424 protein-coding genes, 9 tRNA genes, 4 pseudogenes and 1 CRISPR repeat array (1 of these 438 cut by a window edge) are annotated in these 461373 nt (G+C 41.0%); of the genes and pseudogenes, 221 read left to right on the top strand and 216 right to left on the bottom strand.

Features of this window, described 5'->3' with window-relative positions; genetic code table 11:
* Positions 1 to 306 carry the 3' portion of a hypothetical protein gene (locus AOB57_RS02260; RefSeq protein ID WP_054297782.1) on the top strand. 48 nt of this gene lie to the left of the window's left edge, so 306 of the gene's 354 nt are visible here — the last part of the coding sequence; the start codon falls outside the window, past its left edge; the stop codon is at positions 304 to 306.
* A gap of 385 nt (positions 307 to 691) precedes the next feature.
* Here AOB57_RS02260 and AOB57_RS02265 read toward each other — a convergent pair whose 3' ends face one another.
* From AOB57_RS02265 to AOB57_RS02290, 6 genes are all read right to left on the bottom strand, one after another.
* On the bottom strand, positions 692 to 838 hold the full coding sequence (locus AOB57_RS02265; protein ID WP_082384051.1) for a DUF2795 domain-containing protein: 147 nt from the start codon (positions 836 to 838) through the stop codon (positions 692 to 694).
* Between the two features lie 111 nt (positions 839 to 949).
* Positions 950 to 1156 carry a DUF2795 domain-containing protein gene (locus AOB57_RS02270; protein ID WP_054297783.1) on the bottom strand — a complete coding sequence of 69 codons (207 nt, stop codon included), beginning with the start codon at positions 1154 to 1156 and terminating at the stop codon, positions 950 to 952.
* Positions 1157 to 1232: 76 nt separating this feature from the next.
* Positions 1233 to 1439 carry a DUF2795 domain-containing protein gene (locus AOB57_RS02275; protein ID WP_054297784.1) on the bottom strand — a complete coding sequence of 69 codons (207 nt, stop codon included), beginning with the start codon at positions 1437 to 1439 and terminating at the stop codon, positions 1233 to 1235.
* Between the two features lie 113 nt (positions 1440 to 1552).
* Complete coding sequence (locus tag AOB57_RS02280; RefSeq protein WP_054297785.1) at positions 1553 to 1741, bottom strand: DUF2795 domain-containing protein; 189 nt, start codon at positions 1739 to 1741, stop codon at positions 1553 to 1555.
* Positions 1742 to 1772: 31 nt separating this feature from the next.
* Entirely contained in the window at positions 1773 to 1946 is a 174-nt protein-coding gene (locus AOB57_RS15005) for a DUF2795 domain-containing protein (RefSeq protein WP_082384047.1), read from the bottom strand.
* Between the two features lie 214 nt (positions 1947 to 2160).
* Positions 2161 to 2361 (bottom strand): DUF2795 domain-containing protein, encoded by a 201-nt coding sequence (locus tag AOB57_RS02290; RefSeq protein WP_054297786.1) that lies wholly within the window; start codon positions 2359 to 2361, stop codon positions 2161 to 2163.
* A 696-nt stretch (positions 2362 to 3057) separates the two neighbouring features.
* On the opposite strand from AOB57_RS02290, the gene AOB57_RS02295 reads away from it, so the two are divergent.
* Complete coding sequence (locus tag AOB57_RS02295) at positions 3058 to 4089, top strand: calcium/sodium antiporter (RefSeq protein ID WP_054297787.1); 1032 nt, start codon at positions 3058 to 3060, stop codon at positions 4087 to 4089.
* 442 nt (positions 4090 to 4531) lie between these two features.
* On the opposite strand, the gene AOB57_RS02300 is transcribed toward AOB57_RS02295, so the two are convergent.
* A complete protein-coding gene (locus AOB57_RS02300) occupies positions 4532 to 5203 on the bottom strand; it encodes a diacylglycerol/polyprenol kinase family protein (protein WP_054297819.1) in 672 nt (223 codons plus the stop codon).
* Positions 5204 to 5531: 328 nt separating this feature from the next.
* Between AOB57_RS02300 and AOB57_RS02305 the strand changes: the two genes are divergently transcribed.
* From AOB57_RS02305 to AOB57_RS02330, 6 genes are all read left to right on the top strand, one after another.
* Positions 5532 to 5903 carry a VOC family protein gene (locus AOB57_RS02305; protein ID WP_054297788.1) on the top strand — a complete coding sequence of 124 codons (372 nt, stop codon included), beginning with the start codon at positions 5532 to 5534 and terminating at the stop codon, positions 5901 to 5903.
* A 1011-nt stretch (positions 5904 to 6914) separates the two neighbouring features.
* Complete coding sequence (locus tag AOB57_RS02310) at positions 6915 to 9287, top strand: hypothetical protein (RefSeq protein ID WP_054297789.1); 2373 nt, start codon at positions 6915 to 6917, stop codon at positions 9285 to 9287.
* The gene (locus tag AOB57_RS02315) at positions 9280 to 10542 is read left to right on the top strand and encodes a hypothetical protein (RefSeq protein ID WP_054297790.1); all 1263 of its coding nucleotides are present in this window, start codon (positions 9280 to 9282) and stop codon (positions 10540 to 10542) included. The genes AOB57_RS02310 and AOB57_RS02315 overlap by 8 nt, the downstream gene beginning before the upstream one ends.
* Before the next feature lie 30 nt (positions 10543 to 10572).
* Complete coding sequence (locus tag AOB57_RS02320) at positions 10573 to 11085, top strand: CARDB domain-containing protein (RefSeq protein WP_054297791.1); 513 nt, start codon at positions 10573 to 10575, stop codon at positions 11083 to 11085.
* A 32-nt stretch (positions 11086 to 11117) separates the two neighbouring features.
* Positions 11118 to 12284, top strand: a complete 1167-nt coding sequence (locus tag AOB57_RS02325) for a hypothetical protein (protein ID WP_054297792.1) — start codon at positions 11118 to 11120, stop codon at positions 12282 to 12284.
* 36 nt (positions 12285 to 12320) lie between these two features.
* Entirely contained in the window at positions 12321 to 15023 is a 2703-nt protein-coding gene (locus AOB57_RS02330) for a transglycosylase SLT domain-containing protein (RefSeq protein WP_054297793.1), read from the top strand.
* 114 nt (positions 15024 to 15137) lie between these two features.
* Here AOB57_RS02330 and AOB57_RS02335 read toward each other — a convergent pair whose 3' ends face one another.
* The 3 genes from AOB57_RS02335 to AOB57_RS02345 all read right to left on the bottom strand — a co-directional run bounded on the left by AOB57_RS02335 (position 15138) and on the right by AOB57_RS02345 (position 18641).
* Positions 15138 to 16136 carry a TIGR03557 family F420-dependent LLM class oxidoreductase gene (locus AOB57_RS02335; RefSeq protein ID WP_054297794.1) on the bottom strand — a complete coding sequence of 333 codons (999 nt, stop codon included), beginning with the start codon at positions 16134 to 16136 and terminating at the stop codon, positions 15138 to 15140.
* A gap of 327 nt (positions 16137 to 16463) precedes the next feature.
* Positions 16464 to 17195, bottom strand: a complete 732-nt coding sequence (alaXM, locus tag AOB57_RS02340; RefSeq protein ID WP_054297795.1) for an alanyl-tRNA editing protein AlaXM — start codon at positions 17193 to 17195, stop codon at positions 16464 to 16466.
* A 174-nt stretch (positions 17196 to 17369) separates the two neighbouring features.
* Entirely contained in the window at positions 17370 to 18641 is a 1272-nt protein-coding gene (locus tag AOB57_RS02345) for a coiled-coil domain-containing protein (protein WP_054297796.1), read from the bottom strand.
* A gap of 375 nt (positions 18642 to 19016) precedes the next feature.
* Here AOB57_RS02345 and AOB57_RS14925 point away from each other — a divergent pair, with 375 nt between their 5' ends.
* Together AOB57_RS14925 and AOB57_RS14930 are read left to right on the top strand one after the other, a co-directional pair.
* On the top strand, positions 19017 to 19133 hold the full coding sequence (locus tag AOB57_RS14925) for a hypothetical protein (RefSeq protein ID WP_394339706.1): 117 nt from the start codon (positions 19017 to 19019) through the stop codon (positions 19131 to 19133).
* Positions 19134 to 19146: 13 nt separating this feature from the next.
* A complete protein-coding gene (locus AOB57_RS14930) occupies positions 19147 to 19413 on the top strand; it encodes a mechanosensitive ion channel domain-containing protein (protein WP_319592647.1) in 267 nt (88 codons plus the stop codon).
* A 101-nt stretch (positions 19414 to 19514) separates the two neighbouring features.
* Here AOB57_RS14930 and AOB57_RS02355 read toward each other — a convergent pair whose 3' ends face one another.
* From AOB57_RS02355 to AOB57_RS02375, 5 genes are all read right to left on the bottom strand, one after another.
* A complete protein-coding gene (locus AOB57_RS02355) occupies positions 19515 to 19877 on the bottom strand; it encodes an Mth938-like domain-containing protein (RefSeq protein ID WP_054297798.1) in 363 nt (120 codons plus the stop codon).
* A gap of 312 nt (positions 19878 to 20189) precedes the next feature.
* Entirely contained in the window at positions 20190 to 21164 is a 975-nt protein-coding gene (locus AOB57_RS02360; RefSeq protein ID WP_054297799.1) for an alpha/beta hydrolase, read from the bottom strand.
* A 472-nt stretch (positions 21165 to 21636) separates the two neighbouring features.
* Positions 21637 to 22443: a DUF166 domain-containing protein gene (locus tag AOB57_RS02365; RefSeq protein ID WP_054297800.1), complete on the bottom strand. Its 807-nt coding sequence runs from the start codon at positions 22441 to 22443 to the stop codon at positions 21637 to 21639.
* 460 nt (positions 22444 to 22903) lie between these two features.
* Positions 22904 to 23290, bottom strand: a complete 387-nt coding sequence (locus tag AOB57_RS02370; protein WP_054297801.1) for a 4Fe-4S binding protein — start codon at positions 23288 to 23290, stop codon at positions 22904 to 22906.
* 2 nt (positions 23291 to 23292) lie between these two features.
* A complete protein-coding gene (locus tag AOB57_RS02375) occupies positions 23293 to 24795 on the bottom strand; it encodes an L-aspartate semialdehyde sulfurtransferase (protein ID WP_054297802.1) in 1503 nt (500 codons plus the stop codon).
* Between the two features lie 320 nt (positions 24796 to 25115).
* Here AOB57_RS02375 and AOB57_RS02380 point away from each other — a divergent pair, with 320 nt between their 5' ends.
* On the top strand, positions 25116 to 25577 hold the full coding sequence (locus AOB57_RS02380) for an adenylyltransferase/cytidyltransferase family protein (RefSeq protein ID WP_054297803.1): 462 nt from the start codon (positions 25116 to 25118) through the stop codon (positions 25575 to 25577).
* 87 nt (positions 25578 to 25664) lie between these two features.
* Here AOB57_RS02380 and AOB57_RS02385 read toward each other — a convergent pair whose 3' ends face one another.
* From AOB57_RS02385 to AOB57_RS02430, 10 genes are all read right to left on the bottom strand, one after another.
* On the bottom strand, positions 25665 to 26807 hold the full coding sequence (locus tag AOB57_RS02385; protein ID WP_054297804.1) for a pyridoxal phosphate-dependent aminotransferase: 1143 nt from the start codon (positions 26805 to 26807) through the stop codon (positions 25665 to 25667).
* Between the two features lie 55 nt (positions 26808 to 26862).
* Complete coding sequence (gene ribH / locus AOB57_RS02390; RefSeq protein WP_054297805.1) at positions 26863 to 27267, bottom strand: 6,7-dimethyl-8-ribityllumazine synthase; 405 nt, start codon at positions 27265 to 27267, stop codon at positions 26863 to 26865.
* Between the two features lie 39 nt (positions 27268 to 27306).
* Positions 27307 to 27771 carry a riboflavin synthase gene (ribC, locus tag AOB57_RS02395; protein WP_054297806.1) on the bottom strand — a complete coding sequence of 155 codons (465 nt, stop codon included), beginning with the start codon at positions 27769 to 27771 and terminating at the stop codon, positions 27307 to 27309.
* 105 nt (positions 27772 to 27876) lie between these two features.
* Positions 27877 to 29028, bottom strand: coding sequence for a pyridoxal-phosphate-dependent aminotransferase family protein (locus AOB57_RS02400; protein ID WP_054297807.1), 1152 nt, complete (start codon positions 29026 to 29028; stop codon positions 27877 to 27879).
* 317 nt (positions 29029 to 29345) lie between these two features.
* Entirely contained in the window at positions 29346 to 29909 is a 564-nt protein-coding gene (locus AOB57_RS02405; protein WP_054297808.1) for a helix-turn-helix domain-containing protein, read from the bottom strand.
* A 350-nt stretch (positions 29910 to 30259) separates the two neighbouring features.
* Positions 30260 to 32554, bottom strand: a complete 2295-nt coding sequence (locus AOB57_RS02410) for a CDC48 family AAA ATPase (protein ID WP_054297809.1) — start codon at positions 32552 to 32554, stop codon at positions 30260 to 30262.
* An 80-nt stretch (positions 32555 to 32634) separates the two neighbouring features.
* Complete coding sequence (locus tag AOB57_RS02415; RefSeq protein WP_167829512.1) at positions 32635 to 33129, bottom strand: hypothetical protein; 495 nt, start codon at positions 33127 to 33129, stop codon at positions 32635 to 32637.
* A 237-nt stretch (positions 33130 to 33366) separates the two neighbouring features.
* The gene (locus tag AOB57_RS02420; protein WP_264371721.1) at positions 33367 to 33543 is read right to left on the bottom strand and encodes a winged helix-turn-helix domain-containing protein; all 177 of its coding nucleotides are present in this window, start codon (positions 33541 to 33543) and stop codon (positions 33367 to 33369) included.
* A 461-nt stretch (positions 33544 to 34004) separates the two neighbouring features.
* Positions 34005 to 34078, bottom strand: a tRNA-Val gene (locus tag AOB57_RS02425).
* Between the two features lie 1536 nt (positions 34079 to 35614).
* Positions 35615 to 37519, bottom strand: coding sequence for a replication factor C large subunit (locus AOB57_RS02430; protein ID WP_054297812.1), 1905 nt, complete (start codon positions 37517 to 37519; stop codon positions 35615 to 35617).
* A gap of 472 nt (positions 37520 to 37991) precedes the next feature.
* On the opposite strand from AOB57_RS02430, the gene mtxX reads away from it, so the two are divergent.
* The 3 genes from mtxX (at position 37992) to mtrH (ending at position 40455) form a co-directional block, all read left to right on the top strand.
* Positions 37992 to 38849: a methanogenesis marker protein Mmp4/MtxX gene (gene mtxX, locus AOB57_RS02435; protein ID WP_054297820.1), complete on the top strand. Its 858-nt coding sequence runs from the start codon at positions 37992 to 37994 to the stop codon at positions 38847 to 38849.
* 23 nt (positions 38850 to 38872) lie between these two features.
* Complete coding sequence (locus tag AOB57_RS02440; protein ID WP_394339707.1) at positions 38873 to 39439, top strand: tetrahydromethanopterin S-methyltransferase subunit A; 567 nt, start codon at positions 38873 to 38875, stop codon at positions 39437 to 39439.
* 83 nt (positions 39440 to 39522) lie between these two features.
* The gene (gene mtrH / locus AOB57_RS02445) at positions 39523 to 40455 is read left to right on the top strand and encodes a tetrahydromethanopterin S-methyltransferase subunit H (RefSeq protein WP_054297813.1); all 933 of its coding nucleotides are present in this window, start codon (positions 39523 to 39525) and stop codon (positions 40453 to 40455) included.
* Positions 40456 to 40707: 252 nt separating this feature from the next.
* Here the strand turns inward: mtrH and AOB57_RS02450 are convergent, their stop codons facing one another.
* Together AOB57_RS02450 and AOB57_RS02455 are read right to left on the bottom strand one after the other, a co-directional pair.
* Positions 40708 to 41175 (bottom strand): flavodoxin domain-containing protein, encoded by a 468-nt coding sequence (locus AOB57_RS02450; protein ID WP_054297822.1) that lies wholly within the window; start codon positions 41173 to 41175, stop codon positions 40708 to 40710.
* A gap of 205 nt (positions 41176 to 41380) precedes the next feature.
* The gene (locus AOB57_RS02455; protein ID WP_054297814.1) at positions 41381 to 43144 is read right to left on the bottom strand and encodes a PAS domain-containing protein; all 1764 of its coding nucleotides are present in this window, start codon (positions 43142 to 43144) and stop codon (positions 41381 to 41383) included.
* Positions 43145 to 43450: 306 nt separating this feature from the next.
* Here AOB57_RS02455 and AOB57_RS02460 point away from each other — a divergent pair, with 306 nt between their 5' ends.
* On the top strand, positions 43451 to 44383 hold the full coding sequence (locus tag AOB57_RS02460; RefSeq protein ID WP_167829513.1) for an IS5 family transposase: 933 nt from the start codon (positions 43451 to 43453) through the stop codon (positions 44381 to 44383).
* A gap of 425 nt (positions 44384 to 44808) precedes the next feature.
* On the opposite strand, the gene AOB57_RS02465 is transcribed toward AOB57_RS02460, so the two are convergent.
* On the bottom strand, positions 44809 to 44946 hold the full coding sequence (locus tag AOB57_RS02465) for a hypothetical protein (protein ID WP_167829514.1): 138 nt from the start codon (positions 44944 to 44946) through the stop codon (positions 44809 to 44811).
* Positions 44947 to 45024: 78 nt separating this feature from the next.
* Here AOB57_RS02465 and ilvD point away from each other — a divergent pair, with 78 nt between their 5' ends.
* Entirely contained in the window at positions 45025 to 46686 is a 1662-nt protein-coding gene (ilvD, locus tag AOB57_RS02470) for a dihydroxy-acid dehydratase (RefSeq protein ID WP_054298487.1), read from the top strand.
* A gap of 322 nt (positions 46687 to 47008) precedes the next feature.
* Here the strand turns inward: ilvD and AOB57_RS02475 are convergent, their stop codons facing one another.
* The 10 genes from AOB57_RS02475 to AOB57_RS02520 form a co-directional block, all read right to left on the bottom strand.
* Entirely contained in the window at positions 47009 to 47722 is a 714-nt protein-coding gene (locus AOB57_RS02475; RefSeq protein ID WP_226999606.1) for a helix-turn-helix transcriptional regulator, read from the bottom strand.
* Between the two features lie 611 nt (positions 47723 to 48333).
* A complete protein-coding gene (locus AOB57_RS02480; RefSeq protein ID WP_011307044.1) occupies positions 48334 to 48741 on the bottom strand; it encodes a DUF1699 family protein in 408 nt (135 codons plus the stop codon).
* A gap of 342 nt (positions 48742 to 49083) precedes the next feature.
* Positions 49084 to 49278: a hypothetical protein gene (locus AOB57_RS02485; RefSeq protein WP_167829515.1), complete on the bottom strand. Its 195-nt coding sequence runs from the start codon at positions 49276 to 49278 to the stop codon at positions 49084 to 49086.
* 53 nt (positions 49279 to 49331) lie between these two features.
* Positions 49332 to 49814, bottom strand: a complete 483-nt coding sequence (gene fae / locus AOB57_RS02490) for a formaldehyde-activating enzyme (protein ID WP_054298489.1) — start codon at positions 49812 to 49814, stop codon at positions 49332 to 49334.
* Between the two features lie 381 nt (positions 49815 to 50195).
* Positions 50196 to 50486: a hypothetical protein gene (locus AOB57_RS02495; protein WP_054298490.1), complete on the bottom strand. Its 291-nt coding sequence runs from the start codon at positions 50484 to 50486 to the stop codon at positions 50196 to 50198.
* Positions 50487 to 50910: 424 nt separating this feature from the next.
* Entirely contained in the window at positions 50911 to 51741 is an 831-nt protein-coding gene (locus AOB57_RS02500) for a helix-turn-helix transcriptional regulator (RefSeq protein ID WP_054298491.1), read from the bottom strand.
* A gap of 336 nt (positions 51742 to 52077) precedes the next feature.
* The gene (locus tag AOB57_RS02505; protein ID WP_054298492.1) at positions 52078 to 52368 is read right to left on the bottom strand and encodes a hypothetical protein; all 291 of its coding nucleotides are present in this window, start codon (positions 52366 to 52368) and stop codon (positions 52078 to 52080) included.
* 381 nt (positions 52369 to 52749) lie between these two features.
* On the bottom strand, positions 52750 to 52992 hold the full coding sequence (locus tag AOB57_RS02510; protein WP_054298493.1) for a hypothetical protein: 243 nt from the start codon (positions 52990 to 52992) through the stop codon (positions 52750 to 52752).
* A gap of 727 nt (positions 52993 to 53719) precedes the next feature.
* Positions 53720 to 54742 carry a CUB domain-containing protein gene (locus AOB57_RS02515; RefSeq protein WP_054298494.1) on the bottom strand — a complete coding sequence of 341 codons (1023 nt, stop codon included), beginning with the start codon at positions 54740 to 54742 and terminating at the stop codon, positions 53720 to 53722.
* 812 nt (positions 54743 to 55554) lie between these two features.
* Positions 55555 to 56571, bottom strand: a complete 1017-nt coding sequence (locus AOB57_RS02520; protein ID WP_054298495.1) for a hypothetical protein — start codon at positions 56569 to 56571, stop codon at positions 55555 to 55557.
* Positions 56572 to 57430: 859 nt separating this feature from the next.
* On the opposite strand from AOB57_RS02520, the gene AOB57_RS02525 reads away from it, so the two are divergent.
* The 6 genes from AOB57_RS02525 to leuS all read left to right on the top strand — a co-directional run bounded on the left by AOB57_RS02525 (position 57431) and on the right by leuS (position 68626).
* Positions 57431 to 60274 (top strand): M1 family metallopeptidase, encoded by a 2844-nt coding sequence (locus AOB57_RS02525; RefSeq protein WP_054298496.1) that lies wholly within the window; start codon positions 57431 to 57433, stop codon positions 60272 to 60274.
* A gap of 411 nt (positions 60275 to 60685) precedes the next feature.
* Complete coding sequence (locus AOB57_RS02530; protein WP_054298497.1) at positions 60686 to 63220, top strand: cation-translocating P-type ATPase; 2535 nt, start codon at positions 60686 to 60688, stop codon at positions 63218 to 63220.
* Between the two features lie 223 nt (positions 63221 to 63443).
* Positions 63444 to 63800 (top strand): DUF1622 domain-containing protein, encoded by a 357-nt coding sequence (locus AOB57_RS02535; protein WP_054298498.1) that lies wholly within the window; start codon positions 63444 to 63446, stop codon positions 63798 to 63800.
* Positions 63801 to 63810: 10 nt separating this feature from the next.
* Positions 63811 to 64146 (top strand): DUF1622 domain-containing protein, encoded by a 336-nt coding sequence (locus AOB57_RS02540; RefSeq protein WP_054298499.1) that lies wholly within the window; start codon positions 63811 to 63813, stop codon positions 64144 to 64146.
* A gap of 325 nt (positions 64147 to 64471) precedes the next feature.
* Positions 64472 to 65689 (top strand): threonine synthase, encoded by a 1218-nt coding sequence (gene thrC / locus AOB57_RS02545; RefSeq protein ID WP_054298500.1) that lies wholly within the window; start codon positions 64472 to 64474, stop codon positions 65687 to 65689.
* A 33-nt stretch (positions 65690 to 65722) separates the two neighbouring features.
* Positions 65723 to 68626: a leucine--tRNA ligase gene (leuS, locus tag AOB57_RS02550; RefSeq protein ID WP_054298654.1), complete on the top strand. Its 2904-nt coding sequence runs from the start codon at positions 65723 to 65725 to the stop codon at positions 68624 to 68626.
* A 312-nt stretch (positions 68627 to 68938) separates the two neighbouring features.
* Here the strand turns inward: leuS and AOB57_RS02555 are convergent, their stop codons facing one another.
* Together AOB57_RS02555 and AOB57_RS02560 are read right to left on the bottom strand one after the other, a co-directional pair.
* Positions 68939 to 69784, bottom strand: coding sequence for a nitrilase-related carbon-nitrogen hydrolase (locus AOB57_RS02555; RefSeq protein ID WP_054298501.1), 846 nt, complete (start codon positions 69782 to 69784; stop codon positions 68939 to 68941).
* Positions 69785 to 69863: 79 nt separating this feature from the next.
* Positions 69864 to 70526, bottom strand: coding sequence for a hypothetical protein (locus tag AOB57_RS02560; RefSeq protein WP_226999607.1), 663 nt, complete (start codon positions 70524 to 70526; stop codon positions 69864 to 69866).
* 546 nt (positions 70527 to 71072) lie between these two features.
* Here AOB57_RS02560 and AOB57_RS02565 point away from each other — a divergent pair.
* The 5 genes from AOB57_RS02565 (at position 71073) to AOB57_RS02585 (ending at position 74801) form a co-directional block, all read left to right on the top strand.
* Positions 71073 to 71276 carry a pyruvoyl-dependent arginine decarboxylase gene (locus AOB57_RS02565; RefSeq protein WP_054298502.1) on the top strand — a complete coding sequence of 68 codons (204 nt, stop codon included), beginning with the start codon at positions 71073 to 71075 and terminating at the stop codon, positions 71274 to 71276.
* A 362-nt stretch (positions 71277 to 71638) separates the two neighbouring features.
* Positions 71639 to 72676, top strand: coding sequence for a deoxyhypusine synthase (locus AOB57_RS02570; protein ID WP_054298503.1), 1038 nt, complete (start codon positions 71639 to 71641; stop codon positions 72674 to 72676).
* A 63-nt stretch (positions 72677 to 72739) separates the two neighbouring features.
* A complete protein-coding gene (locus AOB57_RS02575; RefSeq protein ID WP_054298504.1) occupies positions 72740 to 73261 on the top strand; it encodes an ArsR family transcriptional regulator in 522 nt (173 codons plus the stop codon).
* Positions 73261 to 74049 carry a DUF7839 domain-containing protein gene (locus AOB57_RS02580; protein WP_193726287.1) on the top strand — a complete coding sequence of 263 codons (789 nt, stop codon included), beginning with the start codon at positions 73261 to 73263 and terminating at the stop codon, positions 74047 to 74049. The genes AOB57_RS02575 and AOB57_RS02580 overlap by 1 nt, the downstream gene beginning before the upstream one ends.
* A gap of 176 nt (positions 74050 to 74225) precedes the next feature.
* Positions 74226 to 74801 carry a metallophosphoesterase gene (locus AOB57_RS02585; protein WP_054298506.1) on the top strand — a complete coding sequence of 192 codons (576 nt, stop codon included), beginning with the start codon at positions 74226 to 74228 and terminating at the stop codon, positions 74799 to 74801.
* Positions 74802 to 74931: 130 nt separating this feature from the next.
* On the opposite strand, the gene AOB57_RS02590 is transcribed toward AOB57_RS02585, so the two are convergent.
* From AOB57_RS02590 to AOB57_RS02605, 4 genes are all read right to left on the bottom strand, one after another.
* Positions 74932 to 75153 carry a hypothetical protein gene (locus AOB57_RS02590; RefSeq protein ID WP_048168232.1) on the bottom strand — a complete coding sequence of 74 codons (222 nt, stop codon included), beginning with the start codon at positions 75151 to 75153 and terminating at the stop codon, positions 74932 to 74934.
* 356 nt (positions 75154 to 75509) lie between these two features.
* Positions 75510 to 76076 (bottom strand): RPA family protein, encoded by a 567-nt coding sequence (locus AOB57_RS02595; protein WP_054298507.1) that lies wholly within the window; start codon positions 76074 to 76076, stop codon positions 75510 to 75512.
* Positions 76077 to 77348, bottom strand: a complete 1272-nt coding sequence (locus tag AOB57_RS02600; protein ID WP_054298508.1) for a replication protein A — start codon at positions 77346 to 77348, stop codon at positions 76077 to 76079.
* A 334-nt stretch (positions 77349 to 77682) separates the two neighbouring features.
* The gene (locus AOB57_RS02605) at positions 77683 to 79521 is read right to left on the bottom strand and encodes a cation:proton antiporter domain-containing protein (RefSeq protein ID WP_054298510.1); all 1839 of its coding nucleotides are present in this window, start codon (positions 79519 to 79521) and stop codon (positions 77683 to 77685) included.
* Between the two features lie 991 nt (positions 79522 to 80512).
* Between AOB57_RS02605 and glmU (AOB57_RS02610) the strand changes: the two genes are divergently transcribed.
* The 4 genes from glmU (AOB57_RS02610) (at position 80513) to glmU (AOB57_RS02625) (ending at position 86184) form a co-directional block, all read left to right on the top strand.
* The gene (glmU, locus tag AOB57_RS02610) at positions 80513 to 81730 is read left to right on the top strand and encodes a bifunctional sugar-1-phosphate nucleotidylyltransferase/acetyltransferase (protein ID WP_054298511.1); all 1218 of its coding nucleotides are present in this window, start codon (positions 80513 to 80515) and stop codon (positions 81728 to 81730) included.
* 18 nt (positions 81731 to 81748) lie between these two features.
* Positions 81749 to 83602: a glutamine--fructose-6-phosphate transaminase (isomerizing) gene (gene glmS / locus AOB57_RS02615; RefSeq protein ID WP_054298512.1), complete on the top strand. Its 1854-nt coding sequence runs from the start codon at positions 81749 to 81751 to the stop codon at positions 83600 to 83602.
* An 87-nt stretch (positions 83603 to 83689) separates the two neighbouring features.
* Positions 83690 to 84994 (top strand): phosphoglucosamine mutase, encoded by a 1305-nt coding sequence (gene glmM / locus AOB57_RS02620; protein ID WP_054298513.1) that lies wholly within the window; start codon positions 83690 to 83692, stop codon positions 84992 to 84994.
* Positions 84991 to 86184, top strand: a complete 1194-nt coding sequence (glmU, locus tag AOB57_RS02625) for a bifunctional sugar-1-phosphate nucleotidylyltransferase/acetyltransferase (protein ID WP_054298514.1) — start codon at positions 84991 to 84993, stop codon at positions 86182 to 86184. The genes glmM and glmU (AOB57_RS02625) overlap by 4 nt, the downstream gene beginning before the upstream one ends.
* A 206-nt stretch (positions 86185 to 86390) precedes the next feature.
* Here the strand turns inward: glmU (AOB57_RS02625) and AOB57_RS02630 are convergent, their stop codons facing one another.
* Together AOB57_RS02630 and AOB57_RS02635 are read right to left on the bottom strand one after the other, a co-directional pair.
* Positions 86391 to 86876 (bottom strand): hypothetical protein, encoded by a 486-nt coding sequence (locus tag AOB57_RS02630; RefSeq protein ID WP_054298515.1) that lies wholly within the window; start codon positions 86874 to 86876, stop codon positions 86391 to 86393.
* Between the two features lie 429 nt (positions 86877 to 87305).
* Positions 87306 to 87494, bottom strand: coding sequence for a hypothetical protein (locus tag AOB57_RS02635; RefSeq protein WP_167829516.1), 189 nt, complete (start codon positions 87492 to 87494; stop codon positions 87306 to 87308).
* Positions 87495 to 88129: 635 nt separating this feature from the next.
* Here AOB57_RS02635 and AOB57_RS02640 point away from each other — a divergent pair.
* Together AOB57_RS02640 and AOB57_RS02645 are read left to right on the top strand one after the other, a co-directional pair.
* Positions 88130 to 89248 carry an AAA family ATPase gene (locus AOB57_RS02640; RefSeq protein ID WP_054298517.1) on the top strand — a complete coding sequence of 373 codons (1119 nt, stop codon included), beginning with the start codon at positions 88130 to 88132 and terminating at the stop codon, positions 89246 to 89248.
* A gap of 209 nt (positions 89249 to 89457) precedes the next feature.
* On the top strand, positions 89458 to 89718 hold the full coding sequence (locus tag AOB57_RS02645) for a hypothetical protein (RefSeq protein ID WP_054298518.1): 261 nt from the start codon (positions 89458 to 89460) through the stop codon (positions 89716 to 89718).
* A 130-nt stretch (positions 89719 to 89848) separates the two neighbouring features.
* Here AOB57_RS02645 and rnz read toward each other — a convergent pair whose 3' ends face one another.
* The 3 genes from rnz to AOB57_RS14420 form a co-directional block, all read right to left on the bottom strand.
* Positions 89849 to 90766 carry a ribonuclease Z gene (gene rnz / locus AOB57_RS02650; RefSeq protein WP_054298519.1) on the bottom strand — a complete coding sequence of 306 codons (918 nt, stop codon included), beginning with the start codon at positions 90764 to 90766 and terminating at the stop codon, positions 89849 to 89851.
* A 166-nt stretch (positions 90767 to 90932) separates the two neighbouring features.
* A complete protein-coding gene (locus AOB57_RS14415) occupies positions 90933 to 91931 on the bottom strand; it encodes an alpha-amylase family glycosyl hydrolase (protein ID WP_226999608.1) in 999 nt (332 codons plus the stop codon).
* Positions 91928 to 92809 carry an alpha-amylase family glycosyl hydrolase gene (locus AOB57_RS14420; protein WP_226999609.1) on the bottom strand — a complete coding sequence of 294 codons (882 nt, stop codon included), beginning with the start codon at positions 92807 to 92809 and terminating at the stop codon, positions 91928 to 91930. Before AOB57_RS14420 ends, AOB57_RS14415 begins: the two co-directional genes overlap by 4 nt.
* Positions 92810 to 93348: 539 nt before the next feature.
* Here AOB57_RS14420 and cobA point away from each other — a divergent pair.
* From cobA to AOB57_RS14330, 13 genes are all read left to right on the top strand, one after another.
* Positions 93349 to 94116, top strand: a complete 768-nt coding sequence (gene cobA / locus AOB57_RS02660) for a uroporphyrinogen-III C-methyltransferase (protein ID WP_054298520.1) — start codon at positions 93349 to 93351, stop codon at positions 94114 to 94116.
* A gap of 20 nt (positions 94117 to 94136) precedes the next feature.
* Positions 94137 to 94961 (top strand): uroporphyrinogen-III synthase, encoded by an 825-nt coding sequence (locus tag AOB57_RS02665; protein WP_054298521.1) that lies wholly within the window; start codon positions 94137 to 94139, stop codon positions 94959 to 94961.
* The gene (ahbC, locus tag AOB57_RS02670; RefSeq protein WP_054298522.1) at positions 94958 to 96157 is read left to right on the top strand and encodes a 12,18-didecarboxysiroheme deacetylase; all 1200 of its coding nucleotides are present in this window, start codon (positions 94958 to 94960) and stop codon (positions 96155 to 96157) included. Before AOB57_RS02665 ends, ahbC begins: the two co-directional genes overlap by 4 nt.
* A 353-nt stretch (positions 96158 to 96510) precedes the next feature.
* Entirely contained in the window at positions 96511 to 97170 is a 660-nt protein-coding gene (locus tag AOB57_RS02675) for a molybdopterin-dependent oxidoreductase (RefSeq protein WP_054298523.1), read from the top strand.
* A gap of 188 nt (positions 97171 to 97358) precedes the next feature.
* Positions 97359 to 98306, top strand: coding sequence for a phosphotransferase (locus tag AOB57_RS02680; protein ID WP_054298524.1), 948 nt, complete (start codon positions 97359 to 97361; stop codon positions 98304 to 98306).
* 95 nt (positions 98307 to 98401) lie between these two features.
* Positions 98402 to 99103, top strand: a complete 702-nt coding sequence (locus AOB57_RS02685; protein ID WP_054298525.1) for an HAD family hydrolase — start codon at positions 98402 to 98404, stop codon at positions 99101 to 99103.
* Positions 99104 to 99716: 613 nt separating this feature from the next.
* Complete coding sequence (locus tag AOB57_RS02690; protein ID WP_054298526.1) at positions 99717 to 102326, top strand: valine--tRNA ligase; 2610 nt, start codon at positions 99717 to 99719, stop codon at positions 102324 to 102326.
* Between the two features lie 804 nt (positions 102327 to 103130).
* On the top strand, positions 103131 to 103499 hold the full coding sequence (locus AOB57_RS02695; RefSeq protein WP_054298527.1) for a DsrE family protein: 369 nt from the start codon (positions 103131 to 103133) through the stop codon (positions 103497 to 103499).
* An 855-nt stretch (positions 103500 to 104354) separates the two neighbouring features.
* Positions 104355 to 105611 carry a hydroxymethylglutaryl-CoA reductase (NADPH) gene (gene hmgA, locus AOB57_RS02700; RefSeq protein ID WP_054298528.1) on the top strand — a complete coding sequence of 419 codons (1257 nt, stop codon included), beginning with the start codon at positions 104355 to 104357 and terminating at the stop codon, positions 105609 to 105611.
* Positions 105612 to 106623: 1012 nt separating this feature from the next.
* Positions 106624 to 108363: a 2-oxoacid:acceptor oxidoreductase subunit alpha gene (locus AOB57_RS02705; protein WP_054298529.1), complete on the top strand. Its 1740-nt coding sequence runs from the start codon at positions 106624 to 106626 to the stop codon at positions 108361 to 108363.
* A complete protein-coding gene (locus AOB57_RS02710; RefSeq protein ID WP_054298530.1) occupies positions 108350 to 109201 on the top strand; it encodes a 2-oxoacid:ferredoxin oxidoreductase subunit beta in 852 nt (283 codons plus the stop codon). Before AOB57_RS02705 ends, AOB57_RS02710 begins: the two co-directional genes overlap by 14 nt.
* Positions 109202 to 109721: 520 nt before the next feature.
* Positions 109722 to 110321 carry a flagellin gene (locus tag AOB57_RS02715; RefSeq protein WP_054298531.1) on the top strand — a complete coding sequence of 200 codons (600 nt, stop codon included), beginning with the start codon at positions 109722 to 109724 and terminating at the stop codon, positions 110319 to 110321.
* Positions 110322 to 110515: 194 nt separating this feature from the next.
* On the top strand, positions 110516 to 110695 hold the full coding sequence (locus AOB57_RS14330) for a hypothetical protein (RefSeq protein ID WP_193726274.1): 180 nt from the start codon (positions 110516 to 110518) through the stop codon (positions 110693 to 110695).
* Between the two features lie 230 nt (positions 110696 to 110925).
* Here the strand turns inward: AOB57_RS14330 and hacA are convergent, their stop codons facing one another.
* Complete coding sequence (gene hacA / locus AOB57_RS02725) at positions 110926 to 112158, bottom strand: homoaconitase large subunit (protein ID WP_394339708.1); 1233 nt, start codon at positions 112156 to 112158, stop codon at positions 110926 to 110928.
* Positions 112159 to 112800: 642 nt separating this feature from the next.
* Positions 112801 to 114600, bottom strand: coding sequence for a right-handed parallel beta-helix repeat-containing protein (locus AOB57_RS02730; RefSeq protein ID WP_054298533.1), 1800 nt, complete (start codon positions 114598 to 114600; stop codon positions 112801 to 112803).
* A gap of 706 nt (positions 114601 to 115306) precedes the next feature.
* On the opposite strand from AOB57_RS02730, the gene AOB57_RS02735 reads away from it, so the two are divergent.
* Positions 115307 to 116611 (top strand): hypothetical protein, encoded by a 1305-nt coding sequence (locus AOB57_RS02735; protein ID WP_054298534.1) that lies wholly within the window; start codon positions 115307 to 115309, stop codon positions 116609 to 116611.
* 1077 nt (positions 116612 to 117688) lie between these two features.
* Here the strand turns inward: AOB57_RS02735 and AOB57_RS02745 are convergent.
* From AOB57_RS02745 to hdrA, 5 genes are all read right to left on the bottom strand, one after another.
* The gene (locus tag AOB57_RS02745) at positions 117689 to 117922 is read right to left on the bottom strand and encodes a hypothetical protein (RefSeq protein ID WP_054298535.1); all 234 of its coding nucleotides are present in this window, start codon (positions 117920 to 117922) and stop codon (positions 117689 to 117691) included.
* Positions 117923 to 118093: 171 nt separating this feature from the next.
* Positions 118094 to 118528, bottom strand: coding sequence for a metal-dependent hydrolase (locus tag AOB57_RS02750; protein ID WP_082384187.1), 435 nt, complete (start codon positions 118526 to 118528; stop codon positions 118094 to 118096).
* A 328-nt stretch (positions 118529 to 118856) separates the two neighbouring features.
* The gene (gene hdrB / locus AOB57_RS02755) at positions 118857 to 119801 is read right to left on the bottom strand and encodes a ferredoxin:CoB-CoM heterodisulfide reductase subunit HdrB (RefSeq protein ID WP_054298537.1); all 945 of its coding nucleotides are present in this window, start codon (positions 119799 to 119801) and stop codon (positions 118857 to 118859) included.
* Positions 119755 to 120465: a ferredoxin:CoB-CoM heterodisulfide reductase subunit HdrC gene (gene hdrC, locus AOB57_RS02760; RefSeq protein ID WP_054298538.1), complete on the bottom strand. Its 711-nt coding sequence runs from the start codon at positions 120463 to 120465 to the stop codon at positions 119755 to 119757. Before hdrC ends, hdrB begins: the two co-directional genes overlap by 47 nt.
* Complete coding sequence (gene hdrA / locus AOB57_RS02765) at positions 120462 to 122873, bottom strand: ferredoxin:CoB-CoM heterodisulfide reductase subunit HdrA (RefSeq protein WP_054298539.1); 2412 nt, start codon at positions 122871 to 122873, stop codon at positions 120462 to 120464. The genes hdrC and hdrA overlap by 4 nt, the downstream gene beginning before the upstream one ends.
* Positions 122874 to 123441: 568 nt before the next feature.
* On the opposite strand from hdrA, the gene AOB57_RS02770 reads away from it, so the two are divergent.
* Both AOB57_RS02770 and AOB57_RS02775 read left to right on the top strand, forming a co-directional pair.
* Positions 123442 to 123843, top strand: coding sequence for a hypothetical protein (locus AOB57_RS02770; protein ID WP_054298540.1), 402 nt, complete (start codon positions 123442 to 123444; stop codon positions 123841 to 123843).
* Positions 123844 to 124574: 731 nt separating this feature from the next.
* Positions 124575 to 124988: a transcriptional regulator gene (locus AOB57_RS02775; RefSeq protein WP_167829517.1), complete on the top strand. Its 414-nt coding sequence runs from the start codon at positions 124575 to 124577 to the stop codon at positions 124986 to 124988.
* Between the two features lie 207 nt (positions 124989 to 125195).
* Here AOB57_RS02775 and AOB57_RS02780 read toward each other — a convergent pair.
* Positions 125196 to 125272: transfer RNA gene (locus tag AOB57_RS02780), tRNA-Ile, on the bottom strand.
* Between the two features lie 60 nt (positions 125273 to 125332).
* Positions 125333 to 125409: transfer RNA gene (locus AOB57_RS02785), tRNA-Ile, on the bottom strand.
* A gap of 222 nt (positions 125410 to 125631) precedes the next feature.
* Here AOB57_RS02785 and AOB57_RS02790 point away from each other — a divergent pair.
* Positions 125632 to 125703, top strand: a tRNA-Ala gene (locus AOB57_RS02790).
* A gap of 187 nt (positions 125704 to 125890) precedes the next feature.
* On the opposite strand, the gene AOB57_RS02795 is transcribed toward AOB57_RS02790, so the two are convergent.
* The 6 genes and pseudogenes from AOB57_RS02795 to AOB57_RS02815 all read right to left on the bottom strand — a co-directional run bounded on the left by AOB57_RS02795 (position 125891) and on the right by AOB57_RS02815 (position 130591).
* On the bottom strand, positions 125891 to 126523 hold the full coding sequence (locus AOB57_RS02795) for a class I SAM-dependent methyltransferase (RefSeq protein ID WP_054298543.1): 633 nt from the start codon (positions 126521 to 126523) through the stop codon (positions 125891 to 125893).
* Positions 126524 to 126639: 116 nt separating this feature from the next.
* Positions 126640 to 127978 (bottom strand): annotated as a pseudogene (locus AOB57_RS02805) (nitrogenase component 1).
* A 78-nt stretch (positions 127979 to 128056) separates the two neighbouring features.
* Positions 128057 to 128299 carry a hypothetical protein gene (locus AOB57_RS14425; protein ID WP_226999610.1) on the bottom strand — a complete coding sequence of 81 codons (243 nt, stop codon included), beginning with the start codon at positions 128297 to 128299 and terminating at the stop codon, positions 128057 to 128059.
* The gene (locus AOB57_RS02810; protein ID WP_319592651.1) at positions 128245 to 129075 is read right to left on the bottom strand and encodes a nitrogenase component 1; all 831 of its coding nucleotides are present in this window, start codon (positions 129073 to 129075) and stop codon (positions 128245 to 128247) included. Before AOB57_RS02810 ends, AOB57_RS14425 begins: the two co-directional genes overlap by 55 nt.
* A complete protein-coding gene (locus tag AOB57_RS14800) occupies positions 129072 to 129383 on the bottom strand; it encodes a nitrogenase component 1 (RefSeq protein WP_264371725.1) in 312 nt (103 codons plus the stop codon). Before AOB57_RS14800 ends, AOB57_RS02810 begins: the two co-directional genes overlap by 4 nt.
* A gap of 683 nt (positions 129384 to 130066) precedes the next feature.
* Positions 130067 to 130591, bottom strand: a complete 525-nt coding sequence (locus AOB57_RS02815) for a hypothetical protein (protein WP_054298544.1) — start codon at positions 130589 to 130591, stop codon at positions 130067 to 130069.
* A gap of 483 nt (positions 130592 to 131074) precedes the next feature.
* Between AOB57_RS02815 and AOB57_RS02820 the strand changes: the two genes are divergently transcribed.
* From AOB57_RS02820 to AOB57_RS02850, 7 genes are all read left to right on the top strand, one after another.
* Entirely contained in the window at positions 131075 to 131728 is a 654-nt protein-coding gene (locus AOB57_RS02820) for an SdpI family protein (RefSeq protein ID WP_054298545.1), read from the top strand.
* A gap of 127 nt (positions 131729 to 131855) precedes the next feature.
* Positions 131856 to 132347, top strand: a complete 492-nt coding sequence (locus tag AOB57_RS02825; protein WP_054298656.1) for an FKBP-type peptidyl-prolyl cis-trans isomerase — start codon at positions 131856 to 131858, stop codon at positions 132345 to 132347.
* On the top strand, positions 132344 to 132913 hold the full coding sequence (locus tag AOB57_RS02830; RefSeq protein ID WP_054298546.1) for an FKBP-type peptidyl-prolyl cis-trans isomerase: 570 nt from the start codon (positions 132344 to 132346) through the stop codon (positions 132911 to 132913). Before AOB57_RS02825 ends, AOB57_RS02830 begins: the two co-directional genes overlap by 4 nt.
* Before the next feature lie 124 nt (positions 132914 to 133037).
* On the top strand, positions 133038 to 133508 hold the full coding sequence (locus AOB57_RS02835; RefSeq protein WP_054298657.1) for an FKBP-type peptidyl-prolyl cis-trans isomerase: 471 nt from the start codon (positions 133038 to 133040) through the stop codon (positions 133506 to 133508).
* Between the two features lie 31 nt (positions 133509 to 133539).
* Complete coding sequence (locus AOB57_RS02840) at positions 133540 to 133956, top strand: OB-fold nucleic acid binding domain-containing protein (RefSeq protein ID WP_054298547.1); 417 nt, start codon at positions 133540 to 133542, stop codon at positions 133954 to 133956.
* A gap of 135 nt (positions 133957 to 134091) precedes the next feature.
* Positions 134092 to 135270, top strand: coding sequence for a nucleotidyltransferase family protein (locus AOB57_RS02845; protein WP_054298548.1), 1179 nt, complete (start codon positions 134092 to 134094; stop codon positions 135268 to 135270).
* Positions 135271 to 135440: 170 nt separating this feature from the next.
* The gene (locus tag AOB57_RS02850) at positions 135441 to 136037 is read left to right on the top strand and encodes a diacylglycerol/polyprenol kinase family protein (protein ID WP_054298549.1); all 597 of its coding nucleotides are present in this window, start codon (positions 135441 to 135443) and stop codon (positions 136035 to 136037) included.
* 203 nt (positions 136038 to 136240) lie between these two features.
* On the opposite strand, the gene AOB57_RS02855 is transcribed toward AOB57_RS02850, so the two are convergent.
* From AOB57_RS02855 to AOB57_RS02885, 7 genes are all read right to left on the bottom strand, one after another.
* The gene (locus tag AOB57_RS02855) at positions 136241 to 138697 is read right to left on the bottom strand and encodes a vWA domain-containing protein (RefSeq protein ID WP_054298550.1); all 2457 of its coding nucleotides are present in this window, start codon (positions 138695 to 138697) and stop codon (positions 136241 to 136243) included.
* Entirely contained in the window at positions 138694 to 140574 is a 1881-nt protein-coding gene (locus AOB57_RS02860; protein WP_054298551.1) for a vWA domain-containing protein, read from the bottom strand. Before AOB57_RS02860 ends, AOB57_RS02855 begins: the two co-directional genes overlap by 4 nt.
* 2 nt (positions 140575 to 140576) lie before the next feature.
* Positions 140577 to 141458, bottom strand: a complete 882-nt coding sequence (locus AOB57_RS02865) for a DUF58 domain-containing protein (protein WP_054298552.1) — start codon at positions 141456 to 141458, stop codon at positions 140577 to 140579.
* Between the two features lie 121 nt (positions 141459 to 141579).
* Positions 141580 to 142554, bottom strand: a complete 975-nt coding sequence (locus AOB57_RS02870) for an AAA family ATPase (protein ID WP_054298553.1) — start codon at positions 142552 to 142554, stop codon at positions 141580 to 141582.
* A gap of 176 nt (positions 142555 to 142730) precedes the next feature.
* Positions 142731 to 143690, bottom strand: coding sequence for a DUF7502 family protein (locus AOB57_RS02875; protein WP_226999611.1), 960 nt, complete (start codon positions 143688 to 143690; stop codon positions 142731 to 142733).
* A gap of 220 nt (positions 143691 to 143910) precedes the next feature.
* Positions 143911 to 144861 (bottom strand): prephenate dehydratase, encoded by a 951-nt coding sequence (pheA, locus tag AOB57_RS02880; RefSeq protein WP_054298554.1) that lies wholly within the window; start codon positions 144859 to 144861, stop codon positions 143911 to 143913.
* Between the two features lie 357 nt (positions 144862 to 145218).
* Complete coding sequence (locus AOB57_RS02885) at positions 145219 to 146739, bottom strand: DUF4139 domain-containing protein (RefSeq protein WP_054298659.1); 1521 nt, start codon at positions 146737 to 146739, stop codon at positions 145219 to 145221.
* A gap of 439 nt (positions 146740 to 147178) precedes the next feature.
* On the opposite strand from AOB57_RS02885, the gene AOB57_RS02890 reads away from it, so the two are divergent.
* Positions 147179 to 148489 carry a PGF-pre-PGF domain-containing protein gene (locus tag AOB57_RS02890; protein ID WP_226999612.1) on the top strand — a complete coding sequence of 437 codons (1311 nt, stop codon included), beginning with the start codon at positions 147179 to 147181 and terminating at the stop codon, positions 148487 to 148489.
* A 153-nt stretch (positions 148490 to 148642) separates the two neighbouring features.
* Here the strand turns inward: AOB57_RS02890 and AOB57_RS02895 are convergent, their stop codons facing one another.
* The gene (locus AOB57_RS02895; RefSeq protein ID WP_054298557.1) at positions 148643 to 149584 is read right to left on the bottom strand and encodes a nucleotidyltransferase domain-containing protein; all 942 of its coding nucleotides are present in this window, start codon (positions 149582 to 149584) and stop codon (positions 148643 to 148645) included.
* 375 nt (positions 149585 to 149959) lie between these two features.
* On the opposite strand from AOB57_RS02895, the gene AOB57_RS02900 reads away from it, so the two are divergent.
* The gene (locus AOB57_RS02900) at positions 149960 to 151261 is read left to right on the top strand and encodes a M20 metallopeptidase family protein (protein WP_082384191.1); all 1302 of its coding nucleotides are present in this window, start codon (positions 149960 to 149962) and stop codon (positions 151259 to 151261) included.
* Between the two features lie 62 nt (positions 151262 to 151323).
* Positions 151324 to 151782, top strand: coding sequence for a GNAT family N-acetyltransferase (locus tag AOB57_RS02905; protein ID WP_048168186.1), 459 nt, complete (start codon positions 151324 to 151326; stop codon positions 151780 to 151782).
* A gap of 86 nt (positions 151783 to 151868) precedes the next feature.
* Here the strand turns inward: AOB57_RS02905 and AOB57_RS14430 are convergent, their stop codons facing one another.
* From AOB57_RS14430 to AOB57_RS02920, 3 genes are all read right to left on the bottom strand, one after another.
* Positions 151869 to 152189, bottom strand: coding sequence for a hypothetical protein (locus tag AOB57_RS14430; RefSeq protein WP_226999613.1), 321 nt, complete (start codon positions 152187 to 152189; stop codon positions 151869 to 151871).
* 125 nt (positions 152190 to 152314) lie between these two features.
* Positions 152315 to 152581 carry a hypothetical protein gene (locus AOB57_RS02915; RefSeq protein ID WP_048168185.1) on the bottom strand — a complete coding sequence of 89 codons (267 nt, stop codon included), beginning with the start codon at positions 152579 to 152581 and terminating at the stop codon, positions 152315 to 152317.
* A gap of 226 nt (positions 152582 to 152807) precedes the next feature.
* Complete coding sequence (locus AOB57_RS02920; RefSeq protein ID WP_156149763.1) at positions 152808 to 153260, bottom strand: hypothetical protein; 453 nt, start codon at positions 153258 to 153260, stop codon at positions 152808 to 152810.
* Positions 153261 to 153648: 388 nt separating this feature from the next.
* Here AOB57_RS02920 and AOB57_RS02925 point away from each other — a divergent pair, with 388 nt between their 5' ends.
* Positions 153649 to 153873 (top strand): hypothetical protein, encoded by a 225-nt coding sequence (locus tag AOB57_RS02925; protein ID WP_048168183.1) that lies wholly within the window; start codon positions 153649 to 153651, stop codon positions 153871 to 153873.
* A gap of 105 nt (positions 153874 to 153978) precedes the next feature.
* Complete coding sequence (locus tag AOB57_RS02930; protein ID WP_167829518.1) at positions 153979 to 154116, top strand: hypothetical protein; 138 nt, start codon at positions 153979 to 153981, stop codon at positions 154114 to 154116.
* Positions 154117 to 154600: 484 nt separating this feature from the next.
* Here the strand turns inward: AOB57_RS02930 and AOB57_RS02935 are convergent, their stop codons facing one another.
* The 9 genes from AOB57_RS02935 to AOB57_RS02975 all read right to left on the bottom strand — a co-directional run bounded on the left by AOB57_RS02935 (position 154601) and on the right by AOB57_RS02975 (position 167984).
* Positions 154601 to 155143 (bottom strand): hypothetical protein, encoded by a 543-nt coding sequence (locus AOB57_RS02935; protein ID WP_048168182.1) that lies wholly within the window; start codon positions 155141 to 155143, stop codon positions 154601 to 154603.
* Between the two features lie 1681 nt (positions 155144 to 156824).
* Positions 156825 to 159483: a CRISPR direct-repeat array (repeat unit 37 nt; unit sequence GTTTCAATCCTTGTTTTAATGGATCTTGCTCTCGAAT).
* Between the two features lie 113 nt (positions 159484 to 159596).
* Positions 159597 to 160286 (bottom strand): CRISPR-associated protein Cas4, encoded by a 690-nt coding sequence (gene cas4, locus AOB57_RS02940; RefSeq protein ID WP_226999614.1) that lies wholly within the window; start codon positions 160284 to 160286, stop codon positions 159597 to 159599.
* A gap of 38 nt (positions 160287 to 160324) precedes the next feature.
* Positions 160325 to 160615 (bottom strand): CRISPR-associated endonuclease Cas2, encoded by a 291-nt coding sequence (cas2, locus tag AOB57_RS02945; protein ID WP_054298559.1) that lies wholly within the window; start codon positions 160613 to 160615, stop codon positions 160325 to 160327.
* 81 nt (positions 160616 to 160696) lie between these two features.
* Entirely contained in the window at positions 160697 to 161668 is a 972-nt protein-coding gene (gene cas1, locus AOB57_RS02950; protein ID WP_054298560.1) for a CRISPR-associated endonuclease Cas1, read from the bottom strand.
* A gap of 14 nt (positions 161669 to 161682) precedes the next feature.
* The gene (locus AOB57_RS02955; protein WP_226999672.1) at positions 161683 to 162348 is read right to left on the bottom strand and encodes a CRISPR-associated endonuclease Cas6; all 666 of its coding nucleotides are present in this window, start codon (positions 162346 to 162348) and stop codon (positions 161683 to 161685) included.
* 1 nt (position 162349) lies between these two features.
* A complete protein-coding gene (locus AOB57_RS02960) occupies positions 162350 to 164782 on the bottom strand; it encodes a CRISPR-associated helicase/endonuclease Cas3 (RefSeq protein ID WP_082384192.1) in 2433 nt (810 codons plus the stop codon).
* Positions 164739 to 165437, bottom strand: a complete 699-nt coding sequence (cas5b, locus tag AOB57_RS02965) for a type I-B CRISPR-associated protein Cas5b (protein ID WP_054298562.1) — start codon at positions 165435 to 165437, stop codon at positions 164739 to 164741. Before cas5b ends, AOB57_RS02960 begins: the two co-directional genes overlap by 44 nt.
* Before the next feature lie 18 nt (positions 165438 to 165455).
* Positions 165456 to 166331: a type I-B CRISPR-associated protein Cas7/Csh2 gene (cas7b, locus tag AOB57_RS02970; protein WP_054298563.1), complete on the bottom strand. Its 876-nt coding sequence runs from the start codon at positions 166329 to 166331 to the stop codon at positions 165456 to 165458.
* Positions 166332 to 167984 carry a TIGR02556 family CRISPR-associated protein gene (locus tag AOB57_RS02975; protein WP_054298564.1) on the bottom strand — a complete coding sequence of 551 codons (1653 nt, stop codon included), beginning with the start codon at positions 167982 to 167984 and terminating at the stop codon, positions 166332 to 166334.
* A gap of 313 nt (positions 167985 to 168297) precedes the next feature.
* Here AOB57_RS02975 and csa3 point away from each other — a divergent pair, with 313 nt between their 5' ends.
* Positions 168298 to 168900, top strand: a complete 603-nt coding sequence (gene csa3 / locus AOB57_RS02980; RefSeq protein WP_054298565.1) for a CRISPR-associated CARF protein Csa3 — start codon at positions 168298 to 168300, stop codon at positions 168898 to 168900.
* Between the two features lie 68 nt (positions 168901 to 168968).
* Here csa3 and AOB57_RS02985 read toward each other — a convergent pair whose 3' ends face one another.
* Positions 168969 to 170897 carry a glycoside hydrolase family 15 protein gene (locus tag AOB57_RS02985; RefSeq protein ID WP_226999615.1) on the bottom strand — a complete coding sequence of 643 codons (1929 nt, stop codon included), beginning with the start codon at positions 170895 to 170897 and terminating at the stop codon, positions 168969 to 168971.
* Between the two features lie 564 nt (positions 170898 to 171461).
* Between AOB57_RS02985 and AOB57_RS02990 the strand changes: the two genes are divergently transcribed.
* Positions 171462 to 171614, top strand: a complete 153-nt coding sequence (locus AOB57_RS02990) for a hypothetical protein (RefSeq protein ID WP_167829483.1) — start codon at positions 171462 to 171464, stop codon at positions 171612 to 171614.
* Positions 171615 to 171686: 72 nt separating this feature from the next.
* On the opposite strand, the gene wrbA is transcribed toward AOB57_RS02990, so the two are convergent.
* A complete protein-coding gene (gene wrbA / locus AOB57_RS02995; protein WP_054298567.1) occupies positions 171687 to 172316 on the bottom strand; it encodes an NAD(P)H:quinone oxidoreductase type IV in 630 nt (209 codons plus the stop codon).
* A gap of 325 nt (positions 172317 to 172641) precedes the next feature.
* On the opposite strand from wrbA, the gene AOB57_RS03000 reads away from it, so the two are divergent.
* The 6 genes from AOB57_RS03000 (at position 172642) to AOB57_RS03025 (ending at position 180456) form a co-directional block, all read left to right on the top strand.
* Positions 172642 to 173790 carry a glycosyltransferase family 2 protein gene (locus tag AOB57_RS03000; RefSeq protein WP_054298568.1) on the top strand — a complete coding sequence of 383 codons (1149 nt, stop codon included), beginning with the start codon at positions 172642 to 172644 and terminating at the stop codon, positions 173788 to 173790.
* A gap of 8 nt (positions 173791 to 173798) precedes the next feature.
* Positions 173799 to 174974 (top strand): glycosyltransferase family 4 protein, encoded by a 1176-nt coding sequence (locus AOB57_RS03005; protein WP_054298569.1) that lies wholly within the window; start codon positions 173799 to 173801, stop codon positions 174972 to 174974.
* A 322-nt stretch (positions 174975 to 175296) separates the two neighbouring features.
* Entirely contained in the window at positions 175297 to 176391 is a 1095-nt protein-coding gene (locus AOB57_RS03010; RefSeq protein ID WP_226999616.1) for a glycosyltransferase family 2 protein, read from the top strand.
* Positions 176369 to 177262, top strand: a complete 894-nt coding sequence (locus AOB57_RS03015) for a lysylphosphatidylglycerol synthase transmembrane domain-containing protein (RefSeq protein WP_054298570.1) — start codon at positions 176369 to 176371, stop codon at positions 177260 to 177262. The genes AOB57_RS03010 and AOB57_RS03015 overlap by 23 nt, the downstream gene beginning before the upstream one ends.
* A 222-nt stretch (positions 177263 to 177484) precedes the next feature.
* The gene (locus AOB57_RS03020; protein ID WP_226999617.1) at positions 177485 to 178093 is read left to right on the top strand and encodes a class I SAM-dependent methyltransferase; all 609 of its coding nucleotides are present in this window, start codon (positions 177485 to 177487) and stop codon (positions 178091 to 178093) included.
* A gap of 482 nt (positions 178094 to 178575) precedes the next feature.
* Positions 178576 to 180456, top strand: a complete 1881-nt coding sequence (locus tag AOB57_RS03025) for a hypothetical protein (protein ID WP_226999618.1) — start codon at positions 178576 to 178578, stop codon at positions 180454 to 180456.
* Positions 180457 to 180539: 83 nt separating this feature from the next.
* Here AOB57_RS03025 and AOB57_RS03030 read toward each other — a convergent pair whose 3' ends face one another.
* Genes AOB57_RS03030 through AOB57_RS03055 form a run of 6 tightly spaced genes read right to left on the bottom strand, consistent with a single transcriptional unit; the run spans position 180540 to position 188330 of the window.
* Entirely contained in the window at positions 180540 to 181553 is a 1014-nt protein-coding gene (locus tag AOB57_RS03030; protein ID WP_054298572.1) for a glycosyltransferase family 4 protein, read from the bottom strand.
* The gene (locus AOB57_RS03035) at positions 181550 to 183874 is read right to left on the bottom strand and encodes a glycosyltransferase family 4 protein (RefSeq protein WP_054298573.1); all 2325 of its coding nucleotides are present in this window, start codon (positions 183872 to 183874) and stop codon (positions 181550 to 181552) included. The genes AOB57_RS03030 and AOB57_RS03035 overlap by 4 nt, the downstream gene beginning before the upstream one ends.
* A gap of 8 nt (positions 183875 to 183882) precedes the next feature.
* Entirely contained in the window at positions 183883 to 185226 is a 1344-nt protein-coding gene (locus AOB57_RS03040) for a class I SAM-dependent methyltransferase (RefSeq protein WP_054298574.1), read from the bottom strand.
* 5 nt (positions 185227 to 185231) lie between these two features.
* Positions 185232 to 186482 (bottom strand): ABC transporter ATP-binding protein, encoded by a 1251-nt coding sequence (locus AOB57_RS03045; protein ID WP_054298575.1) that lies wholly within the window; start codon positions 186480 to 186482, stop codon positions 185232 to 185234.
* Positions 186482 to 187261, bottom strand: a complete 780-nt coding sequence (locus tag AOB57_RS03050) for an ABC transporter permease (protein ID WP_054298576.1) — start codon at positions 187259 to 187261, stop codon at positions 186482 to 186484. Before AOB57_RS03050 ends, AOB57_RS03045 begins: the two co-directional genes overlap by 1 nt.
* Positions 187230 to 188330, bottom strand: a complete 1101-nt coding sequence (locus AOB57_RS03055; RefSeq protein ID WP_054298577.1) for a glycosyltransferase — start codon at positions 188328 to 188330, stop codon at positions 187230 to 187232. The genes AOB57_RS03050 and AOB57_RS03055 overlap by 32 nt, the downstream gene beginning before the upstream one ends.
* Before the next feature lie 703 nt (positions 188331 to 189033).
* On the opposite strand from AOB57_RS03055, the gene AOB57_RS03060 reads away from it, so the two are divergent.
* On the top strand, positions 189034 to 191529 hold the full coding sequence (locus tag AOB57_RS03060; RefSeq protein ID WP_054298578.1) for an oligosaccharyl transferase, archaeosortase A system-associated: 2496 nt from the start codon (positions 189034 to 189036) through the stop codon (positions 191527 to 191529).
* 476 nt (positions 191530 to 192005) lie between these two features.
* Here AOB57_RS03060 and AOB57_RS03065 read toward each other — a convergent pair whose 3' ends face one another.
* A complete protein-coding gene (locus tag AOB57_RS03065; RefSeq protein ID WP_054298579.1) occupies positions 192006 to 193472 on the bottom strand; it encodes a DHH family phosphoesterase in 1467 nt (488 codons plus the stop codon).
* Between the two features lie 500 nt (positions 193473 to 193972).
* Here AOB57_RS03065 and AOB57_RS03070 point away from each other — a divergent pair, with 500 nt between their 5' ends.
* The 7 genes from AOB57_RS03070 to AOB57_RS03100 all read left to right on the top strand — a co-directional run bounded on the left by AOB57_RS03070 (position 193973) and on the right by AOB57_RS03100 (position 199763).
* Positions 193973 to 195481 carry a bifunctional ADP-dependent NAD(P)H-hydrate dehydratase/NAD(P)H-hydrate epimerase gene (locus AOB57_RS03070; RefSeq protein WP_054298580.1) on the top strand — a complete coding sequence of 503 codons (1509 nt, stop codon included), beginning with the start codon at positions 193973 to 193975 and terminating at the stop codon, positions 195479 to 195481.
* A 178-nt stretch (positions 195482 to 195659) separates the two neighbouring features.
* Positions 195660 to 195845, top strand: a complete 186-nt coding sequence (locus tag AOB57_RS03075) for a hypothetical protein (protein WP_054298581.1) — start codon at positions 195660 to 195662, stop codon at positions 195843 to 195845.
* Positions 195846 to 195874: 29 nt separating this feature from the next.
* Positions 195875 to 196342 (top strand): cyclic pyranopterin monophosphate synthase MoaC, encoded by a 468-nt coding sequence (gene moaC / locus AOB57_RS03080; RefSeq protein WP_054298582.1) that lies wholly within the window; start codon positions 195875 to 195877, stop codon positions 196340 to 196342.
* Between the two features lie 212 nt (positions 196343 to 196554).
* A complete protein-coding gene (locus tag AOB57_RS03085; RefSeq protein ID WP_054298583.1) occupies positions 196555 to 197406 on the top strand; it encodes a ribose-phosphate diphosphokinase in 852 nt (283 codons plus the stop codon).
* 61 nt (positions 197407 to 197467) lie between these two features.
* Entirely contained in the window at positions 197468 to 198178 is a 711-nt protein-coding gene (locus tag AOB57_RS03090) for a hypothetical protein (RefSeq protein ID WP_054298584.1), read from the top strand.
* Between the two features lie 635 nt (positions 198179 to 198813).
* On the top strand, positions 198814 to 199602 hold the full coding sequence (locus AOB57_RS03095) for a C15orf41 family protein (protein ID WP_054298585.1): 789 nt from the start codon (positions 198814 to 198816) through the stop codon (positions 199600 to 199602).
* A complete protein-coding gene (locus AOB57_RS03100) occupies positions 199599 to 199763 on the top strand; it encodes a hypothetical protein (RefSeq protein WP_167829520.1) in 165 nt (54 codons plus the stop codon). The genes AOB57_RS03095 and AOB57_RS03100 overlap by 4 nt, the downstream gene beginning before the upstream one ends.
* A gap of 51 nt (positions 199764 to 199814) precedes the next feature.
* Here AOB57_RS03100 and AOB57_RS03105 read toward each other — a convergent pair whose 3' ends face one another.
* Entirely contained in the window at positions 199815 to 203039 is a 3225-nt protein-coding gene (locus AOB57_RS03105; protein ID WP_054298586.1) for a DNA double-strand break repair ATPase Rad50, read from the bottom strand.
* A 34-nt stretch (positions 203040 to 203073) separates the two neighbouring features.
* Positions 203074 to 204768, bottom strand: coding sequence for a metallophosphoesterase family protein (locus AOB57_RS03110; RefSeq protein WP_054298587.1), 1695 nt, complete (start codon positions 204766 to 204768; stop codon positions 203074 to 203076).
* A 356-nt stretch (positions 204769 to 205124) separates the two neighbouring features.
* Here AOB57_RS03110 and AOB57_RS03115 point away from each other — a divergent pair, with 356 nt between their 5' ends.
* Complete coding sequence (locus AOB57_RS03115) at positions 205125 to 206765, top strand: DUF2075 domain-containing protein (protein WP_226999619.1); 1641 nt, start codon at positions 205125 to 205127, stop codon at positions 206763 to 206765.
* Between the two features lie 23 nt (positions 206766 to 206788).
* Here AOB57_RS03115 and AOB57_RS03120 read toward each other — a convergent pair whose 3' ends face one another.
* The 15 genes from AOB57_RS03120 to AOB57_RS03190 all read right to left on the bottom strand — a co-directional run bounded on the left by AOB57_RS03120 (position 206789) and on the right by AOB57_RS03190 (position 221789).
* On the bottom strand, positions 206789 to 207187 hold the full coding sequence (locus AOB57_RS03120; RefSeq protein WP_054298589.1) for an HNH endonuclease signature motif containing protein: 399 nt from the start codon (positions 207185 to 207187) through the stop codon (positions 206789 to 206791).
* Positions 207188 to 207321: 134 nt separating this feature from the next.
* Positions 207322 to 207684 (bottom strand): hypothetical protein, encoded by a 363-nt coding sequence (locus tag AOB57_RS03125; protein WP_054298590.1) that lies wholly within the window; start codon positions 207682 to 207684, stop codon positions 207322 to 207324.
* A 161-nt stretch (positions 207685 to 207845) separates the two neighbouring features.
* Positions 207846 to 208520 carry a PHP domain-containing protein gene (locus tag AOB57_RS03130; protein ID WP_054298591.1) on the bottom strand — a complete coding sequence of 225 codons (675 nt, stop codon included), beginning with the start codon at positions 208518 to 208520 and terminating at the stop codon, positions 207846 to 207848.
* Positions 208521 to 209189: 669 nt separating this feature from the next.
* Positions 209190 to 210476, bottom strand: a complete 1287-nt coding sequence (gene hflX, locus AOB57_RS03135) for a GTPase HflX (protein ID WP_054298592.1) — start codon at positions 210474 to 210476, stop codon at positions 209190 to 209192.
* Positions 210473 to 210868 carry a DUF2209 domain-containing protein gene (locus tag AOB57_RS03140; protein ID WP_054298593.1) on the bottom strand — a complete coding sequence of 132 codons (396 nt, stop codon included), beginning with the start codon at positions 210866 to 210868 and terminating at the stop codon, positions 210473 to 210475. Before AOB57_RS03140 ends, hflX begins: the two co-directional genes overlap by 4 nt.
* 118 nt (positions 210869 to 210986) lie before the next feature.
* Positions 210987 to 212039 (bottom strand): tRNA-intron lyase, encoded by a 1053-nt coding sequence (gene endA / locus AOB57_RS03145; RefSeq protein ID WP_054298594.1) that lies wholly within the window; start codon positions 212037 to 212039, stop codon positions 210987 to 210989.
* 373 nt (positions 212040 to 212412) lie between these two features.
* Positions 212413 to 213900: a Ni-sirohydrochlorin a,c-diamide synthase gene (cfbB, locus tag AOB57_RS03150; RefSeq protein ID WP_054298595.1), complete on the bottom strand. Its 1488-nt coding sequence runs from the start codon at positions 213898 to 213900 to the stop codon at positions 212413 to 212415.
* Between the two features lie 100 nt (positions 213901 to 214000).
* Positions 214001 to 214798, bottom strand: coding sequence for a Ni-sirohydrochlorin a,c-diamide reductive cyclase ATP-dependent reductase subunit (cfbC, locus tag AOB57_RS03155; RefSeq protein WP_054298596.1), 798 nt, complete (start codon positions 214796 to 214798; stop codon positions 214001 to 214003).
* A 37-nt stretch (positions 214799 to 214835) separates the two neighbouring features.
* A complete protein-coding gene (gene cfbD / locus AOB57_RS03160; protein ID WP_054298597.1) occupies positions 214836 to 215948 on the bottom strand; it encodes a Ni-sirohydrochlorin a,c-diamide reductive cyclase catalytic subunit in 1113 nt (370 codons plus the stop codon).
* Positions 215949 to 216170: 222 nt separating this feature from the next.
* Entirely contained in the window at positions 216171 to 217628 is a 1458-nt protein-coding gene (cfbE, locus tag AOB57_RS03165) for a coenzyme F430 synthase (protein ID WP_054298599.1), read from the bottom strand.
* 26 nt (positions 217629 to 217654) lie between these two features.
* Positions 217655 to 218047 carry a sirohydrochlorin nickelochelatase gene (gene cfbA / locus AOB57_RS03170; RefSeq protein ID WP_054298600.1) on the bottom strand — a complete coding sequence of 131 codons (393 nt, stop codon included), beginning with the start codon at positions 218045 to 218047 and terminating at the stop codon, positions 217655 to 217657.
* Between the two features lie 237 nt (positions 218048 to 218284).
* Entirely contained in the window at positions 218285 to 218713 is a 429-nt protein-coding gene (locus AOB57_RS03175; protein ID WP_082384197.1) for a DUF2267 domain-containing protein, read from the bottom strand.
* A 469-nt stretch (positions 218714 to 219182) separates the two neighbouring features.
* Positions 219183 to 219662 carry a DUF2892 domain-containing protein gene (locus AOB57_RS03180; protein WP_054298602.1) on the bottom strand — a complete coding sequence of 160 codons (480 nt, stop codon included), beginning with the start codon at positions 219660 to 219662 and terminating at the stop codon, positions 219183 to 219185.
* Between the two features lie 235 nt (positions 219663 to 219897).
* Positions 219898 to 220779, bottom strand: coding sequence for a transglutaminase-like domain-containing protein (locus AOB57_RS03185; RefSeq protein WP_054298603.1), 882 nt, complete (start codon positions 220777 to 220779; stop codon positions 219898 to 219900).
* A 779-nt stretch (positions 220780 to 221558) separates the two neighbouring features.
* Entirely contained in the window at positions 221559 to 221789 is a 231-nt protein-coding gene (locus AOB57_RS03190) for a ChaB family protein (RefSeq protein WP_054298604.1), read from the bottom strand.
* A gap of 391 nt (positions 221790 to 222180) precedes the next feature.
* Here AOB57_RS03190 and AOB57_RS03195 point away from each other — a divergent pair, with 391 nt between their 5' ends.
* Entirely contained in the window at positions 222181 to 222579 is a 399-nt protein-coding gene (locus AOB57_RS03195) for a hypothetical protein (RefSeq protein WP_054298605.1), read from the top strand.
* Between the two features lie 371 nt (positions 222580 to 222950).
* On the opposite strand, the gene AOB57_RS03200 is transcribed toward AOB57_RS03195, so the two are convergent.
* Positions 222951 to 223238, bottom strand: coding sequence for a hypothetical protein (locus tag AOB57_RS03200; protein WP_054298606.1), 288 nt, complete (start codon positions 223236 to 223238; stop codon positions 222951 to 222953).
* 628 nt (positions 223239 to 223866) lie between these two features.
* Here AOB57_RS03200 and AOB57_RS03205 point away from each other — a divergent pair.
* Positions 223867 to 224040 (top strand): hypothetical protein, encoded by a 174-nt coding sequence (locus AOB57_RS03205; protein ID WP_167829521.1) that lies wholly within the window; start codon positions 223867 to 223869, stop codon positions 224038 to 224040.
* Positions 224041 to 224316: 276 nt separating this feature from the next.
* Here the strand turns inward: AOB57_RS03205 and AOB57_RS03210 are convergent, their stop codons facing one another.
* The 3 genes from AOB57_RS03210 to AOB57_RS03220 all read right to left on the bottom strand — a co-directional run bounded on the left by AOB57_RS03210 (position 224317) and on the right by AOB57_RS03220 (position 226635).
* A complete protein-coding gene (locus AOB57_RS03210) occupies positions 224317 to 224655 on the bottom strand; it encodes a hypothetical protein (protein ID WP_054298607.1) in 339 nt (112 codons plus the stop codon).
* 462 nt (positions 224656 to 225117) lie between these two features.
* Positions 225118 to 225420: a hypothetical protein gene (locus tag AOB57_RS03215; protein ID WP_054298608.1), complete on the bottom strand. Its 303-nt coding sequence runs from the start codon at positions 225418 to 225420 to the stop codon at positions 225118 to 225120.
* A 912-nt stretch (positions 225421 to 226332) separates the two neighbouring features.
* Entirely contained in the window at positions 226333 to 226635 is a 303-nt protein-coding gene (locus AOB57_RS03220; protein ID WP_226999620.1) for a hypothetical protein, read from the bottom strand.
* An 869-nt stretch (positions 226636 to 227504) separates the two neighbouring features.
* On the opposite strand from AOB57_RS03220, the gene AOB57_RS03225 reads away from it, so the two are divergent.
* Positions 227505 to 227903, top strand: coding sequence for a cupin domain-containing protein (locus AOB57_RS03225; protein WP_054298610.1), 399 nt, complete (start codon positions 227505 to 227507; stop codon positions 227901 to 227903).
* Between the two features lie 494 nt (positions 227904 to 228397).
* Entirely contained in the window at positions 228398 to 229030 is a 633-nt protein-coding gene (locus AOB57_RS03230) for a hypothetical protein (RefSeq protein ID WP_167829523.1), read from the top strand.
* Positions 229031 to 229782: 752 nt separating this feature from the next.
* Here the strand turns inward: AOB57_RS03230 and AOB57_RS14805 are convergent.
* From AOB57_RS14805 to AOB57_RS14815, 3 genes and pseudogenes are all read right to left on the bottom strand, one after another.
* Positions 229783 to 229881 carry a DNA alkylation repair protein gene (locus tag AOB57_RS14805; protein WP_264371758.1) on the bottom strand — a complete coding sequence of 33 codons (99 nt, stop codon included), beginning with the start codon at positions 229879 to 229881 and terminating at the stop codon, positions 229783 to 229785.
* 3 nt (positions 229882 to 229884) lie between these two features.
* Positions 229885 to 230067: pseudogene (locus AOB57_RS14810) on the bottom strand (DNA alkylation repair protein); the annotation flags it as partial.
* 17 nt (positions 230068 to 230084) lie between these two features.
* Entirely contained in the window at positions 230085 to 230309 is a 225-nt protein-coding gene (locus AOB57_RS14815) for a DNA alkylation repair protein (RefSeq protein ID WP_264371726.1), read from the bottom strand.
* 176 nt (positions 230310 to 230485) lie between these two features.
* On the opposite strand from AOB57_RS14815, the gene AOB57_RS03240 reads away from it, so the two are divergent.
* A complete protein-coding gene (locus tag AOB57_RS03240) occupies positions 230486 to 230980 on the top strand; it encodes a GNAT family N-acetyltransferase (RefSeq protein ID WP_054298613.1) in 495 nt (164 codons plus the stop codon).
* A gap of 74 nt (positions 230981 to 231054) precedes the next feature.
* Here the strand turns inward: AOB57_RS03240 and AOB57_RS03245 are convergent, their stop codons facing one another.
* On the bottom strand, positions 231055 to 231411 hold the full coding sequence (locus tag AOB57_RS03245; RefSeq protein WP_054298614.1) for a hypothetical protein: 357 nt from the start codon (positions 231409 to 231411) through the stop codon (positions 231055 to 231057).
* Positions 231412 to 231741: 330 nt separating this feature from the next.
* Positions 231742 to 232560, bottom strand: a complete 819-nt coding sequence (locus AOB57_RS03250; protein WP_054298615.1) for an ABC transporter ATP-binding protein — start codon at positions 232558 to 232560, stop codon at positions 231742 to 231744.
* A gap of 423 nt (positions 232561 to 232983) precedes the next feature.
* Between AOB57_RS03250 and AOB57_RS03255 the strand changes: the two genes are divergently transcribed.
* The 3 genes from AOB57_RS03255 to AOB57_RS03265 all read left to right on the top strand — a co-directional run bounded on the left by AOB57_RS03255 (position 232984) and on the right by AOB57_RS03265 (position 237760).
* Positions 232984 to 234795, top strand: a complete 1812-nt coding sequence (locus AOB57_RS03255) for a glycosyltransferase (RefSeq protein ID WP_167829524.1) — start codon at positions 232984 to 232986, stop codon at positions 234793 to 234795.
* A gap of 88 nt (positions 234796 to 234883) precedes the next feature.
* Entirely contained in the window at positions 234884 to 235906 is a 1023-nt protein-coding gene (locus AOB57_RS03260) for a galactose-1-phosphate uridylyltransferase (protein WP_054298616.1), read from the top strand.
* Between the two features lie 666 nt (positions 235907 to 236572).
* Positions 236573 to 237760 (top strand): glycosyltransferase family 4 protein, encoded by a 1188-nt coding sequence (locus AOB57_RS03265; protein WP_054298617.1) that lies wholly within the window; start codon positions 236573 to 236575, stop codon positions 237758 to 237760.
* A 363-nt stretch (positions 237761 to 238123) separates the two neighbouring features.
* Here AOB57_RS03265 and AOB57_RS03270 read toward each other — a convergent pair whose 3' ends face one another.
* The 3 genes from AOB57_RS03270 to AOB57_RS03280 form a co-directional block, all read right to left on the bottom strand.
* Positions 238124 to 238759 carry a DUF2150 family protein gene (locus AOB57_RS03270; RefSeq protein ID WP_054298618.1) on the bottom strand — a complete coding sequence of 212 codons (636 nt, stop codon included), beginning with the start codon at positions 238757 to 238759 and terminating at the stop codon, positions 238124 to 238126.
* Positions 238760 to 238833: 74 nt separating this feature from the next.
* The gene (locus AOB57_RS03275) at positions 238834 to 239283 is read right to left on the bottom strand and encodes a UPF0179 family protein (protein ID WP_054298666.1); all 450 of its coding nucleotides are present in this window, start codon (positions 239281 to 239283) and stop codon (positions 238834 to 238836) included.
* 338 nt (positions 239284 to 239621) lie between these two features.
* Positions 239622 to 240686 carry an NAD(P)-dependent glycerol-1-phosphate dehydrogenase gene (locus AOB57_RS03280; protein WP_193726275.1) on the bottom strand — a complete coding sequence of 355 codons (1065 nt, stop codon included), beginning with the start codon at positions 240684 to 240686 and terminating at the stop codon, positions 239622 to 239624.
* Between the two features lie 625 nt (positions 240687 to 241311).
* Here AOB57_RS03280 and AOB57_RS03285 point away from each other — a divergent pair.
* The 13 genes from AOB57_RS03285 to AOB57_RS03345 all read left to right on the top strand — a co-directional run bounded on the left by AOB57_RS03285 (position 241312) and on the right by AOB57_RS03345 (position 254091).
* A complete protein-coding gene (locus AOB57_RS03285; RefSeq protein WP_054298619.1) occupies positions 241312 to 242169 on the top strand; it encodes a DUF63 family protein in 858 nt (285 codons plus the stop codon).
* A 92-nt stretch (positions 242170 to 242261) separates the two neighbouring features.
* Complete coding sequence (locus AOB57_RS03290; protein WP_054298620.1) at positions 242262 to 242996, top strand: stage II sporulation protein M; 735 nt, start codon at positions 242262 to 242264, stop codon at positions 242994 to 242996.
* A 344-nt stretch (positions 242997 to 243340) separates the two neighbouring features.
* Positions 243341 to 244504, top strand: a complete 1164-nt coding sequence (locus tag AOB57_RS03295) for a formate--phosphoribosylaminoimidazolecarboxamide ligase family protein (RefSeq protein WP_054298621.1) — start codon at positions 243341 to 243343, stop codon at positions 244502 to 244504.
* A 363-nt stretch (positions 244505 to 244867) separates the two neighbouring features.
* A complete protein-coding gene (locus AOB57_RS03300; RefSeq protein ID WP_054298622.1) occupies positions 244868 to 246094 on the top strand; it encodes a translation initiation factor IF-2 subunit gamma in 1227 nt (408 codons plus the stop codon).
* Positions 246091 to 246459 (top strand): PIN domain-containing protein, encoded by a 369-nt coding sequence (locus AOB57_RS03305; protein ID WP_054298623.1) that lies wholly within the window; start codon positions 246091 to 246093, stop codon positions 246457 to 246459. The genes AOB57_RS03300 and AOB57_RS03305 overlap by 4 nt, the downstream gene beginning before the upstream one ends.
* A 58-nt stretch (positions 246460 to 246517) precedes the next feature.
* A complete protein-coding gene (locus tag AOB57_RS03310; RefSeq protein ID WP_054298624.1) occupies positions 246518 to 247102 on the top strand; it encodes a DNA-directed RNA polymerase in 585 nt (194 codons plus the stop codon).
* Positions 247103 to 247120: 18 nt separating this feature from the next.
* The gene (gene spt4 / locus AOB57_RS03315; protein ID WP_054298625.1) at positions 247121 to 247306 is read left to right on the top strand and encodes a transcription elongation factor subunit Spt4; all 186 of its coding nucleotides are present in this window, start codon (positions 247121 to 247123) and stop codon (positions 247304 to 247306) included.
* 1 nt (position 247307) lies between these two features.
* Entirely contained in the window at positions 247308 to 247895 is a 588-nt protein-coding gene (locus AOB57_RS03320) for a GTP-dependent dephospho-CoA kinase family protein (RefSeq protein ID WP_054298626.1), read from the top strand.
* On the top strand, positions 247876 to 248181 hold the full coding sequence (locus AOB57_RS03325; RefSeq protein WP_054298627.1) for a 30S ribosomal protein S24e: 306 nt from the start codon (positions 247876 to 247878) through the stop codon (positions 248179 to 248181). The genes AOB57_RS03320 and AOB57_RS03325 overlap by 20 nt, the downstream gene beginning before the upstream one ends.
* A gap of 15 nt (positions 248182 to 248196) precedes the next feature.
* Positions 248197 to 248346 carry a 30S ribosomal protein S27ae gene (locus AOB57_RS03330; RefSeq protein ID WP_054298628.1) on the top strand — a complete coding sequence of 50 codons (150 nt, stop codon included), beginning with the start codon at positions 248197 to 248199 and terminating at the stop codon, positions 248344 to 248346.
* Between the two features lie 392 nt (positions 248347 to 248738).
* Entirely contained in the window at positions 248739 to 251774 is a 3036-nt protein-coding gene (locus AOB57_RS03335; protein ID WP_054298629.1) for a tetratricopeptide repeat protein, read from the top strand.
* Between the two features lie 123 nt (positions 251775 to 251897).
* Positions 251898 to 253535 (top strand): bifunctional N(6)-L-threonylcarbamoyladenine synthase/serine/threonine protein kinase, encoded by a 1638-nt coding sequence (locus tag AOB57_RS03340; protein ID WP_054298630.1) that lies wholly within the window; start codon positions 251898 to 251900, stop codon positions 253533 to 253535.
* Entirely contained in the window at positions 253528 to 254091 is a 564-nt protein-coding gene (locus AOB57_RS03345) for an XTP/dITP diphosphatase (RefSeq protein WP_054298631.1), read from the top strand. Before AOB57_RS03340 ends, AOB57_RS03345 begins: the two co-directional genes overlap by 8 nt.
* Positions 254092 to 254265: 174 nt before the next feature.
* Here AOB57_RS03345 and AOB57_RS03350 read toward each other — a convergent pair whose 3' ends face one another.
* Entirely contained in the window at positions 254266 to 254763 is a 498-nt protein-coding gene (locus AOB57_RS03350; RefSeq protein ID WP_226999621.1) for a hypothetical protein, read from the bottom strand.
* A 286-nt stretch (positions 254764 to 255049) separates the two neighbouring features.
* Here AOB57_RS03350 and AOB57_RS03355 point away from each other — a divergent pair, with 286 nt between their 5' ends.
* Positions 255050 to 255649, top strand: a complete 600-nt coding sequence (locus tag AOB57_RS03355) for a hypothetical protein (RefSeq protein WP_054298632.1) — start codon at positions 255050 to 255052, stop codon at positions 255647 to 255649.
* A 55-nt stretch (positions 255650 to 255704) separates the two neighbouring features.
* On the opposite strand, the gene AOB57_RS03360 is transcribed toward AOB57_RS03355, so the two are convergent.
* A complete protein-coding gene (locus AOB57_RS03360) occupies positions 255705 to 256487 on the bottom strand; it encodes a cyclase family protein (protein WP_082384199.1) in 783 nt (260 codons plus the stop codon).
* A 9-nt stretch (positions 256488 to 256496) separates the two neighbouring features.
* On the bottom strand, positions 256497 to 256682 hold the full coding sequence (locus tag AOB57_RS03365; protein ID WP_054298633.1) for a 4Fe-4S binding protein: 186 nt from the start codon (positions 256680 to 256682) through the stop codon (positions 256497 to 256499).
* A 134-nt stretch (positions 256683 to 256816) separates the two neighbouring features.
* Between AOB57_RS03365 and AOB57_RS03370 the strand changes: the two genes are divergently transcribed.
* The gene (locus AOB57_RS03370; protein WP_054298634.1) at positions 256817 to 257878 is read left to right on the top strand and encodes a radical SAM protein; all 1062 of its coding nucleotides are present in this window, start codon (positions 256817 to 256819) and stop codon (positions 257876 to 257878) included.
* A gap of 186 nt (positions 257879 to 258064) precedes the next feature.
* Positions 258065 to 258649: a metal-dependent hydrolase gene (locus AOB57_RS03375; RefSeq protein WP_054298635.1), complete on the top strand. Its 585-nt coding sequence runs from the start codon at positions 258065 to 258067 to the stop codon at positions 258647 to 258649.
* A gap of 81 nt (positions 258650 to 258730) precedes the next feature.
* Here the strand turns inward: AOB57_RS03375 and AOB57_RS03380 are convergent, their stop codons facing one another.
* The 7 genes from AOB57_RS03380 to AOB57_RS03410 form a co-directional block, all read right to left on the bottom strand.
* The gene (locus AOB57_RS03380) at positions 258731 to 259264 is read right to left on the bottom strand and encodes an acyltransferase (protein WP_054298636.1); all 534 of its coding nucleotides are present in this window, start codon (positions 259262 to 259264) and stop codon (positions 258731 to 258733) included.
* 164 nt (positions 259265 to 259428) lie between these two features.
* Entirely contained in the window at positions 259429 to 260562 is a 1134-nt protein-coding gene (locus tag AOB57_RS03385) for a DUF362 domain-containing protein (RefSeq protein ID WP_054298637.1), read from the bottom strand.
* A 104-nt stretch (positions 260563 to 260666) separates the two neighbouring features.
* Positions 260667 to 261659, bottom strand: coding sequence for an NAD(+) synthase (gene nadE, locus AOB57_RS03390; protein ID WP_054298638.1), 993 nt, complete (start codon positions 261657 to 261659; stop codon positions 260667 to 260669).
* A 79-nt stretch (positions 261660 to 261738) separates the two neighbouring features.
* Complete coding sequence (locus AOB57_RS03395) at positions 261739 to 262755, bottom strand: adenine nucleotide alpha hydrolase family protein (protein ID WP_054298639.1); 1017 nt, start codon at positions 262753 to 262755, stop codon at positions 261739 to 261741.
* On the bottom strand, positions 262736 to 264214 hold the full coding sequence (locus tag AOB57_RS03400; protein WP_054298640.1) for a class I adenylate-forming enzyme family protein: 1479 nt from the start codon (positions 264212 to 264214) through the stop codon (positions 262736 to 262738). Before AOB57_RS03400 ends, AOB57_RS03395 begins: the two co-directional genes overlap by 20 nt.
* A gap of 6 nt (positions 264215 to 264220) precedes the next feature.
* The gene (locus AOB57_RS03405; RefSeq protein ID WP_054298641.1) at positions 264221 to 264466 is read right to left on the bottom strand and encodes an acyl carrier protein; all 246 of its coding nucleotides are present in this window, start codon (positions 264464 to 264466) and stop codon (positions 264221 to 264223) included.
* 349 nt (positions 264467 to 264815) lie between these two features.
* A complete protein-coding gene (locus tag AOB57_RS03410; RefSeq protein WP_226999622.1) occupies positions 264816 to 265478 on the bottom strand; it encodes a 4'-phosphopantetheinyl transferase family protein in 663 nt (220 codons plus the stop codon).
* A 496-nt stretch (positions 265479 to 265974) separates the two neighbouring features.
* Between AOB57_RS03410 and AOB57_RS03415 the strand changes: the two genes are divergently transcribed.
* The gene (locus tag AOB57_RS03415; protein WP_054298643.1) at positions 265975 to 266244 is read left to right on the top strand and encodes a DUF2551 domain-containing protein; all 270 of its coding nucleotides are present in this window, start codon (positions 265975 to 265977) and stop codon (positions 266242 to 266244) included.
* Positions 266245 to 266410: 166 nt separating this feature from the next.
* Here AOB57_RS03415 and AOB57_RS03420 read toward each other — a convergent pair whose 3' ends face one another.
* Positions 266411 to 266641 (bottom strand): hypothetical protein, encoded by a 231-nt coding sequence (locus tag AOB57_RS03420; protein ID WP_054298644.1) that lies wholly within the window; start codon positions 266639 to 266641, stop codon positions 266411 to 266413.
* Between the two features lie 484 nt (positions 266642 to 267125).
* On the opposite strand from AOB57_RS03420, the gene uppS reads away from it, so the two are divergent.
* The 5 genes from uppS to AOB57_RS03445 all read left to right on the top strand — a co-directional run bounded on the left by uppS (position 267126) and on the right by AOB57_RS03445 (position 271910).
* Positions 267126 to 268022: a polyprenyl diphosphate synthase gene (gene uppS, locus AOB57_RS03425; protein ID WP_193726288.1), complete on the top strand. Its 897-nt coding sequence runs from the start codon at positions 267126 to 267128 to the stop codon at positions 268020 to 268022.
* 387 nt (positions 268023 to 268409) lie between these two features.
* Positions 268410 to 268733 (top strand): rhodanese-like domain-containing protein, encoded by a 324-nt coding sequence (locus AOB57_RS03430; protein WP_167829525.1) that lies wholly within the window; start codon positions 268410 to 268412, stop codon positions 268731 to 268733.
* Positions 268708 to 270801 carry a thioredoxin domain-containing protein gene (locus tag AOB57_RS03435; protein ID WP_054298670.1) on the top strand — a complete coding sequence of 698 codons (2094 nt, stop codon included), beginning with the start codon at positions 268708 to 268710 and terminating at the stop codon, positions 270799 to 270801. Before AOB57_RS03430 ends, AOB57_RS03435 begins: the two co-directional genes overlap by 26 nt.
* A gap of 61 nt (positions 270802 to 270862) precedes the next feature.
* Entirely contained in the window at positions 270863 to 271093 is a 231-nt protein-coding gene (locus AOB57_RS03440) for a cytochrome b5 domain-containing protein (RefSeq protein WP_054298646.1), read from the top strand.
* Positions 271094 to 271361: 268 nt separating this feature from the next.
* Positions 271362 to 271910: an adenylate kinase family protein gene (locus AOB57_RS03445; RefSeq protein ID WP_054298647.1), complete on the top strand. Its 549-nt coding sequence runs from the start codon at positions 271362 to 271364 to the stop codon at positions 271908 to 271910.
* A gap of 230 nt (positions 271911 to 272140) precedes the next feature.
* On the opposite strand, the gene AOB57_RS03450 is transcribed toward AOB57_RS03445, so the two are convergent.
* From AOB57_RS03450 to AOB57_RS03470, 5 genes and pseudogenes are all read right to left on the bottom strand, one after another.
* Complete coding sequence (locus tag AOB57_RS03450; protein WP_054298649.1) at positions 272141 to 272599, bottom strand: Ig-like domain-containing protein; 459 nt, start codon at positions 272597 to 272599, stop codon at positions 272141 to 272143.
* 814 nt (positions 272600 to 273413) lie between these two features.
* Positions 273414 to 273935 (bottom strand): nicotinamide-nucleotide adenylyltransferase, encoded by a 522-nt coding sequence (locus AOB57_RS03455; RefSeq protein ID WP_054298650.1) that lies wholly within the window; start codon positions 273933 to 273935, stop codon positions 273414 to 273416.
* A gap of 75 nt (positions 273936 to 274010) precedes the next feature.
* Positions 274011 to 275051, bottom strand: coding sequence for a F420H2 dehydrogenase subunit FpoF (fpoF, locus tag AOB57_RS03460; RefSeq protein WP_054298651.1), 1041 nt, complete (start codon positions 275049 to 275051; stop codon positions 274011 to 274013).
* A gap of 94 nt (positions 275052 to 275145) precedes the next feature.
* Positions 275146 to 276132, bottom strand: a complete 987-nt coding sequence (gene mer, locus AOB57_RS03465; RefSeq protein ID WP_054298652.1) for a 5,10-methylenetetrahydromethanopterin reductase — start codon at positions 276130 to 276132, stop codon at positions 275146 to 275148.
* 473 nt (positions 276133 to 276605) lie between these two features.
* Positions 276606 to 277644: pseudogene (locus AOB57_RS03470) on the bottom strand (IS630 family transposase).
* Positions 277645 to 278960: 1316 nt separating this feature from the next.
* Between AOB57_RS03470 and AOB57_RS03475 the strand changes: the two are divergent.
* The 9 genes from AOB57_RS03475 to AOB57_RS03515 all read left to right on the top strand — a co-directional run bounded on the left by AOB57_RS03475 (position 278961) and on the right by AOB57_RS03515 (position 284216).
* Positions 278961 to 279866 carry a right-handed parallel beta-helix repeat-containing protein gene (locus tag AOB57_RS03475; protein WP_054297915.1) on the top strand — a complete coding sequence of 302 codons (906 nt, stop codon included), beginning with the start codon at positions 278961 to 278963 and terminating at the stop codon, positions 279864 to 279866.
* Between the two features lie 509 nt (positions 279867 to 280375).
* Positions 280376 to 280606: a DUF2180 family protein gene (locus AOB57_RS03480; RefSeq protein WP_054297916.1), complete on the top strand. Its 231-nt coding sequence runs from the start codon at positions 280376 to 280378 to the stop codon at positions 280604 to 280606.
* 9 nt (positions 280607 to 280615) lie between these two features.
* A complete protein-coding gene (locus AOB57_RS03485; protein ID WP_054297917.1) occupies positions 280616 to 280837 on the top strand; it encodes a DUF2180 family protein in 222 nt (73 codons plus the stop codon).
* Positions 280838 to 281120: 283 nt separating this feature from the next.
* The gene (locus AOB57_RS03490; protein ID WP_054297918.1) at positions 281121 to 281768 is read left to right on the top strand and encodes a flavodoxin family protein; all 648 of its coding nucleotides are present in this window, start codon (positions 281121 to 281123) and stop codon (positions 281766 to 281768) included.
* A 129-nt stretch (positions 281769 to 281897) separates the two neighbouring features.
* A complete protein-coding gene (gene afpA, locus AOB57_RS03495) occupies positions 281898 to 282533 on the top strand; it encodes an archaeoflavoprotein AfpA (protein WP_054297919.1) in 636 nt (211 codons plus the stop codon).
* A gap of 53 nt (positions 282534 to 282586) precedes the next feature.
* Positions 282587 to 283093: a hypothetical protein gene (locus AOB57_RS03500; protein ID WP_054297920.1), complete on the top strand. Its 507-nt coding sequence runs from the start codon at positions 282587 to 282589 to the stop codon at positions 283091 to 283093.
* Positions 283062 to 283433 carry a hypothetical protein gene (locus AOB57_RS03505; RefSeq protein ID WP_167829527.1) on the top strand — a complete coding sequence of 124 codons (372 nt, stop codon included), beginning with the start codon at positions 283062 to 283064 and terminating at the stop codon, positions 283431 to 283433. Before AOB57_RS03500 ends, AOB57_RS03505 begins: the two co-directional genes overlap by 32 nt.
* Positions 283434 to 283573: 140 nt before the next feature.
* Positions 283574 to 283714, top strand: a complete 141-nt coding sequence (locus AOB57_RS03510; protein ID WP_167829528.1) for a hypothetical protein — start codon at positions 283574 to 283576, stop codon at positions 283712 to 283714.
* Between the two features lie 175 nt (positions 283715 to 283889).
* Complete coding sequence (locus AOB57_RS03515; protein ID WP_167829529.1) at positions 283890 to 284216, top strand: hypothetical protein; 327 nt, start codon at positions 283890 to 283892, stop codon at positions 284214 to 284216.
* Positions 284217 to 284441: 225 nt separating this feature from the next.
* Here AOB57_RS03515 and AOB57_RS03520 read toward each other — a convergent pair whose 3' ends face one another.
* The 9 genes from AOB57_RS03520 to AOB57_RS03560 all read right to left on the bottom strand — a co-directional run bounded on the left by AOB57_RS03520 (position 284442) and on the right by AOB57_RS03560 (position 296538).
* Positions 284442 to 285074, bottom strand: coding sequence for a cyclase family protein (locus AOB57_RS03520; protein WP_226999623.1), 633 nt, complete (start codon positions 285072 to 285074; stop codon positions 284442 to 284444).
* 150 nt (positions 285075 to 285224) lie between these two features.
* The gene (locus tag AOB57_RS03525; RefSeq protein WP_054297923.1) at positions 285225 to 286223 is read right to left on the bottom strand and encodes an isocitrate/isopropylmalate family dehydrogenase; all 999 of its coding nucleotides are present in this window, start codon (positions 286221 to 286223) and stop codon (positions 285225 to 285227) included.
* Between the two features lie 64 nt (positions 286224 to 286287).
* Positions 286288 to 286848, bottom strand: a complete 561-nt coding sequence (locus AOB57_RS03530) for a manganese efflux pump MntP (protein ID WP_054297924.1) — start codon at positions 286846 to 286848, stop codon at positions 286288 to 286290.
* A 393-nt stretch (positions 286849 to 287241) separates the two neighbouring features.
* Positions 287242 to 287643, bottom strand: a complete 402-nt coding sequence (locus tag AOB57_RS03535) for a hypothetical protein (protein WP_054297925.1) — start codon at positions 287641 to 287643, stop codon at positions 287242 to 287244.
* A gap of 463 nt (positions 287644 to 288106) precedes the next feature.
* Positions 288107 to 288985 carry a DUF7714 family protein gene (locus AOB57_RS03540; protein ID WP_054297931.1) on the bottom strand — a complete coding sequence of 293 codons (879 nt, stop codon included), beginning with the start codon at positions 288983 to 288985 and terminating at the stop codon, positions 288107 to 288109.
* 96 nt (positions 288986 to 289081) lie between these two features.
* Positions 289082 to 289582, bottom strand: a complete 501-nt coding sequence (gene hacB / locus AOB57_RS03545; RefSeq protein WP_082384069.1) for a homoaconitase small subunit — start codon at positions 289580 to 289582, stop codon at positions 289082 to 289084.
* A gap of 173 nt (positions 289583 to 289755) precedes the next feature.
* A complete protein-coding gene (locus AOB57_RS03550) occupies positions 289756 to 292278 on the bottom strand; it encodes an oligosaccharyl transferase, archaeosortase A system-associated (RefSeq protein WP_054297927.1) in 2523 nt (840 codons plus the stop codon).
* 564 nt (positions 292279 to 292842) lie between these two features.
* Complete coding sequence (locus AOB57_RS03555; protein WP_054297928.1) at positions 292843 to 295374, bottom strand: oligosaccharyl transferase, archaeosortase A system-associated; 2532 nt, start codon at positions 295372 to 295374, stop codon at positions 292843 to 292845.
* Positions 295375 to 295431: 57 nt separating this feature from the next.
* On the bottom strand, positions 295432 to 296538 hold the full coding sequence (locus AOB57_RS03560) for a glycosyltransferase family 4 protein (RefSeq protein WP_226999624.1): 1107 nt from the start codon (positions 296536 to 296538) through the stop codon (positions 295432 to 295434).
* A 128-nt stretch (positions 296539 to 296666) separates the two neighbouring features.
* Between AOB57_RS03560 and AOB57_RS03565 the strand changes: the two genes are divergently transcribed.
* From AOB57_RS03565 to AOB57_RS03580, 4 genes are all read left to right on the top strand, one after another.
* Positions 296667 to 297752, top strand: a complete 1086-nt coding sequence (locus AOB57_RS03565) for a glycosyltransferase family 4 protein (protein ID WP_054297930.1) — start codon at positions 296667 to 296669, stop codon at positions 297750 to 297752.
* A 150-nt stretch (positions 297753 to 297902) separates the two neighbouring features.
* Positions 297903 to 298838 carry an IS5 family transposase gene (locus AOB57_RS03570; protein WP_167829530.1) on the top strand — a complete coding sequence of 312 codons (936 nt, stop codon included), beginning with the start codon at positions 297903 to 297905 and terminating at the stop codon, positions 298836 to 298838.
* Between the two features lie 45 nt (positions 298839 to 298883).
* Positions 298884 to 299939, top strand: coding sequence for a glycosyltransferase family 4 protein (locus AOB57_RS03575; RefSeq protein ID WP_054300065.1), 1056 nt, complete (start codon positions 298884 to 298886; stop codon positions 299937 to 299939).
* A 107-nt stretch (positions 299940 to 300046) separates the two neighbouring features.
* A complete protein-coding gene (locus tag AOB57_RS03580; protein WP_054300066.1) occupies positions 300047 to 300895 on the top strand; it encodes a glycosyltransferase family 2 protein in 849 nt (282 codons plus the stop codon).
* 166 nt (positions 300896 to 301061) lie between these two features.
* Here the strand turns inward: AOB57_RS03580 and AOB57_RS03585 are convergent, their stop codons facing one another.
* The 4 genes from AOB57_RS03585 to AOB57_RS03600 form a co-directional block, all read right to left on the bottom strand.
* Positions 301062 to 302264 carry a glycosyltransferase family 4 protein gene (locus AOB57_RS03585; protein ID WP_054300067.1) on the bottom strand — a complete coding sequence of 401 codons (1203 nt, stop codon included), beginning with the start codon at positions 302262 to 302264 and terminating at the stop codon, positions 301062 to 301064.
* Between the two features lie 363 nt (positions 302265 to 302627).
* A complete protein-coding gene (locus AOB57_RS03590; RefSeq protein ID WP_054300068.1) occupies positions 302628 to 303779 on the bottom strand; it encodes a glycosyltransferase family 4 protein in 1152 nt (383 codons plus the stop codon).
* A 183-nt stretch (positions 303780 to 303962) separates the two neighbouring features.
* Positions 303963 to 304763, bottom strand: a complete 801-nt coding sequence (locus AOB57_RS03595) for a glycosyltransferase family 2 protein (RefSeq protein ID WP_054300069.1) — start codon at positions 304761 to 304763, stop codon at positions 303963 to 303965.
* Between the two features lie 434 nt (positions 304764 to 305197).
* Positions 305198 to 306619, bottom strand: a complete 1422-nt coding sequence (locus AOB57_RS03600; protein ID WP_226999674.1) for a flippase — start codon at positions 306617 to 306619, stop codon at positions 305198 to 305200.
* On the opposite strand from AOB57_RS03600, the gene AOB57_RS14435 reads away from it, so the two are divergent.
* Complete coding sequence (locus tag AOB57_RS14435; RefSeq protein WP_226999730.1) at positions 306549 to 306713, top strand: hypothetical protein; 165 nt, start codon at positions 306549 to 306551, stop codon at positions 306711 to 306713. The two genes, AOB57_RS03600 and AOB57_RS14435, sit on opposite strands and share 71 nt — an antisense overlap.
* Positions 306714 to 306971: 258 nt before the next feature.
* On the opposite strand, the gene AOB57_RS03605 is transcribed toward AOB57_RS14435, so the two are convergent.
* Together AOB57_RS03605 and AOB57_RS03610 are read right to left on the bottom strand one after the other, a co-directional pair.
* Entirely contained in the window at positions 306972 to 308348 is a 1377-nt protein-coding gene (locus AOB57_RS03605; protein ID WP_054300071.1) for a mannose-1-phosphate guanylyltransferase/mannose-6-phosphate isomerase, read from the bottom strand.
* Between the two features lie 649 nt (positions 308349 to 308997).
* A complete protein-coding gene (locus tag AOB57_RS03610; protein WP_167829531.1) occupies positions 308998 to 309138 on the bottom strand; it encodes a hypothetical protein in 141 nt (46 codons plus the stop codon).
* A 555-nt stretch (positions 309139 to 309693) separates the two neighbouring features.
* Here AOB57_RS03610 and AOB57_RS03615 point away from each other — a divergent pair.
* The gene (locus AOB57_RS03615) at positions 309694 to 310539 is read left to right on the top strand and encodes a sulfide/dihydroorotate dehydrogenase-like FAD/NAD-binding protein (RefSeq protein ID WP_054300073.1); all 846 of its coding nucleotides are present in this window, start codon (positions 309694 to 309696) and stop codon (positions 310537 to 310539) included.
* A gap of 16 nt (positions 310540 to 310555) precedes the next feature.
* On the top strand, positions 310556 to 311965 hold the full coding sequence (gene gltA, locus AOB57_RS03620; RefSeq protein ID WP_054300106.1) for an NADPH-dependent glutamate synthase: 1410 nt from the start codon (positions 310556 to 310558) through the stop codon (positions 311963 to 311965).
* Positions 311966 to 312077: 112 nt separating this feature from the next.
* Here gltA and AOB57_RS03625 read toward each other — a convergent pair whose 3' ends face one another.
* The 10 genes from AOB57_RS03625 to AOB57_RS03670 form a co-directional block, all read right to left on the bottom strand.
* Entirely contained in the window at positions 312078 to 312485 is a 408-nt protein-coding gene (locus AOB57_RS03625; RefSeq protein ID WP_054300074.1) for an NUDIX domain-containing protein, read from the bottom strand.
* Between the two features lie 416 nt (positions 312486 to 312901).
* The gene (locus AOB57_RS03630; protein ID WP_226999625.1) at positions 312902 to 313375 is read right to left on the bottom strand and encodes a hypothetical protein; all 474 of its coding nucleotides are present in this window, start codon (positions 313373 to 313375) and stop codon (positions 312902 to 312904) included.
* Positions 313376 to 313826: 451 nt separating this feature from the next.
* The gene (locus AOB57_RS03635) at positions 313827 to 314294 is read right to left on the bottom strand and encodes a hypothetical protein (protein WP_167829532.1); all 468 of its coding nucleotides are present in this window, start codon (positions 314292 to 314294) and stop codon (positions 313827 to 313829) included.
* Between the two features lie 693 nt (positions 314295 to 314987).
* Positions 314988 to 315059, bottom strand: a tRNA-Arg gene (locus tag AOB57_RS03640).
* Positions 315060 to 315328: 269 nt separating this feature from the next.
* Entirely contained in the window at positions 315329 to 315871 is a 543-nt protein-coding gene (locus AOB57_RS03645) for a nitroreductase family protein (RefSeq protein WP_054300108.1), read from the bottom strand.
* A 70-nt stretch (positions 315872 to 315941) separates the two neighbouring features.
* Positions 315942 to 316949, bottom strand: coding sequence for a ketol-acid reductoisomerase (gene ilvC, locus AOB57_RS03650; RefSeq protein WP_054300077.1), 1008 nt, complete (start codon positions 316947 to 316949; stop codon positions 315942 to 315944).
* 284 nt (positions 316950 to 317233) lie between these two features.
* Positions 317234 to 317719 carry an acetolactate synthase small subunit gene (gene ilvN, locus AOB57_RS03655; RefSeq protein WP_054300078.1) on the bottom strand — a complete coding sequence of 162 codons (486 nt, stop codon included), beginning with the start codon at positions 317717 to 317719 and terminating at the stop codon, positions 317234 to 317236.
* Entirely contained in the window at positions 317719 to 319482 is a 1764-nt protein-coding gene (locus tag AOB57_RS03660) for an acetolactate synthase large subunit (protein WP_054300079.1), read from the bottom strand. Before AOB57_RS03660 ends, ilvN begins: the two co-directional genes overlap by 1 nt.
* A gap of 282 nt (positions 319483 to 319764) precedes the next feature.
* Positions 319765 to 321255, bottom strand: a complete 1491-nt coding sequence (locus AOB57_RS03665; RefSeq protein ID WP_449405493.1) for a (R)-citramalate synthase — start codon at positions 321253 to 321255, stop codon at positions 319765 to 319767.
* 371 nt (positions 321256 to 321626) lie between these two features.
* Complete coding sequence (locus AOB57_RS03670; RefSeq protein ID WP_054300081.1) at positions 321627 to 322700, bottom strand: M42 family metallopeptidase; 1074 nt, start codon at positions 322698 to 322700, stop codon at positions 321627 to 321629.
* A gap of 520 nt (positions 322701 to 323220) precedes the next feature.
* On the opposite strand from AOB57_RS03670, the gene AOB57_RS03675 reads away from it, so the two are divergent.
* The 6 genes from AOB57_RS03675 to AOB57_RS03700 all read left to right on the top strand — a co-directional run bounded on the left by AOB57_RS03675 (position 323221) and on the right by AOB57_RS03700 (position 328927).
* Positions 323221 to 323574: a prefoldin subunit beta gene (locus AOB57_RS03675; protein ID WP_054300082.1), complete on the top strand. Its 354-nt coding sequence runs from the start codon at positions 323221 to 323223 to the stop codon at positions 323572 to 323574.
* Positions 323575 to 323710: 136 nt separating this feature from the next.
* Positions 323711 to 324718: a DHH family phosphoesterase gene (locus AOB57_RS03680; RefSeq protein ID WP_054300083.1), complete on the top strand. Its 1008-nt coding sequence runs from the start codon at positions 323711 to 323713 to the stop codon at positions 324716 to 324718.
* A gap of 538 nt (positions 324719 to 325256) precedes the next feature.
* Positions 325257 to 326561: a phenylacetate--CoA ligase family protein gene (locus tag AOB57_RS03685; protein WP_054300109.1), complete on the top strand. Its 1305-nt coding sequence runs from the start codon at positions 325257 to 325259 to the stop codon at positions 326559 to 326561.
* Positions 326562 to 326856: 295 nt separating this feature from the next.
* Positions 326857 to 327294 carry an ACT domain-containing protein gene (locus AOB57_RS03690; RefSeq protein WP_054300110.1) on the top strand — a complete coding sequence of 146 codons (438 nt, stop codon included), beginning with the start codon at positions 326857 to 326859 and terminating at the stop codon, positions 327292 to 327294.
* A gap of 278 nt (positions 327295 to 327572) precedes the next feature.
* Complete coding sequence (locus tag AOB57_RS03695) at positions 327573 to 327926, top strand: DUF2103 domain-containing protein (RefSeq protein WP_054300085.1); 354 nt, start codon at positions 327573 to 327575, stop codon at positions 327924 to 327926.
* 23 nt (positions 327927 to 327949) lie between these two features.
* A complete protein-coding gene (locus AOB57_RS03700) occupies positions 327950 to 328927 on the top strand; it encodes a methanogenesis marker 12 protein (protein WP_054300086.1) in 978 nt (325 codons plus the stop codon).
* Positions 328928 to 328964: 37 nt separating this feature from the next.
* Here AOB57_RS03700 and AOB57_RS03705 read toward each other — a convergent pair whose 3' ends face one another.
* The 3 genes from AOB57_RS03705 to AOB57_RS03715 all read right to left on the bottom strand — a co-directional run bounded on the left by AOB57_RS03705 (position 328965) and on the right by AOB57_RS03715 (position 331040).
* Positions 328965 to 329564 carry a TIGR00288 family NYN domain-containing protein gene (locus AOB57_RS03705; RefSeq protein WP_054300087.1) on the bottom strand — a complete coding sequence of 200 codons (600 nt, stop codon included), beginning with the start codon at positions 329562 to 329564 and terminating at the stop codon, positions 328965 to 328967.
* Positions 329565 to 330003: 439 nt separating this feature from the next.
* Complete coding sequence (locus tag AOB57_RS03710) at positions 330004 to 330423, bottom strand: hypothetical protein (protein WP_054300088.1); 420 nt, start codon at positions 330421 to 330423, stop codon at positions 330004 to 330006.
* Positions 330417 to 331040 (bottom strand): rhomboid family intramembrane serine protease, encoded by a 624-nt coding sequence (locus AOB57_RS03715; protein ID WP_167829533.1) that lies wholly within the window; start codon positions 331038 to 331040, stop codon positions 330417 to 330419. The genes AOB57_RS03710 and AOB57_RS03715 overlap by 7 nt, the downstream gene beginning before the upstream one ends.
* A 1530-nt stretch (positions 331041 to 332570) precedes the next feature.
* Here AOB57_RS03715 and cdhA point away from each other — a divergent pair.
* The 6 genes from cdhA (at position 332571) to acsC (ending at position 340767) form a co-directional block, all read left to right on the top strand.
* On the top strand, positions 332571 to 334985 hold the full coding sequence (gene cdhA / locus AOB57_RS03720; protein ID WP_054300089.1) for a CO dehydrogenase/acetyl-CoA synthase complex subunit alpha: 2415 nt from the start codon (positions 332571 to 332573) through the stop codon (positions 334983 to 334985).
* Between the two features lie 2 nt (positions 334986 to 334987).
* Positions 334988 to 335500, top strand: coding sequence for a CO dehydrogenase/acetyl-CoA synthase complex subunit epsilon (cdhB, locus tag AOB57_RS03725; protein WP_054300090.1), 513 nt, complete (start codon positions 334988 to 334990; stop codon positions 335498 to 335500).
* 23 nt (positions 335501 to 335523) lie between these two features.
* Positions 335524 to 336942 (top strand): CO dehydrogenase/CO-methylating acetyl-CoA synthase complex subunit beta, encoded by a 1419-nt coding sequence (cdhC, locus tag AOB57_RS03730; protein ID WP_054300091.1) that lies wholly within the window; start codon positions 335524 to 335526, stop codon positions 336940 to 336942.
* 56 nt (positions 336943 to 336998) lie between these two features.
* Entirely contained in the window at positions 336999 to 337760 is a 762-nt protein-coding gene (locus AOB57_RS03735; RefSeq protein ID WP_054300092.1) for an ATP-binding protein, read from the top strand.
* 280 nt (positions 337761 to 338040) lie between these two features.
* Positions 338041 to 339354 (top strand): CO dehydrogenase/acetyl-CoA synthase subunit delta, encoded by a 1314-nt coding sequence (gene cdhD, locus AOB57_RS03740; RefSeq protein WP_054300093.1) that lies wholly within the window; start codon positions 338041 to 338043, stop codon positions 339352 to 339354.
* Between the two features lie 3 nt (positions 339355 to 339357).
* Positions 339358 to 340767 (top strand): acetyl-CoA decarbonylase/synthase complex subunit gamma, encoded by a 1410-nt coding sequence (acsC, locus tag AOB57_RS03745; RefSeq protein WP_054300094.1) that lies wholly within the window; start codon positions 339358 to 339360, stop codon positions 340765 to 340767.
* A 340-nt stretch (positions 340768 to 341107) separates the two neighbouring features.
* Here acsC and AOB57_RS03750 read toward each other — a convergent pair whose 3' ends face one another.
* Positions 341108 to 341797, bottom strand: coding sequence for a hypothetical protein (locus AOB57_RS03750; RefSeq protein ID WP_226999626.1), 690 nt, complete (start codon positions 341795 to 341797; stop codon positions 341108 to 341110).
* A 514-nt stretch (positions 341798 to 342311) separates the two neighbouring features.
* Here AOB57_RS03750 and AOB57_RS03755 point away from each other — a divergent pair.
* The 6 genes from AOB57_RS03755 (at position 342312) to AOB57_RS03780 (ending at position 348649) form a co-directional block, all read left to right on the top strand.
* A complete protein-coding gene (locus AOB57_RS03755) occupies positions 342312 to 343376 on the top strand; it encodes a 60S ribosomal export protein NMD3 (protein ID WP_054300095.1) in 1065 nt (354 codons plus the stop codon).
* 20 nt (positions 343377 to 343396) lie between these two features.
* A complete protein-coding gene (locus AOB57_RS03760; protein WP_054300096.1) occupies positions 343397 to 344572 on the top strand; it encodes an ATP-grasp domain-containing protein in 1176 nt (391 codons plus the stop codon).
* Positions 344573 to 344713: 141 nt separating this feature from the next.
* Positions 344714 to 345208, top strand: coding sequence for a transcription factor (locus AOB57_RS03765; RefSeq protein ID WP_054300097.1), 495 nt, complete (start codon positions 344714 to 344716; stop codon positions 345206 to 345208).
* Between the two features lie 10 nt (positions 345209 to 345218).
* Positions 345219 to 345731: an HD domain-containing protein gene (locus AOB57_RS03770; RefSeq protein ID WP_054300112.1), complete on the top strand. Its 513-nt coding sequence runs from the start codon at positions 345219 to 345221 to the stop codon at positions 345729 to 345731.
* Positions 345732 to 345990: 259 nt separating this feature from the next.
* Positions 345991 to 346626 (top strand): archaeal proteasome endopeptidase complex subunit beta, encoded by a 636-nt coding sequence (gene psmB / locus AOB57_RS03775; protein WP_054300098.1) that lies wholly within the window; start codon positions 345991 to 345993, stop codon positions 346624 to 346626.
* 109 nt (positions 346627 to 346735) lie between these two features.
* Positions 346736 to 348649 (top strand): beta-CASP ribonuclease aCPSF1, encoded by a 1914-nt coding sequence (locus AOB57_RS03780; protein WP_054300099.1) that lies wholly within the window; start codon positions 346736 to 346738, stop codon positions 348647 to 348649.
* A 73-nt stretch (positions 348650 to 348722) separates the two neighbouring features.
* On the opposite strand, the gene AOB57_RS03785 is transcribed toward AOB57_RS03780, so the two are convergent.
* Complete coding sequence (locus AOB57_RS03785; protein WP_054300100.1) at positions 348723 to 349385, bottom strand: HAD family hydrolase; 663 nt, start codon at positions 349383 to 349385, stop codon at positions 348723 to 348725.
* A 1036-nt stretch (positions 349386 to 350421) separates the two neighbouring features.
* Here AOB57_RS03785 and ftsZ point away from each other — a divergent pair.
* From ftsZ to AOB57_RS03800, 3 genes are all read left to right on the top strand, one after another.
* Positions 350422 to 351603: a cell division protein FtsZ gene (ftsZ, locus tag AOB57_RS03790; RefSeq protein WP_054300101.1), complete on the top strand. Its 1182-nt coding sequence runs from the start codon at positions 350422 to 350424 to the stop codon at positions 351601 to 351603.
* Positions 351604 to 351727: 124 nt separating this feature from the next.
* Positions 351728 to 353209: a dihydropteroate synthase-like protein gene (locus tag AOB57_RS03795; protein ID WP_054300102.1), complete on the top strand. Its 1482-nt coding sequence runs from the start codon at positions 351728 to 351730 to the stop codon at positions 353207 to 353209.
* A gap of 36 nt (positions 353210 to 353245) precedes the next feature.
* Positions 353246 to 353704, top strand: coding sequence for a hypothetical protein (locus AOB57_RS03800; RefSeq protein WP_054300103.1), 459 nt, complete (start codon positions 353246 to 353248; stop codon positions 353702 to 353704).
* A 297-nt stretch (positions 353705 to 354001) separates the two neighbouring features.
* Here AOB57_RS03800 and AOB57_RS03805 read toward each other — a convergent pair whose 3' ends face one another.
* Positions 354002 to 356035 (bottom strand): sodium-translocating pyrophosphatase, encoded by a 2034-nt coding sequence (locus AOB57_RS03805; RefSeq protein ID WP_054300104.1) that lies wholly within the window; start codon positions 356033 to 356035, stop codon positions 354002 to 354004.
* A 959-nt stretch (positions 356036 to 356994) separates the two neighbouring features.
* Here AOB57_RS03805 and AOB57_RS03810 point away from each other — a divergent pair.
* The 15 genes from AOB57_RS03810 (at position 356995) to AOB57_RS03880 (ending at position 372718) form a co-directional block, all read left to right on the top strand.
* Positions 356995 to 357243, top strand: a complete 249-nt coding sequence (locus AOB57_RS03810; protein ID WP_226999627.1) for a hypothetical protein — start codon at positions 356995 to 356997, stop codon at positions 357241 to 357243.
* A gap of 701 nt (positions 357244 to 357944) precedes the next feature.
* Positions 357945 to 359072, top strand: a complete 1128-nt coding sequence (locus AOB57_RS03815) for an MFS transporter (RefSeq protein WP_054299109.1) — start codon at positions 357945 to 357947, stop codon at positions 359070 to 359072.
* 142 nt (positions 359073 to 359214) lie between these two features.
* The gene (locus AOB57_RS03820) at positions 359215 to 360375 is read left to right on the top strand and encodes an MFS transporter (protein ID WP_226999628.1); all 1161 of its coding nucleotides are present in this window, start codon (positions 359215 to 359217) and stop codon (positions 360373 to 360375) included.
* Positions 360376 to 360523: 148 nt separating this feature from the next.
* A complete protein-coding gene (locus AOB57_RS03825; protein ID WP_054299111.1) occupies positions 360524 to 361009 on the top strand; it encodes an RNA-binding protein in 486 nt (161 codons plus the stop codon).
* A gap of 176 nt (positions 361010 to 361185) precedes the next feature.
* Positions 361186 to 361569: a cell division protein SepF gene (locus AOB57_RS03830; protein ID WP_054299112.1), complete on the top strand. Its 384-nt coding sequence runs from the start codon at positions 361186 to 361188 to the stop codon at positions 361567 to 361569.
* On the top strand, positions 361566 to 362210 hold the full coding sequence (locus tag AOB57_RS03835) for a ZPR1 zinc finger domain-containing protein (RefSeq protein WP_054299113.1): 645 nt from the start codon (positions 361566 to 361568) through the stop codon (positions 362208 to 362210). Before AOB57_RS03830 ends, AOB57_RS03835 begins: the two co-directional genes overlap by 4 nt.
* 643 nt (positions 362211 to 362853) lie before the next feature.
* A complete protein-coding gene (gene proS, locus AOB57_RS03840) occupies positions 362854 to 364296 on the top strand; it encodes a proline--tRNA ligase (RefSeq protein WP_054299114.1) in 1443 nt (480 codons plus the stop codon).
* Positions 364297 to 365088: 792 nt separating this feature from the next.
* Positions 365089 to 366138, top strand: a complete 1050-nt coding sequence (gene cobT, locus AOB57_RS03845; RefSeq protein WP_054299115.1) for a nicotinate mononucleotide-dependent phosphoribosyltransferase CobT — start codon at positions 365089 to 365091, stop codon at positions 366136 to 366138.
* A 1523-nt stretch (positions 366139 to 367661) separates the two neighbouring features.
* Positions 367662 to 367734, top strand: a tRNA-Asn gene (locus tag AOB57_RS03850).
* A 104-nt stretch (positions 367735 to 367838) separates the two neighbouring features.
* A tRNA-Ile gene (locus AOB57_RS03855) sits at positions 367839 to 367913 on the top strand.
* Between the two features lie 74 nt (positions 367914 to 367987).
* Positions 367988 to 368060 (top strand) — tRNA-Asn (locus tag AOB57_RS03860).
* A gap of 550 nt (positions 368061 to 368610) precedes the next feature.
* The gene (locus AOB57_RS03865) at positions 368611 to 369534 is read left to right on the top strand and encodes a beta/alpha barrel domain-containing protein (protein WP_054299116.1); all 924 of its coding nucleotides are present in this window, start codon (positions 368611 to 368613) and stop codon (positions 369532 to 369534) included.
* Between the two features lie 73 nt (positions 369535 to 369607).
* Complete coding sequence (pyk, locus tag AOB57_RS03870) at positions 369608 to 371041, top strand: pyruvate kinase (RefSeq protein ID WP_054299117.1); 1434 nt, start codon at positions 369608 to 369610, stop codon at positions 371039 to 371041.
* Between the two features lie 226 nt (positions 371042 to 371267).
* Complete coding sequence (locus AOB57_RS03875) at positions 371268 to 372176, top strand: hypothetical protein (RefSeq protein ID WP_054299118.1); 909 nt, start codon at positions 371268 to 371270, stop codon at positions 372174 to 372176.
* Positions 372177 to 372352: 176 nt separating this feature from the next.
* On the top strand, positions 372353 to 372718 hold the full coding sequence (locus AOB57_RS03880; RefSeq protein ID WP_394339701.1) for a tetratricopeptide repeat protein: 366 nt from the start codon (positions 372353 to 372355) through the stop codon (positions 372716 to 372718).
* Between the two features lie 77 nt (positions 372719 to 372795).
* Here the strand turns inward: AOB57_RS03880 and AOB57_RS03885 are convergent, their stop codons facing one another.
* The 4 genes and pseudogenes from AOB57_RS03885 to AOB57_RS15010 form a co-directional block, all read right to left on the bottom strand.
* Positions 372796 to 373989 (bottom strand): geranylgeranyl reductase family protein, encoded by a 1194-nt coding sequence (locus AOB57_RS03885; RefSeq protein ID WP_054299120.1) that lies wholly within the window; start codon positions 373987 to 373989, stop codon positions 372796 to 372798.
* A 95-nt stretch (positions 373990 to 374084) separates the two neighbouring features.
* Positions 374085 to 374966, bottom strand: a complete 882-nt coding sequence (locus AOB57_RS03890; RefSeq protein WP_054299240.1) for a class I SAM-dependent methyltransferase — start codon at positions 374964 to 374966, stop codon at positions 374085 to 374087.
* Between the two features lie 525 nt (positions 374967 to 375491).
* Positions 375492 to 375821 (bottom strand): YnfA family protein, encoded by a 330-nt coding sequence (locus AOB57_RS03895; protein WP_226999629.1) that lies wholly within the window; start codon positions 375819 to 375821, stop codon positions 375492 to 375494.
* Positions 375818 to 376194: pseudogene (locus tag AOB57_RS15010) on the bottom strand (YnfA family protein). Before AOB57_RS15010 ends, AOB57_RS03895 begins: the two are co-directional and overlap by 4 nt.
* Positions 376195 to 376472: 278 nt before the next feature.
* On the opposite strand from AOB57_RS15010, the gene AOB57_RS03905 reads away from it, so the two are divergent.
* The 8 genes from AOB57_RS03905 to AOB57_RS03940 all read left to right on the top strand — a co-directional run bounded on the left by AOB57_RS03905 (position 376473) and on the right by AOB57_RS03940 (position 384300).
* Positions 376473 to 377525: a permease gene (locus AOB57_RS03905; RefSeq protein ID WP_054299121.1), complete on the top strand. Its 1053-nt coding sequence runs from the start codon at positions 376473 to 376475 to the stop codon at positions 377523 to 377525.
* Positions 377526 to 377641: 116 nt separating this feature from the next.
* Entirely contained in the window at positions 377642 to 377875 is a 234-nt protein-coding gene (locus tag AOB57_RS03910) for a thioredoxin family protein (RefSeq protein ID WP_054299122.1), read from the top strand.
* Between the two features lie 1329 nt (positions 377876 to 379204).
* On the top strand, positions 379205 to 381127 hold the full coding sequence (locus AOB57_RS03915) for an NADH-quinone oxidoreductase subunit 5 family protein (protein WP_054299124.1): 1923 nt from the start codon (positions 379205 to 379207) through the stop codon (positions 381125 to 381127).
* Positions 381124 to 381993, top strand: coding sequence for a respiratory chain complex I subunit 1 family protein (locus AOB57_RS03920; protein ID WP_054299125.1), 870 nt, complete (start codon positions 381124 to 381126; stop codon positions 381991 to 381993). Before AOB57_RS03915 ends, AOB57_RS03920 begins: the two co-directional genes overlap by 4 nt.
* Positions 381994 to 382006: 13 nt before the next feature.
* Positions 382007 to 382477 (top strand): NADH-quinone oxidoreductase subunit B family protein, encoded by a 471-nt coding sequence (locus tag AOB57_RS03925; RefSeq protein WP_054299126.1) that lies wholly within the window; start codon positions 382007 to 382009, stop codon positions 382475 to 382477.
* A complete protein-coding gene (locus AOB57_RS03930) occupies positions 382470 to 382820 on the top strand; it encodes an NADH-quinone oxidoreductase subunit C (protein WP_054299127.1) in 351 nt (116 codons plus the stop codon). The genes AOB57_RS03925 and AOB57_RS03930 overlap by 8 nt, the downstream gene beginning before the upstream one ends.
* Positions 382821 to 382842: 22 nt before the next feature.
* Positions 382843 to 383919 (top strand): hydrogenase large subunit, encoded by a 1077-nt coding sequence (locus AOB57_RS03935; protein ID WP_054299128.1) that lies wholly within the window; start codon positions 382843 to 382845, stop codon positions 383917 to 383919.
* Between the two features lie 12 nt (positions 383920 to 383931).
* On the top strand, positions 383932 to 384300 hold the full coding sequence (locus AOB57_RS03940) for a 4Fe-4S dicluster domain-containing protein (protein ID WP_226999630.1): 369 nt from the start codon (positions 383932 to 383934) through the stop codon (positions 384298 to 384300).
* Positions 384301 to 384563: 263 nt separating this feature from the next.
* Here the strand turns inward: AOB57_RS03940 and AOB57_RS03945 are convergent, their stop codons facing one another.
* Positions 384564 to 384806 (bottom strand): hypothetical protein, encoded by a 243-nt coding sequence (locus AOB57_RS03945; RefSeq protein WP_054299129.1) that lies wholly within the window; start codon positions 384804 to 384806, stop codon positions 384564 to 384566.
* A gap of 223 nt (positions 384807 to 385029) precedes the next feature.
* Here AOB57_RS03945 and AOB57_RS03950 point away from each other — a divergent pair, with 223 nt between their 5' ends.
* Positions 385030 to 385473, top strand: coding sequence for a hypothetical protein (locus AOB57_RS03950; protein ID WP_054299130.1), 444 nt, complete (start codon positions 385030 to 385032; stop codon positions 385471 to 385473).
* 607 nt (positions 385474 to 386080) lie between these two features.
* Positions 386081 to 387766: a DEAD/DEAH box helicase gene (locus AOB57_RS03955; protein WP_054299131.1), complete on the top strand. Its 1686-nt coding sequence runs from the start codon at positions 386081 to 386083 to the stop codon at positions 387764 to 387766.
* A gap of 172 nt (positions 387767 to 387938) precedes the next feature.
* Here AOB57_RS03955 and AOB57_RS03960 read toward each other — a convergent pair whose 3' ends face one another.
* Both AOB57_RS03960 and AOB57_RS03965 read right to left on the bottom strand, forming a co-directional pair.
* Positions 387939 to 388199: a TSUP family transporter gene (locus AOB57_RS03960; protein WP_226999631.1), complete on the bottom strand. Its 261-nt coding sequence runs from the start codon at positions 388197 to 388199 to the stop codon at positions 387939 to 387941.
* Between the two features lie 237 nt (positions 388200 to 388436).
* Positions 388437 to 389138, bottom strand: coding sequence for a class I SAM-dependent methyltransferase (locus AOB57_RS03965; protein ID WP_054299132.1), 702 nt, complete (start codon positions 389136 to 389138; stop codon positions 388437 to 388439).
* A 333-nt stretch (positions 389139 to 389471) separates the two neighbouring features.
* Here AOB57_RS03965 and AOB57_RS03970 point away from each other — a divergent pair, with 333 nt between their 5' ends.
* From AOB57_RS03970 to AOB57_RS14940, 3 genes are all read left to right on the top strand, one after another.
* Positions 389472 to 391400, top strand: a complete 1929-nt coding sequence (locus AOB57_RS03970; protein ID WP_054299133.1) for a hydantoinase/oxoprolinase family protein — start codon at positions 389472 to 389474, stop codon at positions 391398 to 391400.
* A 168-nt stretch (positions 391401 to 391568) separates the two neighbouring features.
* Positions 391569 to 391874 (top strand): class I SAM-dependent methyltransferase, encoded by a 306-nt coding sequence (locus AOB57_RS14935; protein WP_226999632.1) that lies wholly within the window; start codon positions 391569 to 391571, stop codon positions 391872 to 391874.
* A gap of 9 nt (positions 391875 to 391883) precedes the next feature.
* Entirely contained in the window at positions 391884 to 392330 is a 447-nt protein-coding gene (locus AOB57_RS14940) for a methyltransferase domain-containing protein (RefSeq protein WP_226999675.1), read from the top strand.
* Between the two features lie 190 nt (positions 392331 to 392520).
* Here the strand turns inward: AOB57_RS14940 and AOB57_RS03980 are convergent, their stop codons facing one another.
* Positions 392521 to 392823, bottom strand: a complete 303-nt coding sequence (locus AOB57_RS03980) for an ArsR/SmtB family transcription factor (protein WP_193726276.1) — start codon at positions 392821 to 392823, stop codon at positions 392521 to 392523.
* A 382-nt stretch (positions 392824 to 393205) separates the two neighbouring features.
* Here AOB57_RS03980 and AOB57_RS03985 point away from each other — a divergent pair, with 382 nt between their 5' ends.
* The 4 genes from AOB57_RS03985 (at position 393206) to AOB57_RS04000 (ending at position 395100) form a co-directional block, all read left to right on the top strand.
* Positions 393206 to 393382 (top strand): hypothetical protein, encoded by a 177-nt coding sequence (locus AOB57_RS03985; protein ID WP_167829534.1) that lies wholly within the window; start codon positions 393206 to 393208, stop codon positions 393380 to 393382.
* Positions 393383 to 393469: 87 nt separating this feature from the next.
* The gene (locus AOB57_RS03990; protein WP_167829535.1) at positions 393470 to 393631 is read left to right on the top strand and encodes a hypothetical protein; all 162 of its coding nucleotides are present in this window, start codon (positions 393470 to 393472) and stop codon (positions 393629 to 393631) included.
* Positions 393632 to 393657: 26 nt separating this feature from the next.
* Positions 393658 to 394047: an ArsR/SmtB family transcription factor gene (locus AOB57_RS03995; RefSeq protein WP_054299135.1), complete on the top strand. Its 390-nt coding sequence runs from the start codon at positions 393658 to 393660 to the stop codon at positions 394045 to 394047.
* A gap of 153 nt (positions 394048 to 394200) precedes the next feature.
* Positions 394201 to 395100, top strand: coding sequence for a permease (locus tag AOB57_RS04000; protein ID WP_054299136.1), 900 nt, complete (start codon positions 394201 to 394203; stop codon positions 395098 to 395100).
* Between the two features lie 56 nt (positions 395101 to 395156).
* Here AOB57_RS04000 and AOB57_RS04005 read toward each other — a convergent pair whose 3' ends face one another.
* The 7 genes from AOB57_RS04005 to AOB57_RS04035 form a co-directional block, all read right to left on the bottom strand.
* On the bottom strand, positions 395157 to 395621 hold the full coding sequence (locus tag AOB57_RS04005; protein WP_054299137.1) for an arsenate reductase ArsC: 465 nt from the start codon (positions 395619 to 395621) through the stop codon (positions 395157 to 395159).
* A gap of 104 nt (positions 395622 to 395725) precedes the next feature.
* A complete protein-coding gene (locus AOB57_RS04010) occupies positions 395726 to 396019 on the bottom strand; it encodes a hypothetical protein (RefSeq protein WP_054299138.1) in 294 nt (97 codons plus the stop codon).
* A 128-nt stretch (positions 396020 to 396147) separates the two neighbouring features.
* Positions 396148 to 396447 (bottom strand): sulfurtransferase complex subunit TusB, encoded by a 300-nt coding sequence (tusB, locus tag AOB57_RS04015; RefSeq protein WP_054299243.1) that lies wholly within the window; start codon positions 396445 to 396447, stop codon positions 396148 to 396150.
* 36 nt (positions 396448 to 396483) lie between these two features.
* Positions 396484 to 396828, bottom strand: a complete 345-nt coding sequence (locus AOB57_RS04020; RefSeq protein ID WP_054299139.1) for a DsrE family protein — start codon at positions 396826 to 396828, stop codon at positions 396484 to 396486.
* Between the two features lie 42 nt (positions 396829 to 396870).
* On the bottom strand, positions 396871 to 397251 hold the full coding sequence (locus AOB57_RS04025) for a DsrE/DsrF/TusD sulfur relay family protein (protein ID WP_054299140.1): 381 nt from the start codon (positions 397249 to 397251) through the stop codon (positions 396871 to 396873).
* 38 nt (positions 397252 to 397289) lie between these two features.
* Complete coding sequence (locus AOB57_RS04030) at positions 397290 to 398087, bottom strand: (Fe-S)-binding protein (RefSeq protein WP_054299141.1); 798 nt, start codon at positions 398085 to 398087, stop codon at positions 397290 to 397292.
* A gap of 356 nt (positions 398088 to 398443) precedes the next feature.
* Positions 398444 to 399241: a (Fe-S)-binding protein gene (locus AOB57_RS04035; protein WP_054299142.1), complete on the bottom strand. Its 798-nt coding sequence runs from the start codon at positions 399239 to 399241 to the stop codon at positions 398444 to 398446.
* A 402-nt stretch (positions 399242 to 399643) separates the two neighbouring features.
* Here AOB57_RS04035 and AOB57_RS04040 point away from each other — a divergent pair, with 402 nt between their 5' ends.
* Entirely contained in the window at positions 399644 to 399982 is a 339-nt protein-coding gene (locus tag AOB57_RS04040; RefSeq protein WP_054299143.1) for a carboxymuconolactone decarboxylase family protein, read from the top strand.
* 53 nt (positions 399983 to 400035) lie between these two features.
* On the opposite strand, the gene AOB57_RS04045 is transcribed toward AOB57_RS04040, so the two are convergent.
* The gene (locus AOB57_RS04045; protein WP_054299144.1) at positions 400036 to 400395 is read right to left on the bottom strand and encodes an ArsR/SmtB family transcription factor; all 360 of its coding nucleotides are present in this window, start codon (positions 400393 to 400395) and stop codon (positions 400036 to 400038) included.
* Positions 400396 to 401549: 1154 nt separating this feature from the next.
* Here AOB57_RS04045 and AOB57_RS04055 point away from each other — a divergent pair.
* Both AOB57_RS04055 and arsB read left to right on the top strand, forming a co-directional pair.
* Positions 401550 to 401894 (top strand): ArsR/SmtB family transcription factor, encoded by a 345-nt coding sequence (locus AOB57_RS04055; protein WP_226999634.1) that lies wholly within the window; start codon positions 401550 to 401552, stop codon positions 401892 to 401894.
* Between the two features lie 44 nt (positions 401895 to 401938).
* Positions 401939 to 402997, top strand: a complete 1059-nt coding sequence (gene arsB, locus AOB57_RS04060) for an ACR3 family arsenite efflux transporter (RefSeq protein ID WP_082384252.1) — start codon at positions 401939 to 401941, stop codon at positions 402995 to 402997.
* Positions 402998 to 403110: 113 nt separating this feature from the next.
* On the opposite strand, the gene AOB57_RS04065 is transcribed toward arsB, so the two are convergent.
* Positions 403111 to 403524 carry a putative zinc-binding protein gene (locus AOB57_RS04065; protein WP_054299149.1) on the bottom strand — a complete coding sequence of 138 codons (414 nt, stop codon included), beginning with the start codon at positions 403522 to 403524 and terminating at the stop codon, positions 403111 to 403113.
* A gap of 254 nt (positions 403525 to 403778) precedes the next feature.
* Positions 403779 to 404279 (bottom strand): metallophosphoesterase, encoded by a 501-nt coding sequence (locus AOB57_RS04070; protein ID WP_054299150.1) that lies wholly within the window; start codon positions 404277 to 404279, stop codon positions 403779 to 403781.
* 461 nt (positions 404280 to 404740) lie between these two features.
* Between AOB57_RS04070 and queC the strand changes: the two genes are divergently transcribed.
* The 5 genes from queC (at position 404741) to nifB (ending at position 408608) form a co-directional block, all read left to right on the top strand.
* Positions 404741 to 405436 carry a 7-cyano-7-deazaguanine synthase QueC gene (gene queC / locus AOB57_RS04075; RefSeq protein WP_054299151.1) on the top strand — a complete coding sequence of 232 codons (696 nt, stop codon included), beginning with the start codon at positions 404741 to 404743 and terminating at the stop codon, positions 405434 to 405436.
* Positions 405437 to 405495: 59 nt separating this feature from the next.
* Complete coding sequence (locus AOB57_RS04080; protein ID WP_054299152.1) at positions 405496 to 406056, top strand: DUF366 family protein; 561 nt, start codon at positions 405496 to 405498, stop codon at positions 406054 to 406056.
* The gene (locus AOB57_RS04085) at positions 406056 to 406823 is read left to right on the top strand and encodes a 7-carboxy-7-deazaguanine synthase QueE (RefSeq protein WP_054299153.1); all 768 of its coding nucleotides are present in this window, start codon (positions 406056 to 406058) and stop codon (positions 406821 to 406823) included. Before AOB57_RS04080 ends, AOB57_RS04085 begins: the two co-directional genes overlap by 1 nt.
* Positions 406824 to 406903: 80 nt before the next feature.
* A complete protein-coding gene (gene queD / locus AOB57_RS04090; protein WP_054299154.1) occupies positions 406904 to 407254 on the top strand; it encodes a 6-carboxytetrahydropterin synthase QueD in 351 nt (116 codons plus the stop codon).
* 385 nt (positions 407255 to 407639) lie between these two features.
* Complete coding sequence (nifB, locus tag AOB57_RS04095; protein ID WP_054299155.1) at positions 407640 to 408608, top strand: nitrogenase cofactor biosynthesis protein NifB; 969 nt, start codon at positions 407640 to 407642, stop codon at positions 408606 to 408608.
* 175 nt (positions 408609 to 408783) lie between these two features.
* Here nifB and AOB57_RS04100 read toward each other — a convergent pair whose 3' ends face one another.
* Positions 408784 to 408960, bottom strand: a complete 177-nt coding sequence (locus AOB57_RS04100) for a 4Fe-4S binding protein (RefSeq protein WP_054299156.1) — start codon at positions 408958 to 408960, stop codon at positions 408784 to 408786.
* A gap of 438 nt (positions 408961 to 409398) precedes the next feature.
* Between AOB57_RS04100 and AOB57_RS04105 the strand changes: the two genes are divergently transcribed.
* Positions 409399 to 410379, top strand: coding sequence for a methanogenesis marker 2 protein (locus tag AOB57_RS04105; RefSeq protein ID WP_054299157.1), 981 nt, complete (start codon positions 409399 to 409401; stop codon positions 410377 to 410379).
* Positions 410380 to 410526: 147 nt separating this feature from the next.
* Here the strand turns inward: AOB57_RS04105 and AOB57_RS04110 are convergent, their stop codons facing one another.
* Entirely contained in the window at positions 410527 to 410835 is a 309-nt protein-coding gene (locus AOB57_RS04110) for a hypothetical protein (RefSeq protein WP_054299158.1), read from the bottom strand.
* Between the two features lie 507 nt (positions 410836 to 411342).
* Between AOB57_RS04110 and AOB57_RS04115 the strand changes: the two genes are divergently transcribed.
* From AOB57_RS04115 to AOB57_RS04125, 3 genes are all read left to right on the top strand, one after another.
* The gene (locus AOB57_RS04115; RefSeq protein ID WP_054299159.1) at positions 411343 to 411657 is read left to right on the top strand and encodes a DUF5611 family protein; all 315 of its coding nucleotides are present in this window, start codon (positions 411343 to 411345) and stop codon (positions 411655 to 411657) included.
* A 76-nt stretch (positions 411658 to 411733) separates the two neighbouring features.
* Positions 411734 to 412246: a chorismate--pyruvate lyase family protein gene (locus AOB57_RS04120; RefSeq protein WP_082384253.1), complete on the top strand. Its 513-nt coding sequence runs from the start codon at positions 411734 to 411736 to the stop codon at positions 412244 to 412246.
* A 204-nt stretch (positions 412247 to 412450) separates the two neighbouring features.
* Positions 412451 to 412522, top strand: a tRNA-Thr gene (locus tag AOB57_RS04125).
* 123 nt (positions 412523 to 412645) lie between these two features.
* Here the strand turns inward: AOB57_RS04125 and AOB57_RS04130 are convergent.
* Positions 412646 to 413023, bottom strand: a complete 378-nt coding sequence (locus AOB57_RS04130) for a hypothetical protein (RefSeq protein ID WP_054299160.1) — start codon at positions 413021 to 413023, stop codon at positions 412646 to 412648.
* Positions 413024 to 413540: 517 nt separating this feature from the next.
* On the opposite strand from AOB57_RS04130, the gene AOB57_RS15015 reads away from it, so the two are divergent.
* Positions 413541 to 413648, top strand: a complete 108-nt coding sequence (locus tag AOB57_RS15015) for a BsuBI/PstI family type II restriction endonuclease (protein ID WP_167829665.1) — start codon at positions 413541 to 413543, stop codon at positions 413646 to 413648.
* A gap of 274 nt (positions 413649 to 413922) precedes the next feature.
* On the opposite strand, the gene AOB57_RS04140 is transcribed toward AOB57_RS15015, so the two are convergent.
* The 3 genes from AOB57_RS04140 to AOB57_RS04150 form a co-directional block, all read right to left on the bottom strand.
* Positions 413923 to 414561 carry a hypothetical protein gene (locus AOB57_RS04140; RefSeq protein ID WP_054299161.1) on the bottom strand — a complete coding sequence of 213 codons (639 nt, stop codon included), beginning with the start codon at positions 414559 to 414561 and terminating at the stop codon, positions 413923 to 413925.
* On the bottom strand, positions 414554 to 415459 hold the full coding sequence (locus AOB57_RS04145; RefSeq protein ID WP_167829537.1) for a hypothetical protein: 906 nt from the start codon (positions 415457 to 415459) through the stop codon (positions 414554 to 414556). Before AOB57_RS04145 ends, AOB57_RS04140 begins: the two co-directional genes overlap by 8 nt.
* A 613-nt stretch (positions 415460 to 416072) precedes the next feature.
* On the bottom strand, positions 416073 to 416438 hold the full coding sequence (locus AOB57_RS04150) for a ribbon-helix-helix domain-containing protein (RefSeq protein ID WP_054299163.1): 366 nt from the start codon (positions 416436 to 416438) through the stop codon (positions 416073 to 416075).
* Positions 416439 to 416554: 116 nt separating this feature from the next.
* Between AOB57_RS04150 and AOB57_RS04155 the strand changes: the two genes are divergently transcribed.
* The 13 genes from AOB57_RS04155 to AOB57_RS04215 all read left to right on the top strand — a co-directional run bounded on the left by AOB57_RS04155 (position 416555) and on the right by AOB57_RS04215 (position 422795).
* On the top strand, positions 416555 to 416713 hold the full coding sequence (locus tag AOB57_RS04155) for a hypothetical protein (protein ID WP_167829538.1): 159 nt from the start codon (positions 416555 to 416557) through the stop codon (positions 416711 to 416713).
* Positions 416710 to 417036: a hypothetical protein gene (locus AOB57_RS04160; RefSeq protein ID WP_054299164.1), complete on the top strand. Its 327-nt coding sequence runs from the start codon at positions 416710 to 416712 to the stop codon at positions 417034 to 417036. Before AOB57_RS04155 ends, AOB57_RS04160 begins: the two co-directional genes overlap by 4 nt.
* Complete coding sequence (locus AOB57_RS04165; protein ID WP_054299165.1) at positions 417033 to 417227, top strand: hypothetical protein; 195 nt, start codon at positions 417033 to 417035, stop codon at positions 417225 to 417227. The genes AOB57_RS04160 and AOB57_RS04165 overlap by 4 nt, the downstream gene beginning before the upstream one ends.
* 129 nt (positions 417228 to 417356) lie before the next feature.
* Positions 417357 to 417752 (top strand): hypothetical protein, encoded by a 396-nt coding sequence (locus AOB57_RS04170; RefSeq protein ID WP_156151226.1) that lies wholly within the window; start codon positions 417357 to 417359, stop codon positions 417750 to 417752.
* 159 nt (positions 417753 to 417911) lie between these two features.
* Positions 417912 to 418097, top strand: a complete 186-nt coding sequence (locus AOB57_RS04175) for a hypothetical protein (RefSeq protein WP_048159104.1) — start codon at positions 417912 to 417914, stop codon at positions 418095 to 418097.
* Between the two features lie 97 nt (positions 418098 to 418194).
* Positions 418195 to 418608, top strand: a complete 414-nt coding sequence (locus AOB57_RS04180; RefSeq protein WP_156151227.1) for a hypothetical protein — start codon at positions 418195 to 418197, stop codon at positions 418606 to 418608.
* Positions 418609 to 418992, top strand: coding sequence for a hypothetical protein (locus AOB57_RS04185; protein WP_048159106.1), 384 nt, complete (start codon positions 418609 to 418611; stop codon positions 418990 to 418992).
* The gene (locus AOB57_RS04190) at positions 418989 to 419180 is read left to right on the top strand and encodes a hypothetical protein (protein ID WP_054299166.1); all 192 of its coding nucleotides are present in this window, start codon (positions 418989 to 418991) and stop codon (positions 419178 to 419180) included. Before AOB57_RS04185 ends, AOB57_RS04190 begins: the two co-directional genes overlap by 4 nt.
* On the top strand, positions 419177 to 419350 hold the full coding sequence (locus AOB57_RS04195; protein WP_167829539.1) for a hypothetical protein: 174 nt from the start codon (positions 419177 to 419179) through the stop codon (positions 419348 to 419350). The genes AOB57_RS04190 and AOB57_RS04195 overlap by 4 nt, the downstream gene beginning before the upstream one ends.
* Positions 419350 to 419835, top strand: coding sequence for an ASCH domain-containing protein (locus AOB57_RS04200; protein WP_048159108.1), 486 nt, complete (start codon positions 419350 to 419352; stop codon positions 419833 to 419835). Before AOB57_RS04195 ends, AOB57_RS04200 begins: the two co-directional genes overlap by 1 nt.
* Complete coding sequence (locus AOB57_RS04205) at positions 419832 to 420263, top strand: DUF6011 domain-containing protein (RefSeq protein ID WP_048159109.1); 432 nt, start codon at positions 419832 to 419834, stop codon at positions 420261 to 420263. The genes AOB57_RS04200 and AOB57_RS04205 overlap by 4 nt, the downstream gene beginning before the upstream one ends.
* A 244-nt stretch (positions 420264 to 420507) precedes the next feature.
* Positions 420508 to 421665 carry a replication endonuclease gene (locus AOB57_RS04210; RefSeq protein WP_167829540.1) on the top strand — a complete coding sequence of 386 codons (1158 nt, stop codon included), beginning with the start codon at positions 420508 to 420510 and terminating at the stop codon, positions 421663 to 421665.
* A 383-nt stretch (positions 421666 to 422048) separates the two neighbouring features.
* Positions 422049 to 422795, top strand: coding sequence for an Abi-alpha family protein (locus tag AOB57_RS04215; RefSeq protein ID WP_054299169.1), 747 nt, complete (start codon positions 422049 to 422051; stop codon positions 422793 to 422795).
* Positions 422796 to 422992: 197 nt separating this feature from the next.
* Here the strand turns inward: AOB57_RS04215 and AOB57_RS04220 are convergent, their stop codons facing one another.
* Together AOB57_RS04220 and AOB57_RS04225 are read right to left on the bottom strand one after the other, a co-directional pair.
* Positions 422993 to 423211, bottom strand: a complete 219-nt coding sequence (locus AOB57_RS04220) for a hypothetical protein (protein ID WP_054299170.1) — start codon at positions 423209 to 423211, stop codon at positions 422993 to 422995.
* A gap of 270 nt (positions 423212 to 423481) precedes the next feature.
* Positions 423482 to 424462: a hypothetical protein gene (locus AOB57_RS04225; RefSeq protein ID WP_054299172.1), complete on the bottom strand. Its 981-nt coding sequence runs from the start codon at positions 424460 to 424462 to the stop codon at positions 423482 to 423484.
* Positions 424463 to 424740: 278 nt separating this feature from the next.
* Between AOB57_RS04225 and AOB57_RS04230 the strand changes: the two genes are divergently transcribed.
* The gene (locus AOB57_RS04230) at positions 424741 to 425346 is read left to right on the top strand and encodes a site-specific integrase (RefSeq protein WP_226999635.1); all 606 of its coding nucleotides are present in this window, start codon (positions 424741 to 424743) and stop codon (positions 425344 to 425346) included.
* Positions 425347 to 425482: 136 nt separating this feature from the next.
* Here the strand turns inward: AOB57_RS04230 and AOB57_RS04235 are convergent, their stop codons facing one another.
* The 3 genes from AOB57_RS04235 to AOB57_RS04245 are packed head-to-tail and all read right to left on the bottom strand — an operon-like array spanning position 425483 to position 426182.
* Entirely contained in the window at positions 425483 to 425725 is a 243-nt protein-coding gene (locus tag AOB57_RS04235; protein ID WP_048159116.1) for a hypothetical protein, read from the bottom strand.
* Positions 425722 to 426033 (bottom strand): hypothetical protein, encoded by a 312-nt coding sequence (locus tag AOB57_RS04240; RefSeq protein WP_048159117.1) that lies wholly within the window; start codon positions 426031 to 426033, stop codon positions 425722 to 425724. Before AOB57_RS04240 ends, AOB57_RS04235 begins: the two co-directional genes overlap by 4 nt.
* Positions 426030 to 426182 carry a hypothetical protein gene (locus AOB57_RS04245; protein ID WP_156151228.1) on the bottom strand — a complete coding sequence of 51 codons (153 nt, stop codon included), beginning with the start codon at positions 426180 to 426182 and terminating at the stop codon, positions 426030 to 426032. Before AOB57_RS04245 ends, AOB57_RS04240 begins: the two co-directional genes overlap by 4 nt.
* Before the next feature lie 131 nt (positions 426183 to 426313).
* Here AOB57_RS04245 and AOB57_RS04250 point away from each other — a divergent pair, with 131 nt between their 5' ends.
* From AOB57_RS04250 to AOB57_RS04315, 14 genes are all read left to right on the top strand, one after another.
* Complete coding sequence (locus AOB57_RS04250) at positions 426314 to 426715, top strand: hypothetical protein (protein ID WP_048159118.1); 402 nt, start codon at positions 426314 to 426316, stop codon at positions 426713 to 426715.
* Between the two features lie 11 nt (positions 426716 to 426726).
* Positions 426727 to 427041, top strand: coding sequence for a hypothetical protein (locus AOB57_RS04255; RefSeq protein ID WP_048159119.1), 315 nt, complete (start codon positions 426727 to 426729; stop codon positions 427039 to 427041).
* Positions 427038 to 427526 carry a hypothetical protein gene (locus AOB57_RS04260; RefSeq protein ID WP_048159120.1) on the top strand — a complete coding sequence of 163 codons (489 nt, stop codon included), beginning with the start codon at positions 427038 to 427040 and terminating at the stop codon, positions 427524 to 427526. Before AOB57_RS04255 ends, AOB57_RS04260 begins: the two co-directional genes overlap by 4 nt.
* On the top strand, positions 427526 to 428185 hold the full coding sequence (locus tag AOB57_RS04265) for a hypothetical protein (RefSeq protein ID WP_048159121.1): 660 nt from the start codon (positions 427526 to 427528) through the stop codon (positions 428183 to 428185). The genes AOB57_RS04260 and AOB57_RS04265 overlap by 1 nt, the downstream gene beginning before the upstream one ends.
* A gap of 30 nt (positions 428186 to 428215) precedes the next feature.
* Positions 428216 to 428665 carry a hypothetical protein gene (locus AOB57_RS04270; protein WP_048159122.1) on the top strand — a complete coding sequence of 150 codons (450 nt, stop codon included), beginning with the start codon at positions 428216 to 428218 and terminating at the stop codon, positions 428663 to 428665.
* The gene (locus tag AOB57_RS04275) at positions 428662 to 429525 is read left to right on the top strand and encodes a hypothetical protein (protein ID WP_054299173.1); all 864 of its coding nucleotides are present in this window, start codon (positions 428662 to 428664) and stop codon (positions 429523 to 429525) included. The genes AOB57_RS04270 and AOB57_RS04275 overlap by 4 nt, the downstream gene beginning before the upstream one ends.
* Positions 429513 to 431510, top strand: a complete 1998-nt coding sequence (locus tag AOB57_RS04280; RefSeq protein ID WP_048159124.1) for a LamG domain-containing protein — start codon at positions 429513 to 429515, stop codon at positions 431508 to 431510. The genes AOB57_RS04275 and AOB57_RS04280 overlap by 13 nt, the downstream gene beginning before the upstream one ends.
* Positions 431511 to 431574: 64 nt before the next feature.
* Positions 431575 to 431958, top strand: coding sequence for a hypothetical protein (locus tag AOB57_RS04285; protein ID WP_048159125.1), 384 nt, complete (start codon positions 431575 to 431577; stop codon positions 431956 to 431958).
* Between the two features lie 4 nt (positions 431959 to 431962).
* A complete protein-coding gene (locus AOB57_RS04290; RefSeq protein ID WP_048159126.1) occupies positions 431963 to 434152 on the top strand; it encodes a hypothetical protein in 2190 nt (729 codons plus the stop codon).
* The gene (locus AOB57_RS04295; RefSeq protein WP_054299174.1) at positions 434152 to 434397 is read left to right on the top strand and encodes a hypothetical protein; all 246 of its coding nucleotides are present in this window, start codon (positions 434152 to 434154) and stop codon (positions 434395 to 434397) included. The genes AOB57_RS04290 and AOB57_RS04295 overlap by 1 nt, the downstream gene beginning before the upstream one ends.
* A gap of 29 nt (positions 434398 to 434426) precedes the next feature.
* Entirely contained in the window at positions 434427 to 436619 is a 2193-nt protein-coding gene (locus tag AOB57_RS04300) for a hypothetical protein (RefSeq protein ID WP_167829541.1), read from the top strand.
* Positions 436616 to 436987: a hypothetical protein gene (locus AOB57_RS04305; protein ID WP_048159129.1), complete on the top strand. Its 372-nt coding sequence runs from the start codon at positions 436616 to 436618 to the stop codon at positions 436985 to 436987. The genes AOB57_RS04300 and AOB57_RS04305 overlap by 4 nt, the downstream gene beginning before the upstream one ends.
* Positions 436987 to 437289 (top strand): hypothetical protein, encoded by a 303-nt coding sequence (locus AOB57_RS04310; RefSeq protein ID WP_048159130.1) that lies wholly within the window; start codon positions 436987 to 436989, stop codon positions 437287 to 437289. The genes AOB57_RS04305 and AOB57_RS04310 overlap by 1 nt, the downstream gene beginning before the upstream one ends.
* Positions 437290 to 437563: 274 nt before the next feature.
* On the top strand, positions 437564 to 437746 hold the full coding sequence (locus tag AOB57_RS04315; RefSeq protein WP_156151231.1) for a hypothetical protein: 183 nt from the start codon (positions 437564 to 437566) through the stop codon (positions 437744 to 437746).
* A 118-nt stretch (positions 437747 to 437864) separates the two neighbouring features.
* On the opposite strand, the gene AOB57_RS04320 is transcribed toward AOB57_RS04315, so the two are convergent.
* Positions 437865 to 439022 (bottom strand): site-specific integrase, encoded by a 1158-nt coding sequence (locus AOB57_RS04320; protein ID WP_048159132.1) that lies wholly within the window; start codon positions 439020 to 439022, stop codon positions 437865 to 437867.
* A gap of 561 nt (positions 439023 to 439583) precedes the next feature.
* On the bottom strand, positions 439584 to 439943 hold the full coding sequence (locus tag AOB57_RS04325; protein ID WP_054299176.1) for a hypothetical protein: 360 nt from the start codon (positions 439941 to 439943) through the stop codon (positions 439584 to 439586).
* 1413 nt (positions 439944 to 441356) lie between these two features.
* On the opposite strand from AOB57_RS04325, the gene AOB57_RS04330 reads away from it, so the two are divergent.
* Entirely contained in the window at positions 441357 to 442244 is an 888-nt protein-coding gene (locus tag AOB57_RS04330; protein ID WP_054299177.1) for a DHH family phosphoesterase, read from the top strand.
* Positions 442245 to 442483: 239 nt separating this feature from the next.
* Here the strand turns inward: AOB57_RS04330 and AOB57_RS04335 are convergent, their stop codons facing one another.
* Positions 442484 to 442756: a hypothetical protein gene (locus tag AOB57_RS04335; protein ID WP_054299178.1), complete on the bottom strand. Its 273-nt coding sequence runs from the start codon at positions 442754 to 442756 to the stop codon at positions 442484 to 442486.
* Between the two features lie 673 nt (positions 442757 to 443429).
* A complete protein-coding gene (locus tag AOB57_RS04340; RefSeq protein ID WP_054299179.1) occupies positions 443430 to 443837 on the bottom strand; it encodes a DUF1699 family protein in 408 nt (135 codons plus the stop codon).
* Positions 443838 to 444531: 694 nt separating this feature from the next.
* Here AOB57_RS04340 and AOB57_RS04345 point away from each other — a divergent pair.
* Positions 444532 to 445785, top strand: coding sequence for a coiled-coil domain-containing protein (locus AOB57_RS04345; protein WP_054299180.1), 1254 nt, complete (start codon positions 444532 to 444534; stop codon positions 445783 to 445785).
* 30 nt (positions 445786 to 445815) lie between these two features.
* Here AOB57_RS04345 and AOB57_RS04350 read toward each other — a convergent pair whose 3' ends face one another.
* The 14 genes from AOB57_RS04350 to AOB57_RS04415 form a co-directional block, all read right to left on the bottom strand.
* Positions 445816 to 446271, bottom strand: a complete 456-nt coding sequence (locus AOB57_RS04350) for a DUF1699 family protein (protein WP_054299181.1) — start codon at positions 446269 to 446271, stop codon at positions 445816 to 445818.
* Positions 446272 to 446491: 220 nt separating this feature from the next.
* A complete protein-coding gene (gene hypF / locus AOB57_RS04355; RefSeq protein ID WP_054299182.1) occupies positions 446492 to 448795 on the bottom strand; it encodes a carbamoyltransferase HypF in 2304 nt (767 codons plus the stop codon).
* Positions 448796 to 449045: 250 nt separating this feature from the next.
* On the bottom strand, positions 449046 to 449213 hold the full coding sequence (locus AOB57_RS04360; protein WP_054299183.1) for a hypothetical protein: 168 nt from the start codon (positions 449211 to 449213) through the stop codon (positions 449046 to 449048).
* Between the two features lie 13 nt (positions 449214 to 449226).
* Complete coding sequence (locus AOB57_RS04365) at positions 449227 to 449856, bottom strand: V-type ATP synthase subunit D (protein ID WP_193726290.1); 630 nt, start codon at positions 449854 to 449856, stop codon at positions 449227 to 449229.
* 5 nt (positions 449857 to 449861) lie between these two features.
* Positions 449862 to 451244: an ATP synthase subunit B gene (locus tag AOB57_RS04370; protein WP_054299185.1), complete on the bottom strand. Its 1383-nt coding sequence runs from the start codon at positions 451242 to 451244 to the stop codon at positions 449862 to 449864.
* A 2-nt stretch (positions 451245 to 451246) separates the two neighbouring features.
* On the bottom strand, positions 451247 to 452983 hold the full coding sequence (locus AOB57_RS04375) for an ATP synthase subunit A (protein ID WP_054299186.1): 1737 nt from the start codon (positions 452981 to 452983) through the stop codon (positions 451247 to 451249).
* The gene (locus AOB57_RS04380) at positions 452974 to 453276 is read right to left on the bottom strand and encodes a V-type ATP synthase subunit F (RefSeq protein WP_054299187.1); all 303 of its coding nucleotides are present in this window, start codon (positions 453274 to 453276) and stop codon (positions 452974 to 452976) included. Before AOB57_RS04380 ends, AOB57_RS04375 begins: the two co-directional genes overlap by 10 nt.
* A complete protein-coding gene (locus tag AOB57_RS04385; protein WP_054299188.1) occupies positions 453276 to 454358 on the bottom strand; it encodes a V-type ATP synthase subunit C in 1083 nt (360 codons plus the stop codon). The genes AOB57_RS04380 and AOB57_RS04385 overlap by 1 nt, the downstream gene beginning before the upstream one ends.
* Before the next feature lie 6 nt (positions 454359 to 454364).
* Positions 454365 to 454916, bottom strand: coding sequence for a V-type ATP synthase subunit E (locus AOB57_RS04390; protein WP_054299189.1), 552 nt, complete (start codon positions 454914 to 454916; stop codon positions 454365 to 454367).
* 204 nt (positions 454917 to 455120) lie between these two features.
* A complete protein-coding gene (locus AOB57_RS04395; RefSeq protein WP_054299190.1) occupies positions 455121 to 455363 on the bottom strand; it encodes an ATP synthase in 243 nt (80 codons plus the stop codon).
* Positions 455364 to 455367: 4 nt separating this feature from the next.
* Positions 455368 to 457317 (bottom strand): V-type ATP synthase subunit I, encoded by a 1950-nt coding sequence (locus AOB57_RS04400; protein ID WP_193726277.1) that lies wholly within the window; start codon positions 457315 to 457317, stop codon positions 455368 to 455370.
* Positions 457310 to 457639: an ATP synthase archaeal subunit H gene (gene ahaH / locus AOB57_RS04405; protein WP_054299192.1), complete on the bottom strand. Its 330-nt coding sequence runs from the start codon at positions 457637 to 457639 to the stop codon at positions 457310 to 457312. Before ahaH ends, AOB57_RS04400 begins: the two co-directional genes overlap by 8 nt.
* A 756-nt stretch (positions 457640 to 458395) precedes the next feature.
* Complete coding sequence (locus tag AOB57_RS04410; protein WP_054299193.1) at positions 458396 to 459574, bottom strand: radical SAM protein; 1179 nt, start codon at positions 459572 to 459574, stop codon at positions 458396 to 458398.
* Between the two features lie 135 nt (positions 459575 to 459709).
* Positions 459710 to 460567, bottom strand: coding sequence for a geranylfarnesyl diphosphate synthase (locus tag AOB57_RS04415; RefSeq protein ID WP_054299194.1), 858 nt, complete (start codon positions 460565 to 460567; stop codon positions 459710 to 459712).
* Positions 460568 to 461373 lie beyond the last annotated feature (806 nt).

A 461373-nucleotide genomic window follows, 5' to 3' on the forward strand; every position in this document is an offset into this window, starting at 1 on the left:
ATAGAAGTCCGGTCCAAAATGGGTGAAGCGACTGTAAGTGAGCTGGAAGTCAAAGGGATAGAGAGTCTCACGCCTATGGAAAAGAAACACCTGCTTCTGCAACTTGCCCGGGATAGGGTAAAAGATAGCTCTGCAGGCCCATGGGAAATAGTTGACATCTTCAGGGAGGAATGGAGAGCTGTAAAGGATACATTGGCCCAGCCCGTTGAAGTCGATTTAAGGGACACAGGAAGGAATTCACTCTTCAGGGTACTGCTGGATATAACACAATTAGAAAGACAACTCGAAACACAGGAACAGGAATAAGAAAAAATGGAATAGGAATAAGAAAAAATGAAATAGGAATAATAAAGCCTCATTTATGGAGATTTATTGCCTGGGGATCTCGATGAACTAATTGAATTATTAATATCTGGCATGATGATTTATTTTTACTGCACCAAATCTTATTAAGTTTTAAAAATCTCTCGTCTTGAGTAGGGTGTTTCCTAAAAACCTATATTTTTATTTTGCAGCATATCTTTGTTAAAGTTATAACACTGGAATTTTGATAAAAATAGGGAAATTCCTTTCAGATACTGCGTTATTTAGAAAGAAAGGAGGTTTAATTGTGGCCTCCCATTTTATCTGTATAGTGGGGGAGCTTTTTCACCTGCTCCCCTTCTAATGCCTTACTGGCTCTAAAGTAGAGTTATTTTTCTTCAAATTCCTCGCTGACATCTGCAGCATTGGTGCACTCCTTGTCCGGAAGATCTTCCAGACATTCAATTACCTCACTGCTGGCGTCATGCTTTTTAACATTCTCAATAAACTGTTTCTTAATTACGGGATAATCTATATCTTTTAGAGCTTACTGAACTCCAACTGGATTGGTTTGTACTAGACTATCCCCTTTAAAGCTTAATCACCTTTAAGCTCTGTAAAATCTGCACCGCTGGAATTTGTGTTCTTACCTTTCTCCACCAACACGTTTTCCGCTGAATTCCTGAGCTACATCCGCAGCGTTGGTGTATGATCTGTCTGGAAGCTGCTGCAAGTCAGTAATTATCTGTTCGCTTGCACCGTGACTCTGAGCATAACTAACAATCTCGCTCTTGCTTTTAGGAAAATCGATGCCTTTCAGTGCGTGTTCTATGTCAGCCATACTTGTTCTCATAAATTTTCCCCCGTTACTCAAATATAGTTTGTTTAAATTTCTATCAATGTCTGCAGTATTCTTATTATCTTATCCCTTACCTTTCTCCACCAACACGTTTTCCGCTGAATTCCTGAGCTACATCTGCAGCGTTGGTGTATGACCTGTCTGGAAGCTGCTGCAAGTCAGTAATTACCTGTTCGCTTGCACCGTGACTCTGAGCATAACTAACGATCTCGCTCTTGCTTTTAGGAAAATCGATGCCTTTCAGTGCGTGTTCTATGTCAGCCATACTTGTTCTCATAAATTTTCCCCCATATTTCTTGTTTATTTGTTTTCTGATTCTTTATTAATGTCTAAGGCGCTGACGCAGGTCTTATCAGAGAATTTTTGATATTCCCCCCTTATACAATGGTTTTACTTTCCAGAAAATTCTTTACTAACATCAGCAGCGTTGGTATATTCCTTGTCTGGAAGACTTTCAAGAACCTGCATAACCTCATTGCTGGCATTATGCTTTTTAGCATGCTCAATAAGGCCCTGCTTTCTTACAGGATAATTTATATCCTTCAGAGCTTTTTGAACTTCAATTGGACTGGTTTGCATAATTTTCCTCCACGTTTCCTCCACGTTTTGTTTACTTATTTTCTAACTCCTTGTTAACATCTGAGGCGCTGGTGTATACTTTGTCCGGAAGACTCCTGATGTCTTCTAATACACCCTCGCCTGCATTATGCATCTTTGCGTGCTTAACAAGGTCCCTCTTCTCTGCAGGATATTCTGTATCTTTTAAAAACCCTCTGAACAGAATCCAGACTCGTTTGCATAACTTTCCTCATTGTTGCGCAGTTTCGTTTGCCTGCTAACAGGCATTACATGTTTGTTTCCTGTCAGAAGGGCTTTCTGGTGTTTTCATTTGTTCTGGCACATATTTTCTGGTATTCAATAATATCATCGGCAGACTATCCTTTACATGGATAACGCCTGGATATTTATGAACTACCTTAAATTGCTGGTCAGAAAATTCACTGTGCTTTTGGTTTCGGAGGTCTGACACGTTCACTTTCCAGACGTTCGATTTCCTTGGTAACATCATCAGGGGTGTTATACTCAATTTCAGGTATTCCCCTTAGAAGGTCCAGAACATCACTGCTTGCCTGCTTACCTTCGGCAAACTTTACAAGGTCATCTCTGCTTGCAGGATAACCCATTCCTCTGCCGGTCATAAACTCATAAACCTGGCGCGGATTTCTTTTTACAAGTTCACCTCCATGAATTCAGGTAGCTATTACCTTTCCCTATAAGTTGCCCACCCTCCATTGGAGTATTATGTAAGATATAATATAAAAAAGAATTCAACTCAAACGTTTGGTAGAAGATGATTATTTTAGTCTGGAAGCTTTTCGTTTTTTTTTATAATTAAAGAATAAACATACCTGTAAACAAAGGTTTTTGGTTAGCGTCTATTGAAGGGTGTGCCCTTAAAGATAGTTTGGTTTAAAACATGAGAACTAAGGAGAAAAGCTCCATCACAACGGCTAATGTTGCCGGAAAACTACTCCATCAGGAAATAAGTTTATCACATATACAGAAAAACTTTCTTGAAAGCTACTGAGATTCAGAGTTAATAAATTAAAATAAATTTATCTGTATTCTGGCTTCAGTTCTATAATATAAAACTAATGATAAGCCTATCTGAGGGCAGGCGTGTAAAATTTTATTACTAACCAGATATCAGGATTTATTTACATATTATAAAAGATCAGGCAGAGCATTCGCCTGTTAATGAAAAATCTTAAGATGCCTGGCATATAGAAAGTATGTTTTCTCCTTTTAACTGAAAACCTTTAATACATATTCTCTAGATAAAAATCCAGATCACCAACACTAAACTCAGGAAAGAATAGATCAGACGTATTTTTATGATTGCAGAAAATCTTCTAATCCTTATGCTTAGCCTCGTTCTTCTGGTCAAAGGTTCAGACTACTTTGTAAAATCAGCTTCGACCATTGCGGAAAAACTGGGTGTCTCCGAATTTGTTATAGGGCTGACCCTTGTAGCAGTCGGGACATCGATTCCGGAACTTGCTTCGTCGATAGCTGCTGCTCTTCAGCAAGCAAGCGGTATTGTAATAGGAAATGTCGTTGGGTCAAATATCGTAAATATAGGGTTCATTGTCGGGCTGGCAGCAGTTATCTCTCCAATGAAGACCGAAATTGAGATGCTCAGGAGAGATGGTTATATCATGCTTTTTGCAGCTTTACTCTTCTTTGCTTTTGCCCTGAACGGGGAACTCTCGATACTGGAATCAGCCTTTTTCATACTTATCTTTATAGCCTATGTATTTTTCCTGTTTGAGGAAGCCGAGAAATACGAGGGAAAGCTGCATTTCAAGGAGTTCGTAGTATACTTTTTTAAGTTCGAATATATAGTCAGAGCAAGGCAAAAGCTCGGTAGTATCAGAAATGAAAGCACCGGAGCTGAGGATTTCGCGCCCAGAGAAGGTTTCGCAAAAGATATTCTGATTCTGGTAGTCAGTTGTGCAGCAATTATAATCGGGGCAAGGTATTTTGTAGAGAAGTCAATCTTTTTTGCAGAGTTCCTTGGGATTCCCGAAACCATAATAGGTACCACTCTTGTAGCAGTGGGCACTTCCCTCCCTGAGCTTGTGGTGACAGTAACTGCAGCAAGGCAGGATTTCGGAAGTATAGCCCTTGGTAATATTATAGGCTCAAACATCGCAAACGTATTTTTAATTCTTGGACTTTCAGGGTTGATCTATCCTATAGCTGTCGATCAAATAAGTCTATTCTTCACAACTCCGGTTATGATTTTGATAAGCGTGTTACTCCTCGTGTTTATCAGCACTGGCTGGGAAATAAAAAGGTGGGAAGGAGTGGCTTTAATGGCTTTTTATGCAGCTTTTCTTCTGGTGCTGCTCAGCATGGGTTGAGGAAAATAGAGGACTGAAAAATTTCTGGAAAACAGCCAGAGGTAAAAATTTGTGCCTGCTTTACGGAAAATTTCAAGCTTTTCACTATATTCTCTAATCAGGCGTTTTAACCGTTCCAGTTTTCCAGAGTACTCCAAACTAATAAATTCGGTTAGAACCAGCCTGTGAAAAAATTAAAAACCGGTTCAGCCATTGTTACTCTCCTGCCAATCAAAGTAAACTCATCAGTAGCCATATCAAAAACAGCAGGATGATCAATCCAAGAATTATTCTTAAAATCCCTACCACTACCAATTTATATACCCCCTATTTTTATAAATAAATAAAAAATAGATTTCATATAATATAATTCTAGAGCATGCTCTAGGGAATTCCTCAGATGTTTGTTAAATCCACAATAAGCATGGGTAGACCTGAAAACAAAGGAATTAAAAGATTATCATTAAAGAAAACCCACAATAAACATAAGTAGACCTGAAAACAAAGGAATCAAAAGATTATCATTAAAGAAAAACCTGAATATCATTTGCGAGTCAAATTGCCGGATTGTTTGCAAACCTATAACGCTTTCTAGCAGCATCCCACCTGCAGCCCCGACAAAAGCCTGAATAGGGGTCACAAAAAACAAAGACGCCAGAAAGGCTGATATTATACCTGAGACTGTTCCTTCTACGGTTTTTTCCCTCGAATATGGCAGTTTATGCTTGCCTGCCAGTACACCTGCAGCAGTTGCTACCGAATCCCCGAAAGCAACTATCGCAATGGAAGCATACACTATTTCCTCAGGGAATAATATAAAGGAGAGGATTATGCCGCAAAGAAGCAGAATAGTCCCTTTAAGCGGTATAGTCTGCTTCGAAGCCCTTCCCCACTTGCACAGGGAAGTAGATAATGAAAGAGGGAGCTTATCGAGGAGAATGGCTACTGAGATAGCTATATGAGAAGCAAGCAGAAACAGCAGGAGAGCCAGAGCCATATCTCCGGCTGCCCGAATTAAAAGAATTAAAATTACACCCGTCGACAAGTGTATTAACTGGCGCTCAACCTCGCCTTTAAGAACGGCTCTTTTATCGAGGTAATCGCACTTTAAATTCTGGGTGTATTCATTTGCCATGGAATCACTTTTCATTGACCTGATACTGGTATGGTACCGATCGGCCAACCCCAGTTAAAAATCGAAAGATAAAGAACTGAAACACAGCTTTATACTCTGGAATTTTGCTCAACAAACAAACATATTCTGAAATATATAAATATATACGGAATAAATTTATATTTTTGTATCATGCAAAATCCGGTTACTCGCCTCAACTATCAGGGAAGAAATACTGAGGCTCTATGCTAAAACATATTTTCTCCAGGGTTTAAACTGGAAAACCTTTAAGGTATCTGTGTACCCAAGATCTATATTCTTCAACGTCCAGTAATGTTGGGGAATACAAATGCCAACAATAGTCCACTTTGACATTCCGGCAGACGATCTTGAGCGAGCAAAGAGTTTTTATTCAAAACTGTTTGGCTGGAAATTTGAAAAGCCCATAGAAACAATGGAATATCACCTGATTGACACAGAAGACCTTGAAGGAAAAAAAGGGCCAGGTGGAGGCCTTGGAAAAAGGGGAACTGCAGAACAGAAAATTACGAATTTTATAGGTGTCCCCTCAGTGGATGAGTACCTTGCGAAAATTGAAAAACTCGGAGGTAAGGTGCTCATGGCAAAAACCGCCGTGCCAGGCATGGGATATCTTGCAATCTGCATGGATACTGAAAATAACCCCTTCGGGATCTGGGAAGAGAATGAGGAAGCTAGGTAATTTTAACCTGACCTCCTCCTTTTTAAGAAGAGATTCGTCTTTTATAACTATTCAACCATAACTATTCAACCGGGCAAACAATATCAATGTCTATATTAAGTCTGGATATATAAGTCCGGATGAGCAGATTTTAATTAACTGATTTCCCTTAACTGCTTTTCTTAACTTAATTTTGCTTCCTCCGCCAGTCAATAATCAGACTGGTAAGCCGATAAAATCGGCATTATTCAACCAATTTTAGATAACGACATCGGAGAACCATGTGCCTGAAAAACTGGAAACCGAGCTTCAAAATATATATTTTATAACAGTTATATACAATTATAGTTTTATACTATTGCATTAAATTAATATTTATCTTATACAAGTGAACAATCGGGGACATGGGTAAATTCACTGAATCGCTGTAGGGGGTCAATATTAAAAATATTGTTAGTCAGGGACGTGGCATTAAATAATCTCACAAATTGCTTCAGGTAATTTTGTAATTGCTGATAGTAACTTGAGTGTGGTTATTTGAGTGTGGTTATTGGCTGAGATGTCAGACTCTGGCAACCCAGTACTAAAGACCTCTGTGCTCTGTTAGCTGCTGCTTTTTACAGGAGAAAAACGCGATCAGTGAAATTCGCGCAAAAGCATGAAGAGTTAGAGGCTGATCTTCTTGCATTGCTGAAGCGTATTGGTTAACAGTGTTACTCAAATAAGATGAACATCAAGCTCGCCAGCTAGGAAACAATAGAATCCAACAGTCAATAGCTTAGAGACATTTTACTCGAGAGTTTAACGCCAAAAATACGAGAAGTTTGTGGGTTGATCTGATTTGACAGCGTGAGCCTGAGAAAAGTTAAGTTATCAAAAAGGCGCTGCATCAGACTGACCCAGCTTTTCTTCCTACGATGTGAACCAGTAACGGACAGATCGCGCAGATTCCAGCCTGCTCATGCTCTCTATTACTTGAAAGACGGAAAAAACCTTCGCAATGTCACGAGAAAAACCTAAAGAGGTAATGATATGAAGAATCAAGCACCGTTCCTGAACATCAGTAGTTTCGCTGTGGAGGAGGTAACTCAAGAAATTTTTGAGACTTCAACCCCTCCCAGCACCCCATTTTTATCTCTTTACGAATCTGAAGAAACCGGTGGCGTGATTGATCCGGAGACTGAAGAATACGTTCAATTTCTCAATGAACTTTACGACGAGGAATTCGATGAAGCTCTATACGGCCTGGTAAGCGAAGCTGCTTCCCTTTATGAAGTCCGCTTTACACATGAAAACGGAGATTCTAGAATTATCGGCTACGAAGCTGAAAGATTCCTCAACCAGCACTTTGCCCCGCTCATTACAGAATCCGAAGCTATGCTTGGGAGCCTGGAAACAGAACTTTCCCAGCGAGATATTAAAAGCCTTTCAGAATATGAAATTGGAGAAATCGTTGATAGGTATAAGCCTTCGATTGAACTCACTCCCAACTTTGAAAATTTTCTGGGAAGACTTAAAAAGGCAGTCAAGAAAGTAGCCGGCAAGGCTGTAGACCTTGCAAAAAAGGGGATCAGCGCTGCAGCCAAGCTTGGCATTGGGCCAATACTCAACAAGCTCAAGGCGCTTATCAAACCACTACTTAAGCGAGTTGTTCAGACCGCAATTGGAAAATTACCCGTTCAACTCCAACCCATGGCTAAGAAATTGGCTGAGCGCCTTCCTTTTTTGAAGGAATTTGAAGAAGGTAATTATCCTGTACCAGAGGACACCGAGCTTTCAGAGATCTCACTGATTCAATATGAATTCGACCAGCATGTTGCAAATGTACTTTTCGCCCACACTGAAGTTGAGCAGGATCTGGAAGTTTCCCAGGTACTGACTGAGCAGCAGATTCCTGATGTTTATCCCCTGGCTGAGCTGGACAATGCCAGGAACGATTTTGTTGAGAAACTGCAACACCTGAAGGAAGGAGAAGATCCCACTCCATACGTTGAAAATTTTATCCCTGCCATTCTTCCGGCTCTAAAGGTTGGAATCAGACTCATTGGGCGTAAAAAAGTCGTGGATTTTCTGGCTAAATTTCTGGGCAAGCTCATACAGAAATTCGTCGGCCCGCAGCATACCCCTGCACTCTCACAGGCTATTGTAGATGCCGGTTTGCGCCTCATCCATCTGGAAGCAACATATGAAGACGAGTCGCGTGCTGCTTCTTCGGCTGTGGCTGCTACCATTGAGGAAACTGTGCGCCGTGTGGCTGAACTCCCGGACTATATTCTTAATGACCAGGAACTTCTCGAAGGCTTTGTGCTGGAAGCCTTTGAACAGGCTGCAGCTACAAATCTCCCACAGGTTCTTCCTGAGGAAATTTATCAAAAGCGCCCTGACCTTGGAGAAGCAAGGAAACTCCGCAGCACCTGGATCACAATGCCTTCTGGGAGAAGGAAACGGTATAAAAAGTTCAGCCGCAAAATTCCGACCAGGCTTTCACCACATAAAGTTTCGGCTATCAAGACCTTTGAGGGTATCTCTCTGGAGGAGTTCCTGGAAGAAAAACTTGGAGTTGCGCCCGGTGAAGAAGTCGAGGCAATTGTTCATCTTTATGAGAGCATTCCAGGCACACGCCTGACAGATATCTCCCGACTGGAAGAAAACAGTACTGGATTGAATACTCAGGATGCTTATGAGCAACTCCATCCACTAACAGCGGATGCAGCAGGACTTCTGCTAGGGGAACCAGAGTTGGGTAGGGATGTAGACCCCAGGTATCTCATTGACCCTTACTCTACCACAGTTGGGCAGCGGTTTTACTATCTTGAAATTCCCGGGAAGCGTCCTCTCATGACACCAGTGGCGCCAGGGCAGGCTAAAATGCGCCGTGCAACAAGCGTAAGGGTTATTCTCGACTTTCCCAGAAACGAAATAGAGGTTCGCCTCTTCCTGAGTGAGATCCGCGCTCAAGAAATTGCCGTGAAACTTCGACAGCATACACACATTGGCACAGTTACAGCCCGCTTGCAGAAACCTATTAAACGTGGGCTACGCCGCGCACTCTCAGGCTCGCCTGGGCGGCTGAAAATAATTCACGAAGCCGTAACACCGGATCAATGGTCAAGTGCCTTCCAGCGGTTGCCTTCTTTGGTTCCAATGATTCTCCTGGGCAAGCTGAATGAGTGGGTTCTTAAAGGGATTTCAGACCATCTGAAGCAACATTCAGAGGCGTTCATCCAGGCTGCCTCAGACACTGCTGATGGCGTGACGCTTGTAGTTACCGTTGAAAATCCGCCAGGGTTTCCACAGCTTCGTCAGGCTCTAAAAGGAGAAAGCCTCTCACTCCCCAGCCTGAAAATGTCAGATGGCACACCAACTGTGAAAATAAGAGTTACTCCGGGGTACTCGCATGAGTGATCCAAATACTGCGGTCAGGACTCAGCTCACCCGTCAGGTAGCTCACTGGACTGCCGCTGCAATGCGGCTTCAAGATCTGGACGATCTGGCATCGCCTTCTGCGTGGAATAGCCTCGAGCGCTATCTCGGTTTGTCAATTCGGCAGCATCTAACCATGGTAGTAGAGAAGTTAAAACGCGAAGCCATCTTGTTGCAAACTTCCCTTGACTCAGCCTTCTCTATAGCCGATCTATCGACCGTAAGGCGTCAATTACTGACCTTTCGCAGGCGGTACCTGCGCGTTGAGGCGACACTGGACTTTTATGCTGATGCAATTAGCACCCGCACAAGTACGAAAATGGCAGGTCTTCTGAGAGCCTGTGATACCCTTGCGCACCGGAGTATGGCTCAAATTCTTGATCAGCTTGGAAAGCCGACCCCGATAGCACTCACCTATATTGATAAAGGCTTGGGAGCCTCGATTCTGAAAGCCGGTCTGCGCCTCTGGGACGAGACTAGTTTAAACCCGGTTGCAGCCATCAAAATAACCCGACATAACCTGCACCGTCCGACTGCTCTGATTCATGAAGCTGGTCATCAAGTAGCACATATTGTAGGCTGGAGTGAAGAACTTTCTAAGGCTCTTACAGCGGGCCTTACAGATACACCAGCAGGAGTTGCAGAGGCATGGGGGAGCTGGGCGTCGGAAATTGCTGCGGATGCTTTCTCTTTTGTACACACCGGCTATGCAAGTGTGGCTTCTTTATACGACGTGGTGGACGGTGGAGAGTCAGTAGTTTTTCGGCACCCTCCAGGCGACCCACATCCCGTAGGCTACCTTCGAGTGCTACTTGGTGTGGAGATGTGCCGGCAGTTCTATGGAGCAGGTCCCTGGGATGATCTTGCCCTTGCCTGGACTCAACAATATCCTCTGCAGAGAGCATCAGGTACATCCGGGCAGTTACTCAGGGAATCTGTGCCTCTTCTCCCGAGTATTGTCAATATCACGCTGCGCAAGCCCATGCGGTCTTTCGGTGGACGTCCGCTTGTTGCCCTGATCAATCCCGAGCGTGTCAAACCGGAGACGCTTCTGGCACTGGAGCAACAGCTTGGTGCTGCGCTGTATACCTCAATGCACTGGATCTGGACTGAGGCACTGCGCCTCTTAGCTCTTACGGGCTTGCGGAAAGCGACATCGGTTGACCGTACAACTGAGACAATAAAGTTACAGGAACAATGGATGCTAAGACTTGGCGGCGCTTTGCAGGCCGCTTAACGGTTTATAATAAATTGAGGAGACCAAACTATGACAGAAAGTACTACAGAAATCGCCCAAAAAGAATTCAGCGTGATTCGGGATTTATTGCTTGTGCCATTAAAGCCGGATTTGAGGAATGAAGAACTTCCCAGCCACAGAAAGTGGAGAAGTGGATGTATTCCTGTAGGGCTTCCAGATTTAGTGCCTGTTAAGCCGCCTTCTGATAGAGAAGGCTTGGAGGGTTTCTGTAATCTGAGAGAGGGGGAGGAAGGAGAAAAGCTGCTGGTGGTTACTGTCGAGAACAGAGGCAATGCGACTGCACCTCAATCTACTACCAGAGTGACCTTTGTTGACTTAAGTAACTTCAATATCAGTGAGACCAGCGACAAAATTACATCGGAAATTCCAGCAGGCAAATCCATTGAACTCGAGTTTGATATGCAAAGATGCTCCAGTTCGAATTGCCTGTTTATTATAACTGTCAATGCTAAATTTGAGATCAATGAATCCGATTTGACAAACAACGTAGCCATTGGGCTGTGCAGATCCAGCCCGCTCTGATAGAGAAATAGAAAGAGATGGAGGATTAAAATATGTTTAGACGTTTTGCAGGCAAAATCCCTGAGGGAGCTTTAGCCCTCTTTAAATGTCACCCGCTGGAGTTGACAACGTTACTGGAAGTAGCCTGGAAGAGCAGAGTTCACGATGCTGCAAAGGTTTTAGGACATCCAGGACACAGGAGTGATATCCTTCCAGTACCCGATTTCTGGCTTAATCCGATGAGTAGGACAGCCAGCATCGAACCTCCCACCGGTTCGGAAGCCGTAATAGGACCCTTGCCGCCAGTAAATCCCTTAACAGGTACGACTCTGGGGAATGCTCTCAATTTCTCCCAGGATCCGACGCAGCGCCGTACAGTCCTGTGGGACCACCTAATCTATGCCTACATGGTTGAGAATACCAGGATTTATGAGATTTTCCGCCGTGTGCTTTACGAGTTCCTGTATGGGGAAAAGCTGGGAGTCCCATTGCCAGATGCACATCATTGGCTACGAAATACCGAAGAGTTATTCTACAGAGATCCTCCGTCATTCTTTATTACCAGCATTACCAGTGACATTCGGGGAGACCTGCGCGCTTATCGACGGAGTGCCTATCAGCGGATGTTTGGCATGGATCTGAACCACGGTACTGAAGACGGCAAACCATATCCCTATGTCAGAGCCGAAGCAGCAAATAATGAGTTTGTTCCCACATTCGAGGAGTTCCTTAGAGAGGTCTGGATCGGAATTGAAAACTTAAAAAACGGGATCGGGCCTAATCCTACTGACGATGCCAAAATCGCCGATCTTGCCGAGAAGCTGCACGACATGCTCACTACGCGTAGGATAAATGGTAATCTGTCACGTGAAGAATTTGTCTTTGTCTCGATGATGTCCTGGTTCCACCTGACCGTGGAGTTTGATTCTCCAATCGTTGTATCACTAAGGGCAGAAGCTTCAAGTCCTGAACAAAGGCTCTTCAAGATTGCACAACGGGTTGGATTACCGGCTCATGGCCTTTCCAAGAGCTACTTCGATATTGCTGATTTTATTTCAAGGGTTCTTATATTGATTGAGACTGGAGCTTACAATACTCCAGCAGCCGCGTCCGCTTTTTATAAAGAAGGGTTCCTTCAGGACGCCATGAAAACTATTATCCGGCACTGGTCTATAATCACCGGACGTGAAATGAAAGCCAGGAAAGTTACGACAACATAAGACCGACCAGCTCTGACAATCCGGAGGAACTTCGCCATGCCTTCAAAGGATAAGCAACGCGAGGATTCGCCCTTCCTCTCAGAGGGCGACCTTGAGACTCCCTTTCTTGACAGGGAGCTTTTTGTCAAGGAAGTTGAGCCAGAGTTAGAAGCACACCTTGAAACACTAATTAGCGAGAGCCCATTTACGCACGCGTTTGAAGAGAGTCAATGGAAAATCTTTGAGCCAGAAATTTATGAGGAAGATATTTATGAAGAAACAGAAGAGCCGGAGATAGAGAGCTTTTACGAGCGTGAGGCTGAACCTCAAGAGGAAGATTTTAGAGTGTGGGATGATACCTTAGAGCAACCCTACGCAAGAGAGTTAGAGGTCACCGAGGCAGATGAACTGGAAGATGAACTCTTTAGTGAAGAACGGGCTGGCGCAGACAATTATCCGGCGGACGAAAATGAAATCTACAGTGAGAATGAATTTTCGGATCTTGAATATGGCACTGATGAATTCTATTACCCGGATGAAGGTGCATATGCTGAAGTAGATAGGGAGAGTTTTCCCGAAGAGAAGTTGTTTATCCCGCAACGGATGTGGGTCGAACCAGAGGAAACCTGGATAGAACTGGAAGAAGAAGGAACATACCCTTTAGAAGAAACAGTATACGGGAAAGAAGAACCATTACTGGACGCAGAGTTCTTTATTCAATCTGAGGAAGAAGGTATAAATTGGCCGAGTTTCGAGTCTGAGCTGGGTCCTGCAATACCTGCTTACATCACAGAATTTGCCACAAATTTGGGGAAAGAATGGTCAAGGCTCAGGAACGGTTCGCCATCAGCAGGGGAAATAACTAAGTGGCTTCTGCAGGATTACCAGGACACTCTGGAGGGTGCCCGTCTCAGGTGGAAGGATAACTATAATAAGGGAAAGTACACGGTTGAAGCTATTGGCCGGGCCTGGATCATAAGTCGCCAGGAGAATATGAAATTTCAGATTTCTTCTTTGTCCGGTGGCACTAAACCTTTAATGAACTTTAAACCACCTGCAGTTTCGGTTACAATGGTTTCCAGTAAGCTGATCAGTGGCAGCAGCAAGGCACCAGTAGCACCTATTACAGTAAAATTTGTGGAAGAGTTACGCCAGCGCTATCATAAACCCTTGGGTGTATCCAATTACCGGGGACATGGCGGAGGAAGTTTCCTAAATAGGGGCTATTCTCTTGATTTATTTCTTAAAGGTTTAGATGAAAGAAAGTTTTACCCGTATAAAGAGGCTATTGAGTTCTTGAAGGCGGTTAAAGAGGCTGCCAGGGCAATTCAGGCAGAATGGCGGGTAATTTATAATGATTTTTCTGTGGCAAAAGCTATTAACCAGGAGACCGGTCGTGAGAATGTTATTTTTGTAGGCAAGGCAGTAAAGGGCAAAAACAACAGGGTTATTGGCCTGAATTGGCACGGACCGGACCCTCTAATCCTCCACTTCCATCTTGACCTTGCCCCCGGCGCAAGCATTTCGGAGGGAGACATTAGACCTTCTACAACACCCGTTACACCCGTGACGCCCACTCCTGCAATAACTGCTCCTGCAACGTCTGTTCCAAAGCCGTCACAAAGTGCAGCTAAACTAGCCGCTGAGCTGGTGCGATTCGCGCAGCGAATACTGAACACAGTCGAGGGAGAACGGCTTAGCCCGGATGGGAAGCTTGGACCTCTTACAAGGGGCGCACTCGAGCGCTTCCGCAGGAAATACAGCCTTGGCACTGGTGGCGTGCTCGATTCTAAGACAGAAATTGCCCTTATCCAAAGGGCATTTGAAGAACTTGCTCAGCAGTCGATATTCGCCCAGTTTGGCTTCTTAGATGCGCGCACGAAAGAGACCTTATCAAAGTTCAAGTCCGAACGTGGGCTTGGTTTCAATGCGACGATTGATGCGGCTACACGCGCGGCGTTAGCTGACGCAGTGACACGGCGCCTGACTCCGACGCCTCCTGCACCCAGCTATCCAAAGAACGCAGCCGCAGGTGGAATTAAGGTGAGCGATAAAGTGGTCTCCATGGTTGAGCGGTATCGCCCGCTTGTAGAGGCGGCGGCTGCGAAGTATGGTGTAGATTCGGCGCTTATCCGTGGAGTTATCGCAGCTGAATCAGGAGGCAACAAAGATCTCGTCGCAAAGAGTGGATATACCGGCCTGATGCAGTCAAACAAGGGTGAAATTTACAAACAGCCCGCGGTGTCCATTGACTCAGGCACAAAGAAAATCCGTGACTTTCGCATCATTATGGAGAATGTGCTGAAAGAACGTGGTCAGCGTTACGACCAGCTTCCGGAAGCTGAGCAGCTTCGTTTGCTCGCCCTGGCTTATAATGCAGGGCCGGTAACCGTAGCCAAGGCGCTGCAGTACGCCGCAGAGTACGGAAGTCCCGAGCGCTGGCTTGATGGCGAACACTACAAGCGGGCATTGTTGTTCACAGGGGCGTACAGCCTTAAACAGGCAGAAGCATCTTGCCTCAAAGGTATGGACCCATTGGAAAAGAAGTCACGTATGGAAGAAGCGGTACGTGTCTGGAATCAATGGCGTCTGGGCACAAAAAAGGTTAACTGGCGGAAACTGCAAGATCCACCACTCTGGTCGAGTGTCTCGGCAAGTCTACCGCCATTTATCGTGTGCGCCATTGAATTTAAACATCGCAATAGTCCAAAATATGCTGAAAAGATCATGGCGTATCGAGCCCGTTTTAAATCACTCTGAGTACTTTCTTATCTTCTTATATGATTCATGAGTGACTTGCAGATACAGGGAACGTCAGGTGATTTTCAATTCAGATTCATTTTCCCTTGAAAAATGAAAAAACGGAAAAGAAATTTATTCCATTTCTTTTATTGCAGGTAAAACATCTTTCCCATAGGCTTCAAGAAAAGCTATCTGGTCTGAGGCTGCCGAATGGAAATAAAGGTGTGTGAAACCCAGGTCAATATATTTTTTTGCAAATTTAATATGATCCACAGGATCTTCCGAGAAGCAAGTATGTTTTCGTATAATATCAGGACCCACAACTTGCCCATTCTGAGCAGACATTTCTGGAGTGTAGATTTTATTCAAGAAAAGGGCAGGTATAAACGCTCCAGCCCAGTACTTCATGACGTTCTTAATAGAAGCTTCAGGATCAGTTCCATAGCCAACAAAAAGCTCCACTGCCTTTGGCAGGTTTTCCGGGCTCTTACCCGAGTCTTTAGCCCCTTTTTCAAACTCGGAAAGAATTTGCTCATACACCTGCGTATCCGGTTTTCCTCCTACGGTTAAAAGGCCATCCCCATAGTAGCCTGCAACATAAGCGCTTTCGGGTACAAGAGAAGAGACATAGATCGGAATGTCGTTTTTAGGCAGCGTATATAATTTGGCTTCCTTTGTCCGGTAGTAACACCCGTCAAAACTGATTTTCTCCCCTGTCCATAAGTCACGAATAAGTCCGATTGCCTCAATCATTCGTATCTGGCGTTCCTCATATTCCGGCCATTCGAGGGTTACGGGATACTCGTTTAAAGCTTCCCCTGTTCCAACTGCAAGATAGGTACGCCCTCCGGCAAGCGAGGACACAGTTGCTGCAGCCTGAGCAATAATAGCAGGGTTATAACGCAGAATAGGGCAGGTCAGGCCTGTTCCCAGTTCTATACTCTTAGTACGCGCAGCTGCCGCACCAAGCCAGCTCCAGATAAAGCAGGACTGTCCATCCTCACTCCAGGGATGGAAATGGTCACTGGCAGCAATGCTTTCAAAGCCTGCCTTCTCAGCAGTTATAACCTGCTCAAGCATTTCCGATGGAGGAAACTGTTCAGGTGCAATTTTATATCCTAGTTTAAGCAATCTAACCCCCCCACTGATTTGTTCGTAATTCAAAAATTATAGATTATATTAGATAACCGTATTCAGACTCAAAAAATCCTTATTTCAGCCTTGATTCGTCCTGCTTAATAGACTCTGCTTTCCTTGAGACTGAGCTATTGAAAAAAGCAGAAGAAGGAGAAAATAAGAGAAGAAAATAACGAGAAAGGTAAAAAAAGAGACAAGAGAAAATAGAAAAATAAAGAGATAAAAAAGGAAAAAAGGAAAAATAGGGAGAAGAGAAACATAAAGGGGAAAAAAGAGAAAAGTAAGAAAAAAGAGTCCAAAAGTGAAGGTTCAGTTCAGAGCTTAATCCACAAGTGTGAAGTACATTCTTCTATTGCTTTTCCCTTTGTTCTGGAGTTTTGTGATCTTTATACCCTTTATTTCCTCAGTGTTTTTTACATGGGTTCCGCCGCAGGCTTCGATTGTTACTCCTTCAATTTCGACCATACGGACTTCTTTTATCTCATCAGAGAAGCCTTTCGCCAGCGTGGTTAACCGTGAGAGTTTTTCTTCGGCTTCTTCACGGCTTACAATATAGAAATTAACAGGATTTTTCCGGGCTATAAGGTCGTTGGCAATTTTCTCGTAATCAGCAAATTTATCCCTGTCAAAAGTCTCAAGGCTGAAGTCCACCCTGCTCTGATCAAGCCCAAGCTGGTTTCCTGTTATCTGGGCTCCCGCCTCTTTCTCAATTACGTTCGCAATTACATGAGTTGCCGTATGCATGCGCATATGCCTGTAACGGCGATCCCAGTCTATGAATCCTTTTACTCTGTCCCCCACTTTTAATCCACTTAAGACATTCTCACCAGCTATCTCATGACTGATATCTCCATTGAACTTCCCCACATGCAGGACGTTAAATTCAGCGCCATCAGATTCGCGGATTAACTTTCCTGTATCATTGGGCTGTCCCCCGCTTTCAGGGTAAAAAGCGGTACGATCAAGGACTACAAATTTATCATCCGTTACCTTTTCGACAGTTGCTTCGAACTCTTTCAGGTAACAATCAAGGAAGTAAAGCGCCTCTGTCATTGTCAAACCTCTTTTTTAAGCTCATCAAAGATAGATAAAAACTGTCAGAATACATAAAATAACCGAAATCGCTGTGCTGCAAGCGTTGCGCCGCTTGACCACGCCGTCACGCCAGTTTTTGATCAAACTTTTTTCTAAAAAGTTTGTGGTCAAGCAGTTTTTTCAAAAGGCTTGTCAGAAGTTTATTTTTACATTGCTGTCGATTGAACTGACGTCAGCAAGAAGGTTTTCTTTTTTCTGTTCGAGTTCTTCCTTTAAAGCAGCAAGTTTCTTTTCGGAGTCTTCAATGTCATCTTCAAGCAGATGAGCCCTGCTCAGAAGTTCGGCTTCCTTACGCTCGAGTTCGACCAGTTTTCCGGTATCAAAACCTTCGATTTCAGCTTTTTTTGTCTCAAATTCCTTCAGGGCTTCAAGATACTCTTTTTTTCGTTCGGGGAAACCTGTGATTGCAGCTTTGACCTGTGACAGAGCTTTTTCCTTTTTCTGGGTCTGCATATCTAGGGCATTGTCCTCAAATACTTTTTGAAGCTCAGGGAAAAAAGAAGGATCAACTTTTACGGGATCTTCAAGACAAATATCAAGCTGCCTCTTTACCTCCGGCTTTAGGGTATATCTGCCGCTTTCATGAAGTTTTTTAATTCTTGAGAGATGACCAGAAAGCGGAAGGATAAGAGAATTCAAGCCTGCCTCGGCTTTCCTGAGTTTTTCCCCGGCTGCGGAAAATTCTGCTTCCAGGTTCTGTAATTTCTGCCAGACAGCTCCTTTTTTGAAATCCTTGAGAGCCTGGCTAGCTTCGGAAGCTTCTGCTCTCAAAATCTGAATTCTTCGGTTTCTGGATTCGAGTTCCTGCTCTCCGGCTGCTATAGAAGCCGAAAGCTCATTTATTTCTTTAATAACCGAGTTAGCTGCCTCAATAGCATCCATTTCTTTTTTATTTACCAGAATTACCTCTTTGAGCGCGTTAAAAACCCTACCCACGCTTGCAAGGCTTTCACTAACTCCTTTTGATTCCTCAGGAAAAACAACACGGGTATACCTGAAGCTTCGGTTCATATTCTCCAGGCAAGTATTAAGATTCTGTGTAGCTGCTCCATAGAAGCTTTCCAGAGCTTTGAAATCCCTGTTTTCCTGCACCCTGACTTTATCTATCAACATTGTGACCTGCTTTGTCACATTTTCCCTGTTGCTTTTGGCTCGCTTTACAGCCCTTATATCAAAATCTCCCTCGACCCTGGCTTCTGCAAGCCTTGAGTTACTTTCCTTGAGCGCCAGAAGTGAAGCATCAAGTTCTCTCAAAAGGCCGGATACATCCTTTTCTACTCGGGAAGATATCTTTTGAGACCTGGAATCTAGCCATGCGGGCAGGTCTTCAAAATTGATTTCCTTGAGACCAGCCTCCTCACTGGAATTTTCTTTTTTTCCGAAAAGCTTCTTAATCCATTTCAACCTTAACCTTCCCTGAATTTGACAAAATTAATTAAATCATGAAATTTACATAGATTTTTCTCTAATTCTGTATATTTTTGAAACTTGTTCTATGAAGGATTTATTCCGTAAAAGACTTTCCGGATTAAAGGCAGAATAGAAAAAATGCTATATTTCTACAGATACTTATAAAAAAAATAAATGCATTTTATATTGACTTCAAAATTGACCAGTATAATCTTGAACTTTACTTTATAAGTATACTCTTTAAAGTTCCACTCTTTATAACATAATTCGGCAACATCATTAAAATCGTTTCTATTACTGCAGAAACTCCTTTGAGTTTTTCCGCCATCAAACGCCAGAATCCTTACCCCTGACAACCAGCTCATAACAATCCCCAATAAGCTGGTCTGGGGAAATTCCATTGTTAATATGACACGTATGCCCACAAGAAGAATTTCTGTGGATGTAGGGATAAGTTACTCCTCAGACCTTGAAAAAGCCATTTAGATAGCATTCAATCATGAGAACACATCCTCTTGTCCTTCAGGATCCCGAGCCTGCAGTAGTGACTACCGAACTTGCGAATTCCTCGATAAACTTGCAGCTCAGGGCCTGGGCAAAAACTGAAAATATGGGAACGGTAAAGAACAGCCTAACTGCAGGCATACTTGACGCTTATACAAAGGAAGGAATTGAAATTCCACTCCCTCAGATGGATATAAGCATAAGAGAAATTAAACCGAAAGAAGAAATTAAACCAAGAGAAAATGGAAAATGGACAGTATAAAAGGATAAAATAGCACAGGGTAAAGGGTGTGCGATTAGGAAGAGTATATTAACAAAAGCAACTATCTTTTGAATAACCTGCCTGACCGTCTGATCTTCGCATTAACACGTTACATGGAACATTGCAGTTATTCTGCCCTCGAGTTCGTTCCAGCGTTCAATTGCCCAGGGAGTCGGAAAAAGTTCCACGCCGCAATTCTTCTTCCTGAAAAAATCTTCAGCTTCTTCCGAAAGTTTCACAAAACCCGTCTGTCCGGTTCCTATAATAAGTTTTTCAGTTCCTTCTTCATAGATGTACTTTGCTTCCTCAAGCGAGATTTTGTGAGAGGTCCCATACAATTCCTTTGATAGTTGTTTTTCCCTTTTTTCAACCTGACCATTTATGCGAATAAGTATGTCGTATTCATAGGTTTTTCCATCTACAGTAATCGAACCAAAACTGGTGGAATCAATCTTCGGTTTCATGATTTACCTCTTAAATAAAAATGAGAATGAGATTTCATATTATACAATTGTTTACACACTTCATATACGTATGGTTTGCACAAACTTATGCTAAGTGTTAAGCACATACTATGTGCTTAGATCACATATACTCAGATTATTACATGGTTATGTTATCGCACACTTAGACTCTCCCTAACTACTTAAAATAACAAAGAGATTCGGCAGATCGTAATGGACTTCACATAATTGAAGAAACCGTAGACTACCGAAGAGTAATTAGGGATATACAAAATGAAGTTGTAGAAATAAATTGAAGCTACAGCTATTTTATTACGATTTGCCAAAAATGCTCTTAAGAGTTGCATTCACCAGGCCGACTGCGCTGCAGGTTGCAGGTGTGCCCGCAAGTGGGTTAAGCATAGCGAAATCGTGTATGGTTCCCATGTATCGAACGGCTGTAACATTGACACCTGCCTGGATCAGCTTATGGGCATAGGCTTCACCCTCGTCGCGAAGGACATCATTCTCATCAGTAATAATAAGGGCTGGAGGCTGTCCTTTGAGCTGCTCAATCGAAGCTTGCAGCGGGGATGCAGTTGGCTGCTTGCGTGCTTCCTTATCGGGCAGATAATTGTCCCAGAACCACTTCATTGCTTCACGGGTAAGCCAGACTCCTGTTGCAAACTGCTGATACGAAGGAGTATCGAAATTCGCATCCGTAACAGGATAGAACATTACCTGATAGGCAATTTTCGGTCCGCCCCTCTCCTTTGCCAGCAGGAGGACAGCAGCCGCCATATTTGCCCCTACGCTGTCGCCAGCAACAATTAACTTTGAAGTATCCAAGTTATGATCTTTCCCGTTTTCTGCAATGTATTTTGTCGCTGCATACGCCTCTTCTATCGGTACTGGATATTGTGCTTCCGGAGATGGCGTGAAATTGACAAATATAACTGCAACATTGGCTCCGACAGCAATTTCCCGGATTAAACGGTCATGTGTATTTTTGTCCCCAAGCACCCAGCCGCCCCCGTGGAAGTACATCACAGCAGGCAGGATCTCTTTGTTTCCTTCTGGCCTGACTATTCTGATTGAAACCTGTCCTTTAGGACCGACCGGAATGTCAAGGTCTTCAATATCTGCAGGTAATTTTGCTACCTCAGCCGCCTGCAAATCTGAAAGGACTTTACGGGCGTCTTGCGGAGAAAGCTCATAGATCGGTGTTCCGCCCTGCTTGTTTACATTTTCTACAAATGCTCTGGTTGCTGGTTCAAGTGAGTTTATGATCTCATCGATCTGATTCATACTGAATTCCCCCTCTGGCTTGCTTTAACCCTAACGAATCTCTGGCGTTAGCAGAGAACGTGAAAGCAATAGCAAAAGTTACCCATTAACATGTGAGTGATATTATATATTTGAGCCAATATTTATGAACCTGATGGAGAAAAGAGCCCAGAAACCAGATCTTATTAATGTCACTTATCCTGATAGAAAAATGCTGCAAGCAAGCCTACAAGCCTTTTTTCAAAAGGCTTGAGCGAAACCGTTGCGCCGGTTTATCACGCCATCATGCCGGTTTTTGATCAAACTTTTTTCTAAAAAGTTTGCGGTCAAGCCTTTTCGTAAAAGGGTTTCAGCGCAACGGTTTCGGGTCAATGGTTTTGAGTCAATGGTTTTGGGTCAACGGTTTAGGATCAGCGGTTGCAGTTTATTTTCAGGTTTGAGCCTGAAAATAAACCTTAATGAAACTTTTATTAAAAATAAAAAATTAGGTTTTTCAGAGGCCTGAGCTTGAAGCCTCGTTCCTGCTGGATGCTAAAATTCTCGATTTTTCCTTTCTTGCACATTCCATTGCGTCTTCTGCAGCTTCCCTTATGGTATATCCTGCCTTGTGAAGGATAGTATCACCGAGCTGGGGGTCTTTATCCATGCTGGCAGTACAGGGATATGAGTGATGGGCTCCTGAGATGGTTTCTTTATAGTCTGAAACATCAGTCCAGCTGAGCTTCTTTGCCACAAACCAGGTGGAACCACAGGGGGCGTCCCTGAGAACGCCTGCACCTATGAACATCTTTCCATCAGGACTCATCTCGATCCTGAGCACAGGTCTTCCGAAGCCGAGGTCAACAAATGCATCTATAACAGGTTTTCCGGTTTTTTCAAGTGCACAGAAAGGCCTTGGTCCCTCAAACTCAACTCCCATAGCTTCAAGCTCTTTTCTAAGCTGCTCAAGGACACCTGCAGGAGTTTTCTTTGAATCTTCAGCAGGTGCAATTACGGCTTTTGCCTTCGTTTTCTTCACGACGTCCGGAAGAGCTATAAGGAGATCGGGATGGATGCCAATAGCAAGTATAAGATCACATTCCGGAAGCTTTTGAGGCATGTACTGATCGGGCTCTTCTATAAATGTGGGCAGGTCTTCAGGAAATTCATGAATGCCTACGATCAGGTTTGCATATGATTTCCTGGCCTGTCTGCAGTGGTTGCAGAGTTCACCGCAGGACACGCAGAAATTTCCCGGGTTGATCAGGTTCTGGATAACTTTTCTCCCTAGTTCGCCTGAGTATAGTACAAGGATCTTCATAGCTTACTCCAATTTTTAAAGGTTATAAGGGTTATTTTTTAGTTCTCAAATCCTCTTTGTAAAATGAAATTCCGGATTACTTCACCCCCAAAATGTAAAAAGAAAAGGGAACATAGACCAGTGAGGAAATTTTTGAGGCATTGCCTGAGAAACTGCTAATACCCAGTTCTGGCAGCACCCTCCTTTAATTTCTATCTTGTTTTTGGTTCTTATACATTATAATTATTTGTTTCTATGTATAAATAATGAGAGTTTCGAGATAGAAATCAGTATCCATAATTAAATCTCATATATAAACTAAGGAAGAGAATCAGGATAAATACCAGGGAAAGGACAGTAAGAAAAGAAAAAAACAACAAAAGATAGAAGAGGAAACCAGGAAAAACCAGGATAAAAGAGAGAACCATGATAAAAGAGAAAGATTATCAAGGAAGGATTTTGTTATCCTATCTTCCTTTGTTTACTCTCCCAGTTTCAAAGCCCCGTGCGGGCACATCTTGATACAGACACCGCACTGGATACATTTCTTTTCATCTACCTGGATACTCCAGGAACTGTCAAAGGAATAGACATTCATGGGGCAGACCGAAATACAGGCTCCGCATTCGATACATTCTTCCTCATCCCTGTGAATAGGCCGGTCCAGAATGGAAACTATCGCCCCTCTCGATTCCAGAGCTTTTTTGATTTTATCAAATCTGGAATCGTTTACGTCCGCAATCAATTCACCATAAGTTGAGTCGATGTTTGCAACCATTATATTAATCAGGATTCCGGTTTCGACTATGGATTCGGAAATAATAGGGTTGTGGATTCTTTCGGTAGGGATAGTGATCTTTATTTTCATGCTCAGTACCTCCTTGCAAGGAGTTTGCTTATATTGTCGCTCGTTATTATTCCGAGAACCCGCCTCTGAGTGTCGATTACCGGCATCGCCGATACTCCGTAACGGTCAAGCCGCCTGGCTGCAAGGTCTACAGGCTCATTCGGAGCGCATGTCAGTACTTTTTTCGTCATAACGCTTTCCACCGAGTCAAAACAGTTCTCTGCAACAGCTTTGGAAATGTCCCAGGCAGTAAGGATTCCGACCAGTTCGCCGGAGTCGGAAATCACAGCCAGGTGGTTAAAGGAATTCTCCCAGATCTTCTTAGCTGCGTCCTGTATAGTTTGGTCTCTTTTAATGGTCACAATAAAACTGGACATCACGTCTTTTACAAGAGGTACGGCTTGAGTCTGCTTCATAGGTTTGGCAAACCCTTCAACTTGCAGTCTTTCTACAGGCATGCTGACAAAAAATTTCCCGTGCTTAACCCATTCTTTTAGCTCATTTGCGATTTTTCTTGCATTCTTGAAACTGGAAAGGGAAGAAGTCGGCACGTCTTTTCCGTTAATTTGCACCGAACCTGACTTGAGTTCGGCATAATTTACCTCTTTGATAACAGGCTTCTCCCGGCTTCCTACAGCATAATCCTGAACAGCGGTCACTATATCCTCATCACGGATTGCAGTTGCAGCAGCGAGCTTTTCGTTAAGAATAGGTATAGGAATTCCTATTCCCACATAGAGGGTGGTTCCATATCCGGTAAAGGAAGCAGCCCTTAAGTAGTCAGAATTCATCTCCTTCAGGTTGCCTTTGAGCATAAGAGTCCCAAACCCTGAAGAAGGAGAATGTTGAGTTCCGTTCCCTATAACATACCCCTGGGCTCCTCCTATGAAAATCCTCGTTCCCGTGCCTATAGTCTCATAGTCAGGATCATTTGAGAGAGGCGAAAGTACACCTGCTCCGGAATAGGTTACATTTCCGAAATTGGGCAGAAGCTCACCCATATAAGTATTCAGAATTCTTTTGGAACTATTAGTTGCCGCTGCATATTTCTGGTATGCGTTCCTCGGGTTCAGAAGAATTGCCTCGTTAAGGTCATCAAGGGTAATTGTAGTATCAAGCACTTTCCTGGGATAGCAGTCCGTCCCATAAGAAGTTGCATGAACACTGATCTCTTTGCCCCTGAGGAGATCCTCAATAACGTGAGCTCCTCCATACTGGATTCCCCGTGTATCCGAAATCTGGGCAGCTCCAAGGTAAGCATCTACGGCTGCTACTCCGCTGTATGCTTCTACATTGTTAAACCAGAGTTTCTGGATTTTAATAGGAGGCTCGGAATGCCCGAGGTTAAGCATTAAACCGGATGAACACATAGCTCCGAATGTGCCTGTAGTAACTACATCCACTTCTTTTGCAGCCCTTTCAGCGCCAAGCTCCTCAACAATTGTGACCATCTCCTCGGCTGTCACTACATTGACGCTTCCATCTTCAATTTTTCTATTAATCTCATGAATTGATTTTTTAATCATTAGGGTCTCCTCTATTTGTAAATTTATCTTGAAGATAATATTTATTAGAATTATATATTACGTGTGATAATGCCAGAGGTAACAGCCCTGCCAGAGAAAGCGAAAAGCTGTGTCTGAGTACGGTTTATTTTTAGATTAACAGACTTATACCCTGAGTTTGATAAACAATAATCATATTTACGAGTCATATATATTACTTACGATAATTGGGAATCACTTATCTCTTAATCCGGTTGTAAATAGATCGTAACAGTTTACACCGTATACAGTTTGTATAATCCGGATTCTTCCTTGACTGCAGGCAGGGTTATTTTCAGTAAATTTCTTATGCTTATAGGGTATACCCGAGGCCAGGTGATTCGTTGACACGCATACTTGCTACCGGGACTTTTGATATTCTCCATCCCGGACATATTTATTTTTTGACCCAGGCACGAGAGCTGGGAGATGAGCTTTTCGTAATTGTTGCTAGAGACTCGAATGTGACTCACAAGCCAAAACCAATTGTACCCGAGGAGCAGCGCCTTGAAATGGTAAATGCACTCGGGATGGTTGATAAGGCGCTTCTTGGCAGCGAAAAGGATATGTTTGAACCCCTGAAGGAGATAAGGCCGGATATCATTGCTCTTGGTTATGACCAGCGCTTTGACAGCGAACTTCTAGAAAAAGAACTTACTAAAAGAGGGCTACCCGCAAATGTGGTCAGGATTCCGCTTTCAAAGGAATGCCCACTTTGCAGTACAGGTGCAATCATAAAAGAAGTGCTTAAACGGTACGGGTAAATCTACCCCTACCGTTGCCTGATTCAACCAAAATCTGCTATTCTTTATTCATACCTCTTTTCAGAAAGATAAGTTACTATGTTCAATTTATGTAAATACCGCTTCAAGTCTCTCGAGGGCTTCCCTGATTCGGTCAATTGATGTTGCATAGGAGATCCTGATGAAATCTTCACCAGATGCGCCAAAAGCAATCCCAGGGGTAACTGCCACCTGAGCTTCCTTCAAAAGCCTCTCTGCAACTTCTGTCCCGTTTCCGTACTCGCTGACATTAGCAAAAGCATAGAAAGCTCCATCGGGTTTTTTGCACTCAAGGCCCATTTTGTTCAGGCCATCGACAAGGACATCCCGGCGTACCTTGAAACGGTCAACCATTGCTTTAACACTGTCCTGAGGGCCCTGTAAAGCCTCAAGCCCACCGTACTGAACAAATGTGGTTGCACTGCTTACTGAATGAGACTGAATCTTAAGTAGAAGTTTTAGAATCTCAGGAGGAGCAGTCAAGTAACCGAGTCTCCAGCCTGTCATGGCATATGCCTTTGAAAAGCCGTTTACAGTGATGGTTCTCTCCTGCATCCCGTCAAAGCTGCCAATGCTGATATGTTCTCTGCCATAGATAATTTTCTCATAAATCTCATCTGAGACTACAATGAGATCGTGGTCAATTGCAAGGTCGGCAATGCACTGCAAAGTCTTTTTTCCGAAGACCCCACCTGTTGGGTTTCCCGGGCTATTTACAACGATTAGTTTGGTTTTATCAGTTATGTATTCTTCAAAATTGTCGGGAATGAAACCTTTTTCAGGGACTGTTGGGACCCAGACTGTTTCTGCCCCTGCAAAACGTATGCATGCATCATAAGTTACCCATGCCGGGTCAAACAGAAGAGCCTGGTCTCCATCATCAAGGACACCCATCATTACCTCAAAAATTCCCTGTTTTGCGCCGGGAGTGACAAGCACGCCTGCCTCGGTTACATCGAGGTTATTTTCCGTCCTCAATTTTTCGGCAATGGCTGCCCTTAGCTCCGGGATACCTGCAGACGGGGCATAATGGGTTTTTCCCTCATACATGGCCTTTGCCGCAGCATCGCAGATATTTTTCGGGGTATTGAAATCAGGTTCACCAAGGCTGAAATTGATGACGTCTATACCCTCTTTAATCATTCTGGTTGCAATGTTGGAGATCCTTATCGTTGCGGATTCTTCTACACGCTTGAGCCTTGCGGATGTCATAGGGATGGTCCTGGTATGTTACATTTTGCTAGCTTATTCAAGATATTATAGAAATTCACAGCCGCCGCACCAGCTTTACTGCAGCTTCAACTGCCCGTTTTGCATAATCCACACGTTCATGAGCTGCCATGCGGGTCATGCCTGGGCCGGGAATTCCGAGAGTTACAGGCTTATTAAACTCAAGAGAAAGATCCATGATCTTCCTTGCAGCATGCTGCATAACAACCTGGTCATGATCAGTCTCGCCTTCAATTACGGATCCTATGGTAACCACGGCATCGATGTCGTTCCTCTGGCAAAGCTTCTTGATTGCAAGGGGCATGTCAAAGACCCCAGGAACAAGAATTGTCTCTTTAACTGTTGCCCCCAGGAACTCCGCATGTTCTCTCCCTAGCAGTTCCATCTGATAAGTCAGATCCCTGTTAAATTCAGCTACAACAAATCCTAGGCTGATAGTCATCTAATAAGGTCTCCAGTCTTTGTTTTTACTTAAATTGCTTCACATTCTTAACGGACCTGCATCTTCAAAGCCTTGCCTCTGACCAGTACCAGCCTCTTGAATAAGCTTGTCAGGCTTGAAGAGCAGTTTTATTACATTTAAGGCGTGCTCGCGGGTCCTTCTATCCATAAGGAAAGCAAGTTCCTTCTCATCCTTTCCCTCGTTTTCATGGACAAAAACCTCAATAATGTGGGTATTGGTCATGAGCTGGGCCATAATAAGACCCTGAGAAGCTTCATGAGCACATATTTTATCCTGTTCTTTAGCTCCGGGCATGCCAAGAGCCATAACGATATCGCACCCTTCTTCTTCGATAAGTTTCTTGGCTGCAACCGGAAGGTCCTTTATCCCGGGCACGGTTACTCTTTTAATTTTCACAGATACATTTTTCTGTATCTCATCAATTGCCGCACGCCCCATATTATAGCGCGCGAATGTTGTGTCTGCAATTCCTATTGTGAGCATGTGAATCCGATCGGAATTTCAAATTTAAAATCTTTTTTCCGGTTTTTCCTGAAGAGGTCTGGTAGATCTATGATTTTATTCAGTAGATATATAACTTAATCCTGTTCAGGCTCGGTCAATAACCCTGATCGCAGCTTCTGTACCTGCTCCCAGGCTGTCAATATAACCACGCTTATTTAATACAATTTCCAGCTGCTGGATGGTTGAGAGCACATCTCTTGCTGTAACATTTCCCATGCATCCTATTCTGAAAATCTTGCTCTTAAGACGCTCCTGCCCGCCTGCAATAATTACGCCCTGTTTCTTCATATCATTCTTTATGTCTTCACTATCAATGCCTGCGGGAGCTTTCATTGCAGAGACCGTATTGGAGTAATGGCTGTACTCGTTAAGCTGCGGGAACATCTCAATATTCAGCTCGGCAATTGCTGCTCTTACGGCTTCGGAGAGGATTCTGTGTCTCTTAATCCTAGCATCCATTCCTTCCTCTTTTACGATATGCAGAGCTTCCTGAAGTGCATAAAACAGAGGGATCGCAGGCGTATAAGGTGTCTCCGGTCTGGGTTTGTCCCCGCTCTTTTTATATGCCAGGAGGTCGTTATAATAAGGTCTTTTTGTTATTCCTTTCATAGCCTCAAGAGCCTTTTCGCTTACAGAAACGATTGAAAGTCCAGGAGGGGCTGCAAGGCATTTCTGTGAACCTACAACTGCAATGTCAACTCCCCATTCATCAACTCTGACATTGTCACCTCCAATGGAGGTCACGCCGTCCATAATAAAGAGGGCGTCATGCTTTCTGGCAAGTTTGCCAATTTCTGCAGCCGGGTTGAGAATGCCTGTAGACGTCTCGTTGTGGACGAGTGTGATAGCTTTTGCTCCTTCTTCGAGTTTTTCCTTGATAACCTCAAGGTCAATCGGAAGACCCCATTCGAATACAGCAGGAACGACATCCGCATAGAGAGCTGCAATATCTTTAAAGCGTTCTCCGAACTTTCCGTTTTCTATAGCAATAACCTTATCCCCATTACCAACTAAAGACCCTACAGCAGCTTCCATTCCTGCCGTTCCCGAGCCACTGAGCAAAAAGATATCGTTATCCGTCTGAAAAACGTTAGAAAGGATTTCCCTGCAATCAGTATATATTTCGGCAAATTCCGCACTCCGGTGGTTGATCATCGGCTTTGACATCGCTCTAAGGACTCTGGGTGCAACAGGTACGGGACCAGGCATCATGAGAAGAATGTCTTCCAGATCCATATTTATTATACTCCACTTTTCAAGATTTAATCGATTTGTTTTTTACTTATTTAAAAGCACTTGTATTAATTCTGAAATTTAAAAATATTACATGTCTGAGTTAATTAAGAATTATGACAGTACGACAAAGTATATCCAAAAGGTACTTTAATGTCTCAATCCCTTAGATTCTTCGACAGGATTTAACAAATTAATTTTTTTATTGGGATTAAGCGTTAAATTCCATTTGGAGTTCAGGTTTAATTAGATCCTAGTATATAATTGATGTGCTTTCATGAATGTTCCGGAAATTGCCTTATCAGGAAAGTGAATTCCGGCTACTGACCCTGCAGGAGTTTCATCACATCGTGTTTTGTTACGAGGCCGATGACTGTTCCTTTTTCTACTACCAGCACGGCAGGATTTCCTTCTAGGATATGCGAGACGACTGAAATCGAAATACCAGGAGATACTGTTGGGAAGGACTCCCCCATTATCTCGGAAACTTTCAACTGAGAAATTGATTTTTTCTTACTTTCGGCCATCAATTTTACTATCATATCTTCTGAAACACTTCCAACCGGGATGCCCCCATCAAGCACAGGAACCTGTGAAAAACCATGAGTATGCATAAGATTCACCACTTCTTCCACGGAATCATCTGGAGAGACATGAATAACAGGGGAATGCATCAGATCTCTTATAATAATCTGTTGTTCCTTTTCGACTTCATCAAAAGCATCAAGGATTTTCCTGACGGTTGAAAGCCTGGGGTCCACATCTCCCGATTCGATGCGAGCTATAAGGGGTTGGCTTACTCCTGCCCTTTTAGCCAGGTCGCTCTGGGTAAGCCCGAGTTCATTTCTTCTTTTTTTAAGATCTTCGGGTGTTGGAAGCTGCATATATATTACTGATAGTAATTATGATATTTAATATCATTGGTTAACATAATTTTTGAAGTTTAAATATAAATGAAGGTTTAATCCTGATAAATCGTTTTCGGAAAGACACTACAAAATATGCGGGTAAAAAGAGGAGAATTTAAAAATAGGTCGACCTTAACGGTCAGTTAATACATTGAAGTACCTAAAAAATTAGTATTGTCGTAAAAAAGTAAGCTCTCAAATAAATATAGAAGTAAGTCAGTAAACATTCAGTGAGAAATAAGTTAAAAAATATACAGATAGAAACAGGTTAATAGGCAAGCAGAAAAAATAAGAGGAAGATAAAAATGTACTCTTACCGTTCTTACTCAAATGTAAGAAGGGTTCTCTATCTCCTTGGATTTCTTTTTCCTGAGTTCACCTTTTATAGCTTCGTAATATTTCATAGTATCAGGAGTAACTGAAGGACCAGTCTCTGCAATTGCTTTAAGGAAGTGCCTCTGCCTGACATTTTTCGCATGAAGATCCTCACGCAAAGCAAGCCTTCCTGCCTTCTTGCACACAGCCGCAATATCTGCACCTGTATACTGATCGGTCATGGAAACGAGTTTCTCGATATCAACATCCTCTGCGAGCGACATTTTTCCGGTATGGACTTTGAATATTTCCCTGCGAGCCCCCTCATCAGGAATTGGAACGAGAATGAGCTCATCAAAGCGCCCTGGACGGATAAGGGCAGGGTCGATGACATCAGGGCGATTGGTCGCGCCAATTACCACTACAGCCCTGAGTTCTTCAAGTCCGTCCATTTCTGAGAGTAACTGATTAAGGATTCTCGCCGTAACCTGGGGCTCCCCTGTAGAAGTCCCTCGAATGGGTGCAAGCGAATCAAGTTCATCCAGAAAAATAATTGAGGGGGCAACCTGCCTTGCCCGTGTAAAAACTTCCGCAATCCTTTTTTCAGATTCCCCATACCATTTGGAAAGGAGATCGCTTCCTTTGGCTGTGATAAAATTAGCATCCGATTCATGAGCTATTGCTTTTGCGAGTAGAGTCTTTCCCGTACCTGGAGGCCCATATAGAAGGACACCTTTAGGAGCTTCAACTCCTATGTCCCTGTAAGATTCCGGATTCTTAAGTGGCCATTCCACTACCTCTTTCAGTAGCCTTTTTACTTCTTCCAGGCCTCCTACGTCATCCCAGCTCACTGTGGGTACTTCAATTAGGATTTCCCTTATTGCCGATGGCTGGACGTCCTTAAGAGCATTTTCAAAATCTTCCCTTATTACCTGCAGAGAATCCAGGATTTCAGCCGGGATTTCAGGTTCATTGAGATTAATTTTCGGCAGAACCCGCCTCAAAGAACTCATGGCTGCTTCTCTGCACAGGGCTGCAATGTCAGCCCCAACAAATCCATACGTTATTTGAGCAAAATCCATGAGGTTTACATCATCTGCAAGAGGCATTCCCCGTGTATGGATCTGGAAAATTTCCAGTCTTCCATCAGTATCCGGGACTCTCAGTTCAATTTCCCGGTCAAACCTCCCTGGACGGCGAAGTGCTACATCCAAAGCTTCAGGACGGTTAGTTGACCCTATGACAATTACATTCTTGCGAGCTTTAAGCCCATCCATCAGGGATAGAAGTTGAGCAACTACTCTTCTCTCGACTTCTCCGGTTACCTCGGCTCTCTTAGGGGCAATGGAATCGATCTCATCAAGAAAAATAATCGCAGGAGCATTCCTTTCTGCATCCTCGAAAATCTCCCTTATAGCCCTTTCGGATTCACCGTAGTATTTCGACATAATCTCCGGACCGTTAATAGAAATGAAGTAGGCATCTGACTCATTGGCTACTGCTTTTGCAAGCATTGTTTTGCCTGTGCCTGGCGGGCCGTGGAGCAATACTCCTTTTGGGGCATCGATCCCGAGCCTATCAAAAAGTTCAGGATGTTTCAAAGGCAGCTCTATCATTTCCCTGACTTTCCCAATGGCTTCTTTGACCCCACCCAAATCTTCATACATAACAGAAGGAATATTTTGCTCAGGGGTTACTTCAGTCGCTTCAGGCAAAAGCTCTACCTGCGTTAAGTCTGTAATCTTTACTATCCCTGACGGAGAAGTAGAAACTACCTGCAGTTTTATATCTCCGAGCCCGAAAGATGGCCCGAAGCCCTGGCCGAAGAAGTCCTGGAAAAAATCCTCGAACATCACTCCTTTACCCAGGGTCTCCCTCTCCCTCGACTTCCTTAAGCTTGTGGTTGAAATAAAATCCCCCTTTGAAACCGTACGATTCATGAATATAGCTTTAAGAGTTTCGCTGGGAGCATAGATTTGCATACCTTTGGCTACAGGTGCTAGAGTTACATTTTTTGCTTCTTTCCAGTCGGCTTTGCGAATCTCCACATATTCTCCTATACTGGTTTTTGCATTGGTGCGGATAAGCCCATCCATACGTATGATATCAAGACCAGAATCACTAGGATACGGACGACCTATCAGTGCAGAAGTAGATTTCCCCCCTTTGATTTCCACAACATCGAAGGGCTTGAGACCCAATTTTTCCCGGAAGCTTTCATCTATCCGGACAATGCCCTTTCCAACATCTCGTTGATCGGCTTCCGCAACTTTCAATTTTACTGTTGTTTTATCCATATCAGTCAAATTAGTACCCCCCTCTCCGTCAATAAAAATGTCAGGAAATTCTTATAAAGATGAAGCCAGCAGTTTTCAGGCTGGCTAACTTAATCCGTTTGCCTTCGGTGCCTCCTTAGCAAGACTTTTAAGTTCACAGGGGTAGGATTTCCGTGAGAAATTTTGGAAAGCATATCAGATTGTGCCGCATAGTCTACATCCTGTACACAATCTTCAGTTCCAGAAACAGCATTATCCACAGCCTTCCCATAAAAAGGATACTGCCAGATTTTGAGGTCTCCCTTGATATAAGTGCTATCCTGCCTCTCAGTTACCACCTTCACGATAGCGGGAACCTCAGACCATGTGAAAGTCGCTATAAAATCAATATCACAGGGTATAATCCTGCCAGGGCAACATTTGTCTCCTTCTCTTTTGTCTGAAGAGACCCCGAAAGCTACATCATAATCTCTAATCCTTATCTTTTGACTTCCGACATAAGGCTCTTTAAAAACGGCCGTTAACCAGTCAAGAGGTGTTTTAGCACTCGGCCCCCAGGGCGATTTCAGTAATGTAAAGCCCAAAAAAAGTGCTTTCATCGCCATAGTATATGTTTCTAAACTGCTTTTATTTATACCGGGGCGCATTATAATTCAGAAATAATATTTCTGAATTACCCTTAGGACACTTTTTCTTATTGCCGCACGGCAGAGAGTTACAAAGTGGAAACTAACAAAATGGTGAAGTGGAGAAAAGTCAATTAGAGTACAATGAAAATGGAAAATTGAAAAAAGAAAAAGATGGGAAAATTTAACAAAAAATTAAAATAGATTGAGAGTTGCTCAGAGCTTAAGTTCCTTAGCCATTTCCTGAAAGACTTTTCCTTTGTCAGTAGTGATGAAAAGTCCATTTTCGCGTCTGATGAGCTCTTTTTCTTTCAACATTTCAAGGTATTTCTGGGCGATATTAAAGTTAAGATTGACTTCATATACAATATGAGTTTTCTTCGCCCCATTCATAGCTACTCTTAAAATGTCTACTGCGATATCAGTTCTGCTCCTTCTCTTAATACTAACTCCTCCCCCACGGTAGATCTCAAAATAATCTTTGCAAGAAAGTACGCTTTAAAAATATTAAAGCGTATCTTTTTGTAGGTAACAAAGATTCTAAATCTTAATCGTTTCCCTTTCTATATAACAATATCAGTGTCATATATAATGTCAAGTTATGAAGAAAAAAGATTTTAACTGATTGGATCTCATTTGCAGCCAGAAGAAAAGGGAAATTGCCAGAGAGAAAAACAGAAACAGCTATTGTTTAATCATTTTAGAATAAAATATAAAGTTAACGAAGAATATATACTAAAAATATAAAAGGGAAAAACAAAAAAGGTGTTCAAAACTAAATTTACGATAAAACTATAAAAAAGCATAAAAAAGTATTGCAATTAAACTAGAAGTGATGTAAAGGACAAATAACATGGGCCCGCTGAGATTCGAACTCAGGATCCCCGCCGTGTAAAGGCGATGTCATGACCGACTAGACCACGAGCCCATTTTGCATACATTTGCAGAATTGCCCTAAATGCAAGACCAAAATGTCACTAGTTATATATATCTTTTTTGTTAGAAGAGAGCTTCAGAGCTTATCTGAGAAACAATTACCGCAAAAAATTAGACATCTAATCTTTTGATAAAATTCTTGTTGCGCTAAGTGAGACTGTTGTCTCACTGAATGAAAAGCTCTTACTACAATAAGTGAGACTCTTACTGCATCAAGCTCCCTTCACACACCATAAAAAAAATATTTATTCCTTAGGATAAAACATTTGCCACTCTAACCAATACTCCTGTTATATAAGAAATCATATACATCAACCTCAGTACCTGCTTCTTTTATACATAGGAAAGATGAAAAGCTGGAATTAAGCATACCTGCCTTCAAGAACTCAGACAATTCAAAATACAGACAGGCCGGAAGATTGTTATGGACGGATAAAACCGTAAGGCAAAAGTATTTATAGCAGATTAGCGTGTTGTAATTTGTGAGCGGGTCTCTCTTTTAGATAACCCCAACCCCAACACCCCCAATTCATACTTCCCAACCCGCTCATTCTATTCTAAACGGAATCGAAACATATATTTAGATTTTAATTTCAGGTTTTAATTCTGCCTTTTTGTAGGAAGAAGCGCAAAACCCCTGAGTCTTTAGCTTAGGGGATATAAACGTCAACTTCCAAACGGTTAACAGTTAATAATTATTTATATTATTAGATCCCTTCAAACGTTTGTAATATTAGATTTTGCTGTCACCACAAACTCATAGTTCTTAAGAATGTTGCCGAATATCAAAGCGAAAATCAAACGAGGTAACGTTTGAATATCTGGAAGTTGGATAACATGGCGGGAATCGCCCTGAAGGGATCGGGATTAAGCCGTGGAAAGGCGGTAGCTATAAGCATCTAGTATATCACGCTCATATTCTGTTTCACCTGCGGTAAGTGGGATAGAGCCTGCGCGACTTGTCTCCAATGGAAGGAAAGATGACTCAGGAGGCCACTCAGTATTTATCTGAGTGATAGTTCACATAGTTTAATCCCAAGAAGTAAACTCTGATTTAAAGAGATGAGTCAGGACATATAAACTAGAAATTATAAAAAACGAAAGATAAAATGAAAAACTATTTATATTATGAATAGCTATTCATGTCGAGTGAGCGGGTCTCTTTTCCATAGTATAACCCCAAACCCATATCCCCCAACTATTCCCCCAACTATTCCCCAAACTCTTCAACCCGCTCACAACTTTTCTTTGTCTATTTTTACAATATTCCAGAGAGTCAAAAACTTTTTGTAAACTGTATTATCACACCTTCTTCTAATCAATTCCATATAGATAAATAAAGCTCTTTATGACACTGACAACCAGGAAGAAGAAACCAGTTTAGCAATTTCACCATGGACAAAGGGCAAAAAAATCAAAAGGAAACTGGCAAATTGAACAAGCGGTGGCAAATGAAACAAGCGGTAAGAGAGATAGAACGAGAGGCTTTAGAGATTAGAAGTAGAATTACTACAGATCAGAAGTAGGATTAGAAGTCGAAAAGCGTTTTTTGCGTTTTCGACCCGGTTTTTTTAGGAGCTTCGCTGGCCTCTGCCTCAGGATTTCCAGGTTTGTCAGGAGCGTTTTTGATAACGGGCTTACAGTTCACAGGTTCCTTCGGCTTTGAAAGTTCAGTAGAGTTAACGCTTTCTATACGTTCAGGAACAGGGAAGGTTTCACTCTCAAAGGACTCAGGCAGGGAGGAAACACTCCGAAGATTATCAGGCTTAGGGTTGCCTGACTTAAGACTGTTAGGTATAAACCCGATTCCACCAACCTCTTCCTGAGACTTCTCCAGGTTTAGGGAATCTGAAGTAAAACTGTCAGGTAAAAGTGTGCCTGAGGTAAAACTATAAGGAATAATGGCACCAGAATTTTTATTTCTCGAATTTGTTATTTCCTGGGAGGTTTCCGGCGAAATAGCGAAGCCAAAATTAAGGGTTTTTTGCCCTCCCTGGGAAGTTTTTGAATCGGATTCATCAGATTCTTCAGAAGATTTCCTGGTTTTCTCATCAGCGGTATTAAATGCACAGTCAGAAGGCATCTCTTTATTCTCGATAGAAGGAGAAGGATTCCAAAACTCCGCATCATTAGATTGCCCTTTTCCTTCAAGAAGGAGTTCCTGCGCCCTGTCGTAAATTTTCTGTATCTTTTTGCTGGCTTTTGTGCTCCCCGAGAGATATATTAATTCTTCAAGTTCAAGTCCCAGTCTTGCAGTAATTTCAATCGCAGATTCTTCCCCCTTTAACATGCGAGAGTAAAGCTCAAACAGGTTGTTTCTGGAATAACGCATGGACTCGAAGCTGTGTTCTCCAATTTTAGAAGCTATATTATCCCTTAGATCTCGTCTCGATCGTATCTGCCCCATCCTTCTCCACAGAGAAGGAGACTGATACTTGATAAATCCGGGATAGGGTTTTGTCTTTGAGATTGCAGCTCCGCAGACCATCAGCATGCTTGCATATCTCCACATGCCGTAGTTCTGGCGTTTTTTCACGCGCCCAAGGTAGAGATCAGCCCTGGAAAGATAACCGAAGCCAGCTCTTATATCTCCCAGATCCCCGTCATTAGAAGCATACTGGGCAGGCAGGTTTTCATCAATCCAGTGTATAAGGTCTTCAGGGCTCTCATCAAGCCCGCGAGCAGCTTCCAGGGCTTTTTTACAGTCTGTGCTCTTAAAAATTCTCTGCATTACCTTGAAGATGTTTTCCTTGACATCCCTGCTTGAAGTGCTGATATCCTCGACTTCCAGCACTTCCCTCCCACTTGCTGCAGCCTGAAGGTCATTGATTGCGCTTCTGAGGTCGCCTCCTGCGTTTTCAGCAATTTGCTGGATTGCATCCGGACTGCATAAAATTCCTTCGCTTTCACATACCTTCTTCAAAGCAGGAACCATAGAACGGCTCTGTACTGATCCAAACTTTATTTCCTGACAGAGGTTCCGGATAGTAGGAGTCAGTCCATAAACATCGTTTACAATCAGCATTATAGGTTGCAACGTACTCTTTATAATCCCTGCAATAGCCCGCATTCCACCCCTGTCTGCAGTCCCGTGAAGATTGTCCGCTTCATCCAGAATTATCAGGCGTTTTCCTCCAAAGAGGGTATTCATTGAAGCTGCCGATCCCGCAACTTTCTCGATAACCCCTGCAGTTCTCTGGTCGCTTGCATTGAGCTCAATTACTTCCCAACCCATATCGTGGGCAAGAGCATGGGCAGTAGAGGTTTTCCCTACCCCTGCAGGTCCCTGAAGGATTACTGCTCTTTTCTCGGGAATGCCTGGAAGCCACTTCTCAGCCCAGGTTCGCAAATCCTTCACCGCCTTCTTATTCCCCACGATCTCCTTCAGGGTCTGGGGGCGGTATTTTTCAGCCCATTCAATCACCAGTGTCATCTTAAACCATACCAATGAAAAAAAAACTCATTCTTAATTCTATACATTTAATCTTTTCACCACATAAAAAGGTTTTACTCCTGCCATCTTCCAATACCGATTTTAAACGACAACACTAAAACTACACTTCCATATGTATTAAAGCCTTTTTGTTCTGATAAAATAGATACTTCCAATTCCCAAATAGTCCGCTTAAGTGAACTAAATGAGCGAAGCGGACAGCACACCGTATAATTTTAGATCACAGTTCAGACTATCCTCCCGAGACGGGACTCACTATCTATAAATTATCCCGCTTGAGCGAATGAAGTGAGCGAAACGAACCGTGCTGTTGCACTTGCAGTGCAACTCCCAGAAAATCTTCGATCTTCTGTAATCCCGAAGCGGAACTCGGGAGGGACAAAATTAATTAATGATCGAGTTTTACTTCTCTGAACTACTTAAGATCTTACATAACACAGTTCGGATGTATATGGAAAATAATAATATGGGTGCTCTCCTTGAGGCTATCGAAATGAGAGCCAGGGTGAACAGAGCCAGGGTGGCTATGGGAATAAGAAACCCGAATCCCAAATTGCTCGAGAGTGCCTGGAAAGCCCAGGAACTGGGATATGCACAGGTCGTCCTGGTGGGAATCAAGAAAGAAATCGATGAGATTGGCACAAAACTTGAGGTAGTGGACACGGATAACCCCGAAAAAACTCTCGCAGAACTTATGATCTCAAGAAAGGTCGATGCAGTTATTAGAGGTACTGCAATGGCTTCAGGAGCCCTTGCGCATCTCAAAAAAGCTCTAGAAAAGAAAAGAATTTGCCGGCTTGCCCTACTCCTCACGGTTGATGGGACACCTTTCTTTCTCGCCCCTGTAGGAATCGATGAAGGGAACACCATTGGAGATAAGCTTAGAATTATAACTCTAGGTGCTGAACATATAAGGAGATTTGGGATAGAGCCTGCTGTCGGCGTGCTTTCCGGAGGCAGGATCGGAGATGTAGGAAGGAACAAACGTGTAGATAGGACCCTTGCGGATGGAGAATTCGTAACAAGGCGAGCTCTAGAACTCGGTATCAATGCCAAGCACCATACAATTCTTATTGAGGATGCCATAAAAGAATCGAACTTTATCATTGCTCCTGATGGAATCTCTGGAAACCTTATCTTCAGGACAATTGCTTTCCTGGGTGGAGGTGATGGTCTTGGAGCTCCGGTACTGATGGACAACTTCGTTTTTGTCGATACGTCAAGGGTAGGTGGACATTTTACGAAAGCCATAATGCTTGCAAGTGCACTGTCTCACCTGAATAAGGAAAGACAAAAGGTGATTCATTGAAAACCATTGCAGAGGCATGGCCGATAGTAAAAGGCGACTACACGGTAGGGAATCCGAAGTCCAGGATTGCTGTCGTAACTCTTGCGAGCCAGATAAATCCCTCACCTGAGGCAGCTATCTGGGGAAGTTCAAAAACCGAAAATCTGGGAGTCGAAAAAATAATCGTAAATATCATTTCAAATTCCAATATAAGGTATATCCTTGTCTGCGGGACGGAATCAAGAGGGCATCTGGCAGGTCAATCTCTGCTCGCAATTCACGCAAACGGGATTGACGAAAAGGGTAGAATTATTGGCTCTGAGGGAGCGATCCCTTTCATAGAAAACATATCCAGAGAAGCAGTAAAACGCTTCCAGCAGCAGGTAGTGCTCCTTGACAGGATAGGATTGACTGACCCTGATGAAATAATGAGAATTGTGAGAAAATATAAGTACCGGGGGGAGGCTTATCAAGATGAGCCAGTAGTAACCGTCTCCCAGAAGAAAAGACAAACCACTTTCTCAGTCCTTCTTTCAGGCGATATAATAATTTCTGAAGAACTGGTTATGGATGCAGCTTCAGGAATTATCTGTGAGGCAAAAGATTTCTAATCACCAGACAAGAGATCTATTCCGAGCATATGTCACGGTGTTCTGAAAAAAGATACTGACCTGTAGATTTGGAGAGTGTAAAAATGTTTAAGTTCCAGAAAGAACAGGAAATCGTTAATATTGCAGGAGTAAAAATAGGCGGACAGCCTGGAGAGCTTCCGACCGTACTTGCAGGAACTATCTTTTATGATAAGCATGAAATTGTAGAAGATATTGCAAGAGGGCTGTTTGATCGGGCTGCTGCCGAAGAATTGATAAATCTACAGGAAGCAAGTGCGGAAGAGACAGGAAACCCGCACATCATTCATATTTTCGGAACTACCCCTGAAAGCATTACCCGTTATATTGATTTTGTAGCTGAGATTTCAGATGCTCCCTTTCTTATCGACTCCCCCGAAGGAACTGTGCGTTCCCATGCAGCAGAATATGTCAGCGAGATAGGGCTTGCAGATAAAGCAATCTACAACTCTATAAATCTGAGCATAAATGCTCCGGAGATTGAAGCTCTTGCTCTGTCCGATATTGACAGCTCGATTATCCTTGGCTTTAATGCAATGGACTCATCCTTGCAGGGCAGGATGGAGCTGCTGGAAAATGGGGCAGGTCTTCTCGAAGAAGGATTACTTTCAATTGCAGAAAGGTGCGGAATAGTTAACAAGCTTATAGATCCGAGCATTACCCCTATGGGAAACGGGGCGGGCGTAGCCCTCAGGATGACGATTACCTCAAAAGCAAAATGGGGGCACCCAACAGGTTCGGGAATACATAATGCACCCTCAGCCTGGAACTGGCTAAACGAGAAGAGAGAAAAAGACCCTGTCCTCTACAAAATCTGCGATGTCGGTTCAACCTGCCTGCAACAGGCAGCTGCTGGAGATTTCATCCTCTATGGACCCATCGAGTATGCTCCGTATGTATTTCCCATGGCTGCCATGAGCGATATAATGATCTCCGAAGCTGTAGCTGACCTCGATATTGAGCCTGCTGCCAGGCATCCTGTAAATTTACTGGTCTAATTCTGCTCAAAGAAGGCTAATATATTTGCTGCTTTCTGCATACTTCCTTTCGTGTGGTTAAATGGGATAAAATGAATAGGATCAAAGGAGGTACTGAAAACACGGATAAAGGAAACAGTGACATGGTCTTGAGTATTTTCCGAGTTTTCGATGACTCCTGGGGCTTGAGTTAGTTATAATGATGTTTATTTTTCGTGGTTACAGGACTTGAAGTAAGTAGTATGTGTAGTTTTTATTGCATTCAAAACCTATTTAACTGGGTGTTCCTTGTGGTTGTGACGCTTTGCTTCTTTGCTTCATCTTTTCGGCAATGTCGACACCGAGTCTTTTGCATTCCTGCACATCCTTATCTGTAGGTTTGTGCAGGATCCTGAGCACGGGATCTATAACAGTCATCCCCATCTCTCGCATCTTTTCGGCTATCAGTATAGGTGCCTCTCCACTCCACCCGTAAGACCCAAAAGCAGCTCCCAACTTCCCTTTCGGATTTGTGGAAGCAAGAGTTTCGTCCATGAATTTTTCCATGGGTTGCAGCATTCTATAGTAAAAGGTTGAGGAGCCAACAGCGATTGCATCAGCTTCATTGAGATCTTCAGTTTTTACATCATAAAAGCTAACTGCTTTTGCATCCACGTGTTTTGATTCAATCCCGCTGGCTATTGCTTCGGCCATAATTTTCGTATTCCCAGAGGTACTGAGATAAACTACTATTGCTTTCAATCTTATCCCCCATCCTGCGTAAAATCCTTTATTAACTCCAGTAATGGACAAAAAGTGAGCAAAGACAGGCTTGCATATTTTTCCCAGTCCGGTAAAGTAAGGCAAGTCCCAGGATTTTCTCACTTTCAACCCTGTATTAATTATAAAAATTATTTTAAATAAGGGTTTCGTCCAGAGCCAGGCTGACCTCTGGTACGAAAAGATATTACCCAAGATCTGCCACTATACGGATAGGGGCTATATAATTTACTACCTGGAGGGCAATACTTTCAAGGAAATTGCGTACATGCTGGGGAATTCGGTCTATTGTATGAGAAGCAAAGTTAAGGCTGCCTATAATCTCTCCCCGGTGCTTCATGGGGATCACGGCTACAGCAGTGATTTTTTCCTTCCTGATAATGTCTGTCATTTCATCTGAAAAAAAGTCCATCCTGTAGACAGGTTTTTCAGTCCAGATTTGCCGCGCTTCAGGAGAATCTGCACTGTACGTTGAAACACTTTTCACGAATTCGGAAGAAAGTCCTCTGTGTGCAACCAGATTAATCTGGTCCAGAAGCTCGTCTTTCAAATATATACCTGCGGCATCTATCTCTTCTATAGTCAGACAAGCATCAAGGATCTTGTTGAGCATGGTTTGAAGATTCCAGGTAGAACTGAGGGACACACCCAGTTCCCTCTGGATATCAAGCATTTTCTCAGCTTCTTTTCTCTCAGTCACATCTATAATTATTCCCTGAAGATGGGTAGCCTCGCCTTTACTGTCTCGTTGGATAAATGTTCGCTCTTCAACCCAGCGTACTCTGCTATCTTTCGTAAAAATTCTGTACTCCATCTCGAAGGAATCATATCCTTCTCTTACTGAGCGTGCCAGACTTTCGGCGACTGCCTGGATATCATCTCTGTGGATTATGTTCCCGTAAAGTATATTTCCAGAAAGGAAGTCTTCTACCGAGTACCCTAACTGCGTTATATTCTCAGACACAAAAACTACAGGCCAGTTTTCTACATATTTCCATAAAAAAGCTATTGTCGGGCTTTTATTAATTATGGTTCTCAGCGTTTTCTGCATCTCGAGCGACTTCCTGAGGGCATTCTCAATTCTCTTTCTATGGGTTATATCCAGTACTATTCCCTGAAAGCAGGCTACCCTTCCATCCTTTTCTCTCTGGATAAAGGTTTTCTCGGTTACCCACAGCATGTCTCCAGCTTTTGTGAAAATCCTGTATTCCGAACTGAAGCTTACCTCTCCTTTCTGGATGCTCCTTTCCAGTTCCTCTTCTACTCTTCTCAGGTCATCTGGATGTATGATTCGCCCGTATTGAATCTTCTGTGAGAGGAAATCGTCAACCGTATACCCAAACTGTATCACATTATCCGAGACGAAAATCGAAGGCCAGAACTTTTCATTTTTCCAGAGAAAGATAACTGCAGGGCTGTTGTTAATTGCTGTCGTCAGCACCTGTTGCATTTTAAGAGTTTTTTCCAGTTCTTCTTCGCTTTTCTTCCGTTTGGTGATATCGAGCACCACTCCCTGGAAGTGCGTTGCTTCTCCGTCTGCATTTCTCTGGATAAATGTTCTTTCATTTATCCACCGCACATCTCCTGCTTTCGTAACAATCCTGTACTCCATGCCGAACGCAGAAACTCCGCTTTTTACTCTTTTCTCAAATTCCTGTTCAACCCTCTTAAGATCTGCTGAATATATTATGTCTTTATGCCTCACCCTGCCAGAAGTGAAGTCTTCTGTCGTGTATCCGAACTTTGTCACGTTTTCGGAGACAAACTCTACAGGCCATTTGTTTTCGTTCTTCCAGAGAAAGAGCACTACATGGCTGTTGTTAATCATCATTCTCAGAGTTTCTTCTTTTTCCAGAGTAGCCTGGAGAGCCTCACCTCTCAAGTTATTTCCATTGCTAGCAGTCTGGAAATTTGCATTTAAAGCTTCTTTACCCTTCGAACTCTCATCCACTTTTTAACCACCTGTACAGCGCTCTGTAGTATCCACTTTTCTCCTGTTTTCTTTCTTTTAATCTATATTTCATTTATATAATTACGTTTCCATTAAACTTCGTTTTCTTGGTTACCTTATCCTATTTTCAGATTTATATCAATGTAAAATGCTCATAACTCTAGACAAGTCAGTTTATAATTCTTAAAAATTCGGGCTCTGTAGAAATCCTCTAAATTCTGTTTTTACCCAAAAATTATAAAAATAAAATTGTAAAAATGCTCCTTAATTTTTTTGTCCACACAAAAAACAAAGGAGCAATTGCTATTGTCATCAAATAAGTATATTAAATTTATTGATCTCAGTCTTAAAACGGTTCAGTCTTCCAGACTGAACCTTTACTCCTGCAAATATTCCAAACGTGTTTATACTCAACATCAGCTTCTTGTTCTTGTTTTATTGAAGGAGTATATAAGTACAGACTACCGTGACTTTGTAGAACTTGTTGACCTCATGAACAATATAAAGGAAAAACTTGACCTTGATAAGGTTCCTCATTACACTACTCTTCAAAAGTTTGTGTCCAGAATTCCCTCTTCATTGTTTAACCTAATTTTGTCAAAAACTCTAAAACTATTTTACTCACATGGAGAAAAAGTTCTCATTACGGCAATTGATGCAACAGGATTTACGAGTTCTTATGCAAGTCATTATTATTCTAAGAGAACAGGGAAGCTCCGAAGGAGCTTCCTTAAAACTTCAATATCAGTAGACACTATTAAAAAAGTAATATTAGGATGGAAAATTAGCCAAAAAACAGATCATGATGTCAAGCATGCAAAGACTCTGATAAGACAATCAAACAAGTCAAGAAAGTCTCAATGTTATGTGATGGATAAAGGATATGATTCCGAAGAAATTCATACTCTAATAAGAGAAGAGATAAAAGCAGATTCAATAGTACCTTTGAGAGAAAGAAAAAGAAAGAGAATAAACGGAAAATATAGAAAACAATTAAACAAAGACTTTGATAAGATCAAATACAATAGAAGGAATATAGTAGAGACAATAATATCTGTTGTAAAAAGAAAATTTGGAGAAACATTAAGAGCAAGAAAGGTTAGAAATCAAGTAAAAGAAGTAAAAGTTAAACTAATAGTCTATAATATAAACAAAAAAGTAATACAATTATTATGGATTAAATTAAGGATTTCTACAGAGCCAAAATTCGGTTTCATATATCAGACTCTATTTCCATAATTAAATTTTATATATCCTGGAAAGTAGTAAGAATCCTTACTCCTGTATGAGTCTGCTGTTCAGAAATCCATTAAAACATGTTAAGAAAGGCTCTAATTATACAGAATTCAAATTAAAGATTATGTAAAAACTATGTGCGCATTTACTAGATTAAAAATAGAATAAACTGTGAACGGGTATAGTCCTGCCGGATTGCTTTTAAATTGTGTTCGTTTTTAGGGTGTGATCTTGTAAATGTGGTCAAGAGCAGGCCCGTTCACCATGCTACTGGCTCAAAGCTAAGATTGAATATATAAATATTTGGATATTATTATAATATGTTACCCTTTTGTGCAAAATGCTGAAATTTTTCGCAGTTCTGACAAGACTTTTTATCCTCTACTGGCTTATATATTATTCGAAAACAGTTATTCCTGCCAGATCTTTTACTTATGTTTTTCAGGCAGGCTTTCTATTCTGGTCGCACTATACCAGTCATATTGATTATCTTTCATCCAGCCTTCCAGCTCTTTTTCTTCAAACGTTCCGGTATCTTCATCTTCTTTTTTGCAATTTTTCCCCAACCTGTTTATACTATGAGGTTTTTTTCCTACCTATACATTATACTTAACTCTCATCATTAAACTGTAAGGAGATTTGCAATGAGAAGTGCTATTATCAAAGAAGGACCGGAACGTGCTCCCAACCGTTCACTTCTGAAAGCTACAGGAGTAACAGATTCCGAGATGAGGAAGCCGTTTATCGCAGTTGTAAATTCCTGGAACGATATAATTCCTGGTCATATCCATCTAAATAAACTTGCAGAAGCCGTGAAAGCCGGAATCAGGAACGCTGGAGGGGTTCCTTTTGAATTCCATACTATAGGGGTATGTGACGGAATCGCAATGGGGCATGAGGGCATGAAATATTCCCTTCCCAGCAGAGAGGTTATTGAAGATACAATAGAGCTTATGGTTAAAGCCCACCAGTTCGACGGTATTGTCCTTATCCCTTCCTGCGATAAAATTGTGCCAGGCCATCTTATGGCAGCAGGCAGACTTGATATTCCTGCAATTGTTGTAACCGGAGGGCCTATGCTTCCGGGTTATGTCGACGACAAATATACAGACCTTATCTCGGTTTTCGAAGGTGTGGGAGCGTATAGGGCAGGTAAACTCTCAGAGGCTGACCTAAAAAGGCTTGAAAATCTTTCCTGTGCAGGAGCCGGGTCCTGTGCAGGGATGTTTACCGCAAATACTATGGCCTGCATGACCGAAGCCCTGGGGTTGAGCCTTCCGGGCTGTGCAACGGCCCATGCAGTAGACGCAAAAAAGGTACGTATTTCCAAGGAATCGGGCGAGCGCATAGTTGAGATGGTCCATGAGAACCTGACTCCAAGAAAGATTGTCAACTTCAAATCACTTGAAAACGCTATAATGGTTGATATGGCGATTGGGGGAAGCACAAATACAACTCTGCACCTTCCCGCCATTGCCCACGAATTCGGGCTGACTCTTCCTCTTGAGAAATTTGATGAACTGAGCAGGACAACTCCCCATCTAATCTCACTGCGTCCAGGCGGACCAAATTTTATGCTGCATTTTGACAGAGCAGGCGGAGTTCAGGCAGTCATGCAGAGACTTTCCTCCAAACTCTATCTGGATCAGCTTACAGTGAATGGCAAAACTATCGAGGAAAATCTGAGTGAATTTGAGATTGTTAACCCGAAGCTCAATAAAGAAATAATTGCAACTCTTGAAGCGCCCATTCATGCCGAGGGAGGAATCGCAGTCCTTAAAGGTAGCCTCGCCCCTGACGGCTCGGTTGTTAAACAGGCAGCCGTTGATCCGAAAATGTGCGTTCATACAGGCCCTGCGCGGGTTTATGACCGTGAAGAAGATGCTATGGAGAGCATCCTTGCAGGAGAGGTAAAACCCGGAGATATTGTCGTCATCCGCTATGAAGGCCCAAAAGGTGGTCCTGGTATGCGGGAAATGCTTGCAGCTACCGCCGCAATCGGAGGCATGGGTTTGCTGGAGTCAGTAGCTCTGGTTACTGATGGACGCTTCTCCGGAGGCACTCGCGGGCCATGTATAGGGCACGTCTCTCCAGAAGCCAGTGAAGGAGGACCAATAGCCCTGGTAAAAACCGGGGATATGATAGAAATCAATATTCCTGAGAGAATCCTGAACCTGAAAGTTTCAGAAGAAGAGCTTAAGCAACGGAAGGCTACTTTTGTACCACTGAAAAAGGAAGTTACAGGTTACCTTGCCAGGTACCAGCGTTCCGTCCACTCTGCAAACACAGGTGGAATAGTCGACTGAGCTCTCCATATATATTAAAATTTTTGCGTTCGGAGGCTTGCCCTTCATTTTTTTAACTTTTCTCCATGTCTGAATTATAACTAGCCCTCATGAATGCAAGAAGCGTTGCATCGCGACCGTTGTGTTGCAATCCTTTTACGAAAAGGCTTGTGATCAAACCTTTTCTTAAAAAGTTTATGATTATCACCAACCGTTGAGCCGCTTGACCACGCCGTCACGCCGGTTTTTGATCAAACTTTTTTTCAAAAAGTTTGCGCTCAAGCAGTTTTTTTCAAAAGGCTTGTGAGAGAGGATTGTTGATCCCAGGTTACTGGTTGCCAGTTTATTCATTTGGTATTTGACTAATCCGGGTAGAATTTCTGAGTAGTTCGTCAAAAAGCTCGTCTCCAAACTTAAGAGCAGAAGGATCATAACTTATCAGACTTTCCCTATCGAAATGTTTCTGATTTTTCGGGAAAAGGGAAATCATGACAAATCTATCGGTTACAGTAAGATTCGCGATCCTGAGTTCTCCAGAGTAAAGGAAAAATTTTGTGTTTTCAAGGGAAAGCATACTTCGGAAATCTTCAAGGTAATCCACAGAATAACGTTGAAAAACGGGTTCTGACATAAGAAAAGAGAATTCAACCCCATCTTTTGCAAGTTCCTGACATATAGAAATAAGTGAAGGATCAAAGTAAGCTATGCATTCAAGAATACGAGTGGATTTTGAAATGTTTTCAACGATTTCTGGATCAAGCTCGAACATCCTGTCCAGATCGGGTTGAATCAGTTTAGACTTTTTGAGTTCTCCAAGCCGCTTTCTAAAAGCAGGAGGAATTCCCTGAAGATCCCTTTCAGCCCAGTAGTCAAAATTATCCTCAAAGACGTCAACTATATTTACGAGTGGCTGCATTTTTTCAACAAGGACCTTTCCTATAAGCGAGAGTCTATAGCTTTTTTCTTCCTGAACAACCAGGGATTTTTCTTTTAATTTTTTTATCTGAGGCAGAATAGCAGTGGATGTTACATCAAGGGCTCCCTTAATTTCATCCATATTTTTTGGCCCATCTTTCAGAAAGAGTAATAACTGCTTTCGTCTGTTGGAAAGAAAAATCAGCTCTAGAAGTTCTAATTGCAACCCTTCAGTCTCCTCTCGAGTTTTATGTGGCTAAAAAGATTAAAGCCATCAAAGATATATAAGTTACTACTGTTTCGGCTCTGTAGAAATCCTCTGAAATAACCAATCTTAACAAATTAAAACTGAATTGCCTGATTCAATTTTGCTGAGAACTTTAAGTCTATTAATGACGATTAAGTAGGTTTTCTACAGAGCCACTGTTTCCTACTTTTTTATTTGAATAGATTAAAGATTCTTTTCTTCCATGTTAAGCTTCGATATAGAAAATGAGGCTGTAAACAAGCAGTAAGTAAAAACTACTTATCAGATAAAAGAGACAGGATGGAGAGATTTAAAATTAAAAAACGTATAGAGTCACCCTGCTGTGGAAAGCTCACGCTACCACCCCGGGTCAGGGAGCCTTTTTCAGGCTCCTTAAGTTAAATGTTAAAGCTGGAACCTGGATAATAGAGATATTCTCAGAATTGATACTATTGATTTTACCTGCACTTAAGAATCCAGCGGAAATTTCGGCATGAGAGTCATTCTCAGGCAGAAGCTTCCTTGGTCAGGATATAAGCAACCATTTCAGGGTTAAGTTTGCTTTCCCTTGCGACCTTTTCTTCAATTCTCTCAGCAGGTGTACCCTCCGATTTCAGTTCTCTGATTTTCTCAATCACTGAGGAAGGAATACTGTAATACTCGTTAATATCCTTCCTGTGACCCCAGACATCGCCTTCAATAAGCTGAATCCTCTGCATCTCAAGAAACATCTCTATGGACTTTGAAACCGTACGCCTGTAAGATTTGGGTAATTGAATTACCTCAATTTTCGGGCAGGTTTCGACAAGTGCAAAAATATCCTTGTTCGACGGCCTGAAAGCCAAGTGAACAACACGTTCATTAGGATTGAGAGTGAATATCTCCTCTCTGGAACTAACTACTCTAATTTTCATGTATACAATTCCCCCACTGTAAAGTTCTTATGTTTTTACCTCAAAATAAACTACTTATACTTATTATAAATATTTATCTGCCAGCGCTTTTATTTTTTACACAGTATCCTGTTTTTGGTCTACTGTCTGATCCTTTTAAATGCTGGAAAAAGCCTGAAAGGATAAAACCTATAAAAATAATCATAACTCAGAAATTTTAGTCCCCGCAGGAACTATCTCGGCAAAGAAACCAGAGAAAGAAAGGATCAGGTATAAATATATGAAGTTTTTAAAGGCTATTGTCCTTGTAATCTGCCCTATCTTGTATCTCTCCTGAGTCTACCTTTTAACTTACAGTAAGTCTTACAGAGTGTCAGGTCTGGAAAAAAACCAGTACATAATGGAAGAGTCAGGGCAGAAAAAGCTTACTGCAGTATCTGCAACAGCCTTACAGATTGCGATATTCTGAATTTGATCCTGGTAAAAAACCATTGTTAAAAATACCGCATCTATGCTGGCTTGTATCCTGCCGCAAAGAAAGAACAAAGGTTGAATCATTATTCAACCCGAAATAAACTATTTTTGAAATTAGATTGAGCTGAATAATAGGCTCAGGCAAATGGGTGTTTTGCGGAATCTTTCTTAGCAAGCGCTTCTTCAACAGTCGGGCTGCCTTCCATTGCCCTTGCTATTGCAAGCTTTGTCGCTTCATAGTTATATTCGTAAACTTTGTCATTGTCTTTTGCATCCCACTCGATAAAGACGGAAACAATAATAAAAGTGTCATCTGCCTGCTCTTGAGGGAGCACGCCATCAGCCACGGAATCCATAACTGCCTTTGCTACCGCAGCCTGAGCCGGCCCGAACATAAGGGCAGCCTGCGATGCATTCTTTATCGTTACCTTGTTTACAAGCAGTGTCATGGGTTTAGGTTGGAGATTTGGTTCAAGAACTGCGAGAAGTGGGGTATGACCCTGCCTGGGCATTGCAAGCGAGTTAATAAATGCTGCTTCAACTGGCCCTCCTCTTGGCCCGATAACAAGGTCTATGTGTGCAATTTCCGGACCAGAACCTACGAGAGCTTCCCCTACCATACTTTTAATAATATTTTTAACCAGATTAAACACCTCAGCTTATTTTATAGAAAACCCAATACCCAGAATCGCTCGAGAGAAGGAATTTGATCTCCATATACATCAATAATAAGACAGATAATAAGAGCAAATCAGGCATTAAGTTTAATTATTCTTGCTATGGAAAATAATTAGCCTTAATATCTGTACACAAATAAATAATTTGCTTGCTGCATTTTTGATAGTACGACACAGATACCTGATCAAAGGCAAAAATAAGTAAACTCCATAGAAAAAAATCAGAATTATAGAGTAGAGCTTTAAAAAGTAATTTATTCAAACCAGAAGATAAGTTACCTGGAAAAGACATAGAATAATAAATTGAATCCCTGAGCCCACTATTTAAAAAGAAACGCCTGAAAGAATCTCAAGCCTTTTGTTCCAGTGATCTAGCTCTCTTTTTGCTGCATACCAGTCAAAAAAATTACTTTTATTAGTTATTTCCCCATTTTCGAAATTTCTCCGGAGCTCTGCGGAACTGAGCCCGAATCTCGTTTCGAATTCATTGCAGATCGTAGAGTAACGTTTAATCTTATACCTGGCAACGTGCTTTTCGTGCTCAAGAGCCGAACGGATAGCCTCAGTCACTTCTTGAGACGAGAAATCGGTTTCAATATTAAGCGTGAAACTCATACCTATCCCCTTCAATATTAGTCATTTATTCCATTAAATGATTGTGATAAATAGGGAATCTTGCAGGTTTGTTATCTTGAGGTTATATGTTTAAGCTTTCCTGAAAGCCTCATAAATCAATACTTCCTATCTCTCAAGCATTCCTACTTTCAAGCCTCCTGTCTGTTCATTTTATATTTATCCTGCGGCAAGCCCTGTGAGAGGTGTTAGCGTCAATACGATAGAAGGTCATATTACGCTAGAGGATTTTAACCAGTTTTCTTCAGACTTCAACTTTCTATCAGTATAATCTTTAGGTTACTCAGCCAGTTTACCTTCCACGAATCATAATCCAACCTATAAGGAAAATATCTTGCTTGAATTATCTTGAGACTCATTGTAAGAGGGATCATTTTGATATCAGAAGAGTTGTAAAACTCGGAATTCAAATCTCTTTTACCTGAACGGCTTCCTTTTGCATATGCGAGAAAAGGTCTGTACCCCATCTGAGAGCCTCGGGCCTGAAACTTAACAGGCTTTCGTGTTCAAAAAACTTTATCTTTGGGAGAACGGTGAGCAGGAAGAATCTGTCTGTAACAGTAAAACCTGCAAGTTTTGGATCTTTCGTGAAAAGGGAAAGGTTGACATGTTCAAAATTAATCAGAGTTCTCAAATCTTCGAGATAATCGGTTTTAAACCTTTTTAATACGGGTTCGGTGAGCATTATAGAAATTTCAGCCTCTCTTTTTGCAATCTCCAGGTAAAGAGGGATAAACGAGGGATGGAAATAAGAACTGAAGCCGAAAACCTGCCTTGAAATGAGAAGGTTTTCTACATACTCGGGGTCCAGTTCAAACATATGACTCAGATCCGGACGGATAAGCTTACAGTTCTTCAAGTCTCCGATTCGACTTCGCAAGACCGGAGGAATTCCTTCGAGATTCCTCTGTGACCAGTAATCGAAATTATCTTCGAGCACTTCCAGGGTTTCTAAAAGAGGAGCCATTCTATCTACAATCGCTTTTCCCATAGTAGAAAGCTCATAAGTGCGGTCTTTCTGTATGACCAGTTTTCTATCCTTCAGTTTTTTGAGCTGGGGGAGAATGGAGACCGAATTTACATGCAGATGTGCCTGGATCTCATCTATGGATCTGGGCCTGTCTTTAAGAAAAATAAGTAGATCCCTGCGTTTTTCAGACCGAAAGATCAGTTCTGTTAACCCAATTTTTGCGCCTATCCTAACACCACCAAAAAGATTATAATGAGGAGACAGCATGGCAACTATATATACATTTCCATTAATTTTATACTGTTGAGGAATGATTAAAGAAATAAAACAGATGGCTGTGGCTTTTAGACAGCAAATTAATGAGATATAACTGTAGAATAATGATACATAGGTTATAGAATAATTTTAAAATAATCTTAAAATAATCCTAAAGTATCCTGAAGTAATCTTAAAATAGCGTTACAATACTCATCGAATCTTATATAGAAGAAAAAATATAAATCTTAAAATAGCGTGAGAGTGGGAAGGATTTTTCAAGCAGCTTTTCGGTTAATGTTTAGATCCGTTTTTAAATTATACTTCGCGCGACCATATTCTGGCAGGTTAGAATCTGATATCTTTGAGAAGAGCCAGCTTTTTCTTCCAGTGGTCAAGCCCTCGCTTTGCCGCATACCATTCAAAATATTTGTCATCATAGATAAGTTCGCCTGCTTCGAATTTTTTAATGAATTCGGAGGAAACAAGATCGTACTGATCCTCAAATTCATCACAGATCATGGAGTAGCGATCTATTTTGTATTTTGCAAGGTGCTTCTCATGTTCCAGAGCCGAGCGAATAACCTCGCTTGCTTCCTGAAGCGAGTAATCGGAATCAATCTGCAAAATAAAATCCATGTTTATCCCTTAAAAGAGTTATTGATGGTACTAAAAAATAATCCTATATCTCTTTTTCTATTTGTAAATCAAAGATTTCTCTCCTGCCCGAAGAACTCAGTTATTTCTTTTTTTCAACGCCGGGACTTATTTGCTCCTTATGTTTCCACAGACTAATAACTTTCTACATCAAAGGAGGTAAAATCACATTAAAAGGTTTGTATTAATTTCTACTAAACTGAAATCAACTAATAGCAAATAACAGAAAAGAATAGCAAAGGATTGACATGCCTAAAAAGAAGGAGAAAATCAAAAAAGATTAAAGAAATAGAAAAAGGAAAAAAATTAAAGCAGATAGCTTCTGTAGGAGGTGTGGAGCTTTAAATCAAAGCCACACAGTCATCAGTTCTCGGCTGCTACAACGGGAATTTTCCCGGAATTCTCAAGGTTCTTGTAAATGAACGCTGAAGTGTATGCAAGCAGCATGAATTTAAAGCCCTGGGCAAAGTCCAGCTCTACAAACTTTAATATCATGTATACGAAGAACGCAAACTGTATCGCACACAGAACCATTCCGGCTAATGTGAGCATTTTCTGATGGCTGCTACTATCACTACTATCTGAATCGTCGGATTCTTCTGACATTTTGTTTCAAACCTCGCAAATAAAGGTGCTAAAAGTACTCTTTATTTCGCTCGTTTTTCTGTTGTTTTAGCTCTCTATTTTGTTTTAATTTGTTTTTGTGTTTTTTCATCAGGTTTTACTGCTATCAGCTTCAAACTGCTCAAAATTAAATAGGGTCCCCCGCAAGAGCATAAAGGCTGGCTTTCACGGAACTCCTAAAATGAGATAAAAAGCTGAAAATTTCAATGGATGCATCTGAAGGTTTAGTCCATCATTGATCCTCTGGTGTAGCATTATTTGAAAAAACACTCTCCAAATTAGAGACTTTTATACAGTACTATTATTTGTTGGGGATGATATATATAGTTTGCGAAGTAGGAGGGGGGATTGAGGATGTGATAGTGAATTTTAGGTTGCGGGTTTGGGATGTATATTAATTGCTGAGATATGATAAGATAATAGAACACTGGCTTTTCCTATAATAAGGAGCTATCTTTAATGCCGAGAGCCTTAAAATGCATAAGGTTCAAACTTTCAGATAGGGGAGAGTTTTGAGAGTAAATTCTATTTCAGTAAAATACCCCCAGCGAGCTGCGAGGATGAAAAATTCCCCATAATACACAGGGAAATTACACAATATTTATCCTTCTACTTTGCTATGAAGCTTTATAGGGACAAACAATATTACTTTTGTTTATCTTATGGAATCTATAACAGAGGCGCGAGAGTATTTTTGATTGCTAGACAATCAGTTGCTTTCCAATTTTTTATCTTCTGAGTTTTCATTGTCTGATTTTTTATCTTTCCATCTTTTCATAAGTCCGCCTATAGATACAAGCAAAGTACCTCCTATTCCGCTAAAAACCCATTGTATATTTCTATACATCCATGATTGGTTATCCTCTTCTTCTAAGATATTCAAAGTAACTGCAATCTCTACACTCACATTATGAAAACGATCCATGTATTTTTGTAAGTCATCAGAATCTTCTCCAGAATTATGCCCAACTTTTTCAGTAGTAGGATCCAATGTTTTTGCAGATTCAGTAAAAACAGTTGTTATGTTTTTATCATTTTTAATTTCGCCTTTATCAATTTTGAAACCATAAGCAGTCCCCGAGTTACCTGTTATAAGTTTAACTTTTAATGTATCTCCTGTGTACCATTTTGTCCAGAAATCATTACCTGACTGAAAACGACTATAGGTCACAAGTTCATTGTCATACTTATCATAAAGAATGAGTTTATCGTAGGTGTCAGCAAGATTAAGGCTTTCAAAGTGGATTCGTATCTGAGTGGCACCAGGCTTGCTTATATCAGGCCATTTATATACAAAGTTGTTCGCATAAGGATGATACGACTCGGGTAAAGAGCTATTAGATATGCACATATCTGATCTGCCCTCTACCTCGTCAATTTTAAACCCGTATGCAGTCCCCGAGTTACCTGTTATAAGTTTAACTTTTAATGTATCCCCTACATACCATTCTGTCCAGAAGTCTGCTTTTGTGATGCCAGAATAGGTTACAAGATCATTTCCATACTTATCTAAAATAGTTAACTTATCGTACCTACCAATATCTAAATCTGAAAAATGAAGCCTTATTTCAGTCGCACCAGGCTCGCTTATATTAGACCATGTATATTCAAAGTTGTTTGAATAAGGATGCTTAGACTCGGCTAAAGATTCAGATGATGCTGCAGGCATACACGCGAGAACTACAAATAAAAAACAACATAAAACAACTCTAAAAATATTTAATTTAGACATATTTACACTCTTTTCAATTTCATAAATTTTATTACTTTAAAGGCGCACTTGCAGAAAGAGAGAAAAAAACGAGTAAACAATTTGCGAAAAAGTTATCCCTCGTTAAAAATTTACACCTCACTGTTGTTGCTTTCTCATTTCAAGTATATGATTCCTGAAACCCGAGTATACGATTGGGTAGAATACCCGTGACTTTCAATAGGATGTGACATTCCAATTGAAATTTAAGAAAAATTTGGAAATAACACAAGTAAACTGATAGAAAACCATTCAAGATTGAATGTCTTCTAATAACGATATTTTTGAGGGTATGAAGTGACACATATAATAATTTTTCGAAAAAATTGGAGAAATATTATCTTTTTTATATTAGAATATATCTATTCTGATAAATTTTATAAATAAACATAAATATTATGACAAAAAGGAAAATAAATGAATTTAAGTGAGTAACAAAAATCTTCTAATCACTGTATAATGTAGATATGAATATCCATCTTCAGACTATTCCTTTTTGTCTTCCATTTCTACCTAATTACATAACTTATAATTTTACTTAGTGCTTCTTTATGAAGAATAGTCTTTGTAAACATCACCTGAATTCTGGGGAACTTACTATTAACGCTTACACATAGATATGAAATTTAATGCTCATAATGATAGAAAAAATATCAAGTTCCTGCTCATGGTAAGGACAGAAGGCTATAAAAATCGAAGTCAGACTGCATCTTTTTTGAAATAAAAGGAATGTGATCTGCACCCAGCGTAGAGTTTTATGAAGAAAACTGGAGTTACACATCCCCTGTATCAACTTAAAGATCTCGTCTTTTCAATGCATAGAAAGATAAAAGCCCTATAAGCGCTATAAATGACCCAAATCCCGAAATTTCAGTGGGAGTAGACTGTGAGCCGGATAATGCCCCTTCGTTAACTTTTATTGGTAGATTGAGTGTGTAATACTCTGCATTTTCAGGATCATCTACAAAATAGTAGATTACTTTGCCAGTGACATCAAAGTTTCCTACCTGATTGGATTTAATCCTTACTTCAATATCTTTTCCCTGTCCAGGCTCAAGTTCATAAGTAGTTGTATACTGACCAGCTCCAGACAGAACAAACTCAGAGGATGTTACACTCATTCCCGAAGGTGGAAGAAGGATTACCTGGACGTGCATTGTCGGTTTTGTGATCAAATTTACAGCAGAAAGTTTGAGTAAAATATCTTCTCCCAAGGTAACATCTGTCTTTTCGCCATACAATTGCACGCTAGCAGAGAATTCCCCATTATCTGTGGGTTCTTTTGTTTGTGGGTAAATGGGCTTATCTATAGGTGATTTCGGAAAATCAAAGTTGGGGAGCTCTTTAGTTGAAGGTGATTTCGGAAAATCAAGTTTGGGGAGATCTTTAGTTGAAGGTGATTTCGGAAAATCAAGTTTGGGGAGATCTTTAGTTGAAGGTGATTTCGGAAAATCAAAGTTGGGGAGCTCTTTAGTTGAAGGTGATTTCGGAAAATCAAGGTTGGGGAGCTCTTTAGTTGAAGGTGATTTCGGAAAATCAAGTTTGGGGAGATCTTTAGTTGAAGGTGATTTCGGAATATCAAGGTTGGGGAGCTCTTTAGTTGAAGGTGATTTCGGAAAATCAAGGTTGGGGAGCTCTTTAGTTGAAGGTGATTTCGGACTCCATGTAGGTATATCTGTGGTTTCTGAAGTGTTAGGATCTATAGTCTCTATATTCCCTAAGGTTCCTGTTTCCGTATAGTCAGATGTTTCTGTTTCGTTGCTGTAATAATCCGAATCTGTTGAATATTCAGATGAGGCACACGCGCTCATAACACACCCCGTTAAAAAACAGCCTGTTAAGAGATATATAGTTGAAATTTTTAAAACTTTTAGTATACTTCTTTCAGACATCCTTCCACCTTATATGAAGCTTTTCAATCATCAAAACATATCTATCGATAACGACTTGATGGAACCAATGGGCTAACAAATAACTGACAAATAATGAAAAACAATGTTAACAGTCTTCGAGCCAAGAAGATAGTTATAGGAGTTTGTCTATTTATTTTATAAAAGGCAAATATAATGTATATAGATAAATTATATTGATAAAATTTTTGATCTTAACTTTAGCATTAATTTTATTGCAATGTCCTAATATATTAATGCAAAATATTTTCGAGATGAGAAGATCTTCAGATCAAATTAAAAAAGTATTATCCTTCGACCCTTAAAGACTAGCTCAAAATTCAAACTACAAACACGATTGGTTAATGGATAATACTAACTTTAAAATCCAAACTTTCATTTTTCCAGAATCAAGGTATATGTCCACCTTAGAACTGATTATATTCCTAAAACTTACATATCAGGTAAAACTAATCCATTAAAGGTTAACTGTCCCCAAATTATAGAATATTTTTTGTTTGATTACAATTCATTTTTGCATATTGCCTAAGTATAGAAACTGATTTCGTTATAAGACATTGCGTTATCTTTTTATTTTCAGCTTAGTGAAATTTCAGAAATCATCTAAATTTCAATCATGTAAAAATATGCCAGAGTTAAATTATTGAAGAAACTTTTAATTGTGTATAATAAGAAATAAGTTCTCTTCTCAAAAACTACACCTTTAAATCTCATCCCTCCCTTCTCTATCCCAAGTATAACTTTATTCGGTGATCCCTTTATGAAGAACAGGCTTTACAAGTATTATCCGGAGGATTTCGGGGAACTTACGGTTGATGTTTTGCATATGGATCTTGTATTTGACGTTTATGATGACAGGACAAATGTGAAATCCATGCTCAGGGTGAGAACAAAGGATGCCCCTATTGAAAAGCTGGAATTGAACTGCAGAGATCTTGAGATTCGGGCTGTGAGCTGCATACAGTGTGAGGTTTCTTACAGGTACCGGAAAGATGATGCGATTCTTGAGATTAATTTCAGAGAAGAGATTCCGCCGCATACTGAGGTTGCGATTGTCACGGATACGGTTTGCAGACCAACAAAGCATATTCTTGAGGGGCTGTACTATGACGAGACGCCGGCAGGGGCCCCTCCACAGCAGATCACGCAGTGCCAGCAGTGGGGGTTCCAGAGGATTGTGCCGTGCATTGATGATATGACTGCAAAATGCACGTATACCACTACCATTATTGCGGATTCGCGGTATACGAACCTGATTACAAATGGGGACGTCGTGGTTGAGAGGCATACAATAAAGCCTGGGCGGGACAAGATCGTTTATGACAACTCAGTCACGCCGATGGCACCTTATCTCTTTTTCCTTGGGGTTGGGACTTATGCGACATTTAAGAGAGAATTCGAGTATCCTGACGGAAGGACTTTCATGCTGGAACTGCTCGTGCCGCCGGCGTCCGAGGCATCCGCTGCCGAAAAAGCACTTGATATTCTGCACGATGCGGTTATGTGGGTTTACCTTTTCACAGGGCCCGAGCAGTTCGATGAGGAAAAACTGCCTGTCAGGAAGGAGATCTGGGAGCTTGTCCGCAGGCGGGAGAAGATGAAATATGAAACAAAGCCCGAAACTACGCTGGAAGAACTTGAAATGCTCAGGTACAGGCTTGCCGAGCTTGACGCAACCATCACTCCCGGGTACAGGTACACAGGCACGGTATACAGGGAAATCGGGATGCAGAACTCGGACTTCGGGGGCATGGAAAATGTCGGGAATACCACAATTACCACAAATAAGATAATGCCTTTCCCTCAGATGGTTGACTCTGCTTTTGAATATATGGTAAAGGTAAAGGTGCACGAATATCATCACAACCAGAACGGGTCCGAGGTCACGGGAAGAAGCCCGTTTGAGATCTGGCTGAATGAAGCTGTGACCGTGCATGTCGAAGAGCAGTTTCACGCCTTTTTCTTTGGCGAGGATTACCAGAGGCTTGATAGGGTGCTTGAGCTGCTTGCGCCTGTGTCTGGGACATTTGCCCTGGATTCTGGAGCGGCTTCCATGCCGATCATTCCTGAAGGCTTCAACGACCCTAACGACTTGATTACCGCAGTTACTTATGTAAAAGCCCCAGAATATGTGCGGATGGTTGAAACCCTTATAGGAAAGGATACATTTGTCAGAGGTCTTGACAGGTACTTTAAAAAGTTCCAGCACTCCAATGCAAGCACTCAGGACTGGATCGAAGCTATGGAAGAAGAAAGCGGGCAGCCTTTAAAGGAAATGTCCGAGACCTGGCTGAGGCAGACAAAGTTTCCTGTAGTCGAGGTTTCAGCCGAATATAACCGGGGTGAGCGGAAATTCAAATTCTTCCTCAAACAGAGGGTCCCCGCCGGCGCAAAACCCTGGGAATTCCCGTTCAGGGCAGCCCTTGTGGACGAAAACGGGAATGACCTTGCTGAGATCCTCGAACGAGTAAGCGGGGAAACTGCCGAGCTTACAATTGAGAATGTGGATATGCCAGCCTTCCTTTCCCTTAACAGGGGCTATTCTTTCTACGGGAAGCTCATATACAGGGCGAGCCAGGACGAACTTCTGATGCAGGTTAGAAAGGATAGGGATACCATAGGCAGATTTATGGCTTTTTACACCCTGGTTGACAGAGAAAAGCTCAGGTTACTTAAGAATCCAAGATCGAGACCCTCTGAGGAATTTATCGAGCTATACTACAGGCTCCTGAATGACCGGCAGCTTCTTGAAAAAGCCGGTGGACAGTTCCTGACCATTTTTGAATCCGTAGAAGATGAAGAATTTGCCCACAGGTATCAGGCACTTTATGATGTAAAGCAATCCCTTCTGAAAGCAATTGCCTGGAAGTACAAGAACTCCGTGATTTCAGCCTACCGTTACTTTGAAAGTGGCTCAACTCCCATGGATTCTACGCTTGAAGAGACCGCCAGGGCAATCAAATACAGGCAGGCTAAAAATATCTGTCTTAGCATCCTTGCAACTCTTGATACTCCGGATATTCATGCCATGATAAAGCAGCAGTTTGAAACTGCAACCTGTGCAACGGACCGGCTGAGCGCATTCTCTGCGTACATGGACAGTTCGGCACCTGACAAGGTTGAGATACTGAGAGCCTTTGAAGCAGAATCAAAGAAAAATCTTGTTGCCTGGGAAACTTTCCTTTCCGCAATAGGAAGCAACAGTAGCATTGACGCCGTGGAGCTCGTAAGGGAAATGGAAAGGTCAGATGCTTTCAGGATAGAGCAGGCAAATGATCAGCGAGCCCTTTACGGCAGCTTTGCCCGTAACCGGAAAAAATCACTCCAGACCGAAGAAGGCAGGGCTCTCTTTGCAGAGATCCTTAGAAAGCTTGCTCCTGTAAACGAGTACACTACAGTCAACCTGCTCAATGCCTTTGCAAACATAGACCTGATGGAAACAAAATACCATATTCCACTGGTAAAAATTCTGGCAGACCTCCTCGGAGAACTTGATCCCCAAAAATATCCGAGCGTGTACAATAGAATCCGAAAACTCCTGCTCGGAGCTCCGAAAGCTGTAAAAACCTACAATATAGAGCACGGAGAAATTCCGGGTCTGTAACCAGAGATTAATAAGAAAGAGGAACTATACTGGACTTATTAAGATAGAGTAATTATAATGGACTTGTTAAGAAAGAGTAACTATACTGCACCTGCTCGCTCCGGAGATAAATCCGGAGCAAGTTTTTATCGAATCCTAGTTAAATTTTCAAGTTTTTCTAATTATTAATACTCAAACACTATTTTGCAGTCAGGAAAATGGTGACTTTAGTACCATGATTATGCAAAATGCTTAATGTAGGGTATAAGCTAACCCTCTTTTTATTACTTCGGGAATGCGGAGGGTTACGAGCATCCTCCCCATCAGGTCAAGAGTAAGTAAATCTGGATTATTCTTTTTGTTCGTTTTACAACTAAATTCGACAGCATTGGTCTTTATATCACCTTATCTGTACTGTAACATGGGGAGTGTATGACAGATTTATCGAAATGGTGGGCTGGCTCAATTTCAGATCTTGTAAATTTTTACAAGACTGACATAAGAACTGGTCTCTCAGAAAAGCAGGTTCAAAAAAATGCTGAGAGATTTGGTAAAAATACATTTGCCGAACTCAAACCTGCCAGTGCTTTTTTTCTTCTTATTGAAGGAATGAAATCGCCCATGATGCTGCTGCTTCTTTCTATAGCCGCCCTCTCCTTTATATTCTCCAGGTTTTTAGAAGCCGCTGTAATGGTTTTTGTCGTCATAGCTTACATTCTCATAGAATTGATTAATAAAGCAAGAACTGATCGTGCTCTCAAACAGCTAAAAGCACTGGCACAGCCAACATCAACCGTTATCAGAGCAGGAAATAAACTGGAGATTGCATCATCTGAGCTTGTAGCTGGGGATCTGATTGTCTTATCCCCAGGAGTTCGTGTTCCTGCTGATGGTCGAATTATTGAAAGCAAAGGCCTGGTTGTTGATGAATCCACGCTAACAGGTGAATCAACTCCATTGAGGAAAGATACTGAATCTGAGGTTCCGGAAGAAGCGCCACTTACAGAGAGAACTAACTCCGTATTTTCAGGCACTATCGTCCTTGACGGTGAAGGAACTGTACTTGTTACTGCTGTTGGAGAGAAAAGTGAATTTGGCAAAATCGCAAGAGAAGTGCAGATAACAGAAAAAGAAAACACCTATCTCCAAATTGCCATGATAAATCTGGCAAAAATGCTAGCAGTTGTTGCAGTTGCAGTTAGTCTTATTATACCTGGCATAGGAGTATTGAGAGGTCAGGATTTTCAGCAAATGGTAATTACCTGGTTAGCTTTGACATTCCTGATGGTCCCAGGGCAACCTCCAATTATAATTACAATGGCACTTGCACTGGCTTCCTTTGAACTTGCAAAAGAAAACGTTATAACAAAACGTTTGAGAGGCACGGAAACACTTGGTTTTGTAACTGTGGTCGTAACAGATAAAACAGGGACAGTTACAGAAAATAAAATATGCCTTAAGAAATTTATTTCTGCTGAAGGAGATAAATTAGAACTATCACTAGAGCAATCTGACGTGAGAGAAAAAATACTTCTGTCGCTTCCAGAACATTCAAAAGACCCAACAGACGAAGCAGTTCTGGAAGCACTTGGAAAGATTCAGGGTAAAAAATTCCCTCCCGACATATTCACTGGTTTTGCCAAGGGCCAGCCCTGGCGTGTACTTGTATACAAAAAAGATAATGGCTTTCTCCACGCAATAGCAGGAAAACCTGAGATACTTATTAACAGCTCAAACCTTTCCGAAAGAGAAAAGGAAAAATTGCTTGAGATTTTAGAAAAAGAAACTGCTGCTGGCGAACGTGTAGTTGCTTATGCTGTGCGTATTTTAGATAAACCAGAAACTGACAAGCTAAAAGATCTTGATTTCGTTGCTCTTGCAGTATTGACAGATCCAATCCGGGAAGGCGTGAAAGAAGCCATAGCTTCGCTTGAGATGGCTGGAGTAAAAACGGTTATTGTTACCGGAGATCACCCCGGTACTGCTAAAGCAATCGCAGAAAAAATAGGATTAAGAGGAGAAGTAGTAACTGGCGATCAGATCGAGAGCCTGGAAGACGAAGAGCTTGTGGAGGTGGTAAAGAAAACTGGAGTATTTGCACGAGTTGCTCCACTCCAGAAGCTTCGGCTGATAAAGGCCTTACAGGCCAATGGGGAAAAAGTTGCTATGATTGGGGACGGCATAAATGATGCCGCCGCAATAAAATCAGCTAATGTGGGCATAGCGATGGGAAAAGTAGGTACTGACCTGGCAAAAGAAAGTGCCGATCTTGTATTAACTGATGACAATTATATTCACATTCCAGATGCAATAGCAAACGGCAGGAAATCCCTGGACAATTTCCAGAAAGGGATTACATATTATCTTACTGCTAAAGCAATACTGCTTTCAATTTTCCTGATTCCTCTAATACTTGGAATTCCTTTTCCTCTTAATCCAATTCATATAATTATAGTTGAGCTGCTGATGGATCTTGCTTCTTCAACTATATTTGTTACTGAGCAGAAAGAACCTGATTTATTACAACGTATGCCAGAAAATATTCAAGAGCATTTGAAATCAACCATATTGAAGAAAATATTTGTAAATGGTATCGGACTGGCATCAGGAATAACTGTTCTTTATATTTTTTTATATTACCATACAGGTGACCTTGTCCTTGCACAGACTGCAGCGTTCTCAACCTGGTTACTTGGACATATCTGCCTTGCACTAAATATGAAGCAAAGGCAGCTTCCTCTCCTGAAACAGGGTATTTTTTCAAATCGTTTTGCGTCATTATGGCTTGCCGGAATGATTGTGCTTACCAAAGCAATGACAAATATCCCCACGTTTTTCCCTTATTTGAAGACTACCTTTCTTCCTCTATGGGTGTGGGAAATTATTCTGATTGTGGTAATAGTCACTACTTTCTGGATAGAGATTAGGAAAATTTTCAGATTTTACATTGCAAAAACGAATTTTTAACGTAACAAAATTCATAGAATAATCTTTGAAGCTAAACCTTTTGAGATAAAGCAAATATTATATCAGGATCATACTGAAACACGTGAAATAAAAACTGGCTGGGGAGATTTTCCGAAACATATTATGCAATGGACTAAAAGTCTTGGTTTTAAGAAGTCTTAATTTTTAAGACATCATCTATTTAGGGAGTTTGTTGTGGGGCTGGAATTTTGGAAGGGGAAGTATGGTAGTGGAATTTCTTGTCTTAGTTCTGGAGATCTTTGTGCAGTACTTCGAGATTGTTAGCGCGCTCATTATAATATATGGGGGACTAAGGACTATGTATAAAATCTTATATATAGAAGTTTTTAAAAGACCTGGAAGTTACCAGAGAGTAAGGCGAGAATTTACAGACAGGATAATCCTGGGACTCGAGCTCCTGATTATTGCAGATTTGCTTGAAACCCTTAGAAGGCACTCATTAGAAGATCTCCTGCTGGTAGGGGCTGTTGTATTAGTTCGGATCCTTCTTAGCCATTTTCTCAGTAGAGAGGAAGAGAATATAACTTTGATTGAAGATGAACCTTCAGAAGTAGTGTGAGAGGTACAAGATGGTCTCAGAATATATAGAGACATTCCTTCTGGTCTTCGAATTGCTCTTTGAAGCAGTAGGCACAGCTATTATAATCTACGGAGGTCTAAAAGCAACATTTCAGCTTTTCCTCCGTGAAGTGTTAAAAAGACCCTACAATCTGGAAAAGGTCAGAAAAGGGCTTACAAAAAAAGTACTTTTTGGGCTTGAGTTTTATATTGTAGTTGCCATCCTTGGAACTTTGAGAGACCCCTCCAGTGAGGAGCTTTTACTTCTGGGTGGTGTCGTCCTTATCAGAACCGTGCTTGGTTACTTTTTGAGCAAAGAAATCAAAGAATATAAACTTGAAGAATAATACGGGACTATCTACTTTTGTAGCAGATCTGTTACGAAAATTGTCTTTTGAATTAACTTCTAATACTGCCCTTAAAGCTTGAATTTCTACATAAAAATTATATTTTATAGTACGTTGTAGACCCAGAAACAGTACAATTTAAAAACAAGTAGTGTGTTAAGGATACAAAATATTATTAAACTCTAATATTATACTAATCCGAAATCCAGACTATACTTACACAGATTATAACTATATTGATTTAGTCAAAGGCTGTTCCAGCCCAAAACGGCTAACATGCAGCCCGATATTGAAATAATTCAAAATTACCAACAGGAGCAATTTAATGTATCACCTGAAATGTATCGAATGCGGTGCAGAGTATCCTAAAGACGAAGTAATCTATACATGCAGCAAGTGTGACGGGCTGCTTGATGTTATTTACGATTATTCCTCAATTAAGATTGACATGGAAAAACTCAAGACCGAATGCCCTTCGGTCTGGAAGTACGCAAAACTTCTTCCTGTAGAAAGGGAACCTGTAACTATCAGGGAAGGCGGGACTCCCCTTTATAAGTGCGACCGTCTGGCTGAGAAGATAGGGATTAAAGAACTCTATGTAAAGCACGAAGGCATGAATCCTACAGGCTCTTTTAAAGACAGGGGAATGACTGTAGGAGTTACTAAAGCCCTTGAGCTTGGTATGAATACGGTTGCCTGTGCATCTACCGGGAACACGTCAGCAGCCCTTGCAATTTATGGGGCAAAAGCCGGAATTCCTGTAGTCGTACTTTTGCCTGCAGGAAAAGTCGCTCTTGGAAAGGTAGCTCAGGCCCTTATGCACGGGGCAAAGGTGCTCAGTATTCGCGGAAACTTTGACGATGCTCTTGCCCTTGTGCGCACCCTCTGCACCCAGGAAAAAATTTATCTCCTTAACTCTATCAACCCCTACAGGCTAGAAGGCCAGAAGACTATAGGTTTTGAGATTGCAGACCAGCTCGGATTCAGGGTTCCTGACAGAATTGTCCTCCCCGTAGGAAATGCAGGCAACATTACCGCAATTTATAAAGGCTTCAGGGAGTTTAAGAAGCTCGGCATAACCGATTCACTCCCGAAGATGACCGGAATTCAGGCTGAAGGTTCCTGCCCAATAGTAAAAGCCATAAAGAACGGAGCCCCGGAAATTATTCCCGAGGAAAAACCCGAAACTGTTGCAACTGCAATAAGGATTGGAAACCCCGTTAACGCAAAGAAAGCCCTGACTGCAATCCGGGAGTCAGGGGGGACCGCCGAATCCGTTACTGATGAAGAAATCCTTGCAGCCCAGAAAGACCTTGCAAGGCTTGAAGGCATAGGAGTCGAACCTGCGAGTGCAGCCTCGGTTGCAGGACTCAAGAAACTGGTCGATCTTGGCGTTATAGGCAGAGACGAAACTGTTGTCTGTATCACTACAGGCCACCTGCTTAAAGATCCTCAAACCGTAATTGATGTCTGCGAAGAACCGATTGTAGTGGATGCCAGCATAGAAGCTATCAGAGAAGCTATCTTCGGAAATACTGAATAAAACCTGAAAAACAAACCGATGGGTGTGAAAACAATGGAGCCGGATTATAAGCCTCACGAGATCGAAAAAAAATGGCAGGAAAAGTGGAACGAAAGCCAGATTTTCCAGGCTGAGCCTGATAAACGAGAAAAATTTTTCATAACCATCCCCTACCCCTACCTGAACGGGAACCTGCATGCAGGACATACCCGGACCTTTACCATAGGGGATGTCGTTGCAAGGCACAAGCGGATGCTCGGGTACAATGTGCTTTACCCTATGGGCTTTCATGTGACAGGCACACCCATTGTGGGGCTTGCCGAACTGATTGCAAACCGGGACCCTCAGACTCTGGACGTCTATGAACGTCTTCATGGGATTCCAGGAGATATTCTCCCCACGCTTGATACCCCGGAAAAGATCGTTGATTATTTCAAGCGTGAATCCGAGAAAGCCATGCGTAATATCGGGTATTCTATTGACTGGAGGCGCAAGTTTACCACGACTGACCCGACATATAAGAAGTTCATTGAGTGGCAGTACATCCGGCTTGAAGAAAAGGGCCTCATTGTGAAAGGCTCGCATCCTGTAAAATGGTGCCCGAATGACAATAACCCTGTAGAAGATCATGACATTCTGTATGGAGAAGAAGCTACCATCGTCGAATATACGCTGATCAAGTTCCGATATAAGGATCTGGTATTGCCCTGTGCAACCCTCAGGCCTGAAACGACATATGGAGTGACTAACCTCTGGGTCAACCCTGATGTGACTTATGTAAAAGCAAAAGTCACGCAGGATGGAAGCGAAGAGTTCTGGGTTGTCAGCAGGGAAGCTTTCAAGAAACTTACATTTACTGACCGGACAGTCGAGTATATTGAGGATGTGCCTGCAAAATCCATAATAGGAATAAAACTCACAAACCCGGTTACTGGGGATGAAGTAATTTCCCTTCCTGCATCCTTTGTAAAACCTGAAAACGGAAGCGGAATAGTAATGAGTGTACCTGCTCATGCACCTTTTGACTACCTGGCTCTTCGAGACCTTTACGATGCTGACCTGGGCGAGTACGGGATAACCGAAGATCTCAGGAATATCAAACTGATTTCCCTTATCAAGGTGCCCGAATTCGGGGAGTTCCCTGCAAAAGAAATTGTTGAGAGCATGGGAATTGAAAACCAAAAGGACCCGAGAGCCGAAGAAGCCACAAAAATCGTATATAGAAAGGAATTCCACGGCGGTGTTCTTAAGGAGATTACAGGAAAATACGAAGGTCATGCTGTTTCCAAAATAAAGGACATCCTTACCAGGGACTTCATCAGCTCAAACGCAGGGGAGACTTTTTACGAATTCAGCGAACCTGTAGTCTGCCGCTGCGGTACACCCTGTGTAGTAAATATGGTGAAAGGCCAGTGGTTCCTTAATTATTCGAATCCCGAATGGAAAGCAAAAGTTTACAAATGCCTCAGTGGGATGCGGATCATTCCTGAGGAGTACAGGGTAGAGTTTGAAAACAAGGTTGACTGGCTCAAGGATAAAGCCTGTGCCCGCAGGAAAGGCCTTGGAACTCGTCTTCCCTTTGATAAGGAATGGTTGATTGAGTCCCTTGGAGATTCGACAATTTACATGAGCTATTATATCATTGCCAGGTTTATCGAAAGCGGTGATCTGAAGCTCGAACAACTTACCCTTTCATTCTTCGACTATGTCCTGCTTGGAAAGGGCGACCTGACAGCCGTCAGCGCGGATACCGGGCTCAGTCCTGAGCTACTTGAAGAAATCCGCAGGCATTTCAATTACTGGTATCCGGTTGACCTGCGCTCTTCGGGAAAAGACCTTGTACCCAACCACCTGCTCTTTTTCCTCTTCCACCATGTAGCTCTCTTTGAAGAGGAGAAGTGGCCGAAAGCGCTTGCAGTAAACGGCTTTGTCTCCCTTGAAGGACAGAAAATGAGCAAATCCAAAGGCCCGATCCTGACTATGGAAAATGCGGTCAGCCGTTACGGTGCGGACATAACAAGGATGTATATCCTTTCCACAGCCGAGCAGACGCAGGATGCAGACTGGCAGAGGACAGGAATCGAATCTGCCAGAAGGCAGGTGGACAGGTTCTATTCCTTTGCTAAGGATGTTATAGAGAGCGGAAAACGTGCAAACCTGAGCACTGAGCTGAAACAGATCGACCGCTGGATCCTTTCCAGGATACAGAAATATATCCGGGACACGAATTCTTCCCTTTACTCTATTCAGACAAGGGAAGCAATCCAGAACTCCTTCTTCCTGCTGATAAACGATGTCAGATGGTACCAGAGGAGAGGCGGAGAAACCCTGCTCTATTATGTGCTGGACAACTGGGTCAGGCTTATGGCTCCCTTTACCCCCCACCTCTGTGAGGAAATCTGGGAAGCAATGGGGCACGAAGACCCGATTTCCCTTGCTCAGTACCCGCTCTATAACAAAGACCTGATAGATGACGGCGCAGAGCTTGCCGAAGAAGTGATAAAGGGAACCCTGGAAGACATTGAGGAGATTATAAGGGTAACAAAGATGACCCCGCAGACGGTTCATCTCTATACGGCCCCTGCCTGGAAAGCCGAAACCGTCAGGTGTGCCTGCAATATGCAGCTTGAAGGTTCTCTTGAGGTAGGTACGCTTATAAAAGCCCTGATGGCAAATCCCGACCTCAAACGGTTTGGAAAAGAGATCCCAAAGTTTGTGCAGAAACTTGTCCCCGAATTCAAAAGTGGAGGTGCAGAACGGTATGAGGTCTTTGCAGGTCCGGGGCTTGATGAGCAGGCTCTCCTGAAAGAATCAGCTTCCTTCCTGGAAAAAGAGATCGGTTGCCCTGTTGAAGTCCACAGTGCCGACTCACCTGCCTTTGACCCTGAAAAGAAGTCAAGGTTTGCCGAGCCGCTAAGGCCAGCAATTTACATCGAGCAGGCAAAGAAAGAAGAGTAAAAGAAGCTTTCAGACTTCTTATATTCTTTTTCAACTCCAACTTTTTGTGCTTCTAGTAGCACACTATCTTTTTACATTATCTTTTATTATATTATGGCTCTTACATATTTATTTCTGACACTCAGAGTCGTGTACTGAGTTAAGAGTCGTGTACTGAGTTAATAAAAATCGCAGGAACAAAGCTCTGTCTACGTTATTCCACTATATATCGAGGATTTACTTTTCCGAGGCATGAATATAGTATTAAAGAAATCATAATAAGCAATTTGAGAAGATATTTTAATCAGAAATTGCAAAATTGTATTGTTGAAGTCAGATATAAAGCTCTGTTCTCCTATCCTCAAATACAGGAATAAACTTTCGAATCTCATCTTTTGCGGACAGGTCAAGCTCGCAGACAATTACACATTCTCGATCGCTTGCATCGGCTTTTACTTCACCCCAGGCGTCAATTATCATTGAGTTTCCGAAATAAGTGCAGTCGGGAGCCGAACCCATGCGGTTGCAGGCAATATGCGGGATCTGGTTTTCGATTGCTCTTGCCTTTGCAAGGATTCTCCAGTGCTCAGATCTGGGATTTGGGAAAGCTGCGGTCGTAACAAGAAGGTCAGAACCGGCAAGAGCAAGCTTTCTTGTAACTTCAGGGAAACGAAGCTCGTAGCAGATCTGGAAACCGATTTTCAGGTTCCTCTTTTTTAAAGCAATAGGTTCGATTGAGCTTCCCCTGGAAAAATACTGGTTTTCACCCTTAAAAGGATGAGTTTTCCGGTAAGTGCCTGCTAAAATTCCTGATTCAAAGCAAAAGCCGAGATTATAATAAAGCACTGAATTATCTGAGCTCGAAATAGCGGGCTTTTGAGAATCCGCAAGTTCCCTGCTGCCAGAAACTTCTCCCGAAACAACTTTTTCAATTATTGAACCCATGATAATGCAGTCATTGGCTTCGGAAAAACATGCCAGGTTTTCAAGAACAGGAGAAGGCAGGGTTTCTGCTGCATGTTCAAAACGCTCATAGCAAAAGCCTGTTGAAAAGAGTTCGGGAAAAACGATAAGTTCAGCTCCTCCTCTTACGGCTTCGTGAGCCATATAAAGGGCTTTTTCAAGGTTTTTCTGCTTCCTGCAGTGCAGCACATCCATCTGGACACAAGCAACTTTCATATCCGAACCACCAGCCAGCAACAGCATCAACAATATAAACTCTGTTATGTAAAGTTTCAATTAAACGATTAAAATCTTTTCAAGGAAGCAGGGTAGTTTGCTTGCTTTTCGCTACCAGACCCTCGAGATCGATCCTGTTTCTAATCAACCCTGCAAACACTTCGTTCGCAAACCTTGTAATTTCTTCCCTGTTTTCATGTATTTCATACGCAGGGTCATCGGGAGGTATTTCAATCTTTGTAATATCGGCCCTGGCTTTCTTTAGATAAGCATCCTGAACCTCACACACCAATCCAGGCTTTTCCAGGTACTGCTCAAGGTGTTTTTGAGTAATTCCTATAAGCTTCAATTCCCTGCGAAAACAGGGTCTTTCAAACAGTTTTGAGATTACATATACTCCTACAGGAATCCTTGAATCCAGGTTGATTTTAAGAAGCTGGTCCCTGAGAATAGAATAGATTTCCTTGGAGTCTGGAAGTTCCTGAGACCTGGACTCCCTGACTTTTCCAGATAGAGATTCCGTGGTCTTCTCAGGCAGGGCATAGATTTTCGAAGGAGGGACTTCGGTTTCCTCAAGAATGTTAAGATCCCTGAGTGCCCTGAGATAGCCTGTAAGAACAAGGCGATGCTCTTCTATTCCTCTGGCTTTCAGTTCTCTGGAAAGCCCGCTGATCGAGAGTTGTCTGCCTTCAAGTAGTTCAAGGAGTTTGGAATTGAGATTTTCTTCCATCTGTACCGACATCACATTTTATTGCTGTTATTGCTGTTAATTAACTTTCAAAGGCTCAGGACGGTAAAATCTTCTGCCTTTAGGGACAGCCAGACGGATAAGCCTGTGTTTCTCCTGAATCTTTTAAAAAGATCTAATCTTTCCTGGTCTGAGAGGCGATTAAGCAAGAAAATTGCAGAGAGTAATACACGATGTAATTATCCTGCATAATATAAAGCTTATGAGAGAGCCTGTAAGGTGAAGTAATATAATTGGGAAAGTAACTGATAGATATAAATAAAGGAGATTTACTTGACTATATGGATGAAACGTAAGAGAGATTAATCTGAGGAGAATAAACGAGAGATAATGTAAACAGTAAATTCCGGCGCTATATGACGAGTAATTCCCTGGAAAGAAAATGTATGAGGTAGTATAATCAACCAGGTCATTTTATATTCTTTATTAGTTAAATAAGCAGGAATTGAGCTTTTTCCAGCAGGATTGAAGGGCAACAATTAAAAATGATAATTGCTATCTGGTTTAAGTTCAGACTGAGTATTTCATAAGGATGCAAAGATGATTACGAAGTTAATTCCCAGAAAAGTATTCTTTACAGGCGGAGTTGGTACACACTCTGTAAATCTTGAATCATTTGAAGTTGCGCTCCAGGATGCTGCTATTGAAAAAATTAATCCTGTAACTGTAAGCTCTATCCTGCCTCCTTACAGCAACTGGGCAAATGAAGTACCTCTCAGGAATCTCAGTTTCCCAGTTCAGTAGATGAACATGGAAACTGGATGACCTGTAATCACTGCAGCAGTTTTTGCAATATGAACACCAATACATACCTTTAATTGCTTCCGAACCTATTTATGGACACCACTCAGGGAATATCAAAACTGTTTATCATGCTGTCAATTTCAGATTCTTTGCTCTGACTCAGACCTGACAAATTGGTGCTCCTTAAGAAAATTCATAATTGTTGGATCTCACCCAGTGAAAGAATCTGTATATATTGATATTTAATAAAAAATATATAATTATCTACCGTTACTTGCATTTCTTACTGCCTGTTGCCCAATGCCCTCAGGTATTGGGAATTACATGCAAAACTATGACTATTTGCTTATCAGGAGAATGGTATGCGTCTTAATGTATTCACAGATAACCCAACCGTTCCGATAGATGTAAAGGACAGGTCTATAAGCGAATTGATGGACGGAATGCTCAAAACAGGCTTCCAGGGAAGGAAGCTGGCAGAATCCGTTCAGGCCTGGTACAACATGTTAAAAGAAGAGGATATGACCGTGCTTATGGGTCTGTCAGGGGCGATGGTCCCTGCTGGCATGCGAAGGGTTATTTCTTATATGATCCGGGAGAGAATGATAGACTGCCTTGTAAGTACAGGGGCGAACCTGTTCCATGACTCACACGAAGCACTTGGCAAGAAGCATTATATAGGTTCACATCTGGCTGACGACGAGAAACTCTTTGAGCATGGTGTGGACAGAATTTACGATGTTTTTGCAGTGGAGGAGGAGTTCAGGACTGCAGATAACCTGATTGCGGATTTTGCAGAAGAAATTGGAGAAATTTCCTGTTCATCAAGGGAGTTCATGCACCTGCTCGGAAAGGAATTGGTAAGGCGCGGAGCTGCAGAAGATTCCATAGTTGTAAGTGCATACAGGCATAATATCCCTATCTTCGTTCCTGCACTTTCGGACAGTTCAATAGGGATTGGACTCACGATTGCAAGAAGGAGAGGCTTGAGACTTGATATAGACCAGATAAAAGACGTTGACGAAGTTACGCAGATTGTAGAAAAGTCAGGAAAGACTGGCGTTGTCTATATTGGAGGCGGAGTCCCAAAGAATTTCATCCAGCAGACAGAAGTAATAGCTTCTATCCTGGGAATGGATATCGGAGGGCATGATTATGCGCTTCAATACACTACTGATGCTCCACACTGGGGAGGACTTTCAGGCTGTACTTTTGATGAAGCCGTTTCCTGGGGAAAGATCTCAGCCCAGGCAAAAAAAGTGCAAGTTTTCGTAGATGCTACTATCGCTCTTCCTATTGTTGCCCATGCACTGCATGAAAAATGCCGTGGACTGAAGCGGAATGCCCCGAGTTTTAACTGGGGAGGGCCTGAAGGGCTTGATATTGATTATAAAGAATAATCAAATTACGAATGTTTATTATATTTGAAAGCTTATAACGTAAGACGAGAAGGAGAGGAGTAAATGGGTAAAAGAACTCGGATAATTAACGATCCTTCCTATTTAGTACCATTACTCAGGACTTTTGGGTCAAGAACTCATAAAAAAATATTCGATGCACTTTCAAACAAATGGATGACAAAAGTTGAGATTGACGAGTTCATAGGTTCAGACTCGTCAAAAAGCCTTCACGTTCTGAAAAAAGCCGGACTTCTTGAGAGCCAGTGGAGAGTTCCGGAGGCAGGACAAAAACCCTCCAAAGAATACCACAGCTCCTATTCCAAAGTTCAGGTTAACTTCCAGTGTTCTTTTGAAGATCTGAGCGATATCATCATGCTTACTTTTAAGCCGTATGAGGAAGTCAAAGACGCAATAGAAGAACTGGAAAGGCTTGTTGAAGAAGGCAATACCTCCATGAGCAACCTCACGCGGACCCTTAATAAAAACCCGTTTTATATCTGTGCAGTTGCTCGCAGATCTGAAAGGCTTTCGGTAATGGGACAGAGGTTAAAATTAATTGAAGATGTAGAGGAGAACTACGATTGATGATTAAAATCCTCAAGACTAAAAGCGGAGTAACCAAGTTTCAAGTCCTTATTGAGATTGCAGCCCACCAGCCGAATGTAAGACAGAAAGAAATCGCTGCAAAAATTGGAATAACTCCCCAGGCAGTTTCCGAATATATTAAAGAACTTGTAAACGATGGGCTTATAGTTACTGAGGGCCGAGTCCGGTACAGGATTACAAAAGAAGGTGTAGAGTGGGTCCTTGAGAATGCCACAGAAATGAAACGGTACGCTCGCTTTGTCATGGAGGATATAATCAGCCATGTTTCAACCTGGACAGCCATTACAAAAGAGGATGTAAAGGAAGGCCAGCAGGTGTACCTGAAAATGGAAAAGGGACTCCTGTACGTTAGCAGCACGGAAAAAACAGGCGCATCAGGCAATGTTATCTCCGATGCAGCTGCAGGAGAAGATGTAGGGGTAACGAGCTTAAAGGGCCTGATCGACCTGGAAAATGCGACAATTACAATCTGCAAGGTTCCCAGGATTGAGCGTGGAGGGTCGAGAAAGGTGGACATTGAACGCCTGAAGGCTATGGCAAACTCAAAACCCTATATAGCAGCTATAGGTGTGGAAGCACTTATCGCCCTGCGCAAGATTGGTATAACCCCAAATGTTATGTTTGGAACCAATGAATCAGTCATAGAAGCTGCATATCACGGGCTGTCATCCCTTGTAGTCTCAGTGGATGAACAGGTCTCTTCCCTTCTTAACAGGCTGGAAACCGAAAACCTTGAGTACGAACTCGTAGACCTGACACTAGAATAATTTATCTTATTTTTTGATCGAAGCCGATGCAGCGGTTTATCTCATCGAGCGCATCGTTTTTGATCAAATTTTTTTGAAAACGTTTTCGATCAAGCTTTTTTGTAAAAGGCTTGTGAAAGAGTTTGCACATACATTTATCTTTAAATAGCATGTTTTATATAATCAGGAGATACCCCATGAAGCTGATTGCGCTTTCCGATACTCATATGAAAACCGGAGAAATTCCCCAGCAACTTAAAACGCTCCTTGAGGAGTGTGATCTTATAGTACATGCAGGGGACTTCAATACTGTAGAGGCTTATCATGCCTTCAACGCTGGCGGGAAATTAAAGGCGGTTTTTGGCAATGATGATGCTTCTGAACTCAAAAAACTCCTTCCCGAAAGGCTGAGATTCGAAGCGGAGGGGGTAAAGATAGGAGTTGTACATGAAGGTGGGCTTTCGGTTACCGACACAACTGCACAGGGTTACCTCGCTAAAGAAATGGAGGTAGATATCCTGATTTTCGGGCACCTGCACAGGCCTCTGATAGAGAAGAGAGATGTCATGCTCATCTGTCCCGGCTCGCCTACCAAACCCAGAATGTCAAATCCAAGTGTCGTGGAACTCGTAATCGAGAAAGGAAATATTAACGGCAGGATAGTTACGCTTGAAGGAGATACCTGTGAATATATAAAGTTCCGGGATGCGCTTAAAAAGCGCACGCAGGAAGAAGACCTTAACGAAAAAAAGCTTGAGCATCTGAAACTATAAGATATGGACTTGAAAGAAATCACAATCTGGACTACCCTGTGTAATAGCCCTGACCAGTGATTTCTTTGCTCTTGGAATCCGGCAATGCCCTGCTAAGTGGGGTTACAGGAACTAATTTCGCAATCCAGGTTTACATTGTTTCCAGTTTGAACATAACGCCTGTGCCCTGAAGACTCAGATATACTTTATCCCCAAATTCGAGAATTTTCTCGACACTGACATTGCTGTTCCAGTTGTATACGAAATCGTAGCTACCCTGCATGGGCTCGAAACCCAGGGACATCAATCGATGGTTAATCTCTGATGGACGGGCCCCTTCACTGCTGAACCAGACCAGTAGATATGTTTTCACGGCATCATCTCACATATCAGCTTAATTATTTTGATATTAAGTTTCATTCAAACACACATTGCTTATTTTATACCATGTCTCGTTCATTTATGTATATTTTGCCTCTTCTGGTTTTAAGACCGATGCGAATAAAAAACGTTTGCTTAATACAACCGGGGTTCAAGTATTAAGTAAAAGAATTTCAGGAAAAAGATAGAAAGAAGTAAAAACTCCAGTGAATGGGTAACAGGGAAAGAGGAAGCAGAAAAAAGAAACAAAGACCTGATAAGATGAAGGTTAATCTTCTAAATAAAAAAGAATTAAGAGGCTTTTGCCCCTATTTTACTATAAGGCTGTTTTATTCATTTATGATTTTGTTACTTTTCTTCGAGGGATTCAAGGGCTTTTTTGACCATTGCACGGTAGGAATCCGTGTCAGTCAAGTAGTGTTCTTTTGCAAGTTTTGCGTTTGAGTCTTCCTCTGCCTCAACTGCCCTTATTCTCTCAAGAGTTTGCTTTGCGGTATCGAGTACCCAGAGGTCTCGGGTAAGTTCATCTACCTGCTGGATCGATTCTGGTCGGATGGAAGTCAGGACATTTCCATCATCTGTTATGTAGGTGCTGGTCTTGCCCACGACTGCCACAAAAGCTGGTAGTTCGCATTCCGAAAGGAATTGGGTTGCTTCAGGCTGGTACTGTCCTGCATAGACCAGGAAGGAGCCAGTAGGGTCTGAAATCCTCCCCCTCCAGTATTCGGAATCCGTGCCGATATCTTCCTTTTCGATAAGTGTGCCAACAAGGAAAATCCGGTTTACCTTAGCCCCTGTGGGAGTAAGGATATACTGCGGAGCATACTGATCACTCTCATCCCTTGATGTCAGGTTCGAGTCCTTCAGTTCCTGAGCAAAAACTCTGCGGGCAGCTTCTCTGAAAAAGCCTGGCATTTACTGCACCTCCGACCTGGTAAGTGTTTCATTAAGGGTAAGCATTTCATCAAGCATCTCTCTATCCAGAGAAGTCTTGGGAGTAATCGAATCGACTAGGATATAACGGTCAAGTTTGTGCCCGGTGATGGTATAATACCTGCCCACTAGTTCATGTTTCAATTTATCCAACACAACCCCCGGATCAAGGGCATCTGCAGCCATTGCAATTGCAGCATCAAGGGAAATCCCTGCAAGCTCTTCAGTAAGTTCCCTGTTAATAAGGGCATCCTGGGTGGAGGTCCCGGAATCAAGAACCGCTTTTATCCTCAGGTCATATTCTCCTTTTACTTTACCGTGTTCTGCACAGGCACCTTTAACCAGAGCCCTTTTACACTCAGGGCAGCGTTTTATTAGGCCTGAGCCTGTCTGGATGTCCACCATTGCTCCAAAGTATGTGGAGGTTGCGGATCCGACTTCGATATCCTCATCAAGCTCTTCTATGGAACTTGACCGGTTAAGCTGGATCTGAGCTTTGCCGCCCCATTCATTAACAACTACATTTTTCAACATGTAGCTCTTGCCTTCTTCCATGTCAGGAAGTTCGGAGCTGGCCCAGTTAGTGAATTTAACGACACCTGTGTGGTCTCCTATAAGCCCTGCCTGCCCGATGGATTCGTGAGAGTTTTCCCAGAGCTGAACCACTTTTCCTTTGACTGTAGCCCACTGGCCTCCCGCAAGGTCAGAGATGTTTCTGAATTCGGACTCCCTTGCAGCTGGTGTGAAATCTCCGCCTCCAACTCCGATAGGTTCATCAAGCTTTTCCACTGAGCTGTTCTTGTTGAGCTGAACCTGGAACCTGCCGTTGTACTCTCCTACAACAACACTCCGGAGGAGGTAACTTTCTCCCTGCTCAAGCCTGGGCAGTTCAGCATTCTTCCATGCGGTAAACTTTATGATGCCCGTCTCATCCCCCAGGAGCCCTACCTGAGAGATGGACTCATGAGTGTTTTCCCAGAGCTGGACAACCTTTGCCTTAAGGTTTGCCCACTGCCCGTTTTCCGAGATATCTGCAATCTTCGTAAGCTGAGGCTCAGCCTGCCTCATATAAAATTCATTCTTAGGAATAGAATATTTCTTCAAAAAATAATTGGTCACGCTGCGCTGCGCTTCGTTAGAAGGAACTTTAAATTTAGTAATCAGTTCATCAAGTCTGCTTTCGATATCTTCTACATTTACATTGATGCCAAGCTTCAAAAATCGGTCTCGAATGGATTCGGCTGTTTGTTTCATTCTTTCTACCTCAAGCCTCTTGTTTATCTTTATTGTATAGAGAGGCGTTTTAAATTACAACGTCACAGAATATAAAGTTAAGGAAAGCGGAGTGAAAGTATTCACCACGAGCAGTGACCAATTTATGGGAAGCATGTCTTAAAAACTCTGCGAAACCCGAGGAATTGGCCCCTGGGGATATTCTTATGCAGGGAAATAATTACTTTTTTGAGATCATTTTTAAATCCCCGCCAGCAGTAATATTTGCTGCCTGCCTGGGTTCAACTTTGAAATCACTTCAATATTTCATTTTAAGTTTTTTTTGATAGAATATATTCTCAGGCTATACTTAAACTTATTTGTGGAGAAGATCGAAAGCACGTTTTCCAATATCTCCTTCCCCAATAATTGTGACAATGTCACCGTATTCAAGTATTAGATTGCTATATGCGATAATCGAACTCTTTCCGCGCTGTACCATGACTACGAGACTTTTTTCCGGAAAATTAATTTCCTTAATTGCTCTTCCTGTAATCTTCGGATTTGTAACCTTGACTTCCATGATATTGCCTCCTCCACCTACTTCACACATTGAGAAAAGGTGAGGTCTCCCTATCATATTGTCAATGACTGCCGCAGTTGTTATGGCAGGGCTCATGGCTCGGATTCCAAGATCCCAGAAAGCCTGAAGGTTTTCTGTATGATTTACCCTGGCAACCAGCTGGTCCCCCCTAAACCCGAAACGTGCTTTGGCAATCTGGCAGAAGAGCAGATTAGTATCATCTTTGTTTGTGGTTGCAACAATATATTTGGCATTCTCGATTCCGGCTCTTATCAAAGTATTTATATCTCCTGCGTCCCCCTGCACAGTCATGATCCCAAGATCCAGACATTTGTTACAGGCTTCTTCGGAAATATCCACAACCACTACGTTTTCCCCCCTCTTATCAAAACGTTCGGCGAGAATCCTACCTACTTTTCCCCCTCCGACAATCAAAATTTCCATAGGAATTACCTCCAGCTTCTGAGCCACTCTTTTTGACATGCTTCCAGTCAGGAAGACTGTGGTAATGACCGTCAGGAAGACCAGTCCCACAATAGTCTGGCCTCCCGGAACGCCAATCTCATCCAGCTTGATCGCAAAGTAAGTTGCAATCGAAGTTGGAACGACTCCCCTTGGTCCAACAAATGAGATGAATAGCTTTTCATTGGTGCGGAACTTTGAATTCCACATCGAGGCAAAAACAGAGATTGGGCGGATGAGAAAAATCATCAGTAAAACCAGAGCAATTCCTCTTCCCCCGATCCCTATTATATATTCAAACTTGATCATTGCTGCTAATAAAATGAAAAGTAGAGAGATCATTACAGTTACCAGGTCACCCTCGAACTCCTTGATAGTCTCTTTGTAAGGAAACTCGGAAGTCCCTATGATGATTCCAAAGACTGCCAGTGAAAGAATTCCAGACTCATTGCCAAGAAGTTCTGATAGCACAAAACATGCAAACACCGAGGTAAGAGTAACCATTTTGGCAGTTTGTTTGCTGATAAGCATACCCCTGGTAAAGAACCAGCGGAGAGTAAACCCACTGATGCCTCCTATTAATAAACCGATTGCAAGCCTTTGAAGGATAAAAAGGACTGCACCCATCCCCGAAAGCTCAGCTACAATCCATTCGAAAACTACTGCAGTGAGGATTACACTTGCAGCATCATTCAAGACACTCTCAAGTTCTAGAACTTTGCCAACCTTATGGCATATCTGGATATTTCTTATAATTGGACCGACTACAGTTGGCCCGGTTGCAGTAACCAGAGCCCCGAAAAGTGCAGAAATTTGGAGAGGAACTTCTATTAGTAAAGTAGTGAGTGCCGTTATCCCGAGAAAAGTGATGAGCACACCAACTGTGGTCAGTTTAAGAACACTTTCCTTATATCCTCTCAATTGCTTCATGTCAATCTGAATCCCTCCGTCAAAAACTATCACGGATACTGAAAATGCTACTATGGCAAGAAGCTCGTCAAAATAAATAGCAGGGTTTAGCAAATTGAGAACTTCGGGTCCTACTATGATTCCTTCAAACAGCAGAAAGATTATAAAGGGAATCTGGAAGTAACGGCTAAGGGTCTGTGCAAGGAGTAACATTACCAGCACAGCAACAACCAGTCCCAGGAAGTTTACTGAGTCAATCATGAGATTCCCTATCAATTATGCATCTCTTCATTAAAAAAATTATTGAGATTCCCAGTTGTTTTAAATTCAGAAATTGTTAAAATATTATGTATCAGGATTATTTAGAGAAGAAGCAAAAATCTAATTGAGCGTTATATTAAAATTTATTGAGAAGGCAATCTAAAAGGATCGCCTGAAACAAAAGAAAGAGAAGTATCGAAATACGGTATGACAACCCGGCATTTTTAGAGGATCCTTGTGTTTTTGCAGGATTTTACGGGAGAAATTAAGAGTGTGAACATGAATTTTTGTGGCTGGCTGTAAAAGTTCTCTTTCAGAGTGGATTAAAGCTGTTACGAAGCAAAATATGTGAGTAAGCAGGTACCCAAAATTATCAGCATCTGACAATCCGGATCTGAACTGGCATTTTATTCTCAAAGTACAGTTATTACTGAAATGCAATTTACATTTTAAAATGTTTATGTATACACCAGTTATATACTATTATATCCACCAGTTATATACTATTATATCTAAATTTATTTATCCTGTAGCAGTATAGAAAACTCCAGAGTGCCCATAACGGCTCCGAGAATTCATCACTGTTCTCCTTGAATCTTAATAATTAATTGTTAAATGTATAATATTATATGGTGAAATATATCTAGTCATTTTTCAAAAATTGCCTTAATTTTAAGCTTTAAAAAGCACATGACATAAAAAATTGGAAGTATTTATCTGAGTTGTGGAATAAATATTTTTCTATACATCCAAAAAGCTCAAATACTCTATAAAAACTAAAATCAAGATAAATTTGGAAGAGATTTTAAGGTTTACGTTCTCAAGAATGCTTATTCTATGAGGAGGATTAATTATTAATTATAGAGGATTACTTTTTTATTGTTAGTTATCCCTTATACAGGTATAACATTTTACATATATTTAGACAAAGGTATTTTGCGTAAAACTTTCAAAGGTAATGTATAAATTCTAAAGAAGGTTTTTAAGATCTATGAAAGCTATTATCCTTGCAGCAGGAGAAGGGCTGCGTTGCAGGCCTCTTACTCTTACTCGCTCAAAAGTAATGCTTCCCATCGCCAACAGGCCTATTCTGGAGCATGTAATAGATTCGCTTGAAAAGAACAGAATAACTGATATTATATTGATTGTTGGATATAAGAAAGAACGCATAATGGACTATTTTGAGGACGGACTGAACTTTGGAGTGAAAATAAAATACATCGAACAAAAAGCTCAGCTCGGTACTGCACATGCAATCGAGCAGGCAAAGAGCATGATCGACCCCGAAGACTCGGAATTTCTCGTGCTTAACGGAGACAACCTGGTGGAACCGAAAACAATAGCAGACCTTCTCAATAATTATGAGGGGGATGCAAGCCTTCTGACCGTAAGGATGGAAGAGACTGCAGGCTATGGAGTAGTTCTTGAAGAAAGGAAAAGAGTTACAAGGATTCTGGAAAAAAGACCCGGAGATCTGAGCCGTATCGTAAACACCGGAATTTATATTTTTACGCCGCAGGTCTTTGAAACCATCGAAAAAACCCCGATATCCGAAAGCGGGGAATATGCAATAACAGATACCCTCCAGCTTATGATTGATGAAGGAAAAATTGTTACTTCAGTTCCTACCGAGTCAAAGTGGCTTGATGCTGTCCATTCCTGGGATTTATTGAAAGCAAATGCAATAGTCTTGGATTCCGCCAGAAGCCTGAGAATTGAAGGAGAAGTGGAAGAGGGAGTTGTCATAAGGGGAAAGGTAACCATAGGAAAGAATACCAGGATTCGTTCCGGAACTTACATTTTGGGACCTGCTGTCATAGGAGAAAATTGTGACATCGGTCCCAATGTGGTCATTCTGCCCTCCACAACAATAGGAGACAATGTGTCTATCAGGTCATTCACTGAAATTCAGAATAGTATAATAATGAACGACTGCAGGATATATTCTCACGGGCAGATCTCGAATTCTATAATTGGAAGCAACAATACAATTGGTTCAGGATTCTTTGTTGAGGAGAAAGAAGGTCTGTCGATCATTATGAATGGAACTATTCATCGAGCTCCCAAACTTGGTACTATCTTTGGAGATGACAACCGGATTGGAAACAGTGTACTTGTGAAGGCCGGAGTAACTATAGCCGTCGATTGCCAGGTAGAGTCCGGAAACACTATATACAGGGACCTGTCCCGTCACTCGGTGGTCCTTTAATCCCAGAGAGGTGAAAAAATGTGTGGAATCGTAGGTTATGCAGGAGAAAAATCTGCTGCATCTGTTATCGTAGAATCCCTCAAAAAACTTGAGTACCGTGGATATGACTCTGCCGGGATTTCGGTTCTGGGCAGCGGAGTAGATACTTACAAATCAGTAGGTAAAATCGTAAACCTTGAAACCACAATCCCTAACAGCATAGGTGGCAATATCGGAATAGGGCATACCCGCTGGGCAACCCACGGAAGACCCAGCATTATGAACGCTCATCCGCACAATTCCGGAAACCCTTATAAGATCTCAGTTGTGCATAACGGAATCATAGAGAACTATATGACACTGAAAGAGCAACTGACTGCAGAAGGATACGAGTTTAAGTCGGAAACCGATACAGAAGTGGTCGCACATCTCCTGCACAAACACCTGTACGGAAAACCCGATGGGAAAGAAGCAAAGTGCGATCTTCTCACAGGACTCAGGGAAGCGCTAAAGAAGATTGAAGGTTCTTATGCCCTTGCAGTTATCTGTGCTGACGAACAGGGAAAACTCGTGCTTGCGCGGAAAAACAGCCCGCTTGTTATAGGACTTGGCGAAGGTGAGAACTTTGCCGCATCGGATGTAACCGCTTTTTTGAATTATACAAGGGATGTCATTTTTGTAAATGATTTTGAAACTGCAGTTCTGACTCCTACCAGTGTAGAGATCTTTGATAGAGAAGGAAAAGTCCGCGAAAAGAAAATAGAAAGGATCGAGTGGGATTTTGAAGCTGCTGAAAAAGCCGGCTACGAACATTTCATGCTGAAGGAAATTCACGAGCAGGTGAGTGCGATTCATAACACACTTGCAGGTAAGGTCTCAGAGCTTGAAGGAACCATATATCTCAAAGAACTTAATATGACTGAGGACGAGATAAGAAAGCTTTCAAGGGTTCAGATTCTGGCATGTGGAACCTCCTGGCATGCAGGGTTGCTTGGAAAATATCTATTTGAGCAGCTGGCAGGCATCCATTGCGATATAGATATCTGCTCGGAATATAGGTACAGAAACCCGGTCATGAATGACGGGACTCTTGCCATTGCAATTACCCAGTCAGGAGAAACTGCGGATACTCTCGCAGCCGTGAGAGAGGTAATGTCCTATAACTGTCCTACGCTTGCGATCACAAATGTCGTAGGAAGCACCATTACAAGAGAAGTTGACAGTGTGCTCTATACTAGAGCAGGACCTGAGATAGGGGTTGCCGCAACCAAAACTTTCAGTACGCAGCTTACGCTGCTTTATCTGCTTGCCGTAAAGTTCGCCTTATCAAGAGGTAAGTTAAGCCCTAATTATGTTAAAGGATTCATTACGGATCTAAGGAAAGTACCTGGCCAGATTCAGCAGATCCTTAACCAGAAGGAGATAGTAAAAGAATGTGCAGAGATTTTTGCTCACGCAAAGAGTTATTTCTTCCTCGGCAGGCACCTGAACTATCCGATTGCCCTTGAAGGTGCGCTCAAGTTAAAAGAAATTTCATATTTGCATGCTGAGGGTTTTGCCGCAGGTGAGCTCAAACACGGCCCGATTGCACTGCTTGAAAAGGGTACTCCTGTGGTTATTATTGCAACAAAAGGGCAGACGTATGATAAGGTGCTGAGCAATATAAAAGAAGTAAAAGCCAGGGATGCTACAGTTATCGCAATTGCCGGGAATAAAGACTCCGAGATTGGAAAATATGCAGATGTTGTCCTTACGGTTCCTCAAAGTAGCGAACTGCTTTCTCCGCTGCTCAATGTTGTAGTCCTCCAGCTGCTTGCTTATTATACTGCGCTTGCCCGGAGCTGCTCGATTGACAAGCCACGCAATCTTGCAAAAAGTGTCACTGTGGAATAACGGAAAGACTGAAAACTTAAAATTAAAAAATCAAAAGAACCTAAAGAGAATACACTTTACACTTCAGGAAACTTCGGAGCAGGACATATGAAACTCTTCGGATCTTCAGGAATAAGAGGAATAGCAAACAAAGAAATCACGCCCGAACTTGCACTTAATGTAGGGCTTGTATTGGGAAGCCGGAAAAAGACTGCAGTTATCGGGAGGGATCCCAGAGTTTCGGCCCCAATGATCGAGCACGCCCTGATTGCAGGAATGACTGCAGCAGGCTGTGCTGTTACAGAGATCGGCCTTGTTACTACCCCTACCCTGGCATATGCAGCCAGAGAATACGAATGCGGTGTAATGGTTACAGCCTCCCACAACCCATCTGAGTACGTAGGAATCAAACTCTGGAATCCTGACGGCATGGCTTTTGACTCGCCGCAGCAGGAGGAAATTGAGAGAGCCATTGAGGATGCAAATTTTTCCAGGGTTCCATGGAACCGTATAGGCAGATTTGAAGAAGATGGAAATGCCATCCGTGCCCATATGAATATCATTAAGAAACTTGTAGGGAGTTCCAGCCTGAAAGTAGTACTGGACTGCGGATGCGGAGCAGGAGGAACAATTAGCCCCTATCTCCTCCAGGAACTGGGCTGTGAAGTAATAACCCTGAATGCCCAACCTGATGGCCACTTCCCTGCGAGAAACCCGGAGCCGAGTGATGAAAACCTTTCCATGCTAAAAAAAGCTGTTGTTGATTTCGGAGCCGATCTCGGGATAGCGCATGACGGGGATGCAGACCGGATGATGGCAGTGGATGAGAAAGGCAATTTTGTCTCAGGCGATGAGCTACTTGCAATTTTCGGACTCTATGAATGCGACGGCAGCAAGGGAACGGTTGTCGTGCCTGTAGACACTTCATTGATGGTTGACGATTTCCTTAAAGGTTCGGAAATTATAAGGACAAGAGTGGGAGACGTCTACGTCGCAGAGGGTATAAAACAGTACGGCGCTATTTACGGAGGCGAGCCGTCAGGAAGCTGGATTTTCCCGAAGATTTCCTACTGCCCGGACGGGATTTACGCAGCTGCAAAGCTTGTCGAGATTGTAAAGGAAAAGAAATTAAGCGAACTTCGAGAAGAACTTCCAAAGTATGCCACAAAAAGAGGAGCTCTGCCCTGCGCAAATGAAAAGAAAGCAGAGTTTATGGAAAATGTGAAGGCTAAACTTGAGCCTTTAGGAAAAGTCCTTGATATTGATGGTATTCGCGTGGAAATGGACAATGGCTGGGTACTTGTTCGCCCCTCGGGCACGGAAGCAAAAGTGAGGATTACGGCTGAAGCCCGTGAGAATGTTGATGAGATTTTCGAGATGGCTGAAAAGATAGTAAAGGAGGCGCTTAAATGAAAGCAGTTGTCCTTGTGGCAGGTAAAGGCACAAGGATGGAACCTCTGACTTCCGATTGCCCCAAGGTCATGCTCAAGGTTGCAAATAAGCCCATCCTTGAGCATATACTTAATTCCGCCATAGAAGCAGGTATCGAAGGCTTTGTCTTCATTACGGGTTATCTCGAGGAGCAGATAAAGGAGTACTTTGGGGACGGGAGCAAATGGGGAGTTAGCATAGAGTACGTACGGCAGAATGAGCAGCTAGGAACTGCAAATGCGATAGGCTGTGCAAAAGGGTATGTTGATGGGACTTTCCTTGTACTCAATGGAGATATGCTCATAGGACAGGAAGATTTAAAAGCCCTGGTCTCAAGGACAGAGGAAGCAGTCATTTGCGTAAAAGAAGTAGAAAACCCTTCGGATTTTGGAGTGCTTGAGACCGAAAATAATAGAGTTGTAAGGATAATAGAAAAACCTAAAAATCCCCCCACTAACCTTGCAAACGCCGGAATATACCTCTTCAGGGAATCCATTTTTGATTTCATTGACAGAACACGACCATCCGTGAGAAATGAATTCGAGATTACGGACTCACTCCAGATGCTTATCGATACAGGAGCGGCTGTGGGCTACAGCTCTCTCAATGGCAGGTGGATAGATGTAGGGTATCCCTGGGATCTTCTTAAAGCAAACGAACATCTACTGAAAGATCTCAGGAAGAGGTGTGAGGGTACCGTGGAACCGAATGCAACAATAAAAGGGGAGGTTGTAATAGGGAAAGGCACTCTTATCAGGAGCGGTTCTTACATCGAAGGTCCAGTAATAATAGGAGAGAACTGCGATATAGGTCCTAATTGTTATATCCGCCCATACACTTCAATAGGGAACCATGTAAGGGTAGGGAATGCGGTCGAGATAAAAAACACGATTATCATGGAAAATACCCATGTAGGTCATCTGAGTTATACTGGAGACAGTATTATCGGACGCCGTTGCAATTTTGGAGCGGGTACGAAAGTTGCAAATCTCCGGCATGATGGGAAGAACATAAAAGTAATGGTAAAAGGCAGAATTCTTGACTCGGGCAGAAGAAAACTCGGAGTGATTATGGGAGACGACGTACATACCGGTATCAATACAAGTATAAATACCGGCGTGATAATGGAAAAAGGGAGATTTACGTATCCCGGAGAGATTGTAAAACATTAATCCAGTGCCCGGGTTTTCGAAAATCCGATCAACTCTAAAAAAAGAGTCCATGACTTTCTGAGATCAAATAAGAGTTTCTGAAAAATAAAATAAGAGATCCTGAAGAATAAAGTAAGAGATTCTGAAAATAAGCTGGAGCCCTTTTCCCGGAAAGGAAAGGGGCATTTAAATTGACTTTTTCTAACGAGCTCGGAATAAAGCTGCCTTTATGCGTAAAGTTTCTTTAAGGACCAGAGCATTGTGCTCCGGAAGAGTCCTTCGGTTTTCACCTTTAAGGAATCGTCATTCATGCATTTTACAGCTTCTTTCAGGGGTTTGTCCGAATCAAGGATCTGCCTTACAGTTTTCTCATCAGTTTCTATTGTTATGGTAGGCCCCATCTTTGAGTTGGGATCATCAGGAGTGTCATATGTGTAAAACTCTCCTATCTGTCCTCCTCTCATCAGTAAAGTCACGTAAAGCATCTCGCCGTTTTCAAGCTTAATTTTTCCGGCAATTTCCTCACTGGCTACAAACCTTTTAAGGACTGAGGGAACTTTATCGAAATTTTCGTTGTAAAGCTCGGCTTTTGCACTCAGTTCTGCAAGGAGGTCATTTTCAATACTGGAGTTCTCAGGCGCTTTGTAAAGCTCAGCTTTTTTAATGTCGACTGCACTTGAGGTTGCACTTGCTATCGGTACAAACAAGAGCATAATTAAAAGAAAAAAACTCAGAGATCTGATTTTACTGTGAGAAAACATAATTGAAAATAAGAGAGAGGAATATAAATAAGTTATTGAAACAAATTAAGCCTGAAAAAGGATAAAATAATTAGAAATGAAGTAAAAGAAGTTCAGGCAATGAGAAGTATGATTAGCGAAAGATGAAGGTAAGAAATGGTGAAGGTGATGAAAGATAAGTGTAATGAAGAACAAAGATAACAAAAAATCAAATCAGAAACAGTGATAACGAAAAATACATATAAACAAAAATAAGAGAGTCAAAATAAGGGAATCAAAATAAAGAAAATCAAGAATATACTCGATTGAAAGCTCAACTGAGATTTAAGAAAAAATAAAATAAGAAATAAATAAAATTTACCGACGCCGCATTTACTGATAGTAAATCCATATCGATAAATATCAAAGTTTAAGAGAGGGTCTGAATACCTCGGAACAATATTTGTCGAAGACCTGGTCTTCAACCTGTTCGAATAATTTTTTGTAGTCTTTCGATTTAGGATCGTGCTTGCTCATCATTTTCTTGACTTCAGCATTCATCTTATCAAGAGTTTTCTGGTCAAAACCTTCCGTATTCTCCATAGTAAACATAAAAATCATACTCTGAAATTACCTGTTAGGCACTGAAATTCTTAAGTCATTAGTCTTCGATATTACCTGCATAATATTACTGTACAATGTTGAGATTGTGCAATTTTAAGGATTATATATTAGTCAGGCAATATACTCAACGTTATTGATAAATTTTCAAATTCTTTGAAAGCAACATCTGATTCAATAATTAAGAGTTTTATATTATTCATCTAATATATTAGCTTTCTCTTTTAGACCAGACCCTTGTGTGCACTGCAAAGCTCCATAGTCTTAAGATTCTAACATTAGAACCCTTGAGAGCTGTTACTTTACATAAGCGGTGGTTCAAGTATCTTTGAGATAATAGATCAGTTATGTCTACTCATATAAATATTTTACACTCAAGTAATATTCTGAAGGATTTATACATTGTGACATTGAAGACCGGTACATAATAATTATCTGAATTCTTAAGAAACCCTGTAGATAATTATATAGGAGCAGTTTACCACAAGTCTTTAGAAGTCAGCTTCTCAGCTTCACATAGGAGGTAAGTCTTTCGCAGTCGAATATTCTGCCTGGTTTATGGGTTAATTTTATTAGCTCTTCGGATTACTATATAGTTATACAAAAGTATTCGAGTTGATAATAAAGTGCGACCAGTCTCACAAAGAGTGAACGCGAAAAAGACTCATGAAAACAATACCGAGTTTGGAAAATCTACCTCTGAGCTTCTTATCCTGAAGCCCGAAGGTTATCCGTTAAGTGGCATGATGGATGAATATCCTGTTATTGAAAATCGGGATGTTTTTGAATTCTATGCCAGAGAACAGTGGAACGGGTATGTTGCCCGCAAAGGAGATTATCTCTTTGACAGGCGAATGTTCCCGGATTTTGCTTACCGCATTATAGATGTGGAACCTGCAGAGTCCGTAATAGGAAGTTCAACTTCAATTATCGTTACTGAGGAAGAAAACGGGCTTCCTTCCTCGGCAGAAATAAAGAGCAGCGTAAAATTTGAAGATGTAATCGGGCAGGAGCTTGCAAAACAAAAGTGCAGGCTGATTGAACGCTTCCTTGAAGAGCCCGAACGCTTTGGGAAATGGGCGCCAAGAAATATCCTTTTTTTCGGGCCTTCAGGTACCGGAAAAACCATGCTTGCAAAGGCTCTTGCTAACAAGACCAATGTACCTATCATTCCGGTCAAGGCTACACAGCTAATAGGAGAATATGTGGGAGATGGAGCCCGCCAGATCCACCAGCTTTATGACAGAGCAGAAGAGATGGCTCCATGTATAATCTTTATAGATGAGCTTGATGCCATAGCTCTGGACCGGAAATTTCAGGAGTTGAGAGGAGACGTAAGTGAAATTGTAAACGCTTTACTGACCGAAATGGATGGTATAGTGGAGCGCGACGGAGTATGTACTATCTGCTCCACAAACAGGATTTATACCCTTGATTCTGCTATAAGAAGCCGATTTGAAGAAGAAATTGAATTCGTACTTCCCGGAGAAGAAGAGATCCTCAGGATATTTGAATCGAATGTAAAAACCTTCCCCCTGCAAGTGGAGGGCTGTGACTTCCAGGCTCTTGCGAAGAAAGCAAACGGGCTTTCGGGTAGAGACATTGTGGAAAAAGTTTTAAAAACCGCTCTTCATCAAGCAATAATAGAAGACCGGGAGATAGTAACAATCAAAGATTTTGAAAACGCGCTTGCAAAACTTAGCAGGAAAGACCTCCCAGAGGGACCTTCAGAACTTTATATTTAAAATAATCCTTTTACTTTTTGGAATTTTTCTTTTGCCTGCTTCAATATAATTTTTTACTTGCTTCATGTAACGTTTTTATATACATTTCTCCTGCCTTAAAGAGCAGGAATAATTTTATGTATAAAAATAGTTATTTTCTAGCAGGAATGATTTAAATAAGTCTCAAATAAGTCTCAAACAAAAATGAAATAAAAATAAAAGGGATCCCTATGAATGAAATACGTGAAGTCGACAGGTTTGAGTGCAGAGTTGTAAACGTAATTAAAAACCTGATGTGGAAAGGTGTAACAGTAGAAGAGAAGGGCACAAAAGGTAGGGTATATTTCAGCAGAGTTAACGGTGAACTTGATATCAATCACGGTGATACTCTATATATAGGCGTCAAGCCGGTTTATGAAATCGAAGGCAAAACTATGGAAGTCACACTTTATGATGCTGAAAACAAAAAACTGGATTGGACTCTTGTCTGAGCTATCCTGAACCTGTTGCGATGCAGAAGTTGATATACAGAAGATCTGTTACAGCTCCCTTTACGCTAACCCGTCTGAATATAAAAACTCAATAACTTTTAATCTTTCCTTGAAGACAATTTCAAATTTTTTATTCAGACCGGTAGGGAACCTCGATTTCCATCAGGTCTTCGGCTATAATCACTTTTTCAAACACTTTTTTCGAATCGCTAAGGAGAGGCTCAGAATCATCAGTATACCGGGAACTTATATGGGTAAGGATGAGCTTTCTGACCCCGGCTTCCTTTGCGAGAGCTGCAACTTCCCCTGCTGTCGAATGTTTGGATTCTTCAGCCCAATCTGCCATCTCGTCCGCGAAACTGCTGTCGTGGATCAGCACATCTGCATCCCTGCTGGCTTCAAGAACGGACTCACAGGGTCTGGTATCTCCGCTGTATACAATAGTCCTTCCGGGCCTTGGGGCTCCCATTACATCTTCGGGTTTTACGAGCTTTCCATCGACTTCTACCGATTTTCCTTTTTGCAACTTTGCGAAAAGAGGACCAGGAGGAATTCCCAGTTCGATTGCCTTTTCTCTGTTGAAACGCCCGGGGCGGGGGTTTTCTATAAGGGCATACCCGAGGCTTGAGATACTGTGCTCGGTTTTTAAGGCACGGATCACGTATCCCTCCTTTTCCACAGTATCTCCGGGTTCCAAAGGGATACCCTGGACTTCATATTTAAGATTGAAATATCCAAGAGCTTTAAAAAGCTCGGTAAATTCCCTGGTTCCTTCAGGGCCATAGATCAGAAGGGGCTCTTTCCTTCCCATGAAAGACATGGTCTGAATCAGCCCAGGAATACCCAGGAAATGATCTGCATGAAAGTGGCTGACAAAAATCGAGGATAGGTTCATCATTCCTGTCTTTGCCCGCATCATTTGCTGCTGAGTGCCTTCTCCACAGTCAAACAGGATAAGCTCTCCTTCCCGATTGATCATTATTGCAGACGGATTTCTGTTGCGTGTAGGCAGAGAACCTCCAGTACCAAGAAAAATTATGCGAAGCATATCGAATCCACTAAACACTCAAGGAGTATTTATGGATTACCACTTAAAAGTATCAGAAAAATCCCAAATAAAGTCAACTTTTTAAGTTGAAATCCTACTTTAGAGGATTTGCTAATTTTTAGCATTTTCTAAAGCACTTACCGGAATCTCGACGTTCCTAGAACACTTATTCAACTTTCACAGTCCAGATTCTCCCGTAATTACCTGGAATTTTAAGCCGGATTTCTTTGTCAGCAGTGACCCCCATTAAATTTTCCAGTCCGTGAAGTTCTTCCACGTAATTGCCACTAAACGGGAATTTAAAAGACACTGCCTGACCCTGATCTCCAAAGTTTAGAGCTATAAGGCTAAAAACTCCCTCAAAACTCCTGGAAAACAGCATAATATTCCGGCATTGATAACGGGTTAAATCATTGTAGAAATAATGTTCTCCCCTGGAAAACTGAGGGTTATTTCTACGAAGCTTGATTAGTTTTCTGACGAGTTGAACCAGAGACCTGCCTTCATGAGTATAGAAGTATTCCCAGCGTACAGGTCTGTATAAAAGCACTCTTCCCCAGCCTTCATGATGAAGGAAGTAGTTTTCTCCGAACTCCTGTCCCTGCCATAACATGGGAATTCCTCTTGCTGTAAATAAACCTATTAAATAGGGCTGAACCTTATACCAGAGCGCACGGTCGCCTTCTTTCAAAAGTTCATTATCACTGTCAATTGTTCCGAAGTTACAGATAAAACGGGAATGATCATGATTTTCCAGATACTGGTGGGCAGTTTTTATAATACTATCGCCGTTATTCTGAACTTCAGCCGGATAACCTGAGAGCCCAAAAAGAAAGCCCAGACTGGTCAATTGATCGGGATTTCTGGCTGCTTCCCTGGCTGCATGCAAAGTTCCGTTTTGCCAGGTACAGTTACTGAAAGTCTTTTTCAGAATTTCTACCGGTTTTTGCAGTTGTTCGGCGCACTGAATAAGGTTTATGGAGCCATTATTAAAAAATCGCTGCCAGTGGTCGGAAGAGCCTCTTTTTTCTTTGACCATTAGGTAAGTCTCCCGTACCAGTTTCGTATAACCGTTTTCCGAATTCTCAAGCCAGTAACCTGGCACGTAATCATACCTGAAACCATCTATGTGGTAAGAATCGAGCCAGTGATAGTTTACTGTCAAAAAGAAGTCCCTGGTAAATTTATGGTTGAAATCCATACTCGTTCCAAATGCGTCTTCAGCAAAAGGACCCATAAAAGGATTTTATCTATGCTCCATCCGAGTTCGTTATAAACATAGAAATAAGGGAAAAGCTGACTTGTGTGAGCATATACAGAGTCAACTATAACTGCTATCTCTTTCTGGTGAGCCGTATCGATTAACTTTTGCATATCATTCCTTTTTCCAAAACGCTCATCCACACCAAAGTACCCGATTGGCATAAATCCCCAGTCTACCCTTTTCTCAACATTGGAAAGAGGCATAAACTCTATGCAATTTACCCCAAGATCTGCCAGATAATTCAGTTGTTCAGTTACTCCCTGTATGTCATTTGCAAATTCATTGATCATCAGTTCATACAGAATAATATCATTTATTGAAGGGATCTTACATACCAGTTCATGCTCGGTCCATTCGTAATGTTCGTATCCGAGCGTGAACGCAGACAACTTGCCGACTCCAAACTCTCTGGCAAAAGGATCTATAATCCAGTCAACAGGATTCTGTTTATCCGGATTCTCAAGACAGTATCGATAGACATATTTGCCTGGAGTTCCCCACGCAGAGTACGGTCTTGGCTTATCTTGAGGTACGACATTTATTGTTATAGACCAGTAATCTCCATACTCTGAATTTTCGGAGTGTTCCATTTCAAAATTCAAAGGTAATATATCCTGAAGGAACTGGTCTTTCTCATGAATCACCCTCACCCATAACTTATTACCTTTATCTGTTGATATTCCTGGCAACAGGAGTCCGAAGTTAATAACTCCAGAATTCTGTTTATCCTCCCTGGCTCCAAGCTTATGAAGCGGCAGAAAATCTAATTTACTCTGCAAGGTTACTCACACTTCGCACTGGTCTGGAAAATTATTAAAAGTAAATTGTATTATTATCACCTGGAACCCAATTTGAAGGGCGTACCTAAAGTAAAAAATAACAACCATTTAATGTAGAATAAATAAATATGTAATATAATTAAACAGATATTGAATATACAATCAAATTTTCTTTCAGTACAAACTAAATCACTGCTAATAGAAATGAATCACTGTTAATATAGAAGTGAATGAATGTTTAATGTAGAATTAAATTCAAGGATCAATATAGTTTTGGAAATTTAGCTTCTAAAAAGTGATTCTGAATCCTCACTTTCCGGATTCTAGCATTTTTTTCGCGAAAATAAGGATGATTGGAGCTCTCAAGTTAAGGAAAACTAAATATTCCCACGTTTAAGATGAAAACAAAATAAATTAATTCTCCTGACTTTTCAGGAAATTACTGCCTCAATTTTCAGGATATTATATATTCTAAAAACTCGTTAACCTTCTCCAGATTACGCATTTCTATTCAAAAATGATAAAGGAACCGTCGCCATATGTCAGGAAATTACGGAAAAGTTTACCTCGTAGGTTCGGGCCCAGGAGACCCCGAGCTTCTTACCCTGAAAGCCCGCCGTCTGATAGATAGTGCTGAAGTAATTATTTATGACCAGCTTCCCGGAAAAGCTATTCTGGATTCAATGCCGGCAGGTGCGGAAAAGATCGATGTCGGAAAACATGCCGGCAACCACACCATGACCCAGGCTGAGATTAATGAAGTGCTTGTGCAAAAGGCAAAAGAAGGAAAAATGGTAGTCAGGCTTAAAGGAGGTGATCCTTATGTCTTCGGGAGAGGGGGAGAAGAAGCCGAAGTACTTGTAGCTGAAGGCATTGAGTTTGAGGTCGTGCCAGGGATAACTTCTGCAATTGCAGTGCCTGCTTATGCTGGTATTCCGGTAACACATAGAGAAAGCACGTCAATGGTCACCTTCATAACCGGACACGAGGATCCAACAAAGCCCGAGAGCTGGCTTGACTGGGAGACCCTTGCAAAATTCGGAGGAACAATTGTAATCCTTATGGGCGTAAAAATGCTCGAGCGTAACGTTGATGAGCTAATGAAGCACGGAAAGAACCCTAATACACCCGTTGCGGTCATAGAGAAAGGAACCAGACCTGACCAGAGAGTTACTGTAGGAACTCTTGCAAATATCGCAGAACTTGCGAAGGAACGTAAAGTAAAGGCTCCTGCTATCACGGTTGTAGGAGATGTGGTAAGGCTTCATGCAATCCTTGGAGAACAGCGTACAGGGACGGAGTTATAAGAGTACGAAGGGATCACGATATGACAGGAGAACAGGAGAAGACGAAAATGCCGGTCCTTGCAATCATGAGGCCGGAAAACTACAGGGAAAGATCCGAGGCTCTTGCCAGGGATTATGGCTTTAATCCGATATATGCCCCTATGATAAAGCTTGAAGGCATAAAAGATGAGGGATTTGAGCCTTTTGTACGGAGAGTCCTTGCCGGCGAGTCCGACTACGTGGTTTTTACCAGTGCAAACGGGGTAACCTTTACCCTGGATAAGCTCTCCGAAACTGAAAAAGAAGAATTTATCAATGCACTTAAAAAATCCAGAATAATCGCAATCGGACCTAATACAGAAAAAGAACTTGTAAAAATAGGAATTGACAATTCTTTCCTGCCAGCCGATTATAGCTCAGAAGGGATTGTAGAAGCTCTCTGCCCTGAGATAAGAGGGAAAATAGTAGATCTTGCCAGGAGTGCTTTTGGGGCTAAAGTCTTAATAGAAGGGCTCGAAAAGTGTGGAGCTACGGTTTATGAGACCCACGTGTACACTCTCAGTATCCCTGAAGGAGAGGCTCAAAAAGAGTTGATTGAGCGCACACTTGCAGGGAAAGTGGATGCTTTTGCTTTTACAAGCTCCATGATGGTTAAAGGCTTTATGAAGCACGCTAAAGGGCTGGGATCAGAGGAAACTATTAAAGAAACTCTCAATAGGGCCGTGGTGGGAGCGATTGGCACGCCTACGGGAAAAACTCTGAAGAAATATGGGATTAATACAAAGGTAATCCCTGACGAATTCACCTTTGAAGCCCTGTTAAAGGCTATAAAGAACCAGCTTCAAGAATTTGAAGGATTGACATGATAGGCATATCAAAACTTTACTGCGGGACTGTGGAACCTTCTGATGCCCTCCGTTATGGAAGGAAATCAAAGAATCTTCCCTCACACCTGTTGCAGTTCTCAAAAGATAAAAAGCCAGTTGTAGTCTGGAATATGACCCGCCGCTGTAACCTGAAATGTATACATTGCTATGCCCAGGCGAAGGATATCGAGTTTCAAAACGAGCTTTCGACCGAGGAAGGCAAAGCTCTTATCGATGACCTTGCACAATTTGGAAGTCCGGTAATCCTCTTTTCAGGGGGTGAACCTACCCTGAGAAAGGATCTGCCCGAACTTGCAGCCTATGCTCGTGAAAAAGGGATGAGGGCAGTGATTTCTACAAACGGGACACTGATAAATCGGGATATGGCAAAAAAACTAAAGGATGTCGGGCTATCTTACGTGGGAGTTTCCCTGGATGGCATAAGAGAAACGAATGATAAATTCAGGGGGATGAAAGGAGCATTCGACGCAGCTCTTAGGGGACTTCATAATTGCCAGGAAGAAGGCATAAAAGTGGGCTTGCGTTTTACAATTAACAAACAAAATGTCGCAGATATTCCCGCAATCTTTGACCTGCTTGAAAAAGAAAAGATTCCAAGAATATGTTTTTACCATCTGGTTTATGCAGGCCGGGGTTCGGAAATGGTAAGTGAAGATCTCTCCCTTGAAGAGTCCAGGCAGGCTGTAGACCTCATACTCGAGAGGACAAGAAGCCTGCACGAAAAAGGTTTTCCTGCCGAAGTCCTTACCGTGGACAATCATTGTGACGGTCCCTACCTTTATATGAAACTCCTCAAAGAAAACCCGGAAAGGGCTGCGGAGGTATTTGAACTTCTCTCAATGAACCAGGGCAATTCCTCAGGAATAGGTATAGGATGCGTCTCCTGGGATGGCTCGGTGCATGCTGACCAGTTCTGGAGACATTACTCCTTTGGGAACGTGCGGGAACGCCCATTCAGTGAAATCTGGAATGATCTGAGTGATGAACTCATGGCAGGGCTCAAGGACAGGAAGCCCCTGATAAAAGCTCACGCCGACCGCTGTGCCCGGTGCAAGTGGTTAGAGGTTTGCAATGGGAATTTCAGGGTGCGGGCTGAAGCCGTATACGGCAATGTCTGGGCAGACGATCCTGCGTGTTACCTGACAAAAGAAGAGATAGGATATGATGAGGCCTGAAATTTATCAGGCTTTACAATACTTTTAATTTTTATTTACAATTTGTCTCTTTGTTTGCCCTTTATTCACTCCTTTGTTAATTTTTACTTTACCTGTTTTTCTTATTCTGAGCAAGACTCCTGCATTATCTTCTTAAAACACTTATTCAGGCTGTTTGCATATTTTTGAGTGAGAATAATAAGAATATAATAAAATAACATACAAGAAGATAACAAAATAGCATATAAAAAGACAATAAAATAGCATATAAAAAGACAATAAAATAGCATATAAAAAGACAATAAAATAGCATATAATAAGACAGTAAAATGACTTATAATGAGAAAAGGGCTCAGGGGGGGCAGAATAAATACATGAATTTAATTCCTTTATCCATGACCGTTTCAATAATTTTCTTAATTACCTCTGGTTGTATCTCGGAAAGAGAAGAACCGGAAACCTATGATAATGAAACTGAAAACCTTTCATACGAAGGAAAATCACTGACTCCAATAGCACAGCAGCGAAATAATGCCATTAAAGGGACTCAGTATATTGACAGGGAGAGCTACAGACTGCAGGTCAATGGGCTAGTGGAAAAGCCTCTAAATCTTACTTATGAAGAAATAACCACAATGCCTCAAGTTTCGAAAGTTGTGGAGCTGAACTGTGTGGAAGGCTGGAGCTTTACTGCAAAGTGGACAGGAGTAAGGATAGCTGACCTTTTTGAAGAGGCAGGGGCTATGGAGAACGCAACTACCGCGATTTTTTACAGCGCGGATGGCTATTCTACTTCACTTGATAGGGATTACCTGCTAGAAAATGATATAATTCTTGCATACAGGCTCAACGATGTAACCCTGCCCCCAGACAGGGGTTTTCCTCTTCAGCTCGTAGCTGAAGATAAATATGGATATAAATGGGCAAAATGGATAGTAAGAATTGAGCTGAGTGACTCACCTTACAGGGGATACTGGGAGAAAAGGGGATATAATAACACGGCTGATGTCGGTGGACCTGAACTTGAGAGATAAATAAACCTCATCAATCAAACACCAATAAAAATATAATATATCCAAACTTATAGTATGTTGTCAGTAATGAGACCAAAACAAAAAATTGGCAGCCGTTTTATCACAAAAATTAACTTTGGGATGAGAACATACTGCGGGGAAAAAAATACAACTGTGGGAATACTTCTGGAAAATGGGGGTAGTTTAAAGTGGCTTCTCGCCATGTTGATGTTTTAAGCCCAGGGGATCCTTTCAGGGACTGGCTTGTTGAAGAGGTAGTCGGGCACAGACTCAGGAATAAAAAATGTTCTGTTAACGTTTTTAAGTATAACTCTTCCCATACCGTCTGCAGGTATCAGTTCATGGGAGAAAACTTCAGTGTAATGGCAAAATTTTTTGCCGAACCTACCGGCCGATTGAAAGATTATAACCCTCATAAAGGCATGATGAACGAATACCGGAATCTTAAAAAAGCTGCATCGGTAATAAACGTTGCAAAGCCTCTTGCAGTCAATAAGAAGTTCAATTGCGTTCTTGTAACCGAACACATACCTGGAAAATCTCTTGCCTGGTATTTCAACCATGAAGAAAAACTTTATGAGAAGCTTGCTGCAGTTGCACACATGCTCAGGCAGCTCCATGAGAACACAAAGGCTTCCTACAATAAGGAAAACGAATTCAGGAATTATCATGAAGTACTGGATCACCTGAAACTGGATCATGATACCAGAGAGAGCTTTAACAAACTGCTCGGACAATGGTGGTACAGTTCCCTGCTTAACAGGGAGCATGGCTGTATGGTTCATAGGGATGTTACCCCTTCCAATTATATTTTTTGCAAAGGCAAGCCTTATGCCCTCGATTTTGAGAGCTCCTGGTTCCATGCACATCCTGTAAGAGATCTCGGTATTCTTACTGCAGAACTTAAAAATGAGTTCGAACTGCGTAAAGGAGGTGGGTGGAAAGCCGAACCGTATATAGGAAATTTTCTCTGGGAGTATAGCATAGATGAAAAGCATTTTAAATATGTTACCAGAGTTTTGCCTTTTTTCATGAGTATAGGACTTCTCCGCTCGGCAAGGCTCCACCAGGGCGACTATAAAAGCTATTTGATTAAAGAAGCATATGAGTGTTTAAAAGCAATTAATTACATGTAAAAGGCAATTAAATAAAGCTTAAGTGAAAGAGAAATGGGGGAAAGAGTATACTGGGAAATTATGAAACTGAAGAAGGCGAAGGTAAAGTCACATCTCTGGGCCATTCTTCCGGGAAGGGAGAGGAGACATTTGAGAGCTGTCAGATAAAAGGAGTTATTTTTGACTGCTACCAGACCCTCATAGATATCGACACTGATGAGCACAGGTTGGAAACGTATGAGATTGTAACCAGATGGCTTGCCTATCAGGGAGTGAAAATAAAGCCAGAAAAATTGCGGGACACTTATATGTTTAAAGTCAGGGAAAAAATGGAGGACTCGAGGGAAATATACCCTGAAGTCAGGGTAGAAGAAATCTTTGCCGAGATCTGCAAGGAGAACTCGATCTGGAGGATTGACGAAAAAAGCCTCGGAGTAGAGACTTCAAGGGTTTTTAGAGCAGCCTCAATGAAAAAACTCCGCCCTTTCCCCCAGAGCATCAGACTGATTGAACATTGTATAAATATCCCCAAATGCATAATCTCTAATGGGCAAAGAGTTTTCTCCGAACTGGAACTCCGATTTCTCGGGCTTTATGATTATTTCGATTTCGTAATCTTCTCATCGGATGTGAGATACAAGAAACCTGATCTCAGGCTTTTCATGACTGCGCTTAAGAAGATGAACCTTGAACTCGAACCCACGTGTGTCATGTCGATTGGAGACTCTTACGAAAACGATATATTGCCTGCAAGGAAATTGGGAATGCGAGCCATGCGTATTGATGAAGCTTGGGAGCAGTTCGGTTTGAAGGACTAACTGTATAAAAAGTAAGAAGTTTTCCGCGAAAATAGTGAAATTTTAAAAGCTTGCTTAATTCTTTTCCTTTTTATGGTTTTCTGCTTTTTAAAGACACACCAGAAAACGATATATATCCGCCTCAGAGCCTGGAGTTAATGCAATGCACATCCGCAAGGCATGGAAATATGCATAACGGGCACACATCGTAGAAAGGAGAAAGAACCAGCCCATACGAAGAAAAAAATTCCTTCTTTAAACCGGATCAAAGTGAATCTGAGCTGAATTCAGGCTAGATTCTCTTCACACATTTTATCTTGTAGTTATTTCTATCCTTTAATTCTCCACACTAAATTCTCACAATTTTCATGAAAACTTCTATATTCTAACAGCGTTACTATATGCTGACAACTGTGAGATTGCTATCAAACTGGTCATAAATGTTTTTCCTGTAAACTGATTTCTCATAGAAAATGCAATCAAGTAACTCAAATATATATTCCAGAAAATATTGAATTGCTACCGGACAGTAAGAAATTTTTCATTTCACCCAAACCCAGATATATTTAAATAATCGCAAGCACTCTAAAACCCAAGAAATTCTTACACTATTTTCCATTCATGGAGTGTCTTTATGACAGAATCAGAAATTCCGAAAGAATATAACGCAAAAGAGGTTGAGGAAAAGTGGATGGAGAAATGGAATCTCTCCATGTACCATTTCAACTGGGGAGAGGATACCCGTCCCCAGTATATCATTGACACCCCACCTCCCTATCCTACAGGCAATTTTCATATCGGAAATGCGCTTAACTGGTGCTATATTGACTATATCGCCCGATACAAACGTATGCGCGGGTACAATGTGATGTTCCCCCAGGGCTGGGACTGCCACGGCCTCCCAACCGAAGTCAAGGTAGAAGAGATTCACGGTATAACGAAAAACGAGGTTTCGCGTGCCGAGTTCCGCAGGATGTGCAGGGAACTGACCGCAGAAAACATCGAAAAGATGCGAAAAACAATGCTGCGCCTGGGCTTTTCCGTCGACTGGAGCAACGAATTCGTTACCATGGACCCATCATACTTTGTAAAAACGCAGAAATCCTTTGTCAGGATGTACAATGATGGGTACATATATCACGAAGAACATCCTGTCAACTGGTGCCCCCGCTGTGAAACTGCCATTGCTTTTGCAGAAGTTGAGTACGAGACAAGGCAAACGAAACTTAATTTTGTCCATTTTGACAAGGTAGATATTGCAACCACGAGACCGGAGCTTATGGCAGCCTGTGTTGCAGTTGCAGTAAATCCCGAAGATGAGCGTTACAAACAGTACGTCGGCCAGGAAATTACAGTACCTATCTTTGGGCAGAAAGTGACCATAATTGCCGATGAGGATGTTGAGCCTGAATTCGGTACAGGTGCCGTAATGATCTGTACTTTCGGAGACAAACAGGACGTTCGCTGGTGGGTTAAATACCAGCTGCCCCTTATAAAGGCAATCGACAAGCAGGGCAGGATGACAAAAGCAGCAGGCAAGTATGAAGGTATGAGCATTGAAGAATGCAGGGAAGCTGTCATTGCTGACCTGAAAGCTGCAGGTTGCCTTTATGACCAGAAACCTCTGGAACAGAATGTTGGGCTCTGCTGGCGCTGCGACACCCCTATCGAGATTCTTTCAGAACCCCAGTGGTTCGTAAAGATTGACAATGACGGCATCCTGAGAGCTGCAGATGAGATCAACTGGTATCCCGAGTATATGAAAGTCAGACTCCAGAACTGGACAGGCACTATGGAATGGGATTGGTGCATATCCAGACAGAGAATCTTTGCAACCCCAATCCCAATATGGTACTGCAAATCATGCGGGGAAGTAATGGTTGCAGAAGAGAGCTGGCTCCCAACTGACCCGAATGAAGCAGCCCCGAAGAAAGCCTGCGCCTGCGGTTCAACCGAGTTTGAACCTGAAACCGATGTGCTGGACACCTGGATGGACTCCTCTATTACAGCATTACATGTCACGGGCTGGGAAAGTGAACGCGAGCTCCGTCTGCCTGCACAGATCCGTCCACAGGGCCATGATATTATAAGGACCTGGGCTTTTTACACGATCCTGCGGAGCCTTGCCCTTGAAGGGAAAAAACCCTGGGACTCTATAGTTATCAACGGCATGGTGCTAGGGCCTGATGGTCATAAAATGAGCAAGTCCCTCGGAAACGTAATTTCCCCGGAAGAAGTTATCTCACAATACAGTGCCGATGCTTTCAGGCAGTGGGGTGCTGTTGGCGGCTCAACAGGCTCGGATATAATGTTCCGATGGAAAGACGTGGTCTCAGCTTCTCGCTTCCTTCAGAAGATGTGGAGTATCTACAGGTTCTCAATGTCTCATCTGAAAGGCTTTGGGCCTGAAGATGCCGATAAATTCCCAACGGATTCCCTCCGTATAATTGACAGGTGGCTTCTGAGTAGGCTGAACAGGCTTGTGGACACTGCGACAAAAGAGCTTGATGCATACCAGTTTGATTCCACATTTAAGGCTATAAGAGGTTTTGCCTGGGAAGTCCTTGCCGATAACTATCTGGAACTCGTAAAAGGCAGACTTTACGGCGGTGAGCCTGAAGGCAAGAGAGCAGCGCAGTACGTGCTCTACCAAACAATTAAGACTCTTTCGCTTCTGCTGGCACCATTTATACCCTTCTTTGCGGAGGAACTTTATTCCAGGTTTAGCAATGAGAGTGTCCATACACAGGCCTGGCCTGCAGTCGATGAGAGTTCCATAAACGAAGAAGCCGAAGCCGCAGGAGAGCTTATCAAGGATATAACAGGTGAGGTCCGCAGGTACAAGTCCGAGCTTGGAATGGCACTTAATGCCCCTCTGAAAAAGGTTGAGATTTATAACATCGATATAGATACAGGAGATATCGCAGGTGCAACGAACTCGGAAGTTGAGTTGATGGAAGGAGCTCCTTCCTTTGAATATGTACCAGTGGAAGTAAAGCCCAATATGGGTATCCTGGGTCCCAGATTCAGAAAAAATGCAGGCGCTGTCGTGAAAGCTCTCAAGGCAGAAGACCCTGTTGCTGTTGAAGCCCAGAAAACATCCGGAAAAATAACTGTCACTGTAAATGACGAGCCGGTCGAACTTGAACCCGAAGCCGTGGAGATAAGGAAGGAAGTGATCTCTGGCGGCAGGGAGGTCGATGTGCTTGAAGTCAGAGGTGCAGTTGTTGTGATTGTAAGGTAAGCAGAAGCTTACCTTTTTTCATAAAAAATATCCTTTATTGCTCAAATTAAGCTTATTTTTTTGCAGTTTTTACGAGCATCTGAAAGCAGGACATCTTAAGGTTAGACTCGTAAACTACTGCTAAACTAAATATTTAGTAGCTTCCTAAGTTCACAGATGACCCTTTGGCATATCAGATAGGCTTTAACGGGCAGCTCCTGCCCTACTGAGTTCTGTCCATTCGTCTGTATCGGCTTTACATGAAAACGAACCTGTTACAGTGCATTTATTCAAGACCTGTTTAACCCCTGAGATAAAGACCCAGGAGTTTTATGCTCTTCATAAATTTACATTAATGTAAATTTATATGTAAATTCAAATTCCGACTTTAATCCTGCGAACTGTAAAACCTATTTTCCTGAAATAATTTCCCACTATACCGGAATTTATATTTCAATGACGGCAAAAATAGATTTTCAGTTTACAATACGAAGGAAAAATTATAAATTGCCCAGCTTAGATTGAGGACTCCTACAAAGTAGAAATTTCAAAAACGAATCATTTAGAATTAGCCTCCAACTTTAAAAAATTTTTGGCGTCAGAAAGTTCAGGATAACTGTGGGATGATAAAAACAACTATCTAATTTTACATTACGATTGAATCAGTTAACCAGATGTAAGTATCCAGACTTCACGGGATATCTTATAGATAAGCAGAATTATTTAAATAAAGTGAAAAAATATGGACTCCCTTTTTCAATGTGAAACTTTATATACATCTAGGTAATCTGTTTCAGAAATGTATTATTCAGATCAGGAGTTCTTATGACAAAAGTCGAAAAGGTACTACTGCTGCTCAAAAACATGGTTTACGAGAGCACCAGCCCACAGGAAACTCTTAAATTTGCGAAGTATTACAGGAGTAAGGGGCTTGACGTGCTTGTTATTCTATGGGGACCTATGGGAGTGTTGCTTGCAAAGAAAGACAAAACAAGAGGATCACCCAAATATGATGTTTCTGTTCAGGAATGCATTGACATGGGAGTAGAGTTCCGATGCTGCCAGCTTGCCTCGGACATGATCGGGCTTAAGAAAGAAGAGTTAATTCCTGGAATCGAGTTCATCTGCTCAAAAGATGTAGCCGAGCTCTTGTTGACATATGCCGAAGAAAACCAGCTGATCATCAGTTTCTGAGCCTGAGAAACTTCTAAAAATTAAACCAGGCATTTAAGAAATAAGGATTTTAAGTAATTAGATATGTTTTACTGTAGCTCTTTCTTAAGTAAGGTTTTCTTCAATCTAGCTATACCCTACCTAGCTGATTATACCCTGCCAAACTGGCTCTTGAGCCAGGGATACGTGCCAATAACCGGCCTGTAGATCTTTAAGCTACACCTCAATACATTTCTAGCCATTCTAAATCCTAACTGCTTCCCTGAGCCTGAATTACAATTTTTTTCAAAAAAAGTGTTTAAAAAAGCGCTTGATCACAAACTTTTTCAGAAAAAGTTTGATCACAAGCCTTTTCAAAAAAGGCTTGAGCGAAAACGGCTGGTAGGCGCGGTCGGCGTGATAAACCGGCGCAACGGTTTCGGTCAAACCTTTTCGTAAAAGGGTTGCAGCTCAATGGGCTCTGTAACTGGCAATAAAAATTTTTTGATATACCTTAAGTTTTGTGAGAGTTTTATAATATTTTTTCAATTTTTACCTGTATCGACGGAACCTTTAATGTTTGGGATAGTTCAGTTGAACAGGTTGGTCATAACAGAAAAAAATCCACTAAGGAATGAATTATATGTAATATGCACATAATTAGAACAAAAATATAAAAACACGGCTCAAACCAGCGAGTGTTTGTGATTAAACAAGGCAGCGTCTATGATCAAACTAGCAACGTTTGCGAATAATAACTAATGTGCATATAATCAGGATAAAATGGTTTTAACATAAAATGTGTGACTTCAAAGTACTAAATTAATATGAATGTTTTAGCTCTTCAGTTAATTAATTTTAAAGTTAGGAAAGAAAATAGGTTAAGCAGGTGGTTTCATGTTTTTGCAGGATTATGAGCTGAGCGAGGAAGAGAAAATTCTCTTACAAAAGGTTCTAGATGGAGATGTGGCTCTTCGTAAGATTGAGGAGGTCGCAGATCCATTAACATCAGTAAAAATTAGACGGCTTGCAATACAGGAGTTTATAAAACTCGAGTTTGAACATATACAGAATTTTTCCCTTGATGTAGAGGCTATATCGAAAAAGAATATCGAAAACATGATAGGGGCAGTTCAGATTCCACTAGGAGTTGCCGGGCTTCTGAGAGTAAATGGTGAATATGCTAACTCCAAATATTATATCCCGCTTGCTACAACCGAAGGAGCTCTTGTCGCCAGCGTAAACCGTGGCTGCTCGGTCATCACAAAATCAGGAGGGGCAAACGTCAGGATTTTTGAAGATGAAATGACAAGAGCTCCTGTTTTTAAGCTTGATAGCCTTGAGAGAGCCAAGAAATTTTATGAATGGGTAAAATGCCCTGAGATTTTTGAGCAGATGAAAGAAGTTGCCGAAAAGACAACACGTTTTGGAAAACTGATCTCCGTAAAACCTTTCGTAACAGGCACATACGTATACCTCAGATTCTCGTACGATACAAAAGATGCCATGGGCATGAACATGGTGACTATAGCTACTGATGCAATCATGCACCTGATAGAAGACGAATTCGGCGCACATCCGGTTACCCTCTCAGGAAATATGTGTACTGACAAAAAACCCGCTTCAATAAGCACAATTCTTGGAAGAGGAAAAACAGTTGTAGCCGAGGTCATAATTCCAAAAGAGATTGTCAAAGAAGTCCTCAAATGTACGCCTGAATCCATGTTTGAGGTAAACTACAGCAAAAACCTGCTTGGCTCAGCAAGAGCAGGAGCACTTGGCTTCAATGCCCATGCTGCAAATATCATTGCTGCGATTTACCTGGCCTGCGGACAGGATGCAGCTCATGTTGTCGAAGGGAGCACTGCCATTACGAGCATGGAACTTACAAAATATGAGGAGATTCATTGTTCTGTTACTCTGCCTGCCCTGCCTGTGGGAACTGTTGGGGGAGGCACGGGTCTTGGAACCCAGAGAGATTGCCTGAACATTCTCGGTGTCTCAGGTGCAGGGGATGTTCCCGGAATAAACTCCAGAAAATTTGCAGAAATCGTAGCTTCCGCCGTGCTTGCAGGAGAAATTTCCCTTATTGGAGCCCAGGCTGCAGGACATCTGGCCCGTTCTCATGCCCAGCTCGGCCGTGGAAAGTTCTAACACGAGCGTTGTACCAAAACCGTTGCGCTGCAACCCTTTTTTGAAAGGGCTTGTGATCAAACTTTTTCTGAAAAAGTTTGCATTAAGCTCTTTTTTGAAAGGCTTTTAGAGATCTAATGGGTAAATTACAATTTAAGAATTTGTTAAAAAAGCTGGATTTCACTTAGGCAAGAGGTTTCTGTTCTTGATATGCAGAGATGTGCCTAAGGGAATATACCTCCATTATCTTTTATCGGAAGTTTTGATTCTTAACTGTTTATCGGGAATATACATCATTTTCTCTGTTAAAACTGCTTTTAGTATTTATGTTCAGGCATTAGAATTTATTTTCATAGAGTTCAACATTATTTAAATTCAAGCAGAATAAAAGATATATTGTCAGATTATTATATAATTATTGCATAAATTGGAAACCCTTATTAGAGGGTAGACTTTTAAATTTAATATGGAGGCGGCATGAGCAATCCTGTAGATCTCCTAGTCTGTGCGATAACCTCACTGCTTTGTTTTTTAATAGTATATACTGTGCTGCAGGAGGAGATATTGATACTTGGAATTGCCCTTGTAGGTTTTATTCTTTTAGGGAAAATTCTGTACTTATTGTAACTTTCAGTCTTCAGTTTGCTCAGGCGGTAAGCCACGCAGCTGTACTGTAAGTATTATGTATTTTAAGTGAATATTTTAATAATATTTTTGACCCAACTTTATAATGTTTTTTCCTCATCAGTTTTCCAAACAACGAGAAGAAGCAAGATTATTTAAAGTTTAATAATAATATTTTCTCGAGGGATTTAAAGAGGGGAAGGCTAATAGGGTAAGTGACAGCAGAGTAAGGAAAATTAGCCGATAAAAGTTTCTATATTGCTGTTGCTCATACAATAATGTTCGTATAATTAAATTCGCACAACTAAGACATGAGATCAGGACTCACGCAATTAAAACTTACAAGGCAAAAGTGACGTTAAACTGAGCAAGCCAGAAAAACTGAGATAAATCAAAATTAAGAAACAGATTGGGGGTTAAGTTTCTGGAATATACGCTTCGAATAGGAGGAGAAGCCGGACAGGGGCTACAGACAATAGGAGGAGCTCTTGCAAAGGTCTTTTCGCGAATAGGATACCATGTGTTTTCACACCAGGACTACATGTCCAGGATACGAGGGGGGCATAACTTTTACCAGATCCGGTTTTCCGACCAGAAAGTAACGGCTTCCAGAGAGATGCTTGACATTCTTCTCGCTCTTGACCTGAACACTATTGAGACTCACAGGAAGAGTGTGAAAGACGGAGGATTTATTCTCTATGATTCCGAAATTGCGAAAAAGAAGTTTGAAGAGCCGGAATTCATAGACATTCCTTTCCGAAAGATAGCACTGGATGTCGGAAAACATAGCGTTATGGCAAACACCGTAGCAACCGGGGCAGCTCTTGGGCTGCTTGATCTGGGGCTGGAGGCACTTAAACAGATCCTGAGAGAAACTTTCAGCAGAAAAGGAGAAGAAGTAGTCCAGAGTAACATAGCCTGTGCAGAGGCAGGATACAAATATGCTCTTAACAATTGCCCCAGGTGCGAAGCTTTCGGAATCCGTGAGCCCGAAAACAAAAAGCTCATGCTTATAACCGGACTACAGGCAATCTCGATGGGAGCAATTATGTCAGGATGCAAGTTCTACTCAGCGTATCCTATGTCGCCTTCAACAGGAATTATGGAGTACCTGGCTTCCAGAGCAGAGGAGTATAATCTTGTTGTTGAGCAGGCTGAAGACGAAATTGCAGCTATTAATATGGCAATAGGAGCTTCTTTTGCAGGTGTAAGGGCTATGACCGGAACGTCCGGAGGAGGATTCGCTCTCATGGTAGAGGGTCTTGCCCTTGCAGGAATGACCGAAACTCCTCTTGTGATTGCGGAAATGCAGCGCCCTGGACCGGCTACGGGTCTTCCCACACGCACCGAGCAGGGAGATTTACTTTTTATTCTTCACGCAGGTCATGGGGAATTTCCAAGAGTGATTTTTGAACCAGGAACTCCTAAACAGGCTCTTTACCTGACTAATAGAGCTTTCGAACTTGCTGAAAAGTACCAGATCCCTGTGTTCATCCAGTCTGACCAGTATCTTGCAGAATCCGAATGGACCTTTGATAGCCTTGATTCAGAAAAACTGATCTATAACGATTACCGGATGAGGGAAGAGGATCTTAAAGGCGTTGAGAAGTATGAACGCTACAAATATTCCAGTACAGGAATTTCTCTGCTTGCGATTCCCGGAGAAGCAGGAAAACACCTCGTCGTGGCGGATAGTGATGAGCATGACGAGGAAGGGCATATTATAGAGGATTCCGAGACCCGCATCAAAATGGTTCAGAAAAGGCTTCTGAATAAACTGCCATTTATAAAAAATGAAATCGAAGCTCCTTTTTTATATGGAGATCCCTCCCCGAAAATAGTGCTTGTAGGACACGGATCTACCTACGGCGTGATAAAAGAGGTAGTTGATACCATTCCCAAGGAAAAGAAAGTTGCAATGCTGCACTTCAGCCAGATCTACCCTCTTTCCGAACGGGACAGGTTCGATTATATTGAACTTCTTAAAGACGCAGACCTTACAATTTGCATAGAAAACAACGCCACCGGGCAGTTTGCAAAACTTATAAGGGCAGAAACCGGATTTGAATTCTCCCATCAGATCAGCAAATACGATGGGAGACCTTTTACAATTGAAAACCTGAAGGAGGAATTGCATGCCTACCTCTGAAGATTATGAAGGTCAGGTTCCGGCCTGGTGCCCCGGATGTGGGAATTTTCAAATTCTTTCGACTATCAAACAGGCACTTGTAGAACTTGGAATTGAGCCCTGGCAGGTCCTTGTTGTTTCGGGGATAGGGCAGGCTGGAAAACTGCCCCATTATATCAAGTGTCATACATTCAACGGGCTGCACGGAAGAACCCTGCCTGTAGCTACGGCTGCAAAACTTGCCAACCATTCCCTTCACGTGATTGCAGTTGCTGGAGATGGCGATTGTTATGGGGAGGGAGGAAACCATTTTCTCCATGCAATTCGACGGAACCCGAATATTTCGCTGTTCGTGCATAATAACCAGATATATGGACTGACCAAGGGGCAGGCATCTCCCACTACAGCCGAGGGAACATACACAACAATTCAGCCTTACGGCGTACTCCAGGAGCCGATGAATCCACTTGCCATGGCAATTTCTCAGAACTGCAGTTTTGTAGCCAGAGGTTTTGCAGGAGACCAGGAATATCTTAAAGAGCTTATGAAAGCTGCAATAACACACAGAGGCTTTGCTCTGCTTGACATTCTTCAACCCTGTGTTACTTTTAACAAGATAAATACCTTCAAGTGGTATCGGGATAGAGTTTACAGGCTAGGAGACGACTATGACCCTTCGGACCGTATTAAAGCATTCGAAAAGTCCCTGGAGTGGGGAGATAAGATTCCTAATGGGATTTTTTACAAATACAAGAGGGACATCTTTGAGGATAGAGTGCCGGCAATTCAGGAAAAGCCACTTGTAAGACAGAAATTTTCTCTTGAAGAAACAAAGCACGAGATTGAGAAATTTTATTAAACTTTATCTTTTTACTTTTATTTAAACACTGTTGGAATTCCAGCTTTACGCAGAAGATGTCAAATTCAGAGTTTTTAGTATAATCAGGAACCGCTATTCTAATTGTTTCATTTCAGAATGGAGTTCATTACAAGGCTTACTCGATAAAACACATTTACTTCTTCCAAAAATAAAGATGCCAATTTTAAAATTTTCTGTCTATTATTTTACTTGTAGAGCAGTTATAAATTTTTAAAATGTTAATATAATAAGTTAAAGGTTTAGCAGGAAAAGTTAATAAATTTAAAGAGAATACTCTTTCTAAAAATTATTGTTATGCTTAGCAACTATATTGAGTAACTGATGAAGACCACGCAATGTGGGTAACTAATACAAAGCCCGATAGATACCATGAAAATTAGCCCCTGTGCACTATTTCCTATACCAAATTTCTGTCTAGAGGCAATAGAGGAGAATCGTGGTGTCATACCTTCACGTTTTATAATGCTTTCATTCGGAGGAAAAAGAGGAGTAAGATGGAATGAAAGGAATTTCCAGTATTTTTAAGAAAGGCGAAATAGCCTTCACTGCACTTGAATCTGCAATAGTAATGACTGCTTTTTTAGTGATTGCAGTAGTGTTCTCTTATGTGATTGTCGGGGCAGAGCACTCTACTTTTGAAACAGTTACAACTAATGAGGTTGTAGAACGGTCAGGTCCTTCCATTGAACTTGCGGGAAGCGTGATAGCAAAAGCGAGCGACAGTAAAGTAAACAATATTATCCTTACGCTTCAACTCGCGAAAGACCAGCCACCGGTAAATATGGGAGTTGATAGCAGTCAAGGACTGATGATCATATCCTATTTAGACCGTGTCACTTATGTAGCAAGTACAAACTGGACCAAGAATTTTGTAGGAGAGAATGATGGAGATGAACTGCTGGAGCAATACGAGAAAGTAGAGATCAACATTACTGCACCAGCTAACTCAACATTGCAGAGCACGGAAGCAGGGGATGTAGTTAACAGTGAATTCAGGCTTGAGATAAAACCAGAGACAGGTGAAGTCATACCTGTGTCAAGCACTATACCTGCCCAGATCGACACAGTTATGAGCCTGAAGCACACCTCAATGGATTAAACTGATATTCCTCTCCTTGAAGGCATTAAAACATACAGGCAGTATTCATAAAAAAGAAGAAAGAATTCCTTGCCTGAGCATAGATCTGAGAACCTGTCCGCACGCAAAAAGAAAAATGAAAGATAGTGACGGGATTTTCCCGTCACACAGATATTAAAAGATCAGTTTTTAAGCTTCAGCTCTTACATCTTTCAATGGAGATGGAAAAGCCCTTCTTTTGCCTTGTTGAGATGCTTGTTAGCTTCCTCGATTTTATTGGCAGCTTCGAGGATATCATTAGAAGCATCGAGAAAACCATCTTTTTTGGCTTTCTGAGCCCATTCCCTGAAGCTCTGTATGTGGCTTTCGTTATGCTCGATCCAGTGTTCAATTAAACTCGAAAGATTTTTGTTATTGAGTTCTTCAGTAATAGTTGTCCCTCCTGTTAAAATATATGCAATTCAAGGTATAAATGTCCGCTGGATATAAACAAAATTTTTATAATGCTTGACAGAAAAAATAAAAGGCAGATAAAAAATAGAAACCATAAGATGACAAAAATAGAAAATGTAAGATAGACAAAAAAGTAAAAAATAGATGAAAATCTGGCTTTCGCTTCTAAGATTCAAACTTTCCTGGGGTCAGTGATTTCACCTGATAGTGCCGAGGCTGCTGCGGTTGCAGGAGACGCAAGGTAGATAAAGCCGCCTTTTCCCATCCTGCCTTTGAAATTCCGGTTTGCAGTTGAGATACAAACCTCGCCTTCTCCAAGCACTCCTTGGTGAGCACCAAGGCAGGGTCCGCAGCCAGGGGTTGCAAGCGTGACGCCTGCTTTGAGCAAAGTCTCCATTGTCCCGTTTTCAATTGCTGCAAGGAGAGTTGTGCGGGATGCAGGAATTACAATAGTCCTGACCGCAACCTTTTTCCCCTTAAGGATTGAGGCTGCGATCTCAAGATCCTCAAGTCTCCCGTTTGTGCATGTCCCTATAAATACCTGGTCTACATGGATACCTTCGACCTCTCCCACAGGCTTTACATTGTCTACCTGGTGCGGGCAGGCGACCTGAGGCTCGATATCATCAGCAGGGTAAGTTAATTCTTCTGCATAGACTGCGTCATGGTCGGCATAAACCGGCTCATAGGGAGCAACTGCCCGATTATTCAGGAAATTGAAGGTTTTCTCGTCCGGCGGAACAATCCCGGTTTTTGCTCCCATTTCAATTGCCATGTTGCAGAGCGTCATCCTGCCTGAAATCGATAGTTCGGAAATAGCCGATCCGTAAAACTCTACAGCCTTATACGTGGCACCATCAATTCCGGTCTTCCCTATCAGATAAAGAGTCAGGTCTTTCGCATAAACACCTTCTCCAAGCCCGCCTTCAACCGTGAACCTGAGGCTCTCAGGCACTTTAAACCAGAGCTTGCCTGTGGCGAAAATTTCAGCCATGTCCGTAGCTCCCACGCCTGTTGCAAAAGCCCCGAATGCCCCATAGGTGCATGAATGCGAATCGGCTCCCACAACCAGTTTCCCTGGCAGTGCGAATCCGTTCTCAGGAAGTACCTGATGGCAGATTCCTTCCCCCATCTCATAGAAGTTCGGAATGCCCTGCTCCCTTACCCATTCTCTGATCTCTTTTTGTAGTGTCGCTGACGTTTCATTATTTGCAGGCGCAATGTGGTCGAAAGGAATTACTATCCTTGAGGAGTCCCAGACCTTTTTCATCTCCATTTCCTTGAAAGCATTAACTGTAAGTATCGAGGTGCCGTCGTGCGCCATCGCATAATCGATATCTGCCAGGACAAAATCATTTGCCTTTGCCTCTGTTCCCGCTGCCCGGGAGAAGATTTTTTCACTAATTGTTCCCAAAAGTAAGTCTCCTGTCTGATGATCAAATGACAATATGATATGAGGAAAAATTCAGATTTCTGAATTCATTATAAATGAAATATAATATCTTTTTGATACCTTTGAGATAAGAAGAGTTAAATAACTTCCCACTTTTTAGCTGTTGTCAGGCATGTTATATGAGCATTGCCAGTAATTTGCTTACTTAACATGTTAATAGAGCATTAATTACAAGCTTGCTTAACCAGTCAATGCCCGTCCCTCGCTTACGAGAGTGCTCTGCTCTTGATATGAGCATTCTTGGTTAATAAAAGCATTAAGTGAATTATTGCTTCGTATGTATTCCGTAGATCGTGCTAACAGTTATTGCAGGAAGTATGAGAGTAATTTTGTATTAAACATCTGAGTGCGATTATTGAATGCCTCTGCAAAAGAAACATTGTACGAGGAATCAATAACGCTTTATATACCATAAAATTGTTTATCCGACTCTTTTGGAATTAACAGGTAGTATAATTATATGTTTCGGCATATGTATTTGAAGCACAAATTGATCCAAGAAATAATAAAACAAAGCAGAAAGATATTTTTAATACCGGATTATCGATATTTCGTTTGAATCTTATTCATCGAAGCTTCTCTGCCTGCACAATTTCATATATTTATCAATAAGTCCCCAGCAGAAAATAGCATATAGACCTTGATTTTCAAATTTTCATAAAATTCCATTATTGATGAGAAAAAAGTCTGTAATATAGACTCTCCGGGTGGTTCTACATGAGCAGTACCGTGACCGGTACTGCTGCCTTCTGCATTATTTTTAGTAACTTCTGGGTTTTGAATGTTTTTGATTGTGATTCCGGAGGGGGAATTAGATGAACTCACATTTATTAAGTTATTGTTTTGTATTTTCACAACGCTATTTGTGAAAGAATTCCCATCTATATATATTCCATCTTGCTTTATGTTCTCAAAAGTATTATCAGAAATTTCTAAGTTTACTCCATCTATTAAAAATTTCTGATATATTCCTTGATGAGAAAGATTACTAAAAGTGTTCCCACTTATCAGTATATCCCTGAAACTTCCTTCAAAAGGAAAAATAACTCCATGCATTCCACTGTTTTGAATATTATTTCTGATTATAAGCTTGCTGTCGGTTCCATTTCCTCCCTCGTACATATTACCTAATATACCATTAAATCTGTTATTTTCATAAATATGTACACCATCATTTACAGCACCACGTTTGAATATTCCTCCAAATCCGCCAAAAACTTCATTATCGGAAAAGACAGAGTGTTGTGTACCATCTGAGAATGCAAAATAGTATGGAAGCTCCTGTATGTACCTGTAATCATAAAGTTTGCAGTAGTGCAGGGTTTCAGGTGTTATTTGCGGGTATATCCTATTTCCAGTTACTACGAAATTAATAGTATTAGCATGAGCATCAATAACATTTGAACCAGTGATTTTTGCCCCAATCAAAGTGTTATCGGTAATAAAGATATCTCGATTTAAAGATTTGAGTTCAGCTGAATTAGCTGTTATAGCATGCCTGCAATTCTCTATGTGATTATTTTCGATATTAACAAGAGCAGAACCGCTGGCTACATTCACACCATATCCACTTCCGGGAAGAAGTGAATTGTAAATTTCGTTATTGCTAATATCCACGTTAAAACAGGAATACAGACAAATCGCACCAAATCCACTGTTATTGAACCAAGAATTAGTAACAGAACTGTCCTTGCAATATTGCATTACTAGTCCATGGTGAGACATCGTCGCACCAGTGTCTTCCAACCTTATATTCTTTATATTTACTTGTACAGGTCTATATACTTCTACCTGTACCGTATCGGATAGGTTATAGTCTCTAAGAAGTGGTTCATTTAAAGTGACGACATTTTCATTTACACTTTTAACAGCGTATATTTCACCTGTCATTTGACCAGGATAATTATCAGGATAATCTAAAGGACACCACTGAACGTTTTTCCAGATCTTAATCAGGTCATTAGGGCGGACCTGATAAGCATCAGTTAAAGTCACCTGAGATGAACCTTTTCTAGCGTCGGTATATAGAGTATTGCTTGTGACAAGTGACCCGCCGAAATAAATCTCGTTAATTTCTTTCTCAGAAGTCTGAATGTAAAAAGTTACATTTCCTTCTCCGATTATATTCAGATTTTTATCTTTTTGAAATATTCCTTTTGTGATGTAGTAATTCCCTTCGCGAATAGTTATCGTATCTCCGCTTTTTGAGTAGTCCAGTGCTGCCTGAATACAGGCTGCATCGTTTGCATAATTGGGTGTATGAAAAATACCGGGCTCAACTGGTCCGGGCTGTTTATCAATCACGATATTTGCCGCCAGAGCTGCAGGGCTACTTAATGCAAGATAAAAAAGAGTAAGGGCAAATATTATCGTTAAGTTCTTTAATTTTTTCACTAGAAATTACTCCTTAACCTTTTTAACTCGAAGCCTAGACAAAAGTGCTGCGATAACTAATTTTTACAATAACATATCCAAAGCGGATAGAGACTCAATATCAGAGTTCTAATATGCTTTACATTATGCCATTTTGACCTCTGAAAAGGCTATAAAGAAATCTAAATAATTAATTTAAGAATTTTGTGTTTTACTTTAATTAAGCTTTATTAATTATTTCAATAATTATTTCATGAATTACCAAATTTCCTATTTTATTTAAAAACGTAACTCTTTAGAAGCTATTTTTATGACTACTAAAAACAAATTTAGTGGGAAAAATACTAAATCAGAATAAAATTGCGACACCTAATGAGCCTTATTACAACGTATTAAAGAATATTTTTTTGGCTTGAAGATATTTGTCTTTATGATACAATTCCTATAAATTAACGAGTTTTATAAAATGAAAAACTAAAAAGGAAAAATTTAAAAACTTTTTGTAAAATATGCATTCAGATAATTTATTTTTAAAAATTTTAATATTATATAAAAATTTCGAGATATCAATGTGAATTTCAAGAATATTATACTCAAATTGTTTAATTGCAACGACCTTTGTATCAATTCTAATTATATCTTTAGTAATTATACCAGAGCTGGTATGTGTATGTTTCTATACTTCGTTTGATGCCATATCCGGATTATACAAATTATCTACAACAGATTGAAAATCGAGGCTGAAATGAGACTGTCGATAAAAATAACAGGTTTACTTTTAACCTTTGTTCTGCTGACATCATGTGAAGCAGCAACTGAAAATAAAGATCTCCCAACGAAAGAAGAGATAACTGATTTTATTGCTGGTATACCAGTAACTGATAACTATATTAACACAGTATACGATGCCGTGATAGATAAGCATCCGACATGGAACTGTGATATATGGAAAGATAAGAACGGAAATCAGTTACTCAGTTTGTATTACATAAATCCTAGCTCAGCAAAAGGATATGGCAGCATATACATCAATGAGTTTGGGAAAGAGATCTCCACGAGTGGAGTTGAAATCGTGCCCGTACCAGTAAAAAGTTATGTAGGAAAAGCTGTTTCTGAAGAAACTGCTAATAATAATATACAGATAGCTGATGAGACTGTACAGACGAGGCATGAGACTGCACAGACGGATGATGGGAATGTGCAGACGGATAATGGAAATATACAGACTACTTATAGGACTGTAAATAAATACCTCCCGACAAAAGAAGAAGTAACTGATTTTATTGCTAGTATACCAGTAACTGATAACTATATTAACACAGTATACGATGCCGTGATAGATGAACACCCGGCATGGAACTGTGATATATGGAAAGATAAGAACGGAAATCAGTTACTCAGTTTGTATTATATAAATCCAAGCTCAGCAAAAGGATATGGCAGCATATACATCAATGAGCTTGGGAATGAGATCTCCACGCGTGAAGTTGAAATTGAGCCAGTACCAATAAAAAGTCACGTAGGAAAAGCTGCTGCTGAAGAAACCACTTCTGTAAAAACTACTCCTGCAAAAACCACTCTTGTAAAAACCACTCCTGTGAAAACCACACCTAGTTCAACTGAAGAACAATTGTCTGAGAAGGAAGCCCAAACAGTTGAGGAAAAGCCCCAGACGGTTGGGGATGAACGAATGGCTGAGTATGAGGAACGAATGGCTGAGTATGAGGAGCGACTGGCTGAATATGAGGAGAAGCAATCGGTTGGGTATAAACAGCAGATTATAAATACAGTCCAATCGATTGATGGGAAAGATCAGTCGGCTGAGTATGAGGAGTTGCTAGATGAGTATAAGGAGTTGCTGGATGTGTATAAGGAAGCCAAGAAGGTTGGAGATGTGCCTCCGCCGACTAATCCTGAAGAAACAAAATGGAATAAAATCTTTACTTTGTTTTTTGTTCCACTAGTTGTACTCATAATTGGGAACTTAATTTATGACTCAATAAAGAGATTTATAAACCGTCATTGGAATTAATAACTAGTAGTCAATCTATAGATTAAATGACTTCTACAATTGGAGAGGATTTATACGCACTTAATGTAGAAAATTAACTGTATTAATTAAATATTATGGTTTAAATTTAAATTTGAACTTTGGTGTTTAGTGTTATTATTTTTCAGTTCAAATGCATGAGTCCTATCCCAGTTGTAGGATCAGGTTTAATTTTAAAACGCGCTCTGAGAGAGCAAAAAACAAAGCGCACCAGAGCTGTATCCCTCTACTGACGAAAAATAGAATCATAACCTTTCCCCTATTATATATTTTCAATCAATGGTTAAAAAGGCATCGGATTCTATATTTTTGTGTAGGTTGAAGTTAATTTTCCAGTTGAAAAGAAATAAACCAAAAAGACAAACATTGATTTTGAATGTAATTCCCCACTTTCAAATATTATATACTACACGCATATTTAGAATGTAACTATAAATTCCTCACTCAAAATAGTGGAAAAACCCATCCCGCAAGTAAGAGTGCGGTCTTCGTACCAGCGCACAGGCTCGGTTCCGCAGGCTGCAGCTATGGTATCTATTAACTGGGGATTTTCAGGGTGTCCGAGGACATCGAGATACTTAACTTTATAGTAATGGCAGGCATGGTGGGCTGCAGCTTTGGTACCTGAGAAGTCGAATTTCTTCTGCTTCTTGATCTAGTTGACTTTGCTTAAGAGAATCTCTACTGCATGGTAGAAGTTAGTCCTCAGGTTCATGTCATCTTTTTCGTAAACAAGAAATCCATATGGAAATATTGGAGAATATACAAATAAAAGATATATATCCAGATTCATCAAATGGATTAAAGGTCTGTTATTCTAATCCAAAATTTTACATCTAATCCAGATTTTTCGGCTCTGTAGAAAACCTATCTAAATAAGTATTATGGGGCTGAAACCAACTATGGAAAATATAGATCATAAGGTTCAGTTCAAATTAATGTAGATTTGTTATTCCACAGGTTTTCTACAGAGCCGATTTTTCCTCAAGTTTTACTGAATTGCTATCAAAACTCAAAAATTCTCGTTCTCTTAGATTCTAGCTCTATCTCATTTAGATTTCACATTCTTTTGTTCCCAAGGTTCCTTCTTTTTCTTACATCATCTTGCTTCCCAACTCTATCTACTGCTCTCTCTAATTCCCGTACTTTTTTAGCATCCTGTATCCACAGATTATCATTATCAATCTTTGCAGTAAGGAATATCAAACCCCATATTAACGCAACAATTGCAAAGATAAGTAGGTAAATACCCGAGTCGTTTACATCTATAGCTCCCAGTGAATGAAGGATCAATAATATTGCAGAGAAAGATAATAGGGAAGTTCTGTATAAAAAAGGCCTGATATCCTTTTTTCCTTCTATTTTGTTACCTGTATAGATACTGCCTTTTAACTCGCCTGTTCCAAATGGAAATAACCAGTTGATCCCAGAAACCGTGCAGGAATCTTCAAGCAGGTGTAGGAATTAACCAAATATCAAACCTAAAAATAAGAAACCTATAAGAGTGGCATTTATTTCACGGAAAATGAGATAGCCAACTGTTATTGCCAATAAAGTGAGTACAAAAGAACTTATGAATACCCCCATCGGAGAATGCATTACGCCTCTATGCTGCTCCTCTACTATGTGTTCAAGGTTCATTTTCTCTTTAAGATTGAAGAAGCTGAAAGAAAAAACTATCAGCTTATGGAGAGGAACCATGATATCATAAATGATTTTGAAATTATAGTATAACTTGGACTTTCCATCACTGTCTGCATCAGGTGCAAGCGAGCCTATGATAGCGGCTATGAGTACACAGAATCCATACATCGGCTGTGAATACTCTGAAAATATTAGTGGAATCGTAAATGGAAATATTGTTCCAAGTGTTATTGAAACATGATCTTTCCCTAACATACAGAAAATATGTGTATTACACTATTTTAATTTATTGAAGTTGTATTCAGAAAAATCTTATATGAGCATTCTGAAATAGAAAGATTTCTCAATGAGAAAAATGGTTGATCATCAAGCAAAAAACTAGAAAACATATTCGTCTGTTTCCAGTTTGCTCAATATGATCGATGAAAGCCCATTATTTATAGGCGCAATAGGAAAAGCTATACATTCCCAAAACTTCAGAAAAAACTCCTTACGCAGTGTTCCGATAATGGAACGCGTGAAAGATATTTTTGGACTAAAAGGGATCAGAGTTTATCTAAAGATGAAAGAATCTACAACTTTTTCAGATTATCCCGTGTTTTTCCAGGAATTCCTCAAGAGGCACTGAATGAGTCTGGAAGCCGCATACTTTGTAGGGGTCAGCACCCATTGAAAGAGCTACGAACTGGGCAATATTCATGTGAACCATATCATACTTTACGTCAAACTCTTCCTCAATAACAGGCTGGTAGCGGTCATACTGGATATGGCAGTTCGGGCACATATGAATCATAAGTTCCACACCTGCTTTCTGGAGGCTATCGAGTTTTGTCTTTGTCACCTGAAGCGAGGTGTCTTTGTTGAGGTGGAGCTGGGAAAAACCCATCCCGCAAGTAAGAGTGCGGTCTTCATACCAGCGCACAGACTCGGCTCCGCAGGCTGAAGCTATGGTATCTATTAACTGGGGATTCTCAGAGTTTCCGAGGACATCGAGATACTTAACTTTATAGTAATGGCAGGCATGGTGGGCTGCAGCTTTGGTCCCTGAGAAGTCGAATTTCTTCTGCTTCTTGATTTCGTTGACTTTGCTTAAGAGAATCTCTACTGCATGGTAGAAGTTTGTCCTCGGGTTCATATCGTCTTTTTCGTAAACAAGATTTTCAAGGCCATGTTCCCTGAAGATAGAGTTAACTTTCTCCCGTATCTCGGTATTGGTGTTAAGAACTTCACATGCCTCCTTGTTTATGGCATAACAGGTTGAACAGAGGCAGGTTATATTGGGATAGCCGCATCTTCTTGCGACTGCGAAGTTCCGGGCTGCAATGGCTGTTGTTGTCAGTCCCTCAAAGATGTCAGTATAATGTCCTATTCCTGTGCAGCAGGACTGCTCATCGTTAATACTGTAACCTACTCCAAGCCTGTCAAACACGTAACAGGTTGAGGTCTCCACTCCTGGATACTCCTGCCCGACCATGCAGCTTTTAAATAGTAAAAGCTGGCTGTCCGGGATATTCTCTATCGCTTTCAAAGCCGAAGTCTCCGCTTTTATTTTCCTTTTTGATGCACTTATTCTTCAGGAGCTGATGCGAACGTTTTTCCTGTATTTTTGCTTTGAACCATTTTTCCCTTTCAAAATATCCTGTAGCCTCAAGAATAGCCTGAACTTCTCCATGGGTATTCCTTACATCCCTGGAACTGAGCCCCAGTTCAACACGGGTTGATTCAAGATTCTTTTTAATCCTTATCCAGCGCTCTCCCAGATCTCTTTCCATATTCTTAATTCCGGCGCCTGGTACTTTGCTGGCTCCTTTTTCTGCAAGATATTCTCCTATCTCAAGGAAATAGACAAGCTTTTCAACTCCTATACCATGGTTAATAGCCATCTGCCTCAGCACCTGCACAATTGTTACAGGGCTGTTATTTCTGGGACAGCGCAGGTTGCAGGAATAGCAATAGAAGCAGGACCAGATCATTTCGGACTCAAGCACACTCCGGTCGTTTTCCAGCACCTTTTTCACAATCTGACGCGGATTGTAGTCGGTAAATCGAGCTGCAGGACAGGAAGCCGTGCAGGCTCCGCATTGAATACAGCGGTCAAGCCCCAGAGAGGCAGGTGTCCGGACGCTCTTCTTTGCGGTTTCTGCTAGGGTATTACATTCCGGTGTATCATACTCGTTTACATATGGAATCATTGTATCATCTCCTCCCCTTCCCGGGCAAGGCTGGTAAAAGTGCCTGCTAACCCTTTTGTATCTGGAACATAAGCTTTCTTGAAATAGACTCGATTTCCTGAATCTCTAATTTCTTCTTTCATTTTCTCGAAATGGCTGACAGTTAAAGGATATATAATCTCGGCTTTCGGGCTGTCTGGAGGATCCTCAATAAACAGGACAGCCGATGCCCCGCATTTGAAGGCGTGAAGCAGCAGGTCTTTGTCAACTACAAGGTTTGTTGGTACCTTAATTAACTTGACATTTGAAGGATAGTTCAATGCATTATTTCCGATATTGTCACAGGTCAAAGATGCAATCCCACTGTTTACAAAGCCTAGTAGGTCTCCTTGACTGATCACGCCCTCAATTTCGGCTTTTAGCTGGCTTTTTGTAAAACCTGCAATCTGGATAGCTCCACTCTGACAGAGCCCTGTACAGTAACCGCATCCCGTACAGGCAAGCGGGTCTACAGTAACCTTTCCACTCTCATTTATGGAAAAAGCCTCGAACGGACATCTGAGGCATTCCTTACACTGAGTACATAAAAGCGGATTGATAATCGGAATTTCATTAATCAAGGTTTTTGGACTGTCTGCAATAAATGCCCTTCCCCTTACCGCCGCAAGCCCTGCCTGGGAAATCGTATCTGTAATATCCTTGGGGCTCTGGGCAGTGCCGCAGACAAAGATCCCATCAAGTGAGCTGTCTACAGGTCTCAGTTTTGAATGCCTTTCCTTGATAAAACCGCTTTCATCCTGGCTGATATTCAGTATACTGGCAATTTTTCTGGTTCCCTTAGAAGGAACCATAGCTGCAGATAGTACAACGAGGTCGGCGGGAAGTTCTTTTACTTGCTGGGATAAGGTATCTTCAAGTTTAACTACAAGGCTCTTATCCTGTTTTTCCACAATTTCCGCTGGTCTTCCCCTTACAAATCTGATACCCATATCCTGAACTGCCCTATAGTAGTTCTCGTAAAAGCCGAGCGCCCGCAAATCAACATAGCAAATCGTGATCTCAGTACCCGGATATTTTTTCATTATAAGGTTGGAGTGCTTCAGAGCTGCCATGCAGCAGTATCTGGAGCAGTAGCGGTTACCACCTTCTTTTTCGTCCCTTGAGCCCACGCACTGGATCATAACTATCCTTTTCGGAGTTCCTGAGTTCTCATCAGAAGAATTCTCAGATGAACTTTCGTTCCCACAGATGCCTGTTGAACTGACAGTATCAGGGTAAACGCTGAAATCCGAAGGTCTGAGCAGTGCCCCTTTTGTAGGACCATTAATCCCAAGCATTCTGGCAAGTTCCATCTGGGTCATTACGTTTTTGAAAATCCCATATCCGTACTGGGGTTTCTGGGATGCGTCATACTCTTCAAATCCTGTAGCAACAACAACTGCACCAACATTGAGCTCAATAATCTCTTCTTTTTGCGAAAAATCGATTGCTCCGGATTTGCAGGCTTCCTCACATTTTCCACACGTTTCGCCATTTAACTGCAGACATTGATCTGGGTCTATGCAGTAAGTCTTTGGGACGGATTGTGAAAAACGCAGGGAAATTGCTTTTTTGTCCATATGCCCGCAGTTGAACTCATTTTCAACCAGAACAGGACACATCCGACTGCACCGCCCACAGCCCGTACAGTTGTCACGAACATATCTGGGTTTTTTCCTTAACCTGACTGTAAAGTTGCCAGCACTTCCGTTTAAGCGTTCTACTTCAGTCAAGGTCAGGAGAGTTATTTTAGGGTTAGCCACTACCTCATTCATCAACGGGCTTAAGGAGCACATTGCGCACTCTTCTGCAAGCTTGTCAGGAGAAAAGACCTTGCCTATTTTTGCCATATTCCCACCGATACTGGAATCCTTCTCAACAAGATAGGTGGGAATTCCATTGTCTGCGAGGTTCACTGCTGCGGTTATCCCTGCAATCCCTCCGCCGATGACAAGGACCTGCGGGACAATATTTACTTTTATTTCTTCAAGGGGCTCAAGTTTTTCCAGGCGTTTGAGTTTTCCTCGAAGAAGTGAGAGAGCTTTTTCAGTGGCTTTGGCTTTATCCGGATGTACCCAGGCACAGTGCTCCCTGAGGTTTGCAATTTCGAGCATTGCACGGTTCAAACCTGCCTCCTGAATGCATTTTTTAAACAGTGTGCCGTGTTTTGAAGGAGTACACGAACCAATTACTATCCGGTCAAGGTTCCTTTCAGAAATTTTATTTTTGATAAGGGTCTGTCCCTCTCTCGAACAGAGATACTCGTAATCGAAGACCGGGATCCCTTCTGCCTTAAGAGTTTTCTTAATAGAATTAATTTCGATATGTTCGGAAATATTCCCACTGCAATGGCAGATAAATACAGCGGCTTTGTCCAGGGCAGAGTTCATTATACTAAACTTTTAGGGATTTGTATTTAAGATTTGCCAAAATAACCGATATTAATGTCACAATAAGGTAAAAATATGAGTCTTATCTGCAAAAAGAGGACAAATTCTGAGAAAAAAGGGTCTTTGACTTTCCATTTATTAAATTAGTTACATAATTATATTCACTCAGCAAAAGAAAGTTGACACTTTTATCTTCAGGCTAAAGACTCAAGGGTTTTACACTGCTTAATATAAACGAACTTTTAGGTCAGGATTTATAATCTATTATTAATTCTGCAAATTGGGGATTTCTGTGCCTAAAAGAATAGGATGTATTATTGTCAGGAAGTTTTTATACGCATATAATTATATATAAGGAGAAAGTATTATTTAAATCAACTGAGAAAAACAGATTTTGTTAGATACTCCACAGATCCGAAACTCATATAAATAGAAATATATTTAATAAAGGCAATAAAAGATAGTAAAAATAACATATCTAAAATAATATGTTTCTATTAATCTGATAATACTGGACGAGAAAGGCATTTGAAGCGATTACAAGCTGCTCTTCCAGTATAAATGGTAGATGATAATTGTGGCAGATAATGAGTTTACATCAGAGGACAATGACTTTAAGATGGGAGAGGTTGAGTATGAGATAGTAGAGCTTTTAAGAAAGCTTAATATCAGCAGGCCAGTAGCTCTCACCCTTGCATGCCTCTCCAAAGGAGAGGAGATCTCTTCCCAGTGTATCGAGATGGTATCAGGTTTGAGGCAGCCAGAAGTTAGCATTGCAATGCGCTATCTTCGTGAAAATGACTGGGTAGACATGCGGGAAGAAAAGAAGAACCAGGGCAAAGGCAGACCTATCAAGTTGTATAAACTGACGGTCCAGATGGAAACGATTATCAACACAATAGAGGAAAACGTAATGGCTGAAAGTAAGGCAGTACTTCAGAATATAGAGCGCCTTAAGAATCTTTCCTGAGACCAGCTAAAAATTGAGATGTAACAGATATTTTAACAGATGTTTTCCGTAAATCTTCAAAAACTAGTTTTAATATTTGAGTCTGGGTTTTATAACCCGGATACGACTTCTTATAGCTTATATAGGTATTAAACCGTTTATAGACCTTCCGTACTCTTCTAGAATTATATTGCTCATTATCCTTTCTTATAAAATCTTTTTCCATCCCTATAGTATTAATTTTTTCATCCGGGTATGAATTCGAGAAGGACAGAGGAGGGTAAAATTTCTCGAATAGAGGATTAAGAATACAAACTATACCGGGAAGAAACATCTTAATAGAGATAAAGAGGGCATCTTGAAAACTTGATGAGTTTTTGCTTAAAGGGTATACTATAATTTCTTTTTACAGTCTAATAAATTTAGGAGATTGGTGGAGTAGAAAGCATTGAAACAACCTCAAGCCTTCCTGAAGGCATAAGCTTTCTTTTTTTGATGTTAGATTCTCAAAGCTGAGATTGTGGAGAAACCTTTGGAAAAGGAATATTACAAAAACTTCTAAAATATATAGTTCCAGAAAATAAAAATTATCAAGTTTTGCCGGAATGAATAAACAGTATTATTCGACCATTTTAGAATAGGGGAATATTAAAAACAACCTAAAGCATGAGTATAAATCAATAAATATTAAAAAGAAAACATAAGTAAACATTTATATTAATTTACTCTATAATGCTTCTTTGGGCGATTAAATGGTAGATAAAAGCGGTCCAATAATGGATAATTCTAACACAAAAAATGAGATTCCAGCATCCATGGGATCAAGTGAATATGAGATGATAGAATTGTTTAGAAGAATTAATGTCAGCAGGCCAATTGCTCTTACGCTTGCATGTCTTTCAAAAGGAGGGGAGATCTCATCCCAAAACATTGAAATGTTATCAGGCCTGAGGCAACCAGAGGTTAGTGTCGCAATGCGTTATCTCCGCGAAAATAACTGGATTGATATTCGAGAAGAAAAGAAGTCAAAAGGTAAAGGCAGACCAGTAAAATTATACAGGCTTATAGTGCCAATGGATTGTATTGTCAGCAAGATTGAAGAAGAAATCATAGCCGAAAGCAAAGTCGTGCTCAGAAATATTGAGCGCCTGAAAAACATTGCCTGAAGTTCTTCAAGGGGAATTACCCCACTCAAACTTTTCCCTGGATTAAACTTTTCTGTTGCACTCCTGATTTATTAAATAAACCTCTGGAAATTTTACTATTGATTGTGGTGTCTTTAAACTCATTTATACTCAATTTGCGACCCTTTTGAGAAGCAGGATAGAGATATTAAAAATGAGTAAAAGATGGATAAAGATTCAAAAAATATGTGGTGGGCCCGCTGCGATTCGAACGCAGGACCTCACGGTTATCAGCCGTGCGCTCCACCAGGCTAAGCTACGGGCCCAAATGAAGGACAAATACGGTTGTAAAAACCTGAAGTTTTCCTGAAAAAGGATATTGAATTTGGTGGGCCCGCTGCGATTCGAACGCAGGACCTCACGGTTATCAGCCGTGCGCTCCACCAGGCTAAGCTACGGGCCCAAATGGCAGGTTTTTTAGAATTATCGAAGTTGAAAGCTTTTTTGGGAAAGCATCCCAATCCGACAACACTTCTAATACTCAATTTACTACTTATAGTTTTTGCTTGAAGATTTTAAGTCTCTAAATTCCAAAAGTTTATTTACAGGATGCCGAGTTTAATAGCGACAGGTTTATATAAGATACCGAGTGTATGAGGGATGCTGGTTTAAGCAAGCCTTACATGGGCCGGTAGATCAGGGGAAGATCGCTACCTTGGCATGGTAGAGGCCTCGGGTTCAATTCCCGACCGGTCCACTTAAATATTTTTAACATTCCTGATCAATATCATTATTTTAAGCTTCTTTTTACATTATTTAATGAGAGCAAAATGCATTTTTACGAGTTGAGAAGAAGATAGAGGAGTTCTTCTATAACCTACGCGATACCAAACTAAAAAGTAGATATGATTTGTTAGAAAACAGGTTTGAGAATTTCAACGAAACTAGCATCTTTTAGAAAATGAATAAATGACGTAATGAGATGCAAATTTAGTGTTAATTTCTATGGGTTTTAGTTCTTTTATAGCAAAATAAGGTGAAAAAAGATCTCTTATCTCAGACTCTGAAGAAAAATACAGCACAGTTCCCAATTGTGTTTTCCGGAATTTACCCGATCCACCAAAGTGTGGATCCTTCTCAGAAAAGCAGACGGAAAGATACTTTGCTCCAGGTTTCAGAAGATTGTATACATTTTCTACATATTTTTTCCGGTCTTCAGGAAATATGTGGTGCAAGAGTTCCCAGTCATACCCAAATTCAAAAGTTTCTTTTACCTCATGCAGGTCACCAAGGAGATCAGCGACAATAAACCTGCACCTGACTCCACGTTTTTGTGCGTTTTCAGTAGCGATCTTTATTGCGGTAGGAGAGCTATCAATACCGGTGACTTCAAATCCCTCGACTGCGAGGTATATTGCATAGTTGCCGGCACCACAGCCGAGATCGATGGTCTTGCAGGGCTGGACTTTTCCACTATGTACCAGCTCAACAAGTGCATCTGGAGGCATTCCGCTATTCCAGGGGATTTTATCAAGCGGTACCTTCTGGTAAATTCCATCTACATCGACATACTTCATAAATGCTACCTCCGTGAGATGATTGATTTTTTATCTCTTTGCCAGGCATTGCCGGTACATTGTCTCAAGCTCTACAAGGTCGTTTATCGGTGTCGGGATCACCCGCGAGTCATTTTTCATAATCGCTTTTGCGAGGTCCCGGAAGATTTCTGCTTCCTCTGAAACAGGCTCAGGATACCGTTATATCCGAAGTATTCCCGGTTGATCATCCTGAACTGTCGCACCATCCTGACTACCTCAACTACATAGGCAACAGAAAGCCCTTCACTTGCGTGCCTTTCGATAGTACTGCCGAACACGACCTGTGGACTGACCTTCTGGAGATTCTTCCGTGTTTTATACATGTCTGTTCCATACACGACCTCAGGATTAAGCCTGAGGTTTTTAAGTTCCTTCTCCAGCAATTCCCGTACTGGTCGTTGTGAAGTATAGAGAGCAATGAGTTCTGGAGTCATCTCCATCTCCTCGGTGATAAAACGAACCAGTGGAATCCCTATTGTAGCATCGGAAACAATTGCTGCCGGGGTTCGGTATAGGAATTTTGCCATTGGCCATTTGCGCCTGCATGTCGCCATTATCATACGTTCGCTTTCAACAACCATCTCTTCCGCCATTTTCATCAAATCGAATCTCTCTCCTAAAGCGGTCAGCCAGCGTTCTGTGTTTGTCATCCCTATAGGCAGGGGTATCCCTTTACAGACCTGCTCTATGCCATATGCTGCAGAAAGGTAATCCGCTGCTTTTTGCCCGGCATCATGACTCAAAAGGAGGGACATTTCGGCGGACGCAATATTCTCGACCTCAGCAATTGGGGTTTGGTGTGTGAGCGTGGCTACAACCTTAATGCCCATCTGGGAGAGAACCTGTTTTACCCACGCGAGGTCTGCTGGCCATGTAGGATTGGCATTTGCGTGAGGAGGGACAAGACAAACCGAATTCGGGACTTTCTCAACGTCATCTTTTACCAGATTCTTCAGGATTGTATCCAGCGCGATGTCGATGCCATCATACTGACCCCCTAAATCCGGCGCATTCAATAGGGACGAGCCTGAACTTTACTTCTGGTTGCAAGGACTCACACACCCCCACGATATCATCTCCAATTATCTCAGGGCCACATGCACTGAGTACAAACAGGGCTGAGATCGGCAGATCCTTTGCCTCCCGGATAGTGAGGGCAAGTATAAGTATATCCTCTCCACCATGTACGATCTCGTCCACACATAGCTTCGTACATAGGGTCATCGTCTCCATGTAGTCGCATTCCTGTGAGGCAAAAGCATTGTCGACAAGGTACTCGCATCCTTGAGGAGAATGGGCTAACAAGGAAGAATTAGATATACCAAGTGCCGTGAGGGCAGCGCCATTGAAAGCACAGCGGAGGTAAGGGTCAGTACAGGCCTCCGAAGATGAAGCCGACGGCACAACTTGTTCCTTATTTGGTTTTTGTTCCATAGAGCATCCCCTTAAATAAGCGTGAACGTGGGAGGTCTTTGTTTTCAAGGGCCTGCCTGACGAGAGCTGCAATATTCTTTATTCCTCTGAAACCATACTGGGCTGGAATGCTGGGTTCATTAGTGTTAAGTTTACTACCGGACAGGGAGGGAACCTACCGGAATTCCCGAAAAATATGGGATTATCATATCCTTTTACAATTTCTTCGAGTTCGTCTTCGGTCTCTTTTGATGACTGAAAACTTCCCAGACTGAAGAGCCCCTTTGTCAGAATGATTTCAGGATAAACCCCGGTTTCCAGAAGAAACTTGATGCTGGGCATACGTTCCTTGATAGTATATGGTGGACGTTAATTACGACAGGATGGGCTCCAAAATCTGCCGCCATGCGTGCAAGGGAAAGAGCTCGTATTGGCCCTGGGAACTCTGATATCTCTACAACAGCTGTTTTCCCGGAAAGAGCCTTTCTTAGATATTGAATTTCCGATTCCACTCCCTTTATTTCTTGTTCAATTACCTTAACGGCTTCAGCTTCCATTCCAAGAGATGTTGCCACTCCGAGCAGCCATTCCTTTGTGGCTTCGGGCCCATATGGCTGTCCGGTTTTGCTATATGGAATACCGAACCGTTCCTGCATCAGGTCGCCTAACTTCTGTCCCCAATCAAAGCACCACAAGGTGTTCAGTTCAACCTCTCTAGCATGCTTTATTTGCTCGACAGTGCATCCTCCAGCTATGATGGCATTAATCTTTATTCCGACTTCACCAAGGAGTCGCTCGATTTCATCCATGTCCCAGTTGAACTCTGTGGGGGTAGGATCCCAACGGGCTCCAAGGATGTTAATCGTTCCTTTCATCTTTGTTTCAGGAGGCTCCATCAGATCCATAATGAGCTTGAAAGCATCCTCATAACCGCTTCGGAAATCCCCACCGAATCCTTCGCTGCGGAGCGCCAGCACCCGGCAACCAACCAGCTTCTCTGCCTCACGGGCAATGCTTTCAACGTCGTCACCGATGATCCCTGAGCAGCAGCAAGAGAGGATAACAATGAGGTCTGGGTGATACTTATTGTATGCTTCCTTACTGCTTCCAGAAGTTATCCCTCACCCCCATAAATAATGTTGCTTTCATCAAGAGCTGTGCAGGCTGTGGGTTCGAGAGGAACCCCACGGATCTCACAGCACTCCCGCGTCCTGACAGAGTCCGACATGTACAGCGGACATCCAGTCGGACCGTGGACAAGAGGAACAACATGACGAATCCCACTGATGACATAATATGAAGTAAAAAATTTACACATGGGAGCGTGCGAAGCCTGCAGTTTGGGAATCATCTCACCCGTTTCTACTTTTTTCAATAACTGCTGCAGGTCACCATGAAAAACTATGAAATTGTTCTCCGGATTCACACATTCTCAATTATTGTATGGGGATAAATGTTTCTCCAAATTTTATCGGTTACAAGGAGGAATAGGAATCTAATACCTTAGAGGTAGCCAGCTAGGAGCCTCTCGAGCCAGCCATGCCATTATAAATTGGCAGCTAATAGGGCCGACCGGTCCACTCAAAAACATCTGAACGTTGAAAAGAGGCGGTATTCTGGTTAAATTTTCAGTTATTATCCCCCCTTTACAATAAAGAGCCACACATCCAGAGAATAACAAAAAAGAGAATAATGAAAGAGAATAATAAGAGAGAATAATAAAAGAGAGTAATAAAAGAGAGTAATAAGGGCTCTGTAGAAATCCTTAATTTAATCCATAATAATTCTATTACTTTTTTGTTTATATTATAGACTATTAGTGGCTCTGTAAAAATCCTTAATTTAATCCATAATAATTCTATTACTTTTTTGTTTATATTATAGACTATTAGTGGCTCTGTAGAAATCCTCTGAAATAACCAATCTTAACAAATTAAAACTGAATTGCCTGATTCAATTTTGCTGAGAACTTTAAGTCTATTAATGACGATTAAGTAGGTTTTCTACAGAGCCGTAATAAGAGAGAATAATAAAAGGGAGTAGAAGATTATTAGGACATTCTCTGAAGCAAATACCATCTATGCACAATAATATAAAGCTACTATAAACTCAATTGCAAATGCCCCTTTCAAGCAGCTCCCTTTTCCCGATATTATCTTCTCCCCAGATTTGTTTCACTTCGTCGCTCCACTGGAGTTTAAATTCTCCTATCATGGACTTTGGGATTGCAAAAACGTTTGCTCGCCTGGTTCTGGAAACCACAGATTTTGACAATTTATACTTATTTGATTTCACATCGTATACCATTTGGGAATCAAGCCCAATAGAACTTAATTTCTCGGAAAATTTACAGTTAACCCGGCTCGATTTTTTACCAATCTCTTTCCCCCGCCTTCGCTTTCTTTTTTCTAATTCAATTTCTTCTTTTCTTATGTCTTCTAGATACCATAAGCTTCTGTCAATCTCGTTTTTAAAAACAATCATATGCCATTTCAAGGACAGCGGATAAGGTTTTCTTAAAAGTTCCTGTAATTCCACAATCAGATCATAATCATCTGTTGTACTTTCAATTTCTTCCATTATTCTTTTCATTCTTGCCAGATTTGCCTTCTGTCTTTCCCGACTTGTTGCCATAACTTCCCACCACACATTAATTTTGTTTATACTGTATATATCGTAGTATATTTTAATCCTTCGTTTATGGTGAATAAAGACAAAAAATAGTCAGAAAATAGACATTTCATTCTATAGTACGGCAAAAATAAATGCGTATAAATTTTTATAATTCAAAAATCTAAAGCGATTTAAAGAAAAATTAAGCATAAATTTTTATATGTTTGACTCAAAAACTTCCCGAAATCTTAAAGCTTTTCATTTATACTTTAAAAAAGTTAATCATTTTAAAAATAGTTAATGGTTATGTAATATGAGACAGACAACTCGAAATTCTATGCTACCGAATTCAAGATCTCTTAAGCAACAGTAAAGCCTCAAAATATTTTAGATCCTAAAATATAAATAACATACATTTATACTTCCGACAGTGTATTTCCAGATATTTGTTAGCATATTGAAGTTTCCAATTTTTTAAATAATTGAAAAATCTTAATAACTTATATGCGTAAAGCTACAGCTGTAATCACAGGACTGATCCTTCTTTCTTTTATAGTTTCAATTTATTTTTACCCGCATGTGCCTGACCCGATGGCAACCCACTGGAACTACCGGGGAGAGGTCGATGGATATATGTCGAAGTTCTGGGGAGTTTTCTTCATGCCTTTAGTAATTACAGGACTTGCTGTATTGTTCCTGGTAATTCCCAGAATCGATCCTATGAGAGACAATATAACTAAATTCAGAAAGTATTATGATGGATTTATAATTATTTTTATTTTCTTTATGCTTGCTGTCCATCTCCAGATACTGCTCTGGAATACAGGCATCCAGATTAGCCCAAACGCCGTGATTCCCCTGGGAACGGGGCTTCTGTTTTACTACATAGGAATCCTTATGGAAAATGCGGAGAGAAACTGGTTCATTGGCATAAGGACTCCCTGGACTCTCAGCAGCGATAGGGTCTGGAGGAAAACTCATCGGCTTGGAGGAAAGTTGTTCAGGATTGCAGGAGCAGTTGCTGTGCTGGGAATTTTTTTCCAGGACCTTGCATTCTTTTTCATTCTCGTGCCTGCACTCTTTAATGCGGGGTTCACGGCTGTTTACTCATACATTGAATATCAAAAAGAACTGAAAGAGACGAAATCCTCCGATTAAAACCTGAAAAAGAAAATTTCAGGGATTATTGTGTTTACCATTCCTGGAATTCCTTTTTAACCGATCTTTGACTTTTATTTTATCAGCACGTTTATCTAGCATGTTCTCGTTTGTTTTATTGATTCTTATGGCTGAGGATATAACAAAAGATACCAGCAAGACAATTGAGAGAGGGGACACCATCTCGGTTGATTATATTGGAAGACTTGAAGACGGCACAATTTTCGATACTTCCGTAAAGGAAGCAGCTATGGAAGCAGGGATATACAACCAGATGAGAGAGTATAAGCCCCTCACATTCACGGTCGGGGCAGGCCAGATGATAAAAGGGTTTGATGAAGGCGTTATCGGGATGAAAACGGGAGAAGAAAAAACTATTACAATCCCGCCTGAAGAAGCATATGGGGAATACAGACAGGAGTTAGCAAGAGAGTTACCTGTTGATGCTGTTAAGTTTACTCCTGAAGTCGGGATGAGGCTGGCTACGGACAGTGGCCTGACAGGCACAGTCACAGAAGTAAATAGTAATAACTTTGTTGTGGACTTCAACCACGCGCTTGCAGGAAAAACTCTGGTCTTCCTGGTCAGAATAATCTCTGTGGAGGAAAGAAAGGAATGAAGCCCGGAAAAGGAGCAGTTTTCTTTATAGCGGTACTGCTCCTGGTAAGCACAATTCTCGCGAGCGGATGCACAGACAGTGGGAGTGAGGGAGGAGATAGCAGAGAAGTAAAATCCGGAGATACGGTCCAGGTAGACTATACAGGAAAGCTTGAAAACGGCACTGTTTTTGACACTTCAAGAGAGGACGTCGCAAAACAGGAGGGTATGTACGTTGAAGGAAGGGAATACGCCCCTCTGACCTTCGTAGCAGGTTCAGGTCAGGTAATTCAGGGTTTTGACGAAGGTGTAATCGGAATGAAAGTAGGAGAAGAAAAAACAATCGAGATTCCTCCGGAAGAAGCGTATGGAGAATACAATGAAGCAGGGATCCTGGTTATTCCTATTGAGGAATTAAATATTACAAATCGCTCCGAACTTCCTCAAGCAGGGCAAACTTTCACAGATATGTACGGAAGACCGTTCAAAATAACGGCTGTAAATGATACCCATATCACTATTGATACTAACCACCCGCTTGCAGGCAAAACCCTGATTTTTGATATAAAACTCGTCTCAATAGAATAAATTTAAGTTCCTGGAAGTCAAATTGAGAATTGTAACATTTCTTCAAAATGTGCATCCTTTCGGTATCCAGGCAGATTTTGAAACGGCAGAATACCGGAAGGAGAATGCACAGGAGAAAGGGAAAATGGAAAATTCTCGCACTGTAAAAAAAGGAGACTATCTTCTTATTGACTATACTGGAAAATTCGAAGATGGAACAGTATTCGATACCACTTCTAAGGAAAAAGCCCTTGAAACAGGCATATATGACGAAGAAAAGGATTATAGACCTTTATTTTTCCGGGTGGATGCACGTCAGGTAATAAAAGGTATCGATCAGGGCGTACTTGGAATGAAAGAGGGAGAAGAAAAAATCCTTATAATCCCGCCTGAAGACGCCTATGGAAAATATAAGGACTATCTTGTCCAGAAGATTCCTCTGGCAAGGCTTGAACTCCAGACACCTCCTGAGCCGGGAAAGAAAATCACAACACCCGGCGGCAGAGAAGTCAGGGTGCTCAACTCCACGGAAACTGCTGCCACCCTGGATTTTAACCATGAACTTGCAGGCAAAACCCTGATCCTTGAGATAAAACTTGTCTCGATTGTAAAATAATTCCAGATCCCGGAAATGCAGGAGATAAAATATGGAAAAAGAAGAAAAAGTTATGGTACTGCTTTTATTTATGACACTAACTTCTCTTATGACAGCTTATCTCTGCTTCGGATCGGGATTTACAGCATCTGGACAGGAGTCAGGGAAAGAAATCAGGCAGTACAGCAGGGAATCCGGTGTAGGGGAAAAAGTATTCCTTGAAGCCGAAGTTCTGAGCAAACGGTTTACTTATACAGGCGGACACCTGCTTTTACAGGTAGACTGCGACTCCGAAGTCCTGAGCGTTTTTATCCCAAAGACCGCAGGTGCAGACGCCCTGAATATGTCAATCCAGGAAGGAGATTTTATCGGTTTAACGGGTACAGTCTCGGAATATAAAGGGAAAAGAGAAATCACGGTGGAAAGAAAAGAAGATATTCTTTTGAGTGATGATTATTCTACGAAATGATTACCACCCTTCTTCGATGTGATTACCTTTTTCTTTAAATAGTATTATCTTGAGTAATCATTATCAATAACTTTTCAGATAAAGATAACAGTCTATTGTAAATAATATATTCATACAGGAACATATGGGAAAAATATGAAAGCGTGTATCATGTGCGGAGGAGCAGGGACAAGACTCAGGCCGCTGACATTCAAGCACCCTAAACCGAGCATACCGATTCTTAATAAGCCGTCAGTCCTGCATCTGATAGAGCATCTTTCAAGAGAAGGGTTTAATGAAATAGTTATAACCCTGGGATATATGGGAGAACTCATAGAAGAGCAACTCGGGGATGGGCACATGTTTGGGGTACATATCGATTATGTGTACGAGAGAGAAAAGCTCGGAACGGCAGGGGGGGTAAAAAATGCCGAGGCATACCTGAAAGACGAGCCGTTTATTGTGCTTGGGGGAGATCATGTTCTCAACCTTAACCTGAGAGAGATGTACCGTTTCCATGAATCGAACGATGCTCTGGTAACTATAGGGCTTCTTTCAATAGACGACCCTAGAGAATTCGGAATTGCGGATATGGATATAAATAACCGGATTCATCGTTTCCTGGAAAAACCAAAAGCAGGCCAGATATTCAGCAACCTTGCAAGTACGGGAATATACGTTTGTGATCCTTTGATTTTTGAATGGATCCCCAGACACAGAAAATTTGACTTCGCAAAAGACCTCTTTCCCTGCATGCTTGAAGCCGACAAGAAAATCAACGGCGTGCTTGTGCGGGGGCAATGGACTGATGTCGGAAGTTCGGCAGCTTACAGGCAGGCACAGCGCTGGATGCTCGATGCCCTTCCCGGAACGACAATCGAAGGGCACTTCACGACCCGGAATGCAAGAATAAAAGGACCGCTTTCCATAGGAAACAACGTGTGCATAGGTTCGAACTCTTCCCTTGTGGGACCAATAGTCATAGGGGAAAATACAACTATAGGCGACAATGTTCTTATCGGGCCTTACAGTGTTATAGGCTCAAATTGTATTATAGAGGATAACGCAAAGATTCTCTCATCTTATCTATTCGATAATGTGTCCATAGGAAAGGATTCCAATATTTCAGGCGGGGTAGTATCAGACGAAACCGTAATTGGAGACCACTGTTTCCTTGAAAATGGAACTGTTATTGGGCATAAAGTAACTATTGGAAACAATTCAACAATACACTCAGGGGTTAAGGTCTGGCCTGAAGTCACTATAGGGGAAAACTCAAACATAAAGGATATCGTAATTAATCCCGATTATGATACTGCACATGAAGGCTCGTAAGATTCCAGTTTCAGAGGATGGAATCCGGTACGGATAAATTAACCGGATTCCCTATCGGCTTTTTCGTTTTGTTTAATATTGGGTATACCCGCCGGAAAAGATACACAGCAACGAAGAAAATACAGAAACAGATATAACTTTATACTATAACCCTCACAGATTCTTTTGCCATGCCGTCCAGAGAATTTATCCTGGAACTTCTGAGAAAAAGTGTGCATCTGGTCTCAATCCTTATCGTGATCATCTACGAATTTTTCGGAAAGGAAGCCGTGCTGTGGGTGCTCATACTATTTCTTGTAACTGTTCTTGTTCTTGACTATTTCCGGATTGAGCATAAAATTCGAATACCTCTTTTCTATATCATGTACAGAAAAACTGAAGCCGACCGCTTTGGAGGCCATATCTTCTTTACGCTCGGAGCTATTTCCGTAATATCACTTTTCAGCCGGGAAATCGCTTATGCTGCTATCCTTATGACGACCTTCGGTGACCTGGCTGCGGCTCTGATAGGGAAATTCTACGGGAAAAGACGGGTTTTTCAAAAAATATTTAAAAACGATAAATCAATTGAGGGCTCCGCCTCGGAATTCATTATCGATTTCCTTATCGGGATGCTTATAGTCGGAAATCCCATAGTCTCCCTGGTAATGGCTTTCTTTGCAACCCTTATGGAAACCGCAGTCAACAAAATTGATGATAACCTTATAGTGCCGGTTTTCGCCGGTTTTTTCGGACAGGTAACCCTAGCTCTTCTGGCGTGTTTATAACAGATTTTAAAAAATTATAAAAGAGTGTCCTTAATTTGAAGGATGTTTTAGAAGGATGCTATAGAAGTACACCATGGTTTGAAGAATTTTTTTCCCCTATGGGTACTCCGTGAAGGAAATTTCCTGAACATTTAAAGAGCCCCAACATTTAAAGAGCCCATTAGGGGTTCTTATGTTCATGTTTCTGCCTCAACCTGCGCATTTTAAAGCTTTCTCATCTCCTTTATGCGCCTTGCAAGGATTTCACCCAGGTAAAGCACAAGCGCCGCAAGGAGCACAGGCATCTTCAAGCTCACAGGCTCGTCTGACTGCCTTTCCGAGTTTTGCCGAGCATCTTTCAGGAGAAGGGCTCTTGCATCCTTTTCAGTATATATCTTCCCTCCGGTTGCAAGGATAAGAGACTTTATATCCTCATTAACCCCTACATCCCGGTACTCAAGCTGGTAATTTACCGCAAGCGGATAGCCTGAGATATCATGTATTCCAATGGTCTCTGGGTTTACACTTGCCTCATAGGTGTTCCTTCCGGTTAAAGCAAGATCTAGAGGGCTTCCATCCATTTTAAGCTCAGGGATTCCCTCATCGTACATTGTAAGAGTCAGGTCGGAAGGCGTGCCGAGCCAGGTATCCGGACTATCCAGCGCAGCCCCTTCTTCAGCTCTCGGGTTTCCTATTGCCCAGTTCGTAGTGCCTGAAATAAGCCTCGCGCTTGAGCCGTTATATAGGGCAGATGCCCAGCGGGAGCCTGCTCCTTCTCCATTGTCCGTGGTAAAGGCTGCAACCCTGCCAAGCCCGAAGCGCCAGGTGGTAAGAACAGGCTTTCCGGTGACAGTGATAACAAGACGCTCAGCTCCGGCTTTCGGAGTAACATCGTTATATCCTGTAATAGTGGCATTTGAAAGATTCACATTCTTTGTAATGAAGTGGTCTGGAGAGTACTCAAGCAGGGGGTAAGCATCAAGCTCGACTTCCTCTTCTTCTCCCTCCTCTTCAGGAGGCTCTGCCGGCGGCTCAAAGCCTATATTTGCCCTTTCTCCTTTGTTAATGTGGAAGTAGTTATTTTCAAGCCCGAGCTCTTTCATCAGGTTCTCAGCGTAATAGTTTCTGGTTTTATCAGTCTGGGAAGGAGCTACCGACTGGATATGGATAAAGTACAGATTTACACCCAGTTCCTGAAGTTCTCTTGCAGCCTGAAGGCTTGGGTCATAGGAATCCTCAATTGCTCCATCTGAGATAATAATAGCATCAAGTTCCCCATCGCTGCCTGCAAGCATATCCTTTGCAGTATTGAGACCCTCGTTTAAGGAAGTTTTACTCTGCTCATCAGAGATCAGCTTAGAGATCTTGTCTTCCAGAATTTCCCTGTTCTGGGAAAGTCCCAGGAACACGAATCCTCCTGAGACGTCATATCCTTCACTTCCGAATGCTATAACCCCTACGTTTGCATCTCTTAGGTTTTCATTCTGGATAATATAGATCGCATTTGCCAAGATATCTGCCTGGGCTCCATGGGCAGCAGTACTTGGAGAAACATCAAGTATGAGGACGAGGTTTCTTCCACCTTTATATTCGGAAGGCTTTGAAAGCACAGGCAGGATTTCTTCAAACGAGGAATTAAGGTAATTCCCATAGTTGTAAGCCTGCTTTCCTCCCAAGACTACAAGCCCGCCTCCGTTGCTGACATAATTTTTGATTTCTTTCATCTGGGCTTCGGAAAAGGAGCTCATTACCTGATTATCAAGCACAAGAACCTTGCTGCTTTCAAGAGCTGCTGCTCCGGGATAGGTGCTGACTGCTGAAACATTGTAAAGGTTATCCAGAATCCTGCCTAGAGGCGAATCCGGCTCATTAGTAACAAGGGTGAGCTTGGGCTTTGGAATAACATAAACGGACTTGAAGAACTCATTGTTAACCGCATTGCGGTCCTCTCCATGCGGAGTGATTTTTACCCTGAGATTATGGGCGCCCAGGGTGGTAAAAGCCTGATTAATCGGGATTGGATTCTCGCTGTTGTTCCTGCCCTCCAGGGTAAAATCCCTGCTCTGAGAAAGCTGCCCATCCACAAATACCTCAAGGAAATAGCTGACACTCTGGTTTGAAGCCTGGCGGACAACTATCCCGAACTCGTTTCGGTTATCCACAACAACAGTCTTGTCCCCGATAATCTCGACACTGAGATCATTTGTTGTGAGTTCGGGCTCGACAAGATAGACAGGCGTGTTGGTCTCTTTTGCAAACTCCAGAGCTTCAGAGAGATCCTTGCCAGCGTTATTGTTTCCGTCGCTGATCAGAACTATCTGGTTGCCGCTGCCTGCGTACTGCGTAATTGTATCCCCAAGCGAGGTTTTATCCCCGGTTAGCTGGACTAAAGCTGTCGGGGTACTGGCTACAAGGGCTTTATATAGTTCACTGCCTGCTTCTTCAGAAAAAATACCCATGCTTGATGTCTGGTCCTGAACCAGCACAAGCGAGGGGTTTTCTTCGCTTATGGTCTGTGTAATCGTGGTATAGGGAGAAGCAAGGGCAAGCACAAGCAGGAAAGCTACAAGCATTCTCCATTCTACAAGTTTCGTTTTTGTCTTCCGCAGGAAATAGAATCCCGCAATAATAACAGGGATTATCAGGAAGAGCATCTCTGGATGTTCAAGCGAGAGGTTCATAATTCACCTCGCTGTCGCACAATAAGGATTTCAAGCAGTATTAGCAGGAACAAAACTCCTATCAGGTAGTTGGTAATGTCATTCTTGGCAGTGTAAGTATCAGCCCTCACAAGTTTGGGCTCATCGTCCGAAACAGCCCTTTTCATCAATTCCGAGGCGTCAACCGTAGTATTCGATTCCCTGTCATTGTACAGATTGACTGCAATTCTTTTACCTGCAAGTTCATAGATTCCGGCTTCGTCAAAAAGAATGCGGTTTGAAGTGAAGGTCTTTGTAGGCGTACGGATTTCCTCGGTTTTCGAAAGTGAGGTCAGTGAACCGGTTTTCAGGTTGTATTCCGAGATATCGCCTGCTCCTCCAAGCCACTGGACAAGTTTTATCCAGAAAACGGGGTACTCGGGCAGGTTATGGAAATTGTTCCAGGAATTTTCCCCAAGCTCATCGCTCAGCCCCATATAAAAAACCGTTCCACTGCCTACCTGCCAATAACTCAGTAAAGGGACATTGTTTTCTTTCAGTGCTACCAGAGTTGTCGAGCCTGTCCTTTCAGTTGCATTCAAGTATCTGCGTACCGAGATTTCGTCACTCCTTATATCCTTCGTAATGCTACTCTTCAGGACTTCTTCAACCTCAAGTCCGTTTTCGGCGTCCTCAAGCCTCTGAGGTTTCACAGGCAGGATCTTAATAAGGTCGACCTCCGTTTTCTCGGGAACCAGGGCTCCACTTACAATAAATACCGCATTGCCTCCGTTCCTGACATAGCTTTCTATTCTTTCTACCGAGTTATTCCCTATAGGGGTCTCTTTCTGCGCAAGCACGACAAGTGTGTAATTATCAAGCTCAGCAGGCACGGATTCTGAAACGGTCATGTTACTGTTCGGGAGCAGGGAGAGTGCGGTTTTCGAAGGCAGCTTTCCGTTATCGGTAATATAGAGTATGCGCTGGTTTGAGGTCTCTGGAATGGAAATATAGGCTTTATTGTCAACAGGCAGGCTGTCTTCGACATTAAGCCGAACCGTTGTAAGGCCTGGCCCGAGATTCCCGAGAGTGAACTGGTTTGTTCCACCTGCAGGGACATCCAGGGTAAAGGACGTTGATGCGTTTCCTGAAGTGCCTCTCCCAGTCTCGATTTCAACTTTCTGGTTGCTGTTCCTGTAGTTCTTGATCACACCAGTATAGCCGTAATTGCCATCCATAGCTTCAATCCAGCCATTGATAATTCCAATATTGTCGGCAGGATTCCCTACTTTTATGAAATTCACCTTAATCCCGTAGGACTCGGCAAGGTTCTTGGAAGCAACTGGATCATCGCCTTTTGAGTTCGTGAAGTCCGAAACAACGATAATTCTTCCGCCTTCCGTGGAAAGAGCTCGCATGCCTGTGGTAATTGCTGCAGACAGGTCGGCAGTGCCTGCACTCGGTCTGATCTTCTTGAAAATATCATGGGCAGCTGAAGCGCTCCCTCCTTTAAGAACAGTCAAAGGCATATCCGAAGCAAGAATTATGCTGTTCTTCTTGCTTACATAGCCGTCAGCAATACCGACTGCATCCTCAAAACGGGAATCGACCTGCATGCTTGCAGAGGTATCGAGGATAAGTACGGTATGCTCTCCGCTCAGAGGCTCCTCCGAGTTGTAGTAATAGCCTGCTGCCGCAATGGAGAGCAGGATAAGCACTAGAAGCTGAACCAGGAAAAGTGGATCCTGTACGATCTTGGTGAGCGAAGCATAAACCCGTTTTCTTTCCCTCTCAAGCTTAAGGACAAACATGAGTGTTGGAATTGCAAGTACCGTCGGCTTCGGGCGGAGCATGTAGATAATAATAAGCGGGATGACACTCAGGAGAGCGACAAGAGCAAAAGGGTTCTCAAAAGGCATTTTTAACGTCTCCTTCTCCTGATGGTATGGTAGAAAGCGTCAAAGATAGGGGTATCGGTTGTAAAACTGTAAAACTCAGCCCCTGCTCTCATACAGGCTTTTTTAATTCTTGCGCCATGGTCTTCAAGCTTTTCAAGATATTTCTCTTTGAATCTCTCACTGACGTACGTTCGGATCTCTTCTCCGGTTTCAAGGTCTATAAGCTTGCTGTTACCCTGAAGAGGGAGCATTTTTTCCGTGGGGTCGAGCACCTGGATAAGAATCAGGTCATGGCTCGATAGCCTGGAAACTGCAGCTTCTATTGCCTCGGGTTCCTGAAGAAAGTCCGAGATAAGGATTACAAGGGACCTGGATTTGATTTCCTGGCTGTACTTTATAACAGCTTCCCCTATAGAGGTTCCTCCTGACAGTTCGAGCTTTCCAAGCCTGTCGATTGCCCAGAGAAGATTTTTTCGCCCACGTCTTGGCTTATTTATATCGACTTCCTGTGTAAATGTCGAGATCGCAAACCTATCGTTATATTTTGTTACCATGTAGGCATAACCTGCGGCAAGCATGGCAGCGTACTCAAACTTTGAAGTTCCTTTTTCAGGGTAATCCATACTTTTGCTGGCATCCAGAAGGATATGGGTCGTAAGGGTTTTTTCTTCCTCAAACTGGCGCACATAAAGTTTTTCAGTCCTCGCATAGGCTTTCCAGTCGATATCTTTCAGGCTGTCATTAAGGTCATATTCCCTGAACCCGATGGTATCAATGCCATGCCCGCTCCGGGTAGACGGGCGGTTTCCGGCGTAAACAGTCGATACCCTCTTCCGGACAGAAAATGTAAAGCGGTCAAGCTGCCTGAAGAAGTCCGTTTCAATATTTTGTTTTATGCGAGTCATTCTGGATCGTCAATAAAAAGCTCGGTTTGCCCCGGACTCGGGTAAAACCTTCTGGGTATTAAATTTATTTAATTTATTTGCAGTTCCTTTTCCTGACCAGAAATCGGCCAGGGTTCAGGTTTTACTTTACTTTCTTAATAATATCCTCAATAGCCTGGTCAGGAGTTATTCCGCTTCTTTCGGCTTCGAAGGTCAGGATAAGCCTGTGGCGGAGGACAGGGTATGCCATGTAATCAATATCCTCTTTGCTTACGAAGTTCCTGCCCTCTATAAGGGCTCTGGCTTTTGCAGCAAGAATGAGGCCTATTGACGCTCTCGGAGAAGCTCCATACTCGATACGTGCTTTATCCTTTCTTGTCATACCAACAATAGTAAGGACGCGCTGTTTGAGTTCCTCGGAGATCGGAACCTGCCGAGTGAGTTTCTGCAAATCCAGAAGTGTGGTTTTATCCAGTGCCCTGGAAATTTTCGGAACTTCGGATTTCGTATAGCGGTTTATTATTTCCATTTCTTCCTCATAGGAGGGATAATCTACAAGAATCTTTAAAAGAAAACGGTCAAGCTGGGCTTCAGGCAGAGGATACGTGCCTTCCATTTCTATGGGATTCTGAGTGGCAAGGATGAAGAAGGGGCTGTCCAGCAGGAAGGTATCATTTCCGACTGTTACCTGTTTTTCCTGCATCGCTTCCAGCAGAGCTGACTGGGTCTTTGGGGATGCCCTGTTAATCTCATCCGCAAGTACGACGTTTGAGAAAACTGGTCCTGGCTGGAACCTGAATTCCTTTTTGTGGTCCGTCTCTTCAATGACGTTTGTCCCTGTAATGTCAGAAGGCATGAGGTCAGGAGTACACTGAATCCTGCTGAACTTCAGGTTCATTGCCTTTGAGACTGTGGAAATCATAAGTGTTTTTCCAAGCCCTGGATTACTCTCAACGAGGGCATGCCCTTCACAGAGTATAGCAATTACTATCTGCTCCACCACTCTGTTTTGGCCTACAATAACATTTCCGATCTCTTCAAAAAAACTTTTGAAAATCCTGCCTGCGTTCTGATAGGTCGTGGCAGCCTGCCCGGAGACGGTAATATTCTCACTCATATCTGCTTCACCCTTTAGGTTTCTGTTTTTAGAGGCTTAAAGCCAGCTTTTCCGAACTTTACCTGTTTCTGCAACAGTGTGCCTCCAAAACACTGCTTGTTATTCAAAAACTGCTTTCAGACAATCTTCGAGAAAACTGAATGCAGGTAAATCCGGCTTTATATAGATTTTCCAAATTATTCTTCTGCAAGTTCTTCAAAGTAACTCTGGATAACATTCCGATATCCTTCCGGCAAATTCTCATAATAAGATTGGGAGGCAACCGCTTCAGGGTTTACAGGACCTGACTGGATAAATGATCCGTTAATCTGTTCTCCTGTTTCCTGGCTTGTAAAACCCTGCCCCGCGCCTGGAGGAATTTTCAGGTCAACTTCCTTGCCTTCCACAACGATAACAGCAGGCTCTCCGAAAATGTCTTCCTGGCTCTCATTATTCGAGGTCCCACCGTTCTCCTCTACAGGGTAAAGCTCGCTGTTCGAATCCGAGACAAAGGGAATATTTTCAATCACTCCATTAAGGTCGGTGGGGCTGAACGCTGTCTGGTATCCGGTTCCTGCAACGTATGCAAGAACGGTAAATGCAAATACTATTACAACCAGATCTCTTGCAAGCTTTTTCCGATTAAGAAAGGAAGAGGACTTTACGGATTTCGAATCGATTATTACCCCGCCTATAAGGTCCCGGACAATAATATTGTCAGTATTACGGTTATCGTATGCAGTCCTCAATCTTTCCTTAAGTACAGGATGCGTTTCCTCTATGAGGGCAATCGCATCTTTCTTTTCAGCCCTATGGTGTCTGACGGCTGTTAGGATAAGAGAGAGGATAAAAGCCAAGGAAATAAGCCCCAGCGTCTCAAAAAGAGCATTGAAGCCCAGAATATTGTATCTTGCACCGGTATAAGGTTCGAAGGTGCTAAACATTAGAAATAAATCTTGTATGTTGAAAAGCACGAAAAGGACATAAATTACAAGAAAACTTGCAAACAGGTCTGCAAAAGCATAGAGTCCTCTATATTTTTTTAGGGTTGATTCGTGTCTTTTTACTATTTCTTCAATACTCAGAGCAACCTCGCTCCTTTTTGCAGCCTGGAAAACGGCTGTGATAATGAATAATCGTAAGTAAGACCTGTGCATGAAACATGCAAATATACTATAAGAAGATCTTCTAGAAAGATAGTATAGAAAGATAGTATATAAAAGTACACGTTCTGGAACATGCATTTTTCAGATCTGTGCACTAAACCGGTATTTAGAAAACACTGTATGTAGATTCATGCCTTCTAATATGCAGACATCTTATTACCGCCTTCTGTAAATAATAACATAAGCAGTGCGGAATTCTAAAGCTGAGTAATTATGGCTTTTTAAAAGCGGGATATGAACCCAGTATTTTTAGTGTATGGATTTTGTTCTTTATTTCTTTTAATGCATTTTTTATAAGTGGATCGCTGGCTCTCCCTTCAAAATCGATGTAGAAGTAATAGTCCCCGAGTTCCTTTTTTGAAGGCCTTGATTCGATCCTTGTGAGATTAATTCTGCTTTTTGCAAATGCCCCGAGAATTTCGTATAATGCACCAGGTCTGTCTTTCTCAAGATATACTATAATAGAGGTTTTGCAGGCTGAAAGGCTGGAGTTATCAGGCTCGATTTTACTCTCAGGATAAAACTCGTGCCCCGATTCCTGTTCAGAGCTGGAATATGATTTTACGTTATCAGATTTATTTTCTGCAATAAAGGAAACTTGCTGAACCCGATTCGTCTCTGAGGCTCGCAAAACAATGAAACGGGTGTAATTCTCCTTCCGGTCCTGAACGTTTGAGAGAAGCACTTTTAACCCATAGCATTCGGCAGCCTCGGGGGAGGCTATCGCTGCCATCTCTTCAAACTCGCCTGCAAGCCTTGCTGCGTGGGAAGTGCTGCCTGTACTCCTGAGTTCTGCCTCAGGAAAGTTGGTTTTCAGGAAGTGCCTGCACTGGGCGAGCCCCTGTGGATGCGAAAGTATAACCCTGATTTTCTCAGGCTCGCCTTTTGAGAGCAGGCAGTGCTCGATTTTGACAACAATTTCTCCGATTATTTCAGCCCCGTTCTCAAGAAGCAGATCGAGAGTAACCCCTACCGAGCCCTCAATAGAGTTTTCTATCGGAATTACTGAAAAATCGGATTTTCCCTGTACAACTGCCAGAAACGCATCCTCTATATCTGCAAAATAATGGATTTCGGCGCCATCAAGCATGTTTTTCTGAACCCATAATTTTGCAGCTTTTTCCGAGTACGAGCCCTCGGGACCCATTACACCTATAATCATCTCAAGGGTTAATTGCCGGCATGATAATAATAAGTTTTTGCGCCCGAGTCCCGTCTCGGGAGGACGGTGCCCTTTTCGCTTCGCTCAAGAGGGCTTATTTGGGGGATAGAAATTTTACGTATTTTTGCTCAGTCCCGCAGATTTTTAAGAAAGATTCGATCGCAAGCCTTTTTTGAAAAGACTTGAGCGAAAAACCTCCAGCAACGGCTTTGGTCAAGTGGGCTAAACAAAGAATATTTGTTACTGTTTTTCTGTTTTTCTGTTTTTCTATTTTTCTATTTTTTTCGTATCCTTGTTGGTTTTTTGTGGTCACCTGGGTGTAGAGTCTCTATTTGACAGTTTGATGTTGTTTTTGTTTTAATAGTTGCGTTCTACGGTGTAGGTGATTTTCTTTGAGCTGTCCGCGGGGACGGTTACTTCCCATTCGGCGGTAAAGGCATCTTTTTTCACGTATGGGTCAGAGGTGTTTGTGATTTTCCATTCGCCGTAGAAATGCTCCAGAACCTTCACTTTCTGGGGCTGAGATTTATGGTTTTTGATTTCGGTCTCATAACTCTCTTTCCAGGCGTATTTGGTCAGTCTGTCGTAGTTGGTCCGGGTTCTTTTGCCTGTTACATCAAAAGCATTTCCGACAAAAACCTCTACCTCTTCATCTTTTGGGGTATGCTCTATCCGGTCTTCCCCGAGGAACTGAAGCTGTCCCTGAGAATCAGCTTTATAAACCCTCATAGTCCCGGCAGGAAGGGGCATTCCAAGACCTCTTTCTTTTGAATTGTTCAGAGTAAGGACTGCCCGGACATCGTTGCTTTTTGTGACATCGAACACGAGTTCCTTTTTTACAGGCACGGCATCGGCAGAGAGCAGAGAAAGCTGTTTTACCTGGTTGTTTTTGAGGGTGGCTGGCCTCTCAAGAGTATAGAGATGGTATTCAAAAAGGGACTCCTCAACAAAACTATCCTTTGCCCCTATAGATTCTTCTGCGACTTCTACCACAGCTTCACCCTCATATAGGGGATATGTGGGCGCGACTACGCGGTGAACTTCCCCTGCAACAAGTTTCAGCCTGGCATTCTCATAGGTTGTGCCTGCAGAATTATCTATGCTGACCCAACCCTGGATGTCGGCTTTCGTATCGTCTGCATTTGTTTTTACGATATAATCAGCTTTCCAACTCATACCGCCCGTAAGATAGGAAGTAAGGACATCTCGCTTACCTGCCGCAGGCGAATAGACCTGCCAGACTAAAGTGGGTTTTGTAAGCAGGTCAGCCGAATCCGGGAATTCAACTTTCGAGACTTCGGAAATCGTTACGACTTTACCATCACTCAACCTGAGTACTACCACGCCGTCGTAACTCAATAATGTGCCTGTATATGTGTCCCCTTCTTTTTCGGTTACGGTAATTTCCCTGTCCCGGAATTTCTGCAGAAGCTTTTGCCCGCTTACAAGATCGTATTCGTAGTTCTGTTCCAGCACGGCAGTGTCCTTATTCCTCGTATCCTCAAACATTACTGATGTAGGATCAATAAGGGCAGCAACATCGGTATACTTGACCGTGTTAACCCCGGAATTGAGCTCAAACTCCCTTCTTTCCTTTACAAGAGCAAGGTTATTGTTATAAACAGTAACCTCAGTGCCTGAGTCTATTGTCGCAGCATCTGCTTTAAGAATAACCAGAGGGTTTGGATATTCGACCTCAGTAACGATGCTTGAACTGGATTTAATTCCGTTAACTGCAGTCTCAGACCTATCTGCCTGATCCCTGTCTTCCGTAAAATCAGGATGCAAGGCAAAACCGGGATACACGAAAGCTGCAGACGCGGTTAAAAAAAGGCTTAATGCCAGAATAAACCAGAGATAACTTTTTTGTCTTTTCATAAGAGAAGGATATGCAACTGTTTTATTTATACTTGGCTTTGACTGCAAATATAGTTGAAGTTATCCACCAGGTTTTCTCCTCGATTTTCTATAGGGCTTCCTGTGTAGTGTCCTATCAGATTCCCTACCCTGTTCCTGTTTTTTAGAAGTACTGTGATCAGGAAATTCTATTTGGAGGTTGAAATAAAAAATAAAAAACAGTTATAATAATATACATCAACACATAATTAATAATTTTAAGCGGTTATAGAACATATTTGGAAGCGAGTGAAATTACAGATAACGTGCCGGAAAACAAATTAAACGGAAATAAGCCGGGAAGAAATCAATAGTAAATATGTGCTAAAAAAGAATCAGGTACAAAAAAGACATTAAAAATAATTGTGGATTCATTTCTATGAACATTACCAGGGTTTTCAAGACTAAAAGCAGGATTAAATTGCCTGGCTTTGTATCAGGTTTCGCTTTGATTTTTCTGCTTGTCTGGGCGGTTCTCCCCACCTCAGCCGCAGAGATAGAAGCAAGCAGGGAAATCTCTGCCGAAACAGTTTACCCAGGCGAGAGTTTTGCGGTAACTGTACATATAAAGGCAGACCACGAGCTTGGAGCCCTGGTACTTGATGAGGATCTCCCTGGCGGGTGGCATGTAAACTATTCAGAGAATAATGGGACTATATTTCCGGAAATCAACTTTTTTAAAGCAACCACTCTGGAATGGATATGGATTGAGAACCTCTCAGCCGGAGAAGAAAAGACAGTTATGTATAATGTGACTGTGCCTTTAAATTCCCAGCCTGGTAACTTTTCAATTACGGGCAGAGTCTCCGCTTACTCCGTTCCAGATGTCCCTGTAGAAGGGTTTTCAGAAGTAACAATTACTTATCCTCCTTCTGAGGTTGATATCTCTGCAAGTAACGGAGGCGAAGGAAGTGAAGGAGAAAGTAGCGGAAGCAGAGGAAGTGAAGGAGAAAATAGCGGAAGCGGAGGAAGTGAAGGAGAAAATAGCGGAAGCGGAGGAAGTAGAGGAGGAAGTGGAGGAGGAGGAGGTGCAGGCTCTCCGGAATCAACCAAGAATATTGAACTAAAGGAAGTTTCGAGTGAACAGGTTTTCAAAGGTACTCACACATGCTTTACTTTTAAAGGCGAGATAAATGATATAGCTACTGTAGAATTCGACCCAAAAAAGAACTTCGGAAAAACAACTGCCATTGTAGAGATACTGAAAAACACATCTTCAATCGTTAAGGAACCTGCACCGGGAGCAGTTTACAGAAACATAAACATCTGGATCGGAAATAGCGGCTTCTCAAGTCCTGAGAATTTTGAAAATGCTAGAATAAATTTCAGAGTGAGTAAAGCCTGGATTGCCGATCACCGGGTTAGAGAAAATACTGTGAATCTTTACCGGTACGATAAGGGCTTATGGAATCCGCTGTCCACATCCCTCAATGGGGAAGATGAAAATTACTTCTATTTTACCGCAGAAACTCCAGGCTTTTCTCCTTTTGCAATCTCAGGGATTGAAGAGAAGATCCAATCGGTTGAAATTTCAACAGCCAGAACAGGAGAAAACCGGACTCTGAGCAAAGAAGACATTTCTGACGATAAGACAAACTTTGACAAAGAAAAACAGGGAGTCACTGCTTCAGATATAGAAAAAAAAGAAAAGAAAAGCTCTCCCGAGCCTGGAGCAACCTTTGCGGTGGCTGAATTACTGATTTTGTATGGTATATTGAAGAAAAAAATGTAATCCGAGAAAGGAAAGACAAACAGGGCAAAAACTAAGTTATCAAAGGTCTCTTTTGGGAAGACACTTTTTTGGATTCCATTTGTCTTCTGGCTCGTTCTCTTACCCGGAATACACGAGATAAAGTTCAAATCCCTCTAATTGACGTTTTACTCTTCAAAGATATCCGCACTTCTCAAGCCAGGTGAGAGATCTTATCCATTCCCCTTTTGGCTCCCTGGAGGTGCCCACAACAAGCCGCTTGATGTCTCCTACTTCTTCGACAATGCCGCAGGCTTCTATAAGCTCTCCGGGAAGAGCCTGACCTGCATAGGTATGGGTATATGAGAGCACATGGTCGATCACATCGTGTTCGACTTTGTAGTAAGCAGGGCTGTCAAAAGCGAAATCGGCATTCTTGACCCTGGCTTCAATTTTCATATTTACGGTATCCTCTCCGCGCAGGAGAGGCTCTTTTATCTGGTCCCATTCCCTCACAAAGAGAAGGTCAAAATAAGTGCCCTCAACCATTCCCCGGTTGCCTTTTCTGGACTCATGCAGCATGAACTCATCAAATGAGATGTCTGGGATTCTCTTCCTGTAGATTCTCTGCCACATCTCATCATCGATTTCTTCAATGGGTCCTTCCTGTCGTTTTGCAGCAGTTATTGCATCTCTTGCCCTGAACCACATGGGGCCGTATACAACAAAGTCAATGTCCGAGTTTTCATTCTGGAGACCTGCAAGCATTGAGCCCGTAACTCCCATGCTTGTCCTGGGAATGCCTGCCAGATCGAGTGCCTTTACAATTGCCCTTACGCGGTGGTCAGAGTTAACAAGTTTGGGAATCACGTCGGAAGGACGAAGCACCTGTTTTACCTCGGATTCAGGAACTACATGGACATCCTGCACCCACTCAGGCCTGTGCTCCCTCATGAATTCGAAAGCCGGGCCAAAGTCATATTTTTTGTATCGTAATCCGTTTAACTCCCTCTCCCCATTTTTATCGGGCACGTAACGGAGTGTAGCCCGGATTCCATCGGTGCGGAAATAGTCTGAAACTGCAAAAAGCCAGTTATCTTTCGTGACAAGGAAATCCCTCAGGCGTGTTTTGAGCATTTTATATCATCCCTGTAGCTTACAAGAGAACCAAAAAGTACCCGGATTTTAAGGAATTTCAACAGCCGGGCTTTATAAGAATTTATAATAAACACAAGGAAATGTATTGTACAATTCATGTATATAACTATCAGGTTTTTAACAAAAACCTTTTAAAAAAGGCTTTAGCGAAAAGTACGGGATCAAATAGTGTGATAAAGCCAGGTAAATAATAAGTCGGAGTAATATACCTGAACTTACAAATATTTAAGGAGAATATACTCTGGAATAAAATAAAACACAAATAAAGTATATTAAAATAGTGCATTGTAAATTAAAAGATTATTAAGATTACAAACAGTGAGTATTACGGACAGTAAATGTAACCAGAAATAAATGTTACAGATCAGAAACGGAATAGACTGCAGGTGCAGAACATCCGAGGTAATGCTTTTGAGAGAGAACCCCAGTGTAGAAGCGCTTGAAACCTGGATTATACAGCTCAGGCGCGAGTTTCACAGATACCCTGAACTCAGTTTTGAGGAGTACGAGACCCAGAAGCGAATCCAGAAAATACTCGAGGAACTGGGAATAGAAGCCAGAAAAATTGCAGACACAGGCGTACTTGCAAGCATCAGAGGAACTTTACCCGGTCCCTGTATTGCACTTCGATCTGATATGGATGGGCTGCAGGTGCAGGAAGAGTTAACTGAAAGGAATAGCGAATACATATCCAGAAATAAGGGAGTAATGCACGCCTGCGGGCATGACGGGCACATGGCAATGCTTTTCGGGGCTGCGAAGCTATTTCAGGAAAAGCGGGATTTTCCAGGTGAAGTCCGCCTTATCTTCCAGCCTGCTGAAGAGATCCCTCCTGGAGGTGCTGAAAGGGTAATTGCAGAAGGCGGGCTTGAGGGCGTGGATGCGATTATGGGGATGCATATATTCACCAATCATGAATCAGGAAGTGTGGGCTTCCGTTCAGGACCGTTCATGGCAAGCACCAACAGATTTGAGATTACCCTTACAGGAAAGGGAGGCCACATCTCAAAACCTGAAAATTGCATTGACCCTGTCCGGATGGCAACGGATTTTCTAAACAGCTTTTATCCTGCTCTGGAAAAACAGCTTGAGCCAGATAAATATATTATTGGAGTGGGGAGGATTCAAGGGGGAGCCCAATTCAATAGAATTCCTGATACTGTAGAGATCCTTGGAAGTTATCGGACCTTTGACCGGGAGACTACAGATATCATCGACAGGACAATAGAGGAATGCCTGAAAAAAGTGGTAAAAAGATATGTAAAGCCTGGAGAAGAATTTTCAGGCCTCCCTGACTACAAGCTTGATATACTGCACGGTTATCCTGTCCTTGTCAATGACCCGGTGTTTACAAACGCGGTAAACTCAAAGCTTCAGGAGAATTTCCCGGAGCTCACAATCTATCCTGAGATCGAAAAAACCTTTGCCGCCGAAGATTTTGCAAGTTACCTGCAGAAAATTCCAGGAATTTTCCTTTCCCTGGGTACCCGCAATCCGGAAAAAAATATCGTGGAAATCAATCACTCATGCACATTCGATATTGATGAGGCTATCCTCATTACGGGCACGGAGATATTTTATACTATATCGCTGGATTTCCTTAATAATCCGGAAAAATATCTCAATCCCGTAACTACTTCAACCCCGAGCCGTTAAGAAAAAGCCTGAAAACCGATAAGTGAGAAATAACGGGACTGCCCTGTTTGCGGAGGAAATAAATGATAATCCAGAGATATGAAGACTCCAGAAAGGAAGAAGTCCGTGAGGTTGTTCTTGAAGTTTTGCAGGAGCATGGTTTTGAACCCGACAGGCTAAAAGATGCTGACCTTAACGACATAAACGGCTATTACTTCGGAAGCGGTGGCATGTTTTTCGTAGGAATCGTCGATGACAAAGTTATAGGTACGGCAGGCGTCCGAAAACTCGATGAAAATTGGTGCGAAATCCGCCGTATCTACCTTAAAAAAGCCTTCCGGAGCAAAGGCAATGGAAAAAAACTCTTCAGGGCTGCTCTCGATTTTGCTGAAAAAAACTGCTCGGCTGTAGTCCTTAAAACCGACTCAACCCTCACGAAAGCAATTGATATGTATCTCAAACACGGCTTCACTTTCCAGAAAGAAGAAACAGGATACCTGTATTTCGAAAAAAAGTTTGATCAAAAACCAAAAATCGTGTGATCAAATTTTTTATGGATTTTATTTGTGAATATTCAGGACGAGTAATTTTTTCACTGAGCGTTAATGCCCCTCCTGATGCATGTCAATCACCACGGATATCTAGCCATTTTTGCTTTTGCCTTTCTCACAGCTTCTGCCAGCCTTTCCATGCTCAGAAAACCATGCTGGCTGAGAACTGCACCGAGATATTCATCATTTTCATTGAACACAGGGTAATGCAATGGATCCATTGTATACCAGCTGACGTTTACTTTTTTCGGATAGCCGGTTCTGTTTATGTTCATTGTTATTGTACCATCAGCAGCGTTGAAGTAATATTCACGTTCAGGCTCACTGGATAGTATTTCTCCGAGTATTTCTTTTACAGCCTGGTTCCTTCTGCCATTCAATCCGGTTTCATAAATCATCCGGTACCAACTCCTGTAGTTTTACGGGCTCAAACAATATCAGCATACTCGAGAGACATGGCAGTTCAATTTCTATTATGTGCATCCTGAGAATGCTTCATTGGTTTTTAGTAATCTGAGGGTAATTAACATACCCTTAAGGAACGTAGTATCCGTTCTTTAGACGAGAGGGTTTCATCTTTCAAAATTTCAAGTTTTTTATATAATTCTCCCAAATGGATTTTTTTCTCTCTTATGATTTCCATTGTTTCGTCATAATGAGGTCCTTCTGTTATATTTTGGGTAGCTAGATCCTCTGTATAGCCTTTAATGTCTTCTTCATCAAGCTCGATCAACGTTTGAATGTTTTTTATCTGACCTTCCAATGCTATTCTATCCATGTCTTCAGTCATGTTTTTATTCCTCTTCTACAGTCCAGGTTTCAATCCCTCTAAGGCCTGATTTTAACTGTTTTATTTTACATTCTTCCAAATCTGAGCAAGTGTTTCACTCCCTCTAAGGCTTGATTTTAACCCGTCTCTTGCTTTTGTTTTTTCACTTTATCCGACTTTGCATTGTTAGCAATTCGAAATATTTCATTTAGTAATTCATCACTCATGCTGCCATCTTCTCTAAGACTCATTTAATTTCACTCACTTCTATAACATATCTGTTACTCTTTTCTTCTTTTCTCACATATCCAATTACTGTTACAGCTTTACCACTTGAAAAATCAATATCGTTATTCAAGGCTAGATAAACACCTTCTTTTGCGGAATATACTTTATAATTTTCAAAAATCGGAACATAAGTAACATTCGTGTATGTTGTAGTTGTTGTTCCTGAAGATGTTGTATATGGAATGAATATAGGCATCATAAAACTAAGCTTAGTACCTTCATCTATATGTTCTTGAATTATGAGAGTTACACTTACTTTTTGGTTTATGTGATTTCCGACATCGTTAGCGTCTATATTGATTGGAGGTTTCGCATCGGCTATTAGTGCCGAAACTGCCATTAGTGCCAAAACTATTATACCAACAACTGCCAAGACTACCATTAATCCCATTATTAGCTCATATGAATCCATTTTTACCTCATTTTTAGTGAAAAACGCTTTCCAACAGAAGTGTTGGAGGCGGTTAGATTTTCTTTTGATTGGTCTTTTCTTGTTGGTCATATTATCACTTCAAAAAAAAGATATGGGGTTAAACCTCACGCACACTGACCTTATACCTCCCATTGGGATAATCCACAGTTTTATAGTAATAATCCTCGCCAATATTAATATTCTATACTGGCTATCCGTGACGAGTAGCCATCCGTATAAATCCGTCACCACAATACAGCGTTATTGCGATATCATCTGTCCTTACTGCAATGAGAAGTCTGGTAGATGGTTAAAGCTGAAAAAATATATAGAAAACAATTCATAGGGGCTTAGAGTTGCCTGTGTGGATACCCAACGAGGTTAACAAATGCCAGAAAGAAAAGCTTTAGGGCAAAACGAAGGAGAAAGAAACTTCTACACCGGGGGATTTGTCAGAACCGGATATAAATTCCGGGGAAAGGTAGAGAAATACATCAAAGGCTACCAGGGCAGGCGTGAAGATGCGTATAAGCCTCTTGTAACTGATTATAAGCTTTCAAAACCCACAAAAGTAAGAAATTTATGGAAGAAGGAGGAAGTTAAGGATGTTTGAAGAACCTGTTATGGATATTTCAAAAATCGACGAAGAAAAGGCAAAAAAGCAAATGAATAAGGAAATAGCTGATTCAATTAAGTGCAGGTTTCGTGGGGCTCATAGATGACGAAGAGTAAAATTAACTTGCTTAAAACCCCTATAAAGCCATTCTCTGCTATATTTTGGGCTGCTGTTATTGTGGTTATGGCTGTTTTCGGGCTGTTATTGAGAAGGAAGAAAGCAGACCTGAGAAAAAAGTAATTTTTGCCTTTCCTTTTTATACAGGATTTTCCTTATTTTTATAAATCGCTTGCTTGCAACTTTGGCGCAAGTTTCTTTCTTAACTACTCCTCTGCTAATAGCTGTTTTTCCATAGCATATTGTTTTTGCAGGTTCTCGATATCTCTATATACTAATTCTAATAGTCTCGGATCTTTTTTCCCTGTATGCGCTTTTTCTGGCTCCCGAGCTGGCCTATCTTCTTTTGCCTGGACTTCTGGCTTGACCTCTTCTGTGTTGGCCTCTGATCTTTTGTAATCCTGGCTTTTGAAATATTATAAAAAATTTAAGTTAACTTTGATCGTCTGAGGGTCTTCCCCTGACGGTTACAAAAAACAAAAAAATAAAAGGGAGAGTTTTTCGTTTTTAAAAAAGCCTGTCGGAAGCTCCTTTCCAATGGGTAAGGTGAAAGTACCTTTCCTTTCTGATCCCATTATAATGAGCTTGTCTGTAGGCCTTAGAGATATTAAGCCATTTCAGGATGCTTTTTCTTAAAGTCTTCTATCATTGTTTTATACTCTGCATAGTATTCGTTTCCTCTTATCAGAGATTCTGCCGCGTCTTCTATTGTGACTTCTGCTAATGCTGTGTTTCCTGCGTTAATATGTTCGAGAGATATGTCTATACGCTTTGCAAAAGCTCCATAAGAGCCCATCATATCAGCATATTTCTGTACTGCTGGTTCCAGGTCATCATCATAATAATAAAATGCGCTCTCATAGCTTGATTTGTTTGATTCCGTGATAATGTATGCTGTAAGAGCTGTTATTTGCGATAGATCTTCTGGATTACTTAGAACAGTTGCAAGTTCGTTTGCAGCACTGGATACATTCTCTGCATCCGAGCTTGTTTTCTGCATCCATTCCTTGCTCTGGTCTGTGTGCTCCTCTGCAGGGCTGCCTGTGTTGTCCGTTGTCTTTTGGGTTGATGATTGACTAGAACATCCAGCAACAAAGATCACAGCAGCAATAAGAAGAAGAATTGCTAAAGTTTTCTGAGTTTTATTCATTGTTCTTCCTTCCTTTAGCAAAAAGAAAGAAGATAAGTAATTAAAAACCTTTTTATTTTTTTAGTAATGCACTTCCTCAAAGAATCCATCAAAGATCTGGCCTGAACTCTAGAGCCTGAAAATAAAGCTGTTTTTTAAAAAGAATGAAAACTATTACTGATAATGTTTTTATCAGTCCTTGATGGACTCAAGCAGAGAGCTCTGCTCAGGAATAGGGCATTAAAATGATATTCCAGACTTGCAGGTCAACCAGGAACCGCACTTCCTCAAGGAGTCCATCAAGGAACACAGAATATGGAGCTCGGCTTCGTGTGTGCAACTCTCAGCGTAGTTTAAAAAGACCGCGTTTAATTCCATCTTCTATAATAGAATTTATTTCAGAAAGACCAAATTCTTTTCCATGATCTGGATATTTCAAAATAAATGCTTGAGCAATTATTAAGGAATTTGGAAGATCTCGATAATATGTTTTAGAGATGAAACTAGTAAGGTCATTAAAAACTAAATCGGATATTTTTTGTGGGACCATCATATACCAAAAGTCAAACACTATAACACCATGATGTTTTCCATGATGTGTATAAACCTGGTATACCTAAATTCCAAGCGAAAAAAAGCGTCTAACAATACTAGCATACATCTTATATTATATAAATTGATGTATTTTCAATACTGCCTGACATCTTCAATCATTTTTCATGAATCTTTTTTCCTTCCCTTCTCAGATCTTCTGTTCTCTTATCCTTCTCTTCGAGTAACACTTGAAGCTCTTCAATCTGAGCTCTCAATTATGGGGATATAAGCTATAATTCTCTCTAAATATTGCCTGTGTGTTTCTCATAGTTTTTTTTCTGTTAACGTATACCTTATCGGCAGGTAAAATATCAAGGTCGAAATATCAAGGCTCTAGCTAACGATTTCTAAAAGTGTGTCTATAGTCTTTGGAATGACTTGTGAACAAAACACATAGGTACGTTTAACCGATAGCGTTTATTTTCGTTGAGTGAACAAAACCACTAAATTTTTCAGGTTCAATTTGTCATTTTTGAAGGATGCCTTAAATTTCAGTTTTCCACAGGAAATGGAGGTTAAAACCAGACATGTATATAAGTACAGTATTACGAATTGTTTAAGATTTCATACTATTTTTGTGAAAATGAAAGTTTATTTTTGACAGGCAATTGCAGGAAGAATTTAGAGGATTTTGTAAAGGTGTGTTTCCTATAGAGCCTGTGGAACTCTTGAAATCTATATTTTCTTCATTCCTAAATAATTTATCGGTTTTACTTATTCTTTCTGATGTTTGATAAGCTTGTATATCCGCGTCATTATAAGAATAAAAAGAAGAATTACTAATATGACCAGTATAAGTTCTGCTGTGCTTATAATCGAGACCCCCATGATTTGTTATTATTATTGATATTATTTTTATTTTTAATATATTATTTGCTATCCTTATTTCCTTACATATGTTCCTTCTTCAGCTAAATAGACCCAAGTTTCAATCCCTCTAAGGTCTGATTTTAACTATTGCTCTGGAGCATGTAAGGAAGCATACCGCCGAAAAATGAAAAAAGAAGACATGGTATAAGTTTTGATAATATGATTCCTAACGGTTTTGTTTTTTTGAATATTCTGCGGCAAGTAATGACAATAAAACAAATATCAATAACCTACTTAGGTTTCAATCCTTGTTTTAATGGATCTTGCTCTCGAATCCTCTGGAAATCTCCGACCCACATATCACGGTCTAGTTTCAATCCTTGTTTTAATGGATCTTGCTCTCGAATCTCATACACAAAATACTTCTTTCCTTTGTATTCTGTAGTTTCAATCCTTGTTTTAATGGATCTTGCTCTCGAATTATACTTTGCGTGCATAGTATGTATTGTACACGGGGGTTTCAATCCTTGTTTTAATGGATCTTGCTCTCGAATCTATAGCCTAGTTATAGCAAAACAACTATTTATAAGTTTCAATCCTTGTTTTAATGGATCTTGCTCTCGAATTGCAATGCTATCCTGCCTCATTGCAGGATAGCGATGTTTCAATCCTTGTTTTAATGGATCTTGCTCTCGAATTGCTGGGCTTGGGACAAATCTATAATGGGGATATTTGTTTCAATCCTTGTTTTAATGGATCTTGCTCTCGAATTGCGAAAGGTGCGTCCGGTACGACTACCGTAATACGTTTCAATCCTTGTTTTAATGGATCTTGCTCTCGAATGATTGTAGAAGACATGAAAGAAAATGGGTGGTGTGGGTTTCAATCCTTGTTTTAATGGATCTTGCTCTCGAATAAAATGCTACCAACATGTACCCCGGAAGATTGGTGAGTTTCAATCCTTGTTTTAATGGATCTTGCTCTCGAATGAGAAAACGGTATTCAGCTAGCCAATGAAAGTAAGTTTCAATCCTTGTTTTAATGGATCTTGCTCTCGAATTATTTACTATATCCCCTTCGCCGATAGGGCCGGTAGGTTTCAATCCTTGTTTTAATGGATCTTGCTCTCGAATAAGGGTGTACACGGAGTGCGCGCCCTTATCAAGTTTGGTTTCAATCCTTGTTTTAATGGATCTTGCTCTCGAATTCATTTACATGATTCCCACAAGAACATTGAAGTCCTGGTTTCAATCCTTGTTTTAATGGATCTTGCTCTCGAATGATCTTTTCTCATTGTACATTAGAAATGGTACAAGTTTCAATCCTTGTTTTAATGGATCTTGCTCTCGAATACAGCCGTCACTTTTGTACCAAATCCTTATGAGAAGTTTCAATCCTTGTTTTAATGGATCTTGCTCTCGAATGTCTGTAACGATTCCTAGAGCATCTGAGAGCGATTGTTTCAATCCTTGTTTTAATGGATCTTGCTCTCGAATAGGCTGTAGAGGAATAAATGAACTACTGGAACCACGGTTTCAATCCTTGTTTTAATGGATCTTGCTCTCGAATTGGGTGGGGCATATGCAGAATGTTATGCCAGATTAAAGTTTCAATCCTTGTTTTAATGGATCTTGCTCTCGAATGGAATCATGGCACTATTGTTGGTGGGGTCACTAAATGTTTCAATCCTTGTTTTAATGGATCTTGCTCTCGAATTTGTCATTGAGTACGCGCTCAACATACTCAATAGGTTTCAATCCTTGTTTTAATGGATCTTGCTCTCGAATTGGTCGGCGTTCTCACCTTTCGATGCTATGATCTTCTGTTTCAATCCTTGTTTTAATGGATCTTGCTCTCGAATCCGGACAGGTCCCTTTTAATTTGTGAGAGTGACATTAGTTTCAATCCTTGTTTTAATGGATCTTGCTCTCGAATTCTGTAATGGTCCCGCGATAGGTATAATTGACGTAGGTTTCAATCCTTGTTTTAATGGATCTTGCTCTCGAATCAGTTAATCAGCAGGGGAAACAGAGTCCTCTCGTATAGTTTCAATCCTTGTTTTAATGGATCTTGCTCTCGAATCTGAGCCGTATAACGAGTACCTGAGCCCAGGATACTAGTTTCAATCCTTGTTTTAATGGATCTTGCTCTCGAATAAAAAGAAACTTTATTGAATATATCGAAAAGCCATAGTTTCAATCCTTGTTTTAATGGATCTTGCTCTCGAATCAGGAAATACGGGGTGATCACATGTCCGAAATATGTTTCAATCCTTGTTTTAATGGATCTTGCTCTCGAATCTGACAAAATATGACAAACGCACTTGCAACTTTCAGGTTTCAATCCTTGTTTTAATGGATCTTGCTCTCGAATTCTTAACTAACTGCTGATAGCGGAAAAATCTATTATGTTTCAATCCTTGTTTTAATGGATCTTGCTCTCGAATACGATACTTATGACATGTCAGATATAGAGGTTTACGGGTTTCAATCCTTGTTTTAATGGATCTTGCTCTCGAATTTTTCCTTTTTAGTTTGGTTATACGAAATATAACAGTTTCAATCCTTGTTTTAATGGATCTTGCTCTCGAATAAGTCTGTAAAGTCTTTTTTCCCATCAGTTAATTCAGGTTTCAATCCTTGTTTTAATGGATCTTGCTCTCGAATTTTTTACGACTTCCCCGCCGTCCCTAGTGGACTGAGGTTTCAATCCTTGTTTTAATGGATCTTGCTCTCGAATTTGTAAGTTACAAGGGAGATATAATAGCATGAAATGTTTCAATCCTTGTTTTAATGGATCTTGCTCTCGAATAATTATGGATCATTTCTTGGTAAGCTTCGTGTTTCTGTTTCAATCCTTGTTTTAATGGATCTTGCTCTCGAATCTAACAATTTCCTTGATAGCTCCGAGGTCCGAGATGGTTTCAATCCTTGTTTTAATGGATCTTGCTCTCGAATAGGGCAAAATTTTCCGTTATTTGGCTAGAAAAAGCCTGAGATTAGCCCTATATTAAAACTAAATTTCTTGTTGGGATATTATCAAACCCTTTATAAATACAAGAAAAACCTCTTCATACGCAGATATTACGGTAACAGCAATCTACGCACTTTCTAGAAGATCTAGAGGTCTTTGGATATAAGCCTTTTTGAATTATATCAAGGATTTCCTGTATAATCTTTTCGGCTTTTTTGAAATCAGAGGTTGTGATTTCTATTTCTTTGACAAGGCTGTTGCTGCGTGTAAAACAAATATATGCGCGATTAACTTCAATATTGTAGTTTTCCCGGATCAGAAGCGCCTGCAAGACGAGTTGAAACTTATAGGTTTTAAAGACCTTCTCTTTGTATTCGGCAAATTTGTATTCAAGGGGAGCGGCGGTTCCGTCTTCCAGAAACAGGACTTCATCAACAATTCCTTTTATATGGCGTTTTTTTGAGGCAATAAAAACATTGCTTTCTTTCCTGATGCAATCCAGACTTCTCCGGAGGTAGTCCCTGTTTGTAAGCTTTCTGGTCTCATGAACTTCGCGACCTTTCAAGACTTTAAACCTTTTTTCTTCGTGCTGCGGAATATCAAGACAGTACATATAATAAATGAAACGAGAACAAAACAAATACTCAAGCACGTCTGAAATTCTGATTATTGTTCCGAAATCCGTTTCAGCATATATACTGTCATCGCCTCCGATGTCGCTTTCAACATCTATTTGAGTGCCTGCTCTCAGACCATCCTCAACTATTATGGGCTCAGATTTTGTCATATCTTCCCTCTGGAAAACTTAGAGAAATTCGGAAAAATTCAGAAAAACTTGGTTATCACTTCGTCGCTGACAAGATCCTTATCGAAAGCCTGGCCGATAAGCAGGACTTTTTTAAATGACTGCTCATCCATAGGAAATACGTACACAGAATCTTTTTCCGTATCAATCAATTCTTCACACTCAAGCCCCAGAGACTCTCTATCATTTGTATTCAGGTCTCCCAAAAACACGCTTTTCTGAACCCTGTAAAGCCCATAGTTCTTACAGCGGTCGCTGACCTTCTGGCGAGTCCTGTTATCCGTAATATCATATATCACCCAGACAAGCAAACCCAATCCCCTCTGTATTATTTCCAGATCTCATATTATAATATTTTAGGATCTCATCGTGTGACTTATTGTTTTACTGTTCTATTTTCCAATCAGGCTGTTCGCAATCCTGTGGCAGTCGAACTGGATCGTGTTTCCGATTTTTATGTTCCTGCCCCCGTAACTTATTTCTTTCTCGAAGGTTTCATTGACAGCCTGGATCAGGACAGCTTTTCCTTCTTTATTAAGGGTTAACCCATTTGGAATCGTATCGAAAAAGCTGTCCATCACCTGTTTCTTTGAAAAAAGGTTGAAAACAGTCCTATCGATATGAATGCGGTACATTTCGATCAGGTCAAACACAAAAGATTTCTTGTTATAGTCGTCCGTGTGGTTGAAACCAACATAAGGGTCAAGCCCAGCGATAATACACGCCTTTTCCACCTTCGAATATAAAACCCCATACCCATAATTCAAAAGGCAGTTAAATTCGTCCTTTGCAGGGTTCCGGCTTCTGCCATTGAATTTCCATTTATCGGGCAGAAGGAAGCTCAAGGCCCCAAAATAATTTCTGGAAGCCATGCCCTCAAGCCCCATAATTTTCCCGCGCATCTCGTCAAGAGTTCCCTCAAGCGCTTCAAGCTGGGCTTTTGTCTCGATCATTGAAGCAATATAATCATCGAGTTCATCTTTCTGCTCAGGTCTGTTCTTTTTAAGGTCTTTCAGGAAAAGGATCTGGTTCTCGACTTTCTGCTCAACCCACCCTTTTGCCAGCCTGAACCCTTCCGATCCTTCCGAAATCTCAAGCTGCCTTCTTCTTATATAGGTCGTGCTTCCCAGCTTTGAATGCCAAACCCGTCCGTAAGGGTCCCCGAAATTGTCCAGAAAAACGATATCGATATTATTTTCCACCGCAAATTTGATTGCGTCGGTGGTAATGGTTGCAGAAGTTGTAATGAGGATGCTGTCCACTTTCTTTTCCGAGACTTCGAAGATTTTGTCTTCGTTTTTGACAAGGAAACAGTTATTCTGCTTTTTCAGGAAAGAGCCGTGAGAATTGATTACAAGCTGCATGATATAACCCCTCCTTATATTTTTTTAATTGAACCATATCCCCTGGAAACAGATTTTCCAATTCCAATGTAATTAGGGAGACTAAAGTTAGATTTGAATTCGCCCCTAAAGCCAACCATTACTTTGCCCTTAAAATTTAATCTCATTGGCTTGACATTCAGCTTAACTCTAATTTCATCCTCAACCCTAAAGTTAAGATATTTTGCCATTGAAAGCAAATTTCCAATTAGAATCTTTGTTAATAAATCGTCTTTTTCAATTTCATCTGCAGCGTTGTACTTTGTTATGTTTTCCTGATTTAAAGCGAGCCAAGGAGTTTTAAAAACATACTGACTGATCTTATCAGTAGTGCCAAAGATAGTAGATTCAGTAATTATCTCTGCTCTATCGAGACAAAATCGAGTACCTTCAATATTTAGTTCTTCCTCACAAATACCGATATCCAAAATAAGATTTGAACCTTCATCTAATCCGAGAAGCGTGGGTATACCATCAATCACTTTATACTGGACTAAGGGATACCTGTAAATGTTCATATCTTCTCTATGATTATGCATAAGCTCTTCAGAGGAATATTTTTTTGCGAAGAAACCTCTCAGCTTTGAACCATCACGCATACGCAGACGGACATCTGGATACTGTAGACAAGTGTAGTTTATATACAAAAAACAAGTCTCCATATCATAATATTTCAATAGATTTGGCTTCTGAAACTATACCTATACTAGGTGAATAAAGTACTCTAGTACCAGACTTGAGTGGAAGATATTCGGTATCGAATCCACTTATCTTAAGAAGATCATCAGATATTGACAAGTAAGTGCTTTCATATATAGAGATTTTATATTGATTCAGACGGCGAAATAAATTCTTAACTTTAAAATTATACTCCCATTTATTTTTAGTTAATAATTTATCTCTTTTAAGTTCAGAGATTTCTTTAATAATTTGAGAACATTCAGCATCTGCTTCAATAACAATATCTCTTTTGAAAGCATACTCATTCTTGATCAGTTCAAAAGAGTCTCTTAGTTTTTTAAAGTCAATATTTTTGATATGTTCAAGGATTTCAATCGACTTATCTTGACTAACTTTCTGGGTAATTTTTTCCGCATAAGCTTCATTAAGAGAAAAAATATCTTTTTCTTGGACAATCTCTTTGCCTTCAAGAATATTTCTAGTAATATCGGTAATAAACGCTGGATATATATAATTATGGAAATAACGGCCTTTTTCATCATCCTTTAGTCTATAGATATGAACTTCACTGGAGTCCTCACCCACTCCATTTCTATTTGCTCTCCCTGCCGTTTGATTTATCGAACTTAAAGGAGAGAAATCTCTATAAACAACATCCAGATCAATATCAACACCTGCTTCTATCAGCTGTGTTGAGACAACTACAAATTTTTTATTAGGATTTTTCTTGCGACAATTCTTAATTAAATTGATTTTATCAAGTCTTGCTTTTGGATATATCTCAGTTGACAGATATAGGCAACTTCGAGAGGTATTTTTTTGAAGGAATTCAAATATTTCCTTTGATGATTTAATCGTATTGAGCACAATCAAGAAACTTTTATCTTTTCGGCATTCGATATCTTTTATTAGTATATTTTTAAAATCACTAACTGATACGTCCTCTTTAATATGATTACAAATCCTGATCCGATTGAGGCTCTCAAAATAAATTTTCCTTCTAGGTACCAGTTCATGCGTTCCAATTAGCAAAGGCATTGTTGCAGTCACAAAAATAAACTTAACATTATATTTCTTTGCTAGTAATTCAAAAAAGGCACGAATTATTGAGTAGTACTTTTCATCCACTGCCTGAATCTCGTCAAGGATTATTATTGAATTTACGATTCGATTAAAACGGTGTGCGATGGAATTATCTCCGACCTTGAATATAGTATTAAACAACTGCACAAAAGTAGTAGTTATAATTTTGCTTTGCCAGTTATCGTAACAAAATCTAGCGTCATAATCTTTATACTCTTTTTCATCTGATTCATATTTTATTTCCGAAAGAGAATGGTGTTTTAATATCTCCGTATCCTTCGGTTCTTCATCGGTTTTTTGGTTGAACTTGATAATATTTATTAACTCATTGTAGTTTTGATCAATTATACTCATATAAGGAAGAGAATATATAACTCTTGATTGCTCCCCATAGAGGTTTTTAAGTTTCTCAGCAAAATAAAGAGCAGAGTAATAAGCAAGGAATGTTTTTCCAGAACCGGTTGGAACATTGATCGAAAAAAATGATTCAGAACTCAAATCAATTCTATCAAGCTCTTCTTTCATTTCCCTGAATATCTCATCCCTTATCTTGAATATTTGAGAGTCTGCAATGGCTGGGTTTTCAAACAGTAGGTTAGAACGTATATGGTCTTTATATTTTTCAACGAACCAGCAAGGTTTTTGATTCGGTATCGTCGGTAATTCAGATATCAGTTGCATTTTATCCGCAGTAAGTAAGAGAGAATAAAAATAATTAAAATCTAAAGTGTCTTCTACAGAAAAGTTGTTTAACTGCCAAACTTTACGAAAACGTTTTTTAATTAACTTTAGATTACTTTCATTGACAAACTCAAAAAATTCATTCAAATTTAAACAGTAAATATTCTCAAGTTCCTTCTGGCTAAATTTTTGAATATCTTGTATTTGTTCCTCGATGACGCTATAATCATCTGTTAAGTCAAATTCATCACGGGCATCTTTTACACTTCCATGATGTCTTTTTATAATCAAATAGCCAAACAAGTTGTACTCTTCTGGAAGCCACCAGTAAGCAAAAAGAGCAGACAAAAGAGCGTGATTTTTATTTGGTCCAAAAACTTTATCCTTTTTCCCAAAATCACCCTTTTCTTTTGCCTCTTGGAAGTCAAGATACTCTTGAAAAAAAGAAGTTGCTTTTCCAAAGTCATGAGCCATACAGATTTTGTTGACAATATCTCTCTTTTCACTATCATCATTCTGGGAATCGTAAATATAAGTTGCTATAGAAGTGACTTCTTCCAAATGGTCTTTTAACGATTGATGAAAATGTGACCTCAAGATAAAACCATTATTCAAAGAAGAAAACGATGTTCTCATCAACTTTATACACATCCCTTTTTAGATTACCCATCAAACTACAGGCTTTCTCTTTTTTACAAGTATGATCCTCTCTGAAAGCAAACAAAATCTTCTCGTAACTTATATACTCCCTCTTTTCATTATTAGATACAGGAATATTATCTGTAAATAGATGATAATCAGAGTGCTGAAGATCTATAAAACGAGAGGGAACGAGGCTATCAATACTATTCGACTTTGTCAGTAATTCGGCATCAACTCTGTTCTCATAATCTAATTTTGCAATATATTCACTTACACCCAGATATGGAGTGAAAATAGGTCTCTGGTTCTGCAACCTCTCCTCGAGTTCATCAAGCTTTTGAGGAAGCCATGAGACAAAAATTCTGTAATCAGGATCTCTCAAGAATTCTGCATTCACAGGAAAATTGAATAAACCTTTTTCAGCTTTCATACTTACTAACTTTAAAACTTGCATATCCTTGCGAACAGGAGAAAGCACTTGAATACCGATTTTTAGGTTCAAAGTATTTCTATAAAGTTCATTCTTATCAATACCCATAACCGCCCCAATAAGACCCTTTACAGCTGGGGGATGGATACACAAAAAAGTAAGAGCTGATGTAGTGGTATATGGTTTTCGAAATTTAGCATATCCACTTTTTGCCCTAAAAACCAAGCAATCCATTGAAGAACGCTCCTCTCATTAAAATTCAATAACCTTAAAATCGTCTGAGAGGTTTTCCACTTTTACACTCCCATGTTTATAGATGCGTATTGTCTCTATTGATTCCTTTTTATTTTTATAGTAAGTGCAAAGCTTTCTAAGATCAATAGTTGCCTGAGAAATATCTCGTAATTCCTCAACATCAGAATCGAAATTAATGTCGATGTAATTGAGTTCACCATCGATCCTATGTTCCTTATATACAACTTCAGCCAATAATCTAGGCATCTGATTTTTGGAAGTACTTCTATAATTGATAAGCCCATTAATTAGAGCCTTTGAAAATTCGTCAAGATCCTTTTCACTGACTTCAATGCCCTGTCTTTTAGCTGTATTATCATTATAAACAGCATAAGTTTTGAAAAGGGCATAAGGGGAAATATACTTGGACCAGATTGTGGACTGGTTTTTTCCTTCTCCACCTGCATAAGCAGAATTTCCTTGCATAAACTTTATTTCTGCTTGATTTACAGATTTGCTCCACATTACCTGTAAGGGACCTGTAATATCATACTTGGGTTTTGTAATCACCGCGCCAAATAATCTTACATCAATATACTCTTTCAAGAGATGAAGGGGGAGTTCAGCCTCTTTTACTTTGGCTTTTTCCATAACTTCTTTGATTAAACTGGTACACGACATCACTTTGCCATCCTTGTCTTTTTTAGTTCTAACAAGAACATTATGACCCATTGATTGCCATTCATCTCTAACGAAGCGTTTTATTCTAACATCAGAAACCTCAAGTTGGCCTGTAACTTCATCATGCCTTGGTTTGTTGTCGTTCAGCATATCTCCATTAGGATTTGCCATCGTACTGTCCCAAATTAGTAAGTATTCTCTTGTATTAGCCATTTACTGATCCTCTCCATCATTACTGTTATTATCCTTTGATTTTCCAATCCACTGCTGCATTCCCCAAAAGAAAATATACTTAGCTTCGTCGCTTGATAATTTTTCGTCTCCCGCTCCAATGAGTTCTTTGGAGGCAGAGATGAGATCTTTTAAATATCCTTTGTTTTGTACTCCATACTTATACATAAGCTCAGAGCATTGATTTGAAAAATAAATAAAAGTTTTGAAATCATATTTCCTTCCAAAGAAAAAGTTCTTTTCAAGATATGATTCATTACTTTGTTTGTCTTCTCCACCCTTGTAATTTTTAGATTCTTGTATCATTTTTCCATAAAGTCGACCCAGCAAAAACCATGCTTTTTTAATATTACTATCAAAAAAAGTTTTGTTAATATTGAAAAAATCCTCAATATTTTCGTATTTTGCCATATTATAACCTCTGTCACATTGTTCAACAAAATTCCAATTTTTTTCAAGACAACCGCAGTCTACAAGGAAATTATATACTCGATGGAGCATGAACATGCTTTCGTAACCTTGAAAGTAGTCATGCTTGTACTTGCTCATTGCATGAGAAAAAAATAAATTTCTGTTTATCTTGCTTCCATGAAAAATACTTTTCAAAAAATTCTTAGCCTCATTTGTGTTGAAAATCTCACTTGATTTCGAAGAATCTCCAAGTAAATAAGCTATTACCTGCCAAAGAGCTAAATTTTCTCCTGATTTTGTCTTATATTTACGTTCAAGCTCTGAAATTTTTGTAAATCGAGAAGGAATTACGTTTTTTATATCATAGGTAATTTTCCACTCAGTCTTTTGCTTTGGTGCAGAAAAGAATAAGATATCAACTTCAGTATCGCAATTGCCAATTTCGTCCATTACGTCAGCTTCGCTTTCGCGAAGATTCTCTAGAAGGTTCCTGCCTTTGATATCACCAATATTAGAGAATTCAAAAATCGCTTTAATTTTCTCATTATATATTTGAGGGAGAAATAAAATTTCACTTCCTCCCCACCATGTTTTGAGAAAATCATTTACATGTTTTCTTCCATAAAGTATATTGAAAATGCACTCTTTACAAACCCCATATGACAGGCCATCTGTGTTTGAAAAAATGTTTTTATCATTTGTGTAGCATTTATAAATAATACTATCGTAGAGAGTGTCCACGTACTGATTACACATATGACAGTTGCCAGGTAAAGTAACTTTTTTTAACCCGTTTTTTTCAATTTCAGATAAAAACTTGTTTTTTGCAATGTCTATTGGTTTATTACCATTATTTTTAAAAAGCACTACAAAATTTATTCCATCATATTCTTTTATTTTTGAATAAAGTAATGATTTAACTTCCTCGAACTTATTCAATGGAACATCAATAAATTCCAAAGAGGATTTAATTTTATTATCATTTAAAGAATCCTTCTTTACAAGTGCTCCAACAAACCAAGGTCCCTGTTGAAATAACAGCCCATCTTTGAAAACTTCCTTTTCAAAACCTCTGCTATCAATATTAACAGACGAGTCAGAGATATCTACATCGAGAATTAATTGATAGTCATCAGATTCCTCTTTTTGCCATAAGTCAACCAGATCTATTTCTCCCTCAATACCTCGGACAGTCTTCCCGATATTACAGATAGCTTCAATCATCTTTATTCCCACATCAACTCTTTTACATAAACTTCATTAGTGATTTTATTTACACTCAAATTCCTCAGTCAACTACGTCAATTTTGATTGCAGAATTACACATTTTTAAAATAATCTAAAATACTATTATACTTAATAATTTATAACTGTTTCTCTAATTAGTTCCTCAATTTGTGAACCTTAATACTTCATTGTTAATATTCTATATATACATTTCTAAATTCTATTTCACTGATAAATATATTAAGCTAACTGCAAATGCAGATTCCATATAGTAAAACATTTAACCCACCCCCACAATAATAAGCACTTAATGTCAAAGCTTACACTTATCTCCACAATCTATTCCCTTGAGCCTGTTATCATCTGCGTGACAAGGCTATCCCCTTCAAAAATTATATTGCTGTCAGAGGAAGGGGCACCTGATAAGAAGGTGCAGTCTGAGGAAATGATTGAAAAAACGTTTAAAAACGCACTTGTGGTTGAGAAAAAGTATACGTCTGTTTATGATACCGTGCGCGTGGCAAAAGATGTTGCTGAGCTGATTGAGCAGGAACATGCAAAGGGCAACCAGGTAATTGTCAACGTGTCGGGCGGGCGGAAACCGCAGGCTTTTGGGGCGCTTTTCGGGGCATATGCAAGGAATGATATGGTGCAGAGAGTTGTGTATGTGACCGAAGAGGATAGTTTTATGATTGATTTTCCAGTACTGAGTTTCAATCTCTCGGAAACAAAGAAACTGATACTCGAAGAGATCCAGAAAGGAGTATCCTCGGTTCCCCAGATAGCCGCAACTGCCGGGATCTCGAAAGGCATGACTTACAACCACCTTCGGGAACTCAAAGCAATGGGCTACATAGCAGATGGAGAAAGCGGGTACATTATAACCGATGCCGGAAGGATCGCTTCGATTTGATTTAGAAACATTTTGATTTAGAAGCATTCCACTCCCTCTGCCCACTTTCCAGGGTCTAAATCCATCTATTACTCCGGATAATCACAGGAACTACTTTCTTTTTTCTCAAGAGCTTGCAGATATTCCAGGACAGCAAGGACATAGGTAGAATGAGACCAGGCAAGCGGGAGGACGGAAAGAGGATTGCCTCTGTCGTCGATCTGTTCCGAGAAAAGGCCTGCGGGATGGGCGTGAGCTGCGCACCAGTCAAGGAGTTCGAGAGCCCGGTCAAGGTTGCCGACTGCGGAATGCCACTGGGACAGCCAGAGCGTGCAGATAATCCAGCTGTTCATATAGCCAAAGTAGGTGTCGTGAAGATACCTGGCAATCCCGCCTGAGGGGCGCTTAAGCTCCCGTTCGATCGCCTCCATAGTCTGGGCTACCCTGATATCGTCGGGAGGAAGAATTCCGAGGTACCAGACGGCAAAGACCGAAGAATCAAGAGTGGCATCGTTAAGCCCGCGGCGGAAGCGCCTCAGCCTCTCATCATAAAGTTTCTCCAGAATAGACTTTCGGATGCGCTCGGCAGCCTCCTTCCAGATATTTGCATTGTCATAATCCCCAAGCGAGCGGGAGAGTTCGTAGGCTCCGTTAAGGCCGGCGTAGACCGTACATGCACTGTAGGTATGCACGCCTTTTCGTTCCTCCCAGAGGTCGAAGCTCGAAATCGGAAGGTCTGTTTCCCTGTCAATTGCCTTTACGAGATAATTAGCTGTGGGGAGTACAAGCCTTCTGTAGTACCTGCCTGTTGTCCAGACACTCTTTTCAATCTCCCAGTTATTATAGAGGGCATAAAGAGGAAGCCCTGTCTCGTCGATCTGGATCATAGGCACAGGATGCCAGGTGCTCCCGAAGTCTCCGGCAGGCGTGTATTTGTGAAGGAAGTTGCCTCTGGGTGTAATAGTTTTTGCGAAAAACTCAAACGTCTCAGCAGTCAGGTGATGGTACCGTGCCCGATCAAGTGCAAGGCAGACCCATGCTGCATCCCTGGGCCAGCAGTAGCTGTAAAGGTCTGCTCCGAACTGTTTTATATCCGAATCACAGGATGCAATTATAGAGCCATTAATGTCCATATGGGCGACAACTGCAAGCAGGCTTCTGTAAAAGCACTTTGAGACACGCTGAGGCAATTGAGACATCCTGGCAGATTCCGGAAGGACTGATACCTGCTCAGTAAATGAATTCCAGAAATTGAAGTTGTGATGGAAAAGGGCTTTTCTTCCGGCTTCCTTTACCCGTTTATGGATTTGAAGCACGCTGCAGTATTTCTTTCCAAGCACTATCCAGTAGTGCAGCCTTGTCGATTCCCCTGGTTTCAACTCGGGAAGAGTCCAGCCAAGAGTGGAGTCCACTGAGCCATGCGCTACAGGATTTCCGCTCAGGGAAGCATCACTTTCCATATCTCTCCATGTGCCTTCAAGCCCTTTCCACTCTGCAGTTCCAACCGCGTACTGGTCAAATGGAGGGTCACTCGCGTGCAGGAAATAGCGGTCGCGTTTATAATGGATAAGCGTATTTTTATCAATTACAGCAGTTTCTCCGATTTTGGTCTCAAGAATCCTGTAGTTCTGGTTTGAGAAAAAACGCAGGTGCTTGACTAAATTTGAAGTATTCCTTACCTCAAAAGTCCTGTAGAAAATGTTTACCGAAGGGTGGACAGCTTCCCAGACTGTAATTTTCAGCCCTAATTCAGGATTTTCGAATACTGTTTCCCCTATATTTGAGATAATTCCCCTGCAAACCTCAGGAACTTCCTCACTGCCTTTCTCAATATCGGTTTCCCCTTCTACGACTTCCTTGTTTTTTCCAGAGATTTCAATAATACGCTCACAGAAATCTTCCTTAAACTCGGACTTATACCTCTGACGAATCTTCCAGTTTTCAAGCCAGCTACAATGAAAAGAGTCAAGGTCGCATATGCCAGCCTTTATCCTGTTCCCATGGTTCTCAAGCCCCACATACGGGAAATAAATATCCCTTATCGTCCCCTTTTCGTCCTCACAAATCAGGATTCTCCCATTTCCGAAAATTAACGGCCTAATTCAGGATACCTCCTACTATCCTTTAAATTTTTGACCCTCAATTAATAGCCTGTCAAAGCATTTAAGCTTCAACAGAAATTCAAAAATAAATGACTCCAAAGTTGAATCATTTTTTAAATATAATCTTTCACGAGAGATGAATGTATTACCACAAATAGTTTAGTATAAGGAATTCCAGTGGGAACTGAATTTTATCCCTGTCAGATTTATCAAAATGTTAGCTAGAAATAATTTTAACTGTCGAGTTAATATTTAGAATTATTATCAGCTCAATTGAACCCAAGGGGAGATATGCATTTTATATAACATTTTTTTAAAATGAAATTAGATTTTCCCGCAAAATCAATTTAATTTCTTATTAAGAATATATACAAATTTAATAAGAAAGTTTATATTTTATTGCGTTATCTTACTAGATGGCTTATAAAAACGAATATTAAAAGACTCACATACATAGAATGCGTGTTTATAATGTCTTACGTGAAAAAAGCATGCCCCGTTTGTGGGAAAGAATTCTTTGTCCTTAGAAAAGCTGAGGAAAAGGCAACTTATTGTACTATGGCGTGCCTGACAAGAGCTCAGGATATTGAGTCCAGAGGTATAACCTTCCCGGGTTTGGTCGATCATTTGTAAAAGAGATTAAAAATATGGAGAACACCCTGCAAAGGGGGATGTTTTCCAAGCTTTTTATTTTCCAGGGTTTATTTATTTTCCAGCCAGTTTTTTTGCTGTCTGGGCTACAAGCTTGCCCTGATAGCGAGCCATCGCAAGCTCATTTTCTGAAGGCTGGCGGGTGTTATTCTCTCCTGCAATCGTTGTAACTCCGTATGGGCTGCCGCCTGTAATTTCATCCATTCTCATCTGCCGGGTTTCAGAATAAGGAAGCCCGACAATGACCATTCCTAGATGGAAAAGGGTTACATAAGTAGTGAGGAGTGTGGATTCCTGACCTCCATGCTGCGTCTGACTGGAAGTAAAGGCGCTCCCTACCTTTCCAACAAAAGCATTTTTGGCCCATAACCCTCCAAGGCCGTCAAAAACCGTACGCATCTGAGCAGACATATTCCCATAACGTGTTGGCGCCCCAAAAATAATGGCATCTGCACCTGCAAGTACGTCTTCGTACATGCTTCTGGTCAGTACAGGAATATGGGCAAAGAGATTTTTTGTTTCAATTGCCCCCATCTTTTCCAGAACCTCATAAGGTAGAGTTTCAGGCACCTGATAAATCTCTACTTCGGCTCCTTCAACCTCTCTTGCTCCTTCAGCTACAGCTTCTGCCATTTTGTAAATGTGACCATAAATACTATGGAATACCACGCTTACCTTAACCATTAAAGTCCCCCATTAAATTAATTGAAATACAGACAAAGCGGTCTCAACTATAGTGATGTCAGTTGATAATCCGCGGAAAAACCTGAATCCTTTCTTAAAAATATATTCTGATGCCTTATATAGCTTGTTGGCAAAAGTTGACTTTCTATTCCTGGCTTTGTTTCCTTACCCTTAGCTCATATCTTGATATCTGATTTGCATTCCTGATTTTCGATTCTCTATTCCTGCTTTACTTTATTTACCATGCCCGAGGGCAATTTAAAAAATAAATTTTAGAGTACAAATTCCTGATAAATAATACGTATCAAAATAGTTATTAGGATATATGCTGTATAGGCTGGACATGCCCTCTCTTTCTATCGTAATGCCTTCCATGAATGAGGAAGAAACAATCCGTATCTGTATAGAGAAAGCTCAGTCTATATTCAAAAAATATGGCATAGAAGGGGAGATAATAGTTGCTGACAACTCTTCTGATAGAACCGCAGAGATTGCAGCTTCAATGGGTGCAAAGGTAATAGGCCCGATAAAAGGATATGGAAATGCTTACCTTAAAGGGCTAGCCGAAGCAAAAGGGGATTATATTGCGATTGCAGATGCCGACAATACATATGACCTGCTTGAGCTTGATAGATTCCTTGACCCTCTTATGGCAGGAGAAGCGGATTTTATAATGGGCACGCGACTTAAAGGCGATATCAAAAAAGGAGCTATGCCCTGGCTGCACCAGTATATAGGCAATCCCTTCCTGACAGCAATGCTGAATTTCCTGTTCGGGACGAGAATTTCGGACGCTCACTGTGGGATGCGAGCTTTTACAAAAGAAGCGCTAGAGAAAATGAATCTTAAGACACGTGGCATGGAGCTTGCATCCGAAATGGTGATCGAAGCTGCAAAATGCAGGTTGAGGATTAAAGAAGTCCCCATAACCTATTACTCCCGCCAGGCTCCTTCCAAACTGCGTTCATTTCAGGACGGATGGAGGCATGTGAGATTTATGATGCTGTACCGCCCCCTGCCATTTCTCTTTCTGCCTGGAGCCGTAGTTTTTGCGCTCGGAGTCCTGATAACCGGTTCCCTCCTGCTTAGCGGGGATGCGGCAGAGAACAGGCTGCATTCTTTTATTCTGGGTTGTATGCTTCTGATCTTCGGAGGACAGACACTGTCTACCGGCGGCTATATGAAAACGTACGGCATTATCCGCGGCGTATACCCTAAGAATAAAGGCGGTACTCCAAGCTGGTTGAATTACCATTCCCTTGAAAAGGAATTGCTTGCAGGTTCACTTATTCTTGGGGCAGGCTTACTGTTAGGACTGAAAGTAGTATACACCTGGATCAGCTCAGGGTATGGGTCTCTCTCGGAAGTGAGAAGTGCAGTGATTTCAATGGTTTTTGCTTTTATCGGTCTACAGATGATTTTCTCGGCAATTGTCCTGAGCGTAATGCTCCTTGAAGTGGACACGGACTGGTAAGTGATGAGATGAAAATTGCCTTTGTGTACGATGCTGTCTATCCATGGGTCAAAGGCGGCGCAGAAATGCGTATCCATGAGCTGGGGAAGCGGCTCCTGGACAGGGGGCACGAAGTACATATTTTCGGAATTAAATGGTGGGAAGGCGAAGATACCTTTGAATATGAAGGCATTATCCTTCACGGAGTCTGTAAAGCCCGAAATCTGTATGTAAACGGCAGGCGTTCAATTTCCGAGGCAATAATCTTTGCTGCTAAACTGTTCCCGGAACTCAGGAAAGAAAACTTTGACCTTATAGATGTGAGTGTCTTTCCCTATTTTTCCTGTTTCACCGCAAAAGCAGTCTCAGTCCTGAAAAAAACCCGATTAGTGCTTACCTGGCATGAGGTATGGGATGATTACTGGTACGAGTACCTGGGAAAAGCAGGTTTTTTCGGATGGATAGTCGAAAAAATGACCTCAAAATTATCTGAAAATAATATTGCAGTTTCAGGCTGGACTAAGGACAGGCTTGAAGCACTGGGGGTTCCGCGAGAGAGAATTACGGTAATCTCCAACGGGATCGACCTTAAAAGAGTTTCCGAAATTGAGCCCGAAGGTGGAAAAGTTCACTCAGATTTTGAAAATAAAAAATATGACGTTATTTTTGCAGGCCGCCTTATAAAAGAAAAAAATGTCGACCTGCTGATTAAAGCTGTAGCACTTCTTAAAGCCGATTTTCCGGAGATCAGGTGCTGTATTGTAGGCGACGGACCAGAGAAGGCAGCACTTGTAGAGCTTGCAAAGAGAACCGGAATTTACAGAAATGTAGAGTTTGCAGGTTTCCAGGAGTATGGGGCGTTGATAGGAAAAATCAGGGCTTCAAAGGTGCTTGTGCTGCCTTCAAGCCGGGAGGGGTTCGGGATGGTGGTTATCGAGGCTTTTGCCTGCGGAGTGCCAGTAGTGACGGTAAGAGCGAAGTACAATGCTGCGCAGGGGCTGGTTGAAAATGGAGTGGATGGATTTGCTGTGGAGCCTACAGAGGGAGAAATTGCGAAGGCTTTGCATAAAATAATCGGGAAAAACCAGGACTATAGAAAGATTTCAGAAGCTGCACTTCGAAAAGCTGAAAATTATGATTGGGAGAAAATAATTAAGGAAATTTGTTTAGTTTATGAAGGTTATATGAAAAAACCCCTAAAATAAGAGTCTTTTTTTCAAAAGGATAAGGAATCTCAGGAAAGCTGTAAGAAGTTCGTTGTTCCGAGGAGAGACAATCAATACCTAAGTAAACTAATTTTACATATTTAGTGATCTGACTTTACTTATTTAGTAATTTAATTTATTATACTTCTATAAAAAAATAAATAAAATCTAACTTTTATAAGAAAAGTAATTAAATCTCTACTCCTATTATTTAGTGGGGTATGGAAAAGTATTAAATAAATATCCCATGTCTCAGTAAGCTAGACAGCTGTTTCAGGGTATTCATGGCAGTCTGGACTATTAAAAACTTATCATATTTCAGATGCCACTTAGGAGCAATTATATCATTGATACTTTTCAAGTATGTGGAGGAAATGTTACGTACGGTTCGAGAGGTCAATTAGAGAATCGAGGGATCTATACAATAGGATATCCAGCTTATTTTCCAGACGCTTATACTATCCAGAATGATTACATATCGAACAAACTTGATCTCTCGATAATAATCCCGGTTTACAATGAAGAAGAAAACATACTTGAACTTTACGAGAAATTGTGCTGTGTTCTTTCGGTACTGGATAAAAGATATGAGATAATTTTTGTAGATGATGGCTCGACTGACAATACATTCGAGACAATAAAATCGATTCAGGACAGTAATATAAGAATTCTGAGATTTCAGCGGAACTACGGAAAAGCTGCAGCTCTCTCTTGTGGGTTTAAGAAATCGAGAGGAGAGTATGTTATTACTATGGATGGAGATCTGCAGGATGACCCCAAAGAAATTCCAAGATTCCTTGAGAAATTAAAAGAATTTGATATGGTTTCCGGCTGGAAGGTCAAAAGACAGGATCCCTTATCAAAAACTCTTCCCTCAAAATGCTTCAATAAATTAACCCGATTTATCACAGGAGTAAAAATTAATGATTTTAACTGCGGATACAAAGGATACCGAAAAGAGGTTGTAAAAAATATAAATTTATATGGAGAGTTTCATCGTTATATTCCGGCTCTAGCTCACTGGAGAGGTTATACTGTAGGGGAAATAGAGGTCGAGCATCATCCTAGAATCCACGGAAAATCGAAGTACGGAGCCGAAAGACTATTGAAAGGTTGCCTTGACCTGATGACAGTCACTTTTTTAATGCTGTATAAGAAAAGGCCTCTGCATGTGTTCGGCGGCATAGGTCTGGTACTGGGTTTTTCAGGGATAGTTATTTCTATATACCTTTTCTCGCTATGGGTCACAGGTACAGGGATAGGGGATAGGCCTCTTCTTATGCTGGGGATACTGCTTACAGTAATAGGAGCCCAATTTATTTCCCTTGGATTGATCGGAGAACTGATCACAAACTCCAGAAACAATGATGACTACATTATAAAGTTTGATAGCTATGAACTGGAAAACGGCAGGTAAATTCACAGTTAGCCTGGGGCTGCTATGGTATCTTTTAAGTAAGCTAGATGTAAAAGCCATTTATGAAGTTTTTACTGAAATGAATCTAGTTTTGCTCTCCTTTTCCCTGCCTCTTGTAGTTCTCATGTACTTAATGAAAGCTAGAAAGTGGCAAACTTTGCTTAACTGCATAGACATCAGGATTCCGATTCTCAGATCTCTTGAAATCATTCTAATAGGCACATTTTACGGGGCTCTTACTCCGGGCAGGACAGGTGAAGTCTCAAGGGCTTTTTATCTGGACTCTGAGAAATCAAGAAGCATACCAACCATAATAATGGACCGGATAATAGACGTTATCTGCCTGATGTTTTTAAGTGCGCTTGCAATAGCTTTCTTTTTTAAAGATAGGAATTTAATCTATCTCATGACATTTATGATGTCATTTTCCGCTGTCGGAATAGTCATTATTACAAATGAAAAAGCAGTTTCTCTGTTTTTTAGGATGTTTTTTAAGAACAAAGAATACAAGGAAAATTATATAAAAACAATGAGGGAAATCATTAAAAATAAAAAAGTTCTTTCCAAGGTTTTCTTATTAACTTTAGGATATTATCTGGTAAACTTGGTTGTATACTGGATAGTAATAAAATCATTAAGCCCGGCTTTAAATAATATTCTTGCTTTTTCACTGCCAATAATCGTAGTTCTGGGCAATTTCCCTATATCAATATCCGGATTTGGAATTCGAGAATTTATAAGTGTCACAATCTTCAATCTGCTGGGCGAAAACTTAGCATACGGATTTTCCTGTCCTGTAATTCTTTATTTTTTAACATCCCTATCCCCGGCACTTTTTGGATTCCTGCTCACTCTAAAAAAACGGTACTGAAAAACCGTATCCATTAATTATAAAAATAAAAAACTTGCTTCAGGTGGATCATTAAGAATTATTAAAACAGGATCTGGAAATAAAACAGTATCTGGGAATAACTATTAAAGCAATGTAATAAAGTATTACCTAAAAATAATTTATAATCACTGAAAGAAAACAAAGTAAAGAAACTGATATTATAATCCAGGTAGGGTTAGATTGAATTCTGAGGGAGATAAAGTGGACCAGGCGGAGATACCGATCAACGAAAATTTTCAAAGTGGAAACTACAAAAAATATAATTCCAAAAATCCATTAATGGGGATGGTTATATCAAATTTTATTGAAAATTTAAAAGCTGCTGTAACTCCACTGGAGAATATAAATAAAGTCATTGATATCGGCTGTGGGGAAGGATTTATCATTAACTGTCTTGACTTTCCTGATATTACAGGCGTGGATATCTCTAAAAGCGCACTTAAGCTTGCAAGGGATAAAAACCTGAACTCTAATTTGTGTGCAGGAAGCGTGTACGAACTTTCATTCAAAAACGATAGTTTTGACCTTGCTATAGCAACCGAGGTTCTGGAACATCTCGAAGAACCGGAAAGAGCTATTCAGGAAATCAGGAGGGTCTCAAGAAACTACTGTGTATTCAGCGTACCTAATGAGCCTTATTTCCGCATAATGAACTTCTTAAGAGGGAAGAATCTAACGCGGTTTGGGAATGATATCGAACACGTTCAGAACTGGAGTTCGGAAGAATTTGTGAAATTACTAAGAAAGTATTTTAAAATTTTAGAGACCCGAAAACCCTTCCCCTGGACAATGGTGCTGTGCAAGAAATAAAAATCGATGAGTACACTGGCAGGAAACCTGCGAGCTGGACATTATGAAGTGGAATTGAAAAGAAATTATCTTAATTAGAACTAATTGAAAAGGAATTACCCTAAAAATTATCTTAATTAGAGCTTGATTTCATGGGCAAAAACATAACAAAACTCAGAAAGCAGGGGGGATATACTATAGAAATTAAGAAATTTATTGAATCCAGAAAATTAAATTATAAAGATTTTAACAAGCTACGTGAGTATAGTTCGGTTTTAGCACTATATGTTTTTCTAACGGTTATATTTACCTACCCGGTTGCATTTAAGATAAAAACCGATATTCCGGGAATGGCTGGAGACTCTTTTCAGTGGATGAGAATATTATGGTATACAAAAATAGCTATATTCGAAACAAACTTAACAACTTTAACACACGACAATTTGCTTTTTTACCCGGACGGCATAGAATCAATGCCCTTCCCTTCAGCATTTAATCAAATAATGTACTTATTGCTATCTCCCTTTTTAGAGCTTCATGTCATTTATACCATTCTCTGGCTGCTAACATTTATAGCAGGAGCATTCGGGTGTTACCTGCTTGTAAAATACCTTACAGGAAACAAGTACGCTGCCTTTATTGCAGGGATTGTTTTTGCGTTCTCCCCTTATCATTTTTCAAGAGGCCTATATTTTTTTGGTGCAACTACAATCCAGTGGATCCCCTTTTGTGCTCTGTATCTTATAAAAACAGTTAAAGAAGGGGGAATAAAAAACCCTATTATTGCAGGTGCATTTTTCATTCTCGTAGCAATGAGTGACCTGCAGTATATGGTATTTATGGGGATATTTACAGGACTCGTACTTTTATATGATTTCTACAGGAATCTGGACCTGAATAAGGGGTTTTTTCTCTCAACGGGAGAAATAACAAAAAAGTATGCAGCTTTTGGGATAGTTAGCTTTTCAGGAATATTGCCTTTAACGCTCAATGAAATCCGGATCTCACTCTCAAGCCAGAATTTTTTGAAGCCGGATTACAGCGAGATTTTGAAGCTGTCAAATGATTTTATGAGTTTCTTTACCCCCTCCCATTTACATCCTTTTCTGGGTGATTTTACTCTGGATTTTTATTCAAAAGTGCCGAGTTGGCTCCCTGAAAAAGTAAATTTCATAGGTTATGCCGTGCTTGGACTTTCCATATTTGCTTTTATAAAATTAAGAAAAGATCCTGATGTTAAATTCTGGCTATTTTCCACCCTTTTCTTTTCAGCAGTCAGTCTGGGACCGGTTCTGATGTTTAATGGAGAGCCGCTGCTCATCAATCAGGGTATAAATCTGCCCCTCCCTCACCAGATATTGTATCAAACCATTCCATTTCTGGATAACTGCCGGACAGTTGGCAGATTTTTCGTAATGGCAACACTTGGATACGCTGTGCTTGCAGGGTATAGTCTTTCTGAACTGCTAAAACATAAAATCAGAAAAAAATCACTCGTTTTTACGGTGATAAGCTGCCTCATAATTCTTGAATATCTCTGCATTCCATATCCAACCTCTTCAGCAGATATTCCAGAGTTTTATCGCACCATTGGGAATGATAATGAAAATTATGCTTTACTTGAGCTTCCTGCAAATACAAATGGCGGATATATGAATTTTGCTTATCTATATTACCAGACGGTTCATAAAAAGCCACTAGTAGGCGGTTATGCTGCGAGATACCCTGAAAACGTAAATAATTTCCAGCAAAATACTCCTTTTATCAGGGAACTGACATATGGCGGTCAGTATCAGAATGACATTGTACGGGAAGACCTTGCAGAAAAAGGGGCTTCCATCCTTAACAAGAATAACATAAGATACGTTATTCTTCACCAGGACCAGTTATCTAGAGAGCAAATGGATTCTGCAAATAATTTACTGAAAAAAACACTTAATACCGAACCTGAAGTATACCCGGAAGACGGGCTTGTAGTTTATCGTGTCCAGAAAGAGGAGGAAAAACTGCTTCATTCAATCGCTTTAAAGGATGGCTGGTATCCCCTGGAGGACTGGGGAGGTACGCCTACCCGCTGGATGTCAGATAACGCAACGCTATCAATATATTCGGATGAAGAAAAAAACGCTACATTAAAATTCCAGACCTACAGTTTCCATCGTCCAAGAACACTGAAAATATATAGCGGAAAAGATCTCCTGTACACGCAGGCTATAAATCCTGATTATGTTACAGTATCGGCACCTGTATCTCTCAGGAAAGGAGAAAATATCATTCATTTCAATGTACGGGAAGGTTCGGAAAGACCGTGTGATATCCCTGAACTGAACAGTAATGACACCAGGGAATTGAGTATAATAGTCCAGAAAATGGAGCTCCTTTAAGCCTTTAATGGGAAGAATAAGGATTTTAAGATTTATCCAGAAAGTAAATTTGAATTTTAGGATTTCCTCAGGAGTTCTTATAACTATGAGGTTCTTAATTTTTCCGAAAAATCCTCAAAAATCTTCCTTAATTCTTCATCAGTATTGAACAGAATATCATTGTCCTCAAGTTGTTCAGCCAATCCTCCAACATTGGAAGCTATGACTTTTTTGTTAAATAGTTTGGCTCTGCCCAGCACTCCAGAACTCCAGATCTCCCTGTAAGGAATAAGTATTACATCACTGGCAGTGATCCAGGTATCAAAATCCTCATCTGACAGGAATTTTTCCTCAATGTGGATCTGAGGATTTTTAGCTGCCATACGTTTCAGTTCTTGAAGGTAGGAAGTATACATGTCCCACTCGATCCTGATTGAACCTACTACGTAAAGATGCATTCTCTTATTGTTAATATTCTGGAACTCCCTGACAGCCCTATCGTACCCTTTGTGTGGCTGAATAAATCCAATACACAGGAAAATTACAGCGTTGGAAGGAATCCCAAGTTCTTGTCTTGCCTGAGACTGAGGAATATCTCTGAATTTGTAAAAATATGCATTTGGAGCTCTTAGTTCGTAATTTTTTCCTGTTAAATCAAAATAATATTGCTTAAAGTCATCAACCTCTTTTTGAGTATGGAAAACGAGTTTGGGGCATAATCGCCACTTAATCGTTTCTAAAAACCGGGCTGTAGAGTGCCTGTGTGTTCTTGGGAATTCGTGTACGATAACCTCAAGCTTTTTTCTCAGGAGCAGAAAGGTAAGGTAAAAAGAAAGATGAGTGCATAAAATCCTAAAAAGGTTTTTTCGATTATATTCTTCGTAATAAAAGGATTCATGATATTGAATTATTACCTTATCATAAAAGATTGTATACTTTAGAATCTTGAGAAGGTTTGCTCCCCCCTTCAAATTAAGTGTGAAGTCACCTCCATTGCCTTCAAGAGAAATAACATCGACAACGTTGCCACCGTTTCTTAAAAACTTTACCATCTGATAGGCATAAGTCCCGATCCCACATTTTTCAGGTGGATATGTCGAAACCATCAAATATTTCATTTTGAATTCTCCATCAGGTTAACTATTTTCTCACCTGCTGTCCTTGAGATATCACTCCAGTTGTACTTTTCGGCGAGTAACCTTGCGTTTTCAGAGATTTTTTCCCGTAGAAGGGGATCATTAAGTAACATTTCAATCGAAGCCTGAAAGTCATTCAGTTCGGCAATAACACCATTCTCAAGGTTGGTAAAACTTATTCCTCTTGAACCTACAGGAGTGGTTATTACATTTAAGCCGGCAGCCAGGTAATCGAACACCTTGACGTTAGTCCCAGAGCCCTGGGTCACAGGATTCAGGGCAATATCGGAAGATAATAAGATTTTTGATTTATCCTCAGAACTAACAACACCCATCAGGACTACGTTTTCTCCTAGTGAGTTTTTAATTTCGCTTTTGAGGTTATCACACACACTTCCGACAAGAATGAAGGTTATATTTTTGAGGGAAGGAGCGAGCTGTTTACAGATATATTCGGCTGCATCATCATTGGGTTTATAACCCCCACTGGCAAGAAAAACAGCCGTTACTTTTCCTTCAAAACCATAATGAGCTTTTAAGGCTTCTTTTTCATCAGAACTGATAGGAGCCACACTGTCCACCGATGCTCCATTCGGAACCAGAAGGATTTTCTTGCTATCTATTCCATAGATTTCGGAAAAGGCTCTGGAATCTTCGTCTGAACAGACAAAAATCAGGTCAGAGTCATTTGAAAGCTCTTTTTCAACCCTGTACACGTTATTTACCAGATATCTGCCTATACTCGTGAAATTCAGGATTTCTTTCTTAATATTATATTCCAGATTGTGGGAATCGTAAATGAGCAGCGGTTTCTTGTCCAGGACTTTAATTTCTTCTTTCACATAAGGATATACCCAGGGATGTGATACTATAACAACGTCTGCTTCCCTGCAGAGTTCTGATAGTTTCTGCTGGTATCTGGGAGTGAACTTCATTAAAAGGGGAATTGTAACATCTAAAGTCGTTTTTCTGCCGCAAAGCCTGCTGAAGATTTTATCGATTGCTATGTGGGGAACGGTCATTGGCACAAGTGCCTCAGTAAAATTGTCGGCAAGTTTCTGTTCCCTTTCTTCAGGTCCCAGCCAGTCAAATGTACCAAGGTAAGTAATGTCAAAAAGATCAGGATCAAAGTTCTTATAGAGTTGATAGATCCTGACTCTACCTCCGCCGATGGGCGGATCTAAAATCTGATTATCCGTGACGAGAGCTTTTATTTTTTTTGAGGTCTCATGAAGAAAAAACTCGTTCTTCTCCAAAGGCTCAACAGCATCAATTTTGTCTTCTGAAGAAAGGAGCCTGTCAATAACATTCTGCCAGGAGATCTCCTGAACAAGCCTGTAACCTTCCTCACCCATTTTCCGGGCATGAGACGGGTTTTCAACTAAATAGTTTAGCTTCTTTGCAATTTCCCGGGGATCAGGCTCAACAATAAACCCACTTAGCTCGTCCACGACAATTCTTGCAGGTTCTCCGGAATCCAAGCAGGTAATTACAGGCTTTTTACTCTGGAAAGCCTCAACGGTTATCAGGCCATAATCTTCGTTAACTGGAACAAAAGGAACGACAAGAGACTTCGAATACAGGTCAACCAGCTGATCGTCATTAATCCAGCCGATAAAAGATATTCTCTTATCATGTTTTGCCAGTTGCCTGTAGTAAGCTTCATCTTCTCCCCTGCCCGAAATTATCAACCTGATATCACTCTTTACATACTTCATTGCATTGATTATAAGATCCGGCCGCTTCCACCGGTGCAACCGTGTCGGAAAGAAAATGAACTTGCCTTCTTCCGGCTCTTTAAAATTCTCAATCTTTGGAGGATGATGAAGTACCTCAAAATTAACAGCCTTCCAGAAATCGTCCACTGCGATCATTCTTTCGTATACCGGAGCTCCATTGACAAAATGTTTTTTTATCCTTGACGGAGCCAGCCCGTATTTATCAAATTCATGGATAAGCCGTCTCTGTTTTTTCTTTTCCCTATCCGATGAGCTGAACTCCATATCAAACATATCATAAAAAACACGGATCGTATGCAGGAGGTATGAGACATGATTTCTATGTCTGATCATGTATGTGGGTGCCTTTGTTGAGATGACAAGATCATAAGCATCAAGGTTAAGGTAAAAGCAATTAGAGTATGCTTCAAGAATTCCCTCAAAACAGGACTCATCTACAGGAACCTCTATATGGGCGACCGAGTGCCCTTTATTTTTAAGAGCCCCCACCAAGCCATCATAAAAGTTTTCAGCTCCTCCTTTTTCTCCTGTAACACTCCGTGGAGTGACAACCGCGATCTTCATTTCTTCACCTATTTTTTGCCTATAATCGCATAGTCTTGCGGGCCATATAGCCTGTAATTAAGAAGATCGATATTGTAGTTGTAGACCTCAACTGCTGCCTTTTCTCTTTCATTCATATCGTCCGAGGTTTGAATTTTCTTTAACCTCAACTCGTCCGTTACAGGTGAGATAAACTCAGTTTTAATATCTCTAAAACCCGATGATTCAAACAGAAACTTAAGTGTCTCAGGATGTACGGGTTTTATATGTGTAAGGTCTATGTAAAAGTTGGCAAAGGAGTAGAGTGACAGTGGATTTACGGTTTCGGCAAAGAGATAATACCCATATTTCAATTTCTGGTAACATAACCTCAATAGTTTTACAAGATAAGCGGGTTCAAGATGTTCAACGACCTGGTCAATAAAAATACCATCAAGGGACTTATCTGGAAGCTGCTCAAGATATAAGATCGCATCAATTTTTTGAACATCAAACCCTTTTGATATACAATAACCGACCATATCATCGTCGATATCAATACCTTTTACTCCAATTCCTTCACCGTTTAGCAGTTCTAAAAACTCCCCTCTGCCGCATCCTATGTCCAGAACGTTTGAACAACCCCGGAAATACTCAAGGAATTTACTTTGTCTCTGCTTGATATCATCTCTTGATCCACGGAACTTTTCTTCAAAGAGAAAATAATTTAATGAGAGTCCTTCAGATTCAGAGGTAGCAACTTTTTTATCCGTGAACCTGTTATTATTCTCTATTTTCTCTGTCAGTAACCTGTTCAACCACGCCTTGTTTTCAATATCAAGATTTATAGAGGAAACAACTGAAGTTATTTCTCTGTTAATTTTTTCATAAACATCAGACTTAACATCCAGAATTTCACTTTTGAGTTCTCTGGAGATTTCAGACTTTAGTTTTGAATTTTCGGAGTAAATTTCATTATCTAACTCCGTAGAGAGCTGCACAACTTTCTCATCGAGCGAAATAATCCTGTTGATGAGGCTTTCCAGTAAGTGAGCAACGCTTTCGTTAAATTCGTTTTGCTTTCGTATAGTGGGGTCGACATAACGCCTGACCTCTCCGTGAACCAGTTCCCTTCCTTTAATAAGGAACCTGCCTGAAAGGGGGCGATGAGAACTTATAAAATAGCTACTGTTCTCTATATTCCAGTTTGACTTAATATACTCAAGATTCCTGTGGATACTACCTGAATCTGGAGTTTCGGGGATAGAAGGGAAGTAATCTCTACCTGCAGTCTCACCTGCAACACTTTTCTTTCTGCTGCGGATATCATTCTGGATTTTTTCCATTATTTCCTCAACATTTATTTCTTCTTCATAGATTTCAGATGTATCCATAGGCCTCACACCTTAAGTTCGTACTTCCAGCTACAATCTACCTCGAAAACTCCGGCATTCCTGCTTACAGGGATAACATCAAAGGAGTATTGCTTATCCAGCCAGTCATAAGGTTTCTGGTCCCTTGTATGCACGGCTACTGTCAGCAAGAATCTTCCATTAAGCATGGGGATCCTTTCAATTTGCAGATCAAGATGCCCTGAACCCTCTATGTGATCAATTATTAGGTTTTTAAGTTCGGTATTGGTACCGAAAAGATGGTCACCCTTTTCAGAATACAAAGCAATTCCGAACACAGGATCTGCTATTTTCTGATTGGCTTTGTAATATATCCTGATTTTCATCGGATCAAAGGAGTTAAAACGAGTGTTCTTATTGCCGAATTTGTCGTAAAACTCTACGGAAGTAATTTCAACCTTCCGGTTGCCCCAGCGATTTGCTTCATTGTGCTCCCCTTCTTCAGGAAGTTCAGTTTCAGTTTCGGCTAACGGGACCTGAGATGCTTCAACCGCCTCTTCACTTTCCTCTGTGCTACCACCATATACGTATTTGTCAATGACATCTCCTGTGTCCCCAAGAGCTACCTGCACTCCTTTATGGAGAAGAAGAGTTTTGTCACAGAACCTTCTTACAGCGCCCAGGTCATGGGAAACGAAAACTATTGTCACTCCTTCTTTTCTATACTGATTAAGCACATCGAGACATTTCTGCTGGAATTCCATATCTCCTACAGCCAGCACCTCGTCCATCAAAAGCACTTCAGGGTCAGTCTGAATCGCTGTAGAAAAAGCTAATCTAACCTGCATGCCTGAAGAGAAATTTTTCAGTTTGGTATCCCTAAACTTTTCAAGCCCTGCAAACTCAAGCACATCATCAAGTTTACTTTCAATTTCTCGCTTTGAGATCCCCATGATGGTTGCATAAGTCCTTACATTTTCAGAAGCCGTAAAATTTGGCTGAAAACCTACCCCTAGTTCAAGGAAAGGAGTGATTTTCTTATGCACTTCTACGCGCCCTCGTGTAGGGCGTAGAATGTTTGCTATGATTTTCAACAGGGTACTCTTACCACTGCCATTTTCTCCGATAATTCCAAGAGCTTCTCCTTCATCTACCGTAAAGTTGATGTCGTTTAGAGCATGGAAAGTCTCGTATTGCGGAGGTCTAAAAGCCCCTACAAGAGACTCAAATACGGTATTTCTTTTCTCATGGGGTATTTTAAAAATTTTGTGGAGATGCTCGACTTCAATCGTATGCATCAAATCTCCTCCGCAAAGCCGGGTTCCAGTTTGGAAAAGACGACATAACCTATTATGAGGAATAATATTGATGAGGCGAACATAAACAGGAGGTCTTCAAAGCGTGCCGGTGTAGAATAGATTACAGTATTCCGTGCAGATATTATTATCCGTGACATCGGGTTGAGAAGAACAATTTTTTGCATAGTTTCAGGCAGGAAGTCCAGGCTATACAGGATAGGGGTTGCAAAGAAGCCTGCCTGCATAAGTACGTCCCAGATAAACTGAACGTCCCTATAGTAAACATTGAGCGCTGAGAGTGTCAGGGAAACTCCCAGAGCAAGAGTGAAAAGAGAAATCAGGATTAAAGGTGCATATAATAAATTAGAAGATAAAGGAACCCTGAAAAACGCCATAAATATGAAAAACACAACAGATTCAAAGATACTCATAAGTAGAGCTGTGATGCAGGATGAGATTACAAAAATATCTCTTGGGAAATAGATTTTTTTAATCATATCCGGCCTCCCTACTATAGAAAACAATCCGATATTTGTAGATCTGCTCAGAAAGTTCCATAAGATTATGCCCATTAACAGAAATAGCTGATAATACTCTACCTGAACTTTCATGAGATTGGAAAATACAAAGTACATGACTGTCAGCATTAAAAGAGGTTCAAGAAGGGACCAGAGGTACCCCAATATGGAATTTTTATATCGGAGTTTGAACTCTCCCCAGGATAGTTTCCAGATTAACTCCCGATATTTATATAACTCGCTTAAATGCTTCAGGATCATCACAAATCACATTTTTTATTTTTTTAGTAAAAATGGAAATATCAAATTCTTTAGCTCGGTTGAAACATGCATCCTGATAAGAGTTAGGTCTGCAAGATATGAATTTAACAGCTTCTATGACACTGTGGATATCTGCGTTTATAAAGATCCCTGTTCCTTCGGTTACTGTTTCCTTGAATCCCCCTTCGTTTACGGCTATTACGGGTTTTCCGCTTGCCATAGCCTCCACAGGTGTCATCCCGAAATCCTCATCCATAGCAGTGCAGATAATACCTTTACAGCGGGAGTAAGCATCAAGCAGTTCAGCTTCCGAAATCTCACCCAGAACTTTTACATTCCGCGGTAAGTTCTTAACTATATTTTCCGCATAACCTTTTGCATGATCGCCTTTAGAGTAACCTCCGACGATAACAAGTTCTTCATCTGGCATTCTTCTGAATGCCTCGATCTGAATTTCCACTCTTTTCTCAGGGTAAAGGCGGTTTACTGAGAGCCAGAAATTTCCATATTCCCTGCACGTAAACTTTGAAGTTTCCACGGGAGGATAGATTACCTGAGCATCCCTTTTAAAGTATTTTTTTATTCTTCTTGAGGTATTCTTTGAGTTAGTTGCAATTTTACAAACGTAAGAAAGGTAATATTCCGAAACTGGCCTGTGAAGCCAGACCCAGATCCGGAAAAAGATTGAAATTAATAAGGATTGTCTGTTGAGAAAGGTATGGTAGAGATCATAGAAAGCCCGTGTAGGAGTGTGGCAGTAGTACAGGTTGGGCTTATGTTTCTTTGCTGCAAAGTGTGCCCAGTTGCCTGAAAAGATAAAGAAATCATATTCTTTTGAAAAGTCACAGGCTGCAAAGTAAAAAGATGCGGAGATCTGCTTCAGAGGAGGCACTTTTGGGGTTTTTCCCAGGCTGATTATGCGTACATCAGAGTAGCCCATCTTTTTTACGGATTCCGTGTTTAAGTCAGTAGTGATAACATCGGCATTGAGATATTTTGCCAGCATAAGCACCAGTTTCTCTCCACCACCAATTGCTCCGAAATAATCATGAAATATGGCTACTTTCATCGGTTTCTCACTTGTTTCAGGGTTTTAAACAGGTTAAGAGGCTGCCGGTCATCGAATCCAGATGCAAATTCCAGCGCAGTGGAAAAGCATAAGTATCTGGTTTTCTAATGTGCAGGATTCCGATCCTATCCATTAGCCAGTAGTATCAGGGGCCTCAGTTAGTGATACCAGACCTTTCTGTTAGCTGTTAGTATGTTAGCTGTTAGTAGTTGAGCTTTTTACTGGTGATATCAGGTTTTAAATCCTTCTATTTGTGGTACAGATTGATTCAGATTTTTTGTTGATCATATCAAATTTTTATAATAGTATCAAATCTTTTATTAATATCAGGGCTTTTATTAATCAGGGCTTTTATTAATAACACTACAGTGTTTACTGGTGGCATCAAATTTCTGCCAAATACAGATTTCTCACGTATTATCAGATCTTCCACTAGTAATACAATACTAGATCTTCCATGAGTAATAACGGATATTTTCGCAGTCTCAGAAATTCATTAAGCTCAACGGTTATAAGTATATTGAAAATTTCATATCAACATTATGAGAGGTATATATAACATTTGCCAGATGAGGCTGTGAATCAGGAGTATTCACCTTTTCATCTAGATTAGACAACCTTAAAGTTATTATATTAATTCAATACTATCAAAGATTAATTCACTTAAAAGTACAATAACGCAAACAGATAAAAATTAAGAGAGATGGTTACAACGAACAAAGGCATGAGATGTCCGGCGGTAAAACGGCCAGCGAATAATTTAAAACTCAGTATTATTGCTCTGACTGCAGTTGTGATAGTTGCTTTTCTCATGCGCATGCTGTCATACGCCTCAGTCACTGCAAACGGAAGCATAACTTTCAATGGATATGATGACTTCTACCACATGCGGCGCATTTTATATACAGCTTCCAATTTTCCCCATTCCCTTAATTTCGATTCTTACATAAATTACCCTCAGGGCTTTGAGATTGGGTGGCCGCCTCTTTTTGACCTGTTAGGCGCTCTGCTTGCAATGATCCTGGGAGGGGGACAGCCGGATTTATATACCATCGAATTCGCAGGAGCCCTGCTGCCCTTACTTCTGGGGATTCTGACAATAATTCCTTTATATTTTGTAACTAGCTCGGTATTTGACAGAAAAACCGCGCTTCTCGCAGCTTTCATTTTTGCAGTGCTTCCAGCACACGTATACATATCCCGATTTGGAGCGGTTGACCACCATGTAGCAGAGACGCTTCTATCAACTTCAGCTTATGCATTCTTCATATTTGCCTTAAAATGGGCAGGTGAGGGATCTCTCTCCCTGACATCTCTTAAAAACATCTCTTCCGACAAGAAATATATTAAAACGCTGGCTTCCGCAGCAGCATCCGGGCTTTTCTTCGCACTACTGATTTTCACATGGATAGGAGCTCCGGTTTTTGTGAGTTTTATTGTGCTTTACGCATTCATACAAACCACACTCGACCTCAGAGCCGGGAAAAATTCCGATTATCTTCTTATCTGCACCATTACAAGCCTTCTTGCAACACTTCTCTTTACTATTCCTCTTGTAGCAAGGTCTGTGCGCCCGGGCCTTGAGATGAGCGCAATGTACCTATCCTGGTTCCAGGTACTCTATGTATTGAGCCTGGTGGCAGGAACCCTAATCCTCTGGGGTTTTTCCTCATATATCTCGAAAAAGGATCTGAACTGGAAATACTATCCAGCCATCTTGATACTGGTCTCAGGGTTAGGGCTTCTCTCCCTCAGGATTCTTTCTGCCGAATACTATGCTTTCGTAATTGAGGGAATGAGGTTCTTCCTAGGAAAAGGTGAATACATAGGTACGATTGCTGAAGCTGTGCCATTATTTTTAACAGCGCAGGGAAAGCTTACTTTTTCGCCAGTACTATCAAGCCTGGGACTTTGCTTCCTTGCAGCTCTGGGAGGATTTTTCCTGCTTTGCCTTGAGTGGAGAGGAGAAAAATCAAAGCCTGAAGGGATATTTTTCCTCTTATGGTCAATTTTCTTTGCATATTTAGCAATTTCCCAGAGGCGCTTTTCCTATCTGTTCGCAGTAAACGTTTCAATTCTTACCGCGTACTTCCTCTGGGTATTACTCGAGTCCTTTGACTTTGAGGCTGAAGTAAGGAAACTGATCAAGTCAGGACCAATAACCGCGAAGAACTCCACGTCTGCACTTAAGGAGGAGAAAGAAACAAAGTCAAAGAAAAAATCAAAACAGAAAATAAGCAATACATTAGGCTCGAAAAAGGACCAGCAGCCCGATTACTTCAAAATTGTCTCATCCGTGGCACTGATAGGGCTTGTATTTATACCCTGCATATGGTCCGGGTTTGCTTTTGCAAAAGAAGGAGGATCGGTTGATCCTGAGTGGAAAGAAGCTCTCACCTGGCTTGAAGCCTCAAGCCCTGAGACTTCGAATTACCTTGAGCCTTCCGAAACTCCCGAGTACAGTGTTTTGAGCTGGTGGGACTATGGAAACTGGATTGTTTACCTGGCAAAAAGACCTGTCGTTTCAAACAATTTCCAAACCGGCATACAGGACTCAGCCCATTTCTTCACAACTGACTCCGAAGAAGAAGCAAAGGCAATTATGGAGAAGCTCAATGTAAAGTATGTAATAACCGACAAACAGATGGCGAGCGGCAAGTTTGGGGCTATTGTTGAGCTTGCAGGCAAGGATATTGAACAGTATTTCAAAATTGAAACTGTTAAAGGGAAAACTGGTCTTGAGACCGTTGCAACAGCTAAAAATGAATTCAAGAATACCGAAGTATACAAACTTCATGAACTCGACGGATCAAATCTTGGAAACCTGAGACTTGTTTATGAAAGTTCTATCCCTGAGGAAAAGGGCGGCAAGAAAAATGATGTAAAGATATTCGAATTCGTCCCAGGAGCTAAACTCTCAGGTACTGCAAGCCCGGGACAGAACGTTACTGCCACCCTTGTGCTCAACTCGAACACAGGTCGGGAATTCACTTATCAGAACACGGCAATGTCAGATAAAAACAGTTCATTTGAAATAACCGTACCTTACTCAACCGAAAATACAGCACATGGAGTTAGAGCTGTATCGGCTTATTCCGTGAGTACAGGAGGGAATGCTACAGTCTCAGGAATCCAGGTAACGGAAGATGATGTCCTGAACGGGAACCGGATAGAAGTGAAGAGCCTGGAGACGAACTGACATCCCCTGAACCTGACTCTTAAGTCTGTGAATCAGGGAGAAGAAGCTTTACAAATACTAGTGCTTTAGAAAAATTAGAAAATTTACAAAAGATCGGAATTCAAAAAGGTTAGGAATTTAAAAGAATTAAGAGGCTTACAGAAGTTAGGAAACTTAAAGAAATTAGAAGTATTAAAAACATTAAAAAATGAATGGAGGAAGAAGAAGCTATTTTCCCATTCTCCGGTCTCTTTTCTTCTTTATTTTTATCTCTTACTATCCTGTATTCTATCTTTTCTCATCGCTTCTTCCTTTACTATCTCGTATTATTTCTTTTCTTATCGTTCTTCCTTTACTATCTCGTATTATTTCTTTTCTTATCGTTCTTCCTTTACTATCTCGTATTATTTCTTTTCTTATCGTTTCTTTCTGAAGGGGATTTCAATGTTTTGAGAGAATGATTTCAGTTGTGGTTATCTACTAAAATCTTGGAAACCTTATTCTCCCGTACTTTCGACTCCGACTGCACTCAGGAACCTTTTGACAACGGCTTCATTAACCAGCCTCAGTAAGGTCTGCCGGTCTTTCGTAGCACTGAAAACCCCGAGGGGAATCTGGGCTCCTGCTGCGTTTGCATGCCCACCTGCATCTTCACCGAAAGCTTGGCGCATGATTTCACCCAGGTTAATCCTGATATCGTTACTGCGCCCGGAAATATAGATACGGTCTTCAGTGACCCCGAAAACTACAGTTGTAGAGATTCCCTCAAGGCTCAGAAGGTAATCTGCAGCCTGTGGGAGGGTATCCCTGTCCCGTATATTGCCGACATTTGAAAGAAGATAACTTCCCAGCACCTGCCGGTTCCTGATGGCTTCTCCAAGCACATCAAGGGTTTCGATAGCCATTGAGGGCTGCTCAAGCTGATCTAGAATCCCGTGATTCGAAAGGGGGTAAAGGTACGAAGCAGCTGAAAGGTCTGCAGGGTCGGTCTTCCGCTTGAAATCCTGGGTGTCAGTCCGGATCCCATAGAGCAGAGCCGTTGCAAGGGTTTTGGAAATATTGATATTGAGCTGCTGCAGGTACTTTGTCATTATAGTAGCAGTTGCCCCGAAATTCGGCCGGATATCTATATACTCAGCTTTTATTTCGGCATCCCCGGGTGGGTGATGGTCAATAACAACGCCCACATAAGAATTTGGGGGAACCATATTATTAACGCCGGGAACCGAGCAATCTATCAGGGCGATTTCATCGAAGTCTTTCAGGTCGTACTCTTCCATCTTACCAAGGTCAATCCCGAGCAGATTTAAAAAAGCTTTGTTTTCCTGATGCCCAATCCTGCCATGATAGAGGATGCTTGCTTCGACCCCGAGGGTCTTTGCAATCTCTTTCAGAGCAAGCCCGCTTGAAATAGCATCCGGATCGGGGTTATCATGAATAACAATGGCAAGTTTTTTATCCCTTATCCCTTTTAGCCACCGTGCAAGCCTATTGCCCCTGTGAACCGACTCGGCTCTCTCGAGGGTACGGGAAAGGGAAGTCGCAACAAGCTTGGAAGGCATAAATACATAGTCTGCCCCGAGATCTTCCATTTTTTCCTTGTTAATAATGTCCGAAGCTCTGGAAAAAAGCTGAACATCAGGGTTAACTACCATTTTGAAATTTTCGATGCCCTTCCTGTTCGCCTCATTATTGGATGTCAGGAAAAGTATAACAACGACGTTTTTAAGGTCAATCTTATCGACGAGCTCAGGATCAGAGATATCGCCTACAATGGCCTCAAAGCCTTCCTCTCTGAGAGTTTCAACCTTAGCTTCGTCTTTATCAACGATGATTACGAGCTTATTGCTTTCCCTGAGCTCTTTCGCAAGCGCAAAACCAACACTTCCACTTCCCAGAACAAGGTATCTGGGTTTGACTGTATTTTTAAGATTGCTATCTGCATCCTTTGAAAAATTAGGCAAAAATAGTCCTCCATGCTTTTATAAGTCCAGACACGTGCAAAGGAAAGCAAACATTTGATCAGAATCCTGCTTGTTCACGTTTTACTACAGTTAATTAACTCTAAGGCTAGCTGTAGTTTTAGACCATTTCCTGGTGGTAATTACTCTTACTAAGTTTAGTTTACAAATCATCTCTTTTTATGAATCATCATTATACGTTTTTATGAATCATCCTTATACGGAATTATACTCAATGAATTATGCTCATAAGGAATTAATAACATTTTTACGGAAAACTAAGTAATTGCGGTATTATGTAATACCGGAATGTAATGTATATAGTTAATGATATCAAATAGGTTTCCTTGGTCTAAAATACAAAGTAAATCACTTCAATTACTCTAGAGATATATAATAATTTCTATGGCAGTATATAAGCCAGGAAGTTAAGGCTTGCAGAAATCTTCAAAAGGTTAACAAGTAACAGGATACCAGATTAAATAAGCAGGCAGGTAACTACTATGAAGTGCATCAGTTCTTTGAGAATGAAAGCAATAGACAGAAATTGTGAGTGTCTTGGACTTCTACTTATACAGTTAATGGAAAATGCAGGAGCCGCTATTGCACAGAGTGTCCGGGAAAAGCTTGAAAGCGGCAGGGTACTTTTTATCGCAGGTAGGGGTAACAACGGAGGGGACGCTTTTGTTGCCGCCAGGCATCTCGCAGGCTCTTCAGGTTATATAGTAAAGTTAATCCTGCTGGGAAAAGCCAGGGATATCGGAACAAAGGAAGCTTTTCACAATTTCTCCCTGCTGAAGTTCAGCCGTGTAGAAGTGATTGAAATAACGGATTCGAGCCAGCTTGAAGCAGAGGCTTCGGACTGGTACTCAGAGGCTGACCTGCTTGTAGACGCTGTATTCGGAACCGGGATAAAAGGGAAGATAAAAGAACCCGAATCCACCGCTATTGATTATATAAATCGGGAAGGAAGAGCCGGAAAAACAATAATCTCGATTGATATACCCTCAGGACTTGACCCTGACGGCGGAAGCTTTGAAAAAGCCGTGCATGCAGGACTTACAGTCACTTTTCACCGTATGAAAGCAGGGCTCATGAGCGAGAAGGCAAAAGAGTACACTGGAATTATAAGGGTTGCCGAGATAGGAATTTTTGCCGACGCCGAACAATATACCGGACCAGGAGACCTGATGACACTCAATAGGCGGGAATCCTCGGGACATAAAGGCGATTCCGGAAGAATCCTTGTTATAGGAGGCGGCCCGTACTCGGGCGCTCCTGCACTTGCGGCTCTTGCAGCCCTTAAAGCCGGGGCAGATCTTGTAACCGCAGCAGTCCCAGCACATGTAGCAGAAATCGTGGCATCTTATTCTCCGAACCTGATCGTCCGAAAACTTTCTTCGAATATTCTCTGCCCTGAGGATCTCTCAATCCTTCTGGATCTCATAAATTCCCACAATGTAGTCGTGATGGGGATGGGATTGGGGAGAGCACCAGAAACCCTGGAAACCGTCCGGAGAATCCTTCCCTTTTGCAGGAAAGCAGTCCTAGATGCTGATGCTCTTGCAGCCCTATCAGGTACTATCTTTGAAAGCCTTGCAGGCAACTGTGATTTGATAGTAACCCCACACGCTGGAGAGTTTGCTCTCTTGAGGGATATGAGAACCCCTGAAAGCCAGGATTCCTGCATTAAAGCAGTCAGGGAATTCTCGGAGAAAGAAGGAGTTGTAACACTTCTAAAAGGAAAAATCGACATTATTTCGGATGGGAAACAGACCCTGCTGAACAGGACAGGAAATGCAGGCATGACAGTTGGAGGCACAGGTGATGTCCTGGCAGGGCTTACAGGATCACTATTTTCCAGAAATCCCGCCTTTCTTGCGGCTGCCTGCGCAGCGTACATTAATGGGGCAGCAGGAGATCTTGCTTTTGAGAAAGCAGGCAATGGGCTGCTTGCAACAGACGTTCTGGAAAAAATCACCGAAATAATTAAAGAAGCTGATATTGGATAAAAAGATTAAAAACAAGCTTTAAAGATATCAGTCTGATACTGAGATACTGGATTCTGGAAATGCTGTATTATAATTAATTTATCGTTGCAAATTATCTAACGGTAGAATTTATTTAGCGCTAAGATTTAAAAATCCATTTAAAATATTCTAATGTACTCGGGATAGGGAGGCATTTTATATGGTTCAGGAAATTGGAAGAAAAATCGAGCTGGAAATCGAAAGAAACCGGATAAGAATTAATATTTTTCATGGAGAAGATGAACAGATCATAAAACTCAACCTTGAAGAAGCCAGAGAACTTGTAAATAGGCTGGAAAAATTAATCGAAGACTATTCAAAGAGAAAACAGATCAGAATTGATTGATTCGAGATTATAAAAAACACGGTGATTATGTGGAAAAGCAGTTTACTCACATTGAATCCGGCAGAGCGCGTATGGTAGACATTAGCGAAAAGAGCGAGATTCCAAGACTGGCTCGAGCTGTTGGAGAAATTATGCTTTCCAGGGAAACCATAGAGAAGATAAGAACCGGAACGGTGGAAAAAGGCAATGTGCTTGCAACTGCTCGAGTTGCAGCCGTGCTTGCGGTTAAAAAGACACCTGAGATAATCCCGATGTGCCACCAGCTCCCAATCACAGCCATAGATGTGGATTTTGAAATCGGGGACGGAGTAATTTCAACTGTAGTTGAGGTCAGGACTGTGGGGAAAACAGGGGTTGAGATGGAAGCTCTTACAGGGGTTTCGGCAGCTTTGCTGACTATATGGGATATGGTTAAATCGGCGGAAAAAGATGAAAGTGGGAATTACCCCAGTACTTCAATACAGAATATTCGGGTGCTCGAAAAGCTTAAAGGGTGAACTTTTGTAACTACTAAGCCTGCTGAAGATGAATCAATGATGTTGATTTTGATGTAACAGATAACTGTGATCGATAACCAGCGATCTTTTCACGTAGACTTTAATGAGAAATTCTTAATTATAGACTGAATTGTAAATGCCCAGGGTAAGCCCATAAAAATAAGCTTTTTAAAGGATAGGATATATCAAGACGGCAGACTGAGGTATATATCTTGAAGATCATAGGTGGACCAGCATCACAATTACTAGCCAGCCGCACTGCCCGAGCTTTAGGGACAGAGCCTGTGCTCTGCGAGTTTAATCGCTTCCCTGACGAGGAACTTTATCTCCGAATCACAGAAGAAATCGAAAACGAGCGCGTGACCCTTATCCAGAGCACGCCCACCGACTCGGATCTTGTTTCCCTGCTCCAGCTTATTGATGCCTGTGAAGGCGCAGGTGAGCTCAATGTTGTAATTCCTTACATGGGATACGCCAGACAGGATAAGAAGTTCAAACCCGGAGAGCCGATCAGTGCTCGCGCAGTTGCCCGCTGCATCAACGCTGACCGTGTCTTTACCATAAATATCCATGAAAAAAGCGTGCTTAAACACTTCCCCAGCCCTGCGGAAAACCTTGATGCAGCTAAACTGGTAGGGGAGTATATTGCAGGGCTTGGCTTGAAAGATCCTCTTCTGCTCGCTCCTGATTCCGGAGCCGAAGGACTTATAAAGAATATCTCTTCAGGGCTGGGCTTTGATTATGACCATCTTGAGAAAACAAGGCTAAGCGGGGATACGGTTGTAATCAAGACAAAGAATCTCGATGTGACAGGCAGGCGTGTTGTCCTTGTAGATGATATGATTGCAACAGGCGGAACAATGGCAGAATCCATCAAAATGCTCAGAAATCAGGGAGCAGCAGACGTTTATACCGCCTGCGTACATCCCGTACTTGCAAGGAATGCAGCTTTAAGGCTCTTCAATGCAGGAGTAAAGGATATAATCGGAACCGATACCCTTGAGAGAGCCGAGAGCAGGTTGAGTGTTGCCCCCCTGATTGCAGACGCCCTTAAAGGACTCTGATAAAAATACTTAAATTTTTATTACCGTTAACTATTTTTTATATATTGCTATTTTTAGTAGTATGACCCTTCCAGAAGTTTGCCCTCTTGATGAAAACCAGACATGTAAAGGGCGGGAGTGCCATCTCTTCTGCCTTGAGTGGAGAACGAGAGAACCCACCTGCCTTATAGGTTACAGCACAACAAGTAAAATTAAATCCGGGAAAGTGGACCGCAACAGGGATACCTATGCTGAAGATACTTTCCGCAAATTAGGCAGGCAGCCCCATTCTAAAAGAAAGAATGCCTCTGAAAAAGGGGATTGGACCCCCACAAGGCTCATAGAGAGACCTACGAAAAGACCTGCAGAGAGAAAAGAAGCAAGCTTTACTCAGAGCCAGGAGTTCCAGGAGGCTATTACAAAAACTCCTGAGAGATCCAAGAAAATCCACGACAAAAGGCTGAGAGAAAGATATAATGCCAGTGAAATCGAAAAAGCCTCTATAAGGCTGGAATCCAGATTGAGAGAAGAGCCGGCAGAACAGAACCCTATCATCTGCGCAAAAACGCAGCCAAGAATTCAGGAAAAGCCGAGAATCCCGGATAAAGTCATTTCAAGAGATAAGCACACAACAATCTTTGCAACCTTTGATACCGATAAAAAAAATAACTCTTACCTGTTAAGGGGAGAAAAAGCAAAACAGCCCCCAGAGAACAGGGAAAAACGTAAGAAGCTTGACGAAGTGATGGAAATAGACCTTCCTGACACTTACGATGAGGATTTCTGGAGTTAAACAAAACCGTTGGCCTATAGCCTTTTGAAAAAAGGATTGACTCAGCCGGCATGATCAAATGGGGCAACGCAAGGCTTTTCAAAACCCTCCGCGCCGATACCATTGCACCGCAACCCTTTTACGAAAAGGCTTGACCGAAACCGTTGCGCCGGTTTATCACGCTGGATAGGGTTTGGGGATAAGGTTCTCAAATCCAAAAGCTTACCATTTTCGATAAAACCTTTTCTCAAAAGGCTTTTGTTGCGTCGCTTGACCACGCTGTTGCCAGGGGTTTTCGCTCAAGCCTTTTTTCAAAAGGCTTGTGAAAAGGTTTGCTTAGTTAGCTATACTCCATCCGGAAAATAACCCGAATATACAGGCAGAAATTCCGGAAGAAGGTATTTACTCGCGAAGAAGAGATATCCTCTTCACCCCAGTATCCGAAATAAGTCGGCATTACTCTGTCAAGACATCGACTGTTCCAGGTTTTGAGGCATCGATTATGATTATAAACTATGAGCATAGAAGGAATTATGAGGAAAATCAACTGAACGTCTGAGAGAGACTTTTGGTATCGTAAGATTTTCATCTTTTATGCCGCTTAACTTTAATTTTACCTGCACGGGAAAAAACAAAAAGAGATATGATGATTCAGGATGGACCGCCAGACATATCAGGAAATATACAGTTCACTGCATGACTTTAAAGATGTTTTCCGCCTTTCGGAAGAATACTCTAAACCTGTTGGAGTGATTGCAACAATTCTCAACCAGAAAGTTGTGAAAAAGACGAGATTCAAACACAGGAGAATTTATTCCAGAGAAAATGAGCTTTTTTTAAAATGGAAACAGGGACGTACCATTCTTGATCTCGCAGAATACACAGGCTTTCCTCCGACCCTCATGGCATCACTTATTATGAAAAATTGTGAAATTCCCAAGAAAAGTATAAACTGGTTTTTTAAACATGTAGATTCAATCGAAAGTCGCCGCCTTAGAAGAGAAGTCAAAAGAGCCCTGGAAGCTGATCATTTCTTTTCCCCCCATGCTCACGAGATGCAGTGTAAAAAAGGCGAGATGGGAGAAGCACTCATCCAGAAATGGCTCGATGACAGAGGAATTCCATATTGCACCGAGGCAGAGATTCGGGCTAAAGGAGAAGGCAAGACCCCAGATTTTGTGCTTGCAGACCCTGTATGCATAGACAACCTCATGGTCAACTGGATTGAAAGCAAAGCCTTATTTGGAGATGACTTCGAACACGAGCATTACTCGAAGAAGCAGTTTAGAGAATATGCCGAAATCTTCGGGGAAGGTATGGTTGTTTACTGGTACGGGTATCTCGAGGACCTCCCTGCAGAGGGCTACCTCGTAAAGAACTTTAGCTTTTTTGAGGAATATAAAGAGGAACTTGATGAGCTATTTAATTATCTGGTATACTGGTGAACCGCAAACTTTTTCAGAAAAAGTTTGATCAAAAACCTTTGAAAAAAAGCTTGAGCGAAAACCCCTGGCAACAGCGTGGTCAAGCGACGCAACAAAAGCCTTTTGAGAAAAGGTTTTATCGCAAACTTTTTAGAAAAAAGTTTGATCAAAAATTAGCATGACGGCGTGGTCAAGCGCGCAACGGTTTTGATCGAGCGACGCCACGCGTGAGGTTAAACTTTTACAATAGACGACATATTGGTAAGAGGATCTTTTTCTACCTGGAAGACATGGTCTGCGGAATCTATTAGGGTTTCGTCATGGGAGACTACAATAATCTGACCTACCCCTATGCTGCGCATCAGGTCTATGAGTTTCAAAAGCTGGTTTATATGTCCGCGGTCCAGGAAAACAGTGGGCTCGTCTAAAATCATGGGCGGAAGCCCATCTGCCCTGTCACCACCAAAACCGAGAGCAAGAAGTCTGTAGATAGCGCAGCGCAGGACAAGATTAAAAATGGCACGTTCTCCCCCGCTGAGGAGTTTGGGCTGAAGAGGCGTACCGTCTTTTCTGTAAACCTTAAGGTTATACTCCGAGTCGAGTTCTATATGGGAATATGCATTGTTCGTGTACATGAAGCTAAACATTTCATTCAGCAGGGTAGAAAGGGCCCCTATGTTTCTTGCCCGCATATCAGCCCGAACACGCACATACATGTTCTCAAGATCCTCAGCATTACTGTACACGGCTTCAAGATATAGCTGTCTGTTTTCAAGAGCTTTGAGTTCTTCTTTCAGCTCATTGCGGCGTTTTAAGCTGTTCTCGATCATACCGGCTTCTTTTAAAAATGCATCTTTTGAAGCTGTAATTTGTCGGATTTTCTCGGAAAGGTTTGCCTGATACGCTTCAAGCAGAGCACGTTTATTCTGGAGATCTTCAAACCTATGTCCCTGTAGCTTTCTCTCAAGCTGTTTCACCCGCTCATTTCTTTCAAGGATTTCCCGGTCAAAGAAACCGATCTTTTCCGTAAGGTTCTTTATGGAAGCTTCAAGCTCGGAAATTTTGTGCTTTATGATATCCATGCGGAGCAGATTCGCTCTGAGCTTTTTTACTTGCAGGAGGAGATTTTCGCTTTTCTGATGGGCTTTTTTTGCCAGGTCTTCTTTCGTCCTCAATGCCTCAAGCTCAACTCCCAGAGCCTTGAGTTTCTCCTTCTCCAGATTCTCACGTTCGGCAAGTCCTATCAATTTTTCATTGAGCTCTCCAAGCCTCTGCCCATAGTTTTCAATCAGTGTAAGAGATGTCCTTATTTTTCCATTCAGGACATCAATCTCCGAAGCGTTTTCAGCAAGCTTTTTCTCAAAGGCTTTTGCCTCCCGAAGAGTTTTTTCACTCTCGCTGTGGGCTTTCCTGGCTGCTTCCTCCCAGCCCTGAAGGGCTTTTATATCGGGTAGGAGCTGACCCATTTTAGTTTCAAGTTCCTGCTTTTGCCTGTTAAGTCCCTCGAGTTTAAGGGAATCTTCCTCAATCCGGGTTTTATGGATCGTTATCCTTTCTTGAATCTCTTTTGCTTTATTCCTGAGTTTTTCGATTTCCAGGTCGTAATCCGAGATCCTTTTCTCCAGCTTTTTTGCATCCTTTAGTCGGTTGAGCTTTTTCTCAATCTCAGCCTGCTGGAGCTTTATATCAAGAAGTTCTGCTGCAAGCTTTTCTTTCTTCTGTTCAGATTCCTCTGCCATGCAGGCAATCTCTGAGCCTTTAAGCTCCTGCCCACAGGTTGGGCATTTTCCTTCGGCAAGCAATTGCTGGTTTTTACGGAGTACCTTATCAAGCTCTCTGATGGTCGCCTCAAGCTCTTTTTCCCGCCCATGCAGCCTGTTTTTATTCTCCAGAAGCAGTTCACTTAGAGATTCCAGATCCTCAAGCTGTTCTCCGGTGAACCCAAGCCCCTTTAGCCCTGTGGAAGCTTCGGACTTCTGTTCCTGGACCTCCTGAACTGCCCTTGCATTCTCCCGGAGCTTTTCTTCAAGGATCTCAATTTCGGTTTTGCCCTTCTGGACCGCGACCCTGAAATTTTGAAGTTCCTTATCAAGCGTGAGAAGATTTATATCTCCGGTTTCTTTTTCTTTGAAGGCAAGAGCAAGCTTTGTAGAGGCTTCGTTTCTCCTTTCATGCAATAGGCTCTCTTTTTCTTCCAGTTCCTTTATAAATAAGGAAATTTCATAGGTTTCGGAGAAATTTATAGCATCTTTCGCAGTTTCCTTAAGTCTTTTATTTTCTTCCTCGATTTTCAGGATACTTTTCCTGTTTTTTTCGATTTCCCTATTTGTAGCTCCTATATCAGCCCTGCACTGCATGAATATCTGTTCAACCTCAGCCTTCTCTTTTTCAAGGTCACTTAAGGCCTGAGTGTGGATTTCCTTTTCCCTTAGAAGGAGAGCAAGTTCTTTTGAAATCCCATTCATCTTTTCCCTGACAAGGAACTCTTCTTTTTCCTGTTGCAAGCTCAGTGTCTCAATATCAAGGTCTCCAAAGCCGCATTCTTCCCGGATAGAATTATTTTCCCATTCCAGTCCGAGCAGAACCTGCCTTTGCTCATGGGTTTCTCCTGAGAGGATTTCTCTTTCCCTGATGCAGCTAGCTTTACTCTCCTGGGATTTAAGTAGGGCCTGTTTCAGAGTGTTGATTTCTTGAAGTCGTTCCCTGTACTCTGCAATCATCATATCGAGTTTTTCTTTTTGGGCTGCTGCAACCTCTTTATCTTTATTACATTTTTCTAATGCTGCATCGCATTCCTTTATCTTCTGCCTGAGCCCGTTCAGCACTGCATGTGGTTCCGTACTTTCAATTTTCTCGATTTCGGCTTTTACGGCTGAAAGGTTGCTACCTACATCCCTTTGAAGCCTTTTGACAGCCGTTTTTGCACTGCCTGCTCTTTCCCTGTACTCTTCAAGTTTTCCAAGCTGTAAAAGGTCATCTATCATGCGCTGCCTGTCTCTTGGTCTTGCATTAATGAGTACATCAATTTCGCCCTGCCGGATGTAAGCGCAGTTCCTGTATGCCTCTTCATCCATATTTAAAAGGGAACAGACCTCTTCGTAAGTCCGTGTAGCCTGATCGACGATACATTCTCCATTGGCATAGAGTACGCATTTTGAGTTCGAAGCATTTTCACTTTTAGACGAATACCTGAAAGCTTGTTCGATAAGATAATCCTGCCCTAAATGCTCAAAACCCAGGCTTATTTTCGCAGTTTCAGCCCCTTTAAAGATTACATCTGCAAGCACAAAATCCTTTGAGAGGATTTTACTCCCGAAAAGCCCCATAAAACAGGCTTCAAGCAGGCTGGACTTCCCGCTCCCGTTAACCCCGGAAATGACTGTAACTCCGTCTTCAAATGTAAAATCCAGTTTCTTATAACTCCGAATGTTTTCGATATACAGGTTTTTGAGCTTCAAAGGTAATCACCAAGATTATACTGTCTTTTGAGCTTCAAAGGTAATCACCAAGGTTATACTGTCGTGGTACGGCAGACTTGCCTTTTCCTTTTTTCTGCCCTGCCTTTCCTGCTTCTCTGGTTAATCCCGTAGCCCTTACAGGTTTTTCTTCAGTCAGCTTCCCGGATTTGCCTGGTGTCTCCTCTTGAGATTTGCCTTTAACCGCGAGCTCAGGTGGCTTTTGAGCCTCTTTCCCAGGCTCATTATCAGGAAGTTCACTTTCAGGTTTCTCATCTCGGTCTGAAGTCTTGAGAACGCCTGATAGTTCAGTAATTTCAAGCTTTCCGGCAATTACCCCGAGAGGCCTGGTTTTCCCTGAAAGTCCAGTCTCTCCTGAAAATTCAGCTTTCCCAGAAAAACCGATTTCCATAGCTGATCTAAAATTTTTACCTGGCTCGCTCTCATCGCTGGGTTTTAATTCTCCAAGTCCCGGAAATCCAGAATCGGATGCTGAACTGGCAGGGTAGATAGGACTGGCAGGCACTTCTATTCTGAAATCAGGGCTTTTGAATTCCGCAGCCTTAGCCTCAATGAGCTTCGAAAGCCGACTTTCGGCTTCTTCGTCCACTCTTGACTTTGAGATATCCGGGCTCCGGACAATTTCATCAATAATCAGCCCACCGTCGTTTAAGCTCATTTTTTTGATTTCACTTGCAACTGCATGATCAGGATCGGAGAAGGTGATCTTTAGGACTTCCTCAGAGAAGGATTCTTTTGTTCTCCAATCTTTAACGTTTGACACAAGAGCCCCTTTATTAAGCAGGTATTCCTCAAGCTCGCTCTGTGACAGGACTGGACCAGAATCCCCGGTAATTTCCAAAAAGACCACGGAATCCGGAATTTCTTCTAGATGCTCGTTTACTTTAGAGAAAATCTGCTCATATGGATTATCTTCCCCATTTAACTCTACCTGGATGGAAAGAAAATTCCTGGTCGGGATCGTGCGCCTGCTGATCTCAAGTCCTTTTTCGGAAAGCGTGATGATATTATAGGAACGGGCTTCCTTTTCGGAAACTGCGTTCCGCTCTGTGCTTCCGGAGTAAGTGATCCATGTCTTGCCTGTTTTGTTTTTAATTATTGCATGTTCATGGTAATCGCCAAGAAGAATTGCATCAACCTTGAAAGGCAGGTTTTCAAGCACCTCATCACAGTCCCACTCTGCATATGGAAAAGGATTCACGATCTGATGCATTACAAGCAGTTTCCAGAAGTTTCCTTCTGGAGTAGAAGGATTAGATAAGGTAGAAAGGCTGGAGTCCGGCGCCTCAAAGCCTGAATAATCGAATATGGGAATTTTTGATTTCGGGACGCTGTCAATCCCGTAAATAGCTGCATTGCCTACCATAAACGGTTTTTTCCTGAGCCTTACCGCAAGCCCCATTTCCTCGAAGAGGTCAAGCCACTGGGTATTCTGCTTGTTCTCATGGTTCCCGACAATCCCTAGAAAAGGTATGTCAGCCGCCTTGAGCCGTGCCAGGATATTCATTGTCTCAAGGAGGTCTTCAAGGGTCGGGTTCCTCGAATCAAAAAGGTCTCCCGCATGCACTACGGCATCGACCTGCATCTCAACCGCATCGTTTACGACAAGCTCGAAAGCTGCAAAAAAATCCTTTCTCCGGGCCTCGCTGTGGTACTGCCTGTATCCCAGATGCGTGTCAGCAGTATGGAGTATCCTTATTTCCCTGGCCATGTTTCCATCAGTCTCTAATTTTTACCCTATAAGGCTTTCTATATTAGTAGTTAACTCATTTAGACAGAAAACAGCCTCTAACTAAATAAAGAAGTTAGCAACTTCACGCTGGAAAAGAGGCGAATCGACATAAATATGACATAAGAATCAAATATACAAGTTCAAAAGACTTACTGAGCTATTCTAAAAGTTATTTTTATTCTCAATTATCAAACTATTCTGGATTGCCTTCACGATTTGAAGCTCGATTGGTCACTTAAAATATGGGAGTTAGAGAAGCAAATTTCAATGTTAACGTGAAGAATACTAAGTAATCATTAGAATAAATTTTAAATAGTTTGGAAACTGATAATATCTTGAAGAACCAATCGGCTGGTATCTTCGTAAGGGACAGGTCTAATTGTTTCAACCTGTCACCTCAAGCCAGGGCGGGACTTGTTTCACCCGCCCATCTACCTCTATTCGGTCTCTGTTTTATTTTTAAGCCTTTCAAGCAAGCTACAAGCTTCTTGTTTTCGAGATGTAGTCCACTGTATCTGCAGGATACTCAAACAGCTTTTTATGATGGTGAAAGCCCTGTTTTTCTGAACGCTTGCACGTTCCTTCACAACTACAATTACGATCCTGAAGATGCTGTTTTTTCAGATAAGTTCTCAGAGATAATCAGAGACTATCCTTTGTTCACAGTCGATAATACAGATGGACTTAAGGGTTTTTTACTAGATAAATTGGAAAATGGAAATGGATTAGAAGTCCTTGAGAAAATAGAGAGTGGAAAGTACAAACCAAGTAAGAAATTAATGGATCATGTTGGAAATCTGATTAAAGGGAAACCTGAGTATACTCTACTTGATGAGCAGCTAGTAGTATTCGATAAAGTACTTTCTTGTGTAAAAAACGGCTTCTTTGACAATCAGAAAAATGTAATTATTGTAAAAGGAGGACCGGGAACTGGTAAGTCTGTTATTGCGCTCAACTTGATGTCTAGTTTGCTTTTAGATGGTTATAATGCTCATTATGCGACTGGTTCTCGAGCATTTACCGAAACTTTAAGGAAAATAGTTGGGACGCGTGGTTCTGCCCAATTTAAGTATTTTAATAGTTACATGAATGAAGAAGAAAATTCGGTTGATGTGCTAATTGCTGACGAGGCGCATAGAATAAGAAAAACAAGTAACAACCGTTTTACTCCCCTTGAGAGAAAGTCCAAAATACCCCAAATTGAAGAATTAATCAATGTGGCAAAGGTTTTAGTATTATTTATTGATGATGATCAGGTTGTAAGACCTGATGAGATAGGTTCTGTCGAGTATATTAAAGCATATGCAAAGGAAAATAACTGCCAGGTTTTCGAGTATGAGTTAGAAGCTCAATTCAGGTGTAATGGCTCGGATGGATTTGTGAACTGGGTCAATAATACCTTGGGAATCCAAAAAACTGCTAATGTTATATGGACTCAGAAGGAAGAATTTGATTTTCAGATAATGAGCAGCCCGGAAGAACTTGAAGCTTCTATTATTGAAAAGATTAAGGAAGGATTTACTGGAAGATTGACTGCTGGATTTTGTTGGCCTTGGTCTCAACCGAATAGAGATGGAAAACTATTAAACGATGTTGTTATAGGGGATTTTAAAAGACCGTGGAATGCGAAGCAAGATGCTAAGAAACTTGCAAAACATATTCCAAAAGCCCCTCTTTGGGCTTACGATCCAAACGGCATAAACCAAGTTGGCTGTGTGTACACCATACAGGGATTTGAGTTTGATTATGTTGGCGTGATTTTTGGAAAGGATTTAGTATACAATTTTGATATTCAGAGATGGGAAGGTCATCCAGAGTATTCTGAAGATACTGTAGTTAAAAGATCAAATGATCAGTTTACCGATCTCGTAAAGAATACCTATAGAGTTCTGTTGTCAAGAGGAATGAAAGGTTGCTACGTTTATTTCATGGACAAGGATACAGAAAATTTCTTCAAATCAAGGATGGAGTATTGAACTCTATCCTATCGCTTTTTTAGTTACCTTCCTTTTGACCTCTTTGAAGTATTTCTCTTAACCAATTCAGCTCTACTTATTGCTTCCAGGTTTTGTGGGTCATCATTGAGATTATTTCCGTCGATATGATAAATTATATATCCTCTAGGAATTTCACCATATGTATCCTCATAAACCTTTCGTGCTCTACGTACCCGTTTATTTTTTTCCACCCATACGTAGGCACAATCATTTTTATTGATCTGCACACCACCTTTCCAACTTGGGTGATTCTCACCTACATACTGGTCTTCTTTGAATTCTGTTTTGGGGCTTAAATGGATTTTTTTTAGTCCCTTATTCCAAGGGATACAGTCTTTTTTGAAGCGACTCCCACATTTAGTTCCTTTATCAAAAGTACCATCTTCTTTTCTACGTATCACGAAATATACACCTTATCGAAATAATGAGTATGAAAAAAGTTTTAAATTGGATCCTCTTTTTTGATCTTTAAGGACTCTTACTTGTACTATTGTTTTGATTATTAATAGTAAAAGCGAATATTTTACAGGCTAATTTACACGCATCTTCTCGGATTTGCGACCTCTCTTTTAAGAACTTCTATCCAATCCGGAGACTCTACTCCGGGATACTCGTACCCTAAAAGCAGCACCTCGCTAAATTCCTTGCCTTCTGCCGGCATGGCTCCGGTTACCTCATAGGTTGGGAACGGAACCGGAAGAACACCTTTTACAGTCTCGTCGCTATCCAGTTTCGTAAGCCTGGTGAGGTTGTCCGTAAAAAGCACTTCTTCGGCACTGCTCGCAGTCACAATAGGTATTGTACGTATCGAGTGATATATACACGATTCAACCACGGCGAACCCCAGTACGAGTTCTTTCCAGATTATGGGCTTGTTCTGATCGGTTGTTTCTGCCATTGTTTATCCCTCACAGCTAAGTATTCGGTTTAACAGGTTTTGAGCTTGTATTTTTGAGCTTATAGAAAGGATACGACCGTAAGCGATAAGTCCTTTTCTTTCGAGAAACCAATATCTACAATCCTGCAAATCTCAAACCATGTTAGTTTCATTTTAAAGTTTTAGGTTTTACGAAACAGTTTTCTCTTGATTTTTCGCCTTGCACTGCCTGACATCTGTTTAAGAATAATTGATTTGGGCGTATTTTTCCCCGCAGGAGCTACCTTTCCTTCCCGGATGGCTGCAAGCACGGCGGTAATGGTGTTTTCAGGCGCGTCGATCTCGGTATAGGCCTGACCGACCATTTCGGGAATGTGGGAATCGCTTCCTGCAACGCCGGGAATTCCGAGCCTCTTTGCCTCGATTGCAGCTTTCCTGTTGGCGTTATTGAAAAGGCAGCGGGAATTGAAAACCTCAACTGCATCAATATCAAGCCCTTCGAAGCTTCCTATTCCGTGGGAACTTCGCTTAAAGGGATGGGGGATAATAACCGTGCCTCCAAGTTTCCGAGCTCTTGTGATCGTTTCTTCCGGGCTAAGGAAAGGCTTGATGTTCTGTTTGACTCCTAGCACCAGGATATGCCCTTTAGAACAGGTAACCTCGACTCCGGGAATGACCGTAAGCTCAAAGCCAAGTTCCAGGGCTCGTTTTTCACAGGCAAGCCCGCCTTCCACAGTATCATGATCACAGATAGCAAACCCATCAAGTCCTTTTTTGCGCGCAGACTCAAGAATGGCGTCATGGCTCGATTTGCTATCCTTTGAGTACTCGGAATGTACGTGCAGATCGAATTTCATGCTAACAGGAGAATGAGAAATGAATTTATATAAATTTTGAAAACGGAAGTAAAATTGAAGAAGAAAAAACAATTATAATTACATAGAGACTTGACAAATAATTACATAGAGACTTAATAAACCTTCGTTTCGATACGAACAAATAAAGTCTTAAAAATAAAGATAAAACAAGGAGGAATTACGAACGGGCAGAAACATAGCAAAAATCTGGTTCTAAGGGTATAGTTTAGGATATAAGGAGGGTCTGATGTCTTCAGTAGACGCCCGTTCGCATGTATACAAACGACTTTTGAATATAAATATCTTTCGTGCTTATACGAACATTATTCCACCTATGCAAAAAAAATTCCCTAAGAAAAACATATCAGAAATGTATTTATTAATATTCCAAAGAATTTTATAAATTTAGAATACTTTTATATTCTTGTGGAAGGTCTGAAGATTATGCTGGTATAAACTTTTTAAAAAACCTCAACAAAGGAAATACTTAAATAACATCTCCAAGATTATAACTAAGTTCAAAAATAATTTTTAATAGTAAAATATGGAGTATATAAAGTGGTTGTAAATATATTATAACTAGCTTCTTGAAAAAAGTTTGATCACAAGCCTTTTCAAAAAAGGCTTGAGCGAAAACATTTGCAGAAAAAGTTTGATCAAAACGATATTTTAAGCTTCCTTCGGTCCGAGGAGGGCATGAGCTTTGTTAATTATCTCAGTCCTGGCTTCATAATCCACATGGATTCGTTCTCCAAACTCAACCCTGTGTACAATTCCTTCATCATATAGCCAGGAAAGAATCGACATTCCTTCTTCCGAATTCGGAAGGGAAAGGGAGCAAAAACACCAGGGAGGCAGATGCTTGACTATCCCCGCTTTTAGTACAGCCATACCGATGCCTTTTTTTGCAGAAACGAAAACAGGGTTAGGAGCCATATAGCCTATCTGCTCCATAATACTATCAAGTCTGGATTCGTCAACAAGATCGACCTTGTTAAGCACAGTTATAATAGGAACTCCCTGAATCCGGTCCCAGAGAGTGTCATGAGATGTGGTGAGCTTTTGCAGAATCATCTCAGGTTTTTCGCTTACATCCACGACCAGGAGTATAAGATCCGATAGAAAAATCTCGTTGAGGGTAGATTTGAAAGCATCAACCAGCCAGTGAGGAAGATCCTCAATAAATCCCACGGTATCGGTTAAAAGAGCTTTTCGTCCTCCAAGATCCAGAGCTCGGGTGGTAGGCACAAGCGTTGTAAAAAGCATATTCTTCACATCGACACTTTCACTAACAATAGCGTTGAAAAGCGTGCTTTTTCCAGCATTTGTATATCCTGCAAGGGAAATTAAAGAAAATCCCTTCTTGTGCCTTAAAGCCCGCAGAGACTCATCATCTTTTTCTGCCGATTCAAGTTCACTCTCAATCCTTGCAATCCTCTTCTTCAGGTCCTGTTCATAAGAATCCTCGTAATCTCCAAGTCCCATAAATCCTGCTCTCTCCTCTTTCTTAGCGAGAGAAACAACGGCTCTTGCCCTGGGCACCTCGTATCTCAGTCTTGCCAGTTCTACCTGGAGTTTTGAACGGTGGGTGGTTGCCCTCTTTGCAAAAATCTCAAGGATGAGCTGGAACTTATCTATAACCTGGCATCTACAGATTTCCGAGATATTGAAGAGCTGTGTCGTGGAAAGTCTGTTATAGAAAATTACTTTATCTGCACCAACACTTCTCACAAGTTCAGCAAGTTCTTCGATTTTCCCCCTGCCTAGCTGATGCCTTGAATCAGGATACCTGGTCTGCTTAAGCTCACCAACCGGCAGGTAACCTGCTGCTTTTGCAAGTTCTCTGAGTTCCTGGAAGAGGTATTCCTCACGTTCAGAGTCGGAATTGGGAACGGTTCTTTTAACTAGAATTACCCTGTTTCCGTTACCGGGATTCTGTTCTGCTGAAATTTTCATGCCTCGATTTGAAGTTCTTTTATCAATAGATTGCGGGCGCTCAGGGAAATATGATGCACGAGTTCTATCGACCGCCTCTCGGCAATTGATTCCTGATACTTGAAAGCCCTGGAAAACATACTCTCGGTCACCCATCTGGGTTTATTGTACATGTCCCCCTTTTCTGCCACAATCGTGCCCTCGAAAGAAAGTTGGTCAGCAGTATCTTCAATTAGCTGCACGACATCCAGCAAACTTGGAGCTCTTTTTAGCCAGAGGGGCAGGATTTTGACCTGCTTAACCTTCTCAATATAGTTGGCCGAGACCGTAAGCGCCGCTGCTGCACATACCATGTAATAACCTCCTTTAATCCTGTGCCTGCCAGAAATATCTACCGCAATTATGTCCCACATTTATACTTCACCCTCGGCTGAAGATTTGGTTTTTATGAGATTCTAAGCGATGTTAATAATAGAGAGAATACTCTGGAATATTAGTTAGAACACTGATCTAGAGCATTGATTTAGAGCATCACATTTTCGTTCGGCTGATATCCAGATATTCAACTTCCTCTCCTTTCTCGACCGCAAAAAGCATTATCTTCCTCACACTGTTTGCAAGCCTGACCGCTCCCGACATAACAGGAAGCTTGAACTCGAAATCTGCAGGGATGGCATTTACAAGGTATTCGGAATGTGGGATTTTTTCTATTGATTCGACTTTTCGGTATACCCTGAAATTCGTCCCGAATTTAAATCCGGTTTTGACCACGTGCCCCGAGTCCCTGAGGTGCTTATATGCACTGTACTTTCTCAGGAAAGAACTCTCAATCTCCGATGCTTTCTCAGTAAACTCATCGAATGAAAACACTTTACCTTTCCTGTCCCGAACCGTTATCACGCCTCTGGAAAAGAGATAAAGGGACTCTACCAGGGAGAGCTGCAACCTTTCAGAATCCAGCATTTTCCCGTAGAAGCCCTTTGAATAGAGAATCTCCGAAATCCGGGCATCCCAGACTATTACTCTGTCTTCCAGGAAAGTAGCATCGGTTTTGACCGCAGGATACGGCTCAGACATCTCTCCTTCAGGGATTGTGGTCTTAACCTCATAGAATGTAAGATCACTTTCCTCATCCACTACAGCCAGGATAAATTGCTTGTGTACATTCTCTGCCGAGGCGACCGAGTCCTGTAGAAGTTTCACAGGAAGGAGTTGTCTTTCCGATTGGACGTGGACAAAGATTTTTGCCGCACTCTTGCCCGGATGGCTACCTCTTGGATACACCCGGAAATCCGCAGCTGACGGCTGGACGTAATACCCCCTCTCTTTGAGATCCTTATAAACGATATACTTCAGCTCAAAATTTGGCTGCCTTAAAGAAGCCTGTTCGAAAAAGGTTTTGAAATCAAGCAATGTACCTTCAAGTTCGATTTCCAGCTTTCCTCTGGACAGAAGGAAAGCAGCTTCTACAAGTGAGAGTTCGAGCCCACCACCTTTGGGGCGTCCGAAATAACCAGTTTTGTAAAGCTCGGTTACCGCTTCCTTTCCGGCAAGGACCCGGTCTCCTTTAAGTTGTGTTTTCAATAGATTCACCTGAAAAGAAAATGAAATGAAAATAAGTTTCTTCAACAGGCTAGCTTGCTGTAGTCTAACCTGCTATAGTCTTTCCTGCTATAATCTAATTTACTATAGCGTATTTTATCCTGATCTGGATTCTCATAAAATGATTAATTGTAATCCAGTTTATTGTAATCTAACCTGTTATAATCTGATTTAATATAATATTGCTTTTTCGACCTGCAAAGGTTCAGACCTTCAAGATTTAAGCCTGAAGTCCAGCGGTTTCATATGGATTAGCTGTTTACAGGCACACTTCATTTGAATATTTTCACTGATTACGAGAAAGTTCGTACGCTTTAAGGAAACCTGTACGCGTTAACAGAAATGCCTGTTCACATTACGAAAGAGCTCTGGATTCCCGAAACTTCCTTGCAGCCTCCACAAGTGAGTCTGCAAGATCCCTGTACGCAACTCCATGCAGATGAGCATAGGAGCCAAGTGTATTTCCAGAAATAAGCCCGTCCCTGTAGTTTTTTATGCCTGTCCCCCTCGACAGGGTTATTGCAAATTCGGCATCCTCAGGAATTTCCACTATTTCAGAATGATGGAATTCGTGCCCCTTGAAGCTGTTGCCTTTTCTCCCGAGAATACAGTCCTTACTAAGGGTTCCGATGTTATAACTGACAACTCTTGTTTGCCCCATGATAGTATGCCCTGGAAGCGCCCCGACCATTGAGTATGTGGATTCCGGCATTGAAGCATCGTGATATGTGCCTTCTCCGGGGACACCTGTACTGATTTTCTCCGTAAGGTACATAAGCCCCCCGCACTCGGCATAAATTGGCATTCCTGCAGCAGAAGCTCTTTTGATGTCCTGGCGCATGGACTCATTAGCTTCAAGTTCGGCTGCAAAGAGTTCGGGATAACCGCCCCCAATATAGAGCCCGTCAATCTCAGGAAGCGAGGTGTCTTTGACAGGGCTAAAGTAAACGATTTCTGCACCTGCAAGTTCTAAAAGATCAAGGTTATCACGATAGTAAAAGTTGAAAGCTTCATCGAGGGCAACGCCTATTTTTGGCCTGGATACTCCAGAATTGGGAACCGGTGTAAAAGCGCTATTCTCAGGGCTTTTCAGGGGTTTTGCACTTTTTGCGATTTCCAGGAAGCGGTCCACGTCAATTCCTGTATTGATGATTTCCTCAATACCATGAAGGCGTGCACCAAAGCTTTCATCTCCAAACCGTTTTCGGCCTTCAGGAGCCGGTATAAGCCCCAGGTGGCGCATGGAAATTTGCATGGAAGGATCTCTCGGAACGATCCCTATAATTGGAACACCTGTATAATACTCGATTGCCTCTCTAGCTTTCTCGGCATGGCGGCGGCTTCCTATGTTATTGAGGATAACGCCTGCAATTTCCACATCAGGGTCGAAGTTCTTATATCCATTGACAAGAGCAGCACTTGAACGGGTAATGCTCCGGGCATTAATTACGAGAATTACAGGACATTTGAGGATTTTCGCAATCTGGGCAGTGCTTCCAAGGTCGCTCAAGCTCTCAAAACCTTCGTAAAGCCCTCGAACCCCTTCAATAATCGCAATATCAGCCCTGTCTCCGGCCTCACAGGCATGGGTATAAACATCCAGAATGCCATTCTCATCCATAAGGTAACCGTCAAGGTTTCTGCAGAACCTTCCTGTTATTTCAGTGTGGTAGCTCGGATCGATGTAATCCAGAGCGACCTTGAAGGGCTGGACTTTATATCCTCTTGAAACAAGGGCAGCCATCAGTCCCATTGAGATTGTGGTTTTGCCTGAAGAGGAACGATCTGCAGAGATGAGAATCCTGGGAATATTCCCTGCTACGGGTTGGCTGTCACTAAGCATTTTTATACCCCTGATTTGTTTTGCGTAGCGTTATACGGTAAATATATGTTACAGTCTATTGTTATTGCAGCTTAAGTCGTAAATTAATCTGTGCTCCAGTTCACTTAGTCAGTTCCCTCAACCGCTCGTCACTCAAGGAATTTGATGTAACTCTTTTTTCGTTTTCAAGGATTGCTTTTCCAAGCTTGCGGTAAGTATTTGCAATATCGGATTCGGGTGCTTTTTCCATTACAGAATAACCTTCCCTTTCACAGTCCTGGACTTCCTGTCGTTTCGGGATAAAAGCCATAAGCTGACTGCCGATCTCCTCAGCGAATTTCGCAACAATTTCCTCTTCCCTGCTTACGTTTCTGGAATTGCAGATTACCCCGCTAAGCGGCATTCCTATTTTGGAAAGACCCTTGCAGATGTTATTTGCTGCATAAAGGGGCATATACTCGCCCGAGGTCAGGACATAAGCCTCATTTACGAATCCTTTCCTAACAGGGGCAACAAAGCCGCCGCAGACAATGTCTCCGGGCACATCATAAATTATGAGGTCCTGCTCTTTCAGGAGATCTCCTGAGATGCTTTTCAATTTCTGGATGGCAACAATAATTCCCCGACCTGCACACCCTATGCCAGGTTCAGGGCCGCCCGCTTCCACACATTTGACTCCTGCATATCCTTCAAAAACCACATCTTCTTCTTTTACATCCACACCTTCGCGCAGGAGGTCGAGAATGGTTGGAATTCTCCTGCCTCCAAGCAGGGTGATTGATGAGTCACTTTTAGGATCGCAGCCTATGATCATTACTTTCTTTCCTGCCTCGGCACAGGCGGCAGCAACGTTTGAAGCCGTACTCGATTTGCCTATTCCGCCCTTTCCGTAGATCGCTATAATCTTTTGTTTTTTCAAAGGATCTTCCTCCTGATGTTATTCTGGTTTTTCTTGCTCAGACTTCCTTTGCAACTTCCCTTAAGGTAGCCCCAAACTCTGATTCCACGATCTCACTGACTCCGAGTGTTTTAGGGTGAAGGTCGATTTCAACCAGTACATATTCGTGCCCCATTTCTTTTAAGGGCAACACCTGTCTCGGTCCGTTAGTGATCGAAATCAGCTCCATACCTCTTATATGTTCCATAGGGATTGCGTGCGGAACGCCCGTAATTACCGCAAAATCGAAATCGCTGTATTTTTCCTGTATCAATTCGCTGACCCTTTCCCCTGCAACCGGGTACTCGTCCATACCGCCAATAATTTCATGAACCTCAACGTTATGTGCGTTGAAGTCTCTCAATATATATTCGGCATGCTGCCTTACCCTGGGAAGCCCGAGTTTCGGGTCGATATTTGCCATATTGATAAGGTTTTCTTTTTTCCCAAGAACTGCTGCAACCTCATTGACCGCAAGGGTGATGTCCGCAAACATGTAGCCGGTCTCTTTTTTAGCATTCATGATGACCAGGCCCTTCTTATCTTCTTTGAGTAGTTCAATTACACGCTTTGCAACCTTATATTTGACATCCCCGCGGGAGGGGGCAAGGTATTCCCTGCTTGCAGCCCCAAACCTCTTTTCCACGTCTGTAGCTTTTGCAAGGAGGAATTCCTGGCGCTCGAATTCTTTATGGTCGATAATCCCGGCATCGAGTGCGGATTCCAGAGCAAAGAGTACTCCTTTTGTGTTATTGTGGTAGCCTGCATGCACCTCAACTTCGATTACAGGGACATCCGGATTAGCCTCAAGCACGGCTTCATGCATTTCTTCCCCAATAATCATGCTGGCGCAGGTGCCTACAACCCCTATAACCCTGGGATTAAAAAGTTCCACAGATTTGTTTATCAATTCTACAAGTCGGTCGTGACCTCCGAAAACAAAGCCATTTTCATCAAGAGCAGTGGTAACTACATGTATGCCGTCTTCTTCGAGCAATCTTGCATGTTTAAATGAGCAACCAGGAGGTCCATGCAGAATAGCGACATCAACATTTAAGTCTCTGAGAGTGTAAAGAGCCGCAACTATGGAACTGGGGCGGGGATGGATGATTGAAATCTCTTTTCCAGTCATGATAAGTCCTCTTATTCAGCTAATCGAGATAATTATCGGGATGATAATGTGTTTCCTTCAGAATTCCTGTATCCCGGAAAACTCGGGTAACTGGCTGTACCGCAGGATAGTGCAGGAAACACGAGCAGTGGAATTTAAACAATTAATGGAAACGGATACAGATTGGAAGAGCCTGTATAAAATTGTATCATAATAATTCTGGAAACAACTCCGGAAAGAAGTTTAGCGAAAGCATTTTACTGAAGAGAGTATTATATCTTCCCCTCCTGCAAATTTTGAGGCTTTTAAGAGTCCCTCATGAAGATTCCCTGCGTAAGATACGTTTTTCCCACTTATAATTCTCATCCGTTCCCCTACTAGAATAACCTGGCTGCATTTTATACCGAATTTTTTTACAAAACGCTGCACGGATTCGGGGGGCAGTCCTTCACAAACCTGAGAGGCTTCTTCTCCCAACACAAGGATTATACTTCCCTTTCTTTCGTCCTTCTTTTTTAGGAGAGCATATTCAAGGGCTTTTTCGGCCGAGAGGATATCCATGCCTGAATTGGAATTGTCTATAAGGCAAATGCCATTCATTACCTTTTCTTGCATCCTGCCTGAAAGTCCTCCGAACTTCTCAATTACCGAAGTAATAGCCTCATGTCCAATTCCAAGTTCGAGGGCGGCTGCTGATGCCGCAACAAAGGCAGTCCTGTAAGCCAAGAAGTTATACCCTGGACGCGGGGAAACTGAAAAAATTTCTTTTCCCCTGTGCATAAAGCGAATGAAAGAGCCTGATAATTCGGAAGATGTTGAGAACTTTGAAATTGATGATGGTGCAGGTCTGCATTCGGATTCCAGCACGAAGTCGGCTGTCTGATCCGGGATTTGAGGAGGCTCAACAATGAAGGGATCTTTAAAAGTTAAAACCTTTGCCTGGCTTTTTTTTGCAGCTTTGAGTGCATTTTCAGCTCTAGAGTTAATTAGAAGAACACTTTCGGGCTTTGCGTGCCTTACGAGCTGGAGTTTTGCCTCGCTTGCAAGAGCGGTATTGTTTGCAATCCCATAGTCTGGCGAAAGGGTTGTAAGGATCCCAAAATCAGCAGTGCCTGTACCCCCTATCGAGATTTCGAAGATAAAAAAATCCGGCATTAAACCTGATTCAAAAACTTTCTCAACTGCAACTAGAATGCTTCCGGGAGTTATGCTGAGACCTCTATGGATAAGGGAAGAAGACCCTGCTTTCCAGTATTCGAGCCCCCGTGAGGTATGCAGCACTACTTCAAACCGCCTGGAGAGCATATCAGCAAGGAGGGATGCTGTGCTTGTTTTTGCTTTTACGCCTGTAACTTCAACCGTTTTTATGCCTGAGAGTCTTGAATCACCTTTGAGGATTTCTCCGACGATCTGGTGATGCGAAAGGACAATTTTTCCCTGTGATCTGGCTTCTACGAGCATGGGATAGGCAGAATCCAGATGTACGGGCGCGACCAAAAGATCGAATTTGGCAGAGGGAAAAGGAATTTTTGAGCAGCATATCCCGTGCTTTTCCTCAAGCTCGAGCAAAGTACCAGGTTCAACTGTCCCGTAAACATCTATGCCGGTTACTTCGTTTCCAGCGGCTGCGAGACTTTTAGCAATTGGAATGCCGCCGTGAGTCAGGTCGAGCACGGCGAGCTTCCTCCGATGAAGGCCCATGAAAAACCGGACCCCATATAGGAATATTAAAGGGCTTCCTGAGCCCTTTTGAACACAAGGTCAGCAATAAGCTCATCAGCCCCGAGAGGCTTTGCATAACACAGAGGAATTGTCTTTCCGTCGATTTCCAGGGTACCGCAGCCATTTTCATCCAGGCTCAGGATTTCAGGGATATCTTTTGTTATATGAACTCCCGAAGCCAGGAAAACCGGTACTGCTGCAACTTTTGTAACCCCGGTACCTGAAAAGCCTTCAATTGCTTCCTCAAGTGTTGGTTCACTATTCTCCATAAAGCCGGTTCGTACAACGACATTAGTGTGCTTCTGTGCAATGTAATCTGCGATCTGAGTGACTACTTCCTTGTTGTAAGGCAGCTTGCTCCCGTGGCCTATGGCCAGAATTCCAATTCTTTCTGTCATTTTTAAAACCTCAAATTTTATATGGGCTTAACACAATTATTTGGATTTGTAACATTGGAGAGATTAACATAGTTAGGATTTATATGATATAATTCTTTTGAGAAAGAAACAGCGGGAGAAAGTTTCGAAGGAAATGGAGAAAAGACATCTCTGCAAGAAAGAGAAAGAAGAGAAACCCAGATGGACAACAGGATTAAAAGGGTTCCCGAAAAAAATTTCCATGTAAGAGCACGTTTTTTATCCCTTTGGGGCGACCTCCTCAGGGAACCATTCCTGGATTTCTTTCGGCATATTGGATCTGACGTCCCGAAGCTCCCCTTCGCCCATATGGTTGTACATTACCTGCAGGACAGCCCGAATAACTTCAGCTGGATTTATATTATCATCGAACTCAAACTGCGCGTGCACCCTCCTTGCAAATTCCTCTTTTTTGAGTTTCTCAGGCTTATCCCTGAGAGTCCAGCCATCATAATACATCCCTTTAACTATAAGGGGCAACTGTGCTGCGAGATCGACCGCTTCTTCTGGTGGAAGCCTATCCCTGAGTGCGTGCAGCGTGCCCCTGAGTGCCTGGTATCCACTTTCCTTGCTTTGCCACCTCAACTGGCTCAGAATGTCCCTTATCCATACATTGGTCAGATCAATACTTTTATCAAGATTACCTATTCCTGTTTCTGACGTTCTAACTCCCCCTTAAGTTTGAAAAAATAAATATCGTTCGGCAGAATGAAATTATGGTCTGTATTATTTAATAATATCTAAGAATAAAATTCGAAGAGGAAAGATTCGGAATACTACAGGATATAGAGATCAGGAGGCTGAGAGAAGAGCTCAGGCTTAACAGAAAAAGCAGGGCAAAATCCCAAAAGAAATATATAAGAAAGTTCAGATTAACGATTTCAGAGAAAGCTAAAGGTCTCATGAGCCAAACTTATAAAAAAGAGATGTCAGTCATTTTGACTACATTTATATCAAGGTATTTTTAATGAATTTTTTGATTACACTTATATCAAGGTATTTTTAATGAATTTTTTGATTACACTTATATCAAGGTGTTTTTAATGAATTAAACCCAAGTACTAATACTACAATTAAGTAAGAGCAATTTTATTGACCTATAGATGTATTGAAGATATTAAACACTTCTAATCTCAATTACAGCCTCTTTTGCACGATTTATGTTGCTTTCCTGATCTGAATCTTCGTCAAAATCCCCACGCAAAGCTTTAAGCGCGTATTTTTCCACCTCGATTTCCCGTCTTGTACGTATACCAAGCCGCCGGAACACGGACACTGGAGGGCACCAGCCCTGTACTGCATGTTGAAGCAGGAAAATGGAGACTGTTAGTGGCAGAATAAACCAGACCCTGCTTTTTTTTAAACCCATTGAGGATCCGATTGCAGTAAATATAGCTGCATTAGCCTCAAGATATCGCTCGATATCCCATTCAAGATCCAGCTCATTTATTCTTTTGGTTATCTCATAATTGGTTTTGCTCGCATAGAATCGGACTGATGCAGCTATTTCAGTATCGATTGCCTGGTTAATTTCAGGAGGCGTATTAGCCCGCACCCTGTCTCCCCGAATGAGTTCGCTGTAGTCATTTATTACCATAAAACGCCCCTCTACGCCTTTTTAAAAAATTTAGTCCAGCAGAGACTTCCTTTTACCAAAAGAGGGTAGATGTATGCCCATATAAAGTTAATCATAAAAATTTAATTTGAAGACTTTATTTTAGAAAGGGAAAAAGGGTTAAACTTATCTTTCTCTTATTTTCTCTTTTTTGGGATTTTATGTGAAAAAAATATGCTTTTCGGTAAGAAAGGAGGATTTCAGCTTACAGGTTGATTCAGAACTCGATTAGTCCATCAGGATAATAAATTACCTGTGAACCTTCAAAATATATGCCTCCTGGATGCCTGTACCCGTTTGAACCGCTCCAGTCAAAGTTCAACCAGTACTGGAGCTCACCCCCTTCAAGTTCTCTGCTTGAATACCAGATACTCTCGGCATAAGAATATCTACCCTGTACATACCCTAGAATCTCATATGCAGTTTCTGTATTGTTCCCTATGTAAAGCTCAGGATAGACATGCCCATAGCCTCCGCTTGTTGAAGTAACAACCCTTGTGTTGAATCCCATATTCCTTAAAAGGGCAGATATGACTATGGAGTAATCATCACAGTCTCCCACATAGCCTTCATTTATAGTCTGAGCAGCCCCAAAGAAGAACTCGGCATTCCCGTCATAACGATACTTCCAGTGCAGGTTCACATAATCAAAAATATCACATGCATCTTTAATATTGTATCCTGATGTCTTTCCGGTAATATTGAAGACTTCAGATACAACTCTTTCATTTTCTGAACCTATGCCTCTCTGAAAATTCAGAGATAGCCGCCTGTACTCCCTGGGATAAATGATATTTGATTTCTCTTCGGGATAAATCGGAATATTCGGGATATCAGGAGACACAGAACCTTCGGAGTTTAAAACACTCTTATTTCTATCTACGTTATTTCGTTCTCCTGAACCTTCCTCATCAGTCAAAAAAGTGTTCATCCTGTCAGGGATTAAGTCGTTTATATCCGTTACCAGAGTTTCAGGAACCGGATCTGAAATAGGATTTTCACCATTAGTCGCAGAATCTATACAGCCTGCTGTAAATCCATACAGGAGAAGCAAGAAAAGAGGCAAGCTTAATGGATTTAAATACTTTATCTTTATCACACTACCCTCCCAAAAATATGATATAAGTTTAAAACTTAGTGTGAATATATGAAGTCTGAACATCTAGATAAACTTTTAAAAACTAACCGATAAAGTACATTTCCCAAGCTATACCCTATAATTGCAAACCTTTCAAGCGTAAAAATCTTAAAATACCAGATAGCTAGCAGAAAGACAATATTCCTGGAACGAAAAGTAAAAAAGCTTATATTCCCCGTTGCTTTTTCAAAAACAGCCCGCACTTACAGTAATCCACTCCTTCGCAGTATTTACCTCCCTTTTGGAAATGCGAACACGAAGCGCGGTATTTACATCTATGCCGTATTAGAAAGGATAATATACCCACTTTTGTTACCTTCCCACATATAGAACTACTTCCCAGATATATATAAAATGTTCAATCTTCCCACATATAGTAATACTTCCTCGATATATATAAAATGTTCCGTTGTACTTTGCCGTCCCTATGGTTACAGGAGGGTCTGTTGTACTTTACTGTCCTTATGGTTACAAGAGATTCTGTTGTACTTTGCCATCCTTATGGTTTCACCTGTACTGTCTTAACATTCTGGTCTTATCTTAAACACTCCACAAAAGCCTTCTAATAACTTTATTTATTGCAGATATGAATAAAAAATTAAATGATTAACAAAATAGAATTTAAAGTAGAGTTGAGAATAGAGACCAAAGGGAACCTAAAACAGAGTTTAAAATAGAATCCGAAAAAGAATTAAAGGAAAAATATAGAAAGAGACAGCAGGACTTCACAAATCACAATTTCAGTCCTTTTTTACCCATTTTCCTCTCGAATCTTTTTCGTATACTCTCTTGACTGCGCTCCAGGCAACCTTATGTGCGGTTTCCTCTCTTGTAGCTTCTCCCCGTCGTTCGGAAGGCTCTTTATACTCTTCCCAGGCGCTATTGAAAGCTTCCCTGTAGATATCCTGTCCGTGTTCCGGCAGGTTCTCCTTAACTGTTTCCGGCAGTTCGGAATTGCTTTTATATGGCATTCATTTCCCCCATTTAAGTATAGGAGATTATTTTTAAAAGGATTTTGCGTAAAAATAGAAGGAAATAATATCTTCTTCTGATGACCAGTATCCAGCAGTGTTTGTCAGCTAAATTAAAGTGATCTCATCAAGGCGCAAGTACATCTTAATCCAATCCCTGCCTTTCACTCAAAGAAGCAGAAAGCTAAAAAAGATAGTATTTATAGGTTAAGTTATAAGACAATATTTATAAATTATATCTGCAAAAATTCGAATATCAATATCGAGAAATGGGTTAGGAGCTTATGGGGGAATTTGGCCAGTAGCTATAATTTTATTTTGGTCATCTTATTGTCGTCGTCTCTCTACAAATGAATTAAAGAGATTATATCAAACTTTAGAGGACTGATCTGTGAATAGGCACCAGGAAGGAGAAGTTCTATTATGGCTTTTCGTCATCTGGGTTGGTATTCAGTTCGGAGCTGGCCTTTATGAGAAGCAGATTGTCGTTCCCCAGTGGAGTACTGTGCCTCCGGAAGAAGTTGGCGACGCGCTGTCTCGTTCGGGCCAGGAAAGCTCAGCGCTTAAATTCTGGGCATTCGTATCGCCTCCCGTTGCTGTGCTTGCACTTGCAAATGCAGTTGTAGCCTGGCGTACTACGGGCAAGAGACGCAACTGGTGGCTAGCAGCCTCAATTATAATGGTGATCTACAGCATCTTTACTTACACTTATTTTGTCCCTAAAATGATCTGGTTGTGGCAAGCCGAAACATTGCCTGCTTCTGAGGTTGAGTCCACAGTTTTCTGGTAGGTGCGTCTAAACTATGTGCGTATGATAATTGGAGCATGTGGGTGGCTAGCAGCTCTTAAAGCTTTGTCACTCTCAAATTGCGGCGAGAACAAACTTGAGACTGCCACATAACCTTGCCAAACCCGAAGGATAAAAGATCGGTATTCAGTTCATTGACAGACATAATATATTTATTTAGCTCAGTATTCTCTGGTACTTATTAATTTTTTTAATTTAAATAAGATACAGAAATTTGTTAGGAAAAAAAAAGTATTATTAAAATAAAAATTAAACGTTTTATTCATACCGTTTTTACTATCAGTTCACAAAAACAACTAAGATAACACATTTTTCGCGAATAGCAACCTTACTTAGCATTAATGAACTATTTTTTAACACGTTTCACCAGGAGATTTATTTAAACAGAGGGCTTCTGAATATTTTTTGGTGTTGTTATTCCCCCTATTGTTTCCGGAAGTTTCCTCGGTTATTTTGAAATACGGCAGTCCTTTAATGGCCAGATGAGCCATTGCGACCTCGATATCCTGAGCAGGCCCCTTAATTTTTTCCGGACCCGCTATGGCATTGAGCAATTCCGCGAGTGCGGGACTGTTTGAACTCCATGTACCGTCGCTCCGTGTTTCGGCTGTAAAAATTTGCCACTCTATCTTAACTGACACAAGATTCCCCCTCTCAAATGTGAATTGTCCATGTGGACGCTCACTCAAAAAAAATAAAAGCTCATTAATAATCATATTTAATTATTTTTATAAGCTTTTGCCTATAATGTTATATTAATCTTATAACATATATATACCTCGACTTTCCAAATAAAAACGCAAATTTTTGAGAAGGAAGGATAGACGAAATTCGTCCTTATATAGGTCTTCAGACAACTCTTACTTTGACTGTATAGAACGTACAACTCAGTCCCATTATGCCGGGTAAACAGTGGGAAACTTCAGACCCTATCGCAATGGATCTGCCTTTTGAATGAAAATAGCTTCGAGAAGTGGTTTTCTCCTGCAGTGCGACTTTATGTTTTTTAGTTGAACGGCTTCAATATTTTTAAGTTGAGCTTTATTTTTAATTATCTAAATAAATAAGGCAGCCCTCTCTTGATTAAATCGTTTTAATCACGTTGTGATGGGTCTGTTTTCAAATAATACATATATCTATCTGTCAGAGGGCACAACAGTGGCAGTATAAATAAGTAAGGTGAACATCTAAAAAGTGAAAACGAATTGATTTATACATATGCAATAGCATTGATTTAAGGGGTTAATACAAAGTTATCGGGCGGATACGATGCAAAGTGATGATCTCATTAAGGAGCAGATATTACAGTTAAAAATAGAAATTGCACAGTTAGAGGCGGAAGTAAATAAATTAGAAATTATGATAAGTGAAAAAAAATACGCATTGAATAGATTATCTGAATTATTGGAAATACGAGGAGTAGCTTTAAACGACAATGGATGAAACACTTAATCGACAAAGAAAGACTATTTCTGCCAGTAAATGTGTATTTTTACCTGCAAATTAGATTGAAGATCAGCTGATGAACATATAGTATCTACAAGACTGTATATTCAATCAACGCAAGTATATGTACGGGAAACAAGATAGTATTTCAGCCGCTGCCGTAATCTCCGATCCTACGATAAAGAAATAAAATTACTTTCTATAAAAGACAATCAACAAGTAATGAAAATAAGGGGGATAATGAAAAATTGGAGGTTCTAAGCTTTAATCCAATTATATGAAATCCATTATAAATTCCCCAAATAGCTTTTTAGATTTCTCAAAACCCCTATCTATACCTCTCAAATGGTCTCTGGTATAACGTGGTTTTTCGACAACTATCGTGTCTAAAAGCAGGTTAAATCTATCCTGTAAGTTTTTTATCTTTGTATCCCGCTCTTCAATTGAATTGGAATAAACAAATTTTTCCGCATTTTCCTCAAACGCATCTTTGGCTATTTCAAGCCCATGGTTTATTCCTTCTTTATAATCTGAATAAGGTTGTCTATCCTTATTCCTCTCAATCAGCTCACTGAATGCTTTAACCGCATCTTTAACTTTGTGCTTCTCCAATCTACCCCTCCAAATCTTAAAAGCAGAAAGTATCCACGCCAGTAGAAAGAAGTTTTAATTTCCGACTAAATTAATCTCGCTTCCAGATAATTAATGATATATTATTTATATCTTGTCTCGAAATTTAGCACATTTGATCTATTGAGTTTTATAATCTATTTTAATTTTAAGTATTATCACATCTTCACCTGTATTATTCGATATGTCTGAGAGAATAATTAGGGGAATAAGATTAAAAATTAAAAAAGGGGGAGGAAAGATGACAGAAGCAAAAATAAAACATAATATGGAATAAAATCGGGAGAGAGTAAAGATAAAAGCCAGGAGAGAGTAAAGATAAAAGCCAGGAAGGTAAAGGTAAAATTAAAACTAAAGAAATAAAAACTAAGAAATAAAACTTAAAAAGGCAAAATAAGATAATAAGTAAACAAGTGAAATAATTCAGAAAATGCATATATTGAGTTACATCTTCCATTTTTTCATTTGTTCTTCACGCCATTTCTCCATAGCTCTCCAAATGGGTAGAGGATCGATACCGTGAACTTTGATATATTCATCTCGCATATACTCATTCATGTTTCCGTCTACAAAGCGTAGGGTAGCCTGATCGGGCTGCAGCCTTGCCCCTGTTGGTATTGCTGCAGGATTTAAGCAGACATCTGAGCAGAAGCGCCAATCTTCCCCACCACCTGTTGATTCTATCCTGAACGGCTTTCCACAATTCGGACAGACTCCAAATATTGATTTATCTTCTTTCTCTTCCATAATTTACCCCCATCATATAACTGAAAAAGTTCTAATTTATCTATGTATACTTTTATCTATATATACGTAAGAAATTATATGTTCCATTTTATATATCTATTTTGTTTAGATTTCAATCTTTTTTTTAATTGTTTTTTAACTGGAAACCTATGTAATGTATTAAATTCTCCTGCCAGAATAATCGAATTTTTATTCTTGATGAATCTTGCCTGTGAATATATAATCTAACTATAATCTAACCATATAGCTCCTCGAACTGTATAATAAAATCTTGGAAGGATCTTGAAAGAATACAGAAAATATAAGATATAATTAAAGGGAAAAATTAGAGAAGATGTAAAAATGTAAAAGGATAAAAACTAAAAATTATAAAAAATTAAATTCGGTTTTTTCCAGCTAAAGAATCTACCTACTCCTTCTTACACTTTGTTATATTTTGAACATCTCCATACAAAAAACTTACAGCTAAAGAACAAAACTGTGAAACATATAGACAAAAAAAATAATGCACATACTGAGATCTGTATTTCAGCCGTTGACGTTTTACTTGCTCCTTTTTACCTCATATGGTATTAAGAACATGATAATATAACATCCATTTTAACATTTTCGATACATTTCAATTATAGAGTATATAAAACCTATTTTATGTCTCTGCGACCTGCAGGGTGGATTCGAAAGAAAATTGTTTCAACTCAGGTTCTGGCGGTTTTTATTAATGATTATGCTCGATTAAAAAGTAGAGGTCTTAGGCCAATAGAAAAGATGGAGCGAGTAGACTCAGAAAGAAAGAGTAAAAGTCTTTAGCCCCATAAAAAAAGAGTTTTAAGTTCAAAAATTAGAATTATAAAAGTAGAGCTCTTAAGCTAAATAAAAAAATAGAGCTTTTGAGCTCAAAAAATTCTAAAATTTTTATGTGTTCTCCAGGGGAAATGATTCCTTTATGAATTCCTTAAAGATCTTCTTGGATTTTTCGAACCCGGTCTGTACCCCATCCAGTAGCTCCTCCGAGCAATTCGGCGTTTTTGGCAGGGTAATGGTGTCTAAAAGCATGTTAAAATCGTTTTCCAAGAGCCTTATTCTCTCAATCTTATCTTCATCGGAGCTGGATAAAGAGAGTTTTTCCAGATTCTCCTCGAAAGCATACTTGGCGATATCCAGGCCTTTATTAACTCCTTCCTTAAAATCTGAATATGCCTGATAGTCTTTATTCATCTCAATGCAGGTATTGAATTTTCGAACCAGATTTTTCATTTTTTGTGAATCCAAAGTCCTCGCTTCCTTTTTAATTAACCTTTATTTTCGAGATCTGTTTTTAGGCTGTAGATACCAGAGTCTCCAGAGTCTCAAATATGTATAAACATTAAGCCAAAGATATGAATATAAGTTATAATAAAAAATTTGGATCGGGTAATATTCATATTTCCCATGTTAAAAAAGCAGGGCATTAAAATAAATTAATATAAATAAAAATAGTACTTACAAGTATATTAAACTTACTGAGAAAAAATTTAAGGCAATTAAATCCCTAGGTAGTACTTTCATTTTTGTTAATATTAAAGTTGAATTATAGTGCGAAACGTAAAACCTCTGAGTCTTTAACTCAGGGATATAAGCGCTAACTTCATCACATTCTACCGCTAATAATTTTGCTAAACTATCATACTATCCAGTTAATATTATGATGCTGTCCCCAATGAAAAAACCAAGCAAGTGGGATAGCAAGGAAAAATTTTGGACTTAAAAAATTGTCACCGCCGGAACTGGTGAGTAGGGCTTGTGTGACTTGCCCTCATTAGAGGAAGGGATGACCCATGGATAGCTTCATTCAAGATTTTTGGAGATCACAGCACTTATGACAATTTCTGATATGAGAAGGTATCGAAGTAAATCATAATCGCAGACATAGTAATGGCATACTTTAGTTCTAATTTTTAATTCAATTGGTCTAAATACTTTTATAATTATGTAACATCTTTATTATGTACCAACATATTGTATAAATATTTCTCTTTTTTAATATTTGTTCCAGTTAATCACATCATCAATTAATCTTATATACTAGCAATCATGAATTAAAACATATGAAAGGATTTAGTATTAATATCGAAGATGCCACTCTGGAAAATGACAATTTCCGTAAGGTGCTCTACACCTCAAAGTACAGCCAGTTGGTACTCATGAGCCTAAGGCCCAGGGAAGAAATCGGAATGGAAGTGCATGAGGAAAATGACCAGTTCTTCCGTTTTGAAGCCGGGCAGGGAAAGTGCATCATCGACGGCAACGAATACGAGCTCAGTGACGGAGTTGCAGTGGTTGTGCCAGCCGGAGCGCAGCACAATATTATCAACACTTCGGACACAGAGGAACTAAAACTTTATACAATCTATTCGCCGGCACACCACAAAGACGGAATCGTGCGTGCCACGAAAGAAGAAGCCGAAGCAAATGAAGCTGAATTCGATGGGGTCACTACAGAATAAAGTCTGAGAAACCAGAGCAGGGTTGATTTTCAAGTTGGAAAACCGTTACAATTTATAATAGTGAACCGATTAAACAGTGAAATGCAAAGTAAAAACGATCTATTTCTATTTTTAAAAGTATAGCCCTTGATCCGCAAGCGTGACATCACTTGATCAAAACCGTTGCGCCGGTTTATCACGCCGTTGCTCGGGGTTTTCGCTCAAGCCTTTTTTGAAAAGGCTTGTGATCAAACTTTTTTCTAAAAAGTTTGCGGTCAAGCTCTTTTATAAGAAAGCTTGTAAAAATCCTTACATTTTTATGAATATTTTTTGGCTATGTATGAAAATATATAGAGTTGCATAAATATGATCTTTAATGGATTGGGTTAATTAATAAAATTTTTCCAATATATTATACGTTTTTGGGAAAATATTTATATTGCTGCTTCGTTGTACTTTCTAGGGATATTAGGAATGATACTATTAAAAATATTTCTATTTTTATTATTTTATTTTTGACCGCTTCGGCAGCTTCAGCTGCATATAGTTCTGGAGAAGGAAAATATCATAGACATTTCCCGAATCATTATAGATATGAGCCCTGTGAAAATTGCAGGGACCCTGCTACGGCTGATGAGGCTGAAGATACTACAGTCCCGCCTGCTGCGGTCCAACCTGTGGTCCCAACTGATGCGACAGGTACTACAACAGTGAAGCTCTGCTCAAATAATGTTTGTACGGTAGGAGGAAATGGCAAGATCATTACATTGACAAATTACAATAACGCGGTAAATCCTACGTACGATCAGCTTATAGAGTTTTTAAAAGCTGATAAGACCGATGAGAAACCCTATACTTCTACCTATGTATGCAGCGATTTCGCCAAAACTCTCCATGATAGTGCAGAGAAGAATGGTATCAGTGCCGGATGGGTCGGCGCGAGGGGTTGTAATCACGCATTCAATGTTTTCCAGACCACAGATCAGGGAACAATTTATATAGATTGTACTGGCATGCCTGGCGGTGCAACTCTCCAGGATAAGCAACTCAATGTTGCTGTTGGACAGCCGCTTACTGGAAAATATCTATTCAGGAGTGGCACGGTCCAGATGGGCTGTACTGTAGATAATTTATTAGTATACTGGTGATAGTATCACCACATTACATTTTTAAAAAAATAGGAAATAAAATTAATTTTATTATTTTTATTACTTCTATCGGCCTCGCTCACGTGTTTGATATATTGACATTTTCTAACTTTAACATAGTCGTCTCAATTCTTGTTTTAATGAATTTTGCTAGCTACGAAGACTCGAAAACTGCGAGAAAACTGTTGTATGCTCCCATTCTCCAGATCTTCTGTACTTTCCATGATTTTAACCTAATTACTGAGATTAATCAACGAACACTTTCTTGACCAGATAAAACTCTCAATAGTCTGTTCTCTTACCTTTCTCTTTTCATTCACATTTTATCTCATTAAATGGAGAATAAGAATGCTGAACATCCTGCCTTTCAGAAAGGAGTTTTTGAAAAACCAGGCACAGGAGATGGTGTTATTAAAAGTTTTCTAAATGTTAATTTAGTATCATAGCTGGATAAATAGAACAAAATACTTGTGAAAAGATCTTTGTAATTGTAACCTAGGGGAAAATATGTAATTGAGATAAAGTTCCTGCAGAATTCAGTTGCAGGCAATAGATACAGGAATTAAAAGGGAACATCCGGGAGTAAGGAACTAAGATATTGTATGGGGGTACTGTGTCGGGGAAGTTCCTTACTCCCAACTATTTCTCACTTCCCATATCTCTTCTAATTCTAGTATTTTATATCTTTTACAATATTTTCTCATTATTCCGGTTTCTTCCCTTTTTCCGGTTTCCTGCGCCTGGTTCAGGTTTTACCAGCTTTTTTCCATGGCTCTGGATCTCAGATCCGGTGACATTTTCTCGATTGCGTAACGCAGGGCGGTCCTGGGCATTTCTTTTTTATTTCTCATAACATAGTCGAAGATTTCCTGCTAGTGGGCTTTACTGGTTTCTTTGAGCATCCAGCTATAACCTTTCTGCACCAGGTCGTCCTGGTCTTTGAGCAGGAGATCGGATATTTCAAAAACCTCACTCAGGAAATTGCCTTTTCGGGCAGGCAGGATAAGGGTTACCGCCGCATCCCGCCGAAAACCCACCTGCTATCCGACCGGGCTCAGGCTTTGAGGTTTGCTACATAAGCTGGAAATTTCTCAATAAAAGAGCCTACTGCGTGGTTGCAGAAGGTGTCGCATTTTGCCCAGTTGTTGATGCAGTTTTCAACCCAACGCTCAAAAGTGAAGAAATCGTCCTCAGAATAAGCTTCTCTTACCTTATAAGCCCATTCAGCTGCGATAAAGGCTTCCTCACAGTAGTCCGACCGAAAGAGTTCTTCACACATGGCAAAAACTGTTTTCTTGTTTTCGAGCTCGACACAGTTCTTATTTAAATAGAGATATACTTATATTTGTATTACCCCTATTTTATTTTTAGCTATCTTCCAGAAAAATAAAAAATAAGATAAAATAAAAACAGAGCCTGAAAATGTATTTCATAAAGGAGATTTAATCTCTATTTATGCCCAAAGTAAAAATTCGCCCTCAGGAACTCTTTGATGCCGAACGTTTCTTTGAGATAATCTCACATACAAATCTTGAGTTCATAGAGTTTCCTATAAAAACGCTTGAAGAAGAGAGATACTTTCTACAGCTTAATGAAGCTAAAAGAAGGGCTAACTTTGAGCACAATTACTCTGTTCTCTATTACGGAAAACTTGTAGGAGCCTGCGGAATCAGGATCGACCAGCACAGACCCTGGATAGGAGAAATTGGGTATTTCATTGATAGGGACTATCAGGGAAAGGGTATTGCTACCGAGGCTGTAAAACAGCTCGAAAAGGTCGGATTTGAGAAACTGGATTTACAGAGAATTGTCATCCTTATGGACACCCGGAATCTCGCAAGTGAGCGCGTAGCCCAGAAATGTGGGTACCAGAAAGAATGCGTTATGAGAAAAGTCCATAGGGTGGGGGAAGAATATTACGACTGTTTCCTGTATGCTAAAACCAGATAAGGAAGGCAGGAAAAATTCACTCAGATATGGCTGTAAAAAAAGAGAAAAATAGGCAGTTGTATTGACCTTAGAAGTCACACAAACCCGAGCGCCTGTATAAGGCTGTTCCCGTACCAGACAACCATAAGATTATTTACAGTTACAAAGATGCCTACAAATTCAATAATATGTTTTGTAAGAGCCCATCTTTCTTCTGACGCTTTTATCGTAGGCGCTACATAGAAAAGCAAAAAAATAAAGCCTATTTTAATAAGTAACAGGTGATAAATCCCGTAGTTTTCCAGAATCATGGCAGGAACAGGATTATATTCTATACCCTGAGGCAGGGCATAAACAGTAGAGGCCCAATCTCCGATCACATAAAAAAGAATGATAAAACGTATCTCATAAAGGTAGGAACTGAACGAACCGCGAGTATTGCAGACTTCCAACAAACAACCCCCAGAATCCCCCATTTTTCAATAGAAGCAAGGTATTTTTAAGATTATATAAGCGCAAGAAACAAACACAAGTAACTAAGGTAGAGATTAACAATTTTTAGGAGGGTTATTATTAAGAGATTTAACGAGACTGAGCATGAAAAAGTCCTGAGAAATAGAAATAGAAATAGAGATTTTGGAAAATATATTTTACAGTTATCTGCATTTATTATATATGCCTGTTATAAAGGTTATACGAGGTTACAATTTAAGGAAACGTCCGCGCATATAAGCCATTCAATTTTTATATAGAACGTAACTTTGCCTGCATAACGACTTTTGTCAGACCACAGCCTTATAGTAACCATTTATCTTCAGGACTTCAACAGGGAGGGAAAAAAGCTCAGAGAGATTCTCATCGGTCAGGATTTCTTCCTTTTTTCCGTCCCTGAAGACTTTTCCGTCTTTTATGAGCACCACCCGATTAATTTCAGGAATAATATCCTCAAGGTTGTGAGTGACTAGAATTACACTTTTTCCCAAACCTGCTATCTTCCGAACACTTTCGCGGAAAGTATGGAGAGCTTTGAGATCAAGGCTATTTGCAGGCTCGTCTAAGATAAGGGCTTGCGGGTCGTGCACAAGGGCTCTGCCTATAAGTACCCTCCTGGCTTCTCCTGAGGAAAGTTCAGACATCATCCTGTCTGCAAGGTGGGAAACCTCAAGGAACTTAAGCACCTCCAATGCTCTGGATTTCATTTCAGGGGTAACTTCATGGTTATAGTAAATGCCTATGCTGCTGAAAAATCCTGAGAGTACGACGTCCAGCACACTGACCTCACGGCAGTAGGTCTGCTGCAAGTCACCGGAGACAATTCCCAGTAACTTCCTTAGCTCAAAGACATTCCAAGTTCCTTTACCCATGACATTCAGAACTAATCCATCAGCTGATGCAAGGGGATAATATTCCTTTGTAAAGGTCTTGATGAGGGAAGACTTGCCAGAGCCGTTAGGCCCTATAATTGCAACATGCTCTCCCTGCTCAATAGAAAGGGACAGAGAATCAAGGATTTTTTTTCCACTTTTAACAACAGTCACATTTTTCATCTCCAGCAGGAAAGGAGAATTGGTCTTCCCTGGGAGGTCTATATTTTGAGCCATTTTATCATCTATTCTGGAGCTAATCTAGCAAATTGTCTTAGAATTTAAACCTTTTTATTGTAGTAAGCTAGTAAGCTAATATCACTGGTATAAGGATATTTATAAGCACTTCTGAAATGGTACATTGCACTGAACTCCATATGGCTTCCCATTCGGATGAAATCCTGCTTTTTTAAGGACTTTGCAGAAATGTGCTCGGGAAAATTTAAGATGATTTCAGGGTTCTGGGCTGCAAGATTCTCAACAGGTCAGGTAGTTGCATTCTTCCTTTTTTAACCACCTGCAGCAGGTCGCAGGCTATAATCTCAGCCGTTAATAGATCTCACCCTTACAGGTTTATTTTTTGATGATAGATATTAATATTTACAGGAGAATTAAAATATAAATACGGAACAGAATGGCAAAAGGCCTGGGGGTCAGGATTTGGAGAAGCACTTTATCATAATTGCTGGGGAAGAAGCAGGCCCAAAATCAAACAAGATGGGTGGAATCTGGAACGTTATAAATGAGGAAGCACAAACTCTTGCAACTCTTTTAAGTTTCGATAAACTGGATACAAAGGATGAGAAAGAAATACTTATTGCGGGACCTTATTACGGGCACAGAGGTGCGGATTGGAACCGGGGACTAAATAGGATTACAGATATGGAGGAACTTGACCCTCTCAATCCTCACGAAGAACTCCAGAAAACCCTTGAATCTCTTGAGAGTTCAGGCATCAAAGTGTTTACAGGAAGCAAATTGGTAGAGGATACGAAGATAGGCTATTTGCAATTTCAAACCTCGGACTTTGGGAAAATGCGCTCAATGTATATGGGAAATGAGATGACACTTGAAAGCAGGGTTAAAGCTGAAGCCTATAAATACTTCGGGCTTGATTCCCTTAGATATGAGAGCATGTCAAACGGGCCTGAATATACTCATTATCTTTGCCTTTCCTATGCGATTTCCGAGTTTGTCAGGCTTCTTATAAGCACAACTTCAGAAAATTCCAAAGTCTCCGACACAGTCTCAACTCAGGGTTTTATTCCCTGCCCCGGGGTGTCCCTGCACTGCCATGAGTTCGGAGTGTTCTATGCGCCAGCCAGGCTGAAAAGGCTCGGAATCCCGGTAAATACGGTTGCAACCCTGCATGCGACCCTGCCCGGAAGGATTGCTGGGTATAACACCATCCAGAAAAGAAGGAATAATGACAGCACATGGCCTTTGGGCGTGCCTGAAAACCTGGCTGCCCTTGAAGCTCTTGCATCATATGCCGATACAGTTACCGCAGTTGGGGAGTCAACCAGGCAGGAACTCAGGCTCTTTTACGGAATTAACGGTATTGTGATACGAAATGGGATAACCATAGAAACCGATAAGATAGACTGGGATCGAAAAGAAAGCTCCCTTGAACGCATCAGGAAGTTCCTTTCCGAAAACCTGTACAAATATCACGGAGGGGAAAGGATAAGTCCTGAAAAGATAATCCCGATTTTCACGATCTCCCGTCTGGAAGTAGAAAATAAGGGTTACCCTGATCTTCTTGACTCTCTTGTCGCTCTTGAGCATATAATAAAGAACAGCATTCTCGAAGGGCATATGGAGGAAGGAATAAGGGTAATCTGTTTCCTTGTTACGGCAGAAGGACAAAAGACAAACCTTCCTTCAGGATTTCCTGTGAACCTGCCAAAAGAAGTGCTTGTAGGAAACGAGCTGAGGATTCAGCAGATGATCGAGGAAAAAGGACTGGTTTTTTCGAAAATGGTCAGGGGAAAACGCTCGGTTGCAGCACTTCTCTATCCCCAGATTCTTTCTAGCTCGGACGGAGGGCTGGGTATGGAAGTAGGGGAGTTTATGGCAGGCTGTTGTGCAGGCATTTTTCCCTCTCGCTACGATCCCTTCCTGCTCACAGGGCTTGAAGCCGGAAAAGAAGGAACCCCAAGCGTGGTCAGCCGGGTTTGCGGCTTCAGTGACGCCATAAAGACAATAGAATCCCTTAAAGAAGTTCTTGGAGGAGTGATAGTAGTAGATAACATCGATCTTCCCTATTACGAAGCAGTCCTTGATTATGCCCTGGCAGTCAGCTACTTTACACGGAATTTCATAGATGATAGGGTAAAGTACAAACTTCTCTGCAGGGAAGCTTTTCTTCTTGCAAAAGATATGGACTGGAGAGCCCCTACTGAACAGTATTATGAACTTATAAGCGGCGCTCGCTTCTGCAAGCAGGAAAATGCTGCCGATAGAAGATAAAAGAGAATTAAAGTACCGGAGAGGATGGAAAAAGAAGAAAAGATAATAAAAAGGGAAAAGAAAAAAGATATAACGAGGTTTTTCTGAAATGTCAGAAATCAGAAAGCACTACTTTCTTTCCGAGTACTGTATAATTGCCGAAGAAAGGGCTAAAAGACCTTCGGATTTTGCACATTCAGATGAAGACACCGGAAAAGATAATCCTGAAAACTGCTTTTTCTGCGGGGGAGCTGAGAAAAATACTCCTCTTGCTACTGCAGTATATAAAGATGGAAAAATTTATTCCGATACTCCTGAGGAAAGGGTACGCTACTGGGACTTCCGCTGCTTTCCGAATCTTTATCCTGCTCTTTCGCCTGCTCCGGATTTGCAGGCATATCGGAAAGATAGCCTTCAGAGGGAACCCGGATATGGTTTTCATGAAGTCATTGTAGAATCACCTTTGCATGGGAGTAAGCTTGAGGACTTTTCGGACTCAGAGATCTCAGAACTCATGCAAGTGTATAGAGACCGTACATGCAGTTATATTACCCGTGAAAAAATACGTTATGTTTCCCTGTTCAAAAACTTCGGGAAAGAAGCCGGGGCTTCGATTAATCACCCCCACAGCCAGCTCCTTGCCCTGCCGTTTTGCCCCCCTCCTCTAACAAGGGAGCTTGAGGTTATCAGGAAAAAAGAGAAATGCCCTTATTGCACAATGTTCGACATGGAGAAAGCCTCTTCACGTACTATACTTGAGAACAGCGAATGGATAGCCTTTACTCCTTATTCCTCAATGGGGCCATTTGAAGTGTGGATTCTTCCCGGGAAGCATGTCAGTTATCTTGGAGATTGTAACGACAAAATGCTTTTTGCTCTAGGGGAAATTCTGAGAGACATTCTTAAAAGTTATGGAAGAGTCCTTGGAGACCCACCTTTCAATTATATGTTCTACCAGCTTTCCGAAGCCCCTGAATATCACCTGAACCTTCGTTTGCTCCCGAGACTTTCCATTAATGCGGGGTTTGAACTGAGTACCGGAACATATATCAATACAATTTCTCCAGAGAGAGCAGCCTCTTATTTAAGAGAGGACTTACGCTTGGAGGATAAGGATAATAAGGCTCTGTAGAAAACCTATGAGATTACGAATATAAACCAGTTTAAACTGAATAGCCTGATATATTTTTGCTTATCTATTTTTTCGCCTCTTGAAGCTGGTTTAGATAAGTTTTCTACAAAGCCCTTAGATAATCAATTAAAATTCGTCATCCAATTTATTCTCTGCAAATTCAATTTTTATATCGAGCTTATGTTCCAGTTTTTAATCTCATAAACTGCCTCTACGGGGATCTCTACAATGCCGAAATAATATAGATTAAATTAAGGATTTCTACAGAGCCGATAATAAAGTAAGTTTAAAAAAGAAGCAGGAAAGTACTTTCATCACTCCAGTCAAACAGATAAGAAAAATTCGTAGATACGTTTATCTATCATTAATAAGGAATAAACTTAAGAAAGTAGAGAAACCGTACTCTTAATGCGAAAATTACCTTTGTGCTATGAAAATCAGAGTCATGCCCCTTTTTACCTTTATATAAGCATTTAGAGGCTTAAAGGGGTATAAAATTATAGAAAAACTGTAGTGGCCAAAATTCAGTGAACCTGAGATTATAAAGTCGATTGATAAGAGCTGAATTCTGCAAACTGAAGAATGTAAAATTAAAAAGGTAAGGGGTAGCCTGCATTCTTCTTTACATCTTAACTCCCATTTTGACAAAAAGGGATAAGTGAGCCTATGAAAAAGCTTCGAATAGGAATGTTTACCTGGGAAAGTCTGTATTCGATACGTGTAGGAGGAATCTCACCCCATGTATCCGAACTGTCTGATGCGCTTGCGGCTGAGGGGCATGAGGTCCACCTGTTTACACGAAACCGTGAAAATAAAGATGAATTAATCAACGGAGTCTATTACCATAAGATTGCCTGTGACCAGAGCGGGGGAATTGTGGAACAGATGGACCGGATGTGCGAAGGTATGTACTGCCGGTTCATTGAAGTGAGAGAAAGTGCAGGAGAATTTGATGTGCTTCATGGCCATGACTGGCACCCTGTAAATGTTCTGTGCAGGATAAAATCCCAGTTCGGACTGCCTTTTGTGTTGACGTTCCATAGTACGGAATGGGGACGCAATGGAAACCGCCATGGAGACTGGTGGGAAGCAAAGGAAATCTCACATAGGGAATGGCTCGGAGGTTATGAGTCTTCGGATATTATCGCAACCTCAACTGTATTGAAAGAAGAAATTAAACATATATACAAGATTCCCGACTACAAGCTTTGGGAAATTCCTAACGGCATAAATGTGGGAAAAATAAAAAGGCAAATTGATCCCGGAGATGTGAAAAGGCACTACGGCATCCATCCTTGTCTCCCGGTTGTGCTTTTCACAGGAAGGATGTCATATCAGAAAGGACCTGACCTGCTGGTAGAAGCTGCGGCTAAAGTTCTGAGAAAAAGGAATGCACAGTTTGTGCTTATAGGCGAAGGAGATATGCGCTCCCAGTGCGAGAATCAGGCTCGGAAGCTTGGCATAGGTAATTCATGTAATTTCCTTGGATATGCCCCGGATGATACCGTAATAGACTGGTTCAACGCCTGCGACCTAGTGTGTGTGCCCAGCCGGAATGAGCCTTTCGGGATTGTAGTGCTTGAAGCCTGGGACGCTAGAAAACCTGTAGTTGCAAGTGATGCTGTCACCCTTGTGGAGAATTTCAGAACAGGCGTTATTGCCCATAAAGAACCTTCTTCTATCGCATGGGGACTCAATTACGTCCTTGAAGGACTTGGTCACAACAGGATGGGAGAAAAAGGTTACGATCTCCTAAAAAAGCGGTACAACTGGAAAACTATAGCTAAAAAGACTCTTGAGGTGTATGCAAAAGTTATTGAAAAGCATGAGTCGGCAGCAAGAAAAATAAGTTGAAAACTGTGAAGTAGGAGTTAAGTAACATAAAAATTTCGGGCTGCTTAGTAAAGACTTGGAATGCCTGGTTAAAAACTGACACAAGATGATTATGATAGAAATCTGTCCAATATCCAGGCTTTTATTAATATATCCAAGCTTGTATTAATATCTCTAAGCTTTTATTAATATATCCAGGCTTTTACTAATATTTATTTTTTTAACTTATCGGTTCGAAAAGCATTCTATTTTAACTGACTTTTAAGCTGGATTTGGTTTTGGATCTGTTTTATTTTTTATAAATTTCCAAAGGACTTCCGCAATCCTGAAAATTGGAAAGGGAATCCTTTGTTTGCAAGGGGAGCCGTTTAGATGAGGAACCGTTTAGATGATATCCTCTTCGTCCCCTTCTTCAAATTCTTTGTAGCTATCGCTTCCTACCATCGCAGCTGAGATGGAATCTATTCCGTCAAGCCACTCTGCGACAATGCCATAGGGAAGGTCAGCCATAACCTCTTCGGGCAGGCTTTTTCCTTTTAGCACCAGTGCACCGCATTGTGCAGTATAGTCAAGGGCAAGCTCAAGGTTGTCCGAGGCTTCAGCCTCAATTGCTGATTTTGTAAGCTCTTCAATGTTGGCTCCCTCATCATAGTCGCCCATAACGTAGGATTCGAAGGCGACAAGAGCCCCCATAAGGGAGGTCTGTACTGACTCGATCATAAGGTCGATATCTTCGGAAATTGGTTCGACCTCGGCTAGCACAATGTCCCGGACCTCAGCCAGGATTTCCAGAGCTTTTTCTCTTGAGAGCATACCTTTATCAAAGCGCGCGGTCACTTTCAGACAGGCAAGGATAACATCATCAACCATATTCACGAATATGGCACTTTCTTTTCCGGCTTCTTCTTCCGATTCTTTTAACTGGAATCCGCTCTCTTTTGCCCGTTCTAGCCAGTTTTCCCAGCGCTTTTGGGTATAAAATTCATAAGGGGGGACCTGGTTCATTTCTTGTTCAGGCACTTATAACACCGCTTCTAACCTTTTTCATTTATTAATAATCGAACCTAATATTACTAAAATGTGTTCGTTTAGACTCACCAGGATAACTTTACCTTTTTCAGGGAGTAGTTGGCTATGCATCTGGAATCAAGGCTCTCGAGAACCTCTACAATTTTGCATTTATCACCTTTTAAAAGCCCTTCTGGGTGGCAGATATCATACACTCCGCACTCTCTCTTTCCACACTTTGGAGGCTCATACATGATTTTTGCTCCGTCCACTGCCTTTCTTGATTCCATTGTAGTAAGGATAGGAGCCCTGCTGACATCTACGGCAAGTACGCCGCTATCATGCAGGAAGCACTCGTGGATATCCTTGCTTCTGATCCTTTCGATCCTGTACCTGCGTCCGGGCTCAAGGTTAAGGCAGGTGTTCTTCAGCCGGCATTTTTTGCATTCGGGCATTTCACCTTTAAATATGAATTCCAGCCCTTCCTTTGCAAGCCGTGATCCGATAAGTGTTATTTTGGTATCGCTTTCTGTCATATATAACTCTTCCATATGGTTACTTTCTTGCCCCGTTTCTCACGGGCATCTGGAATTTATCTGAGATAATTTGAAATTCGACATTTAGTTCTATGAGATAACTCTTTAATTGGGAGTCAGGTGACGGTTTAGTTGGAGATTAAGTGACTACTTTGATGGGAAGTTAATTTGTACTGGTCGGAAATTAAGAGGTTAGAATTAACCACATTCTTTTTAACCGGGCTTTATGTTAAATTAATCAGTTTTGAGCCGGTAATTCCTAAATGAAGTTCTGACCTCAAGCTCCGGTACTTTGAACAATAATTATTCTCAGCTTTGACTTGAATAAGAATAACTTTTCAACTTATGACCTTTGTGATCCTTGCGACTTTCTCAGCAGCCGAAGGAGTAAGGCCACTCCCGAGAATTGTATAACGTTCAGGTCGAATACCGTGTGCATGTAACAGGGCTTCGATTATATATTTATCTTCTATGCCCAGTTCTTCAGCGGTTACAGGAGCTCCTATCTTTTTTAAGGCGTCCCTGATTTCCTGCCAGTTTCCACCATGAAGGTACATCATCATAATTGTACCGACCCCACACTGTTCACCGTGAAGTGCGGGTTTTGGAGCTATCCTGTCAAGAGCGTGGCTGAACATATGTTCTGAGCCTGAAGCAGGTCTGGAAGAGCCTGCTATACTCATTGCAACGCCGTTCGATACAAGAGCCTTTACCACAAGCCTTGCCGAAGTCTCATGCTCTGGTTTGATTGAATCTGCATAGTCTATAATGACTCGGGCAGCCATACGGGAGATTGCTGCAGCATATTCCCCGAAGTATTCATTCCTTAGCCTGCTTGCAAGTTCCCAGTCCAGTACTGCCGTGTAATTGGAAATTATGTCTCCGCAACCAGCTGCAAGGAGCCGGAAAGGAGCTGCTGAGATAACCTCGGTGTCTGCAATGACAGCAATAGGAGACTGAGCCTGTGCAGATGTACTTCTCCCGTTATCCACAATTGAGGCACGGGAGGATGCAATGCCATCATGGGAAGCTGCAGTTGGCACGCTGATAAAAGGAAGCTCAAGCCGGGTCGACGCAAGTTTTGCAAGGTCAATTGACCTGCCGCTTCCAACACCGAGAAGAAAACTTGCCTCTACTTCATGGGCCTTTTCCATAACCTTCTCAACCTCCTCAATAGTAGCTTTGCACGTTAGAACAGTCTCCGCACTAATTCCTGCACACTCAAGAATGCTACAGACTCTCTTGCCTACAATATCCCTTGTAGTATTTCCGGTTACTATCAGCGCATTTCCTTTCAGTTTCAGGTCCCTGCAAACATATCCGACTTCCTCAAGCACGCCATGCCCGATAAGCACATCTCTGGGAAGCTGCATCCATTTTGCGCTGTTTTTGTCGATGGTCATTTCATACCTGCATCAGTATTCAATCACGATAGATGTTGAATTGGCTCTTATAAGCCCAATATATGAAGCCACAGATTTTCGATTATCAGCAGACTGCAATATATCGGGCACATAATTTAATATGTTACTTTAATATGTTACTTTAATATGTTAACTTAATTCATTTGCCTAATTCATTTACTTCAATCCATTAGTTTAACTTTTTATTAATTCCAGTATAGCATATATCCAGAGCTGATTGTTCAAGCACCGGCTTATCCCAAAGTTGACTTCGTTTCAGAACTGGTTAACGCAATTTTTACTCTAAACTTATTTAAGGCCATTTCTATGTTTATATCATTATAATTTATATGTTCACATCACTATATTTTATATCTACATCATTATATTGTATATGACTGTAATAACACATATTATTATAAAAATTGTAATATATTAAACATAATAATTATAACAACGTTATCCTCTGTTGGGGTAAAATTCCTCTGGAAAGAAATATCTGTCATTAGAACGAACAACGCGCACTGAAGAGGAATATTATCTTCTTGATTAAGAAAGCAAGTTCGCCTTATACACAGCTAAGTATTAATCGTTTAGGACATTGTCATTTTGAATGAGTGATAAGATGAGTTTCTCAATAGATACAATATCACAGTTTATTAATACCTATTATCTTGACCCCATACGAGGTGATGAAGGGTATAATATAGTAAATACCTTTACCTGGGCAGTCGTACTGGGCATTTGTATATTCGGGATTTACAGGCTGCTCGAAAAGCTTGAGGTGAAAATCACCCCAAGATTTATCGCATCTCTCCTGCCTTTCGTACTTGCAGGTTCTTCCCTGCGCGTAATTGAGGATTCCCCTGCAGGTATCTTCCACCCGCCATTTAGCTACCTTCTAATAACTCCCAATATTTACTTTTTGGTTTTTGCGATAACCGTAGGCTGCCTATGGATTTCCATCCGGCTGCAGAAAGCCGGAATGATAAAGGATTTTCATTTAGTCTTCGCAAGTTTCGGACTCGCATGGTTTTCCGTAAATCTCATTACCCTCCTGTACTTTGAGAATGTAGTAGCTTCTTACGTTCCTTTATTTGTGCTCGGAGCAGGAATAGGGCTGACCTTTACCTTCTACCTGATTGCTTACCATTTCAAATCCTCGATATTTACCGATCCCCTGAACCTTTCAATCCTGATGGCTCATTTAATGGATGCTTCTTCAACCTATATAGGAGTGGATAAACTCGGATACTTTGAGAAGCATGTTGTGCCTGCCTATCTTATCGACCTGACAGGCACCGCATTGGTTATGTATCCATTGAAGCTTATTATCTTCATAGGGGTTCTTTATGTACTTGACACTCAGTTTGAGGATGACGAACGTTCCTTGAACCTGAAAGTGCTAATTAAACTGGTCATCTTGATTCTTGGGCTTTCCCCCGCAACCCGGAACACGGTCCGGATGATGCTGGGAATCTGAGAATTCCTGGGGCCGTGGCAATAACTGCTAATAGGCAGGCTTACATATCTGACCGGGATTAAACAGGCTGAAAACTACTGGTGGGGATAGGTATGGAAAAAGAAGATTATGATTCAGAGGAAAGAAAAACAGGTGAGCGGACAAAAACTCCTCAAGGAAAGATAGAACGGGAATATGCTGCAGAGGAAAAAGCCTTTCTTCCAGGGAGCGTAACCGCAGAAACCTGGCGTGATGACCGAAAAAATCCGAAAAAGGGATTTACAGAATACATGCGCTTTATCTGGCCTTATGCGGCAATCATGGCCATTGTGTTTTTCGGGGCTCTGGTTACAGGTTATATCTCAGCTGCAAATTTCCCTTCTATGGCCGATGCCCTTAGGGAAAGTTTCAGTTCCCGTTTCGAGTCACTTCTGACAATGGACCCTTTTTCCATAATGTTTGCGATCTTTCTTAACAATGCCTTTGTAAGCCTGCTTTTCCTGGTACTCGGGCTGGCTCTGGGAGTTCTTCCAGTGATGTTTATTGCCTTCAATGGATATCTTGTGGGAGTAATCGCCTATCTGGCAGCTCAGGAAAGAGGCACGCTTTTTATTTTACTCGCCCTTCTCCCGCATGGAATACTGGAACTGCCTATGGTCTTCCTGGCTGCGGGCATAGGGCTCCGACTCGGGTACCAGGTATTCTCTGCCCTTATAGGCAAGCCTACACAAATCAAAAAGGAGTTTAAAGAGGGGCTCCTGTTCTATTTCCGCTGGATTCTGCCTCTTCTTTTCGTTGCAGCCGTAATTGAAACCTTCATTACGCCTCTTATCCTGAGTTTCATTTAAGAAAGCATTGAAAACTGAGAAAAACTAAAATCCCGAAACCCCAGAAAAGGTTCAAATATCTTTTCCACCCTATACTCCTTGGTTTAAATCTTCACAGCCATACCATTTCTTGCTTATCTTTTTTCGACTTGACTCTCATTATATAAATGATTACTTATATTAGAAAGGGTTTTAATAGGTAAAGCCGTTAATGGGGGAAACCTATCAGAATCTCTATTTCATAATACGTGGCAAATAACTCCAGATCTACATTACAAAAGCTCAAATCGAGCAGCAGGTTTGAGAAGCCATACTTATCACCTTTCATTGAAAGGAATTATTTCCAAAGCCAAGGAACATCATATATGATTGACAGGAAAGAAATTAAGGAAATCGTTGAAGGCTACTATGCTCACGCTGATAAGATAAAAGTAGGAACAATAGCCTCTCATTCAGGACTCGATATCTGTGATGGTGCAGTTGAGGAGGAATTCAGGACTCTTGCTGTCTGCCAGGCTGGCAGGGAAAAAACATACAGTGAATACTTCAAGGCGCAGAGAGACCCTTACGGAAAAGTATTGCGGGGGATTGTCGACGAGACCGTTGTTTTCAAAAAGTATAACGAGATTCTCCTGCCCGAAAACCAGCAAAAATTGGTTAATGAAAATGTGCTTTTTATCCCTAACCGTTCCTTTACCTCCTACTGCAGTATAGATGATATAGAAGAAGATTTCAGAGTGCCTCTTGTAGGAAGCCGGAATCTGCTTCGGAGCGAGGAACGCAGTGAGCAGCAGAGTTATTATTGGATTCTGGAAAAAGCTGGTCTTCCTTTCCCAGAAAAAATAGAGTCTCCAGAGGATATCAACGAACTTGTAATGGTCAAGCTTCCGCACGCAGTAAAAAAGCTCGAAAGGGGATTCTTTACAGCCTCGAGTTATAGGGAATACCTGGAAAAATCCGAAGCTCTCATAAAACAGGGAGTTATTACAAAGGAAGCCCTTGAGAAGGCAAGGATAGAGCGTTATATCATAGGTCCTGTGTTCAATCTTGATATGTTTTACTCCCCTATCGAACCGAAAATGAGCAAGCTGGAACTTCTTGGAATTGACTGGCGCTTTGAGACCAGCCTTGACGGGCACGTAAGGCTTCCTGCCCCGCAACAAATTACCCTGGCCGAACACCAGCTCACTCCCGAATACACGGTTTGCGGGCATAACTCCGCAACACTGCGCGAGTCTCTGCTTGAGAAAGTATTCGAAATGGGGGAGAAATACGTAAAAGCTACACAGGAACATTATGATCCTGGAATTATAGGTCCTTTCTGCCTGCAAACCTGTGTGGATAAGGATCTTAATTTCTATATTTATGATGTCGCCCCAAGAGTAGGCGGCGGGACCAATGTACATATGTCGGTAGGGCATTCTTACGGTAACTCTCTCTGGAGAAGACCTATGAGCACAGGGAGAAGGCTAGCCTTTGAGATCAGGCGCGCCCTTGAAATGGAGAAACTTGACGCTATCGTCACATAAATTTATTAAGGCTTTCCGGCATTAGTAATATGATTTATGCAGGATACCGTAAACTTTAAAAATGTCACCTTAATCTGCAAGCTTTAGACTAATCTGCAAGCTTTAGACTGCGAGAGAATAATTAATGGCAGACCTGTTTGGGATCTCAATTTTCAGGGGTTCAGAACATGGATTGGGCCGGGAAAACATTCCGGCCTGAGAATCTCGCTTTAATTTACATAAGTTTAAATTACAGATCAAGTGAGTTCAGGATTGGAATCCTTAGACTTACCGGAAAAGGTAATTCAAAGTTTTTATTGTACAGGTCTAGGATAAAGACCTTCTTATATCGTATCACTTCATTTTACTGGAGGAAATTACAACTTGAGTCAGCCTTGTGTTAATATCGGCATGGTAGGCCATGTCGACCATGGAAAAACTACACTTGTTAGAGCCTTATCAGGCTACTGGACAGATACGCATAGTGAGGAAGTAAAACGAGGGATTTCTATTAGACTGGGGTATGCAGACTCCTTGTTCATGAGATGTCCCAAATGCCCTTCTCCCCAGTGTTACACCGTTGAAAAGACCTGCCCCAACTGCGGGGAGCAGACGGAAGAACACAGGACTGTGTCCTTTGTAGACGCCCCGGGTCACGAAACCCTGATGGCTACTATGCTTTCAGGTGCCGCAATTATGGACGGGGCAGTCTTAGTAATTGCCGCAAATGAAGACTGCCCTCAACCCCAGACAAAAGAACACCTTATGGCACTGGATATAATAGGGATCAAAAATATTGTAATTGTGCAAAATAAGATTGACCTTGTGCCCAGAGAGCGCATTATCGAGAATTATAAACAGATAAAAAAGTTTGTTAAAGGCACGGTCGCGGAAAACGCACCTGTAATCCCGATTTCAGCTCAGCAGAATATCAATATAGATATCCTTATTGATACTCTGGAGACCGAGATTCCTACCCCTGTCCACAAAATTGACAGACCTGCCAGCATGCTGATTGCGCGTTCTTTTGATGTTAACAAACCAGGAGCTTCAATCGACGAGATCCAGGGAGGAGTTATTGGAGGCACTTTAACCGAAGGAGTCCTTCGCCCCGGAGACGAGCTGGAGATAAGGCCCGGAATTAAGGTTACCACTGAAGGCACTACAAAATGGGTTCCGATTATGACAACGGTTTCGTTAATCTATGCAGGCCCTACAAAGGTAGAAGAAGCAACTCCAGGAGGTCTTCTGGCTGTAGGAACCTATCTTGACCCCACACTGACAAAAGGTGACTCATTAACAGGACAGATCGCTGGCACACCCGGTACCCTTCCTGATACCAGGCACCAGTTCGTTATGGAATTACACCTGCTCGATAGGGTAGTGGGAGTTACAAGGGAAGAAAAAATCAACGAGATCAAGACCAGTGAACCCCTCATGCTTAACATAGGAACTGCAACCACAGTAGGAGTGGTTACAAGCGCACGGAAAAACGAAGCGCAGGTAGCCCTTAAGCGTCCGATTAGCGCAGCCATCGGGTCAAGGGTTGCTATCAGCAGGAGAATCGACTCCCGCTGGCGGCTCATCGGAGTAGGGGTAATTAAGAGTTGAAAGTAATAATCGATACTAACGGATTCATGATCCCGGTCCAGTTCGGAGTGGACATCTTCGAAGAGCTGAAAAGACTGGGATTTGACGAATTTTTTGTGCCTGAGGCTGTAGTATTCGAAATAGAAAAACTCATAAAACGGGAAAGAGGTTCGAACAGAGCAGCTGCAAAAGTCGCCAGATCCATGATGGACAGGTGCGAGCGTATAACTGCTGCTACAGGGCCTGCGGATGATGTAATTCTCAGGCTGGCAAAAGAAATGGAAGCAGCGGTTCTGACAAACGATATAGGGTTAAAGCGCAGGCTTGCTGAAGAAGGAATCCAGACTATCTCCCTGCGCCAGAAAAACAAGCTGGACTTTGTCTAAAAGGCGATATTATTTTACAGGGCAGCATTGAATTGATTGTATTACGGGTGATTAGCAGATGTATAAAATGATGAGACTCGTTGATACGGTTCGTATCCCCCCTACCTTATTAGGAGAAGAGGTGGCGCCTACTGTTAAAAACGCGTTAAGAGAAAAACTGGAGGGACAGGTTGACAAAAAACTTGGCTCTCTCGTCGCGATTCACAAAATTGTCGAGATAGGGGAAGGGCACATCCTCGTAGGAGACGGGGCAGTATATTATGACGTAACATTCGAAGCAATAATGTTTGTGCCTGAGCTCCAGGAGATTATTGAGGGTGAGGTTGTTGAAGCTGTTAGTTTCGGAGTTTTCATAGGTATGGGACCAATGGATGGATTGCTCCACGTCAGCCAGATTACGGATGACTTCATTTCATACGACGCCAAGAACGCAAGACTCGTGACAAAGAACGGGGGCAAGTCCATTGCCGAAGGTGATCATGTAAGAGCCAGAATTGTCGCGGTAAGTATAAACGAGCGGGAACCAAAAGAGAGTAAAATCGGGCTTACAATGCGTCAAACTGCTTTAGGAAAACTGCAATGGCTTGAGGAAGCCCGTAAAAGAAAGCAGCCAAGTGAAGCTGCTCCTGAGGGAACTGCCTGAAAAGGGAGAGGATTTATAATGGCAGAAAAAGTGTGTCGACACTGCATGAGGGTCCTGGAAGGGCAAACCTGCGTAGTCTGTGGGACTTCGGACCTCGCAGATGAATGGAGTGGGCTTGTAATTATCCTGGACGCTGAACGCTCAGAAATAGCAAAAAAGCTTGGAGTTGACATTCCGGATAAATTCGCTCTGAAGGTGCGCTGATTTGAGTGTTCATATCGAGCTTCCAAGAGAACTTCGCCCACTTATGAAAAAACCTCTGGGTACACTTTACAGGGGTAAAGGCAGGGACACTATAGACAAATTTGCAGGAGAGCTTGGAAGCCCCACAAAACTTATATCCGTAGGGGATGTTACTACCTTCCACCTGCTTGAGGCCGGAATTATCCCTGATATCTGTATTGTGGACAACCGCACCAAAAGGAAACCAGTTTCCAGTGATATGTCAGCCCGGAACATGGACAAATTTTACGACGAAATGTCTGTGGACAATCCTGCAGGAATAATTACCGACGAGTTGATTAAAACCCTCTGTGAAGCTTTTGCTTCGGAAAAGCCTCTGAGAATCTTTGTAAGGGGAGAAGAGGACCTGGCAACCCTTCCTGTAATCCTTCTGGCTCCTCTTGGCGCTGTGGTCCTTTACGGTCAGCCTGATGAGGGCGTGGTCTTTGTAAAAGTCACTAAGGAGAAAAAAGGGGAGATAAGAACTCTCTTTGAGAAACTCATCAGCAAAAATCAGAATTATGAATTGGATAAAATACGGAGAATTTTAGATGGACATAAGAATTCTTAAAGACAAGAATAATGCACTTTTAAATCGAAGGGAACTGGATTTCGTTGTGAAATATGAAGGTTCGACTCCTTCCAGAAGTGACATCAAGAATAAACTCGCTGCAATGCTGAACGCCCCTGTTGAACTGCTGGTAATCCAGAGAATCAAAACCGAATATGGTATGCAGGAAGGCAAGGGCTATGCCAAACTCTATGAAGATGCCGACCGCATGAAACAGGTAGAACTGGGCTACGTCTTGAAGAGAAATGCTGTCCCGGGAACGGAGACTGAGGGAGAAGAGGCTTAAGCAAGGTGCATATACATGGCAGTAAAAGATTACTATAAAGTCCAGGGCGACTCCGTAACCAGAGTAAAACAGTTCTGTCCCAGGTGCGGACCAGGTACATTCCTCGCGGACCACAAAAACCGCCTCGCCTGCGGAAAATGCGGATATACCGAATTCAAGAAATAACCTAATTCAAGGATAATTTAATTCTTTTTCGACTCGAACCACAGGAAGTTTCCTGTGGTTTTTTTCACTCCCGAATTCTGTAAGCCTTTTCACAAGTCTCTTCAAAAAAGGCTTGAGCGGGAAGTTTGCTCTTTATTTCCTGCTTGCTCTCAATTTTCTACTTCTATCTACTTTCTAATTGCTCTTTTACATTACTATAATTTTCTATTTTCTCTTATTTTTCCGTTAGTTTCTTTTTTATCATAGACTACCAGTGCTTTAGTTTAATGAGCCCGCAAATTAATGAGAGTTAAATCAGTAACTATCTTCTGTGTCCGTATTTATAATAGACATAGTATATAATTAAATGAAATTTTAATTAACCAAATTTTACTCAAAGACTCCGAGGGCCTATGAATTCTCTTTATGCCAGAGCCTGGTACAGTAAAGCCCTTGCTCTTTTGAACCTGAAAAATCAGATCGGGTCAGAGAAAAAATTTGAAAGGGCACTTGAGGCTTTCGATGACGTACTTGAAGTAAACCCTGATGATAGTATTGCCTGGCAATACAGGGGGAATATACTTCGTTATCTGGACCGGCCGGAAGAAGCTTTGCAGGCTTTTGACAAAGCTCTTTGTTTTGACCCGGATAATATACCTGCCCGTTACCAAAAGGGGCTTACCTTTGGGTACCTTAATATGCCTGAAAAGGCACTTGAGGCTTTTGAGGGCGTGCTTGAAAGGGATGATCAGCACGCTGGAGCGCTATACTACAGCGGGCTTGCTTTAAAACAGCTTTCACGAAACGGAGAAGCTCTTAAGGCTTTTACAAGAGCTGCCGAACTTAATCCCGAAAACCTCAAAGCCTGGTATTATCGAGGGGTAGCCCTATCTGCGCTCGGTAGGAATGAAGAGTCACTTGAGGCCTACGGAAAAACACTTATGCTGGAACCTTCGCATTCGGGGGCATGGGAAGGAGAGGCAAAAGCATACCTTGCCCTGGGAAGAAGAAGAGAAGCTTTGAGAGCGTGTGAGAAGGCTCTCGAGCTCGAACCTGCATCTGCTGCTGCCTGGGAAATCCAGGGTAGAATTCTCGAAGGTATGGGAAGGAAGGAGGAGGCTCTCTCAGCTTTCGAAAAAAGCCTTATAATTGAGCCCGATAACGCAAAAAACAGGCTTGAGAGAGGCAGGCTCCTCGGAAGGCTGGGAAGGTGCCGGGAGGCACTTGGAGCATTTGAGAGTGCACTTGAGCTGGATAACTCTCTTATAGAAGCGAATATTGGCAAAGGAAAAGCCTTGCTGGCTCTTGGCAGATACAAGGAATCCCTTAACGCTTTCGAGGAAACTCTTGAAGTCGATCCTTCGAGCTCTGAGGGATGGGGAGGGGCAGGCAACTGTTTACTGGCCCTGGGCAGGCTTTACGAAGCTCTGGAAGCTTATGAAAAAGCACTTTCATCAGGAGCTGAAAATAGCGGAATTCTTAGCGGGCTTGGAGAGGTATATTATAAGCTTGAAGAATATTCCAGCGCTCTCGCAAGTTTTGAGAAAGCTCTCAAGCTTGATCCTGAGAATCTTTTTGCGTGGAATGGAAAAGGAAACGTGCTCTGTAAACTTGGGAAATACAGGGAAGCTCTGGAAGCTTATGAAACGCTCCTCGAGCTTGACTACGAAAGCTTGCCGGCACGCTATAACCGGGGGGTTGCTCTTTCCCAGCTTAAACATAAGGAAAAAGACTCTAAAGAGATTCTTGAGAACCAGCTCCAGAAAGCCTTTAAAAAGTACCTGGAACTGTCAAGGGAATTTCCTGAAGGAGAAATTGGAAATGAAAACTGGAAATATCGGGGATTTGCTTTTGCCGAGCTTGGAGAGTATAATGAAGCTCTCAAAGCTTTTGATAATGCCACGGATTCTGAAAATCCTTTTCCGCAGATCTGGAAAGGAGTTACTCTCATATGCTTGAAAAAATATGATGAAGCCCTAGAAACCCTGGAAAGCGCAGAAGAAGCTATTTATGCAGCCTCACGAATAGAAAAATCTACTAATAATGATGGAAACAAAGCTCCCAGGGTTCTCAATCTTCCTGGAAGTAAATCCAAGCTGGTAATTCTCAGGACTGCAAAAGGGCTTGCTCTAGATTCCCTTGGCAGGTATAAAGATGCACTAAATGCTTTTGAGAGCGCAAGGAAGCTTGCTGAAGACGAAAAAATTGCATGTTCTGAAGAAGGTCTTGTTTTTGCGCATTGTAGAGAATGGGAAAAAGCCCTGAGAGTTTTTGATAAGATCCTTACCTTCGATCCTCAAAATACCCAGGCTTCGGTTATGAAAGCTTTTGCCCTCATAAGGCTGCAGGAGTTTGAAAAAGCTGTTGCAGTTCTCGAAAAGATAATAACAGACGACACAAGCTCGGATTTACCTGCCTGCCTGCTGGGCTTTGCCTGCTTCAGGTTGGAAGATTTTGAAAGAGCCCTTGAAGCTTACAGGAAAGCAACCATTGCAAACCCGAAAAACTTCCATGCCAGAAACGGGCTTGCAGAGCTTTACTTCAGGCTGGGGAATAGCAGAGGCGCACTAAAAGAGCTTGAAGCCTCGATTTCGGAAGCTCCTGAGAATGCATTCTCAAGAAACCTGAAAGGGAGAGTGGAACTTGAGGAACAGACCTGTGAGGAAGCGCTTGAATCTTTCAGGAGGGCTCTTGCCCTGGATACAGAAGACCGGAGATTGCTGCTCTGGGACGCGTACGCGAGGTATATGTATGCTGAGACTTCTCTTGAGGAAAATAGTGCACGTTTCAGATACATGCTCCTTGCAGCTGCGGGAAAGCTTGAAAAAGGAGCAATCTGGCAGAGACCCGAAGATAATGAGCTGAAAGCTTATGCATTTTACTTCCTTGGTCTTTTTTACTACCGGGCACAGTACTACCAGAAAGCTGTAGAGAGGCTTGACGAATGTCTGAGACTGGAAGCTCCGGCAGAGGTGAAAAAGTGTGCATCCCAGCTCCTTAAAAATATTCAAACTGTCTCTCTGAAACCTGCCTGGTGGGAATGGTGGCTTAATGCGAAAACGAATAGCCTGCTTAAAAAGATGAGTTTTGGGCTCATTTTCCTTTTTATAGCCAGCCTTCTGCTGTCCCATCCGGCAGCCTCAACCCTTCCAATCATCTCCTGGCCCGCTTCATATGTAAATTACATTTTTTCGCTCACAGGTTATATCTCCTGGCCGATTTACAGCATAGAGTACATAATCTTTATCCTGTTTCTGGTTTCTATTCTGCTTCTGCCCGGATTCAGACAGAGCAGACCAGAAGAACCTGAACTCGAAACTCTTACTCCTCCACCTCCGAATCTTGATATTCCCGAATCCATACTTGAGGAGTTTGGTGAAAGACTTGAGAAAAACCTTTTCTCTCCTGAACCAATGGAAGAAAGCGTGCGGAAACTCGGAAACATTTGATACCCTGGAGAAAGAAAAGTTTGAAAGACAGGTAGATGTTCCGGAAAAGCAAATGTATATAAGCTTTCTTCGGTATTATCGGAGGCAGTGACAGCAAAAAAGACTGGAAGGAGACCGTAAGCCTTGAAAAACACGTTCATCCTTGGAATCGAAGGCACTGCATGGAATCTCAGTGCCGCAATCGTGACCGAGACCGAGATTATTGCCGAAGTCACAGAGACCTACAAACCAGAAGCCGGAGGGATCCACCCCAGGGAAGCTGCTCAGCACCATGCAAAGTACGCAGCCAGCGTTATAAGAAGACTACTTGCTGAGGCAAAAAAAAAGGGGATCCAGCCTTCCGAGATTGACGGAATAGCTTTTTCCCAGGGTCCAGGGCTTGGACCGTGCCTGAGAACGGTCGCAACGGCAGCCAGAATGCTTTCAATATCCCTGGGTGTGCCCCTTATAGGAGTCAACCACTGCATCGCCCATATAGAAGTCGGCATCTGGAGAACACCTGCAAAAGACCCTGTTGTGCTTTACGTAAGTGGAGCCAATTCTCAGGTTATCTCCTACATGGAAGGTCGGTACAGAGTCTTTGGGGAAACCTTAGATATAGGGCTTGGAAATGCCCTTGATAAATTTGCACGAAGAGCTGGCCTTCCACATCCCGGCGGGCCAAAGATCGAGGAATATGCAAAGAACGCAACCAGGTACATCCCGCTCCCCTATGTGATAAAAGGCATGGATCTTTCCTTTTCCGGGCTTTCCACGGCAGCTAGCGAAGCCTTGAAAAAAGCCCCTCTTGAAGATGTCTGCTATTCTTACCAGGAAACAGCTTTTGCAATGGTCGTTGAGGTTGCAGAGCGAGCCCTTGCCCATACTGGAAAGAAGGAGATTCTGCTGGCAGGAGGAGTCGGGGCAAATGCAAGGCTTCGGGAGATGCTAAATGAGATGTGCGAAGCCAGAGGCGCAAAGTTCTATGTACCCGAGAAGCGTTTCATGGGCGATAACGGGACAATGATTGCATATACCGGGCTTCTGATGTATAAATCGGGCAGCACTCTTTCCCTTGAAGAGTCACGCGTAAACCCTAATTTCCGGACTGACGATGTGAAAGTAACGTGGATAAAGGAAGAAGAGATGAAAAAGGTCCCTGAGATCTCCCCTGAAACCTCACTAAAGATCGGGGAAATGCTAGATAACGGAGCCGAAGCTGTTGTTTACCTGGAAGAAGGATATAAAGGAAAGCAGGTACTTGTTAAAGAAAGAATTCCGAAGGCCTACAGGCATAAAGAGATCGATGAGAGGATCAGAACCGAAAGGAACCGGACAGAAGCCCGCTTGATGTCTGAAGCCAGGCGCAATGGAGTTTCTACGCCGATTATCTATGATGTGGAAGATTTTAAACTAAAGATGCAATACATTGATGGAGTTCCCATAAAATATCTGATCACTCCTGAGCTTTCAGAAAAGTTGGGAAAACTCGTGGGAAAACTCCATAGTGCAGGTATAGTACATGGGGATCTTACAACCTCAAATCTCCTGCTTGCGGGCGAAAGACTTTATCTCCTTGACTTCGGGCTTGCATATTTCGATAATGGCCTCGAGGCAAGAGGGGTAGATGTCCATGTGCTTTTCCAGACTTTTGAGAGTTCCCACCACAACCACCGTGCCCTTACCGAAGCTTTCAAAAAAGGATACCAGAGCACTTTTATAGATACAGAAGATGTACTCAAGCGTGTTGAAGAGATAAAAAAGAGGGCTCGTTATGCATAAGGTCGTATTTGTTACAGGAAATGAAGGCAAATTTGCCGAGGTAAGGGACATCCTTAAGACTTTCGGGATTGAAGTAATCCAGGATAAAAACGGCTACCCTGAACTTCAGGAGGATGAGCTTGAGCCCATAGCAGCCTATGGCGCGCAGTACGTTGCAAATAAACTGAAAATGCCTGCAATAGTAGATGATTCCGGAATTTTCATAAAAGCCTTAAACGGCTTTCCAGGCCCTTACTCTCGTTTTGTAGAGGACAGGCTTGGGAACCCAAAAGTGCTCAAGCTTATGGAAGGGGAAACTGACAGGACAGCTTATTTTAAAACTGTTATCGGGTATTGTGAACCCGGAAAAGAGCCTCTTGTTTTTCCGGGTGTAGTTGAAGGGAAAATCGCTTATGAGGAAAGAGGCACAGGCGGTTTTGGATACGACCCTATTTTCGAGTACCAGGGCATAACTTTTGGGGAACTCGGAGACGCCGAAAAGAATAAGGTTTCCCACCGTCGCAGGGCTATTGACAGCTTTCTGGAATGGTTTAAGGATAAACTTGAAAAATCCTGAAAGTAAGAATTGACAGTAAGTTTTGATCGTAAAACCTGACAGAAACCCTTGACAGTTTATCTTATGCAAAACCTGACAGTAAGAACTGAGCACAGAGAATAGTAAACTAGAACTTTAGAAAGTATTACGGAAAGGATTGTTATATAAAATCCTTCCTCTTTTTCTTGCGCTTTTTCATCCTTTCAGTCTATTTTTAAGTAGCCCAAGGGCCATATTGAGCTGATTAAGACCCAGTTTCAGGGCAATAGTGATGACCTCGTTATTCGAAATGTTTCCGAACTCTCTCTTGATTGCAAATAAATCCATTATACACTGCTGATCCAGAATTAGCGGCCCTTCAAGCAGGTCTTTTGACGTCTTCACAGGCGGTTCTTTTGAAGTAGGTTCTAGCTTTTGAGCTTTAAACTCAACTTTCCTTGGTCTTGTCTCCATCCCTTCTTCCGGCTTTTCGGTAGCTCTTGCGCCTTCAAATTCCTCTGGCTTCTGCCCGTAAAGACATTCCATTTGCTGGAAACAATGGGCAATGCAGACGCTCTTTATAAATTCCTCAACTTCCATACCACTGATGCCTGCATATTTCTTTATTTCGGCAAGCTCCTCCTCTGAAAAAGATATACAGAGCAGGTTTTCATCACGCTGTTCTTCTATCCCAACCCCTCCATATATTTCCATTATTTCCGGGTCTTCTGGTTTCTTACTTTAATCCGACTTCTTTTTACCTTTCCTTCAACTTGATTTTTTGCTTTATCCGTGAGTAATTTTTTGTATTTCCTTCAGAAACTTCTTATTTTATCCTTCAATTATCCATTCTTTATATCTTCTATTGTTATGTTTTAATCTGTTCTTATCCTTCAAGTTTTCCTTTTACCCTCAATTGTCAGAGAGAATCCATCAATCAAAGGCTATCCGTTAAAAGGTAAAGTAAAATTTTTTATTATGTATAGCGTGTTAATCTTATATGAGGAGTCTTGCTTCAGATACCACAGCTGCAGATACTATCCCGATGAAATTAATCTTATATCTCGGACTGCTTGCAGCGGTGCTAATTCTGCTAATCCAGGCCTGGAACATCGCTGATCCTGTTCTGGAAGATGCACAAATTAAAGCCCAGGTTGAAGCCGCTTCCCTGGCCATCCTTTCGATTCAGGATGGGTATGCCCGGAACTCTGCTGAGAGTCACAGTCCTGAGGGAACAATGTGTACCCTCAAGTTTACCTTTCCAGCTTCAGTCAGGTACATCAGCTTTGGAGTGGATCCTGATCCCGATTGTAATGGGCAGCTGAGTGACTCGGAATGGATTCCTGAAAACAACACTATTATTTACCAGTATAAAAATGGGGTTAAAAAAAGATTATTTCTTGAAGGAAAACCAGTGAATTTTATAAAAGGTGAAAAAGACTCCCAGGGAAACTGGATGCTTTCGGGAAGCCAAAAAAGCACCCAGATACCGTTAACCCATGAAAAAACGGGAGTAGTAATCGAGTCCCAAGTTTCAGGAGAGTTCCTCTTCGAACTGGTCACGCAGAATGGAATAAGGTATACCATGTCTCATTTTTAAAGGGCATCAGGAAGTCAGAAACAATAAACCAGAAATAAAGATCAAAAGTAAAGGGTCAAAAGTAAGGAAGTAATATGGCTCTTGCGGGCGCTCCGTCGCAGTTCTCAATTTTCAGGGGAAGGCAGAGGAAGAAATAGATCCCGGCCTCAACGAAGCTGAGCTCAAGGCATTCTACTATATTCACATTACCTGAAAGAAGGATATGATGGGCAGGTAGAATCTCCGCAGAAAGGCAATCTACGGAAAAGCTATCGGTTCCGATAGTCCTGAACCCATTTTCCACAATCCAAGCTGCTCCGCTTTCGTCAAGGTATGCAGAGCCAAATTTTTCTTTCCAGGATTCTGCATCCTGAGACCCCGACTCTGCATTATGCAGATTGACCTCAACTTCACTTATTTGTTTTCTGGAAGAATTTCCGGTTTTCAAAAGAAGAACAGGGATATTTTCAGGGGAAACTGTATTACTGAAGGCTTTCTCAAAAATTTCAGCAGTTAGTGCACCTGCTACTGAAGAAAAATCAAGAACAAGGGCTTTACCCATGAGGTTTTTGAGTTCCAGTTTGTCAACAGTCAGGCCGTTTTCCAAGATATGAGAAGGGGCATCGACATGAGTACTGGTATGGCTTCCAAAACTTAACCTTGATACGGCACAGCCTTCATCTTCAAGCGTACAGATTCTCTCAATTGCAGTTACTGGGTCACCCGGGAAAATCCGTGTTAAAGGGGAGATCGGGGCTGTAATGTCTATAATTTTTCCATTAAATATCTTCTCAAGATCAACCTGTGTTTCTTCAATACTAATAGGAACCCCTTTCGCGCCATTTGGACTTTTTTCCATACCAACATCTCACTCCATATAAATAATAGACCTGTTAGTGCACTCGTCTATGCATTTCATACATAGGGTGCACTTTTTAGTATCGATCTTTGAAAGCTCGTTCTCCTCGTAAATTGCGTCCACAGGACAGATATTCTTGCATTTTCCGCACCTTTTACAGCCGAAAACTGCGACGTATCCAGTTTTTTCTGACATCAGCAAACCTTTAGCACCCTATAAATATATCATTTTCTCAGCTAAACTCTTCTTAGTGAAGTTATTTTCATACTGAAACTCTGGAGAGTCAAAAACAAGCCTTATATAGAAAAAAAGGATATGCAGGTTCAGGTATGGAAAAGATCATTGAAGACAAAACCGGCTCTTTTTACAGTTATCTTTCAGATGGGTGCAGGCTCTGTCAGGAAGGCGCAAAAATGGTACTCTTCGTAACAGGCCTCTGTCCTAAGAGCTGTTTCTACTGCCCGCTTTCCCATGAAAGGCGTGGAAAAGACCTTGTTTTTGCTAATGAGAGGTCTATAAAAAGCGATGAAGATTTATTGAAAGAAGCGGAGCTGATGAATGCTCTCGGGACAGGGATTACAGGGGGAGAGCCCCTGCTGAAAATCGAGAGAGCTTTGCACTACATCCGGCTACTCAAGGCTGCTTTCGGAAAAGAGCATCACATCCATCTATATACTTCCCTGGCTCCTAGTAGACAGATTCTTGAAAAGCTCGCAGATGCAGACCTTGATGAGATCCGTTTACATCCACCACAGGAATGCTGGGAATATCTAAAAAACAGTCCGTATGCAACTGCTCTGAAGAATGCAAAAGAACTCGGAATCGAAGCCGGAATCGAGATTCCTACTCTTGAGGGAGCAGAGAAAGTCGCAGCTTTTGCAGAAGAAATGGAAGTTTTCCTTAACCTGAACGAACTGGAATTCTCAGATAACAACTCCGATGCTCTTCTGAGAAATGGCTTTTGTCTTGAGTCCGACACATCCAGCGCAGCTGCAGGATCCTGCAAATTTGCCAGGAAGGCAATGCCTGCATGTAGAAAAGTTCATTTTTGTTCCTCGACCTACAAGGACGCAGTCCAGCTCCGCAACAGGTTTAAGCGGATTGCAAAGAATACCGCAAGAGAATTTGACGAAGTCACCGACGATGGCACCCTTGTATATGGGGTAATCGAAGGGGGAGATCAGGAACTTGCAGAAAAAACCCTGCAGGGTATGGAAATCCCATCAGAATTCTTTGAGATAAAAGACGGAAAAATCGAGGTAGCCTGGTGGGTGCTTGAAGAGTTCAAAGAAAACATTAGAGAAGAACTGGAGCCTTCGGGATCTAAACTTCTGATTATTGAAAGATATCCATTCGAAGACGGATTACTTGTAGAATTAATTCCTCTTTAAGGCACTCTCCGCGCAAATAGACTGGCAGGAAAATCCGTTTTTAAATATCACCAACTCCTTTATATAATTTTTACATAAATGCGCTTTTTCTCTCACAAATCCCATAAAAAATATTAAATAGTTTGGAAACAAATTTAGTTTAAAGTTCATGAAATTTTTTATTCAGGGAATAATAAGTGTTTTCTTATGCCTTATCCAGTCGTACATGTTCTATTCTTCGTACTCTGTATCAGTGCAGTAGCAGTCTACGCTACTGTCAAATCGTTTTTTCGAGGGGAGCTTTCTCTCAAAGGCTCAAAGCATTTACTACCGCTACTATTCGTAGGCAGTGTATGCTCATTATTCCCAGACATCATGATTGTTCACAGCCTTCTAGTAAACGGTACTATGGAACATTGCTGGGCTGGCCCGATTCCAACACATTCACTTCTGTTCAGTCTTCCTGCAGTCTTGCTAGGGATAGTCACAGGATACGTTATATACAGAGAGCCTAGAAAAGCAATACATCTCGGCCTTTTTGCAGAAGCTGCCTTTGCTTCACACCTATTGCTGGACGACATCAGTGAAGGTGGCTGTGAGTACCTTTATCCGTTATATGAGAAAGATATCAGCGTATTCTCAATGTTAGATGTAAGTTTTATGAGAACAGGACTTCTCGATTACCTGATGACATCTTTTGTATCGGTTTTTCTAATTTTCTCCGTAATAATGATGGCACTTTTTGCCCTGAGTGAATATGGCTTTGAGCTAAAGTACAGAGCAGAAAAATGAAAAATAAAGACGTGAAGACTTGGACAATCGAAAGAGAGATCAAGAGAAAAGTGAAGAATTAAAAGGGCAAAGGTGTTCAAATCAGGTCTTAAGTTCACCTACACCCTCGAGTTTTTTTACAACCCTGGCAGGATAGCCAAGAGCAAGACTATTTGGAGAAATACTGCGGCTAACTACGGATCCGATACCTATTATTGAGTTATCCCCAATTTCAACCCCCTGAGTAATTATACATCCTGGATTCACAGAAACCCCCCTTCCGATTTTTATGGGAGCCATAGTTCTCGGATATGCCTGCCTTGTAGTCAAACTGCCTCTTGTATGAGCAGACAGTATGCAACGGTCGCCAATTTCAGAATAATCCCCTACCGTAATTAACTCAGGGTGAATCCTATCAAAAACTACGTCATAGCCGACATATACATTCTGCCCGAGATTTACACCCCGCATCCTGTGCAATGTTGCCCTCCAGGAAGGAACAGGAACGCTTGAAGCAAGCCGCTCCAGAACCCAGTTCTTAAAATATTTAATTCCAAACAGGAGTTTATTGCTGTGGTAATGGTCAGCTATTTCGCCAAAAGTTACTTTGTCTCTATTGGATACTAAAGTAGCCATGCTAATACCCCCCTACTTATCTAAATAATTTATACTTTTTTCAATGGGTTTTAACGAATAAATATATTCCTATAGTTTATGCTCAATTAAACCCGATATTGATAACCGTTGAATACAATAATTTTCAGTATACTTAACATACTAACTTCCGGATGACTTTTCTGTTAACTTTTGATTCGGGCTACAAGTTTAAGAAGCGGTGATTTCTTTATTTCTACCGCATCGTTAGGGCAAAGTTCACGGCAGCAGTAACATTGAATGCATTTCTCATCGTTAATTTTCAGTATCCTGTCAGTTTCCTCAATGGCATACGCCGAACAATTCGAAACACAGGCTCTGCAAAGGGCACAATTTGAAGTGTTAATAATGGGTTTTACAGCTAACTGCTTTCGAAGTATTCTCATGAGAAAAGAAGGTATGTAAGCAGTGATTCCACCTTCCGGTCTTTTAAACCCGATCTTCACCTTTTCAAGAGGTGTCCCTACAACCTCAGGATGCCCAGTCCCAAATCCCCTTGCAAGAGCAGCCCTATTTGTAGGAACCTTCAAAGGATCGATTCCTATAAGCTCTGAAGCTACAATATCCAGGGCTACGCAATCATAACTTGCCATAATTACGCCTGCAAAAATAGGCGTACCATTGGCCGGACCATTTCCTTCCATTCCAACTACACCGTCCATAACTGCAAGTTGGGGTTTGGCGACAGAATATATGTCGATAATTGCTTCCCCGAAACGGCGTCGATCCTCCAGAAAGTGAGCTTGTTTTCGAATTTTCTGAGGTACTGCGCCGAAGAAATTTTTTACAGCCCCAGTGTACAGTGTGAGTTCATGGGTCTTGAGCTTTGGAAGCGAGATAATTACATCAGCTTCAAGTATAGCTTTTGAGATGTGCAGTCGTGAGAACTCCCTGGCACCCGGAACATCAACCTCAACATAGCCTGATGTCTCAAAATTGATAAGCTCCACCCCGTAATCTGAGGCAACTCCTTCAATGCCTGACTTCTTAAGCGCCTGAGAAGTAGAGGTAGAACCGGGTTTTACAATACCTGAACCATCCCCTATAACTGGGATACCTCCCACTTCTGAGACAAGCTCGCACATTGCAGCTACTACTGCAGGATGGGTTGTGACGGCATCCTCTGGCGATCGGATAGCAAGCACATTGGGTTTGAGAAGTACGCGGTTGCCAGAAGTTATAATTTTCTCAAGCCCGCCTATCAGGTTCAGCGCCTCTTTAACCGCGTCTTTCACGTTTGAGTAATCATGGCATCGAGCAATTGAAACCTTGGTATTCATACTCGCACTTCTGGATTATTGTTTAAATTTATTTTATTCCTGAAAATTCTGGTTTTAACCGGGATTTTAGCCATAATAATTCTGCCTCCAGGCACTATCGCAGTTTACCTACCAATATGGCAGACAGGCGGCACGGCTCGTACATACTCCGTGCTATCTCTAATCCTTTTGATATGTCTCCAGGTTTTTTCTATAGTGTCACTTGATAATCCGGTATTTTTTTCAATCACCTCCATCGGCAACTGGTGCTCCTGAGCGTAAAGCAGCTGATCCAGAATCTGAAGAGGCATACGCCAGTAAAATTCTTCATCAGTAGTAAAATGGTTCCACGTATCAGCACTTGGAGGACGTTTCAGAATATCTTCGTTGACATTAAGCAGTCTACCCAGGGCATAAACCTGAACCTTATAACAGTCAGCAAGAGGTTCAAAATCTGAGCCTCCATCCCCATATTTTACAAACTGGCCAAGAAGCAATTCTGTCTTATTGGTTGTTCCGCAAACGGCATAGTTCAACTTCTCAGCATACATATACTGAACAAGCATTCGAGATCTCTGCTTGACATTCTGCAGCCCTATTAATTCCAGATAATCATTCGCTTTAAGCCTGTACTTTCCAGAAGGTACTCCATCTTTAACAAGCTGTATATAAGGAACATTCAAAAGCCCATGGGTAAGGAAATCAGGAAGAACCAGTGAAGTCTTATGTATATCAGGGTCGTAATCAGGACAGGTTCTCTTTATAATCTGCTCCTTCTTATCATAGATGTTAAGTGACCTGAGGATAGGGGAGATGGACACTTCCTCGTATGGCACTCCAAGGCTCTCGCAGATTTCGGCTCCAAGGATTGCGCTGGAAGGAGAAGATTCGTCTTCAGGAAGGAGAAGACAGTACACATTTTCCTTCCCAAGTTCCTGTACGCAGAGGGTTAGTGCTACGGCAGAGTCTATTCCTCCAGAAACTCCTATGACCACTCCTCTTTTCTTAAAACCAGTTACTTGCTTTCTAATAAATTTCCTGAGATTTAAAGCTAAATATTCAATATCTCGATTAAGTTCTTCCAGAATCTGGACATTTTTACCTTCTGCTGCCTCCATAGCTTAACCCTCGGAATGAATACCATTTATGTTGAATCTTAGTTATGTACCACTTATGTTGAATCTTAGTTAAAAAGTTTTAAAACAGATTTAAATTGGAATTTAGCTTCTTTGCAGCCTCCATTATCAGGGGTTGAGACAGTTCCTGAGTAATTTTCTCAAACCCTTCTTTCCTGGGCATATCCCCGCTTCGGACAAGCCCTGCAATATCAAAGGTGTATGGATGGAATCCATATTTTTTCAGGTGGTTGTAACAGGCAAAGGAATTCAAGGTACAGTTAGTTGAGTTGCTGTCATTGATTCCAGGGAGTTCCCAACCGATTTCCAGCAGGGTCTCAAGTATTATATCTTCATTATAATCCCATAAGCAGAGAGGGTGCAGGATACTCGGAACGTTCTCACCGAGATTTGCAAGAACCGCTTTTTTCAGGAGGAACAGTTCATCCTTATCATCGATGCCTATTTTTTGGAGCTGGGTTTCAAACAGGTTTCTTGACCACTGGATAAAATTAGCGGATAGAGGGATTATAGGATTAGGAGACTGCCCGGCTGTAAAAGCAAATACAATAAAAGGAGCCTTCTCAGTGATGGCTTTTTCAATCAGTTTTTGCTTAATGATACTGATGCAAACGTTACAGATATCACTGGCTCGATATTTGGCAAATCTCGGAAAGGCATCATAAGATTCAGCAGCTTTTCGGAATGTATCCAGCAGAATTTCTTCTTTCATTGTCAACTGGAAATAATCGCAGCCTGTAATCTCGCACATCTTTTTTGCGTTTCTAATTGCACCCTCGGAAGTAAAACCATTATTGAACTGAACAGCCAGAACTTTCAAAAAGGGGTAATCTTTTTTAAGTTTATAAAGGGTGTATGAGGAGTCTTTGCCCCCAGAAAGTGCATAAATTATATCGTAGTTTCCTGCCCCCACGTATTGTTCAAAAAGCTTTTCAATTCTTGTAAGGTACTCAGTCCTTTCCTGAGGAGTAAGAGGGGTATATGTCTCACAGAAATGGCAGAGACCACTTTCCTTGTTAATCTGTATACCTGGAATATCGGAATCAAGAATACACTTTTTACATATTAGCTTTGACATGTTTGTACTCCTCTATAATGGATCGATTGGATATTTTCCCGTTCTCGCTCAAGGGTAGATGATTAATGAATAATATTTCTCTTGGGCACAGGTAACCTGGCAGGTTTTTCCGGCAGAACGAAAACAGCTTTTCGATTTCTGTTCTTTCTGCAGGTATGACCAGGAGACTGATTGCAGTTCCCATAAGTTCATGGGGCACTGGTACAACAAAAACCCTGGAGACTTCGGTGTTCTCTTCTATATTTTTCTCAATCTCTCTCGGATTAACACGATGATCACCTATTTTTATAAGGTCGTCTTTGCGCCCGAGGAGTCGGATATATCCATTGGGCAGTTTCTGTGCGAGGTCGCCGGTATGGAGCCAACCGTTTATAATTCTCTTTTCAGTTGCGATCTCGTCGTCCAGATAACCCAGCATAATATTATCCCCAGTAGCAACCAGTTCTCCTGTTGTGTTAAGGTCTGCGGGATTGGAATCGGAGTCAAAGACATCCAGTGTAACACCCGGAATTGCTTTTCCTATAGTGTCAACAAACTCATCCACGTCTTCTGCTGGCAGGTAGGCAAGTCTAGCAGTTGCTTCAGTCTGGCCGTACATAGGCAGGATTTCCAGGTCAGGAACTAATTCCTTCATATCTCTCACAGTAGCTTTATCCATTCCTCCACCTGCCGACGCAGCGGTTCTAACCTTTGCAAAAGATCGTTTGAATCTATCAGGATATTTGAGAAGTATACGGTAAGTACTGGGCACTCCATAAAATATTGAAACGCCGGATTCTATCAGGTTGAAAACCGGGGCAATGAAATTCATATTTCCAACCCGGACTGAGCCTCCAGATGCCAGGTGGGAGTTAATTATGGAATTTCCAAAAGCATGATGAGGAGATATTACAAGCGCTCCTTTATCACTGGAGGTTATCCGAAGTACCTTTATTATTGATTCTGCATTTGCTGTCAGATTCCTGTCACTTAACATGACCCCTTTTGGAGTACCTGTTGTGCCTGAGGTATAAAGAACCAGACGCAGTTCAGGATTGTTCCTTTCAGTTTCGATCTTCCTACGCAGGATTTTTACGGAAGTATTGCCGGAAATAACTATTACAGTTCCAAAACGCTCAAAAAATCCTTCTCCAAATCTTGAGTACTGCGTATCGGTTGTGATGATATTGCTGATGTGGGCTGTGTCAAGGATCTTCTCAAGACTGAACCTGGGAAATTCTATTGGCAGAGGAATGGCGATGTTAGCTGATCGGTATACTGCCATGAGTATCTTTATATACTGCATGCCTGACTCTGCCAGTATTGCAAACCGGCAGTGATCAAAATCTATCAAATGGGAAGCAATGGCATTTATATCATTGTCAAGGCAGCTATAGGAAATGGAATTTGTGCCCTCTTCCAGAGCAATACTTTGAGGGGTTTTTCTGGCGTACTCGGTAATATACGCATCAATCCGCATACTGTTTCACTTCGACAGCTTAATTATCATATTGGTAATACCCTTAAGAGAATCAAAATTTTCCGGGGTGAGCATGTCCTCAGGAATATCAATAGAATATTTCTCACAGATATAATCCATAAGTTCAAGCAAACCAATTGAATCTATTATGCCATTTTGAGTGAGAGAATCATTATCATTCAGGAGAGTGTTATTGTCCATAAAAGAATTAGCCTTCAAATAATCGACAATATCATTCTTAATTTGTTCCATGTTTGAGTATCCCCTTTGTTTTCATATAGCAGACCGCCAATTATTAATAATACTCAACTGCGTCCACAATAACGTGAATTCCCACTGGTAATTACGTAACACAACTATATAAATAATGTGGACCACTTCATGTTGACAGAAAAGCCCTTTAGAAGCTGAAATTTGAGCAAAATTAATTTAGCACAACCGGCTACGCCAGAATGATAAAGTTCAGCCTCCTCGCTAAAAATAGTACAACCAGCTTACTCACCAGTATAATCCATAAATTTATGTGTATAGGGATGAGGTCGAAAATGATAGTACAGGATGCAGGACTTTAAGCCCTGGTTTTTATATAAAATACTTAGACTCAGTTAAAGTCGATTCTATGAAGGCAATTTATATCGATAATATGCGATTTTGAGTTGGTTATAACAGATAATATATATTTTTCATTTAAAATAAAAGTCCGATAGTTGACACTGCTGAGATCCAGTTTTTTATTGAAAATAAGATGCATTTTATTATTTGAAAACTTGGAATAAGCTTCTTTCAAAGTCCATATTTTTAAAAGATCGGTATCACTTATTGTCTCGTCCGTAGATAAGAGTTTCATGCTCAGATTTTTCAAATTACTTTTAAGAGCCAATCTTTTCTCAAGCTCAATGTCAATGCCGACCTCGACTTTTGAGATAGCAAGGGCTACAACACTTTCGGTGTATGAGATACAAATGTACGGCTCACTGTTATTAAGGATGCAAACTCTTCCATCCCCGTCTTTATATGTAGATATTCCTGAAGCAGAACTTTCACCAGTAACATTGCATAGAATTCGTTTTAAAACTGTTCTGGAGATAATGTACCTTCTCTTAAAATGACTAGTCTTTAATCTCGCAAGGGATTCCAATTCTATACTGCTGAGATAACCTGTATTGAGGGTGTCATAATCATTCAGGTCAACAAGAAAAATAAGAACATCGCTATGTTGCCACAGGTGAGGAATTTCATCGAGGGAAACGAGGGATGGTGACATTAAATTCTCATTGAACATACAGTCCACCTGTATCCTTATAGTATAGAATATTGTTTCATATCCTATTTACTGGGAGTTTGCTGAGCAGGGGCGTGGGGATCGAAAATTATGTTCTTTACACTCAGATTTTAGTGTAAAAATCATATAGACAATTTTTACTTCTTCAACATACTTTACAATTCTCACCCTTTCTTAAACATTGAGATAGAGAAATTTAAATCTGAAAAAAATGTTGATTATTTACCGCCGCCAGCAGCATGTTGAAATTCTTATGTTGATATTAAATTTATACTTCATATAAATAATTGAAAAAAGCAATACTAAAATATATAAACGATAAGGATATAGGGTATTCGTTTCTTAGCGCCCCTACTCGGAGGTCGCACATTTTTTATAAGTAAAAGAACAGTGAGTAATATAATGCAAAATCAATATAACTCAATCTTAACTGAGGTGTCAGAAACTGCAAACTGCGGAAGAAAGGGTAAGAGCGAGATTGATAAAGTATCTCGGCAGGGATGAAAGCGGGATACGCAAGGTTGTGCTCAATCTCTTCCTAACCGGAGACAAGTTCACCACCGGTGAAGTTTACGATTACCTGGATAAAGGGAATTTTGAGGTAAGCTACCGAGGAGTCTCGGCTATGGTCGGGCTTATGAACACAAGGCTCGGGATCCTGAGCATAAATGTCTCCGGAGATCACAACGTATATTCCCTTAAAGAAAACTACAAAAACATTGTCGGCTCTGTGCTTGAAAACTACTGAGCCGCTTTTATTGTTACCTGTTTTTGGGTGAGAATTTTCGAATTACCTACCTGTTCTGCTAAAACAGTGAAAAATATATGGACTGACAGCAGGTTTTCGATCTTGCTTCAGGATATTTAATCTGAAGTAAAAACTGAGAGATTAGAAATCTGGAGGCTTCCAGAATTTATTTCAATGTGACCAGTTGTGCATAAGTCCCCTCAGGAGTAACTGCATACTCTCCGACTCTGTTTCTGGATAAGTATGTCTGGAATATATTACTGACTGTCTGGGCATCTGTCAGAATTATATCATCATACGTATCGTTAAGTTTTACACACATGCTGATCTCAGATTCAGTCCAGATCAGTTTTTGATTGAAACTTTTCCCATAAATGGGAGAATCCATATTTGCCATAGAATTAGTTATCATAAAGAATGAAAATATTATAAGTAGAACGGAGACAAAAGCAGCTTTACGAAATTTATCAAGGATGAAATCGAGGTGTGAACATTACACTAATTAACCCCGTTACCCAACTAACAGATAGATTCTGAGTAATAAACTTTTTTCATATTTTATAGAGGATAAAAGAGTATTTCTCCTTGCCAAGGTTCACTCTGGTAGTCATTTTAGAGGATTTTCAAGAAAGAATTAAGTAGAGGCTCATTAAATTTGATTAAATTGTCTAAGACTGCATATGGAACTACATACATTTACGACAAAGAGGTTCTTAAGCAAAAGAAATATTAATATCTTGAGTAAGAGAAGGTAATTAGGTTCCATTGGAGAGAAGTTTACGAGGGTACTTCTCATATCCGTATATTAAGGAGGAAAGCGTATAAAAAGTTTAAAAGAAATGTCCTGGAACAGAGGAATCTTGCGAGCGGGACTTCGTCTTTTGAGAGACCGCATCTTCAGTATATTTTATCGTGAATATGAGAAAAGACTCGAGATAGACATTCTGAACTCAGAAATTCCACATCATGTAGCCGTGATTATGGATGGAAACCGGAGGTATGCGGGACAGCTGGGAAAGACCCGGAGTTACGGGCATGTAATGGGGGCAGAAGTTACTGAAAAGGTGATTGAGTGGTGCTATGGGATAGGAATAAAGCAGCTTACTCTTTACGCCTTCTCTACGGAAAATTTTCAACGCTCAGAAGAGGAAGTTGACGGTCTCTTCAACCTTATCAATGAAAAGTTCCTGAAAATCTACTCTGACCCAAGAACACATGAGAAAGAGATGCAGGTCCGCGTCATAGGAGACAGGTCAAAACTACCTGCTTTTCTTAATGAGTCGATTGAAAAAACAGAAAAAGCTACGGAGAATTACAGGAAATTTCACCTTAACGTTGCTATTGCCTACGGAGGCAGGCAGGATATAATTCAAGCAGTCCGTGATATTGCAGGTTGTATTTCCAATGGGAAACTCTCCCTTGAGGAGGTAGATGAGAATCTTATTTCAAAACATCTTTACCCAGCCCAGGGAGTTTCTGTTCCGAACGTTGACCTTATTATCCGAACTGGAGGAGACGAAAGGATTTCAAATTTTCTTCCCTGGCAGGCTAATGGGAGTGAATGTGCCGCTTATTTCTGTGCCCCTTTCTGGCCGGAATTTCGAAAAATCGATCTTCTGCGCTCTATTCGGATATATCAGGCCAGAAAAGCTGAAAGAAAACAGGAACAATCATGCAGGGCCTTAAAAGTTGTAAATTTTCTGAAAATTGGAAACTGTGGGGAAAAATTTGAAGGTATAGGGCAGCTCCAATCAGTAAAAAGGCAGGGGATTTCCTGAAATATTCTACAAATTATAATTTTATTGCAAACAATCTGAAATAATGTTATTACAATTAAATAAATTATTTTCTAGAACTTGAATGCGGAAACTTCAAAATAAAAAGAATGGCATATTTGAGAAGTTTTCTGTCTATATTACTTTTAAAGTGACTTCCCAGACTTTTTAAGATATTATAAGAAAAATCTCCCTGAATACCGATATATTGATATTCAGGAGATGAGTATTTAAGGTGGGGAAATTTGGCTACATCTAATTTTTCAGATTACAGGCTTGCAAAAAGCTTGGGGAAGAATATCATTATATCGAGGATAGACTAATTCATTCCAGAACCGGATTTCGTTTAGAATGGTATCTGGAGATAGATTAGAAACCTGGGGAGTTAGAATGGATACTGTTAGCAAGTTAAATTCGCGTCCCTTAAAAATCTACTTTCAGAGGGATGGGGAATCAAAAGGTATAACACCTGTAATTACGGCTCATGATAATTTTCAGTATAATTTAAAATTACTGGAAACTGAAAGCGTGGGAGACAAAGAAATTGTGGTTACATGCCCTTCAGGCGTGCAGGCAATGATAGCTGCCAGAATACTGACCAGGGAAGGTGCAGGGAAAACCAAAATTCCTAACGACAGAAAGCTCACTGGCGGGAAGAAGAAACCTGAGAAAAGCCGGAGGGATTTTACTGGGAAAAGAATACAGAAAACCTAACCGCCTGATAAATGAAAAAAGCCCTTATCTTCTCCAGCACGCCTATAATCCTGTGGATTGGTATCCATGGGGAGAAGAGGCTTTTGATAAAGCCAGAAAAGAAAATAAACCTATTTTTCTGTCAATTGGTTACTCCACCTGCCACTGGTGCCATGTGATGGCACATGAGTCTTTTGAGGACGAAGAAGTAGCAAGACTCATGAATAAGGCTTTTGTTTGCATAAAAGTAGACCGGGAAGAACGACCTGATATTGACAATGTCTATATGACAGTCTGCCAGATTATGTTAGGAAGAGGGGGCTGGCCGCTTAATATTATCATGACTCCAAGCATGAAACCTTTTTTTGCCGGAACCTACATTCCTAAAAAGTCCCGTTTTAACCAGACAGGAATGCTTGAGCTCGTGCCCAGGATAGAGGAGATCTGGAAAAGGCAAAATAAAGAAATACTTGATTCGGCTGAAAAAATCACGGCTTCTATCCAGAATATGATCACAGAGTCAGCGGGAGAGAGCATAGGGGAGACTATAATAGAAGAAGCTTATGAAGAATTGTTGAATTCTTTTGATAATGAATATGGTGGTTTTCAGAGAGCCCCAAAGTTTCCTACACCACATAAAATATTCTTTTTGCTCCGTTACTGGAAACGCAGCGGGAATCCCGAAGCTCTTCATATGGTCGAATACACCCTGGAAAACATGTACAAGGGAGGAATCCATGACCACCTGGGTTCGGGTTTCCATCGTTACTCTACAGATAATATGTGGATTGTTCCTCACTTTGAAAAGATGCTGTACGACCAGGCTCTTATTGCGACCGCATATATAGAAGCCTATCAGGCTACCGGAAAGAATCTATATAGAGAAGCAGCAGAGGGAGTTCTCGACTATGTGCTAAGAGATCTTACATCTCCAGAAGGTGGATTCTACTGTGGAGAAGATGCCGACGTAGATGGAGAGGAAGGAAAGTATTATCTCTGGAATTTAGAGGAAATCAGTAGTGTGCTTAGTCCTGAAGAATCCGAGCTGATTACACAGGTGTTCAATCTCAGCCCAGAAGGTAATTTTGAAGAGGAAATAAGAGGTAAAAAGACAGGAACCAATATTCATTATTTGTCCCGCTCCCCGGAAACTATTGCTGCCGAGATGGGAGTTCCCTCAGACGAGATTAAGAATCGGATAGAAGTAGCTAAAGAAAAACTCCTTGAAGCCCGGAACAAACGTAAAAGACCTGCAAAAGATGACAAAATTCTCACAGATTGGACTGGACTTATGATTACAGCTTTTGCAAACGGTTTCCAGGTCTTTGGGGAAGAGAAGTATCTGAAAGCTGCCACAAATGCTGCGGATTTTATACTCAGCAGGCTCTACAGTCCCGATAAACGACTGCTTCACCGATATAGGGAAGGAGAAACTGGAATTCTCGGGACTGCTGATGACTACGCATTTCTGATTAATGGACTTCTGGATCTTTACGAGGCAGGATTCGAACTTCGCTATCTTAAAGCAGCCCTTTGCCTTAATAAGGAATTCCTTGAACATTTCTGGGATCCTGTTCAGGGTGGGTTCTTCTTTACCGCAGACGATAGTGAATCACTTATTTTCAGGAAAAAAGAATTTGCTGATGCAGCCATACCATCAGGTAACTCCATTGAGATGCTGAACCTTCTTCGACTTGCGAGAGTGACTGCAGATCCTGAGTTAGAAGATAGAGCTCAGGAGCTGGAACGTGCGTTTTCAAAACTCATAAGGAAAATGCCATCAGGGTACACCCAGTTTTTATCAGCGTTTGATTTTGGTCTGGGCCCTACATATCAGGTGGTAATTGCAGGAAAGCGTGAGTCTGCGGACACGAAACGTATACTCGAAGAACTCAGGGCTTATTTTATCCCCAATAAAGTGCTGGTTTTCAGACCTGAAGGAAAAGATCCTGAGATTACAAATCTGGCAACGTATACGAAAGACCAGATTCCTATAGAGGGAAAAGCCACTGCATACGTCTGCCAGAATTATGAATGTCAGCATCCTACTACTGAGGTCAATGAGATGTTAAAAATGTTAAATGTATGAATGAAGTATAATTGAGGTTACCGTCAATTAACTATTAAATATTAAAATGGAGGCATGGAAAATGAAAGAATACACACTTGAAGAACTTGCAGAATACAACGGCAAAAACGGCAAGATGTATATTGCCTATCAAGGCCAAGTCTATGATGTTTCAGACAGTTATCTATGGGAGGATGGCATCCACCAGGGACTGCATGATTCAGGAAGGGACCTTACTGAAGAAATGGATGAGGCGCCTCATGGGCCTGAAATATTTAAGGATTTTCCTGTTATAGGAACTTTGAAAGAGTGAAGCCGGTCCGGTGTTAGGTAATTGAATTTGTTTCTGGCAGATGATCATAACAAACTAATCTAAAGAGTTATGAATTTTAAAATTTTTCTTAAAAACATTTTTTTATATTTTACCAAACTTTAGGGAACCCTGAAAAGATGGCACATTAAATTTCAGGGTTTGAGGAACCAAAAAAAGCCGCTGGTCCGGATACAATCACTAACATTGCTCTCAGATGTTTTCTCAGAGCTGCATTAAGTATAATTGATATAAATCCGTTTTGTTCTTTATGTTAATAGGACTCACCGGTACACCGGGCACTGGAAAAACCTCAGTGAGCAGATTTCTTGAAAGAAAAAGGCACTGGAAAGTAATTCACCTTAACGACCTCATCAAAGAGGAGCACCTTTACACCGAGATTGATAAGGAAAGGGACGCTGTCATTGCAGATATGGAACTTATCAGGCAGCGTCTTGCAGAGATTATTAGTGGAAAGGAAAATGAGGTAATAATTCTTGAGAGCCATCTTGCTCATTACATTGCGGACACTGTAATTGTACTCAGGTTATATCCTCCTGAACTAAAAATGAGGTTGGAAACACGTGGCTATTCTGAAGAGAAAATAAAGGAGAATGTTGAGGCTGAAGCTCTCGATGTAATTCTGGTTGAAGCCTTTGAATGGTGTGAAGAAGTTTTTGAAATCAATACGACAGGTAAAAGCATTGAGGAAGCGGGACAGGATATAGAAAAAATCATAGAGCACATTTTAAACGGTAGTGAAGAAGAACTATTAGAGTATAGACCTGGATCAATTGACTGGATTGACTTCGCTACTTGATTTTTCATTAATTGCCTTTTTGCTAAAACTTTTTCCTAAAAAGTTTTCGATAAAACTTTTCCCTAAAATCTTTTTGATAAAATTTCTTCCTAAAATCTTTTTGCTAAAATTTCTTCCTAAAAAGTTTTTGGTAAATCTTTTTCCTAAAAAGCTTTGCTTTAAAGAAAATTAGTAAGGGATATGGGGATCAGACCCCGGAAGATTAACACTTCCTTTTCCCTTAAAAGTGCTTAGCACCTGCAACTTTTGCATGCTGAACCAGTGGGGTTCTTTGCACAGATAAAAGTGCACTTTGAGCAGCTGTCGCAGTTGATATTAAACGTAACTGTTGCACAATCGGTTCTTCCATCTTTACCCTTTACACAGTATTTGAAACTGTCAGTACAAGCTTTAGTGCATTTTGCTGGCTTTGTGTAGCAGAATTTACCATTACTCTGAATACAGATCTTACCGCCCAGTTTGGTATTAAAACATCCAGGTTTAGCAACTTTAAGGTTGCATCCTTTGTCATTCTTCAGCACGTTATTGCAGTAAGATTTAGATTTACAGTTAAGTGTAAATTTATCATTTACTGCATCTGTTTTTACCTTACACTTGTAGCATGAGGAGCACGCGGCTGCTCCTGTCATAGACATGACAAAGAAGACCAGCGTGATAACACAAATTGTCTTAAACATGGTTTTTCTCATAATATATCCTCCATAGTATGCACTCAACCATGAAAATTTCAAAGATATTGGTTTTTAAATCCGATTATCACTGGCAATGAAAATATATTCTTCCGGATTAAACCCCCCAATTTATCAGGGAGATATATTTTCATATGATTGAGTGGTAGTTCTACAATATATTTCAACAAACAGTTTAAAATTAAACTGCTAGTTTTGAAATTTTATGCATCTTTAACTTTTCCAAAAATACAGTCACTTACCAATGTGCTGAGTTACAATATCGATTGCAGCAGTTAACCTAGTATGTCAAATTTAGGTTAAAAGTTGAAACGTACTGTAACAAAACACATAGGAATTGATCCTACATTTGTATGAAAAAGTTTAAAGAATACACAAATAGAAATAGAACTTTCTTTTATAAGAAATTTTCTCTTTGATATAAGTCACACTGTTTACATCTGATACTTATCTAAAAAATTTAAATTGATGGTAGAAAAGTTTTTCATAAGTGGCTATATATAAATAATTACAGGATAGAGAATAAAAGGTTAGAAGGAAAGGAAACAAAATTGAAGGAAATGAAAAATTAGAGAAATAAAGTAAGTAAAAAGAGCTGAAAATCAGGAAAAAATAAAAAGTGTTGAAATTAAGGAAAAAAGAAGGCAAAGAAAGTTAAGAGTAAGGAAAGAATGAAAAAAGTAAAGAAAACTGTAAAGAAAAAATAAAGGTGAAGATTAGCTACATTGAGAGGGAGAAAAAGGCTGTAAACCTTTTTAGAGACTGATAAACAACGATAGGTCACCAAATGCAAAATCTTATATGCAGAGTACCTTCATAGCGAGGAATTACTATCACTGGCAGAAACATTCCTCAAGCGAGTTACTCCGTCAATTTCCCTTATAACTTCCACAATAGGCTTTGGAACAAGGTGTTCCCATTTCTCCCCTGCAACCATCCGCCTCCGGATCTCCGTGCCTGAGTATCTCTCCCGGACATAAAGGGGGGATTCTTTTACGCAAAACCCGGCTTCCCGGAAGAGTTGAATAACAAGCGGATTGTTTGAGTACACTACTTGAAAATTTGGCGTTCGGGATGCAACGTGATGAACCCAGATAGAATTGTACCTGACATCTTCAATGGGGAGAACATAGTGCCGGATAGGGAGATTTTCAAGCGCATTGTACAGCATCAACACTCTTTCCCCTGCCGTAAAAGGATCAGTGGATTCGTGGCTTTTCTGGGCGCTTCCTATGCCTATGACCAGTTCGTCAACTTCTTCCGCAATCTGCTTAATTATAGCATGGTGCCCGAAATGATACGGTTGAAAACGTCCAATATAAAAAGCTCGCACCATCCCGGATTCCAACCTCCTACCATGCACTGACTATCTTTTCAATATATCAGAGTTTTAGACTACTTCGTTACGGATTTAGACTACTTCGTTACGGATACCTGTCTCAAAGGTGAACTCCTTACATACTTCCGCAAAATGTTCAGCATTGTTTTTGCGCTTCATATCAATAAGCTTTCCGACAAGTTCGAGACCTGGCTTGGGGTCTTCCATAATTTCCATCTCATCACGGACCATATCGAAGTATTTCTCTCCGATCTCTGTTCTTATGAAGACCGAGTTCCACCCATCTGGAGCTCCGACAGAACCTATTGAAATATCGGCAAAGACCGAAGTGTAGTCACAGCAGTGATGACAGGGATTCCGTGCATATTTGGCCACAACCTTGATAGGTACAGTGTGAACCTCGCCGTCACTGGTATAGACCCAGAATTTACCTTTGGTGAACTCCATCTTCGTGACATCCTCGATCTTTACTTTCATGATCTCAGGAATTATCTTTCCAAGCATTACATCTTGATGAAAACTTTCCATACAGAGTAATCCAATAATAAGTACAATTTTTTCGCTTACGTTATCACGGATAAGTTTTGCAGAATGAGCCTGGCAGGGCACACCGACAACAGCAATCCGGTCATATTTTTCGAAGGCTTCTCTGAGAGCTGCAACGACCGGGTCAGAGGTATACTTGGTCCCTCTTGTCCTCTCGACGTCTTCAGCACTTGTTAATAGAACTACTTCAGGTTCCCATTTCTCGTTTCGAGTAATTCCGACGGCGCAATCTATCTTATCCAGATTGAAAAGAGTTTTCAGGATGCCGCTGGCTACTCCTCCATCCTGGCTACCGGCACTGTCCTTAGATCTGGCGGCAAAAAACTTGCGTACATTTGCAAGCTCATTCTCAATGAAACCGTCTACTACCGGACAGATTCTGCTGCAGATTAAACAACCTTCACAAACCAGATATCCAGCTCCTTTCTCATAAAGATTTAGATCATTCGGATCACGAATTTCTGCCGCCTTCTTTACAGTTACAGCCCCTATGGGACATACGGCCTCGCATGCCCCGCAGGCTGCGCATATGTCATGTTCAATGACTTCTGCAATCTTTGGTGGCATTAGTTACCTCCAGTGCATTAATTTGCTTGCCTTAAGGACAAATGTTTTTTAAAAACCAAAAAAATAAAAAAATATTGTGAAGGATGTAATAAAATTACATCTTTGCAATGATTTCTTTACCTATAAGCTTTATTGCTTTTTCTTTATCAGGACCGATCGGAGATCCGGCAACAATCTGGGTAACTCCGATTGCTTCAAGGTCCCTGATTCTCTTCATGCAGTCTTCAGGAGTTCCGCAGATAGAAAAGGCCTCAATCATCTGAGGGGTTACGAGTCCGCCCATGAGAGCTCCGAAGTCTCCCTTGGCAATTGCTGCACCTATCTGGCTCTTGGCTTCGACTGGAATTCCATGGCGCTCAAGAACAAGGTCAGGGGAACCTGCAACAATGAATGCAACAACGACTTTTGCAGCATTGACTGCCTTTGCAGGGTCTTTGTCAATTGAGAAGCAGGCGTATGCTGTAACATCGACTTCTTTCGGGTCACGGCCTGCCTTTGCAGCTCCTTTCTTGATCTGCTCGACAGCAACTTCGAAGTCCTTCGGGTGGGATGCATTGATAAGGACGCCATCTGCAACCTCACCGGCAAGTTCGAGCATCTTGGGACCTTGGGCACCCATGTAAATGGGAACGTCTCCAACTTTAAAGGCAAGCTTTGCACCTGCGAACTTAACCATTTCCCCATCCATAGATACCTTCTGGCCTGAGATGAAAGCTCTGATTGCCTGAATAGCTTCTCTGGTGGTTGCAAGAGGTTTCTCCCATGCAATGCCCATGGCATCGAAGGTTGCCTTGTCTCCTGGACCGAGACCGAGGACTGCCCTTCCACCTGAAATTTCAGCAATTGAGGCAATGCTGGATGCTGTTATTGCGGGGTTTCTGGTGTAGGAATTTGTAACACCGGAACCGATCTTTATACTGTTGGTGTTAAGAGCCAGAACGGTGAGAGTGGAGTACACATCACGGTTGTTGTAATGGTCAGTGATCCAGACATAGTCGAATCCCTGCTGTTCTGAGAGCTTTGCGTAATATGCGATCTTTAAGGCAGGATCGCTCGGCACAAATTCAATTCCGAACTTCATCTCAAGTTACTCCTGAGTACTGTTTATTTAAATAATGGGTTCGTTTTTGTCCCCAATATATCACTTTTGAATAATAATTAATACCCATTACAATAGATATTAATTATGAATCTTAACTAAATTCAATTAACAGTATTTAAGAATCTATATATAATTAACTGTATTAAACGAATTATATAAAACTCTTCTGATAAAAAGACTCCCTCATTTTTCCTCACACTAGAGTCTTTTCAAACCCTAGCCATTAAAGAAAGTTAACCAAACCTTAAAAACCTTTTCTAAAAACCGCATTAGCAGCCTCGTTTTCAAATCATACATGCCTGGATAAGCAGAATGGGAAAAAGCATTTTTAAATGAATTCATTTTTACCAAAGCTAGCAAAAGGTTTATATTGGAAAACGGTATGTGCCGAGATTCCCCGTGCTTCCGGTTAAAGCCCAGGAATGTTAATTCAAGAACTTATAGTTCTTCTCTCAACTAATTACACTTTTAATTTGTGGATAAAATTTTTCTATCCAACTTTTTGCAAATGATATCGAACCCTCTATCCTGTTAAATTCATTTTTGATTATATTTCTCAAATGTTCTTTTGATTGAATAAATCTGACCGATACATCTCTTTTAATTGTTTTCCATATTAACTCTACAGGATTCAAATCTGGTGAATAAGGTGGAAGAAACACAAGTTTAATTCCCAATTCTTTTGCTTTCATTTTTGTTTTATCTGCTTTATGTGCTTTAAAATTATCAAGTATAAGTACTATGATTTTTCCTCTGTTCTCTTTCGCTATTTTTTCAAGAAACTCACATACACTTTCTGCCTTTGAACTTTCTTTAAAATCAATCAGATTATTCCCATTAATTGAGTAAAAGGCAAATACATTTGCCTTTATGTAATCTGTATTTTTTATCATTGAAGATTTTGTAAATGACCACAAACGCTGCGTATTTGCTTTTGTTTGTGGTGAGGATTCATCAAGGAAACCTATTACATATTTCTAATGTGAAAGAGGATACTTTGGAACTGTTTCACTTAACTTTTTTTAAAATTTCTTCTGCATCTTTAGGTCTCCTGTAGTCGAGAATATAAGGTTTTGAATGATGCATTCCAAAGTTTTTCAGTATAACTCCTATCCTTTTTAATGAGTACTCAACGCCATATTTTTCCTTTATTAGCTCTAATACTTCTCTGGTAGTCCAGAAATCTTTCTTTTTCAACAAACTCTTTAATTCTATCATTTGTTCGTCAGTAAGCTTAGGCTTTCTTCCTCCACCAAATTGTGGCATCAAGGCGGCATAGCCGCCTTTATTCCAATAATCTTGCCAATAATAGCCACATTTCTTAGTTACCCCAACTTTGATGGCAGCTTCTTCAACAGAATCTCCTAAATACCTAAATTTGATAAAATAAAGCCTTTTTAGAACGCGAGAGTTATTTTCATGTTTGATCAAGGAGTTAACCTCATCAAGACTTAACTTCTGATCAATAGCAATTTGTTCCTTCCCCACCATAAAAGGATAATATGAGTTAATGTGTGTAATACCTTACGTCAAGGACTATAAAACATTCAGTTCTTGCTTTATCTCAGGTGGGATATTTATATAAAAAGTTATGAAGGACATTTATATAAAAATCTTGATCTCTGATCAGCATAAGTGTTTGTTTTTCTGGCGGAGACAGTGAAGAAAACAAATCAACAAACTAGCATCAAAAATCAATATCAAAACAAGAATCAAATTACTAAGAAGTTTGGAAAGATAAATTTACCGTAGCTGATTGTACAACCTCAATTCCCAAGGGCATGCTCAAAAATATCCTTATTATCAAGCGATACCTTTCTGAATTTTAATCGACTCTTTCATAAATTAAGTGACAAAATATTTTGCTGAGAATTCCACTCAAAAGGTCGAATTGTCCAGCAATTAACTGCCTTTTTACTCTGTAAAGCTCCCCATTAAATTTTTGGAAATATACAATTGTCTAAAGGTAGGATAAACTCCGATTCAGAGACTCCAGGATAATGCCCAGAGCATTTATTTTTGTGGGCAGCACGTCTACCAGATGCGTTTTTAAATTAAGTAGTACAATTATAAGTTTACATTTAATAATCGTTCTGGATCTTTTTTTAGACAATCTGAACATATCGATTGTATTTTTTCTTTTGAATAAAAACCTACACCTTATGGAGTTGACAATGTAGTTGATTTGAGATCTATTGTGAAAATTTAATTTATTATTATCTTAAACATTATAGAACACCAAAATAACGACATACTGTTAAAACTTATTTTATAAAGTGCCAAAAACATTTTATAATAGGACTGCATAAGCCTGTGTGTCAACTCAGGAATTCGACAACGCTGAATGACAGCTTTTTAAAAGTAGAGTTGACCTGTGGCAAAAGACCATTATAAGTAAACAGAAAGTATTGACCAGAAGGATGCTGTCCTGTGGTCAGTAGCAAGTTTTGATTTGTAATCCAAAACTTCTAGTTTCCAGCCACCTCCAGTGACTAATCCCTATAAGTGATTGGAGAGTGGAGACTCTGTGTGCAGCGTGTATGCCCCATTAAATCAAAAGAACCGAATTGGATAGGTTCGAAAATATTACGCAGACGTAATAGGAATTATACCAGTATAGAGCCGACCTGATCAGGGAATTCTGTTAAAGAATTCGAAAATCCCTACCTGATTAGATTAGTTCGGAAAAGTAAGTATTACGAGTACGTAATATGGAATTTTTAAAGATAATTGGGAAGAAAGTACCTTACTGTATGTATTTTAATTTCACTTAAATCCCTATAAAAATCCAACCCAAAGGTGATACGATGCTTAAAAGACAACTAGGAACCCTATTCCTGGTAACATGCTTTATTTTAATAACCGTACCGGCTTCTTTAGGCGCTGCGAGTACACAGAGTTCAAAGGTAGTAACTGTTGCAGGAGACGGAAGTGGAGACTATAATGTTGATGGGAAAGCCGACGACGTTGAGATTAACCAGGCTCTCGAATTTGCCGCAAATAACCCGGGCACAACTGTCCACCTTAAAGGTCCATTTACATACGATATAAGCGATTCACTCAGAATCGGTAGCAGCACAGTCCTTGAAGGAGACTCCAATGTAACAATTAAGCTTGCCAAAGGACTACCTCTCTGGGGCAGCCGCGAGAGCAGCATTGCAGAAAAGAAAGCCATGCTTATGATTAGAGGCAGTTCTGCAAACGACATTACAATTAAAGGTTTTACTGTTGATGGCAGTCAGTCAGACTATTATCCTAATGTCAGGCTTGGAACTTCCTCCTACAATATGGCAACACTCATAAGCGTTAATGGGTTAACAATTCAGGACATGACATTCCAGAACGGGTGTAACGACGCCATGCTTATCTCAAAATCCAGCAACATCATGATCGACACAGTAACTGTAAACAAGTGTGGTCACGATGGTGTGTATGCCTATCATGTAAACGGCATTACAGTTAAGAACTCTAAATTTATTAACCGGACTAATTCGTCCGTTCGGTTCGATTCCGTTACCAATGGTGTAATGACAAACAATGATTGTACTACATCTGGTGGTGGATACGCTGGTTTGGAATTACAGGGAACTCTTAAGAACATAGAAGCCTCTGGTAACTATTTCCATGACTTGCCTTCCCCTGCAGTAGTACGCTTAAACACAAAAGAAACTAATGTAAATATCCACGACAACAGAATTGAAAACTGTGGATAAGGAACTTAATTTATTGGAAAACTCTCAGCTCATTACCTGAGAGCCAAACCCATTTATTTTAAAAAGATCCTGAGATCAGGCTTAAAAATTGCCTGCTTTGCAGTTGATTTTATTCTTCAATTTTATATTAACTGTTGCCTGGCTTTTTTTAGAATATTCGTTGCAACTTTCCTGTAACAGTTTTGAGATAATAATAAATAATGAAATGTTATTGTGTATATTGGTAGTAAAAACAGCAGTTAAATAGACTGCCAGATAAAAATAGTTTTGATAAGAAGAGGGGAACTGGTCAGGGGGTGTGCCTTCTAAAGGGGAAAGGTCCCTTTGTGAGATCAACGGTAGCGAAATTGTAGAAAAAAGAATCGAAACTAAATTTCGTTTGTTGCGAGGGGAGATAACTCATATAGAGAAACAGGTGAGAATTTCCTTTGAACCAAGTACAAGATTGTTTATAATGCTTTTAAATTTGAAATAAAGTAAGAATATTTTTTAAATTTAGAGGGAAAACAATGAAATGCTATGAATGTGAAAGAGAAGGTAAAAATACTGATGCCGTTGGAATTTGCATTGTCTGTGGAAGAGGGGTTTGCAAAGAGCATCTTATTCATGAAGAAACTCCTGCCTGGGAGGGAGATTATCCTATCAAGCTAAAGCCCGACCTCGAGCATATTAAACGGATTGTGTGTGTTCCCTGTCATCAAGCCCTGAAGGAAAACTGTCTATTTAACGAGGTATGTTGAGGTGATTATATGCTGAAATGTTACGATTGCTTTGAAAAGAGTAAAGACATTGAAGCCGTTGGTGTATGCATTGTTTGCGGGAAAGGTTTATGTATGGAACATATTAAAGAGGTTGAGTTTCCCATGAAAGGGGGATATCCGCTGCCTAATTTGAATCTAAAAAAAGGGCTTCCCAGGATGATGTGCCGCGAATGTATAGACTCTGTTTTTGGCGAAGATATGTGCGTATGATTCCACAGGTTTCAACATAGCCTCTAAATTGCAGGTAACCTTTCTTAAGGAAGTAGCAGAAATATAGCAGAAATATATATCTATATGTATGTGAAAAGCCCACGTTCAGAATAAATTTCCGCATTCAGCCTCTTAAAATGAAATTCAGACAGTTTTCCTGCAAAGCTAAAAACTGGAAAATTATATAATAAAACTGTTCAAGCATAGAATTATTTGTCCGAATGTCATACCAGCATACAGATATATTCGTTTATGTCTGATACATATATAATTCGGAGGGGACATGCAAGAAACCGAAGCCAGACCGATAAGGATTCTCGGAATATCCGGAAGTCCCAGGAATATGGCGACTGATTTTCTGGTCCGGGAAGCACTTAAGATTGCAGAGGAGAAATATGGAGCAGAAACCGATTACTTTTCTGCCAGAGGAAAAAAGCTGAACTTTTGCATCCACTGCGACTTCTGTATAAGAACAAAGGAAGGCTGCGTTCATAAGGATGATATCTCAGCTGAACTTTATGACAAAATGATCTGGGCAGACGCCTGGATTATTGGAACTCCGGTTTATCAGGGAACATTGAGTGCTCAAACCAAAACAATAATGGATAGATGCAGAGCCGTACTTGCCCAAAATCCCAGAATTTTTTTGAATAAAGTAGGGATGGGCATAGCAGACGGAGGAGACAGGATGGGGGGACAGGAGCCGGCAATCCAGACTATCCTGAACTTTTATGTGATCAATGAAATGATACCTGTGGGAGGGGGCTCTTTCGGAGCTAACCTGGGTGGAACGTTCTGGTCAAAGGACAAAGGAGCGGAAGGAGTATCTGAGGATTCTGAAGGCATGAGAAGCCTCAGAAAAACCCTGAAAAAGCTTATCCAGACAACCCAACTTGTAAGAAGAGCTTCTTCAGAAAAATCCGAACCCTGACCATCTGAGATGCCGCAAAAAGCAGCCAAATAATGTAAACTCTGGAAAGATAGGTGTCTTCGGAATTCAGGTTAATCATAAAGAGGAATAAACTCAGAGTTTGACAAACCAGTTAAGGAGGAAGTTATCTTGGTGGGATCTTTAAATAAGGAAATTAAGCGAATAGCATGGGGAATAACAGGTTCGGGAGACCAGATGATTGAGACCTACAGTATTCTGGTAGATATTAAGAACCGATCAGGGGTTGAAACGATGGTTTTTCTCTCCAAAGAGGGCGAAACCGTGATGAAATGGTATCATCTCTGGGATAAAATCCAGACCGATTTTCCTAACTTCAAAGTCGATGCAGGTCCCAACTCCCCATTTATTGCAGGCCCGCTGCAGATGGGATATTACGATTTCCTGCTGATAGCCCCAGCAACTGCCAATACCGTGGCAAAGATAGTGTACGGGATTGCAGACACCCTTGTTACAAATGCGGTTTCTCAGACTGCAAAAGGAGAAACACCAATTTTCATACTGCCTGTAGACCAGAAAAGGGGGAGTGTAAAAACCGCTGCTCCCAGTGGCAGAGCCTTTGAGCTTACTATGCGCGAAGTAGATGTTACAAATTCGGAAAAACTTGCACGGATGGAAAATATTACAGTGCTCTCAAGTCCCTTTGAGATCTATGATATCTTCGGACTTGAACGGCCTACTGAAGATATAACTGTGAAGGTGAGAGAGCGAAAGAAAGCTAAAATTAAGAAAGAAACCGGGATGTAAAACTTAAAAATGGGGAGATTTGGAAAAAATAAGAATCAGAGAGGGTAGTAGATATGAGAAGCGCGTATCAAAATGTAGTGGAAGAAGTAAAAAATCTCAAGGGAATTGAAGAAGCAGTAGCTCTGGCGATTGAGAGAGAAAAAGAAGCAAGGGACTTCTACCTGAGTAAAGCTGCTTTGATGGAAGACCCTAAATTTAAGGAGCTCTATGAGTACCTGGCAAATCAAGAGGTAAAACATCTCGGTTACCTTGAAAGATACCGAGATAAGAAAGAATTGCCCGTAGTAAGTACGGAAATTCCGAGCGGTCAATCTTTTTCCCCTGAGTTTGATTTGGGACGTACAAAAGGTGGAGAGGTCACGCTTGGAGATGCGGGCATCCTTATTGCAGCCCTGAGGCACGAGAGAAAGAGTGAAGATTTCTATACGGAGGTCGCAAAAAGGGTTGAAGATGAAAGCCTGAGAAATTTCTTCCACATGCTTGCAGGTTATGAGAGAGGACATTACGAGCTAATTGACAGTTTCCTAGATGAGGTTACCAGATTCAGGATGCAGACCTAAAAAGCCGGGAGAGCTTTGTTATAGGGAAAAAACCGATGCTAAAATTCTAACTACAAAAAGAGGCATCGACATTCTTAATGGTTACTCCAGGGATTGGGGTAGTGAAGGTTGGGACATAGGGATTGTGACTGCCTGCAGCCAGGTTAATCTGGGTGGCAAAACCCTGTGTCCCTGGAAGCCACAAGAGCCCGGACTTCAGGTAAAAGTAGGGGCCATAAGGAAAGGAACTTGTGAGATGCAAAAAGCTTGGAGAGAAGCTTGCAGATGCTGCAAAAAAATAATAACAATTTTACTATTTCCTTTTAACAATTTTTTCTTCTTTATGTTCTCCATTTCTTGAGAATATCCTGAAAAGGCTTTCAGCTTCAGTAGCCGTAAAGCTTGGAAAACATTGCTGCAGATCCTCCAAAAATACTTTCACCCTGCTAGGCTGAGATTAAATAAATACTGAAGTACTTTTTGAGAATAGAGGTGAATACAATGGAGGAAATATTCAAAGGATTGGTCGAGCGTGCGCAGTACTATGAGCAGTTTGAAAGCTACAGGTACACAAGTCCCTCCGAACATTTTGGGGATATGGCTGCACTTAAACTAAAAGCTCCAGCAATGAGTATTACGTAAGGCTTAATTTATTGATTGCCAGCTGAGAGTAACTTTATTCACATAATAAAAAGTTGTGAACTAAAATGCTGCAAAGACTCTAAAGAAATGGAACGTTGAGGAGTAAGTTTCAAGAAAAGGTAATTTAGAAGACTTCAAGAAATTCAGAAAAAATCAGAAGTATGAGATAATAGCGATGGGATTAAAGGCGGAGAGACTCGCTTCTCAACTGGTTCCGTTTCTGCAAGTTTCGCCCCTGTTCCATAGTGTAAATTTTGAGGCTAACGCTTCAAAATCTTTTTGGAAGCATCCAGTGCACCAATGGCAAATATTTATAAGTATAAGAGAGAAATATCTATATGGGTTAGGGGGAATCCGCATGAACGAATTTTTTGAAGAGATAATTGAAAGAGCTCATTATTATGAGCAGTTCGAACTTTTTAGGGAATATAAGCAAACATTCCAGAGGAATCAAACGGGGAAAAGCAAGCCCGAAAAAAGGGATAGGAAACCTGAAAAATAACTCAAGTATCAAACTTAAAAGGAAAGGAAAAAACAGATATGAACCTGGAGGGCTTCACGTAACAGAAGAGTTGTCCTTCTGACTCTTTTTGATATATGCTTTAGACCCTTTTTGATACCTGAATATTATATATTTAGATATTTAAGCTTTTGTACTTCAACATTTTTGTTCTGCTTTACTGTTTACCGTTCAAGATTTTATCCTGCTATAAAAGAGATTACTCTATTACTCTTTAACAAGTATTACTCTAGCCGGAGCTCCGTCCGTGTTTATACGGAGAGGCAGACCTAAGAATGTATATTCCCCTTCCTGAACACCGGCAAGGCTGAGTCCTAAAAACAAAGTTGTATTATTTATAAGTATTTCACGGACTTCATCGTCCCCGTCAGGCTTTTTAACGCTCAGGTAGTCAAAGCCGAGGGTTTTAACTCCGGCATTGACGAGGTATTCAGCTGCGTCCATTTTAAGGTGCACATAGTTCTCAAGGAACTTAACATATCCCAGAGTTGAGTTCCTGGTCTTGAGAAGCACTATGTCTCCTGGCTGTATTTCAAACGTTTCAAGGTCCTGCCTGTGGATTTCGTTCTCCACATGGACAAGATCAAAAACCTTGCATTTTCCATAAAAGTGATCAAGAGGCAAGTCAGCAACACTTTCTCTTCCATCCCGAAGATGAAGTCTGGATTCTACATGAGTACCTGTATGGCTTCCCAGAGTCAGAGTAGATTCATTTACATTATCTCTCGGGACAGAAGCATACCTCTGAATAGAGGGCGACGGCTTTCCCGGATATACAACCATTTCTTCTGTAATAGGCAATGAGACATCGAAAAACTGACGCAGAATGAAACCCCCCACTCATTCGTTAATGACATATCAGAATTTAAGCACAGCTATTTTGATAATCTATTTTAATAGAAATCTAACTGCTCTTTATAATAATAGAGGGTTTAAAATATTAAAAGTTCCCCTCTGGCAGGAGGCATATCCAGTCATACTACTGAGTTTTTACAGATTTCTCCTCACATATTCCGCAACCGCGTTTCCGACTTCCATTGTGCTGGCAGCTCCTCCGAGGTCAGGAGTGATAATTTTCTGTTGAAGCACATGGGCTATCGCCTCGTCTATAATCCGGAATCTTGCTTCCTTCATCCACTCCAGCAGCATTTTTACGCAGAGAATTGCAGCAAGCGGATCTGCAACGCACTTACCAGCAATATCAGGTGCGCTTCCGTGCACTGGTTCGAAGAAGGCATATTTATCTCCTATATTGGCGCTTGGGACAAGGCCGAGACTTCCTACAAGAGCTGCACACATATCACTCAGGATATCTCCGAAGAGGTTCGTTGTAACCACAACGTCGTATCTTTCAGGATGCATCATAAGGCTGTAAGCCATTGAGTCAACCAGTGTATCCTCATACTCTACTCCGTGAGCAGCAGCAGTCTGCCTGCAGATATCAAGGAAAAGTTTGTCAGATTTTAGGACATTGGATTTATGAACAATTGTAAGCCTGTTCTTCCTCCTCTTTGCAAGCTTACAGGCGTATTCAGCAATTCGCTCAGAGCCTTTTCGTGTGATGATTCGTTTTGTCCAGGAAAGCTCAGACCCTATTTCCTCAATCCCAGAGTATAACCCTTCAGCGTTTTCCCTTACAATAATAAAATCGAAGTCATTTCTCCCGGTAACTCCTGTTATGCCGGGAAGAGGTTTTACAGGCCTGATATTGGCATAAAGATCCAGTTCCTTTCGGATGGTCAGAAGCACACTTTTGTAACTTGGGTCCGGCACAGTGGTAACTGCTCCAAAAAGGACCGCATCGCACCCTTTTATAGTCTCCAGATCGTCACTCGACATTGCAGTCCCTGTTTTTTCCCATCGAGTGTAGCCGAGCTCCAGAGGTACTTTCTCAAACTCAAACTCAAGCCCGAAAGCATCAAGGACTTTAACAGCTGCAGGGATTACTTCCCTGCCGATCCCATCACCTTCGATTATAGCCAGTTTCATGCTAACTGCATCTATAGTTTGGAGTATATGAATCTGGCGTAAGTTTTTCAGATTCTGAGGTCACTCAGATCCAGAGCATATGCTCGACAAGGATTTTTATGCCGAGCCCGATAAGAATAAGGCCTCCTATAATCTCGACTTCGTGCTCAAAGAAATGGCCTATTCTGTATCCAAGGACTGCTCCGCAGAAAGACATGAAAAAGGTCACACAGCCTATTATAATTACAGGTTCAAGAATAGGCGTATTTAGGAATGCGAAACTTATCCCCACAGCAAGGGCATCTATGCTTGTAGCGACTGCGAGTACAAAAAGTATCGAGTAATTAAGGGAGCTTACCTTTCCTTCGGGATCTCCGTAAAGAGCCTCGTAAATCATTTTGCCTCCAATAAAGGCCAGAAGCCCAAAAGCAATCCATGGAGCATAGTCTGAAACAAAGCCGCTTACTGCGCTCCCTCCAAGCCAGCCCATCACAGGCATGAAAGCCTGAAAACCCCCGAAAAAGAGAGCCAGCTTCAGCGCATCATTGAGCCGGAAAGGCCTTATTGTGGTGCCGCTGGACATGGAAACTGCAAATGCATCCATTGCAAGCCCAAGTCCTAGAAGGAAATTAGTCAAGAAAGACATCAAATGTTTACTCCGGTTTCGTTTTACAAATAGTACAGATGGATATTAAAGAGAATTAAAATCCTCAGCACATGAGGATGTTTGAGAATCAAAAGTCTTATAGTTGTCTATATGCCTTGACTGTTACCCTTTTGATGACCCGTAAATTCACAATCAGATTTAAAACTATGTCTTCTGAAAAGGTAAAAACATTTCTTAAAAAGGCAACTTTTCTAATAAACCGCTTGAATGCAAGCCTTTTCAAAAAAAGTTTGACCAAAAACCTTTTGAGAAAAGGTTTTATCGAAAATGGAATGCCTTTTGGATTTGATAACCTTATCCCCAATCCCTATTCGGCATGATCGACAGGCGCAACGAGCGCGACATAACTTATGCTTGAGCCAAAACTCAGGCTCATACTTTGGCTTTAGACTTTTCCTCAACCATTGATTTCACTTTATTACCTGATGGCCCTGACCTTAATCTTCTGTAGACGGTGTATTTACCGGTGCCATCATAGGAAACCGCATACTTACCGTCTTCTCCATCAAAAAACTTGAAGCCGTTTCTGTAAAATGCTGGATATGCTACAACGCGTGGAGGATTAATCGAATAACGCTGGTATATATTATCGTCGGCGAGAGTTTTAATCCAGTCAGGTATCGCGTCCACCTGCTGATACTTCGTCTGGACATTACGCCCAAGGATTGTATTATAAGCAAGTGAAGCCTGCACTGCAACCGTTATAAGCACTACCTTAAGCAAGAAAACCCCTACAATGAACCCAGCAAGCCATGCAAGCATTAACCAGAGCATAATACCAGCCCCCAAAACTTCGGCTTTACTTTTAATTCGTCGTTAGTCTGCGACTACGTGAATATCTTAAACTTTTAACATCCCCACAGCCCTTAGTCGAAGAGCAACACAGTAAATTGATCCCTGAATTGATCCCTGAAATTATGCTTTCAAACATAATAGAGTTTTCTATTATATTTTCTTATTGGAGAATATATATTGAATCTGGATTATTTATATCAAAAAGATGATTATTTGAATTAGGGAGATTATTTACTGGAAACTATCATGCTAAGCAAAAGCAGGGCCAATAGATTGGTCATAAGTCTTGCTGTACCTGCAGAGAACAAAAATAGGCGTTTCAATTAGAACACCTGCAACTACATGTTCTTGCACTGCTAAAAGTCTCGGATAACAACCTGAGTAGAGTGTCATCAAGTATAATTATGCGCATTGCAGGCGTTGAAAAGTCAGATAAAAATCCTCAAGGATGGCGGTTAAAATCCCCTGAACTCTGCCTTAACCTGTTTACGAGGTCTCTGACAGCCTCAGCAACTTGGTATTCCGATGCTCCCCAGTGAACTACAGCACCATCAAAACTCGAGATCTTTACAAGCCCTGAGTTCTCAGACCTGCAGCAACGCGTAATGAAAGGTTTTGAGGGCATAACTATCTCAGATTTAAAAGGACAGATATTTACAAAGGAATACTCAAGCTCAGGAAAGCGCATCTCAAAAAGGGTTTTTGAAATCTCGCACCCTACCAGTAGATGTCCGTTCTCCGTTAGTACATCCGAATCCAGGCATTTTCCTTCCAGCCCAGATGCACTGCATGGGAAAACAGTGTTTTTCCCTTCAAATTGCCTTAGATCAATCACCTTTTCAATAAACCTGACCTGCAGATCCCCGAAGATTCCGCTGGCTTCAAGTTTTCGAACAACCAGGGAAAGCCAGGAAGGATAAGGAGGGGCAACATCAAGGATTTCGAGTTCAAGGATGCCGGAGAGGTCAGGCTTATGGACAAAAGTAACATGCCTATCCACACCTGTGAAAATTACCGTGTTCACTTTTTCGGTACAGAGTTTCTCGGCAGTTTCTATCAGGAGCGTGCGGTCTTTTATATTCAGTTCCTGATCATATTTCACCACTTCTTCTCCCGAGGCTATTGTCTCAAGAGCTTCAACCTTTCGGAGCAGTCCCTCTCCGCTTTTTTTCACACGATAAATTGCATACTCTGAGTTGTCGGTCAGGGGGTCTTCTTTTTCGACAATTAGGTAGTCAGTCAGGAAATAGATTGGCTCTTCTGTGCCCGGGCAGAATGATCCTGTAACGCCCACATTTTTGTATTCATCAGGAAAAATCATAAGCATCGATTGTTTTGGATAATTTGTTTTTCTGAGTGGTTGATTACTCTGAGTGAAAATCGAATTTGATTCAGTTCCAATATTTATAAGATAAAGTTATTCCTTTTGCTCACTCTGGACTTTTTTCCTGTGAGCTACAAGCCCGCCATCAGCCAGTATCTGGAGCAGGAAATCTGGTAATTTGTTTCCAGTGAAAGTACCTTTTCCTGGAACTGTAACCTCGCCTTTTAAAAGGTCGACCCTGATCTCGTCACCTTCCTGACATTCAATATCTGCTTCTATTAGAGGCAGACCCACATTGATTGCATTTCGGAAAAAGATCCTTGCAAAAGATTTTGCGACTACACAGGCAATGCCCGCATGTTTTAGAGCGAGTGGAGCCTGTTCTCGTGAGGAACCACAACCGAAGTTGCTGCCTGCCACAATAATATCACCTGGGTTTACCTTTTTTGCAAATTCCGGATCAATACCTTCCATTGCATGAGCTGCAAACATCTGCATATCCTTGGTCCGCAGGTATTTTCCGGGAATAATCGCATCCGTATCGATATCGTCTCCAAATTTCCATACTCGGCCTATTATGGGATTTTCCATCATACTTCACCTGCCAGGTAGTTTTTTTAATAGTATATCTAGGTAGCGGGAAAACGAAGCAAAGATTTTGCAAGTCTAACTCAAAGCAAAGCGGACAATATAGAACCAGGAAAATAAAGGCATAAGGAAAAGTGGAGGAGAAGCAGTAGAGTTAGCAACAGCACACTCCGACTGCTTCAGACCTTTATCTCATCTCCGTTTAACACAGCTTCCTCACTTACCCTTACTTCTTTTGTCGTATTGCCGTAACTCACTACGTAGGGTCCCACAGGTGCAGTATCGAACTGAGTCTCGCCTTCAATAGGACCCTCAGTTGAATAGGGTACTGTAAACTTGTACCTGCCCTGAGAATCCGCAGTTGTAGACTGCGTGTATTCAAAGGTACGTCCCTGTCCTGTAAGGATTGTAGCGCTTATTTTGACAGTTTCAGTGGGGGATGCAGTACCTGTTATGTTTGCACCTTTGACATATTCGAAGATCTTGACATAACCCGTATGTATCACCGGAATATTGCCTCCGAATACAAGATTATAGACCTGTTTATACACTACCTCATTGGTTTGATATGCCTCAGTCTCATGAACCATACGGTAATGCTTCATGCCGTTTGCGTCAAAAATGTGCAGCCTTGCTTCCATGGAATTGAAGTATCGGGTAGAAGGTATAGTCTCATACCCTCTGCCTGTCCAGATAGTTTGATAGTACCCCTCTGTGTCAAGAGTCCAGGCAGGCATTGCCCCAAATATGTCCGTGGCCATTCTGGCATCAGACATTATGTAACGTGCGCCTGCTTTGTCAGGTCTTGGGTCTATAGCTTCAAGCACAGCATTTCCCTCTTCTTCGGACTGGGCTGTGAAAAAGCTTGCAGCACCTGGCTGATTTTCTTCCTCAATGCTCACCCTGCGCCCTCCTACACCTGCCTGGAAAGGATTAGCATTGGGCATTCTGTGACCAAAAAACTCGATATAGTGCCCGTAGTCCCACCAGGACATAACACCGTATGCAGTATTAGGATAATCGAAAAGCTCTCCATCTTTTGGGGCTTCATAGATAGCGTTGAAGTCCATTCCAGGATCGGGGGTATTTGTCTGAAGCCATAAAGTAGCTTCCATCCAGGGTTCATTGGGGTCATTTGAGCCTTTTGCCTGAAACATTGCAGATCCATATGCTGGATAAATCAGAAATACTACTATAGCCAGAACTGCAAGAACTTGCTGTACTTTGACAAATTTAAAAGCATTAGGGATATCTGCAGGCGATCTTACAGCACTTTTGAACTTCTGGTCAAGTTCATTCCATTTTACCCTGTCAAGCAGCAGTCCTCCCAGATAAGCACTCAGGATTGAAACATTTATGGAATAGTAATAGGCAAAACGGTTCTGGCCGTAAATTGCAAGGAGAATTAAAAAGCTCCAGATAAGAACCAGTACTTCTTGAGGCTTTGGTTTTCTGAACAGGCTTGCAGCCAGAACAAGCATACCCAGCAGAGAAGCAAGGAAACCTGTAACAGTGAAGTTTGCAAAAGCCTTTGAAAGAGTGAATACGCCACCCTGGTAGAATATGGAACTAGCCTCACCAATAGTAGAAGGTCCTCCCTGCTGAATCATGAAAACGGTCGTCGGGGCGTGTATAATCAGGGAATAAAGCGAAGGAGATACGATTTTAGTAATTATGAGCCCGAGAATTCCAGCTCCGAGGATGAGAAGAGGGAAGTAATAAGCCTTTAACTGCTTTATTTTGAACTCCCTTTCAAGAAAACTAAGAGCTGCAAAACCTGCCATTGTTCCAAGTGCAGTCACCACATGGAACCATGAATAGTAATAAAGGGAAAACCCCATATCAGGATGCACAAAGGGAAGGATAAGTAAAGTGCTTACTAAAAACGTGACTATGCCTGCAAACCCCAGATAGTCGCTTGACTCATTGCGGAAATTGTCAAGTATGTACTGGAATACGGCGTAAATGAGAGTGATTAGGAGGAAAAGAGACCCTCCTGGCCAGGAGAGCTGGTAGGCGGAATACATGACACCAGCAACAACTGAGTACAGTAAAGGCTCTTTCAGGACACGGAGGTTCTTATTGAGCACATCTTCAAAACGCAGCTTTTTTTCCTTTGCCGAGATGAGAGCGAGAATGAAAAACATCATGAAGAAAGTACTGAATAGCGATTCAGCAACATGGTGGTCTGTAAAACCAATGAGCGAACGGGACAGAAACTGACCCGGAGCAAACGCAATTAGTATCGCAGCTAGAAGCCCTGTTTTACGCCCGCCAAGGTATTTTCCTATGTAGTAAACAGGAACAACAGTAAGAGCTCCAAGCACTGCAGGAAAATAAGCAGCTATGGTGTTAACCAGTTGGGGACTGGGACTGCCCATCCCGAGAACAAAGGAAGTAATAGCTATCATCTGGTCGAATAATGGTCCAAAATGGATATAACTCCCGTAAGGATAATTGGTCATGGGATTGTAAAACATCCTGTTGGGGTAATTCTCAAGCAGGACATATAAAGTACGCATATGATACCAGGCATCGTTGGTCGCGAATCTCACGATCCCGCCAGGTAAAAATACAGTATCTGAAGGAAGTGTTCTGACCCACAAAGATACAAAACCAATTATCGCAACTGCCAGAGTATAAGGCCAGCTGGATCTTATTTTATCTTGGAATGATGATACAGGATGATCCTGAGAACTCATAATTATCCCCTTTAAGAGGTAAATTTTTGCATAAATATATAATTTGTGGAGAAGAAAATCAAATAAATAATATTTGTCTGACTTAGAAAGTCAATATGCTTATTTATAATTTTATCTAATTCATATTCAGGAATTTTGTACAGTTTCATATTCAGGAACTTTGTACAGTTTTTACTGAGCCGGTCACGACAATCATCGGAAATGCCAGTATTTCCGAAGAGATCCTTGTTCCTCTGTCCCAGCAGGCTCTCTCAAGCCATTTACTATGGGACAATGCGTCTTCTAAAAGACACCCTATAAAAGACGCGGCACAAGGGCAATTTCAGTCTGAGACGCCCTAATATATTTGGAATAACTTTATTAATAGTATATAAAAGTATATGCAAAAGCGAATTGCATAATTATAAAAGAAAGAATTATTCTTGAAGGTTACAAGATTCTGCAGGAATCTTTACTGGTGAACGCCAGAGAAGAATAAAAATAAAGATATGAGATAAAGAAAAAGAAATAAGGTGAAGAGTTGTCCTGACCGCATATCTGGAATATTTAGATCTTTATCTCTCTTTAGGTCTTTATTTCTTCTCCGTTTAACACAGCTTCCTCACTTACCCTTACTTCTTTTGTCGTATTGCCGTAACTCACTACGTAGGGTCCCACAGGTGCAGCATCGAACTGAGTCTCGCCTTCAATAGGACCCTCAGTTGAATAGGGTACTGTAAACTCGTACCTGCCCTGAGAATCCGCAGTTGTAGACTGCGTGTATTCAAAGGTACGTCCCTGTCCCGTAAGGATTGTAGCGCTTATTTTGACGGTCTCATTGGGGGAAGCAGTACCTGTTATGTTTGCACCTTTGACGTACTCGAAGATCTTGACGTAACCCGTATGTATTTCCGGAATATTGCCTCCAAATATAAGGTTATAGACCTGCTTGTACCAGACTTCATCGGGTCTCGTAGCATAAGGTTCGGTCTCATGAACCATACGATACTGCTTCAAGCCATTTCCATCAAATATATGCAGCCTGGATTCCATAGAATTAAAGTACCGAGCTGAGCGAACATACCGATATCCATCTGCTGTCCAGATAGGTTGATAGTACCCTTCAGTATCAAGGGTCCACTTAGTCATTGGATCAAAAACGCCCGTAGCCATATTGACATCAGACATTATATAACGCGCTCCTGCTTTGTCAGGTCTGGGGTCTATGGCTTCAAGCACAGCACTTGCCTCTTCTTCAGAAGGGGCTGTGAAAAAGCTTGCAGCACCTGGCTGATTTTCTTCGTCAATGCTCACCCTGCGCCCTCCTACACCTGCCTGGAAAGGATTAGCATTGGGCATTCTGTGACCAAAAAACTCGATATAGTGCCCGTAGTCCCACCAAGACATAACACCATAAGCGGTATCAGGATAATCGAAAAGCTCTCCGTCTTTAGGGGCTTCATAGATAGCGTTGAAGTCCATTCCAGGATCGGGGGTATTTGTCTGAAGCCAAAAAGTAGCCTCCGTCCAGGGTGGATTAGGCTCACTACCTATACTTCTTGTATACAGCATAGCTGTGCTGTACACTGGAAGAATTAGCACGACTACTATGATAAGGATAGCAAGAACATGCCCTAACCTGATAGATTTGAGGAATCCAGGAATATCTTGAGGTGATTTCATATTAGTCCTGAGGCTTTCTTCGAGCATGTCCCATTTTACTACGCCAAGCAATAATCCTCCTAAATAGGCACTCAGGATTGAAACATTTATAGAATAATAATAGGCAAAACGGTTCTGGCCGTAAATTGCAAGGAGAATAAAAAAGCTCCAGATAAGGACCAGTACTTCCTGAGGCTTTGGCTTTCTGAACAGGTTTGCAGCCAGAACAAGCATACCCAGCAAAGAAGCAAGGAAACCAGTAGCCGTGAAATTTGCAAAAACTTTTGCCAGGGTGAAGACATCGTCATAGTAAAATATTGAAGAGACTTCCTGGATTGTGGAAGGCCCACCCTTCTGGATCCCGAAAACAGTTGTAGGGGCGTGTATAACCAGGGAATAAAGGGAGGGAGACGCTAATTTGGTAATTATGAGCCCAAGAATTCCAGCTCCGAGGATGAGAAGAGGGAAGTAATAAGCCTTTATTTGCTTTCTTTTAAACTCCCTTTCAAGGAAACTCAAAGCTGCAAAACCTGCCATTGCCCCAAGCACAGTCACCACATGGAACCATGAATAGTAATAAAGCGAGAAACCCATATCAGGATGCACAAAGGGAAGGATAAGTAAAGTGCTTACTAAAAACGTGACTATGCCTGCAAACCCCAGATAGTCGCTTGACTCATTGCGGAAATTGTCAAGTATGTACTGGAATACGGTGTAAATGAAAGTGATTAGGAGGAAAAGAGACCCTCCTGGCCAGGAGAGCTGGTAGGCGGAATACATGACACCAGCAACAACTGAGTACAGTAAAGGCTCTTTCAGGACACGGAGGTTCTTATTGAACACATCTTCAAAACGCAGCTTTTTTTCCTTTGCCGAGATGAGAGCGAGAATGAAAAACATCATGAAGAAAGTACTGAATAGCGATTCAGCAACATGGTGGTCTGTAGAACCAATGAGCGAACGGGACAGGAACTGACCCGGAGCAAACGCAATTAGTATCGCAGCTAGAAGCCCTGTTTTACGCCCGCCAAGGTATTTTCCTATGTAGTAAACAGGAACAACAGTAAGAGCTCCAAGCACTGCAGGAAAATAAGCAGCTATGGTGTTAACCAGTTGGGGACTGGGACTGCCCATCCCGAGAACAAAGGAAGTAATAGCTATCATCTGGTCGAATAATGGTCCAAAATGGATATAACTCCCGTAAGGATAATTGGTCATGGGATTGTAAAACATCCTGTTGGGGTAATTCTCAAGCAGGACATATAAAGTACGCATATGATACCAGGCATCGTTGGTCGCGAATCTCACGATCCCGCCAGGTAAAAATACAGTATCTGAAGGAAGTGTTCTGACCCACAAAGATACAAAACCAATTATCGCAACTGCCAGAGTATAAGGCCAGCTGGATCTTATTTTATCTTGGAATGATGATACAGGATGATCCTGAGAACTCATAATTATCCCCTTTAGAAGTAAACTTTACACATTAATGAACAAATACTAAAAAGAAAATTAAACTGATTGTATTAATTCAATGTAACAGTTTATAATTTTATCCCATTTTTGATCGGGAGTTTCGTAATGCTCTCTTTTGCCGAATCTGCTGAGAATGGTGTTCCTGATAGAATCGGCATCTCCCGGAGGGACAAAAAAGGTTCCTTTATACTTAGCCATAGATTCTTTCAAACCGCCGACCTCAGAAACAATAACAGGTTTTCCAAAAGACATAGCAATATGAGCAATTCCACTCTGAGAAGCTCTCAGGTAAGGCAGAACTACTACATCTGCAGCACTGAAATACACATTTACTTTATCATCAGGAATATATTCGTTTATCAGTGTAATATGATTATAAGATGGAGAGGCTTTAATCTGGTCAAGTAATTCCTTGCGATCTTCCCAGATCTCCCCGACAATAAGCAATCGGCTTTTCTCAAGAATCTCGGGGGGAAGCTGCTCAAAAGCCCTGATAAGGTAGGGAATTCCTTTATACTTTCGAATCAAACCGAAAGAAAGTATAACAAAGTCATCCTTAATTGAGAGACTTCTTCTTGCTTCTTTTATGTCGAGCAGATCCCCATACTGGTCATAAAGCCCATGTGGGATCACATGGATTTTTTCAGGAGAAATAGAATATCTTTTTGCAATAAGCTCTTTATCGGATTCGGAATGAGTAATATATGCATCAAGGTTTTTACGGAGCAATTTTCCTGTTGCTTTAGAGTATATGCGGATAGGAAGTATTGATTCTTCAAAAGGGTCCACTACTTCATGAAATTCGATAATTATTTTCGGTTTATGCAGTAAACCTGCAAACAGCTTCAGCAGAAGCTGCATATGCGCAACTGAAGAAGTCCACCACTGCAGGATTATGATATCCGGCTTTTGGGCTTTAAGAAATTGGTATGCTTGAACCCAGGTCAGTGGATTGTTATAATCCATGCCGTCAAATACAGGAATCCCCGGTAGGAAATTCAGGTCGGAGATGTTTTTCCCTACATGGGATTTTCCTGGGAAAAGAAAAGTTGGAAGCAATTGTCGAAAGCAGACAACTGAAACATCTTTTTCCGCAGACATGGCATTTGCAAGACGTATAGTGTAATAGCTGATACCGCTCAAAAAACGTTTCGAAGGTCCGACTATGCAAACGCTTTTGTTAGATCTCATTTGCCTAAAACTATCACATTATCTTTATATTAAGCTAATGCATTAATCCGTATAGGTTCCAGTGTAAAAGAGGTTCAGCCTTGAAAATAGCCCAGATCTGTCCCCGTTACTCTCCTGATATAGGTGGAGTGGAAACTCACGTCAAGGAAATTAGTGAAAGGCTGGTAAGAGCAGGACATGATGTTGAGGTTATAACAACGGATCCCACAGGAAGATTGAGTAAAAGAGAGACGATAAATGGAGTAAAGGTCATAAGGTTCAGGTCTTTTGCCCCAGGGAATGCATACTATTTTGCACCTCAAATTTACTATTATCTCAAAAAACATAACTATGATGTTATTCACGCACACAGCTATCATGCTTTTCCCGCTTTTTTCTCATCCCTGGGCAAGCATGGAGGGAAATTCATACTTACGCCGCATTATCACCGGCGCGGTCATACTGCATTCAGGAATTTATTACATAAACCTTACAAGCTTCTTGGAAAGCTGATTTTCTTCAGAGCAGATTCTGTAATATGTGTATCCGAGTATGAGAAGAAGCTTGTAGAATCAGATTTCAAGGTGGCTACAAAAACCGTAAAAATCCCTAATGGAATAAATCTAAAAGAATTTGAAAATTTGAGGCGACCGGCAAAAGGTATGAAAAGGAAAGCTGGAAGAGAAAAACTCCTTCTCTATGTGGGTCGCCTGGAAGAATACAAAGGGGTACAGTATATTATTCAGAGTTTGCCTGAACTTCATAATTTCCAGCTGAGAATTGTCGGAAAAGGGCCATATGAGACCGAACTCCGTAACATGGCAAAAAGTTTAGGGGTTGAGGGAAGAATTGAATGGTTAAAAGATCTCTCAAGAAAGGAATTACTTAAGTGCTATGCAGATGCGGATATATTTTTAATGCTTTCCTCTTACGAAGCATATGGGATAACGGTTGCTGAAGCGCTGGCTGCGGATATTCCGTGCATTGTGGCAAAGGAAAGCGCACTTGAGGAGTTTGTGGATGGGGAGAACTGTATTGGAATTGAGAATCCGGTTACAAAGGAAAAAGTGGTAAAAGCACTGAGAGAGTTTGAGAAAAAGGAAAGAAAAGGAAATTCTAGGATAGATAAAAGCATAATGGATTGGGATGAAGTCTCAGCCAGGATTGAGAAGCAGTATACCCTGTAAAGGATAAATTACTCAAAATAAATATAGAGGAATAATTAGGCTCTGTAGAAATCCTCTAAATTCTGTTTTTACCCAAAAATTATAAAAATAAAATTGTAAAAATGCTCCTTAATTTTTTTGTCCCCACAAAAAACAAAGGAGCAATTGCTATTGTCATCAAATAAGTATATTAAATTTATTGATCTCAGTCTTAAAACGGTTCAGTCTTCCAGACTGAACCTTTACTCCTGCAAATATTCCAAACGTGTTTATACTCAACATCAGCTTCTTGTTCTTGTTTTATTGAAGGAGTATATAAGTACAGACTACCGTGACTTTGTAGAACTTGTTGACCTCATGAACAGTATAAAGAAAAAACTTGACCTTGATAAGGTTCCTCATTACACTACTCTTCAAAAGTTTGTGTCCAGAATTCCCTCTTCATTGTTTAACCTAATTTTGTCAAAAACTCTAAAACTATTTTACTCACATGGAGAAAAAGTTCTCATTACGGCAATTGATGCAACAGGATTTACGAGTTCTTATGCAAGTCATTATTATTCTAAGAGAACAGGGAAGCTCCGAAGGAGCTTCCTTAAAACTTCAATATCAGTAGACACTATTAAAAAAGTAATATTAGGATGGAAAATTAGCCAAAAAACAGATCATGATGTCAAGCATGCAAAGACTCTGATAAGACAATCAAACAAGTCAAGAAAGTCTCAATGTTATGTGATGGATAAAGGATATGATTCCGAAGAAATTCATACTCTAATAAGAGAAGAGATAAAAGCAGATTCAATAGTACCTTTGAGAGAAAGAAAAAGAAAGAGAATAAACGGAAAATATAGAAAACAATTAAACAAAGACTTTGATAAGATCAAATACAATAGAAGGAATATAGTAGAGACAATAATATCTGTTGTAAAAAGGAAATTTGGAGAAACATTAAGAGCAAGAAAGGTTAGAAATCAAGTAAAAGAAGTAAAAGTTAAACTAATAGTCTATAATATAAACAAAAAAGTAATACAATTATTATGGATTAAATTAAGGATTTCTACAGAGCCAATAATTATTCCGGATAAAAAGAATAAATTGTTCTTTTAAGGTGAAAAATTTAAAATAATTCCGGGGTTTCTGGGGAACTTAAGTATGGAAATTGATTATATAAACGGCCTGAGATCAAATGAAATATTCGCGATGTCAAAGTACCAAAGTGAAATTCATAGCAGGTTGGACAATATCATATTAAACCGAATAGAATATCCGGACATATCAAGAGTAATCGGTATTAACAAGATCGTCGAATATCTCGGATACCCGTTTATTGTGAAAAAGAAGGTAATTGAGGATAATATTAAGCATGTGACCCGTCAGGACCTGGCGTTTCTCCTGGAGTTAATAGATTTAAAAAAAACCATTGTTACCTGCCACGATATCATACCTATTGCATATTATAACACACGAAACCCAATCTGGAAACTTAATGCAAAAGGTTTGAGAAAAGCAGAAAAAATAATTACGGTATCCGAATTTTCTAAAAAGGATATTAGTAAGTATATAAAGTATCCGGAAGAACAGATCGAGATTATACCCCCCGCCGTAGACCATAATTTGTACTATCCAAACCGAAGCAAAGCGGCTTTAAAAAAATACAGAATAAAAGAGACTGAGAAAGTAGTCCTGTATGTAGGAGCTGAAGAACCTAGAAAAAATGTCCAGCTTCTGATAAACTCATTCAGCAAATTAAAAAATCGAATCCCGGAAGTGAAACTGCTAAAGGTAGGGATGCCTAATTATATAGGAGTAAGAGAAAAACTCCTGAAACAGATAGAGTCGCTGAATTTACAGAAAGATGTTATCTTTACGGGATATGTGTCAGAGAGTGAACTGGCAGAGATATATAATGCTGTGGATCTGTTTGTGTTCCCTTCTTTATATGAAGGATTCGGGATGCCACCTTTGGAGGCAATGGCTTGCGGGACACCTGTTATAACTTCAAATACCTCATCTCTACCGGAAGTCGTGGGAGATGCTGCCATAGTTGTAAACCCTCATGTTGCAGATAAACTTGTTGAAGAAATGTATCAATTATTAACTGATGATGGACTCAAGAAAGAGATGATCAGGAAAGGACTTAAAAGGTCAAAAATGTTTAACTGGGATGAATCTGCAAGAAAAACTTTGAGAGTGTATAAAGAGTTGTAAAAGAACCTTAAGATTAGAAAGAGCATACGGAGACAAATTGGGGACTTAAATAACAGGAAGTTAAAAGAAAATTACAGACTCTGGTGCAAAGAATTGGTGAATAATTTATGAGTAAAACACCACTGGTATCAATAATTTTGCCGACATACAATAGAGCATCCGTTCTTGGAGTCTGTATTGAATCCATCTTAAACCAGTCATATACCAATTGGGAGCTCTTGATTTCAGATGATTGTTCAACTGATAAAACTGTCGAGGTAATAAAAGATTACATGATCCGCGACCCCAGGATAACCGGTATGTCACATGAACACAATCTGGGTCTCCCGCGCAATAGAAATACAGCTCTCTTTGCAGCCAAAGGTCAACTGGTGTTTTTCATTGAAGACGATCTGGTTCTGCACCTGAACTGCTTAGAGGAACTTGTCAGCACTTACAACTCCTTTGATACACATAATATCGTTATTGTTCCAAGATTGATAGAAAACACAAATCCAGATAAGGAAGCTGTCAAACGCGATGTTCCATTTTATGTAAATAAGTTCACTGGTGAAATTTTTAACAATTATGGACAGGATTCTGGAAATGTTATAGAAGTAGAGATGGGGCATGCCTGTTGCTTGTACCCAGCAAAACAGTTACAGTCTATAGGCGGGTATGAAGAAAAAGCCTATAAGGGCACATACTGCCGTGAAGAAAGCGACCTGAACATGCGGCTAATTAACAAAGGATTTAAATTTTACTTTCAGCCGGCTGCGGTAGCAGACCACAACAAAGTTAGTACAGGTGGTTGCAGACTATCCGGGCGCTTGAGACAGACCTATTTTTATGCAAGAAATCATATTATCTTTTTATTAAGAAATTTCGGGATTAAATCAACATATATGATACCCTGTTTCCTGATAGTATTAAGCCGCAGAATATTAATTAATAATTTATTTTCAAAGTCATCCTGAAATAACTTGAAACTTAGAATTGTACTAATATTTATCTTAGATTTACATAAATAAAAATAAACTGAGATTTGTATTAATATAATAAAAGTAATAATTATCCAGAAGAGATTTAAGAGTAATAGAAAATGTTTTATTTATTAACTAAATTCTTCAAAAACTGAAGCAGTTACTTTCCCAGAACTAAATTTCTATATTTTGAGCAGAAATTCTCACAGTTAAAATTCATTTTTGCATATTTGTAAGCTTCAGTAGAAATTTTTTCCATTAAATGCTCATTTGAGGCAAGTTCATTTATAACATTACATACGTTTTTTACAATAAGACCTTCACTTTCATTTTTTATAAGAAAACCGTTGTATCCATTACGAATATGCTCTGATATACCTCCTACATCGGTGCTTATAGTTACGACGCCATGAGCCATTGCTTCCATTATAACTAAAGGAAAACCTTCATACCTCGATACAAGCAGCAATATATCAGAATTATCGTATATTTCTGAGACCCTTTTTTCGTCTGCAATCTCCCCTAAAAAATTACAATACTTTCTATGTTCTTCGGGAATTGAATTTATAATATCTCCTACTAAGATAAATTCAACTGGCATCTCCTTTTTATGGCAGATCTGGGAAATTTCTCCTATAAGGTGTACCCGTTTTTCTTCAGTACCACGACCTACGTACAGGATTCTCAGTGTATGTCCGTTCTTTTTCTTTCTTATTTTTTTTGGAATCTGTACACAATTTTCGATTAAAAAAATCCTATCATTCATTTTCTCAGTAATACCATTTGAATGGTACTGGTTCTTCAGATCATTCAATGTCCGCGTATTAATGACAATTCTTTTATCTAATCTATTAACATAGGGAAGGCTGAAGTTCTCAATTCCACCCCCAAAAGCGTGTATGAGGTCTATACAGCGAATTTGCGGGTCTAAATATGGTAGCAGCCTGTAAAAGAGTAGATTATTACATCCAAAAACCGTGCAATTTTTATTACTATTGAAAACTGTAGATAATACGCCAACCCAGAAGTAGATCAAGAGAGGATTGTTCAAATAACCAAGATTAAATATTTTAGCGTTTTGCATAAATTGCTTTTTTAATGCAGAATTTTTTGATTTATCCGCAAAAAATACGATAGGGTTATACTCTTTAAGGCAGCCAGTAATTTTTAGATGAACTTTTTCGGCTCCTCCTATATGATAGAAAGGAAAAAGGAAAAAAAGTTGTGATCTAAAAAATGGAGTAAAGAATGAGCCTGCAAATTTACCAGCTAGTATAAGAGGTTTCTCAAGAACTCTCATTACATACGGAAATATTTTCTTTAGAATACTTGTTATATACACGTATAAAATATTTTTTGACAAAGAGTAGGCCACCAATATGCTACTAATTTAACTATTGTATCTTTTAATAGATTTATATGATTTTTTATGCAGATCAGATGAATTCTAAACACAAAAAGATTTTTTTCTTATTTGAGTTTCATTTCTACTAGCAGAAGATAGAATAAGGTTAAAGCTTGAGAATACTTTAATTTTGCAATACTCATATTACCTGTGAACTATTCCTTTAACCAGAATTAGATCATAAATGCTCTTTTTATATTATCAATCAAAAACGCCCTCTCTAAACAATAAATCATTGCATATTACAATAAACTTAAATTTTTAAGTTTTGAAAATATAATATAAATTAATATTTTAATTCATACGTTTAAAATATATATCTTAATTTGAATATTTATCAATTATAGAAAGCATTTCTGCTACCACATTTTCCTCTCTATACTTTTCACTTACAGATATCGCGTTTTTTGAAAGCTTTCTATAAGTTTCAAAAGACTCAAAAACCTGCTTCATTTTTTCTGCAATTTCCTCAGAGTTAACTGAAGGTGTATAACCATTGTAGTTATTAGTTATAAATTCGGGCATTGCGCAGTGATTTGCTCCTATAACAGGTAATCCAAAAGCCATCGCTTCAAAGAATACCTTCCCAAATGGTTCAAATCTAGAAGGCATTACAAACAATGAAGAACTCATATACATATCACTTAATTCTTTTGAACTTATGTTGCTATAAAATTCAACTTCAGGAATGCGATTTATGGACTTTTTAACCTGCTTTGGTAATAAATCCCGATTCGTTACAATTCTTAATTTCATATTTTTGAATTCATCTTTTATCTGTTGAAAAGCCTCTATAACAGCATCAATTCCCTTTCTAATTCCATCTTTACCTATGAATAATAATACAGGATTCTCGAATCTTTCCCTAAGAATTTCCTCGGTAAGTTTTACTGTAGAATATCTGTGCCCTATTCCTGTAGTAAAAACTTTTTGCGGTTCACTGACATATGAACAGATACTCTTCCTGATCCATTCACTTGAAACAAATATACCTGCAGCGTTTTCGTAAACTTCTTGTTGAATTTTTTTATTTTTTTCCAGTATAGATATTGGGATTCTATCAAGCATATAAGTTGTTCTTCTCTCTTTTCTCCATTTTAGAACTGTATTCGTATCAAGATCCTGAAGAGTAAAATAGGGAGTTTTATGAAATATAGCAAGGTGCCCAATTGTAATTATCGAATCTGGTTTTGAATTTGATTCATAAAATTTCAGCGCTTTTTTTTCACAGGCTCTATAACGTCTTGGATGAATAGAATTCCGGAGGGTATAAACCCCTTTTTTGTCAAAATGGAGATAAGACAATTTGGAAAGATATTGGGTGATAAAGCTCTCATTTTCAATCGGATTGACATTACATGTGTTGTGGAGTAATCCCAGCTTTTTCAATGTTGTTGCGAGTTCATAAGGAGTTGCACTCCATACATTTGGATCCCAGCAATCACCTTCACAATATAAGTCAATTTTTCTCATCAAAATCCAATACTCCAAATATTATATACTTCGTTTTTACTTGTAGATCAATAGTTCTTATATTTTCTTACACAGATATTATAAATCAGGCATGGATCAAAATTTATTCTTTTTAAAACTCCTTAAAATAAGTCATATTAATTCACATAATATATAAAAAGAATGTTTTCTTTTAAAGGGAACTTATCTTCTCATTAGATTGTGTAAGAGCTTTTTTATATATACATATAAGAGAAACTTTTTTGCCAGACCTAAGTATTTTCTGTTAACTTTATCGACACTTTCATTTTCAGCCCATGAAATGAAAGATTTCAAAACATTAGCTTTTAAGTCCCAATAAGGAAGACAGAAAGCTCTTATGCTATTTTGAGGATCGTCCCTATATATTAACAAAGGTTCATTTACAAAAGCAAAGTTTGTTAACGTAGCTATTCTCAACCATAAAGCATAATCCTCTCCTACTTTTAATTTGGGATCTTCTGGAAAGTAATTAGATTTCTCTACAAGCTCTTTCTTAACTAAAACTGAACTGCAGATAATGCAGTTATCTTTAAGGAGTAAAGGAAAAGATATTTGATCCTCAAAAATGTCATCTACATATTCTCCTGTATATTCCTGTGATGGTATATACCGTATTGCATTAGTACATGAGGCATCACATCCAATTTCTGTAGCATGTTTGAACTGTTTTTCAAGTTTTTCTGGCAGCCATTCATCATCACTATCCAGAAAAGCTAACCATTCACCTTTGCTTGCTTTAATTCCTATATTGCGAGGAATTGATGCAAGCCCATCTTTGCCACCTTCTATCCACCGCACGCGAGGATCATTTATCGAATTAACAACCTTTTGATCGGGTGAACCGTCAACCCCACATACTAAGACTTCATAAGGAGAAAGGGTCTGGTTTAAGGCGCTTGAAATAGCTTTACCCAGTGTTTCCGCTCTATTCCAAGTTGGAATAATGACACTAATTTCAGCCATTATTTTTCACATTTATATGGTTCTTGTAAGCAGTTTCTACAAAGCACATCTTATAAGCCATATATAATTAATTTCATATTATATAGGAGGGCAGTATACAATTTGAAAAGCTTAGGATATTAAATGACTATGTTCGTACTTGCCTTTCTCCCTAAATTCGGTTGTGAGAAAAAAGGAATGATTATCGAACTATCTCCATCACTCTTATGTTCATTTACAGGTTAACAGTGGCAAGATGGGACCAAATAATAAGATCCTACGCACTGATTTTAAAAGATTATGAAGAGTTCCAAATCAGGAAGATTTTTCAAGAGCATTGTTATTGTACCAGGAGTAGAGTAAAATCATATAGATTTTTTATAGAAGTGAGGAAAACTTCTCCAAATCATTAATTCCTAAAATTTGTATTAGGCATATAAAATATAAATATTGATTCACAACCAACCTGGCCAAACAAAACCTATACCAATTTTCTCCACTATATCTCTCATTTCAGTGTACACTTTTTTATCGAACTTCAATATCAAGAGACCATATGTCATTCCGCCGAAAACTACCGCCAGTATCGTAACCCAGATATTACTAAGCGGTATGAAAAAACGATACCCACCAACAAGAACTCCCATCACAATCGAAGATATCATAATATTCGACAGATTCTGATGTTCCAGTCTTACTGTAATATATCTGGATAAAACACGCCAGGCGAGTAAGGCATTCAATGTCATTGTTGCTAGCGTCGCTATTGCTGCGCCATTTATTCCAATGAGCGGGATTAGCAATATGTTCAATAAAATATTTGCCCCAACTCCGATTGCCGTAACTTTAAATGATTCCTGGGGATGATCTAGAGCATCCAGATACATCGTGAAAAAGTACTGGAATACATTAACTATCTGTACGGCAAGGAGTATTATCAATGTATGATAGCCACGGGCAAAGTCTTCACCATAGAACGAACCTAGTAAACGATCGCCCAGCAGTACACCACCCACGAATACTGGAATTGCCAGTATCAGAGAGTAGCTAATTGCACGTGACAGTGACTCCTCTACAAGACGGATCTCATTGGTCTTGCTCCAATGGCTGATTCTGGGCCAAAGAGTCATCCTTATTGCGGTTGAACTAAATGCGGCAATAGCTGTGAACTGGAATACTACCCTGTAGATACCTACATCTTCATTACTCATGAAATATCCGATAAAGATCGTGTCAGCCTGTGAGAATACAAGCACTCCACTAGATGTCAAAAATAGCCAGAATGAAAATATGAATAGACTTTTAATATGATCCCATTTGAAACGCACAAAATGCAGGTCAAAAAAACGGAATTCGATTATTGCTGCTCCGATGATACCAGCTACCATGCCCCCGGCCAGACCTGCAGTTTCATATCCGAGGTATACTGCCGGGACCTGGAATATGACACGTAAGATATTGCTTATGCCTTCACAGGTGTTGCGTATTCCCATTTTACCCTTGCCGGCAACTCCGCTGGAGATAGGGCCTGCAATCATTGACACTAATAATGATATCAGTAACCAGACAAACATTCCTGAATCAGTAAGATCTGCGAAATAGTCTTTAAGGGCAAGTAAAATCAGTACTCCAGTTATCGTGAATACTACTCTCAATGCAAAATATGCGCTAAAATATGCATTGGATTCTTCACCTTCGCTGATGCGTTTAACTGCAGCTCCGCCAAATCCACCATCAGTAACCATGCCGATAATACCATAGTATGCTAAGAACAGGTAATACGATCCAAGTATTGAAGCACCTACAGTGCGTGCGAAATATATGGTGCTTAAGAAGCCTATGGCTGTCAATGCAATCTGCCAGAACAATGATACTATGCTCTGGCGCTGGATAGGATCGATTTTCAAGATATTCGAAAAAATAGCAACTATGTTAAACACGGTCCAGAAGGTCAGTTTGTTTATTGGCTAGGTTTCATGAGTTGTTGCTTACGATTTTTCTTATTGATAGTATAATTTTTGAGTAAAAATAGTTTAGATTTCTAGCAAAATCAATACTATTTTCACTTCATATAAGCCTCAAAAATCTGCCCAAGTAATTAGTATTCTTCGCAGATACTATTTTTACTGTAATAAATGTAAGTTTTGAAGTACAATTTTTACCCATGAACCTTATCTCGTAATTCCAGCTTATATATAAATCTGATACCTATCCAGCACTGGAGCCTGTTCATTTTCTCCCATAGGCATCATCAAACCTGACAATGTCCGCTTCATCTACAAGTTCACCTAACTGTACTTCAATGATCTCAAGCGGGACTTTCCCCGGGTTTGACAATCGGTGCTTTTCTCCTGCTCTGATAAAGGTACTTTCTCCCGGTCTCAGGAAAGATTGCTGCCCGCCAACTTCCACACAGGCCATACCTTTGACAACCACCCAGTGCTCACTCCGATGATAATGCAGCTGGAGGCTTAACTTATGGTTGGGAAGTACAGTAATATTTTTAATCTTATGTTCTGCAGAGGCTTCAAGTAGGGTATATGAACCCCAGGGCCTGTAGACGGTCTGCCCAATGTCTGCCCTTTCATCCTCCCTGTCTTTAAGTGTGGTGACAATATCTTTTACCTTCTGACTGCTTGATTTAGGACAGATCAATAGAGCATCACTGGTATCGACAACGACCATATCCTTAATATCTATGAGGGAAACAATTTTGCCGCACTTTGAATATACGAGGTTTCCATCGGAATTGAGCAAGAGAGGATCACATTGATATACCACATTTCCTTCAGGATCCTTCTCAAACTCGTCATAAATTGCAGCAAAATTCCCAAGATCACTCCATTTCTGCTCCAGTTTTACAACTGCGACCCTGTCGGATTTTTCCATTACTCCATAGTCAATGGAAATGTTGTCCACACACGCATAAATCTCATTAATGTCTTTTCCGTTTTCAAAACAGGCGGAAACAGAAGGCACATGTTTTTCAACTTCTTCAAAGAAAAGCTGTGTCTCGAAAAGGAACATTCCACTGTTCCAGAGGCAGCCTTCCTGAATGTATTTTTCTGCGGTTTCCAGATCAGGCTTTTCCCTAAATTCCGAAACCCTGTAACCCGGCCCGCAGATCTCTGAAGTTTTGATATAACCATACCCAGTATGAGGAAAAGCAGGAACAACCCCGAAAGTAACCAGATAGTCCGAAGCAAGCCCTTCAGCCGAAGAGATCGTCTGCATTGCGGTTTTGTCAAGGACATGATCCGAAGAAAAGACCCCAACTACAGAGCGTCCAAATTTTTTCTCAATTTCTCTCATTCCAAAAAAGATTGCAGGAAGAGTATTCTTGCCTTCAGGCTCGATTAAGACATTTTCTGGCGGAATCGTGTACCCTATTTCCGCAATTTGCCCGATTACAAAAAATTTCTGAGCTTCATTCGTTACAACGAAAATTTCGGAAATTTCAGAAATTTCAAGGCACCGGAGGATGGTTTCCTGGAAAAGAGATGTGTTTCCAAACTTTAAAAATTGTTTTGGATACATTTCCCGGCTAAGAGGCCAGAGTCGCGTTCCTGAGCCACCTGCAAGAATTATTGATTTTATACCTGTCATCTCCTTCAATATTGGTTAAAATGAATATAATCTTAATAATTAAATTGAAAGTATATACATTATTTAAAAATAAAGAATAATACCGATACACCAAAAATACCCGATTAGAGCAATATATAACAAAAGTCATTAAATAAGCTTTGCCCGGTAAAATCTTTAATTCATTATATCTACAAATACAGGCAGGGAACTCATTTAAAAAAATGACTTACTAATAATAGAAATTTAGTTAGTTATCACTATTAAAACTGAATTTTTATAAAAATAAAACTGGCACAAAATGGAATCAGTACTAAAGAACCAGGAAGATGAAGAAACAAGAAAAATGCTTAAAAAGGAATAAAGAACAAAAAGGTTTAATCAAGCGCTTTATTAAGGTGTTTCCTGCTGTTATTCAATTCCTGCTCCGAAAAATTGATTAAGATTCTTTTTCCTCTCCAAAAAGGATCTTTCGCTCTTCCTCATCATATTTATAGCAGCTTATGAGAGGCTTTTTCTTTCCTTTGTATTCTTTGTCCTTTATAGGGTCCTGAGACTCGATGTCAGTTTTCTGCTCTATAAATGACCCTCCGGTAACTCCTTAAATTTCAAAAATCTCATTTCATCCTGACCAAAAAAAGTAAAAAAGTAAGTGGAATTGTAAGTGGAATTATTTGCAGGTATCAAGGAGCGATCTCTTCTTGCCACCCCGTGCCTCGGTAGGATGGATTGGATCGACATCAGCTACTTCTTCCCCTTCTTTTTTCTCTAATTTTTCTCCTTTTGTACCTTCCCTTCTTTCTTCAGGCATTTGTTTAACCCCCATATATTTGCAAATTCATTTCAGTTGCATTTTCCTCTTAATCCGCCTGCCAGAATAAAATCTTCCAGTCTTTATAACAAACGCAATGGAGAATTTCTCTGTCAGGTAAAAGATTTAAACTCTCAGGTTCAAATACGGCCATAAAATTTGATATACTTATGGCTATAGGCTGTACCAGTTTGCGCTATCCCTCTTCTTCGCAATCCACCCCCTGATTGAGCCTTCTAGGGATTACCCCTTAATTTATTATATCCATTAGATTTATTAAATTATTGCAGGAATGGTCAAAAAATTGAAGAATATTTAAACTCTTCTAAAAGGAAGTATTGGAAAGGCCAGCATTTAGAACTCAACAAAAATGATCCAGATAGACAAAATAATTAAAATTATTTGGGAGAATATATATCCAATTAATCAGTATAAGGAAGGCGCCCAGGTGGAAATGCTCGGGTGTGAAGAAACCCGTGAGAAGATCCGCTATCACAAAACTTATCTGTTCATTTGCTCAAAAAAATTGCTTTTTACTCAGGAAAATGTGATCTCATGGCATATAAAATACTGAAAAAAGAAGAAATTGCTCCGTCGGTGCACAGGATGATAGTAAATGCCCCTGACGTAGCAAAGGCTGCAAAAGCCGGACAGTTTATAATTCTCAGAATTAATGAGAAGGGGGAAAGGATTCCTCTCACAATTGCCGATTTTGAAAAAGACAAAGGTGAAATAACTGTAATATTTCAGGAGATGGGCAAGACTACAAAGCAGCTTGCAAAGCTTTCTGAAGGCGAATTTCTAGAAGACTTTGTCGGACCTCTTGGCACCCCTGCCGATATCAGAAAACTCGGCACTGTCATCCTTGTAGGAGGAGGCGTAGGGGTTGCCCCAATTTATCCTCAGGCAAAAGCTTATACTAGAGCAGGCAATAGGGTAATTTCCATTATTGGAGCCCGAAACAAAGATCTTCTTATCCTTGAAGATGAAATGAGGAACGCCAGCTCGGAACTGTATATTGCAACCGATGATGGCTCAAAAGGACATCACGGGTTTGTGACCGATATCATGAAAAGGATTCTGGACAGTGGCGACAAGATTGCAAGAGTCGTGATCATCGGACCCCCAATAATGATGAAAGTAGGAACCGAAGTAGCTTCTCCTTATGATGTTGAAATCCTGGTCAGCCTTAACTCCATTATGGTGGACGGAACAGGTATGTGCGGCGGTTGCAGGGTTACAGTTGATGGTAAAACGAAATTTACCTGCGTTGACGGGCCTGAATTTGATGCACGGAAAGTTGATTTCGTGGAACTTATGAACAGGCTTGCAATGTACCGCAACGAAGAGACAAAAGCCGTGGAAAAGTATGAAGAGGAGTGCAGGTGCGGACTGCACTGAGAAGGAGGGGATGAAAATGCAAGAAATACACGGAGAAAAGGCAGGAAAATCAAAGAAAGAAAGGACCCCAATGCCAGAACAGCCTGCCGAGGAGCGCATAAAGAACTTCAATGAAGTGGCTCTCGGCTACACAAAAGAAGATGCTCTTGCCGAAGCTTCCCGCTGCCTCTCCTGCAAGGAGCCAAAGTGTGTTGAAGGCTGCCCTGTGAATGTGGATATCCCGGGTTTCATCAAGCTTATCTGTGAAGAAGATTTCTCAGGGGCAATCGAAAAGATTAAAGGTACAAATGCCCTTCCTGCTATCTGCGGCCGCGTCTGTCCCCAGGAAACCCAGTGCGAAGCTCTCTGCGTACTCGGAAAGAAAGGACAGCCTGTGGCTATTGGAAGGCTCGAACGCTTCTGCGCTGATTATGAACGCCAGCAGGGGGTACAGGTTCCCGAAGTTCCAGAGCCAACAGGTAAGAAAGTAGCTGTTGTTGGATCAGGCCCGGCAGGTCTTACTGCCGCAGCAGACCTTGCAAAACTCGGCCACAAAGTAGCAGTTTTTGAATCCCTGCATAAAGCAGGCGGAGTGCTGAGTTACGGCATTCCCGAGTTCAGGCTGCCAAAAGAAATTGTGCGGCAGGAAATCGATTACATCAAGCAGCTCGGAGTTGAGTTCAAACCCAACTATATAATCGGCAGGATCAAAACCCTAGACGAGCTCTGTGACGAGTTCGATGCGGTCTTCCTGGGCACGGGCGCAGGTCTCCCAAGTTTCATGGGAATTCCGGGAGAAAACCTCAACGGCGTATACTCCGCAAATGAATTCTTGACCCGTGTAAACCTCATGAAAGCTTATGACCCTGAATACGATACAAGAGTCAGGGTCGGAAAGCATGTTGTGGTAGTAGGAGGCGGAAATGTGGCAATGGACGCCGCCCGTTCAGCCCTCCGCCTGGGCGCAGATGAGGTCAGCATAGTCTACCGCCGCGGAGAAGACGAGATGCCAGCCCGCAGGGAAGAAATCGAGCACGCTAAAGAAGAAGGCATAATCTTCAGGCTCCTTACAAATCCTGTCCGCATCCTTGGCGACGAGAAATACAATGTTACAGCCGTCGAATGCATAAAAATGGAACTCGGCGAGCCAGACCAGTCTGGCAGGAGAAGCCCTGTCCCTGTAGAAGGCTCGGAATTCACAATCCCTGCCGATGTCGTGGTTATTGCAATCGGCACCTCCCCGAACCCGATCATCTTCAAAGGCTCGGAAGGTCTTGAGCAGAACAGGAGAGGTACTGTAGTTGCAGACGAAGAAACCGGCGCAACCTCCAAGTGCGGAGTCTTTGCAGGCGGGGACGTGGTCACAGGCGCAGCAACCGTAATCAGTGCAATGGGAGCAGGTAAGAAAGCTGCAAAAGCAATTGACGAATATTTGAAAGAAAAGTGAGACCAGAGAAATCTGGTTTCTTTTTAATTTAAGTGTGAAAGCTGCTAAATTCTGCGATATTTTACTTTTTTGAATCAGGCTGAGTAAAATCTCAATTATTTAAATATGCATCTCAGTTCTGCGTCCTTTTAAACTCATAAAACCTATCGATTATTTCTTTTGTCGTTCTGGAAAGTTTGATTTCCGAATTCGGAGAATAATAATCTATGTATTTTACCTCGTTGAGTGGTCGCGCAATACCGCTTGCCTTTATCAAATATACGGTGTGGTAGTCTTTAAAGTAAATACCTGAGTATGCTCTTTGCACATGCCCTGCATGCTCGAAAAGAAATCTGGCATCAGTTACAATTAATCCTGTTTCCTCTTTCAGTTCTCTAACAACCGCTTGAGTAATTGATTCTCCTTTATTTGTCCCTCCCCCGGGGAGAACATACAGTCCTCTCCTACCAGCAACTACCAGTATGCCCCTGGGAGTTTCGATAATTGCGGTGCTTCGTCTTCTTTTCCTTATCTTTAGCATGTAGTACACTTCTCAACAGCAGGTCTTATTCAAAAGATAAGTAATAGAGCATCAGAGGTTTGAGAATTTAGATTAATAAAAATCGTAAGAAATGATAGAAATATTTGTTGTTATTTCGAAACGTTTGCAAGAAGTTGTGGAATCTACAGAGCTGGTAAAACTCATCAGAAGTAATTGATGAGTATCTGAAAGAAAAGTAAAACCAGAGAGATTTAGTTTTTAAATTAAAACCATTAAATCGTATTTTTATATGTTTTCCGAGTGAGTAAAAACGCTAACAGAAGAGATATAGAAAGTGCCTCTGTGTGTATCTCATACTTTTTTTACTTTTGATATTACGGATATCAGCAGGAAAGCCTGTATTCCTATAGACTAGGGAACAACTGAATTCAGAAAAGTATACTCGGGAATTTATGTTATATTTCAAGTTGTTTTGGAATCCCATAGAGTTCAACATGGCAATGCATAAACGCCGTAATTGGACTTTCTCTTTTCCATCGGGGAGAAAGTTGCATTCCTCTGTCTGGGATATCGCAGAAAGGATGGGTATTCTCGTAGAGCGTATACATGATTGCGCCTTCTATTCGCTCAAGGATCCTAGGCTCAGTACTTACGTCCGCTACGAAAATGCAAAATTTAGATAGTTGTTTTTTGGCAGCTTCCAAAAGCTCGCTTTTCCTGCGTTCGTACTCTCTGCGTTTTTCTGGCGTCCAACCCCATCCATGCCATATCTCTTTTCGGACTCCGTGCTTCATGGCATCCATGTCTAAGATTGTGTAATCTCCGCTCAGGTATTTCCTGGTGTGCTCGCGGAGACGTTGTGGTATCGGCCGGCGTGTAATTCCTGCTGCGTAGATTATGTAACCATTTTCATATGTAGAAGTCTGCAAGTAGACACCTGGATGCTTAGGAATCGCGGGAAGATTTGACTCCGTTTCGAATTTTGGCCATGCGTAAGGACCTTTCCACTCAATGTCTATTGCTATTTTGTCTTTAATCGGAGTATTCTCGTAAATGGACGTTTGTTTTGTTCTTTTTTTCTTTATCATCACATGAATCATATCTTATTTTCTTATATAGGTTACATTTTAGGGCTCTGTAGAAAACCTATCTAAACCAGCTTCAAGAGGCAAAAAATAGATAAGCGAAAATATATCAGGCTATTTAGTTTAAACTGGTTCATACTCGTAATCTCATAGGCTTTCTACAGAGCCTTAAAAAATAAAAAGACTCAAGTTGCCTGCTTTGCAGGCAACTGCGTAAGTCCTACATAAACAAAAAAGTAATAGAATTATTATGGATTAAATTAAGGATTTCTACAGAGCCCATTTTTTTGGCTTCTTATGTTCCTTCTAATAAAGCGTTAGCTCTATTCATATGCCCTGTACCTGAGACTACATAATTTTGAATTTTTTGTTCATAATCCAAGTTTCTCACAGGCACTCCGTAGGCTAGAGACTCATCTGCACTCATAACTATGTATTTACCTGCTGAATTGAGGTCAGTTAATGCCTGCACCCATTCATTTTGAGCTTCTTGATATTTAGGAGATAAAGTGTAATTGCTGTTTTCATCAAGACCGCTCTGAGTGTCATTAACAAGATCCTGCCCGTATGACTTCAGCAGGTTATAATCTGAAATATTTGCAGCCATTCCTACATTATCCATATCCGACTGAATCAATGATCCATATTTCTCAATATGTTTCATCCATTCCATATCTTGATTTTCCGCATCATTCGATTGCTGTAAGCTTGCCTGAGTAGAATTGTTCTCTTTAATATTTTCAGTACAACCTATTGCCAGCATGGACACTAGCATTATAGTCAAAGCAAAAAAACATTTCTTCATGATCAAATCCTGTTATTTATAATTAATATCAAAAAAATTGTGGCTTGGTGTATTAATTTTTTATTATTTTTTCAATTTTCTACAGACTTTTAATTCCTTCCTTTGCAGGATTCTCAGTTCATTATACACTTGTTTACAGGAAAACTACTGCATTTTTGAATTTTTCCTGGAATTCTTCTCATTACATTTTTTATAGTCACGTAACAGTGAAAACGTCTCTCATTCTAAGCCGCTTTAAGACATTTTTAAAACAAGATATAAAGTACATATTCTAAAAGACAAACAGCGCTGAGAATATTCAGAAATAGCTGAAATACATCAAAATTAATTAAAGCTTTTCCAGCACTACTTTCAAAAGTATAATTAAAGCAAGAACCAAAATAAAAGTCCACACCAGAGGCAAAAGAATCCGCAGCAAAAAATACAGTATTATAGCTATGAGAATTAACTGAACTAAAGATATTCTTCTTCCGGCACGCAGAAAGCGGCGATTCCATCCTCTAGCCATAATATAAGCACCTTTAAAACTGAGATCCTGTTTTCTTGTAAAATTGATGTCCTGTTTTTATATTTCATTTCAGGCTTTATAAATTTTGTCCAAAAAGTAATAAAAGTAAAACCAGACCATTATAATAGGTTATTAAAAGTAAGCAGGTCTGCTGGGAATCGAACCCAGGTTCGGAGCTCCGGAGGCTCCAGTGATATCCTCTACACTACAGACCTTCATATGGAAATATTCAAATTTGAGGAAAATTTGAATCAGTTAACTGGCTGATAAAACTGTGATCAGTCAACTGGCTGTTTATAGTGCCAAATAGCTTATAAATTTATCCCCAATAATGGAATAATTATCCTCAGACAGACAATGAAAATGAGTCCTGAGATAGATTAAGCCGGAAATTCCCGAAACCTGCGTAATAAAATTTCAGTTTTTTAGAGTAAGGCAATAGAGTTCATTTCCCGTTTCTTTTTCAGTTTTACGGCAGGAATAATTATTCTTCCCATTTATGCCCATACCTCTCATCAAATACGATTTCGGAAAGAGGCTTGCGGGTTGAAGTTCTCTCTTTTGGGACGGGGTCCCCTATTGCGAGCACTGCCATGAGCTCAAGTTTTGAAGGGCAGTCGAGAATTGAGTTGACTTTCTCGTTCTGGTTCAGAATTTCTCCAAGCCAGACTCCGCCAAGGCCAAGATCGCAGGAGGCAAGGAGCATGTTCTGGATTGCGGCTCCTATCGCCTGGACATCTTTCGTCCTGTTGTACGAATTTTCGGTATCCAGAAAAACGGCAATAAGCAGAGGAGCCCCTGCAACTATACCGGAATAATGCGTACATTCCGAGAGCTTATGGATAGTCTCTCGGTCTCGAATAACAATAAAACGCCAGGGCTGGTTATTCAATCCGGAAGGAGCCCAGTGGCCTGCATTAAGGATTGTGTTGATATCTTCCTTGCTGATGGGTTTGTCCGTAAACTCCCGGACGCTCCGCCTGTTAAGGATAGTGTCAATGACTTTGCATTCTCCTTTTATTGCCATTATTTCCCTCCGGATTCCATTTTCTACTTCCAGATTAATGAATTTTCTGTCTGAAACTATCTGCAAAAAATCAGTCGTCATCAATCTTTTTATTGAGCCAGGGGATGTTTGCGCGAATTTGCTTTCCGACTACCTCAAGCTGATGTTCCTTTTCCTGGCGTTCCATTGCTTTGAGTACAGGGTGGTTGACCATTCCTTCGAGCACGAATTCCTTGGCAAATTCACCATTCTGGATTCTTTCCAGAGCTTCATACATGGCTTTGCGGGACTGCTCGTTAATGATCTTGGGACCGACGGTCATGCCTCCATACTCTGCGGTATTGGAAACGGAGTGCCACATCCTCTCAAGCCCACCTTCATAGATAAGATCCACAATGAGCTTGACTTCGTGACAGGTTTCGAAGTAAGCCATCTCGGGTTGGTATCCCGCCTCCACAAGCACCTCAAAAGCGGTCTTGATAAGAGCTGAGAGTCCTCCGCAGAGGTCAACCTGTTCTCCGAAAAGGTCGGTTTCGGTTTCCTCACGGAAGGTTGTCTCATAAACACCTGCTCTCGTTGCACCGATACCTTTGGCATAAGAAAGAGCGATTTCCCTGGCGTTTCCAGTTGCGTCCTGATAGACAGCAATCAGGCCTGGCACTCCAATACCTTCGGTATAGGTTCTTCTTACGATATGACCAGGCCCTTTGGGAGCGACCATGAAAACATCAATGCTCTTCGGAGGGACAATCTGGTTATAGTGGATATTGAAGCCATGTGCGAAAGCAAGAGCATCCCCGGCTTTCAGATTTGGCTCGATTTCAGAGTAGTAAACCGAAGCCTGTTTCTCGTCCGGAAGGAGGATCATGATAACATCTGCAGTTTTTGCTGCTTCCGCCACAGACATCACTTTCAGGCCGTCAGCCTCAGCTTTTGCCCAGCTTGGACTTCCATTTCTGAGCCCAACAATGACATTAAGCCCTGACTCGTGGAGGTTCAGAGCATGAGCGTGCCCCTGGCTTCCATAGCCCATTATTGCGATAGTCCTGTCCTTAAGTGCATCAAAAGTAGTCTCGTTATCATAGATTATCGTTGCCATACTTGATTCTCCTGATGAATTCTTCAGTTTTTGAGTAAAACTCCTTATATTTCCCAGGAAGTATACCATTATGGTATCAACTTGCTTCCATGAGAACTGAGTTTCTTTAAGTACATTCTCAAAAAGTTGCTTTCTTCGGAGAGGGGCAGCATTTTAGTTTCAGGAAATGCCTGAGATTTCAGGCATCCCTTTGAGGAAACCACTGGGGGTTTTAAATCGTTTCCGGCTACCCCAATCTGTGGAAAATAATTAAGCAGCTACCTTTCATTACCTGCCCTTAATATTTAAACCTTCTTTGGGCCGCGAACCAGGGCAATCTTACCTGTCCGGACCATTTCCTTAATCCCGAACTGCCTGAAGAGTTTCTGGATTGCCTCGATTTTGGCTTCATCCCCGGTTACCTCGATAGTCATGGATTTTGGAGCCACGTCTACTATCCTTGCCCTGAAAATATTAGCAATCTGAATGATCTCGGCTCGTGTGCTTACATCTGCAGCTACCTTAATCAGGGCGAGTTCTCTTTCTACGGAATCATCGCCCCCGATATCCGAGACCTTGATAACATCCACGAGCTTGTTAAGCTGTTTTGTGACCTGCTCGAGCACATGGTCGTCCCCCTGGACCACAATAGTCATCCTGGAGATATCAGGGTCCTCGGTAACTCCTACAGCCAGGCTGTCGATATTGAATCCACGCCTTGAGAAAAGCGAAGCCACTCTGGAGAGGACTCCAGACTTATTTTCCACAAGGACTGCAAGTGTGTGTTTCATCAGTGTTCCTCCAGGTCAAGAATCCTATCAGTTGCAGTGCACAGGTCAGGCATGGCACATGAAGTGTCTGCATGCTCTTCTGGGTCAAGTATCTCGTTGATTGCAGCTCCTGCCGGCACCATAGGATAAACATTTGCTTCGCACTCAACAACGATTTCAACAACAGCAGGCCTGCCAGAATTGACAGCTTCTTCAATTGCAGGTCTTACTTCGGACGGTTTTTCAGCGCGCAGGCCCAGAGCTCCGTAGGCCTCAGCAAGCTTCACGAAATCTACACTGCCCTTGATGAAGGTGTGAGAATACCGCCTGTCATAGAACAGCTCCTGCCACTGCCTGACCATACCCAGATAACCGTTGTTCAGGATCACTGAAACAACCGGAATATCGTTCTGGACTGCAGTTGCAAGCTCTTGAGAGTTCATCTGGAAAGAGCCATCGCCTGCAATATTGATAACGGTTTTATCTGGTTTCCCAACCTTTGCGCCTATAGCTGCAGGGAAACCGTAGCCCATTGTGCCAAGCCCGCCTGAAGTGATGAAAGTGCGGGGCTTTTTATACTTAAAGTACTGGGCAGCCCACATCTGATGTTGCCCGACTTCGGTAACTATAATTGCGTCCCCGCATGCCTCTGAAATTTGCTCGATAACAAACTGAGGCATTATAACATCAGGTGACATCTGTTTATAGGTAAGAGGATACTCTTTTTTCCAGTGGTCTATTTTTTCAAGCCATGCCTCGGAATTGCAACGTTTAATATATTTATTTAGAGATTTCAGTATCTGCTTTGCATCTCCAACAATTGGAACATGAACCTTTACATTCTTGGAGACCTCTGCAGGGTCAACATCAATATGAATAACCCTGGCATTGGGAGCAAAAGACTCGAGTTTCCCTGTCACACGGTCATCAAACCTAGCGCCCACAGCAATAATTAGATCGGATTCCTGGACAGCATAGTTTGCATATTTGCTCCCGTGCATTCCGAGCATCCCGACGTACAGGGGATGTTCTGTCGGAATTGACCCGATTCCCATAAGAGTGGTGGTAACCGGAGCACAGATTGTCTCGGCCAGTTCTATAAGCTCGGAGCTGGCATTAGAACTTATCACTCCGCCGCCTGCGTAAATTATAGGCATGCAGGAGTTTGCTATTTCTTCGGCGGCTCGTTTGATCTGCTGGATATTGCCTTTGTAAGTCGGTTTATATCCTCTAAGTTCTACCTTGTCAGGATAGTAGAATTCAATCTCTGCATTCTGTACGTCCTTTGGAAGGTCAATTAATACCGGGCCAGGCCTTCCGGTAGAAGCAATATGGAAAGCCTCTTTTACAATTCTTGGGAGTTCCTTTGCATCCTGTACGAGGTAGTTGTGCTTGGTAATGGGCTGGGTAATTCCCGTAATATCAGCTTCCTGGAAAGCATCGTTACCTATCAGGAAAGTAGGAACCTGGCCTGTTAAGGCTACAATAGGTACTGAGTCCATATATGCGGTAGCAATGCCTGTTACCAGGTTGGTTGCTCCGGGACCTGAAGTAGAAACACAGACCCCGGTCTTTCCAGTAGCACGGGCGTACCCGTCCGCAGCATGAGCTGCTGCCTGTTCATGGCGCACAAGTATATGGCGCAGATCTGAATCGTAAAGTTCGTTATAGAAGGGAATGATCTGCCCTCCTGGATATCCGAAGATGGTGTCAACCCCTTCTTCTTCCAGGCACTTTATCAGAGCCCTTGCGCCATTAACTTTTTCTGTTGACCCGGTTGTCATTATTTAACTCCTATTTATCTAATTGAACGTAGATTAACTGGACTCTCATCCTTAGGTGAGTCCGTTTCCAGTAAGGGTGTATCTATCAGAAATACTTATCTCTGATATGCTTTCGTTATGAATTTTCCAAATACATCATAATCGATCATGTTATATATGGATAAAGTTTTCTCCTGACTCCAGAAATGCCAGCGGTATGCTATTTTAAAATTTCTACAGCAGGAAAAAGAGAGAGGACATAAGAGTCCTCCTGAGAAGTTCTTAAAGTGCATCTTTCTGGAATCATTCGACCCGTATAAGGCGGTTCATACCGTTCATTACGGCTTCTACGGAAGCCATGATAATGTCAGTTCTTGCACCGCTTGCGGTAATTACTTTTCCGTTCTTGGAAAGTTTTACCCTTACTTCAACAAGGGCATCGGTTCCGCCAGTAATTGCGTCTACATGATATTCTTCGAGAATGATATCTTCTGCACAGGAACTTACCGCTCTCCTGATGGCGTTGATCACGGCGTCTACAGGCCCATTACCGATTCCTGCCTGTACTATCTCTTTGTCTTTTACATTGAGCTTTATAGATGCCGTTGGAGTCACCCGGTTTCCTGATACAATGGTAAATTCTTCCAGTTTTACGAGAGGTTCTCTATAAATATCGAGCACGGTTTCCGCTATAGCCTGCAGGTCTGCATCGGTTACGTATTTTCCCTGGTCGCCCATCTGCTTAACCCTGTTGAAAATCTCCTCGGTCTGAACATCATCAGCCTCAAGTCCCATTTCCTTTAAGGCAAGGGAAATCGAACTCCGCCCTGCATGTTTTCCTAGCACGATCTGGCGTTGCCTTCCGATATATTCGGGACTCATAGGCTCATAGGTTGCCTTATCGGCCAGAAGACCGTGAACGTGGATACCTGCTTCGTGAGTAAATGCGTTCCCACCTACAAGAGCCTTATTGGGTGACACTGGAATACCTGTAAGCCGGCTTACAAGCCTTGAAGTCCTGTAGATCATCTCGTGTTTAATGCCGGTATCATACTTATAGAGCCATTCCAGGCTCATTATTACTTCTTCTAGAGATGCATTCCCAGCTCTTTCTCCTAACCCGTTTACAGTTACATGGGCCTGTTTTGCCCCCGCCGCAAGCGCAGCAATCGTGTTTGCAGTCGCTAACCCGAAATCGTTGTGGCAGTGAACGCTGATAGGGGCTTTCAGGGACGAAGATAGATCCCGGAAAATCTCAGTCGTCCTTTCAGGTACCAGAAGGCCTACAGTATCGCAGAAACATAATCTGTCAGCGCCTGCATCAACTCCATCGGCATAAACAGCCTTTAGAAAATCGGGATCTGCACGCGAAGCATCTTCTCCGCTCAGTTCCACTATCAGGCCGTGATCCTTGGCATATTCCGTTACTTCAGCTGCGATCTGCCGTACTGCATCCCGATCCTTTTTGATTTTTGTCTTTATATGAAGGTCTGAAACAGGTGCTACAAGATGGATAGAGTCAACGTCACACTCAAGAGCACGGTCAACATCGAACTTTACAATCCTGCAGTAGCTGCAAATTTCAGCGTTAAGCCCTGCGTTTGTAACAGCCTTGATGGAATTTCTTTCACCTTCGGAAGTGATCGCAGAACCGGCTTCAATTATCGAGACTCCCATTTCGTCAAGAGCCCGGGCAATTAAGAGCTTCTTATCCCTTGTCAAGGCAACGCCAGGTGTTTGTTCACCATCTCTCAAAGTAGTGTCCAGAAAGCGGATGTTTTCGAATAATATAATCCCTCAGTATTTGTTTTATTAATATAGATTCATCAACAATATAGGAAATAATATTCAGATAATATACTTATTATATTATAATATTATGTCCTATTTTGCAGCTTTTAATTATTATACAAATTACATATATTTTATTCTCAGGAATACGACTTCTTCAGGAAGATCTCCAAGTTTTTGCCGTAGCTCTCTGAAAACTCTTCTTCAATAGTAGATCATAGTATTTTTAGTTTCCAGTTAACAATATGCCAAATTTGAAAAAAGAAGAAAAATCATCTGTCTATTACGTATTCCATTTTTTTCATATTACTCAGAAAGATTTAGAACAAAAGAAAAATAAGAAAAATAAGAGAGAAAAATTTGAAAGAAAGGGCTTAAAAATACTTGCCTACGTTTTCTATTGCTTTTACTATCAGAGAAACACATGCTTCAATATCTGCCATATCCAGGACTTCAACAGGGGAATGGATGTATCGGGTGGCGATGCTAACCGTGCCTGTAGGGATACCTTCCTTTGTGAGGTGTATTGAGGTTGCATCGGTCGTGCCTCCTGATCCGACTCCAAGCTGATAGGGAATCTTATTTTCAGCGGCGGTTTCTCTAAGCCACTTAAGTATCTGTGGATGAACTAAAAGACCTCTTCCGGACGCGTCGGCTACGGTAATTACAGGGCCTTTCCCGAGTTCAAGTGAAGAATCAGTTTTAGTGATTCCGGGATGGTCTCCAGGAATAGTTGTATCAAGGGCAAGTGCGATAGCCGGACAAACTCCGAAAGCGCAGGTTTTTGCACCCTTTAACCCTACTTCTTCCTGAACAGTACCCACGGCAAAGACATTCGCTTCAATTTTATGTTTGGAAAGCCGCTTCATAACTTCAATAAGGATCACGAGGCCTGCACGATCGTCAAAGGCCTTGGAAGTTACCTTTCCGTTTGCCAGGGATACAAAATCCCGATCGATTGAAGCTGTTGTGCCTATCTCGATTCCAAGATTTTCAGCATCCTCCCTGTCTTTTGCCCCGATATCGATGAACATATCATCAAGCTTTACAGGCTTTTTCCTGTCTTCATCTTTCATTACATGAGGGGGTTTGGACCCGATAACTCCCGGAATCGAACCTTTTTTCCCGTGAACCATAACCCTCTGGTTAAGAAGAGTCTGGTCAAACCATCCCCCAATTCCAACAAATCTGAGAAAGCCGTTATCATCAATATATCTGACCATGAGCCCGATTTCGTCCATATGGGCAGCTAGCATTATAGAAGGGCCTTCTCCATTTTTGACAGCTATAAGGTTTCCCATGCAGTCTTTTCGTATAGTGTCAACATAAGGCTCAAGTTCCTTTTTGAGGAGTTCCCTGATATCATGCTCAAAACCTGAGATTCCATGAGCGTTTGTAAACTTCTCAAGCAGAGATTTTATTTCTCTAAAATTTCCATCTTCTTCCATTTTCTAATATCTCCTGTATATCAGCTAATTTAAAGTTCAAATCGACCTTAATGAGACTAATTGTAATTTAATGGAAATGTTATAATTACCCATGATTATCCTTTGTTAATAAATTTCTGTTAAATAAGTTATTATTAGATGATTTTTCTTGTTAAACGATTTTCTTGTTAAACGATTTTTATTAAACAACCTTATATTAAACCATTTTTTGATAAACCACTTTTATTAAATAATTTTTAAAGTAATTTTTTGCTAAGTGAATTTTATAATATATCTACAGAGAATTTTATAATTACTTTCTCCCAGACAATTTTTATTAAATTCTCTGATTAGGATTAATAAGATCATTCTACTCAAGAATAATTATACTGTCCGCCTATTAAGGCTAACCTATTATTTAAGTTATTAGCAATTGAGGCTCCAGATTAATTCCAGGTGACGAAAGGAGATTTTTCAGAAACTGCAAGGACAGAAACATTAAAATCCCTTCAGGTTTATTGAGGACTCAGGTGAAAATAATATGAGTACAGAATTACCCCCTCAAGTTCAGAACCAGATTGCACAGCTTCAGCAGATCCAGCAGCAGATCCAGTCTCTGGCGATGCAAAAATCACAGATTGAGGCTATGCAGAAAGAGTCCAAGATGGCTCTTGAAGAGCTGGAAAGGCTCACTGACGATGCAATAGTCTATCGCAATGTAGGAGAGCTGGTAATAAGAACGAGCAAAGGGGAGTCTATTACAAAACTGAAAGACAGGGAAGAGACACTTTCACTCAGGCTTCAGTCCATTTCCAGGCAGGAAGAAAGGCTCACAACTCGCTTTAAACAGCTTCAGGAGCAAGTCCAGCAGGCATTGGGTACCAAAGCACAATAATTTTGTTCTTTTGTTCCCGCATATGGAACAGGAAATAAAGTATAGCTTTGTTAAACTCACATAGAAATCAACGGAATCCCAAAGTTCTTGAATCCAGGGAGATCAATGCCTATAAAAACGATAGCCAGAGTGGACAATGGAAGTTGATGAAGCGGAGTTTTTCAACCGGCTCCTTGACTATCAAAACATTTTGTATTTGTGCCATCGGAACGCAGATCCGGATGCAATTAGCAGTGCTTTTGCCCTATCAGAAGCTATCGGAGGTACTATCGGACTTGTGGATGGATGCAACCGTGTAGCTTCTGTGCTTATAGATAGACTCGGGATTGAAGTTGTGGATAAACCCAATCCTGCTGATTACGGTTTTGTTGTTGTGGTTGATACTTCGACAAAAGCGCAGTTGAATGACCTGGAGCTTACAAGGTATTGCGTAATTGATCACCATACAACCACAGCTCTAACAGAAAATGCCGAATTTTACCTGCACAGGAACAGTACCTCTACCGTAGAAATAGTTTACAATATCTTAAAAGCAATGGGAGCCCCGATTAACCGGCGTGTGGGGATTGGGATGCTTACAGGAATAGTTACTGATACCGGTCACTTCAAACATGCATCTGCAGACACATTCCGAACAGTGGCAAAAATTATTGAGGACAGCGGTGTCGAGTATGGGGAAGTGCTCGACCTTATGGCTGCCACTCCACAGGACATCTCCATGCGGATAGCTATCCTGAAAGCCGCCAGCCGCGTCGAGCTCGATAGAGTACAGGATATGCTTATAGCATCCTCCCATGTCAGCTCTTTTGGGGGTTCTGCATCTTCCATGCTAATTAATATCGGAGCAGATATTGCTTTCGTTGGCACAGCCAAAGGTGAGAGTGTCAGAGTGAGTGCAAGAGCGAAGCGTGATGCTGTAAACTCCGGAGTTAACCTTGGCCAGCTAATGGAAGATATAAGTAGCGAATACAACGGCACAGGCGGCGGACATTCAGGAGCTGCCGGAATTGACGTTATTGCAGACATGAAAGAAGTGCTGAATAAGTGCAGGGAAAGAACAAAGAAAATCCTTGAAGCCTCACTTGGGGCAAAGTCAACAGAAATATCTTGTGAGGATGAAATCGACGAGTTCGAAGATGAATGACTTTTAAGTGAACGAATCATAGCTTAAAGGCAATTTAAGACATTATACTCCAGAACATTCTTCAGAAAATTACACTTAAGAATATATTTTAAAAACTGTACTCCAGCACAAACTTCAAATTCTGGTCACCCTCAAAGTATCGGAACCTGTAATTTCTACAATTTACCTGCAATGAATGAATTTACCGTGCCATTCGGGACTCATAAAGGGTTTGCCGGTAAAAACTTTTCTCCTTATGCAATTAACCTTCAGGGTTTGTTTAAAATTTTTTTCAGCCTTACAGCTAATATTTATATAAGAATCCAGCTTAATCTTCAAAATCAGTCCAGCTTAATCTTCCTATTATACTTACCGGAAATATATCCACTGAAGATATTGAGAGTCCGGAATAAGAAGACAAGAAAAAGAGAAGAGAGAACAAGGACTTAAGCATGGCCTTGAAGGGACATGAAATGAGATATATATACAAAAAGCAAGCTAGAAAATATTGGGCATGAGATTAAGAGCCCAATTACAAGGTATACAGAGTGTGAAAAAAATGCCAGAATACTGGGATCCTGAAATCGAGACAATGCCTGTAGATGATTTAAAAAAGTTGCAGGAAGAAAAGTTGAAACAACTTGTACATTATGTGTATGAGCGCTCTCCTTTCTATAGAAAAAGGTTTGACGAACATGGTGTTAAACCGGGAGACATCCAGACTCTTGATGACATTAGAAAGTTACCTTTTACAGTTAAGCAGGATCTCAGAGACACCTATCCAACAGGTATGTTTTGCGTCCCTAATACAGAACTAGTCCGATTCCATGCTTCATCGGGTACAACAGGAAAACCGACCGTGGTGGGGTATACCCAGCATGACATTGAAGAGTGGGCTGAATCCCTTGCGAGAGGATTTACTTCTGTGGGAATGGGGGAAAATGATATTCTTCAGGTAAGTTACGGATATGGGCTTTTTACAGGTGGGCTCGGTGCCCATTACGGAAGTGAAAAGCTTGGTGCAACCGTCCTTCCTACAAGTTCCGGAAATACCGAACGCCAGCTTGAATTGATGAGAGACCTTGATGTTACTGCTATAGCCTGCACGCCTTCTTACTTCCTTTATATGATAGAGACCGCAAAAAAATTAAATATCAGTCTCAGAAGCGACACGAAATTAAAAATGGGATTTTTCGGAGCTGAACCCTGGTCCGCGGAACTCAAGAGACGCATAGAAGCTGAGTCAGGAATAAAAGCGTATGATATTTACGGGACTTCGGAAATGAGCGGCCCTCTTTTTACCGAATGCTCGGAACAGCGCGGGATTCATATCTGGGCAGACAAATTCCTTGTTGAGATCCTTAACCCGGAGACAGGACAACCTGTCCCTGACGGAGAAAGCGGAGAACTTGTGATCACGACTCTTACTAAAGAAGCCATGCCCCTTATCCGCTACAGGGTGAAGGACCTTACAAGAAAGTTTTCAGAGCCTTGCCCCTGCGGAAGAACCCATCCTAGAATTGCACGCATAAGCGGCCGTTCGGATGACATGATTATCGTGCGCGGAATCAATGTATTCCCAGGACAGGTAGAATCGGTCCTTATGAAGATTCCTGAAGTCGGAAACCATTTCATGATTATTGTAGACAGGATTGGTCCCCTTGACTCGATGAAGGTTCAGATTGAAATGCATGAGTCGGCTTTCAGCGATAAGATGTCAGACATGATGGCACTTAAAAGAAGGATTTCGAGTGCGTTGAAAAGCGTACTTAATCTTGCGGTTGAGGTGGAGCTGGTGGAACATGGCTCGCTGCCTCGCTCAGAAGGAAAATCAAAGAAAGTTATTGACAAACGAAAGATTTGAGAGCTTTTGGAGATCGAAAACAAAACCAGGAGGAAATACTCTGCAAGTTTTCCTTTTTGGCTCAGGTATCTCAGAATTTTTATAGAAAGGAGAGTCAGATATAAAAAAGAGTTGCGGGAATAATTACTGAATATGAGATAAAGTTACCATATGTGAAATAAATTGCCTGGTTATAACATGGAAACTGCACGCAAACTTAAAAGATGCATAAGACATATATTATACTCCAGTAAAAAGATTAAAAAAGAAAGCAAGAGAAAATAAGAACAAGCAATATAAGGACATGGGTGCTGGAATGGAAGATAAAATTATAAAGCAGATTTCCCTTTTTGCGGAAAATAAGCCTGGCAGACTTGCAAATGTTGCAGGCAAATTAAAAAGTGCCGGCATAAATATCAGGGCGTTTACCATTGCTGAATCCGGAGACTTCGGGATAATCCGCATGGTTGTGGACAAATCCGACTATGCGCACAGTGTACTCCATGATGCAGGGTTTACTGTATCTGAAACCAGCGTGCTGGGGATCGAAATGGAGGATGTGCCCGGCAGCATGTCCCGTATTGCGGAAATATTCGGAAAAGCCAAGATTAATATTGACTATGCATATGCTTTTGTTACCAGGGAGCAGAAAGCCCTTTTAATAGTCAGGGTAAATGACATCGAAAAAGCAATTAAAACGCTTGAGAAAGAGAATATCAAGCTCATAAGCATGAAGGAGCTTGAAAAGATCTGATTTTAATTTGTAACCGGATTTTCCAGAGAAGAAAGTAATTTTTAGAGGAGAAAATAACGGAATGATCCAGAATCAAATAAACATATTTCTCACGATTCTGGAACAGCTCTTTTTACAGCTTCTGGCATCAGGACAAAACTTTAATATGAAATCTATAGCCTGTGAAGACCTTTTTGAGATTCTAACCTAATAACTGGATATACAGAATAAATATAAAAAAGAATAAATAAGAGAAGCAAAAAAAATTGCCAGAAGAATAGGTTACCGGTTTGACTATAATGGCGGAAAATAAAACTAATTTACAAGAAAACACACAAAACCCCTCAAGAAATAAGCTTGGTGGAGTCCATACAACAATTATCGGGGGAAGAGCTGGTAAAAGGCTTGTAAAATTGGTAAGCCAGCACCCTGAGGTAAAAAAGGTAATTCCGTCCGTGATTTCCGTAAAAGGCATTGCAGGAGGAAGTTTGACCGGAAAAGTATTGCGTGCGGATGTAAGAGGGAACTTGAGGCTATTGCTCTCTGAAGGCAGGAGTTTCCAGGAAATAAGACTAGTAACAACAGTCGGGACCGCAGAGGAGGGAGACAGAATTATGAACGAACTCAATGGAATCTTAAGAGCTGCCCTCTGAGGCGTTAAGGGAGAGACAAATAATTGGCGTTTATAGGGATTGATCACGGCACAACTGCAATGCGTTTTGCTCTGATAGAAGGGGAAAAGGTTCTGACCTTTGAGCTTGGGAGGGCTGAGGCAGCTGCCATGTCCGAAAATGAGATTCTGACTTCGATCGAGGAGAATTTTAAAGTCCGATGTGAGACAATTGACCTGATTGCACTAACGTACTCAATGGGAGACGGCTTTTCCGCAATTAAGGATGTAAGAAGCCTGGAAGGAAGAGGGCTCAAAAGCATAGAAGGGGCTGGAAAAAAAACCGGTGGAGGCACAAGGATTTTTGATGCCATCCGAAACTCAGGAATTCCGTCGATAGCAATTCCCGGTCTTCATGCTGAGAGCAAGGTGGACCCCAGAATGAAGGTATTTTCCCACCTCACAAGCCCGGAGAAACTAGGAATTGCTTACCATATCCTCTGCCTTGGCTATAAGAATTTCGTAGTTTCCGACATAAGCTCAAACACTGTTACCCTTGCCGTTGCCGATGGTAAGGTCGTTGGTGCAATTGATGCCTGCATATTTGCTCCAGGCGTCCATCACGGCCCTCTTGATCTGCAAGCAATCAGGAATGTGGATAATGGATACTGCACTGCAAACCAGGCTTTTGTAGAAGCAGGAACTCTAAAAATGACCCCGTACAAAGATAGGGAAGAATTACTCAGTGCGGCCGGAAAAAAAGAAGGTCCCGCCCTTCTTGCCCTTGATACAATTGCATTGTTTGCAGCTATGGAAATTACCTCAATGCAGCTTCTTCTTAAGAGCTATGAGGCAACTGGAGAGATCTTTCTTGCAGGATCAGTAGGGGAGTTCGAATATGTACAGAAAAAAATCCGCGCGCATCTGGGGCAGGAATGCCAGTGTCTCGGAAAGTGGCACGCTGCAATAGGCTGTGCTGAAATAGCGAGGGATGTTTTTGCTGGAGAAAAAAGTATCCTTGGCGTAGACGTCAGTTATCCTTAAAAAGCAGGAAAGGAATATTATAAAAGAGCAGTATAAATCAGGTCTTTTCTACACAGGTTTTATCTACGGACCCTTCATAAATGCTGTCCTGGTATTCCGCTGCATCAACTCCTCCTTCACCTGAGCCCACTCCATCAGAGTCATCATAACTGCTCATTTTATCCTTCTTCATAAGAATAACATAGTCCGCAGAATTTTTGAGAGCTGTGGAAAAACCGGGTTCAACCCCGAAAATAATAGTCTCTTTGCCGTGTTCGTTTGCTTTGTTCAGCAGCGGTTTAAAGTCAGCATCCCTAGTCACGATTGCAAGGGTGTCAATGTTGGGATTATGTACTAGCTCCATGCCCTCTACTGCGAGGCGCACATCAACATCGCTGGAACAGATTATAGGCTCAAGCCCATGATTCTCGATAGCTTCCACAAGCTTGTCAGAGGCGTACTGGTTTAGGAAAACACGCCCGATTTTGATATTTCCATAGTCTTTGAGGACGTCCCTTATCTCCTCGAGATTTACATCAAATTCTTTTCTGAGAATGTTCGGACCATCCACTAGAAGTCCTATTTTCCGCCTGCCAATTTCTTTTTTCGAGCGGAGGTATTTTGAGATGGAATCAATTCCGCTTTTTACAGGTTTCATTATCAATGTCCTCTGTGATTTTGCAGTTCACGGAACCTGTACTCATTATTTGTTTGCGCTATATGACTGCACATCGCCAGTTTTGGGGAAAAGCTACGTTTCTAGCAGCCCTCCGATCCGCCGATGAGAGTTAATGGCTCAACTACTACTTTTGGGGTTCAAAGTTCCGAATCTCTAAGATTTAAAATTCTAGTACCGCAATTTGCATAAATCGGTTAATACTAATATCTGCTTTTCTGTAGTAAAACATTTGCATATTAAGGCAATCAAATTCTGTAGTAAAACATTTGCATACTAAGGCAATCAAAGTTTGTAACTTTGTTCTTATGTAAATTAATAGGCTGATAAACTGGAGACTTTTCCTGCAAAAAAAACGGGAAGAAAATTCCGTCAGGACAAAAATTCTGACTTATAAAAATATAGTATATAATTTATAGAATTATAATTTATCGGAGAAAGGCCCTTTTTTTACTTCCCGGATGACATACGGAGATTCTTTAAGTTCAAAGAGATTTTCTGTTTTCCGTCCTTTTTTACGCCTTAAGTACTGGATTTCTCCGAGTTTCTCTAGAAAAGCCTCATAAACTCGCATAAACTGTTCAAATTCTGTGTCATTAAGCTCAATCAATCCTTCCCTACCTGCAAGCCAGTCGTAGACCTGGAGAAGAACAATTTCCCTTAACCTTTTAAGGTTTTCATCCTCAGGCGGTCTTTCGAAGTATAAAGTCTTTTTCAACTCAGGAGACCAGGCTGCAAATAGCCTCCTGAAATTTAACACCTGAATAGGGATTTTCTCTCCAGGCTCGGGTCTTGGATAATATGTACTCTCGAGAAGGTTATCTTCTCCCAGATTTACCACCTGCCGATGTATCTGTATTTTGCAGCATTTTCTTGAATCTTCTTAATACGAAGTCCCATATAGAGACCAACAAAAAGGCCGCTAAGGTGGGCTGTATGGGCTATCATATCTGATGAGCCAGCCATAAGGAAGTCAAAGAGAGCAAAAAGCACAAGAGCATGTTTTAACTTCATTGGGATAAAGTAGACATAGACGCGGATATCCGGCTCAAGCATTGTAAGAGCTGCAAAGACTCCGTAGATCGCTCCGCTTGCGCCAATCATCGGGCCAGGTGAGATACTGAAAATTGGCCCGCTTAAAAAGGTGTACCCTATTGCTGACAGAATCCCAGAAGTGAAAAAGATTGCCAGAAGCTGTCTGTTTCCGGCCCGTGTCTCGAGTGCAGTCCCGAAGAAGTACAGGACAAGCATATTGAATAAAAGATGCAATAAACTGGTATGTAAAAACATGTATGTGACAAGTGTCCAGGGTCTTGTCACGAGAAAATTAGGGTCAAATTGAAAAGCGCTTACATAGAAGTAACCTATATTCGGAATCATCTCCAAGAAGAATGAAAGTGTGCAGAGAATAATGATTACTATCGTTGGGCTTGCCAGAATAGAGTTTTTACCCGCCACACTTTCCACCTCCAGGAATATAAGATACGTTAAGTTCAAACATATTTCCTACTTCTCTCCCGATTTAGTTAATATAAAAGTGCAATAATATGAGGCAATAAGACTACCTCAACAGCAACCCAGATAAAGTGATCTCAGCTCAAAATGGTTCAGTAATGTCATTTAAGATCCAGTAATCTCATTTTAATTGATTTATGAACTAGAATTTAATAGCTTATAAGCTAAGTGCTCTAAGAAGCCTGTGAATTCCGGATACACTGGTTTAGATGCTCACCTTAATTATGGAATTCTATTTTAAGAGTTTTTACGTTTAACAAGCAGGTTTCTCTTCATTTAAACCTTTCAATGAGATAAATCCGAAGCTTAAAGCTTAAAGATGGATTAGAAACTTAATTTTTGAAGAAACATTATATTATTTCAGGAACAGACCTATTCAGGAAAATCAGTTTAAAAATAGATGTGTCCATATGTGGATTTATTCAAGAACTGATTAACTCAAGATAGATTTGCCCAGAGGCAGAGATATCCGAGAGTGATCAAGTGAAGAATGGATATATCCAGGTAAGATTTATTCAAGAGTGATCAAGTGAAGAACGGATGTATTCAGATAAGATCATTCAAGACGTGGTAAATCTCATTTAAATTGAAATATACATTATTTAATTTGGAAAATATATTAATTAATATTTAAATGAGAATATTATATTTATTCTTTTCTTGAAAAAACGAAAAATAGTTTACGGCATTTACAGTGTAAAGCTGCATGGTACTGCTAAGCCTATAAATAATTTTCCATTTATTTATTGATTATAAAATTATAAAATTTGAAATATAATTTAAAATTATATTTTCTCCTAAACGATAAGTTTTGTTTAAGGATAAGACTACTATTTGGTAACAAATATTCATAGAATTTTTTGTTTTACAAGTGAATAAAAAGACTAATTAGTAAGAAATAGTAACACTAAAAAAGAAATTATCAGCACTGCATAGAATCTTAATAGAAAACCAGCATCTAAAGCCTCAAGTTTAGTTTTTGTATAACGGGATTAAATAAGTTTTTAGAGTATACCGATTTCGAATATTCCATTTTACCCTTCTCGAAATGGCATGCTACAAATTAGAAAATGTTATATAGATTTGGTACGTTAAGACATTTAATTAGTGTTTATTATCCATCGGTAGCGACCCCGTCTTAGGATTGAGGTCTCGATCGCTGGTAAAAACGGTTTTTTTTGAGAAGAAAAGGGCGTAAAAAAGGTTTTGAAGAGTGTTAAAGCCCTAAAAACGACTTTACAAAGAAATATTCCCTCTAAAAACGGTTCTATTTGAAAAAAACGCTGATAAAATGCTTAATTGTTGGAAGAAATAGTTAAAAGCATTTTATCAGAGAAGCATTATTTAAACGATTGTAACTTTAAAGGAGACGGCAGATACATAATTTATAATCATGAAGAATAAGCCGAATAATATAAATTGCAATCGTCTTGGTGAAGTCGACTTTAAACAAATTTAGGAGGTAAAGCTCAAATGAGCAAACTAACTACCGGGAGTTTTTCTATAGAAGATCTGGAATCCGTTCAGATCACTATTAATAACATTGTAGGTGCAGCAAAGGAGGTTGCCGAAAAAGCAGAAGAAGCAGGTCCTATGGGTCCTACCCCCTTCCCCTCAATCGCTACATTAAGGGACTGGAGTTTTACACTGTTTGACCGCTATGAGCCGGTTTACACCCCCATGTGTGATCAGTGTTGCTACTGTACCTTTGGACCGTGTAACCTGGAAGGAAACAAGAGAGGTGCTTGTGGTCTTGATATGAAAGGTCAGGCTGCAAGAGAGTTCTTCCTGCGCTGCCTCACAGGCTGTGCATGTCACAGTGCCCATGGCCGCCACTTGCTTGATCACATTATTGACCTTTTTGGCGGAGATATGCCGATTAACATGGGAGCTTCAAATGTCATTGCCCCCAATATTCAGCTTGTCACAGGTCGGCAGCCGAAGACCCTTGACGACCTCAAACCTATAATGGAGTATGTCGAGGAAGAGCTGGGCCAGTTACTTGCAACTGTACACGCAGGACAGGAAGCAGCAGCAATTGACTATGATAACAAGGCAATGATGGCCGGATATCTTGACCATGTAGGTATGGAAGTTTCCGATATTGCACAGGTTACTGCACTCGGCTTCCCGAAATCCGATCCCGAAGCTCCTCTTGTTGAGACCGGCATGGGAACAATTGATGCTTCAAAGCCAGTTATTATTGCCATTGGACACAACGTTGCCGGTGTCACCTACATCATGGACTACATGGAAGAGAATGGCCTTGATGACAAGATGGAAATCGGAGGTCTCTGTTGTACTGCATTTGATATGACCAGGTACAAGAGAGAAGACCGGAAAGCCCCCTATGCAAAGATTGTCGGTACCATTTCAAAGGAACTGAAGATCGTACGCTCCGGAATTCCGGATGTGGTCGTTCTCGACGAGCAGTGCGTAAGAGCAGACCTCGTAGAAGAAGGAAAGAAACTCAAGATTCCAATTATTGCATCCAACGAAAAGATCATGTACGGTCTGGAAGACAGGACCAATGATGATGTAGATGCAATCGTAGAAGACTTGGTAAGTGGTAAGATCCCTGGCTGTGTGATGCTGGATTATGAAAAACTGGGAGAACTTGTGCCAAAAGTCGCTCTGAAGATGGCTCCAATCCGTGAAGCCGAAGGGCTCTCAGCCATCCCCACAGACGAAGAAATGAAAGTCCTCGTGTCCAAATGTGTAGAATGTGGAGAATGTGCACTTGCATGCCCAGAAGAGCTAGAAATCCCTGCAGCAATTGCAGTAGCTAAGGGAGGAGACTACTCTGCTCTGGAAGAACTGCATGACCTTTGTGTAGGTTGCCGCAGATGTGAGCAGGTCTGCAACAAGGAAATCCCCGTCCTGAACTTGATTGAGAAAGCTGCCCAGAAGGCCATTGCAGAAGAAAATGGTCTTGTAAGAGCCGGAAGAGGTCAGGTAAGCGATCCAGAGATTAGGGCAGAAGGCCTGAACCTGGTTATGGGTACGACACCTGGTGTTATTGCAATCATTGGATGTGCCAACTATCCTGCAGGTTCTAGGGATGTTTACAACATCGCAGAAGAATTCCTTAATAGGAATTACATTGTTGCAGTTTCCGGATGTTCTGCAATGGATATTGGCATGTACAAGGATGCTGACGGCAAGACCCTCTATGAGAGATTCCCGGGCAGATTCGAGAGAGGTAATATCTTTAACACCGGATCATGTGTTTCGAACGCTCACATTTCGGCTACATGTCATAAGGTTGCTGCAATATTTGCAAGCAGAAACCTATCAGGCAACCTTGCCGAGATTGCAGACTATACACTCAACCGTATCGGTGCAGTAGGACTTGCATGGGGTGCATACTCTCAGAAGGCAGCAGCTATCGGTACCGGATGTAACATGTTTGGTATTCCTGCAATAGTCGGTCCTCACAGCGGTAAATACAGGAGAGCCCTGATCGCAAAGACCTATGATGAGAACAAGTGGAAGGTTTACGACAGCAGAAACGGTTCAGAACTGGCTATTCCACCAGCTCCGGAGTTCCTCCTTACCACTGCAGAAACCTGGCAGGAAGCCTGTGTTATGCTGGCAAAGAACTGTATCCGTCCGTCTGACAACAACATGGGCAGATCTATCAAGCTCACCCACTGGATAGAACTAAGCGAGAAGTATCTTGGTGTTATGCCGGATGACTGGTGGAAGTTTGTCAGGCACGAAGCTGACCTGCCTCTCTCCAAGCGTGAACAACTCCTGAAGATACTTGAAGCCGAGCACGGATGGGAGATCGACTGGAAGAAGAAGAAGATCATTTCCGGCCCGAAGATTAAGTTCGATGTCTCTTCGCAGCCAACTAACCTTAAGAGACTTTGCAAGGAGGCCTGAAGATGGTTGACACTACTAAGAACACCAAACTGTTTACCAGCTATGGTGTAAAGACTTCAAAGGCTATAACCACGGAAGTTGCCGCCAAGCTGATCTCAAAGGCAAAGAGACCACTTCTCGTGGTAGGCACTGGAGTTCTCGACCCTGAACTTCTTGACCGCGCAGTGAAGATTGCAAAGGCAAAGAACATCGCAATTGCAGCAACCGGTACCTCAATGCCAGGATTTGTGGACAAGGATGTCAATGCCAAGTACATCAACCTTCACCAGCTTGGCTTCTACCTGACCGACCCCAACTGGCCAGGGCTTGATGGCAACGGGAACTATGATACAATAATTCTCCTGGGCCACAAGAAGTATTACATCAACCAGGTACTATCAGCAACTAAGAACTTCAGTGACGTAAAAGCAATTTCAATAGACAGGAATTACATCCAGAATGCAACGATGTCCTTCGGAAACCTTAGCAAGGCAGATCATGTTGCAGCACTGGACGAGGTAATTGACCTTTTATAAATTTAATTTAGGAGGCGAAATTAATGGCAGAATTCCCATTTGAGATTTCCCCAATGTTTGAAGGAGAGAGAGTAAGAAAGGAAGGAATGTTCGTAGAACTCGGTGGCCCGAAGTCACTTGGTCTTGAGCTTGTCCGTGCAAAGCCTATGGATGAGATCGAAGATGACAAGGTTACAATTGTCGGTCCCGACCTCAAGGATATGGAAGAGGGAAAAACCTACCCCTGGGCAATGATCTTCAACGTCGGCGGAGAACTTGTAGAGCCTGACCTTGAGTCTGTCATCGAAAGGCGTGTCCACGACTTCATTAACTATTGCCAGGGCATTATGCACCTGAACCAGAGGTACGATGTCTGGATGAGGATTTCCAAGGATACAGCTGCAAAGCTGGACTCACTCGAGCCTTTCGGAAAGGCTGTCATGATGCTTTTCAAGACAGAACTGCCTTTCATCGAGAAGATGCAGGTGACCTTCTATACCGACCAGGCTGAAGTCGAAAAGCAGATGACAGAAGCAAAGGAGATTTTCAAGGCAAGAGATGCCAGGACGAAAGACCTGCACGACGAAGATGTGGATGTATTCTACGGATGTACACTCTGCCAGTCCTTTGCTCCAACAAACGTCTGTGTAGTTTCCCCTGACAGAGTTTCTCTCTGTGGTGCAATCAACTGGTTTGACGGCCGTGCAGCAGCAAAAGTGGATCCAGAAGGCCCACAGTTCTCAATTGACAAGGGTGAACTCCTCGATGCCAACACAGGTGAATACTCAGGAGTAAACGAAGTTGCCAAGAAACTTTCAAGTGGCGAGTACGAAAAGGTTAAACTCCACTCATTCTTCGATGCTCCTCACACATCCTGCGGATGTTTCGAAGTAGTCGGCTTCTATATCCCTGAAGTAGATGGTATAGGCTGGGTTAACAGAGAATATCAGGGAATGGCTCCGAACGGCCTTGGTTTCTCAACAATGGCTGGTCAGACAGGCGGTGGAAAGCAGATCGTGGGATTCCTGGGTATTGGTGTCAACTACTTCTACTCCCCCAAGTTCATCCAGGCTGATGGAGGATGGAACAGAGTTGTATGGCTGCCGTCAATGCTCAAGGAAAATATCGATGAAGCCATTCCTGAAGACATAAAGGATAAGATTGCAACAGAAAAGGATGCAACGGACATTGAGTCCCTGAAAGCTTTCCTACAGGAGAAGAACCACCCGGTTGTAGCAAACTGGGCAGCTGCAGAAGAAGAGGAAGAAGAAGAGGAAGAGGGAGAAGAGGAAGTAGCTGTTGAAGCAGCTCCAATGATGATGCCAGCAGCAGGCTTCCAGATGCCAGCAATGCCAGCAATGCCGATGATGTCCGGAGGAGCCAGTGGAATTAAACTGACCTTCAAGAACGCAAAGATTACGATCGACAGGATGATCATCAGCGAAAAGAAGGAAAAGAAATAATTGAGTGACAACAGGCAATAGCCTGAAACGGAAAAACAATATAAAAGGGGTATTCTGTGACGAGAGTAATTGCAATAACGGGAAAAGGTGGGACTGGTAAAACAGCAGTAGCGGCTCTTCTGATCCGCTACCTTTCCAAAAAAGGGAAGTTTCTGCTGGCAATAGATGCAGATGCAGATACTAACCTGCCTGAGACCCTTGGATGTGAGGATGTAAAATCTGTCGGAGATGCAAAAGAGTATTTACAGGCTGAAATTACAAAACCAAGGCCTGACAATCCCGATATGAATAAAGAATCGGTACTTAAGAGCAAGGTCTATGAGATCATTGAAGAAATGCCTGGTTATGATCTCCTGGTTATGGGTAGGCCAGAAGGCTCGGGATGTTACTGCTATGTAAACAATCTGCTAAGAGGCATAATGGATAAACTGATCATGAATTATGATGTGGTTATCATTGATGCGGAAGCAGGACTTGAGCACTTTAGCCGAAAAATTATCAGGGATATCGATGATCTCATCGTCGTAACTGACGCCTCAAGAAGAGGATTCAGGACTGCGGAAAGAATTCGTGAGCTTGTAGACGAACTGGACTCAAATATCGGAAGAATTCACGTTATTGCAAACAAGGTTACAGATGCTAACCAAGAAGAGCTAATCAAACTGGCAGAGGATCTGAAACTTAATATGATAGGTATGATCCCGCTCGACCCTAAAATCGAGGAAATGGATATAAAAGGCATACCTCTCTTTGAAATACCGGATGATTCAATTGCTGCAGTCGAAATTGAAAGTATAGTAAAGAAACTGGGATTCTGATCCCAGTTTTCTTTTGGATCTTTAGTCCTTTCTTTTGGATCTTTAGACTTGCAAAAACCATACCGGAAAAAAGTAGGATTCTTTGCCTGTTTAAAGGCCTGATAAATATCAAAATCCATAAATAACGGAGCAGGTGTCATTTCCGCCGCAAACCCTGCTATATAAGGGATTTATGTCACGATCCCTGCAAGGGAAAGGTAAGGAAATACATCCTGTATTACATTCTTTATTATACAGTCACTCGCAAAAACGGAAAACTTACGGAAACGGTGAGGTTTACATGGCAAAGAAAATGAAGTTATCCGAAATTACAAACATGTTCGCGGGCATGGATGTAGAAGCCCTCGAAGGTGTAACTATAGAAGGGGACATTGAGATTGATCTCGGTGGACTTGGAGGCGGCTTTGACCCAATGCTTGCTGCTGCCCTCGGGCAGGAGAGTGCAGTACTTGCACAGCATTTCGCAAGAATTGCAGGAATGTTTGGATATCCTGTTAGTGTCGGTGCCCCAGCAACTGCTCCTGCAGTTTCCCCTGCTCTGGCAGCCCCCAAACTTAAGGATCTCATTCCATCCAAGTTTGACTTTGCAAACATAGAGGAATGGACAACCCAGGTCCAGGAAGTCCCAATAGGCAACACCTCTGCAGACGGCGGAAGCCGTGGAAAGAGAATTATGCTCGGTGGCGAGAAAGCCCTTCCATTCTTCCCTGATGCTCCAATGCCATACAGGAACCAGGTCACAATTGACGTGTTCGACATGAGGCTTGGGCTTGCAAAGGCTGTGAAGGAAAACTACGACGATGTTATGGATAATCCTGGAGAATGGGCAAAGAAGAACGTTGAGAAGTTCAACGCTGACATGATCACTATTCACCTGATTTCAACCGACCCGCTCATCAAGGACACATCCCCCAAAGATGCAGCTAAGACAGTTGAAGAGGTTCTGCAGGCTGTCGATGTGCCAATCGCAATTGGTGGATCAGGAAACCCACAGAAAGACCCACTGGTTCTTGCAAAAGCAGCAGAAGTCTCTGAAGGGGAGCGCTGCCTCCTTGCATCTGCAAGCCTGAACCTGGACTACGCTGCAATCGCAGAGGCTGCATTAAAATACGATCACGATGTCCTTTCCTGGACCCAGCTGGACATGAACGCCCAGAAGGAATTGAACAGGAAACTTATGAAGCAGTGCAACGTGCCAAGAGACAGAATTATAATGGACCCAACCACTGCAGCCCTCGGTTATGGTCTGGACTATGCTTACACCAACATGGAGCGTATCCGCCTTGCAGCCCTCATGGGTGACGATGAACTGACCTTCCCGATGTCATCAGGTACTACAAACGCATGGGGTGCACGTGAGTCCTGGATGGTTAGCTCACCATTGAAGGAAGATTCTGACTGGGGACCCAGAGAATACAGAGGTCCTATCTGGGAAATCATTACAGGTCTGTCCCTTGCAATTGCAGGAAACGACCTCTTCATGATGATGCACCCAACCTCAGTTGCTGTCCTGAAGCACATGACTCAGACACTCTTTGGTTCAATTGAGGCAGAGCCCGTTGACATTGCTAACTGGATTGGAGCGGAGGTGTAAAACATGAAAATAAACAGCCCATTAGAAGCTTACAAGTACCTCCCGCAGACCAACTGTGGAGAATGTGGTGAAGCAACCTGTATGGCTTTTGCTTCCAAACTGATCGACAGATCCGGCAAGACAACAGACTGTCCACCTCTCGTTAAAGAGAAGAAGTTTGCCAAGAAGCTTGCAGAGCTTGATAGGCTCCTTGCCCCTGAAATTCGTGAAATTACAATCGGTGTCGGCGACAGAGCAGTCAAGATTGGTGGCGACGATGTGCTTTACCGTCACAAACTGACCTTCTTCAACAAGACGAAGATGTTCTTCGATGTGACGGATACAATGGATGAGGCTGCCCTTGTCGAGAGGACAAAGAAGGTTGCTGACTTCAGGAAGTTCTATGTCGGGCGAAACCTGCTGCTTGACGGTGTAGCAATCAGGTCAGTATCCAATGATCCTGCAAAGTTTGCAGCAGCTGTCAAGAAGGTTGCAGAAGTAGGCATACCCATGATCTTCTGTTCCTTCAACCCTGCAGTCCTTAAGGCTGGACTTGAGGTAGCAAAGGATAAGAATCCACTGCTTTACGCTGCAAACAAGGACAACTGGAAGGAAGTAGGAGAACTTGCCCTTGAGTACAATGTGCCTGTGGTAGTTTCAGCTATCAATGATCTTGATGCCCTCAAGACTCTTGCAAAGACCTTTGCAGAAGCAGGCATTAAAGATATTGTCCTTGACCCAGGAACCTCTCCAAGCGGCCAGGGTCTGAAGGAAAGCTTTACCAACTTCCTGAAGATAAGAAGAGCAGGCATTATGGGAGACACCGAGATCGCATACCCGATCCTCGCTCTGCCAATTACTGCCTGGATGGCTGGGATTTCTGACCCTGTTAGTGCCGCATACTGGGAAACCGCAATGGCTGCCATCTTCACTATCAGGTACGGTGACATTATGATTCTCCACAGCATGGAGCCATATGCCACCCTGCCTGAAGTGCACCTTGCCGAGACAATCTACACTGATCCAAGGACCCCTGTAGCTGTTGACTCAAAGATGTACAAGGTAGGAGAGCCGGACGAGAACTCCCCTGTGCTCTTCACAACAAACTTTGCTCTTACTTACTACACAGTAGAGAGCGACCTGTCCTCAAACGGCATCACCTGCTGGCTGCTTGCAGTTGACACCGATGGTATTGGTGTAGAAGCAGCCGCTGCCGGCGGCCAGCTGACTGCTGACAAAGTAAAGGATGCCTTTGAAAAGTCAGGCTTTGACCTCAAGAAAGATGTTACCCACAACACTGTAATTATTCCGGGTCTTGCTGCCCGTCTCCAGGGTGACCTTGAGGATAAACTCGATGCAAGAGTCATGGTCGGTCCAATGGACTCAGGAAGGCTCCCAGGCTGGTTTGAGAAGAACTGGCCTCCAAAACAGTAAATTCGAATGTGAATATGAAAATACAGATCCGTGTCAAAAGACACGGAATTTTCTTCTTTTTTAATTAAAAGTTAAGTACTTCTCTTTTGAGTTAGTTATAGCTTTTTGGTAGACCCAGCTTTAAGATTCTCGATCTCCATTGCTCAAATCTTAGCAATTCCGATCCGATTTACGATCTCTATACAAGGAAGCTATGGCTTAGAGATTAAAATCGTAAACAAAAAGCGAGGGTTCACTTCATCCCCGACCTGAAGCACTCGTGACCCTCCACGCTCCCGATGTAATAAAATAATAGGCAATGAATCAGGAAGTCACCGGTTTTAACAGGTGGCATTTCATATTATATCTCATACGTTCCTTCTCCGGTAACAAGTTCACCATTTACTGTTGTCCATCCATTCTGAGATCCAAATAACTTAACTTCCATGACTTCCCAATAGCTGTTCGACTGCCATCCTCCGATCCACCATTCATTACGTGCATTCAAGTAGATAGAAATGCTGACGTTTGCATTCGAGGAGGTTTCATAGTAGGCATACATCCGGCTTTCATAATCAAATTGCTCAGACGTCCGTGAATAGGTTCTGCTGGCGTTGACATTATGCGTGAGCTTGTATTTGGGCATAAGAACCATTTCATTGCCCAGCGGGTTCATTGTGTCTATGGTCTGGTTAGAGAATACTATTGTACTAAGATCTATACTTCTTGGCTTCTTATTTTTCAGAGAAAGCATGAGCCCATGTTCCGTATCTACTAGTGCATATTCCCATGAAGGATCATTGTTATTGAAGTGATGCTCTACGATATCCATGCCCACGGATGATGTGTTGTTTATCACCGGGAGTGGAAGGTAAAGAGTCATGTTGCTCAGGGTTGAGTCTGTAGTTAACATTACATCGTAATCATAACTACTCCTGAGGCTCCTATCATACATCTTCTGCTTCTGGTCTTGCCACCAGATAGACAGCAACCCGGCAGAAATAATTATTAATAATATAAACCCGACACCTATTTTGTAACGAGTCTTCATATTCCATCACCTAATCCACTCTTGAGGAAATAAAACAAAGTAACAAACAAACAGGACATGATTGGCAGAAAGAATTAAAAATACTTGTGGAATTTGTGTGACTTAGGCAATTGAGGAAATATTTATATAAGACAAATACCTATTTAATAGAGATTCAAACTATATATTTTTTTAAATTTGCCTATAACTGATTCATTTTAATATTGCTATATATTTTGCTGGTTTTGCTTCCGGGAATTAGGGAAGCCTGAATATTCAAAAGTAAATTCGCAAATCCAGCTATTTTTAAATAGAATGAGCAGGCTTAACAGGTGAATTGCTCAGATTATATTGCAGAGATTTTCTTCCAGAGGATCTTGAAAAAGAAGTATTTTAGACTATTTATCAAAAAGCCCATTAATACTTAAGAAACGGTCACTATTTCAGGAAGAGTATAAGTAAATTTCAGGAAGATTATAAATAATTTCAAGAAGGTTATAAATAATTTCAAGAAGGTTATAAGTAAGGATTTAAGATGAATTTCATCACATGCCCCAGATGCGGCAGAGAATGTTACAGGCTGTTTGACTCAGTTTGCAGGAACTGTTTTTTTGAGACTTTCAAACTGATTGAATTGCCTCATGTACTCCATGCAAGGATATGTTCAGTTTGCGGAGCGCACCTTCATAGAAGCCGTTGGGAGAATATCGGTAGTATTGAAGATGTGGTTCTGAAGGCTGTAGAAAATGCCCTTTTCATCCACAATGAAGCCGGAGACGTGGAGATCTACCTGGAACCCAGAGAAATTACACCCTATATTTACCGGGTGAGAGCCGAAGTCGATGCTGTAGTCCGGGAAGAGCCTGTGCATGCCGAGGCTGAGACCGAGGTAAGGATTCAGCGATCAGCCTGTGACATGTGCAGCAGGGAGTCCGGAGGATACTTTGAAGCCATTATCCAGATCAGGGCTGCAGGCAGGTTTCCTACTGAAGGAGAGAAAAGCCGCTGCATGGCTATAGCCAGGGAAGCCATGGAGAGCATGAAAAGAAAGGGTGACCGTCTGGCGTTCATAAGTGAGGTTCTGGAGCAAAAAGAGGGACTTGACCTTTACATGGGTTCCATGAATGCCAGCAGGCAGGTCTGCAGGCTAATTACTTCCGAACTTGGAGGCAGCTTCTCCGAATCTCCTACCCTTGTGGGAATGAAAGATGGAAAAAATCTTTACAGAATTACTTTCTCAATGCGGCTTCCCGAATTCAGACCAGGGGATGTAATCAGGTTCAGAGGAAAAATTATCCAGATCAGGAGCTCAGGAAAAAAAGTTAACGGGATTTCCCTTGAGGATGGCTCCCGATTTATCTCAACCCCTGAAGAATTGAGAGGAGCAGAGAAAATAGGCAACATGAAGGACGCGATTTTAACAGTGCTTGTTTCAATCGAAGACAACGCCATTCTTGTGCTTGATCCTGAAACATATGAGACTGTTGCCATAAAGAAGCCGATGTCTTTCAATGCCGAAGCAGGAAGCGAGATCCCTGTCCTGAAAACCTCATACGGGATCTTTGCACTGACACATTCCGAGATTCCGCAGGCAAAATAAAAGGTTCGGAAAGAGGAAACATGCAGAATATCCTTGTGATCGGATTTAGCACCAGGAACGTTGTATGCTCTGCAAACCGGGCTGGGTATACGGTCTGCTCTATAGATGCTTTCCGTGATCTTGACCTGCAGGAATGTGCATATAAATCTACATTTCTGGAGTGCAGAACCGTAGAGGAACTGCACCAACTCGACGCTTCCCGGATAAAAGCCCAGATGTCTGAATTCGGGCTTGAATTTGATGCCGTTGTTCCGGGTTCAGGACTGGAGATGCTTGACCATAAAGATATTCCATGCCCTGTACTTGCCAACAGTCCGGATGCCATGCAGAAGGCTTCAGACAAACTATATCTTTCAAAAAGGCTTGAAGCCCTCGGAATCCCTCACCCACGCTGCTATTCTTCAGAGGAACTGGATGCAATAGAATACCCGATCATGATCAAGCCCGTCTCAGGCGGAGGAGGAATCTTCAACCGGGTTGCCCGGAACAGACAGGAGCTTCTAACCAGCCTCGAAGAATTGTACAAACTGAATCCCGAACTTACCGAACAGACAGTTGTTATCCAGGAATTTCTGGAGGGGATACCTTCAAGTGTTTCCTTGCTTTCTACAAAGAACGAAGCTCTTTCAGTAGCTGTGAATGAACAGTTAATAGGCATACCCTGGCTTTCGAGGCTGCCCTTTGCTTATTGTGGAAACATAACACCATTCAGGACAGATCAGGCTGAGGAAATGGAAGCCCTTGCTGAAGAATTGGTGCTTGAATTCAAGCTCCTGGGCTCAAACGGTGTGGACTTCCTGGTTTCGAAAAAAGGGCCTGCAGTACTTGAGATAAACCCGAGGTTTCAGGGAAGTCTTGACACTGTCGAGAAGGCAATGAATATTAACATTTTTGAGGCTCATGTCGGCTGCTTCAGAGGAGATCTTCCTGAGAAACCCGAAGCTAAAGGTTTTGCTGCAAGAGGAATAATTTACTCGGATCGAGAACTTTTTATAGACGGAAAGCTCATGGACCTCATTCTGAGGGAAAAAGGCGCTGACATTCCATGCCAAGGAACTGTTGCAGAGCCTGATGGGCCTCTTACTTCCCTGTTCGCGTGCACCTCTACCAGGGAAGAGGCAGTCCTGTCGCTTAAAAGAGGGGCAGATAGAATAAAGGTTTTTATCAAAAACCAGACGGAAAGAAAAAGTACCTGAGATTTACTAAGCATTGTTGTAAATCCAGGCTTAAAAGAATTCAATCTTTTCAGGCTAAGGAAAGTCTCCGGAATAAAAAGGGTAATGTAAACTTTAATACTGGTATATCCAATTCATATTGGCATTCGCGAGGTGAATATATTGGTCGACTTAAATGACAAGGTAATTAGAGGATATCTTATGAGCCTTGTAGGGGAAGAAGGGCTACAGATGATAGAAAAAATGCCCGAAGGTGAGGTTACGGATGAAGAAATTGCGACAGAAACCGGAATTCTGCTGAACACCGTGAGGAGAACGCTCTTCATACTACATGAGAATAAATTTGCAATCTGCCGCAGGGAGAGAGATTCAAACAGCGGATGGTTGACATACCTCTGGCACCTGGACTTTTCTGATATAGAGCACCAGCTTATGAAGGAAAAGAAAAAATTACTCCGAAACCTGAAAACTCGCCTTGAATTCGAAGAAAATAATGTTTTCTATTCTTGCCCTCAGGGCTGTGTTCGCCTCCTTTTTGACGAAGCTACGGAAACTGAATTTCTCTGCCCTATGTGTGGAGAAGACCTGGCTTTCTACGACAATTCATACTTTATAGAAGTCCTGAAGAAACGCGTAGATGCTCTTAGTTCGGCATGATGTGATTATATTGATTACCCGAGCCGAAGCAATACAACTGCTTGAAGAAAACGGATGTGCTCCTAACGTTATCGAGCACTGTAAGGAAGTTGCGTCGCTTGCAGTTGAGATAGCAAATAAGGCAAAAGCAGCAGGACATAATGTAAACCTGGAGATGGTAGAAATCGGAGCTCTATTGCATGATTTTGGAAGATGTAGAACTCATAAAATCGATCATGCGGCAGAAGGGTACAGGCTAGCCAAGGATAGGGGAATAGATCCTGAGATTTCCGAAATAATAAAAAGACATATAGGAGCGGGAATCTCAAAAGAAGAGGCAAGAAAATTAGGGCTTCCTGAAGATGACTATTTCCCGCGAAGCCTGGAAGAAAAAATCGTTGCCCATGCCGACAACCTTGTTAAGGGAACGCACAGAATAACCACAGCTGAGCGGACTGCGCTCATGCGCAAGCAAGAAGTACCTGAAATTGTAATTCAAAGGGTGAATAAGCTTGCTGAAGAGATCGAAGGACTTTTCAGCTAAGTTTAGGATTTTTCAGGGGATCAGGAGATCTGAACATCCCGTAACGGAAAAAGAAAAGAAATTATTTTGCCAAATCTTCCTCCGAATTTAAATTTGGACGCATTCAATAAAAAAGAGGAGGAAAACTTATATATAACGATATTAATAATGAGATAATGAAGTGCTAAATCCTGCGATTTAAGTTAAAAAATACTCACCTCACTAAAGCATTTTTTTTAGCGACATTTTCTCATTTTTAACTTATTATGAGGGTATGTTTATGGATAATGACAAATATCTAAAGGGCACAACTACCGTAGGAGTAGTTTGTACCGATGGTATCGTGCTCGCAAGCGAACAGAGAGCCACAATGGGGAATTTCATCGCGAGTAAAACTGCAAAAAAGGTTTACCAGGTAGATGATCTTGTAGCAATGACCATTGCAGGTTCGGTAGGGGATGCCCAGCAACTTGTCCGGCTCGTAAATGTAGAATCACAGCTCTACAAGATGCGCAGGAATGAATCAATGACAATAAAGGGTATTGCAACCTTAATGTCAAACTTCTTAAACGCCAACCGCTACTATCCCATGATGGTTCAACTCCTTATAGGAGGGGTTGACAAGAATGGGCCTGGTATCTATTCTCTGGACGCTCTTGGAGGAAGCATAGAAGAGACAAGGATCTCGGCTACAGGTTCCGGTTCTCCCATGGCATACGGAGTACTTGAAGATCAGTACAGGGAGGACATGACTGTAAAAGAGGGCCTTGACCTTGCTATTCGGGCAATCCACAATGCAACTAAAAGGGACTCAGCGTCCGGAGAAAATATCGATGTAGTGGTCATTACTAAGGAAGCGTTCAGGAGGCTGGACCCCGAAGAAGTAAAATCCATAAGAGCTGCATTAACTAAATAACTTAAATTGTTGGTTTTTTATTTTGACACTAAACTAACACCTTTTTCAAACTATTATTTTTTCAACACCTACATACTTTTTCATTTTTTGACAAAAAGGAAGATTCTTGATGCCTATTGAAGACGTGTTATTAGACCTCAAAAATAAAATTGAGAAAAATCTACCCGCAGGAGTTACAATTACCGATGTGGAATTTGAGGGACCCCAACTTGTACTATACACTGAAGAACCCCGCAAATTCGCAGACGATGGGAACATAATTCGTAACCTGGCAAAAGAGCTCAGGACACGGATTGCCATGCGCCCTGACCCCAGGGTACTTGCTACTCCTGAAGACTCTATTTCTATAATCGAAGAGGTTGTTCCAAAAGAATCCGTAATCTCAAGCTACTATTTTGATCCTGACTCTGGAGAAGTAATCATTGAGGCTGAGAAGCCGGGTCTTGTGATAGGAAAGCACGGAGCCACTCTCCGTGAGATCACAAAGCAAATCGGCTGGATTCCGAAGGTTGCGCGGACTCCCCCTATCAAATCCCGTACCGTGAAAAATATAAGGGAGTTTATGAGGAACAACCTAAAAGAAAGAAAAGAAATTCTAAAATCCGTGGGGAGAAAAATCCATAAAGAATGTACCTCAAAAGATCAGTGGATAAGGATTACATCGCTTGGGGGATGCAAAGAAGTAGGGCGGAGCTGTTTCCTGTTATCGACCCCTGAGTCCAGAGTCCTGATCGATTGTGGTGTCAATGTAGGTTCGGACGAAAACATGACTCCTTACCTGTATGTTCCTGAAGTTTTTCCCTTAAATCAGATTGATGCGGTGGTAGTTACACATGCTCACCTAGACCATCAGGGGCTTGTTCCCTTGCTTTTTAAGTACGGATACGATGGACCTGTGTACTGCACGCCGCCTACAAGGGATCTGATGGTTCTGCTCCAGCTCGATTACATCGATGTGGCAGCAAAAGAAGGGAAGAAGATTCCCTACGAATCAGGCATGGTAGCGAAGACCCTCAAACACATAATTCCCCTGGATTATGAGGAAGTAACGGATATCGCTCCTGATATCAAACTGACTTTCCATAATGCAGGTCACATTCTGGGATCGGCCATTTCTCATTTCCATATAGGAGACGGGCTCCATAACGTGGTCTTTACTGGAGACTACAAATATGAAAAGACGCGGCTTTTTGATCCTGCTGTCAATAAGTTTCCAAGAGTTGAAACTGTCGTCAGTGAAGCTACTTATGGGAACTCAAATGCTTTCCAGCCCTCACTTAAAGACGCTGAAAGACACCTCCAGATGGTAGTTAAAAATACCGTGGAAAGAGGAGGAATTTGTCTCATCCCGGCTTTTGCGGTCGGTCGAAGCCAGGAAGTCATGATAGTGCTTGAGGAGTCTATAAGGAAAGGGCTGATTCCCGAAATTCCGGTCTATCTGGACGGAATGATATGGGAAGCAACAGCAATTCATGCTACACATCCCGAGTACCTGAACAATGACCTGAGGAAACTAATCTTCCAGAAAGGTCAGAATCCATTCCTGTCCGAGTGCTTTAGGCCTGTTGACTCTCACGAGGCGCGCCAGAAGATAATTCAGAATCCACATCCCTGTGTTATTCTCGCGACATCAGGTATGATGAACGGAGGGCCGGTTATGGACTATTTCAAAGCCTTTGCCGAAGAACCACGCAACTCTCTGGTGTTTGTAGGGTACCAGGCGGATGGGACAATAGGACGCAGGATCCAGAAAGGATGGAAAGAAATCCCTATGACAGGAAAAAACGGAAGTACCGAGATCATTAAGATGAACATGGAAGTTCAGGTAGTTGACGGTTTCTCAGGTCACTCCGATAGGAGACAGCTTATGGACTACATCAAGAAGATGCAGCCCCGTCCGGAAAGGGTCTTTACCGAGCATGGAGATGAAAAAGCCTGTGTTGATCTGGCAAGCTCAATTTACAAGAAACTGAAAATTGAGACCCGAGCTCTTACAAACCTTGAAACCGTAAGGTTGTTGTAACTCCTTACAGTAAAGTTGCTGTGACCCCTCCAGGGGCCACAACTCTCTTTTTTGAAGAAAAAAATAAATTTTTTTACGGCCTGAACCTATTAGCAGGCTCAAGACTTAGAAGATGTTGCATTAACTGTCTGTGATCTTCTACTACCAGGTCAGCCCTATCAAGGTGTGAAGGCTCCACATATGTGGGAACTCCTATGCAGTAAATTTCGGCATTTTTTGCAGCTTCTACACCCAGGATGGCGTTTTCTATTACTACGCATTCCTCCCGCCGTACATTCAGAAGCTCGACAGCTTTAAGAAAAGGATCGGGATAGGGTTTTGAGTTTATAATATCGTCTCCCGTAACTACAATATCAAATATCCCGGGGAAAAGCTGGTTAACTATACTATGGACAATAACATGATCAGAGCCAGATACTACAGAAAGCAGGAAACGCGTTTTAAGCACCTCAAGGCATTCTTTCATTCCTTCGAAAGCTTTTAGCTCAAAGACTCGTTTGAATTCCTGCCTGTAAATTGAGGTAATAGCTTCGAAATCAAATGCTTCGGGTTCTTTCCTGGCTTTTCGGATAAGCAGAGGAAGACCATTTCTGGGATTTGAACCTTCGATTGCAAAAATATCGCTGTCCTGAATTTCCATACCCATTTCAGAGAAAGCCTTTTTCCAGGCTGCAGCATGGAAGGGCATCGAGTCCACAAGAACGCCATCCATATCGAAAATCAATGCTTTTAACATTGTTCTGACTCCAGATTAAAACTGAATAACTTTGAATTCAAGTTCACTAATTTAAGATAACTAAATTCGTGAAGACTAAGTTAACTGGAATTCACGGGAATTAATGTAACTCAAATCCCGGCAATTAAGGTAAAAATAGCTTTGAAGCCTTAAAGCTTTCCCGGAAAATCCGGGTAGAATTATAGCTTAATTCTGTTTTCTTAGTTCTGATTTTATAGATTCGTTGTAGCTCTCATTAATTTAACATAGTTTTTATAAATAATGCATTTTCAGAATTTTAGCGTGATATTTGTCACAGATTTGGCTTCAAGGCAAGTGCACTGGACAAATTAATTCGAATGAATTTAGACAAATGAATTTAGAAAGTCATACTGCTATTTATTGCCTGTAAATTATAATGTAGAGACATTCATATTAATTTAAAAATACATTAATCCAAAAATCGAGCAAGAGCCCCGAAATCTCGGGATAATACCGAAACAGTTTTTAAGAGGAGAATTCTACTTAAAAGTAATAAATATAAACAGTTTCATTAAATTGTAAGAATCCCAGATCGAAAGTTTTATCAAAAACAAATCACAGGATTGCAGTCTTAGTGCCTGAAGTGAGACGTGGCATCAAAAGAATAAAGATAAGAGATAGAAAATTGCCCTGACTTGGATAATCAGGAGAGCTTTGCTGCAGGAAATAAAACTTTCGATAAAAAATTAAGTTGATATATATAAACATTTTGGCCGCTCCCAACCCTTCATCTTTAAGAATTTAATGATAAAGAAGTAAGAGAGTGAATATATGAGATTTATGGGTGATATATTTAAACTTAATAAACAATTTAAAATTGACGTTTAAATATGTCCGAAATATTTAAATTCACCAGAGTGTCAACTTATTAAAGATAACGTATGAAAAATCTTTGGTAGGTTTTGAAGGTTATCTCATAACTCCACTCAGAGCATTGAAAGGTATGTGACCCCCGGTGTAAAGGGTGGGAAGTCAAATGTAACCATTGGATACAAATCCAGTCGAGGGGATAGAATTGCAATCTATAGTACAGGAAGCAATGAAATTCAGCGAAAAAGAGAAGGAATATCGGAAGAATTCCTCTTCTGATGATGACTTCGAAGAATTCGGGCAACCAAGAATCATGATTGTAGGATGCGGAGGTGCCGGGAATAACACAGTAAACCGTCTCTATAACATAGGAATAGAAGGCGCAGAAACAGTCTGTATCAATACCGATAAGCAGCACCTTGATAATGTAAGAGCTGACAAGAAAATCCTCGTTGGGAAAACCCTTACACGAGGACTGGGAGCAGGCGGTTACCCTGAGACAGGAAAAAAAGCTGCGGAGCTTGCGAGGGGCACCCTTGAAGAAGTTTTAAAGGACGTTGACCTTGTATTCATCACCGCAGGTTTAGGCGGAGGTACCGGGACAGGAGTTGCCCCTGTAGTTGCCGAAGTTGCAAAGGAACAGGGAGCAATTGTTGTAGGAATGGTATCCAGTCCGTTCAGGGTTGAGAGAGCCCGGATTTTCAAAGCCGAAGAAGGTCTTGAGGACCTCCGCAGGGCAGCTGACACCGTAATTGTTCTGGACAATAACAGGCTACTCAATTACGTACCAAACCTTCCTATAGACCAGGCTTTTTCCGTAATGGATCAGCTGATTGCCGAGACCGTAAAGGGAATTACAGAGACAATCACAGTACCCTCCCTGATAAACCTTGACTACGCCGATATCAGGACTATAATGAGCTGTGGCGGCGTTGCAGTTATGCTTGTAGGTGAGTCAAAAAGCCAGGACAAAAGCACTGAGGTAGTGCGGACTGCCTTAAACCACCCCCTGCTTGATGTTGACTACAAGGGCGCAACCGGAAGCCTTGTCCATGTAACTGGCGGGCCTGATCTGAGCCTCAAGGAAGCTGAGGAAATCGCATCCATGCTTACCTACGAACTCTCCCCAAGCGCCAATGTCATCTGGGGCGCAAGGATCAGGGAGGACTATGAAGGTAAGGTAAGGGTAATGGCTATCATGACGGGGGTTCAGTCAGCCCAGATCCTAGGTCCTCAGGCAGGAGCCGGAATCCTTGAACCTAGAACCGAAGCCGACTTCATGCAGGAAAGAAGGTTCGGAAAAATGACACCTGGAGACCGGTTAAGGAATAGCACAGGAGTTCTTAGAAAAAAGCATGACGAATCCATCATTGATTTTATAAATTAAGTCAGGCTCAGATAAAAGCCCGGGTTCTCAAAGCTGAAAAGTTCGGGCTTTTCATTCCCTGATAATTTTTAACCCACGCGTTTCAAACAGATACTCTTTTTTATTAGCGCTTCTATCTAAAAACATGAAAATTTTGATTGCAACTGGGCGGCTTGCGGAAAATACCGTCAGTAAAGCAGTCGGTGAAAAAGCTGACATCCTCGTCGCCGACATTGATATTGCCGCCTTTATCACCCCTAAAAGACTGATTAAAGCATTTCAGGAAGCTGGCCTTTCGAAAAATTATGATCTTATCTTACTTCCGGGGCTTGTAGCAGGAGATTTTTCAAAAGTTTCTGAGGAACTGGGGTGTAAAATCAGGCTTGGGCCAAAGCATGCCTATGACCTTGGATTTGTACTCCAGTTTGCCGGAGAAATCGAGTTTTCCGAAAAAGTCCCTGCCTGTGAACTCCTTGCTGATGTCCGAAAGGAGATGGCTCTTGAATTAATAAAGAAAACTGAAGAAGAAGCTCTCTCGCCCCTTACACTAAGAGGTGTGAAAATCGGGGGAAAGGCTCGCATGAAGGTGATGGGAGAGATTGTAGGAGCTATGGAGATGGATGCTCTGGAACTCCAGGCAAAAATCGAAGCTTTTATCGCCCGGGGAGCAGACATAATCGATCTTGGGGCTACCCTCAATACCTCTCCGATGCAGGCTAAAAAAGCCGTATCCATTGCAAAATCCTTTACAGAGGCCCCAATAAGCATAGATACCCTTGACCCTGAATTGATAAAAGAAGGAGTAGAAGCAGGAACAGACCTTGTCCTTAGCCTCAACAGCACGAATCTTGAGACAGCCGGCCCCATCGTTGCCAGGGCAGGGATTGCAGCTGTTATAATCCCGGATGAAGAAAGGAGCCTTGAGAGCCTTATCAAGAATGTGGAAGCTGCCCGCAGGCTTGGAATCGAGAAAATTATAGCCGATCCCGTTCTTGATCCAGTAGGTCATAACATAACTGAATCCATTGTACGCTATTATAAATTTCACAGAATGTATCCTGAGATTCCCGTGTTTCTTGGAGTCGGCAATGTCACTGAACTTATGGATGTGGATACAATAGGAGTCAATGCCACGCTCTGTGGTATAGGAGCAGAAGCCGGAGCAAGCATTCTTTTCACCCCGGAGTTCAGCGATAAAGCACAGGGCTCTATAAGGGAATTGAAAAGGGCATCGGAAATGATGATGCTTTCCAGCATAAGGGAAAGTTCTCCAAAAGACCTCGGGCTTGACCTCCTCTGCATTAAAGAGAAACGCCGACGGCCTGATTTTCCACTTCCCGAAAATGCGATCCAGGCTAGGCTTTCAAAAGGCTGGCGTATAGACCCTGCAGGTCCTATACGCATCCGTACAGTACCGGATAGCATAAGCGGAAGAGGCGGATTAATTGTAGCCGAACACGAGAAAGCTTCAGTCGTGGGAAAAAACGCCAGGGAAGTTATGGACACCCTGCTTGAACTTGAACTGGTCTCCCGCCTGGATCATGCCGCATATCTGGGAAGGGAACTGGAAAAAGCCGAACTTGCCCTGCAGTTTAATAGAAGCTATGCACAGGACGATGTGTTCTGAGCATAAGACATGTAGAAAAAATAGGGACGTGAAAAAATGAGACTCGAGAATGATGATAAGCAGGCAATCTTTGAGATAGTGGCAGCCCGCTATTTCACAATGCAAAGCTGGAAATGGGTAAACTTGAGGAAAGATGCTAATAAAATCCTCAAAGCTTACGATGAGCTGAACGAGCAGTATGCTTCCTACTCTTATGTGAGCAGGGACTGGTATGTGGAAAACATGGGCTCCAAGAATATTCACATGTGCAATTCCTGGGAAGAACTCAAAAATCTCGTTGCCTTCCTGAATACACATGGAACTGCCTTTAATTTCCTTGTCAACACAGGAAACAGGAAATCTTTCTGTATTGTAAGCGACTCGAGGGATTTAACCGAAGCTCAGGCAAGTGCGATTAAAGAAGTTCAGAGACTCGGATACAATACTTTTATTTTCCTCGCCACGGTCCCGGATGAAATCGAGTTCCAGCTACTGCAGGTAAGGGGAGTTAACTGAGCTCTCCTGACCTGTTCAAGCTTTAGCCTTTTTATTTCTTATTAATTTTCACTATTCCTGTTATTCCCAATTCCCAATTAACCGGATCTGAACATTCGATATAGACGTCTTTGAAACGAAAGGTTTTTAATGGATTTCCTTCAAATAGGAAAGCGTATTCCTGTTAGATATAAGGTAGATTAAATACTTCTCTGATAGATTAAACACTGCTAACTTTGAAGAACTAACCTAACTAGTAAAAAAAGAGAAAATCAAAAAGAAAAAGATCAAAAAATAGAAAAAAAGGAAAAGTGGATATCAGACGATAAACAGAGGTGCAAACACAACCGCCACAATGCTCATGAGTTTTATGAGAATGTTGATTGACGGACCTGCTGTATCCTTAAAAGGATCTCCGACAGTATCGCCTGTTACACCTGCCTTATGAGCGTCCGAACCTTTTCCGCCGAAATTTCCGGTTTCAATAAATTTCTTTGCGTTATCCCACGAACCGCCTGCATTGGACATTGTAATCGCAAGCGCAAAACCTGAGACTACAGAACCTGCGAGCAATCCTCCAAGTGCGCCAGGACCGATTATGAGTCCAACAGCAAGAGGTGAAACAACTGCGAGTACGCCGGGTCCGATCATCTCTTTCAAGGCAGAGTGCGTTGAGATTGTGATACATTTACTGTAGTCAGGGTCAGCTTTGCCTTCCATAAGGCCTTTAATCTCCCTAAACTGTCTCCTAACTTCCATCACGACTTCTCCTGCCGCATTTCCTACAGCCAGAATGGTCATTGATGAGAAGAGGAAAGGTAGCATTGCACCGATGGTAAGCCCGATGAATACATCAGGGCTCATAACATCGATAGCAGCGAGATTTACTGCAATGCCGTATGAAGAGAAGAGGGCAAGTGCCGTAAGGGCTGCTGAACCTATAGCAAAGCCTTTGCCGATAGCTGCAGTCGTATTTCCTACCGCATCAAGTGTATCGGTAATCTCACGTACCTCTTTTTTCTGGTGAGACATCTCAGCAATCCCACCAGCGTTATCAGCCACTGGACCGTATGCATCAACCGACAGCGAAATCCCGAGAGTGGCAAGCATTCCAACGGCTGCAATGGCTATGCCGTAGAGGCCGGAAAGCGTGTATGCAATATAGATTGTAGCGCTGATGATGACAACAGGCCAGACGGTCGACTCCATCCCTTTTGCAAAACCTGTTATAATATTCGTAGCTGCACCGGTTTGACAGGAATCTGCAACAGTACGGGTAGGCTTTTTTTCATACGAGGTATAGTACTCGGTAATCTGCCCGATAAGGAACCCGGAAACAAGCCCTGCAACACTTGCAAAGAAGACCTTTAATCCGTAATCTCCGAGAAGCTGAGATGTCACGAAATATGAGGCAATAACTGTAAGCACGATTGCTGCAATCAGTCCTATATTAAATGCCATATGAATTGCAGATGCCTCGGTCTTGTTAGTGCGTACAAAAAAAGTACCTGCAACGGATGCAAGAATTCCAACAGCCGAAATCAACAGTGGAACCAGGATTACATTCTCAATTGGAACGCCGGGAAAAGTTGCTGCTGCGGTTGAGGCTGCAAGGAGCATTGTCGCTACGATCGAACCGACATAGGACTCATAGAGATCGGCTCCCATGCCCGCAATGTCTCCTACGTTGTCGCCCACATTGTCAGCAATTACAGCAGGATTTCTCGGATCGTCTTCAGGAATTCCGGCTTCCACCTTACCTACAAGGTCAGCCCCAACATCCGCAGCCTTGGTAAATATTCCGCCACCTACGCGCGCAAATAGAGCAATGGAAGAAGCTCCGAGTGAAAAGCCTGCAACGATATTCATAATGGTAGTATAATCGAGATCTGTATAATAGGTTGCAATAACTATAAATGAAGCAGATAGTCCGAGCAGGCCAAGACCCACAACGCTCATTCCCATAACCGTGCCTGATGCAAACGAAACTTTGAATGCTGGTCCAATGCCTCTTGTAGCAGCATTTGTTGTTCTGCCATTAGCTATAGTAGCTGTAAGCATCCCTACATACCCGGCTACTGCAGAAAACACTGCCCCGAAGACAAAGCATATTGCAGTGAGAATCCCATTTGGAAGAACTAATGCAATTAGAACTGAAAACAAAGCGACGAATACAGCAATTGCACGGTATTGTCTGTTAAGATAAACCATGGCGCCATGATGAATTGCCGCAGTAATTTTTTTGATAACATCGTTACCTTCGCCTTCTTTTTGGACATTTTTATAGGATATTCCTGCAAAAATCAAACCAATAACGGCACATATCGGTGCAAGGTAGATTAACACATCCATAAATTTAACCTTCCTCCGGAAAACATCACAAAAATTATTTTTGATGTCGGATACTCGAAGTACTTTTTTATAATAGTTGATTAGTCTTTGTAAACTCATGCTAATATTTTAATCGAAATCTGCAGAAACCGCCCATTTCAACTTCTGAATGGTTCTCATTTTTCGATATGAGCACACACGTAGTTACAGTTATCATATATAAATCTACTTTCACAGTAATACGCAACTAATTTTATAAATAACGTTTCTTTAGTCTTTTTTCTACCAATGTGCTCGTTGGAGAGTTATTGTTATAGAATCAGAATAAAAAACTTCGTTTTTCTACAACACTTTCCAGGAACCCGGAAACTTATTACCTTGCCGATTTAGTATATAAATAACTAAAAAAACACATTTTACAACTGAAATTTCCTTTTTCTATCGGATTTTTACCGATATCTTTATAATTTATCGGAATTTAACTGAAAAAAAGTGGAATAAATTCATTAAAAGATAAGATCTCCAGAATTGGTTCTTGACAAGCTCTTATCTTTTATTATATAGTACCAGCTCATTATATTGCCTGAGTAATAAACTACGAATTTCGTATCTGGTTTGTGTTTCTTCTGGCAGAAAACATATACTATTAATAAAAAAGAAGGATTGCTGTAAAATAACCAGAGATTATCGATGGAAAACGGGCAAAGAGCTATATAAATAACAACTGTCTAAGCTTTTTGTTGAAATAAGGCTTCAATAATTAAAAATTAATTTATAGGTTTTGCAGCCGGAGAATCCCTCGAAGCCAGTGCCTTACGTATTGCCGGCAGAATATTACCAAGATCGCAGATATCGGCTCTGATCTGATGAAATAGTCTTTGGAATAATCCTGCTTACCTGGATTTTTGCCATGCGCATACTTATGATACTTACTTCCATATGCTCGTTCTACATCAATAGAGTTCTCAGCCAGGCACGCTTTGACAACAAAGACGATTTTGATTTTGAAGAACCCGATTATCAAGTTTACTACCCTGTTTGGCCTGCTGGCAATGGAGACTGCTATCTCGGAGTCATTCCGGAATATGGCTCTCTATGTAGGCGGCGTGTTCCTTGTGGTTACGCTATTCTTTGTCTGGCGCTCATTCTACGGAATGAGAATCCCTCTACGGGATAATAAGAGTCCCAGCAAAGAAGTATTGAAGGAGCCGACCGCCGATCAAGAATAATAAGGAACCAAACCTTACAATACCGGATGTTGTAAGGCTTTCTCCACATAAAAATGCAGATTGAGAATATTATATCATACGGGAATCTTCTGATAGGCAAGGGTTTCTTCTAAGCGAAAGAAGTTTGAAATCTCGTGCAGGCATTGAGCTTCTCTTAATACTGTAAGAATAAGTCTTTAAGATGTTATTTCTTCATTACCAGAGGCTGAAAAGAGAACTCGAAGGCTAAAGAATTAGCACTGAAGTTTGAGAAAGAGTACTGAAATTAGAAAGAATAGTGAGCTGAAAGCCTGAAAAAGTAAGAAAAGGATTTCTAATTCTAATTATTAGATTATAAGTAGAAGTAGTGTGAGCGGGTTGGGGAGTGGGGGGGGGTCATATGGGGAGTGGGGGGTATGGTATGTGAAAAAAAGTTTCCCGCTCACATTACTCACAATTATCCCTATTCAAACTAATTATATAAATAGCTATGCATTCTATCCGGATTATTATAATAAAAGCGTCATATTTCAGTAGCAAGCAATGTTTGGAAACAGGCCTAATTTTCTTAGTATAGATAAAAATATGTAAAAGATAGAAATCTTGTCAATAGTTGAATAAAGCCTTTAAAGGTTTGTCAGAGCTATTTTAGCATCAGGGAGACAGATTTTAGGAGCTGCTGTGACAAGAAACTATATACTTAATTAAGGGTTTTTAGTGCTATGAACCTTCACAGGCTTTTGATTTATGGAGCGGCTTTTACGATAATGGGGCTCTCTAATGCTGTAATCCCTATCCTTCCGGAGCTTGCGGACCTGAGTAACCGCTACTCTGGAGGATTTGCCTCAAGCATGCTCTTTTCAGCCTATTTCCTTGGAGCCCTGGGTACAATGCTTCCATTTGGGATTCTCGCGGACAGGTTAGGAAGTTTAAAGTTTATAGGACTGGGTATCATTCTAACAGCCATCTCAGGATTGATTATTCTGCTCTCCGAAAACCTATGGATCCTTTTGATTGCAAGATTGATAGAAGGTTTTGCCTGTGGAGCTTTTTTACCTGCCGCCTTTACAGTGTTATCGAAACTCAGGAATCCGGGGCGCTATATAGGGGAGTTTGTTTTTCTTTTTAATGCCGGCCTGGCAGCAGGAGCCTTTCTCTCAGGGATGCTGGCAGATACATACCTTAAAGGAGCAATTGTTATCTTTACAGTCTTTGCTTTCCTTTTGACCATTTATCTGATTTCCAAGTACAGAGGGCTGGTTGACCCTGAGAGCGAAGGGAAAGAAAATATATTTAAGGTCCCAGAAAATTCTGACCTTTTCAGAAAGCCCTATAGGGAAATTAAGGAGCTCCTGAATCGTGGGAACTCAGGTCTCTGGCTCAGTTCTTTCCTGCTTAACGGAGCCATTGGAGTGCTTGTAGCTTACTATCCAGATTATAGCCTCGGCACTATAACAAAAGCCCAGCTTGGGATCTCAATTTCCAGCCTTTATGTCTGTGCAATGGTTGCCTCCCTGCTTGGAGGGCATTTTAAGGTAAAGGAAAAAAACTTAATTCGAATCGGGATAGGATTTTCCACGCTTGGAGTCCTTTCTGCAATAAAATATCCTCTGTTTGGATTCTCAAGCCTTGGAGGAGGATCTGGAGTCGCAACAGTGGGTTTTGCACTGGCTGTCGCCAGAATGAATGCTGACAGGGGTCTTGCAATGGGGCTTTTTAACACAACTATTTATGCAGGGCTCTCTCTTGCTCCGATTATTGCAGGGCTTTTTACAGACGTTATGAGTTTTGAGAAACTATTTATCGTAAATGGATGTATCCTGGCAGGCACCCTTATGCTCAGGGAATGAGATACTCTCAGCAGGCATTGCCCAGTTTTACACCCATAAGCACCCAATAGCTTTATTCTTGAAACAAGGATAAACTGAAAAACCAGGAAAAAGGTAAGTATCAAGTACAAAACCAGTACAGGGCTGAACACACAAAATCAAAATGTCTATGAACCTTAAAAAGCCAGCACTCTATTCTTCAGTTTTTGCACTTCAGGGTCTTTCAAATGCAGTAATCCCTGTTCTACCGGAGCTTGCCGGAGGAAATAGTGGAAGTTCTGCTATTTCAACCTTTATATTTTCAGGATATTTTATGGGAGCTCTGCTTGCCCTTGTACCCCTTGGAATCCTGGCAGACCGTGTAGGAAACCTAAAGGTGTTAAGATTTGGAATGCTGCTGACTGTTTTTACAGGATCCTTTATCGCATTCTCAGACAACCAGTGGATTCTTGGGATCTCAAGATTCTTGGAGGGAGTAGGATGTGGGGCTTTTTTCCCTGCAGCTTTCTCTATAATTGCAGAATGGGAAGACAGCCAGCAAAGCCTTGGAGAATTTAATTTCTTACTAAACGCCGGGCTGGCTGCAGGCGTTTTATTCTCAGGATTACTTGCCGGTTTTGGAATTAAAACTGCAATAATTAGCTTCACTTTCCTGGCAGTCCTTTCCTGTATTCTCCTCATATCAGAAGCTGGAGAACTGCTTGTTCCGAATAGAATAGGGAAGAAATTTACGCTGCCTGAAAATAGAAATCCTGCAAGAAATCAGCAGGATCTCTCATTACTCCACGAGATAAGAAGCTACCTGGAAAAAACTAGAGAAAGCCTGCTTAAAACCGATTTCGGGAGAATCTGGGGAATTACAGTGCTTCTTTATGGAGCTATGGGTCTGCTAACTGCAAACTATGCTGATTACAGTGCTGGCTTCCTGACAAAACCCGAACTTGGGCTGGCAATCTCAGCTTCTTATCTGGCTGCAATGTTGAGTTCCCTGATTGCAGGCAGGATAGCTGTTAATTCAAAAAACATAGTAAAGGCAGGAATAGTCCTTGCATCAGCAGGTATCTTCCTGTCAGTAAAGCTGCCCTTACTTGCTTTCTTCCTGATGGGTGCAGGAGGAGGGACTGCAGTCGTAGGGTTGATTATGGCAGTTTCCAGAATCAGTCCAAGCGGCTTTGCAATGGGTCTTTTCAATACCGGAATTTATGCCGGGCTCGGGCTGGGCCCTATTTTCGGAAGCTTTTTCCTGGAGCCTTTTGGTTATGAGGCTGTGTTTCTCGGAAGTGCCTTTGTATTGCTTGCAATGCTCTTTGTAGAACTTGAGTAAAATACCCTGAAAATGTCTGATTAAAAATGCGAAAAATACAGAGGAAAGAGGAATTATCTAAGAAATCCATAACGTTCCACACAAGCTTTAAAAAGCACAAAAACCCTATGCTATAAACAACACATAACATTTGAAATCCGGTGATTAATTGAAAGTAAAGTCAAGAGTTCAGCTGAGGAAGAGTGTCAAAAACAAAATGTTGAAAGACCTTGTATCCACTTTCGGCGAGGAAATATCAGGAATGGAAAACAAAATCCTGGAGAGAATTACACTTGAAGAACACTCTATTATCCTTGTGGATGGCAAGCCTTTGCTTTTCGAAATTGAAGGACATCTTTTCCCTACCGTTCGCGGAGCTCTTGAAATGGGACTTCAAAAACGTGTTGTAACCGTGGATAAAGGAGCTGTCCGTTTCGTTTCAAACGGTGCGGATATAATGGCTCCGGGAATCGTAGCTGCCGACCCCGAGATAAAAGAAGGAGACCTGGTAATTATAGTGGAAGAGACTCACAAAAAAGCTCTTGCAATCGGAAAAGCCCTTATGGGAGGGCAGGAAATGGCCGAAGCCACTTCAGGTAAAGCTATAAAATCAATAACCCATGTAGGAGATAAACTCTGGAACATGGAATTCTAATAGCCTCATAAAACAAAACATATTTTTATTAAACGAAACCCGTGGGCAGGGAGCGAAAACTTTCTGAGACAAAAAGAAAATCAGGACCAGCTTTATAATAGCAAAATTAATTAATATAGATCTCAATATAGGACAGTGCTATTCGAATTTTAAAAAATACGAAAGGTGTGCACAAAATGGCAAAACTCATAGACAAGCTCCTTGGCAGCAATGTTAATAAAGGTCCAACAAACCCTGAGGATTATACTGAAATTGATCTCAGCAAGTATGAAGAAGTTCTCGAGGATGAGCCTGCAGAAACCTATGTAAAGATCGCAGAAGTCTCAAATCTCAACCAGGTGTCCCAGCTAAAGCAGGAAATTTATAACGGAAATATCCTGATGGTAGACATTTCGAATATCAGGGGCGATGACCTGTTAAGAGACAGAGTATTAAAAGAATTGAAAGATGTTGTTGTCGATGTTCACGGGGATATCGCCGGTGTCAAAGGAAATACCGTGATAGTGACCCCAACAGGCATTAAAATCGACAGATCCAAAATAACTGGTGGAAAATATTGAATCCGGATTTTTTAAAACAGGAAGAGTTTAAAACAAGTATCTGCTGTCCTCTGTGCCAGAGAGATCTTGTGATGAACTGGCAGAGAGATAATATTCCCTATTTCGGAGAGATCATGCATGTCAGTGCAAGGTGCCAATGCAGTTTCCGTTTTGCAGATACCATGATACTCTCGAGTAAGGAACCCATGCGCTATGAGATGCCAGTCGAAAACTGGGAAGACCTAGATGCAAGGGTCATCCGTTCAACCTCAGGAACAATCCGCATCCCGGAAATGGGGGTTACTATCGAACCCGGATCGGTTTCAGAGTCTTACGTAACGAACATAGAAGGTGTACTGCACCGGGTCAGGGATGTCCTTATGACCGCTAGCAGGTGGGTACAGGGAGACGAAGAGAAAACCTCGCGCAGCAAGGAACTCCTGTGTATGCTCGAAGAAGTGATCCAGGGCAAAAGAAAAATCACAGTCATAATCGAAGATCCCCTTGGAAACAGCGCAATTATCTCAAAGAAAGTTAAAGCTGTCAAGCTCTCCAAAGAAGAAGCCGAGAAGCTAAACACCGGCATGATCGTTTTCGATGTTGATAAATCCGAACTCGCACATGATGTTTCAGATAATGTTCAGCCCCTCGGAGGAGACTAATTCCTTTTTTCTGATTTTTCACAGCCTGACAAATTCCGGGGATTTCCAATATAGTTATTAACTTTTATTCCAATAAAGGCAGGCATACCAGGGCTATGCAGGCAATTTCAATGAGGATGCCGCATAATTAAAATCCGCATATCTCAAGTATGTGCCGGTCTGGAAAAGTCTTTATACAGAATTTCCGAAGAGAAAGCACGGCTGCAGAAATCGTACCTATCTGAAGGCAAACCTTTAAATTAGCCCGATGAACTGTGTGTTTAATCAAAAAGATTACAATTGGCATTTAGAACGTAAAGCAGGAACTCGCATATCTTAAAGTTTGAAAGTTTAGAAGTAATTTAGTTGGCTTAAGAAATTATTTAACCATTCAAGAGTTTATTCAATCAATTTAAGGATGTATTTAACCCAATTTAAGGATGTATTTAACCCAATTTAAGGATGTATTTAACCCAATTTAAGGATGTATTTAACCCAATTAAAGATGTATTTAGCCCAATTAAGGATATATTTAACCCATAAGGATTTATCTCACTAATTTAGAATTTCAAATGAAGTTGACAGCTATTTGATGTACTCAAAATTTATTTTGGTAAGCCTAAGAATTTAAGGTTTATTCAAATTTCGATAACACGGTGAAGGTATGGCAGAAAGCGAAAAAGAAGCAGCACTCCCTCCAAAAGAGGAATTTAGCGAATGGTATAACGAACTTCTGTGGATGGCCGAAATAATGGATGTCCGCTATCCTGTAAAAGGGCTCTATGTCTGGTATCCCTTCGGCTTTGCGATTCGCAGGAATACTTACAATATTATAAGGGAAATCCTTGACAACAGCGGGCACCAGGAAGCTCTTTTTCCACTACTTATCCCCGAAAACGAGTTCATGAAAGAAGCCGAACATATCAAAGGCTTTGAGGATGAGGTATACTGGGTAACTCACGGAGGAAGAGATCTGCTAGATATCCCTCTTGCCCTTCGCCCAACAAGTGAAACTGCCATTTACCCGATGTACAAAATGTGGGTCAGGTCTCATGCAGATTTCCCTCTCAAACTCTACCAGATAGTCAACACTTTCCGTTACGAAACAAAGCATACTCGCCCCCTTATAAGGCTCAGGGAGATTACTTCTTTTAAAGAAGCCCATACCGTACACGCTACCTGGGAAGATGCGGAAGCTCAGGTTAAAGAAGCTATCAGGCTCTATACCGAGATATACCGCAGGCTTGGAATCCCTGTGCTCCGGTCAAGAAGACCTGATTGGGATAAATTCCCGGGTGCGGATTACACCGATGCTATTGACGCCGTAATGCCTGACGGAAAAACCCTTCAGATAGGTACGGCTCACCACCTGGGAGACAATTTTGCAAAAACTTTCGACATTAAGTATGAAGCACCTGACGGAGAGCAGCTTTATGCCCACCAGACCTGTTACGGGATTTCAGAGAGATCGATTGCAGCTACAATATCCATTCATGGAGACGATAAAGGGCTGGTTTTGCCCCCGGAAATCGCACCTGTGCAGGTTGTAATTATCCCGATTATCTTCAAGAAGGGAGCGGAAGAAGTGCTCGCAGCCTGCAGGGATGTGCAGGAACGCTTGAAGAAAGCTGGCATCAGAGTTGAAATCGATGCAAGTGACCTCCGCCCCGGAGCAAAGTACTATAAATGGGAAATGAAGGGAGTGCCCCTGAGGCTTGAAATCGGACCCCGAGACCTGCAAAACAATATCGCTGTGGCTGTCAGGAGAGACACCGGAGAGAAAGAGCAGATACCGCTCCATGAAATCGAGGCATCCGTATGCTCAAGATTCGAAGCCATCCACGAAAGCCTCTATCAAAAGGCAGAAACCGAACTTGAAAACCGCATATTTGAATGTACGGAACTGGAAGAAGTAAAGGAGAAAATCCAGGAAGGTGTTGCAACAATCCCCTGGTGTGGAAATAAAGAATGCGGGCTTGTTATGGAAGACAGGATAGGTGCAGGTATCCTGGGAATTCCTCTTGAACAGAAAAACAGACGGAAAGAAAAGTGCCCTGGCTGCGGCGGAGAAACCGAAACTCGCGTGTACGTAGCAAGGACATACTAAAGCTAAAAACTGTCCTGCATAACCAAGAGAGCCGACTACTAATCTGCCCCAGCTTTCATTTTTCTTTTTTACTTTACAGATCTTACAGCCTGAATTAACCCGAAAGGCTGTAAATACCGAGTTAAATTCAGGAGTTTACTCAACCGATCTTTAATTCAAAATTTTCCTTGGCTAAGTGCTTGAGTTCGAAAAGAAAGAGAGATAAAGTAAATTTAACTTGAGTAATATTAAATTATATTTGTTGGTGGATAAATATTAAATAGTAGGTTGAAGAATTCTCATTAGAATTCAGGAAGAATTGCTTTATTTATCTCACAAACTTTTTCAAAAAAGAGCTTGACTGCAAGCTTTTTCAAAAAAGGTTTTACCGCAAACTTTTTCAAAAAAGTTTGAACACACGCCTTTTGAAAAAAGGCTTGAGCGAAAACAGCAAACTTTTAAATCTGAGAACCTTATCCCGAAAACTTACCCGGCGTGATAAACATAAACTTTTTACGAGAAGTTTGACCAAAAACCTTTTGAGAAAAGGTTTTATCGCAAACTTTTTCAGAAAAAGTTTGATCAAAAACCATACTTTAACTAAAACAACGTGGTCGACGTGGTCAAGCGGCGCAACGCTTGGTGATAAACACAAACTTTTTAAGAAAAAGTTTGATCAAAAACAGCATTTTCGGTCAAGCCTTTTTTGAAAAGGGTTGTAGCGCAACGGTTTCGGTCAAGCCTTTTCGTAAAAGGGTTGCCGCTCAACGGTTTCGGGACTAATTTGCACTTTATTCATTAAGGAGATACTATATGGCCTGGATCGAACCGGAAGTAACCAAAAAACCAAGAAGACCGATGTTCTTATGCGTGCTTTCCAATACCAAAACCGCACATATCCCGAAGCTCTCAGCTGCAGGAAAAACGGCTGAACTTACGGACTATACACCTGCAGGAGATGCGGAACTTATGGAGACAGGAAATATTATCAGTGTGCCCGTTCTCCCCATGACTCCCCCTTACGATACACCTACTCCTGCGATTATGACTCGCTCAGCGCTGAAGCTCACGGATGTTCCCTATCATTTCATTAACTCCGGCCTTATTGTAACTCCGGAAGTACCGTGTATTGACCTGAAGGCCAAACCTGGGGAAGACATAAGGGAACCAATTGCGGTCAGGGATGTACAGGGAATCTACGAGCGGGCAAAGTTCCTCGCCAAAAGGCTCAGAAACCAGGTAGACCACGTGGTTATCGGGGAAAGTATTCCTGGCGGTACAACAACGGCTATGGGAGTTTTAACGGCCCTTGGATATAACGGAAGTGTCAGCAGCAGTGCCGATGAGAATCCTCTCGAACTGAAAAAACGGGTTGTTGAAGAAGGCATGAAAGCCTCAGGCCTGACCTTTGGCTGCCTGAAGGATGATCCCATGAAAGCTATTGCCTGCATGGGAGATCCGATGATGCCTGCTGTTGTAGGTCTTGTTGCAGGCTTCCAGGGCACTGATGTCAGTGTAGTGCTTGCAGGAGGAACCCAGATGGCAGCAGTGTACGCCCTGATCAAGCACCTTGGTTTAAATACGGAAAAGCTGGCAATTGCCACTACCCGCTATGTTGTGGAAGATAAATCCGCGAGCTTTACCGAACTTACTAGAGCGCTTGGCGTACCCGTGGTATATGTTGCGGATCCCGGGTTTGGAAAATCTGAGCTCAAAGGGCTACACAAGTATGAGACAGGTACAATCAAGGAGGGTGCAGGTGCTGGTGGCGCCATGTACCTTGCAGGTCTTTACGGAATCACCCAGGAAGATTTTAGGGCAGAAGTAGAAAGCGTATGCAAACTGCTCAAAGCAGGGCACTGAGAAACAGCTTCCTTATACGTTCTCTGACTGGTTTTAAAAGATTATACAAAAGAATATGCTTGTTTAACAAAACCAATTTATTTTTACTTTTTATTCAAATAAGCAATTTTAAGGAATACTTTTATCTCTTTTTCAGCTTGAAAGCGTCATATCGGCTATAAAGTTTAAAACAACGAAAATAAGCGGTTGCTCTCACATAACAAATAGAGAAAGAATAATAAGCAAAAATAGAATAAGAAGTAAAATTATTAGAGATTAAAAACTGATTATGAGCCATTAGCACTCTTTAAAAGCTAATTTTCCTCAACTTCTCTAACATTAAACTCCTTTCTCCCAGGTCAGACCTTAATTACATTGATTTGGGCGTCTTCATAAAGCTTAAAGACGAAGCTGCCCTGTTTACAGATGTTGAATTCTGATGTTGGAAGACTTCTACCCCCCCTGTCAAATATGCTTCCGAACTCACACACCCGCAGTTCCGGCAGTAATAAAATATGTTAGAACCAAGGACCTGGCGTTTCAACTTTGTCTGGCATACACTACAAAACATAGAAATACTTGTATTCCCCATTGCAAAGTCCTCATCCGTAAATCATAATAGAGTCCAGTCTTGCAGTACCCACTCTTGTCCAGTACTTACAAATACTACAGTACTGGGTCTCTCCATCTGAGCTCACTTTTAGTTTAGCATGGCATTTTGGACATATTTTTAGTTGTTTCGTAAATAAACCCCCTTGGATTTCCATTTTTAAACTACAAGATTTAATGGTCAAAGCCAATAAGCCGAAAAGATACCCTGACAGTACATGAAAGATCTGAAAGGATATCATCAGTTTGGGAAAGCAACTGACCCTAAATTTTGAGTTAAATTAAAAAGTCGTTTTTAACCTTTAACTGACAACACATTGATTCCCTCGGACAGGACCTCAGATAAAGGCATTTTAAGCTAATGAGCGTCTTGCTTAAAAATCAGACCTGCCCGTTCTCGCTGCATACTATTACAACAAGCTAATCAGATATATTATTCCTGAAAGGATATAAGTTTTGGGTCGAAAAGAAGTGATTTTTATATGATTAATAGGCATAAGGTTGCCTGTTGGAAGGATAGGACGCCTCTAAGCGAAGGATTTTAAAAGAAGAGGTCGAAGTAGACATCAGTCGAAATCGAGTCAAGGTGATCAATGTCGATAATCAATTTAATTAATATCGATTAAATAATATTAACTTAACTTTATTAGTTCAATAAGGGTTAAAGAATATTAGTAGTAAAACAAGTTGAATGGCAATTAAATAAGGTATGTATTTAACGAACGGCAGACGATTGAAGAGTAAAAATAAGCAAACTGGAAGAAACAGATGCTTACAGGGTTCATACTCCAGATTAACAAACCCTCAAGCTATCTGATCCTTCAGCCTGGATGCTGTTTTGAAAACTGTTTCAAGCGAAATATATAAATAATATTATCGCTTTAGGAATGTTCGCGATAGGGTGGGCAAGACGGGCACATCCGCCGACAACGTAAGCCGCTTTAACTCAGTTGGTAGAGTGTCTGGCTGTTAACCAGAATGTCGTAGGTTCGAGTCCTACAAGCGGCGTAAAATTTTTGCATTTTTTACTGTTCATCCCAGAATAGAAAGTACATATGCAAAAAATTTATTATTAAAGCCGTGCTAGATATTGCTAATAGTATAACCAGTAGGGGCCTGTAGCTCAGTCAGGTTAGAGCGCTCGGCTCATAACCGAGCGGTCACCGGTTCAAATCCGGTTAGGCCCATAAACTTTATATCAAATGAATCTTTTGTATAGAGAGATTCAAGGGTTAAAACATAATAAATCTCCTATCAGAGAGCCGCTTTAACTCAGCTGGTAGAGTGTCTGGCTGTTAACCAGAATGTCGTAGGTTCGAGCCCTGCAAGCGGCGTAAATTCCTTACTTTTTTAAGATATACAAGATTATATCATTTTCTTGCTATTTTTGCTTTCTGTTTATTGAAAAAAAGGTTTAGCATTTGTTTTTCCTAAACCGCATTAGTGCTTGTCCAATTGCCCGATCCTTGTCAAGGCTTGTTCTAACTGTTAAATTACTTTAGATTCTATTTTACCTCAATCTACTTTAGATTCTATTTTACCTCAATCTACTTTAGATTCTATTTTACCTCAATCTACTTTAGATTCTATTTTACCTCAATCTACTTTAGATTCTATTTTACCTGAATCTGCTTATTGATTAAATTTTTAAATCTCCAGAACATACCATTTTTTAATTGAATAGTTTTTATATTCATATAGGGGAGCCAGAAATTTCAGGAGAAAATTAACATATGCAATTCCTGAGCAAAAGTATCAATACTTAATAGAGAAATTATAAATGTAGAAAAGAGGATAAGGTACTAAGAAGGATTATAGATAAATACAGTTTCACAGTAATACTACCATCCAACTAATTGCTATCAATAAAATGAGGTTTAATACATGGTTTCAATTAATAAAGAGGAAGTAATTGTACCTTTAGATGTCCCGAGAGCAATGCGTGAGACATACATCAACAACTATATGGAGATCACAAGGGGAACCGGCAGGTTAATGCTTTTTGCAGGAGACCAGAAGGTAGAACATCTCAATGATGATTTTTACGGTGAAGGTATACCTGAAGATGACGCTGATCCCGAACACCTTTTCAGGATAGCATCCAGGGCAAAAATTGGAGTTTTCGCAACGCAGCTAGGGCTTATTGCCCGCTACGGCATGGACTACAGGGACGTGCCATACCTTGTAAAAATAAACTCCAAAACAAACCTTGTTAAGACCGCGCAGGCTGATCCCTTCAGCAATCTCTGGTACGATGTTGACCAAGTCGTTGAGTTTAAGGAAAACAGCGGGCTTAAAATTCTTGGCGTAGGATATACAATTTATCTTGGCAGCGAGTTTGAAGCCGAAATGCTTGTGCAGGCTGCTCAAATAATTTACGACGCCCACCAGCACGGCATGCTATCAGTGCTCTGGATTTACCCGCGTGGAGCTGCAGTAAAAGACGAAAGAGACCCACACCTTATAGCAGGAGCAACCGGAGTCGGAGCTTGCCTTGGCACGGACTTTGTAAAGGTCAATTATCCTAAGAAGGAAGGGGCTGAATCTGCCGAGATCTTCAAGGAAGCCATTAAAGCCGCAGGGCGTACCAAAGTGGTTTGCGCAGGCGGTACAAGCGATGAAGTCGAAACCTTCCTGAAGAAACTCTATGACCAGATCCATATTTCCGGCGCTCAGGGAAATGCAACAGGGAGAAATATACACCAGAAACCTCTGGATGAGGCTATCCGCATGTGTAATGCTGTATATGCAATCACTGTTGAAGACTCAAGCGTTGAAGATGCCCTTAAAATATACAAAGGCAAATGAGAAGGTCCCAGAAGACCTGATTAGGGGTATGAAGGCGCATTGATCAGAGTTTAAGCTTAAAGGCCGTGTAAACATGCAAATTCCGGACCATAAGACGAAAATAGTCTGTACCATAGGCCCGGCTTCCTCTTCCGAGGAAGTTATCAGGGAACTTGTGCTCGCTGGCATGAATGTGGCAAGGATAAATTTTTCTCACGGGGACTTTGAGAGCCATAGTGAAGTAATCCGGAGAGTACGCAGGATTGCAGCAGACCTTGACAGGCCGATTGCTATTCTTGCCGACCTGCCAGGCCCGAAGATCCGCATAGGGAAACTGGAAAAAGAGCCGATCATGCTTCATAAAGGAAACTTTGTGACCCTTACGGTTGACGAGATTCTGGGAAATGAGAAACGCATTCCTGTAAATTACAAGCAGCTTCCGGAAAGTGTAACCCCAGGAAGCCTTATTTACTTAAGTGACGGATTTATCCAGCTTCGCTGCCTGGAAATCTCGGGAAAAGATGTTATTTGCGAGGTTCTTGTCGGGGGGCAGCTTTATTCTCAAAAAGGACTTAACCTTCCCGGAGCGAAGATTTTCATTGATCCTGTAACTGGAAATGATCTCAAAATCCTTGAGTTTGCTCTGAGTGAAGGGATCGACACTTTCAGCATCTCTTTCATGGAAAGTGTCGAGGATATTCGTAAGGTCCGGGATTTTGCTGCAGCCAGAGGAAAGCCTGTATATATTGTTGCTAAAATCGAGCGCCGACAGGCTGTGGAGAATATTCAAGAGATTCTAAAAGAAACTGATGCACTTATGGTCGCCAGAGGAGACCTCGGAGTCGAAATCCCTATCCAGGAAGTTCCCTCAGTCCAGAAAGAGCTTATCTACAGTGCGAAACTTCTTGGAATTCCAGTAATTACAGCCACTCACATGCTGGCCTCAATGACCGATAATATAAGGCCTACCCGTGCAGAGGCGACAGATGTTGCCAACGCAATCCTTGACGGCACGGATGCGGTAATGCTTTCGGAAGAAACAGCAGTTGGCAATTATCCCGTAGAGGCCGTTGAGATGATGGCAAAAATTGCAAAAACTACCGAAAACTGGCGATCTCGGACAAAATGGGGTCTTGACACGATAATCAAGGGAATAGCGGAAAGGGAAATGTCAGTGGACGAGGTAATAACTCTCCAGGTGCATGAAGCCCTGCAGAAATTGCCAGTAGCAGCCGTACTGACCCCTACAAGAAGCGGAGCAACTCCGCGCAGGATTTCACGTTTCAAGCCCGAGACCTGGATTCTCGCTCTCAGCCGCGTCCCAAGAACCTACAGCTTCCTTTCTCTATCCTATGGAGTTTATCCCGTTCTCGTAGAAGAAACAATAGAGAGCTGGGAAAAAGAAGCTACCGAAAAAGCTAAAAAACTAGAGTTTGTAAAAAGCGGAGATATTGTTATTTTCACCCAGGGTCCTTCTTTAGGAAAGCCCGGAGGCACAAATATGCTCAAAATTCTCACCCTTGAGTGATAAGGACAAGGACGGCAGTTTTGCTCAGGGCAGAAGAATTCAGCTTTAACCCCCATTACCGGTCTGAGATTCAGGATCCAATTTAGAAGGAAACATTAGAAAACCTTTTCATTCTGCAGATCTCAAACCATTATATTTAGACAATATACTCAGATAATTTATATAGATATCAAATGCATGATCTTTACTGTCAGAAAAATTAACTTTGCGTTATGAGGTTTCATTGATGAAACGAAAGGACCCAGCAACAAAAAACCAGAAGTTTCTGGCTGTTTTTTTGGCATTAACAATGCTTCTGTCAGCCTGCATGATATTCTTTACAGGCAGCTCAGATAAAAATAGCAATAATGATATTTCCTCTACAGAAAATGTAAAGGAAGGTCTCACAATTCCTTTTTCTCAAATTCCTGGTAAGCAGGTTCACAATAAGTTCAACTCCATTGCCGACGGGTTGAACATGACCCCCCAGGGAGCGATAAGTGCAACCTATGTAGACCTTCAAAAAGCGGCAGGAACCCCGTTTGAACAAATTGTTGGAAATACAACCATGCTGGACTGGCTGTACGGAGCAGATGTAACAAAACTCTATGATGCAGCTTATGCTAATGGTAGCAACGAGTTTGAACTTCACCAGATTCCGGAACAGAGAATCTTTGCACCCATAGGAGCAATCCCATACAATAACTACTATCTCCTTGCAAGGACAAACAGTACCTATGATGTCTGGAACGTAGTCGGAAGCCCTGTTATCCTTGGCTCCCGCCAGAGTGCGAAAAATGTAATAGATGTACTTGAAGGAAATGCAACTGCTACAACAGAATATGATACCCTCCTGAGTCAAGCGAATCCTGAAGGGAGTATCTACCAGCAAGTAATTACAAAGACAAACTCCACAGATATCCCGGCCGATCAGGTCTACATGGATTTCAAAAAACTCGATGATGGAAGTTATACGCAGACGTCCCTTTATCTCAATCCAGAACCCGATTTCGCTGAAAAAATCGAGACTTTGCAGGCAAACTCCACCGAGCGCGGAGTAACCTACAACGTAACTACCTCAGGAAACATTACCAAAATTGTAATGACCTCCGATTTCGGAAGCTTATTGAACGAAGCACAGATGCTTGCACAGTAAGCTTTCAAATTTTTCATTTTTGATATTTCTTTTTAAACATACCGAATTCTTAATGTTTATGAAAATTACCTGATTTTATTTTTGATTTAATGTTTTGGGTTGTACTTTGTTTTTGTTATTTTATCCAAGAGAATAATTATTTATTTCTACCTGCCAGACAATCTTACAAATGGGAAGTGATATCATTGGGATTTTTGGACAGCTTATTCAAGAAGAAAGTGGAAGGCAAAACCGCAGAGGAATGGTATGCGCTTGGGGTCAGAGAAACCGATCCCGAAAAAAAAATTGAATATTTTGATAAGGTTCTGAAGCTAAAACCTGATTTCGCAGGAGTCTGGAACCTCAAGGGACTTGAGTTCGTAGTCCTCAAGCGATACGAAGAAGCTATTGCTTCCTTTAATAAAGCCCTTGAAATCCGACCTAGCTACCCGGAAGCAAGGTACAATAAAGAAGATGCCGAAACCGAATTAAGAAAAATAAGAGCATCCAAAGCAAAAGCGGAAGAGAAAGAAGAAACAACTGTGGAAAGGACAGAAGTGTAAAGTTGGAAACCCGAATTCTCAGTTTATCACGCCGTCACGTTGATTTTTGATCAAACTTTTTTCTAAAAAGTTTGCATTCAAGCTTTTTTTGCCCGGTTTAACGCTTGGAGCCCGAGTTTAACGGTAGCCGGGAGTTTTCCGCATTGCATGACTTTCATCTGTTCTGGGGAAATAAGTTTGAAAGCTGCATTCATGAGAGTATCGGATTTCATAATTTCATCCATAAGCTGCCTTGCCTGCACCGATATTTCAAGTGAAGACCCGAACTGAGCTCGCCATCGGCGGTCATATTCTTCAAGCCTGCATTTCCCGGCTGCAAATTCGGCTGCAGTTTCTCCTGCCACTTTTCCGGCAATCATTGCAGGAGGGATTCCGCCTCCGTTTGTTGCAAAGATCTGCCCGGCTGCGTCCCCTACAATTAGTGAGTTCTCAGTCGCGGTTTTTTCCGGAGCGCCATTGACAGGAACAATGCCTGCAATCACATTCATTATTATGCCATCTTTCAATTTCTTCTCTGCAAGAGGATGGCTCCTCATAAAACGGTGCAGGTATTCTTTTGCAGAAACACCTTTTTCAGCCAACCCTTTTCGAATCCCTATTCCCACATTTGCACGATCTTTACCTTCGGGAAAAATCCATGCGTAACCGCCTGGCACAAAGTCTTTTCCGAAATACATTTCCAGAGCAGATGGGTCAACATCCACATTCCTGACCTGGTATTCAATAGCAACAGAAATCTCTTTTGATTTAGGCTTAAGCGCAAGCCCTCTTGATTTTGCGACAAGGGAATTGGGGCCGTCAGCTCCTATGATAGCTTTTGCTTTGATTCTGTGCTTTCCGAAGATTCCTGAGGTTTCAACCGTCGTGCCCTCAATTCTCGTTACGCGAGTTTTGACCATGAGTTCAGCCCCGGCTCTTGCTGCCTTCTCGGCAAGGAACTGATCATATCTGCGCCGATCAAGGACTGCACCCCTGACAGCGAACTCTTTTATATTACAGTTAGGAGGGAAAATACGTTGTGTATCAATTCTCTGTAGCATGCAGGAATCAGGATAGTTTTTCAGCGTATCCGGTAGCCTGGCGTCACGTAACAGGGCCTGAATTTCCGAAGCATCGGGCAGAAAACCAGCACATTGAATAGGACTCCCAATCTCTCTTTTTTTATCAAGAAGAAGTACTGAAGCACCGTTTTTTGCAGCATAAAGGGCGGATGTAGATCCTGCGGGACCTGCGCCTACCACAATTACATCATAAGAGGCATCTGGGAACATAGAAAGATCTTCCTGTTATTCATTTTTTGTTTTGCAATTTGCAGGGAACTGTTTATTAATCCTTTCCTGAGAATCTCAATAGTTATATTCAGATATCACATCCTTTTTACAGCTTTCAGGATCGCTGCTCCTTCCATATTCTCAACCTCGACTGCGAAGCCGACATCCTCAAAAAGCGCTTTCCATTCAACTTCCGAAAACTGGGGACCGTGGTGGTGCTGATGCGCAAGCGGTTCTACCGCAATTAGCAAGCCGCCGTTTTTAAGCACTCTCTTAATCTCGAACAGGGCAAATTTAATGTCTTCGAGGTGGTGAAGCATGAAGAAACAGGTAGCCACTTCCGCAAATTCAGATTCAAAAGGCAGGGCATAGGCACTTCCTGTCCTGAATTCCACATTCGTCACACCAAGGATATCAGCATTCATCTGTGACTGTCCGGTAAGAGAGTCATGAATATCGATCCCGTAAACCTTCGAATTCAGATTGTTTTTTGCAAGCTCCAGAGTAAGGCTTCCGAAACCGCTGCCAATATCGAGGATTGTTTCCCCTATGATGTCAGGAAGCACAGCAGGAAGCACCTGCGACCGGATACGAGCCATGCGGTCTTCAGGAAACGTTGCCTGTTTCGTTTTTTCCGCATCTATTGTCGTAAAGGGAAGGATGGCATAGATTTTTGAGCCGTTAACCGCAATAAGCCCTTTTACATAAATCCTGTCGGTTTCAGCTACAACACATTCCACAACCGATACTCCGACATCCCTGCAAAAACGCATATTCCACTCTTCCCTTTTCTCAGGGAACCGGATATCCAGGGGCGTATGTACCACGATATAATGGGAATATTCAGGCTTGAAATAATCTGATACGGACCCAGACTCGTTCAGGTGGATCTCACTGATGCTCTCTCTGAAAAGGGCGAGGATCTGCAGGGAAACCTCGTCAGCCTTATTTCTTACACTTCCAATTTCTCCGAACATAGCTCTGAATTTGTTTTCGAGGAATAAAAGCTCTCTCACAGCATAACCGGGAAAAGAAATCGAACTCATACAAAAACGCAGCATGGTGAAGCCGCTTATAACGAATGAATTGCAGATAACTCCTCACTTTCAGTTTTATAATTTTTTTATATTTACACGGACAATGAGGGAAAGCTCTCTATATTAATACATTCAAGCGTACAAACTTTCGGGTTGAACTCAGTTAACTTAGGTTGTTGGCTGGATTGGAAATCTTGACTTCATAATCACATATAAAAGCAGCTACATTAAAGTCCTGTTTTTTCCTTGGAAATAAAGGAGATTAAGGGTTAAAAACGAAAACAAAAAACGTAGGTTTTACAGAAAAAACGTAGATTTTACAGAAAGCTGAGTTTTTATGGATAGTAAAAACGAATTCCATAAATTCGCGTTTCCTATCTTCAACTAGCCTATCCCGCATTTATTTGGTACTTTCTATTTTAAAAAGGTCAGGATAAAACCTAATTCTTCCTGTACACTTACATGTTAACGAGGCACGTAGAACATTATCATCACACCTGCAAGTGCGATCAATGCCCCTATTATCTCGTACTTATCCGGGTTTTTCTTATCTGCAAGAACTCCCCAGATCAGGGAAGAGACAATATAAATTCCACCGTAGGCAGCATAGACCCTGCCGAAGTGTGCTGGCTGGAAGGTTGGAATTATCCCGTAAATGGCTAATGTTAATCCTCCGAGCAGCCCAAGTGTTATCCCTTTGTTTTCTCTTAACCACAGCCAGACAAGGTAACTTCCTCCAATTTCAAAGAGTGCAGCCAGGAAAAACAGAGCAAGAGAAATAGCAGGATCAATCAATTGTTATCACCTTCTCTTGGCCAGTAGTAAATAATTGACACTCCAATAAGAATAATCAGGGCACCGATGATATCATAAAAATCAGGAGGAATTTTATCGAAGATCCAGCCCCACAAGAGGGACATAACAACGAAAATGCCTCCATAAGTTGCATATATCCTGTGGAAGTAGGACGGTTGGAAAGTCAGCACGACTCTGTATAAAAAAGGATAATTGCCCCTACAAACGCAAAAATAAGCTCCCTGCCCTCACGTAGCCATAACCACAGAAGGTATCCACCCCCAATCTCAAAAATGCCGGCAAGAATAAACAGGAGAATGGTATACACAAAGCATATTTTTCTGGAGACACATCTGGATTCGATATTAAGCATGTTCTTCCAATATTGCTAGAAATATATATAAATACACTTATTTAGGTTATTCCCGATTTATTGAGGTGCCAGACCGCTTGGAATTCTACGATAGCAGCATACAGGTAAAGTCAAGAGAAATACAAGAGAAAGCAGAGAATTCTGAAGCCAGCTAATTTACAGGGCAAATTAGTCTAGAAATAGGCATAATCAAACAATTATTTCAAATTGTTTTGAAATAGAAAACTTTATATAGTTTTCTTCAAATATATTTGAAATAACAATTCAGGATCTGCAAAATGAGTCTGGACTATTTTCTATATCTTATATCAGTAGGGGTTCAGTCACTGCAGGAATATCTGGCCCTGCACATCTTGATGTGCCTTCTACCTGCCTTTTTTCTGGCTGGAGCAATAGCCTCCCTCTTTTCCAAAGAATCCGTATTGAAGTTCTTTGGAGCAGACACACCTAAATATATCTCTTATACCGTAGCTGCGGCTTCAGGCTGCCTTCTTGCAGTCTGCAGTTGTACGACTCTTCCTCTTTTCGCAGGAATATACAAAAGAGGGGCAGGTATAGGTCCTGCAACCACTTTTCTTTTCTCTGCCCCAGCAATCAATATTCTAGCAGTTGTCTATACCGCAAAAATCCTGGGGTATGACCTTGGAGCTGCAAGGGCATTTTCGGCTGTGCTTCTTTCAGTAGTTATAGGCATGACAATGTCTTCGATTTACGAAAGAAAGGAAACGAAGCGCAGCTCAATAAAGACTTTTGGGGAAGAAAAGCATAGATATAGTTCTCAGCTTTTCGTTTTGCTTATTATAGTGCTTGTAGCTCCGGAAATTATGTCCGGCTTGGGATGGAAATATATAACTCAGATAATTGCCTGGATACCCTTGATAACGCTTACTGCATATCTGTCTATTAAGTGGTTCTCGAAAGAGGAACTTGAAAGCTGGATGGGAGAAACCTGGTTCCTGATCAAACAAATCACCCCTCTGCTTCTAATTGGGGTATTTTTCGCAGGCATTATTGTTGAAGTGCTCCCAAAAGAGGTTGTAGCATATTTCGTAGGGGGAAATTCCCTTGCTTCTAGCTTTGTTGCATCTATTATAGGAGCCCTGATGTACTTCTCCACTCTTACAGAGGTACCTATTATTAAAGCTCTCACCCTTCTTGGAATGGGAGAAGGACCTTCACTTGCCATGCTTCTTGCAGGCCCTGCACTCAGCCTTCCGAGTATGATTGTAATTAACCAGATAATGGGAATAAAAAGAGGAATGACTTATATTTTCCTGGTGGTATTGATTGCAACCGTTTCAGGCTATACATTCGGGATTATGATTGCATGAACAAAGATAACTAAAATAAATTAAAATGGCTTGCAAAGAAATGAGAAACATAGTAATCAATAAAAAGAACTGATAAACAGAATAAAGAAACACCGTTAAAAGTTGAGGTAGAAAATATGAGAATTGAAGTACTGGGTACGGGATGCGCAAAGTGTAAGAAGACGGCAGAATTGGCTGAGAAAGCTATAAAAGAAACAGGGGTGGATGCTGAAATTGTCAAGGTAGATGACTTTGATAAAATCCTGGAATATGGAGTTATGATCACGCCTGCTCTTGTTATTGACGGAGATGTTAAGGTCGCAGGTAAAGTCCCAAGCCTGGATAATATCAAAAAATGGATTAAAAAATAACCTGATCATAGAGTCGCAATCGAACTTGAAAAACAGGCCTTTTTCAACCTCTTTAAGCCTGACTGATGCCTTTTTAACCGGTTTTAAGGTAGACTATTTTTATAAAATGAAGAAACTTGCAAATTTCTGAAGGGAAGAAAACAGGCCTTTTTCAACCTCTTTAAGCCTGACTGATGCCTTTTTAACCGGTTTTAAGGTAGACTATTTTTATAAAATGAAGAAACTTGCAAATTTCTGAAGGGAAGAAAATAGAGTGAAAAAAGCTAATTACAAGATATTTCAGGATATACTCACTTGCAACAATCACATCCTCCGCATGAAGGAAAGAGATTATTGTTGCTGCTTTCCACTTCCCTGCACTCAAAGCAGAGCTTTATTGCCCCAAGTCTCCTGTGCTTTACTCTAAGCAGAGAATTTTCGTCCTTTCCACAAATATAACATTTAACTATGTTTTAACCCTCAATCAGTGTTCTCAAAAATACAATTTTAGCAGCGTTCAACAACTTAATCACGTTCAAAATTTCAATCAATGTTTTTCATAACAGGGATGTTCTTTATTATACTGTTTTTGTCTCAGTTATTCATTAGCCGGACTTCCAATAGCATTTTTATGTTAGAAGCCATTGTCTGTTCAGCATACAACAATATTTATATAAAAATAAAGATAAAATCACTTTCTTTAAATATGCCTTTGTTATATTAATTATTGTAATAAATTGATATTATTTAATATTTATTTTGATCTTTAAATTTAAAAAATTACGAGATCCGGAGGCTATCCAACAGATAAATATCAGGAACAATATAAAAATAAACTAAAATCATTACGTTTAAATAGAGCTTTGTGCATGCTAATTTATAATACTTTAATAGTATACTAAAACTATTTAGTAGTATCTATTAGCATTTCATAGTATTTCCGACTATAAAATACAAAACAAGAAGAAAACAATAATTGGGGGCTAATTTGTCCATTATTCTTGTTAGTAATATAAAAGTAGAAAGGAAATCACTATCTTTAAATATGCCTTTGCTATAATTAAGAATTGGCAACGTGTCGAATTTATATCGACATTATTCGCAGATTATTATTTCTTGTAATTTTGATATAAGAATATTATAATATTTATGGATTATTAGTCCATATTCTTATATGCTCAGGAATTGCGCAGTTGAATTGGGAAATCGGTAATAAACCTTTCAGGAATATAAAAAATTGGTTATAAAAACGCTGTGTATATCTGATTTATTTTTCAATTGTGTAAATTCTACCATATAAGTCAGAGAATAAAACAGATCGGAGGATTAATAGATCGGAGGATACGCTGTATGATAGAAAACACTGTTATGCTATTAATTGCAGTACCCATACTGTTTTCGCTTTTATTCGTAGCCCTTCCCAAGTCGATATACAAGTATTTGGCCTGGGCTTTTTTCATAATAGGAGTAGCTTTATCAGTTAATTTAGTATTGGATGGTACTGGAGTAGTTGAGATTAGCGAACCAAATTTCGCAATGTTTGAAAACATAGTCCTTATACTCGAAGTACTAGTGATACTATTTATTCTTGCCGTGTCAGCAAAATATAAAAACTGGCCTACACTTGCACTAGGAATAGTTTCAGCAGCTATATTTGCTTACACTTTTACCAATGTTCCTCATGCTGAAAGCGCTTCTTTTAATATTGATCAATTTTCTCAGGTCATGATATTAATCGTTAATATAGTCGGTACTGCAATTATATTATTTGCAACCGGTTATATGGACGAATATGAAGAACACAGGCATTTAAACAGACAAAAAACTTTCTACTTTACAATGAGCTTTTTCCTTGCATCCATGAATGGTCTGGTAATGGTTGACACACTTGGATGGCTGTTCCTTTTCTGGGAACTAACAACTCTGTGTTCTTTCGTGTTGATCTCATACAACATGGATGAAGAAGGAATTAACAACGGTTTCAGAGCTCTGGCTTTAAACTTGGTTGGTGGAATTGCTTTATCAGTAGGCATAATTCTTCTCGCTACTAATTATAATATAGGGACCCTTTCTGGAATTGGAACTTATGCTGGAACTGATGCAACAGCAATGGCTGCTGTAGCTCTTCCTGTTATCTTACTCTGTATCGGAGCCTTTGCAAAATCTGCTCAGATGCCTTTCCAGAGCTGGCTCTTAGGCGCAATGGTAGCCCCAACCCCGGTTTCTGCCTTACTGCACTCAAGTACAATGGTAAATGCTGGTGTATTTTTAGTTGTTAAACTGGTGCCGGCTTTTGCAGGCACGAGTCTTGGGACAGCTATAGCGGCTTACGGTAGCTTTTCCTTCGTTATGTGCTCTGCTTTAGCCTTATCCCAGAGAAATGCCAAGAGAGTCCTCGCTTATTCAACTATTGCAAACCTGGGATTAATTATCGCAAGCGCCGGAATTGGTACACCTCTGGCTGTAGCTGCTGCGATTATGCTTATTCTGTTCCACGCAATCTCAAAAGCCCTCCTGTTCCTGTGCACAGGTGAAATTGAGCATACTATAGGAAGCAGAGATATCGAGGATATGTCAGGATTAATAAATAAGGCTCCCCTTCTCACCACGCTTGCAGCTTTGGGAATGGTATCAATGCTGTTACCTCCTTTTGGTGTACTGCTTACAAAATGGGTATCAATGGAAGCTGCTTCAAGCAACCCTGTCGTGATAGTGTTCCTTATACTTGGGAGTGCACTTACTACGGTTTATTATGCTAAATGGATGGGAACAATATTATCATCCACCATGGATAAAAAAGCAGTTCACCACAAAAAACCGGAAACATATTTCCCGCTGTCATTCCTTGGATTAGCCATAGTAGTTACAAGCATACTTGTGTTTACAGTATATGATTACTTCGTTAGACCCCAGGTCGAGATTCTGCTCAACGCTGTTCCTGCTATTTCAGGAGAGGCTGGACAATTTGCTTCCGAGATAGGGGCATTTGCTTACGCAGCAATATTTGTAGCGCTTGCTCTGGCTATCTTGATCTACTTCGCTACCAGGAATATGTTTACTCCCCGTAAAGCTGACTATTATATGTGTGGGGAAAACAACTTGGAGATGGACAAATTAATGTTCAGAAACGGACTTTGCACCTACGACAAAAGCAACGTCTCTAATATTTACCTCCATAATACCTTTGGAGAAAGTAAACTTACAACACTCGGATATGCAATTTCCATAATTCTGATTATGATTGCATTTTTAGCAGGAGGAGTATTAATATGAATGCAACCGATATTTTAATAGCTGCTCTTGTTATATTTGTAGCTCCTATCATCGGCTGCTTATACGCAGGGGTTGACAGAATAGTTACTGCAAGATTGCAGGGTAGGGTAGGTCCTCCTCTTTTGCAGCCATACTACGATGTCAAGAAGCTTCTTAGCAAAGACAATATGGTTGTAAACACCTCTCAGAACTTCTATGTGGTAATATATGTAGCCTTCTTAATTCTGAGCCTCTTGATGTTAGTGTTTCAAGCAGATATTCTGATGATAATATTTGTGTACACAGTATCTTCAATAGCTCTTATTGTAGGAGGAATGAGTACTGGTTCTCCATACGCCAGGCTAGGAAGTTCAAGAGAAATCATGGCTATACTGGCTTATGAACCAATATTAATATTGTATGCTCTTGCAATATACCTGCTTACCGGCGCCTTTAAGCTATCTGCAGTAGTAAACGCATCGACCCCTCTACTGCGTTATACACCTCTTATATTCATAGCAATGTTTGTTGTTCTGAATATAAAATTGAAAAAATCACCATTTGATTATTCAACCTCTCACCATGCTCACCAGGAGCTGGTTAAAGGTATGACGACCGAATATTCAGGACCAGGCTTGGCCGGTATTGAGATTGGGCACTTCTATGAATACGTGTTCTTGACAGGACTTATTTTCGTATTCTGGGCAGTAAACCCACTGATAGGTATACTTTTATCTGCGGCTGCCTTCTTTACTGTAACTCTTATAGACAACATTACTGCAAGAGTTTACTGGCAGTGGATGCTTAAACTGAGCTGGTCGGTTTTACTGATACTTTCCATAGTAAACATAGCATACCTGTACTTTAGTGAAGCCACAATAGTGTGAAAGAGGGAGACATATGAGTTTGGCAAAATCCCCATGGATTGTACATGTGAATTGTAACAGTTGTAATGGCTGTGATATTGAAGTAGTAGCCTGTCTTACTCCTCTATATGATGCTGAAAGATTTGGTGTTTTAAACATCGGTACTCCCAAACAAGCAGATATAATGGTGGTTACAGGCGCGGTAAATTACAAAAATGTAAACGTGCTTAAAAACATATATAACCAGATTCCAGATCCCAAAGTTGTTCTAGCAGTTGGCGCCTGTGCATCCACAGGCGGAATATTCCACGACTGTTACAACGTGATAGGTGGAGTGGACCAGGTCATACCTGTAGACGCATATGTTCCCGGATGCACCCCAAGGCCTGAAGCCATACTTGATGGTGTAGTAGCAGCACTTTCAATACTTGAAAACAAGAAGAAAGGGAACATTAAAGGACAAGAGGTAAAATTGAAAGGAAAAGAGGTGGCATCGAATGCTTGAAAACACCATAGACGCCACAGAGATAAAAAGCAGCGACGAACTGCTAAAAGCGGTTGAGGGCTTAAAAAATGATGGCTATCGATACTCTACTATGATATGCCAGAAAGCTGACGAAGGTCACGATCTGATATATATCTTTGAGAAAGACAACAAATTAAAAAATTTAAGGTACTTTGTGAAACCAGGTGAGAAACCCAAGAGTGTGTCAGGAATTTATTTATGTGCACTTTTGATCGAGAATGAGTACCAGGATCTCTACGGACTGACCTTTGAAGGTTTAGCAATAGATTACAAAGGCCACCTTTACTTAACGCCAAACAGTCCAAAAGCTCCCTTGGCTTAAAGCAATTTGAGAGGAGAATCATATGACAACCGTAATACCGTTTGGTCCTCAGCATCCCGTTTTACCCGAACCCATATCGTTAAAACTTGAGATTGACAACGAAGTTGTTGTTGGAGCACTTCCCTCACTGGGCTATGTTCACAGAGGGCTTGAGAAATTCATAGATACGAAAGACTATAACCAAACCACGTATATTTGCGAAAGAATATGCGGAATATGCAGTGCTCTCCACGGTGTCACCTATACACGAGCAGTCGAGAAACTATTCGATACTGAAATCCCTGAGAGAGCGCAGTATATAAGAGTGATAGTTGGTGAACTCAATAGACTTCATAGTCACCTACTCTGGCTTGGCCTGTTTGCCGACGGTTTCGGATTTGAAAGCCTTTTTTACGAATGCTGGAAGTACAGAGAAGGAGTACTGGATGTACTGGAGAGAATCACTGGAAACAGAGTCATACATTCGATATCAAAAGTTGGAGGAGTCTCCAGAGATCTAACTAATGAGCATATTGATTTGATTCAGAAAATGCTCGATAGATTGGAACCCCAAATAAAAGATATCGAGAAAGTGTTCGTAAACAATTACACCGTTAAGAAAAGATGTGTAGGATTAGCTACAATGTCAAAACAGCTCGCATATGAGGCTGGAACTGCCGGTCCTACACTTAGAGGAAGCGGGAACGCAATTGATGTAAGAAACACACCAGACTGGGATATCTATAAGGATCTAGGTTTCAAGACAGCTGTCGAACAAGATGGTGATTGTTACGCCAGAACTAAAGTAAGAATCGCTGAATTATATGAGTCAATTAAGCTGATAAGGAATGCGCTCTCCAAGCTGCCCAATGGGGACATTGCAACACGCATAAAAGGCTTCCCTACTGGTGAAGCTATTATGAGAACTGAGCAGTGCAGAGGTGAGGTTGTATATTACGTGAAAGGTAATGGTACTAAAAACCTGGAAAGGCTTAAAATAAGAACCCCTACCTTTGCAAATATACCTTCGCTGTTACTGACGCTCCCAGGCGTAAAGCTCGCAGATGTGCCTATAGTTGTACTTACTATAGATCCCTGCATTAGCTGCACTGAAAGATAAAAGAAGGGTGATATGATGGGTATGTTGAATCTTGTTCTAACAAACATTTCTCGTAAACCTGCTACCAGACTTTACCCCTTCGAGATAAGGGAACCTTTCAAAGAGTTTAAAGGAAGTATTACTTTTAATCCTGAGAACTGTATTCTCTGTGGGCTGTGTCAAAAGAAATGTCCTCCGGATGCGATTACAGTTACCAAAGCCGATAAAACGTGGGAAATTAACTTATTCAGATGCATAATGTGCACTGAATGCGTTGCTGGTTGCCCGAAAGACTGTCTATCAGTATCTAATCAAAGGACAAAAACAGGTGCAAAAGAAACTGTAAAAGTGTCAGTTCCGATAGTAGACAAACCAAAAGCATCAAAAGCATCATCAAAATAAGAATTTAATTTAAATTTATTCTTTTTGATAATGCTTTTAGCTTTGAAAGTAAGTAACATGAAAAACAATACTGAACGTTCTCCGGTCTAAACATGGCAATTAAGGGATCCTTTTTCAAGGATTCCCTCAATAGCCATTCAAGCAAAAATACTTTCATTTGCAATTGTTACTTACATAATGATATCTCGTCTACTCAATACGCTTTTTTACGGATCATTATTTTTCCTTTAGATTAGATTTTTATCCATATAGTGGTTACTTTATCAGACCTCACAAACCTCCTTTCCTTTCTTCGGGTTCTTCAAGCTCTTTTTATTTAAAAAGAAAGCCATAAATATTTTTGTGTAAATGTTTGTCCAGCCAATCTTGAAGCTGGCTTTCATGAAAATAGCAACGGCGATAGCTTTTGCAATTTCCTGTTTGTTGATAAGCCTTTTACTTTTTTCAAGATTGCAGTTCTCATTCCTGCCAAATCCATGCCATAGAAATGTCAGCTTCCAATCCACCAGTCATGCCAAAAATTCGTTTTTCAAGCCTGCCTTTAGCCCTGATGTGGAATTTCCTGAAATTGCGATCCCGCCAGAGCGAGCTGCAACAACCCATTAAAACAAGATAACATTCCAAAAAGATACCAAAAAAACAAATTAAAGAGCCTGTGAATTTAGTTAAGCTTTTATTCTTTCCTCTAGTATATTAATATAGAAAGAAAGCAAAGATGAACAACAGGAGATGGACGGACTGACAAGCAGAATTCCGTTTTCCAATGCGGGCCCGGAAATTAATTTTGATAAGCAGTGGGCTTTTGAAATTGCTTACTTTACCCAGCGTGTAGGGACTGATCTCAGGAAGCTTGGGGATCTTCTGAGCGTCAGGGATTATGTAGAATCACGCCTCCTGGTCTCAGAAATGAGACAGAGAGCAGAGTATGAAAAAACCATCCAGCCCGATTTCAAGACTTCTGAAGGTCTTGTAAAGGCCCGCAAGCTGTTCAACAGTTTTCTAGATGAGTGCGTTAATTTTGCCGAGCTTGTGAGGGTCACGACAATACAGGAAGAGACCGGGTGCGAAGAAGTGCTCGATAAACCCGAACAGATCCGGTATTCCATGAATAGGCTTAACCTACTTAAAGAAATGCTGACCGATGAACTTGGGTTCCAGGGCTGGTACTACTGAGCAAGCATATTGAAAACTTTCTACGATCCTGTCTGTAAGCATAGTCTTTAATTTTTAAACATTATCTGTAATCATGAGTATTACCTGTATCTGCAATGTTGCTCATAATCAAACCGATACCTGAAAGATTTACCTAAAAACCAGAACCATCTGGCTCAAGGATAATTCCAGACAATAGAAAGCTTTATAATTAAGGACCTCATTAGAGGAGTAGCAATGGGTTATATACAGGAAAAAGGGTTACAGGGTAACTATCCAAGTTAAAGGCTATTTAACTAATATTATTTAATCTAGTAATTCAGTCTGCCTGTATCACAGGGAAGAACTCAAAAAAGCGTCCGGAACTTATCCAAGAAATCGAATTTTTGCTGTATAAGTTTTATGTATATGGGTTGTGAATTTCCCTGGTCCTTAGGCACCTTCTCGCATCCCGGGGATATTAACCATTTACACGGCGTGTTTACCTGTTTTTAGCGGTATCATGTACCCGTTTGATAAGTGGCCTCTTCCGCAAAGGATACTTCCGGGTATGCGGTAGAGTATATAAGCAGCAGGTCTGCAAGCTGCATGATCTGTGAAAAATAAATGTCAATATTAGAGTGAGTACATGGAAAAATTAGCAAAATTTAAGGCACTTGGACTTTCTGACAGTATGTTAAAAGCCCTTAAAAAGAAAGGATTTGAAGAACCAACCCCAATTCAGGAAAAAGTTATCCCGCTTTTTTTGAAAGGAAATTGTGATATTATAGGGCAGGCTCAGACCGGAACCGGCAAAACAACGGCTTTCGGAGCCCCCATTATAGAAAAAATCCCTGAAAAATCAGGTTATGTACAGGCAATAGTCCTGACTCCAACCCGAGAACTGGCAATCCAGGTTTCAGAAGAACTAAACTCCCTGAAAGGAGACAAAAAGCTGCATATCTTCCCGATATATGGAGGACAGTCCATGACCCAGCAACTCAGGATGCTAAAAAGTGGAGTTGATATCGTTGTGGGAACTCCTGGAAGGGTTATAGACCACCTTGAGCGGAAGAGCCTGAACCTTGAGCACATTAAATATTTCGTATTGGACGAAGCCGACGAGATGCTCAATATGGGCTTTATTGACGAGATTAAAGAGATCTTAAAGGCAACCGGGCCTGAGAAGCGCATGCTTTTCTTCTCAGCTACAATGCCGAAACCGATCCTTGGCATCGTCAAAAAATACATGCGGGATTATGAGCATGTCGCCATTGAAAAAGAAGAACTTGTTGCAAACCTGACCGAGCAGATCTACTTTGAGGTTCATGAAAATGACAAATTCGAAGCTCTGTGCAGGATTATTGATATCGAGGACGAATTCTATGGGCTTGTGTTCTGCAGGACAAAAACCGATACCGCCCAACTTGCCCAGAAACTTGGAGACAGAGGATACGCAGCCGATGCCCTGAACGGCGATATTTCCCAGAATGAAAGGGAAAAGATCCTTAACCGGTTCAGAAAACAGAAAATAAATATTCTCGTAGCAACTGACGTTGCAGCTCGGGGAATCGATATTATGGATCTAACCCATGTTATCAACTATTCTCTGCCCCAAGACCCTGAATCCTATGTGCACAGAATAGGAAGGACAGGCAGGGCAGGCAAGCAGGGAACTGCAATTACTTTCGTTACATCTACGGAGTACAGGCGACTAACCTACATAAAAAAGACCTCAAAGTCCGAAATGAGGAGGGGCCGAATCCCCGAGATAAAAGATGTAATAAAAGCCAAAAGGGCAAGAGTAAAAGCCGAGATCGAAGATACTATAAAAGCAGAGGAATATGGCGACTGCCTTGAGATGAGCGAAAAGCTCCTGGATGAATATCCCGCCGAAAAAATTCTGGCTGCCCTCCTGAAGTGTGCTTTCAAGGAAAAGTTCGATGAAAGTATGTATGCGGAGATTTCTGGAAGCTCCTATGTTGACCGGAAAGGTAAAACAAGGCTTTTTATTGCCATGGGTAAAGCCGAAGGCATGACGAACCCTAACAGGCTGTGTGAGTTTATAAAAGAAGAGACTGGAGAAAATGATCTGAAAATAAGAGATGTCGAAATTTTCCCGCATTTCTCCTTCGTAACATTACCCTTCACCCAAGCCGAAACCCTGCTCGAAATCTTCAAAAATAAAAAGAGAGGCAGAAAACCCTTTGTGGAAATTGCTCAGAAGTCGAAGAGAAGAAATTCCAGGAATGCTGGTGACACTCACAATAGCACTCGAAGCAATACAAGCTATACGAGAGATAGAACTACGAAGAGGAGATACGCTTCTTATTAAGCTTATATCTTTTTTCAGGATTCCTGAAACCGAGTAGGTTCAGGAATACCAATAAATTTTGACAAAGGGAATCTCAACAAATCTGAGAGCACCATTTAGTTCAAATATGCCAAAAGCTTTTCTCATTATGTCAAGTGGGAGTGAAGTTGCCAATTGAGCTCCAAATTTTGCGCTAATAACCATAGCAATGCATTATGTCTGCGTATAAATCCGTATATCCTCTTATACAGTATTCAAAAAATGCAAGTATGCCAACAAGCGGAAGTAATACAACCAGAGAAGCAACCAGAGAAGTTCCCTGGGCTTTTAACTGAGAAAATCCTTCTAAAAAGACAAGTGCAGGAATAATTATAACCCCACCACCAATCCCAAAGAATCCACTTAAAATGCCTGCAGTAACGCCGATTAGTACATAGATTACTAAACCTTCCATAAACTCCTCCCAGACATATTTCAAAGAATATTCTTATTAACTTTTCACCACAAAAATAGAATGCAGAGCCGATGTTAATACCATTTCATTCATAAAAATAAAAGTTTGTCTTATCGATCAGGAGGATAAGGCTAGTAACCTATGAATTGATTTTTAAAGCTTGTAAGGGAAGGATATAAACCTGTACAAAGGAAATCACTATAGGAGATCATTGTAGGAAATCATTATAGGAAATCACTATTTAATGCAGTAAAAGCCAGCCTGCATATAAGAGTACCAGAATATCTCCACGGCTTTGAATCCAGCATCTCTTAAAAGTTTAAGATGCTCTTCGACAGTTATAGGAAAATACTCAGTGTCAAAACGCTCCAGATACTCCTTTATTTCTTCCTCAGTCCTTCCGTGAGCTAACTGGAAATCGTGCAAGTACCTTTTTCCTATCATGATCCCCTCTTTGGTTAATGGCCTGATGTTCTCAAAGGTTATGTAAATTCCACTATCTTTTAGAAGCCTGTGACACACGCCAACGGCTTTAGCCCTGTCTTCGCGGCTAAGATAATGGTGACACTGTATGGCAGTTACAACGTCAGGTTGTTCCTCCAATTCCTGCAAAAAATCCTGAGTAGGGGAAGCTTTTAGAAACTCCAGCCTGTCTGCAGAGCAGAGTGACAGTTTTTCCCTTGCCTGGTCCAGCATGCCTTCCGAAGGATCAAGCAAAAGAAATTTTGTTGTGGAAAATTCCTCAGTTGCCTTATTGACCAGGGAACCTGTTCCACATCCGGTATCCAGCCAGATTCTGGGGCTGGATGGCAGAGATTTAACTAAATTGATAGTCTCCTGATGAAAACTGGAGTAGTAAGGGAGAATGCTGAGGATCCGGGCATCAAAATCCTCAAGAAGATTAGGAATAGCATTTTGAGCAGGTTTTGCAGGAGTCATAACAACAGAGTCCTTTTCTTATAAAATTATTAAACTAATCTTAAACTAATCTTACACTAGGTTAAACTAATCTTACACTAGGTTAAACTAATCTTACACTAGGTTAAACTAATCTTAAATTATTTTTATATGACTAAAGAAAGTTATCGTTTCTGATAATTTCAAATCATCTCGAAATAGATATATATCTAAGATTTTCAGATATTATTGTTTTAAGATTGTATTTTTATTACAGCAATTATTAGTTTTGAGATTATTTTTTCCCCAGTTACTTGCAGGAAAAGCAAAAATCTGTCAAAAGTACTTGAAAAAAGCAAAGAGGGTGTTTTCATCATGCATTATAGCCTTGGGATTGATGCTGGAGGCACTTATACCGATGCGGTGCTTATAAGGGATTCAGACGGAGAGATAATAGAGTCGAACAAAGCGCTTACGACCTATCCTGATCCTCTTGCTGGCATTAAAAACGTAATTGATGATCTCGATTCTGACTATCTCAAAGACGTAAAACTGGTTTCGGTTTCAACGACCCTCTCAACCAATACCATTCTTGAAGGCACGGGTTTTCCTGTAGCCTTGATCCTCATAGGAGCCCATCCACTTGAGAAGGAATTACCTGCCAAACACATACTTTTTGCTGCAGGTGGACACAACCATAACGGAGAAGAGGTTGCTAAACTTGACCTTGAAGCTATTGAGAAATTTGCACTGCGGGTCAAAGACCGGGTTTCAGCTTTTGCCATATCTTCTTACTTCAGCACAAGGAACCCTGAGCACGAAATAAGAGCAAGAGACCTGGTTCTTGAGCACACTGGATTGCCTGCGGTCTGCGGGCATGAACTTTCCCAGGAGTTGGGAGCTTACGAAAGGGCAGTGACAGCATTCCTGAATGCGCAGCTTATCCCTATAACAAGACAGTTTGTACAGTCAATTATTTCAGATATCGTGAAGCGCGGAATTGATGCACGGCTCCTTATGCTCAAATGTGACGGCTCGGTTGTGGGGATAAGAGATGCCCTGAAAAAACCTATCGAGACTATTTTTTCAGGACCTGCAGCAAGCCTTGTAGGGGCATCTTACCTCTCAGGACTTAAGACCTGTGCCGTAATTGATGTTGGCGGAACAAGCACGGATATTTCCTCGATCTGTATGGGAGTTCCTGACCTGAACAATGAGGGAGCCATTGTAGGGGGCTGGAAGACTCGTGTTCGGGCGATTCGGATGGAAACAACCGCTACAGGCGGAGACAGTCATGTCTGGATCGTGGACAGAGAACTCTTTCTAGGACCTAGGCGGGTCATGCTCCTGGCAATGGCTACTGTAAAATATCCGACTTTTCTGAATAACCTCAAAAGGACACCCATGCCTCCCAGAGAAGATCTAGGCGAAAACATTCAGCCAACAAAATTCTTTGTGAGATCTGACTACCTGGCAGGAGAATTGAGCAGGGCTGAAGCCGAAGTGCTGGAGGTTATCAGGGAAGAACCCGTTTCAGTGCCCGAAATCAAAGCTCTTATCCGAAAAGACCTTCATCCTCAAACTTTAGATTCCCTTATCAGAAAACGCCTTGTGCAAGCAATTGGTTTCACCCCTACTGATGCCCTGCATGTGCTTGGAGAATATACGGCGTGGAATGAGGAAGCTTCCCGAATAGGTGCAGAAAGGCTTGCAAGGGTCATGCGCATGCCCCCGGGAGAGTTCTGCACTGCTGTAAAAAAGAGAGTTGCAAAGAACATGGCACTTCATCTGCTTTCGTACATCCTGGAAGGCGTTCCATACGCAGCCATTGAAAAGATCCTTGACGGAAACTATCCAGCTAAATTCAAACTGGATATTCCGATTGTGCTGCTTGGGGGACCTGCCCGAGCTCACAGGAAAGAACTTGAGGGAATTATTGACGCAGAAATCCTGGTGCCCGAACATGCCGAAGTAGGAAATGCAGTCGGAGCGCTTGTAGGAAAAGGCATCAAAAGAGTTGAAATCCTGATAAGGCCAGCAAGCCTCATGTCACCAGATAAGGATTTCCTGGTCTTTGCCCCGGACAGCAGGCTAAAATTCGATACATATTCTGAAGCGCTCGAAACTGCAACCGAACTTGGGAAAAAACTTGTTGCAGATTACATGCGAGACTGCGGCCTTAGCGGGAACCAGGTTGAAATTTCAGTTGAGAAAAAAACGATCTCACCTGATGGCTGGAACCATCCGCCCATGGAAACAAATCTGCTGATAATGGGAGTAGGAGTGAGGGAACTACCCTTCTAAACTAAATCCTTCACCTAAGGGGTCTAAATATAACCAGGATGAATTGCTCATTGTTTAAGGATAGACATATTTCAAAGATAAACAGATGTACTTATATAAACAACTTAGTATGAAAATCTGCGAACCCAGATTCATATTAAAGGCTAATAAAATAACAAATTAGCGAAAGTGAAGGCGATACCTGCGGATGCAAATGAGAAAAAGGATGTAATTAAAGAGAGATATGGAAAAATTGCAATATTAGGCGACTCGTGTTGTTCTAGTGGATGCTGTGGAAATTCAAATGCGGCAGATTTATCAAAATCTATTGGCTATTCTGAGAATGACATCAATGCTGTTCCAGATGCAAACCTGGGTCTTGGTTGTGGGAACCCAACAGCATTTGCTGGGTTGAAGCCAGGCAATATTGTTCTTGATCTTGGTTCTGGGGCTGGTTTTGACTGTTTCCTTGCAGCAAAACAGGTAGGGAGCTAAGGAAAGATTATAGGAGTTGATATGACTCAGGCTATGATTGAAAAGGCACAGGCCAACGCTTTGAAATATGGTTATCCAAATGTCGAGTTTCGCCTTGGAGATATCGAAGCTCTTCCTGTTGAAAGCAACTCAATAGATGTTATTATCAGTAATTGTGTAATTAATTTGGCTCTAGACAAAGAAAAAGTTTTTAAGGAAGCCTTCAGGGTTCTGAAACCAGAAGGCGAAATGTATATTTCTGATATTGTTCTTCTGGCCGAGCTTCCTGAAGATTTGAAAAATGATAAAGATCTTCTGACAAGCTGCCTTGCAGGTGCCTTGCTTAAAGAAGAGTATCTCAGGCTTTTAAATGAAGCTGGATTTTCAGCTGAAATTTTGAATGAAGATCTGGATATAAGCAAAAGGCAGTATGGTGGGTTGCCTGCGGAGAGTTTAAAGCTTAAAGCCTGGAAGTAAGAAAAGCGTTTAGTTTTTCCACCATACAGTTATAGCACTTAGAGCACAAAGAATAACATAGTAAACATCATTTCAAATTTTAAGTAATTTAATTTGTAACTTAATGTTTTTCACCAGGCTGAATAGTTGCTCATTTATAGATTCTCGTGCTGGATAGGTTTGGGCTTTAATTGAAGTGATAGCATAGAATTTATTCTTCGACGGCTTCCAAAACCTTCCTGATTTTATCGTTTTTTATGGAATAGAGTCGCATCTTTCCTTCTTTTCTTACTTTAATTATCCCCCAATCCTGTAACTTTGCAAGGTGCATTGAAGTATTTGATTGAGTTCTACCAATTAGCTCCGGGATCTCACATGCGCATAGCTCTCCTTTATAGGTGCCGCATTTATTCTCTTCGAATCTGCGCTCGGCCTCAAGAAGAACCTTGATAATCCTGTATCTTGTATCTCCGCTTAGTGCCTTGAAGAGTTGTACATTTTTTTCATTAAACATATCAACAATTATTGAATTTGAGAAAGTATATATACCTTCCTAAAGCTGAAATTTAGCATATTATCCGCAAAAGTAACAAAATAATGGCTGTTTGGAATAAAGCGTTTTTCTAATTTTGTAATACATTGACCTTTTGTTGTTTTTCAGACTTATTGTATTTTGAGAGAATCCTTCCGATTCAGTAACTCTTATACTCATATCGACATATCTTAATATAAGCATATTATGATATATCAGAATAGAGGTGTTCTAAATGAGTAAATTTGGAAAAAAACTGCTTGGAAAATTGATCGGAAATAACAAAAGTTGCTGCTGTAATGGCCCTTCTATCGTAAGCGTTAGAAAGATCAACATCGATGGCAAATAACTGCAAATTACCGGATTGGAAGAGGAATTTGAAAAAATTAGTGCTGAGGGCAAAACTCCAGAGAACATAAATAGCGAGGAACTGATTCAGAACCTTTCCAAAATAAATGTAATCCCTGAAGAAAGTTTAGACAAATTCAAAGCTTCAATACTCAAAGAATACGAAATATATTGGCAGGAGAAAAAAGCATAATTCATATCGATAATTATGAATATAACACCCTATAAAATATGCCCTGTCTAATGCTCCAGATGCGAATATAGTCAAGAGGTTTCAAACGTGAACTTTAAGTGCGCAATCTGCGGAAAAGAGGAGGACTCCTTGCTCAGGACTAACCATAAAAAGTTAGGAGCCATAAAGCTCTGCTTAGGGTGCTGGTCTAAGGAACAGGGTAAAAACAATCTGCTTCCTTTAGAAGGGGGAAACAGGTGCTGCGGATAAATACGATAAAACAAAGGAGATCAAGTGTGAATAAAAGAAGGTGTGAAGTAGAAACCGAAAGATTGAAGCGTTTTATCCTTGATAAAGATCAGTTTGAATCAAGGTCGCAAAAACTCAGTTCTCTGGTGAATGGGTTAGATGAAGAAGCTTTATCCTTGGAGGTCAAAATTTTTAAGGCTCTCTCAGATACCAATCGCCTCAAAATTATAAAATTATTAAAGGAAGGAGAACTGTGTGCCTGTGAACTAACGGTTGTCCTTTCTAATTCTCAATCGACTGTTTCTCACCACCTCTCAGTACTGAAAAATGCCGGTATGATCAAAGAAAGGAAAGAAGGAAAGTGGTCTTATTTTCGCCTCTCGGATGGGGCAATAATTGAACTGCTTAATCAGGCTCAATTGCTTACAGACAGATGAACCGTGAGTAGATTTTTGTTTAAGAAATTGAATCAGAGGATAACTGAGCTCTTAAAAAAATACTCTTTGAAAATATCGAGCTTATAAAGACACTATTGTGGTAATTTTAGAATTCTGAGAGTTGTAACTCTCATTAAGTAAAAGGGAGTAAAAATGTTCTGGAATAATTTAGTTATGGCAACCAATTACTTCATTGAAATAGCCGTAGAGCTTACTGTTTTATTTATAGGGATAACTTTTCTAGTGGGATTGATTCAAGAGTATGTTCCAGACGAAACCATAAAAAAGGCCTTGGGAGGGAGGCACAAAGTTATAGGCAGTGTTCTTGGAGCAGGTTTTGGTGCCCTTACGCCCTTTTGCTCCTGCTCTACCATACCGCTTCTTCTGGGAATGCTCAATGCTGGTGTGCCTTTTGCCGCAGCAATGGCATTCCTGTTCTCATCCCCCTTGCTAAATCCAGTGATAATATCTTTATTCATCATCCTGTTGGGATGGAGGGTAGCTGCTCTTTACTTTGTCATCGTCTTCGTAGCTACAATTCTCATTGGTCTCTTGCTCGATAAGCTAGGCTTCTCCAGTCATGTTAAGCCGGCAGCCGTTATGAGAAGTTGCTGTGACAGTCAACAAGCTACAGACACCAAGTCTAGGATACAACGGTCTACGGGATTTGCAATGAACTTATTTCGCCAGCTGATGCCTTATTTACTTATTGGGGCTAGCATCGGGGCGTTCATTCATGGGTTCGTACCTACAGAGATCATCTCCCGCCTAGCTGGGCCGAATAATCCTCTTGCAGTCCCTGTGGCTGCAGTTGTTGGTATTCCAATCTATATCCGAGCAGAGACTATGATTCCAATTGGGCTGGCGCTCACTGAGAAGGGAATGAGTTTGGGAGCCATTCTGGCATTGATTATCGGAGGTGCTGGAGCCAGTATACCCGAACTGACGCTTCTCTCAGCCATATTCAAGAGGAAACTACTGGCTGCCTTTGTAGTAACCGTTTTTTCCATAGCTGTGCTTGTAGGGTATTTGGTAAATTTAATTGTATTGTGAGAACCATCAAGAATAATTAGAAATGATATCAGGCAGATATGATACTGAGCCTGGTATCATTTCTCAAATGTCTGCAAGATCCAGCCTTTTATCTCATCCCTGATTCGCCGGAAGACTCTGAGCCGCTCCTCTTCTGATCCCACAACCACGGCAGGATCCTCAAAACTTTTGTGAATTATTTCTCTTGCTTTGGGAGATTTGGTCGAGAGCTTCAGATTCGTAGTGCAGATAGGGCAAGTCACTTTAGCCAGATCACAAACCGTAACTACTAAGTCAAATATAGTGTCCTGAAATTCTTGCGGAGTTTTAGAGCGTTGACTGGAGATATCGATATCGATTTCCTTCATGACTATAATAGCATAAGGATTAACAGTTGTGGCTTCAATGCCGGCGCTGTAAGCCTCGTACCGATCTCCATAAATAGCTCTTAAAAGACCTTCTGCCATCTGTGACCTAGCTGAGTTATGAGTGCATAGAAAAAGGATCTTCTTTTTTTCCTGTGGTCCCATGTTTGTTACCATTTCAATATTATTGCACTTGATAATAGATCAGCACTGTGATTGTTCCTGCACTCGGCCTTCTGAATATTCGACAGACAAGAAGATTTAGTTCTACTTATTTAGTTCTACTTATCATCTTTTAGCTGCACTCTTGCCTCTTTCATTATTTCTTTCATCATCTCCCCTACAAGATTTGCTTTTTCACAATGAGAAGCCTCTTTTGGCTTGCAGTTCAGGAGAACGCTCATAAGTCTATCAGCAATCTGATAAAATTTTATATCCTCAAGTCTGACTAGAAGTTCTGATAAGCTTTCACTAAACTCCCTACATTTATCATGGTTACAGACAGCCTGCTCATGCAACTGGCAGACCGATTGCAGGTCTTTTATGATCTCTTTCGGGATGTTTGTCTCAACCATAGGGATAGGTCCTTATCATCACGAATTCTCAATAAGTTCAAGAAAAAGGTTGAAAGTATAAAGTGAAAACTGGCACTTTTAACTGCAAAATCAAAAAGCGTAGTCTCAAAATTGTAATGTCAGATATTTTAAAACGTATATTCATGCCTGCAGTGTTCCATTATATCCTCAATAAAATCGGAGTAAAAGTCATCCGGGACAGTCACTTTTTCTCCTGCCATGATAGCTCTGGCCTCGAGGTCTTCTTTACATGCATAAACGTCGCACTCTGGCAGTTTTTCTATTCCGGTAAGCAGATTATAGACTCCATCGCCTGCAAGGTAGATTCTGGCTTTTCCGGAGCGTGCAGCCAGTTTAAGGCATAACTCCGATCTCGGACTGAAGGGAGGCTTTGTCAGCAGAAACACATCCAATTTTTCTTGTTTCATATTATCATCCAATTAATCCCTAATCAGCAACTAGTATTAAAACGCGATAACATAGGTTGAGCTTTCCATCACTTCGAAAAAATCTTCTTCGTCTGCCAGTTCTATAGTCTCTATCAAAGCTTGCCCTAAAAGGTTTCTGTCCACAAGCGAGGGTTCGTGCACAAGCACTCTCAACTCCCCATATGCGTAAAAAATGTCTTCAAGGTTTGGTAATCCAAGCTTTCTGCTGTCTTGACCCGCAATTGTAAGATAGACTCCATCTCCATAAAGGCCTAGAGTCACATCCATCTCATTAAGGCTCACTGCAGCTGCATTCAATGCTCCAAAAGCATTTTCACTGCCATACGGGGCTGTATCCAGCAGATAGAAGACTGATTTCATTGTATCCTACCCTCCCAAAAAACGGATCTCATTGTTAAAATCTTATCTTGAAAGTGAAATTACTCTATCACTCATACTCAGCATTTCCGACAACTCATAAAGGCTGGTGATTCTTATTCCAGGGAAATAGTCTTTGCAGTTACTTCCTTGTATAATCTCTTTTTCTGGAAGGTAGCCCCTTGCACCAGCACATCGTGCACAAGCTCGGACTATCGCTCCTTTTCCAGCAAGTTCAGAAAAAAGCTGTCCTGCATTGATAAAGAAGGCTGGATTTTGATCTTTTTTGGGAATATGCACTGCATCCAGGTAAAGGAATATATTTACTTTATATTTTTTAAGTGCAGCCTCAGTGAGTTTGTAGGCAATCTCAGTGTATTCAGAAATATAAGGGCCATCTGTAAGCACTATTGTTAGCGTCTTCAAGGCTTCCTCCGATTAAATAAAACGTTAGTAACTGAAGTTCAAATGTATGTAGCCAGAAATTGTAGACGCTCCAGATTGGTTGCATAATCTGGCTTTTTAAGCTGTGTACACATATCTAGACTGACCTGTCCTGCCATTAACCTTATGGTAAAGCTGTAACAGCCCTGTTCGCCGCACTCTTGACAGTTGGTCTGAGGCAGGTGATTATATATATCCATTAGCTCGACCTTTATCTTTTCCCTGGGAGGTGGAGCAACTCCTTTTTTGATAGCTTCATTGATAGTATTTCTGAGGCTTTCAAGCTCTTTTTTTGCTTCCTCCTCATTTTTAACCATTCTCATGACTATTTTTCCACTACCATAAATAGTTGTCATGATTTCTCCTTTTTGAACTATCAAACTATCTTTTCTATCCGAGTAATTGCCTCTGGGAAAGAGAGGCTCAAGGATCTTTAAGGTCCCACCCAGCGGGGGAACCATGTTTGCAGCTACTCTTAATTTTGTGGAATCTGCTATACAGGGCAAAACCTGCCTGATCTCAACAATCTCCACAGGTTTTGCCTGAGAGAGGTCTTTAATCTCCTCAGTTTCTCTTTCTTTCTTATTTTTCAAGAAATTTCTGCCGTATTCACTTATTTTTACAGTCCCTTCTTCCAATTCGACTAGGCCTGCATCTTGCAAAATCTTCATATGGAAATCAAGCGTCTTTTTCCCGACTAAGCCTTCAATTTCCTCAACATCTCTAGCACCGTTTGCAAGGAAGTTAATTATTCTCCTTCGAGCCTTATTGGCCATAGCAAAATTCACCAATTTTGTCTCACTCGTACCTCCTGACATTTTTACACCTTCTAACACATTAAAGTCTAATTCTGCCCTTTTCAATTCAGCACATTAAAGTCTAATTCTGCCCTTTTCAATTCAGCACATTATAATCTTTCTTTTGGAGTGAAACCTAATTATCCTAAGTTATTCCTACGATTAGTTATGAAGTCACGTCTATAAAAACTCAAAAGCCAAATATCAAAAAAGATTGATATAAGAATATTAAAACATTAAATTCTGTTGGAAGTGAAGTATGAGAAGTGTCAGAAGAAGTAGAAAGGAAAGACTTATGCAAATTCCCCCCACTTAATTGTCTAATTATTCAGTAGAACTTTTAGTTACGTAGATTGTAATTTTTAATTAGCGGTAGCTCAGATATAAGCAGTTAAAACCTGCAAATGTTCCTGGTTGGTTGCGTACTTTGGCTCATTAAGAGGTGTACACATATCAAGGGAGGCCTCTCCGCTCATGATTTTTATGGCAAAAGTATAGCAGCTCTGATCACCGCATTTGCCGCAGTTGGTTTGGGGCAGGTATTTATAGAGCTCCATGGGTTCAACCCTGATCTTCTCCCTGGGAGCAGGGGCGACGCCCTTTGCAATAGCCTCATTGATGATGTTTCTGAGATTTTCAAGCGCTTCTTTGGCCTCATCCTCATTTTTTATCATTGTCATGGTAACTTTTCCACTACCATAAATCGTTGTAATGATTTCTCCTTTTTGAACTATTAGTGCGTTTATTTTTTCTGAGTATCTTCCTCTAGGAAAGAGAGGCTCAAGAACCTTGAGGGTTCCGACAAGTGGAGGAGCAATATTTGCTATTACCCTAAATTTCGAAGAGTCTGCTATACAGGGCAGAAGCTGTCGAACTTCTACAATCTCCACAGGCTTTGCCTGAGAGAGATCTGCATTCTTATCAGCATTCTTGTCTTCCTTGCCTTTCAGGAAATTTCTGCCATATTCACTTAAACTAGCAGTTTCCTCTCCTAACTTAATCAGGCTTGCCTGTTGCAAAAGCTTGAGATGAAAATCAAGCATTGTCTTCCCTACTTCCTCTCCAACTTCCTCGATACTTTTGTCTCCTGACGATAAGAAGTTCATTATTTTCCGCCGGGTAGCGTTGGCCATAGCATTGTTTACCAGCTTTATCTCATTAGGATTTCCAGGCAATTTTAACACCTACAAGAGTTATGAAAATTTGATTTTCATTATTTCTTGATTATTTATTCATGTCAGATATCTCTCTCTGAGGAAGTTAGTTTTCACTAATTAATTGTTAGTTTACTTCATAAAAACTCAAATGTTGGATATCAAAAAAGATTGATACGAATTATTAATACACATCAACTATTCTTGATACCAACCACACGGGTTTTTAGAATTTGAATCTCTAATGTTGATTATATCGCCTTAGAATACAATGGGTTAAACAAATAATTAGTTTCTTAAAATATAAATGTTTGTAAATTTAAATTCTTATAAAATTACAGCACAAAATAACTTGATTAGGAAATTTACCTTAATCTAAATTTTTATTTATATATTATACTTACCAAACAGGAGGAGATTTAAATGTCATTTTTGAACGAAATATTGCCTGAAACTGCAGAAGCTTTCAGACAGGTGAGAAATTCTATTTTCAAAGATGGTTTTCTGAATCTCAAAACTAAAGAATTGATTGCTATCGCCTCTTCAGTACTTATGCGCTGTCAGTTCTGCGTTGACACGCATTCACAAAGAGCGATTACTGCAGGAGCCACAAAGGAGGAAATCGCAGAAGCTATTTCAGTTGCAATGTTTGTTGCTGCTGGTTCACAGATAGGATGGACAAATATATACGGAGAAAATATATATAAAATCTTTGAAAAGAATAAGGAAGAAAAGGACTGCTGCTGTTGTTGCAAGGACTAAAAATTCCATTTATTGTAATTTCTAAATCTTTATCTCTCTAATCTAAGTAAAGTTCATTCAGATTTTTTTTCTTGTAGATGTGCAATAATGTTAAAAATATCTACAAATTCAGGGTTCAACCTGTAAAAATGCCATTTTGATCTGCTGTAGGCTTCGACAACCCCACAGTCTTTCAGAATTGCCAGGTGGTAGGAAACCAAGTTCTGCATCTCGTTTAGTTTAAATATCAGTTCGCAAACGCAGTGATCTCTCTGAGTGAGAAAGTAAGCAATTTTTAGCCTTAACGGATGCCCAAGAGCGCTGAATACCTCACTTGCTTTCTTTATTTCATTGTCTGGAAAATCTATTTCCTGGAGCATCCTTTCTTCCCATTCCTTTTTTTTCTCTGGATCCACAGGACAACAATAGCTCATAAATAAAAGAAGTTAAGCCTTCTAAATAAGGTTTTTCATATCAATTTTGTTTGATATTTAACATAATATTATTAAAATAGTCTAACTACTTCTAGACTTCTCAAGTCTTAAATAATATTATTTCAAGAGAGTTCGCAAAAAAGTTTGGAGTAAGATCCATTCCAGATACCTGTATTATTGCGGATATTGAAGGCAAGAAATACATATATAATATATACGGCAGGACGGCAGCAAAAACCAAGAAAGAATAGGCGCAAGGTTCCTGGGTGTTACCGACAAAGAAACCCTTTCAGAAACTCTTAAAAAAGCTATTGAATTTAGGGAGGCAGAGGGTTAAAAAATGATTTCCAATTTTTTCCCAATTGCAGCTTTTTTTGCAGGGATAGTAAGCGTGCTTTCTCCATGCATCCTGCAATAATTCCTGTAGTTTTTGTATACTCAACTGGAAAAGAAAAGCTTAGACAGCTTGCGATAGTATCAGGTTTGTCCCTTTCCTTCACTTCCATGGAGAGTTATTAATTCAATTTTCGGGGCAACTCTTACAGCTTATCTAGGCTACCTCAACGTTTTGTAGAAGCGCTCCTTGTCACAATGGGCATTTCGCTACTCTTTGATTTAAATACATTCAATATTTTTGGAAATTTTTCAGCCCTCGCAAATCCTAAGCAAGAGGGTCTTTTGGGAGGGTTTCTACCTGGTCTCTCACTGGGGATTATCTGGCTACCATGTGTCAGCCCAGTACTTGGCTCAATCCTTACAATGGTTGCTGTTTCAGGCAAGGCTGGTTATGGAGCACTAATGCTTTTCATCTCTATTCCCTTGGTTTTTCTGTTCCAATGCTTCTTGTTGCATATTCTGCAAGCTTTCCCTCATCAAAGCTTCTGAAAGCTTCAAGATACGGCTTTCCGTTAAAAAATTACAGGCTTTGTAATTCTGGGAGTAGGCCTCTATATGATCTATCAAAATCATTTTAACGGTTTTTAATACATGAAAAGTATGGACCTTCGCACTCATAAGTTTTGCAAGTTCTGCCCCTTGAATACGGTGTTTTGACTACGCTTAGATCAATCCATACGATAACGGTCAGTAACTAAAACAAATGAGTATATTTAAATAAAATATGAGTATATTTGCATATAATCATATAGGCGGTGGTGCCTACGGACATTGTTTATATATTTAAGGCCCTGGCTGATGAAAACAGGATAAGGATACTGAATCTTTTAAAAAACGGAGAATTATGTGTCTGTAATATTGAGGCGGTATTAGGCATTAAGCAATCCAACGCTTCCAGGCACCTGAACAGACTGAAAATGGCAGGAATCATCGTCTCTGAAAAAAAATCCCAATGGGTCTATTATCGACTCAATGATCCATTATTTCTTAGATTTCCCTTCCTCTCAATGGTCATTAACGACGAGATTGAGAAAATAAGCGTTTGTAAAGACGATTTAGTACTACTGGAAAAGCTCAAAGCGAGCGGTAGCTCTTGCAATTGATTAAGAAATATTTTCATGATAAATCAACTTACTAAAAATCGAGGGTGTTTGTTTTGGAAAAATCAGTTGTATCGAAACTGTCATTTCTAAATCGTTATTTAACCTTGTGGATCTTTCTGGCCATGTTTATCGGCGTAACCCTGGGTTTTGTTTATCCGGGCTTTGCTGAGTTTCTAAAGAGCCTATCTATTGGCACCACATCCATTCCTATCGCTATTGGTTTAATAGTTATGATGTATCCTCCCCTGGCACGGGTTAAATATGAAGAGCTGGGCATGGTATTCCGGAATCATAAAGTATTAGGCTTATCCCTGTTACAGAACTGGATCATTGGCCCAATTCTGATGTTTATTCTGGCGATTATTTTCCTAAGGAATTATCCGGAATACATGGTAGGTGTCATTCTAATCGGTCTTGCAAGATGTATCGCCATGGTGATTGTCTGGAACACCCTGGCAGAAGGGGATAATGAGTATGCTGCTGCTCTAGTTGCCTTCAATTCGATCTTTCAGTTAGTCTTCTACTCTGTTTTCGCTTATTTCTTCATAACTGTGCTGCCTGAATGGTTAGGGCTTAGTGGTATGGAAATAGATGTCTCTATGGGAGAAGTTGCCCAGAGTGTAGCAATCTATCTCGGAATTCCTTTTGCGGCTGGATTTTTAACCCGTTATTTCCTGCGGCCCTCAAAAGGAGCTGAATGGTACGATAAAAAATTCGTTCCTAAAACAGGTCCAATTTCACTTTATGCTCTACTGTTTACAATTATTGTAATGTTTTCTTTGAAAGGTGAATATATTGTTGCCTTACCTTTAGACGTTGTAAGAATTGCAATTCCTCTTCTGATTTACTTCGCAGTTATGTTCGGTATTTCCTTTTTTATATCTAAAAAAGTAGGCATTAACTATGAACAGACAACATCTCTTGCTTTTACCGCGGCTAGTAATAACTTCGAACTAGCAATTGCCGTAGCAGTGGCGGTTTTCGGCATCAACTCAGGGCAGGCATTCGCAGCAGTAGTTGGTCCTCTAATTGAAGTACCCGTAATGATTGGACTTGTCAATGTTGCACTCTACTGGAGAAGGAAATACTTTATTAAAAATTAAGAAGCAGCTTGAGAAATAATAATTGCGGCCTTAGCAGAAACCAGGTTGAAATAAAAGGAACTGAGAATAAACACTTATGTCTTGATACAATATCAATTTTACCTACACAACAATCAGGCTTCTTCTATAGCTCTTATAATTTTATCTACATATTCGAGTTTCAAATCTGAGGGTCTTGTTTTTTCAATCCCGAGCTCCGTTACCATCAAATATGCATCTGCTTTCATGCCGGCTTCCTCGAGCTTTTTTGTGGCACAGCAGTCCGTACAGCCATCAAGGGCTAAAATTCTGAAGTCGTCAGATATTGCATCCTCAACCGCATCAACCCCTTTTGGGGCAGCTGCGGCTCTGTACAGATCAGGTCTCCGGAAGGCAAGAGCTGATGCTGCCTGCATCGTAAGTTTTCCTGTGTTAGAAAGACCAGAACAGGCAAAAATGAGCGTATTTTTCCTTTTTCCGGATGTCTTTTCCGTTCCATCCGACCTGCCGGATAGAGAGTCTGAGGATTCCGTTCCTGATGGCTTCATAGCTGTTACAACCCTAATGATAGATATAATCTTTAATGAGAGGTAGAAATTTTTTACGAGAAATGCAACCTTTAACGAGAAATTATTTCAAAAAAGGTTGAAATGGAAACTACGCGAGAACTGATATAATTTCCGGTATTGCCGCCAGATACCAGTTCAGTTTACCTGCCCTTTTTCAAAAAACGTTAAAAGTCCCAAGCACGCTAAAAATAATAGAGGAATAAAATTACTCAAGTTCAATCAGTTAAATTCAATCAGTCAAGCTCAAGCTGTGTTATCTCAACATTAAGGTTTGCAATCTCAAGAATAGCAACCGTTGACTTTCCGGAAAGCACCCCTGAGGATTCTCCCGGATTTATTACAGGGACTCCTTCAATAATTTTTACATTTGGCTCATGAGTATGTCCCCGGATTACCACATCAAATTCCTCGGATTTAGCAATTGCTTTGACCAGTGCCTCGTTTGTCCCGTGCAAAAGGGCAATATGCAGCCCGTCAATAGTTAGGTCTCCAAAATCCCCACAGGAAGTAGCTCCGATTTCTTCAAGCCGCTTTATAAGTGTTACTCTATCTCCATCATTGTTTCCAAAAACAAAATAAAGTTTGGGCTTCAATTCCTTAAAGGCTCTCGCTGTAAAAGGAGAGATAAGATCTCCTGCATGCAGCACGGCTTTTACCCCCCTCTCATTAAAGAATTCTACAGCTTTCCAGAGGGCATTCATGTTATCATGTGAATCCGAAATTATCCCAATCAAGTAATCCCACCTTTTCGATTAGATTTCCCTATTTAGTATATAGTGGGGTTTACTAAAAAGAATTCGCTAAAATAGATTTTTAGAATTTATATAGAGTTGAGATTTACAGTAGTATTTTAGGTCGAACTTGAGATTGGGATTTCACATTAAAACCTTGAATCGAGCTGTTCTCCAATGCTGCTGCATTGAGAGTTAATCTGAGGCAAAATAAAGCCAGAAGCTGAGATTTAAAAATCAATCATGAAAACAATTACTTATAAATACGAGTTATGGAAATTACTGAAATATTCTGTAGAGAGTATCAGAGGAATACCCAGAGAATAAATTTGGGAAATTCTCTACAAGTTAAAATAACAAGAATGACAATTTAAACGACAGTGGTAATTCCCTGTTGAGTTTAAATAATCAGTTTAATCTGAGTTAAAATAGCAAGTTAAACCAGAAAATAACAGTGAGTAAAAATGAAAGCCATAACCCTCCTGAGCAGCGGGCTTGATTCGGTTGCAGCGTTAGCAATTGCAGCAAAAGATCTTAACATTGAGATGGCTATTACCTTTGATTATGGGCAGAGAGCCAGAGAGAGGGAAATTGAATACTCACAGGAAATATGCAAATATCTTGGGATTGAGCATAGGATAATAAAACTGGATTGGCTTTCGGAAATAACATCCACTTCTCTTGTTAACAGGGATATTGAAATCCCTTCCTTATCTTTTGAAGACCTTGATGAAACAGTCCAGGCAGGAATTACAGATGCTTCAGCAAAGGCTGTCTGGGTACCTAACAGGAATGGAGTAATGCTCAACATTGCAGGAAGCTTTGCCGAAAGCAGGGAATGTGATTACCTTATAGTGGGCTTTAATGGAGAAGAAGCAGGCACTTTCCCTGATAATTCCCTGGCCTACGTGCAGGCAATGGACAGGGCTTTTTCCTATTCTACTCAGAACGGGGTAAAAATAATGGCTCCCGTAATCGAACTTGGGAAAACCGAAATCGTCAGAAGAGCTCTCGAAGCAAAAGCTCCTCTCGAGTACAGCTGGAGCTGTTATCATGGAAGAGAAATTCCCTGTGGTGAATGTGAGAGCTGCGTGCGCAGAGCACGAGCATTTAAAAATGTAGGTGTAAAAGATCCTCTCCTGAAAAGACTAGGGATTTGAATCGGAAGAAAACAGAGAAAAATTACAAAAATTGTAGAGAAATTTAAAGAAGGAATTCCATGAAGTGCATTGTTTTACCTGAGAAATTTGATTATGACGGGAGCCAGATTTCCTCTCTGTGGGCTTACAACAGTTTTGGAATTCAGGAAGACTCGATTGTAGTTTTCAGAGGGCTCTGCGACGTACAAATCGAGCATATGATTGACCTTGAAGACCGACGAGCAAACGAATCAATCTGGTCTGAAGATATGGTAAGCTTCATTATTGAACATTTTGATTCTACGGACCTGAAACTTATCTATGCCCGGCAGCGTCTTTTTACAGCCCTAGTAAGAGAATACCTTGCAAATCTCGGGGTGCAGACAACGCGGGAAGGAGATGACCTTTTTCTTAAAGGAAAAAAACTGACAGTCTCAATTGCAAGCACCTCTGCAGTTTCTCAGAAAATCCATTTCGGCATTAACATTTCTCATGATGTATACGGAAATCTAAAAGAAGCCGGAATAGGTGAAGACAAACAGGTTGCAAATTTTATGAAGGGAGTAGGAGAAGCTTATGTCCGCGAATTTGAAGATATAGAAAAGGATCTGAGAAAGTCCAGACCCCTGGGGGTAGTATAATGTCAGCTTCAAAGTTTACGTCTGCTCCTATAAGGGAGGTTTTCTGTTCTGTGCAAGGAGAAGGTCCATATGTTGGAACAAGGCAAGCTTTTGTGCGCTTTTCGGGCTGCAACCTCAATTGCAATTACTGTGATACAGACTTTGCAACTCCTGGAACCTGTGATTATGAGCAGGTGGAAGGGAGCGGCTACTTTGAAAAAATCAAGAACCCTATAAATGTTACCCATCTGGAAGCTATGCTGCAGCCTTTTAAAAAGCTCCATTCAGTCTCCCTGACCGGAGGAGAGCCTCTACTATATGCAGATTTTATAAGAAAGCTGAATATAGCTTCGCCGCTCTATCTTGAGTCCAATATGACTCTACCTGAACAGGCAAGGAAGCTGACCGAAAAGGTTGCTTACGTGTCAGGAGATTTCAAACTTCCTGAAACGCTCAGGGGTATTGGACGTGAAGCCCGGAAGGAACACATGGAGAATACAGTAGAATGCTTCAGGCTTTTAAGGAAAAACCATTCAAGGGATTGTTTCTGCAAGATTGTAGTGGAAAGAGATATGGAACTGGGAGCCGTAAATCGAGCTGTAGAAACCATAGCTCCTTATGTGTCCTGTGTAATCCTCCAGCCTGAAACCCCGATTGGCCGTGACCTGATGAATCCTGGCGCTATACAAGCATCCGTAAAAAGTATTATGGAACTGCAGAAGAGCCTGCTTGAAATTATAGACACACGAGTTATTCCACAGACACACAGGATGTGGGGTTGCTTATAACTTGAAATAAGAAGGTAAAAGAGCATCAAAATTAGAAAAATGAATGGTAAAATGCTTAACTAAAACGGGGCGTATTAGGAATGGCAAAAATGAGACTGGGAGTTATTGATTATATCGATAGTGCCCATTACCTTCCAGGGCATGGAAAATGCGGAAGAATACATGGCCATACATATAAAATCGAGGTCATAATAGAAGGAGAGGTCAGGGAAAGTGGGATGGTAATAGACTTTTATGACCTGAAGAAGGGAATCAAGGAAACCCTGCAAGAATACGATCATAAGCTGTTAAATGAAATCCTTGAATTTCCCAGCTCAGAACACCTTTGCCTGCATATTCATTCCCGCCTCTTGGAAAAGTTTGGATTCCCCCTCCTGGTCAGAATCTGGGAAGGGGAAGGAAAATGGTGTGAAATGGACAATTTTTCATAATGAACAGATCTGATAATACTTACTTTGATAACGTTGCCTTTTGATAACGTTGCCCTGGAAGTATTAATTACTCCCGTCTACCCCGGAGATTTAATTAGAGTTGGGTTTAATGAAAATGCTATAGACTTACTGTATGTAGTAAATTCACTGAAAATCTGCAAAATTAAGTGAATATTATATAATTTGAGTGATTTTAACATATAATATAAATTCTATAAACTCAAATGGCCAGGAGCTCCAGAGAGTACTTCCAGATTCTCCCGGATTCCTGAGAAATTCCACAATGTATATCAAGGGTCGGATCATAATTTTGGTTAGATATCCTGAGACCCCCCTGTACTGAGGTTCTGCTGTACTTTTAAATTCCGAACGGAGGAAAACGCATTTGCCAGAAGAAAACAATCTAATAAGTGACATTGACAGCCCTAAATTTGAAGAGGAGCTCCTGAGAAAGATTGCCGAACATCCTTGCTACGACAGGAAAGCCCAGCACAAGTACGGGAGAATTCATCTGGCTGTGGCTCCATCATGCAATATACAGTGTAACTTCTGCGTCAGGGAGTTTGATTGTGTAAATGAGAGCCGCCCGGGAGTTACGAGCAAGGTTCTTACTCCACAGGAAGCCCTTGAGAAGACAAAGCAGGTCATTGCAGATTATCCATTCATCAAGGTTGTCGGAATTGCAGGCCCTGGCGACCCTCTTGCTAATAAAGAGACCTTTGAAACCTTTGAACTGATAAAAAAAGAGTTTCCTGATCTCACGCTCTGTATGAGTACAAACGGACTACTTCTTCCCGAAAAGCTGGAAGATATTCTGCGCGTGGGAGTTTCTACATTAACGGTAACAATAAACGCAATCGATCCCGAGATCCAGGCAAAAATCGTGGATCATATAATCTATCATGGAAAGATTTATAGGGGAATTGAGGGCGCAAAAATTCAGGTAAAAAATCAGCTTGAAGGCGTCAAAGCGGCTATTGATGCAGGCATAGTTGTCAAGGTTAACACTGTGCTCATCCCGGGAATTAATGACAAACATGTAGTTGAGATTGCCAGAAAACTCAACGAACTCGGGGTTTATATAATGAACATCATGCCCCTTATCAGCCAGGGAGCCTTTGCAAACATTGAACCTCCTACTGCAGAAGAGCGGAAAGTTGCTCAGCAGGCATGTGAACCTTACGTTCTGCAAATGCGCCACTGCAGACAGTGTAGAGCTGACGCTTACGGACTTCTTGCTCAGGACATGTCACAGATGAGCGAAAAACGCAGAAAGCTTATAAAAATCCAGACAAAAGAAGATGCCGAAAGGGCAAGAAAAATCCTTAAGGAAGACGGAAAACAGAAAGCTTGAAAAGGGTAAGAGCCCGATAACTGCAATATCCCGCGATTACCGTCAGGAATTCTAGCACTGGAATTGAAAAAGAGTCTCAAACCAGAATTCTGGATGAGAAGCCTTCGAGGCGGAGCAAGAGCACTCCGCTTCTCAGATCTTTTTTAAAGACGCACTTAAGTGTACTTAAAAAATGTTACTCAATTGTGATTGCATTGTTGGGGCAGGCGTCCTCGCATGCACCGCAATCAAGGCATTCGTTTTCATCTACTGTTGCAATATCGTCATCGTTGAGGGAAATTGCAGCCGCAGGGCATTCGTCTACACAGCTTCCACAGCCGGTACAGGAATCGACATTAACTTTTGCTACCATGTTTTTCACTCCTGATCTTTTTAGTAAGAGATTTTTATATATTTGAAAATATATCAGGTTGCCTTAATAGGATACACGAACTTAATAAAAAGCTGTCGCTTATCTCTGTGAAACAAAGAAAAAAAGAGATAAAGGATAAGCTGAATAGGTACTCACCGAAACATCTCAGAGTATCTTTCACAGGGAAAGGTTTGTAAGCTATAGAGGTTCTCGATAGCTTAGCAACATTGTTATTTGTACCAGTATTCACACTTGAATCACTTATTTACCTGTGTTTGTGCTACTAATAGATTATACCGGTAGTACTAATTAGCCATAAATATTTACTAATGGTTATTCGTACCAGTACTGATGATTGTTCTTACCTGTACTGCTGATTACCTGCATTTGTATTACTATTTACCCGTATCAATTTAAAAAACAAAAGGAAGCCTGACATTGAACCTGGAAGAGCTCGCAGAAAGGATAAAAACCTTTGAAGGGGTTACTCGAAAAAAACAGATTGAGGACATCGTTTCAATTTTTGAAGCCGTCCGTCCGGAATATAAGAACGCAATCGTTGATTTTGGAGACGATGCAGCAGTTATCGATATAGGAGGAGACGATGTTATCCTCTTTGCGGCAGATGGGATATGGGGAAGGATACTGGATGCCAGTCCCTGGTGGGCAGGCTACGGAGCTGTAGTCGTGAATGTAAACGATATTGCAGCAATGGGTGGGAAGCCCCTTGCTATGGTAGACGTAGCTTCCTCAAATTCCGAGACTGTTTGCAGAGAACTTATGGAAGGGCTAGCTGAAGGAGTAAGGAAGTTCGGGGTTCCGATAGTAGGCGGGCATGTCCATCCTGATACGGAGTACAATTCCATTTCAGTTGCTATTATCGGCATAGTCAAAAGAGACTGTGTGATTCGGAGCGACACCGCCCGGCCCGGAGACCTTGTTATAGCGGCTTACGATATGGACGGAAAAATTGGGCCGAATTCCCCTTACAGCTGGGACACGACCTCTTTTAAAGCCCCGATGGAAGTAAGGGAAACTTATCTCGTAACCCAGGAAATTGCAACGAGAAAACTTGCCACTGCAGGCAAAGACATAAGCAATCCCGGAATTATAGGTACGCTTGGGATGCTCTGTGAAACGAGTAAAGTTGGCGCAACCGTAGACCTCGAAACCATCCCAAAGCCCGATAACGTGGATTTTGAGCAATGGCTTAAAGTGCATCCCGGAACAGGTTATGTATTTACTGCAAAAACGGAAAAATCAGAGGAATGCATAAAGGTTTTTGAAGAGGCCGGGCTTACCGCTGCCGTTATCGGAAAAATTGAAGCAGGCTCGAAACTCGATATATATGATAAAAGCGGTAAAGTAACGGTATTTGAGTTCTCAAAAGAAAGTATTACAGGCATTGGTTCTGAATAAAACTTTTTCTTAAAAAGTTTTATCAAAAAGCAATAGGGCGCTCCTATCCGTATTGCAATTCGAGATTTATTTTCCCCAGGCCACGGGCCTGAAGAAATTTAAAGAAGTAAACAGAATTCAACCGAATTGCCTGAAAGATTAGCAAGGTTACTGATTTTCTACCCAGGCCTTCATTTCTTCGTAGAGGAACTTTTCGGCAGCCTGAACCTTCTCCAGTGGGCCGCGCAAAACCAGGAGTTCTCTCTCTTCACTGTTTGCTATGCCGACAAAAACTTTCCTGGTTAAAGGTTCGAGATCGAACTCTTCAACAATATCATAAATAATAGATACAACCGTGCCTGGGGGGATTATAAGGTCGTATAATCCTTCAATTTGTAAATTATCGCTTTCTTCGGCTTTTTCTTTTTCAAGTTGCTTTGCAGCAATTAATTCTTCCAGATTCAGTGTTTTATGCATTTAGGTCACCTTCTTGTTTTATTACTTATAACTTCTACCAGTTTTTATCAGTTTCAGTCAAAAGAAAACCGATTAAACTATAGCAAGCAGGGCTTTTTGTTTTTGTATTGTCAAAGCAATGCCAATATAAGTCACAAACGTACATCGGGGTAAGAGAAGTTAAGCAAACTTCTTTTTATATCAACTTATGATAAGCATAATCATATTTATGATTGATTCTCGAGGACATTATCTGTCATGGATCGAATATTTAGCTTTCGAAGTATAGCTCTGGAACTATAAATATACCTTAAAGATAAGCTAAATAAAATTCCAGATATAATTGAATATAAATTGTTGAAAATAAGTCAGGAATAAACCTACAGAAAAGAACTGCAGATAAAAGAAGGATAAAAACAACAACAGATAAAGTGATAAAATATAAGTTAATGCGAGGAAAAAGGTTCTAAGCTAACCTGTACTAAGCAAACTTTATCTGAGATGAAAATCTCTTATAAGAGGATAGAAATGCAACAGTATAAATTAAAACGCGGTTTTAAACCTGATATTGACAGGATTTACTCGGTAATGGAAGAGTGCTTTCCCGGGAAGATCTCCAGAGACGCAGAAATCCTTGAGACTTCCTATGGAGCTATGTCAAAGATAAAAGTCTGGATTGATAATAAAATGCTATTTGTGGATACGGTTTCCGACAAAACTGTAACTGATGACGAGATTATCCTGCAGACAAATAAGGCCTTCAGGGATTTTCTGTATAAAGCGACTGGATACACAGCAAAAGAGCGCGTAAAAAATGCCAAGAAAGAGGTCGGAGGAGAGTAGAACTCCTGACGACTCAATCCTGTTTTGAAGTTTTGAGATTTCCGCTATTTTGCAATCCTTAGCTTGAGGTATCTTTTTGAGCACCGATTTTCTTGAAAAACTAAAGGATTTTGAGATTCCAACCTGCCTGCGGGTCTGCTGCGGAACCGACGGTTCGGTGACATTCCTCCTGGAGATAATGACCAGGCAGCCGGTGAGCGTGACCACAGAGTCCCAGCACATCATCAAAGCCGATAAATCGATTGCTGATCTTCTCGATGTGGAAGAAGGCAGTGAAGTAAACGACCGGGTAGTACGGCTCTCTGCAGGCGGCACAGTCTTTGTCTATGCAAGATCCCTCTCTCCCCTAGAACGAATGCCTGATACCATGCGGGAACAACTCATGCGGGCGGACATCCCTATCGGCCGGATCCTTCGCAGCCACAATCTCGAAACCCGGCGCGACATGGGCGAACTTGAAATCCTTGAAGGCGAACCAACCTTCGGCGGCATATCTTTACTTTCCCGCTCCTACAAAATAGTTCACAACAACCGCACCCTCATGTGGATCAACGAGCGCTTCCCGATCGATAAGCGCTGGTGCTTATAAAGGAAAATAAAAGATATAAAGAAAAGACCAGACTAAGCAATAAAATCGAAATATTCAGGCTTTTTTTGAAACTAGTTTCCTAAATTATTTTAATTTGCCCACATAATTTCCAGCAGGCATAAGAGATTTTCTAATGTTAATGATATCAGTCGAAAGGTTTATATCTCTAGTGTGATATTTTGGAGATGCTTTTAGAGCAACAGTGCCTTGGTGGCTTAGGGGTATAGCGCGTCCTTGGTAAGGACGAAGTCGCGGGTTCAAATCCCGCCCGAGGCTTAAGTCTATCAGTACAATGCCTTACAATTAAGTAAGGCATTAATTGATAAAAACATATTCTTTTTTCTAAAAAAAAATAATATTTTTTTTACAATTCTCTTTTCAAAAAAGTAAAATGCTTTTTTAACAAAAGCTCTCTTTTTCCCCAGGTTCTTCAGGGTCCACAAAGTAAAGTCTCTTCCTATCCGGACAATACATATCAAGTTCAAGCTGAATCCTCTCAATAAGTTCCCTACAGCAGATTCCTGTAATTCCGTAATTCTCCTTCAGGATTCCGGCAAGAACTTTCACCTCAATCCCGTCATGAATGATTCTTTCGAGCCCCTGCAAAACATTGCGGACAAGCTCTTCTTCTGTAAGAGTATCAGCTACTTCAATACTTTCAACCGTATACCTGCAAACCTCTTTCTCCCCTTCAAAATGCAAATGCTCCAGAGCATGCAACCTTATATTATGGTAAACATCAGTACCACAAACTGGACAATGTGCTTTTATAAACATTTTTTTAACCCCTATATATTCAGGAAATAAAAACATCCTTAAATATATAAGAAATAATCAAGCTGGCTGAAAGTAATAAGTATTAATTAATTATATTGACCAGCCTCAGTTGTATAGAAGGCGAAGAGAGATCTTTTTGTGAAGCTGGCCAATACAATAGAAGAAGATAAGTATTAAAAAAATTTTCCTATTACCGTACTAAAAAACTTTATATATTATAATAAAAATTAACAAATAACAAGTTTTATAAGACTTGAAAAAAACGGAAAAACGGAAAAACGGAACTCCTAATGATTAACCCCAGAAATTGAGATTAAAAACCCATTTATACTCTCAATTTCCAAATTTACTATAACTTTCTTTTCTGAATTTGTGACTTTAGAAAACTACTACTTTTTTAGAATAATTCTTAAGAAACTGAAGATATTCAGTCTGGCTATTTATAAAGAGATTTGATTTTTGATACTTAACCTCAAACGCAAACGTTTTAGAATATGTATTTTATTACTTCGTAGGAATTGTATGGGAATCTGAAGTCTGGTTGGCAGACGCACCTCAGCACATGATTCATTTTAATGGGCCAAAGTTTCTTTTTGTAATTGAAGACGAGAATGGATGTGAATAACTGAGGTGAAGTTTAAGGAACTGTAACTTTACTGTTAATCTAAAATACCCTTTTTTCCTTTTTTCCCTCCTTCCTTTCCCCTGATCTCTGCCTCCTTTTTCCCTTACCTCTCTTCCTTAAATAAATCACATTTGATTTAGAGCCTACCCGAAAAGTGTTATAACCTGATGTAAATTTTACACTTGGCAATATGCACAAAGTAGCAGATACTCGATATTGGATGTATTATAACTTCTACAACACGCTATTATTGACTTTTCGGATAGGCTCTTAATTACTCAAACTCTTTTGATAATAACACGTGTATTCTTTTAAGAATCATGAACAATGTTAGCATAAATTGGATTAAGAAATAATACACGAAAAAAGAAAGCAGGGGAATAACATATTTGAATACGTGTAATAATGTTGGATATACTGATGCTCCTTCCTTTGAGGTTTCCATTGTTTCAAACATTAAATATATTGTTAATAAAAATATTATAGAAATAATTGATATTGTAATATTATACGAAATATTTACATAAGTTTCTTTAAGTAGTCTTTGCTTTAAACTTAGAGTTTTTTTCTTCTTTTCTTTTCCGTTTAAACTATTGTTACTGGGATTTGCAGAACTTTCGTTTGAACCATCGCCATTTCTATTAACTATTCTTCCATTTGACTTGGATACAATATCATAAATAAGTAAAAGCAAATTAAATAATAATGCTGCAAATATGGAAAATGAAGTTACCAAAATAATTATTATGTTATTTGTTAAGTCTATGTTATAGATCATTGAAGCATAAGCTAAAATTGCAGGGAATATTAAAAAGAGAACGATGTCTTCAATATTGTAACTATCTGAATTAAACTTCTTCAAGGTTTCAAGATGTTCTTTGAATAACTTGAAGATATTGATTTTATCAAGCACTTATACCACTTTCAATTCCTAAGCCACTAGCCAGTTCTTTGAAAAGATCTATAGCAATTTGATTAATACTATCAAACTCTGGATGTCCACTATTCAGAAATACTACATCACCAGTTATGTTCATTGTAGGTCTTATGTTTCCTAAATCGCAGAGGTCAATATTCCTATATTTACCATTAACTCTTACTTCTATTTTAACCGTATCATACTCAAAAGATGTGATTTCAATTAATTTTTTTAATGGATCGTCATTCTGCCCTTTCTTATAAGGTAACCTTCCTTTTATAGAATTGACAACTCCTGAGATAATACCTTTTTTCTCGGACAAAATTAATTCTGCTTTCAGGTTTGGATCTTCTTCATGATCTTCTGTATCAACGGCATCGGCAAGATCTACAGGTTGTTTAAAACTAATATATCTTAGTTTAGTGACACTTCCTCTCTCCAATAACTCAGTAAGCAGTTTTTCGGGAATCAAGTCATTGATTTCAATTTTGTATTCCGCTCTTTCAGATTTGAAGTAGTTCTCAAAATTTTCTGTAAAAATCTTTTTTATTCCATATTGCTTAAAACTTTGCAAAATAACAATACCCTCATCCTTGTTGCGAGGAATAGCTACTAAGAAATAGAAAGGTAACAATTCCGCTTCTTCTGATGTCCTATGATGAGTAATTATGTTTCCATTTTTGTTGACAATATCACTTTCGTATCCATAGCTACCAGTTTTAACAATTCCAGAAATTAATCTATACTCAGTGGATTCAATTTCAATACTTCTCGCTGGTTGATATCGATGAATCCGAAACAATTTTTTACTTTCGTCTTCTCCAGCTACATTTGCCAAAAAATGATCAAAAAAAGAAGTAAATATCTCTAATGTATCGTCTTCTTCATTCAACTGATCTAATATGATATATTTGTTAGTAGATTTTTCTTTCACTCTTAAAGTATAACTAGATAATGAAACACACGCAGGCAATATTTTCAACACTCCATATTATAACTAAATATGATACTATTGAAAATTTATAAATTAACAACTATATGAATTTGTCTTTAAACTAATGTCAGAAATAGAAAGGGTAATTAAGATTATATGAAGCAAGAATATAGAGAAAAGATGTATTTATATCAATTTTATTTCTAAGAATTGTTTAGAAAAATTTATTATTGATACTGATATATCAGTATCAATAATTGAATTTGAAAATATATATTATAAGCTATTTTATTTATTTGATGATATGGCAACAAAAAAATATTTCTTGATTCTATACATGGAAAAAAGAAAGTAACTATTAAATTTGATTCCAAGGAAATATTGAATTTAAGCGGAACTTTTGAGCCGGCTGACTGTATCAAATGGACACCAAATTGGTTTGTGAAAAGAGACTTGCACAAATATTCACAATGACTTCCCATCTTCAGATATCACTTTTTTATTTTGAGAACTTGGCAGTAAAAGTGGTTGCAATAGCTGTTAAAGGGATTCTTTTCTTTGGATTTAGATATCAATCTAAAATGACCTTTCTAGACTTATTTTCTTTGTTCTCCGGCTCTTTTTCCGATCCTTGGGAATCTTTGCTGATTTCCTCTAATCCCCGGTAAATAAGAATTTTTAAAGCTTCGTCCTTATCGACATTTAATTTTTTTGAGACCCTGTTGATTGTTTGAATTTCGTTTTTAGAAAGGAAAACAGGCTCAATTTCATTCTTACCCCAGCGCATCAGCATTATATTTTCAATGCCTATATTTTTTATCTGGGCTACACAGAACTCGACAGCGTGAACTCTACTGGAAAACACTTTTTCTTTAATAAGTGACTCAATCCAATCAAGAAGATCACTATCAAGAGTAATACTGAATCGCTCTTTCATCACATGTGTATAAGGTTTCTGCATTGAAATACTATTTTGTTATTTTTGAATTAAAAGTAATCTTTATATACATAAATGATTCATAATGATGATAAATGAATCATAAGCGATGAAAGGTGATTCAAATAGTCAGAAAAACCATTACCTTCGATCCCGAGGATGAAAAAATTCTGGATAGAGTCGTAAACATTGAAAAACAATATGATAGCTATTCTGCTGCTGTCCGCCGTGCTGTGCGGGCTACCTTTAAAGAAAAAGAAGAGGTGCTCGCATGACCGAGGAAAAAGTGATAGAATCAAAGCCTGAATCTGCCGCAAATGGCCTGCCTTCCTGGCAAAAAAGAGAGGTTATCAGGAGTGAGAAGATCGAGCACCAGCCGCCAAGCAAAGAGCCGATGATTCACTCCCTGCAAGACTACGTTTTTTCTGCATATGTATTTTTCGCGGGAATATTCGCCGGAATGACCTCTCTCGTTATTGCAGAACACTTCACCCAATCATATGGCATGGGTGGTTTTAGCCTTCCCTGGGCTGGATTGTTCGGCATAATTGCCCTGTTTTTTACCTGGAAGCTGGAGCAGTGGGAGGTAAAGGTATGAGCGCAGAACTTGCCGCACCTTCCTTTTCTTATCCAGAATTTACTCCTGAAAACCTCAGCCTTGAAGACCTCAGAAAAAATCCACTTATCCAGCAGTTTGCCGGGATAAGTGAAGAGGTCACAAAGCACCATGCAACCCTCGGGCTGTTCTCCAACCTCTGTAAGATGATCTGCGGAGGCGGCCCGGAATAAATCACCGTGCAGTTGAAAGCTGGTCACGACTGCGGAAAAAATATCCCAGCAGATGGCCTGTGGCAGCCGTCTCAACCACCATGCCACAAAGGAACTCAGAGATAAAAAATGAAAATTGGTGATACAAGAATGAAACAGAAAGAAACGAGACCTGTAAACGTATATGTCCGCATCGACTTAAACAAACTGCCTTCAGACATTGGTTATCATGCCCCTAACGGCAGGATAGAAGTAAGCTCTCAGGACTATCCTGCTATTGTCGAATGGGTAAAAGAAAAAGTCGAAGAAGTAAAGTGCCCGGGAACTGCCCGCAAAGTTGTAGATATTGTTTCCTGGTGTCCTAATGTCCTCAGCATGATCCTCGGAGCAGTCCTAACCAGCATGTACTTAGAAGGAGAAATTGACGGCCTCCGGAACTTCCACCCAAACGGCGTTCAGCACGATATTCTCGGAAAAGACGGTTTTGTCTACCTCGCAGATAACCTCGAACTCGAGACCAAAATCAAACCCATGGAGGCCTGTTAGGTGAAACCCGAAAAGAATGAAAAATTTGCCTCGAGTCCGGAGGTGAGCAGAGATGAGGAGTGAGAAGATCGAGCACCAGCCGCCAAGCAAAGAGCCGATGATTCACCCCTCAGAGAACTATATGTTCTCAATCTATTTACTTTTTGAGGAGGTGCAGATATGAGAGAGGTCATAGGCTGCACAGCAGAAGGACGTTTTGTATATTGCATAGATTGCAAGTACCAAGAATCAGAACAAGGGTGTAGAGAATTCATAGCTCTCCATAATGCAGAACTAAAACTATCCCTTACAAAACCCAAGAAACAAAAGACTCTGAAGGCTCAGGTTCCGGAGGTGAGGATATGAGCCTTCTAGATATGGTTATTTTTCCTGTGTACATTTGCTGTCTGGCTGGAGCCATTATAGTGTGCGGGATAATAAGCCTGTTTTCGGGGGTGGAGCAGTGAGCCGGAAAAAGGCAATTTTCCTGAATCTGGGTCCAAACACCTTTTATCCGGCAGATATGGAAATTGTCCATACTGAGGCCAGCATAAAAAATGATGAGAATGGAAAATATCTTCCAGCTGTTGTCCTGGTCCCGGTAACATGCTACCCAGAAGAACTTCTATCCAGAGCTCGCCCTGCATCCATAGCTCTTGATTGGAGATGTGACCCACTGGAACCTATCTATTATGATAGGGTAGTCGAAGACGGTTCAAAACTCCATGTCCTTGATGAAGCCGGAAATATCATACAGACATATAATACGAATTCTTCCGCTTTTGTGGCTGTATGGTGGGAAACTAAGAAACAAGAATCTTATGAAAAAATCGCGGCTAAATATTTCTCTGATTCCTTGGACGAGGGGGCGGTCTAAGTGGCTTACGAATCAAACGCTCTTGCCTCTCGTAATGGTTGCCAGATAGAGGAAATTATCAGAACCCTTTATCCTGGTGCTCAATATGACTACAGGGGAATAATTGACCTCCATATAAACGGGCAGCCCGTAGAAATCAAGTCCTGCCAAGCTCATGTGACAGACCAAAGTCATGGGACCGGGACCAGATCCGGACGTTTCGTTTTTTCAGCCGAACAGCACCAGACCCTCATAGAAAATCAAGGTGAATACATCCTAGTGGTCCATAAAGACGGAACTCCTTTCTTATACTTCAGGGTCCCTGCTTCGGCTCTTGACCTTCCAGATTTTACCGGAATAAAAAGCGTCTGCTGGAAATCGGCAATTCAGGCGGCGATAGCATGAAGTCACGAGCTAGAAAAGGTAAAAGATCTGGCCTTCTCCCTCACAGCTATCAGGCTCTTTCTGAAGATGAAAAAACCCAGGTAAAAGCCGCATTTAGAGTTTATAACAAGAATCATCCTCATAATCCATACTTCGAGATAGAGGTTTTTTATCACCGAGTTTATAGAAAAGGGGGCTGGTTCGCATGAACAGGCCTTTCAGGTACATCTGGCGCAATCATCGCCATGAAAAACAGTATGCAAAAAGTGAAAGATCTGGACGTTTATTTTTTTCCAGAGATGTATATTCCACAGGTACAGGAACTCTCCGGACTGGTCCGCGTCACCATTTCCATAATCTCGCAGGGAGGCGGGTATAATGTTGCCTTGTCTCATTATCTGGCCTGAATATGCTGACGCAATCAGGAAAAAATACAAGTGCTTCGAGGTCCGCAATTATCCAGCCCCTGAAAAGTACATAGGTCAAAAAATCGGGATCTATGCAGGCAAGCGTAAGCCTGACCAAAAAAACAATGATCGTATAAACTCAATTCTGGATACATTACGGGCTGGTCCAGACTCTTCTTTCTATCAGGGTCCTTATGTATCCGGAGATGTTCGGGGGGCTCTGGTAGCTACTGCAACCCTCGTAAATTGTACCAAGATCAAAACATACGAGGTATTTGCTTATTGTGAAAAGTACCATTTTGCTCCAGCCTCGTTCTTTGAATCTGGACCTTGTTTCTTTTGGCAGCTGGAAAACATCAGGCCCTTGAAAATTCCGATAAGATTCAGTCTGAAAGGGCCAGTTACCTGGTTTTCTATCCCTATGGAAACTCTCAGGGTTCAGGGGGTGGGCCTGTGAACCCTCCCCTTTATACTCGCTGCCTTCGATGCGGGCGTTCTCTCCGGGATCACAAGAGCAAAAGCCGGGGATATGGTCCGGAGTGCTGGCAAAAGGTAAAACATGCTCTTCCCTCCCGCCCTCCCACGATAAAAACCCGAAGCATTGAAAATATTTTTACTGTCAATGCTGTATACGAATCTATCGGGGTCCGCGTTTCTTCTCATTCTTGCCCTTCCTGCGGGGCTCTTCTGGGCTCTGCAGAGATCCACAGCTACGACCATGAAGACGGGCTGAATCTGCGGGGCTTCCTGCGTCCTCAGTGGGTCTATCTGTCCTGTCCTCGCTGCGGGATAGATATTGCCCTGCACAAACTCACGCGGAACGGCTGCGGAGATCTTTGTAAGCATTACCGTCAGATCTCGATAGCTGAGGCTCTGCGGGTATAACTCTCCTTATTTTTTTTCAATTTTTTTGGGACCGAACTATACCAGTATACTACGGGGGGAGATTATGCCAGGGCTCACTCAGAGGCAGATATCAGATTTTTATGAAATGACTAGCGGGCAACCCTATAGCGCTAGCCAATTAGCTAAATATCTTAAAGAGAAGTATAATCTTAAAGAACCTTTAAAAAGAATTTATAAAAGGGTATACGATTTCTTCAAAACGCAACTGGGTAAGCTCCATTTTATGACAGGAAGGGAAGATTCCATTCTCTGGATTCGTGCTAATCCTCTGAAACCACTTACCTTGATCCAAGATAAGCAAGTTTCCGAGAAGACCGAACTCGACAGCGGGCGACACTGTGACAAATCCGAAAAAACTTATAAACATTCAGAAAATTTGAAAGACCTTAAAAATATTAACCCTGAAAGGTGGAAAGCCCTTCATAAACTCAGCCGGTGTAACGGTTTCGGTTACATGGACCGTGAAACAAAAGAATTCATCTATACCAATAATATTTATTTCGAAGTTATCCAGGGCTTCGGTGAATACATTTCAAGGATCAATACTGAAAATATCGAAATGGTTTATAGCATGGACGGTAACCCTATTTTTTCCAGCAAAGTTCATCTTCCCTATAAAACCAGATTTACAAGTCCAGAACGCCAGGCAGCAAACAAACAAGCCTACTGGGATACCTGGAACTATGTAAACCATAGGTATCTAAAAGGGGTCTTTCTTACTCTTACTGCTCCTTCTCGCGCTGGTGACCTCGTAACAGTTAACAATCAAATGCGTGAAGCCTGGGATAAATTGAGAGATCTTCTTGACTCTAAACTTGCCAGGGGCTTAACCTACATCAAAGTAAACGAATTCCAGAAAAACGGAAGGCTGCATTTTCATCTCGTAATTTTTGGTATTAATTGGATAATGCCTATAAAACTTTTGAAAAAGATTTGGGTCAGCTACGGGGGCGGCCCGGTAATGAACATTTGCGCCATTACCCAGACAAAAGAGGGCTGGACCTGGTCGCGTAAACCTCCAAAAGAAGCAGGTGGCCAAGCTCCAGCCGGCTTTCTCTCTGATTATCTTGAAAAATCCATGTCTCCCCGTTCTGGGGCTCTATATTGGGCCTTCAATATTCAGTTCTGGTCTGCAAGTAGGGATATAAAACAGAGTCCTGAAAAACACGAAACTAAAGGATTTTGGGCTCGAGTGAGTGTAGTAGGAAAAGAAGGTAAAAGGCTTTTCCAGAAAAACAATGACAAAGCTAAAGCCTTTTTTGCGGGAGCTCTCCTGCAGACTCGCAAGAGATCAGACCCTAAACCGAAGGATAAGCCGAAGGAAATAGGAAATCCTTTGTCGGGCTTTAGAACGGCTTCAGCGTTATTCATGCAGGGGTGATTTTTTGAAAATACCAATAGAACTCATTCGAGATTCTGAGGAACTTAATGAACCTGAATATCCGGAACACCCGGGGGCAGGAAAATATCATATCTCAATCCTGCATAGCAAAGAAAGTAAAAACACTTACAATGATCTTTCAGGAAACTCAGAACAGGCTTTAAGGTCCGCTTCTGTCTTGTCCTGGGAGCAATTCTTATATAAGTAGAGGTGAAAACTTGGTAAAAAATGTTTAGAAAAAGATAAAAACGGCTTACATGGCCTAGTACCAGCACAGCTGTCATTAAGGGCAAAGTAGATGAAACTAAATTCCAATCGACTATGAAGGCTTCACTAATATTGCTAAACGTTCATTCTTTAAGTTTTAACTGAAAAGGTTTGAAGTGGGTGATGATAAATTGGATCCTTTAGAAAATATTGTTTCTGACTTTTCATATCCGGTAAAGAAGGCCATTGATGGGGCTTCTTCTTTTATTGGAAAAATATGTATGCCTGCCGCAGAAGAAGCTGGTTTATTGCTATACGACGAAGTTCATGCATTTAGAGGAAAAAACCTTGTCAGTATTGTAGAAAAATCTAAAGGAATACTGACTTTTGATCCTGATACTTTTAAATTAAAAGCATCTCCAAGAGTTATTTGGAAAATAGTTGAGAATGGCTCATGGACTGAAGATGAAAACCTTCAAAATCTGTGGGCAGGGCTTTTGGCATCTAGCTGTACAAACAATGGAAAAGACGAAAGCAATTTAATATACACGGACCTTTTGTCTAGAATTACACCTTCTGAGGCGTATATAATAAATTATTTAGGTAAAAAATGTAGTGAAAGCAAGGGTCTCCTAAATGGCTGCTTCCACACATTGATTAATTTTAACGACGAATTATTTAAAGAATGTTTATATTTTGAGAACCTTGATAAATTAAAGTGCTTAGATCATTTAGGACGTGAACTAAATCACTTAGAATCACTTGGATTAATCGAAAATGTAGAAATAGTACATAATCATCAATTTGTTGGTATGTCTACTACAGGACTGCTTTTAGATCTTTACGTTAGATGCAGTGGTTCTTTACTATCAACTGAAAAATATTTTGCCCAATTTTGGGAGAGTAATCTGAACAAATTTTAATGATTATATTGTTTTAACTTGGAGGATCAATTTTTTATCCAAAAATAATTTAGTCGTAAACTTAGTTTGATTATGCACAAGTTTTACAGTAAAACCTATGCATAAATAAAAATAATATTTAAAGAACATTTGGCACACTGCCATTATAAGTAATTCCTACTTACGATTAGAGAAAAAGAGAAAGAAAAACTTGAGTTTTATACTGGCAATGTAGCTGCCAATATACCTTTATCTGCTATCTGCGATATTGCCTCTGCTATTATTGGAATTGATTTTACTGCACATCTATTTTCTTCGTCATACCATGCGCATTTTTCTTTTAAACAAGCTTGAAACGTTTCCATTTTGGTCAAAGGTACTGAGTCTTGTACTTCTTTAATAGTTTTCCTTAAAGGACATAATAATACATCATTCATAGTTTAAACTCCATATAATTCAATTTCTTATAATTTCTAGAAACCATCCATGGCGACCGTTTTTTCGGCGTTTTACATTTACTGTACCAGGTTCAAAATAATCTGCCACCATCTTCATGACATCATGGGCAGGCACTATAATTTTATATTTATCTTTCTTTACTATACGTTTTGGATGGGGCGGGCAAAAATACCCAAGAAGCAAGTTTTTACTGTGTATCTGGAAGCTTCCATTTTTGATCCAGAAAGGTGTACTATCTCATACGTGATTTACCAGTTACCCATGACTTTTATTGCGCTGAATCCAAAATTACCATACGGTATATGCATTGTCACTAACTTATTTAACCTATAATTAGTAGAATTATGTCGGGTATGATAATTAGTTAAATCAACAACTAATTTTTTGTGCCGGGATATGTATTCTGAATATTTTTTATTTCCATAGAAAGGATTTTCAATAATTATCTTTGAAGTCCAAATGTACCCACTTTTATAAACAACCCGTCCTATTGGATTCAATGTCAAACCTTCGGATGTTAACTTAATTTCTTCTGTTTTGTATCCTTCTTTAATGAAATCTGGCTCCTTTAATCCAACTTCTTTATAAAAATCCACGAATCTTCCAGTATTGAACGGAAACCCGTCCAGGATGAATCCGGCTTCGAGATAATCAAAAGTTATAGCATTATGTTGATATGTAGTATCTGGTTGAAAAGCCATATAAAAGAAGAAGTCAGAACATCTTGCTAGAAAACATGCTACTTCTCTATGATGCGGCCTAAGTAGTTTTGCATCCTCATAGCGTATTTTTTGCTCTTCGAGAGCTTTAAGAAAATTATCCGGCCCATAGCCAAACCAAGAGTAATTTACCTCTTTTTTGTTGCATGTTTGATTTATCAGAAAAGATGGATTTTTCCATACAGATATATTTCCATCAAAAAACGTAAAAAAAGTTCTTAAAATATTTTCCAACTTTTCGAAACTAACATTCATCGCTTGATCTGACTTAAAATAGTATTGTTTAGAATGATTAAAATGGAAAATATCACTAAACAAATCACAACATAGGCGATTATCGGTTTCGATTTTAATGTATGGTAGAGTCTTACCATCCTCACGTAATTTTGTTTCAATTGGGTAAATAATATCGCTTTCCTCGTCGTAATCCTTTTCGTAATCTGCTTCGAACTCTTTCTCTAATTCTACCTCTGATTCTTCCTCGAATTCTTTATTGATAATTCTAATCAACTCCTTAACAAACTGATAATATTAACGAACAATATAAACAATTGATTAAAAAGTTTTCTATTTAATTATCAGGAAGTTGAATTATACAAGATCAATTTTATAAAATAACTTTCTTATTTTACCTTTCTGTGACGTTGGGCAAAAATACACAGGTTTTATAGGAAAACCTGTGCATTTTTCATGATTTGATATAATTATGAGGTTATTTTGGCTCAAAAACACTCAATATACACAGCTTTAAATAAAATCTGTGTATATATTACTTTGGTGATTTTTTGGTGAAATATCCCAAATCAGGTTATGAAAAAGATTCTGAAGTCTTACATTTCTATGTGAAAGATGTAAGAATTCTTACCCCTAAAGAATATGAAGCATTAAAGACGGCTATTCCAAAAGATCAGCACAAAACAATTTTAGATATTCTATTAATTACAGGGATGCGATACGCTGAGCTTTTAAGGCTTTATGATAATCCTGCCTGGTATAACGAGAAAAGAAATCTAATCCATCTTCCGGAAGAAGCCCAGAAGAAACGTAAAAGAAGACAGTTAGAAAGAACTATTCATCCTCTTCCTTCAATGTTCAACTATCTTCTAAAGGACTTCTGGCAGGCCCGTAAACCTCCATTAGAAAGTACCTGGAATAAGAACCTTCAAAGATGGGCTCTATCTGCAGGCATAAACCCTTATGGCCTTTCTGCAAAATCAAGTAGAAAAACATTGGAATCCTGGTTAATTGCTTCCGGGGTTGTTGAGTCTACTGTATGTTTAAGACAGGGTCACGATTCTTTAACCTCTATGCGCCACTATCAAGGGCTCGCCTTTTCAGACGAGGAATTAAGAGATATTAAAAAACAGCTAATTGCATGGGGTTTTTCTTTATAATATCAAAAAAGGACTATGAAAAAAAGAGAACTTCCTTGTTAGATTAAGAAAATAATACCAACATTACTTAAAAAATAATACTTTTAGATACCTATTGGTATCTCTTTCTGTTATAATTTGTCTTTTTTTCCATTTTTCAGTTAATTTTCTTGAGCTTGCAATACTTACCAAAGTTGTATGCAATCCCTCCCCCATATATGATGAATGAAAAAAATGGACTGATATTAAGGAAATAGGAGATCCACACACAAACAAAACCTACAATAGTTAGGTTCCTTATGTTGTCTGGAATTGTCTCTAATGTCAGTTCTTTTTCAAATCCGATTTTTCTTCCTATTTCTAATACTCTTTCATTCAATGTTTTTACTCTAAAGTTCATGCTGGCCATACTCCATCTATTCTTTTTTCTCCAGCTGTGGATATCCACTTTATGCGGATCTTGTCTCCTGGCTGCAGGCCTTCCGGAACCTCACAGTCTTTGAAATAAATATACTCCTGAGAATTATCCTGGCTAACCTTCAGCAGCAGTCCCCCTTCCGGATCAAATAGATCTGTTTGGTGTTGTTCCAGGATTACATACTCCTGGTATTCTTCATGAGGAACAAGGACAAACAAAGCCAAGCAAAAAATAGATACCATGCTTGCAAGGAGAAGTATTCTTCCTGTGGTCCTGATATTTAGCTTCATATTTGTTTTACTGCTTCTTCTAAAATAATACGACTGAGAGCAGAGTCACTCATTTTGTATTTTTTAGCTTTTTTCTGTACATCATCCTTCAATTTCTCCGGAACGAGAACCCTTAGATAGACCATCTGGCCGTATTTTTTGTTTCCCATTGCAGAAGCCCTCCTGCGGCAGCAGTACCGCATTAATGCTTATAACAATCACATAATATTTATCATTATTCACAAAGATATATGTAATATAACATATACTATTTAGTATACACAAACTGGAGTATGACCTAATGTCGATGAAAGCCAAGTCCTTAGTAAAGTTCTTCTTACTTGTTTGTGCTTGCCTCACAGCAAGAATGTTTGGTAAGAAGAAGCAAGCAGACGAGATGCTAAACGAGCTTTATATTATCAGGCATCAAATGAACGAGTTCAGCAAGAATGAAGCTGGAACGATGGGTGTTATGGATGCTGTTCTGGTAGTTGTTACAGGCGCTGTTGTAATGGGTGTAGGTGCAATGATTCTTGCAAAGATACAGCCTAATGTGGTTGGGTCCGACGAGGTAAGCAACGGCACTATTACATCAATTTTCGGTACAGCCTGGGACGCATTCGGCCTGCTGCCTGTGGCTCTGATAGTGGTTGCAGCTGTTGTTATAATAGGTACTGTTATGCTGCTCTCAAGGGCAGCCTAAGGAGGGGATCAATGAACACTTCCCTCTACATTTTTTTCTCAACTATTACCTTCTTCATGCTCATTCTTGGGCTGTATGACTGGGGAGCAACAAAACAGAAAATAGCAGCATTCCCCACACTGTTGAGTACTATCCTTTCAATAATCCTGTTCGCTACTAGCTGGGATATTAGATACTCTTCGGGTGGGATAGAATTAGCTGCACTACACAGCTGGGAAGCTTATGTGATAGCGGTATTCTGGGCTCTGCTGTTTTTTGTCAGCATCCTGCTAACAATTGTAATCATATTTGAAAAATCAAAAAGTATCCTGGAGGACTTCAATTGAACGAAATTCCGGAGAGTTATTTTACAGCAGGATATGTACCTACAAACCCCAATCAGCAACGTCCTTTGCAGTTCAGGAGTGAGCAACTAGACTTTATCCAGGAACTTCTGAACAAAGAAGAACTGATGAAAAACATACCTCCTCATTTCAAGCTGTTCACATCGGCGTTTATAAAAAATCTTGCAATCTCAAACTTTACAGAGAAGGATATTCGGTACATAGTCACAGCATTTGATGACATTAAGACCGCAACAATAATGGCAAAACCTCCTTCTTTCTTCACCTGGGAAGATGAGTCAGTATTCACTCATCTCAGACCTATTGTGTTTACCGAAGCCTGCAGAGCAAAAGAAGGGCAGGAAAGAAAGCTGCTGGCTACTTCCATAAACCAGACCTATTTGCAACAAGATGTAAGAGGTATGCAGTCTGCCGGGTCTGGAGGCATATGGAACAGAATGAGGAAACTCTTTGGAAGGGGATACTAATGCAATTGCTCTCTCTTTTCTATGTATCCATATTTTCCAATTTCATAATCCTAATGATCTTCTTAGTGTTTGCTATGATTACAGCTCCTGTATCTGTTCCTTTCTTGCTTGCCAAGCTGAAAAAGGGCAATATTCTTATCATGAAGATGTTAAACGGTGGTATCCGCTTTATCTATGCAGACCAGGAAATGCATACTAAAAATTACGGAACCTTTCTTCCAAATCCAAAGGCTGCCACCAGACTCGCTGGAGTCTCTGCATATGTTGCCTATGAGGGTCACGCTACACCACCGACAATAGAGGCTTCCAAAGCAGCTGAAAAACTCAAGGAAAACCACGTTCTTCCTGAAGAAGAAATAAAAGAAACTGCTGAAAGGGCTTTTAACTCTGGAATTCTCGAGGAATACGATGTTTCTGCACTGTATGAGTACGCAGCTGCTATCAATCCACATTACGTGGATGCAAGGATAGAAAGAAGAGCTGCAGAACTGGCAAGAGGTATGAGAAATCCGTTACCTCAGATCTTTGGATATGCAATAGTTTTGATAATAGTATTGATCGGCTTTGCCCTATTCTGGAAAATCATCGCAGGGGGAGCTGGCGGTGCAGCTGTATCAGGTCTGGCAAACGCAGTATCCCCTTCAACTGTTAACATATGAGAATTATCCGGTAATAAGGAAGGGTTAAGCATGTCAGAGGATTACCAGGACAATTACAACCAAAATAGTAGGTACAACAATACAGGTTCCAAGTCCCTATACAGATTTGACATCTCAATGAGAGTCATAGAAGTCATAGATCTAGAAGGGGATCTTTATACCTGCCTGAGATTCCAGGGCATTTCAAAAGCAACCGAAGATTGCTATATCCTCTTCATCAACTCATTTTTCAAGCTATTCTACATGACTGCTATTCTGACTAAAAACGCAGAACTTCTGAGCCATATAGAAGCTGCGTTTCAGAAAGAGGACATCTCATTATACCTACAGGGTCCAAAGGGCGAGCCAGTAAATGCAAACCTGTTTATGAATCTTTTTGAGGACTATCTAAAGCAACTCAAAGAAGATGGAATTTATGATCCGACAATTACCCGCTACTTTATGAATGCTTTCAATGCATGGGAGGGGTCCCTGGGATGAGTTTCGCAAAATACGTTCAAGAGGCTAGAAATAAGTCTGAATTAAAGCAGGAACCTCTTGCAATCACTAAAGCGAATATTGCAAAAATTGTAAGCTATTGCCAGCAGAAAAGACAGGATTGGGTCTTTTTCGTTACAGGTCTTGAAGGGTCCGGAAAATCCACTTTGGCAGCCCAGCTGGCAAAGATACTGGACCCTGAATTCTCTCTAAAAGAAGGGATGATATATGATTTTAGAGACTCTGAACATTCCTTTATCAATTTCATGCTGAAATACCAGGATATACCGTATAAAGTAGCCTGGTATGATGAAGCAGTTACGGTTCTTTTCTCTCAGCAGCATAACACAAGGGATTCAGCCCTTGCCCAGAAAATATTTAAGATCAAAAGGGACTGCCGGCACTATGACATTCTTGTATCTCCCTCATTTTGGGACATAGTTCCAGATATCCGGGAAAGAAGAGTGAAAAGTCTGCTATATTGTTTCACTACCATCCATCACCCTGCTCAGGGAAGGACTGAGTTCAGATATCATGTAGCATACTTCTCCGGGGAAAAGATCATCAGAATTTCCCAGAACAGAAAGGCAAAAACTGCTTTTCGAAGTTATAAAGCTCTTTTCAAGCTCGTAAAACCCGATTATGTAGAAGACTTTCCAGAATTGCCTTCAGATTTTGAAAAGGAATACCTCAAGTTTAAACGGGATCACAGAACGGGGATCATAGAAGCAGCTGCAGGTATAGATGAGACTCAAGGAACTAACAAACTGCTGCAACCCGAAAGCGGAAAGCTGGATTTCACGGGGGTAAGACAAAAGCTTATAGAAATATCAGGAGGGGCCATTGAAGAATGCAGCGAGTGAAGACTATTGCAATATTGATCTTATGCATATTTCTTCTATCGGCTACAGCTGCAGCAAAACAGGACAACAGTAGAGTACTGACCAACGAAGACCTCTCAAAGCTTCGTCTTCAGGAGATCCAGAGTAAAAAACAGTTTGTTGAACCCTGCAAAGTCAAGACTGCACAGGAAAAACAGCTTTACAAACATCAGATAAAGGATCTGAACGAAGAGATTGAAATCTATGCAAATCTGGACAGTAGTACAATAGTCTGCGGAAAAACGAAGGAGGGTAAAATTCGATTAGTTGATATTGACAAAAAAGAGCATAAACTACGCAGTATAAAATTGAAGTATGGAGACATCCAGCAGGTACCAGGTTTTCAAGATAACTTAATCAAAATAACCCATTATAATGATGCTGGTCTTGCTGATGCTGTATGGCTGCAGGAAGTCCGAAATGATAACGGATGGGTGTATCTAGAGGATTTACCTTTTTCTGAAATTGAAATAGGCGGGTTCCTGGGAGAGTACCGGAAAGTAGGAACATTAACCTATCCAGTATCTCAAACTTTCAATTTAGGATCAGATTTCACTTCTGATAATGTTAACTATATTGAAGTCTCCATTGATCCGGTTTACAACAAAACAGGACCTTATGACATTCCTACCAATGGACTCGTAGCATGGTGGAGATTTGATGAAGGAGAGGGAACTTTAGTTCAAGACTTCTCTGGCAACGGAAATCACGGAACTGCTGAAAACGGAATGAACTGGACTGAAGGAAAATATAACGGAGCGGGATTATTTGATGGAGACAATGACAGAGTAATAATACCAAATAGTGCTTCTCTTTCAGTTGAAAATAATAGCTGTACCTGGGTATTCATATTGAATTCAAGTGGCGATACTGGGTCCCAAATATTTTACCAGCATGGTGGAAGTGGAGGATCGATGTCCATCAGACCATACCTGACATCTGTTGGAGGATTCAATCTAGATCATACCACACAGACAGGACTCAAATATTGGTCAATACCCGACACTTCCAGCATTAACACCACTAGAATGATACTGATAGAGTACATCAGAGAAACACCAACACTGAACGTCTATATTGATAACCAGCTTGTAGGGTCACGAGAACTTGACAGCGCGCTAATTCAGCACACAAGTTATCTATATATTGGCTACAGTTCGGGTTCATTCAATGGCTATATTGACAACGTAATGATATACAACAGGCTTCTATCAGCAGAAGAAAAAGCACTTCTTTATTATGATAATCTTCAGAACCTTAGACTAAAAACCAACAGTGATAGTACATATTCGGATTATCTGAATGGTTCCGGAACTATTCAGGTACCCTATGAAAACAGCGGTGAAGCATTTAATTCTCTAATTGCTAATATTCCAGATGAAGTCGAAATTGATGGAATTACTGTTAGAGATTATACAAAAACTGTTACTCCTTTTAATGTGACAGCTAATGTAGGATACACAGAAAATACAACGATTATAGAAGAAACATTAACTGACACTGAATACACGATATACGTCAGATATTCACCTTTAAACAGTTATGGGTCTGGAACAATCACTTACACAGCAGACCTTAATCCTATTCTTTCATCTTCTCTCCTGCAATACTCTCTTGAATCCAATAACCCGGCGGCAGATCTGAGCTACGACTCTGAGACATATACTTTTCTCATTGAAACCGGAGCAGTCTTGGAAGACCAGGTGTACAACTTCCTGATTACTTGCACGAAGGACGGAACTCCCATAGATCGCGTAATCAGTGACGGATTTGGAAACAGCCAGCTTGGAGTTTATGAAGCAATAGGGAGCGAGGCCTACATGATAGGATCTTTGTATCCCTCCAGATCTTCGAATTATGATTGGTATTTAAACGGCAACTGGGCAGATGTTGCAGGTCTTGCGGTAATGATTCCTTTGGTTATAGTAGCTGTGTTTATCTGCTTGATTTTCATCAGGAGGGACTGAAACGAAACTATACGAAGTTTCTACTATTGTATTAGTTACGGTCCTAGTTCTTGGGCTGGGAACCATGATCATTTCCAATCTGGACGGTTCAACAAAATTCGAAGAAAACGTTGCAGGCATTGCTGTATTTGTAAACGATGCCGGAACGGATGCGACATACGTTAGAGGAGCGATATACTCAGCAAATGGGGATCTGCTAGGGATCACAGAAGAGGTTGAGCTTGTAAGAGATTCCTGGAATGTTCTGGCCTTTCCTCATGATATTCGGATTGATACAAAGGACCAGCAAAACTACATACTTGCAGTCCAGGGAGACGGCCAGATCAATGTTCCTGCAGACGGGGAGAATTATATCCTTCAGGAAGCTGATTACGGGACTTTTCCAGGAAACCTAGAGGGGTATGAAGGGAATGAATCCAAGCTTTCGATATATGCGATCTACAGGTGATTGAATGGGTACAGGACAGGCAACGATCAGAGGCAGGGACGGAACTTCAGCAAGTGGGAAGAAAGTAAGCAAATACAGTCCCCAATATAAAGCCACAAGTACAGGTACAGCAGTGACAAAACCATCATCTGCAAGCAACAAGAACGCTTCAAGCTCTGCTATTGAAAATGCTCCTAAAAGTACAGAAGGAGTAACTACTCAGCAGCCTACAGAAACAGGACCGACGATTAGAGGCAGGGAAGGGACTTCAGCAAGCGGGAAAAAAGTAAGCAAGTATAGCCCGCAGTATAAAGCAACCAGTACAGGAACAGCAGTAGCAAAGGATTCAACACCTGTTTCTATACCACAGAGTAAAGGCTCAAGTCAGCAATCTAGGATCTTCATAAGAAACAGGTTCTATTATGAGAATGGGCTTCCAGCAGACGCAATACAACAACCTAAAACCGCTGTGGCTCCAGCAAAAGTAGCAGCAAATCAGGAAGCAAAAATTGAGCAAGCTAGAAGAATAGCTGATTCTGGAATAAAGTCTTTTGCAAACTTAATAGTTCCTGGAAAAAAATACGAGATTGAAAAAATTCCTACTGAGAGCGAACAAAAACGTTCTAATATACTTGCAACTGGGATAGAGATAGGGATGGGAGGAGCAGTAGATACAAGCAGTATCAAAAAGCCTTCTATCTCCAAAGATGATCTCAAGACCTGGAAAGTCTACGAAGAATCGCAAAAACTTGCACAAAAGATAGATGCAAAACAAGAAGCTCTTTTATCTCCCGTACCGGAAAGTACAGCAAAAGACTTCATCCGAGGTTTAACCAATGCTCCTGAACTCGCTGTGAGTATGGCAGGGATGCTTCCTGTAGGAATCGAGGGAGCTATTAAAGATCCAGGGTCAGTTCCCCATGGTATTGTGACAGGGGCTGGAATTGTGGCGGGAAGTCTCTATAAACAGGCAAAAGAGAGCCCTGCACAATTTGCAGGTGAAATGCTTGGGATGGCTGCAATTGGAAAACTAGGAAGTGCAGCCAAAAATAAGGCAAGCGTAGTAGGTAAAGAATACCTTCCTCCTGAGAAGGTAATCCGGCCTGAAGTCCTATCAGGTACACAGGAGTTTCCACTTGCACCTAAAGGTACAACTGCAAGTCAACTAATCAAGGATTTTGAAACGTCTACTTATAGATACCCTCGTACTGAAGGGCCGGGGGGATGGCATGCAACCCCTCAACGTTTTGCATCAGAAACTATTGCACAGCCTGGTAGCAGTTCCGTAGTAGGACTTCACTTAGGTCCAGATGTATCTCCACACTTCCTTGGAGTTTCAGAGAAAGGAGGCATCCCGAAAGTAAAACTCTTTGGCTGGGGAGAACCTTCAAGAAGACCAGCTGCAAACTGGGTAGATGTTCAGAATATCAGACCTCTTCCAGAAGGAATTAGGGGAAAGGGAGCAGCAGTTACTAATGAGTACCTTATGACTCAGGCCCCAAAAGGTCAGGGATATGTAACCCCTAAATTTGAAGCTCTGATAAAACAGAGAGCTGCAGAAAGAGAAATAGTAGTTCCTCCAGGAACTGAACTAGTCCGGACAGAATCAAAGTATTACACGAAATTCAGAGGTAAAGCAGTCCCTATTGATAGATATCAGGCCCTTCCAAATGAGTCTATTGGAAAACTAAGACAAAACGCAAAAGGGGCAGTTGGCAGAGATAAGAGAACAGTATCAGCTGAGGAGTTGCTTAAAGAAAGCGAATATCTCCGCAGGGGATATAGCGAGCCTATATTTACACCCGGAAGAATAATCCCAATCAGCACTAGCTACTCTTCTAAAAGACTGGAAAATTCATCTCAACCTTCAGGGTTCCATCCAATTTTTTCCGGAAAATACACTCCTGTCCCTCCCACAGAATATACTTCTGTTCCTTCTATAGAATACAGATCTATAACTCCAATACCTCATATCCCATTTACATCATATCCAGATAATTCATATGGTTCTCGAGATTACAGTCCTAGTAATAGTCCCAGCATACCTTTAATTTCTGGAAATACTCCTGCTAGCAGATCAAAAAGAGTTCTAAATCCTGACCAAAGCTTAGAAAGACAAAATATCATTAGGTCTTCTGAAGGCTGGGGTTTCAGGCAGAAAACCCACTACGTCCAAGACCCGCTTTCCCTGCTTACCGGGCGAAGGAGGCGCTAATGGCTGCCTATAACTGGTTAATAATTCTGCTAGCGCTTGGAGTCTTCGGGCTATTATATGCATCTACTTATGATGTTATAGCTACGGCTCACGAGAATTATGCATTTACAGATGACCCTACTGCATCTTTGGGGGCAAAAATTCTCTGGCTTACCTGGAAATACCTTCCTGCTGTTTGCCTGTTCTCTCTTTTCGTGTATGGAGTTATGAGTGGACAGAAGAGTTCTGACGGAGGATGGAAATGAGAAATCCGATTGAGAGCAGAGGGTAATTAATGAAAAATAGATCAGTTTTCTCAGCTTCGATTTTATTTATCTTATTTTCAATAACTGCAAGTGCACTTCCAGGACTACCTCTTGATTGGGGGCACTCAGAAATATCTAACTTTAACTTTGAAGCGTGGTCATCAGGTACGGTTAATACCGCTCCTGATGGTTGGACTCTAACAGACTCAAACTATCAAAGTTGTGGAAGATCTTCTGATTCATGCATACAGAGTTATTCGTATTACATTACCTCAAACGGTGTAGGTTCAGCAACATCATCAATAACTCGAAGTGTTAGTATAACACCTGGATACTACACTATTGGAGCTTGGGTAAAAACAAGTGGTTCATCTGGAGCTTTAAACGTTGACATGTTAGGTAGTGGGATAGATATAACAGGTGTAAGAGTTTCAAATCTTCAAGAATGGACTTATTGTGAAGCTACTGAATATATTGATTATACAGGTACGTTAACATTACGTATATTTGCAGATGGGTCACCGGTGAGCGGTTCTACTTTTTATGTAGATGGACTAACTGTATATAAAAGTGGAAATGCTAATTTAGACACTGATGAATGTACGTTCCTGTTTACTGAAGATTATATAAATATAACTATAAGTTATACTCCTGACGGATTTTATAACCCCTCAGTACTTGCAGTATTTCTTGAAGATATCTCACATTATATTGATGATGTTGGTAAATTAGGTACAGTTACAGCAGTTTATACAACTGATGATATAACTTTTACACCTACAAGTTCATTTAGGGCGAAAGGATCAAGTTATCAGGCAAAGAATGTTTTGTATGTAGGCACATCAGGGTTTACTCCTGGTGTACAATATAACATCACTGTTTCAATTCCATTTAATCAACCTCCGAACTTATACTATCCTGAAAATGGAACTGTTATCGAAAGTAATTACCCTGATTATAACAAAGTCATCCTATCCTGGGAAGATTGTGCAAATCAATATTATGGTGTAATATCCAAGTATTCTGATTTCTCCACAATATGGTATGAATCTACAATACAAGATGCGGAGTGGGATGTTACACTTGACTCAGGTACATACTACTGGAAAATTCAAGCCTATGATGAGGTAAATGAACAATATTCAGAACCTTCTGTAGGAACATTTTCAATAGGAAATGCTCCATCCAAACCCGGATATGCTAAAATCTATGCCAAGAACGAATCCACAGGAGTAAACCTCACTAATTTTAGCGTGGATCTCTACAATGATACCACATATATCACAAAATCAACTACAACAGGGTCTATAGAGTTCTCAAGTTCTGAAATTGTTGAAGGAGAATATATAGCTAAAATATATGCAAATGGATATTCTCCCAGATGGAGGATAATTGAAAGTCCAGAAACCATTACGGCATATTTAGCTGCAGAGGATATGGCTTCTCTTGTCAGCTTTAATCTGATTGACTATACAAATCAGTTCAAATATAGGGAAACAAAACTTTTGATTACAAGACCTGCAGACGCAGGCACGCTTACAATATCAGAGAATTACTTTGACGCTGCCGGCCTGAACAAAGTTTATCTTGAAAATAACGTTAACTATGACCTGACATTACAGACAACCTCACTAGAGAGATCTGTAGGGCCCTATGTAGCTACTCAAACAGACTTTGTAAGCCTTGTAGTAGGGGATATAGAACTTATCCCTCCTTCTACTGTTTACGGGGGATTTAATTACTCTATTCAAAAAACAAATGAATCAGTTATACTGACTTGGACGGCCCCTGCAGGCTCATTATATAGTCCATTTATTTACAATATCACAGACACTTCTTCTGGAGAAATGGTTTATTCTATATCCTCTATTGCTCCTCAGGGGATTGCTACATTTAACTATCCAAGTACTGAAAAGCAGTACTATATCCAATTCTGGGCAAATACTTCTGGTGGTGAACTCCTGCACCAAGAGTATTGCAGGTCTGACCAGCAGTTAATTGATCTGCAAGTCTCGGACTATTGGTACAACGTGGTTTCTTTCTTTATCTTGGCTACCTTCGGTCTACTTTTTGGATATCGAAGCTCAAAGATTGGAGCATTTTTAACATCTATTTTAGCTCTTGGACTTTATGTGGCGGGATTCCTTCGAGTTTCAGAAGCTATTGCTGCCTTTGTAGTGGTTCTCGGTCTTCTTGCAATATTAGGAGGTAGAAAACAGTGAAAATATATGAGATTGCATTATTTCTGCTGATTACGAACCTTTCAATATCGTTGCTTGGAGCTCTTAACATATTTCCTGTTCACGTATCAACACTTGCAGTAACTGAAGAAGAATTCCGCAGTAATATTCCAGATAAGATCAGTTACAGTAATGCAGATATAGGGCTCTACTTATTTGGAGACTTCCCAAGAGCCCTTGGGATGCTTGGTAAGATCTTTGTGTTTGCTCCTATCACTCTTGTTTTACTTCTTGGAGAGGCAGGTATCCCTGGGCTAATAGTAACTCCATTATCAATTCTTGTTTGGTGCGTCTATTTAATAGGACTTGCCCAGGTAATCATGAAGTTTACCCTGGTAGGAGGAGAATAATGAACTATACTTACCTCCCTATCCTATCAGAATCGCAGAATGTCAATATTCTGGGCTTTATAAGTAGCCCTTATACTGCGATTTTAGGAAACTTCTTCTGGTTATTTATAGGGCTTCTCGTTGTCTCAATGGCTTTCCTAAAAGCCCAGGATGTAGCACTTCCGGTAATTATAGGGATTATTTTTGCTGCTACTTTTGGAGTATTCCTGCCTGAAAGTGTGGGTGTATCTTTACTTATGCTCCTTGGCACTGGAGTAGGGGCAATACTATATAAAGTATTTAAAACAGGAGAAGGATACTGATGATTTTTACTTGGATAATTGTCCTATCACTGGAGTTCTGTATAGGTCTTCTTTACTTTATTTTATCCGGGTCATTAAACGATCTTCTTAACTCTATGGTTGCAGCTGGAGCACCAGAAGCAAAAATTTCGTTTATCTCCATGTGTTACCATGGAGCATTTATTGTTGTGGGCTCTGGGCTAATAATATACGCTCTCTTACGCAGTTTAACGAAAGAAAATGATACATACTCATACTGATCTGAAAAATCTAAATTACAATAGAATTAACCTAGGTGAAAAACATGGAAAAGTCAACACATATTTACACCGCAGTATTGTCTTTGATTATCATGGGATTGTCAGGAACTTCTAATAATATATACGAATTTGCAGGAGGGTTTGTAGGAACATACCTTTTCCTAATAACTATTTTATTCATTTTTGAGAAAGCAAAAATAAAACTTAAAAACAAATGATCGCAGGTATTCCGTCTCTTTCGGTTGCGGCAAAAATTGAACTCCATACTGGACCTAGTAACTTAATCCTTCCAGTATGGAGTAACTAATCAAAGTTTAACGCAATATTAATTCTATATTAATCTGATCCAAGCTTATCTAGTTTTGAAAAGAGCTCTCTTGCTTGGTCACTTTTCATTATAAGCTGTAGCAGTTCTGGAATTTTATTCTCCATTTCATGAATCTCCTGGATAGTCTGCTGGTCCAGAGGATGACCACAGCGGGCGCAAAACTTTGAAGTAGGGCCATTGATTTTTTCACATACAGGACAGGTCTTGCTGGTGAGTTCTGGAATCATATCTTCTTTTTTCTTCATTCCATAGATCCTGAGCATTGCATCATCTACCTGTTTTCCGGAAAGATGAACATATACGCTGGGCATATCTGAGCCGTGAACCCATCCTAGATGGGCCTCCATCTGAGACTCAGTTAAATGCTGAGCAAGTTCTGTACTCCTAGAATGTCGGAAAAGATGATTATAGACCCTTTTTTTAATTCCAGCCTTTGCTGCAAGGGTTATAATCAGTTTTCTAAAGGCTTGGTATTGCATAGGTTGCCCGTTCCCCTTGCCTCTAATGAGAAGCCATAGATAAGCATCTGGATTATCTTTTTGTGGGTGAATATCCAGCCAGGAAGCCAGATAAGGAACTGAAAAAATTACCCTAACTCTTCTCATTCCGGTTTTACCATTAACTGTTAAGACAGCTCCATACCGATCAAAGCTTAAATGCTTGATCTTAAGGCCACCTAGTTCCCCAATCCTACAACCTGAATCATATAATGTGGCTATTATGGCCTTGTCTCTTGGGTGTTCTGCAACCTCAATTAATTTTTTAATCTCTTGTTCACTAAGAAGTTCCTCTGGAAGTTTTTGTGTGTTATGTCTCATCTGCACATTTATCCAGGATACGAGATCGCCTTTTCCCATCCACCTAAAGAACTTACGTATTGATATTTTGTAATCATGCTTTGTCCACTCACTACGGTCTGATCTCTCTATACGAGCAACCAAAGCCTGAACATCATCAAAATCCATTTCTGAGAAATTCTTGTCAACAAGTTGAGCCAAAACATTTAGCTGCACAAGATATTTTTCAACCCTTACAGGTTTAAGGCCTTCAGCAAAAAGAGAGTTTTCAAATTTTAGTATTAAGGTCTTATTTTCCTTGCTGTAATCTGCGTTTTTAATCCGTTTTTCCACTGCATTTAAATTCTTTTCATGCTTATATATGCTCATATACCTTACTCCATTACGTCGCTATTAATAGACATAATCCAAGTGTTGTGAAAGTAAGGCAGTATACTGAAAGCAGATCTCCCGCCCGAGGCTCTTTTATTTTTTGTTTCTTTTTTAAATCTCATCTTCTTCAGACTCAAAGATCTCTTTTGCTGAGGGTATCTGGATGACAGTATGCATTTCAGACTGAAAATCTTATTTTTGAATCTATAGAATTTTAGTATTCTGTAGCAATTTTAGAATTATGTGATCCTCAAAGTTTAATCCAGATTCAGGATTGAAATCTAGATAAAAACTAAAAAAGAAGAAAAAACGGCTCTGTAGAAATCCTCTGAAATAACCAATCTTAACAAATTAAAACTGAATTGTCTGATTCAATTTTGCTGAGAACTTTAAGTCTATTAATGACGATTAAGTAGGTTTTCTACAGAGCCGAAAAAACTATGAACAGAACTGATTTTCAGTTCTGTTCTTTCCACTTATAATACCTCTAGAACTTGACCCTTATTCTGCCCGGGGACTAAAAACTAACGGCAGAGCAGGGAACAGAGTGCCCGTTCGTTACCCTTCTTCCTCTTCAAGATTCATGAGCTCTTCATAGCACGCTACACAGATGCATTTTTCGTCAGGGGATACTTCTTTAAGGTCTATCTTCGGACCACTGGGTTTTAGGGTTCCTTCCCTTAATACATAGAAGTGTTCACCGAACTCGACTGGCTGTCCGCATCTGGAACATAAGAAGGGTGGATACTCAACCGATTCAACTGCACACTCAACGCATATCAGATCGGACTTATCCCCGCGAACGTCCTCGAATTTTATTGGTATCATATCCTGGCTGGTATCGACGACCAGCACATCTTCCAGCAGTTCCCGACCACAGATATTGCAAAATTCTTTCATTTTGTCGCATCCCTTCATTATGTCTCCTTTATCCTCCAGAAATTTCTCACAAAATCCTGTACCAAGCCGTAAGGGGTTTTAATGTTGATTTTAGTGTTTCCCTGTTTTTACAGTTAATTTTATTCCCCCTTCTCAGCCTCTAATATAGTTATATTAAATTAGATGTTTAAAAATATTATTATTTAAATTGTTATTGTTTGATTCAATATCCCCTCACAAAGGCTTCTACAGTTCACTGTACAGCTCACCGTTCAGGGAATTAAGAGGGAACTTCTTTAGGAAAATTTGAACGTTGGGAGTTCCTGACATATTGAATTGCCAAAAATTAGTATAAGTAAATGGATGGGTTCTTTAACGCTAGAGGCAGCCTATTAGCACCCAGGCATCCATAATAAACAGCATTCCCATGAATTTTAAAAATAATCAGTATTTTACAATTAAAAATATCATCTTTGAAAAAACGTGCGATAGATCCCCTAAATTTATTAATTGTTGATAACTACTTGTTCAAGAAAAACAAACTCACAGGGTTCGTCCTATATACCGAAGCGGCAATCATGATTATTTTTCCACTCTGTTTTGTTATGTAATGTCCCTAAATTTATGGTCTGGAATATTTTGATAGTCCATCTTAAAATTAAGATGGACGTACCTGAATTCAAATGGTAGAGAGTGTACACAGATATACAGTTTCAACATGCATCCTACCTTCAGCAGGTAACTCATTATTTTCCTTGTAACTTACTGAATGTTTTTTATATATTTGCCTATGATAGGATACTTGATTATATCTGAATAATGATATAAAATTTCTAAAGAAAATCTGTTTAGAACCTTTGCTCAGAATATGCTCAAGGTAAAATATAACCTGCCACCTGATGCGGGTTACATCAAAGTGTGAAACTTATAATTGAGGTTTTATCATAGTCAATGCTTATAAGATTGAATCTCAGAATCTCCTGTACTCATAACACTTGTGTGGATCCCAAACCAAATCAACAATTTAAAAATGCAGGATTATATTTACCAGATCTGACTTTATTTTAGGGAAATAGTCAAAGAATAAAAATTAAATGTCCGGATTATAATACTTTGTTTTTATTTATCACAGTTTTAAAAATAAAATATTTAAAAGATTCTTAGCCATACCCTCCATTTTATACTTGTGAGTTAAGTTAATTTCTAATCGGAGATACTCCATTGTTTTTTAAGAGAAATAGGGAGCTTTAAGAGCCATTACCGGACTTTATTGAGAATAGATACAGACAAATGAATACATATTTTACTTTAGTGATTGATAGAAGTTCTATAAATTGCACTCCAGCGTATAATGCGTTTGAAAAAGTACGGCTAGCAGATACTTCCGGAACGAAATACACGGTGAGGACAAGCTAGAATTGATAGGAGATCCTTAAAGTAGGGGAACAGGAAATGACTGATGAGAAACGCACAATTTTGATTTATTACCATGATGATAACGATGGGAGCTGTGCAGCTGCTGTCGCTGCGAATTATTATGACAAAAACGAATTTTCCATAAAGTTTGTTGCTATAAACTACGGAAAGGAGTCGTGGACTGAGGAAGAAATAAACGAAGCTGAAAAAGTGTGGCTTGTTGATTTTTCAAGTGACAGAATGGAGGATTTCGTAAAGACTTGCGGGTCTAAGCTGATATGGATAGATCACCACAGGACTGCTATGGAAAAGTTCCCAGAACTGTGGGGTTCAAGCAATATTCCAGGAATCCGGTCTCTTGAAAAAGCAGCCTGCGTGCTTACATGGGAGTACACGCATCCTGAAAATATTTCACCCCCTCCGGCTGTTGCCTATATAGGGGACAAGGATATGTGGACGTTTGAATACCCAGATACAAGGGCATTCAGTGCAGGTTTCAGCCTGATGGTCAAGACCCCTGACGATCCTGTGTGGGACGTGCTTCTTGGTTTGGAATACGAAGAAACCGTAAATAAAATGATCTCCATTGGTGAATTGCTCTTGGAGGCTCAAAAGTACAAACTCCAGAAAGCCTTCGATCGTGGGGTTGATTTCACTTTTCATAACTGGAGAGCCAGGCTTGTAAACACTACAGGGAATATTTCCGAGTTAGGGGAATTCATCTACAAGAAGCCTGAATATGATATTGCTGTCATGTGGCAGGCAGTAGAAGATATGGTAGTATTCAGCCTGAGGTCCGATTCAGGGAACCCGAATTCGCCTGACTGTGCCGAGATTGCCCAGCAATATGGCGGCGGAGGGCACAAAAATGCTGCAGGATTCCAGAAAAAGAATATGGATTTTCCATGCCTGTTTTTCACATGAAATATTACCTCGGCGTCGCAGAGATCATATTTTACCATAATTCGTGGGTTCTTCTGGGGGTCAGGCAAAAGAAGCTCCAAGCGCTGTGAAAACCCAGATCCTGGACTTCTTATTTTTTTATTTTTTCTTTTTAAAAAATAATTATTCCAAATGTATGTGAGTAATACATTGACAAAGTAAAAAAAGTATAAGAGAAAATTAAACGAAAGGATCAATCCAAGTTTATGTTTGATCATCCTTCAAAGGGCATGATCGTGCTCGATTCTATCCACTTCGGCAACTGCATTGATATCATTCAGATTCTTTACTGCAATACTACCTCTGACCTGAACGTCAGGTCCCTCGATAATAGTTCGGATTTTCATCCCTTTTGCTTCAAGCTCAGCACTTACATTTTCAAGGATTGAATCTGGCTCCAGGAAGATTCTAACATCAATATAATCATCAGGTGCAATTTGAAGTTTGTTCGTTACTACCGATGTCAGTTCAGCAGAATATTTTGTCGCAGTCACTAGCATCCCCCTGTATTCATATTAATCACCTTTCCATAAATAACTGGCTATCCAGCCGTTGTCTAAAAACTGATCATAATAAGGGATTTAGATTAAAAAATTTAATGAGGGGACTTAGATGAAGTTAATCCCAATAATAAGTGGTTTGGATGAAGATCCACAAGGCAAGTGAATAACAGGAAAATAAATGCCTGAATGGATTACTATTTAATTACCTGTTTATTATTACACTGCTTGCTTATCCTCTCTCATTCATATGAGAGAAATCATTTTTTCTGCCAGAGTTTTAAACTGGGTTTTAAAACTTGGTTTTTCTGTTTTTCCAGACTTTAAATGTGATTTTGTTAAGTATTTTTCAGTTGTAAGTAAAAACAAGGGAACCTTTATCTCAAAAAGTCTGTTCACTCCTGTTTAGTTTATACTAGAAAGGTCTACAAAAGATTGGGAAGCGTTACCAGAGAAAATAAAAGAGTGAAATAAATAAAAGAATAATAAAAATTTTAAAGTATTGAGTAGTATTAGATAATTATATTTTATAAGTTGAGAAAGTCAATATAGAGGAATTGGATTATGAAGAATCGGAATGATGAAGAAAAGCCTGAATTATAAAATAACATGTGAAAAACTTAAAAGAAATAAATTAAAGAGAAGTTAAAGCTACTGCTTCAGCTCCTCAGGCTGTAACATCCTTTCGAAGGATGTAAGCAACCATCTGAGGATTAAGTTTGCTTTCCCTTGAGATCTTCTCCTCAATAGCCTCAGTAGACTTACCCTCAGTTTTGAGTTCTCTTATTTCTTCAATGATTGACGAAGGAATACGGTAGTACTCGTTTATATCTTTCCTGTGGCCCCAGACGTCACCCTCGATGAGCTGGATACGCTGCATTTCAAGGAACATTTCTATAGATTTAGAAACCGTACGCCTGTAAGATTTAGGAAGCTGTATAACTTCAATCTTCGGACAGTTCTCAACCAGCGAAAATATATCCTTATTTGAAGGCCTGAAAGCCAGATGCACTATTCTTTCATTTGGATTCAGTGTAAAGATTTCATCTCTTGAACTCACAACCCTTATTTTCAAAGTTAATCCTCCAGATTTACCTATTTTTTTTGTATGATAGTAAAAAATTCTTCATTAAATATTTTTCTATATTACTTGAATCATTTAAAAACAATTTTTATTTTCGATTTTTCGTATATTTTAGTAAAACTAAGATCTAAATAACAAAAATCAATATGTAGAACAGTATTATTAGCAAGACATAACGAAATATTTGAGGATATTTCACAGAAAACCTGCAGAACAAAACCCACAAAAATCAGACTTTTTTACTGAACATTATCTATTTTCCTTTAGGTCAGGGCAGTTTTAAATTTTTAGAAATTAGCTAAAATTTCAAGATGAAATTATATTTTAAAACTGACCAGCATTTTAAAATTAATCGATATTTTAAAATTACATAATATTCAACAGTTAACTAAGATTATGAAATTATAAAATTTTTAGAAGTTAACTGACATTTTAAAATTAGCTAATAATAAAGAATCAACTAGTATTTAAAGAGCGTATCTAAAAGAGTCAACTAATATTTAAGGAGCCTATCTAAAAGCCAATTATAAAAAATCGATCTGAAATATGAGAATTCAACAATAAAAGAAAGAGCTGACAACTTAAAAAGCAGTCAATTAATTTTAAAGATACCTGGAAAATCGCACAATTTTTATAAAATGTCGTATTCATTATACTCCATATACTATTTTGAAGAGGCTCGCGCATGGAAGATCCTGTTATCTCAAAAATAAAAAATCAGTTTGATAAGAAAGGAAATCCGGCAAAGATTCCGCTGATGAGCGGGAAACGTTTTTTTGAAGCTCGGTCCGAAGTGGATGGAGTCTATGTTGACAACCTGAAAACCCAGCCATTTCTTCCCTGGGAAATCTTTTCCGAAGCTGTTAACTTTATAAGGGAAAATGGTGGAAAGGTAAAGAAAGGAAACGCGACAAATTCGAGATTGGGTGACTCTAACCTTGGCCTGGACACACTTGAAGGTCATATTGCGAGCAAAGTTTATGGTTGCAGTATAGGCGATACTGTACTTAAGAGAGTAACCCCGATAGCTTCCATTCTTGCCTGGTCTGGAATCTGTGAAAACGCCAGAGGGCAAATAAGTCTTCTCTCCAATGAAAAAGAGCCACAGGCTTCTCATGATGAAAAAGAGATTTCCCCGGCATTTACTGCGCAAGAAAACACAGAAATTTTAGGGTCGAATTCCCTTCATTTCCAGCCTGATCCCAAGCAGCCTGAATGGAAAAAGCTGGAGGTCGAGCTTGAGGAAAAATCCCAGAGAATAAAAGCACTTTGTGAACAGGTTAAGGGCAAAGAAGAAGATCTGGATAGATTAAAAAAAGAGCTTGAAGCGCGCGAAAAGCTTCTTCTGGATAAAGATTCGGAACTGCGATCCCTTCAGGAGAAATTGGCGGATAAAAGTGAAAAAACTGTGAACCTTGAATCCAGGATCATAGAAAAAGAAGAAAAGATAGAAAGACTTATTGAGGAACTCAGGGAGAAAGGAGAAAAAATAAACATCCTTGCAGAGAAACTTCTGGCAAAAGAAAAAGAAATCGAAGACCTTAGAGAAAATATCTCCATAAAAGATAAAGATCTTAAGACGCTGGCGGAAGAGGTCATCTCAAAGGTCGGAGAAATGAGAAAAATTGAAGAAAAACTTACCGGGAAAGAACGGAAAATAAATACATTGGAGGCTATGCTTGTCACGGCTGAAGAAAAAGTAAATAAGCTTGAGAAACAGCTTTCAGACTATGCAGGAGAAGAAAAACTGGTAGTCCAGCTTAGAGAAAGAGAAGAACTCATAAAGCAGTTAAAAGTGACACTTGCAAGTAAAGAGGAAGCATTTTCAAAGGTTAGTGAAGAAAACCGAAAATATCGAATGCAACAGAAACTTGCGTCTGAAGGGCTAAAGCAGATAGAAGAACAGAAAGCCTCAAGAAAATGGTGGAAACGCCTGTAAGCCGCAGGAAGCGAAAACAGGAACTTCTATTTAAACTTTATTCATTCGTGACCGTTCTGAGCCCGGTGCAGGGAATGAACTGTGAAGCAGGTGGAGAATCATATCAGGACTAATTTTCCTTAGATTCATAACCTCCCCGATAATCTCTTCCTCGGTTCTTCCCTGAACTTTCAATTCTTTTATTTTTTCAAGCACGTAAGCGGGTATTACAAAATAATTATTAAGATCATGCCAGTGCCCGCTGACATCTCCTTTTACAAGATGAATACCTGAAGAAGCAAGGTACATTCTGATAAACTTTGAGAGTCCTTCATAGGAAGATGCGGGAAGTTGAAGTAATTCTATGCCTGGACATGCCTTGACCAGACTGAAAAGATCTCGGTCCGATGGTCTAAAAGCAAGGTGTACTGCCTTCTCATCTGCTCTAAGGCCGGAAATTTCATCTCTTTTTGTCACGACTCTGATGCGTACACTACCTAGCCCCATTTATGCTCCCACTCATATCTAAGCATGGATCATTTATTTAATTTTGTATTTCAGTCTTTCTGATCAAATTTCAGCACAATGATAAAACTGGTATTCAAAGTCTGCTAAAAAAGAAATAGTTATGAGTAAGAATGCTGGAAGAGTACCAGATATGAGCCTCTGGGAATAAATACAAACTTATTCACTCAGAAGATCGGATATCGGTTAATCAGGACTTTTCTCAGAATTCTTCCTCGGGCTTTATGCTCAACCCTGCCGCAAGAGCCTGCCCGAAGGAAATACATCCGTCTCCACAGGGAACCTGGCGATGAGCCAGAAATTCAAAACCTGCTTCTCTAACGTTTCTTGCAATGCACGAGGTAATGTGATCATTATAGGCAACCCCTCCACTGAGGCCTATCATCTCAAGTCCCTTTTTTGCCGCAAGAGAGGTGGCAATTTCTGATACTCCTTTTGCAAGACTTTCCTCAACCGCAAAAGCAAGATCAGAAGAGGGATACATTCCGGAAAGTTCATATACTCCCAGAAGAAGCTCGGTTGTGTCAAGTACATGAACACCTGTACTCCTGTCTTTTCTGATGATCACTGGAAGGTCAACGGCATGTGTACTCATTCTCGCGGCAGATTCTAGTTTCATTGCCGGTTCCCCGTCATAGGTCCTTATTCCGCAGATCCCGAGCATCGCAGCAGCTGCATCAAGTACTTTGCCTGTACTGCTGCTTTGGATGACATTTACCCCTGTCTCAAGCTGTTTCATTACAGTTGAGAATTCCATAGTTCCTTGCGGAAAAGTAAGTGGAAGTTTTTCAAGCTCTTCTCTCCCCAGCTTCCCGAAAAGGATGCCCAGAACCATTCTTGATGGTATTTTCGATGCAAGATCTCCCCCAGGCATTGGCTGGGGAAGTAAATGCCCAACGCGTTCATGTCCCAAATAAGAAGATTCAAAAAGTTCTCCTCCCCAGACAGTGCCGTCACTGCCGTATCCGACACCATCAAGGGCTATACCAAGAATCCTTGAATCCAGAGGCAGGGAGTTGTCAGCCATAAGTGCGAGCATGTGGGCAATATGATGCTGAATTTTAAGTGTATTTTCCCCTCCCATCTTCAGCGCAAAACGAGTTGTGTTAAAAGCGGGATGCAGGTCACAACCCCAGTGAAGAGGTTCGATTCCGGTAAGCTGGATAAGGTGCCTGACAACCTCGGAATGATATTTGAAGGTTTCCACATAACTGGTATTGCCGATATACTGAGAGATATAGGCAAATTTTCCTTTTGCTACAGTAACCGTGGAGTTCATCTCAGCTCCTACGCCAATGGAAGCCTCGACATCAAAAGGCAGTTCTACAGGTTCGGGTACAAAGCCTCTTGAACGCCGGATATAAGCTGCTTGCCCATTTACAATCCGGATAACAGTATCGTCATTCCGGTTTGCAACAACTCTATTATGCAGCAGGTAAAAATCGGCAATCCCCTTAAGTTTTTCAAGCGCTTCTTTATTTTCGATGACCATAGGCCTCCCCGGCAGGTTTGCCGAGGTCATAACGTATACAGCATCAGGCATGCGGTCAAAAAGCAGACTCTGCGTGCCTGTATAGGGGAGCATTACACCGATGTTGTGCAGGCCTGGAGAAACTGATTCAGCCAAATTGAATTTCTTTGACCTGGGAAGTATGGTAATAGGGCGGCGGTAAGATGTCAGACACACCCCTCCTGTACCTTCAACCTCTGCAAAAGTTTCCACAACCCCGGCGTTTTTTGCCATAACTGCAAAAGGTTGTTCCGGGCGCTTTAACCGCCTTCTGAGTTCCTTTACAGGTTCCTCCTTTCGCGCGTTACAGGCAATATGAAAACCTCCAAAACCTTTTATAGCAAGGATTGAACCTTGCTGGAGGAAATCCGAGGCATATACAATTGCTTTATAGCCTTTTGCCAGTATATTCCCCTCTGTATCCGAAAGCCAGATCTCCGGCCCGCATTTTGGGCAGCAGACAGGCTGGGCATGATACCTTCGATTAAGAGGGTCAGTATACTCTTTCTCACACTCTGGGCAGAGAGGAAAATCTGCCATTGTGGTGTTTTCCCGGTCATAAGGGAGGGTTCGAACAGTCGTATATCGAGGACCGCAGTTTGTACAGACTGTAAAGGGATAACGATAGTACCTCGAAGAAGGATCAAAAATTTCAGACCTGCACTGTTCGCAAATAGCCGTATCTGGGGGGATTATGGAATTTTCAAAAACTCCAGATTCACTGGGCAAGATAATAAATTTAGAATACCCGGAAGCAGGGACATCTTTTGTTTTGATTTCCGTAATTTTAGCGAGTGGAGGCTTTTTTTCCAGGAGATCTCCAAGAAAATTATCAAGGCTTTCCAGGTTCCCTTCCAAAAGGATCTCCACATAGTTTCCCAGATTTTTCACATATCCGAAAAGTCCGTGAGCCTTTGCAATCTGATATATAAAAGGGCGAAAGCCTACCCCCTGCACAGTACCGGTAATATGGAGAAGCCTTGCTTCGTTTTTCATATAAAATAAAGATTGAGTTTGTCGTTAAAATAGCTTTCTAAGTAATTAAAAGCTTTCAGCAGTATTACTAGTAGATTGAAATTTTGAACTGATGTTTTAAAATTAAACATATGCAAAATTAAATCAAACGATAGCAGGAAATAGTATTTACCGAAAACAGGTATAAAAATTACATGCTAGATTTAGGTAATCTCATACAAAACAAAAGTTTGTGACCGGTTTCAGGACTATTCTTATCCTGAAATTCAGGTCACATAAACTCGGGATAAATTGTTTTTATTATAATGATGAACCCCATAACCATCATTAAAAAGGAAATCCTCCAGGCCACCTGTAACAGGCGGGCCTGGTTTTCGGGTTCACCTAACTTATATATTGCTCTTTCAACCAGATTCGGTCGGTCGTTGCACGCTGCCATGTTCAAATCAAGATTAATCTCTCATTCTTGCCTTGACTCTCTTCAGCCTGAAGGTGTTTTCCCTTTCCATTTCTTCAAGGGCGAAACGGATGAACTTCATGGTTTCCATGAGTTCGGGAATGACCTTGAACTCGAGAGCGTTTACACGTCTCTTGGTCTTCTCGATTTCATCAAGGAGCCTTTTCATTGTTGTTTCCAGCTCTGCAGCGGTAATGATCTTTTCTACAAGGTCCTCATAGGCATCAGCAGTCTCGTCGATATACGAGTTTGTCCCGATAATACCGTAGCCTCTCTCGTAGAGGGATTTGCGAACTCCAGTAGAGCTGATCCTTGGCACCACAACACCCATAATGTTGTGCCCTGAAAGCTGGATTTCAGGAGACTCCTTTGCTGTAAAGGCAGTTGATCTGACTGCAACCATTCCATTCACAGCAGAGGCTAGATTGATTTTTTCCGTACTTTTTGCAAAGGCAGCATCCAGCTCGGTTCTGACGTTCCTTGCTTCGTTAAGGATCTTGAAGAACTCAAGGATAAGACCATCTCTTTTCATCTTCAGGAGCTTGTGCCCGCTTTCAGACAGTTTGATCTTTTTCTTGAGATTAATTAGCTCCGACCGAGTTGGTTTTACGTCCTGCTGAGCCATGTCAATCACTTACTCTTTCTGTGTGCTGGGTGATATTTCTGGATATATTTGTTGTCAATCCTACCCAACTGATTCTCAGGAAGGTGAGTGAGAATCTGCCATCCAATCTCCAGAGTCTCTTCGATTGTCCTGTTTTCGTTTCTTCCCTGACGGACAAACTTATCCTCAAAGAGATCTGCGAACTCGAGGAACTTGGTGTCTCTTTCGGACAGAGCTTCCTTACCGACGATTGCCACGAGACCTCTCAGATCACGCCCTTCGGCATAAGCTGCATACAACTGGTCAGAAACCGCCTTGTGGTCTTCCCTTGTCTTGTCGGCTCCGATACCTGAGTTCATCAGCCTTGACAGAGACGGCAGCACATTAATTGGCGGGTAAATACCCTTCCTGTGCAGTTCTCTGGCAACCACGATCTGGCCTTCAGTAATATACCCTGAAAGGTCAGGAATCGGGTGGGTAATATCGTCACCAGGCATTGAGAGAATTGGAATCTGAGTAACTGATCCCTTCGCACCCTTGACAATACCTGCACGCTCGTAGAGAGTCGCGAGGTCAGTGTACATATAACCTGGATATCCACGACGTCCAGGCACCTCGTTACGGGCAGCACCCATCTGACGGAGAGCCTCTGCATAGTTGGTAATGTCAGTCAGGATGACGAGAACGTGCATACCGTGCTCGTATGCCAGGTACTCGGCTGCAGTGAGAGCCATACGCGGAGTAACTATACGTTCGACAGCAGGGTCGTCTGCCAGGTTAAGGAACACAACTGCCCTCTCCAGAGCGCCTGTCTTTTCAAAGTCACTCATGAAGTACTGGGCTTCCTCATTAGTAATACCCATTGCTGCAAATACCACTGCGAAAGCAGTTTCGGAACCGGGCACAGTAGCTTGCCTTGCGATCTGCAGAGCAATTTCATTGTGCGGAAGACCTGATGCTGAGAAAATAGGCAGTTTCTGCCCACGAACCAGAGTGTTTGTCCCGTCAATTGTAGAGATACCTGTCTGGATAAAGTCTTTAGGAGGCAATCTGGCGTACGGATTCATTGCAGCTCCGTTGATATCCAGCAACTGGTCGGGCACAATCCTTGGTCCACCGTCCCTAGGGTCTCCTGAACCGGATAGGATCCTGCCGAGAAGGTCAATGGATGCAGGAAGCTTCAGGGTTTCTCCGGTGAAGATTACACCGCAATCTTTGTCAAGCCCACCAGTACCCTCGAAAACCTGGACAACCACAATATCGGCGGAAGAGTCCAGCACCTGACCTCTGCGAACAGTTCCATCAGTCATTCTAATGTTAACGATTTCATTATAACCTACAGGCTCTGTTTTCTCGACAAAGATAAGAGGCCCTGCAATCTGACTGATTGTCTTATACTCTTTTGCCATGCTTACTTACCTCCCAGGGCTGCAAATTCCTTATCCATCTTTGCAAGGACCGCATTCAAAGAACCATCGAAATCCTCTTCGAACTTGACCTTGGGAAGATCGTCCTTTGATTCCATCTTGAGGATTTCTGAAGAAGGTACACCTGATTTCAGGGCATCCATTGCAGCGTCTCCCCATTTCATGATGGCCTGCATGATCCTGTACTGTTTTGCAAACGGGCTGTAGGTGTCTATTGGGTGGAATGCATTCTGCTGCAGGAAAATTTCCCTTATCATACGGGTAATTTCAAGCAGAAGCTGCTGTTCTTCCGGCAGCGCATCGGAACCAACAAGCTGCACGATTTCCTGCAGTTCGGATTCGGTCTGCAGCATATCCATTGCCTTTTCCCTCATGGAAACGTAGTCGGGAGCCACGTTGGCAGTAAACCAGTCATTAAGATCTTCTTTATACAGGCTATAGCTGTTCAGCCAGTTGATTGCTGGGAAGTGCCGCCTCTGGGATAACTTTGAATCCAGAGCCCAGAATACTTTCACGATACGCAGGGTGTTCTGAGTGACAGGCTCGGAGAAGTCACCGCCTGGAGGGGATACCGCGCCGATGGCAGTAATTGAACCTTTCTCACCACAGAGGGTCTCAGCAACCCCAGCACGCTCGTAGAATTCTGCCAGCCTTGCAGACAGGTATGCCGGGTAACCTTCTTCACCAGGCATTTCTTCAAGACGAGAGGAGATTTCTCTCATAGCTTCTGCCCACCTTGAGGTGGAATCTGCCATCAGAGAGACGTCATATCCCATATCACGGTAGTATTCCGCAAGTGTCATTCCTGTGTACACAGACGCTTCTCTTGCAGCTACAGGCATGTTTGAAGTATTAGCCACAAGGATGGTACGCTCCATAAGTGGCCTTCCAGTCTGCGGGTCTTCAAGTTCCGGGAACTCCCACAGAACGTCTGCCATCTCGTTTCCACGTTCACCGCAGCCGATGTAAACCACAATCTCGGTATCACTCCACTTTGAAAGCTGCTGCTGAGTAACGGTTTTTCCCGATCCGAAAGGTCCTGGAATTGCAGCAGTGCCTCCCTTTGCGACAGGGAAAAGTCCATCAAGGATTCTCTGCCCTGTTACCAAAGGCTTTTCAGGAGTAAGTTTTCTCTTTACTGGCCTTGGTGTCCTGACTGGCCATCTCTGCATCATTTGCAGCTCTGTCCCGTCAGTTAAGGTGCATACTGTATCTACAACAGTAAAGCTTCCGCTCTTTATATCAGCAACTGTACCAGAGATGTGAGGAGGTACCATAACCTTGTGTTCAATGTTCACGGTTTCCTGAACAACACCAATTACATCTCCACCATTTACATGGTCGCCTTTTTTGACAACAGGCTTGAATTCCCAGAGTTTTTTGTGGTCAAGTCCATCTGCAGTAACCCCTCTGCCAATGAAACCGCCAGTCTTTTCAAGCAGGATATGCAGTGGCCTCTGAACCCCATCATAAATACTGGAAAGAAGACCTGGACCGAGCTCTACTGCCAGAGACATACCTGTACTTATACAGGGTTCTCCTGGCCTTATGCCTCCTGTCTCTTCGTAAACCTGGATGATGGTCTTGTCTCCTACTATCTGGATGACTTCACCCATCAGCCCTTCGTGACCGACTTTGCAAAGGTCGTACATCTTTGCGTCCAAGCCGATGGCGGTGACTACAGGCCCAGCCACACGATAAATTTCGCCTTTTACTTCCACAAATCAACACCTACCGCTTGTCTTATTTTATCTCTTAAATTTGAGCCTGTTTCGCTACCTCCTAGCGCCACTACTGTGGGCTGGACAGACTCATTTAAGTTTCTCCTTAGAATTTCCGGCAGATTACTAATGTCATCATTATGCATTACAAGGATCCCAACACTTCTATCTTCAAGCACAGATCTTACAGCGGACTCAGTAGCCTGGATATCAGCGGTTTCATAAACCTTACTGATACCAGCCAGCCTGAATCCTGTAACAAACTCGCTCTTTCCAATCACTGCTAATTCCATTAAATAATCACCAACTGGTCTTTGATTAACTCATCACTGAGGCCAGTCTCTTTACCTCTGAAAATGATCCGGAGATTGTTAGCCTCATTATTTTTATGAATGATATAGTCCAGAATAGGTACAACTGTGATCGGAGCTACATGCGAAAGAATGGTTGAAGATTCAAGATAGTATCTTGTGAGCTTGCTCTCAAGAGCAGTCAGAGAAGTCACGTCCGAACCTGCGACGCCTGAGATTGCATCCCAGTACTGAGTTCTTTGAAGCTCATTAACAAACTCGTCATATGGTAGAGACGCCAGTTTCTGGGTATCTAACTCGAGACCACCTTCAATCATTAGGGGCATGATGTCATCAAGCTGAGTAACTCCTGCTTTTTTCAGCCTGAAGAGATTTATAAGGTTCTTAACATCTACTTCCAGTCTGACAACCTTGGTAAAGAGCTTGCGGTCCTTGGTTCTTGGTTTTCCGATTGCTTCAAACAAGCCTACATAATACATCTTGTCAAGTTCGTTTTCTATATATGCTAGATTAGTTCCGTCAAACTTCTGCAGCAAGGGATAGTACTCGGTATATTTCAGGGCATCAATGATTTCTTGGTATGTAGCCTTTGCTGCAAGTTCTGACATAGAAGTGTAAGTAAACTCCCCGGCAGCAATCAGAGATTCCAGGATATCTTCAACAGATGCGTTGTAGAATTTACCACGGAGAAGTGTCTTAATATTCCAGATGTCATATCTTTTTAGATATGCAACAATGAGATAGTTCAGTTCTCCTGTAGTTATTCTTACCAACTTATCATAGGTTAACGCAAGATTCCTGTTCAATGCATGTTCTGCCAGATCGCCACCACTATATCTCATTGCCAGTTCGTCAACGTCGTTTTTATATTCAGACTCTTGGATAAAGCGGGTAATCTCGTCAATCCCCATATTAAGAAGTCGAGGGTACGTTTCTTTAGGAAGCAGCTTACTTTTCATCGCGCGGACACGGGTTACGGCATAAGCATAGTTAGAACTGCCTTTTTTCTTTTTATCGGATTTTCGTGAGGGTTTTCTCCCCCAGAGATTCTCCAAAAGCGGCATTAAACATCACCCGTATAATATATCTGATATCTGCTTCAATGAACGTTCATATACGTCTTTCAGGATTGAATCATATGTGAAATCTAACCTGATTGTTCCGTCTTCGTTTTCCAGAATAACTCCGCCGATGCAATCAATATTGCCAGCGTAAGATAGAGAAGTTAACTTTTTGACAGCTTCTTCTGACTCCTTAGAAGAGTAAACTCTAGCACCACTTGCTTCGTACTTGTTGAGAATATGCTTCAACAGCTCTTCTTTTTTGGATGCTGGCATTGACTTGATTTTTTCAACTGTCTGGTTATAAACTTTATCTAGAAGTTCCTTACGCTTGTTAAGCGTAATTCTTTTTACTTCCAGGTTTGCACTTGATATGACCTGCTGGTGCAGATTTTGGAGGTCTTCTTCCGCTTTGGCAAGGCTGTCTCCGAGCATTTTCTTCTGTATTTCTTTAGCTTCATTTATGATCTCGGAGGCCTTTGCATCGCCTTCGGTTTTTATACGGGAAACCTCAGCTCTTGCACCCTCTTGGATGTCTTTTACAACGATCTCTAGTCCCATGCTTACACCTCCAAATAAATTTAGAGCAAAAAAGTGCTCTAAAGCCTAGAGCAAAACTCTAAGCTGCTTAGAGTGCAACGATACCTAAGGGGAACTTAGAGCACCATAGCTGTTCCAAGCTTACTCGGTAAGGAAAAAAGCCCGAGTAAGCTTAGAACAATGCTCTAAGAGATTTAAGAGCGAAAGCTCTTAAATTTAGTAAAATTACTGGTTGATAAGCAGTGCAACGACAAGACCGAAGATAACAATGGTTTCTGGAATGACAGTAAGGATCAGACCTTTACCGAATAATCCCTCGTTTTCTGCCATTGCGCCGATTGCTGCTGTACCGATATCTTTTTCAGCTATTGCAGATGCAAGACCAGTTACTGCGATTGCGATTGATGCACCAAGTGCTTTCATTCCTTCTGCGTCTAAAAAGAGACCTGCTGTTGCTCCGTCTGTCATTTTTTTATTCCTCCGTGTATTTTCTTATATATCCGAATGGGTTGAATTTTCTGCCCCCGCCCTCATAGAATTTTCCAAAGAATTCTACATACTGCAACCTGAGTGCATGCAGCCCGGGAGCGATAATACTCAGAACACTGTTAAGGCTATGTCCGAGTATAAACACAAGTATTGCAGCTATTGCTGTGAAGCCGATCTGAGAATGATCAGCCCAAATCATCTCGAATGCAATATCATTTACCGTGCCTGCGATGTAGATCGAAGACAGTCCTACTGCTATAATACGGGCGTATGAAAGTGCATTACCCATAAGAGATGGCAACTCGATCGGACCTTTGATACCTTCACCCATAGTGAGCATAACAACGCCGATAACGAGAATAAGAGCACCTGCATAAGTAAGCACCGAAGTACCGCCAAAATAGCCGAGAACTGCAACGAGCGCACCAAGCTCGATAATGATCCAACTGCCTTTTTCAAGGACCGCATGTTTCATTCCATGGTTCCTAGCAATGTTTGAAAATCCGAACAGGAAACCAAGGTTTAAATGAATCAGTCCCACAAAGACACTTATTGCAATCATAGTCATTACCATGTGAGACCTGTGAATCGGGAACGTAAATTCCTCGCCTCCAATTGAGGGGAACAGGGTTATTGTTTCCCAGAATGGAAGTAAACCTGGCACCGTACCATGTTCTCCATGTGTACTCGCCAAGGGGAATCCCAGGAGCTCACCATAAAGAATTCCAAATATAAATGCCGATATCTGACAATAGAGTAGAATATTCATGAGAGGCTTGACTGCGTCTGATTTTACCAGTGTTTTGACAGCTATTGCAAGCGTTCCCAGTATCAGTGCATATCCGATGTCTCCGAGAATCATTCCATAAATCAGCGGGAAGGTTATGAAAATCGCTGATGATGGATCAATTTCAGTATATTTGGGTCTGGAATACAGATCCATAATCTCCTGCATCGGTGCCACAACTTTTGAGTTATTGTATTCGACAGGGGCATGCTCCTCTTCCTCTTCATTAACTTCGAGGCTGGTGACATATGCCTTGCCATTAGTGGCACTATTAACTACACTGACAATTTTGTCATAATCTTCAGTTGGAGTCCAGCCATCGATTATGAACGCGTTTGCAGATGTAGCTATTCTAAGAGGCAGTTCTGCCTTCTGACTCTCGATACTCAGGACCTCGTCGCTTGCAAGGAGAAAATCGGCGTACTTGGATTTCAAGGACTCAATTTCACCCTTTAAGGATTCGATCCTTCTAGTGACTTCGGCTTCTTTCTGTTCAATGAATCTTAATAGTTCGCTTGGGACACCACCTCTGTCTGGAACTCTAAGTTCTTTGAATCCAAGACCCTGAAGTAATTCGTAGACTTTGTCAGCATCATTTTTAGCTACAAACAGTACAACTGCTTTTGATTGAGGGTCGTAGTACAGTTCGTAAGCTTGTGTGATGCTCGAAATCTGACTTGCTTCCAGGCTGCTTTTTACAGTGCCTGCGAAAACCTTCAGGCTTTCGTAGCCACGGAAATAATCGAAGTCGAGATCTATGGACAGATAAGGGAGGACTTCCTTTTTCTGAGAATCCAGATCCTTTAATTCATTTTCAAGCTGGGAAATTGATTCTGTTTTAGCTGAAATTGTCCTGTCCAGCTCATTCAACTTCGAGTCAAGTTCGCGCAGAACAGCGTCAGATTTCTGAACTACCGGTTTTTTGCTTTCAATCCCCAAATAATTGGCGATAGAACGGATCTTCACAAGCTTTTTAGAGACTTCCTCTGCGTTTTTAAATGGCTTGCTGATCTTAAAACCAGACTCGTCTTCAACAAAGTCTTCGATGTGAAAAAGATTTATATCATGCAATGCATCGATGGTTTCTTTTAGAATGCTTTTGTGCCCGACAATAACGGCCCTTGTCATCTCTTTAGGTCTACTCATTAAGGACCGCCCTCTCAAACTCCTGTACAAGGTAATTGACGGATTTGTCGATGTTAGCTTGAGCTTTTTGGGACATGGCTAATGCGTTTTTCTCACCATCGTTGATGATCTTATCTCTTTCCTCCAGGATCTTTTTTTCACCCTCTTTAAAAGAGTCTTGTGAAGCTTTATGTGCATCAATTTCGGCCTGTTTCAGGATTTCCCTGGCTTCAGCCCGAGCATCGGAAATGCGCTTGTTTTTAGCATCAATGGCCTCTTCAACCATTAACTTGGCGCTTTCCTCAGCTTTTTTTATTTCAGATAAGATTTCATTTTTAGCCATGTGAATCTCCGTCTCTCAAAATTTAATATATAAATTAATAATTAAAAATCCCTACTCCAATGGATGTAGTTAACAAATCCTTTGCGAAAGAACTATATAACAGCTTCGGTTTTATCAAAGAAGAGGAGAGTTAATATAATGAAAAATCGTGATGTATCCAATGTATAAGAAATTTTTAAGAAAATAAGAAATATAAATAGCAAAATATACGAATTAAATGAAAAAGATTAAATATAACAGTAAAAAATTATTGGAACCCGACAATGAAATATAATTAAGTAATGAAAATTTATCAAGTTAATTATCTGAACATAGAATGTAAAGCATAACCCTAATTACTGAGATAAAATTCAGAAAATATACTCAGAACTGTATTAATTTTAATTAAAAAATTATAAATAGATTATTTCGTAAAAGACATTTTAGCTCTTTTTTCAGGCAAATTGAAGCATTTAAAGACTTTTTAAACTAAAACACAGAAGTGGTTTTGTCTAGCAAAGATTGTAAAAATTTTCATTTAGTTGTGCCTAAACTCAGGGAAATTAAACCTTTAAAAAGCCGACTTACTAAAATAAGCTCCTGTACGGTCTCCAATGATATGCGAATTCAGTATGCACACTTCAGTATTAAGTTTTCAATTTGAAAATCCAGTCTATTTTCAGCTAAAAAAGGAGCATTTCAGGAGAAAAGCCCTGAAAGCGTTTATTCATCAGTCAGGCAATTAAAAAATAGAATTAAAAAATAACATAAAAGATGTTATTTAAGCCTGTAAGGGATCCGTGCACCCTGAGGGATCGTATGGATATATTCCTTTCGGAAATCGGGGTTGCGCATCATGCAATAAGCAGCATCCTTTCTGTAGGCATTATGCTTACCCATACGCTTCCAGATAGCTTCCAGGGAGTCTTCACAGATATTTCCAAAAGAGAGAGGAGTGTAGGCGCACGGCATAACTTCCCCGTCCGAAGCAATGTGCATCCAGCGTTTACCCGCAAAACAACCGAATAAGCTGGGACCCATAAAATATGGGAACGCGGTAACTCTAGGACCCTCAGATCTGGAATTCATTGATTTCTGGAATCTCTCAAGTCGTGATACATCTTTCTCAGTTATGACCTCATCCTCATGATCAAGCCAGCGTCCGACTGCAATTATCTCATAGAGGGAGAGCTCATGCATCTCAAGATCAACTGCAAGGTTATAAAATTCTTCAAGGTCATCGATATTGTGAGGGGAAACGACCACAAACATATCAGTAAGGATTCCGGCAGTTTTTGCATTCTTTATTCCGGCAACCGCATCCCTATATGCCCCCTCTCGTCCCCGAATGCGATCGTGTTCGGCCTCAATTGGGCTGTCTAGGCTGACTCTTAAAGCATAAAGACCTGCTGCTTTGAGCTCCCTTGCCCTTTCTTCGGAAAACCTGAAACCTGAGGTAAAACAGGTAGCAATTGCCCTTGATTTATCCACTCTAGTTACCATCTCAACAAGGTCATTTCGGAGCATGGTCTCCCCTCCATCGAAAGAGATAAGATAAGACCCCAGATCCAGGCTCTGGTTCACAGCCCCGGAAATCTCATCCAGGGTCAATTCCCTTTCGGGCTTAATATCGGCTGCTCCACAGTGAATACAGCGATTGGGACAGCGGGCAGTAATTCCTATTGAGAGTTGATCAGGAACTCTTTTTTTTCTGATGGCTGCGATCTCAGCACTTATCACACGACTGAAAACAGGCCCCGGAATAGGTGGGATCCATGTAGAAAAAATAATCTCGTTCTCATTTACTGAGATGGGTTTTTCTTCTGCAAAGATGGTGTTTATGCGCTTGAGGAAGGGTTTTGCAAGCTGGGAAAGAGGACCTTCTGCATCAAGCACCATTTTCTCGTTTTCTGTACTGGCATTTACCTTAAGCACCGGACTATCATATACTCGCATGGACACACCTGGTAAAGTTAGTAGCAAAAATTGGAAGATTTATTAGATTTGATAAATACTAAATGATATCATTTTCCCATTTTACATCAGAAAATTCGGCAGAGTACAATTTATTTTTCAGGAAGAGCTGAGCGATTAAATGTTCTCAAGCATATCTACAGTTATATAATCGGTAATCTGGAAAAGCTTATCCCTTGCCGGGCATGCTTTAAATGTCAGAAGTGTCTCTTTTGCCGCATTAACGTGCAGCTTTACAGCATCTATGGACTTTTGTATTGCTTCTTCTTTTGGCATGCTCGTAATATACACGTGCGGCAGGGTTTGAGATGTGAATTTTGATTCCTTGCCTTCAACTACTTCCAAAAACTCAAGAATATCATCAACAATTTGATATGCCATCCCTAGAGAGTTTCCAAAGAAATTAAAACGCCCTGCTAGAGCCTCGTCAGCCCCTCCAGTACATGCCCCTATGGATGCGCTGATTGCAAATAGAGAAGCCGTTTTCTTGTAGATGCACTCGAAATAGCTGCTTTCCCCGAAATCATCCCTATCGAGTCTCAAATCAAGAACTTCTCCTTCAGCCATATCCATCCCAGCCCTTCCAAAATCTCTGACGACTTTCTTGCCATAAGGAGAAATTAACTCGATGGATTTTGCAATTAAATAATCACCACAAAGGAGCGCTTTAGAAGGACCAAATTTTTCAGGAGCAGTAGGCAGATTTCTTCTAATAATCCCCTGATCCAGGAGGTCATCATGGATGAGAGAAGCCGAATGCATCATTTCGACAGCAAGAGCTGCATTAAGGCTTTGATAATACGTGCCTGAACAGATCTCACTGGATAGGAGGAGGATAATTGGACGGATTCGCTTTCCTCCGGTATTACAGACATGTTCTACCATTTTTTTTAAGCTAGATTCCTTCATTTGATTAATGAAGGCACTTATTCCGGATTCAACATATCTGTATTCTTCCCACTCTTCGATATTCATCAATATTACTCCGTATACCTGGACGGGCGTTCAATAATGATTTCATTGCTTCAAACTTAGGCTCAGAAACATAGTTCAGCTAATACTTACATGTTTTCCTTCAGCAAGGTTGGGGGAGAGTTATGTGTATATTCTAGATAAACTTTAAAGTTCTCATTGTTTTCGTCCCTGGGTTTGAAAGCTGTCAGTTTGGGAGCTATCCCGAGGTCGCATATTCAGCAGTATCTGCAATTTATTCTCGTTTCCTTGAGTTTTACCTTTGCCCTATATAGAGTTGGGGGCAAGGTAGAACTTTAGCTATTACAAAATGACTATCCAGAGGCCAAAAGTCTCTCATTTCCATAAATAACACGCCGGCGATAAAAAAGTGCAAGCAGTGTTTTATTTCTTATTTATTTAAAACTCGTATAACATGATCATTACATTAACTTTTTGTTAGATTCTAATATTTTATTAGTTATAAAAAGATGATATAATATATTTCCAAAACCATGTAAAGAAACTTCATATACCTAAAACCGTGTAAAGAAACTTCACCTTTATCCCTGTAGTCGGGATAAAATTGTTGTTACACTTCAAATGTTAGATTAGTTTGAGTATCAATATACATTCCTTTTGTAAGAAAGATACAAAAGAAGAGTATTTTTATTTAAAAATTAATAAAAAAATGGGAAAATTGGCAGAAACCTTGAGTTTAACAGAGTAATAAAATAATATTGTCCAGAGTATATTTAAGAGAATATACTCTGAAATATATGTGTTGAAAAAATCCGTTATATTTGAAAAGCAGGTTGACAATAAGATAA

The organism is Methanosarcina flavescens (assembly GCF_001304615.2).
GTDB lineage: Archaea > Halobacteriota > Methanosarcinia > Methanosarcinales > Methanosarcinaceae > Methanosarcina > Methanosarcina flavescens.

Coding starts and splice junctions, on each gene's coding strand:
- AOB57_RS02420 (WP_264371721.1), bottom strand. CDS start 33,543: ATGAATGGGGCGAAGAAAACTCATATTGTATATGAAGTCAATCTTAAC.
- spt4 (WP_054298625.1), top strand. CDS start 247,121: ATGGCAGAAAAAGTGTGTCGACACTGCATGAGGGTCCTGGAAGGGCAA.
- ahbC (WP_054298522.1), top strand. CDS start 94,958: ATGATAGGCATATCAAAACTTTACTGCGGGACTGTGGAACCTTCTGAT.
- AOB57_RS03035 (WP_054298573.1), bottom strand. CDS start 183,874: ATGAAGATCGCGGTTGTCACTCCACGGAGTGTTACAGGAGAAAAAGGA.
- cfbB (WP_054298595.1), bottom strand. CDS start 213,900: ATGCTTAGTGACAGCCAACCCGTAGCAGGGAATATTCCCAGGATTCTC.
- AOB57_RS02520 (WP_054298495.1), bottom strand. CDS start 56,571: ATGAGCGCGTGTGCCTCATCTGAATATTCAACAGATTCGGATTATTAC.
- AOB57_RS03925 (WP_054299126.1), top strand. CDS start 382,007: ATGAGTTTGGCAAAATCCCCATGGATTGTACATGTGAATTGTAACAGT.
- AOB57_RS02860 (WP_054298551.1), bottom strand. CDS start 140,574: ATGCCTTTTGAGAACCCTTTTGCTCTTGTCGCTCTCCTGAGTGTCATC.
- pyk (WP_054299117.1), top strand. CDS start 369,608: ATGCAAATTCCGGACCATAAGACGAAAATAGTCTGTACCATAGGCCCG.
- AOB57_RS04360 (WP_054299183.1), bottom strand. CDS start 449,213: ATGGCAGCGTGCAACGACCGACCGAATCTGGTTGAAAGAGCAATATAT.
- AOB57_RS03500 (WP_054297920.1), top strand. CDS start 282,587: ATGAGAAGCGCGTATCAAAATGTAGTGGAAGAAGTAAAAAATCTCAAG.
- AOB57_RS03355 (WP_054298632.1), top strand. CDS start 255,050: ATGAGGAGTCTTGCTTCAGATACCACAGCTGCAGATACTATCCCGATG.
- AOB57_RS02830 (WP_054298546.1), top strand. CDS start 132,344: ATGAAGCCCGGAAAAGGAGCAGTTTTCTTTATAGCGGTACTGCTCCTG.
- AOB57_RS03025 (WP_226999618.1), top strand. CDS start 178,576: ATGTACTTATTGCTATCTCCCTTTTTAGAGCTTCATGTCATTTATACC.
- cfbE (WP_054298599.1), bottom strand. CDS start 217,628: ATGGGCCTTCATCGGAGGAAGCTCGCCGTGCTCGACCTGACTCACGGC.
- AOB57_RS03285 (WP_054298619.1), top strand. CDS start 241,312: ATGAGTTTCTCAATAGATACAATATCACAGTTTATTAATACCTATTAT.
- AOB57_RS04275 (WP_054299173.1), top strand. CDS start 428,662: ATGAGTTTCGCAAAATACGTTCAAGAGGCTAGAAATAAGTCTGAATTA.
- AOB57_RS02580 (WP_193726287.1), top strand. CDS start 73,261: ATGATTAAAATCCTCAAGACTAAAAGCGGAGTAACCAAGTTTCAAGTC.
- gltA (WP_054300106.1), top strand. CDS start 310,556: ATGCAAGAAATACACGGAGAAAAGGCAGGAAAATCAAAGAAAGAAAGG.
- AOB57_RS04080 (WP_054299152.1), top strand. CDS start 405,496: ATGAAGTGCATTGTTTTACCTGAGAAATTTGATTATGACGGGAGCCAG.
- AOB57_RS02330 (WP_054297793.1), top strand. CDS start 12,321: ATGCCTTCAAAGGATAAGCAACGCGAGGATTCGCCCTTCCTCTCAGAG.
- acsC (WP_054300094.1), top strand. CDS start 339,358: ATGAAAATAAACAGCCCATTAGAAGCTTACAAGTACCTCCCGCAGACC.
- csa3 (WP_054298565.1), top strand. CDS start 168,298: ATGTCAAAGCTTACACTTATCTCCACAATCTATTCCCTTGAGCCTGTT.
- AOB57_RS02605 (WP_054298510.1), bottom strand. CDS start 79,521: ATGATTGACTCAGTAAACTTCCTGGGACTGGTTGTTGCTGTGCTGGTA.
- AOB57_RS04220 (WP_054299170.1), bottom strand. CDS start 423,211: ATGAATGATGTATTATTATGTCCTTTAAGGAAAACTATTAAAGAAGTA.
- AOB57_RS03910 (WP_054299122.1), top strand. CDS start 377,642: ATGAGAATTGAAGTACTGGGTACGGGATGCGCAAAGTGTAAGAAGACG.
- AOB57_RS04320 (WP_048159132.1), bottom strand. CDS start 439,022: ATGAGCATATATAAGCATGAAAAGAATTTAAATGCAGTGGAAAAACGG.
- AOB57_RS04030 (WP_054299141.1), bottom strand. CDS start 398,087: ATGTCAGGAGGTACGAGTGAGACAAAATTGGTGAATTTTGCTATGGCC.
- AOB57_RS14430 (WP_226999613.1), bottom strand. CDS start 152,189: ATGATTTATGAAACCGGATTGAATGGCAGAAGGAACCAGGCTGTAAAA.
- AOB57_RS03360 (WP_082384199.1), bottom strand. CDS start 256,487: ATGGAAAAAAGTCCAAATGGCGCGAAAGGGGTTCCTATTAGTATTGAA.
- AOB57_RS03920 (WP_054299125.1), top strand. CDS start 381,124: ATGAATGCAACCGATATTTTAATAGCTGCTCTTGTTATATTTGTAGCT.
- AOB57_RS03530 (WP_054297924.1), bottom strand. CDS start 286,848: ATGTCTTTCTTGACTAATTTCCTTCTAGGACTTGGGCTTGCAATGGAT.
- AOB57_RS03420 (WP_054298644.1), bottom strand. CDS start 266,641: ATGGCAAATATGGATTCTCCCATTTATGGGAAAAGTTTCAATCAAAAA.
- AOB57_RS04085 (WP_054299153.1), top strand. CDS start 406,056: ATGTCAGCTTCAAAGTTTACGTCTGCTCCTATAAGGGAGGTTTTCTGT.
- AOB57_RS04245 (WP_156151228.1), bottom strand. CDS start 426,182: ATGGGAAACAAAAAATACGGCCAGATGGTCTATCTAAGGGTTCTCGTT.
- AOB57_RS03885 (WP_054299120.1), bottom strand. CDS start 373,989: ATGTTCCCAGATGCCTCTTATGATGTAATTGTGGTAGGCGCAGGTCCC.
- AOB57_RS04265 (WP_048159121.1), top strand. CDS start 427,526: ATGCAATTGCTCTCTCTTTTCTATGTATCCATATTTTCCAATTTCATA.
- AOB57_RS02885 (WP_054298659.1), bottom strand. CDS start 146,739: ATGAAAAGACAAAAAAGTTATCTCTGGTTTATTCTGGCATTAAGCCTT.
- mtrH (WP_054297813.1), top strand. CDS start 39,523: ATGTTTAAGTTCCAGAAAGAACAGGAAATCGTTAATATTGCAGGAGTA.
- AOB57_RS03395 (WP_054298639.1), bottom strand. CDS start 262,755: ATGTCAAAGCTAATATGTAAAAAGTGTATTCTTGATTCCGATATTCCA.
- AOB57_RS02600 (WP_054298508.1), bottom strand. CDS start 77,348: ATGAAACAAACAGCCGAATCCATTCGAGACCGATTTTTGAAGCTTGGC.
- AOB57_RS02355 (WP_054297798.1), bottom strand. CDS start 19,877: ATGAAACCGAAGATTGATTCCACCAGTTTTGGTTCGATTACTGTAGAT.
- AOB57_RS03905 (WP_054299121.1), top strand. CDS start 376,473: ATGAGTCTGGACTATTTTCTATATCTTATATCAGTAGGGGTTCAGTCA.
- AOB57_RS03010 (WP_226999616.1), top strand. CDS start 175,297: ATGCCACTTAGGAGCAATTATATCATTGATACTTTTCAAGTATGTGGA.
- AOB57_RS03505 (WP_167829527.1), top strand. CDS start 283,062: ATGAGGTTACCAGATTCAGGATGCAGACCTAAAAAGCCGGGAGAGCTT.
- AOB57_RS02295 (WP_054297787.1), top strand. CDS start 3,058: ATGATTGCAGAAAATCTTCTAATCCTTATGCTTAGCCTCGTTCTTCTG.
- AOB57_RS02360 (WP_054297799.1), bottom strand. CDS start 21,164: ATGAATCAGATCGATGAGATCATAAACTCACTTGAACCAGCAACCAGA.
- cas5b (WP_054298562.1), bottom strand. CDS start 165,437: ATGGATTGCTTGGTTTTTAGGGCAAAAAGTGGATATGCTAAATTTCGA.
- AOB57_RS02495 (WP_054298490.1), bottom strand. CDS start 50,486: ATGAGTTTCACGCTTAATATTGAAACCGATTTCTCGTCTCAAGAAGTG.
- cas1 (WP_054298560.1), bottom strand. CDS start 161,668: ATGCAGCTTGTAATCAATTCTCACGGCTCTTTCCTGAAAAAGCAGAAT.
- AOB57_RS04235 (WP_048159116.1), bottom strand. CDS start 425,725: ATGAACTTTAGAGTAAAAACATTGAATGAAAGAGTATTAGAAATAGGA.
- AOB57_RS02325 (WP_054297792.1), top strand. CDS start 11,118: ATGTTTAGACGTTTTGCAGGCAAAATCCCTGAGGGAGCTTTAGCCCTC.
- AOB57_RS04020 (WP_054299139.1), bottom strand. CDS start 396,828: ATGAAATCAGTCTTCTATCTGCTGGATACAGCCCCGTATGGCAGTGAA.
- AOB57_RS03275 (WP_054298666.1), bottom strand. CDS start 239,283: ATGACAGAAAGCGATACCAAAATAACACTTATCGGATCACGGCTTGCA.
- AOB57_RS04115 (WP_054299159.1), top strand. CDS start 411,343: ATGCAACAGTATAAATTAAAACGCGGTTTTAAACCTGATATTGACAGG.
- AOB57_RS03015 (WP_054298570.1), top strand. CDS start 176,369: ATGAACTGGAAAACGGCAGGTAAATTCACAGTTAGCCTGGGGCTGCTA.
- AOB57_RS03510 (WP_167829528.1), top strand. CDS start 283,574: ATGGAGGAAATATTCAAAGGATTGGTCGAGCGTGCGCAGTACTATGAG.
- rnz (WP_054298519.1), bottom strand. CDS start 90,766: ATGCTTCGCATAATTTTTCTTGGTACTGGAGGTTCTCTGCCTACACGC.
- mer (WP_054298652.1), bottom strand. CDS start 276,132: ATGAAGTTCGGAATTGAATTTGTGCCGAGCGATCCTGCCTTAAAGATC.
- AOB57_RS03000 (WP_054298568.1), top strand. CDS start 172,642: ATGCTGTATAGGCTGGACATGCCCTCTCTTTCTATCGTAATGCCTTCC.
- AOB57_RS04300 (WP_167829541.1), top strand. CDS start 434,427: ATGAAAAATAGATCAGTTTTCTCAGCTTCGATTTTATTTATCTTATTT.
- AOB57_RS04250 (WP_048159118.1), top strand. CDS start 426,314: ATGTCGATGAAAGCCAAGTCCTTAGTAAAGTTCTTCTTACTTGTTTGT.
- AOB57_RS02915 (WP_048168185.1), bottom strand. CDS start 152,581: ATGACTGAAGACATGGATAGAATAGCATTGGAAGGTCAGATAAAAAAC.
- AOB57_RS03830 (WP_054299112.1), top strand. CDS start 361,186: ATGGCAAAACTCATAGACAAGCTCCTTGGCAGCAATGTTAATAAAGGT.
- AOB57_RS03615 (WP_054300073.1), top strand. CDS start 309,694: ATGGCATATAAAATACTGAAAAAAGAAGAAATTGCTCCGTCGGTGCAC.
- AOB57_RS02505 (WP_054298492.1), bottom strand. CDS start 52,368: ATGGATTTTATTTTGCAGATTGATTCCGATTACTCGCTTCAGGAAGCA.
- fae (WP_054298489.1), bottom strand. CDS start 49,814: ATGGTAGGGGAAGCTCTCGTAGGTTCTGGTCCGGAAATTGCACACATA.
- AOB57_RS03515 (WP_167829529.1), top strand. CDS start 283,890: ATGGGATTAAAGGCGGAGAGACTCGCTTCTCAACTGGTTCCGTTTCTG.
- cfbD (WP_054298597.1), bottom strand. CDS start 215,948: ATGACTGGAAAAGAGATTTCAATCATCCATCCCCGCCCCAGTTCCATA.
- AOB57_RS02920 (WP_156149763.1), bottom strand. CDS start 153,260: ATGGATTCATATGAGCTAATAATGGGATTAATGGTAGTCTTGGCAGTT.
- hypF (WP_054299182.1), bottom strand. CDS start 448,795: ATGAAAAACGAAGCAAGGCTTCTCCATATTACCGGTACTGTGCAGGGG.
- AOB57_RS03335 (WP_054298629.1), top strand. CDS start 248,739: ATGAATTCTCTTTATGCCAGAGCCTGGTACAGTAAAGCCCTTGCTCTT.
- AOB57_RS04100 (WP_054299156.1), bottom strand. CDS start 408,960: ATGGTAGCAAAAGTTAATGTCGATTCCTGTACCGGCTGTGGAAGCTGT.
- AOB57_RS04110 (WP_054299158.1), bottom strand. CDS start 410,835: ATGCATAAAACACTGAATCTGGAAGAATTAATTGCTGCAAAGCAACTT.
- AOB57_RS04010 (WP_054299138.1), bottom strand. CDS start 396,019: ATGGTTGAGACAAACATCCCGAAAGAGATCATAAAAGACCTGCAATCG.
- hdrA (WP_054298539.1), bottom strand. CDS start 122,873: ATGAACTCTGCCCTGGACAAAGCCGCTGTATTTATCTGCCATTGCAGT.
- hacB (WP_082384069.1), bottom strand. CDS start 289,582: ATGATGGAAAATCCCATAATAGGCCGAGTATGGAAATTTGGAGACGAT.
- AOB57_RS04390 (WP_054299189.1), bottom strand. CDS start 454,916: ATGGGACTAGAGATCGTTGTAAAAGACATCCAAGAGGGTGCAAGAGCT.
- AOB57_RS03430 (WP_167829525.1), top strand. CDS start 268,410: ATGGATACTGTTAGCAAGTTAAATTCGCGTCCCTTAAAAATCTACTTT.
- AOB57_RS02370 (WP_054297801.1), bottom strand. CDS start 23,290: ATGAAAATAAAGATCACTATCCCTACCGAAAGAATCCACAACCCTATT.
- AOB57_RS03060 (WP_054298578.1), top strand. CDS start 189,034: ATGGTTACAACGAACAAAGGCATGAGATGTCCGGCGGTAAAACGGCCA.
- AOB57_RS02840 (WP_054298547.1), top strand. CDS start 133,540: ATGGAAAAAGAAGAAAAAGTTATGGTACTGCTTTTATTTATGACACTA.
- AOB57_RS02630 (WP_054298515.1), bottom strand. CDS start 86,876: ATGCTCTTGTTTGTACCGATAGCAAGTGCAACCTCAAGTGCAGTCGAC.
- pheA (WP_054298554.1), bottom strand. CDS start 144,861: ATGATTATAGGTGTAATGGGTCCCGAGGGCTCGTACTCGGAAAAAGCT.
- AOB57_RS02815 (WP_054298544.1), bottom strand. CDS start 130,591: ATGGCAACAAGTCGGGAAAGACAGAAGGCAAATCTGGCAAGAATGAAA.
- AOB57_RS04345 (WP_054299180.1), top strand. CDS start 444,532: ATGGAAGATCCTGTTATCTCAAAAATAAAAAATCAGTTTGATAAGAAA.
- AOB57_RS04350 (WP_054299181.1), bottom strand. CDS start 446,271: ATGGGGCTAGGTAGTGTACGCATCAGAGTCGTGACAAAAAGAGATGAA.
- AOB57_RS02870 (WP_054298553.1), bottom strand. CDS start 142,554: ATGAGTGAGAATATTACCGTCTCCGGGCAGGCTGCCACGACCTATCAG.
- AOB57_RS04190 (WP_054299166.1), top strand. CDS start 418,989: ATGAAGTCACGAGCTAGAAAAGGTAAAAGATCTGGCCTTCTCCCTCAC.
- AOB57_RS02385 (WP_054297804.1), bottom strand. CDS start 26,807: ATGACATCCGCAAGGCTCAAGCGTGTAGAAGAATCCGCAACGATAAGG.
- AOB57_RS02855 (WP_054298550.1), bottom strand. CDS start 138,697: ATGAACCTCTCGCTTGAACATCCAGAGATGCTCTTCCTGATAATCCCT.
- AOB57_RS04065 (WP_054299149.1), bottom strand. CDS start 403,524: ATGAAGCCATCAGGAACGGAATCCTCAGACTCTCTATCCGGCAGGTCG.
- AOB57_RS02595 (WP_054298507.1), bottom strand. CDS start 76,076: ATGCCAGGCTTTTTCAGAGAAGCTGCCCGCAGAGTTTTTGCTCAGGAA.
- AOB57_RS03950 (WP_054299130.1), top strand. CDS start 385,030: ATGGACGGACTGACAAGCAGAATTCCGTTTTCCAATGCGGGCCCGGAA.
- glmU (WP_054298514.1), top strand. CDS start 84,991: ATGAAAGCAGTTGTCCTTGTGGCAGGTAAAGGCACAAGGATGGAACCT.
- AOB57_RS03225 (WP_054298610.1), top strand. CDS start 227,505: ATGAAAGGATTTAGTATTAATATCGAAGATGCCACTCTGGAAAATGAC.
- AOB57_RS03795 (WP_054300102.1), top strand. CDS start 351,728: ATGAAAATTTTGATTGCAACTGGGCGGCTTGCGGAAAATACCGTCAGT.
- AOB57_RS04130 (WP_054299160.1), bottom strand. CDS start 413,023: ATGTTTATAAAAGCACATTGTCCAGTTTGTGGTACTGATGTTTACCAT.
- AOB57_RS02320 (WP_054297791.1), top strand. CDS start 10,573: ATGACAGAAAGTACTACAGAAATCGCCCAAAAAGAATTCAGCGTGATT.
- AOB57_RS03815 (WP_054299109.1), top strand. CDS start 357,945: ATGAACCTTCACAGGCTTTTGATTTATGGAGCGGCTTTTACGATAATG.
- AOB57_RS02400 (WP_054297807.1), bottom strand. CDS start 29,028: ATGGATCTGGAAGACATTCTTCTCATGATGCCTGGTCCCGTACCTGTT.
- AOB57_RS02415 (WP_167829512.1), bottom strand. CDS start 33,129: ATGGCGATGAAAGCACTTTTTTTGGGCTTTACATTACTGAAATCGCCC.
- AOB57_RS04380 (WP_054299187.1), bottom strand. CDS start 453,276: ATGGAATTAGCAGTGATTGGAAAGAGCGAGTTTGTTACAGGATTCAGG.
- AOB57_RS03345 (WP_054298631.1), top strand. CDS start 253,528: ATGCATAAGGTCGTATTTGTTACAGGAAATGAAGGCAAATTTGCCGAG.
- AOB57_RS14425 (WP_226999610.1), bottom strand. CDS start 128,299: ATGCCCAGCATCAAGTTTCTTCTGGAAACCGGGGTTTATCCTGAAATC.
- AOB57_RS03550 (WP_054297927.1), bottom strand. CDS start 292,278: ATGAGTTCTCAGGATCATCCTGTATCATCATTCCAAGATAAAATAAGA.
- AOB57_RS02665 (WP_054298521.1), top strand. CDS start 94,137: ATGACAGGAGAACAGGAGAAGACGAAAATGCCGGTCCTTGCAATCATG.
- AOB57_RS02715 (WP_054298531.1), top strand. CDS start 109,722: ATGAAAGGAATTTCCAGTATTTTTAAGAAAGGCGAAATAGCCTTCACT.
- AOB57_RS02645 (WP_054298518.1), top strand. CDS start 89,458: ATGAATGAAATACGTGAAGTCGACAGGTTTGAGTGCAGAGTTGTAAAC.
- AOB57_RS02955 (WP_226999672.1), bottom strand. CDS start 162,348: ATGGAGACTTGTTTTTTGTATATAAACTACACTTGTCTACAGTATCCA.
- cfbA (WP_054298600.1), bottom strand. CDS start 218,047: ATGACAGAAAGAATTGGAATTCTGGCCATAGGCCACGGGAGCAAGCTG.
- cobA (WP_054298520.1), top strand. CDS start 93,349: ATGTCAGGAAATTACGGAAAAGTTTACCTCGTAGGTTCGGGCCCAGGA.
- AOB57_RS03250 (WP_054298615.1), bottom strand. CDS start 232,560: ATGGCTCAAAATATAGACCTCCCAGGGAAGACCAATTCTCCTTTCCTG.
- AOB57_RS02305 (WP_054297788.1), top strand. CDS start 5,532: ATGCCAACAATAGTCCACTTTGACATTCCGGCAGACGATCTTGAGCGA.
- AOB57_RS03485 (WP_054297917.1), top strand. CDS start 280,616: ATGCTGAAATGTTACGATTGCTTTGAAAAGAGTAAAGACATTGAAGCC.
- AOB57_RS03635 (WP_167829532.1), bottom strand. CDS start 314,294: ATGCTGGCAATAGGTTGTACTGAAAATATTAAAGAGAACAATTCTACT.
- AOB57_RS02835 (WP_054298657.1), top strand. CDS start 133,038: ATGGAAAATTCTCGCACTGTAAAAAAAGGAGACTATCTTCTTATTGAC.
- ribC (WP_054297806.1), bottom strand. CDS start 27,771: ATGCTCACAATAGGAATTGCAGACACAACATTCGCGCGCTATAATATG.
- AOB57_RS03805 (WP_054300104.1), bottom strand. CDS start 356,035: ATGGATGTGTTAATCTACCTTGCACCGATATGTGCCGTTATTGGTTTG.
- cdhB (WP_054300090.1), top strand. CDS start 334,988: ATGGTTGACACTACTAAGAACACCAAACTGTTTACCAGCTATGGTGTA.
- cdhD (WP_054300093.1), top strand. CDS start 338,041: ATGGCAAAGAAAATGAAGTTATCCGAAATTACAAACATGTTCGCGGGC.
- cdhC (WP_054300091.1), top strand. CDS start 335,524: ATGGCAGAATTCCCATTTGAGATTTCCCCAATGTTTGAAGGAGAGAGA.
- AOB57_RS03095 (WP_054298585.1), top strand. CDS start 198,814: ATGGACCGCCAGACATATCAGGAAATATACAGTTCACTGCATGACTTT.
- AOB57_RS03955 (WP_054299131.1), top strand. CDS start 386,081: ATGGAAAAATTAGCAAAATTTAAGGCACTTGGACTTTCTGACAGTATG.
- AOB57_RS02510 (WP_054298493.1), bottom strand. CDS start 52,992: ATGTCAGAAGAATCCGACGATTCAGATAGTAGTGATAGTAGCAGCCAT.
- AOB57_RS02515 (WP_054298494.1), bottom strand. CDS start 54,742: ATGTCTAAATTAAATATTTTTAGAGTTGTTTTATGTTGTTTTTTATTT.
- AOB57_RS04370 (WP_054299185.1), bottom strand. CDS start 451,244: ATGGCAAAAGAGTATAAGACAATCAGTCAGATTGCAGGGCCTCTTATC.
- AOB57_RS03660 (WP_054300079.1), bottom strand. CDS start 319,482: ATGACAACCGGGTCAACAGAAAAAGTTAATGGCGCAAGGGCTCTGATA.
- AOB57_RS03800 (WP_054300103.1), top strand. CDS start 353,246: ATGAGACTCGAGAATGATGATAAGCAGGCAATCTTTGAGATAGTGGCA.
- AOB57_RS03820 (WP_226999628.1), top strand. CDS start 359,215: ATGTCTATGAACCTTAAAAAGCCAGCACTCTATTCTTCAGTTTTTGCA.
- AOB57_RS02280 (WP_054297785.1), bottom strand. CDS start 1,741: ATGCAAACCAGTCCAATTGAAGTTCAAAAAGCTCTGAAGGATATAAAT.
- AOB57_RS03625 (WP_054300074.1), bottom strand. CDS start 312,485: ATGCTAAAGATAAGGAAAAGAAGACGAAGCACCGCAATTATCGAAACT.
- AOB57_RS02585 (WP_054298506.1), top strand. CDS start 74,226: ATGAAGCTGATTGCGCTTTCCGATACTCATATGAAAACCGGAGAAATT.
- AOB57_RS04150 (WP_054299163.1), bottom strand. CDS start 416,438: ATGAAAGAGCGATTCAGTATTACTCTTGATAGTGATCTTCTTGATTGG.
- AOB57_RS02775 (WP_167829517.1), top strand. CDS start 124,575: ATGGTAGATAAAAGCGGTCCAATAATGGATAATTCTAACACAAAAAAT.
- AOB57_RS14815 (WP_264371726.1), bottom strand. CDS start 230,309: ATGTGTGAAGAACTCTTTCGGTCGGACTACTGTGAGGAAGCCTTTATC.
- AOB57_RS03525 (WP_054297923.1), bottom strand. CDS start 286,223: ATGAAACTGGCTATAATCGAAGGTGATGGGATCGGCAGGGAAGTAATC.
- AOB57_RS02865 (WP_054298552.1), bottom strand. CDS start 141,458: ATGACTCGCATAAAACAAAATATTGAAACGGACTTCTTCAGGCAGCTT.
- AOB57_RS04295 (WP_054299174.1), top strand. CDS start 434,152: ATGGCTGCCTATAACTGGTTAATAATTCTGCTAGCGCTTGGAGTCTTC.
- AOB57_RS03685 (WP_054300109.1), top strand. CDS start 325,257: ATGCCAGAATACTGGGATCCTGAAATCGAGACAATGCCTGTAGATGAT.
- AOB57_RS04000 (WP_054299136.1), top strand. CDS start 394,201: ATGTTCTGGAATAATTTAGTTATGGCAACCAATTACTTCATTGAAATA.
- wrbA (WP_054298567.1), bottom strand. CDS start 172,316: ATGGTTAAGGTAAGCGTGGTATTCCATAGTATTTATGGTCACATTTAC.
- AOB57_RS03370 (WP_054298634.1), top strand. CDS start 256,817: ATGGAAAAGATCATTGAAGACAAAACCGGCTCTTTTTACAGTTATCTT.
- AOB57_RS03755 (WP_054300095.1), top strand. CDS start 342,312: ATGAATTTCATCACATGCCCCAGATGCGGCAGAGAATGTTACAGGCTG.
- AOB57_RS03540 (WP_054297931.1), bottom strand. CDS start 288,985: ATGATTTTTCCTGATGAATACAAAAATGTGGGCGTTACAGGATCATTC.
- AOB57_RS03090 (WP_054298584.1), top strand. CDS start 197,468: ATGACCCTTCCAGAAGTTTGCCCTCTTGATGAAAACCAGACATGTAAA.
- AOB57_RS03445 (WP_054298647.1), top strand. CDS start 271,362: ATGTTAATAGGACTCACCGGTACACCGGGCACTGGAAAAACCTCAGTG.
- cas7b (WP_054298563.1), bottom strand. CDS start 166,331: ATGGCTAATACAAGAGAATACTTACTAATTTGGGACAGTACGATGGCA.
- AOB57_RS02675 (WP_054298523.1), top strand. CDS start 96,511: ATGAATTTAATTCCTTTATCCATGACCGTTTCAATAATTTTCTTAATT.
- ribH (WP_054297805.1), bottom strand. CDS start 27,267: ATGACTATCAGCCTAGGATTTGTTGTAGCTGAATTTAACAGGGATCTG.
- AOB57_RS03915 (WP_054299124.1), top strand. CDS start 379,205: ATGATAGAAAACACTGTTATGCTATTAATTGCAGTACCCATACTGTTT.
- cdhA (WP_054300089.1), top strand. CDS start 332,571: ATGAGCAAACTAACTACCGGGAGTTTTTCTATAGAAGATCTGGAATCC.
- AOB57_RS03260 (WP_054298616.1), top strand. CDS start 234,884: ATGTCAGAAATCAGAAAGCACTACTTTCTTTCCGAGTACTGTATAATT.
- AOB57_RS03205 (WP_167829521.1), top strand. CDS start 223,867: ATGCAAAGTGATGATCTCATTAAGGAGCAGATATTACAGTTAAAAATA.
- AOB57_RS03965 (WP_054299132.1), bottom strand. CDS start 389,138: ATGACTCCTGCAAAACCTGCTCAAAATGCTATTCCTAATCTTCTTGAG.
- AOB57_RS03680 (WP_054300083.1), top strand. CDS start 323,711: ATGGAAGTTGATGAAGCGGAGTTTTTCAACCGGCTCCTTGACTATCAA.
- AOB57_RS03265 (WP_054298617.1), top strand. CDS start 236,573: ATGAAAAAGCTTCGAATAGGAATGTTTACCTGGGAAAGTCTGTATTCG.
- AOB57_RS03070 (WP_054298580.1), top strand. CDS start 193,973: ATGAAGTGCATCAGTTCTTTGAGAATGAAAGCAATAGACAGAAATTGT.
- glmS (WP_054298512.1), top strand. CDS start 81,749: ATGTGTGGAATCGTAGGTTATGCAGGAGAAAAATCTGCTGCATCTGTT.
- AOB57_RS02300 (WP_054297819.1), bottom strand. CDS start 5,203: ATGGCAAATGAATACACCCAGAATTTAAAGTGCGATTACCTCGATAAA.
- AOB57_RS03295 (WP_054298621.1), top strand. CDS start 243,341: ATGATTGACAGGAAAGAAATTAAGGAAATCGTTGAAGGCTACTATGCT.
- AOB57_RS03075 (WP_054298581.1), top strand. CDS start 195,660: ATGGTTCAGGAAATTGGAAGAAAAATCGAGCTGGAAATCGAAAGAAAC.
- AOB57_RS03605 (WP_054300071.1), bottom strand. CDS start 308,348: ATGACAGGTATAAAATCAATAATTCTTGCAGGTGGCTCAGGAACGCGA.
- AOB57_RS02825 (WP_054298656.1), top strand. CDS start 131,856: ATGGCTGAGGATATAACAAAAGATACCAGCAAGACAATTGAGAGAGGG.
- AOB57_RS02690 (WP_054298526.1), top strand. CDS start 99,717: ATGACAGAATCAGAAATTCCGAAAGAATATAACGCAAAAGAGGTTGAG.
- AOB57_RS04290 (WP_048159126.1), top strand. CDS start 431,963: ATGGGTACAGGACAGGCAACGATCAGAGGCAGGGACGGAACTTCAGCA.
- AOB57_RS02405 (WP_054297808.1), bottom strand. CDS start 29,909: ATGCAGCTTCCAACACCCGAAGATCTTAAAAAAAGAAGAAATGAACTC.
- AOB57_RS04400 (WP_193726277.1), bottom strand. CDS start 457,317: ATGAGTAGACCTAAAGAGATGACAAGGGCCGTTATTGTCGGGCACAAA.
- AOB57_RS02710 (WP_054298530.1), top strand. CDS start 108,350: ATGCCTACCTCTGAAGATTATGAAGGTCAGGTTCCGGCCTGGTGCCCC.
- AOB57_RS03475 (WP_054297915.1), top strand. CDS start 278,961: ATGCTTAAAAGACAACTAGGAACCCTATTCCTGGTAACATGCTTTATT.
- AOB57_RS02795 (WP_054298543.1), bottom strand. CDS start 126,523: ATGAAGTATGTCGATGTAGATGGAATTTACCAGAAGGTACCGCTTGAT.
- AOB57_RS04210 (WP_167829540.1), top strand. CDS start 420,508: ATGACAGGAAGGGAAGATTCCATTCTCTGGATTCGTGCTAATCCTCTG.
- AOB57_RS03365 (WP_054298633.1), bottom strand. CDS start 256,682: ATGTCAGAAAAAACTGGATACGTCGCAGTTTTCGGCTGTAAAAGGTGC.
- ahaH (WP_054299192.1), bottom strand. CDS start 457,639: ATGGCTAAAAATGAAATCTTATCTGAAATAAAAAAAGCTGAGGAAAGC.
- AOB57_RS03555 (WP_054297928.1), bottom strand. CDS start 295,374: ATGAGTTCTCAGGATCATCCTGTATCATCATTCCAAGATAAAATAAGA.
- AOB57_RS02960 (WP_082384192.1), bottom strand. CDS start 164,782: ATGTGTATAAAGTTGATGAGAACATCGTTTTCTTCTTTGAATAATGGT.
- AOB57_RS03050 (WP_054298576.1), bottom strand. CDS start 187,261: ATGATCCTGAAGCATTTAAGCGAGTTATATAAATATCGGGAGTTAATC.
- AOB57_RS04270 (WP_048159122.1), top strand. CDS start 428,216: ATGTCAGAGGATTACCAGGACAATTACAACCAAAATAGTAGGTACAAC.
- AOB57_RS03930 (WP_054299127.1), top strand. CDS start 382,470: ATGCTTGAAAACACCATAGACGCCACAGAGATAAAAAGCAGCGACGAA.
- AOB57_RS02525 (WP_054298496.1), top strand. CDS start 57,431: ATGAAGAACAGGCTTTACAAGTATTATCCGGAGGATTTCGGGGAACTT.
- AOB57_RS02975 (WP_054298564.1), bottom strand. CDS start 167,984: ATGATTGAAGCTATCTGTAATATCGGGAAGACTGTCCGAGGTATTGAG.
- AOB57_RS04200 (WP_048159108.1), top strand. CDS start 419,350: ATGTTGCCTTGTCTCATTATCTGGCCTGAATATGCTGACGCAATCAGG.
- AOB57_RS02500 (WP_054298491.1), bottom strand. CDS start 51,741: ATGCTGTCTCCTCATTATAATCTTTTTGGTGGTGTTAGGATAGGCGCA.
- AOB57_RS02930 (WP_167829518.1), top strand. CDS start 153,979: ATGACGAAGAGTAAAATTAACTTGCTTAAAACCCCTATAAAGCCATTC.
- AOB57_RS02935 (WP_048168182.1), bottom strand. CDS start 155,143: ATGAATAAAACTCAGAAAACTTTAGCAATTCTTCTTCTTATTGCTGCT.
- AOB57_RS04385 (WP_054299188.1), bottom strand. CDS start 454,358: ATGCCGCTTTTGGAGAATCTCTGGGGGAGAAAACCCTCACGAAAATCC.
- AOB57_RS02770 (WP_054298540.1), top strand. CDS start 123,442: ATGATAATTGTGGCAGATAATGAGTTTACATCAGAGGACAATGACTTT.
- AOB57_RS03675 (WP_054300082.1), top strand. CDS start 323,221: ATGAGTACAGAATTACCCCCTCAAGTTCAGAACCAGATTGCACAGCTT.
- AOB57_RS03960 (WP_226999631.1), bottom strand. CDS start 388,199: ATGGAAGGTTTAGTAATCTATGTACTAATCGGCGTTACTGCAGGCATT.
- AOB57_RS03580 (WP_054300066.1), top strand. CDS start 300,047: ATGAGTAAAACACCACTGGTATCAATAATTTTGCCGACATACAATAGA.
- nadE (WP_054298638.1), bottom strand. CDS start 261,659: ATGGAGGCAGCAGAAGGTAAAAATGTCCAGATTCTGGAAGAACTTAAT.
- AOB57_RS02570 (WP_054298503.1), top strand. CDS start 71,639: ATGCGTCTTAATGTATTCACAGATAACCCAACCGTTCCGATAGATGTA.
- AOB57_RS02565 (WP_054298502.1), top strand. CDS start 71,073: ATGATTACGAAGTTAATTCCCAGAAAAGTATTCTTTACAGGCGGAGTT.
- AOB57_RS03690 (WP_054300110.1), top strand. CDS start 326,857: ATGGAAGATAAAATTATAAAGCAGATTTCCCTTTTTGCGGAAAATAAG.
- proS (WP_054299114.1), top strand. CDS start 362,854: ATGGCAGAAAGCGAAAAAGAAGCAGCACTCCCTCCAAAAGAGGAATTT.
- AOB57_RS02560 (WP_226999607.1), bottom strand. CDS start 70,526: ATGTCGGTACAGATGGAAGAAAATCTCAATTCCAAACTCCTTGAACTA.
- hflX (WP_054298592.1), bottom strand. CDS start 210,476: ATGAAAATTTCAGCAGAACAGAATCCCGGTAACGGAAACAGGGTAATT.
- AOB57_RS04285 (WP_048159125.1), top strand. CDS start 431,575: ATGATCATTTCCAATCTGGACGGTTCAACAAAATTCGAAGAAAACGTT.
- AOB57_RS03865 (WP_054299116.1), top strand. CDS start 368,611: ATGGTTTCAATTAATAAAGAGGAAGTAATTGTACCTTTAGATGTCCCG.
- AOB57_RS03220 (WP_226999620.1), bottom strand. CDS start 226,635: ATGAATAAAGACTATCAGGCATATTCAGATTTTAAGGAAGGAGTTAAT.
- AOB57_RS03240 (WP_054298613.1), top strand. CDS start 230,486: ATGCCCAAAGTAAAAATTCGCCCTCAGGAACTCTTTGATGCCGAACGT.
- AOB57_RS03535 (WP_054297925.1), bottom strand. CDS start 287,643: ATGCTCTGGTTAATGCTTGCATGGCTTGCTGGGTTCATTGTAGGGGTT.
- AOB57_RS14805 (WP_264371758.1), bottom strand. CDS start 229,881: ATGAGAAATAAAAAAGAAATGCCCAGGACCGCCCTGCGTTACGCAATC.
- AOB57_RS02275 (WP_054297784.1), bottom strand. CDS start 1,439: ATGAGAACAAGTATGGCTGACATAGAACACGCACTGAAAGGCATCGAT.
- AOB57_RS03480 (WP_054297916.1), top strand. CDS start 280,376: ATGAAATGCTATGAATGTGAAAGAGAAGGTAAAAATACTGATGCCGTT.
- AOB57_RS04175 (WP_048159104.1), top strand. CDS start 417,912: ATGAGAGAGGTCATAGGCTGCACAGCAGAAGGACGTTTTGTATATTGC.
- AOB57_RS03705 (WP_054300087.1), bottom strand. CDS start 329,564: ATGAAACCTGTAAAAAGCGGAATTGATTCCATCTCAAAATACCTCCGC.
- AOB57_RS03055 (WP_054298577.1), bottom strand. CDS start 188,330: ATGAAAGTAGCCATATTTCATGATTATTTCGGAGCAATTGGTGGTGGA.
- tusB (WP_054299243.1), bottom strand. CDS start 396,447: ATGAAACAAGAAAAATTGGATGTGTTTCTGCTGACAAAGCCTCCCTTC.
- AOB57_RS04325 (WP_054299176.1), bottom strand. CDS start 439,943: ATGAAGGGATGCGACAAAATGAAAGAATTTTGCAATATCTGTGGTCGG.
- AOB57_RS02635 (WP_167829516.1), bottom strand. CDS start 87,494: ATGTTTACTATGGAGAATACGGAAGGTTTTGACCAGAAAACTCTTGAT.
- AOB57_RS04395 (WP_054299190.1), bottom strand. CDS start 455,363: ATGACAGACGGAGCAACAGCAGGTCTCTTTTTAGACGCAGAAGGAATG.
- AOB57_RS04255 (WP_048159119.1), top strand. CDS start 426,727: ATGAACACTTCCCTCTACATTTTTTTCTCAACTATTACCTTCTTCATG.
- AOB57_RS02845 (WP_054298548.1), top strand. CDS start 134,092: ATGAAAGCGTGTATCATGTGCGGAGGAGCAGGGACAAGACTCAGGCCG.
- psmB (WP_054300098.1), top strand. CDS start 345,991: ATGGATAATGACAAATATCTAAAGGGCACAACTACCGTAGGAGTAGTT.
- cas4 (WP_226999614.1), bottom strand. CDS start 160,286: ATGACAAAATCTGAGCCCATAATAGTTGAGGATGGTCTGAGAGCAGGC.
- glmM (WP_054298513.1), top strand. CDS start 83,690: ATGAAACTCTTCGGATCTTCAGGAATAAGAGGAATAGCAAACAAAGAA.
- ilvC (WP_054300077.1), bottom strand. CDS start 316,949: ATGGCAACGATAATCTATGATAACGAGACTACTTTTGATGCACTTAAG.
- AOB57_RS04415 (WP_054299194.1), bottom strand. CDS start 460,567: ATGAATATCGAAGAGTGGGAAGAATACAGATATGTTGAATCCGGAATA.
- AOB57_RS03890 (WP_054299240.1), bottom strand. CDS start 374,966: ATGTTCGGAGAAATTGGAAGTGTAAGAAATAAGGCTGACGAGGTTTCC.
- AOB57_RS04040 (WP_054299143.1), top strand. CDS start 399,644: ATGTCATTTTTGAACGAAATATTGCCTGAAACTGCAGAAGCTTTCAGA.
- AOB57_RS03190 (WP_054298604.1), bottom strand. CDS start 221,789: ATGCCATATAAAAGCAATTCCGAACTGCCGGAAACAGTTAAGGAGAAC.
- AOB57_RS03780 (WP_054300099.1), top strand. CDS start 346,736: ATGCCTATTGAAGACGTGTTATTAGACCTCAAAAATAAAATTGAGAAA.
- AOB57_RS02530 (WP_054298497.1), top strand. CDS start 60,686: ATGACAGATTTATCGAAATGGTGGGCTGGCTCAATTTCAGATCTTGTA.
- AOB57_RS03400 (WP_054298640.1), bottom strand. CDS start 264,214: ATGCGGATTGATGCGTATATTACCGAGTACGCCAGAAAAACCCCTCAA.
- queD (WP_054299154.1), top strand. CDS start 406,904: ATGGCAAAAATGAGACTGGGAGTTATTGATTATATCGATAGTGCCCAT.
- AOB57_RS04330 (WP_054299177.1), top strand. CDS start 441,357: ATGACTGATGAGAAACGCACAATTTTGATTTATTACCATGATGATAAC.
- AOB57_RS03670 (WP_054300081.1), bottom strand. CDS start 322,700: ATGGAAGAAGATGGAAATTTTAGAGAAATAAAATCTCTGCTTGAGAAG.
- AOB57_RS03330 (WP_054298628.1), top strand. CDS start 248,197: ATGGCAGTAAAAGATTACTATAAAGTCCAGGGCGACTCCGTAACCAGA.
- fpoF (WP_054298651.1), bottom strand. CDS start 275,051: ATGCCACCAAAGATTGCAGAAGTCATTGAACATGACATATGCGCAGCC.
- AOB57_RS03970 (WP_054299133.1), top strand. CDS start 389,472: ATGCATTATAGCCTTGGGATTGATGCTGGAGGCACTTATACCGATGCG.
- AOB57_RS04170 (WP_156151226.1), top strand. CDS start 417,357: ATGAAACAGAAAGAAACGAGACCTGTAAACGTATATGTCCGCATCGAC.
- AOB57_RS03575 (WP_054300065.1), top strand. CDS start 298,884: ATGGAAATTGATTATATAAACGGCCTGAGATCAAATGAAATATTCGCG.
- AOB57_RS02540 (WP_054298499.1), top strand. CDS start 63,811: ATGGTCTCAGAATATATAGAGACATTCCTTCTGGTCTTCGAATTGCTC.
- AOB57_RS03125 (WP_054298590.1), bottom strand. CDS start 207,684: ATGGCAGAAACAACCGATCAGAACAAGCCCATAATCTGGAAAGAACTC.
- AOB57_RS02850 (WP_054298549.1), top strand. CDS start 135,441: ATGCCGTCCAGAGAATTTATCCTGGAACTTCTGAGAAAAAGTGTGCAT.
- AOB57_RS04195 (WP_167829539.1), top strand. CDS start 419,177: ATGAACAGGCCTTTCAGGTACATCTGGCGCAATCATCGCCATGAAAAA.
- leuS (WP_054298654.1), top strand. CDS start 65,723: ATGGAGCCGGATTATAAGCCTCACGAGATCGAAAAAAAATGGCAGGAA.
- AOB57_RS03040 (WP_054298574.1), bottom strand. CDS start 185,226: ATGGATACATCTGAAATCTATGAAGAAGAAATAAATGTTGAGGAAATA.
- AOB57_RS04045 (WP_054299144.1), bottom strand. CDS start 400,395: ATGAGCTATTGTTGTCCTGTGGATCCAGAGAAAAAAAAGGAATGGGAA.
- AOB57_RS02535 (WP_054298498.1), top strand. CDS start 63,444: ATGGTAGTGGAATTTCTTGTCTTAGTTCTGGAGATCTTTGTGCAGTAC.
- AOB57_RS03750 (WP_226999626.1), bottom strand. CDS start 341,797: ATGAAGACTCGTTACAAAATAGGTGTCGGGTTTATATTATTAATAATT.
- mtxX (WP_054297820.1), top strand. CDS start 37,992: ATGGAAAATAATAATATGGGTGCTCTCCTTGAGGCTATCGAAATGAGA.
- AOB57_RS02925 (WP_048168183.1), top strand. CDS start 153,649: ATGCCAGAAAGAAAAGCTTTAGGGCAAAACGAAGGAGAAAGAAACTTC.
- AOB57_RS03595 (WP_054300069.1), bottom strand. CDS start 304,763: ATGGCTGAAATTAGTGTCATTATTCCAACTTGGAATAGAGCGGAAACA.
- AOB57_RS04410 (WP_054299193.1), bottom strand. CDS start 459,574: ATGCGAGTATATGATAGTCCGGTGCTTAAGGTAAATGCCAGTACAGAA.
- hmgA (WP_054298528.1), top strand. CDS start 104,355: ATGTTTTTGCAGGATTATGAGCTGAGCGAGGAAGAGAAAATTCTCTTA.
- AOB57_RS03310 (WP_054298624.1), top strand. CDS start 246,518: ATGTATAAAATGATGAGACTCGTTGATACGGTTCGTATCCCCCCTACC.
- AOB57_RS02875 (WP_226999611.1), bottom strand. CDS start 143,690: ATGCACAGGTCTTACTTACGATTATTCATTATCACAGCCGTTTTCCAG.
- AOB57_RS03980 (WP_193726276.1), bottom strand. CDS start 392,823: ATGTTTAATGAAAAAAATGTACAACTCTTCAAGGCACTAAGCGGAGAT.
- AOB57_RS02555 (WP_054298501.1), bottom strand. CDS start 69,784: ATGAAAGTTGCTTGTGTCCAGATGGATGTGCTGCACTGCAGGAAGCAG.
- AOB57_RS14330 (WP_193726274.1), top strand. CDS start 110,516: ATGGAGATGGAAAAGCCCTTCTTTTGCCTTGTTGAGATGCTTGTTAGC.
- AOB57_RS03385 (WP_054298637.1), bottom strand. CDS start 260,562: ATGAATACCAAGGTTTCAATTGCTCGATGCCATGATTACTCAAACGTG.
- AOB57_RS02900 (WP_082384191.1), top strand. CDS start 149,960: ATGTTACAGATCAGAAACGGAATAGACTGCAGGTGCAGAACATCCGAG.
- AOB57_RS02895 (WP_054298557.1), bottom strand. CDS start 149,584: ATGCTCAAAACACGCCTGAGGGATTTCCTTGTCACGAAAGATAACTGG.
- AOB57_RS02315 (WP_054297790.1), top strand. CDS start 9,280: ATGAGTGATCCAAATACTGCGGTCAGGACTCAGCTCACCCGTCAGGTA.
- AOB57_RS03405 (WP_054298641.1), bottom strand. CDS start 264,466: ATGGAACAAATTAAGAATGATATTGTCGATTATTTGAAGGCTAATTCT.
- AOB57_RS03645 (WP_054300108.1), bottom strand. CDS start 315,871: ATGGCAATAAAAGGAGAATGCAAAGTCATTGACACTATCCTTAACAGG.
- AOB57_RS02375 (WP_054297802.1), bottom strand. CDS start 24,795: ATGATTAAAAAATCAATTCATGAGATTAATAGAAAAATTGAAGATGGA.
- AOB57_RS02270 (WP_054297783.1), bottom strand. CDS start 1,156: ATGAGAACAAGTATGGCTGACATAGAACACGCACTGAAAGGCATCGAT.
- AOB57_RS03935 (WP_054299128.1), top strand. CDS start 382,843: ATGACAACCGTAATACCGTTTGGTCCTCAGCATCCCGTTTTACCCGAA.
- AOB57_RS03290 (WP_054298620.1), top strand. CDS start 242,262: ATGGAAAAAGAAGATTATGATTCAGAGGAAAGAAAAACAGGTGAGCGG.
- AOB57_RS03610 (WP_167829531.1), bottom strand. CDS start 309,138: ATGCCTGAAGAAAGAAGGGAAGGTACAAAAGGAGAAAAATTAGAGAAA.
- AOB57_RS03110 (WP_054298587.1), bottom strand. CDS start 204,768: ATGGCCAGGGAAATAAGGATACTCCATACTGCTGACACGCATCTGGGA.
- AOB57_RS04280 (WP_048159124.1), top strand. CDS start 429,513: ATGCAGCGAGTGAAGACTATTGCAATATTGATCTTATGCATATTTCTT.
- AOB57_RS02485 (WP_167829515.1), bottom strand. CDS start 49,278: ATGATTCAACCTTTGTTCTTTCTTTGCGGCAGGATACAAGCCAGCATA.
- AOB57_RS02480 (WP_011307044.1), bottom strand. CDS start 48,741: ATGAAAATTAGAGTAGTTAGTTCCAGAGAGGAGATATTCACTCTCAAT.
- AOB57_RS02430 (WP_054297812.1), bottom strand. CDS start 37,519: ATGACACTGGTGATTGAATGGGCTGAAAAATACCGCCCCCAGACCCTG.
- AOB57_RS02905 (WP_048168186.1), top strand. CDS start 151,324: ATGATAATCCAGAGATATGAAGACTCCAGAAAGGAAGAAGTCCGTGAG.
- ilvN (WP_054300078.1), bottom strand. CDS start 317,719: ATGAAACACACACTTGCAGTCCTTGTGGAAAATAAGTCTGGAGTCCTC.
- AOB57_RS03450 (WP_054298649.1), bottom strand. CDS start 272,599: ATGAGAAAAACCATGTTTAAGACAATTTGTGTTATCACGCTGGTCTTC.
- AOB57_RS02575 (WP_054298504.1), top strand. CDS start 72,740: ATGGGTAAAAGAACTCGGATAATTAACGATCCTTCCTATTTAGTACCA.
- AOB57_RS03180 (WP_054298602.1), bottom strand. CDS start 219,662: ATGGTAATAAATGACTACAGCGAACTCATTCGGGGAGACAGGGTGCGG.
- AOB57_RS03215 (WP_054298608.1), bottom strand. CDS start 225,420: ATGGAAGAGAAAGAAGATAAATCAATATTTGGAGTCTGTCCGAATTGT.
- AOB57_RS03140 (WP_054298593.1), bottom strand. CDS start 210,868: ATGTGGGACATAATTGCGGTAGATATTTCTGGCAGGCACAGGATTAAA.
- AOB57_RS03490 (WP_054297918.1), top strand. CDS start 281,121: ATGCAAGAAACCGAAGCCAGACCGATAAGGATTCTCGGAATATCCGGA.
- AOB57_RS03440 (WP_054298646.1), top strand. CDS start 270,863: ATGAAAGAATACACACTTGAAGAACTTGCAGAATACAACGGCAAAAAC.
- AOB57_RS02310 (WP_054297789.1), top strand. CDS start 6,915: ATGAAGAATCAAGCACCGTTCCTGAACATCAGTAGTTTCGCTGTGGAG.
- AOB57_RS03045 (WP_054298575.1), bottom strand. CDS start 186,482: ATGCATACGATTGAAGTCGAGCATCTCCACAAAATTTTTAAAATACCC.
- AOB57_RS03590 (WP_054300068.1), bottom strand. CDS start 303,779: ATGAGAAAAATTGACTTATATTGTGAAGGTGATTGCTGGGATCCAAAT.
- hdrC (WP_054298538.1), bottom strand. CDS start 120,465: ATGATTCCATATGTAAACGAGTATGATACACCGGAATGTAATACCCTA.
- AOB57_RS03130 (WP_054298591.1), bottom strand. CDS start 208,520: ATGAAATTCGATCTGCACGTACATTCCGAGTACTCAAAGGATAGCAAA.
- AOB57_RS04165 (WP_054299165.1), top strand. CDS start 417,033: ATGAGCGCAGAACTTGCCGCACCTTCCTTTTCTTATCCAGAATTTACT.
- AOB57_RS03005 (WP_054298569.1), top strand. CDS start 173,799: ATGAAAATTGCCTTTGTGTACGATGCTGTCTATCCATGGGTCAAAGGC.
- AOB57_RS03325 (WP_054298627.1), top strand. CDS start 247,876: ATGGACATAAGAATTCTTAAAGACAAGAATAATGCACTTTTAAATCGA.
- AOB57_RS03350 (WP_226999621.1), bottom strand. CDS start 254,763: ATGGAAATATATGGAGGGGTTGGGATAGAAGAACAGCGTGATGAAAAC.
- AOB57_RS03875 (WP_054299118.1), top strand. CDS start 371,268: ATGAAACGAAAGGACCCAGCAACAAAAAACCAGAAGTTTCTGGCTGTT.
- AOB57_RS02750 (WP_082384187.1), bottom strand. CDS start 118,528: ATGTTAGGGAAAGATCATGTTTCAATAACACTTGGAACAATATTTCCA.
- AOB57_RS03280 (WP_193726275.1), bottom strand. CDS start 240,686: ATGACCATCGACAAAAACAGCGCAAAATGGATGCAGCTTCCCAGAGAT.
- glmU (WP_054298511.1), top strand. CDS start 80,513: ATGAAAGCTATTATCCTTGCAGCAGGAGAAGGGCTGCGTTGCAGGCCT.
- AOB57_RS03380 (WP_054298636.1), bottom strand. CDS start 259,264: ATGGCTACTTTAGTATCCAATAGAGACAAAGTAACTTTTGGCGAAATA.
- AOB57_RS04160 (WP_054299164.1), top strand. CDS start 416,710: ATGACCGAGGAAAAAGTGATAGAATCAAAGCCTGAATCTGCCGCAAAT.
- alaXM (WP_054297795.1), bottom strand. CDS start 17,195: ATGACAGAGGCGCTTTACTTCCTTGATTGTTACCTGAAAGAGTTCGAA.
- AOB57_RS03760 (WP_054300096.1), top strand. CDS start 343,397: ATGCAGAATATCCTTGTGATCGGATTTAGCACCAGGAACGTTGTATGC.
- AOB57_RS02475 (WP_226999606.1), bottom strand. CDS start 47,722: ATGGATGAAATTAAGGGAGCCCTTGATGTAACATCCACTGCTATTCTG.
- AOB57_RS14930 (WP_319592647.1), top strand. CDS start 19,147: ATGAGAACACATCCTCTTGTCCTTCAGGATCCCGAGCCTGCAGTAGTG.
- AOB57_RS02695 (WP_054298527.1), top strand. CDS start 103,131: ATGACAAAAGTCGAAAAGGTACTACTGCTGCTCAAAAACATGGTTTAC.
- AOB57_RS02820 (WP_054298545.1), top strand. CDS start 131,075: ATGCGTAAAGCTACAGCTGTAATCACAGGACTGATCCTTCTTTCTTTT.
- queC (WP_054299151.1), top strand. CDS start 404,741: ATGAAAGCCATAACCCTCCTGAGCAGCGGGCTTGATTCGGTTGCAGCG.
- AOB57_RS04240 (WP_048159117.1), bottom strand. CDS start 426,033: ATGAAGCTAAATATCAGGACCACAGGAAGAATACTTCTCCTTGCAAGC.
- AOB57_RS04005 (WP_054299137.1), bottom strand. CDS start 395,621: ATGGTAACAAACATGGGACCACAGGAAAAAAAGAAGATCCTTTTTCTA.
- AOB57_RS04310 (WP_048159130.1), top strand. CDS start 436,987: ATGAACTATACTTACCTCCCTATCCTATCAGAATCGCAGAATGTCAAT.
- ilvD (WP_054298487.1), top strand. CDS start 45,025: ATGAGAAGTGCTATTATCAAAGAAGGACCGGAACGTGCTCCCAACCGT.
- AOB57_RS03785 (WP_054300100.1), bottom strand. CDS start 349,385: ATGTTAAAAGCATTGATTTTCGATATGGATGGCGTTCTTGTGGACTCG.
- cobT (WP_054299115.1), top strand. CDS start 365,089: ATGGCCTGGATCGAACCGGAAGTAACCAAAAAACCAAGAAGACCGATG.
- AOB57_RS03940 (WP_226999630.1), top strand. CDS start 383,932: ATGATGGGTATGTTGAATCTTGTTCTAACAAACATTTCTCGTAAACCT.
- AOB57_RS03410 (WP_226999622.1), bottom strand. CDS start 265,478: ATGTCACCATCCCTCGTTTCCCTCGATGAAATTCCTCACCTGTGGCAA.
- AOB57_RS03695 (WP_054300085.1), top strand. CDS start 327,573: ATGGCGGAAAATAAAACTAATTTACAAGAAAACACACAAAACCCCTCA.
- AOB57_RS02365 (WP_054297800.1), bottom strand. CDS start 22,443: ATGAAGATCCTTGTACTATACTCAGGCGAACTAGGGAGAAAAGTTATC.
- AOB57_RS03375 (WP_054298635.1), top strand. CDS start 258,065: ATGCCTTATCCAGTCGTACATGTTCTATTCTTCGTACTCTGTATCAGT.
- thrC (WP_054298500.1), top strand. CDS start 64,472: ATGTATCACCTGAAATGTATCGAATGCGGTGCAGAGTATCCTAAAGAC.
- AOB57_RS03030 (WP_054298572.1), bottom strand. CDS start 181,553: ATGAAATATTTGATGGTTTCGACATATCCACCTGAAAAATGTGGGATC.
- AOB57_RS03455 (WP_054298650.1), bottom strand. CDS start 273,935: ATGGTGCGAGCTTTTTATATTGGACGTTTTCAACCGTATCATTTCGGG.
- AOB57_RS04365 (WP_193726290.1), bottom strand. CDS start 449,856: ATGGCTCAGCAGGACGTAAAACCAACTCGGTCGGAGCTAATTAATCTC.
- AOB57_RS02290 (WP_054297786.1), bottom strand. CDS start 2,361: ATGACCGGCAGAGGAATGGGTTATCCTGCAAGCAGAGATGACCTTGTA.